This window comes from Spirosoma gilvum (genome assembly GCF_054776815.1).
Genome location: NZ_BAAHBH010000003.1, coordinates 403,700 through 760,589, shown reverse-complemented (window position 1 = coordinate 760,589; position 356,890 = coordinate 403,700). Strand labels below are relative to the sequence as shown.

The window sequence follows — 356,890 nt, the reverse complement described above, 5'->3', positions numbered from 1 at the left end:
GCAATCAGAAGCAGGTCAAGATTCACTGGCAGTTCACGGTGGACAAAGCCAGAGATACCATGAACAGCCAGTATGTGAAGGTCAATCCTGAAAACCTAAAATACAAGAAAACTTAGTTTACAGTGTACTGAATACATTGTAATTTAAGTCTGCTTGCATTTCTCCTCCACGTTCTGTGTCCTCACAGAACGTTCATCCGGTAGGCAAACCAGGCTGGCGCTCAAGCGGTCTGTGCGGACACAGACCGCGGGGAAGGCTCTCGTTTGTAACATTGGAAAAATTAAATTACACTGTACTGAATGCACATTACCTAACTGTCTTCGCCAATACGAAACAAAACGTTCTCTGTCAGGTTTTTCCGATACTCAACAAAACACGTTTAGATTATGCCACGAGGAGACAAATCGGCCTATACCGATAAGCAAAAACGGCAGGCCGAACACATTGAGGAAGGATACGAGGATCGGGGAGTGTCGCACGAAGAAGCAGAACGCCGGGCCTGGGCAACGGTCAACAAAGAGTCGGGTGGTGGCAAAAAAAGCGGCTCAGGCCGTGGTCATCACTAAAACGTATAGCCATAGAAAAACCCCGTCAATCCAATCGACGGGGTTTTTGCTGTTAATACCTTAACTAACCTTTGGTGTAGATAGTGTCTTACTGAAACCTATTTGGTGGCCGATATAGTGAAGACTTCACCACTACCATCTTCGCCTTCCACGCTAAGTTTATTACCATTAATTTTAGCAATCACATTGTTGTTGTAGCGCAGCTCAACGGTTCCGCCGGTCTCGACTACCGATACATTGCTGGCGGCATCATCGGCATAAACCGCATTGTTCGACTTCAGCAACAGGTTCATTTTAACCGACACTGTCGTAGCCGACTGGCGCGTTACCGTAATTGTCCCTTTCAGATTCGTTTCGCTGGCCGGATAGGTTTGGCCACCCGTTGCCAATTCGGAGAAGGTATAGGTACCAGCTACCCGAGCACCCAGATCGGGGTTCAACTCAGTGCCTGATTTCTTACAGGCCGATAAAGAAGCGACGAACAGGATCGCCAGAAACGTAAAAAAGCGGATGGAAAATCGTGCGTTCATAGTATTTGTTGTTTTTGGTTATAAGAGGCTTTTGATTGCCGGTTGCTGCCGGTTTGATGATACAAAGGTGGCAGCCAGGCAGCACCTGCCGAAGTGAGTTATGCATCAACTGTCAAAAGAGAAGTCTCAACAGGAAAATCCGCCGAATGAACCGACAGACGCAGTATGGACTATTTCTGTTTTACCACTCGCGACTTTAAATCGACAAATGAGCCAATATATGTTACTAAATAAAAAGAACCCTTATTTACAGTATCCTTCCTGACTAAATCTGTTCAAAGAAAATAGGGGTATACCTGCTGGCTTTTTGAGGCTAAACGCATAACTTTCCTCCCCATAAATTGAATGCACGCCCACCGAACGTGACTACTTCCGATTCCTCCACCCTCTTTCAACGGCTCAGTCAACTCACTGATCAACAGCTAACCGACCCAGCTTTCTCACTGGATCAGCTTGCCCAACAGATTGGCCTGAGTCGCTCGTCCATGAACCGACTTGTCAAGCAGCAAACCGGCCTTTCTCCTTCCCACTTCGTGCGCCAGCGACGGTTGCTTATGGCCCGTCATCTGCTGGAAACGACGGATGCCAGGGTTACGGAGATTGCCGACCAGGTGGGTTTTGGCACTTCACAGGAGCTGAGTCGTTATTTCGCCGATACATTTGGCTCCTCGCCCAGCGAGTTTCGGAAACAGTTAAGTATATCTCCCGGCGAGGATGCTGCTGTATCCAGTGTTCCATCGGTAGTACCACCCACTCCGTCCAAGGTTTCGAATCGCCAGAAGTGGGGGTTGGTAGCGGTTGGTCTGTTGATAATACTGGGTCTAGGTGCCTGGCTTTACCGCTACCGATGGCCTAGTATGGAGGATGCCCCCGTCGCGTTGGCGGTGTTACCCTTTGAGCATCTAGGGCCGGATAGTAGCGCGTACTACAGTGAGGGAATCAGCGAGTCCCTTCATGAACTATTAATGAATGTTGACGGACTGAACCTGATTTCGCAGACGGCCACCCGCCCCTATACTCGTCTTCGGCAGCCTCTTTCTCAGATCGCTCACGAATTGGGGGCCCGCTATCTGCTAATGGGTCGGATACGCCTGGAAGCCAATCGCGTGCAGGTAATGGTCGAATTGGTGCTGGCCAGCCAGAACCGGACGCTTTGGAGCCACCGGTATACAGGCAGCCCTAAAGAGGCCATGGGCTTTATGGATCAGATCGCACGCCAGGTAACGTCTCAGCTTCTCCAGTCTCTCTACTCGTCTCATCAGCTGACGGCCAAGGTTCCCACGCAAAACCCCGCTGCCTATAATGCTTACCTGAAAGGCCAATTTTTACTGCGTACCCGCACGGAGCCCGAACTGGTTGCCAGCCTGCTTGAGTTTACCCGTGCCATTGAGCTGGATAGTTTATTTGCCGATGCTTACGCCAGCCGCGCCCAGACTTACTATCTGTTTGCGGAGGAAGAGTACCGACCCAGCGTACCGAACCTGCAAAAAGCCGAAACGAATGCGCTGACGGCGATCCGACTTGATGCCGAAAACGGCATGGCTTATGCTACGCTGGCCAATATCTACCGAGCCCGGAATCAGTGGGAACAAGCCTTGACGGCCTACCAGATAGCCCTGCGCTTCCGGCCCAACGATGCGCTAATCAATTACTGGTACAGCATTTCGCTACGGTCCATTGGAAAGCTCGACGAGGCTATCCGCTACAGCACCAAAGCTATAGAACTTGACCCGGTCCACCCGGTTATTCTGATTGGTCATATTGGCAACCTAAGTTATGCCCATCGGTTCAAGGAGGCACAGGCGGCCATTGCCGAAGGTCAGCAACTGCATCATCAGGTGCCCTCCTGGTACTGGGCTACGGGCTTTTACTTCATTAACCGAAAGGAGTATGCGCTCGCATTGGCCGAATTCACAAAGTGCTATCGACTCAACCCAGCCGTTCGTTCGTACCGGGCGATGATGGCCTACTGCCAGAGCCAGATTGGGCAGCAATCGGCGGCCAAAGCCTGTCTGGACAGTCTGCCAACCACCCCCGAACAACTCCCTAACCGGGCTATTGTGCTGGCCGGACTGGGTGAGTCCGAAGCCTGTTTACAAACCCTCGAACAGGGTGCCCGCGTCGGTGAACTCCCCAACTACCTGAAGGTATCTCCGCTGTTTGTCCAGTTTCGAGCCAACCCCCGTTTTCAGGCTGTACTCCGCCAGGTTGGGCTTTAAATTGGGGCCTGGACGCAAATTGACCAAATACTACACAGGCTGACCAAATACTACACAAGATTGGTCGGTTGTTACACAGCGATTGGTGAGCGCACAACCAGTTTTGTACCCTCACCAGAACCCGTATGAATCCGTTACCTTCTCTGTTATTGCTGGGGCTGCTGGCCTGCCACCGTTCCGCCCCCGACCCGCCAACCAGCGAACCGCTGAGCATTGCCCCACCCAGCTACCTGATACTGGCCCAGCGGGCGCTGACGGCCCAGGCTGACCTCGATACGGCTACCCTGGACCAACTGCTGGCCGACAGCATTCGCATCGAACACCCCAACGGCTCTTCTGAGCGGCAGGCCAAAGCCCGGCTGCTGGCCAGCTGGCAGGAAGAGTTACGGAAGACGGGCGTGCTCCGAATGCGGTTGAGCGACCTGACGCACCTGCCCATTCGGAGTCGGCATCCGCTGGCGCTGACCGGACAGGCGGGTGTCTATGTCGTTTCCTACTGCCAGGCCACGCTACTCTACCGCGACGGGCATACCGCCAGGCAGATATTGCACAACTGCTACCATTTCGATACCCGCCAACACATCGATTACATCCTTTTTTCGCCTAACCTATAAGACCTATGCCTTGCTCTACGAATTCGGCCCCAAAGTACCCCATTCCTGTGAGAAAGGATTGTCGGGCTGGGTAGCTAACCCAGTTTACCAACCTTGTTTCAGCCCTTATTACTCACTCATTTTCCATTAGCCCTATGAGCACTCTACAATCCTTTTCCTCAAAAAATAGCCGTTCCCGGCTTCTGACCAAGACGACCCAGACTTTTTCTCTGAACCATCTGCTGCCTGACAGGCTTCTGCTAATCACCTTCCTACTGCTCATAATCAGTATCCCGACATTGGCTCGTCCATCAGCCAAACCCAAACTCCTCATCTTCTATTCTGAAACGTGCCAGTACTGCCAGCGATTAGAGGCATCTCTACAGCAGAACCCGACCTTTCAGAAGGCGATGCAAAGTCAATACGACGTAACGTGGATTGACATTCATTCTCCTCAGGGTCGCCCCATTTCCCAGCTGTGGCAAGTTCAGACGGTGCCGACCTTACTGATCAATCAGAAAGGAGCCGATCTGACCCGGATCAAGGGTTTCTCCAGCCTGGAAGACCTGAAAGCATCGCTTTTTGAGGCTAACACCTCCATATCTATGGTCCCACGCCGGGCAGCCACTGATGCTCAAACCCGACGGCTTGGTTATTGCGGAGATGGTATAATTGACACCGACCTCGGCGAAACCTGTGATGATAAGAACTCCAACAGTGGAGATGGTTGCAGCGCTACCTGTCAGATTGAAGGGTGCAATGTAACCCGGTTGTATGTGAAGGCGAATGCCAGCGGAGCCAATACCGGCGGAAGCTGGACCGATGCCTTCACCGACCTGCAAAGTGCACTTAGCTACACCTGCACGCACAACCTGACCGAAATCTGGGTAGCTTCGGGCACCTACAAACCCACCTCGGGAACCGATCGCAGCATCAGTTTCAATATGGAGAACGGTATAGCCATCTATGGCGGCTTTGCGGGTAATGAGCACAATCTCAGCGACCGGCCTGCCATTAACCCCGTTTCGGGCAATCCCAGTAGCAGCACCCTGAGTGGAGATATTGGGGTTGTAGGCAGCAGTAGTGACAATAGCTACCACCTCATAAGCAACAATGGTCTCAACAGCAGTGCGATGCTTGATGGTTTCGCCATCGTTGGGGGCAACAATAATGATTTCGGCGGGAGTGGCGGTGCCATCTATAACTCGAACAGCAGCCCCATGCTGATCAACTGTAGTTTCACGGGTAATCAGGCATACAATGGCGGGGCTATCAACAACATAGGTAACAGTATTCCCACGCTGACCAACTGTAGCTTCACCAGTAACACGGCTACTAACGGTGGGGCAATTTTTGGTAACGCTACGTTGACAAATTGTCTTTTTAGTACTAACACGGCTTCTCAATCTGGTGGAGCCATTTATGCGAGCAGTAATCTGAGCGTTACCAATTGTAGCTTTCAGGGTAATCAGGCTGTTGGGAATGGAGGAGGTATCCACAACGATGGCAGCAGTATTCCCACGCTGACCAACTGTAGCTTCACCAGCAACACGGCCAATAACGGTGGGGCAATCTTTGGTAGCGCTGCATTGGTTAACAGTAGTTTTATCAATAATACAGTTTCTCAATGGGGAGGAGCCATTTATGCAGGCAGCAGTCTCAGCGTTGCTACCTGTAGCTTTCAGGGTAATCAGGCTCCAAATGGTTTTGGTGGAGCCATTGTAGGCAATGCGACACTAACGAACAGTGTGTTCTGGGGAAATGGAGGCACCAAAACTTTAGAAGGAAGTACGTTTACGCCCACCTATTGTCTGCTGGACAACAACAACAATGTGAATTTAAGTGGACCGGGCAACCTCATAACCACCTCTTCACCCTTTGTGAGCACCACCAGCGTGGCCCTCAACGCCTGCGCCCCGGCCATCAACGCGGGTAACCCCAACAGCCAAACAGCCGCCACCGGCCCCTACTCGGGGACAGCCCTGCCCCAATCCGACCTGGCAGGCAACCCCCGCATTGGGGGCGGACGGGTGGACATGGGAGCTGTAGAGTTTCAGGGGACACCCAACTACCCCGTTGCTTTCACCCTCAGCCCAGCATCCGGTTCGGCGGTGTGCGCAGGCAGTAGTGTGTCGGTACCGGTGGGGCTGACGGGGACGGTCAATTCGTATCAGTGGTACAAAGATGGGTCGCCGGTTCAGAGCCAGACGGCCGCTACGCTAAACCTTCCCAATGCCCAGACCGCCGATGCGGGCAGCTATTCGGTAGTCATAACCGGAGCCTGCAACAGCCTGACCAGCACCGCCTTTAGCCTCAGCGTCACTACGCCATCAAGCGCTACCATTGCCTATACAGCTTCACCCTTCTTTACCAACCATGCGCCAGTGACTGTAACCCAAACGGGCACCGTCAATGGTACCTATACGGCCAGTCCTTCTGGATTGAGCATCAATGCCAGTACTGGTCAGATTACGCCCGCCAGCAGCACACCCAACACCTATACGATCACCTATACCATCCCTGCCAGGGGTGGATGTCTGCAGTTTACAACGACAACCAGTGTTCAGATCCAGCAGTTGCCGCCCGATTCCGATAGCGATGGTATTCCTGATGCTACTGACAACTGTCCGTTTATTTTCAATCCAGCTCAGATTGATTCCGATGGCGATGGAGTTGGAGATACCTGTGATAATTGCGTGTCCGTGGCCAATCCTACTCAGGCAGATTCGGACTACGATGGGATCGGCGACGCCTGTGATAACTGCCCATCCGTTTCGAATCACAATCAGGCAGATTCCGATCATGATGGAATTGGGGATGTTTGTGATCTCTGTCCCAATGGCCCGGTTTCTTTGTCGATTGGAACCGTACCGACAATTTGTACCGGTACCAACTTAACCATACAGTACAGCAATGCACAGCAGAGCCCCAATCAGTACTCGGTTCGGGTAGGGGCAAGTCAGGCAATGCCGAATTTCGCAGCGATTAATAACGCCGTGCTGGGGCCAAACTCCTTTTCTATCAGTATCCCAGCCAATACTAGTCCAGGTACCTATAATTTTATACTAACGGTTAAGAACGGCAGTTGTACGTCAGACGATTTCCCCTTTTCGGTAACCGTAAATGCCCCGATAGAAATTACCCTTCAACCTATATCGAATACTGCCGTGTGTGTGGGTGCAACCGCCACGGCCACTGTCAGTGTATCAGGCACTGGGCCTTACACCTACCAATGGTACAAAGATCAAACGCTATTGGCCAGCCAGACCTCGGCTACCCTCACCCTGCCAACCACGCAGACCGCTGATGCAGGCAGTTATTCGGTAGTGATCACTGGGGCATGCAACAGTCTAACCTCGTCGGCCTTTAGTCTCACTGTCAACAGCCTGCCCACCATCGAGCTGACCAACAACGGCCCATTGACCTGCGCCCAGACGACCGTGACCCTAACGGCCAGCCCTGGAGCCAGCACCTATCAGTTCGGCCAGGGAGCGAACCAACAGGGCGGCAGCTCGGGCAACAGTGCTACGGTCAGTACACCGGGACTCTATTCGGTGACGCTCATTACCAGCAACGGCTGTTCGGCAACCGCTACTACGACCGTCTCGACCAATACGGTATTATCCATCTCAGCGGGAGCCTCGCTCGCCATGGCCAATGTAGGTGTAACCATTAGCCTGACCGCTACGGGAGCCACTACCTACCAGTGGAGCGCCCCGGCCACCGCTCTGCTCACCTCGTCAGCCGCCAGTTCAGCCGTCTCAGCCAGCCTGACCACCGCCGGAGTACAGACGTTTACGGTGGTAGCTACTTCGGGGGCTTGCAGTCAATCGGCGCTGGTGAGTGTAACAGCCCTGGCTGGGCCCGATCTGTCGGCCATTATGAGCCTGCCCGATGCCAACTTCCCCGCCGGAGGGAGTAAAGGGCTGCTCATTCAAGTACAGGAAGTCAATGGAGCCGTTTCCAGCGGGGCTATCGTCATTACTATCACTGTACCCACTGGCTACAGCGTCAGCTTCGATAACACGCTGACCAGTATCGATGTATCGGGAGGCAGTACAGTCATAGTCCAGAACAACAAGTGGCATATAAGTAGTAATGTGGCCAATCAGCAGGTAAGTTTGGCTATCAATGGAGGTGAGTCGGTCGGAGCCAATGCAACACTAAATCTGGGCGTTACGATTACCCGGACCACGGCCAACGCAGGGAGCACATCCAACATTACCATCAACGTGACCGACGACGGGAGTGGGAGCTATGATGTCAATCGACTCAACAACATCTTTGCCCGCATCATCAGTGGTTTATAAATCAACCATTCGAGCGCAGCGTGACATTAACAATAAAGTTAATGTCACGCTGCGCTCAACTATGACTGACAAACAGCGACTGCCGATATAAGTTATGCTTCAACAGAAAATCTGCCGAATAAACCGACAGACGCAGGATCTACCTTTACCTTCCTGATTCATAACCAACTTCGATCAATTCATAACTCAAAAGCCGCAATTCAGGCGAATTCAGATTTCAATGAGGTGGTCTACGGCCCAATTTTGGACCAAACAAATACGAACACCTCTTATGAAACCCCTCTACTACTCTGCATTGATCGCAACCCTGGTAACGATTAGCTTAACAATTCTGCCAACTTCACACACCCTGGCGCAGACTCCGGGCAAAAAAGTCCATTTCGGCCTGAAAATCGGCGCCAATTTTTCGCAATTAGATAATCTGAGTTTTTCGACACCACGTCTGATGGAAAACGGCATGCCTGTGCTGTCTGGCGGCAATGTGGTGTATGATTTCTTCCAGCAAAACCAGTCCCGCTCTACGGGTATTGTAGGTGGCGTTTTCGTTCGATTTGGAAATCGGTTCTTCGTCCAGCCCGAACTGATGCTGTCGTCAAAAGGCGGACAGTTCGACATTATTCGGCAGGGGTTGGCAACGCAGTCTGTCAATGTCAGGGTAACTACCTTCGACCTACCCCTGCTCGTCGGTTTCCGGCTCGGCCCCTTGCGCATCAATGCCGGTCCTGTTGTTTCATTACCTCTTGCAGAAACGAACAGCCTATCCGACTCTTTCCAACAATATGCAGCTCAATCGCTGAGTGAAACAGCCAAACAGGCTACCTACGGGTATCAGGCAGGTATTGGCGTAACCTTTGGCGGCCTTCAACTCGACCTCCGCCAGGAAGGTAATCTATCTAAAATTTTCCCGATGACCTACAAGGACCCGGCCAACGACATTCGGTTTTCCTCGAAAACAACTGCATGGCAGTTGACGGCCGGATTCAGTTTTTAAACATTGCACGACGTTACTTTATAGGATTCTCTAAAACAGGCAACCGGATTCGTTCGGGTTGCCTGTATTTAATAGAATGTCATCTGCCCCGGTGGTTTGGCAACTGGTTCATCAGAGTCGTCAATTAAGCACCGAACACTACCCGTTGTACATTCTCTGTAGGCCGCCATGCCAGGAAGGCTGTACTTTGGGGTATGAAAACGATCACACTTATCAACTGGGTTATCGTCGGTATCTATTCCGTCTTGCTCCTGTTTGTGCTAATTCCCTCTACCTCGCAGCAGGATGCGGCTGGCAAAGGTATGGCCGCTGGACTTATCTTTCTGGGCTTTGTTTATCTGGCTCTATTGTCGGGGTTAAACCTCCTTCCCTACTCGTTTGCCCGAACCACGGCGATGGTTCTTGGTGGGCTTCCCCTCATTTTGGTTTTGCTCAATCTGACTGTCAGCCCATTGATTTCTAACTATAAACAGAAGTCGTATGAAGCCGAAGATATCGCTCGTGGAAATGGGTCCTTCTATTTTCAGGATAAAGCCCGCCAGCAAGTGGCCGCAGCTATTGCCAACCTAAATGTGGCCGACCTGAAAGTAGCTCTTCAGCAACCACTTCCGAAGCTTAATGAGTCGGGTGTTGAGCATACGACTCTACTAGATTTTGCCGCCTTTCAGGCCACGCAGACGCTTTCTCCGCAAATCCTTCAATGCATGGACTTATTAATAGCCAAAGGGGCCACGTTCGAAAATACAGACAGCCTCCATACACCTACGCCCTTTCGGGTGATGGAAGGGCCAACGGAGCTTCTGAACTGGTTTTTGAAGAAAGGAGCGAACCCGAATATGAAAGACGAAAAAGGGCAGCCCCTCCTGCTTACCGCTTTGTACTCGGGCAATGAGCACCATGACAAAACCAAAAAGGTAGCGTTGCTATTGGATCATGGTGCCGATCCAAATGCCAAGCCTGCTTACGATGAACTCGTTATTGAAACATCGCCCCTGATTTTTGCCGTCGATAATGAGCTATGGGAAATCGCCAACTTGCTGTTGGACAAAGGTGCGAATCCGGCTTATATCACCGAGAGCGAACGCTCAGCATTGAAAGCACTGGGCTATAGGGAGTCGGTCTATACAAATCATGGCCAAGCTCTGCCTGCCGAACTACTTGCGTTTAAAGATCGCCTGGTTAAACAGCTTGCCCAAAAATGAACCTGTAGGTTTTTAATCAGCTTACTCAAACGCAAAGCAGGAGCTTCAAAGAGGCTCCTGCTTTGCGTTTTCTGTCTGTTGGATGCTGTTTATCGGCCGGTAGTGAAGACCGATGTGCGCCGTATTGGGCGGGCCACTGTCGTCTCCATCCCCAGCAACCGGGAGCGCTGAGCGCTGAAAATCGTGCGGAGTTGTCGTGTTGTTGTCATTGTCTTTGTTGTTTTTGGTTTTTAGAGGAAGGTAAACTTGTCCATTAAAATTTAGCGGTTAGCCCTAGCTTGACGGCCGAAACACCATACCCTACTTCAGCAAATGCGCCGACTTTGGGGCTGAACATAAAGCGTGAACCGAGGTGGAGACCTACCCAAACGCCACTGTTATAGCCGCTGGAGTAGTAATAGTAGTCTGAGTAGCCTGAACCTGCATACCGGAAACCCAGCGATGCGCCAATGTACGGGTCGAAGCTGTTCGATTGTACATTCAGGGCTTCGCCCAGGTGATACGAGCCACGGGCACCGAAATAAACGAAGTTATATCCGCTGGAGTAATAGTAATTGTAGTGGTAGTAATCGATAGAGCCACCAACCGAAAAGTTGTTTTTCACGTCGGCCTCAACCGATACACCCACCGGGAAACCACCACCGTAGTACGTTGCTAAACCAAGGCCCAGGTTCACGTACACGTTCTTATGCCCACGTGAGTAAGTTGTACGGGGGTGTGCCGGAGCCGAATGAGCTACTGGCTGCGGACGGGTTTCGGCCTGACGAGCTACTGGCGCTTCCTGTGCAGGAGCCGCAGCGGGCGCTTGCTGTTGTGGCCGAGCTGTTGCAGGGGCAGCCGTAGCTGGCCGAGCTGCCTGGCTGGTGGCTGGCCGACTAGCGGATGAAGAAGGTCGAGCCGCTGGTTTGACTGCTGTCCGACGAACGGGTTGTTGGGCAAAGGCCGACGTAGCCGAAAGAAGAATAGTTAGGGCAAGGGTTGCAAATTGGGTAGTCGTTTTCATTAGTCGTTGTTGTTTTTGGTTTTTCTTAAGGAACGATACAAACCTACAACAACCCACCCCCTACGATCCAGCGCCAACTGTGTGAACTGCGAAAAGAACCCGCTGAACTGTGCTGGAAGGTCATTGAAGCGGTGGAGCACTTTTCCGTCGACTTGTAGTCTAACCCGTACTATGAGCCGATCATACACCCCATCAGCCGCTAAATAGCGGAGGGCAAATGAATACAGGCTGGTTTTCGTATATTTGTTTACCCTCTTGAGAACCAACTATTTCAATTAATGACGTACGAAGCCTGGTCTCCGCTCTTTCTGGGCATGGTACTGGCCATGTTGTTGGCGAATTCGGTGCAGTGGTTTATGTACCGCGAGCGCATCTATGGCATTTATTCGGTGTACACGCTGATCTGGGCGGTTTACTTCACCATCAACCACTTTGCGTTACCTTACAATATTTCCAATTTTTATAAGCTAATCCTTTCCTACTCAGGCTATATCCTTTACCTGGAGTTAGCCAAAATCTTTCTCAATCTGAAAGAACGGCCCAAACTTCTTCGATGGATCGCCATTGTTCAGGGATTGCTGGTCGCTTATTGCGTGGTTAAGACCTACATCTATCTGTTTACGGATTTCTGGCAGACCAAACTGCACACCATCCTGCTTCAGCCGGTTCGGTTTGCCCTGCTATCGGTTGGTGCCTATATCGTGTACTCGTTTTTCCGGTCGAAGGATATTGTTGCGCGATTTTTTGTGGCGGGTACGGCGTCGTTGTTAGTCAACCACGCCATCACGACCATCCTGCTGATTCATTCGCCAAATATTAGCGTTGATCTACCCTTCTGGCAGCATCCTGATTTGTTCGTTCAGACGGGCGTCGTTCTCGATCTCATCTTTTTTTCGTTAGGTATTTCGTATCGGCACCGACGGGAAGCGGTCAATAAAGCCGTTCTGGAAAAAGAACTGGAACGCGAACGGGAGCAACACCATCGCGAATATCTGGAAGCGGATCTGGCATTACAGAAAATGCAGCAGGAGAAAACCGAAATGCAAATGCGGGCTTTACAGAGCCAGATCAACCCGCACTTTCTATTTAACGGTCTCAACACCCTCTCTTCGTTGATCGATGAAAACCCTGGCCAGGCGGGTGAATTTGTCGATGAACTCTCGAAAGTGTACCGCTATCTGTTACGAAGCAACGACTCCGAACTAACTACATTAGGTGTTGAACTAAGCTTTATCCATTCGTATTTTCACCTGCTCAAAACCCGCTTTGGCAATTCGGTCCGACTGGAAATCGATGTGCACGAAGCGTATAAAGATTCATTACTCCCCCCTCTGACGCTACAGCTTCTGGTCGAAAATGCAGTCAAGCATAATGTCGTGCTGCATCAAACTCCACTTCATATTCGTATCCGAACCACAGATACCCAACAGTTGATCGTCGAAAATACGTTGCAACGGAAACGGATTCGGGTTGAATCGAACGGCGTAGGGCTGTCGAACATTGCCGACAAATACAAACTTCTGCATCAGTCACCACCACTCATTGAAGAACAGGATGGCTGGTTTCAGGTTACGCTGCCGTTACTAATGCCCCAATCCGTTCCGGCCAATTCCATCAACGAAGCGTAACAAAAAAACCTGCGCGCAATTGGCCCGCAGGTTTTTATTAGACAGCTAAAGGTGTACTGCCAAAGCAGTTACTTAAGTAAAAGTAGGTATTTTTTCTGGTACTGCCAAAGAGCCGACTACCCGGTATGGTCTACTTTTTCACAAACTCGCGGTGATAAGCAGCCCGATACAACTCTTCTTCGGGGAGGCTCTTAAAATAATCGTATGTGATGCGCAGCCCCTCTTCCCTGGAGACCTTTGGCTCCCAGCCCAGAATAGCCTTGGCTTTGGTAATATCGGGCTGACGTTGCTTCGGATCATCCTTCGGCAACTCTTTGAAGACCAATTTCTGCGTTGTCCCGGTAAGCTTGATGATTTCTTCGCCAAACTCCTTAATGGTAATTTCGGACGGGTTACCGACATTAACCGGATAGGCGTAATCGCTCAGGAGCAGCCGGTAGATTCCTTCTACCAGGTCATCGACATAGCAGAACGAACGGGTCTGACTACCATCACCAAATACGGTCAGATCTTCACCACGAAGGGCCTGCCCGATAAAGGCTGGCAATACCCGGCCATCGTTTAGCCGCATACGGGGTCCGTAGGTGTTGAAAATCCGAACGATACGTGTTTCCAATCCATGATAGGTATGATAGGCCATGGTCATGGCTTCCTGGAATCGCTTGGCTTCGTCGTACACACCCCGAGGCCCTACTGGGTTCACATTTCCCCAATATTCCTCATTCTGAGGATGAACTGTTGGATCGCCATAGACTTCCGATGTAGAAGCAATCAGCACCCGGGCATTTTTGACCCTTGCTAAACCTAAACAGTTGTGAATTCCCAGCGACCCTACTTTCAGCGTTTGGATGGGTATTTTCAAATAATCGATCGGGCTGGCTGGCGAGGCAAAATGCAGAATGTAATCCAGTTGACCCGGTACATGGATAAACTTAGATACATCGTGGTGATAAAATTCAAAATTGGGCAGATGGAATAAATGCTCGATGTTGCGGATGTCCCCGGTGATGAGGTTATCCATCGCAATCACATGATAGCCTTCCTTAATAAACCGATCGCAAAGATGCGACCCCAGAAATCCGGCTCCGCCGGTGATGAGTACACGCTTCATTTAGGTGAATGTAGAATGAATAATGTACAATGTATGGCTAAAATAGCATTATACACTATTCATTGTTCATTATACATTATTTAACAGGTTGTTCAACCGGTGCCAGAATTGGCTCGCGACCGATTGAATAATAGGTGTAATTCTGCTCCCGCATCTGGTCTAGTTCGTATACGTTCCGGCCGTCGAAAATGACTTTGTTCTTCAACAGCAGGTTCATCTTTTCGAAATCGGGCGTACGGAACAACGGCCATTCGGTAATAACTACCAGCGCATCGGCATCGTCGAGTGCGGCATATTGCGTGTGGGCGTACGTGATCGCGTTACCGATCTGGTCGCGTACGTTATCCATAGCTTCAGGGTCATAAACGGTCACTTTGGCACCGGCGTCCAGTAAGACCCGAATATTATCCAGAGCCGGAGCTTCGCGGATATCGTCGGTATATGGTTTGAACGCCAGCCCCCAAATAGCAATCGTTTTTCCTTTCAGGTCACCACCGAAGTGATTCAGGATCAACGGCATCAGCTTGGTTTTCTGCTGATAGTTTACCTCCATGACCGACTTCAGTACTTTGAAATCATAGTCGAAATCCTGAGCCGTTTTAGCCAGCGCCTGTACATCTTTAGGGAAGCAGCTACCGCCGTAACCGATACCGGCAAACAGGAAGCGCTTACCAATCCGGCTATCGGTACCAATACCCCGGCGAATATCATCGACGTTTGCGCCTGCCCGTTCGCACAGGTTCGCAATTTCGTTCATGAAGGTAATTTTCGTTGCCAGGAACGCGTTAGCTGCATATTTGGTCATTTCGGCCGACCGTTCGTCCATAAAAATGACGGGGTTTCCCTGACGCACCAATGGGGCATACAGCTTGTTCATTACCCCCTTCGCCCGTTCCGACCGAGTACCAATTACCACCCGATCTGGCTTCATAAAGTCTTCAACGGCTACGCCTTCCCGCAAAAATTCGGGGTTCGAAACCACGTCAAAATCAACTTTGGCGTTATCGGCAATATGGGCATGAACTTTCTCGGCCGTTCCAACGGGTACCGTACTTTTATCAACAATAACGGCGTACTGGCTCAGAATAGGACCAAGATCGCTGGCTACTTTCAGAATATATTTCAGATCGGCAGAACCGTCTTCGCCAGGAGGAGTTGGCAGAGCCAGGAAAATCACCTCAGCGCCTTTGATACCTTCTTCCAGGTTAGTGGTGAACGACAAGCGGCCTTCTTCCACATTACGGTGAAATAACGTTTCGAGACCCGGTTCATAAATAGGGACAATACCGTTATTTAATTTCTCAACTTTTCTAATATCAATGTCAACACACGTAACCTGATTGCCGGTTTCAGCAAAACACGTTCCTGTAACGAGACCTACGTATCCGGTTCCTACTACTGCTAATTTCATAAAGTATAGTTAGCTTATTTTTTCAGAAGATTTTATAGACGTTTTGTTGATGTCTGTTGTCACAAAAATAGGAGTTTTTTAATAACTCCCCCTACCCCCTACTTAATAGTGATTAATCGGCAATTGGTTTATTTTTAAACAATAGCCCCCTAAGTGCCTGTTTCTTTGATTACCCGTATGCTACTACATAACCCAAAGTGGTATCTTATAGTAAACATAGCGCACTTTTTGCACCATATTTCTCCAAAATACCCTTGAAAATCAGACTAGAAATTGATCTTAATACGGTACTAAAAAAGGCTTGCCTTAGCGCCGTATTTTTCCTAAATTCCTATTGAATCGCTTCATCACGCGACTTTTTTTTATGACAAACGAAATTGTAGAAAATCAAGAATTAATATCCCAATCCGTACGTGAACTAAGCGAACGACTCATCCGCCCCTATAGTCGCCAATGGGATGAAGCCCAGCATTTCCCGTCCGATTTGTTTCATCAACTGGGCGAACAGGGCCTGATGGGCATGCTGGTTCCAGTGCAGTATGGAGGGGCAGGATTAGGCTATCGCGAGTACGTTACGGCCATTGTTGAACTGTCGCGTGTCGATGGATCGGTTGGGCTGTCAATGGCGGCTCACAACTCACTATGCACCAACCACATCCTATTGTTCGGCAACGAGAATCAGAAACAAACGTACCTGCCTCGGTTGGCTACCGGCGAATGGCTTGGCGCCTGGGGGCTAACCGAGCCCAACACCGGTTCTGATGCGGCCAACATGCGGACAACCGCCACCCGGGATGGCGATCATTGGGTACTTAACGGGGCTAAAAACTTTATTACCCACGGCAAAAGCAGCGATGTAGCCGTAGTGATAGCCCGTACGGGTCCACCCAATACCCAACATAATGCAACAGCCTTTGTAGTGGAACGCGGTACGCCCGGTTTTTCGGGCGGACGTAAAGAAGACAAACTAGGTATGCGGGCTTCCGAAACCGCCGAAATGTTGTTTGAGGATTGCCGGATTCCCGACAGTCAGCGCTTAGGAGAAGTGGGCGATGGATTTGTTCAGTCGCTGAAAGTGCTGGACGGCGGTCGCATTTCAATTGCCGCCCTAAGTCTGGGCATTGCCATAGGAGCCTATGACGCAGCGCTGGCCTATGCTAAAGAACGGGAACAGTTCGGGCAGCCCATTGCAAACTTTCAGGGCATCAGTTTTAAACTGGCCGATATGGCTACCGACATTGAAGCGGCCAAATTGCTCACCTATCAGGCTGCCGACCTCAAGGATACCGGCAAATCCGTTACGAAAGAGTCGGCTATGGCTAAATTATTTGCGTCGGAAACGGCCGTACGAGTGGCCAACGAAGCGGTACAGATTTTTGGCGGTTACGGTTATATAAAAGATTTCCCGGTCGAAAAATTTTACCGGGACGCCAAACTCTGTACGATTGGCGAAGGAACAAGCGAAATACAGAAAGTAGTGATTTCGAGGCAGATATTGAAATAGAAGGGAAAAGGAGAAGGGAGGAAAGAAGAAAGGAAATGCGTTAGTCAAATCCTTTCTCCTTTCCTCCCTTCTATCCTGTCTCTTTAAACCGTACTGCTACGCCCTTTGATTAAGGCGGCAATACCCAGAATAATAACAGCGCCTACAAAAGCCGTCAGGATCTGATCGACTAGACCGCCATCGCGGCCAAATATCCAGCCACCGACAAATCCACCGGCGATACCGAGCAGGATTTCAGCGAACAATGAAAATGAAAACCGTCTGAACACAAGGTCGGCCAGCCAACCGGCTACGGCACCGACTAAAATTGACACTAAGATTCCCATGACTTTTATCGTTGAGTGAACACTAGTATTAGTAATAAAACAGCTATATAACTCCGCCCTCAACGATTTGTTTGCTTTTTATTCCAACCACGGCCAGCATCCGACCTGTATTTCCATTTTCGGCCCGGTAGGAAAAATAATCCCTGTTATTGGTAACTGTTGAAAATGAAGAGATTTCGATCTGTACTTCAGGAATTCCGAACTTGAGCAAAAGTTGTGCATTGGCCTTTTTGAGATCAATAAAACTTTTACCCGTCTGTTCATCTCTTCGTTTGAAAGCGGCCTCAAACTGGTCGGCTACTTCCGGGCCGACTTCAAAGGAGCATTCATCAATGCACGTTCCAACATAGGCAAAACAATCGGCAGCCTCGGTCCCAAATTGCTCCTGCATATGAGCCAGCGTTTTTAATACAATCTGCCCGGCTGTTCCACGCCAGCCTGCATGAATAGCCGCAACAGCCTGATGTCTGGAATCATAGATCAGAATAGGTACACAATCGGCGACCGTTACCCCAACCAGCAGCCCTGGCTTATTCGTGATAAGCGCATCATATCCATCATAGCGCCCCGCTTCGGTAGCATACAGAACATCCGTACCATGCACCTGATACGACGAAGCAAAGTGGTCTATATCGGCACCAATTGCAGCAAAAAAACGGCGTCGGTTCTCTTCTACATTGATAGGCTCATCGGCGGTATTAATACCCAGATTGAGCGATGCAAAAGGGGCCGGACTGACTCCACCATGTCGGGTACTTTCGGCAGCAATAAGGTTTTTAACACCAGAAAACAGGGCTGGTACGTGGTAAGAAGTCGCCAAATGATGGATTGATGAAGTCATGTTCAGACAGATTGCTGAACAAAGTTGCAAGCTAACGACCAGCAATCCAACTGGACCGTTTGCTCAATCGGCCCTATTTTCCAACCACTCATCCAATCGGCTAACCGTTCCAGTAGTTTGCATTACATAGTACCATCCACGGCCTATATCTTTGTTTCACCAATCGGGAATATCCCGACCTGCTTCGAACAAAACATAAACAACATACTACAATGAAAACGAACATCAAATCCTTCGCATTAGCTCTTTCACTGGGCCTTGTTTCTACAGTTTCTCTGTTTGCCGAAACCAATCCCGGCACCAAAGCCGCTCATGCAGCTACCTTCAAAACCGGTATCTATACCACTGTAAGTGGCAAACTCAATGTTGCGCTTGACAAAGAAAAGGGGGGACCTGTCGATATCCGTTTAAAAAGCGCTGATGGCCGCGTACTGTATAATTATCGTTTGGGCAAAAAAGAACAAGCTTACCGGACTCAGTTAAATCTGAGTGAACTGGAAGACGGTGTTTACCAACTGGAAGTGACGAACGGTGCCGAAACCACAACGCAGTCGGTAACCCTTTCAACCCACAAACCTACCGTTGCCAGCCGGGTGATTGCTGTACAATAGTTTCTTTATCACATCTGACAATTAAGTTAGCCTCTGTCCGCTGGATGGGGGCTAATTCTTTTTAGCAAAGAGCGTATGGCCGGTATCCTATGTGATGAGATGCGTAAAGGCTTCTTTTCCAATAATGTAAATACTCAATCCAAAGATTATCCAGCCAAATAGCTTACGCAGTCGATAGTCTATCATAAACTGCGATACATACGATCCAATCAGGATGCCTACTACCGCAAATGCCGTAAACGACAAGAGAAATGACCAATTGATAGCTATAGCTTTGCTATCACTTATGAACCCAATGAACGAGTTGGCCGAGATGATCACTAGCGACGTACCAACCGCTCGTTTCATTGGTAAACCGCCGAGCAAAACCAATGCCGGAATAATCAAAAACCCTCCACCGACACCGACCAGTCCTGTCAAAACACCTGCCAGCAATCCAACTAGAGCGGTATAGGGGTAGTAATAAAACCGGACTGGTTTATCGGCCTGAAGCCTATTTCGTCTGAAAATCATGGATAGCGATGCGATGAGCATTACCCCCGCAAAGAACAGCATAAACGCCAGGGTCTTATTGATCTGATAAGGTGTATGGTTAAAAAGAGGGTCAGGAATAATTGGAATAAGGTAACGGCGCGTAAAAAAGATAGCCACAAACGAAGGTATCGCAAACAGGAGAGCCGCCCGGTAATTTACCTGCCGTTTTCGAACATAATTGACCGCTCCAACCAATGACGTAGTTCCTACGACAAACAGGGAATAGGACGTTGATACAAGTGGGTTAACCCCCAGCAGATAGACCAGCACGGGAATGGTAAGCATGCTGCCCCCTCCCCCCATCAGCCCCAAACTCAGGCCAATTAGGATCGAACATAGAAAGCCAACAATATGCATACCTGTCATCTTTCCGTTGCTCATTTATTGTTATTTAGTGGTCATTGATAGTCATATTTTGTCATTAACTGTGGCGTTGAGCATGCTACCAAATGACGATATAATGACCATCAATGACTACTGAATGACCACCAGTGTGTTAGCCGGCAAAAATGTAAGCGCAGCCTTTCTCCTGTGCCCGTCCCAATGCCCACACACCCGACGGAACAACCTGAATACCTGGCAACAGGCCAGACAGCCACTCTTTCTTTATGTCTTCCGGTTTCATATTCATGCCCTGAGCTATGCCAGAGCTATAAACGGTCATGGCTACATCGCAAACACAAAATTTCACACCACTTGCCTGCAGCTCATTGATCCCAATCGCCACTTCGCCCACGCCTGGCACGTTGAAATCGCCCGGTTTAGGTTTGGCAAATGGATTTCGGATAGCCGGTTTGCCCGTGGCTGGGTCGTTGGCTTTGAACACGTCGCCAAACTTGTATTTTTCCCACAGGCGATCTTCAAAGGCATAGGGAATGGCATCGTGCCGTAACACAACGACTACGCTGTTCTCCGACTCTGGTGTTCCGGTAGCGCCGTTCGTGAGCAGAAAAACCCGTGGCCAGGCAAATGGCATAATTTCGTGCGGACGGGTAGCGTCAAAAACAACCCGATGCTTTCCTTTGATGGTATTGAACCAGGCATCGGCCGAATCCATACTACTTTCCAGCAACGGCTCTGCCTGTACCGATTGGGGATTCACCAAAGCAGCTACACCCAGCGTAGCCATACCGGTGGTCAGGGCGCCCAAAAACTCCCGACGGGGTGTCGATTGAGGATCATCAATTGGCTTCATAAATTTTAACGATTTAAGATATACGTGAACAGTAATTGCGTTCTATAGCGCTCTCTTTACCCCGAAAATTTGGGCAAAGAAGTAGCCGTACGGCAAACCAGATCGTTTGTCGTATCCATCCCGGTCAGGACTCCTCACCGGTTAAGCAGCTTTACGTATAGAGTGGGGTTGAGCGCGTGGAGCAGGTTGCTGAATCATAAGCCTATCTAAGTTATAACATCCTGACAGACAATCACTAATCCATTGAGTGAACGGTTATATTTTTCATCCCAGATCTAACCATGCTGTTAGTCGGTTTCAACTCGTACAGGCCTGATATTCTGATTTACCCGAAAGAAATTGGTCGGATCATACGTGGTTTTGATCGCTACCAGTCGGTCATAGTTAGGCCCGTAGGTCGCTTTTATGCGGTCTTCGCCTTCTTCCATCATAAAATTGATATAAGCCCCACCGGCACCATGCGGATGCAAATCCTGCCAGTAGTTACGGGCCCAGTTGGTAATCAGCTCATCGTTGGCAGCCTCAGGATCAATCCCGACAATCACCATGGCCCAGGTTGCATTCCGGTAACTCCAGGCTGTTGCGTCGTTGCTTATGCGGGCAGCCGCCCCATTTACGGGATACAGGTGCATGGTCGAAAGCATGGTCGGAATTTTCTTCGCATGTTGCAGGTGAATATCAATCGCTTCATCGGTAAGTTCATTGACATAATCGGCTTTCCAGTACGTACGTACCCCCGGAGGAACAAGTGCGTCGAACATGCCTTGTAAGACGGGCACCGGCAAAGGCCCGACCAGATCCAGCGCAGGCGTTTTAACAGCCCGGATGGGCGCTAGTACATGATCGGCCTCTTCGGCCGGACCGCTGTAACACCACAGGATACCACACATTTTCTTTAGGTGTAAGTGCTCAGGGAACGGTGGGCCCGGTGGCACAACCAGAAACGCAAACCAGCCATTGATTACATCGGGGGCCGTTTTGATATACTCCCGATACCACTGCATAATCTCTTTGGCATCCTCCAGTTCATACAGGATTGGCCCCGCTAGTACGGTACTAATCGGATACGCTTTAAACAGAAAGGAAGTAACGATTCCGAAGTTTCCTCCACCACCCCGAATTGCCCAGAACAAATCGTCATGCTCCGCGGCTGACGCTTTTACAACCCGGCCATCGGCCAATACAACCGTAGCTTCGAGCAGATTGTCGATGGTTAGTCCACAGTGGCGGGTCAGGTAGCCCAGCCCACCACCGAGCGTCAACCCCGCCACTCCGGTGGTTCCGTTGATCCCGGTTGGCACTACCAGCCCATAGGCGTGTGTAGCAGCATCCAACTCCTTTAATAAACAGCCTCCTTCAACCCGAACTGTCTGCTTCTCCGTATCGACCTCCACCTTCTTCATGCCCGACAGATCAATAACCAGCCCGTCATCGCAAACCCCCAGTCCGGCACCGTTATGGCCCCCTCCCCGAACCGATACCAGCAGATTCTTCTCGCGAGCATAGTTTACCATCGTTACGACATCGTCAACACACGTACAGCGAGCAATCAACGACGGACATTTGTCGATCATGCCATTAAATACCTTCCGGACACTATGATAGTCAGGATGTTCCGTGTCAATAAGCTGACCTTTCCAATTTGCGATCGTTAAGGTTTCCATGGAAAAAGGGTTTAATTTATTGTTGATGGGAGTGTGATCAATGGTCGATTTCTGAGTTCATAAGCTACTCATCAGCTTTCACAAGGGAAATTGGCAATTACGTAGACACTGGATAAGCAGGCCCATTGGGTTAGTCGAAAAAATCAGGAAACGGAAACACAATATCGTTTCCTAGGGAAGCAACTCTTAGTAACCGGTATTACCAGTATGATCGGCACGTAGTGCTGTTACAATACACGCTAAATAGCCTGCTTCTGTTTACGATAGTTTAGGGGCGACGCGCCAAATTTCTCTTTGAAAACCCGACTAAAGTGAGCCGCATTTTCAAAGCCGCTTTCAAATACGATATCGGCAATACTTTTTTCAGTCGTATTGAGCAGCGCTTGCGCATGTGCCAGTCGTTTCTGCATCAACCATTGGGCAGGCGTGGCATTGAAGAGACTACCGAATTCTCGTTTGAACGTAGCCAGACTCCGATTAGAAATCCGGGCGTATTCGCTGAGCGAGAGGTTATACATGTAATTAGCCTCCATCACGTCGCAGAGCGATGTCCGGGGTCGATCGGTCAGGCTACAGAGATAGGCTACCAATGCCTTATTTTTGGGGTTGATAAGCAAGGATGAAAAGAATTCTTCAAACCGTTCTTCCAGTTCACGTTCGGTGGGAGGAACGGCCTGCTCAAAAAAGCCTACTATCGTCTGCACAAAAGCGAGTGTCGTGCTACTGACGGCCAGTTCGATAATGGGTTCGGTTGCCTGAATGGTGATTGATTGCCCTCGATAGAACTGCCGAAAGCGCTGGATCAGTTTTTTCAAATAAGAATCGTGAACATAGAAATTTATCGTCCGCAATTTCTCCCCTAAATATAATTCCTGTAACAAGCCCCCCTTTTTCACAAATTCCAGATTCCCCTCCGTAAAAAGCCAGGTTTTACCCTGCCGATGGATCCACTTCTTTCCTCTTAACACAAATGTCAGATAGCTGTGCGGTGTAAATGTATCGGCAAACTGCTGCGACTGAGGGCAATCGTAATACGCAATCAATAGCTCTTTGCCCGTAAACTGCCGGTATATTTCCGGCTGGTAGGTCAGGAAGTCATATACATTAGTCATGGTGGCAGTGGGGCTGATAAGTGACTGATTAACAAGACAAATATATTTCCTATTAAGCACATGCTTTTTGCTATGCGGCTCATTTTTTTGTCTGTGAAGATCAAAATAGCTTAAGGCAACAATTTGCCGATTTATCTCAATCCACGTATCGATTCTGAATACTCGAATCCCAGCTTCTCTATACTTACAATGCATCAATTTATTCTATATTCAGGAAATTTTTTGCCCCGTAGCGTCTTGCCATCGGTTTCGTAACCCCTAACTGACATTACCTTGATTGCGCCTTCCTATTATGATTACACAACCTATTAGTTCTCCTACTCCTTGGGCCGATGCGGCTTCGGATGCAAACTTTTGGTCCACATTAACCCATACTTTACTTCCTCCTTATGTAAATACCTGCCGGTGGTTTGCGGGGAAAGCCCGACACCAAACCGGCTTTTCGATACCAACCATCCATACTCTTTCACTTGCCGATGGCGATAAGGCTTATCTGCTCATTCTACAAGCAAATTATGCCGATGGTATTCCTGAAAATTATTTGTTGCCAGTTTCCTTCATTACTGACCATACCGTCGTTCAGTTCGCTGATATTCCCGAAAAAGGCCGGATTGGCGAGGTAATTTTAGGCGGTCAGCAAGGGCAATTGATCGATGCCATTTACGACGAACGGTTCCGACAGGCTTTATTCGAATCCATTTATCAGAACCAGGTCATCTCTCAGGCCGATGGCCAGTTAACCTTCAACCGGGGGAAAGGGCTCGACGAGGGTGACGATACGCTTAGCTCGCATGTGTTACCCGTTGACTCGAGTAACTCGGCCATGAGCTTTGGCGGAAAATACTTTCTCAAGCTCTACCGTAAGCTCTTTCAGGAAACCAACCCCGAAGTAGATATGGTGGCGTTTCTGACGGATGAGAGCGGCTTTCCGCATATTCCGGCATTTGGCGGCAGTATCATCTGGCAACGGCCAGACAGCCCTGATATTACGCTGGGCATGGTACAGCGAATGGTACCAAATGATAAAGATTCGTGGATGCAAACCGGCGACCACCTCAACGATTTTCTGTATGGTGTGCCGAACCGGATGTTTGCCATTCGGGAAGATGTATTTGATAAAGTGGAATTGCTGGGTCGGCGAACGGGCGAGCTACATTGTGCGCTTTACAAACCGGGAGCTGATTCGGATTTTGCTCCAGAGCCTTTTACGGACGAGTACCGCGAATTTCTGATCAAACGCTTCGAAGACCTGCTCGAACGTCGATACAACCTCCTGATCGACAACTATACCAAACTCGACCCGCAGGCCCAACGACTGGCCTGGGTATTTATGGAAGCAAAAGAAATGATCGATCTGTTCATTGCCGACTTCCGTATTCGTCCGCTCGACTCACTACGCGTGCGCATCCATGGCGATTATCATTTGGGGCAGGTCCTGGCCGTAACGAGAGAACACTCAGGTTCCGATTTTGTCATGATCGATTTTGAAGGGGAGCCCGAAAGCAGCATCACGGAACGCAAAATCAAACACTCTCCGCTGAAAGATGTGGCGGGTATGATTCGGTCGTATCACTATGCGGTTTCGGCCAAGCTCTTCAATTCGGTTGAAACAGAAGGGATACGACCCGAGCATTTGCAGCGGGTATCGGATCGTTGGTTTTACCTCATCCGCGATACATTCCTGAATGCTTATTTCGAGGTGTTCGGGGCTCCGCATCCGTTGTTTAAAGACAACAGCGAAATCAATTTTCTGCTCCTGATCTACCTGCTCGAAAAGGCTGTGTATGAACTAGGCTACGAAATCAGTTACCGTCCTTCGTGGGTAAAAATCCCGTTGAAAGGCATCATCGATGTGATCCGTGAAATCGAAAAAATCCGCCTGAGCGATGGCCATCACCTGCCCCATATTTCGATGCTACAAACGGGATTACTACAGGATAGATAACAGACAGGAGCCTGGGAATGGTTTTATCTAAACTCGTTTTTACATCCCGTCCCGTTCAGGCTGTTAGTTATTGACCAAACGATACCTGATAACAAGTCTGGATAGTACTGCCTTTTGTATTCGGGTAGTTTTGCAGCATCAAATCTGACAAGTAACAACCGAATACAACACATATGATGAAAACGACAAACTACATTCGCACTAAGCTGAGCAACGAACGCTCACGAATATTGGGTATGGACTCTTTTGTTTCGCGCCCGGTACGCCGAATCGCTACCTTCAAAACTGGACGATAAGATTATAGATTATCAATACTCAACAAGGCCCGGCTCTCGCTGGGCTTTTGTGTTTCGTGTATTTTCGTAGCCATCGTCAATAAACCCACTTCGCAGGGCTGGATTCTTTCACATTCTAAGCGAAGGCCTTTGACCCTCCTACTTTTTTTCTAACTTTCCGGCTCTGATTACGTTCACTAACGGAAGCTTATCAGGTTGAACCTATGGCAAAACGAAAAACAACGACGGCCACGTCTCCTACTCCCGACACAGACCAACAGGAAACCCCTACTCCCACGAAAGCGACAAAAACTAAAAAGGCGCAGGAAGCCCCAGCGCCACCTGCTCCGGCTGAACACCCTCAACCAAACGGCCCTTATTCCCGCTTTACCGACTTCGACATTTACCTATTCCGATCCGGAAAGCATCATAAACTCTACGAGAAATTCGGCTCGCATGTAGTTGAGCACAATGGGGTAATTGGCACTTACTTCGCCGTTTGGGCACCATCAGCTCGTTCTATAACGATCATTGGCAATTTCAACGGCTGGAACAAAGGCAGTCATCCGATGAGTGTTCGCTGGGATTCGTCGGGTATCTGGGAGCTATTCATCCCACATATTGGTCGTGGCGAACCCTACAAATACTTTATCATTCACCAAAGTGGCCGGGAGCTGGAAAAAAGTGACCCCTATGCTCATTTCTGGGAATTGGCGCCCAAGACCGCTTCGGTTATATGGGACACCTATTACGAATGGCAGGATCAGGACTGGATGGCAAGTCGCTATGCAAAAAATGCACTCAACGCCCCCATTTCGGTTTATGAAATGCACTTGTCTTCCTGGCGACGTGACCCCAACGATCCCGAACGCGAACTAAGCTACGGCGAAATTGCCGACGCGCTGGTTCCATACGTACAGGAAATGGGCTTTACCCATGTAGAGTTCATGCCGGTTATGCAGTATCCTTATGAACCTTCCTGGGGCTATCAGATCACAGGGTACTATGCTCCCAGTAGCCGTTTCGGGACACCGCAGGATTTTATGCGGCTCATCGAACGTCTCCATCAGGCAGGTATTGGCGTCTTGCTGGATTGGGTTCCCTCGCACTTTCCGGGTGATGCCCATGGGTTATACGAGTTTGACGGATCGCATCTGTACGAACACCCTGACATGCGTAAAGGCTACCATCCCGACTGGAAAAGCTACGTATTCAATTATGCCCGGCCCGAAGTACGCTCATTTCTGATTAGCAACGCCTTGTTCTGGCTCGACCGTTGCCATGCCGATGGTCTGCGGGTCGATGCAGTCGCGTCGATGCTCTATCTGGATTACTCACGCAATGCCGGCGAATGGGAACCCAATATATTTGGTGGACGTGAAAATCTGGAAGCGATTTCACTCTTTAAAGAGTTGAACGAAGCGATCTATAAAGACTTCCCGGATACCCAAACTGTTGCTGAAGAATCAACGGCTTTTCCGGGTGTATCGCGTCCGGTATATACGGGTGGATTAGGGTTCGGTATGAAGTGGATGATGGGCTGGATGCACGACACCCTGCGGTACTTCGAACGCGATCCAACCTACCGCAAACACCACCAGGACGAGCTGACGTTCAGTACGATCTACGCATTTACCGAAAACTTCATGCTACCCTTGTCACACGATGAGGTTGTGTATGGAAAACATTCGTTGATAGGTAAAATGCCAGGTGACGAATGGCAGCGTTTTGCCAATCTGCGGTTATTGTTTTCGTATATGTTCACCCACCCAGGCTCCAAACTGCTGTTTATGGGTGGCGAATTTGCGCAGAAGTCCGAATGGAAGTTTAGCGCCAGCCTCGACTGGCACCTGCTGGAGTACCCAATGCATAAAGGTATGGCTGCCTGCGTAAAAGCCCTTAACCAGCTTTACCGAACAGAGCCTGGTCTGCATGAGCGGAATTTCAGCGCTGATGGTTTTGAGTGGATCGACACAACCGACCGCGAAAACAGTGTGCTTACCTATTGCCGCAAGGGTGAAAATCCCGACGATACGGTCCTGATTGTGCTCAATATGACCCCTATTCCACGCACTCATTATCGGATAGGTGTACCTGCTCCCGGATCTTACAAGGAAATTTTCAATAGCGACGCGACCGAATTTTATGGAAGTGGGGTTTTAAACACGGCTTTAATTGCTACCGAAGATCAACCCTGGCATGCTCGCCCCCAGTCGATTCAACTGAATCTCCCTCCCTTGGGTGCTGTTGTGGTAAAAGTGGTGAAATAAGCGCAGGAAGTACCGTAAATTAAGTCGATTCGTTCAATCGTTCTTTAGTTACGGTACTTCCTTTACCACGCCACCATTTCCTCCCCAATACCATACATACAACAACGCTAGCACCCCCAAACAACCAAATCCATTTCCAGGAATTAAGGAGTGGATCAGCCTTACCGATCAGAATAAGGCCAGCCCATTGACTGGGTAATTGGTCCGAACGGGAAGCTGTTCGGTAGAATTCCAGTTTAGCTTGCTGGAGGGCTACATCTTTTGGAAGCCCATTCAGAAGCTGTTGATAAAACAAATCAGTGATAAACGCTCCATAGTGCAAGGGGTCTATGTGAGTAAATAATCAACAATCAGTATAATTTGTCGAAGTTTAAGCCAACAAAGGAAGCAGTGTTGGGTTGATAAGACTAAGATAACCAAGAAATAACATTCTTAACGTTCTTATATTGTTATGTAAGAACACTGTTTAATTCACTATTCGAACCGCCGGATTTCCCTACATGAATAAAGTACTGACCCCTCTTTTGTTCCTAATTTCCGTATGTAGTTTTGCTCAGTCGCCGGTATCTGCTCGCCTTAGTAGTGGGTATGATGTGGGCATGGCTTATGCAACCGACCATTATAATCCATCAATTGCCTACTATCAAATGCTCAATGTGGGCGAACGAAAATTATTTTCATTGGGCTGGACAGCACGGTTGGGCGCATTTTATGGCGATAACCTTAATTACTATACGGCCCCCGCCCGCCTGACCCGTGGCAAATCGGGCTTCGCGGCTATTGGGGCTCCACTTATTGAAAACAACATTGATACCATCCGCTACGATTACGTAAGCATGACTTCGCTCAATATTGGCATTCGGGCGCAAATCAATCTGGGTAAAGTTGAATTAGGAGCCAGCGCCGATCTACTGGGGTTAGCTATCGGGAAATCGCGAATAGGTCGTTATAAATCCTCAACTGGCCAATTTGCCCTTCGCTCCGCTTCAGGAGCCGATTCCGTAAACGTATATTTCCAGGGTAACAACGTATTCCAGAAGTCATCGCCAAGCCACTTTAATGTGCGGTTGCTAGGCGATAACGATGTAGGAACCCTGGCCACTGAAGTTTTTGCCCGTGTTCACCTTACCCAACGCCTGGCTGTCAAGCTGGGTTATCAATGGCTAGTCACCGAAACAAAAACCGAGAACCGTGATGTCATTGCCGACAATAATCGGTTCCGCCACCGAGCTGGCATGGCTTATTTAGCCCTGACGTTCCCAGTCTTTTATTAATGATTGAATGATAGAATTGTTGAATGATTGAATAGGGTTAAGCGTTAGCTTTTCAATCATTCAACAATTCTATCATTCAATCATTAGACTTCAATGGGCTTCAAATCAAAATAGGTCTGAAAAATAGCATCACCAATGGCGTTCGTGCGCGTCTGGAAGTTGTCAAGGTATTGGTGCAAGCCTGTTTTGAAGATATCGGCGGTTTCAGTGAACTCAATATCGGTTCTTAGCTTAGACAGCTTACGTTCGGCTAAATTGCCAAAGCCCTGGGTAATATTATTTCCCGAAATTTCGTAAAGCGATAATTCAGCCTGGCGGATACAGTGTGCCACTGCCCGTGGAAACATTTTATCTAAAATCAGAAATTCAACAATACTAGCCGGAGTTAAGGAACGATACTGTTGACGATGCATATTATACGCACTAACAGATTTCAACACAGCCGACCAGATCATTAAGTCAATTGTGGAGCCAACCAACTCTATTTCGGGTAACAACGTAAAGTATTTAACATCCAGAAACCGGGAGGTTTTATCGGCCCTTTCCAAAAAACGCCCTAATCGGCCAAAGTGCCAGGCTTCGTTACGTGTGATTGTCGCATCGATAATTCCGTAAAATAGCTGAATACTATTCCGAATTTCTGTAAAAAAATTCTGCGTTTGCGACTGCTCCCACTGCTGCTTGGGCGACGTATCCCGTACCATCAGATAAAACGTGTTCAAATGCTCCCACATCTCTTTTGAGATCACCTCCCGTATAGTCCGGGCGTTTTCGCGGGCATCGCTCAGGCACGACACTATCGAGTTAGAGTTGCGCTTATCGAACGTCATGAATTGAATAACATTCTCGCGTGTAGGCTCTGAGTAATACTTTTTAAATGACTCATTATCAGCCGTTGCGGTCAATAAAGGTTCCCATTGCTGGTTAACATTGGGCGGCAAATCAAGAGCCAGATTGAAATTCACACTCATGAAACGGGCGTAGTTTTCAGCACGTTCGATGTAGCGGTGCATCCAATAAACAGAGTTAGCAACGCGACTCAGCATAACATATAAAGTTGGGGTAAATCCGGGTATTACCAACAAAAATAGGGATCAACTCCGATTAATCAAGACGTTAATACAAAAGAAGGTACTTTAACCAAATTATTATTTAAAATTAGCAGCTACACTCGGGTTCAATTATCTACTATCCGATACAAAGGATTAAAATTCACCTTAACGCAACCATCATTATACCTGTACCGTAATAGGTACATATGGCGAAATTCTTGTCCATATGAATAAATAAAGCTTTTACTCTTATGAACACTTTTCGATACATATTACATTCTGAAGGGTATCAGGTAGAACTATTTAGAAATCAAATTTCCTATAAATACTATGGTATTTATAAAATAGAAAAACACCTTTTATTTACCTACTCGCTTATTGGCTTTATATTAGATATTATATTACTTAGATATGAAATAAGCTAGCAATTCCAGAACCGTTCCACTCAAGCCTGTGTCCTGAACCTAAACAAGAAACGGTTATGAACTTACTAAGCGACGAAATAGCTACTTCTGAAAATAATAAACAGGCAATACTGAATATATTAGCCTATTCTGATATTTTCAACTACCCGCTTACCAAGCAGGAAATATACGATCGTGGTATAATAGACCACTGTGAACTTGACAAAATATTATTAAATCTAATTGCAGAAAAAAAGTTATTCAAATTTGAAGAGTTTTACTCATTGCATGAAGATTATAAAATAATTCAATTAAGAAAGTTACGCAATAGGAGATCTGAAGAATATCTAAAAACCGCCAAATTAATCATAAAAATCATTAGGCATTTCCCGTATATAAGAGGAGTATTTTTATCAGGTTCAATTTCAAAAAATTGTATAGACAAAAACAGCGATATTGATTATTTTATTATTACGGCAGCAAATCGTTTATGGATTGCGCATTTTTGCTGTAGTATGTTCAGAAGAATAGCACTGTTAAATAGCTCAAAGTTTTTTTGTTATAATTACTTAGTAGACGTTAACCATCTGTATATCGATGAGCAGAGTCTTTATACAGCAATAGAAATAAAAAGTTTAATTCCTTTATTAGGCTATCATTACTATGAAACTATGCAGAAAGAAAATAAATGGACAAATAAATATTTCCCTAATTATACCAACCATATTGACATTGATATAGCTAAATCGCAGCCGTTAACGCAAAAAATAGTAGAATATTTTTTCAACAATAAATTTGGCGATTGGTTTGATAGCTGGTTATTAAATTATTCTATCAGAAAACGTAGACGTAAGTTTAAGTCATTACTATTTGAACAACCACAGTATTATATTGACTTACAGAAACATGTGGCCAAATCCCACATAACTGACAAATACCCTAAAATAATGAAAGAATATCTCTTAAAGATTGAGCGGAACAAAATTTAAGAGGTAAGCCATGAAAAAAATACTCTTTACTAATGCTTATTTCTACCGCTTCGACAAAAAGCAATGGGAAGCACAAAAGCCGTATCCTCCTTATGGAACGATATTAGCAGCAGCCATTATTCGAGAGGCAGGTTTTGAGGTTGATGTATTCGACGCAAACTTCATTAAGTCTCCAGAAGAAATTAGCCATAAACTAAGTACCTATAAACCAGACTATCTGGTTATACTAGACGACAATTTTAATTACCTAAGCAAAATGTGCCTCAGCGTGATGCGAGAGGCATGTCTGGACTTTATTCGGTTGGGCAAGGCCGCCGGATGTAAAGTACTTGTAAACAGCGCCGATGCTACCGACCATTACGATAAATATCTTCAGGCGGGGGCTGATGTTGTCCTATTGGGTGAGCCCGAACAAACACTGCTCGACTTATTAAAAATGGAGTTAACTAACCTGGAATGTGTTCAGGGAGTTGCTTTCAAAAAAGGAGAACAAACCATAGTAGTACCAAGATTGCATACTCTTCCTGCCCTGGATACATACCCAATGCCAGCCTGGGACCTGGTTAATTTAAAAGACTATAAAACTATTTGGGAAGGAGCGCATGGGTATTTTTCATTAAATATAGCCACTACCCGAGGGTGCCCTTTTAAATGCAACTGGTGTGCTAAACCTATTTATGGAAACCGCTATAACTCTCGTTCACCACAGAAGGTAGTCGATGAAATTAACCTGTTAATGAGCAAAGGAGCCGTACATTTCTGGATATGTGACGACATATTCGGCCTTAAACCAGGCTGGGTTAATGAATTTAAGGAAGCGCTAACAAGGAAAAAGCTGAAGCCAAAATTAAAAATTCAGTCAAGAGCTGATTTACTGTTGAAGGAAGATAGCATACAGGAATTAGTCGACGCTGGACTTAACGAAGTTTGGATTGGTGCAGAAAGTGGTTCTCAAAAAATTTTAGACGCCATGGACAAGGGAATCACACTGACTGAAATTGAAGCATCAACTCGGCTATTAAAGAATAAGGGGGTAAAAGTGGCCTTTTTTCTTCAGTATGGTTATTTGGGTGAAGAGTGGGAAGATATCCAACAAACTCTGGCTATGGTAAAAAGACTTTTACCCGATGATTTGGGTATTTCTGTTTCCTACCCATTGCCAGGCACAGGTTTTTATAACAAAGTAAAAACGCAATTACAGGAAAAGCAGAATTGGGAAGACTCGGATGATCTGGCTGTTATGTATGAAGCAAAATACCCAGCTCATTTCTATCGCTTACTTCATCAATATACACACTGGGTTCATAGAAAAGAGCGCCTTATAAAAAACTGGAAAAAAACGCCAGCGACCCTCTTTGTAAAATTACCCTACCTTTGGCTAAGGGAGCAATTCTGCATCTTCAAAATGAAACCCTTGTTACTGCCTAAATCCTAATCAATAAGAATAAAGCCCATATACGTTAACCAGGAAAGATATTTACTTAATCTTACTAACATGGATACTGATTTAAATACTGAAGCTACTATAAAAGCCTTTGATAAGCAATCTATTATCTTCGATGAACTGTACAGACAAAATATCATTATTCAATACAAACGCGAACGTACAAGAACTAGCCTAGAAAAACACCTGACAAAAGGCAGCTCAATTTTAGAATTAAATGCCGGCACAGGCGATGATGCACTTTATTTTGCTCGAAAAGGGTATCATGTTCATGCCACTGATTTATCAGAAGGGATGCTCTATCAATTGAAGAATAAAATTCAAAACGCAGGTTTAGAAGAAAAAATCTCGGTCGAAAAACTCTCATTTACTGACTTAAATCACCTCACAGATCAGGGCCCGTTCGATGGCGTTTTCTCAAATTTTGGTGGTCTGAACTGCGCCAACAACCTGGAGCACGTGTTAGAGACATTCCCACGTATAGTAAAGAAAGGCGGTTATATAACATTAGTGATTATAACGCCCTTTTGCCTATGGGAGTTTATGCAAGTATTTACAGGCAATTTTCGCATGGCCTTCCGAAGATTATTTAGCAAAAAAGGAGCGAAGGCGCGTATAGAAGGTGTAGATTTTCTATGCTGGTATCATAAACCATCCTCAATTATCAACTACTTAAAAAATGACTTTAGATTTGTCAGCTTAGAAGGACTTTGCACAATTGTTCCACCTTCGTATATAGAGAGTTTCCCAGTTCAGCATCCGACGTTATACAAGATAGCAAAAAAGCTGGAAAATTCCCTAAAGGATTATTATCCAATAAATAGAATAGGTGATTATTATATCCTAACATTGCAAAAGAAATAATTTGCTATGTATTTCGATAAGAAAATAAAAAAGCTAATTAGCAAATGGGTGTGGATTCCATACACAAAATTCTATTTATCGAAAGATCATCAAGTAAAAATAGGCGAAATTAAGATAAACATACCCGTCGGTGTTTTTCACCCAACTCTATTTTTTAGTACGGAGTTTTTACTTAATCATATCAATACATTAACGATTGAGTATTTCAGAGCTCTGGAATTGGGAGCAGGCTCAGGACTACTAGCTGTAGCAATGGCAAAACGCAATGCATTTGTTACAGCCTCAGACATCAGCCTAAAAGCCTGTGAAGCTGTTCAGCAAAATGCCAAACTAAATGAAGTCACTATCGAAGTAATACATTCGGATTTATTTGACGATATAACATATACTCCTTTCGATTTAATTGTCATTAATCCTCCCTACTATCCCCAAGATGCGCAGTCAGAAGCAGAACTGGCCTGGTACTGTGGAAAAAACTTTGATTATTTTCAGAAACTATTCTCCCAACTATCCTCATTCCTGTCGAAGGATGGGCGCGCTATTATGGTACTCTCGGAAGATTGTCATATCGATAAGATTAGCCAGTTGGCAATACAGTCAAATTTGAACTGGGAGAAAACAGTAGCGCAAAAGATCAAAGGTGAATGGAATTATATTTTCACAATAACCTCTAGCCGTTAATGAGCAATGTTTATTCAAAAAATACAATCGCTCAATCATCGAGTGTATCCACAACACAACTTTTTTTCACCTAAGTGGATTGTCCTGGGGGTCAATAACATCTGCAATCTGCATTGCAAAATGTGCGATGTGGGTACAGAAAGTCTGAATACAACATTCGCGCAAAATTTAGTGGGAACAACACCGCTAAATATGCCTCTCGAATTGATAAAAGATATTATCAATCAAACTGCCATATACTTTCCGAAAGCCAAAATTGGGTATGCTTTTACTGAACCATTGATTTATCCCCATTTAATTGAGTCGTTAGCTTATGCAAATACCCATGGTTTATATACTACGGTAACCACAAATGCACTGACCCTGAAACAAAAAGCACAGCAGCTTGTCGATGCAGGTCTAAATGAATTATTTGTCTCACTTGATGGGACGCAGGATATTCACAATGAAATCAGAGGGAATAAAAAGTCATTTCAGAAAGCAATAGAAGGCATTGAATTAATCAGCTCGCTAAAAAATAGCCCTAAAATTACGCTTATCTACGCATTGACCGAATGGAATATTGACTGTATGATTGATTTTCTGGACTATTTCAAAACTAAAAATATCTATAAAGTCGGGTTCATGCATACGCAATTTACTGATGAGCACATAGCTGAAATTCATAATATAAAATATGGTGATCTCTATAAAGCAACGATTAGTAATATTCAGGAGTTAGATTTTTCTAAACTAGACTTGAATAAGTTATTAGCTAATATTAATTACATTAAAAAAACTACTTATCCCTTTAAGGTTTTTTTCAGCCCAGAAATAGCCTCTTCGGAAGGACTGGATAGTTATTATAATCATCCTGAGAGGCTGCTGGGCCGATACTGTCATGATGTATTTAATAATATAATGGTTAAATCTGACGGGAGTGTTATACCTTCTCATGGACGATGCTATAATTTAACCGTAGGTAACATTTACCAGAACAATTTAAAGCAGATATGGAACTCTGCTACATTCAACAAATTTAGAACTGACATTATGCAGGCTGGTGGTTATTTCGATGCCTGTAGCAGATGTTGTAGCGCATTTAATGGCTATGGAAAGAAAAAATAAAATACTGCTTTTCAATCCGTTTGTCACCAAATATAAAGCTCGTATCCCACTATCAATATTACAAGTTGCTGCGTCTGTATATGGTAGCTATGAATTTGTCATTGTCGATGGAAATCGTGAAAAAGATTCATGGGAGACAATAAAAAATTATTTAGATACGGGTAGCTTTCGCTATTTCGGATGTACTGTAATGCCCGGACCGCAGCTTCGGCAGGCTATTCCGTTTACCAAGCAGATTAAACACGACTATCCAGATATTATAACGATTTGGGGAGGATATTTTGCTTCAAACCAATATAAGGTTTGTATAGAATCTGGTTATGTAGATTTTATCGTGAATGGCATTGGCGACCTGGCTTTTCCAGCTTTACTGGATGCGTTGGAGCAGAACTTAAATCTTCATCAGGTTGATAATCTAATTTTTAGAGAAGACAGTAAAATAGTTGTTACGCATAAAGTAAAAACTATTGATATGGATAACCTGCCCAGGCTGCCCTATCAGGAACTTGAAAAATTTTATCCTGTACAATCTTACTTTGGCAAAACACACTTGGGGCGAAAAACATCTTTGTACCATAGTAGTTTTGGGTGTCCGTTCACCTGCTCTTTCTGTGGAATTGTCCCTATTTTCGAAGCCCGTTGGAAAGGATTTTCGGCCGAGCGGCTTTATCAGGAAGTAAAATACCTTAAAGACGCATACGGAGTCGATTCTATAGAGTTTTGCGACAATAATTTCTTTGTTTCTGAAAAACGTATTCGGGAGTTTTGCCAGTTAGTCGAACCTGAAAAAATAAATTGGTGGGGAGAAGCCCGGATTGATACCGTCGATAAATTTTCTGACGATACGCTGGCTCTGATGCAAAAATCGGGCTGCAAAATGATTTTCTTTGGTGCAGAATCAGGTAATGAAGATACGCTTAAAGCGATTGATAAAGGAGGTACGCAAACGGCTGATCAAATGGTACGATTTGCCCGACGAATGGGTAAGTTCAGTATTATTCCCGAATATTCATTTGTATTAGGTTTCCCTGCCGAAACAGACGAAGCCGTGATGAAAATGATTGACGATGAAATAGAATTTATAAAAAAAATAAAAGAAGCTAATTCAAATACAGAAATAATTATTTATGTCTATAGCCCGGTACTTACTGAAGGCAGTGATTTATACGAAAGAGTGAAAGCCACAGGTTTTCATTTTCCCGAAAAATTAGACGACTGGCTAGAGCAGGAATGGAAAAGCTTTGATTTACGAAAAAACCCACTTACGCCTTGGTTAACAGCCAAAATGATTAATAAAATTAGAAACTTCGAAGTAGTATTAAATGCCTATTACCCCACCGTTCAGGATGCTAAACTAACTCAAAATCAGCGTAACCTTATTTCTAGATTGTCATCGTTTAGGTACAAAAATAATATTTTTTCATTTCCATTAGAATTAAAGTTTTTACAGAAGTTCTGGCTTAAGTATCGGCAACCTGAAATTGAAGGGGCAACTATGCAATAGCTTATAAATAGCGGGCAAAATTAATTGAGTAATTCCATATACAATTGGCTATATTTCTCGCATTGACTTTCCAGTCCATGTTCTTGACTCCATTGTATCCCTTTATCTCTAAGCTCCTGGTATTTCTGAGGATTCTCGATTAGCTGAAATACCTTATTCGCTAAACCCTCAGCATTACCTACATCAACCACCGTTGTAATTTCACCTGACAAATCATCAAGTATACCTACGCGAGTTCCGCATACAACTACGCCAGAAGCCATTGCTTCATTAGCTACCAGCGCATGGGCTTCCGAAAGCGATGTAAGCAATAAAAAATGCGCCTTTTGCAAAAACGGGGTTAGCTCATTATTCAACTGGCGGCCGTAGAAGTTGACTGTATCGCTTAAGCCCGACTCGTTTACCAGTTCCTGTATTTCGCCCTTTAGTGTGTCAAGCCCAACGATATCTAATTTAGCCTCTATTCGCGAACTAATTAGCTTAAATGTCCTGAGCAGTGTTGGCAAATCTTTTACTCTGTTTATATCGCCTAAATAAAGAAATTGGTAAGGGTTGGATAGTATTTTTTCTGCAACAGGGAATTTGCCGTTATCTATTCCAAATGAAATAATTTCCAATCGCTTGTATCGTGTATTTTCTTTGATTCTTTTCGCGTGATTTTGGGTTTGAGCAACAATACAATCCACATGAGCAGCTATGAACTGGATAAGCTGTTTTTTATATCTGTTCCGATAAAGCCCATATTGAATGTCTGGAATATTAGCTGTTTCACTACCAATAAATGTTAGTATAGATTTAATATTGAACAGTTTACTGGTCATTAAGGACATTAGTCCAGATGGGTAGGCCCAGAATCCATGAATTAAGTCAAATCTTTTCAGGCGGTGTAGCTTTATGAACTGTAACATCAAATAGCTTAATTGCCAAATAGTACTTCCACTACTGTTAGAAGGAGCACTGACGATTTTATAGCCTTTAGGCTGGTACTGATCATCGACCTTAACAAAAGAGAATACAGTCAAATCGTATTCTTTAGCCATATATTCACATAATTCAACCAGCCAAACACAGCCCTCTAATTTAAACCCCACACCTACCCCACCTTTGATAATAAAGGCAATCTTTTTTTTCATCTGTGTAGTACTAATTGTTCAGCGATAGTAACAACTTGCTCAGGCAAATATCGGCTAAGACAAAGCGGTACGTTATTCCACTTACAGGTAGCTTCCATACAATTACCGCAAGGCAAATCATCTGAATTTAAGATGACAATATGGCTACCATTTTGTGCGCTTCTATTTTTATCTGTAGAGCCAATTAAAGCAATACTGGGTATTTTTAAAGCCCATGCCATATGCAATAACCCAGAATCTTCAGATAGCATAAAGTCGGCTTTAGCCACAATTTTCAAGGCTTCGGCTAGCGTAGTTCGGCCAATCAGGTTGATTAATGCATGACCCAGCGACTTCTGCAACAGCGCTACTTTTTCGGCTAGCTTCGAGGTACCTAATACGATGACCTGATAATCGGGATAAGCACTTAACCAGATTTGTACGAATTGACTATAGTTTTCTACTGGCCAGTTTCTACTTGAAAATGCACCTGCGGGGTTAATAATTACTAGTTTCTTCTTACCATCCCACCCTCCTTCTACCAGAATGGCCCGCGCATTATCGTCTGCTTTCAACTGAAGATACGGATGATCAAACCTATCCAGTAAGCCACTTGCGTTTATCGCTTGTAAATTTCTATCAGACGCTGTATAGGCCGTAAACCGTTCAAACTCAGCAAAGGCCCTGGGAAACAGTAGTTTTCGGATTAACGCGGTATAGGACGTCATCTGCAAATCTAGCACGACACTGTATCGTTTAACTAATAGCTTTGGGAGCAAGCTCAGTAAGCTTAGTAATTGCTTCCAGCTTTTCTGTGCATCTGTGAAGGCGATCACTTCGTCGACTGCCCGCAAATTCCCCACAACCTCTACCTGACCAGCGCGCGTCAGAAAATCTACGCTGGTGAATGGATATTGATTTTTTAGTTGCTGAACAAAGGGAAAGGTGATAATGACATCACCGATGGCTTGTAAGCGAATGATTAAGATGCGGTCAGGGGGTTGTTTACCTTCCCATCGCTTATATCTTACGGGCCTGTCGCGCATTTAGCTTTGCCTAATGAATCAGTTAAGATAAGCATTTTCCAGGGAGTTGATGCAATTACAGGGTAGTCCTTTACCCTGTGTAGGATAAATAAGCGTCTATGCCTCTCAAACTGAGCCTTACTCGATTGCAGCTCTGTCTATTTAACTTAATCCCTCATATATCACAAAACACCTAGTTACATATAGTAAACTTTTCAACCATTTAATACAATTAAAAATTGTTTAATTTATATTCTACTTTATATATTTGATTGATTATCCTTCTACCACTCTATGAACACTTGCTCTTCCAATTAATACAAGTGTAAACAACAGTTCCTCGTTACTGACTTTTTCATTTCAATAACCTTTCGAGTTCATGGTTAAACCTCTACTCATTTCACAGGGGATTGCCTTACTGCTTGCTGCATTTTCAGCCAATGCGCAACGTAGCATTCCCGCTTCGGGTTCTGCTGTCCAGTCATTTTCACCGATGAGCACAGTCGATAATTTACCGGCAAACTGGAGCCGGTTACCGAATGGAAAGAGTTTGACAGCTCATTTTCGGAATGATGCCGGACAGCCAATTACCACCCTGTCGGTCCAGTTCCAGCTCCCTTCTAGCCTAGTGACTGATACATCACTTACGCTCGACTGGTCAACAGATGGGCTTTTGTGGACAACTGTACCAACGGCTGATAGAGGTTCTCCTGCCAGCCAACAGCGACAGATCACGATTACTGGCCTACAACTTCAGCCGAGGCAGGACCTGTTTCTGCGCTGGCAAAGCGCATCGCAAAACGTGGCCTTAACCAGCGTTCAACTACTGGTACCCCAGGCCGCCAATATAACGGGCACCCTGTCGGTCTCACTCACCGGTGACAACAACGCCAATGGTCAGATCAACCCGGGTGATAAACTTACTTATACAACGACCATTACCAACTCTGGCGACGCGACCGCTACGGGAGTTAACCTGACCAGTCCTGCGCCAGCCAATACGACCTTGGTCAGTGGTAGTCTGAAAACCTCCGCCCTCGCCCGGCCGGATAGCTATACAAGCCTGATTAGCACGCCCTTCAATGGCAGCAGCGTGCTGACCAACGACTTTGGCTTGCCATCCACCTCGGTTAGTGCCTTTGGCCCCTCAGCCAATCCTGCCAGCGTAGTCGCCAATGGGTCAAATACCGCCACCTCCAATCAGGGGGCTACGGTCCTCATGCAGACCAATGGCACCTTCACCTACACCCCTACCGGCAGCTTCGTTGGATTTGATCAGTTCGGCTATACGGCCGCTACCAACACGCCCCCCACGGATGCCGCCATCGTCACGGTTCGGGTGGGTACACCCGTTACGGCCGTAGCTAATTCCTACACCATCACCGGCAACGTAAGCAATACCCAACTGGCCGGTACGGGATTACTGGTCAATGATACGGGCGATCAGAAGGTGGTTAGTGCGGTCAACAACGCAACGGCCAACGTCGGCGTGGGCGTTACCACCGCTCAGAGTGGCACCGTGACGGTGCAATCGGATGGAAGTTTCGTCTACTTGCCCCCACCGGGCTATACGGGAGCGGACAGCTTCACCTACACAGCCAACAACGGCCTCAACCTGCCTTCCTCGGCCGTAGTAAGCCTCACCATTCAGGACATGACCTGGTTTGTAAACAGTGGGGCTGCTGCCGGGGGGAATGGCACCCTGAGTCGGCCATTTAATACACTGGCTGCTTTCCAGGCGGTGAACAATGGGAGTGGCAACAACCCGGCAGCGGGAGACAACATCTTCCTATACCCGGGCAGTTACACGGGTGGGGTGAGCCTGTTGAACACGCAGAAGTTAATTGGAGCGGGGGCTACAGCCAGTCTGGCCAGTATCGCGGGCATCACGCTGGCTCCGGGCAGTGCCAGCTTGCCTGCTACAGGCCAGACCGCCCCCACTATCAGCAATGCCTCCGGCAATAGTGTCAGTTTAGCTTCGGGCAACACGGTGCGGGGGCTGACGATAGGCACGGGTTCGGCTAACGCGCTGGTGGGCAACAACTTCGGCACGGTAACGGTGGCCGACCTGAGCATCAACACAGCGGGGCAGGCTCTGGCCCTCAATACAGGCGCCGTCTCAGGAAGTTTCAATTCGGTGAGTTCTACGGCGGGCACTAACAATATCGCGCTGACTACCCTAACGGGCAGTTTTAGCATCAACGCGGGTGTATTGAGCGGGGCTAGCGGCTCCTCGTTTAGTGTGAATGGGGGTTCGGTGAGTGTGACCTATAGTGGTAACCTCTCGCAGACCAACAATGCCCCCATGGTCAATGTGGTGGGTGGCCATACAGGTACGCTTCTTTTCCAGACAGGGACACTCAATGCCACGAATGGAACTGGTCTTCAGTTCGACAATGCGGACGGCACCTATACGTTCAATGGCACGACGACTCTAAACGGGGGGGATGCCGGGATCGATATCACGAATGGCTCAGGAGGTACTTTTGCCTTTCCTTCCACGACCATCACCAATCCGTCGGGAGTGGCTTACCGGGAAGATAGCAGTTCGCCTACGGTAAGTTTTGGCAGTACCATCCGAAAGGATAATAACAGTAACACGGCTATAGACATCAACGCCAAGTCGGGCGGCACAACAACCTTTAGTAATTCCATTACCGCCAATACGGGCACAGCCAATTCCATTGATCTGACCAACAACGGCGGGACGGTCAGTTTCACGGGTGGCAGTCTTACCCTGACAACCACTAGTGGTATAGGCTTCAATGCTACGGGGACCTTTATAGTGAATGTGAACGGTTCGGGCAATAAGATTAGTAGTGGAACAGGAGCAGCGCTGAACGTTGTCAATACAACCATTGGTGCCAGTGGACTGACGTTCCAGAGTGTAGCCGCTAATGGAGCCGCCAATGGGATTGTGCTCAACAATACGGGTTCGAGCGGAGGACTGACTATCACCGGAACAGGCACAACAAACGCTTCGGGTGGAACCATTCAAAATATTACAAATCGAGGAGTAAGTATTCAATCATCAGTAAGTATCACACTGAAGAACATGCAGTTCACCAACGCCAACATGGTCGATGCCAGTCCCTGTGGTGCGTCGGATAATACAGGCTGTAATGCGGCTATTCACCTTAATACTGTTACTAACGCAACCCTCGATAATGTAGACATTACGGGCACTGTCCAGAATGGCATTAACGTCCGGGAAGTAAGTGGCTTCAAATTACAGAACAGCACCTTAACCCAAACCGGGGCAGGCGGGCAAACTGAAGAAGGCGGCTTATATGCGTTAAATCTGTTCGGTACGGCTGAGATAACCAACTCATCACTTACGTTCCCGGCCGTGCGCGGTGCCGTCATTTATAACACGAGTAAAACACTGAGCATGACTGTCGCGGGTTCTTCATTTAACGATACGCAAACGTCGGCGGTAGGTGCGGATGGATTTGAAATGTCGAGCTTCGGTACATCCAATACGACATTGAGTATCACCAATTGTTCATTTCTACGGGACAAAACCAATGGTATTCAGTTTATAACCGAAAACAGTTCGATCGGGAATATTACGGTATCTGGCTGTACAATTGACCCAGAGAGCGTGGGCGGTGCTGGATTGGATATTGTCTCAAACGGCACGAGTACCCTGAAGTACAAGATAATAAACAATCCGAATCTTAAAGCCCGCCTTATTAATGTCGTTAATACGTTTGCCATGGGTAACTCAACCATGGAAGGTCGTATCAACAATAATGTCATTACGTCACTGAGTGGCTCGGGCTCGGGCATACGGCTCACAGCTCAGGAGAATAATACAAGCCACATAGCCGAAGTTCTGAGTAATACAGTCACAGGCGTCTCGCTAGATTATGACATTGTTGCTCAGGCAAGACAGGGAGCAGGCCGAATGGATGTTACGATTATGAACAACAACCTCAGTATGCCCGCATCGAATACAGCCGCTTATAATATAGCGGTTATTTCCGGCGCATCGAGTAGTACGTATACGAATACAATGTGCGCACGTGTGGCGAATAATGTGGTTTCTCCGGTTCCTCCATCGCCCTTACAAGTCGGAAATTTTCAGGCAAGAGCAGCAACGGCTTCGCACACTTTACACCTACAGGGGCCTGGTACTACGGCGGCTACCTACTGGGATAGCAATGGAAATACACCTACGACAGCCACCGGCACCGTGGTTAGCCAAAGCGGCTCAGGTTCGTTTACCTTTAATACACAGACTTGTCTTGTGCCGACTAATTGACGTAGCAATGGCACAGGCCTTAGTGTTACTACTAGTGGGCTTATACAAACGATAGATTCAGTAAACCATTTTCAGTAAACTTCTTTCCTAAATGGGATCGAATAACGTAAGTACAGGACATGAAACGACTTTTTCCCCTATTTCTTAGCCTACTAACGGGCTATTCGGCCTTAGCTCAGCTAAATCCTTTGGCTATTGGCGATATACCAGCTAGTAAAACACTGGTTATCAGCTATCAGATCACCATCAACAATCCTATCAGCGCTACCCAGATCAGCAATCAGGGTGTCATTAGCGGTACCAATTTCTCGTCGACATCGACTAATACCACCAACACCGCACTGATTCCATTCCCGGACCTGTCGCCCAACCTGCTGCTGCCCCAGAGTAATTTTGGTGTTGCTCCTAATAACGTTCGTGACTTTGTAGTCAACATCTTTGAGGCCGTGGGTCAGCCAACGCCCCCCGGTAGCGTGAGCATGACCATTACCGCTCCTACTGGGTATACGCTCTCCTTCAACACCGCACTGACCAGCATCAATGTGACCGATGGCACTACAAATCCAGTGGCCGTGGAGAATAGTCGCTGGAGTGTGATGACTCAATTAGCTGGTCAGCAACTTTCGCTGGTGATCAATTCGGGTCAGAGTATTGCAGCCGGAGGAACGGCTAAGCTTGGGTTTACCATTACCCGAACGTCGGCCAACTCGGGCTCTGTATCCAATATTACCGTCAATGTAACAGACGACCCTTTACCTTCTTACGATGGCAACTCATCCAACAACGTTTATGCCCGAATTATTAGCGGTTTATAGGCAATTTTAGCCTATTCCTTCCCGTCTGTCAGTTTTGGAATTTCCTGAAGCTCCGATTAGTGCTTATTCATTGGCAACTAGAAATATTTGGTGTGAAAGGAGTGCATGTAAATGACAGGAACAAGCTGTTTTATGCTTATAAGCTTATTTCCTATCCGACCTGTTAGCTATAAACATTGTGAATCTTTGCCGACAAAGGAGCAAAAGCTGTCGTTATCAATGTAGATAGAAACAGTACATCTAGTAGCCAACTTGGTTGATCAACTTTGCGAAGAAAATTTTAGTTGCCCATACCTTATTTTTACAATTCCGCAGAAAAAGCGTAGTTTTGTGCCATTGGCTTTATGGTGTAATGGATAGCATCACAGTCTTCGGAACTGTTGGTTGGGGTTCGAGTCCCTATAAAGCCACCTAATTGATAAAATCCTCGTATACGATCTGTATACGAGGATTTTTCATTTCAATATCGCTTCAACATCCGCTCCAGGCTGTGCAGCTACTAGTTACCCAAAACTCGAAACGGTGGTCGAGCAGTCGATGAACCGAACCATTAAGGTGATTGCGGCCAAACTTGATTTAAATACAAAGGTCTGCTTTCACTGGGCCAGGCATACGTTTGCCACTCGGTTCTTACGACATGGTGGCAGACTTGAAGTGCTTCAACAATTACTGGGTCATAAGCATATTGAAACGACGATGATCTATGTCCACGTCGATAAGGAGCGAAAACGAGAGGAGATAAATCTAATGCCGGAATAAATTATAAATTTTACAGCAATTAATTTTTGTGATAAATTTTATTTAACTCACGGGAATAATAAACAGAACAACTATCATAAAGGATTTTTACAGTTTGATATGAGAGAGACATACCCGGCCCATTTTTAACCTCATTCTCAATCTTCTTTTTAATAGTATCTTTTTTCTCATAAGGCACTACTACTTCATAGAAAAAATTTGTTGCATGCAATGATTCAGATTCTTTAACCCACATATCGAATAGTTTTTTGTTCTTATAGAGTACAGGGTTATCTAGTTGATTAGAAAGAACTTTCCTTACTTTTTTTGACCATGCTACATTCCCAGACCAAGTATCCAAATCATCATGATTCAAGAAAAGTAGATCATAAATGTCTTGCATAGACAAACTAAAACGCATGAGATCATATAGACTTTTATTATTAACATTTTGTAGTTGGTTATTAAATTGACTTTCTGAAATAGCTAATTGTCTTTTACTAACTCCTTCTAATCGCTTATTCAAATCAATTTCTTCTTTCGACTTTCGTTTTTCAAATTCAAGCTGAAGTTTCAAGATTTCATTTTGCTTGTCAGCTAGGATAAGATTTGTTTGAAATCGACTTTCCTCCCTTATCGAGTCTTCTCTTTCTTTTTGAGCAGTACGTATAGAATCACTCCTATCCTTTTGGGTATTTAAGTCAAATTGCTTATTAGTCAAATAAATTTGAATACCAATCGCAATACAGGAAATAATAGTGGTCGGAATTACTCCAGTTAGTGCAGCCTTGCCAGTTACAGTCTTATAGAAAGGATTCGCCATATCTCTTTATTGCTCACTTAAAAATAAGTCAAATCATTGTACTTTTCAAAGATACCCTCTACTCCGCTCGCTTTAGCAAATTGCTAATCATTCTTAGAAGTTTTTCTTAACATAAAATCGCTTCTAAGACGCCCCTTGAAATCGTCCTATGGGCTGGACTTTCAATTGGCATTTTGTTTCTGTCTTTTTCCAACTATAAATTAAAATGTACGCTTCGGCCTATGGAAGTCAATCAACAAAAAAGCCAGTCCTCAAGTTGGGGCTGGCTTTCGCGTTTTCTTAACCTAAACTAAGTCCGTAATTATGTATGATGTATGATATAGGATGTATGAGATTTCACTGTAGTAACCTACTTCATATATCCTACATCATACATTCTCTATCAATTCTGTCCGCCTACCCGGTTTTGTTCGGCCGAGGTAGCTGAATTGCGTTGCCGAGCGCTTTTTACGTTCTGGTTGCCGAAGCGATACGAGAACGTCAGCATAATCCGACGGCTTTCCCAGCGCGACAATACCCGGAAGTTAATGTCCTGTACAGCGGCCCGGCCATTGAATTGGTTCAGCCAGAATGGGTCGCTCACGTTCAATTTCAAACTACCCTTGCCTTCCATCATTTTCTTCTGTACACCCAGGTTGAAAGCACCCATTGGTTGTGCCCGGTAGAAGCCATACTGCGATGCTGAATTGTACCAGCCCGACACTTCTGCCGATACGCTTTTGCTCAGGGTGAAGTTCTGCGAGGTGTACAAATTGAAGGCGCCAATCTTCACTTCGTAAGGTGCTCCTGAATAGAACGTCTGATAGTGTTGGTAGTAGGCATTAATGTTGTTCTGCATCCGCCACCATTTCGTAACCGTTACCGGGAAGCTCAGATTCAGGCTCAGGTTGTCCATGTTACCGAGGTTTTCCGGAGTCACGTAGGTGATGTTTTCCGAAGCAATCTGCCGGGGAGTTTCGCGGTTGATGAAATCCGACGTACGGCTGAAGCTCAACGAAGTCGTAAAGGCGTTTTTGAATACGTGGGTCAGTTCAACGGCGTTGGTGTATTGTGGCCGCAGAAATGGGTTACCTTTTTGGTAAGTATACGGGTCCAGATAGAACACGAACGGGTTAAGGTTCTGGTAATCGGGCCGGTCGATTCGGCGGCTGTACGAGAAATTCAACACGTTGTTGGTATCCAGTTGGCGCGACAAAAACAGCGTTGGGAACAGGTTGAGGTAGTTCCGGTCAACGGTTTGGTTGAGCGTTACCGATTCCCCAATTGAGTGGGTATGTTCGGCCCGTAAGCCGGCCTGTACTTTCGTCTTACCCAGTTTGCCAGCGTAGTTAATATAACCGGCGTTGATGTTTTCATCGTATTTGAACTGGTTCGAGCGGCTGGCATCGGGCAACCATTTTTTAGTTTCCTGTTGCAGCGTATCGTAGATCGTGTTATTGTCGGCCTGTACGTAGCTGCTTTTCAGCCCCATCTCCCATTTACCTTTCTTGGTTGGCAGAACATAATCCGTTTTGAAAGCCATGATATTGATGGTCGATGGCATGTTGTTCCGAACATCCTGGTTCAACCGATTAGGCACATTAGCCGCGTTGGTGTACGATGTGCTCAGGTTGTTGGTGTTCATACCGCCGTAGTGAACGTAATCGGCATCGATGGTCCACTCACGGCCTTTGCCCATCTCGTATTTGTAGTTGAGGTTCGTCGTAATGTTCGACATTTTGTTCCCCATACTGGTCTGGGTAATCGCCTTGCTGGTCAGTTGGCGATTATCATTGCTGATCATGGTGTTGTTCTGACCAGCCGACTGCCAGTCATTCGAGAACCCGTTGACCAGTACGCCAATTGTACTTTTCTGGTTGATGAAATAATCCATCCCTGCCTTATACGAATGCCCTTCAAACTGGTTCGGCCGGAACGAAAGCTGATCAAAATACGTGTTCTTGCCATTGTACGGAATCACCCGGTTCAGCTCATTGCTTTGGGAGCTTTGGCGATTGGTATAGCTATAGTTGCCAAACAGGTTGACTTTACCCTCGCGGTGGTTCAGGTTGATGGATGTGTTGAATTTCGGCAGATCGTCGCGTGCACCGGTCAGGCTTTTGACCCAGCCATAACCCGTGCCGATGATGAAGTTTCCGTTGGTGCCGAAATTCTTATTTTTCTTCATCTTGATGTTGATGATCCCTGAGTTACCGGCCGCATCGTATTTAGAGCCGGGGTTGGTGATGATCTCAATCGACGCAATGTTGTCGCTAGGCGTATTTTTCAGCAGGTTCGATACTTCCTGCTGCGATAGATAAGTTTGTTTACCATCGATGTATACGATAACCCCCGCTTTCCCTTTCAACTGAATCTGGTCGTTCTGCCGGTCGATGGTTACGCCGGGCGCTTTTTCCAGCACTTCTAAAGCTGTATTGCCACTGGCTACAATGCTATTTTCAACGTTCATCACCGTCCGGTCAACCTGCTGTTCGATGAACGGTTTTTGAGCTATTACCTTTACTTCGGTCAGATTTTTGGTTTCATCCGTCATAGACAGCATCGGCAATTCCAGAGCTGGCTGAGCTTCATTGATGTCGAACGGTACACTATACGTTTTGCGATAACCAATCTGCTGAGCGGCTACCAGGTAGCGACCGGCTCCTACGTTCTGGAAAGCATATTTCCCGTCAACATCGCTGATCGATCCTTTTACCAGCGTAGAATCTTTAGCTTTCAGCAGCATGAGGGTGGTAAATTCAAGGGCTTTTCCAGCCGAAGTACCCACCTGACCACTGATGGTACCCCGGGTTAAGGCCTGACCAAACGTAGTTGCCAGGGTCAGCAGGCTAAGTGTGAGGAAGGAAAATATCGTTTTCATAATATATGTTGTTAGTAGATCGCTTGTTTCTTGTGCTCCAGTACATTGCAAAGGTAGGTAGTGGGCATCGCAAAGTACCTGTTCTTACACAAGCGGTCTTAACAGTAGGATGAGTGGATTTTTATTGGGGATTGGTGTCTTGAAGAACGATATTCGATAAAAAGACACGCGGAGAGGGGGAATGTTGCACGCTACTATCAGGATTTAGCGGATTTATGGACCAATCTGACTTTAGTTCTATTTTCTCTTGAAATGAGAATCAGGTTAGTCCACAAATCCGCTAAATATTTTTAAAATTTCAATCCGACGGTCCAGACGCTGGCATCAGGGCCTTTTCCGTCTTTAAAAGGACTGTTGGGCTCGTACCGACCAAACAATTTGGCATGGCCCCGGTAACCTAGTTCGGCTGTCCATCCCCAACGAACCGAATTCAGATTGAACGCATTGTGGGTACGAACCGACGATCCACCTACTGGCCTTACTTTGGTGTAGCTGTCCAGGCGAATACCGGCATACGCACCCGCTGCCACCGAAAAGCCCGATTTGAAGGACAGGTTCAGCATCATGGGCAAATTGAGTTGCGTGGTCACCAGCTTCGACCGGTGTAGATCAACATCCGATTGCTCGATAACTAACTCGTTGTTCTGCTTGGTCAGCATATTCCGGCCTTCGAACATAAAGTTGTTCCAGGCAACTTCAGGACCTGTTACCAGACGGAGCTTGGTAGCACCACCGACAGCTATGGGCACCCGCATTTGCCAGCCAAGGGCAATGAAGCGAGACCCAATAGGCCGAAATTCGTAGCCTGCTGGAAGGGTACCACCAAGTCCATCAATACCCACATAGATACGCAGGTCAGAGCGCACCCGTTCGTAAGAATGGTACCTGGTCGATTTGATGCTGGGGGTACTTACCAAGGTAGAATCGGTTTGGGCAAACGAAGCCGTCGAAGCCGCAATCAGGGCAGTGGTGAGGAGGTGTTTGAACGTTTTCATAGTGGTTGTATTTTAAAGATTCAGGGTTTAGGAACAGAATTCGATTAAGGGTTCAGGCGATGGTCCGCATTAGGTTGTATTCGTTTTGTGCTATTTGACTGGTAGATGTAAGAACCCATATGGCAGGTTGCACAGGGTTGAAAAAATTTTAGATTTTTTTTCGCATGGAATCACCCATCAAAAACAACCATTTAATTATCAGCAGTTTAGCACTCACTATTTTTCAATAATTAGCCGTTTATAACAAAAAGCCTGTATTGCCTTATGGGTAGCTCTACATAAGGGACGGATCTACCCGAGCGGATAATTCACGGTCGACCGCTATCGTTATTTGGCAAAACGACAGTCTTAAAAACTCATACCTGTCGCTGAAACTTAGACTTGGTCCGCCGTCGCAGTTGATTTATGGTCGGACCGCAGAAGCGGATAATAATCGTTCCGGCGACCTGATTGGGATTGATGGCTGGTTTGGGGCTGAGTGGGTGCAAACACCCAGATTCCGACTTGAGACGAAGTACTGAAGCCTTCATGGATCTTCTTCAATGAGTCCTGGCGGTTGCTCAACTCTACTGCTTACATTTGGTCTGTAGTAACCTGGCATTCGTCCCTGGTTTTCAAAAGTAACGATCAGATTAGATCAGCAATAAGACAGTTGTACACACCACTTAAGCAGGCCTTGTCTACGTATAGTACTAGCGCACTTATGAAACAGTTGATTCCTACTTTACTGCTTGTTCTGATCACGGTCGACTTGCTTGCCCAGACGGCTCGAACGAAATCCATCCTTATCAACGATGTGAATGTCATTCCAATGACTGCGCCCAACACGGTTATCTATCATGCGCGGGTGGTGATCACGAATAATCAGATCGAGTCGATCAATGGAGCGGTGGTCAAAGACGCTCTTGTCATTGATGGAAAAGGCAAATGGCTCATTCCTGGCCTTATCGATATGCATGTTCACCCACCCGCCGATTTCTCCTTCAAGCCTGGCCTGCCAACCCAGCCACCCAGTTTTACCTTCAACACGCAACACCTGATGACACCTTATGTTGCCAACGGGGTGACCACCATATTTAATCTTAATGCCAGCATGGGCTCTTTTTTGCAACGAAACGAAGTAGAAAAAGGCTACGTGGTAGGACCTCGCATGGCTCTGGCGGCTCTGATTAATGGGGGGAGTGGGTCAGGACGGATGGCCAACACGGCTGAAGACGGTCGTCAGGCCGTTCGCGATGCCAAAAATGAAGGCTACGAGTTTATCAAGCTTTATTCCCAACTGAGTACCGAAGCATTTAGTGCCATTGTTGATGAAGCCCATAAACTGGGCTTAAAGACGGTGGGCCACATTCCAGATGCGTTTCAAGGGAAATTCGAGCAGGCCTTTATCCCCCATTTCGGCATGGTGGCCCATGCTGAGGAATTCTCCAAACAGGCTAAGGACTTCAGTGAGGAGGAAGCCCGTCGTTTTGCCCAGTTGTCCAAAGCAAATGGAACCTGGTTATCGCCTACGCTGACGACAATCGTTCGAATCGCGGATCAGGCTCGTTCACTAGATGGTTTAAAAAATCTACCTACACTGCCATTTGTGCATCCACTACTCCAAAGTAAATGGCTAACCGCCAATAACTATAACCGAAATACCAGCCCGGAACGAGTCGCTTATTTCAACAAGCTTATCAAGTTTCATGGGCTGCTAGTACGAGCCTTTAAGGAGGCTGGCGTGCCAATGGTAGTGGGAACAGATGCCGGGGTGTCGGGTGTGGTGTGGGGATTTTCGTTGCATGACGAATTAGAGCTGCTGGTAAAAGCAGGTTTGACGTCTGAAGAAGTGCTGGCTTCCGCTACCCGATTACCGGCCACCTGGTTGGGACTGGAAAGCGAAGTGGGTACGATTGAAGCTGGGAAATTGGCTGATCTGGTTTTACTGGATGCTAATCCGCTAGAAAACATTGCCAATACCCGGAAAATAGCGGGCGTTTTTGTCAATGGGCGCTGGCTAGCCAAAAATAAATTAAGGGCCATGCTCAGCGAACTGTCTAACTGGAACAAGGCCCATAAAGATCTGTTCGATTGGAAAAAAACAATGGGAAAGTAATGGAGGGTCTATTGAAGCTATACTACGGGTAACTTCAGCTCCGTAGAACTCCCTCTTAAGGCAACAGGAGGCTTTCGTAAAAACAATAGCTCGGTAATGCGATTAATGATGGACCGTAGGAATGATGGGTAGATAAACAATAAATGTGGCTCCCTGCCCAGGTTTACTATTGGCGGTGATGGCCCCACCATGATTAGCGACGACTTTCTCACAAATAGCCAGCCCGATACCCGTACCGGCAAATTCATTACGCCCGTGTAATCGCTGAAAAACCTGGAAAATCCGGTCGATGTACTTCTCATCGAAGCCAATTCCATTATCCGACACACTGATCCGGTGATAGGCATCCACCGACCGCCCCGGACGAACCGCCGTAGGTAGTTCGTGTGCCTTTACCCGTTCGGTCTGAATCTGAATGAGTGGAATCGTGCCCTCTTTCTGAAATTTAAGCGAATTGCTTAGCAGGTTCTGAAACAGTTGCCGCAATTGAGACTCATCGCCCGATACGGTTGGGAGTGCAGCTACCTGCACCTTTGCTTCGGACTGCTCAATAGCAAACTCCAAAGTATCTATTACTTCTGCAACAACCCGGTTCAGACTCACAACTGCGGTCATTTCCTGACGCGTCGATATACGGGAGAACGTCAGTAAGTCTTTAATTAGCAACGACATTCGGGCGGCTGCGGTCTGCATCCGCTCCAGATAATCGACCCCATCGCCCAACCCTTCGGCATGTTGCGCCTTTAGAATATCGCCAAACGACTGAATCTTCCGAAGCGGTTCCTGTAAGTCATGACTGGCGATGTAGGCAAATTTCTCCAGATTCTCGTTCGACCGCCGAAGGTCATAGTTGGAAGCCATCAATTGTTCCGTACGAGCCTGTATCTGCTCTTCCAGGCTAGCAGCCAGTTGTTTCTGTTCATGAATGTCCGTAGCTGTTCCTACCCAGAGGAGTAGGTTACCCGATTCATCACGAATTGGGAGTGCCCGGTTCAAATGCCAGCGGTACATGCCATCCGATCCACGACGGTATCGGTTTTCGACAGCAAAAATAGTCCCGGTAGCCAGTGCCTGCTGGAAGGTTTTCTGCGTTAAGGCCCAGTCGTCGGGATGCACAGCGGCTTCCCATCCCTGGTTTTGCGATTGGTCGAAATTAAGTCCAGTATAATTGTACCACCGCTGGTTGTAAAAAGTAAATTCACCTTCGGGGGTGTTGGTCCAGGTCATCTGCGAAATAGCTTCCAGCAGCGTCCGAAAACGAAGTTCATTGGCTTCAATAATCCGGCGAGCCTCAACCTGTTCGGTCACGTCGATAGCCATGTCCATGACTGCATAAATCTCGCCAGCGGCATTCCGAATTGGCTTATAGGTAAAGTTGAAATAATAGGTCCCTAACTTACCATCGACCAGCAAATCGGCTTTAGCCTCATGAGCGCTGTATTCGACCCCCGTTTTATAAACAGTATCCAGAATTTCGAGAAACGGTTGTCCCTTCAGTTCGGGTAACGCTTCGGCCAAAGGCAATCCCGCTACATTGCCTTTTCCCCAGAACTTCAACATAGCCTCGTTGGGCATATCGATAATCATATCGGAGCCAACAAATAGACTAATGGCTACGGGAGCCTGGGCGATAAGATTCCGAAAACGCTGCTCGCTTTCCTGCAGGGCTATCTTCGCTTTGACCTGGTCTGTCACCTCTGTAGCCACAACCATAATCCCGCTAATTTCTGCGGCCGAATTATGAATAGGGGCATACACAAAGTTGAAATAGGCTTCTTCCAGCTTGCCCTTCCGATGCAGCCGAGCCTGGGTTTCGGTACCGTATTGGGCTGCTCCTGTATCGTATACGACTTCGAGCAGTTCGATAAACCCCTGCCCATCCAGTTCCGGTAGTGCTTTGATCAGCGGCAGGCCAATGATGCTGTCATCTTTACCCCAGATTTCGAGCATGGACTTGTTGGCGGTTTCGACAACCATTGTACGCCCATTCAATATACCGATTGCTACCGGGGCATGCCTAATGATATTACGAATACGCTCTTCACTAGCTCTCAGTTTAGCTTCCGACTCAATCCGTTCGTTGATGTCGTGAGCAATAAGGATGATACTCTGTGTTTCGTCCTGGGCATCGGCTACCCGCGTCACATTCAACTGCACCCAGCGTATCGAGGAGTCTTTATGGAAATAACGCTTGATCAGGTTGAAGTAGGGACGTTTGCCCTGCACTACCTCTTCAAAAAGCTGGCGGTTCCAGGTCCGGTCGTCGGGGTGGGTTAGTTCAAAGCTATTTAGCGTACCAAACTCTTCGGCACTATAGCCGAGCAATTTGGAATAGGCTTCATTGACCAATGTAAAATTGGCTTGTGTATCCACAAAAGCAATCCCAGTCGAGGTATTGTTGAAGGCAATCGAAAAGCGTTCTTCAGCCTCCCGGAGCGCTCTGGCTTTCTCCGTCTGTTCCGTCACATCCAGCACGATACCCGTTACCCCAACTGGCTTTCGATTCGCATCGAACTGATACTGACCTATTATTTTAACCCAATGAATGGATTTGTCGATCCAGATAAATCGAGCTTCGTAATTAATAGTACCGGTCTGTAGCGCAACTTGATGGGCTTTATCACGAATGGGTTTATCGTCGGGATGGATGTGTTTGATAAAGACACTCCAGCGAATGTTTTCGCTGTCATCGCCAAGCAGGATACGGCCAAAAGTTGGGGAATAGCTGATCTCGCTCGTCAGCAGGTTGATCATAAATGAGCCGGAGCCAGAGCCTTCCAGGGCAATTCGGGCCTGCTGTTCGGATAAAGCCGCTTTTTCTTTGGCCAGCACTTCCTCGGTAATGTCTTCGGCAACGCCAGAAAACCGGTACGCTTGCCCTGTATCGGTAAAATGAGTTTGCCCAATGAAGCGCACCCAGCGAAGTTTACGGTCGCTTTCGCCAATGGTTCGGAAACTCATATCGTAACTCCCTCCCGATGCCGGATTCAACGCCCATCCTACTGCCTTTTCAACCCGATCGCGATCATCTGGATGGATGAACTCCAGCGTTCGGCCGTACTGGACAGCATGTTCGTCGATAATTCCACACAGTTCCTGACATCGGTGGTCCCACTTCACAACTCCCGACTGAGGGTCTAGCTCCCAGGTGCCTAACTGAGCTGATTCTAAGGCAAATCGCAGCCGTTCTTCACTCTCGGCACGGGCCTTTTGCAAGGTAACCTGTTCGGTTATATCCTGCATCGACCCGACCATGCGTATGGCTTTGCCATCGCGCCGGAGAATATAGCCCCGATCCAAAACAGTTGCATAGGAGCCGTCAGCTCGCCGAAACCGATATTCGTCCGACCAATTGCTACCTCCCTGATCGATAACCTGTTGAATACCCGACACGATCCGCTCTTCATCATCAGGATGTACATGCTTCGACCAGGAATCAAACCCATCTGCATCCTCACCCTCCAGACTGTAGCCAAACAAATGAGTGTACCCTTCGTTCCACCAAATTGTATTAGCATCGAGGTCCCAATGCCATACAGCATCGCGTGTGGCTTTACTTAGTAGCTCGAACAGCTCACTGGTCGTTACTAAGTCGGTGTTCAATGGTAAATCGCCCTCAACCTTGTTAAGCATCCTCGTACTAACTAATCCGCCAAACAACGCGTTTGGTCTGTTTTTATATCGGTAAAGGCGCTGCCCGAGCCAGTTCTCAAACCCTGTTTCGAAATTAACAACTTCATATATTTATTCAACCAATAAGTTACTAATTGTGTTATTTTTCACTTTGGTATAGCAACGTTTATGCTAAGCACGGCCCTATTGTTGGGCCATTCAGATAACCTCAGCCGATAAACTGAAGCAGCTCAAACCGATTGCCAAACGGGTCGCGAAAGAAGAACCGATCCCGTCCGTCTATTTCAGAAGAGTATTCAACCCCAAGGCCTTTCTGCTGAAGCATTTCTTTCGCTTCGCCAAGATTGCTTACCTCAAAGGCTGGATGCCGTTTGGAATAACTGCTTCCTGCTTCCTCACGAACATGCAGTTCAATATCGCCCATCTGAAACCAGATAGCTCCGCCCGGATGGCTTCCCGGAATTTCGGTTAAGCCAATAACATCTGTATAAAACGTTCGGGCCTCGGCCGTAGCACCCTCGGGGATACAAATAAGAACGTGATCTAATCGCCTGAATTGAATCATATCTAATTGAGTGATTGCGTGAATTTAGCGATTGAGTGAGTATTGATTACACAAAAAGTTCGCTCAATCACTCAATCGCTAATTCACTCAATAAAATTGAGGAGGTGGGTTTAACGTCAGGTTTTGCCGTTGGTGCCAGTAGGGGTAAATGGAGGGCACTTCGCTGGCCTTATCCAGCTTTTTCAGCTGATCGACGGTCAGGTGCCAGCCAACGGCATCGAGGTTTTGCTTGAGCTGCTCTTCATTTCGGGCACCGATAATAATGCTCGATACCGTAGGGCGCTGCAATACCCAGTTGAGCGCCACTTGAGCCATCGACTTTTCGGTTTCGGCGGCTATTTCCTCCAGAGCATCGGTGATGCTGTAAAACGTTTCTTCCGAAACCACAGCCTGCGGTACTGGGCTCCCTCCTTCTACCACCCGGCCTTCGGTTGGTTTGGGTTTGTTCCGCCCGTATTTTCCGCCTAACCGACCACCGGCCAGCGGACTCCATACCAATGCGCCTACCTGCTGATTGATACCCAGCGGCATCAGTTCCCACTCATATTCACGATTTACTAGTGAGTAGTAGACCTGATGAGCTACGTAACGATTCCAGCCGTATTTCTCCGAAACAGCAAGCGATTTCATCAGATGCCATCCCGAAAAATTGGAACAGGCAATGTACCGTACTTTCCCACTCTGCACGAGATCGTCCAATGTTCGCAGGGTTTCTTCAACGGGTGTATTGCCGTCGAATCCATGCATATGGTAGATGTCGATATAATCGGTTTTGAGCCGCTTCAGACTGCTTTCGCATTGCCGTAGCAAATGAAAACGCGACGATCCCTGGTTGTTAGGGCCTTTCCCGAACGTAAACGTTGCCTTGGTCGAAATCAGTACTTTATCCCGCAGCCCGGTCAAGGCCTCCCCCAAAATTTCTTCGGAAAGTCCCTGTGAATATACATCGGCGGTATCGAACAGGTTAACCCCTGCATCCAGGCAAAGGCCAACCAATCGCCCGGCTTCTTCTACCTGCGTGCTTCCCCAGGCTTTAAAAAAGTCGGTACCTCCGCCAAAAGTGGCCGTTCCAAAACTCAATACCGGCACATTCAGACCGGACGCCCCTAATTGTCTAAATTCCATAGATACTGGTTATACTACGTTTGATGAACTGTATGGTTATGACCGACTCTATTCGTAGCTGCAATTTGCAAACAGGTTCTAGTTAAAGAAGGCGAAACGTATGAAAATTTAATACAGAGAATTTCTGGCTACATTATATGGCCTATTTATTCCCTGCTGTTCGGCTGTTGGGTACTTGATAATTTATTCAGCTATAACAAAAACTAGTATTATTTCTCTGTATTCTCAAATAGTAGACTGATTATCAGACCGCTACCTCACAGTATTATCTAAAGAATTGCTTGAACAATTTATGTTTTCACTGCAAAAAGCAAGGCACTTTTTGCACTTTATCAATATTGACAAACTTTCCAACCGCTTCCTTTAGTTATTTAGCATAGATAACAGATGCGTTTTAGTCTTCGAGTTCAATTCGCTTATCAATTAGTATAGAGTACATCTGTTTCGAACGATTGCTTTAGATTCTGCTGGCTGTCAATTACTTATTCCATACGCCAGGCTACTAAGACCCAGCAGCGGCTTCCTGAAAATAAGGACTTAACGTACAGAAATCATGAAATTCTTATATACATTAACCCATATCGATAAACCGACCTTATTCTGGTTCAATCGCTGGATTACGACCCAGTTGACCTCTATTCGTTTCATGGATCGATATGCGCCAGCCGTTGCGGGCTTATCTCGAAGCGCTACGCCCTTTGGGATCAATTAGCTCACTGCCAATCGCTAAGCGTTCCTCAAGTTGTTAAATCCGTTTAGGCTCTTCCAATCAAGACATCTTCAGTGGCGAGTGACGGCATCGCGATGCGTAATCGAATGTGCCGATGCATCGACAGACGGCTATTCGACGTACCTGTCCGCTCGTGGTTCACTGTAATACGTCCCGATTGCCTGGATCGAGTAGAGCACTAACGGCTACTCCCCCATTAAACTTCACAACACATGAATCGTTTTTCAGTCATATACCTGCTCAAAAAGCAGTACCATCATATTGAATGCGCCACCCATGCCGAAGCTGATGCTTTATTAGCCCAGTTGTTTACGCAGGATGGCTACCGACCGATTGGCGTGTACGACGCCAAAACCGAGCTCTTTTACTGGGAGCCTACCCGCCAACATCAGTACGACAAAGCCAGTATTGAGAAACAGGGAAAGCTGGCAACCCAGATGATTCGAATTGCCCAAACACTGCGCCAACGCGCTGAAGCCCACGAGCTACACGCCGATTCGATCTCTCAGTTACTTCACATAGATGAGTACTAACATTTCTCCCATTCATCATGCAAACCAACACACACGAAACATTGAATGCTCTGCCAACCTTACTGGCTTACCCTGGTTTTCTGGCAGGCTACCAAACTATAGACGAAACGGTCAACGACCACTTATTCAGCAATTACCTTCGTGCGCTTATCCAGCAGGATATGCTGACCTCGGCCCATATAACAGATCAGCCGGAGGAGTCGATTGAAGCGTTCATTCAGCAGTTTACAACCAATGCCGATTCGCTGGCCAGCTTATGCTCCGACGGTATTTCGAAGCTCCCGCTGCTGCTATTACCAACGTTGCTGGATGCGCTGGCCAAAAACGGCGACATCCATCGGATGGCTTTTCTATTAGCTGCCTATGGGCACTATCTGGCTGCCAACTGCGATGACACGGGGACCGACTATGCGCTAGCACAGAACGATTTTCAGCATGGCGACTGGGCCAAAATCACCAGCCCTGACGCGCTGGCTTTTTTACAAATTTCAGCATTTGCTTCGGCCCGTTTGCACAACTACCCCCATTTCGTTGCCATGTACAAATCGTATCGGACGCAGATTGCCAAATACGGGGTCGTTTTTCTGTTGAAACAAATGGCCTATAATCAGTTGGCACTTCAATAGAGCAAACGCAATGAACAGCGTTTTGATGAAACAAAAATCGGTACCGAAAACACTCGGTACCGATTTTTAAATACGTCTGAATCCCTCTAAAAGGCTGTTCAGTACTATTCATCGTTTATCATAGGTTAGCATAAGCTCTACGGTCGCTTCTGTGTTACTACAGAACTGTACGGTTATATTGATTTGTTTGTCGGAGATAAAGTGGGGAGTCAACCAACCATAGGACGCTCCCCACATTAAACCATATTACCAACCTAAAAAGGTTCGGCAATTTTTGCCGACTTCATTAAAATTCACTTAAAACTGACACCCGATAGTTTATCAGGTTGTAGCTGCCTGTTCAGATCAGTTCGGCGGATGACCTCGTTGACTGACGGATATTTTTCAGAATCAATTGTTCTGAAACGATGGGCGTAGCGCCACGCTGCGTTGCTACATACGCCCCTGTAGCGCAGGCAAACTCAAGTGTTTTGGCTGGTGTTTCCCCCTGTAAGGTTTTGTACAGAAAAGCGGCCAGAAACGAGTCACCTGATCCGATCGTATCTTCTACGTTTACCGGAAAACCTAGTTGTTCTGTAAATCCTTCATGGTTCAGCAGAATTGCTCCGTTTTCGCCACGCGTTACACACACGGATTTCAGCTTGAAGCGATCGCGCAGGAACTCCATGGCCTCCCGTTCGGACAGTGCCGACGTGTACCAGCCGACGATCTCATCCAGCTCGTGGTGATTGATTTTCAGAATATCTGCCTTTTGAAGCAGGTACGAAACCTCCAGCGGATTGTAATGAGGGGCTCGTAGGTTCACATCGAACACGCGCAGCGCTACCTGATCGAGTAACTGGTGCAAGGTATTCCGTGAGGTCTGACTCCGGGCGACCAGACTACCGTAAACCAGAATTGATTTTTGGTACAGCGAACTGAGCGATGCATCGTACTGGATGTAGTCCCAGGCTACAGGTTGTAATATCTTATATACGACTTCGTTACGGTCGGTAATATTCGCTTTTGCAACTCCAGTCAGGTGCGTGGCTCCTAATTGAACATAAGCCGTAGGCAGATGCTTCTCCCGCAAAAACTCCAGCAGTTCGCGGCCAAGATCGTCGTTGCCAACGCGACTGATAAGTTGGGCATTCATACCGAAATTGCGCAGGTGAACGGCCACGTTCATAGGGGCACCACCGGGTTGTTTGCTTGTCGGTAAAACGTCCCAGAGAATTTCGCCAAAACAAAGAATAGGTTGGTTCATGGAGGAAAAGAGTTAATGGACAACAAAGGTTTTTTCGATCTGTTCCAGACTTGTACCTTTCGTTTCAGGCATTAGACGTAAAACGAACAGCAGTTGTAACACCATCATGACCGTAAAGAAGAGGAACGTGTTTCCCCCGCCAACCTTCTCAGCCAGGTACGGAAATGTAAACGTAATGATGGCGGCCATCAGCCAGTGGGTAAAACTACCCAGCGCTTGTCCGCTGGCCCGCACTTCATTCGGAAAAATTTCGGAGATAAATACCCAGATCACCGCACCCTGCGAAAACCCAAAGAATGCAATGTAGCCGAACAGCAACAGCGGCACAGTCAGCCCATTGAAATCTTCTGTATAAAACGCCCGAGCTACCAAGGCTAGGGTAACAATCAAACCCACCGAACCGATTTTCATCAGGGTCCGCCGACCAAATCGATCAATCAGATTCATGGATATCATGGTAAAAACGAGATTGATGAAGCCAATACCAGCCGACGACAATAAGGCCGAACTTTTACCCAGGCCCGTCATTTCAAAAATTCGGGGGGCGTAATAAATAATGGCGTTGATGCCCGATACCTGATTGAATACAGCAAATAACACGGCGAGCAGGATAGGTGTTTTGTGCGTAGCCGAAAACAATCGGGTTGAGCCTTCGGTATGATGATTACTCTGCTGAATGGCCACCATTGTTTTTTCGGCCGAATCGGCATCAATCATCTGTAACACCTCAAAAGCCTGTGCTACATCGCCTTTCTTCAGTAAAAGCCAGCGTGGACTTTCGGGAATGTTCAGCACCGATATCAGAAAGATAAGTGAAGGAAGGGCCTGGATTCCCAGCATCCATCGCCACGATTCGGCACCAATTCCCTGTAACAAAAAGTTCGACAGGTAAGCGATCAGAATGCCCAGTACCACATTGAACTGGAACAACGCCACCAGCCGACCACGCGATTTAGCGGGCGATATTTCAGTGATATACATAGGAGCCGCCACCGACGAAGCGCCGACGCCCAAACCTCCCAGAAATCGAAAGAGTAGCAAAACGCCCCAACTGGTCGCCAACGCTGTTCCAAGCGAAGCAACCAGGTATAGAACGGCAATCCAGAGCAGCGTTTTTTTCCGACCCCATTGTTCAGCCGGAATACCACCCAGCATCGAACCCAGTACGGTACCAATCAGCGCAATGGACACAGTTAGGCCATGTTCCCAAACATTCAACTGCCATAAAGACTGTAATGATTGCTCAACCCCTGAAATAACTGCTGTATCAAAACCGAAGAGAAAACCACCCAACGCGGCCGTAATAGACCATAGAAAGATGCGTTGTTTCTGACTCATGCTTACCGAAATGAACCGGGTTTAGGAGCGATTCATGAGTCAAATGTAGACAGGAGATTATGTGCTGGACTTGCGAAATCTGTTCAAAGATTTACAATTTACAGGCAAACTGTTAACACTCTGTTTATTAATAGATTACAACAAAATACAAGTATACTTTTTGCGAATATGTTACAATGATTTTAACTTTTGTTTCTGCCGGATTTCGCCATTCGCTACTCAATACCAATCCTGTTATGTCATTCTAAAACTTACCTCTGTACCTCAAACCGATACCCTACGCCATGCACAGCAACAATGCGAACCGCTGGATCGTCCTGGAGCAGTTTTCGTAAGCGAGATACAAATACATCGACGCTCCGGCCTACAAAAACCCCTTCATCTTGCCAAACCGATTTAAGAATCAACTCCCGTTCAATCACCTGATTCGTATGATCAATAAAAAACCGAAGTAACTTGGCTTCACGATAGGTCAACTGGTGATGATTAGCTCCCGAAAGCAGCGAAAGCGTTTTGCTATTGAAACTAGACGACCCGAAGAGCATTGACGCATCCGGCTCCTGACTTGTAGTTGGTATCTCGATAGACTGATCGGCTGGTGTCCACTTTCGCCAGACCACATACCCTAATCCGGTCAGGCCAATGCCTATAGCCAGTACCCACCAGGCAATTATGGGCTGCGAAACCTCTTCTTGCCCAGTATTGAAGGTAACCTGTAGCGTGTAGCAACCTGCTTTCTGTTTTCGTCCGCCACAAGGAACCTCACCCGTTCCGATCAGATCGTTGACATTGTAGCCTAATTGCAGTTCTCCATGAGCGCAGTCCAGCACCGCAACATCGTAATTCTCCTGAATGGAATGAACTGCAAAGGACTCCTTTATTAGTTGGGGAAGCTTGTTATAATCAAATGCGTGGTTCAACTGGATCATAAACGTCTGCGCATCCCGCTGTTGAACAGGTAAAATTCGGGATGTATCATCGCCCGCTTTTTGTAGCAAATGGTGCGCTGTTCGGCGGAGCGCCAGATTAACTTTTCGGGCAAAATGCGACTTCTCAGTTGCCGTAGCGGATGGTGTCAGTCCGGCAAACAGTATAATTAGAACCCCCGAAAGCATTAAGGCTATCGTTGTAAATAGCCGAACCGACTTACGCATTCGTGTACATGTTAAATGGAGTATACAGGTTACGGCAGGCTGACGTATCATAACTTTTGCGTCAGCCCACCATAACCTGTATACTGTAAATTTACATTAACATCCTGGCGAAAACCAACGGAAAAGCCAATTAACTCCCTGTAATCGAATAACTCGTCGGGCTGGTTTATCCATTGGCCGAACCGGGTCAATTACCAAATCGTCTCCTGGACTGGCTAGATCCATCACAGTAGCAATATCGTGTACCTGTCGCCCCTGATCCGACTCCTCTTTGTGAATAAGCGTTCCATTCCGATACAGGTACATACGGAACGGGATTTTGACGGCTTCTTCCGACGTTGGGTCGCCCAAAACCAAAGCCAGGTGGCCTCGGCTATGAATAGAAAATACGGTCAAATCCAATGGCTTTCCATTCAGGATAAGCGGATTGGTATAAAAATCCGGCTTCTCTTCCGCTACCGACACACGAACAGTTGCTGGCATTATCTTCCAGGACGTAAGCCCAACCAGACATACTATAACCAATAAGAATCTGTAAGTATTCATTGTAAAAAAGCTGAATGGTTAACGGACAAGAATTTCATTATGCGGCAGTGCGTACTGATTATCGACGGTAAGCAGTACGATATGGTCACCTTTCCGGCATTTGGCCAATACGTTTTGGATGTTCACTCGTTTGACTTCCCCTTTCGAATACCTTGTCAATGTCTGGCTATTCTTATCACGTATCGCCACGATAAAAGGGATCGGCTCAACCGCTTTACTTTCCGTAGGCGACAGATCAACGGTATTGACAGTCAGCTTACCCGTTGCTGTAGCTGAAACACTACACTTCCCCTTGGGTGTGTATTGATCCACAATCATTTTATTTCCGAGAAAAGCCGCCGAACAGTTGTTGAAAGCTTGTTGCCCGAAGCTAAAGGTTGAAACAGTGCAAACCAGTAATGCGATAACTAGCGTGTTTTTCATAGCAGTTAATTTTTATCCGTACCGAAGCAAATGTAGAGCCACTCCCCAGACACTGTGATAAAGCCTTGTAAAAGCTTGTAAACGAATTGTAAAACTTGAGCTTTTCTCAAAAAGAAGTGCATCCTACATTTTCTACCTCTAGACAAGCACCTGAAAGTCAGACCTTAAAAACAAAAAACTGTCCATTTACGCTATACACGCAGATGGACAGTTTTTATGAATTGCTCAGGCGCTTTTTACTTCTGAGCGACAGGCTTTACATAAAGTTGCGGCTTGGGTGTAATGCACAAGGTCAGCCAGGTACGACGAGCCAGCCGGAAGAAGTAAGGCGTCAACAAAACCAGCGATGGTAGCATGACCATCAGGTAATAATCCAGATCAACCTGAAAGCCCTGAACGAAAATGAAGAAGGTCAGTAAAATATAGATGGTATAAAACGCATAACTGACAAACATCGACGTCCAGTAGAAACCTGGTTCGGGCATAAAGTTTTCACCACAATGTGGACAGTGGTCATGCATTTTATCAAAGTTTTTGCTGAATGCACTCTTCGTCACAAAGAAATCGCCCTGATGGCAACGTGGGCATTTATTAAAGGCAATGCTGTAGAATCGGCTGTTGGCAAACATAGTTCTGGAGCAAAAAGCAGTCAACTTATCGCTGCTTAGTAGCTGTTGCTCAGGCAGTTTTTATGTTACAAAAGTAGCGCCTAACCCAGTCTGCCACTAATACAAACCAAGCAACGTATGGTACAAATCAACGATCAACCAAAAGCGACTGTCTAAACTCAGCGGGCGTTTGGCTTGCATGCTTCTTGAAAAATCGAACGAAATAAGACGGATCATCAAAACCCAGTTGAAAACCAATCTCCTTGACCGACTGGGTCGTATGCGTAAGCAATCGCTGGGCTTCAATCACCAAGCGCTCATGCAGTAATTGGCTGGCCGTTTTACCAACTACTTTCTTACAGATGTGATTCAGGTAGTTAGGGGTCAGGTTCATCTGATCGGCATACGTACTTACCTCCCGATGCGTCAGAAACTGGTTTTCGATGAGGTCCTCGTACGTTCGGATTCGATCATACAAATATGTATCCCCTCCGATCCATTGCTGATTATACAACCGGTTGGCCGTCTCGAGCAAAATATGCAGATACGACAAAAAAACCTCCGCCCGGTTCGTCCGTTTATTCTCGTATTCATCATACGCATTGGCTACTAACTGGCTAATCAACGGTTGTTGCTCGGTTATCTCTAACAAGGGTTGATGCTGATGTGAGTGATAAAACGGATACTGATGCAGTCGATTCCCAAACCGCCCCCGGAAGAAGTTGGCATCGAAAAACAGATTATACCCCTGAATATCGGCCGAAAGCTCCCAGCTATGCACCTGACCTGGTGTAAGAAAGTAAAGTTGATGGGCTTTAACGGGATACGTCCGAAAATCGATGGTGTGTGTACCACTTCCTTTTGTAATCCACATCAGCAGATAAAAGGTATGCGAATGAGGCTTGTCGATCCCCTTAACCTCCTTCACCAGCTTTTCCAGCCGCGCCATATAAAAGAGCGTTTCCGGCTCATGAGCCGGAAACGACTGGAGCTTATAAACGGGGACCGATGCGGACATAGTCTGTTTTTGAGCGCATAATAACGTAAATAAACGGGAGCCCCAAATTGATTAATGTTCCATACGATCAGGTGTGGGAGCGATTAATGACTGTGTGGGCCTTTAAGCCATAGACTGGCAAATTCCTGAGCGAAATCTTCCAGTTTCACCTTTCCCAACGTTGGTTTGTGGCGGTTATAGTCCTCTAGTAAAGCCCCGCTGTGTAGAGTGGTACCTAATTCCACAAAGTTTGTGATAACGTGGGCAGGCATACCTCCTTTTTCCATACCGTCCTTCATTTGCTCAGTAGTTAGCATAAGCCACTGTAAATCTGGTTTCCCAATGGCCGCTCCTACTACTTGAGCGATCTCGCTGGCCGTGCGCTCATCGCTGGCTACGTAGCGGACGGTTTTACCCGTAGCTGGTTTCACTAACTCCTCCGCAGCTACAGCCGCAATATCAATTGGCGAAACCAAGGCTATCAGGTCATCACCAGCATAATTTGCCCCCATAAAACCGGCTCCTTTAATCATATCGGCAAAACCAAATAGATTGTAGTAGAAGTAACCTGCCCGCAGATGCGTAATGGCGACCTCAGACAGTTCGTTCAAAATTTTTTCGGCATGATGAGCGCCAAGAATGTAGCCCGTGTCTTTGTCCAGGTGCGCTCCGTAACTACTCAGATTTACGACTCGTTTTATGCCTGTTTGAGAAATTGCCTGAGCGTAGTTGTTACTGATTCGGCGATAGTATGCCACCTGATCTATCTCGGCAAAATTGGGAGGTACCATAGTAAATACAGCGTCGGCGCCCGCAAAGGTAGTTATCAGAAAATCAGTATTTTCCAGTGAACCAATGGCAGCCTTTGCCCCCAGCGCTTCAATAGCTTCCCGCTTTTCGGGATTGCTGCTAATAACCGTGACAGAATGACCTTTCTGAACTAACTCTTCAGTGAGTGGTTTGCCGATATGCCCTAACGAGCCGGTGATTATAGTATTCATAACGATTTCGCTTTTGTTTGTCAGGCAAAAGTCGATACGTCAGTGTTGGCTTTTGTAGCCGAATCTATGGTTGTTGTAGTCGTTTCAGTAGTGTAGTCAATTGAATGACTGACGAAATTCCAGGGGTGAGAGGGCTGTTTTGCTCTTGAATAATTTACTGAACGACTGTGAATGTTCGAACCCTAATGCAAAGGCTATTTCACTGACCGACAAATCGGTTGTTGACAATTTCTCTTTCGCTTTTTCGATCAGTTTATCGTGAATGTGCTGCTGGGTGCTTTGCCCGGTCAATACGTTTAGCAGGGCACTCAAATAATTGGGCGATACGTTCAAGGATTCGGAAATAAACTGGACAGTAGGTAGTCCGTTTGTAATCAACGCATCGCTATTGAAGTAGTCTGTTAGCAGGCTTTCCAACCGATCCAGAATTTGATGATTCGTGATTTTTCGGGTAATGAATTGCCGATGGTAAAACCGGTCGGCATAGGTCAGTAGTAGCTCCAGCTGAGCGATGATAACGCTTTGGCTAAATTGATCAATGGGTGAATGATATTCCTGCTGAATTCCCTGCATAATACCGGTAATGGCCGTCTCTTCTTTCTCGGAAAGAAATAGCGCTTCATTGACGGAGTAGTCAAAATACACATACTGTTTGATCGTTTTGGCCAGGGGTGTATTCCATAAAAAGTCGGGATGCACGAGTAACATCCAGCCCGATTGCTGCACGGGTAAATCGTTATCGACCTCAATTCGAAATACCTGACCAGGCGCCACAAAGAACATAATGCCTTCGTTGAAATCGTATTCCTGCTGACCATACTTCATCCGGACATTGGGATTCCGCTTTAGGGCAATGGAATAAAAATCTTTTACCAGGCTGATGTCGCTGGCGTGTGCCTGCCGAATGGTTGATAAATTGACTACACTAACGAGCGGATGCTCTGGTTTCGGCCAGCCCCTATTCTGATGAAATTCCGCAATGGTTTTAAATCGACGTGGTTGTGTATTCGCCATAGTGATATGCCGTTTTGTCGGCTACGCAAAGGTCCGTATTTCGGGATTCTGAGTTGTAGCCGAATCTAAGGTTGTTGTAGTCATTTCTTAAAGTCAAACGAATGCACAACTTCCCGAAAGCTTCGAGTCGGCGGTCTGCCGCTGCGGGCGCGTAGACTTTCGGGAAGTTATCTATATCTATCATTTTGACGCAATCGGCACTTTCGCAAACCGACCCCAGGCTACAAATGCGGTCATCAAACCAAAAACGATATTAACGCCAGTCACCGATGCTTCGCCCCTTACAATATGGAAAATACCGGCACACAGCATTTGGATGATTATGCCAACAGCGGCTATAGGCGTGAGCTTTGGCTGAATGCGTAGCAGCGAAGGTAGTACTAAGCCAATCGCCCCTAACAGATCAATGATTCCGGTCGCTTTTACCAGCGCTGTCGGAATCTGACCTGTCCAGGGCCACATAGCCGATAATTGATTGATCGGTTGAGCTAGTTTCATCCAGGCCGCCCAGATAAAAGTGATCGCTAAACCAGTTTGGGTTATCCAAAGAGCTATATGAATAACTCGCGAAGGCTTTTGTTGATATACCATTCTACAGAGATTTTGTATGAATGGAACAAAAGTATTTTCCGTTGCCTTCTGCAAGAAAGTACTATCCCTATCGGCTGATACTAGCCAACAGGGTAGTATCGCCAAACAAAACCTGGGAAAAGAACATGTTAACTGGAGAGGGTTGCCCTAAATCGATGCTGTCGATCAACGATGCGTTAGAAGCTGTGGAAGGAAAATGGAAGCTATTGATTTTGTTTGCCTTGTCGTCCGGTCCCAAACGGTTTAAGCAACTGGCTAAAGAGGTGGCTGGAATCACAGATAAAACCCTGTCGAAGGAGTTGAAAAGTTTAGAGGAGAATAAACTGATCATCCGTAAGGTATACGATACATTCCCGCCAACAGTCGAATATTCTATAACGACACACGGCATGTCGCTCGAAAAAGTGGTCGACGAGCTGCATGACTGGGGCTTAACGCATCGCAAAGAAATTATCGGTAAATAACGATCCTCTTCGTGCTGACAGCCCTTTGCCTTCCCTGAAAACAAGCCTACTCTTACCTTAGCCTTATACACATTTATTCGCTTGTCATAGCCAAAAGTGCAAAAGACTAACTATCTATTTTTCAATTAAATCAACCGTTTAATCAACTTTTTCTGCTACTTTTCGTTAACTACTTATACAGCCTTTCTACTGATCTGGCGGTTGGTTAGAAAGGCATTATCTTATGGGTAATTAAAAAATGCTGGCTCTATTTGGGGTCAGCGTTTTTGTTTATGCTGTTTCGGTAGCCGCCCTAAAAAAGTACAACAAGGGCCACTCATAATAAAAGAAGAAGCCAACTACTACATTTGTATAGGGATCCGTAAGATCAAGATGTGGTGGTTATTGATCAACGATAAGTAAATGAAAACCCCTTACCGAAAACCTAGGTAAGGGGTTTTTGACTACCAGGGGCTTGGTACGTATACTCTTACTTACCGTGATCACAAACTTAGTGTATCCATTGACGGTACAAATGATCAATTTCAGGCAAAACCCTGATAAAAATCATTGCAAACAATCCATTCTCAGTTTTGTAGACCTCTTTACCCTACAAAACTCACCCATTATCAATCCCGATAGCAGTTCAGTAAAACCTTTGGCGTGATACTGCCAATCTTTGTCCGCTTTGTCCGTCATCGAACAAGGCTTGTCCACTAGTGGACAGTAAGCCAGACTGGCACAAAAGTTAAACTTCTGATTATCAATAGCTATCCTCAATTGGCACAGGGTTTGAATTTAAGATGGCATACCAGTAAACAACATCTTAAACGCTAAACATAACACGACCATGTTACCATTCATGACCAACCTTGCCGCTTCTATCCTAATCAGTGCCTCTACGCTGCTCAATCCAACCACCCCTAAAACCCTTTCGTTTGATGCCAGTGCCTACGTAACGGTCAACCACGAAATTCGGGTAGCTGTCCAGAAATCGACCGATACGCCGGTGGTTCTCCTGCTGAAGAACAAGAACAACAAAGTACTCTATGAGCAAAACATTGGTCGCAAAGAAGCCAAATATGCCGTCAAGTTGAATGTAGAAGAACTGGCTGATGGGGAGTATGAGTTGGAGATCAAGTCGTCGGAGGGGAGCATCATCAAGCAGTTGAACCTATCCACTCAGCCGGTTCAAAAAACCAGTCGCACCATTGCCATGCAATAAGCGCAAAAAATTATAGACAAGCGTATAAAACCCGGCCTATGTCGGGTTTTATTGTTTTTATTCAATTTTGCTGATGATAATGTTTAAACGTTTCCTAATTAATCTAAAGCCGTACATTTTTTGTCATTCCGACCGAAGGGAGGAATCTCAAAGATATTCATTAGTCAAGCTTGAGATTCCTCCCTTCGGTCGGAATGACAAAAAATATACTCATTTCTAGCTTATTTTAAATTGTTTAAACAGCCTCGATATATAGGCACAATGCCGTAAAGACGCTCAATAATCGTATTCATTTCCTGACGATCTAATGACAATTCATATAGCTACCCTCAACGATCTAGACGAATGGCTGCAACTAGCATTGTCGCTCTGGCCCGACTCAGATGCTAATGAAATGAGAGAAGTTTTAAGGGACATCTATCACTCGTCCAAAGAAACCGGTTTTCTGGTTCGAGATCCCCAGGGAATAGCCATTGGCTTTATGAATTTATCCCTACGCTTCGACTATGTACCGGGTGCCACCCAAAACCCCGTTGCTTTTGTCGAAGGAATTTATGTACGGCCTGCGTATCAGCAGCATGGTATTGGACAAGCTCTTATTGAAAAAGCGGAACAATGGGCACGGGATCATGGCTGTATTGAACTGGCATCCGACGTTCTGCTCACAAATTCGGTTGGTGAGGCATTTCACAAAAAAGCCGGTTTTGAGGAAGTGGAGCGCGTTATTCAGTTTATCAAAACGTTATAACCCTTACCGATAAATGGATCAAAGGAATCGGAAAAGCCTACTATGGCTAATTTTATAAGAAACAGTAAACGGGCTATATGAACAAACAGGAATTAGCGCTTCGATTGGCGGCCATCCCTATTCCTCAAGACGCTTATTGCCTTCATGGAGGCCTACCACATGAAGCGTATTGTCTCAATCAAACCGACGACGGCTGGGAGGTATATTACAGTGAACGGGGCAGTAAAACTGGGCTAACCTTCTTCTCAACCGAAACCGATGCCTGTCAGTATCTGTATCATTTAGTGCGATCAGACCTTTTGCGATGAGCATAAGGCTAGCGCAGCAGACGCGTTCCTTTAAAAATACAATATCTTCAAATAATCCTTTTATATAAAAATATTCGAGTGAATTTTCTTAGAATAATCTTAATGATCAAACATACCGTTCATCGCTGCTTTTAGTAGCTTTAACCCCTTGTTTACGCAGTTAGTACCATTTCATTATCTTAATCCTGAGGTGATTCCCCATCTTTGTCTCAGTCATTCACAAACAACAACTACTAATGAAAACGAACTTAATGCATATTAACCGGCCCCCTCGCCCACGGGTTATTGAAGTGGGAGGCCCATTGGTTGGGCTCCGTGGCCGTAGCGTTTATCGGATGCGCGTCCGCTAAATCGTGCCTTTTCGTGTGGCAAGCTCCCTGTGGTATATGGGAGCTTTTTTTGTGCCCGCCGATGAGCCAGGCAATAGAGCTAGCTGCTTAATGCTCAGCACCTGAACAAAAGGTCGGCGCAAAAACAGATGATTAAAATGAATCGGGAGTTTGTCGGAAGCGAATTTGGGGAATGGTCACCGTTTCATACCAGTATGATCGTAACTGCTCGACATACCTTTTCCAGTCACCGTAGGTAAACGGTTTATTTGTAAATGCATTCGCTCCCCGCAGATAGGATTCCCGCGCTTTACTTTCCTGGATACTTGTCGAAAGCACAATAACCGGCACTAATTGACCGAACGGTTTTTCGCGCAGCAGTGATAAAAAATCGAAACCAGTTGAGTCGGTTTGGAGGTCAATGTCAAGCAAAACTAACCGAAATACTTCCTTATCTACATTGGCAAGACAAGTAACAGCCTCGGTAAAATTCCGGGCATGGACGATTATAGCTTCAGGAAAAACACGCTCTGCAACACGCGTTAAAATATCAGCTATTGCAACGTCGTCATCAACTAAAAGAATGGGGAATGAACCGGGCATAAACAGGCATATACAAGCAAAATTAATAAATTAAATAGTTTTACCAGAGTGTGTAGATAGAGCTAATGGCTATAAGCTGCCCTTTACCGAATCGACACAGATTGTTATGAGCTTCATCTGATTCGAACAGAACGGCTCAATCTGGGTCTGTTTACTGCGGTTCTTAATCGTTTTTTGCCCGTTCAATTTGTATGATTTTACTCAGCATACCCCTGGAATAGTCTGGTATTCATTAGCTTAGTCAATCATTGGCTAATCCATTACATAGATGCGCAAGAAAACTATACGTTACCCAAATCCCTGGCCATTTTTGCTGCTGATTTTCTTTGCTTTATTACTTATGAGTTCCAAAAAGTTATGGGATTATCGGGGCACTCACCGTGTAGTTTATCAATCCTCCTCAGTCCGTTCTTACTGATTTTCCTCATCGATCAACCAGTAGTTGGCGTAAGAAGAGTTGGCCCAAAAGCTCATCGGGGTGTTAGGGCAACAAGGGAAGCAATACTGTAAAATGATCCTCCTCTTCCCGAATCTCAATCTCGGATTGCGTAAGCATTCGGTACTTAGCCGAGATGTTGGCTAGTCCGACTCCATTACTGGCATTACGGACATTTTTACGCTGGAGATTGTTGCGTACACGTAAATGCCCGTTGGTGGTGTCAATTTCAATCAGCAAAGGACGGCTGGCTAAGACCACATTATGCTTTACGGCGTTTTCGACCAGCAATTGGAGGGTCAACGGAGGGAGCGAATGGCTGAGGTAATCTGGTGGTATTTCTGTTCGGATAGTAAGGCCATCGCCATGACGAGTTTGCAGCAAGTGAGCATACGATTCGATAAACGCCAGTTCGGTACTCAGAAAAACCAGTTCGCGTTCATTCGCCTGTAACAGATACCGGTACATACTCGATAGCTCATCCACAAACTGGCTGGCCTGCACCGGCGATTCTTCGATCAGGGCCGATAATGCATTCAGGGAGTTAAACAGAAAGTGTGGATTTACCTGACTTTTCAGCGAATTGAAGCGGGTTTGCCACTGAATTTTGATTAGCTCTTCTTTTTCCCGCTGGATGTGCCGCCACTGATCCACAATATACCAGCCTTCATAAATACTGAAATAAACGCCGTGGTAAAACAACTGAATCCCCAGCGAATTGAGGTAATCAACGGTGCCCAGCCACCAGGTTGGCCGCGAGCCCAGCAGAATATGTAAGCCATATCGGGAAAAAACAGCCGCATTAACCACCACGGGCGTGAGCAGTAACCACATCAGCAACCGTTGTTTGGTCCGTTCCAGGCCTGGCAATCGACTTTGTGTCTCGCGAATGACCCACCGATTCAACTGCCAGAACGCCCAGCCTGCGCCTAACCCAACCAGCGTCGACTGTATGAGTGCCGGTGTAGACGAAGTAAGCCAGAACGATGATCGGAAAAACAGGTTTCCGAACGCAAACAAACCAATCGGGCCCAGCCAGCGCAGGCGGGTGTCATTGATGGGCGTCATGATCGACTTCCCTCCTCAACAGTCCATTTCTGGTCAGCCAACTCGAATCGGGTCCATTCGCTCCCCAACGATTGGAAGAGTAATCGGGCCGCCATCAGCAAGCTTACAGGCCACGCAGACACAGGTAGTAAAGGGTTCATATTCGTAAATCGCACGGCAAACTAACGACTAATCTTCTCTCGGCCAAGTCAATACACAGATAAAATGCGAATGGCTTATTAAGCGTAACGTATTGGTTCTCTATCTATCAATCCGAAAGAAATCATACAATATACGAACAATCTTAGATATGATTTAACACTCACTCTTTATGCACCCATTTAATCGACTCTGGCGGGCAGTTTGCGAACTTTTACGACTTCAACCCCTACTCATGCTAACCCTTTCATTAATCAGAGAGTTACCATGCACACAACGTTTGAAAACTTTTATATACACCCAATGGAATACCTTGTCCTCCTGCTGTATGGACTGGCACTACTGCTCTTGTTTATCTACAATTGTGGTCAGCTAAGCCTAATTTTTATTTACCTGCGATCGGAGCGTAAACGTCGGCAAGCCCCGCTATTGAATAGACCTGTTCCAGAAGCTGAACTACCCAGAGTAACGGTTCAGTTGCCAGTCTACAATGAGTTGTACGTCGTAGAACGACTCCTGGATGCGGTGGCTCAATTACAGTATCCCCGGCATAAACTCGACATTCAGTTACTGGATGATTCGACGGACGAAACGGTTGACTTAGTCGCCCGGAAAGTGGCCGAACTAAAAAAGCAGGGACTAACAATTGAACAGATTCGTCGAACCGACCGAACGGGCTTCAAAGCGGGGGCGCTGGCCAACGGACTTATCGATGCACAAGGGGAATTTATTGCCATCTTCGACGCCGATTTTGTTCCTGATCCAGCCTTTCTGCTCAAAACTATCCCCCACTTTCAAGACCCGCAGGTAGGGATTGTACAAACCCGCTGGGAACACCTGAACGAAGAGTTTTCGCTCATGACTCAACTACAGGCTTTTGGGCTGAACGCGCACTTTACTGTCGAACAAAGTAGCCGTGATGCTGCTGGTTTATTGGCCAATTTCAACGGAACCGGGGGCGTATGGCGTAGGCAGGCCATCATTGACGCAGGCGGCTGGCAAAGCGATACCCTTACGGAAGACCTGGACTTGAGCTACCGGGCACAATTGAAAGGCTGGAAATTTGTCTATCGCGAAGACATTGGTTCACCCGCTGAACTGCCAGTCGCCATGAATGCCCTCAAATCGCAGCAATATCGCTGGATGAAAGGAGCCGCTGAATGCGCCCGAAAGCTAATCGGGCGAGTACTTCGTAGCCCGGATTTGTCCGTCTGGATCAAACTACACGCTTTATTTCACCTGTTCAGCAGTGCCACCTTCATTCTCGTACTGGTATTGAGCGTACTGAGTGTACCCCTGCTTTACATTCGCAGCCAGCATCCCGAGTGGGAAAATGTCTTTTTCATTATCGGCTTATTTCAGGTCAGTTTACTTATCCTGATTACGTTCTACGGTATTCCATTCTGGCTATTGAAACCAAGATCCAGAGTCCAGTTCATCTGGTATTTTCCGATGTATTCGTCGCTGATGATGGGCCTCTCCCTACACAATACCATTGCCGTCATCGAAGGATATCTGGGCCGAAAAACTCCGTTTGTCCGGACACCAAAGTTCAACGTTCGACAGGCTACCGATGGCTGGAAAACGAATAAGTATGTGAACCGTCAACTGAACTGGCTGACCCTGGCCGAAGGCGCCCTGACTATTTATTTTCTGACCGGTCTGGCGCTGGGTATCTATACCGACGATTTTCGCATGTTTTTCCTACATATGATGCTCGTCATGGGCTTTGGTATGGTCTTTTTGTATTCGCTGACCCAAACCAGCCGTCGATCTGAGTCTGTTCAGGCATAATCTGCCAGCCAATTATTACAAAGGAAACTGCTCGCTGAATTGTGGCGCGGCTGGTTCCGCGTTTGATAAACAGCCGCTTGTATCAGTCGTGCCACAGTATAAAAGTCACTCGCTACATAAGCTTAATGCCTGCTTCCTTAAACTGGCGAATCAATTGCTGCAACAATCGGCTTTTCATATCCGCTTCGTTATAAATACTTCGTATCCACACCCGAGTTGTCAGCTCAATGCTATCTCCCCCAACGGACGTGACCAGTATTTCGGGCGGGCGATCCGGGACGGCACCCTCCTGCTGCGTTACGGCTTTGGTAATAATGTCGTTAACGACCGTCAGATCGGTTTCCAGATTCACTTTCAGCGTAAATTCTGTTTTCAGATACGTCTCGCTCGATGTCCAGTTGACGAGTCGGTTCGAAAGCAAATCGCCATTGGGAATAATAACTTCTGAGCCCTGCACGGTTATCATCTTACTCGATCGAATACCAATGTCGCGTATTCGGCCTTTTTTATCCGCCAATTCAATGTAATCACCAATCTGAAAAGGTTTCTCGAAGATCAGAATGATGCCCGATACAAAGTTGCTGACGATGTTCTGCATACCCAGCCCAATGCCCACACTAAGTGCCCCAAGCACCACAGTCAGTTTATCGATCGATAGCCCCGACGCTGCAAAGGCCAGCAATACGCCGGCAATCACAATGACTAAACGGGTCAGGGCCAGCACCGAACTGATTCGATCGACCTGTCCATCTGTATTTGGCAATTGACTTTCGCCAAAGAAGAGACCTATGTTTTTTTGCAGCAAACTCGACAGGTAAATAATCAGTGCAAACGAGAGTACACTACTTAACGTGAAGGTGATGCTGCCAAACGTTCGTGGTCGGGTCAGGATGTGGCTGAAGAAGTTATAGATACTGTCGGCAACACCCAGGTTGATACAAAATACCAGTAGCCAGATGCCAACGGCCAATACGACCAGACCCTTTTTGAACAACCGTTGAGTATGATTGACATTGACCCGCGAAAAAAGTCCGCCCGATGAGGCACTAAGCTTGACCTGGAGTTCCAGCGCTTCCAGCACAACCTCAATAAAAACGCCCAGACCCGTAATCTGTACCAACCCAATGGTACCCGTGATCGTGAACAGCTTGGCTAAACTAATTCGACCAAAAATATTGAGCATAATAGCCAGTCCCTGTAGCACCAGATATAGTTTGACAACCGGGCGAATGATACGCTCACTAACGTCCTGATGGCTAAGTCGGCGGGAAAAGACGATGCCTATGTAAAAGAAGGCAGCATTTAGCAGAATTAGCCAAAGCCGCATGAACAGGGTATCGCCAATCAGCGGGTTGGTAACAATCAACATCACATAGAGACCAGCATTTAGTAGCCACATGCTCAGATCGTGTTTCGAAAAACGCTTCCACAGATGGATGGTCAGTACGACCAGCAACAAAAACTGCGTGATTTCGATGTAAACAGCAGGCGATTCGGGTTCAAAAAAGGGAGTAAGGTTGAGCAGTACAATCAGGGTGGCCACAATGGGTACTGCCATCAGATTATCGAACTGTACCGGCCCCATTTTCTGACGCATCAGGGGCGAATCGGCCTTTTTGTAATTGCTGAAAACCCAGGCAAAAAACAATCCGGTCAGCAGCAACAGCAGGAAACGATTGTCCCAGGTCGAAGCAAAAAAGTATTTGAGAATTTTATCCTGTCCCTGATAGCTCGATTTCAGAACCGTCTGACTATTTCCAATAGTAAACGTAGCTGGAGCGGCCCACAGATATGGTGACTCCTTCAGCAACGCATTTTCGTTCGACTGCTGCCACCGATCGCTAATAGAGGTCTGTAAATTACTGGCGGTCAGGTACGTTCCCGACACATCGGCCAGCAGACGACTTACCGTATCCAGTCGGGCAGTTGTACGGGTACCGGCCTCCTGAAGTTGCAATCGAATATCGGCCAATTGCCCCACATATAGCTTCTTTTCGGTCGAATCGTTGGCGGTTACAATTAATAGCGAGTCGCCACTCAGGTTCAGAACCTGATCGAGTCGGTTCTGTAAATCATTGTTCGATTTAGCAAGGGTTGTTCGCCAAACAGTCAATCGTTCCAGCGCATCGTTCAGAATCAGGCTATAATTGGCAAGATTCTTGGCATCAACGGTCTTTCGATGGCTTCGCAAATCGGCTGAAATGGGGGCGATATTGGCTTTGACATCAGCCAGCCCGGTACGTATGCGGGCAATCCCATACCCTTTTTTATCGGCCGCCCTGATCTCCGTAATGATCGACTGCGCCCGTTGAATTTTAAATAATAACGTATCAGGAATGGTTGGGGCTGACGCAGCCTCCTTGATCCGAGCCGTATCCTGCGCTGGTACGAACCCGATTCTGGTAATGAAAAGTAGACTTAGCAGGACAAGCCTGATCGACAGTTGGTTAAACATCATCATAACTACTAAAACTCACCGGTTACCGCTTCCTGGCTCCTGACCCCGGCGATTTTAATGCTTCATTTAGCCAGGAGCTATTGTCTTTATTAACCTAATTGAATGGGTCCTGTTCGATTTGAAGGAGTGTTATGCCGGTAGAAGGCTGGTATATGCATCATGTAAGCTGGCTATATTCCTGGCGTCGATTACTGCTTCACTCCACTCCTTCTGAAAACCAGGAGAAGAATGCACAGCAGCAATAGCCCATTCGCCAACTGTTTCTGCGTTTGTTAGGGAATGGCCTCACCAGCGCATCGAACCAAATAAGCAGACCATTTTCCTAGCGGCTAAACGTCCATATCCTAACTAAACGGACCTACTGATGGCTTTAGACGGGGATGGCAGGGTTTACCCGCCAGATTCAATCAACTCCGTTAAACCTATGAGAACCCAGCAACATCACTATGCCCTCATCACCGGGGCTACCAGTGGAATTGGTTACGAACTGGCCAAATTGTTTGCCAACGATCAATATAATCTGGTGATAGTGGCCCGCAGCCAGAGCGAACTCGACCAAACAGCCACCGAACTAAGCCAACAGTATGGTATAGAAGTCATTCCAATTGCCAAAGACCTGTTCAAACGTGAAGCACCGTTTGAGGTTTATCAGGAAATCAAAGCACGAGGTATTCAAATTGATGCCCTGGTCAACGATGCCGGGCAGGGCCAGTATGGCGAGTTTGTTGATACCGATCTAAACCGTGAACTCGATATTATTCAACTCAATATTGGCGCCTATGTAGCCTTTACGAAGTTCTATTTGCAGGAGATGGTAGCCCGTAACGACGGTAAAATTCTGAACGTTGCCTCTATTGCCAGTAAATTACCCGGCCCATTACAGTCGGTTTATCATGCGACCAAGGCCTTTGTGCTTTCATTTACTGAAGCCATCCGCAATGAGGTTAAAGAGACAAACGTGATCATTACGGCCCTTCTGCCCGGCCCAACCGATACAGATTTTTTCCGCAAGGCAGAGATGGAAAATGCGAAAATTGTGAAGGAAGGTAGCCTGGACGATCCGGCAAAAGTGGCTAAAGATGGCTATGAAGCGTTGCTGGCTAATGAAGAGAAAGTAGTGTCGGGTTTTAAAAACAAGGTGCAGGTAGCTGCCAGCAATATCATACCCGATAGTATGATTACCGAAAATCTGCATAAGCAGTCGGAACCGAGCGATAAACCCTAAACTCGCCTGGTACTTTTGAGGGCTGGTCGCTTCGTTAGGAATGATCAAAAATCATCCGCCAGCCTTCACTGGTTTTTGCCCAGACTGTCGTAAACCAGCCTGTCCGGTCGGGTTTAGCCCCTCCGGTGAGTACATATTGTCCGGTCACCAGGGCATTGTCCTTACCCAGCAACTTTACGTTGACATGTTCGTACCGAAGTTGCTGCAACGGTCTACCTGTTTTCCAAAATCCGTTACGCATGGTATTTTCAATTACCTCTACCCCTCCTCGTGGGCCATTCGGCCCCATTTCCTGCGCATCGGGCGTGTAGGCCCCCAGATATTGCTGCAAATTTCCCCGGTTCCAGCCTGCTGAGGTGGAGTCTAATGCCTGACGGATTTGCTCTTCGGCCGATGGTTTAGGTTTGGCATAACTTACGACACTAAGTAACATACCAGCGGCTATCGTACAAATAAAAAAGGACTTCATGGTCGTCATTCGTTTATAGATTTCTGGAGTTTGCCCTCACCCGAAGGCTAACCCTACTATTGGGTTGAGGGCTTACCTTTCTCGACGACCATTAATGATGCGAAACATGTCACGGTCGCCGAACTACTTGCTATAGTACATTCAAAAAACTTCCTCCTGCACCTCACGCTCAGCCCGATGTTTTCGGGCGTATTCGGAGGGCGAAAGACCATGCACTTGCTGAAATGATTTTCGGAAGTATTTCACATCTTCCAGCCCCACCAGTACACACACTTCCGATATACGAAGCTGGCTGGAGGTAAGCAGTTGGGCCGCTCGTTTCATACGAACATCGTTGATAAACTCCACCACCGACTGCCCGGTAATGCTTTTAATCCGTCGGTAAAAAACCGATCGGCTCATGGCCATTTCTTTTACCAGTTCCAACACAGAAAACTCAGGTTCGGTCAGGTTCTTCTCCACAATGTTCATAGCCGTTTCCAGGAATACCTTGTCGGCATCGGGGATCAGTACTTCCGTTGGCTCCAACAGTATTTTCTGCTGATAATACTGGCGCAGTTTCAACCGATTATGCACCAGCGTGTTTACTTTGGCAATGAGCAAATCGGGGTTGAAGGGCTTGCTGATGTATTCGTCAGCACCGGTTTCCAGCCCTTCAATCTCATGTACAACAGCCACACGAGCCGTGAGCAGCACCACCGGAATGTGTAGCGTTTTGGGATGTTGTTTTATTTTTTTACAAAGATCCAGCCCATCACTGCGCGGCATCATGATGTCGCTAATGATCACATCCGGCATGAGCTGTAATGCCTGCTCCCAGCCATCAATGCCATCGACAGCCGTAAATACCTCAAATTTGGCCGCAAACAGATGGTTGATGTACTGCCTGACATCGCTATTGTCTTCTACAACCAGCAAACGCAATGTAGCGGGCGTAAGGTCAGTCAGTGTCGTTGCTGTAATATCGTCAATAAACGGTTCATGATGGACCGGCAAGGCAGAACCTGGTGTATCCAGGGCTAAATCGGAGGTCGCCAGATGATCTTTGCCAAGCGGTAGTCGGATGATAAATGTAGTACCTTCGCCTACCCGACTGCTCAGTTCAACCTCCCCCCCGTGCCGCTCAATAAACTGTTTCACCAGCGACAAGCCAATGCCCGTTCCTACTACGCGCATATTGGCGGTGTGTGACGCCTGATAATACAGGTCAAAAATGCGACTAAGCTCTTCGGGTTTGATACCCACCCCTTCATCGCGAACGGTAATCTCAAGGTAGTTGGCCAGCAGTTTTTGCTGCTGAAAACGAGCAGGTTGATCTGCACTGCCAACCACTCGAATGCTTAAATGTACACCACGGCCCGCCGACGTATATTTTAAAGCGTTCGACAGCACATTGATTACCGCTACTTCGAGTTTACTCCGGTCAAAATAAAGCATGACCGGCTCTGGAAGGGTATCGATGGTATATCGAATCTGTTGTTCTTCGGCTTTGAGCTTAAACATCAGGAAGAGTTCTACCAGAAACGACACACCATCGCTTTTGACGGCCTGCAATGGAATATGCTGTGATTCCATTTTGCGAAAATCCAGCAATTGATTGATCAGTGACAACAGTCGGCGGGTTTGCTGATGCACCAGCAGCACTTTATCTTTCATGCCGTTGAATTTCCAGGCCGATGCCGCCAATTCTTCCATCGGGCCCAGAATGAGCGTTAAGGGCGTACGCAGTTCGTGTGATACATTGGTAAAAAATTCCAGTTTCAGATCGCTGAGTTCTTTTTCTTTTTCGTACTGGAAATGCTCGAAGGCGATTTTGTTTTTCAACGCCTGCTGCTGAAGCAGAACACGTCGGGCCAGCAACAACGCTCCGCCGATCAGTAGTGTGTATAACGAATACGCCCACCATGTTCTCCACCAGGGGGGCAGGATGGTCAATCGTAACGTGGCTGGCTGATGGGTCCATTGGCCTTCTCCATTTTCAGCCTTCACCTGAAACGTATAGTTCCCGGCAGGCAGGTTGGCAAAGCTGGCGGTTCGCTGGCCTGGAGCCAGTTGAATCCAGTTGTCGTTGTAGCCAAGCAGTTGATAGGCATAGCGGTGTTTTTTCGGATTGGCAAAGTTTAACCCAACGAACGAAATGGAGAAATCATTTTCGGCCGCTTTTATACGAAGGGTCTGCGCTTTGTTCAACGGTTTCTGAATCAGGACACGATTATTTACGGCCTGCCCTACACCTATCGGTTGATTAGCAATGGACAAGCTCGTAATTCGTACGAAAGGCGGGTACGGGTTCGCCTGAATAGCCCGAGGTTGTAAGTAAGTAATCCCGTTGATCCCGCCAAAATACAGCGTCTCATCCTTGGCCCGGCAGGCCGCGCCTACTTTGAACGAGTTACTCTGTACACCATCAACAACATTATACCGGATAACCTGATGTGTTACTGGATTTATCCGAATCAGCCCCTCACTGCCTAACCACAGATTACCCTGATTATCTTCTAGAATACTCTCTACATCGCTATCGGGCAACCAGGCTGTACAGGACCGAATTTCTTCCTGACCTGTTTTGGTTCGCACAATCTGATGGAGTCCACCACCGATAGTTCCTACCCAGACCGTCCCTTGACGATCTTTGAGCAAAGGCCAGGCATAATTGACCCGTAAGCTCGTCGGATTCCGGGTATCATGCTTGAACTGGCGAAGTAATTCCAGACGGTCGGGCAGTACCCGTAGTTTAAGCACACCCGCATCCCGGGTACTGGCCCAAAGTACGTTTTCGTCTTTATCGTACAGCAAAAAGGTAAACCGATCGGAAGGGAGTTGACTATTCCGGGTCGTATATCTGGCTAACACCTGACCATCGCGGCTCATACGGGTAAGCCCATAATCAAAGGAAGCCAACCAGAGTGTACCGAACTTATCTTCGGTAATACTTTCGACAAAGTGAAACAATCCATCGTGATGCGGGTAAGTTTTAACGATTTCCCGCCCACCCTGTCGTCGGATCGAAATCAGCCCATCGTACCTAGCGCTGAACCAAAGTGTACCATTTGAATCCTGAAAAATACAGGACACATCCATACCGGTTACATTACCAGGCAACTGCCGATCAAAATAATTACGGTACTTATTGGTCTTAAGGTCGTAGCTGGAAATGCCATTGCGGGTAGTGATCCAAAGCAGGCCTTTGTCATTTTCCTTATAAAGGGCATTGATATAATTATTCGCCAGCGTAGGATACTCGCTGAACTTTCGACTCAGGTGGCCGAAGGGTTTTTGCCGAAGGTCAATCTTATTTAATCCGCCTGCCGATGCGGCCAGCCAAAGCACCTGAAACCGGTCTTCAAAAATACAATGCACCCGCCCCGAATTGATACTATTCGGGTCCGCATCCATTGGTAAGTAGGTTGTCATTTTATCCGTAATCACAGGCGGATGGCCAGCGGACAATTCAACCGGAAGCATAGAAAGGCCAAAGTCGGTACCCACCCACAAACGCCCGAACGAATCCTTATGCAGGCAACCAATACTCTGAAAAGTTTGTGGTAGTACATAGGGTTTTGTCAGGTGACTGGTCCGTAAGCTATCGCCTGGCACCCACAACACATGGGTATCTGTACCAATCCACATACCATCGGCATGATCGAGGGCCAGGGCCAGAATATGCCTATCAGAAAAAGGGTTTGTCAGCGTAGCCCTGGCTCCTGGCTGAAGGCTATTAGCAACAAAAAGGCCATCGTTGTAGGTAGCAATCCAGACATGCCCTGCCTGATCAATTGTCAGATCTGTTATCTCGCTAGGTTGCGACCCGATAGTACCCAAGGCTACCTGGCTAATCCCTTGTACCTGTCCATACTCACTCGACTTGACTATAAACAGGCCATGCCGTTTCGTACCAACCCAGATGCTCCCTTGCCGGTCAGAAATTAGCGCCGTTATCTCCGATTCAGTTAGTCTATGCAGCAGTTGCCGACTGGCCAGTGGCAACCGATTGGCCTGCAGGCGTACGAACCGATCCTGATTCGGATTGTACACATTGAGCCCTCCCCCTTCGGTGCCTGCCCATAGTATTCCCTGTGCGCTTACGTGCAGCGTTCGAACCCGATTGTTCGACAAGCCATTCTCATTATCGATGGGCAACAAATAGTGCTTTATTTCGTAGCCATCGTAGCGATTTATGCCCTTGTTGGTAGCAATCCAGATAAAGCCCTGCTGGTCCTGCACAACTGCCATGGCGTCGCTATGCGATAAGCCTTCATTGACGGTTATGTGTTCAAAGCGAAACGGGCTTGGGTCTGTTTGGGCACAGACTAACAAACAGCCGGAGAAGTTTATAAAAGAGGTAATTAGGATAAAGTAGAGTCCTTTCATAATCAGTAGGAAAATAGCTGACTGAGGGATAATACCTAACTATTAACAGATATAACCAGTTCGTGCAACCAGCATACGTTTGCACACAAGGTTTGATCAATAAATTGAAAAATACTAATTTTTATAAAATAAATTATTGGATTACGAAAGTTGCATATGTTACTGAAAGTCTAATTCTTTTTCAAAAAAGACGAGTACACGAACAATTTACCCCCCTATTTTGAACAATTTACCCCCTTCGAATTGTGTTTTACCAACATATTTTTGCAATACTATCCATTGGCCATCAAAATGAGCTTAGCTGAGTTGAATTTGACCCAGCTACTAGCTACTCCTTAGCATCAAGCTACATAATACGTACAACAGTGCACTAGTTACACTAATCTACATTCATCAATACCTATAACAATCGTTGACAATCAGGGCAATTCTGCCTAGTCGTATGCCTGATTGATAAACAAATCGCCGTCTTTCTATCCCCTATATTAACCTATTTTTTATTATCCATTTTTTTAATTAATGTTTATGCAAAAACCATGTACACGCCAGAAGGTCTTCTCATTACGAAGGAGTACCTTCCAAACGAACGCGGCACTGACCCTACCTCCTGCGTTTCGTTCTTTGCTTCTGTTTTGTATGCTTTTATCGACCGCAGCCTTTGCCCAGACTAAGGTTACCGGGAAGGTTACTGATGCACAGGGGTTGGCTTTGCCAGGGGTAAGTATTGTGGTAAAAGGAACAACGACCGGTACTGTTTCATCGGCCGACGGCGCTTATTCGTTAAATGCACCCAGCAGAACATCAACGCTGGTATTCTCCTACATTGGGTTTATTAGTCAGGAAATCGCCCTTAACAATCGGAGCGAAATCAATATCTCGATGGCTTCAGACGACAAGATGTTGAATGAAGTCGTTGTGGTAGGGTACGGCGAACAAAAGAAAGAAACCGTAACCGGTGCTGTGGCTACAGTAAAAGGAACGGATCTAGTCAAATCGCCAGCCGTTAACATGACCAACTCGATTGCCGGACGGATGCCGGGCGTTATTGCCACCAACGCCAGTGGCGAACCGGGCTATGACGGCTCAACCATTCGAATTCGAGGCTCAAACACGTTGGGTAACAACGATGCCTTAATCGTTATCGACGGGGTGCCAGCCCGGGCCGGCGGTATTGACCGACTGAACCCAGCCGACATCGAGAGTATCTCCGTTCTGAAAGATGCGTCAGCCGCTATTTACGGTTCACGGGCTGCCAACGGGGTTATTCTGGTAACGACCAAGCGTGGAAAAACCGGTAAACCCGAACTATCCTACAATTTTAACCAGGGATGGGCACAACCCACGGTGATCCCTAAGATGGCGTCGGCGGCTGAGTATGCCCAGTTGAACAACGAGATCAACCTGTACAACCTGCCCGCGCAGTATTGGAAAGATGCCAATACCGCTTTTAATACAACGGGTAGCTTTACTCGCCCCGACAATGGTGCCATTGCCAAGGCGGCTTATACGCCCGATGAAATCAAGAAGTTTCAGGATGGCTCGGACCCCTGGAAGTACCCTAATACCGACTGGTTTGGCGCTGCCTTGAAAAACTGGTCACCCCAATCGCGACATACGTTGCAGTTGACTGGGGGTGGCGAAAACATCAAGTACCTCGCATCGGCCAACTACCAGAATCAGGACGGTTACTACAAAAACTCGGCAACGGGCTACAAGCAGTACGACTTCCGGTTGAATCTGGACGCCAAGATCAGCAAACACATCAGCACGGTGATTGGCGTGGTGGGTCGTCAGGAAAACCGCTTTTTCCCAACCGTTGGTGCGGGCGCTATCTTCCGGATGCTGATGCGCGGCTATCCAAACAAGCCAGCTTACTGGCCAAATGGCTTGCCTGCTCCCGACATCGAGAATGGCCAACAGCCCGTTCTGGTTACGAGCAATGCAACTGGCTACGATAAGGATACTCGCTACTACCTGCAAAGCAATGCCAGCGTAAACATCACCAACCCCTGGATTCCAGGTCTGAAATTCAGCGGTAGCGTAGCCTTCGACAAATACCTACAGGAAGGTAAAACCTGGCAAACGCCCTGGTATGTCTATAGCTGGGATTACACCTCGTACGATGCCAACAAGCAGCCAATCCTGCAAAAGGTAGCTAAAGGCCCTGCTCAGGCAACCCTAAACCAGTATACCAACGACCAGTTTAACTCGCTGCTGTCGGGTATTCTGTCGTACGATCATACCTTTGGCGGTAACCATGCTATCACCCTGCTGGCCGGTATCACCAAAGAACAATCGAACTCCAATGGGTTCTCGGCTTACCGGAAGTATTTTGCCTCGACAGCTATCGACCAATTGTTTGCCGGTGGTAGCGCTGAGAAAAACAGCAATACGACCGCAGCCTGGGAACGTGCCCGAATGAGCTACTTCGGTCGGGCGGCTTACAACTACAAAGAAAAGTACCTGGCCGAATTCCTGTGGCGGTACGATGGCTCGTATATGTTCCCTTCCAACAGCCGTTGGGGATTTTTCCCCGGGGTATCGGCTGGCTGGCGGATCTCGGAAGAGAATTTCTTCAAGAAGAGCTTATCGGCCATCAGCTCCCTCAAACTGCGGGCATCGTGGGGTCAGTTGGGTAACGACCAGGTGTATTTCAACAACGCCCTGCGTGAGTACGACTACCTCCCAACCTACGCCTATGGTGATGTCGTGAACTCCAACTGGGGTTATGTAGTCGGCAATCAGGTAGCGCAGACGCTGTATGAAAACGGCGTACCGAACACTACGCTGACCTGGGAAGTAGCCAACAACACCGACATCGGTCTGGAAGGATCGGCCCTGAACGGTAAAATTTTCTTCGAGTTCGACGTATTCATGAACAAACGGTCGAACATCCTGTGGCGGAAAAGTGCTTCGATCCCGCAAACAACAGGCGCTACTTTACCGGCTACCAACATCGGTAAGGTTACCAACCGGGGATATGAGTTCCGGGTAGGCTACAACGGTCAGGCTGGCGAAGTGAAATATTCGGTGAGTGTAAACGGTGGTTATGCCAAAAACGAAATCACGTTCTGGGACGAAACCCCAGGTGCTCCTGAATGGCAACGTTCGACCGGCAAGCCCATTCCGAGCAACGTGAACGATCCGAACCAGGCCAACGGTACACTGCTGTATCAGTACGACGGTATTTTCACAACTCAGGCCGACATCGATGCTAACAAGCTTGACTACAGTGGTGTAGGCGCCAGCGTACTGCGTCCGGGCGATATGAAGCTGAAAGACATCAACGGTGACGGTAAGATCAATGGCGACGACCGCGTTCGGGCCGACCGCAACAACCAGCCTCGCTTCCAGGGCGGTTTTTCAGGTAATCTGCGTTGGAAAAACTTCGACTTCAGCGTTCTGTTACAGGCTTCGACAGGTGGACAGATCTTCCTGCAAACCGAATCAGGTACGATTGGTAACTTCCTGAAATGGAGCTACGATCACCGCTGGACAGTCGATAACCCAAGCACGACCGACCCTCGCATTGTTGACCGTAGCAACCAGTACTTCTCCAACGGAACCAGCTACTGGCTCAAGAGCACCGACTATGTTCGTCTGAAAAACGTTGAATTGGGCTATACGCTTCCAGCTGCAATTGCCAGCAAAGTTGGTTTGAGCAACCTGCGGGTATATGTAAATGGGCTGAACCTGGCTACTTACTCGCCATCGATGAAAGGTCTGTTCGATCCTGAATCAACCAGTGGTAGTGCCCAATACTATCCGCAAGCCCGGATCATCAACACCGGTTTGTCTGTCAGTTTCTAAACGAATTTCAACCACATTATGAACTATATCATTAAATGCCTGTCTTTCTGCCTGCTATTAGGCGTTACGCTGGTAGCCTGCAATCAGGATTTCCTCAATACAAAGCCACTCGATAAGGTATCGGGTGACGCGGTCTGGTCCGACCAGGCTCTTGCCGAAGCGTTTGTTACCGACGTATACAACGGCCTGCGCGATGGCATTCTGGATCAGATGAGTTTCGACTGCCAGACCGATAATGCCCTGTACAGCTTCGGAAAGCAGGACGTCAACGAAGCCAACGTAAGCCCTTCCAATCTGGGAACGATAAAATCGACGATGGAATGGAGTGCCATGTATCAGCGGATCCGGGCAGCCAACATCGCACTGGCCAATCTGGCTAAGCCAAAGTTCGAGAACACCAATGGAATTGCCGACCGGATGAAGGGTGAAATGTACTTCCTGCGTGGCTATTTCTACAATCAGCTTCTGCGGTATTACGGCGGTGTACCCCTTATAAAAAGTGCGTACACCTTGAATGAAGCCGATTTTGGCATCGCCCGTAATACCTACGAAGAGTGCGTTAACTCGATTGTTAGCGACCTGGATTCAGCGGCTATCCTGCTGAAAGGCAAAACGCTGGCTGCCGGACGTGCTACCCAGGGCGCTGCGATGTCGCTGAAAGCTCGTGTTCTGCTCTACGCTGCCAGCGACCTGCATGATATTCCAACCGCCAAAGCAAAATCGTCGGTCATTGCCAGCTTCGATAAACCTGAGCTGCTTGGCTATGTCAGTGGCGACCGCGCGGCCCGTTGGCAGAAAGCTAAAGATGCCGCCAAAGCTGTAATTGACCTCAATCTGTACGGCTACAAACTGAATCTGGCCGCTCCCGTTGCGGCTGCTGAAGGCCAGCAGAACTACATCAACATGTATCTGTCGCGTAATGGTGGTGAAGCTGATGGTATTTTCCTGAAATATTACATCCGCGCTTCGTTCGACGACTGGGGTTCCTGGTATCCACGCAACAACATGCCAAACGGCTATCATGGCTGGACATCCAGCGAGCCAACTCAGCAACTGGTCGACAGCTACGAAATGATGGATGGTACTAAATTCGACTGGAAAAACGCAACCCATGCTGCCGCGCCTTACGAAAACCGCGACCCACGTTTCTATGCATCGATTCTGTATGATGGAGCCCAGTGGAAACCGCGTACACCCGATGGAGCTGGTATTGATCCAGCCGGTCAAATCCAGATGGGCTTCTACGAAGTCGGAACGGGCGGTGGCACCACTACCCCTTATGCTGGCCTGGACACGCGCAACAGCACCATCGAAAACTGGAATGGTACCTGGACAGGTTACGCGATCCGCAAGTTCATGGACCCCGATCCAACCCTGGTCGACATGAGTATCCGTCAGGAAGTTCCATCGATTCAGATTCGTTTCACGGAAGTTGTTCTCAACTATGCTGAGGCTTGTATGGCACTTGGTCAGGAAGAAGAAGCTAAAGCCTGGATCAACCGGGTGCGATTCCGGGTCGGTATGCCTGCCATCACCGAAACAGGTGCAGCGCTGGTAGCCCGTTATCAGAACGAACGAAATATCGAAATGCTCTTCGAAGACCAGCGTTTCTATGATGTTCGCCGTTGGATGATCGCACCAACCGTTTTGGGCAGTCAGGCTAAAATCATCGTTATTACCGGAAAACTGAAGTCAGGCAAAACTGTTTCGACGTATAAGTACAATAAAGACAATTACAATTATACGTACAGTGTTCAGGATCTGGGAACAGGTAAGGAAAACCGGAAATGGGCCGATAAGATCTACTTCCTGCCGATCAGCCGCGATGAAATCAACCGGAACAATAAACTAGTCCAAAATCCGGGGTATAATTAATTGAGTGATTGAGTGAATTAGCGATTGAGTGAAAACATGCCTCAGCCTTTCACTCAATCGCTAATTCACTCAATCACTATTCTTCTGACTATTCCTATAAAAACGGCTGCGCAAGTCCAGATGAAAAAAGCCAGCGCTCATGAGTGCTGGCTTTTTTCGTTTTACTTTGGGGTAACGGTTGTCAAGTATGCTCAGGTATTGTAAGTGGTCAGGCATAGGTGAACGTTAGAAAACTATCTCTGACAATACCTGACCACCACTTGACCACGCCTGACTACTCTTGACCACCTTTGACTAGGCCTGACCATTCCTAAATTTCATTTCGTGAAAACCGTTATTTCTTTAGGATTCCTGCTGGGAATCTTCTGCCTGACAAGTTGCCGGCAATCGGATTCGACCGACACCGCTACGGATGGCTCACCACTCTTCACTTCGCTTACGCCCGAGCAAACGGGGGTCACCTTTGCCAATACCCTGACTGAAGGACTTAACACCAACGTGTTGATGTATGAGTACTTCTACAATGGTGGCGGAGTAGCTGTAGGCGACCTGAATGGTGATGGTCTGGAGGATCTATATTTCAGCGGAAATATGGTCCCCAATCAGCTATACCTGAATAAAGGGCAGATGAAGTTTACGGATGTTACAGCAACCGCCGGAGTGGCCGGACGCGAAGGTCCCTGGCGAACGGGCGTGTCGATGGCCGATGTCAATGGCGATGGTCGACTCGACTTATTCGTTTGCTATTCGGGCAGTTTACCTCCGCACAAGCGAATCCCGCAGCTCTTCATCAATGAAGGAGCTGATGCCCAGGGAGTTCCGCATTTTTCTGAACAAACCGCACAATGGGGCCTCGACCGACCCGGCCAGACGACGCAGGGGACCTTTTTCGACTACGACCGCGATGGCGACCTGGATTTGTTTCTACTGAATCACAACCCTCGTCTGCTGCCCGTTCTTGACCCTGGTCCTACGGCAGCTCTGCTAAAACAAACTAATCCCGAAATCGGCGTTCGATTACTACGCAATACAGGCAATCATTTTGAAGACGTGACTGAGCAGGCCGGTTTGAGCAGTTCAGTGCTAAGCTATGGCCTGGGCCTGGGCGTGTCGGACCTGAACGGCGACGGCTGGCCTGATTTCTACATCTCCAACGACTACACCATTCCCGATTACCTCTACCTTAACAACCACGACGGGACGTTTACCAACCAACTCAATACCAGCATCAGGCACACGTCCCATTTCTCGATGGGCAACGATGTAGCCGACGTAAATAACGACGCCTTACCCGATATTCTGACCCTCGACATGTTGCCGGAAGACAACCGTCGGCAAAAACTGCTGATGGCGCCCGACAACTACGAAAAATTTGACCTGGCCGTATCCTCCGGTTTTTATTACCAGCACATGCGGAATATGCTGCAGTTGAACTTGGGCAGGGAGCAGGGAGCAGGGAGCGATAAAAAAAACTCGAACTCTTCGCGCCATGCACCAAGCGCCCCGCCACTTTTCGCCGAAACTGGCCAACTGGCGGGTATTTCGAATACGGACTGGAGCTGGTCTCCCCTACTGGCCGATTATGACAACGACGGATGGAAAGACCTGTATGTAACAAACGGGTATGTCCGTGACTATACGAATCAGGATTTCCTGAAGTTCATGACCGATTACATGCGCAACCGCCCGGCCAACTTCAGCCGTGAAGATGTGCTGGAACTGGTCCACAAGATTCCATCCTCGAACGTACCGAACTACATGTTCCGCAACCGGGGTGGTGATGAGTCGGGCGAGGTAACCTTTGCCAATGTAGGAGCCGCCTGGGGACTTACCCAAACCTCAAACAGCACCGGAGCCGCCTACGCTGACCTCGACAATGATGGCGACCTCGACCTGGTTGTTAACAATACCAATCAACCGGCATTCATTTTTCAGAACGAAACCAATGCCGAACGAAAACACCATTACCTATCGATCAAGCTTGTTGGTCAGGGAGCCAATACGCAGGGGGTTGGTGCTAAAGTGACCGTCTACCAGGCTGGCCGTCAGCAATATGTGGAACAGATGCCTATACGGGGTTATCAGTCCAGCATGTCGCCCCGACTGCATGTAGGGTTAGGAACCAATGCCGCCATCGATTCCCTTCGAATTGTCTGGCCAACAGGCAAAAGCCAGGTTCTCAAAGGGGTAAAAGCCGATCAAATTCTGACCATTCAGGAAAAAGATGCCGGGTCTACCTTACCTGTCAATCAGCCTACGCCCCCGCTTTTTCAGGAGAGCACTTCACCCATTCAATTCACGGATGCGATCAACCGAACGAATGATTTCAAACGGCAGATTTTACTGGTCAATGCGCAGTCGTTCAATGGCCCCTGCATGACCAAAGCCGACGTGAATGGCGATGGCCTTGAGGATGTATTTATTGGTGGCAGTGGCGATCAGGCTGGGGCTTTATTTATTCAGCAGGCTGGCAATACATTCCGCCAGGCAGCCCAACCTGCTTTTACTACCGATAAAGGCGGCATGGATACCGACGCCATTTTCTTCGATGCCAACGCCGACGGACACCCTGATCTGTATGTGTGCCGGGGTGGCTATGGTGATTTGCTACCCGACGATGCCCGACTACAGGATCGACTCTACCTGAACAATGGCAAAGGAACTTTCACTAAAAGCACAAACGCCCTGCCCCCTATGCTCACCAGCAAAAGCTGCGTGCGGGCCACCGACATCAATGGCGATGGCAAACCCGACCTGTTTGTGGGTGGGCGCGTTGTACCGGGCCGCTATCCCGAAGCGCCCCAAAGTTACCTGCTTATCAACGACGGCAAAGGTCATTTTACAGACCAAACGGCTCAACTGGCCCCCATGATCGCGCACATTGGTATGGTTACGGATGCAGCCTGGGTCGATCTGAATGCCGACCGAAAAGCTGAACTGGTGCTGGTAGGCGAATGGATGCCGATTACGGTGTTGAGTCAGACGGGTAATAAGTTTAGCGATCAGACCAAAACGTATTTCGACAAGGAGTATCGGGGCTGGTGGAACAAACTGCTGGTCGATGAACTCAATGGTGACGGCCGGGCCGATCTACTAGTCGGTAATCAGGGACTGAATACCCAATGCCGCGCCAGCGATACCGAGCCAGCCGAACTGATCTACAAAGACTTCGACAAAAACGGCAAAATCGATCCGATTTTGTGTTTGTATGTGCAGGGCAAAAGCTATCCCCACGCCACCCGCGACGAACTCCTCGACCAGCTTGGTATGCTGCGCTTTCGGTTTACCAATTACGATAGCTATTCCAACGCCACGCTGAACGAAGTATTTACCAAGGAGGAACTGGCCGACGCCCCTAAACTGATGGCCAACGAGCTGAAAACAAGTTGTTTTATCAGCACTTCGACTGGAAAACTGACCGAAAAACCGTTACCACTGGCCGCTCAGATCTCACCTGTTTTTACGATTACACCGCTTGATTATAATCAGGATGGTCATAAAGACCTGTTACTCTGTGGCAATACTTCACAGGTACGTCTGCGTTTCGGGCGTGCCGACGCCAATTACGGCCTGTTGCTGAAAGGTGATGGCAAAGGCGGTTTTTCGGCTATTCCACAGATGCAATCAGGCTTTCAATTGACGGGCGATGTTCGTTCGGTACTACCAATCGGCAATACACTACTGTTTGGTATGAACCAGCAGCCGGTGCGAGCGTATCAAGTAACTCAAAAATCAAAAAAATAGAGGTGTCCCACGCCACTTCATCGCGCTCTCGATTATTTGTTATCCTCCTGGTTCAATTTTACGACTAAAGTCTTAACAATAGAACTGATTATATGCAGGCGCTAACTTCCCGAAAGCGCTAAACTTTCGGGAAGCTGTTATCCGGCAATGATTGTACGTTTAATTTAGGTTAGGTTTGAAAACGGAAAGCAGGCTCTAATTAGGACCTGCTTTTTTTATTTCTCTATCCAGTAAAGGTGACAAAACTCCAGACGCTATTCCGCAAGCGTAATCTCAACGGCGCCAAGTCTGGCTCTATCGCCATACTTTTTGACGGCCTCTGCTGGCGGCAATTTGACCAGGTTATATTTCTTGTCTGAAAGTGGTATGATCTCATTTGGCTTCATGACAGTCCCGTTGACTACTAAATAGCTTAGTTGTTCTAAGAAAGAAAACTTGCCACTTCCAGTAAATTTTTGCGTGTTGAGACTAACGTTCACATGATTGCCTTTGAAGTAAAGCTGATTATTTCCTTCGGCCCAAAACAGTTCTGATGCATAAAACGTACCCTGCATTTTGGGAGAATCCAGTTTAGCAGCAGGACGTATCCGATCAAACAGCCCCACCGTTTCTCTGGCCGTATTTTCAACAATTGGCTGGTTAATTAACCCAATAGGCAATTGGGCGCTACGCAACTGGCTTGTCGAATCAAATGCCAGCGCCGTGCTGGTCAGTAGCAATGCTCCTACGGTGTTCACCTTTTTCATAGTTTCGCTAGTTTTCATTGGTTTACTAGCTATGATGGTATTTTTTGAAAGCGTGGCAGTCAATGGCGCTACAACTGTCAATTTTTTATTCGTATTCGCTGCTGGCTGTAATGCGGCTCTTGGTAGTTCAGCCGATTTTTCTACTATCGCAGGCCTTTGCCTGATCGGATACGCTGTAAAGTGGAACCACGAAACAAGGGTTACATTCAGCACAATGGCTAAGCCTGCTATGTCCGTTTTCATAAAGATTTCATGAAAAGAGAAAGCCGATTTGACCGATGACATGGGTATATTTAGAGCATTCATGCTATCGCTAATCAGTACTTGCTGAGGCTGTAATCCGAACTCGTTTAAATGGCTCCTGAACACCTGATCAATCCAACCGAACTGATCAGGAAGCCAAAGCAGCAATAACCACTTACGCATCTTGTGGTGACCCACTTTCTCAGTAAGAGTTTCCCGAAGCTTCTTTCGAGCCCTCGCCAAATGAGACTTCGAGGTTCCTTCACTGATGCCTAATTGGGCTCCAATTTGAGCATGAGTATAGCCATCAAATACATATAGATTAAACACCAGTCTATGATGCTGGGGCAAAAGGCAAATGGCCTCTAAAAGTTCAGTTTCAGAAAATGAACGTTCTGGATAATTGGCTTCCTCGGGCACCTCTACGGAACTGATCTCATAAGCAATGCCGACCTGATGGGCCTTCTGTTTTTTTTGTTCCCGCAAGTATTGCAAGGCAACATTGACAACAATACGTCTTAACCAGGCGTCGAAAGGACCCTTGTTTTCGAAGCTTGCCGATTTATCAATTGCGATCAGAAATGCATCATGGGCCAGGTCTTCGGCGATCTGCCGATCATACGTATATCGGTAGCAAAGACCAATCATTTTGGCAATGCTCTGTCTATAGGTTGCTTCCCAAAAACTATTGATTCCCTCCTTCATAAAGACAATGATGCTTTTTTTATCAAAGGGTGGCAGTTAATATAGCGCCAATTAAAACAGTAACTGCAAATAAAAGCAAATCAATAGGTTATGCATACGTATAGACGCTATCGGCCAAATCGGTACGCCATCGTCAGGCCGACAAACTGCTCATTGTGCCGCATGGTGGCTGCTTCCCGCTGTTTATAGGAATAAGCTAGCTGAAACGTCCAGCGGGGTGGTGAGAAAACAAGACCGATGTTATACTGATACCCCCAATGTCGGATAGGCGACAGGATGGCTCCGGCATCATTTGTAAAATACCCGCCCTGCACGGTCGCATTATACAACTGGTACTGGTAGGCTGGCTGTGCAAACACATAGAACTCGGTAGCCTCGTTCGACACGACTCGGTCAACACGGGCATCGAACAGCGACGACTGATCTGGACGGGCAAAACGTCCGGCCCGAAACAGGAGCCCGGCCGATGCATTAGTAAATAGACTGCCAACCGTCAATTGCGATGTGCCATGCAGGTCGAAGCGGGATTTACGCCAGGACTCCGGGAGTAATTCATGCCAGTATCGCCCTTGCAGGTTCACCCCCACTTCATTGTTGATCTGATAATTCCAGCCTTTGGGCTGGAACAAGCCAAAGGTTCTATGAATAAATAGCTGTGTTTGCTCCACCAAAGAATTCTTTCCAATAGTCCCTACGGCCACTGACGTTTTCAGCACATGCCCTTTTTTGTAGTAAAACGTCAGACCTTTTTGCAGAAACAAGTATCCGGCAAAAGGCCGATCCATCAAATCCTTCGTGGTTTTCGGCGTCACAAACTCAGGTGTAAAGATCATCTGACCAGCCTGGTATTGACCAGTAATTTTCGAGAGTTTGCCCGTTTCGCGAATCCGTTCATTGAGCCGATCGGGTAGATAATTGAGCGTAACAAACAAGCCATTTGTATAATACCCATCGTGCAGGTTTAAGCAATAGTTATCATTTTCCGATGTAACCTTCAGCTCAAATGGATGTTGCTGGCCGTAACAGCTACCGACATACAATCCTAAAAGACCAATTCGTACTAGACAGGCAAGAAAATTGGGCATATCGTTAATGACTTGTCAGACAACGAACAGGCAAATCCGTTATAAAAGAAGTACGTTTTATCCTTCTCCACACCTATTCATCGTTCATTTTTACGCTTATTTAGCTGATGGCCGCTTTCTTTGCTACTTTTCCTGCATCGGTCCGTCTATCGTCTGGTCCAGGAATCCCCTTCCATCGCTATAAATGCATATACTGTGAACTACAAGCTGGTCATCTTTGATTTTGACGGTACGTTGGCCGACTCATTTCCGTTCTTTCGACAGACCTTCAATACGCTGGCTGACATCTATCAGTTTAAGCGGATTGACCCTAAAGAAGTTGATCAGATACGGGGTCTTACCGTGCGCCAGATGATGAAACATGTTGGTATGCCAGCCTGGAAAATGCCCTTTGTGGCCCGTACGTTTATTCGATTGATGGGCGACAACATCAGTCAAATTCAACTGTTCGACGGGATTACTGATTTGCTAAAGCAGCTTGCCAGCCAGGGCATTCAGTTAGCTATTGTTAGTTCTAACTCGGAGGAAAATATCCGTCGCGTACTCGGGCCAGAAAACGCAGCCCTGATCCGGTATTATCGGTGCGGCACAGCTATTTTTGGCAAATCCAGTCAGTTCAGGAAAGTAGCAACTAAAAGTGGCATTTCGCACCGGAACATACTTTGTGTAGGAGACGAAGTTCGGGACCTGGAAGCAGCCCGCAAGGAGCAAATGGCGTTTGGTGCCGTAGCCTGGGGATTTACCCGAAGCGATAGTTTTAACACTTATTCAGGTATCGAACTATTTCATACCGTCGATGACATTCACCGCGCTGTGTTTGGCAAACCCGCGTCTGCTTAAAGCACTGTTAATTAACACCGCAAGGACGCGAAGGCGCAAAGAGTTGAAATTTACCTTGCGCCTTTGCGTCCTTGCGGTGTTAAAAACTAATAGCACCGAACTTCCAGCAAAGCAGCCGGAACGGTTTTAGTATCACCATTGCCATTCACGCGTTTCAAATGCACGGTTAGGCTGTTTGTTTCAATGGCGGGATCGAAGCGGATGGTATTATGACTTTGGTGGTTGTTGGTCGCCGTAAAAATACGTTCCTGCTGATCGTTGCAGAGGACATAATCACTCACACAAAAAGGCGATGCCGTTTCGGGATGAATCATGATCACCGTTTCGAGCGGATGGTCGTAGTCGGAATCAAAAAACAGTTCGACTTGCTGAATACGTTTTTTTTCAGGCCAGTTTAAGGTAAGCGTTGGATTCGGATCGGTTAGATCAGCTAGCCAGGCATTCGGCTGGCTAAGGGGTCGCTGAAGTCCGTTTCGCACATTTTCTACACCAAACAACTGAATCCCTGGCTCAATGCGTAGCGCAATATTATGCCCGGCTGGCCGACGTTCGGGACACCAGAACTCAAACGTATCGACGCCAATATCCTCGGTAGGCTCCTGCTTGCCGTAGTTCGATACGGCCGGGTTGGTCTTATTAAATACCGAAAGCACCCCGGTTACACGTACCTGACTGTATTGCAACTGGACATGGGGGTTTTTCAGGAATACCAGGAACACGTACTGCGGCTCATCGAGCTGACTGGTAAATGCCAACTGAACCTCCTGCCGACCTTTTCGTAGTGAAAGCGTCTGGGTTTCGAGGGTTATGTCAGGAGTGTGGTTAAATGGTTTGCTGCTACGTCGTAATTCAACGGTTAGGGTTGTATCCCGATCAGCCGTTACAAATGCTGTCAGTTGCGGAATAGGTCCGGCTGGAAGGGGTAGCATCTGCGCTGCTGAATCTGTCAGCGGCAATAGTGGGCCATTGGGCGGTAATTCGGTCAGAACATACTCGCTGGAAGCCGTCAATTGAGCCTGTTGCGTTAAATCCTGGCTATCGTGCAGATGCAAACAGGGTATGTGCTGCCCTGCTTTCAGCAGTTCCTGTTGTAAGGTATGCATTCGGTCAGGAGCCGTTAAATCGCGGGGAAGCAGATTATCGTTTGCACAAAGCGAAGCCGCCATGCCTACTGCCTGAGCAACGTGAGCCCCCGTAGCCATCACTCGCGACGACCCAAATGCGACGTGCGATGCACTGATGATCCGCCCGGCCAGAAACAGATTGCTGATATTCTGACTATACAAACACCGATAAGGGATCTGGTAAATGCCTTTGCTGTGCCACTGATTACAGCCCGGTTTTTCGGAGAAAACTCCATCGGCAGGGTGCAGATCGATGCTCCAGCCGCCAAAGGCTACCGCGTCGGGATGCGAACGCTGTTCCACTACGTCCTGCTGCCGAAGCATATAATCGCCTTCAAATCGGCGGCTTTCGCGTTTGCCGGGTATTTGACCGACCCATTCGAGTGTCATGGTGTCGGCTTCGGGGAACTTGCCGGAGTTTTTAATGTAATTCCAAACGCCATAGACCACTTTCCAAAGCTCCCACTTAATGACTTCGGTATCGTGAACGGTATCCAGTCGACCACCGTACTCGATCCACCAGAGCTGGCAACCGTACTCCTGCGCATTGAACCGGCGATACCGTGGAATTTTGGTGATGTCGTCCAGCGCATAGGAAGGCGGTACAAATCGCACGGGGCGGCCAGTATCTTTCGTGTAGAAGTACAGCGAATGCCCCAGCAACTCCCCATATTCGGCCGTGGGGGCAAATTTCTCCCCAAATTCCTCCTGGCTTTCGGCCCCCATCCGGAAAGCGGCCCCCGACTGAAACCCGACCACGCCATCGCCCGACGCATCACAGAACAACGGAGCGACCAGTTCGTAAGCCGTACTATTCTGACTGCAATAGGCTTTCAGACTGCTTATCGTATCAGGTGCTGATTTCTCTACTTCATACACCATCGTATTGAGCAGCAACGTAATGTTCGGCTCAGACACCACTTTCTCCAACAGAATGGTATCGAAAATAAGAGGATTCCCTTCGGGGTTGCGGTATAGGTTTTCGAGCAGGAGTTCGTCTATCACTCCGCCCTCCCGCGCCCAGCGGTTGTTGTTGCCCATATGCGAGGTAGCCCCCAGTACCCAAAGCCGCACTTCCGACGACGAATTCCCACCCAGTACGGGTCGATCCTGAACCAGAATCACGCGGATACCCGCCCGGGCCGCTGTAATGGCGCAACATACGCCCGCTAATCCACCGCCCGTCACAACCAAATCAGCACTATGGTGAATCGTTTTTGGGGTACGTTTATCAGTTGCCTGTTCGCGTATCATTTTTTAAATCGAAGGTTTGTGTGAGAATTGAAAAGCCCGTGGGTTTCACAATGTCCACGGTTAACGTTTTGTCGAAGCCACGCACCGGGATCGTCAGATCAGCTTGCTGACCCGGTTGCAGGTCGGGAATTGGAATCGTCAATACAGGTGTTTTGACGACGTAGTTCTTCAGCGCATAGGCCGGAAAGTCGTTGCGGGCCATTACCCGAAGTTTGAGCGAGTGAACGCCTTCCGGCCCTGGCTCCCAGCCTACTTTTTCAAGCACAACCGGAGCCATACCCATCTGATGCGCTTTGTACAACGGACGTTTTGAGCGATCTCCCCGCACCAGTCCCCACGGACGTGTACCGTCGGGGTTGGTCCCGTTGTGCCGACTCAGGTAATCATTGAACGACCACCACGACGCACCCACGACATACGGTAGCTGCCGTATATCGGCCAGAAATTTTTCGATATGTGCCACCTGCCCGGCTTCGCCATCCTTGCCATCAGCACGGGTGCCGTATTCGCTGATAAAAATGGGCTTATCGGGGTAAAGCGAATGAATATGTTTCAGCACATTCAGGTGGTTGCCATAGGTATTGGTCGACACAAAATCGCAGTACTGACTGGCCTCATCTTCGGGCTTTTTGGGAAGTGCATTTAACCGCATCGACGCAAAGGTGTACAAGCGCGTCGGGTCAAGTTCGCGGGCATAGGCGATCATGTCTTTGGTCCACCGCTGACCGGCGGGTTGCTCTGACAGGTATTCGTTCCCCACACTGTAGGCAATCACCGACGGGTGGTTCCAGTCGCGCTCGACCATCTCGCGAAATTGCTGCCGGAACTTAGCCCGAACGGTATCGTTGTCCATCTCGCGGGGTGTCAACTGCCAGTTACCGGCTTCGGCAATGATGAGCATCCCGTTTCGGTCGGCCCAGTCGTAGACGGTTTCGGATGGTGTGTAATGGGTCAGTCGATGGAGTTCCATGCCAGTTTCTTTCATCAACCGCATATCTTTCTCGACCAGCCAGTCCGGCTCCAGCGAACCCAGCCCTGGATAATCAACGACGCGGTTCCCTCCGGCTACTTTGATGGGCTGTCCGTTGAGCAGTAATTGAGTATTCCGCACCTCCACCTTCCGAATGCCAACGTGAGCCTGAACCGTATCTGTAGCGGCAATTACCTGTACGTCATACAGATTTGGCTGGTCGATACTCCAGAGCTTTACATCGCCGGATTTCAGCGCCGTTTCAGCTTCCAGTACTGTCGTTTGATTGGCCCCAACACCACCTGCTGTCTGCTTCCAGGTTAGTGGAAGGGCCTTCCCGTTCTGCATCACCCGATAGGCTAGTTTAGGCGTCACGGGTTGCCCTGTTGCATTACGAACACGGGCTTTTATCTTGAGTGTAGCCGTATTTTTGGCCAGGTCGGGAATGGCTTCTGTTTTTATGTTTTCGACATAAACCTCGGGCTCGACGGTCAGGTACACCGGGCGAATAAGTCCACCGTAGTTGATCCAGCCGGGAAACGGGTCATTTGGCTGACCGTTGTCCTTTGCCCCAGGCACTGTACCTACCCGCCATGTATTGTTATTGACCGATACCGCCAGGGTATTGTTATCTGCTTTCAGGTACGAGGTAATGTCGAAATGGAACGGGGTATAACCACCTTCGTGGGTGCCTACTTTTTGCCCGTTCAGCCAGACCGTTGTTTCATAATACGACGCATCGAAATGGAGTAGCACCCGTTTACCCGACGTTGGTTTCCAAGGGAAAGTCCGGCGGTACCAGGCCGTTCCAGTATAAAACTGATAGCGCGGATCGGTCGAAAAGCAGTGCGGTACGATCACTTTGTCCAGGCTACCCGTTGGAAAATCCTCCCGGTACCATTTGTTCGTTTCGCCTACGGCCATGGGGTCCATACAAAACACCCATTCGCCATGTAACGGAATCGCTTTGGGGTCACGAATGGTATACTGGGCATTGACAGAGAGAGTCAGCGCGCCAACTAATAAGGCAATCAGAACGTTTCGTAGGTAAGTCATGAGGTAAAAGCAGTTCGTCGATCCGATATGCTTTAGTGTATTGTTGAATAGAATGATTGATCGTGTTTACTAGTTATTCGAATCGACGAGTTTCTTTGTTGGCTCCTCATCCGATAATTGTACTTGTTGAGCCGCTCGCCAGGGAATGAGGGCAGCGAATAGAATAACTACACCAATACCCGCCGTAATGCTACCACCCATCGTCGCCAGCGCACTCAGCCCAAACAGCATCAGGGCAGTAAAAACCAAAGCCCCGGCAATAACCTGTAAGCCAAAGCGATTTTGTTTCCGAACTTCCAGTAACTCTTCGGGCGATTCGGCCTGCGCTTCGTCGCGTTTTTGCTGCCGGGCAATCAGGTATCGGGAGTATTCATCAGCAATCTGATCCTTCGACCGCGCCCATAATTCGTAGCCCAGCAGAAGCAGCAACGGCAAGCCTACTCCGATGATGGTTTCAGCCGCACGGGTCAGTTTAAAATCAAGCAGCAAGGGCGACAGCACTTTAAAGAACAGATTGACGGTCAGGCTGATACCCGTAACCCAGAGTGTTGTCCGGCTGGTCAGTCGTTTTGAGAATAATGCCCACAGTGGTGGAGCCAGCAATGGACCGCCCGAAATGGACGAGATACTAAGCACCACTTCGACAATGCCCCCCGCAGCCGGAACCAGTAGGGCAATAGCGATCATACCCAGACCAAACACCCACGACGAACCCCGCGCCACCCGAATCAGTTGCCGGTCCGATGCCGCCGGATTCACGATGCCTTTGTAGATGTCGTTGGTAAACACCGCCGACACGACATTCAGAGCGGTATTAGCGCTGGCCGAAGTTGAAAAATACATACCCGTCAGCATCAGCCCCAGCAAGCCCGGCGGTAACACCAATTTGCAGATCATAAGGTAGGCGTTTTCAGTATCCAGCCCCGTTAGTGATGGGTTGATCGCCTTATAAATCATGGGCGGCATCATCCAGATTACCGGGCTGATGAGGTACAAGCCAGCAAATAGAAACGCCACTTTCCGGGCCGATTTTGGGCTATCGACGCTGGTATATCGTTGCACAAAGGTCCAGTTGCCACCGATGTAGCAAATGTGATAGATGACGAAAGCTGCTACAAAGCCAAATGTGTATTCACCGTTAAGCAGGTTGAAAAAGCCGTCGGGAACATGTTGCGTAAAACTGTCGAAACCGCCTACTTTTTCGAGCGATAAAGGGAGCAGGATGAACACCGCTGCCGACAGGACTACAAACTGCAAAATATCGGTCACCATCACCGCCCAAAGCCCACCTACGGCCGTGTAGGCAATCATGAACAGTCCCAATCCAATCGTGCAGGGAACCAGAGGCAGGTTCAGCGACGAACTGACGAGCTTGGCGACCGGGTATAACACGGAGCCTTTGATAAACAGCGAAACCAGCGTAAAAATGAATATGTAGACTTTCTGTACCGTAGCACCCAACCGTTCGCGGATAAACTCAGCAGCCGTCAAAGCCCCCGTTGCCTTCCAGCGCGGAGCCAGATACAGCCCCGTCACCAAGGCACCGATACACATGGTCCATTGGATGGTAATGGCCACCCAGCCGTGTTTGTAGGCGATGGAGCCCCAGGCTACGAACGTCCCGGCGGAGAAGAAACTCATGAACAGCGAGAGACCGCCAATAAACCAGGGTACGGCTTCGCCCCCCGCAAAGAACGATTTCAGATTCCGTCCTGTCCGAGCGAAAAGCATACCGATTCCCAGCACAAAAGCCGAGAAAATGACAATGACGGTCGTATCGATGGCTGTATTCAACTTTATTTAGTTTTTCGTTTATTTGCAATCGTATAAAATATCCATAACTGTGGAGTACCCGTCCTATTCATTTAACCAGACACCAGATGCCGCTCAGTTTTTCTTCGAAAGCGTTGGTCCCAAAGGTCTGATTCAGAAAGTGGTTATTTTCAGCTTGATCAGTACCCCTGCCATTTACAATTTGGCTTTAGGCGATGTTAAGTCTGGCACGGCCGAAATCGACGATCAATCAGTCAGCGATAATGGCGATATGCCTCTTATTCTAGCTACTATATTCCAAATCACTCACCAATTTTTGTCTGACCATCCTGCGTCTACTGTCTTATTTAGAGGTAATTCTCCATCTCGAAATCGGCTTTATCGCATGGCTATTAACCGGGCGAGAGAGGAACTATTGAATTATTTTATTATGTTTGGTTACTACAGTGATTCTTGGGAAGGATTTCAATCTAACCGCCCTTATGAATCATTCCTGATTCGAAAAAAATGAGTATAACAGCAATAAGTACAGCTATGAATGCGACCAAAGAACCAACACCTCCTAGGGTTGTGCCGAAGCGGATTCTGAAAGGTAAAGACGGTTGTGAACCGTTTGCTGACAAGATTGCCGATAATAAAGCCTTTATCGAACGAGTCGGACTTCCTGAAGAGTTCAAAAGCCGGAAGTCGTTTGCCACAAAAAAGGAATAGTTCATAGTTGAAGTTATAATCCTTTATCGTTTAGGGTCATCACGTCGATACCGAAGGCAGGTAGCTGCTTTTTCATCGGCTTTCCGTTTTTAGCCGTCACCGTAAAATCGCTTGACTGCGCCCGGTTATTCAGCAACACGACGAACAGCTTACCGCTCTGCACGGATTTCGCCAGGATGTGATCGATGGATGGATTGTCAATCGTAACCAGATTTTCGTCGATGACCAGATTGGCTTTTTCACCATTCACCGTTCCCGGAGCAAAGCCATAGGTTTGGTGCGGCCCCACTTTAGGCGTAACAAACCCGCGTGGAAACGTCACCTTACCCCCCGACCGCAGTTCAGCTTCGGCCAGTAGATAATCGGTCAGCCAGCCAACTTGCCACCAGGCGTGGTGTGGGTAAGGTCCGGCACCCCGATTCATGGCGTTCCAGTAATAGGAAGCAACGCTCGTTTTAGCATCCACAAAGGCATCCCGCCCGATAGCCCCTGCCCGCGCCATATCGGCAAAAATGGGCTCTTTCGTCAGGGCGTACATGCGGATGAATAAGCCCGCATGGCTACACAACTGAATCGGTCCCGACCGGTTGGCCGATCCGAAAATACCCCCGTGTTCAAAACTTAAGCCCGTCTGGCTGATCTCCCAATCTTCACGCTGTACGCCGTTGACAGTTTTTACGATCTGATTGGCAATGGGATGGGTGTAGATAGAAGTCGTATAGATTTTGGCAGCTTTGATGGCGCCATTCCGGTAGCGGGTGTCTTTGGTCAGGTCGTATAAATCCAGCAGCGCCTGTGCGGATTGACCTGTAGCAAAATCAGGCGCGTATCGAGCGTCTCCGCAAACACCCAGGAAACTGCCCGTTTCGATGGCATTTTTCAAGAACCAGTCGGCTCCTTTTCGGGCAGCAGCCAGGTATTTCGGATCGTTCAGCAGCCGATACGCCACGATCAGTCCGTAGAATGTTGGTCGAACGTCCTGAATGTCTTTAAAGATTTCCTTTTCGGTATGTCGATCATAGGCAACGGCCCAGTGCCCATCGGGCTTTTGCCAATCCATCAGCCGATCGGCCCCGAAGCGTAGACGTTCTTTCAGCTCGGTATTCGTGGGTTCAAACAGGAGCATGTTGCCCATATCGAGCATGGTGTAGTAGGTCAGCGCAATCGGTTCGACCACTTCGCCCCATTCCTCCACAAACTTTTTGGACTTGGCTAGATAGTATTGTCCTTCTACAGCACCCTTGAAAAAGTTGTTTCCCGTCTCCTGTTGCGCTAGTTTAAAGTTCAATGCATAGGGTAATACGTTTTGGGTCAGCAGTGGGTCTTTTGTCGCATTGGCCAGCATCCACATGGCACCGTAATCAGAGTTTTTCATGGCGTCTTTGTTGGAACCGACCACCCCACCCAGATACGACTGCGCCCCGATCTTTTTGCCTTCAAACTCCTCAATGTTCCACATCGACGTTTTGGGATCGGTCAGGTAATGATGCATTTTCTGGATGCGGCCGGTCAGCGACTGTTTGCTTTGCCGCAGGGCCAGGGTCTCTTTAAACCGATAGATGTCGTACACGGCATGGTTCAGGGCTTTAAACCAATCGCCATCGGTCAGGCTGTACCGAAAGGTATAGGTTACGCTCTCTCCAGCTTTCAGGGCCGACTTCGGCTCACCCAGAATCGGGTAGTACAACGTTGGCGACAGTTGTGCCTTGCGGTTCATGTGCGACAGACCAATGTTCCAGGTTGTCTGCGTGCTTTTATCGACCGCCCAAGGGTCGCGGGCCAGGCCAGGTTCGGGAATCACCGAGAGGGTAATGCCATTTTTTCCTGTTAGCATGGGGCAAAGGGTACTGGCGCAGCGTTCGCGATAGATAGCGGGCAAGGTCGGAATACCATGTCCGTAGGCATAGGCCAGCGCGAAGTTTTTCTGAAAGGCATTGCCCTGAAAATACCCCGGTATGGTTGCCCAGGCCAGATTTTGCTCGGTCAATGTGGCTAGTGTCGGGCTGGCCAGCGAGAAATACCCGTCTTTTTTGGGTGTAACCGTTTGCTTAACAATCACGTCAGACCCAAACTTCGGATCGAATGACCACTCGGTACGAATCGTGGCCACGTCGGTTTCCTGCTGAAACTGAAGATTATTTTTACTCGTCTGCTTTGCCTCTTTCGGAAAGAAATAGAAAGCCTGCCCGGCCTTGTTCAGGGAAACCGGATTGGTACTTTCGGCCCACTGCTCTTGCTGATAATGGTATTTTTCACCCGGAAAAACCGCTCCCGTAATATCCCGAAACGTCGTATCCGGCTTATCGGACGGTTTTTCGGCGGTATAGAGCAAGGTGTTTTCACCGGATGGTGTGGGCATAGTAGCCCACGAATTGCCTTTTCGAACCGATACCTGTCGAATCGTCCAGCCTTTTGCAGACGACTGCCAGTCAATTTTTATCCGGTCATTGGCCAGCGACAACGTTTGGGACGATTGTGCCTGAACCCGGAGAACGGTTAGTGTCAGAAAAATAAAAAGACCTTTAAGCGGCATTATGTTCTATGTTTATTGTCATTAACCTGATCGCTTGGTATCAACGATTATAAGTCCGTTAATCCAGCGGTTGCAAACGTTTTTAGCTGCCCATTTTCAGCGTAAATAATGTAGGCATCCAGTTCTTTATGCTGTTCCAGAAATCGCTTCGTCTTTTCCATGCCCATCACCATAAACGCGGTATCGTACCCGTCGGCGGTGATGGCATCGGCCGCAAATACCGTTACGCTAAGGACTGAGCCTTGCTCCATCTCACCCGTTTTGGGGTTGATAATATGGCTATATACCTGCCCATCTGCCTGGTATTGGTTACGATAGTTTCCGGCAGTGGTCATAGCCCGGTCAGTTAGCTTCACCTTTATCTGCAATTGGTTGGGATGTAGCGGATTATCGATTCCTACTACCCAAGGTTGTGCCTTATCTTTCTGCCCTTTCGTCCGAATTTCACCACCGATTTCTACCATATATTGCTCAATTCCATGCGTGTCCAGCAGTCTGGCGACCAAATCGACCGAATATCCCTGTGCAATCCCGTTGAAATCCAACCGTACATTCGGTTTCTGCTTTCGGACCGACATGGAGTCGAACACGATCTGCTCGAAGCCGACCCATTGCAGTAGTGAATCCACGTTAATAACGTCGGTCGGCGCTGGCTTTTTAGGCCCAAATCCGTACGCTTCAACTAGTGGCAATACCGTCGGGTCGAAAGCACCCTTCGTTGCCCGAAATATCGCTTCCGATTTTGTCAGTACCGGATAGAAATAAGGCCGCTGAAACCGATGCGAACTCCCCCGATTGAATTGTGACAACTCGGAATCGGGTCGGTACAGCGACAGGCATTTATCAATTTCCAACAGCAACGAATCGATTTCTTTCTTCAGATTGCGTTGCTGTGCATCTCTGTATTTTACATGATACGTGGTACCCTGCGCTTCTCCCTGCACACTAACCATTGGCCATTGCGCCTTAGCATTCGAAACCGAAATCGCTACCGTCAGCCAAAGGAGAATCCGGGACCCGTTATGGCTTACTCGCCGTTGTTGGTTCATCTTTAATGATCGCCATAAATTCCGGCAAGTGCTCCTGATATACGCCCCGAGGTGATGTACTATATTTCTTAGCAACGTACGATGCATACCCAACCACTTCGCCCATCATACCACAGGTACGCATTACACGCGTGCTACCAAAAGCAACGTGCGTAGTGCTGATGTTGCGCCCGGCCATAAACAGATTCGAAATGTTGCGGGAATACAGACAACGATACGGAATGGTATACGGTGCCACTTTAATGTGCTTCGTCCCGGCAAAAAACTCCTGTCCTTCAAAATACTTACTATTCTTCGGGTCGGGAAAATGCAGGTCGATGGTCCATGTGGCAGTTACGGTTCCGTCGGGATACTGTTTACCCTCCTGAATGTCCATCTGATTCAGAATATGGTCGCCAATCAGTCGTCGGGATTCGCGTTTGCCACCGATGTAAGCAACCCAGGCCAGTTCACGCTTGCCGTATTTCTCTTTCTTATTCGTTTTCAGGTACGACCAGTTTCCGTAGATGGCCCGCAGGTTATGATCACGAATTTTTTCGGCATCGGTGATGGTGTTGTAATTCCCAAAACCAGTTTCCCACTGCCAGTCGGAACGGGCTTCGTCGATGTGGTATTCGTCCGAAAACGGCAAGGCCCAGGGCACTTCGGGGAATGAAGAAACGGTGTCGCGTTCCAGCGATGCCCATAGATTGGACGTACCCAGCGTAAAATCATCCGCCTTTTCGGACGCTAATGACTCCCCGGTTTCGGCTTTGCTCTCCCGACCGAACCGCAGATCAGCGCCCACCAGATAGCCAACGGTTCCATCGCCCGTACAGTCGGCAAAGTAGGTACCTTCAAAACGCGTTTCTTTGTTGGTCGCAATATCCCGGCCTACCACGGCTACTACTTTATCCTTGTCTTTTTCGGCCTTGTATACGTGGGTGTTCAGGAACAGCGTGATGTTTCGCTCGGCCTTCACAATGGCAATTTTCCGGGCATCACCGTATTCATTTCCGTTCGGATTGCCATTGCCCGGATCGCCGTTGTCCATTTCCCGAACAATACGCCCCAGTTTAGGGTAATGATTCTGGTCGGTTTCGCCCCTCAGGTGTACCCGAACCTCTGAACTATTGTTGCCGCCTAATAACGGGCGGTCCTGAATCAGTGCCACTTTCAATCCCATCCGGGCGGCCGATATGGCTGCGCAGGTTCCGGCAATACCACCGCCCACAACCACCAGATCGAAGTGACCCGCGTTGGCGGTAGTACCCGTCAGGTTCAGGAGTTTGTTGCGAAACGCGTTCAGATCGGCCAGTTTATTGGGGGGAGTGAATTTGGGCGCATTAGTAAACAGGATGGCATCGCAACGGCCATTGAAGCCCGTCAGATCGTGTAAGGCTACTGTAACCTGCTCATTCTGCACGGCTGTTTCTCCACCATAATACCATTTCCATTCGTCGGACCCGCTTTCACCAAACGTCATTGGTAACGCCTGGTTGTCGAGCTTCACCTGAAACTTACCCGGCCCTTTCGGAAATGGTGCCCAGTCTTTGGTACGTACCCAAATCTGGTATTTCCCTTTTTTGGGAAAACGAACCGTAGTGGTCGCATCTTTTACCGGCCGACCCATACCGTGCGCCATCAGGAAAGAAGACCCCTGAACCACAAACGACTGCTGATCGATAACCCAGCCACCTTTATTTTCGAACGATTCTGTCTCCAGAAAAATAGTCTCCTGCGCTAACGATGCCAGCGATAGCAGCAGAAAAACCAGCATATTGAAACCTGTTTTCATCTTACTTGTTGGTTTGCATAACGGTTGATTCGAAGGCTTTCATTCGCTTTCTGACGGCCTCATTTTTCGGGTGGAACCGGGCCAGCGTTCGATACACATCGGTCGCATACTCCTCGTTTGGGCTGTCGAGTTGCAGGGCCAGTACCTGTTGCGTTTTATCGTCCAGTTTAGGCTGGGCCGACAGCAGTTTAAGCATCATGGCCGATTGCTCCTGATTGGCTTTCGGCAATTCCTGAGCAACGGCACTGGTCAATACAGGACGGAATGGAATGGTGGTCAGTTTTTTCAGAATAGCCATCTGAAGCACATACCCGGCTTTCTGATACGTTTGCCACAACCAGGTTTGCTGCGTGTCGCTAAGCAGGAACCGGTCCGACATTTTTTGTAACGCGTATCGGGCTGTAAACAGGTTTTTCCCTTCGATCACGTTCAGAATATCCGGTTTGAAATCAGTATAGATATCACCCGTTGGTGTAATCACCCGCTCCATAGCCCAATACTGATAATGGTGATTGGTACTGGCCAGAAAGCGGTGCCATAACGCATCGTCCTGATAGGTTTCCGTGATGCGCCGAATCTCAGCTACTACCGATCCGTGAGCGATGTGCCAGAGGGTATAGCACGTATAGACAGCGCCCTCGATCACCTCATTTTTAATCGTTTTTAGCGTAGCTCCCGCTTTGGCATCCACCGAATCGGCCAGATTTTCGGTCCCCTTCCCGATCAGGTCATTCATGGCGACATCCTTCAGAATAGAATTTGGATTGTCGAGGATGTCGCGTAACTTTTCGTAATCGGCTGGCTTAAACTCTTCATGGTCCATTTTGGTCAGTACCTCGCGGGGTGGCAAATCATAGCGGGTGTAGTTGCCGAGCAAGTCCCAGTAAAAATTGATATACACCGGTTTACATTCGCCCGTCAGGCAAACCGGCGTAAACACGTTTCGGAAGAAATACACCGGCTGCCCAGCCTCATCCAACGCCAGTTTCAGCGTGTACGTAGTGGTATCGTTTTCGCGGATTGTAAACTCACGAATTTTTCCCGGATCCGTATGAAGTGAATGAGCGAACGAGTGAATGAGCGAAAGAGCGAAAACGAGGGCATGAACGACAAAGGGCCGAATAGCTACTGAACTTCTGTATCTACAGTACGTTAACAGCCTATAATCAGTCAAAAAGCTCATCGTTCGTATTCAAGTTTTTTATCGCTCTGGCGGTCGCTCTTTCGCTCAATCACTCTTTATTTCCAGTCGGGGTTTTGCTCCAGTTTCAGATTGGCGTTCAATTCATCCTGCGGGATTGGGAAATACTTATTCTTAGCCGTAACCGGGCGACTTGGATAGACACTGTTAACAGCTTTTGGAATCACCGTCAGGTATTTGCCCGTACGCGTCAGATCATACCAGCGGTCGCCTTCAGCAAAGAACTCCCAGGCCCGCTCCTGAATAACCGCATCGACGAAGGCATCTTTCGATAAGCCCGTTTGCAGGTCGGGTAAACCAGCCCGCTTTCGAACAGTATTGATATACCCGTATGCGGTTGGCGTTGCGCCGTTCAACCGAGCTTCGGCTTCGGCAGCAATCAGGTACATATCGGCCAGACGCAGGATGGGAATGTTGCAAATCATACCCGTCGTGGTGTTCGGGTCTTGATATTTTTTAATTAGCACAGCATCGGTCGTGATGGGTGTAATATTCTTTTGGGGCACGATCTTCCCACTCCGATCCACGTAGTTCGTATCGAGTAGCTGACGCCGTTTATCAGCCGGGTTAAAGGAATTGAAAAACGACATGTAGGCAAACATCGATCCGAACGTTGTTCGGCCATAGTCAGCGCCTGCACTACCCGGAGGCCCACAAAGGCCCGTCAACTGGTGCGATCGGCCGGGCGAGATCGGATCAACTTCATAGGCCCACATGTTCTCAATCCGCGCGGCATCTTCCTGGTCGTATTTGTACACATTGCGCACATCGGGCATTAACGCATACTTTCCAGAAGTAATGACTGCCTGAGCTTTTTCAAGTGCTTTCGCCCAATCCTCGTTGTACAGAGCGGCTTTCGCATACAAGGCATTCACTACTTCTTTCGACGGACGACCCTTATCAACGGCTGGGTACGAGGGAAGTCCGGCGGCAAATGCCTGATCCAGATCGCTGTAGATTTGCTTATATACCTCAGCTTTAGGACTTTTACCGACTACGGCAGCCGCTTCCGAAGAGCTTGGCGTCGTTTTAATGACAACATCACCGAAATTTTTGGTCAGTGCCCACAGGTAAAACGCCCGCAGGTAATAGGCTTCGCCGATGATCTGCTTCTTACGGGTTTCATCCATCACAGCAGCAGGCACTTTGGCAATGATCCAGTTGGTTTTTTCGATGCCATCGTAACTCGACGCCCAGATTTGCTGGGGTGATTCATTGGTTCGGGAATTGCTCTTCTGTACGGTGTAATTGACGTCGTAAGAGAACAGGGTCAGCGTATTACGACCAACCACACCACGCGGATACGTTTGGTCGTCGCTGAAGTCAGGCACCAGCGTCATCGCCGGACCACTGTACAGATCGGCCACCGGATCATAAGCGGCAATCAGCCCTTTCTCTGCATCAGCCGCCGTTTTGTAAAACGCTTCGGTATAGATAGACGAATAAATTGTTTCGTCCAGTTTGCAGCCTGCCACGCAAAGGGCCGCGAGTATAGGGATAAGGATTTTTTTCATTAGTTCAATGATAGAATTGTTGAATGAGTGAATGATAGAATAAAAAACGTTGGCGTCAGCCTATTCAATAATTCTATCATTCACTCATTCAATCATTAGAATGTGACCTGCAAACCACCTAAGAATGATTTAGCCTGTGGATAGACGAGGTTGTCGATACCAATAGCGGTGTTCGACCCGGCATAGGTGTTTACCTCTGGATCGAAGCCACTGTACTTGGTGATCGTAAAAAGGTTATTGGCGCTTACGTACACCCGAATTTGCTGAATGCCTTTGATGCGGGGAAGGCTATAGCCCAGCGTCACGTTTTTGCAGCGCAGGTATGAGCCATCTTCCACTACGTAGTTACTCACCGGCATACGGCCACCCTGCGCTGGGGCAGGATATTCGGTGCTTGGGTTCGTTGGCGTCCACCGATTCACAACCCCTTTCAGCATATTGCGTTGCCCCAATGGCAGGGTGAACGAAAGGCGGCTGGCGTTGTAAATATCATTACCCTGCGAACCCGACAGAAAGGCGCTGAAGTCAAATCCTTTGAAGGACAGATTGGTCGAGAAGCCGTAAATAAAGTTTGGGTTTGGATTACCGGTGATGATCTGATCGGCAGCCGAAATGGTACCATCGCCGTTGATGTCTTTTACTTTCTGACTGCCTAACGTACCACCATAACCGGGCAAAATAGCTTCTCCCGTTTGGTTAACCCCATCAAAAACGTAGGTTTTAAACAGACCAAGTGGGCTACCCACTTGCAGAACCGAATAGGATGTAACGAATCGCTCCTGGGTCGTACCCCCATCCAGATCCAGCAGTTTGTTGCGGTTGAAGGTCATATTTCCCGAAACGCTCCACTTCAGCGGACCATCCAGAATACGTGCGTTAACGGCCAGTTCAAGCCCTTTGTTTTCGAGGGAAGCATAGTTGCCGACGATCGTTCCGTAGCCAGAGCTTAAGGGCAGCGTTTTTACGTACAGCAAATCTTTGGTTGTTTTCTGATACACATCCATGATCAGACTGATCCGGTTGTTCAGAAAGCCGACATCAAGGCCAATATCAGCCTGAGCCGAACGCTCCCAGCGCAGATCGGGGTTTGCAATCCCGGACGGGTTGATACCCGTTGCATAGGCGTGGTTGATGTTGTAATCGCTACCCGAAGCCGAAACCGTTGCCAATGACTGGTAGGGGTCGATACCCGCAGCATTTCCGGTAATACCATAGCTGGCTCGCAGTTTTAAATCAGAAAGCCAGCTAACCGATTTCACAAACGGTTCTTCGATGATCCGCCAGCCAGCCGATGCCGCTGGAAACAAACCGTATTTGTGGTTCGCACCAAACCGGCTCGATCCATCCACCCGAGCGGTCAGGTCCAGAAAATATTTGTCTTTAAACCCGTAGTTGATCCGACCCAGGTAGGAATCCAGTCGCTGTGTCGAGCGGAAGCTGCTCACCGTGCGGTTAAGCGCCAGTTGGACCGCTTCGTTCTGAGTGGCATCATTCGGGAAGCCAGTGGCGTTAATAATGTTCTGATTATAGTTTTCTACCTGAGTGGCAAATACCGCCGTAGCCTTGAACGAATGAACCTGCGCAAAGGTGTGATTGTAGGTCAGGATACTTTCGTGCAGTAGCGCCAGGTTATTGGCATTCGTTTTCGACCCCGACCCCGAGTTGTCATTCAAATCCGATTTGTTGACAATCGAACGGGGCGAATACGTATCCCGAATGCTATTCTGCATATCGACGTTGAACGAAGCCCGGTAGGTAAGTCCTTTCAGCAGGTTGGCCTCTCCGTATATATTAGCCAGTGTTCGTCGAATAGCGGTTTGGTTTAGGATGGCGGTGTAATTCAGCGGGTTGATAACCTCCCGATATTGCCCATTTGCCTGTTCACCGAATGGGAAAATGGTGCCGTCGGTTCGGTACGGTTGTAGCGTAGGTGGTGCCCCAACAGCAGCCCCCAATACGCTACCAGTTACTACACCTGCGTCGCCAATAGACTGGTTACCAGTTGTTACACCTGAGTTAACAACATAACTCCCTAAAATACTGGTGCCAATCTTCACGCGGTCGCTAATCCGATGATCGACATTCAGGCGGTAAGAATAACGTTTGAAATTGGAGTTGATGATAATCCCGTCCTGATTGAAGTAGTTAGCCGAAAGGGCCAGTTGAGTTTTCTCTGACCCTCCGTTAATCGACAACTGGTGGCTCTGAATGGGTGCCTCCCGGAAAATGATCTTCTGCCAATCGGTTCCTTCGCCCAGCGACGCTGGATTCGGGTAGTAGTTATTTTTAAAGGTCTCGTTTTCTACCTGGGCAAACTCAGCAGCATTCAGCAGATCCAGTGTCTTATTTACTTTCTGCACGCCGTAATAGCTGTCGAGGGTTACGCGGGTAGCCCCTGTTTTACCCCGCTTAGTCGTGATCAGCACCACGCCATTAGCCGCCCGTGACCCATAAATAGCTGATGCAGAAGCATCTTTCAAAATTTCGACCGACTCAATATCGTTCGGATTGATGGTAGACAACGGGCTCACATTATTGATTTCGCTGCTGTTGTTGCTACCATTCGAAATCTGGATACCATCCACTACATACAGTGGCTCCGAATTACCATTAATGGAGTTTGTACCCCGAATCCGAACGCTGATGTTTCCGCCTGGCGCACCGGTGTTCTGACTAACCTGTACCCCGGCGACACGCGCCTGCAAGCCCTGGGCTACGTTGGCAACCGGTGTTTGTACCAGCTCGGCCGACTTTACCGAAGCAATGGCACCGGTGGTTTCAACCTTACGCTGGGTACCGTAGCCGACCACAACCACTTCATTCAGCGAACGGTCGTCGGACTGCAAGGTAATATCAACGGTAGACCGATTGGCAATCGCCACCTCCTGCGGGACAAACCCAATATACGAGAAGGTAAGGGTAGCTGTACCCGACGGTACTGTCAGCGAATACTGACCATTGGCGTTCGTTGTGGTTCCCTGCTGGGTTCCTTTCACCAGGACGTTGACGCCTGGAAGACCTCCGTTGGTTGTGGCATCGGTCACTCGTCCACTCACGGTCGTGGTTCGGGATGATTGGGTATAACCCGCCAGCGTGACCAGCATCAGACAAAATAGCCCAATCGTAGTTCGTAGTAGTAGAATAGATTTCATTGATTAAGCAGCCTGCTGCCTGTTCGGTTTGGGAATAACTAAATTAGAAAAATGCAAGTCTTTGAAAATTCTTAATTTACCTGGGCAACTGATAGCTTGCTAAATCCCGAATTGATCGGCCAGGCTAAAAGCCCTTAAAAACAAGCGTTTTGTTATCCATTGGTTGATATTACCGCCAAACCGTCATTCTACAAAGATTTTTTTGACTTTTTTTATTGGGAATGTTCCCAATTTTTTGGGAACATTCCCAATAACTACAGTAGAATTACATTGGGTTTATCTTAGAATAAGTACTAAATCAGTCTTAACTATTAGAAAAATCATATCAGCCCGCAGTTAACATAGTATAATTATTGAGATTCTTACGCAGCCATAATTTCAAAAACGTGACGTCCAATTGGCTAAACGAAAGGCCATAGCCTAACCCCATGCATCAGACAACCATTATCGATATTGCCCGTGAGTTAGGCATTTCAAAATCGACCGTATCGCGGGCTTTAACGGGACACCCGAATGTAAACGCGAAGACGCGCCAGCGTGTACTGGAGATGGCGTCTCAGGTTGATTACCAGCGAAACCAACTGGCCATTTCGCTACTGACCAACCGGACCAGTACAGTAGGTATCATAGTACCGGAGTTTATCAGTTTTTTCTTCCCCAAAGTCATTATTGGCGCGCAGGAAGAACTGGCTCAGTCGGGTTACAACGTAGTGATTTGCCACTCCAATGAGTCGTATGAAACGGAGGTCACCAATGCGAAAGCCCTGCTGGCCAGCCGGGTCGATGGGCTGATTGTATCGCATACCAAAGAAACCCGCAACTTCGACCATTTCCGCATCTTTCAGCGTAAAGGCATTCCGGTCGTGTTTTTCAACCGCGTCTGCGAAGACATGGACGTATCAAAAGTAACGGTCGATGATTATAATGGAGCATTTCAGGCGGTTGATCACCTGATCAAAACCGGACGACGGCGTATTGCGCATCTGGCCGGCCCGGATACGCTAACCAACAGCCGTAGCCGACTCAATGGCTATCGGGATGCGCTAACCCAAAATGGACTTTCCATTGATCCTGAGCTTATTATCTCGTATGATCTAAACCTGGACAAGGCTAATATCTATGTCAATCATCTGCTGAATTTACCCAATCCGCCCGATGCGTTGTTCACCATTAATGACCCAACCGCCCTCGAAGCATTGAATGTGGCCAAAAACCGGGGTATTCGGGTGCCCGACGAACTGGCCATTGTCGGCTTTAGTGATGACCCAATTTCAGCGCTGATCGAACCAGGACTAACTACAATTGCACAACCTGTAGATGAGTTAGGTAAACAGGCCGCCCGCTTGCTTATCAAGCAACTTCAGGCAGACGAGGAACGGCCTATATCAGAATCAGTTGTCCTGCCTACCCGCCTGATTATCCGTGGCTCTACTGTAGCACAAGGAGCTTAGATAAAGTCTGATACACAGCTTAATAAACCTTTTAAAAATATTTATCTTCTCTCCGAATTGGCATGGTATATGATATATATAGGCTAATATTTCCTCTATATACCCATAGTTAAATAACCATGACTACTACTCAACCGGATTCCGTCTGGAGTATCATCGACTCAGCCATTGCGACTCAGCGGGTCATCCAAATTAAGCAGAATAAAAGCTGGCGAACCCTGGAGCCTTATCAGTTCGGGTTTCCCAAAGAAGGGAGAAAGTTGCTGACCATATATGGCTACTGCCTGGACATGGTGCCCGACACCCATAGCCCAAGTCGTTGGCAATTGGTTGAGTTGGAGAATGTTGAAGCCATTGAACTAACCAATTACTGGTTTCAGCCCAGAGCCGACTATACGGGTCAAACCGACCTGCTACAAACGGTTTTTTGCCAGTTGGCTGCCCAGAAGAAACGGCGTAAAAAGCGGCTGATCAAATCGCCATCCGTTTCTACATCGTCAAATTGATTGAGTATACACTATTCAGGCACAGGCAAAACACAAAATTTCCAGTTCTGCCTGTGCCTGATTGGCCAGCAATTTATTCGCTGGGTTACAACGGGATGGTCATTTGGACACGTGTACCCGAAGGCTTACCAGTCGCGTCGAACAAATCGATCAATTCTATTTTAGCCGAACTATCTTTGTGTCGAAGGGATTCAAAAATTCCCCGCGTCATTTCCTGACCTCGCGAGATGTGCCCTTCTGCCCGTGGAGCAAACGCACGGCCGACGCCATTGTCTTCAATCACACAAACAATGTGATCCTGCTCAACCCGGGCCGAAATAGTTACTTTTTTTTCCCCTTCCTTGGGCATCAGGCCATGCCAGATCGCGTTTTCAACATAAGGTTGCAGCAACATAGGCGGCAACATCGCATCCATCAGCCTTTCATCGTCCTCAATGTCAAATGCATAACTAAATTCCTGATTGAACCGGAACGATTCAATTTCTACATACATCCGCAACGTATCGATGATCTGCTCAAAGGATAAGTACTGATGATTCGAGTTTTCCATAATACGCCGAACCAGTTTCGAAAATTTCGATAAATACTTAGCCCCTTCCACGCTCCGGTTAGTAAGCAGGTAGTTTTGTACCGAATTGAGGGAATTGAACAAAAAATGTGGATTCATCTGTGATTGCAAGGCTTTAAGCCGCCATTCAGTCACTTCCAGATCCAGCCGATTTCGTTCGGCAAGTGTATTCATTCGCCAGCGCATAATACCGACCACCAGCCCGGCAACAGCAAACCCGATCAGTAATTTAAAAAACCAGGTATCCGTAAAATAGGGTTTTACCAGTAAACGAAGCACCAGTGGTTTATCACTTGTCAGGCCGAAGCTATTAGAGCTTTTTACCTGTAAGGTGTACGAACCAGGCGGCAAGTTCGTGAACGAAACCGCGTGCTGATTACCCAGATTCACCCAGTTTGCATCAAAGCCTTCCAGCTGGTAGCTGTAGGTATTCTGCGTAGCAGGGTCAAAATTAAGCGCCGAAAAGTTGAGCGTCAGTTGATTTTCATCTGGTTGTACAACGATCTCCCGAGTCAAATCCTGGCTAAGTCGTTTTCCTTTCACCTCAACGGAACTGATTACAATACGAGGTTTGGTTTTAGCATTATGAAGGCTGTTTACATCAACAATGTTCAGCGCATTGACATAGCCCAGAATCAGTTCGTCGGCCCCATTATCCAGAAATCCGACCGGGTAATTGCTATGCAGGCCTTCGATGGTCGACAAATATTTGATAGTCCGTGTTTTCGGATTTCCGATGTGAAGTCCTTCGTTGGTACTGAACCACAGGTTGCCCGCTTTATCTTCAAAAATGTTCGAACAGTAGGTATCCGCCAGTTTATCATGCTGATAATCGAACGAGGTGATGATCTGGCCCGATGCCGCAATCTTATTGACTCCCCCCCAGCTCGCCATCAACATACCCCCATCCCGGCTTCGATGTAAGGCATTGATACAAAGCCCACTCAGCGACTTTCCTTTGTTGACCGGCAAGGTCAAAATATTGACAAACCGAGCCAATTGTTCATCGAAATAGTATAACCCATTGGGACAGGTAGCGATCCAGATTTTGCCGTCTACGCCCTCCTCGATGGCTTTAATGTAGTTATTTTGAATCAGCCGACAGTGTTCAACATCCGGCCAGAGTTTGATTTCCTGGTTGGTGGCCGGGTCGATTACTTTTAGGCCTTCCGTGAGATTGGCCAGCCAGAATCGGCCTTTTCTATCCAGGAGCCCATCGCGAAACTCCATACTGGTAAACAACTGGCTAGCGGCCGGAAGTGTCGAAAAACGGCCGGAAATCGGATTACCAGCAAACACCCCCTTATCGGTAAACACAATGGGCCGATTCTGAATCCACCGAAGCTGATACGTGTAAGCATTTACGGGGTAAGGTTCCAACCGAAAGGAATTGGTGGCCGGTTGCCAGGCCAGCGCTCCAACCTGCGACAGTCCTAACAGGTAGTTACCGTTGGGCATTCGCATCGGGCAGGTAATACCTGCTGAACCGGGAACCAGGTTGGCCGGAATATCGACTGTATGGATACCGGTATTTCGATATTTGTATTTATAAAGACCTTCCCGCGTGCCAATCCAGAGAATGCCGTTTTCGGTATCGTCAAACATGGTTTTGACGTGAATACCTTTATTGAAAAAATCGGTCAGTGGGTATAGCTCATCCCGATCCGGGTAATACAAACTCAGTCCTTTTTCGCTCCCCACAAACAGCAGCTTTCGGTCGTTTTCATCCACCGACTCCTTCCCGCAAATCACATTCTGGTTTTCGAATCCTTTCTGAACAAAGCGAAACGACGAATCGCTGGGCGAAAACCGGACTAATCCATTGTCGTAAGCCCCCATCCAGATAGCCCCATTGGCATCGTCAAAAGCCATTTCCAGTCGGATTGGTCGGCTGTTTTTGGGCTGACGAGCTTCCTGGCCCAACAAACAAACAACCCGGTCTTTCTGGCGATCATATGCGTAAAGCCCAATCTCTGAAACAATCCAAAGACGTCGTTGCCGATCTTCAAAAAACGTAGCGTCCTGGTGACTATTTCCGGTTGACGAAAGTGCGTACAGATGGCGACTTTTATGAGCGGGATCATAACGCTTTACCGACGTATAATCGCACACCCAAACCTGATTGTAGGAATCGACAAACGCTCGGTCGTGGGTATCGTTGGTCCGGTCGGCATCGCCGTAATTATTGGCCAGGATAGTCGAAACCGTAAGCGATTGGGGATTGATAGCACAAAGCCCTTTTGTGGCAATGGATGCATAGACGGTTCCATCCCCGGCCGTCGATAGCCCCGAACAATAGCCTAGCTTTTCATCATTCAGCGGCTGAAATGTATAGCCATCGTATCGGCAAACACTTCGGCCGGTACCTACCCATAAAAACCCCTGCTTATCTTTCGTGATTGACCAGACATCGTTGGAGGGAAGACCATCTTTGGTAGTCAGGCGGTCGAGGGTTAGCGTTGGCATCTGAGCATGAATTACCCGGCAGGCACTCAAAACCAGTAAGGCAATCCATACATACCGCATACGCTGACGTTTTGTAAGCAAATTACACGATTAACGCATAATATTCTCTATACCGAACTGACTGCCACCACCCATTGCCCATCGGCCACGGGCTTTATTGCCAGCCAGGACGTATTCGACAGTACCAAATGCCTGGCCGGGCCCATACCCAATCACTACATAATCACCGCTTATAAAGCCAACTCCGTTATAGGTCTGGTTTGCCACCTGCCACTGCGCCTGAAAGGTGTCGCCTGTTTTTTGCAGGGTAAGTTTCCCACGGTAAACACCCCCATCAGGATTCGTTCCGACCACATCAAACAGCCCGTCACGACCCGTCAATGTCTCGGTACCGGTCGCCCCATTCATACCCGAAGCGGTCCAGGCACCTTCAAGCTTTTGAGTGGCTTTATCTACTTTATAGACAGCAATACCGCAGCCTCCACCGAGTCCATAGCCAACAAACAGCTTTCCATCGGCCATCAGCCCTAATCCGTTATAATTACCTGCTGTTGTTTTCCAGTTCACATCAAATACCTGACCCGCCTGCGAAATCGTCAGAGAGCCCGTATAAGAATTGCCATTGGGTAGTTTAGCCTGCTCAATGCGCCAGGCACCATCCTGAGCAAAAAGAGTTTGGGCGGTAAGCATACTATAGAAGAGGAAAAAAGAGAAACGTTTCATGATTGTGTATGCGGGCTTGATTGATTTCGTTAATAGCCCGAAGTAACCACAATCAACCAGCGTAAAGCTGAAGACTATATCAATAGAGACTATTGCCAAACAGACGGAGAATCTGGATTTAAAAGTGGCAGAACAGCAATCGTCTTATTCCATTCGACTATACTTGCCCGCCAATGATTTGCTATAGCAGACATGTGTCAGATTCACCTGATCGGCTTTTCGGAGGCCTCTAACAACCATTGTTCTGGTATGATCGGTAGCCCTGACAATCAGCGTAATGGCTTGTTCACCCTGTTGTACACGCACATGCAGGTTGCCGTTTCTGACACTAGCTCTTCCCGAAAGCTCACAGGCTGATTTGCCATTTATGGGCTTCTCTAGTAAGGTTACCCAATAATCGCCATCCCGCACATCTATTAATAGTGTGCTCTCATCACCCTTCCTGAAATGTCCTCCAAAATTGTAGGAAATCTCCTGCGCAACAAATAAAGGAGCGATAACGAATACGAGAAAGGCTTTCATGTATGGTGAATCTTAATGGGGCTTAATTAGACTATTTGTTCTTTGCCCCTAAGGGCTAGAATTGATTCCGGGTTTACGCTAACAAAAGAGGCACTGGGAGCAGCGAGTTTAAACGAATTACAGTCTAAAACGCTACGTTCCCAATGCCCCAGAATAATAATCTATCGGCTACACTTACTGCATAAGTGTGTTCATTAACGCCCGCCGATCCGCGACCATATGTTTGACGGGGCTGCTAGTCAGTTGCATCTTCGGCGCATTTGTACCGTATGCAGGAACGCCTGCAAAAGGGGCTGATTGAACAGGAGCTGCTTCCTGATTTGAGCGCTTGTATTGCTGCTGCCGCTCCACCAGGTAGTTGCCAGCAATAAACAGTACACACATAACCAGATAAGGGAACAACGATTTCATAGCAGGATTAGATTGAGGAGTTAATTAAAGAGTTCGAAGAGTTTTGACATAGTGCTGTAATTACGAAAGGCTTTGGTGGTGCTGCTTCGGGCATCATCGAGCACAACCTCACCTTTTTCGTTGGTCACGTATTCGTAGATTGAACCATCATTGTACGCATGAACCCGATACGTTCGAAGCGTAATCAGACACACAAGTCCAATCAGAAAGAGAAGTCCTGGAAGAACCAGAATATAGATATGATCGCTGATCTGACGCTGATAGCTGCTGGCCAGATATACCAGATCCGACTGAGGACTGTACAGTATTGGCGCAGACTTACCTTCCTGCACGGCCGCAAATTCATCGACCGAAATACCACCCGTTTGGGTCCGCACCACCGACTTGCCAGACTGATCGGTAAAACGAACGTCGAGGCTATTCGCTGATTTTTTTAGAACAAGAGCCTGAGTAGACACGCCATGTACCTGCACATTTTTAAGGTCGCGGTAATCGGTGTACCACCAGTAACAAACAGAGAGGGCGGTGAAGAAACAAAGCGAGAAAATACGGAAGCCCAGCGCGTTATACTTCCGAAGCACGAAGTAATAGTAGGCCATAAAGAAGGCCCCAATACTGAGAACCTGAAGCGTATTCATACGTAGAGCAGTAATTGGTCGAGATTAGTGAAACAAAACTAATTGAACCGCATCTGCTCAAAAGTGAGAGTGTATATCAGGCGATTTTTGCCGGATAAATGGTGGGTTTTGGTTTATGCCTGGTTTTGTCGAAGCGCCAGCGTGTACTCCCAAAACAGAATATCAGCCCTGCTCTGCGACTGAAAAATGAGCCAGATAATGCCGTATAGAATTGCCAGCGGCACAAAACCACTAACCAGAACAGCCAGATTCAAGGTCCTGAAAAATTCGGTAATACTGACAAAGACAAAAAGTGTCAGGGGAATGGCAAACACAAAAAACGTAATGATCAACACCGGGCTCGGCTTTATGTTGATCATTACGTTCGTTGTCCCATCCAGGTTCCGGTAGCTCCCTTCGACAGTGGGGCTCATGCTTTCTTTCTTGAATTTACTGCCTGCTTTCCGCACCGAAAAGCTATAGGGCGTAAAATCGCCATAGTAGGGTTTGTGACTATAAAACGTAAACCCGGTTATCACGTTTTCGCTCAACCGTTGCCCAATCTGCTCAGGGGTTAAGTCGGTGTGGTAACTGAGTTGCCGATACGTAAGAAAAGTGGATGCCATGAGTCAATTGAAAAGCGGTTATCATTGAGCCATAGGATTTCCTCTGAAATCGGTACTGACAAGCTGTTTGAACTGGTCGAGGCCATCCTTTGATGTCAGTTGGTTATTCTGCATGAATAACCAACGCAAATTAGGGCAGCCTTGAAGTGTTTTTAACTCTGTAATCTGATTATCGGACACGTCCAACCGATCCAGTTTTGTTGATTTTAATCCGCCCAGGCCCGACAAACTGCAATGCTGAAGATACAGATCGCCCAGATCAGGCAGTTGTGATAGTAGAGCAAGTTGCTGAACACGATGATTTGAAAAATTTAGCGCAGTAACGTGGCCCTTCTGAACGCAAATGCCAAAGCCTTTAGATTCATTAGCAATATGCCAGTGTTCAGTAAAAGTGGCATCTTCCAAACGTAGCCCAGACTCGTGTGCCAATTGCGCGACAACGGCTTTTTCGGTCGGATCGAGGGTTGAAAAGTCGTAATCATACTGGCCGGTCGTTGTTTTCGGACCAAACTCCATCAAAAAGATCACGGCATAAATTCCCAGGCCAAAGGCGCAGAATCCCAGTGACACAATAGCGGAGACTTTATGTTCGCCAAAGCCTTTGAAAGCCCAAAAGGCCGCTAACAGGTACACTAATCCACAACCCAGAAACAGGGGTATACCCGCCCAGTCGGGTAGTTTTTTCAGCAGAGAATTGGGTTCTGTAAGACCAACTGTAAAGCAGTAGCCAAGAATGCCCGTGACTGCAAGCGATAAAAGTAAACTTCGTATAGCCATGATCATGCGAATCAACTTACTCGTGAAACCAGCAAAGGGTATTTTCTTTCACCAAAAATACGGTCCCATTGGCCGATTGAAGGTAGGAGTCATCCGATAATTTAACCGGGTAAACCCACTTAAAATGAGCTGTTTTAGCCCCAATTTTCAGCTCGTAATAAAACAGGAACTGATCCATTTTACTCCCACCAAACAAAAAGTCATTATGCTGCGTCTGAAGTTCTTCGGTAAGGCGTAGTGCGCTTGTTTTATCGACGATCGACTTACCTTCCGAGTCCGTATAGCGTGATTTTGTTTGGTCGATGGTTACCCTGGGATTGACAACAGGCTTGTGGAACGCAACGCCGGCTTTCTGGATAACGGATTCGTCAAGCCTGAAAACGGCGGTACTATCGGCTGTAACACGGGTAAATACATATGTTTCCTTTCCATCCGCACCTCGATACCCAAACGACGATTGCCCCGATCGAATTCGAGCCAATACGTACGTCTCATAAAAAGCTTTACTCCACGTTGGAACCAGTTCCATCTGCACCTGATTCTGGACTTTCCGAATGGCGTCCCGATAGGCCTTTTCATTAGCTTTATTGCCTTCAAGCACGGCAAACGTTACAGAATCGGCTTTCTGAATACCAAATTGCTGATTAAGTGCCTGCTGTTTTTGGTGGAGCCACTTGTTGCTTTCTTGGGTCTCTTTTGCGTCGTCGATATCCTTGTTCGGATAATTACCCGTCCAATACGCAGGCAGCTTGTCAATAACTTTAAACTGCTTCAGGTCAAACACATAAAAAATATCGGACCAGAGCCACAATAGCGAATCGCGTTGACCTAACGCCAGCTCCGTTGTTTGAACGCTTAATTCACCCAACGGAAGCTGACGTAGCCGGTGTCCTTTCTGATCGAATTCAACAAGTGTGTGCTGGGCAAAGACCCCCGTAGAGGCCGTGAGTACAATCGCATAGATTTTTGTCTTATCGGCCGAGAAAGCGAATCGATGAACGGCGGTATCTGGCAATGAATCAACCCGAATACGGGCATTATCAGTCTGGGGCAGAAGCGGGATGTCGGGATGCGTATCGGATTGACTGAGACAACCTGAGAAGGCGAATGAAAGCAATCCTATGCCGAAAATAGCCGTGTAATTCATTTGATCGCTAAGCCTCGTTTTGCAGGGTTTTGAGAAACCTCATGGGTCGGTTATAAGTAACCGACCCCACAGCCCCTAACCTAGTTCGACCAGTCGGGAAATTGTGCTTTTAGCTGATCATCCAGTTCGTCGGCCCAGAGTTCCAGATCACTGATGCAGGTCATCAACTCCTGATAGTCTATACCCCGAATGTCGCGCTCATAAGTAGCGAAAACCTTATTGGTATTAGGCATGATTCCTAATTTCACCCCTAACTTCAGATCGTTGAGTTCGAGCAGATGGCGATAGAAATTCAGCAGGTTATTCGCAGGAATAGACATCAGTGGCGAACAAATCCGTAGGTAATCCCGTCGGCTACCACTCTGAAATACAATGGTTTCAATGAATACTTCGATCGACGCCGAGCCTTTTTTCCAAAGCCAGTTTTTATTCTTGGGGTTATACGTATCCTCACGGGTCAGGCCGACCGATTCCACGTAACACTGAATCATGTTGGTTACCCGATTGTATTGCTCATCGTGTACAGCGTATGGATTGTTGGGTTGGGCTGGGGCAGGGTTTTGAGTTGAGTCCATGTCGATTTAGAGCGTTTGTGTTTTGATTGATCGTTTGATTGAGTCAAAATTACCACCGCCCACCGGGGCAAATATTGAAACTCGATACCGCGCGGATTTAGCTTTATAGCCGGTGGACACGGCCTTATAAATGGCCAATTGGGTCGATACTCTGCCGATTAGCCGCCATAATGCCGCTCAACATTTGTAGAACCAGGGTTCTCGTCTTTTACCGTCAGGTTATATAGTTTCTTAAATCGACTACGCGCACTCAGCACCTCGGGTCGGATGGCATCAAGCGCTTTTTTCATGGCGAATCGTCCGTTCGTATTTTCAACCACAAAGCCGTCGCCCAGCCCCAGACTGTTGTTGACAATTAACGTTAGTAAGGCATTATCGCCCGTTGCACGATCCGACAGATCAGCAATTTCCCAGGCAATGGACAGGTATTTCAAGGCTTTCGTACGATCCTGTTTTAGCGCAAACGTAGGGTTATCCTGCGCATAGGCCATCGCCAGTTTCACATAGGCAATTGGGTCCATGTAGGTATTGGCAGCGGTTTCGAGCGCATCGATAGCCGATTTTCCGGCGGCAGGGTTATTGGCTGGCAAAGGCGTTTTGAGGAAAATATAAAACGTAGAAAGGCCTTTCCTGACGTTCTTCTCACTTGGATTAGCCGCTATTTTTTTCAGCTCGGCAAGATCCAGCGCTTTGATCTGATCACGAAGGGTCATATAGGTTTTCAGGTCCTGCGCCGAATTAGGGGCAACACTTGGATTGGTATATAGGCCAAACACAGTGCTCAGGCCCAATAGAATGGTTTTCATTGACTGATAAATTAAAGGTGAATAAAAGGAAGTAAACTGCTGATTGATTCACTATGAAAATCGGTGCGCCACAAGGCTTGCCGGGTTTGTGGATCGTAACACACCCAGTAATCGTACAGATGCGTACCAGACTCACTGAAATTCGGTTCAGCGAAATGAAGAAGAAGCTGGTTATCGCGAGTAACGTAAGCCCCCTTGATGGCTGTCTCTTTAAAAAATGGCAGGTCGATCTGTTTTCTTAATCGTCCATTGACGCTATCCACTATACGTAACGTATTCCCTGTATCATCCGAACGTCGGGATAAAATCGATAGTTGATCACCCATCGCCCAGAGCTGCCCGAACGAAAAGTTACCATCGAGTCGCCAGATTTCCCGCTGGGCGAAGGGATCAACCCGCCGAACAAAGGTGTTGGTACGTTCAACAACGTGATTTTGTCCGAGCAGGTAATACGTTCCTGCTGTTGTACTGCGGTATTGTTCTTGACCCGTTTTCAGCGAGACGATCTGGAAGGAATGCCCCTCCCCTACTTTCTGTTCGGCATTAATGATCAACACCTTATCTCCGTAAACGACAGGCGGATACGCGATAGTCACGATCTGGTTTACGGGTGGAACAAACCAGTTCAGCTCGTTCGTTTCCCAGGTTTTAGCCGTAATCCCAATTCGCCAGGCCGTATCGACTTTACCGTCTATAACCACCTGCTGATACAGCGGCTTCGTTGTCAAATAGAGTTCGTCCGTAAAGGCCATACCCGTATAAAGACTTGATGGACTGGTCAGTGGAGCCGGTTCGGGCGAAACCTTGCGGGTAATTTTTCCCGTTCGCGGGTCAACGAAATGAACCGTCGCGGTTTTTGTTTCGTACACCAGCAACTGCCGACGAGTTTGGCCAACTACAGTTCCTTCCAGAGGTAACTGCCACAGTCTTTTTGCTGTTGACCGATCAAATGCACTGATGGCCAAAAAGCCTGATTCCTGTTTTCTCGTACCGATTACTACGGTCGAATCTGGTGAAGACTGATACAACAGATCTGTCGGAAAAGGCAAGGACAACGTAATCGCCTTGACTGGAGCGTTAGCCGCAAAATAGGACTTCTGTTCAGCAGATTTCCCTCGAAACAAGTTGATGACCCCACCCAGCACGGCACAGAATAATAAAAATCCAATGAACACATTAGCGACGGTTTTCATGCTCAGCCAGCAGGTATTTTCTGATAATCCAGTCTTCGGCCATCCGGGCAGACACCTCCCCTACGCTGTCGACATAGGCTTTTTCGAAATCGGGCTCGGCCTTCAGAAAGATGTGAAAGCCCTCACCCTGAAACCAGCCTGATTCATAAGGGGATGCCTTCAGAATAGCCTGCCGTTCGACCTCCGAAAGTCGCCGAATCTGGCCCTCCAACCGGCGTTTCGCCATATAGGCTTTGAGACACATATCCTTAAGAAACATTAGATTATCTTCCCATAGTACGACCCCGTCGGGGTCGTACGTTTATAAAAAACGGCAAGACTATAGACATTTGCCCCCGATGGGGTCACACCATACACAAGGTTTGCCCTCACAGATTCGAGAATCAACTTTTTACCAACTGCTGCCAGCGCCACCGCCACCTGAGCTACCTCCTCCCCAACTGCTGCTACTACTGCTACTGCTACTACTATATGAGCTACCTGACGAACTGCTCCAGAAGCTACTACCTGATGAGGAATAGGTCGTTGATGAATAATCGCCCGATGAAATGCCCGAACCAATTTTATGAATCGTGAAAGCGGTTTCTTTATGATGCCCGCAGGCTTTGCATTCATAATCCTTCATACCACGGCCTTCCCGTTCTTTGGTTGCGGCCTTCACGGTTCGGGTCTGGGTTTGAATCATGGCCTTCGAGCAACATTTTGAACAACGCTGGTACGCCACTTTCTCAATATCCTCATAGCCAATCGCTTCGGTAATATCGTGCGCATCGTTCCGCCAAACATCATATTCAACCGTCTTGAGCTGCTCTTCAACCTTCTGATAGTCGGTCAATAAGGCCTCTTTACGGCTGCCCGTTACTTTAATCATTTCGTAGCCGTTGGCCGATTTGCGGTCGTGATTCCGTAATTCATTCAATACCTGATTATCCCTATAGCGCAGCCAGCCAAATGGAATTGGGAATAGCAGAATATTCCCCCAGCCACTGAGTCCGGTTGCCCGATAACGAACGTACCGCTGTGGCTCGGTCATTAAATTAAACAGCTTATGGTACGCTTTCAGCCGACGCCGACGAGCATCCCAAACCACCGCTACCACATACCCATACAGGATCAGGAGGATTTTCCAGCCGTGCAGCGCCAGTGGTTCCCGAAGTTCAATCACTAAAATTCCCAGGACGATAGGCATGACAACATACAGCAGAAATGCCCACGCCATCCGCCCCTTCGACTCGCTAATCGATTTATCTACCTGTGCAGCAATTGGATTCGCAAACCGGAAGAAGAACGTAATCATTCGGAGCAGGAGCAGCGACGGAATCAGGAGAATGAACAAAATCATTATGGCCCCACTGTTCAATGATCCTGAGTATTTCGACGAGTCGTAAACCTCTTTGGCCGCTTCCGGCTCGCTAATCAACCGCGCGACTTCCTTTACACCGTTGATCATAGCCCCATCGAAATCGCCGACTTTGAGCAACGGAACCATTTTCTGGGTCTGAATACGGCTACAAACGGCATCGGGCAGAATTCCCTCAAGACCATACCCCGTTTCCATTTCGAGCCGATGTTGGTCCTTCACCAGCAGAACCAGCAGACCGTTATTTTTTTGCTGATAGCCCAATCCCCATTTCCGAAAAAGAGCCGTAGCAAAGTCTTTGGGGACCTTTTCACCAATGGAATTGACGCAGACAACAGCCACCTGTGCCGTTGTGGAATCTTCCAGCTTTCGCAATACCTCCTCAATCCGGTCAACAGCAAAATCCGATAGTATCTTATCTGGATTACTGACATAATGTGTGCTTCGGCTCTGCTTCGGGTTAGGAACCGTTTCGAGTGTGTACGACTGTGCCTGACTTTTGGTAAGTAGTCCACCAGACAACAGGCAAAAAAAGATAGCGATTCTGATGAGTGAGCGGTTCATGGGAAGTAGGTAGTCGGGAATCAATTGGTTGAGCGTCGGCCAGATTGGTAATTGCCATGCTTATCTTTTGCAGTGAGGTATCCGGTTTCTTCGAACGTGGCAGGGTCGGCGTCAGCAATAATTTCATTTTCGTAGTAGACATGCTGTTTGTCTTTCGCGTAGTACTTACCCACACCCGTAAATGACGCCAGATTGGCTTTTTCAATAGGGCTCCAGTAGATGTCTCTACCCAATACAATTCCCCAGACATGGCGGTCATCTTTGAAGTGAAAGGCTGATACCCTCTGAAATGTCGCTCCATCCGCCCCTTCGATCGGCCGATCTCTAAAATAGACGCCTTGCTTATCGTGCGTCAGATAATAGCCATTGAACATGGGCACGAAAACGAACGTAGCGGGGTCAGTTCCCTCGATAATAAATGTTCCTTTATAGACCCGGTAGCGATCATGCGCATAGGGAATACCCTCCGCTGTTACGTTGGCAGGCGTCTCGGCTGGATTCGGCACGATGTTAAAATGAGGACCGTCGTTGCTGATGAGTTTATCCTCAGAATACCCATTGCGTTTATCTCTCGAATAGGCACTGCCCAGGAATTCAAACGTAGCAGGATCAGCCTCCGGGAGAATTCGCCCTAAATAGAAAACATGCGCTTTATCTTTCCCGCATTCGTCATTGATGGCGACAAAAGATTCTGGGTCAGCCTCTTCGATCAGGTAGCGAGTAGCAGGCCATCCTCTATAAAGTACGACCTTGTCGTTTTCAATCCGATACCCTTTTCGTGAACTCGGTCCACAGCCTTTCAGAAACAGGCTGATGATGAGTAAGCCAGCAGAAGCGATTAATTGCCTGATCATAGCAGTAATTGAGTGGAATTTAGAAACGACTGTTCGATACCGTTTTCGACGCGTGCTCCAGCATGGGTTTATTCAGCGCTTGTCGACCCAACTGCGGGATTGCTTTTATGGGAATGGTCGTGTTGGCTGGCTTATCGACAGGCTTTACAACGGTTTTTGCTTTGACCGACAGGTTTTCCTTCAGCCAGTTGAGGTAATAGGCGTACTGTTGTGCTGTCTGGTACGTTTGCCACATGATCAGGAAACTGCCATCCGGTGCGTCATCAATCCGGCAGGGTCGTTCAGTATCCAGTATAAAAAAGCGTCTGAATTTTTGCCGAAACGTAAGGCTCGATAGATCGGCTTTAGCGCGGGCAATCTGCTTAAATTCGTCGCTGACGACATTGGGGGCAAACGAAATTACCACATAATGACTGAACGTTGTGGTGCGGGAATTACCCGTCTGAACTGTCGACGAAGTCATGCCCTGCCACCAGTTAAATTGTACTTTATCGCCCGACCTGGTGGTCATCGTACTTTCTGCACAACTATAGAAGTGGTTGCCTAATAGTTTAGAAATCTGTTCCGGAATAGTGGTGGCTTTGTAAATGTGATTGTCCTGAAAAAACTGCTGGAGACCGCTGTCTACTTTTTTACGGAAAACAAACAGCGTTGAAATGACCAGCGGGATAAAAAGAAGCGATGATGCACTGCCACCCAACAGCCACATTGTTCCCATCAGAAATACCCAGCTACTGATGGCCACCCTACGCGCTAATGCGGGCGATGATTTTCGGCCCACCCGGTACACCAAAAAGAAGATAAGCGCATACGACGCACCAAAGAAAAGGCTTTTATAGAGTATGTCCTGATTCATAATGAGTCAATCAACTTCACCGTAAAATTGGCGTAGCCATCATCTATGATTGATGTCGATTGACAAGTGGGGGTGAATACCCGCAAATCGGTAGCCGCGACTTGATACGTGGAACACTCGTGTTGGTAAGCCACTTTATAACTGACCTAAAAAAGGCACCCTAACGTAGGTGCCAGAGTGCCTTTTATCTATTCAGAGACGATGGATTATTCCGTCTCATGTTCTCAATATCGTCTAAATCCTTTGGTCTGCCCAATACCTGTTTATCAAGGATCAGATCGTCAAGGCTGATGAATGGAATTTCAACACCGTTATGCTCAACCACTTTTCGTCGGGCGTAGGCTTCCCTGAACGTTAACGGTGCTTTGATGACTGGCAAAACATCCAGTGTGTAATCATCAAATTCGTACTTAAAAAAAGATCGTTTGGGATCAGGGGATGGTTCTTCTTTGTATTCAGTTACGTCCCGGCCAAGTTCAGCCAGCGCATTCAGTAACCGGTAATAATTGGCATAGGTTGGAGCATACCACAAATCCAGATCAGGTTTATCGACTTCCGCCCCATTTGGATTTTTTGACTTTCTGTATTCCCCATAATAGGACACAGCCGTACCGCCTATGACCATATATTCGACTGCATTGCGCTTAAGTATTTCGAATATATTATGGTCATTGTCATCATAAGCCATGCGTATTATTCCCGTTTGCAGCCACAGCCGACACGTCTTTCGCGTTGCTACCTTTTAGAGAATTGATAAAGCGCTCAAATCGATCATGACGCTCTTTTGATTTGGCAGAAGTAGGATCAATCGGTTTTGCCGTCGCCTTCAACTCCTGAATGCTTTCATATTTGGTTAGTTCATTCATTAGTAATCAGTCTATTGCGTACAGGATGCCGAATATACAATCGTATTCTTACCGAGAACAATGAGAACGCCAAAAAGATTGTTAATGGCTTTAAAGTAACGATATTTATAACAATCATCTTTATAAGAACTATACCGTTGTCCCACTACTTTTCACTGCATTTTCTCTTGATTTACCATGATTAGTCTGAGCAATTTGGGATTAAGTTGTAACTCAATCTGAAAGATTCATCTGATATAAAACAGCTCTACGATTACAATAAATGAACGTTTGAGCAATCTATTCCTTCTCGTGATCTGCCTTAAGAAAAATCCCTCCATACTTGTTTAAACCGTCCAACAGTATCCCAGTGGACGCATCACTCGTCCTTAACCCATATTTTTACACCGGTATTTTGTTTTCTCCCCTGATCATTCAGCGACTTGGTGGCCTTTTTCGAACAGCTTTCCTTAATCATCATCTACGCAGGTATTGCACAGGGCGTGTTTGTAACCTTGCTGCTCAATAACAAAAGCGTTCGGGGAAGCCGGGCCAATATATTCCTGTCGATTCTGTTGCTGGCCATGTCGTTCACCATCCTGCATACAACATTTGCCGGTCGGGTTGTCAGCCATTTTTCGATAAAATCCTACGCACTGGGCGATCCCACTTTTTTCCTGATCGCTCCCTTACTATGGCTCTATGTACAGGAATTAACCGGCCACCGCGTTCGATTATCCGTTCCGACAATTACTCATTTTTTTCCGTTTCTGGTTTCTATTTTCTTCTCGCTCCTGCTCAAAAGCCTACCCACCACCAATTCACTGATTAGCTATCTGGACGATCATCGGTCGTGGCGTTCCGGCGTATTTTGGTTCTGTATGGTTATCCAGTTTTCAGCCTATCTGTTTTTTATTCACAAACGATGGCTTGCCTATCAGAAACAGATCAAAGAGGAGGTATCGAACACCGAAAATGTCAGTATTGCCTGGGTGCGATTTTTCATGGGCGTCTTCCTGGGCATCAACCTGTTTTTTCTGCTCATTCTGGTGAATGTGATTCATCACAGCACAATGTTCTGGTCGGGCCGGACCATAGTGGTCCTTTTTTCACTGTCCATTTTTGCGTTAGGCTATAAAGGCATTCTTCAGAAAGCAATTTTCACTATCTCACCCAACGAGGTTCCTCAGGAGCCACCGGTCACTGCGCCCCAGACACAACCAACAGCCACCAAACAGCCTGACCAACAGCTCATCGACCGATTGCTTCTGTATATGGACGACGAAAAACCTTACCTCGATCCGGAGTTGACGCTGAGCGATCTGGCAAAACGACTCAACCTCAGCCGAAGTGTACTCTCTCAGTTGATCAATGACGGCATCGGTGATAACTTCTACAACTTCGTCAATAAGTACCGGGTCGATCAGGTGAAGGCATTTATGAACGATCCGACCATGAAGCACTTCAATCTACTGGGCCTTGCTCTGGAAGCCGGTTTCAAATCCAAATCGACCTTCAACCTCATCTTCAAACGGTTCACAGGCCTAACCCCCAGCGATTATATGAAAATGTTGAATGATAAGTAGGGTTGTGAAAATACATTAGGTTATTCTCTGTCATCCCGAGGAACGACCGGGCCGCCGGAGCGGGGATCTTCGGAGATTGCCTTTTATTCCGTTTCCGAAGATCCCCGCTCCGGCGGCCCGGTCGTTCCTCGGGATGACAGAAATGTCCTGGCAGCATACGCTAAACTAGTTTCGCTTGAGTACTTAGAATGAGTAAATGATAGAATAGGTTTTGCGTCAGCTATTCAATCATTCTATCATTCTATCATTCAATATTAAAACACGTCCACCGGGATGTAGCCAGACGATTGCCCTGGTTTCGTTTGCGAGAATTGCCTCAAAAACGCGAAACAACGTGCAACACAAAACCGTCATCGAACTCACCGACGTAACGAAATCCTTTACGTTAGCGGCTGGCCCATTTCAGGCGTTAAAGCAGGTATCCCTTAGCATTCCGGCCGGTGAACTGGTCGCCATAACCGGAAAATCGGGTAGTGGTAAATCCACGTTGCTTAACATCATTACCGGCATCGATAAACCGACTACGGGCAGTGTCACGGTCAATGAGGTTCGGATCGATAAGCTCTCTGAAAGTGCGCTGGCGTCCTGGCGAGGTCGGAATATAGGCGTGGTGTTCCAGTTCTTTCAGCTCCTGCCAACGCTGACCATTCTGGAAAATGTGATGTTGCCCATGGACTTCTGCGACACCTATCCAAAAGCCGAGCGAAAAAACCGAGCGCTCCACTTACTCGAACAGGTAGCCATCAGCGAACAGGCCGACAAGTTTCCGTCGGCTCTCTCGGGTGGGCAACAACAGCGGGCGGCCATTGCCCGAGCCCTGGCCAATGACCCGCCCATCATCGTCGCCGACGAGCCGACGGGCAATCTGGATTCACAAACTGCCTCGGCTATTTTTCAACTGTTTACCAAACTGGCTCAGGCTGGCAAAACAGTCATCGTAGTCACCCATGAAAAGGAATTTTCGGCCGGATTCAACCATACCATCGCCATTTCTGACGGTGTTATTGATTAATTTATTAAACACAGAGGCACAGAGTACACAGAGAAATAGAGAGCTAAAAATCTCTGTGTACTCTGTGTACTCTGTGTACTCTGTGTACTCTGTGCCTCTGTGTTTCAACCAACCTTTCACTTATGAAAATTAGATACCTGAAAGTCCTGCGGGATCTTACGTCGGACTACGCAAAGAATAGTATGCTGGTTCTGTCGATTGCTATTGGGGTGTTTGGCATTGGCTGTATTCTGGGCGGTTACTCGGTTCTGAACCGGGAAATGACTGCCAATTATACCAGCACCTTACCCGCATCAGCCACCATTGAACTCGAAGACTCCATTTCCAACACGCTGGTCGATAGTGTCAAACGGCTACCCGTTGTTAAAGAAGCCGACCGACGCGCTACGCTGATGGCCCGGATGAAGGTCAACGACAGATGGTACCCGCTGTTACTTTTCGTTGTTGACCGCTTCGATGATCTTCGGATCAGCAAATTCCATCATGTGTCAGGAGCAACAGCTCCACCAGTAGGAACCATGTTGGTTGAACGAACAGCGTTGGGTATGATGGATGCCAACGAAGGAGCCATTATCACCGTCAAAACCCAGCAAGGCAGCCCAAAATCAGTGCAGATTTCGGGCACCGTTCACGACCCAGCCCTCGCTCCCGCCTGGCAGGAACAGGCGGGTTACGGCTACATCACGCTGGAAACCCTCCACTGGCTGGGCGAAACCCAGAATTTCAATCAACTCAAAATACAGGTAGCATCGGATAGTAATTCGGCACCGCGCATTACTGAACAAGCCCGAACGGTGTCGGCATGGCTGGAGAAAAAGGGGTACCGGGTCCATGAAATTCAGGTACCACCACCCAACCGGCATCCGCACCAAAGTCAGATGAGTTCGATCATGACCATCTTTATCGTGTTTAGCTATCTGATTTTGGTGCTTGGCTCTATTCTGGTCGCTACGTCGATGGCAACGCTCATGGTCAAACAGGTGCGTCAGATTGGCGTCATGAAAACCATCGGAGCTACGTCTGGCCAGATTGCGGGTCTTTACCTGTTCATGATGACCATTCTCTGCGTAGTGGCACTGGTCGTTGGCATTCCCCTTAGTCAGTTAGCAGCTTCGGTTCTGTACACACGCATTGCCACCCTGCTCAATCTCGAACTAACAGACACCAGCATACCAAACTGGGTGCCGCTGCTCCAGATAGCTACGGGTATTCTAATCCCGCTACTGGTAGCCGCCTTGCCAGTCATCCGGGGGAGCCGCCTACCGGTGCGCAAGGCGCTGGACAATTATGGGGTTTCGCAGTCGGAAAAGGCAGGTTCAGCCTGGTTCACCCGGTTGTCTTCGGCCCGTTTTCTGAGCGAAACATTCCTGCTCTCGTTACGAAATGTATTCCGGCAACGTACCCGGCTTACCATGACCCTGGGGCTTCTGGCCGCTGGCGGGGCTATGTTTATGACCGCTTTGAATGTATCGTCGGCCTGGGATACTAATCTTCGACGTATTTACACACAACGATTGTACGACCTCGAAATCCGGTTAACCAATCCAACACAGGCCGACGAAGCCATGGCTCAACTGAAGAGGCTGAACGGTGTGGCCTGGATTGAAGTTGGCTACTTTGCTCCGGCATCGATTGCTCAGAAAGGTTCGACCGCTATCACGCACACCTATCCCGATAAAGGACACGGTAGTTTTACGATTCAGGCATTACCCATTCCAACGAAGCTACTGAACCCTACCCTAACAGACGGCCAGTGGCTACAAAATCAGGGCACAAACGACGTTGTACTAAATCAATTAGCACGCAAAAAAGAACAAAAAATCGGTGACAAACTGATACTATCCATTGGCGGCAAACCTACGGTCTGGCGAATCGTTGGGTTTACGGAAGATGTTGGTTCGCCAGCGACGGCTTATGTTTCTACAGATGCCCTCTCGAAAGTAATCCCACCCGTCGACCGAACGACAATGCTTCGTATGGCCTTTACCAACCGCGACAGAGCTTATGTAAAACCAAAAATCAACGAGGTCGAAAATCGGCTTGAGCAGGCAAGTATTCCTGTTCGGTCGAGTGTACCGGTTTGGCTGCTGCACAATGCCATTGCTGGCCACATGCGGATTCTGGTGAATTCGCTGATGGCGATGGCGATTCTGATGGCACTGGTTGGCACGCTGGGTTTGCTCTCTACGATGAGCATGAACGTGATGGAACGAACTCGGGAAATCGGGGTAATGCGGGCCATTGGTGCCACCCCTACCCGCATCCGCAACCTGATTGTATGGGAAGGACTAGCCATCGGCGGATTCAGCCTAGTTGCGGCCTTTATGCTCTCGCTCCTGCTATCGACTTATTTGGGTCGGTTCATTGGCAATATGGCTTTCCGTACACCCTTGGGCCTTACTATTTCACCCCTTGCCTGTGGCATTTGGGTTGGCATCATTGTTATTGGGTCGTACCTGGCCACCCTGTACCCTGCCCGGCGAGCCAATCGCCTGACCACTCGGGAAGCGTTAGCCTATGAATAACAGGGCAGACGAACGAAGCCTATTCCTACCGATTTATGCAAATTTTAATCGGTAGGAATATACCATCCCCAAGCTGTCCTTTTATCAACGTATGAATTCGCTTAACTTTGGTAATGTGTCGAGTACACCAGTAACCAAACTACAATCTGACATGAAAAAGCACTTCATCTACCTCTTTCTCTTCCTGCTGACGAGTCATTTAAGTATGGCGCAAGCACCTTCCTCTCCACCCACAATCGGCCCTGAACAGGGTTCGTTGATGATCGTGGGTGGTGGCGCTATGGGTCCTGACCTCTGGAATAAATTCGTTGAGCTGGCCGGTGGACCCGACAAAGCCGACATTATTATTATTCCAACAGCCGGGGAAGACTCTTCAGCCAATAGTGCACCCCGCGAAAAAGAAAAACTGCTGAGTCTGGGCGTTAAAAATATTACCATCCTGCACACGCGTGACCCCAAGGTAGCTAATCAGGAATCGTTCGTAGCGCCGATTCGCAAAGCGACGGGCATCTGGTTTGTAGGTGGGCGCCACTGGCGGTTGGCCGATTCGTATCTGAATACGCTGGCACACAAAGAGTTCAACGCGCTACTGAGCCGGGGAGGCATCATTGGCGGTACGTCGGCCGGGGCAACTATTCAGGGGTCGTTTATGGTTCGGGGCGATACCAAAGGCAATTCGATCATGGTCGGTGATCATACGCAGGGATTAGATTTCATCCATAACGTTACTATCGATCAGCACGTCATGCGAAGAAACCGACAGTTCGACCTGATCGACGTAATCAAAGCCCGGCCCGAACTCCTAGGCATTGGCATCGACGAAGGAACGGCTATTCTGGTTCAGAAAAATACGTTTGAAGTGATGGGGGCTTCGTATGTAGGCATTTACGAAGCGGCTCAAATTGCTAGTAGTGCCAAGTTTCCATCCGGCATGAACAGCACCGGCGGACCTTTCTATTACCTGAGCAAAGGTCAGAAATTCGACCTAAAAACCCGCAAGGTTATTCCGACACAACCCGTACGGGCCAACGAGCCAGCGAAATAAAAAAGTCAAGGGTGGCCAAAAATGGTCAGGTGTTGTGAAGCGTAATCAGTCAATTTATGACCATGCTTGACAAAACCTGACTATTCTTGACCACCCTTGACTTTTCTGACCAAGCTTGACTTTACATTACACCAACACCGTTTTCAGGACCTGCTCCAGAATGAGCCGTCCGTCGGTATTGCCAAGTACGGAGTCAGCTGCCCGCTCAGGGTGGGGCATCATACCGAAAACATTTTTAGCCTTGTTACTAACTCCGGCAATATTTTCTAAACTACCATTGGGGTTAGCAGCTTCGGTAATAGCACCCGATTCGTCGCAGTAACGGAACAGAACCTGATCGTTATCGTTCAATTCCTTCAGCGTATCGGCATCAGCAAAATAACGACCGTCGCCATGCGCAATGGGTATTTTATAGGCCGCCTTATCCAGACCCGCCGTTAACAGGGCATCTTTCGATTCGGGTTTCAGGTAAATATTTTTACAGACGTATTTCTGACTGCTGTTCTGAAGCAATACCCCCGGCACCAAACGAGCTTCGGCCAAGATCTGGAACCCATTGCAGATACCCATCAGGTAACCACCCCGATTGGCATGGGCAATCACCTCATTCATGATGGGCGAGAAGCGAGCGACGGCTCCTGTACGGAGGTAATCTCCGTAGGAAAACCCACCGGGCAGGATAATAAAATCGCAGCCTTGCAGGTCATGATCTTTATGCCAGAGTTTGACAACTTCCTGGTCCATCAATTTCAGGACATCGACGGCATCCTGATCACAATTCGAGCCGGGAAAAACAACAACACCGAATTTCATAGTGGCGAAAGAGCGAAAGAGTGAAAGAGCGAAAGAAAACTCGCGTCAGCTATTCGCTCCGCTTCGGCGGTCCGATCTCGCTCATTCACTCTTTCACTCTTTGACAAAGGTACGGACTTTACTTGACTTCTACGGCTGTTCCGGTATTGGAAACGGCTTTCCCTCGCTCAAAATTGAGGTCGATTCGGCCCAGATTGATACCGGCAAAGCCAACCTGATTGATCCAGACGGGTTGACCATTCAGATTATTGACAGCTACAGGCGCATCCAGAAACGTATGCGTATGACCACCAATGATCAGATCGATATTCCGGCTTTTGGCAGCCAGTACATTGTCCGAAACCGTCGGCTCATTGTATTTAAACCCGAGGTGCGACAGGCAAATGACGTAATCACAGGTTTGTTCTGCCCGGAGCTTTGCAGCCATATCGTTGCCGATTTCGACCGGATCAAGGTATTTCGTTTCCTTGTAAGCCTCTTTGGGGATCAGCCCGGCGGGTTGAATACCCAGGCCAAAAACACCTACCCGGATACCGTCTTTATTGAAAATTTTGTACGGCATGGTTTTGCCATCCATGACCGTGTTTTTGAAATCATAATTGGCAATCAGTAACGGAAAACTGGCTTTACCAAACTGGGTCACCATATTGTCGATGCCCCCGTCGAAATCGTGATTTCCGATGGTTCCGGCATCGTAGCCCAGTTTGTTCATGGCTAAAATCTCAGGTTCGCCTTTGTAGATATTGAAGTAAGGCGTTCCCTGAAAAATATCGCCCGCATCGAAAAGCAGCACGTTACTTTGCTCCTGGCGAATCTTCTGAATCAGCGTGGCGCGTCGGGCAACTCCTCCTTTTCCGGCATTGCGGCTACCATCCATTGGAAACGGGTCCAGTCGACTATGCACATCGTTGGTGTGTAAAATTGTCAGGGATGTCGATTTGCGATGCCCTGTACTGGCCAGCGCTTCGGGAGCGACTGAACCCACAACAGCGGCTGTTCCCAGCAGTTTCAGAAACTGGCGTCTATTCGATGCTAATGCGTCCATCCGTCGTTGGTGTTATAGGTTGACCGCTTTTGCCCCGCTGACGAAAATAATCGATCAGGGCATCACGGATTAAATAGTTAATATCTTCGCGTTTGACGGCATTTTTCAGAAAGTCCGCGTTATCCCCGCCATTGGCAACATAATCACTCATGGCAACAGTATACGTTTCGTTCGGCTGGAGTGTGCGCCCATTGGCAAAGGTCACCGACTGCACCTGTTTATCATGAATTTTCACCTGAACGCCACCCATTACCAGTCCATGAGCTCCCGCAAAATGGTTCAGAAACTGCCTGAGCATATCGCCCGTAAGCGTTAGCACAACCAGTTGATTATCAAACGGCATCACCCCAAAGATAGATCCTGTTGTTATCGCTCCTTTGGGCAGATTATCCCGAATCCCACCGTAGTTCAGGTGCGAACAGTCGATAGGTTTGCCGTATCGTTGTGAGGCCTGCTGAAGCAGGGCATCGGTCAATATATCATTAAGTGGTCCTTCAGGCAATTTTTTTTCAATAGGAGCCATTGAGGTAGCCAGCACCTCATTCATGGTCTGGTCGAGCTTCTGCCGATACGGCTGCAGAAAGCTATTAACAGCCGGATCAGATGCTGCTGCCAGTGAATCGACACCGATTCGATTAGCCGTTCGATTAGTGAGGTGATACCCCGACTTACAGGCCGTTAAAAGGGCCAGAGTCAGTATAAGAAGAGACTTTTTCATATGCATCTGCAAGTTCGGAAACTCTCGCGTATCCTGCATTAAGAAATTGTTTTTAAATATCTCTTCCTGATACCGTAATTGTTGTTGGTTCGGGCTTGTAGCTCACCTTTCGAACCCGTCCGAAGCCGCCCAGGCCAATTTGCAGATTAATCAGCCCACCCGAAAACGGTTTGGCATCGAGGATAGGACTGTACGACAGTTTCGTTCGTATAAACCAGAAGCTAACCTCTGTCCGATCTGGTTTAGGCGCATTTTGGCCAAGTTTTATATCAAAAGCCAAACCGGCAGTAGGAGCATGACTTAGTAATGATAGGCCTTTATACTGCTCATTTTTTCGATCACTAGGCGATAAATCAAGCAAAAGATACCCAATATAAGGAATCAACCGAGTGCGGGAGCCATCATATACAATTCGACCCAAACCTGCCTCAAATAACATAGGGCTGATCAGCATACCCGTTTCCCAGGTCTGATTCTGGTGTGAAAACCCCTGTCGCAAGGTTCCATTATAAAGGGTTGGATGCAGCATCAGCATCGTTCGTTGAAAAGCGATATCAAGGCCAAACACAACACCACCCGCCGAATTGAACGTTTGCGCCAGTGGGCCAGTGGCCAGTACACCCCCTCCGCCAAAAAACACCCCATATCCTACTTTCGAGGCCCGGTATGTAGTGACCAGATCCGGAGTGTCGTGCAGCCGCTGAACCACCTGTTTCTCCCAGCGTAGCAGCGCTTCCAGATCATCACCCCCACCCGTTTCGGCCCGAAACAGGTTGACCTCAGCTCCCAACTCGGAGTTCGTCAGATACTCTATCTGACGAGCCTGCTGCTTAAATCGTCGATCGGCCCCGAGCGCAATTAGTTTGGCCTTCATCTGTCGGGTATGCACTTCAACCAGATCAAACAGAACCTGATTATAGGCGAGTGTTCGTTCGTTACGAGCCGTTTCTGACACCCATGAAAGATTTCGGAACATCAGGCAAAAGGCTTCAATAGCCGGTTGCCCCCAAAGCGATGTGGGTCGAACTTCATAGCCAATCTGATAGTAGAATTCCGAACCGCCCAAACCGGGCTGCGTAGGCGAATGAAAGTCAGACAATAGCAGCCGACGAGTCGCACTCCAGTGCAGCGTGTCAATAGTCACCTGCCCCGAAACGAGCAGGGGGAGCAACAGCAGCATAAAGAGTAGACGTTTCATCATCAGGCTAATAAAGCTAGCGCGTAAATTTAGAAATAAGGACTTTATAATAAAGAACTTACTAAAAAAAACGACCTCAATTCTCCCTATACACTATAAACGCGGTGACTTTTCAGACAGCTACCCGTCGGAAACACCCAAACGCACCAGATGGTAATCCGTCTCTCCAGTAAGGAGCGCTTTATGCCCAAATTACACAGTATTGCTTGTGGAGAACTGCCACTCAGCTTATTATATTTTCGTATATGATATTACGCTTATTCGTCTTAGCTTGCCTTCTCTCAATTCCCTCATTTGCCCAGACCGTAGCTTCGTACAGTTTTCCGGGAACGCCAGGTGACCAGGTCAGCCAACCCCCAACCTCCACCGACCCCAACATTACGGCTTCCGCCATTACACGGGGCTCAGGCTTGACAGCCGTAACGACACCGGCTGCGGGAGCTGACGCCTTTAACGCTGTTGGCTGGACGAGTCCTTCGCAAGACCCTACTGATTATTTCGAATTTACATTAACCCCCAATGCCAATACCTTACTAAACATTACCGGTATTGGTCTTTCGATTCGTCGTACAGCCGGTGGCCCTCCTAATTACCTGATTGCTTATTCAATTGGGGGTGGCGCCGAAACGACGATTGCCTCTGGTACTCTTACCAATACTTCGTCTTTGTCGGTTACCAGCAGTCTCTCAATCACGACGACGCAGGTAGTTAGAGTTAGGGTATATGCCTGGGGGAGTACGAATGGAGGAACTACGTTTCAACTAAACAATACCTTAACCATTAACGGGTCGGCTCCGCTTCCTGTCAGACTTCTTTCCTTTACGGGTAAAGCGTTAAACCAAACGATCGAGTTGAATTGGACTACGGATTGGGAAGATAAAAACGAAGGGTTCGATATTCTCAAAGGAAACTCTCCGAATGGTTTTGAAAAAATAGGCTTTGTACAAGGCCAGACAACAATCCAGCAACAAACGACCTATTCGTTTTCCGATGCTGATGTAGAAACGGGTCAACTATATTTCTATCAACTACGGCAGCGCGATATAGGAGGTAGTTCAGAGTTATCAAAAATCATTGCTGTGCGGGCAGAGCCAGCAACCGAAACCAATGCTATATCCGTTTACCCTAACCCCAATGTGGGTAGCTTTACGGTATCGTCGAAAAACGTAGCCTCTTCTACCCTTGCGCTTTATGATGCATCGGGCAGGATCGTTCCAGTAACCATAAGCCCCGGTCAAACCCCAGATGCTCTTCGAATAACCAGTCAGATGCCGTTGCTGCAGGGTATTTATCGTTTACACATCCAGTCACAAAATGGAATTGGCAGGCAGGCCATAAACGTGCTGATTGACTAGCCTAAAATAAAAAAGGGAGGAAGGGAACAACTCGTTCCCTTCCTCCCTTTTTTCCTTTCTCCTTAGTACCGATACATTTCCGACTTGAACGGACCAGCCACCGTTACACCAATGTAGTCGGCCTGTTCCTGTTCCAGCGGCTCCAGCTTGGCACCTACGTGAGCCAGGTGCAGCGCAGCCACTTTTTCGTCAAGGACTTTCGGTAATACGTATACTTTGTTCTCGTATTTATCAGAGTTAGCCCACAACTCGAGTTGAGCCAGCGTCTGGTTCGAGAACGAGCACGACATCACAAAGCTGGGGTGACCCATCGCGCAGCCCAGGTTCACCAGGCGACCTTCGGCCAGCACGATCACTTCTTTGCCATCCACCTCGTACATATCGACCTGTGGTTTGATCTGGCTCTTGGTATGACCGTAGTTTTCGTTCAACCAGGCCATATCGATTTCGTTGTCGAAGTGGCCGATGTTACAAACAACAGCCTTATCCTTCATGGCTTTGAAGTGACGGCCTTTGATAATATTGATGTTACCCGTAGCGGTTACGAAAATCTGAGCGCGGGTTGCGGCTTCATCCATCGGAACGACTTCATACCCATCCATAGCGGCCTGCAAGGCGCAGATTGGATCGATTTCCGTGACCAGAACCCGGCAACCGGCACCACGTAGTGATTCGGCCGAGCCTTTTCCTACATCGCCATAACCAGCGACAACGGCTACTTTACCAGCCAGCATCAAATCGGTTGCCCGACGGATGGCATCGACCAGCGATTCGCGGCAACCGTATTTGTTATCGAATTTCGACTTGGTTACCGAGTCATTTACGTTGATCGAAGGCAGGTGCAGCGTACCATTTTTCATCCGCTCATACAGACGGTGAACGCCCGTCGTGGTTTCTTCCGAAAGACCTTTAATGCCCTGAATCAATTCAGGATATACATCAAATACCATGTTGGTCAGGTCACCACCATCGTCCAGAATCATGTTGAGCGGCTTCCGGTCTTCGCCGAAGAACAGCGTCTGTTCGATGCACCAGTTGAATTCTTCTTCGTTCATCCCTTTCCAGGCATAAACCGGAATACCAGCCGCAGCAATGGCCGCAGCCGCGTGATCCTGAGTCGAGAAAATATTACAGGACGACCAGGTCACATCGGCACCCAGTTCAACCAGTGTTTCGATCAGTACGGCGGTCTGGATCGTCATGTGCAGACAGCCAGCAATCCTGGCTCCTGTGAGCGGTTTCGTCGGACCATACTCGGCACGAAGGGCCATCAGACCGGGCATTTCAGCTTCAGCAAGCCGGATTTCCTTGCGGCCCCACTCGGCCAGCGCGATGTCCTTAACCTTGTAAGGAACGTAAGTTGATGTTTGCATATAAGTTTACGACCGGAATTTGGCCTGATTACGAAGAATACTATTCTAATAGACGTTAATTATTTCTCCGTGATGTTTGGATTCTTAGTAAAGTGCAAAAATAAGAACCATTTGGAAGAATCCCTATCGGTCAATCAATACTTTAGTAAGCAGTTGATCGAACGGCAATTGTCTGTTGATATCCAGCCACATAATAGTAACATGCTTATTTCAGCGCGACAACCGCTTCAATTTCTATCAACACGTCTTTGTCGTACAGCCCTTGTACACCCATGTAAGTGCTGGCGGGTGGATTAGGCCCCGTAACATACTGCCCACGGATTTCCCGAACGATGCTAATCTTTTCGGAATCGGTATTGACCACATAATAGGTAAGTTTAATAATATCATTAAACGTGGCTCCTGCGGCCGTAAGAGCAGTTTTTAGGTTTTCAAATACCTGTTTTGCCTGCCCGCGAAAATCGCCTTTGTTAAGAATGTCCCCGTTGGCATTAGCTGAAATCTGGCCCGATATGTACGCAGTTCGGCTCCCCTGTGTCACAACAACCTGCGTATAACCCTTCGACACTGACAAGCCTGGCGGATTGATGTACTGAAGCGATTGAGCGAATAGTGTATGGGTACCGAGAAGCAAAAATGGCATCAGTAATTGTCGATAGAAACGATTCATACAGTTTTGTTTTTAAGCAAAACTACCGAATACGTCTTGATGATACTAGTTGGCTCTGGCAAGAACGATCAGTTAGCGAATTATAAGTGTGACGGGCTGGGTGACTCCCGCTTTAACTGGAATAGAGTTGGAAACAAAAGGAGACAACAGACTCGTGGAAATGCCTTGTGTACGTACAGCGACAAAATAGGCACCATCATCCAGATTATCAAATGTAGCTACTCCAGTAGCATTCGTAATCTCATCTCGTATACTGCCTTTCACGGTTGGATTGTTGCTGGCATCAATATCATTAACAGACAAAGCATCCTGGCGATTTGTAAACAGAAATACCTTCAGCATACTTTGTGATTGCATGGCTGCATCTACTACCGTAACCACAATTTCTCCACGGCTAAGTGTAGGTTGAATAACTAGTTGCAATGTAAGCGGGTTGGCTTTGTCGACTTGGGCAATATTCTGATCAACATCAATATGTTGCTGGTCGGTAAAACTTGCGCCTAGTTTGGCAGCTGCATAATAGGTGGCTGTTTTAAGGTTATAAAAAAAAGCCGTTCCCTTCTCATTGGTCTGCATTGTCTGAACGACACCACTCGGGCTGGCACTTTTAAATGCATTGGCCTGCTGTTGGCTGGTAAATAGCAGCACATCGGCTCCCTTTATTGGCTGGGCCGTCGCACTGTTATCAGACTTGACGGTAACTTTAAGAATACCACCTGGGTATTGAGGAATTAATTGAAGGAGAAAATCGCCATTCCTGTCGACTAAAGCAGCATCTAACTTAATAAATCCCGTATAAATCAGACCCGCACTGTTGGTGAATTTACCGACAATGTAGAGACCACGTCTAACATCCGGTTGATATTCGAACCGAAATATTCCCTCCTTATCGGTCTTGACACTATATAGAAAGGGGTCTGCTTTTGTATTATCTGACAGATAGATTGTCGCTTCAGCAGCTGGCGTATTCACTAACTCCAGATAGCTATCTGACAAGACAACCTTACCCTTAAATTCATCCTTTTCATACAAGAATAAGTCCTGCCTGCAGGTTGCCAATAGCAGGCCAAGAGTCAGTAAAGTAAGTAGGTATTTCATGGCCTTTTTTATCTGAAAATATTTATCAAATTGGTAACTACACCTGGATCAATACTCAAACCCAGATAGAAGTAGCCTTTAGGCCGTTCGTATTCGTCCTTTATCCGCCCGTTTTCCAACTGGTAACGTTTCTGAAAAATAAAGTTGAAGCCTGTTTGCCAGCTTAGGCCCGGTGTAATATCTCCCCCAACGCCCAGATAGTAATTTCGCAGTAGCTTATGCCGAACCCCAAAGCCTCCCGTCAAAAACATTGTACTCCAGAATGCATTACCGCGATCAATATTTGCCTGAAGACCAAATTTCTGCTTAATCAGTTTACTTGTTTTATGATCTCGGACCGGATTCGTCTTTTTGAAATAATATTTAACACCAACCAATGCTTCAAAATTGTCGAAGTCGTCATTGGGTTTAAATGTTCCTATCGAGTCATTAAAGACCGATCCGGTTCGGTTACCCGGCACATACACGATTCCTACAGTAGGCCACCAGCGAGCGAGGGTATATTTGGTGTAAAACCGCTTAGTTTCGGCCTCTTTGTTCCCGTTTAAAAACACCTGGTACGTCACTTTTTTTGACGAAGTCATATCTAGTTTCTTTTCGGGGTACTCGATAACCGTACGGAAAGCTGGCGTATCGTCATCTTTCAAGGATACAGAAAGAATAGGTTCCGTTTGACTAGCTAGCCAGCCCAGATGGGTCTGGCTAGTCTTATACTCTGCTATTAATTCTGCATAAGCAACATCATCCTGCTCTCCTAAATCAAAAAATGCTTTTTGAACAAACTTGGCTTTATCGTTGCTATTAATTAAATCGATTAAGCTAGAAATAACCTCTTTTAATTGACCGTCAGTCAGTGCGCTTTGAATTGCCAACAGGTCAGTTTTGTTGGAGAATCTAATAGCCTTAAGATCAAAGCCTAAATTTATTAGTTGCTGCCTTAACTCCTGTGGCTCGGCGAAATCTTCTCCTGTAATTTTTTGAAACCCTTTACTATTTTTTATATCTGATCTTAACATCACTGCTTCTTCCTCCACAACTCGAGTAACCGTTGATCTTTTAGCCCCTAGCCCTTTGATGAAATTTGTTAGCCCACTAATTGGCGACACAACCTTGAATGCAGCCGCCAATGCTTCGGAGAACGGTTCTAACCCCTGCTCAAGTTTGGTTTTTGGAGTAAATGCCTCTTCAGTAGCTTTTAGAGAAATAGAATCTCCTTTCTCAACATTGTGTACCAATACTACCACTCTGTCATCTTCAGCTACCAGGTCAGGCAATTCGTTAACGGGCGTAACAAAATTGAACTGATCGGCAGCATCGTAGTGATGTTGCCAACTGATAGTGTTCGTGGTAGAACCAGGCAAAATTCCCGAATACAGGGGTTTACTTTTTACCGATAATTCAGCAACCCAATCTTTATATAGTTTTACTTTTCCTGCAAGATCTTCTCTCTGAGCTTTTAATAAATTGAGTTCTTTTAAAAGTGAGTCAGCTTGGACCTTAGCTACTTTGTACTCTATCTCCCGATCGGGACAACACTCTATATAGGTCTGGAATACGGCTAGTTGTTTTTCGACTAATGTAATCTGTTGATCGGCTTGCCGAATCAACGGAGCAGGGTCTGTTACAACAAAAGGGTTTAAGCGTATTTCTCCACCGGTATACCACAACCAGCGATTAATCCAATCCTGGTTATCGCATAATACTTTATTATACAAAGATTCACCTAGCTGGATAAATGGATAAAGTGATACTAATTTGTTGACTATTTCAATATGAAATGATAGACTCACCTTGCACGGAATACATACCGATAATTGCAGCGAATCACGCATAAGTAGAGAATCTAGCTGGGGGGTATTCGCTCTATAAATCCTCCTAAGTGATAGTAGTTCAAGTTGCGAACTCGGAGAAATACCTTTATAGTACTTTTTCGTTTTTTTAAGGTGGTTTGCGACAACCTCATTGTCCAGCTTTGGCTGCACAAGTTGATAATCGACTGGGCTTGGGTCATTCGTAATTTTTAAACATGGGGGAGATGAAGTCAAAGCAGTTCCATTGGCGATCACCCTGAGTGCATCAGACGCTTGTTTTACGGGTAAATATTCATCACTATCGTTGTATTCCAGGACTTGATTTGCATCAGCTATTGTCAGCGACTCAGTTAGTGCTGTAAATGATGAGATTAAAGCCTTCGGAATAGGCTGACATACACAATCGGGTGGGTTTTTATTTTGGGCCATATCGGCAAGCTTACCCGACACACTGGTAATCGAACTTACAAATGCCGACGCGGGTAACTTGCCTTTCGGGGATAGTATAAGTATCGAATCCTGGGGATAGGCGGATGTCAGAAAAGTTCCATCCGCTATCTTACCATCTTTATCGAATGAGATTGTATAGCTGTTTGGCGGAAAGGTTTTACCATGTTGGTAAGTTCGTTTTGCTGCGCGTAGTTGTTGCCGATCAGCCTTTGGCAATTCCTTCTTTTTTAGTCGGTCTGCTTTACGATCTGCCTGCTTATCTTTTCGTTCTTTATAAGCTTCCAGTTTACGTTCCCAGGCTGGTTGGTCAGGCTTTTTACCCTGGCCAAATACTTTAAAAGAGGCCAGAAAAACCAATATCGACAGTAATAAGAATTTCATAGATAGGTAATACTAAAGTGGGCTACACTCACAAAACTAGACGTTTAGAAACCGATATGCATCCGTATTTTTCCCGTATTATTTCCCTTGTTACTCCATTCGTATTGCTTTTATGGCAAGTTTCAAAGAATCGTCTCTCAATAGTGTTCTTCTTATGTTTAGCGAAAACGGTCTAACGATATGGATGCGTTTATTGCCGTCAATCGGGAGATGATTGGCAAACAGACACATCAGTTACTGGAATCGCTCCAGGAAATGGAAGATCAGTTGGCTGAGCGAGGCTTTTTCGATCGTGTACAGGACCAGTTAAACCAGAATAAACCAGCTAACTAACGATGGGCGCTATTTCTATCATTCCCTACTCGCCTGAATACCAGGCCGATTTCAAGCAGCTTAACCTTGAATGGATCTCTACTTATTTTGTCGTTGAGCCCCACGATCTGGAGCAACTGGATCATCCCGAAATTTATGTATTACCTAACAACGGTCAGATTTTTCTGGCGCAATCAGGTGATCAGATTGTTGGCTGTGTCGCCATGGTCAATACCGGATCGCCGGAACAGGGTAATGCTGAATTTGAACTGGCTAAAATGGCCGTGTCGCCAATGGCTCAGGGAAAGGGTATTGGAAAAAAACTTTGTCAGGCAGCTATTGATTATGCCTATCAACTTGGTGTTAAAACCGTCTGGCTCGAATCGAACCGAATTCTGACTCCTGCACTGACGATGTACGCCAGTGTAGGCTTTCGTGAGGTACCCAGCGTACCCACGCCCTACGCCCGCGCCGACATTCGCATGGAGATGAGTTTATAGTTTAGTGGTAGGCTGTCGCATCGGGATGCGACAGCCTACCACTAAACTATTTCTGAGCCGTCTGCCCTGGCCAGACGTACTCGAAACTTTTGTTGATGGGCGCTTCGAAGTAGTTGACGTTCAGGTAGTCGAGTCGTTTTTTATGCGCTTCCAGCCGTTGTTTAAAATCATCGATATTTTTGGCTTCGCCGGGAGTCCAGGCGGTTTCGGCAACGGCCAGCAATCGCGGGTAGGCCATGTACTCCACATAGTGCGTTGTAGGCAAGTATTCCGACCAGATATTAGCCTGTACACCTAGGACGTGCTTAGCCTGATCAGCAGTCAGGCTATCGGTGACCGACGGGTTGAAACTGTAGACTTTTTCGAGCGGCAACAGGCCACCAATGGCAACAGGCTGTGTTTTAGGGTCGGTTTGGTAATAATCCAGATAGCAGTAGGTCGTTGGGCTCATGATCACGTCGTGGTTTTGCCGGGCAGCCGCAATGCCACCGTTTACACCCCGCCAACTCATGACGGTAGCATTCGGCGAAAGCCCACCTTCCAGAATTTCATCCCAGCCAATGATCCGTCTTCCTTTTGAGGTAACAAATTTGTCGATGCGCCGGATAAAATAGCTTTGCAGTTCGTGTTCATCCTTCAGACCCTCTTTCTTCATCAGTTCCTGACAGAACTTGCTTTGTTTCCACTCGGTCTTCGGACATTCGTCGCCACCAATGTGAATGTATTGGCTCGGGAACAGGTCCATCACTTCGGTCAGGACATTTTCCAAAAACGTGAACGTTTCTTCACGCGGAAATAAGACCTGGTCATGGACACCCCAGGTTCCGGTAACGGGAATGACCCGATCAGGATTGGCCCCTAGCTCGGGATAGACCGACAGAACAGCTACGGAATGGCCCGGCATCTCGATTTCGGGAATCACCGTGATGAATCGTTCTTTCGCATACTTCACTACATCACGCACTTCGTCCTGCGTATAAAAACCGCCGTATGGTTTATCGCTGTATTTGCGATCGCGGTAATGGCCAACCATCGTCCGGGGGCGAATCGAGGCAAACTTGGTTAGCTCTGGGTATTTTTTAATCTCAATCCGCCAGCCCTGATCTTCGGTCAGGTGCCAGTGAAACACGTTCATTTTGTGCAAGGCCAGCAGGTCGATGTATTTTTTGATAAATGATACCGGATAAAAATGCCGCCCTACATCGAGCATGGAACCGCGATACCCATACCGGGGTTGATCCTCAACCAGACACGCAGGTACTGACCAGGTAACTCCCTCTACTTTGGTTGGGCTGAATACGGCAGCAGGCATCAACTGCATGAGCGATTGCACGCCATAGAAGAAACCCTGTGGCTGGGCTGCCGTAAGCACGATCTGACTCGGCGAAACCATAAGTGTATAGCCTTCGGCCCCGAGAACCGCATCTTTGGTCTGGACAAAGGAAATTCCTTTCGATGCTTTTCCAGTTGCGATTGCAGGGGTTTTTCCTGTCGATTTTCCTAATTGATCAGCCAACATCTGGGCGATCTGACGGACTTCAGGATTTGTCGATTGAACCGAAATCGTCGGTTTGACGGGCAGGGTATAGCTTCCATTACGTTCCTCTAGTCGAACGGGTTTTGGAATAATCGCATAGGTTGCTTTTTGTGCATAAAGTCCATGACTTACCGTTATGACGGTAATCAGCGCAAGGAGCAATTTTTTCATAGGTAAAGAATTTAGGCTTATCTGACAAATGTACGTGCAATGCGCTAATCAATAGCCGCGTGAAGCGCCTAATAAAAACACTCCCAATAGGCTGCTGTCTATTGGGAGTGTTTTTATTAGGCGCACTGAATATTAACCGCTTACTCGCGCAATCCTTTTAGATACGCAATGCTTTTGGGCATTTGCTCGTATTCTTTATTGCTTTCATCTTCAATATAGTAATGCTTAACCCCTGCCTTCTTCGCCAAGCGTAGAATTTCGGGAATGTTGACCTGCCCCTGGCCGAGTACTACGTCGTTTTCGGGGGGTGTACCGCCCGTCAGGTCGCCTTTTATGCCCTTTTTGAGGTCTTTCAGGTGCATGAGCTTAAAGCGGCTACCGTATCTTTTCAGCAAGGCAACCGGATCAGCTCCACCGTGTTGCGCCCACAAAATATCCATCTCAAACGAAACGTAGTCGGGATTGGTGTTTTTTACAATGTAATCGAACAGCGTACCATCTTCGTAGGGTTGGAATTCGTAGCCATGATTATGGTAGCAGAACGTGATTCCCTGATCCTTCATGGTTTTGCCAATGCGGTTAAAATCGTCCACCGCTTTTTTGGCATTATCAAGGTTGAAATGGCCTCTTTCATGAGGAATCCAGGCACACATGATGTACGAAGCTCCTAAGGCTTTGGCTTTATTGATCGCATCGGTAGGGTCCTTAGCCAGTTGATCATAGCCGCCACCTGTTGCCGATATTTTAATGCCACGTTCGTCGCATAGCTTCTTGAATTCAGCTTCGGTATATCCTTTAGGTGCTCCCCCTTCCATGTCGGTGATGCCCAGGGCCTTGATGGTGTCCAGCGTAGCAATGACATTTTTAGGGAAACTGGCCCGGTAGGTGTACGACTCTACCCCAATTGGAAAGGTGTATAACGGCTTCCCTTTTTGGGCAAAACCATCGGATACGCCCAGGAGTGAAATCGTGGCCAGGCCCAACGCGAAAAGGTCTTTTTTCATGGTTATCGGTTTCTGTTTATCGTCAACATGTAAGATTTGCCTTATAAGACGCTAGTAGTACTGTTTTACTTGATTGCCTAATCGAAATCGCTGTTGATAAGGTCTGTTTAAGTAGTCGATCACTACGTTAATAAAACACCCGTCCCCATACGCTAACTAAGCCGAAAACTACAAGTAGATTAACGAGCAGCCACTCTCTTTCTTTTATGGAACGACGGACATTTATTCAGAATACAGGCTTGCTGGCAGCAACGCTGAGTACGGCAGGGTCAAACCTGCTAGCAGGCCCGCAACCGGTATTTCAAGCCAAAAACAAACTGCCGAAATGGAAGGGATTCAACCTTCTGGATTTCTTCTCACCCGGCCCGGCCAACAGCCGACCCGCCACGAAGGAGGATTACTTTAAATGGATGCAGGACTGGGGTTTCGACTTTGTGCGGATTCCAATGGCGTACCCATCCTATCTGAAATTCGACCGGAGTCGTAATATAACGCCCGAAGAAGTGTATCAGATTGACCCACAATCCGTTGACCGAATTGATCAGTTGGTATCAATGGCTCATAAATACAACCTGCATGTGAGTTTAAATTTACATCGGGCACCGGGCTATTGTGTTAATGCAGGTTTTAACGAACCGTATAATCTTTGGAAAGACCAGGCGGCTCTCGATGCCTTTTGTTTTCACTGGAACATGTGGGCGAAGCGGTACAAAAATGTATCGTCGCAGAAAATCAGCTTCGATCTGCTGAATGAACCCAGTATGCGGGCCGACATGAACGACCAGCATTCGCCCCATAGTACAGTGCCCGGCGATGTGTACCGAAAAGTAGCGATGGCCGCTTCCAGCGCCATTCGGAAGGAAAATCCGAAGCATTTGATCATCGCCGATGGGAATAACACAGGTAGCTCTGTAATTCCTGAATTGGTCGATCTGGATATTGCCCAGAGTTGCCGGGGTTACAATCCTGGCATCATCTCACACTACAAAGCGCCTTGGGCCAATAAAGATCCAGACCATCTGCCCGAACCCAAATGGCCGGGACAGGTAGGCGACAAATACCTGAGCCGGGCGATGCTCGAAACGTTCTACCAGCCCTGGATCGAACTGGTCAACAAAGGTGTGGGCGTTCATTGTGGCGAATGTGGTTGCTGGAACAAAACCCCGCACGGCGTCTTTTTGGCCTGGTTCAGCGACGTGCTCGACATCCTATCCAGTCATGGAATCGGGTTCGCCCTTTGGGAGTTTGTCGGCTCATTCGGTATCCTTGACTCCGGCCGAACCGATGTAGCGTACGAAGATTGGTACGGCCACAAATTAGACCGTAAATTATTGGATTTGATTCGTAAGGTTTGATAAGAGACTTTTAATCCTGTTAGTAATAGGCCACTAGCGTTACTTCGCTCTTACTTTTCTGTCAGATTTAGTACGACCCCGTTGGGGTCGTACTTGCAATTAAAACTCATCAAACCAATTCTTCCACCAAATGATTGGTGCGCTGAGCATGCCGATTCAATCGGCGTTCGGTTAAAGCAGCATCATGGTTTTGGTCGATTGCAACAGCGGTAGTCCGATCGTTTAATGTAGATTCCTGCGCTTCAAAAGCCATTTCCTGACGCAGATAATCGGTAGTCTGACGATACTGTGCAGCTTCTTCCACTAACTGAATCGTGAGGTCACGGGCGTAGGCTTCATCGGCCGATGCTTCCAGCAACTTATTAAACTGGTTTGAAAAATCACTATAAGGGTACGGCGTATTTCCTTTCTCAACGGAGAGCTGGACTTGCCGATACGACTGTGAGACGAAGTATTGAAGTTGATTCGAATTACTCATAACTATAAATATCTGTGGTTTTGCTAATAGCAATAATGAGAATTATCTTATAATAAATAACAAATTTTTTATTAAACTATTTTTATAGTAGGTAATTTTTAATACATCTTACTTAAAAACAACGTTTCATTAAGTCCCCAATTAAACTTGCCAGGATAGCAACTACAGCTTAGAAAGTAGTAGAAGCCGTAACTTAGAATCTTCCCTCACTACTCAATTTGTATCCTATGCTGCGATGTTTATTAGTACTGTTTCTGCTTAGCACAACATTTAGCAAAGCCAGTGCCCAGATTGACACCATCAACACAAGCAATCTAAAACTAAATTTGGCTGCTTTCCGGGACGCCAAACGCACCTATGCCGTTTTTTTCGAAGATAGCCTTGGCCATCGACTCTCTTCTGCCGACCTCTGGGATCGAACTATTCGCCTGACCACAACACCTACCGGCCAAAAAACCTATCAGTTCGACTGGCAATGGTATCAGAAGGACTCTGTGCTGGCCAACGTAACAGCGACTGGCCTGCTGCCCTCATTGGCACCCCTTACGCATAGAGCCACGTACACCAAACGAGGCAAGCGCAATTTTATCTTTACAGGCACGACCGTAACCATTCCTGTCGCGGATCAACATACGGCCAAAGACAGCTCGTTCCGCGTGGTCATGAATCCACCCGCATTTGAGTTTCCGATGGATCTGGAAATTTTCCCGCTGCTCCCCTTTAAACGGGTCGGGCAGGAGTTTGCCATTGCGTACTATGAACCGGGGAGTCCATCGGCCAATTATTATCGACTGACCGTCACCGGGAAAGAAGATTTAGTGGTTGGTGGTGCTACGAAAGTCAATTGCTGGCTCTTGAAAATTGATTACGGTCAGCAAGGTGTGTATGCTACATTCTGGATTTCGGACCAAAACCGGGAGGTGGTCAAAATGAGGGAGTATTTCAGAGGACGCTACCGATATAAGGTTAAAATCTATTGAGCCGAGCCTTTCCCATACAAATCCTGAATACACTCCTGTTTCCCTCATGCCCTTAACCATTACGCTGCTTGGTATTCTGGCGCTGATTGCGCTCATTTCCTGGGTTCGCATACATACGTTTCTAGCTTTTCTGGCGGTATCGGCAGGGGTCGGCCTGGCGTTGGGCCTCAAACCTCTAGCCATCGTCGATGCCATTCAGAAAGGCATTGGCGGCACCTTGGCTTCCATTACGGCCATTATTGCTCTGGGAGCCATGTTGGGAAAACTGGTGGCCCAAAGCGGAGCGGCCGAGCGGATCGCGATTAGTATGATGGGGCTGGTGGGGACCCGACACGCACGCTGGGCGTTTATGGTCACCGGGTTTATCGTTGGTTTACCCTTGTTTTATTCAGTTGGGTTTATGTTACTGGCGCCATTAGTGATTACGGTAGCGTATCGGTACAAATTACCGGCCTTATACATTGGTCTGCCGATGCTGGCGTCACTATCGGTCACTCAGGGGTATTTACCTCCGCATCCGGCTCCACTGGCTATTCTAAAGCAGTTCAACGCCAATATGGGTCTGACACTGTTCTATGGTATTATCGTATCGATTCCGGCTATCCTAATATCGGGTGCACTCTTCGGCTCTACACTAAAACGATACACCAACTTACCCAATCCAGCATTCATTGCACCTAATCTGGAGAGTCACCAAACCCCTTCGACGGCGGTGAGCTTCCTAACCGTACTGTTTCCCATTCTGCTCATCGGTATCAGTACGCTCATCAGCCCGTTTTTGCCAACCGATTCATGGGTACAACAAACGCTGCTGTTTGTTGGCGAGCCCATCATGAGCATGTTTCTGGCCGTCATTCTGGCATCGTTCACGCTGGGTATGTGGCGAGGCAAGACAATGCCTGAAGTAACAACACTCTTCGGTGACGCCATTAAGGATGTAGCTATGTTGTTCCTGATTTTTGGCGGTGCCGGGGCGCTTAAACAAGTACTGACAGAGGGTGGTGTCAATCAGTCGATTGCCGATCTGATGCAGCACTCGACACTTCACCCGTATGTACTGGCCTGGGGTATGGCCGCACTCATCCGTGTCTGTGTAGGGTCATCAACGGTATCCGGCATCACGACCGCCGGGTTTGTAACACCCCTACTGGCAACGTCGGGTGTTGAGCCGAATTTGATGGTATTGAGTATCGGGGCGGGCAGCATGATGTTTTCACACGTAAATGATACGGGTTTCTGGCTGTTCCGGGAATATTTTCAACTCTCGATGGTCGACACGCTCAAAACCTGGTCGATTATGGAAACGCTGGTTTCCGTATCCGGGCTGGCAGGTGTGATGGTGTTGAATTGGGTACTACAGTAGGTTAACTAGGGCACTACATTTATTAGTAAACCGTTCAACGTATGACCCAGCTTTGTTTTTATTTGTTCGTATCAATCGTCTGGCTAACTGCCTTACCTCTTCATGGTCAGCAGATTGGGAAAGGGGATCGGATTACAGGGCCTAATTTTGCCACCCGCAGCCCCACGCTGGGGCAACATGGCATGGTAGCGACCAGTCATCCGCTGGCGACTCAAATTGGTCTGGACATCTTGAAGCAAGGGGGTACGGCCATCGACGCAGCCATTGCCGCTAATGCAGCTCTGGGCGTTGTCGAACCGAATAACGGCGGCATCGGTGGCGATTTGTTTGCCATTGTCTGGTCGGCCAAGGATAAGAAACTGTACGGTCTGAACGCCAGCGGCCGGTCGCCCAAAGGACTTACTTACGAAGCCTTGCAGAAGCTGCTGGGCGACAAAAAGCAGCTTCCACTGTACGGCCCCTTATCGGTTTCGGTACCAGGCGCGGTCGACGGTTGGTTTCAGTTGCATCAGCGGTTTGGGAAACTACCCATGCGTACCCTACTGGCCCCCAGCATTCGTTACGCCCGCGAAGGAGCGCCGGTTCCGCAGGTCATTGCCTATTCCTGGCAGGTGGCTGCCAGTCGGTTAGCAGCCAGTGAAGCGATCGTGCATGAGTTCGACAACTTCCGTAAAACGTTTCTGATCAACGGCAAAGCACCGGTCGAGGGTCAAATCTTCCGCAATCCTGATCTGGCAACTACATATGAAAAAATTGTCCTAAGTGGCCGCGATGCTTTTTACAAGGGTACTATCGCCGATGCTATCAACAAATACGCACAACGGGCAGGGTTGTACCTTCGGAAAACCGATTTAGCCGCTCATCAGAGCACGTGGATTGACCCGGTCTCGGTAAATTACAGAGGCTACGATGTGTATGAACTGCCACCCAATGGCCAAGGAATTTCGGTGCTGGAAATGCTGAATATTCTGGAAGGCTATGACCTGAAAAAGCTGGGGCATAACAGTGCCGACTACCTGCATTTGCTCGTCGAAGCCAAGAAACTAGCTTTTGAAGACCGGGCCAAATACTACGCCGACCCCGATTTTGCCAAAGCTTCAACCAAATGGCTGCTGACAAAAGAATATGCCGCTCGGCGTCGCAAACTGATCGACCCCACAAAAGCCTCCGAACATCTGGATGCGGGTGACCCGGCGCTCCGCACTGGCGACACGGTTTACCTGACCGTTGCCGATGAACAAGGTAATATCGTATCCCTAATTCAAAGCAATATGCTGGAGTTTGGTAGTGGCCTGGTGCCCGATGGACTTGGTTTTGTGCTGCACAACCGGGGAACCAGCTTCAACATGCAACCTAATCATGCTAACGTATATGCGCCGGGTAAGCGTCCTTTCAACACCATCATACCCGGTTTTGTGCTAAAGGCTGGCGAACCCTTCCTGAGCTTCGGCGTTATGGGCGGAGCTATGCAACCACAGGGACATTTGCAGGTGCTCTGCAACATCATCGACTTTGGGATGAACGTCCAGGAAGCGGGTGATGCCGCCCGTTTCAGTCATTCGGGGAGCAGCGAACCGATTGGTACTCTAATGATCGATGGTGGTCGGCTGGCGCTGGAAAGCGGCATCAGTAAGGAGGTACGCGATGAACTGGAAAAGCGAGGCCACCATCTGGCTCCGACCGATTTCTTCGGCGGGTACCAGGCCATTCAATGGGATGCTCTCAACCGAATTTACTGGGGTGCTTCCGAAATGCGGAAAGACGGGCAGGCCGCCGGGTATTGACCAATAAATCAACTGGATATATCGTAAATTGAACCCCTAAAATCGCTTACCACTCCTAACTCTATGGCGAAGAAATCGACTTCGGCAGACCCTAAACCGACAACTAGCCTTGGCAAATTAGCCCAGCTTGTCCGTGAAAAATGGCCGGAATACGTGATAGAAATTATCGTCATTATTTTCAGTATCAGCATCTCGTTCGCGTTGGATGAGTGGAAAGATGACCGTCATAAGCAGGAACTGGAACAGACCTATCTGAAAGGACTCTATAGCGACATTCAGACTGATATGCGCCAAATCGGCGAAGTGATTGCCGAAACAAAGCAGGTTATTCAAAAAGCCACCAGCCTTTCCAATCGCAACCCACAGACACCTATCTCTGATTATGAAGCTTTTGTCCAGGACTTTCGGTTCGTTTTCAGAAGACCCCGGTTTATTGCCGAAGATGTTACCTTTGCCGACCTGAAAAGTACAGGCAACATGCAGGTTATCAGCAATGCACTCCTTAAACGGGCACTTTTCGATTATTACAAGCAATACGAAACGATCGTGCGGGTTGAAACGGCTGAACTGGAAACAACAAATACCATCATAGGTCCCTACCTTCTCCGACGGCTACCATTAACCGGGACCTCCCTTAAAAATGCGGGGGTAAACTGGGGAGCCGCTCTGGCCGAAAACGAATATCAAAATGCACTCCTGGTCCGCCGATCGACGCGGGAAGAATTACTTCGCGACTACCAGGAATCGCTTCGATTAGGCCGTTCGATACTGACCCTGATAAAGCCCGCAATCAAATAGCTAATTTGGGCAATGAACTGGTTTTATGGTTAGCTCAGTACGAGTTGCCAGCTATCGGCAGGGCAATTCCCAAGAGAGACAATTCCCCACAAAAATTGTAGAGAAATAGCGCCATTCTGATATTTGTCAGTTTATATCCTGCTGATAGTCAGCAAATGGCATAGATTTAGATACCATTTTTGGTAATCAATTAATTTTAATCTGAAAAGGGTATGGCTTCTTTGACAGAACGAATTGCCCACTTTTTTAGTGGCAACGACTCCACAACCGATGAAGGGTTGCGTGACCTGTTTATCAGCAACTTAAAAAGTGTTTATTATGCCGAAAAGCGAGCCGTCGATGCATTGAGGGATCAGGCCGAAGCCAGTACAACTGACGAAGTACGAGGAGCTTTTTTACAACATCACCAGGAAAGTCATGAGCAGGTAGAACGGCTCGAGGAAATATTCAGAATTATAGGGATTCGGGCCGAAGAACACCGATCAGCAGCCATTGATGGATTAATCCATGATGCCAAATGGGTTATTGACGATACCGAGTCGGGTTCGCTTACCCGCGATGCCGGATTGATCATTGCTGCCCAAGCCATTGAGCATTATGAGATTGCCATTTACGGCTCACTGCTTACACTCGCTCGTGTCCTGGATTTCACTCAATCGGCCGAACTATTGGAGAAAACACTCGCCGAAGAAAAAGAAACCGATCATAAGCTGACAGCCCTGGCCGAGTCCTTCGTCAATAAACGCTCGAAGGAAGAGGAGGAACATCATCAGGGTAGCCATCATGCCAGCCGCCATTCCACACCGGGTGCCAACGTTACCCTGGGAGGACCATTAGGGGTTTAAGTAGCTGCATATAGAATCTTTACATTTGCCGGGAATACGATTCTGTCGTATTCCCGGTTTCGTTTAAGCTTGACCGCTCTTCCTAATTTGGATGTCTACTCATCTGTTTTTTAGTAGTTTGCGCTCATTATTAGTTAAATCCGTATGCGAATCGTTCACTTCTCCATGATTAGACCGTTGGTCGTTAGTTTGTTGGTACTTGCCAGCGTAAGCGTTATGCAGGGACAGAGTTTATATATGCCACGAAACATTAAACAGGCCTACCAGAAAGGTACTCGTTCGATGGATGGTAAACCCGGTAAAAACTACTGGCAGAATTCTGCCCGGTATGCAATTACCGTCACAGCAACGCCCCCCAATCGGACCATTCGCGGAACGGAAGACATTACCTACATCAACAACAGTCCTGATACGCTGAAATTACTCGTTTTTAAATTACTCCTGAATAGCCATCAACCGGGTGCAATCCGGCAAGCGCCCGCTTCGCCCGATTACCTGACCTCGGGCATTCACATCGACAAGTACGTTGAAAATGGAGCCACAAAAAACTGGCGGGATGCCGGTTCGGCCACCTGGCGGCAGGTAGTTTTGACGAAGCCGCTGATGCCCCGCGATTCGGTAAAACTCTCCTTCGACTGGCACTTCGATATTTCACTGGAAAGTAACCGGGAAGGGATGCTCGACTCAACAACCTTCTTTCTGGCCTACTTCTACCCGCGCATAGCCGTCATGGATGACTATTACGGCTGGGATCGCACTACATTTACCGAGGCACAGGAATTTTACAATGACTTCAACGACTACACGCTTACCGTAAATGTTCCGAACGGTTATGTGGTCTGGTCGACAGGCGATTTGCAGAATGCAGCTGAAGTACTACAACCAGCCATTGCCAAACGGCTAAGTGAGTCGATGACAACGGATTCGGTCGTCCACGTAGCGACCCTGGCCGACATGACAGGCAAACAGGTTACGGCACAGCAAGCGGTCAATAGCTGGAAATGGAAGGCCAATTATGTATCGGACATGGCGCTGTGCATCAGCAATCACTACGTTTGGGATGCTTCCAGCGTTGTGGTCGATAAAAAGACGAACCGTCGGGCTAGTGTGCAAGCGGCTTTTCTGGACAATGCGGCCGATTTCCATCAGATGGTTCGTTTTGGTCGCCACGCGCTCGACTGGTTCTCGAACAACCTGCCCGGCGTTCCGTATCCTTTCCCCAAAACGACACTGGTACAGGGATTTGCCGATATGGAATACCCTATGCTGGTGAACGACAGCAGCACGCCCGACCTGAATTTCTCACGTTTCGTGGCCGAGCATGAGCTGGCCCATACCTGGTTCCCGTTTTACATGGGCATTAACGAAACCCGCTACGGCTTTATGGATGAAGGCTGGACAACCGCCTTCGAATACCTCATCAGCCAGGCCGACTTAGGCTATGAGCAGGCGACGAAAAACTTCCTGAATTTCCGGGTTGATGGCTGGATCAAAGACCCGTCGGCGGAGCAGGATTTACCGATCATCACACCGGCCAATATCCTGAGCGGGGCAGCTCTCGGCAACAACGAATACGGAAAAGCGGCACTAGGATACCTGGCGTTGAGGGATTTACTCGGAGAAGCGGAATTTAAGAAAAGCCTGCACGTGTTTATCGATCGCTGGCATGGCAAGCATCCAACACCCTGGGATATGTTTTTCAGCTTCAACAGTGCGTCGGGCAAAGACCTAAACTGGTTCTGGAACAACTGGTTTTTCAGCCATAACTACATCGACCTGGCCATTCAGAAGGTAGAATCTTCAGCGACACAGGCAACCATCACGTTGCAGAACATCGGCGGGTTTGCTGTGCCAGTCGATGTGATTGCTACGTTCACCGATGGCACGAAAGAGACATTTCATCAGACTCCAGCCATCTGGCAGGCTAATCAAAAACAGGCTATTGTCAAGCTCCCGGTTAAAAAGAAAATCCAGTCGATCAGTTTAACAGGCGGGGTGTTTATGGATGCGGATGCGAAAAATAATAGTTGGCCAGCCCATTGATCGGCGTTCGGAAACTCGATTCACTAGCTTGTAGCGCAAAGAGCAGCACTTCGGGACGGAGGGCGTAAATATCCCAGTTCATCCGAATTCCGAAGTGCGTTTCCAGCAGGTATTCAAAATCAACGGCATCGTCAACCGGCTTTTCGGTCACTCGGCTATGCTCCGTAATTTTCAGTTTATCGTCAGTAAGCGTAATCCGGCCATTCGGTGTTACGAGGGAGCAAAGCATGTTCTGGGTAAAGTACGACGCCGAAGACGTTTGATGATACCGGCACATACTTCTAAAGTCGGCCAGTTGCCGTGACACCAGCGTAAAAATATAAGCCGTCACCCAGTTACCCGTATCATCCTGCTGGTTGATAGCCAGATAGTCATCATTGTGGCGGGTGATCACGTAGCGTCCGGTCCGATCTCCCTGAACCTGATTGGGCTGAATAGCGATTGGATAGAGTGGAAACCGACGTCCAAAACCGACATCGACCAGCCAGTCGACACCGTTCAGATGAACAACAATAGCGGCATGATCAAACTCGTCGTTAAATCCTTTTCCCGGTTCATATACCCGTCCCGATACCAGTGTAGCTGTAAACCCAATGGCCTGGAGCAATTCACAGAATAGTCCGTTCAGTTCGTAGCAAAACCCTCCGCGTTTTTTGGTGATGAGCTTGGTAAACAGGGCATCAATGTCCAGCACGATGTCCCGACCGTAATGGATGTCGAGGTTTTCAAGAGGTATGGACAGGAGATGCTGATAATGGAGATTTCGTAAGGTTTCAAGCGAGACCTCCAGGGAGCCAGTATAGTGGATTCGAGTTAGATAAGCGCTGACGTTCATCGATGTTGTCGGATTACAGAACGCAAATTAAGATTACCCGGAATCGGCTATCCAGCCTAGATTGCCTGAAGCGTATGAATCGATGGTTCAACTGATCAATTAGACCATTCAGACGATACGTCTAAACACCAAAAGAAAACTAACAATATTTCCGATAGTGGAACAATCGGTAACTTCTGAACGTCTTTATAAGCAAGTACCTCCCTCCTGAGTGCATGACTCGCCGACAGCATTTTGTTATTATCCTGATTTTAGGGACGCTCTCTACCATCAGCCCCTTTTCCATCGACATGTATTTGCCGGGCTTTCCAGCTATTGCCCGCGATTTACACACGTCGATTGCTCAGGTGCAACTGTCGTTGACAGCTTATCTGATCGGTATTTCGGCGGGGCAGTTGCTGTATGGTCCATTGCTGGATCGGTTCGGGCGTAAATTACCCCTGTATGCGGGTCTGGCGGTGTATGTTCTGGCTTCGGTTGGGTGTGCTATGGCTACGTCGATCGAAACGCTGATTGCTATGCGGCTTATTCAGGCGCTGGGTGGTTGTGTAGGGTTGGTGGCTGCGCAGGCACTGGTTCGTGATTTGTTTCCGGTCAGTCAGATTGCGCAGATTTTTTCACTGCTGATTCTGGTCGTAGCCGTTTCGCCAATGATTGCCCCTACGGTGGGTGGGTATGCATCTGAACTACTCGGCTGGCACTCCATTTTTATCATTCTGGCCGTTATTACGGTTTTGATTTTAGTAAGTTCCTTTTTTGCCTTACCAGATGGCAAACCAGCCGATCCATCGCTATCGCTCCGGCCTAAAGCTGTGTTGGGGAGCTTTCTGATGGTACTGAAGCAGCCGTAATTTTTAACATACGCCCTTGTGGGTGGTATTGCCACAGCGGCCCCTTTCGCCTATCTGGCCGGCTCATCGGATGTGTTTATCAATATTTACCACACAAGTCCACAAGAGTACGGCTGGATCTTTGCGTTCCTGTCCATCGCAGTCATTGCCCCTACGCAGTTGAATCGCTTTTTCCTTAAACGATTTACCAGCGAGCAGATCATTTTCGTTACGTTGCTCTATCAGTCGGTCGTCGGGTTGGTCATGATCTTTGGCACCTGGGCGGGCTGGTACGGCCAATACGGACTTATTACCATTTTATTCCTGTTTCTGTGCGGACAGAATATAACCGGTCCTAATGCACAGGCCTTATCGCTGGCCCCCTTCGAGCGTCATGCCGGTAGCGCAGCGGCCCTCATGGGTAGCTTCCGAATGGGCATTGGGGCTTGTGTTTCGGGCGCGGTAAGCTTTTTCCATAATAACACCGCTATTCCGATGGTCAGTGTCATGACGGCCTGCGTGGTAAGCAGCTTATTCATTCTCCTGCTGGGCAGTCAGGTCATCAAACACCGACGCAAACGGACCGATGTGGACGAGCCAATGGCCGAAGTGATGCTGTGACTTCTTGATTTTTTGTCATTCCTCCTGCGACTACGCGTCCCGGTCGGAATGACAAAAAGTAGCTTTTAAAAAGCTTCGCTATTAATTCTTAACCTGAACCGGTAAGTCTTCGAGCTGGGCGTAGCTGAGTTTCCAGGTATTATCTCCGCCTTTTTTCCAGAGCAGAATATAATTCCCTTCCCCGAATGCGTGAGGATCTTTAGGATTCAGCGGCAAAACGTCGACTGAAAAGGTACCGGCTTCGTAAGCCGTTTGGGTATCGGTCCCTGAACTGACCACATTCGTTTTCAGATCGGCCAGCGTAGGCAAGGTTTCGCGAACCCACTTCTCAGCCACTTCCCCTTTTCCTTTGAAATGCGTATTTCCTTGTAGAAAATGAGCATCGTCGGCCAGTAAGGAAATAATTTTAGCTGAGTCTTTATCGTTCCAGGCATTGATAAACTGACGATTAAGGTCTTGGATATTAACCGTTTCGCCCGATTTCGAACAGGAGGTAAACAGCACCACTGCGAACAGCGTGCAACTAAAAGCTTTCATAACATAACGTTTTTAGGTGAATGATGAGCCAGGCACGCTGCTCAGCTTCCAGTTTAGAACGTCTGGTTGCAGCCTGCCTGACGGATAACGTACCTATTCCTAATGGATCAGGTATGGCCAGATCGGGTTAGGAGTTGGTCATATCTGACAACTCCTAACCCCGCCTTACTGTTTTTGACGAGAAACTACCAGCTTTTCCGGCGGTATTCGGAAGTAGGATACGGCGATGAAGGATCACCGTAGGTATCGTTGGGCAGATAGCCCGACTTGAGTACATAAGAAGCAACGACCTGAGTTGTATCGACCAGGCTAACCGGTTGTCCCTGAGCACCCGCCACCGCTTCCATACCCGGTTTAACAGCCGGAGTGGCTACCGGTGCCGTTTTCTGTGCTACGGCTCTGGCCTGTTCAGCGTGGTTGGCGGCAGCACGGTCGGCAGCGGCTTTTTGGGCAGCAGCCCGTTCGGCAGCGGCAACGCGGGCCGCTTCGGCTTTTTTCTTATTGTCGATGTGTTTACCGATGGCATAACCTGCTGCCCCACCGGCAACCCCACCAATGACGCCCCCGACCGCCCGATTTCGTTTGTTGATGATGGCTCCGGCAGCCGCACCAGCTCCGACACCAATAGCTGTTCCTTTAGCCTGTGGGCTCCAGCGTCGTTTTGCTTTCTTGCCAATGGCATACCCGGCAGCTCCGCCCGCAACCCCACCAACTACGCCCCCGACAACACGGTTTTGCTTGTTGATGATCGCACCCAGTGCCGCACCGGCTCCAGCGCCAATCACAGCTCCTTTGGTACCTGATCCCCAGCCTTTTACGGCTTGCGCTTCAGCAAATTGGTTAAATGGTATGACTGCCAACCCAACCAGGGTTACAATCTGATGTATCGTTTTCATAACGGTTTCTAGTTTAACGGATACGATGGATGTTAATTTTCAAATAACGTAGACTGTTACGTCATTGTTTACCATAAGACTCTCTCAACGAATAAAGGTTTAATCAGATTGCCCGTATAGCCTCACCCAGTACTTACTTTTCATCATTGCTCGTCCCTCTGCTCGTCCGCGATTGTATCGCGGATGCGTGAGATCCGCGTCTGTGACGCGAATCATAGGCTTGTTAGCATCACAGATGCGAACCTCGCGCATCCGCGATACAATCGCGGACGAGCGATGAGCAGTTATATAAATTGGTGGAAAACAAAATCGCCGTAGATACTCAGCAAGTAACTACGGCGATTAACGTATCGAGCTTTATTTTACAGGTTCCGCATCCAGACGTCACGAAGCTGAACCTGTTCTGGAGTTGCTTGTGGATTGACCTCGAAAATAAACCGTTTGATATTCGCTTTCTCCTGCATAGTCGGTTCTACGGTGCTGTCCTGCCCGTTTCGTCGAACAGTAACTTTATAGGAATCACCGGCTTTCAACTGTTTAAGATCAGCCTGAATCTTAGCAACATTCTCCATATTAACGGCCGTTCCGTTGAAGGCAACCCACTCGTCACCCTCCTGGATACCTGCCTTCAACAGCGGTTCTGACACGCTGGTCAATACAAATTTGGTACCGTTAAACGAGGGTTTCATCCCCAGTGTGGGGATTTTCTCGTCAGTGGCGATGGCGGGCGTGTATGTAATACCCAATTTGCCATAATACTCTTTGAACGGTAGCGGCTCAGCGGCTTTCACATAGCGAGTAAAGAAATCGGCAATTTCGGGATATGTCTTTTTCGTGAACACATCAAAGAACTCTTTTTCGGGGAATGCTTTGTTCGGACCATACTCCGTTGCCAGTTCGTTAATCACCTCCCGCAAGCCCCGCGTTCCTTTCGACAGCTCCAGCAAACGAATATCCAGCAAACCGGCTACTAGAGCCCCACGAGCGTAAATATTGCCATATTGCCGTTGCCCTTCGTCGGTGTAGCAGGTAAGTCCCAGCTTGCTTAGGCTGTAAGTGGTATCCAGACTTTTATCGTAAACGATCTTTTGGGTCTGCTCATTCAGGTAAGTTGGCAGATCCATGAGCTTGTCCCGCAACTGCATGGCATCACTAGCCCACTCCGTTACCCCTTCGTATAGCCACAGATGTTCGGATGGCGTTGGGGTTACGAAATTGAATTGCTGGATGATCTCACTGTGGATGTTCAGTGGCGTAACGACATGGAAGAATTCGTGGGCGGCAATCGACGTCATATTATCGGCCAGCTTCTTTGTGAACTCTTCTTCCCGAATCACATACTCCGAACTGTATGAATGCTCCCAGGCACCCCAGTCCTGATCCTCGAAGTGATATAGGAACGTGTAGCGTTTTACGGGTAGCTGTTTCAGAAATTTTCCAGCCGCTGTCAGCATGGCCTGCATATTGTTCAGCAACTGATCCGACTTGATCTTATCGGTTTTCGAGTAGGTATACACATCCACCTGAGCACCTGCCACCGTTGTGCTGGCTTTGGTCAGACGACCCAGCAGAATCGGTGAATCGACGATTCGGTCGTAGTTGGCGGCTATGAAATTGCCCTTTTCATTTTTATCCAGCGCTGTCCCTACCGACCAGTCTGCCGGGTAGTTGAGCTTCACTTCAATAGGTGCTGCCTGCATACCGGTTGGGTAGCCAAACACCCCCTGTCCATTAATGAGTACATGATCCTGCTCGATGGAGGTGCCGCACATGTTATAGGGTTTGTGCTCGTTTACAGGTGTATCCCAGGTTTCGGCGATACTGTACTGAACCGTTCGAACCTGCGCTGGATTATCGAGCTTCCACTGATTAGTCGAAACCTGCTGCGTTTTCAGTTCGCGGCCTTTGGCATCAAACGCTTTGAACGACCGGACATAGCGACCAATGTCCATAACCTGATAGGTGCCCGGCGCAGTAGACGCAAATTGGTAGACGGCATTGCCCTCCGTCAGACCGTTCACGTGCAGAGTTACTTTAAACTGGTCGTCGGTGCGGTCGTTGAGGTTCACCTCATAGCGTAAAGGTGTGACTGGGGCAGCAATCGCTGACTGGAAAAACAGGGCGGCAACAGCCGGTATCAAAAGGCGTACGATCTTCATGTACTTTAAAATTCAATTACTGAAGGACAATTTACGATGGTTCAATTCATTCATCTAAAACGTCCTACCCGGTTTGATTTGGTATTGAAGCTATTTAAACTTTTTAAATTTCATTAAACCTGGGGAGTTTTTTGAATTTTCTTTAAAAGTTTAAACAGTCTCATTAATTGTTTAGTGAAACTTGTTAAAAGCTAGCAAGATAAGGAAAGTTACAAACGGTATGAAATGACCTGTTTTTCAGCGGAAATATGGTCGGATGAGTGGTAAGGCTCATCTTGGGCATATTAAAGCGCAAAAAAAAATTGAAAAATATTTTAAGAATGGAGACAAGTCAAAAAACCAGCAGGAGTTAAATTCGTCAAACCATTTACCATACCCACTGAAGAACGCTGATTACGTGTCTGCATCGTTGTCTGTTTATGCAGTATTTTCCTTTTCAATAACTCCCATAGCAGGTCAGGCAAACTGAATCCTTTGCTAAGTAGTTACCCCTCTACAACCGATTCAGTAGCCTGGTTTTGATAATTTTCGGACAATAACCGATACGCACGGGAGCGCATGGCCAGTACCGTGATCAACAAGCCAATCAAACCCGTAACGGTAAACAGGAGCGCTAAGCCTCTGGCTTTTCCAGTACCAAACCAACTTCCGATCAGTTCAACACCGGCACCGGTAGTCATAAACGGGATGAAGATATACTGCGCGATTGGCCCAATCAGAAAGGCGGTTATGGGCGAAGCCGCCTGCTCCACACTTTGCGCAAAGCCAAATACCCGCCCCTGCCGTTCGGGCGGTACCAGTTTCTGAAGAATCGTCTGCTCGGCCGCTTCGACAACCGGTATTAGACACAGATAGCCAAACATTCCGATGGCCAGCAGCACAATCGACGCCTGAACGGTGAAGAAAACGCACAGCGTCCACATTACAATATTGCCGATAAACAACGTCCGAAGCGGCTGACTCCCCAGACCGGTACGAGCCACAATCAGGCCGCCGATGATGAAGCCTAGGCTCAGAACGCCCCACAACGTCCCCCAGGTCTGGACCGATACCAGCGACAAGCCGTAGGCATCCATTAGCGACATAAATACCCCGCCCAGAAAGTTGTTGAACATATTGAAAAAAATGAGTGCAAACAGCCCCGGACTACCTTTCAGAACTCGTATCGTTCCCGGAACATCGATGCGTTGGGTTTGACCATCGACATGCACAATACCTTTTTCGGGTATGGTTAGCATCAAAAGGTGCAGGATCGCCAGTACGGTCAGGCCAATTGCCAGCACCTGCATCCAGAAAACACCCATAAAACCAATAATCAATCCGCTAAAAATAGAGGCCACCAAAAACGATACGCCATTGGCCGTTCCAACCAGTCCGTTAGCCTTGTCCCGCCCTTCTTCGGGTATCAATACCGTAACCAGCGTCGATAGGGCGATGGAGCGAATATTTCCGGCAATAGCGCCCATCAATGATATGATCACAAATGCCCAGAGAATGGGGCTGGCTGGGTTCTTAAATTCTAACTGAGAAGTCGTTGTATAAATAACCAGCGCAAGGACATATAAGAAAAGCGACCCTAAACTCGACAGCATCATGGCCCGCTTTTTCTTGTACCGATCGACCAGCGAACCCAGGAAAAAGCCGGAAATAGCCACCGTTCCTGAATACACACCGGCCATGACGGATGTTGCGACTACCGATTTGGTTTCCAGATAGACCCAGAACGTAACTGCAAACCAAACCGAGTTATTAGTCAGTGAAGCCGCCAGCGAATTGGCTAATACCGCATAGAATGTTTTCATTATGCCTGATTTTTCGAGTTTTTATAACGTCAGAGTCAACTTATACTATAGTCCCTAATTTGTTCTTTCTGCCTTCAACATGCTGCAAGATTAAAATATCAAAAAGAAGCTCAAGGTTATGAGACTATTCTTCTACAAACTCGTCTAAGATACTATTCAACAACAATAAGTAACCAATAATTGATCTTCAAAACATACCATGAAAAAAAAATCACCGACTCTTTTGGATGAGCTCGAAACGTTTCGGGCAAAAATTAAAACAATGATTAGCCAATTATACCGGGCTAATGTAACGAATCACAATGGCGAGGTAATGGCTGAGGCTGCCTTAACAGAAGAATGGGAATACGAAGGGCAGGAGTTAAATGCGATTACGGAGCAGGGACTGGCTTATAAGATCGATGATAAAATTGATGAGCTATTCACCTGGGATGATCTGGAAATTGAATCACTTATTGAAGTTGTGCAAATTTTAGAGGATAGGGAATTTGTGGAAAGCTAAAATCAACTCCCCGGTCAATCTTTTGGTCGGGGAGTTGATTTTATACATTGTTCGCATCACTAATCGGTCCTGCTATTATGAGATCAGGAAATAACTAAGTAGCCTACTAAGCACTGCCCTCCGATTAAACTCCAGCTTCCATGGCTGGCTGCTCCTGATTGATAGCGCTGGGTTCCATGTAAATGATTTCCCATAGGTGGCCATCCAGGTCCTGATACCCATGACTATACATAAAGCCCTGATCATCAGATTCGCTGGGCGTTGTGGCACCAGCCGAAACAGCTTTACGTACCAGTTTGTCGACCGCTTCCCGGCTTTCGGCAGACAAGCAGATGATAGCCTCCGAAGCTTTTGTGGTATCGACGATATCTTTCTTCGTAAAGCTCTGAAAAAATGGCTCGACCAGCAACATAACGTAGATGTCTTCGCTGATAATCATGCAGGTGCCCTTCTCGTTGGTGAATTGTGGGTTGAAGGCATAGCCCACCTGGGTAAAGAATTCGACGGATTTTTGCAGACTTTTAACGGGCAGATTTACAAAGATTTTCGTGGCCATGAGTATTTGTGTTTTGATGTTTACGTAACAAAAATACCCCAAAAACCGGAGAGCAAAGGAGGGTAAATGCGGCAATAAAGGGGTTAATTGCGGCAGCTTCTCAATGCGTGGAGCGATTGAATAATCAGGCAGAAAATGAGGCTGCGAATCTAAGGAACCGACTCACAGCCTCAACATCAGTCTGGTTAATAGGCTTTCTTGATACGAAAAACACCCTGAACATCGGCCGTACCTATAGGCGTGCTGGTTTGTGAGAGATCGTACCAGCCTGCAGGCTGCAGCGTGAACGTTCCATAAATCCACTGCCCGTCAGAACCGGCCACCTGCAGCTTTCCTCCACTAACCGAAGGCGCTTTTCCATAAAGGCTCGAATACAGGCGTTTCCCATTGGTCATTCGAAAACTTACCTGCTCGTCCTTCGACCAGCGATAAGTACCTGTGGCTTCGCCCGGCCAGCTTACGACTAGGTAGTCTGTTCCGTTTTTCCCCTCCATGATGTTCTGACTACTGGCGAAGTTGACTCCTCCCGTAAAGCTTTGCCAACCGCTGTTACCGATACGCACCGAAATTCCCTCCTTGATGACGTAAACGTTAGAAATGAACCGAATGTCGTTAAATAAAACCCCATTTAGCGTAAACGAAAGGTTAAGGTTAACGCTGATGGCAGCCGGATTGGTGTTGGGTATCTCATCCGGTGCGTTGTAGGTAGCCCGATTGAGTGCCTGATGGATGAGGTTACCTTCACCCAGAAGCGTCCATTTGCTGATGAGCTTTTCCTCTAGTAAAGCTGGTAGGGGAACAAACAGGCCACCGGACTCACCAGAATTGGGGCTTACAGTATGTAAGACCAACAGTGATATCGAACCGCCTGGCCCTAAAACTTCCTGCTGGGGATTGATCCATATACTCTTGAACAGACTCCAGTTGCTGAAGTGGGTCGTTTGCACAGTAACGGTTTTTGCCGTTGTATCGATGTCCTTAATAGCAGCGGTCTGCCAGCTATTCTGTGGGTTTTGGTAGGCAATTCGCAGCAGTTCAGGTGCTGAGCCATTTACATCCTGCTCGGTGTACTGAAAGGTGAGCTTAGCCGGTTTAGCAAAGGTTAGGCCGTGCGGTAATAGTTGAAATGAGGTTCCGACTCCAGCGGGGCAATAATTATGATCGAGAGCCTGTACCGAAATAGTCTGACTAGCCGAGAGGGCCCCGGCCGGAATTTCGACCCGAATTCGTTTATCGGTTGATTCGATGGTACCACCCGCCGACCCGATCGTAGCGGTTACAATTGGTCCGGTAGGTACACCGACTGATGTAACGGCTTCTCCGGTAGGTGCGGGCGTTCCATCGGAGGGAGTACTGGATACAGGCGATGGTGTTACGTCATCTGGTGTGTGAGTGCAGGCACCCATAGCAAATGCAACTAGCAGGCTATGGAAGAACGTAGAAAGCTTGTTCATGAGTATTGTTGATTAACAAGCCAAAATTGTTGTCTGATCTACGTCGGGCCAGCACACAAACTTCCGAAACGGAAAAACCAGCCGATAAGGCGTTACAGGCCGGGTTGGAGCGAACTTGTCGTTTAAGCTTTGTCTACACTCAATTCTTATAAAAACGGGAACTCTGAATCAACAGAGTTCCCGTTGGCGAATAAAGCCAGTCTACCTCCTGCCCTGTTTACCGTGATCCAACCGATTTACCTACCGGACGAACATATATAGCTAAGACATTGATAGTTAGAGTACATAAGTCTCTTACCAAGGGCTTATTCCTGTATCAGGTGCGTTGTCATCGCTGAAAAATTGACCTGTCGGGCCATCCGGTCCTAAAGTAGCGGCTTTAACCAGTCGCGCTGCGGCATCAGGCACGGTACCGGGGCCCCTATAGTGATTGAAATCGGTAGCGGTATAACCCGGATCAACCACGTTGACTTTAAATGGTGTATCGCGCAGATCATAGGCCAATACAATGGTATAGGCATTCAAGGCTGCTTTGGAGGAAGCATAGCAAGCCCCTTTCACATGGTAGTACTTCCAGTTGGGATCGCTATGCAGCGTCAGCGAACCTAAGCCGGAGGTGACGTTAACGATCCTCGGCTCCTGGGAGGCTTTCAGTAGGTCGATAAAGGCCTGTGTAGTTTCAATTACCCCAAAAAGATTGGTTTCAAACACCTGCCGGAATACACGGATGTCGGCATCGAGCGCCGTTTGTGGAAACCCTCCACTAATACCAGCATTATTGATCAGGACATCCAGAACATCCGTTTTCTGGCCCAATGTTTTACGGGCAGCTTTTATGGAATCAAGGTTATCGACATCAATAGCAATAGCTTCAAGACTGTCGAATCCTTCCGATTTTAATTGATCGACGGCCTGCTGGCCCTTTTGTAAATCACGGCTTCCCAGATATACGTAATAACCTTTTTGCAATAACTGCCGGGCCGTTTCGAAACCGATACTTCTGTTAGCACCGGTAATCAGTACTGTTTTCATAATTCATCTGTTTGTGATGGGACAAAACTACGGCGTCTCTCACAGGCAGATGAAACACATTTTTCGGCATTACTGGTACATTTCACGGGTACTGGTCCGATACTCAGCCGGGGTCGTGTCGGTTTCCCGCTTGAAGAAGCGACTGAAATAGGAAGCATCGGAAAAACCAAGCTCAAAAGCGATTTCCTTCAAGGAGTGCTGGGTATGAAACAGCATGCGCCTTGCTTCCAATACCAGTCGCTCATGGATATGGGTGATGGCAGGCCGGCCACTCTGGGCTTTCACTACTTCGCTTAGATACCCGGCCGATACATGGAGTAGGGAAGCATACTCGCTCACCTGGTGCAGTTCGCGAAAGTGTTCATCAATGGTAGCCTGATATTTCTTTAACAGAAGTTTGTCGGCCGAAAACGGAACGCTCTCAAATTGCTCCGTATACAGTCGGCTCAGGTACGTCAGGAGCACAGTCAGGTAAGCCGCTACCATGCGTTGCTGCCATTCGCCCGGGCGGTTGTACTCTGTGTAAATCTTTTCGAGCATTTCTTCGGAAAAACGCACATCGTCGGTTGACAACAGCAATTCGTGTGCGTTCTGCCGATTTCGGATCAAAGGTAATTTACCCAGTGCAGCACTCTCCTGTAAAGCCAGAAACTCACTAGTAAACGCCATGGCAGTACCCCACATGGGTTTTGGCGCTTCCTTTACAGTTAGCTGGTTTGGTGCGAAGAGATAAAATGTATTGTCTTTCGTAATGTAGGGGGTCATGTCGACCCAATGGCGACTGTTGCCCCGACGGGCAAATACCAGCAGATAATAATCCTTACGATGTGGATTCAGTAGATCCGACTGATGGGTCAACGTCCCATCGAATCGGGCCATACTAAATAGCCTGCCCCCAAGAACAGGGTCGTCTGCTAATGTATAGATCGGTACTGACTTTTCGCTATTGGTTAAAATCATTCCTAAAAGTACAAATTTCCTGTAACCCGTGTCGAGGCTAGCAGGCGGCAACGTAGGTTTCAGCAATGGCGTTTCCCTTGGAGTCCGTATAGGTTAGCAAAAACGATGTAGGACTAAGAAAATTAAGCGTTTGAGTATAGGGACCAGCCAGATACCCGCTAATAGAACTTACCGTTTTTAACAGGACAATCTCACCATTATTACACGAAAAAGTGCCACCACTAGTACCGCCGGTGCCGCAGAACTCAGGGTCACGTTCGGCACTAAACCGGAATCGATTATCAGGCCCTATGCCTCCTGCTCCGGCATTGCCAATAAACGCAAGGGTAAACGGTAACGAGCAAGCCTGTATCGCTTCGACCGTATTGACAGTACGGCTTGTCATTCGCCAGTTAGGGCAGCTTCTAATGCGATTGGTAAACTCATCGCAGGATACAGCAGGTGGAAGACGATGATCGGAGCAAGACCAGATAACAACTAAAAATGCGTAGATGGAAAGATGGAGTAGAGTTTTCATACCATGAATGGATATACCAATGGCTTCGTTGCCGCAGGTGACTGAACGTCATCGAAATTGCTAATCATCAGGTTTACAGAAACTGATACCCGTCAGTATAGAAATTGATCTTTAACGGATTAGATCAAAAGTCGAAGTGCAGTATTTCTTTCGGCAACTGTCCTTGCAGGAGCTTTGTGGCCTAACAAGGCGGTTGGACATCCGTTGCTTTGGCAAGTGGCATGTAGTTGACTACCTCACCGATCCTGTTTCTTTAACTCAAGTAATCGTTGTTGATTTTTTTGGCGGGCTTTTTGGGTTTGCTGATATAGCTTTTTGTTCATCTCAAGTCGCAAATCGTAATTGCTAGTCAAAAGAAGCTTAATTATTTCGTTACGATGGGCCAGCAACTTAATTTTTCGAATTTCCAGCAGGAAAATCATTTTCTCTAAATGGCCTAACAAGCCATTGTAGTAACCATCCAGTCGCAGACACCAATCCTTAACCCAAAACTCACTCGCTTCTCTGTGCAGGTGGGGTTTGGTCGATAAAAGCTGGGTCCATTCCTGTTGTAGCGATTGAACATGTATGCCGATAGGCTGTCCGTCAAAGGCTTCCACAGGCAAGCACATGCAATCGCCGTTGTCGACCAGTATAGCGGCTTTGAGGGTCCACTGATCGGTTACCATTTTGGTTAACAACTCGAAACCCGATTCATAATCCTGAATCCAATGAGTTACATTCTCATACTGAATTCCATTTTTCACCCCATCAACTAAGAGCATCATCGCTTATCGAATTACTCGTAAAGAATATCAATTGACATGTTACCAACTTAATACAGAGCGAATGACTCAAACTGAATAAACTATTTTTTTCTTCTACCCTATATGGGTAGGCGACCAAATCCTTAAACCGATTAAGATCGTCTCAAAATCAATCTCTGTGGCCCTAAGATTAACAAATAGTTAGAAAATATCCTCAAGCAATTAACTAAATGATGGTACACGACCCATCAGCCGCAATCAAATCGATGGGATGGAGTTAGTGGGTGATTTGTCGAGTACTATCGTAGAAAATCACGACCACAAATAAGCTGATCACAGGGCCCGGCAAATTAGCTTATTACTGTGTCTGACTGAGGTTCCTGCTTCGATTGAAGTAATCCAGGCGGAACCGACAGAACGCCCGTTTCGGGGTCTATCAAGCCGTTACGCTCGTCTTCGATGTTGGTGGCCTGCGTATAAATATCACCCGCTATCGGATACTGTCGTAACGCCTGCTTGAAGTGCCGGATAGAGTCGGCCCGGTCGCTGGATTCGTTAGGGCCGCCGTAGTCAGCAAAACCGAATCCACCCCATTCGCTAACCAGCAGCGGCACCTGTCGACGGTAGAAAAACGGATCGCCAACCACCAGCGGAAACGCAGCTACCCCAATAAGTTCGCCAGCGCTCAGCCGGTCGAGCAGATGCCGCCAATGCGTCAGGTCGGGCGTATACAGGTGGGCAGTCAACAGGTCTGACTTTAAACGACCTTCAAACGAAATATGGTGCCAGCCATCGTTGTCGACAATAAGGTACTGAGGATAAGCCAGTTTCATGTAGTGATACATGTCCATAATATACTGCCGTGTACTGGCGTTGCTGGCAATGTCCTGAGCGCCCCAGTCCTCATTATACAGGCTCCAGATCACTACCGAAGGGTGCGAGCTGATGAGCGATACCATGCGAAGCAGTTCGGCCCGGTGGTTCTGGCGGCTACGGGCCGTTGAACTATGCGGACTGGGCACTTCTACCCACAACAATAGCCCTAGCTTATCGGCCAGATTATAAATCCGGGGGTCTACGCCCGCAATATGAACCCGTACCAGATTGCAACCCAGCTCTTTCATCGCCAGCATATGCCGTTGCATCTGCTCATACGTTGCCGTGCCGGGTTGGTAGAGAATTCCATCCAGATAGATCCGCTCATTATTCAAATAAATATAACGCCCCCGAGCCTCTATTTTACGCAGGCCAAACAGGCTTTCAATCTGAGCAACATAACCGTCGGCGTCGATCAGTTGCGCAATGAGTTTATATCGTTTGGGCGATGTGGGCGACCACAATTCGGCCGAGTCCATATCCAGCACCAGCCGCTGCTGCTTTTGACCGGCTTCGAGTCGCAACGGAAAATCAGCACTGGCAATTGCTTCCGGAGCTTGCAGATCATAAATCGAAAGCCGCACCACATAATCACCCGGATCATGAATGCGGGTGGTGATGCTAAACCGAACCAGCCGGTCCTCTACTTCACTGACTACCCCGATCCGTGAACGGAGTCGGTTGCGCTCAACGGTTTCCAGCCAGATACTACGTACAGCCCCCGTATAAGTTTGATACCAGATACCTCCTCGTTTATACACGTGCGATTCCTGCTTCCCTCGAGGGATTTCGGCATCCATGGTATCGGCAATACGAACGGTCAGACGATTGGTCGGGCGCAGGTGTTCTTCGGGTAGCTCATAGGAGAATGAAGTATATTCCCCAAAATGCACCTCCTCGTTCTCGATGGTACGCAGCAAAAAGCCATTGAGCCATACCCTGGTTTCGTAGCCACAAGCCCCAAAGGTTAGCTGAATCATGGAGCGGGAGAGCGGTTCGGTTCGGGTGGGTAGGCTGAACTCGCGTTCATACCAGGCTACGACTTTATCCTGCCAGGTAGCCGGAACCGTTTGCCCCCTTGCTTCAGCCAAATGGGCTTCAATCGAGCCTGGCCAGTGAGCAGTTCCCTCAAAGTGATGACCGACATACCATTGGTCGAGTATACCCCGGTCGTCGGTGTCTAGCGCAAATCGCCACTCACCGTCAAGTAGTAGGTAATTATTGGGCCGAAGAACCGCTCGGGGAAGCAGGTTTTCTTCTTCAGAACCGGTTGACGATTCGGGACGACTAGCCGAAAAACTAGTGTTAGGGTGTTTGGATTCCATGCAGTGCGGGCTATTACTGGGCCACTGGATCTTCCGTTGAACTGATAGGCGGTTCTTCGAAGACCAGTGTCATGAAAAAGACGTATTGGCTAAACCCACCAGAACTCTATCTGTTTTCACCAACGACGGCGTAACCGAATATCACTTTGACTGTGAGACGGTTATCGAGGCAATTTACCCAAATCGCGAATGAGGGTAAGGTCCCGTTTTTGTTCAGCGATACAAGAGCCCAATAAAGGTTTTTCTCGGCAGCATCTTGCATGACCTATAAAAGAAAATGCCCAAATGCAGAGCGTATCTTTCATTTGGGCATTTTTATAAATAGACTTTGTAACAACTTGTATTGAAGCTGTTTAAACTTTCTCTAATCGATTCGTAATGAAAGCGCTTTGTCATCCCGACGCAGGAGGGATCTTCGGAGATTGACTTTTCATAGACCCACCCGAAGATCCCTCCTGCGTCGGGATGACAAAAGCGCTCATTTTAAGCTTAACTTCAAAAGTTAAAACAGTCTCATTAGCTCAGGGCATTGCGGCAAAAATCGACGCATTTTTTCACTTCCTTCACCGAGTTTGAGCCTTCGGGTACTTTGTATTCCAACTCAACAGCTGCCGGGAAGGTGTATTTTTGTTCACGCATCAACTGCAAAACCTGTCGCAAGGGAGTATCGCCCTGCCCCCAGGACAGGTTCCCTTTACCATGCTCGGCCGTTTGTCGGTCTTTAATGTGCATGCTGGCGATTCGATCATGCTTTTGTTTCAGGAATACCAACGGATCGGGGTTACCGGCTGCCACGTAATGGCCCAGGTCGAAGTTGATGGCATTGGCCGGTGATTGCGCCAGAGCGGTATCCCAGAAGGTAGGCGTTTGCTGCTCATGCCCATGATAGGCGACTTTTATGCCATGTTTCTCGGCCATCTTACCTAATTTCAGCGTATGGGCATCATTGCTGGGGTGTTCCAGCGTTACCTGATTGGCACCTAGCAGTTTAGCTGCTTTCATGCCATAGTCGATGTCGGCATCGGAATTTTGCATACCAAACGCGTCGGGCTTAAATCCGTAAATTTTCACCCCGGCCTGATTATACATTTTCTTCAGTTGCTCAAACTTAGCCATTGGTGCCGAAAGCCGCCATTTGGCCAATTCAGCCTGATATGCTTTCCGCTGCGCATCGACCTCCGCGAGTTTTTTCTGCTCCTCTTCGGTAAGTTCCTGCTTTTCGGCCCGCTTCCGCATCAACGGAAACACAGACCGCATATCGATGGTATTTTTTGGCGCACCCGCAAATGATTCGGCTGGACCTCCCATCAACTCAATGGCGCTAAGGCCTGAGTCAAGCACGTATTGGAGCGTTGCTTCGGCGCTCTGGTCGGGCATGTCCCGGAACGAATACGTAATGGTTCCGATCTGGACACCATCGATCAGGGAATTGGGCTTATCCCCGAGGCTACGAATAATAGCCGGTGCCCCAAATAAACGGTTACTACCCATAGTAGCCCCTGCGACAAGCGTAGCTGCGGCTCCTAAAAACTGACGACGGGTTGAATTATTTTTCATGATTTACAAGCGGTTAACGGATTTGAAAGAAAGGAGAGAAAGGGGCTGGATTTACTGTGCAAATAGTTTTAATTGCCGCATCGACCAGGAAACCTCATCGGCATCGTCGGCCAGGCTCTCCGTCAGGCGAAGTCGTAAAAATTTAGCTTTGACACCATTTAAGGCAACGACATTGTTGCCCTCATTGCCTTTTACTTCGGACAGGATCTCATGCCAGTTCTGCCCATCCGACGACGCTTCGATTCGATACGCACGAGGATACATCTGCACAAAGGGAATACTGGTAATGGGTTTACCGGGTGTTGGTCGCCAGCCTTTTTTGATCGTTTCGGACGCCGTAAAATGCAGCTCGGCCAGACTCACTTCCTGCGGGAATTCGATCTGATACCACATCCCTTTTTCCTGCCGCCCACCCGTCGACCAACCCTCATAGGTAAACGCGCTGGCCGGTGAGGCATTACCACCAATGCGAGTAGATGCGGTTTGGCTGGCCGTCGCTTTCAATGTTTTAGGAGTCAGCTCATAGGGTGTCAGCTTCGACAATTGCGGGTACTGGTAGGCACTTTTCTGAGCAATCGATTTCTGACGAACCATCGCCACCTGCTGGGGCGAAATAAGGGACGCATCGTTCGACAGACTGTTTCGCACGTACGAAAGTACATCGGCAATCCACTCGTCCGACTGCTCTTTCATACTCGCCATCAGTCCACCGGCATAGGTTTTACCTTCAATCGGTCCTTCCAGACCATGTAAAACGACCTGAATGGCGTAGTTCGGGTGCCCCTGCATATGGCTGGAACCTGCCAGCGCCGGAGCCATCAGTTTACCATTCCCGGCCGGAGCACCCATACCGTTGCTGCCGTGGCACTGCGAGCATAGTTCGTTGTAGATCAACGCCCCCCGCTCGACCTGCGCCTTCTGATTCGCACTCAATTCGGGAGCGCCAAACGGGCCAAAGTTGCGCTGCTTAGGTGGCGCCAGAATCTGCTCACCCACGAGTTTTACGCCCGCAGCCTGACTGCTAGCCATAGCCGTTTTGATACTACTTGCCAAATCAGGCAACTGCAAAAACTTGGCCGATAGCATGGCCTGAACCCGAACGTCGGTATTGGCATCCGTCAATGCTCGCTTATAATCGGCTTCGAGGGTTTTGTCGCCTGCTTTGTACAGGGTCTCGCCAGTACGCAGGGCCTGAATACGCAGCCGAGGATCGTTGTCTTTCAGCAGTTGGCGAACCAGACTTGATGGCAGCGCTCCGAGCCCTTCTAATGTCCAGAGCGCATGAATGCGGGCCACGGTATTTTTGTCGCTACTCGCTAGTTTGGTTAACTGGGGCACCACCGAGCGATCTTTTCGTTGAACCAGCACCTGCTGAGCCGCATCGCGCCACCAACCGTTCGGATGTGACAGGTACCTGACCACATCCGCCGACTTTTCAGTGTACATATGCGGCCGGGTTTTATCGCGCTCTTTTCCCTCATACGTGATCCGCCAGATTCGACCCAGCCCTACGACTTTATCGAGTTGATATTGCTCAATCTTGGTCCGCAGATAAGTACCTTTCTGAGTCCATTGGCCTTCCTGAATGATGCCATGATACATGTCGGTGATATACAACGTACCATCAGGGGCCGTCGTCATGTCTACCGGGCGAAACAAGGGGTCTGTTGAACGCAGAAACTCCGATTGCTGATCCTGATAAACATTGTGCAGCGTCGTCAATCCTTCGGTCACAACTGGATTGACCTGCCGTACAATCCGAGCGACAGGTTCGCCGTAAAAGTATTGGCCTTTGAGCTGCTCAGGAAGACGATCACCACGATACACATCATTGCCGGCCGAGCCCGTTACGTGATTGAGCGAGCCATCGGGTTGTCGAACTTCGTCCATCCCTCCCTGCATATCGGCGATTTTAACGGGTGCTCCCCAGGGCACATCAAATCCTTTGGCAAACTCGTTAGGTACCTCGAAGTTGCCGTAGTGAATCGGGAACTGGAAATAAGACGGCAGTCCACTGGCCCCGCCCTGAAACCATAGCTTTCCATCATCGTCGTGCGTGATGCCCCATTGCGCTCGGTTGAAACCCGTTTTTTCCCGAATCACCCCATTCGGCGTTTCGCGCACCCGAAAGGCATTGACGGTACTGTAAAGCCAGTTGTCCATGCCCCAGTACATAAATGCCTGCTGGTGCTCCACATTGCCCGACCGACCGTATTTGTTGGTAAAAAACTCTTTTTTATCGGCCTTGCCGTCGCCGTTGGTATCAGTGTATTTGTACACATTATCGGCATCCGACTCCATAGTCAGGATACAATCTTTCCCGTACGGCAACACAAAACGCGGGAAAATCAGGCTATCGACAAAGGCGGTACCAGACTCGTAGATACCGTCGTTGTTTTTATCCTCCCATCGCGAAATCCGGCTGGTGGGCGCCAGTTCTCCCTTCGAATCGGCATCGAGCATATAGGTACGCAATTCCAGCACGTACATCCGCCCATTGGCATCAAACGAAATAGCCGCAGGCTGCTGAATGGCAGGTTCGGTCAGTACGGGTTCGATTTTATAGCCGGGCGGCAGCAGAAAACGACTGGCTTCTTCGGTAGGGGAAAGCGGTTGCACAGGAGCTTTAGGCTCCAGATCGATTCCTTTCCAGTCTGGATCGTCGGGGTTAGCTCCTTCTGGCAATTTGGGTTTGGGTAAAGTATCGGTTCGCCATACGGTTTGTTGTAGGCGAATCTGCTGAATAGGGTTAGTCACCACAAAAGCTGACAGCGCCAGCATACTTGAGGCAACAACTATGGCAAGGGTCGAGGGGTGCTTCATTATCAAATCAAAACGGATTACCGACCGGTAAACCAACTTAGCCGGGTTATCTACCCATCAATCAATTTTCCTGTACGGCTTTTTATCACCAGGTGAATACTATAGTTAAAGCAATAATTTTTCAAGCGAATGTCCAAATCAGATAGACTAGTTGCTACCAAACACCGATAAACGAGCCGTTTCAATCGACAAAAGAAATTACCCAGGCCACACGGATTCGTTCACGTACCTGACAAGGTCAGCTTGTTAACAAATACGTGTGGACTGGGTAATTTTCCCTATTCGTTCAATGAACAACAAACTTAGTTCTTCAGCGATTCAATCGCTTCTACGGGCAGACATCGCTGGCAATAGGTTGGTTCAACTCCCATTTGTTCACTGAATAGTTTGGCCGCTTCAACAGCCTGCCCATATTGCGAGTAACTTCCTCGCCAGCGTCCCGTTCCATTATGGGAACGCCCTGTCTGCATGCCCTTTCCTTTGTTGCAAAAGCCGCAATCGGCCCGATGAAGTGTAATTTTAGGATTACGGTAAAATGTATAGAAATAGTAAGCTATAACTTGGATAGTACGTCGAATAGATGCTCTCTTCATTCGGGAAACCCGGTCGGTCAGAGGTTGAGCCAAAATTCACAGATAGCGATCAAGGCTCTAAAAAGATAATTAATAACGGATTGTACAGGTTGAAGGTTGTATTTCGACGGTTAAGTCTAACTCTTAGTAAGGTGAGGCTGAGGGGCAGTTTAGCACGAACCTATATACCGCATTTGAGAACAACAGATGCTTTCTGATCAGCCTGGCTCAAAGCATCATCAATAAAGAGATTTCATAACCTTGTCCTTAGCTAGGCAAGCAGCTCAAGCCAAAAGGTAAAATACTAAATATCAGATAATTACACTCTAATGTAAAACTATTTACGTCTGAAGGTGGCTCATTCATATCCAACCAGATTGGAAGCTACAACAATTTAAGTTTCGATGGGTTATTCATCTACATTTCTATTCACCAGAAATGTGATGTAATAGCCGTATAACCCAATATAATGTAAACGTCAACTAACTATGAATGTCCTGTGTAAGGTATTGGGGCATGCTCCCGTCACCGATACGTATTCCCATCAAATCCGGCAATGCCATTGTAAGCGCTGTAAAGCCCCTATGATTGGCACCTATATGCAAAATGCGTCAACAAAAGAATGGTATTGGGTGTATAACCCCATTCATTATCAACCACAACAGCACTAAGGCCTATGCTTAACTAATACATGAGGCTTAGTTTCGGAATCAGGCCGCTAGTACTACGTAATGATTTTGTTGTAAAAAAACACCCGATCCAAACTGAATCGGGTGTTTCTAACGACCTAACATTACTTACTCAATGGAGTAATCAGTAAGAAAACGGTATATGCGCTCTGTTCGTTCATAAAAACGCCCGGCAACATACGACCAGGCCTCTACTAAATTCTGGAACAAACAAAGCAATCAGGGTTAGACATCCTGCATATGGGCAACCCATTATCTTTTACCTATAAGCTTACTTTTGGCATTGGTTTTGCGCTGTATAAGTCGGTAAACATGTTCATTTTTGACACCGTCTTGAGCTCAGCTAATAGAAATTCATCCGATAAAATTTTTCTTATCAAAGCACCTCAGGATCAATCAGATATTGGTCGTATGATTTGCAAAGCACATAAATTTCAGCATTATCAAACCGACTCGTATTATTTCTCATCGGGTCGATACAGCCAAACGTTTGTTGAGACTGTTAAGCTATTTTGCGAGAAATGTGGTGATCTTAAAGAGACAACCCGAACTGCTTTTTGTGGCTATACCGAATACCACAAATTGCCTGATTGGGCCAAGTCGATAACCAACCGTGCCTGGCATCTGGATGCCTAACTCCGGTCTGCTAGGCCGCTATCAATTGATCGAAGGTAGTTAACTGAACTCCAGTCATTCGATCAATCAATCGGGGGGAGCTTAACCCCATAGATACATAGTCAACATTAGGACGCACAAACTGCGTTGATTTCCGTATTGCAGCTTTATGCCGGTCTGGTCGAAGAATTAGCAGAAAGGTGCATATTCTATAATGCCAGCCCCCAAAACCACTCCATAGTGATCCGGTCGTACTAACAGGTACGGTATAACAATGCTGAGTTCGATGAGCGATTATGAATCTCATAAATTTGGGAAGAAATGCCTGAATTTTATCTGAAAACTACTAGTAGTTAGTACCCTGGTATAAATGCCAGCAATCACGCTAATGCACTTAACGCCAGAGACTAATACAAACAAGACAGAACAAAGCGAAGGCAATACCAAATACAGTCAACCAAACAAGTGCATTGATAACCTTAACAGGTACTCGAAATCTATTTGAAGGAGCTAAAATTCGAATACGAAGGGGTAGGGAAAGCAGGAATGTAGTCATTTTAGGTAGTGACAGAGAATGATATAACAAGTTACAGCTTACAAACACAAGTAATCTATAGCTACCTATTAGTAATTTAAGTAACTATAACGTAATTTTCAACTTAAAGACATCATTTATAATCCGGCTACGAGTCTGTTGCTTACCAAATTTCAACCTTTTCACTCCAGACTCAGCTAACTATTAATCAACTATTTACAAAGGAATTAATTAAACTGGAATTGATTTCCTCCCCTTGTAAACAGTTGCGTTGCTTATTAGACAGTGAATTCCGGAAACAGTCACATTATTTTTACATAGATCGAGTATAACTACTTAAGTATTCTATAAGAAGCCGTATAAGCTATACCCAGATAAACATTTAGTCGCGCGTGGGTTTTTGGTTATTCGCAAGACGAATAAACCTATGGCCACAATCGGTACATTTATAGGCTTTTATAAAGGAAATTCGTTTGAGCCAGTTTGTTCGGGGAATCCGCTGAAGGTCTTTATCTCCGCACCGGGGGCAGCGTCGACGGAAGGCCAGACCTGGCCAGAGCCATAGACTGCTAATGACAACAAATAAAAAAACACCTAAGGCGAGCCAAAGATTGAAAGACCAGGTTCCCATGATGGCTGGAAGGGTTTGATATACCTACGTAAAAAACAGCGCATGAGTTGCCTGTCTTTCCCATACGGTTTATGCAACTCGTAGAGGAATGATACTAGTCAGGCAACAACTACGTGATTAGACTCCCGTAGATTGGTAGCCCCTATTGATGAGCCAATCTGAGACGACCGAAAGCGCTGGGTAACATAGTCGATACCAGGGCGGATAAATTGAGTAGACTTCCGTAAAGCGGACTTATGACGATCGGGCCGTAGAATTAATAAAAAGGTACAAACCTGATAATGCCAGCCACCATAGCCAGTCCACAGCGAACCCGTCGAACTGGCGGGTATCGTTAAGCAGTACGGCGTTGATCGATGGAAACCCATGTAGTTCATACCGTATGCATTAAAAATGACAATATACCTGCCAGAAAAGTAAGGCTTATACCAAATACAACCGACCAGGTCAATGTTCGAACTGGATCATACGGAAGCGCGGATGGATGATTCATACTGGAGTAATAAGGTGAATAGATTTACCGGCAATTCCTTCAGTCAGGTGTTGGTTGATTTGGCGTAGTGTACTACGGGTATTTCCGCTTACGAATAAATTGATGTAATTTATAATATATAACGATAATAACTTAAAAAGGGATTTTAAATAGTCTTTTTTTTTGACTAAGTGGTTGAATTTACTTTTTCGGACCGGTAGCTAACAACTATTCACTTGGTTTTCAGGCAAATATTCTAGCACTTGCCAGCCAGGTTAAAGCATGGACGATCGGAGACCATTTCGCTTTTGGCCCCGACGAATTGGCAGGACTAGAATGATCATAGGTTTAGCTAGGCTCTTCTTTGGAAATTGATAAAGTATGATACATCCTGGCTTTCTATTGTTTTGGTAACCAGACTTTATAGGGATAAACACCCCGGTTACCGAATGTGTAAAACGGAATGGCTGTAAACGACACGGCTTGCCCTGATTTGCTCCTGGCTCGTCCTGTAATTACATTGACACCATGCAGTAAATCAGGTTTATACGTCAAGCCGAGCGGGGTATTGGCAGGTAACGAATATCCATCCAGGCCAGCATTATCGACCTCTTCGAACCCATACACAATAGGACCGGAAGCCAGGGCGATTTTCCCTTTAATGGTCTGAATGGAATCATTTGGTGTTATGACTCTAGGCTGCATGGGCAAACTCAATTCGATACGATCCCCTTTTTTCCAGGGTCGATGGATGGCTGCATAACCGTTCTTTGGATTGACGGGGACAGCTTTGCCATTCACTTTAAGCAAAACCGGCTCACTCACATGGGAGCTGTACAGCCCGAATGGATTTTCGACACTATGGGCCCATCCCGGAATACGTACGTTGATCGTAAAGGCTTTGCTCGACGTAGGGTCTACTTCAATGACCGATTCACCTTTCCAGGGGTACTGAGTCATTTGTTTGATACGTACTGTATTTCCCTTCTGATTGATTGTTGCTTCGCTACCAATAAACAGATTAACGTACAGGGCATTATCGTCGTAGGCGTAAATGAAGCCCGGCATAGCCGATACCATTTTCAGGAGCATAGGCGGGCAACACGGACAGCTATGCCAAGCCCAGCGTTTATGATCGGTAGCTACCAGCGGGTTTTCGTAATAGTAATGGCTCCCGTCGAGTGAAACGCTGGACAGCAGGTTGTTGTACAGCACCCGTTCCAATTCATCAATGTATTTCCCATCCGCTTCCAGTTGATTCATTCGCTGACTAAAAAAGGCCGAACCTATGGCTGCGCAGGATTCCAGATAGGCCGATTCGGGTAAAAAATGATTCGCACCAAACCGTTCACCATCGGCAATAGCGCCCTCGCCCCCGGTAATGAACATCCGCTTGCCAATCATATTGTCCCAGTAGTTATTTGCTGTTTCAACGTACCGATCGTCTTTATTTTCCAGTGCGGTGGCAGCTACTCCCGTTGCCAGCAAGGTAGCCCGAACGGCATGGCCTTCGATGGTTTTCTGCTTAAAGACCGACATATGGTCCTGGTTGTACGACTCATCGCTCTTCCGGGCATGGCTACCATCTTTTTCACCATAATTACCCCGGTTTTCGATCCAGAACCGAGCCATGGTGTAGTACTGGTTCTCATTCACCGGGACACTCATCTTTGCCTTTAGCGCCGGTTCATCCCGGTATAACCAGTAGAGTTTCAGAATCGCTTCTTCGGGTCCGCCATGTCCTGGAATCACATTTGCTTTCGGAGCCGGGCCAATCTGTTGGTAGATGTAATTGCTGAACGTAGTGGCTACATTCAGAAGCTTTGTTTTTCCGATCGCTTTATAATAATGAATGGCCGCTTCGATCAGCATACCGGCATTATAGACATCGTGTTGCCACTTATCGTCGCCCCCGTTCATTCCCCATCGTTGATCGGGTTTTACGAGTGTCGTGTAGGTGTTGATATAGCCATCGGGGTCGGCCGCCTGAGCAGCGGCAATGCGATCGATATAGCCATCTATTTTCTGTTCCAGTTTCGGATCGGGGTATTCAACCAGCAGATCAGCGGCTCCACGAATGGTTTCATAGACCAGTCCGTCGTACCAGGGAGGTCCGTCGTGCAAGCCCGTATTTTTCTTACCCTGGGCTACCCAATCGAAATTTAAGAATGCATTCCGGGTCCGGCCAAGTTTAGCTTTTTCGTCGATCAGGTCTTTCCGGTCGGGTTCATACTTTCCTTCGAGTTTATCGAAAACATCATACACCGTTTTCGAATCCCAAACCGTCAATTTAGGTCCCCAGAACTGGTCACTGACCCGAACCTGCTCCAGTTTCAGCGGCTGAATAATATGGATCGGATGGCTTGCCGATTGAGCCAATGTTAACTGGGTCACCAGCATCAGCAATAGGGTAATTCCATTCTGAAGAAAGCCTATCTTGTTGTTCCGTTTCATAAGCCAGGAGCGATTAGACTACGCGTTGTTGTCCGTAGCTGACAGTCTGTTACCTATAAAATATGAACTGGGTATTTTTCTAATGATCTGGTCCTACCCTATTGATCTAGCCAGCCATTAAAAAGCATAAAATCTTGGCATTCAATAACAAATAAAGTGGTTTAGCGGCTACTTTTTCCCACTTCATTGACTTTGTAGTTTCTTCAAAATGCACAATTCGCAAACTTTAGCATCGTAAACAACTCGTACAATGGGTATTCCATTGCCCAAAATCAATTCAAAGAAATGAAACCATCATTTACCCTCACCTGGCCCAGAACGATCCTTCTATTTGGCGGGCCAACCTTGTTACTATACGTCATTCTGGCTTTCGCCATCCCGACATTACGGTACTCCTATGGAGTTCACCCCGCCCTAAGTTGGTTTATTGGCGGCTCAGTGGTTTTTAAAACCTTGTTACTTCTGGCTCTTGGGTTAAGCTGGCAGCAGATAAAGCCAATCTCCTGGACAGCATTACGCACCGCTTTGTGCCTGCATCCACTTTCGAGTAGAGATTGGCGATATAGTCTGATTGGACTGGCAACTGTTTTTGCTGGTATCGGCCTGATTATGGGTGCATGTCGTGTACTGCATCAATACGCAGGCACACCTCTGCCCGACATGGCCCCGCCCGCGCTTTCGTTTCCGCCCTTTCAGGGCGCAGAGCGATGGCTGCTGCTGGTATGGGCCATCATGTTCTTCTTTAATATCGTCGGTGAAGAATGCCTCTGGCGAGGGTTCATACTACAACGGCAACTCGAACAGAACAGACGTTGGGCCTGGCTCGTCAATGGGGCCTTCTGGGCTATGTTTCATCTACCGTTCGGCTGGAGCATGGTCCTGATGGCGTTGCCTGCTTTTCTGGTCGTGCCATATGTGTTTCAGCAAACCCGAAATACGACCACAGGTATCGTGATTCATGGACTTATGAACGGCCCTCTGTTCATTGTCATTTCATTAGGACTTATCGAACCCGGCAACTTTTAAGTACTATAGCTAAATCACAACGACATCCCCGAAGCCGCTCCATCAGCGGCTTCGTTTGTTTGCCAGGGCCAGGTCTATACAGAACTTACAAAACAGTCATAACAATAGATACAAACGAGTGGTTTAAGGGTTGGTCATTATTGGTGATTTGTACTGAAAACAACGAATGACTAATGACCATAGATGACTACCTAATGACCCATTTCTGATGGACGAACACGAATCACCTGAATTGACGGATGACGAAAAGCGGCTGTTCGCCGACCTGATGCCCGAAGACCTGGACGAAATTCTGGACACGGGCGTCAATCGTCGTCATTTTCTGAAGCTGATGACGTTGGCTGGCGGAGGTATGCTGGCGGCCCAATCGGCTGTGGCCGAGCAGTTGATAACCCGACCAGTCAGCGAAACAGCACCCGCCGAACTGTCTCCAGCCAGTCTCGACAATGCGGTAAATGTAGCCTTTAAGGTTAACGGTGCCGCCAAAAAGCTGACGGTCGATTCGCGGATGACCTTACTGGATGCATTACGCGAACGGCTGGATCTGACCGGCTCCAAAAAAGGCTGCGATCACGGTCAATGTGGGGCCTGTACGGTACTCGTCAACGGTCATCGGGTTCTGTCGTGCCTGACGCTGGCGGCATCCTGCGAGGGAAAAACGGTTCAGACGATTGAAGGACTGGCGCAGGCAAGCAACGGTCGGGATGCCGCACCAACGACGGTTCGGTTGCATCCCATGCAGGAAGCTTTTCTGAAACACGATGGCTTCCAGTGTGGCTTCTGTACGCCCGGCCAGATCTGCTCAGCGGTAGCAGTGCTCGATGAGGCAAAGAAAGGCCACGCCAGCTATGTAACCCAAAACGTTCGGCAGACAGGCGGCCCAGCGAAACTTTCGGCAGAAGAAATAAGAGAGCGAATGTCGGGGAATATTTGCCGATGCGGTGCTTATCCTAACATTGTGGCGGCTATTCAGGAGGTGCATAGCGGCAAACCCGTTGAGCAGGTCTTCCGTTCAGTTTAACTTTCCCCATCCAATGAGACCTTTCACGTATACAAGGGCCAACGATGCTACAACAGCCAGTAAGCTAATGGCTGATAATCCCAACGCCCGATTCCTAGCCGGTGGAACTAACCTGCTCGACCTGATGAAGGAAGATGTTGAGCGGCCCAATGCGCTGATCGACATTTCTGAACTGGGCCTCACCGACATTAAAACGCTTACTACCGGAACCAACAAAGGGGGAATATCCATTGGCGGACTCGGGAAAAACACCGACGCGGCCAATCATCCGCTGGTCCGTCAACATTACCCCCTGCTGACTCAGGCGATTCTGGCGGGTGCATCGGGGCAAATTCGAAACATGGCGACCAATGGCGGCAACCTGCTGCAACGGACTCGCTGCCCGTACTTTTACGAGGTAGCTATGCCCTGCAACAAACGCGAACCCGGCACTGGCTGCGGAGCCAAAGAGGGTATCAACCGGATGCATGCCATCTTTGGCTGGTCGGATCAATGCGTGGCGGTTTATCCATCCGATATGGCCGTGGCGCTGGCGGCTCTGGATGCCGTAGTCAACGTTCGGGCTGCAAACGGGCAGGAACGGCGCATTCCGATTGCCGACTTTCATCGACTTCCGGGTGATCAGCCCGAAAAAGACACGAATCTGATGCATGGTGAACTGATTACCTCCATCGAACTACCTCAGAACCGCTTTGCCGACAAGTCGTATTACCTCAAAGTCCGTGACCGGGCCTCGTATGCCTTTGCCCTGGTGTCGGTGGCTACCGCTCTGGAGACGCAGGGAAACAAAATTGTACAGGCACGTATTGCCATGGGTGGCGTAGCGCATAAACCCTGGCGAGCACTGAAAGCCGAGCAAATGCTGGTGGGTAAAGAAGCTACGGAAGCTAACTTCAAACTGGCCGCTGCTGCCGAAATGGCCGATGCTAAGCCGTTGTCCCACAACGCATTTAAAGTAGAATTAGGCAATCGAAGTATCGTACTGGCTTTACAAATGGCCATGAACAAATAAGTCATTTGCCTACGGCGTCATTAATGGTCATTAGTAGTCATTTGCCTACGGCGTCATTGATGGTCATTCGTTGTTTTACGATCAATGACCAATGACAGAGAAGCGAAATGACCATCAATGACGCCGTAGGCAAATGGCAGCAAAGCGAAATAACCAACTCATGAAGGATACCACTAAAGTAATCGGCACACCCGTCAGTCGTATAGATGGCATCGCTAAGGTGACCGGCAAAGCGCCTTATTCAATGGATCATCCGGTAAAGAATCCGGCCTATGCGATCCTGTTCAAAAGCACCATTGCCGCCGGAACAATTCGGGATATGGATACGTCTGCGGCCGAAAAAGCACCCGGTGTATTGGGCATCATTACCCATAAGAACGCCCCGAAGCTTAAAGTAGACGGAGGATTGCGCGGAGGTGCCTTGCTGCAAAGTCCGGAGATTGAGTTTTTCGGGCAAAACATTGGTATTGTGGTGGCCGAAACCTTTGAACAGGCCCGTTACGCGTCGCGGCTGATCAACGTAACCTACGATAAAAAAGAACCTAAAGTCGATTTCGATAAGGTCGCTGATCAGGCTCGGGTACCTAAAGACAAAGAAAAGGCCGACGCCAAACGGGGCGATGTACAGTCAGCACTCAGTCAGGCCGCACACAAAGTAGAAGAGGTGTATGAAACGCCCATCGAGCACCATAATCCGATGGAACCCCATGCCGCTATTGCTGAATGGGAGGGCGACAAAGTAACCCTGTACAGTAGCGCGCAGATTGTGAACGGTGCTCAAAGTGCCGCAGCCGCTACACTAAACCTGAAACCTGATCAGGTCAGAATTGTATCGCCTTATATCGGTGGAGGCTTCGGCTCGAAAGGTGGTCAGTGGGCTAATCTGGCACTAACGGCCGTAGCCGCCAAACACGTGAACCGACCAGTCAAAATGGCTCTGACGCGTCAGCAGATGTTCAATTCGGTGGGACTGAGGCAGCATAACCGGCAGAAAGTGAGTCTGGCCGCTACAGCCGATGGAAAACTTACGGCCTTGGCGCACGAGATTACGACCCACTGCGCCATCGACAACGAATTTGTAGAACCCTGTGGCGACTGCTCGAAAATCATGTACGACACCCCCAACTCGCTCATAACGTACCGGGTGGTGCCCATGAACCTGATTCTGCCAACTTATACGCGTGGCCCCGGCAAATCGACGGGTAGTTTCGCGCTCGAATCGGCGATGGACGAACTGGCTTACAAGCTTAAAATGGACCCGATTGAGTTTCGAATTAAAAACGAACCCGAACGCGATCCTTCCAATGGCAAACCCTGGTCCTCGCGCACAACGGTGCAGTGCCTGCGGGAAGGCGCCAAAGCCTTTGGCTGGGAAAAACGCAAACCTGAACCTCGCCAAAATTCGCAGGGGAATTACTGGATCGGCTACGGTGTATCGGCCGGTACGTACCCAGCACACCAACGCCCAACTTCCGCTTCGGTGAAGCTGAAACGCACCGGCGATGCCGTAACAGCTACCGTTGAACTGGCGGCTGCTGACCTGGGCACCGGCACGTACACCATTCTAACGCAAACAGCCGCCGATGCGTTGGGGCTACCTGTTCAGAACGTGAACGTAAAAATTGGCGATTCCGATCTGCCTCCGGCGGCTGGTGCCGTAGGGTCGGTGGGCGCTGCCAGCTACGCCAATGCGGTAAATGATGCCTGTGAAAAAATTACGCAGGAGCTATTGACCAAGTCGGGTAAGCAGTTTTTCGTTCGACCCACAGCAGCCCAACTCATGCGCTCCGAAAAATTAACCGATTACCAGACCCGAGTCGATAGTAAGCCCCCCGAAAATGCGGAAGCGTATTCAGCCCATAGCTTCAACGCCAACTTTGCCGAAGTGTCCGTCAACAAATCGACGGGTATGGTACGGGTAAACCGGTTTCTAGCGGTGACGGGTGCAGGTCAGATTCTGAATCCCAAAACAGCCCGCTCGCAGATCATCGGCGGCAACGTCTGGGGAATTGGTATGGCCTTAACTGAAGAGTCGGTCGTTGATCCGCGCTGGGGCAATTTCGTTACTCGCTCGCTGGCTGATTACCACGTCCCGGCCAACCTTGATATCGGTTATCTGGACGCCATTTTCATCAATGAGAAAGACGAACACGTTAACACGCTGGGTGTGAAAGGCATTGGTGAAGTCGGTATTGTGGCCGTAGCCGCTGCCGTAGCCAACGCTGTTTTCAATGCAACCGGCAAACGCGTTCGGGAGCTACCCATCACGCCGGATAAAGTACTGTGACGCAAAAGCCAATTGTGAATCTTCCTGAAGAGGGTCAGAGTTTGTTTTTGACCCTACTATGTCGTTGTTTCACACTCTCACGGCTGTGCTTTTTCAGACCAGCCATCCGTTCTTTTTCTGCTTTTATGAAATCGCTTATTGTCTGCTTCTGCGTATCCGTCAATGGTTTGCCTTTTATAATAAAATCAACCCCATCTGGTTCTTTGATATATCCCATCACACTGTAGTTTTAAAGTACCTATCGACCAATAGCTTTGCCGCTAATGTGTTTATTACCATTAACTGTCCGCCAACCAAAACGGCACTGAGCGTTTTTCGATAATGTTCAATTAGCTTTGTCTTAGCTGTAAAGGAAACGTATCCGTCAAAACCGTGCTGAAAGGAAACCTTGCAGACATATGCCACCAAATTTCCCGCGACACCTTCATAAAGCTTAGTTTGCCCTAAATTAAATGGTGCGCTTTCAAGTAAGTCCATATATACGTGATCGGCGTTAAGCGTAAAACTGATCACGCCCTGAATAATGTTGGGGTTATGTACAATAGTCAGTTTGTACACCTGCTTGGCCCTATCCTCCAGTTCTGTTTTCCAATTAAACTGCCAACCATTCTTTCGGGTAAGTTGCTTCAGGTCAATTGTTGTTAGCGGCAAAACCTCTGTTTGAAAACTATCCCCCGAAATTGTATTTCGGATAGAATTCGTCAGAAAGTCAACTTCAAAATCAAGCCCGGTTTCTTTTTGCTGTTTCACTATACTCTACGAATTTACAAAAATTAGGTGGCTAAGGAAAGGATTTTCTACTATAGATTACCTGTAATCCTTGTCTTTAACAATTGAGCACTAGCGAAGCCAATGCTTCTTTCAACGACAGAAGGTAATAGCTGTAGTAACGGATTGAATTTCCGGCCTTGCGCGTCACAGACGCAGACTTCGAAAATCCGCGATGCAATCGCGGACGAGCGTGACGAGGATGCTGGAACCCGGCAAGTATCGCTTAATTTATCGTTCTGAATTCAAGAGGGGTCATTCCCGTCTTGGATTTGAATAGTCGGGAGAAGTATTGTGGATACTCGAAGCCCAGTGAAAAAGCCAGTTCACCGACCGATTTATCTGAGCTTAATAGCAAATTCTTCGCTTCTTCAATCAGGTAATAATGAATGCGGTCCTGTGCGTTCATCCCTGTTTCTTTTTTCAGTAAATCGCTCAGATAATTGGGCGACAGAGAAACCTGATCGGCTAAATATTTCACCGTGGGCAGTCCTTTATCCGTCAATTCGGGCGACTGAAAATACGTTGTCAGAATAGCTTCAACTTTGCTAAGCAGGTCCTGATTTGTTGGTTGCCGGGTGATGAACTGCCGATCATAATACCGTGTGCAATAGTTGAGCAACAACTCAATGGTGGAAACGATCAGTCGCTGACTGTACCGGTCGATATTTTCCGATAATTCGGAATCAATTTTCTGGACAATGTCATTCAGATTTTGTTTTTCCTTATCGGACAAATGCAATGCCTCATGCGTTTCGTAGGAAAAGAAGGAGTATTCTTTATTGGTTTTGCCCAGCGAAGTACCCCTGATCAAATCGGGATGAAAAAATACACCCCACCCCCACATGTCGGCATCAACCCTGGTTGGTTCGTCCAGTGAAATAACTTGTCGGGGAGCCATACAGATCAAACTTCCGTCCTGAAAATCGTAAGCCTGTTGCCCGTATTTCATTTTATTCGGGCAATAGTTCTTGAACATCAGGGCGTAGAAACCCAACGTCACTTTCATACCGGAACTGAACTGCTCCCGATACTTCGAAAAGTCAACGACTGCCCCCAACGGATGCTTCACGTGGGCTTGTGGAAGCATCCTGTACATATCGGCAATTGTTTCTAAATGAATAAGGTTGCTCATCGCTTACACCTGGCTCATTATAATTTTATCGAATAACCGGTCTCCCAGATAGATACGCATCCAAACCATGGGTTTCGCCCAGAGCCCTACCCGGTATCGGGTTTTCGGCTTACTGGCCGCAACTATTTTTGAAACGGTATGCGCAATCACAGCGGCTTTAGAGCCACTACCGCTCTCATACATTTTTTTAGTAGCCTCCACTAATTTACCGGTCAGCCCCGCATAGGCGCCTGATGAAGAAAACTGACTCAAATTTTTCAGCATTTCGTCGCCGAATTCTGTCCGGATAATACCCGGTTCCAGCACAACAACATGAATGTTGAACGGGCTTAATTCCAGCCGCAGGCAATCACTGAACCCTTCAATAGCGTGTTTACTGGCATGATACCACGCGCCCATCGGCGTGTACAATTTACCCCCCATCGACGAAGTATTGATAATGGTACCCGACTGGGCTTTACGCATATAGGGAACCACTTTCTGCGTCATCGACGCCAACCCGAAAAGGTTTACCTCAAACTGTCGTCTTGCCTGCTCCAACGGCACATCTTCTACCGATCCATACAACCCATAACCGGCATTGTTCCAGAGTACGTCGATTCTGCCCTCTTTCTGAATGATGGTGTCCACTACCTGCTGAATGGCCGCTTCGCTAGTCACATCCATTTTCATCGGATAGCCGCCCATTGCTTTCAAATCCTGCATCTGGTCGATTCGTCTGGCAACGGTGTATACGATGTGCCCATCCTGAATCAGTTTTATGGCGGCCTCTTTGCCCATTCCAGAACTGGCTCCCGTAATTAGAATTACCTTTTTCATGATTTCGTCGTTTTAAACTACGCTACAAAGGTCAGACGAAAACCAAAGGCCGCGTTAACACGAAAACGGGTTCGTTGTATACAAATTCTCTTTCGGAGCCGCAGACCTGATACGGTAGAAAGCTAACTACATTACATGCCCGGCTTTTTAGCCGCGCCAATCAGCGCGACGTCGACCAATTCCAGAGACTTAACCATATCTTTTACCGTATCCTTGTATTTCTGAAAATGCGGTGTCGTTATGTGTTTCTTATAGGCAACGGTGTCGGCATATATTTCAAGAATGGTGATGCTCGACGGGTCTTTCTTGTCGGCAACGGCATAATACGTCAGCACACCGGGTTCAATGCGAACAGCCGTTGTCATTTGCTCTTTTAGGGCCGCGTTATAGGCTTCCAGCTGCGACGGATCAACTTTAATTTTTGCCAGTCTGACCATCTGCTTTTTGTCCTGTGCCATCGCTTTTTCGCTAATAGAAGCCAACAGGATAAGCAACGTAGCCAGTACCGTTAATGATTTAATCAGGCTTCGTTGGCCTTTATAAGTTATTGTAAGCAACTCCATAAACGCAGCTTCGTTTTAGATTATCGGTCGGTGAATCCGTAAAGACTATCCTTTGACAAAGTTCGCAACTTTGTCAAAGATACGAGCGAACTATTCACCCATCAATAATACGCTTGGGCTCGTATGGATTTGTACTACTCTTCATCAAGCAGTTCCTGAAATCTGTTGGCAAACAGCCCAACATGATAACCATCCACCAGGCCGTGATGCACATGGATTGACACGGGCATCGATTTTATCTGGCCTTCCTCTGTCATTTTTCCAAACGATATTTTTGGCGAGCTATCCGGAAACGAAAAGCTTCTGGCGTGGGATAAACCGGTAAAATTCAACCAGGGAAGCGCTGAAAAATGAATGACACTTTCTCCCGAAACGGCTGGCAGCAAACCACTTGTCTGGCGAACCTTTTCCATTTCGATCCGGGCGTTTTCGTAAAACTCATAGTCATTGGTTGCGTAATCAATATACGAAAAGCCAAACGTTCCATTTGGACGATTGACAGTAGTCGACGCATGTACGCTGTCGTATAGATACACGTCATTTTCATTGATCCGGTACCGGAAGTTTTCTACTTCATTGGCTGCTCGCAACGCCCGGTACAGGTAATAAAGAAAGAAAGAAATGTTTCTGGATTTTGCCTGCCGGTAAGCAATAGTGCAATTAACCGGTATAGTGACCCCAAAGAATGGCTCTTCAAATCGGGAGAAAAAGAGGTAGTGCTCTTTCCTGACCCAGTCGTTACTATTGATACGCTTTTTCATCGTTACAGCAGATGGGTAAGGATTTCATCAATGGATTGCAATTCAAAAAAACGGTCGTGTTCCACTCTTGCTTCGTAGCGTTCGTGCTGCCAGGTTACGTGATAAGGAGTGTGTGCCGCAAAGCCGCCAAGTTCCAGAACGGGCAATATGTCTGACTTGATGGAGTTGCCTAGCATCAGGAAATTTTCAGGCTTACAATCGAGGTGTTTGATAAGCTTTTGATAATTAACCACTTGCTTATCGCTCATAATTTCAATGTGGTGAAAGTATGACTCCAGCCCCGATTGTTTGAGTTTGTTTTCCTGATCGAGCAAATCACCTTTTGTAGCCACCACCAGTCGGAAATTCCCTTGTAGTTGTTTAAGCGTTTCGGCAACGCCCGGCAAAAGTTCAATTGGTTTCTGCAATAATTCCTTTCCGATCTGGATGACTTTTTCAGCCAGGTCTATATTGGCCTGACCGTTAGTAATCCGGCTTGCAGTTTCTACCATGCAAAGCATAAACCCTTTTACGCCGTATCCATACAGCGGCAGGTTTTGCATTTCGGTTCTAAACAGTTCCTGCGCTGATGCGTGCTGTGGCAGGTAGTTTTCCATCAGTTCGCAAAACAGCTTCTCTGCTTCCTGGAAATAAGGTTCGTTAACCCACAGCGTGTCATCGGCATCAAAGACTACGGTGGTGATGTTATCTTTTAGCATATTGTCTATATTCGGTGGGCAAAAATGAGCACAGTACAAACTCAAAAAAAGGACATTTGTCTCACTGACCAGATTTTATGGTACGCACCAATCAGACGTTTTTAGAATACACCACAACACTTTACGAAAAGCAGCAGCACAAGGAAGAAATTACTGTAAAACAGTTTACAAAGGGGCAAACTCTATTGAGGCAGGGCGAAGCGGCTACCAAAGTAATGCTGATAAAAGAAGGCCTTACAAAATGTTATCTCAGTGAAGAAAATAGCAAAGAGTACATTGTTGAATTTCTGGGAACCGGCGAAATCATTGGCGAGATTGAGAGTATACGCACAATCCCCTGTTTATGCAGTGTAGATGCCATAACCGATACGTCGGTATTTGTGTTTTCAGCTCCCTACTTTCTGCACTTACTACAAACCGATTTACAATTGAATCATTTGCTGCTGGATACGTTTGCCGGCCGAATTATCAACACCTCCATCCGTGCATCGTTTCAACAACTGTATACGGTAGAACACAGCCTGAAAAAATTATTGGAGCTACAGGCGAAATATGCGCTTAAACTTTCAAAAGAAGAAATGGCGTCTTACCTCGGCATCACCATCCGTACGTTAAACAGAAGCCTGAAAGGTTTACTCGATTGAAGGCTATCCGCCTTGCCGCTACCGTCTAACGATACATACCTCAATTGTATCAATACGACGTTAAAAGCTGTATTGACACAATTGAGGTATGTATCGTACTTGGATAAGCCTTGAGTTAACTCACAGTTTTACTACTGACTTCAAATTGGATCACGTATATCGGCACGCTCATCAAACTATTTGAAGTACTTGGGTGTGAGTTCGGTTAGATAGAGTCGCCATTCATTCCAGTTATGGGCACCGGCGGTTTCCCGATAGGTGTAAGGAAAACCGATCTCATCGTACAGCCCTCGCAGTTTGGTCACGCTGTCGTAGAGAAAGTCGGCTTTGCCAATACCCAGCCAGTAAAATTTGGGCTTTGCGGCCATCAACGCCTTCAATTGGGTCACGTGTTTCTCCCGGCTGTAATTCGGATCGCTGTTTCGGTACGAAGAAAACAGCCCCATGCTCATCACCCCAATGTACTTGAACAGGTTCGGATACTTGTTCGTAATATTCTGCGTTTGATACCCTCCCATTGAGAAACCAGTCAGGGCTCGATGATCGGCATCCGCAATTACCCGATAGTGCTTTTCAATAAACGGCACAACATCGTTAACCAGACTCTCCTCAAATTTTAAAGACCCCATGCCACCAACACCGGAAGCGTCTTTCGCCCCATCACCCAGCGGCCGATTCAGTGGTGATGACACCACGTCGGGATTACCATTGGTGATGACTACAATCATCGGTACGGCTTCTTTGGCGGCAATCAGGTTATCAAAAATATAGTTGGCCCGTCCCCGGCTAATCCAGCTTTCTTCATCGCCACCCGCTCCGTGTAACAGATAGAGCACCGGATACTTCGTTTTCCCTTCCTCGTATCCCGATGGTGTATACACCTGCATGCGCCGGATCGTCCCTAATGTCGGTGAAGGGTACCAGACGGCTGTAACATTGCCGTGTGGTACATTCTGCGTAGCGATGAGGTTGCCGAGCGTTCCGGGAATCAATACCCGATTCTCAACAACGGTTCCGCCCGTAGTCACAAAACCGTTGTTTGGGTCGAGCAGCATCAGCCCATCGACGTTGAATCGGTATTCGTAGAGATCAGAAGCCAGAGGCCCTATTTTCGCTTCAAAGGTGGTGGAATCAATCTTCGTCATAGGCACCGGCTTTTGATCCACTGCCCAGGAGCCTACTACCTGTACGCTTTTAGCGGATGGGGCTTTCATCCGAAAAATCACAGAATGATCGGTCTGAACGTCGGGCGAAATGAGTCTGGGAGGAGCTTGTGCGTATACACCAAGCGAAAGAATAAGGAAGCAAAAAGTTAGGTTAAGTTTTAGCATCATCTGTACGTAACGGTGATTAATTAGCCTTAAAACTAACAGGTTCAGAGTTACTTAAAAAATGAAACAGAAAGCTTATTCCAACTACTTTCCAATCTTTATGAACTTAAATTCCCATTTCCATTCTCAGTTTGGGTTCAGTCAATAACCCCTTTTCGGTGACGAACCAGGCATTTCCTTCTTCCAGCCGGGGTGGTTGACTGGCCATTGCTACAACGCTCTCGGCCACGTCTTCTTTTGTTTGGGGCAGACTCATTCGTGCCTTAAAATCATTTTCCGAAATGCCGCTGTAGGCTGCATAAGCTGGAATGACAACTTCGCCAACCCCTGTCCCCTGCATCAGCCGCAGGGGGGCAAGGGTCAGAAAACGCAATCCCAGCTTTAGCCGGTTCGAGGCTTCCTGTGCATAGTTGGCCATAAAGAACTGGGTTCGTTTTGAACCGGCATACCCGCCCGAAATCGGTGAGCCGAACAAGGCCGCTCCACTGGCAATGAACACCACTAACGTACCAGGCTTGACGGGTGCATTGAGTGCATAATGTGCCAGGTGAAAAGCAGCTTTTACATCCGTATTCCAGTTCGTACTGAACGTCTCCCAATCTAATTGCTGTAGTGGCATATAGGGCGGCATGGCGCCAGCGGCCAGCACAACGATGTCGGGCTCATTCTGAAAAATGCTGCTGACTGTTGCTTCATCGGTAGCATCGGCCGAAAGCGTTTGTGTACCCGGCAATGAAGCGGCAACCTCTGCCAGCGCGGTTTTATCTCGGCCCACCACCAGCAGGTCCGCTCCTTCCTTAACCAAGGCTTCCGCGATAGCCAGCCCCGTCCCACGGCTACCGCCAATCAAGACCGCCTTTTTTCCTTCCAGTTTTTTCATGACACATTTAAAATGAGTGATTTAGTGATTGAGCGATTTAATGATTGAGCTTGCGTTATCTTATTCACTAAATCGCTCAATCACTCAATTTATTTAGCTGGTTGCCCTTCGCCTTTTGTAATCAGGTTCAATAGGCTGTTACGGATATAGCCACCCCAGGCATTTGAGCACGCGCCATAGCATTCGATCTCAGGTTTTAGTCCCTCATGCGTAAAGCGAAGCTGGGTTTGTCCGTGGTTTTCGGTAATGTCAAAAACAACCTGAGTGCCTGTCCATTCACTTTTGTCGCTGATGAAATTCAGACGGCTATCCGTAATGAGCCAAACAACTTTCTGGGCCGGAATCACCTCGACTATTTGCTGCCTGGAATAATGAACATCGCCGAATCGCACGTCGAATACATCGTGCAGATGCTGAGAATTTCCTTCAACCTGTTCGGTCCACCAACCGCGTACGTCATTAATTGCCTCAAATACGGCTTCCGGGGGTTGGTCGACCAACAGTATGGTCGTAAAATCAGATGGGTTCATTAGAATTGTCGTTTTTTGCGTACTGCGAATATGATTACGAAGGCAAAATTATTGTCTAAACTGGTCTTTGAGAGGGTGTAAAATGGACATTCTAACGGGTTGATTTAGACATAATCGTCTACTATTTTTACTCAAAAAAGCCGTGAAACACATTACGATAGTGGTACCCGATGGACGGAACAACCTGAGCAGTATCGTTGGGGCTTACGAATTGTTCACCGAAGCAAATGCTTACTGGAAGGCAGCAGGCCGAAGAGACCTGTTCACCATCGAATTAGCGGGTATTTCGCCCACTGTGGACTTCGAGGGCAGTCTGTTTACTGTGAAGCCTCATACCCACATTGCAGCCATTGCCAAAACCAATCTTATCGTTATTCCTTCGCTGAACCACAATATCCAGCAAGCGATGGACGGAAACGGGACGCTAGTTGAATGGATTGTCGATCAGTATAAGCGTGGTGCCGAAATTGCGACCATCTGTACGGGCGCTTTTTTGCTGGCTTCCGCCGGTTTGCTGGACGGCAAATCCTGCTCGACGCACTGGGCGGCAGCAGATACCTTCCGGCAGACATTTCCAAAGGTGAAGCTGCAACCCGACAAGCTGATTACGGATGAAAAAGGCATTTACACGAACGGAGGGGCCTATTCGTTTCTGAACCTGTTGATTTATCTGATTGAGAAATATTACGACCGGCAAACCGCCATTTATTGCTCCAAGTTATTTCAGATCGAGATCGAGCGGCAAAGTCAATCTGCCTTTACCATCTTTACCGGCCAAAAACAGCATGGCGATGAAGTAGTTAAAAAGGCGCAGGATTATATCGAGAGCAATCTTGGGCAGAAAATCTCCATCGACTACCTATCTAATCTATTCGCAGTAGGCCGACGAAACTTCGACCGGCGATTTATCAAAGCCACCGGCAATACGCCCATTGAATATGCCCAGCGTGTTAAAATTGAATCGGCAAAAAAAGCGCTGGAATCTACCCGAAAAACGATTAACGAGGTTATGTATGAGGTCGGCTATTCGGATGTAAAAGCGTTTCGGGAAGTATTCCGAAAAGTTACGGGCCTGTCGCCGATAGACTATAAAGCCAGGTACAACAAGGAAGCAATCCTGTAGAACGGTCAACTTATTAGCGCAGGAGCAAGCGCTCTTCTTCATGATCCAGGTAGTAGAGATGTTTACGCACAATGTCTTCATCAAGGGTCATGGTAGTTCGATTTTTTTCGACCAGCCATTTTCGCTGGCGATCCAGTATATGCCGGTATAGTTCTTTTACAGATTCGCTGAGTGCAGGTGCTCCATCGTTGGATAATCGATAGGTGCTGGTTTTCAACAGCTTCTGATAAGCGGGTTGACTAAGCTCTTCCTCGCTCAGGTTCTCGCGCATGTATTGCAGCGCCAGTGCCGCAAATTCTTTTTCAATAAAGGCATCGACTTTCTCTTCGGGCTTGGTATAATCCCGCTCGGCAAAACCGAATTTCCGTATAAACAAAGGCAACGTAAGCCCCTGAATCACAAGGGTCAAAAATATCACGACGAACGTAATAAACAGAATAAGGTCGCGCTGCGGAAAAGCGGTTCCGTCGCCCAACCGGATGGGAATGGATAGGGCGGCCGCCAATGAAACCACACCCCGCATACCCGTCCAGCCCAACAGTAAGGGCGTTCGCCAGCCCGGATTGCTCGTATCGGCAACGGTGATAAAATTCCGCATGACAAGAGTGGTGACGACGGCTCCATAACAGGATAAAATTCGGACGATGACTAAAGCAACGGTAATAAGCACACCATAGCCCATGGCTTGCCCAATGCTGGTAGTACCTAAACCGGACACAATCTGCGGCAGGTCTAGTCCGATCAGGATAAATACGAGTCCGTTCAGCATGAAAGAAATCGTGCTCCAGAAATTGTAACCTCGTATCCGTGCCTGACCATTTAAAAAACTGAATCGGTTGTACGACATCAGTAGCCCACCGCTTACCGTTGCCAATACGCCCGAACTATGGGCTTCCTCGGCAGCAATGTACATGGCATAAGGACCCAGAATCGATAGCACCTGATGAATATCGACATTGTCAGGAAGTTGTTTATGCACCTTCATCAGCAACCACCCAACCAGCAGACCAATGCCCACCCCACCGAATACCATCCATAAAAAACTCAGTAGCGCATCCTGAACCACAAACTTACCGGTCGATACGGCAATCACCGCGAACTGAAAGATAATCAGCGAGGACGCATCATTGAGCAGGCTTTCGCCCTCCAGAATCGACGACAGGCGCTTAGGTACTTTGACGAATTTCATAATAGCCCCTGCACTTACCGCATCGGGGGGCGACACAATGCCCCCCAGTAAAAAGCCCAGCGCCAGGGTAAAGCCCGGAATAAAACGATAGGCAATCAGGGAAACACTCAAAGCCGTCACAAAAACGACCAGAATGGCAAACGAGAGAATAATCCGTCGCCATTTCCACAATTCTTTCCAGGACGTTGACCAGGCCGCTTCGTACAACAGTGGTGGTAAGAAGATAATAAAGATCAGCTCCGGGTCCATGTTGAGTACGGGTATGCCTGGGATAAAGCTAATAGCCAGCCCGGCCACCACCAGCAATACCGGATACGCTACTTTTATGCGTTGCGCCAGAATGATGAGTAACACCATGACCAGCACCGTTCCCAGATAAAACGTAACCTGTTCAATCATTATCGAAATAAGTAGGGTACAACCATACAAAAAGCAGGCTTATAACCTGCTTCTATCGCCTAAGATATTGATTTTTGGCATACGAGAGCGAAGGGCCGGGGGCAGAGGGCAGAGGGCATGGGGCAAGGGGTTAAGGGGGGACACATTAATTATCTACATCCTTTACCCCTAGCCCCATGCCCTCTGCCCTAACCCTTTACCCTTAGCCCTTATACGGTTTACCAATAACCAGTTTATCGCCCGATAAATCGACCTCAAACAAATGAGGCACGCGAACGGTACGACCGTTTACGCTCTTATGACTATGAAGCGACATCAGCAGTTTGCCATCTAACGTGCGAAATAACATACCATGTCCGTAATTCGGTGGCGTGATGGGGTCTTTTTCCTGCATCCAGGGGCCATCCAGCGTACCACTTTTTGAGTAGACAACACCCTGTGTATAAACATCATAGATCCAGCTGGTCCAGATCATTCCCAATCGTCCGGTTTTAGTCTGAAACAGATACGGCCCATCCGTAACTTTGTTCGGTCGATCATTGCCTTTATCGTCTTTCTCACGACTCCATGGCGAATCACTAGCCCGAAAAAGCACCTCACCTTTGCCGATTGTGCCACTTAAATCGGGCTTTAACTCTATCTTTTCGATGGTCCCGTTCAGGTTCTGCAACCACTCGTAGCAATACACCATATAAGGCTTACCGTTTTTATCGACCCACAAAGTTCCATCCAGCGTAGGCATATTGGCAGGCAGGTACGTAGCATCCTGCATGGGCATATAGGGGCCATCGGGTTTATCACTAACCAGTACGTGGCAGGCCCGCCGTTCGATCTCCCGACCGTTGACAGTATCGATCTTGACAGCCCGGTTGGTAAAGGTGGCAAAATAATAGTACTTGTTTTTATATGGATGGATTTCGGCAGCCCAGATCATCGGGCTCGGACCCATCCACGAGTTCGGGTCGGTTTGGGTCACTTTGAAGGGACCATCCCAGAGTTTCAGGTTCTTACTCTTCCAAAGTAAGCCCCCGGTTCCGGTCATATAGTACATGTTGGTTTGTCGATCGGCCAGAATGAATGGGTCGCTCAATCGAATGGAGTCCAACGGCACGTTTGTTCTAGGTTCCGGCATCCGATTTGTCTGCGCTTTCAATGCGAATGAAAACAACAAACAGTATATGAACGTCAACCAACTAGTTCTCATAAATCGTCAAGGGCTTCTGATAGGGAAATAACTACAGCACCCAGCGAAATCAACAAGGCCCTGACTTAACAGAAGCGCTTAATGGTTGCTGGTAACTCGTCAATAAGCCAGGAATGCCATTGCTTTACTTTTTCCAGGTCCAGCGTTCCGCCCAGAATCCGCATTTCTTTATGCACGAATCGTTTACCTAGTCTGTCATCCAGCATAATTGTCTGCATGCTTTGGGCGATTCCAATTTCGGTCAAAAAGGCGTTCGGGTGCCCGGCCGTACAGATCACAAGCCCCAGGCTAATCGTCTTCATTCGCTGCGTAGTTGAGGTATAGCCATACGCATAACCAACCGAATAAAAAGACGCGATGATGTAAAGAATAGGTAGTCCTATAACTCTACGTCACCGCGTCTTAAACAGAACAAATTTTCCGCCTTGTGCAACCGAAGCTTTTGATGCGAAATCCGTTGGTAGAACTCCGCTGTACAGGTTGGTGCCTGATAGGCGGAATCTTATTTTACAGCATCCAGCACATTTTTGGCCGCTGATGCTAGTAATATAACGTCGGCCCCTAACGTCAACAAGTGAATGCCTTGCTCTATCCGGGCTTTTGCCTGAGCAGGATCGCCGACAAACATACCACACGGCATATTGGCCTCCTTACAGGCTGCAATTACCTTCTGAACTTCGGTTTCAATAAGCGGACTCCCCAGATCATTCTGCAGGTTCATGCTACCCGCCAGATCCAGCGAACCAATAATTACAGCGTCTAACCCTTCGACCTTTAAAATCTCATGGATATTTTGAACCGCTGTAATATGCTCGATCATAAAAATGGTCGCTACATTGTCATTGGCCGTTTTTACGTAGCTGCCCAAGGTAAGACCGTAGCCCTGTGCACGAGCCAGCCCAATTCCACGCTCGCCCAAAGGAGGGTATTTGGTGAATTTGATGGCTTTTTGGGCTTCTTCCGGGGTATTTACATTTGGAATGATAATACCATCGGGGCCGGTATCCAATACACGCTTAATAATGGTCTGGTCATTACAGTCGACCCGAACCACGGCCTGGGTGCCGGTCCCGGAAAGGGCCTGTAGCTGAGCCTGAATCGTGTCCAGCCCCATTGTCGTATGCTCAGCTTCAATCCAGACCCAGTCGAAGCCTAGAAGACCGATTAATTCTGCAAGTTGTGGCGTACCAACGGTCAGCGTAAGCCCATACAATGTCTGGCCCGAACGGAGCTTTTCTTTGAATCCCATAATACCTGATGTTTAGATCATTCCAAGCTCACTCATCAGGCTGAAGGAGTCGAACGGGAACCACGTCAGTTCAGCCAGCTTACCGTCGACAAAACGACAGATTATATTGTAGTGGAATCGGATTACTTTTCCATTAGGGGTTGTGCCATTGGGCAGCGGCCCCGTAAATGTTCCTTCGTAGGATAGCTCCAGCGTTACTAAATCGCCCTCACCATATAACTGATGGATGGTATGTACACCATCGGGGAAAGCAATTTGTTCGGTCACATAAAAAAATTCACCTAACGACTGCTTCCCATGCAGATCGCCAGGAACAAAGTGATTGTGTCCTACAAAATCATCGGTTAATAAATGCGTATAAGCGTCAAATTGTCTGGCATCATTGCTTTCAACAATAAAGCGCATGATTTCTTTATGACCCTCAATGGAGTCAGCAAATGTAGGAGCAGTTTCTGGTGAGCTCATCTTTTGATTAAAGGATTGGATGGTACAAAGAGGTGTTACTAACAACTAGCACTAACTGTCAGCATAAAGTCAGGCCAAAGAACAATGACCTTACAGAACTTACAGTTGAGTGGATATAATTTAAGATAACGGATAATACATATACGTTATCTTGAAGTGAGAACAAACTCCTGGTTCTTAGGAAGAATTTGAGGAGGATTTATTCACTAGTCAAAGCTATCAGTCTCCTTTTTCTCTGACAATTATTTTTCGCAAACGACAATCCCATCGGCGTCAACGACAAGCTTTTGGGTGTGAGTAACCTTAGGGAAAAATTTTGCCTGTTGGTACCAGGCAGAATTGTATTGCAAATGGCTACTTACCTACTGCCTTTGTTATCGCTCAACCCCATACGTTCGGAAAAGAGTATGTAACTGGATCAGTTATTTTATCCATTCATAGCCACCAAAGCGTCGGCGGGTGATTTGCGGGCCAGCTCATACAGTTGCGCCGTACGCCCAACGTGGATTTCATAGTCGTTGTTCTCGAGGGCTTGAAATAAATCGGCGGCTACTGCCGAGGGAGCAATACCATTTGTGGCTCCGCCAATTTCCTGCGAAAACTCGGTATCGACAAGCGGTGGCATTAATTCAAAAACTTTGGTCGTCGAGCTTCGTTCAAGTGTAATCCGCAGCGATTGAGAGTAGGAATGTAATGCAGCTTTGCTGGCGCCGTAGGTTGCCATCCGGTGATTGGGTGCCAACGCCACAATCGAGGTTACGTTGACAATGGCAGCTTCTTCCTGCTTATTCAACAAATCGACCAGTTTTTCAGTCAATCGAATGACCGAGAGGTAGTTGGTCATCATTTCTTCGCCTGCCTTTTCAAACGCATTTGCCTCAGCAGCCTGTTTATAATAAAACGCTTTACCGGCATTGTTGATCAGGATGTTCAGATTCGGGAAGTCGGTATATAATTGGTCGACCAGGCGATTTACATCGTCCTCGTTCGTTACGTCACTCACAATCGCCGTTCCGTTCAGGAGTTGAGCCACAGCTTTTTTCAGGCGGTTTTCATCCCGACCGGTAATAATCACGTGATTGCCTTTCTGATCGAACAGTTTGGCGATTTCAAAGCCGATACCGGCGCTTCCTCCTGTAATCAGGACTGTATTCTGAGTCGTTTTCATGGCTGTTAATTGTCATTATTAATTTCCATAAAAATACCGATTGGTATTTTTTAGTTCAAAAATTTTTAAGTTTTTAATTGATCGATGAGCAACTCTACGGTTTTAAGGACTTTAGCGAGGCTAGATGGGTTATTGGTCACTTTAGCGATCATGATGCCTCCTTCGATCAGGGCAATCATCGACAACGCCGTTTGTTCCGGTGCCACTTCCGCTCTAAACTCGCCCGCGTCAATGCCGCACCGAATCAAATCGACAAGGCGCTTTTTCCAGGCTTCAATGGCCTTAGCGGCTCGGTCTTTGAGCAGATTATTCGTATCGTCAGCATCGATGGCCGTATTCAAAATAGGGCATCCGCCTTCTGGAAAGGGCATTCCGGCATATTTATGGTAGATCTGAGCATACACCATCAGCTTACGGTGAAAGGTAGCCTCCTGAGCCAGTCGCTGGTGAACTGCCTGATTGATTTTGGAAAGATTATAGTCAAAACAAGCCAGGGCAACCTCTTCTTTGCTGCCAAAATTCCCATAAATACTCCCTTTCGTCAGACCCGTCGCTTCGGTTAAATCAGACAACGAGGTTCCGGCATAGCCTTTTGTGTTGAAGATACCCGCTGTGGTTTCGATAATAAACTGACGAGTTCGCTCTGATTTTGACAATTCATTTTTCATACACCAAATATACCAATTGGTATTTATTTTTCTTACCTTTGGGCAAACTTTTATGAATCAGCAACCACGTTGTTCTTGCTACAGGAACGATATGCGGTAGCTGACAGCTATAACTACCATGTTACACCGAGTTGTAATTACCGGAATTGGCGCTATAACACCTGTAGGTAACGATATTCCAACGTTCTGGCAGAATGTGCTTGCCGGACACAGCGGAGCCGCGCCCATTACACATTTCGACGCTTCGCTGTTCAGAACGCAATTTGCGGCTGAACTTAAACAATACAATGCCTCCGCTTACTTAAGTCATGCCGATATCAAACGAACCGACCCATTTACTCAATATGCGCTCATTGCGTCCGATCAGGCCATAAAAGACTCCGGCTTTGATCTGTCTCAACTTGACCCATTCGACGTAGGCGTTATCTGGGGTTCTGGCCAGGGCGGCATGGATGTGTTCGAAGAGCAGGTAACAGACTACGTAAAAGGCAATGGCCAGCCTCGTTTTAGCCCGTTCTTCGTACCGAAACTGATCGCCAATATGGCATCGGGCATGATCTCGATCCGCAATGGTTTTATGGGCATTAATTACACCACCGTTTCGGCCTGCGCCACCTCGAATACCGCCATTATGGATGCATTCAACTACATTAGGCTGGGCAAAGCGAAAATCATTGTGTCGGGTGGTTCGGAAGCCCCGATTACCTCCGCTTCATTCGGTGGCTTCAGTGCCTTAAAGGCAATGTCGACACGTAATGATGAACCGGCTGCGGCTTCCCGCCCGTTCGATGTAGAGCGTGATGGTTTTGTGATGGGTGAAGGAGCCGGGGCATTGGTCCTGGAAGAATACAACCATGCCGTCAATCGGGGCGCTGTGATCTATGGCGAAATTACAGGTGCGGCCATGACCGCCGATGCCTATCACATGACGGCCACGCACCCTGAAGGACTGGGAGCAGCCAAAGCCATGCAACTGGCGCTGGCCGAAGCGGGTTTAAGCATTCGGGATGTGGACTATCTGAACCCTCATGCCACCTCCACACCCGTCGGTGATTTATCCGAGATCAAAGCCATTCTGCAACTGGCTGGTACTCCCCCACCCTCCTTACACATCAGTGCTACGAAATCGATCACGGGCCATTTGATGGGTGCTGCCGGTGCTGTTGAAGCTATCATCTGCCTATTGTCGATGCGCGACAACATCATTCCGCCGACCATCAATACGACAGAATTAGATCCGGCCATTCCTAACGGTGTGTCTATTGTGTTGGGAGAAGCCAGACCCACCCAGGTCAATACGACCCTTAGCAACGCCTTCGGCTTTGGTGGACATAACGCGACGGTCGTGTTTCAGAAGGTGTAAGTTTATTAGCCCATAGCTAAAGCAGTGAGCTAATAAACTTACAACACATTCTAATCCGTTCGCCACCGTAATAGATTACCACGTTTGTAGTAGCTTTGTGCCCTTTTTCCACAAAAAAAATGGCACCTATTTCCTGCGGCATTGATTTTGGTACGTCGAACACCAGTGTAGCGATTGCCAATAACGGTACGATCAACCTGGTACCCGTCGAGCAAACGCATGTGACGATTCCCAGCGCCCTGTTCTTTCAGCGTATTGATAACCGACCTTTCTATGGCCGGGCGGCTGTTCGTATGTTCTTCGATCGGAACGAAGGTCGGTTCATGCGGAGTTTGAAGCGGGTGCTGGGTACGTCGCTCATGAAACAGGGAACGCTGGTGAACGGCGCTTCGATGAATTTTTCGATCATCATCAGCTCGTTTCTGAGGCATATAAAGGCCAAAGCGGATGCAGAAGCCGGTCAGGAAATTGACCATGTCGTGATGGGTCGTCCGGTCCATTTTGTCGATAACGACCCGGAAGCCGATGTCCGCGCACAAGCCGAACTACAGGCGATTGCCCAGCGAATTGGCTTCAAGCACATTGAATTTCAATTTGAACCCATTGCGGCTGCTTTTGCGCACGAAGTCAGGATAAAAGGCGAAAAACTGGCCATTGTAGCCGATTTAGGCGGAGGTACATCCGACTTCACCGTCATCAAACTATCGGACCAGTACATCCACAAGCCTGATCGGTCGTCGGATATTCTGGCCAATACGGGCGTTCGTATCGGTGGTAATGACTTCGATAAAGAACTCAGCCTGACGGCCATCATGCCCGAAATTGGGTATCGAAGTACCTATGGCCCCAAAAATCTGGAGGTGCCCTTAAAGCCGTTTCATGATCTGGCCGAATGGAGTAAGGTAAACTTTTTGTACACGCCCAAAACGATTATGCAGGTACGACAACTCCTCCATCAATCGCACGATAAAAAGCGGTATCGACGGTTGTTGCAGGTACTCGAAGATGAAACCGGTCATTCACTGCTGGCTTCGTCCGAAAGCGCCAAAATTGCTTTATCCAGTCAGCCAGTCCATACAGCTACGTTCGACTTTATCGAAGAGGACTTTTTCATTCCAATCGAACGAGGGCTTTTTGAAGAATCCATTCAGGACGATGTGGACAAAATAGCCGCTTCGGCCCGGCAGTGCCTTCAGGAAGCCAGTGTTCGAAACGACGCCATTGACCTGGTCATCCTAACGGGTGGTTCTACCGAAGTTCATTCGGTACAGGTTGCGTTTAAACAGCTCTTCCCCAACGCAGCCATCGCCGATCAAAACAAACTTTCCAGCGTCGGGCTGGGCTTAGCCTACGACAGTCAGTATAAATTTGGCCAGGCACTGTAGCCTAATCATAAACCATTTATCTGACTGGCATTTCTATTACTCGCGTCACAGACGCGGACCTCAGTCATCCGCGATACAATCGCGGACGAGCCTATTGCTTCAAAATACGTCTGGCAATCAATCGGTCCCCGATTTGAATCTGGAGAATATAGGTTCCGGCTGGGTAAGCGCTGAGTTGGAGTGTTGACGTATCGCTTTTAAATTCCTGCTGAATTAAGGATTGTCCGTTCAGATCTGTCAATACAAGCGATGCACCGTTTTTTAGAACAGGGTAGCGGATACGAGTTGTTACCGCTGTTGTGGCAGGAACCGGATACACATCAATAAGACCCTCCAGTGACTCATCTTCGATGCCCAGCAGCGGCATTACCGTGATAACGATAGCAGCCGACGAGGTACTTCCTTTGCAGGTATTACTAACCGTTGTCAGTCGATAGGCCGTTGTTTTTGAGGGCTTCACACTAATGGTGTAAGGGCTGGTGGTTGCCTGTACTGACTGAACCGCCCCAACGCCGGTAGCTGTACTATCGCGGTATGCAAATTGCCAGGGTGCATCGCCGGTAAGCGTTACAGACAACGAGGCCGACTGTCCTTCCAGAATCGTCTGACTCCCGGCCAGCGTAGCCGTTGGCGCAGCAATCACATTGACCGGAAATAGTGCTTTAGGGCCTTCACAACCATATATTGACTGACTAACCAGAAAGGTAAAGGAGCCTGCTTTATCGGTCGAAACGGTAGGGTTTGAATCCAGTACTATCCCACTCTGATCGTACCATTTCAACCCCGTGCCCGTTGCGGAAAGCGACAGTGGGGCCGTAAACTGACATATATCTTTCCGGCTAACCGCTGGCGCTGGCGGTAACGCCTGTACAGTGACGAATAGAAAAGCCCGCGAACTCTCACAGCCGTCAAGTGTCTGACTAACATAATAGATTTTTTGACCGGCCTGCGTAGTACTAACCGTTGGGGCAACCGATGAGCCTGTACCTCCGCCCGATTCATTGTACCATAAGAGGTTATAGCCGCTTGCCTGCAGTGTAGGTGCCGTAGCATTCTGACACACCAGCAACGGTTGTACACCTGGGCTATAAGGCACCTGCTTTATGGTAATGGGCAATGCTTCACTTTCGGCATACGGTGAGCTGCTGACAACCTTAACCTTAAAACTACCAACCACAGGCCCCTGCACCAATACGGGACCCGATATGGACGTTACATTTACGCCCTCCTGAACGGCAATACTGGTACCACGCGCAAAGTTTCCCGTTACATCCGATAGCCATAAAGAGAATTTGTTATCGGCATGAATAGTACCACCGGTTGTAAAGGGAACTGTAATCATAGCCCCCGAGCAGAAGCTGGTAACAGGCACGTCACCTAAGCGGATTGTAGCCACATCGATAATATCTGTCGTAAAAATAAATTCTGTAGTGTACTCAGCAGATGCCCCTCCTTTGAAGTACAAATTCTGCACGTCGTAGAGCGGCATCCATTTGTATTGCACAGTAGCTCCAAACGTCACTTTGATCAGGAAATTACAATACCGCATCGTCCAGGGATACCCACTCGTTGACGGTCGAAACGGGTTGGATGGAAACGTATACAAACCAGTCCAATCGGTTGAAACATTCACGATTGATCTGGACGACAACGAATCGGAATACCAATCGACTGGATACACTTCGATGGCTGCGTTTCCTAACGGGATGCCTTGTTGGTTGATCACTTTTATACCAATAGTATTGGGAAAGGGCCTTGTAATCCATTGATCTCCATCCAGTGGCCTGTCGGCCGTTGAATTCAACAGATTCGTCGTGTGTTCATCCCAGGTTATATTGCCATACGGGTAGTTCATGATCGAACTAATAGGCTCAAAGGTTTGCCCGTTGACTGGGTTTTTAGATCCATCCACCTGTAACGCATAAATATCAATACCACCCCGTGCATGCCCAAACTCATGGGTTACCCCATCTGTGGCATAAGCCGCAAACGGGCCACCCCATTCGTTCCAGCCCCAACTGTGGTAAATTGTCTGCGTACCCCCATACCAGCCTCCGCTAATTGTGGGTTTTGTAAATTTACCATCGACAACCATGCAATACTGGAAGTGAGGGTGGCTACGAAATACCTCATTCTGAGCAGGTCCGTCAAACACATAGACAGAATCGAGCCGAAAATTATAGGTCCCATTGAAGTTGGATGAGCTATTGAAATTGGCATTAACGGTCGACATTTGGGCAGCCACAATGTCATTGATCGGTTTTCCGTACACCCTCTGGAAATATTCTGAGGTTTGCTTTTCAACCGCAACGACCACCGTAAATGTCCAGGTTGGCTTTGCATACGCATAAACGATATTAGTGCCAGCGAACAGGCAAATCAGGGCACTGATCAGGCTTAATCGGGTGTAGACCGGTATATTCATAAAAATGGGTTACTTTAACGAAACAGTAATAATAGGTTCATACTGAATCAGAATTGCCGATAATTCAGTGAAACCGGAGCAGCACTTAGCTTACACATACACGTGACAGAGCGCCCTGCTATCGGTGACCTAAAATTGGCGTAGGCGACCGTCTGCCCTTATGATACGCATCAAACAATTAACTGATTATCATCAGACTGAAACCAATTGCTTCTGGCTATCGTGTTCAACCCTTTGCTTATTCGCAATCAGATAAGTAGACGAGTAAGAAAAGTGGTTTCTTACCAAAATGCCGCTCCCCTATGAATCGACCCACCGCTATTTTGTATGCTATTCTGTTGTTATTCTCCAGGGTAGTTCAAGCTCGCATCGTTCGCATTGAGATTACCAGTCGACAAACCCCAACGTTCGACGGGAAAGTATTTGGACAAGTGGGGACCTACGAAAAACTACGGGGCAAAGCCTATGGTGAACTCGACCCAAACAGTCCACAAAATGCCCTGATCACGGACCTCAAACTGGCCCCCCGCAATGCAAAAGGCATGGTCGAGTACTCAATGGATATTTATATTCTGAAGCCGATCGATCTTTCAAAGGGTGCTCACAAGCTGTTTCTGGAAGTGAATAACCGGGGAGGCAAGTTATTCGGTGGTTTCAACAAAAGTAGTGGGGGAAACGACCCAACGACAGCCGCTGATGCTGGCGAAGGCTTCCTGATGAATCGGGGCTATACAATAGTCTGGAACGGTTGGGACCCATCGGCCACCCCAACTAATAACAACCTTACCCTTACCGTTCCGGTTGCCAAACAGGCTGATGGATCGCCAATTACCGGCCCTTCGTACGAATACATTGTGTACGACAACGCGACTACTACCGGTTATACGCTGGCCTACCCAACGGCCACGCTGAATAAAGCCCAGGCTACGCTTACTATCCGGCAGCATTTGTCCGATTCGCCAACAGTGATTCCGGCTGAGGGCTGGGAATTTGTGGATGATCGAACCATTCGGCTGCTGCCTGCTGGAACTCCTTTTAAACAAAGTGCTATTTACGAATTTAGCTACACGGCCCAGAATCCGGTAGTGGCCGGAATTGGCTTTGCCGCCACCCGCGATTTTGTTTCGTTTTTACGTTATGCCAGGGCCGATGATGCCGGAAATCCGAACCCGCTGGCCAATGATGTGCAGTTTACCTATTCGTTTGCCATTTCGCAGCCCGCCCGCTACCTGAACGATTTCCAAACGCTCGGTTTCAATGCCGATGAACAAGGGCGACGGGTTCTGGATGGCATCGAAAACTGGCTGGGCGGTGGCAGTGGTATCGGGTTGAATGTTCGATTTGCCCAACCTTCCCGAACCGAACGCAACCGGCAAAATCATCTGTATCCCGAAGCGCTGTTCCCGTTCGCTTACCCTGTTCTCACTGACCCAATTACGGGTAAAACAGCCGGTCGGATTGGGGCCTGTACAACCAGCAACACCTGCCCCAAAGTCCTTGAAGTCAACTCGGCCAATGAGTATTGGGTAAAAGCCGCTTCACTACTGCATACCGATCCGAAAGGCAATGACGTACCCGACCCGGATAATGTTCGCTTCTTTCTGGTATCGGGCGCGCAACATGGTGCTGGAAATGGCGCTTCGCGTGGGCTATGTCAGCAATTTCAGAATCCGACCAATGCCGATCCTCTCCTTCGGGCCTTATTCGTTGCGCTCGATGAGTGGGTTACGAAAGGCGTTGCCCCACCTGCCAGTGCTGTACCGCGCCAATCAGCGGGAACGGCGGCTGTCGCGCTCCCACAGCCCGGCTCTCAAACGGGCATCATTCCGCAACCTACCCTAGGCTGGCCAACCATTCCCGGTGTTACCTATACGGGGCTGATTACCACCCGCTACCAACTCGACTTTGGCAGAGCAACTGAGCAAGGCGTTCTCGCCATCAACCCGCCGAAGGTAGAAGGCCGTCCTGTCTACACCAGTTTTGTGTCGAAAGTCGATGCAGATGGCAACGAAGTAGCTGGTGTACGCTTACCCCCGGTAGCTGCCCCAACCGCAACAACAACAGGCTGGGCACTTCGTCGGGCCGAATTCGGCGAAAATGAAGGCTGCGAAGGGGCTGGTCAACAAATACCATTTAAGGCCACGAAAGCAGAACGACTTGCCGCCAACGACCCTCGCCTGTCGCTGGAAGAACGATACCATTCACATAAAGGCTACATCGACGCCGTAAGCGCTGTGGTACAGCGCCTGCTACAACAACGACTACTTCTGTCAGACGATGCCCAGTACTATATCCGGGATGCTGAAGCCAGCACAGTGTTAAACTAAGTAACATATCGCGCCAAGTTTCTGCACGGGCGGAAATCGGTTCGACCAACCTCAGGCTGATCGTACGTTTTTCTTTAACACGTCCATCGTTTCGCGCTGGCGCTGTTCTACGAATTTGCGGGCTTTGGCTACTTTCAGTTGGGCGGCTTTAGGGTCCTTCGCCATCGCCAGTACAGCGGGCACAATCCGGGCGACATCCTTCGGCGTATCCATATCGAACAGCCAGTCGTTCAGGCCAATATCCTGCCACATATAGCCTTTACTCGTCTGCTCATCGAACCGGCAGACAATGGCCGGAATGCCGTTGGCGATGCACATGATGGGCGAATGCATCTCGATGCCGAATAACCCGGCCGAGCGAATGTAGGTACTCACCGCTTCGTCGGTCAGCCAGTAATGATCACGCCAGACTACGTTGGCCTTCACATCGTCGGGGAGTGGATCGTAGAGCATTTCCTTCCCGATGCGAACCTGGGTTTCGTTTTCGGGAACGAGAAGAACTTTCATGGCCGTTTGCCGGACAACCGCGATAATGGCTTCACGGATGGGCGCATTATCCTGCTCTTTCATCTTGTCGTTGTACGCTCGTCGGACTTCGTTGGGTGCCTGTTTCTTGCTGGGAAGTTCCCACCAGGGCGAGAACCGATACTGCGGAATGGCACACAAAAACTTACCCTGTTCCAGACCGTGTTCGTTCAGAAACGCGATGGCAGCCGGATCGTTTTTCACATCGACGGCAAACGCGCCATCGGGGCAAAACTCCATAATGGGGCAATGAACGCCTTTTTGTTTGGCAAATTCCAGCGAAACCGAATCCCGGAAATAGGCAAATTTAGCGTTGTTCAACAGGTCAATATCAATCGGATTGACTTTATCGCGCTCTTCTGGAAACCCATAATTTCCCGGAAAGGTAATCCCATAAATGCCGTACGGCTTGCCTGTTTCCTTCGCCCAGCGTTCCACATCCTTGCGAGCCACTAGCGAAGGCCCCGATCCATGCAGCAGAAAGACACAGTCCGAAAATGCACGGTTAATTTCATCAGGCGTTCGGATAATGGGAACGGCTGGAAAGCGTTTTCGCAACATTTCCGCCACGCCATTTTCAACGTTCGATGGCCACAGCCGTACGTCCACATCGGGCAGGTATTTTTCCAACAGCGCTAATACACCGGGTGTATGACCAATGTCGCCAATGTTCTCGGTTTGCCAGGACGAACGAAGAATGATCGATTTCTTGGCGAGTGTTCCGCCATTGGCCGATTGCGCCAACGCCGGAACACTCGCCAGTAGTCCAACTAATGCCGGGAACTGATTCAAAAAAGTTCTACGATCCTGCATCGGTTTAAACAGCGATTACATTCTTTTTGACTAGGCCCATCGTTTCGCGCTGGCGTTGTTCCACAAATTTGCGGGCTTTGGTGGCTTTTGCTTTGGCGGCTTTGGGGTCTTTTGCCATCGCCAGTACCGTCGGTGCATAGCGGGCAATATCCTGTTCGTTATCCATGTCGAAGAGCCAGTCGCCCAGGCCAATATCCCGCCACATAAACCCTTTGCTCGTCTGCTCGAAGAAGCGCCCGACAATGGCTGGAATACCATTACCAATACACATAATTGGCGAATGCATTTCCAGACCAAAAATCCCCGCCGAGCGGATGTAGGTACTCACCGCTTCGTCGGTCAGCCAGTAGTGGTCGCGCCAGACCACTTTCGCTTTGACATCATCGGGGAGTTTGTCCAGCAGGATTTCCTTGCCCAGTTTCACCTGCGTTTCATCTTCCGGGCAAATTAGAATTTTCATCGGTGTCTGACGTACAACCTGAATTATGGCTTCCCGAAGGGGTGCATTATCGTGTTCGCGCATTTCCTTGTTTCGGGCGTCCCGCTTTTCGTCAAAGGGTGTTTTTTTAGCCGGGATTTCCCAATAAGGCGTAAAGCGGGTGCGCGGAATCACACACATAAATTTCCCTTCTTCGAGCCCATGCTCGTTCAGAAATGTGGTGGCAGCCTGGTCGTTCCGTAAATCCACACCGAATGCACCATCGGGGCAAAACTCCATAACAGGGCTAGTAACGCCATTCTTTTTGGCGAACTCCAGCGATACCGAATCCCGGAAAAGGGCAAAGCGAGCTTTACTCAGTAACTCAACGTCGATTGGATTGGGCGTTACAGCCGCTTTGGGGTCGTTGCTATAGACACCGGGAAACGTAATCCCATAAACACCAAAAGGCTTACCCGTTTCTTTGTCCCACCGATTTACGTCGTTGCGAGCCACCAGTGAGGGGCCGGAACCATGCAGCAAAAACACGCATTCTTTCATCGCCAGCGCAATTTCGTCCGGTGTTTTGATGATCGGCACCTTCGGGAATCGCCGACGCAGTAGTTCATCGACGCCATTATCGACACTAGACGGCCATAAGCGAACCTCTACATTGGGCAGGTATTTTTCGAGAAGAGCCAATACACCGGGCGTATGGCCAATATCGCCAATGTTGACCGTTTGCCAGGACGAACGGAGGATGATCGATTTTTTCGCAGCCCGATTGTTGGTTGATTGGGCCAGAGCCGGAAAGCTTGTCAGCAGGCTAATCAGGGCCGGAGTTTGTTTAAGAAAGTCTCGACGGTTTGTCATAAGTTGTTAGTCAGTTGCTGCGAAGTATTAATAGCCAGGATTTTGTGTCAGGTTTGGGTTCGCATCCATGTCGTTTTGCGGAATCGGCATCAGCACGTGAAAAGGCTGTATGGTCGGGTTGCGGGCAAAACTGGTCTCAGCTTTTACCGCATCGAGCAGGCGCCCGGTTCGGAGCAGATCGTAGCGTCGGCTGTTTTCGAACACTAACTCCAGCCGACGCTCCAGCCAAACCGCTTCCTTGAATTGCTGATACGTCAGGCCCGATAATGGTTCTAAGCCTGCCCGCGTTCTAACCTTGTTTACAGCGGCATAGGCCTCAGCCGTAGGGGCTTTATTGGTTTCGTTGGTTGCTTCGGCAAACATCAGCAGCACATCGGAATAGCGCAGAATCGGTTTGCTCGTCCCTTCTCCCCCAGCGACTTTGGACGTTTTGTCCCACAGTTTCTGAAACGATATGGCCTTGGTGAAATCAGGGTCCGAAATGGACAGATTGGTCGTTACGCCATTGTATGTATACGAGGTCAGGAAGGTCACCGCTTTGCGCGTGTCCTTGTCCGAATACAGGTTATACAGTTGGACGGTAGGGCGGGCAATGCCCGAACCGGTGCCGGGATAAATGGGCGCTGAACGAACTCCATAGCCACGTCCATCGCCATGGCCTTTTACATCGGTCAGGTACTGAATCTCAAAAATGTTCTCTTTTCCACCCCGTGCGGTCAACGCAAACGCATCGGCAAAGTTGGCATACAGATCATGAACCCCCAGATCCATCACTTCTTTGGCTTTCACGGCTGCCTGCGCCCAGTAAGGCGAACCGGCCGTTGTACCCGCCCGTGTCAGATATACTTTCGCCAGAATGCCTTTTGCCGCACCAAGCGTAGCCCGGCCGGATTCGCTGGCCGGATAGCTTTTAGGTAGCACACTCTCCGCGTCTTTCAGGTCGGCCTCAATCAGCTCATAAACCTTATCAACGGGTTGCCGCGTAACGCCCAGGCCTTCCAGTGAGGTTGTTTCGGTCGTGACAATGGGCACGTCGCCGTACTGACGGACGAGGTTGAAATAATGCAGGGCCCGTAAAAATTTCGCTTCGGCGATGTACCGGCTTTTCAGGCTTTCATCCATCGCAATGCCCGGCAATCGACCAATCACAATATTGGATCGGTTAATGCCAATATAGGCACCCGCGAATTGCGACACAAAGGTGTTGGAGGGCGTAATATTATACCGCCAAAGCAAGGGTCGGTCGGCCGATCCGGTCAGAAACGGAATGGCATCATCGGTCGTAACCAGGTCCAGAAATGGATCGGTACCACCAATTTGTGCGTAGCAGGCACCCACCGCAGCTTTCGCATCTTCGGCGGTTTTATAATAGGTAACGTTGGTCAGATTGGTGACGGGCGAGAGGTCCAGTTGCTTTTCGCAGGCCGTCAGAAAAAGCGCCACTACAGGGGCTATATATTTGAATTTCATGGCTTTCAGCGAGTAGGTTAAAATTTCAGATTTAAGCCAACGAGTACTGTTTTGGCAGCTGGGTACGCACCATAATCTAACCCCTGGCTGAGCGACGAACTACCATAGCGGTTTACTTCGGGGTCGTAGCCGGTGTAGTTCGTGATGGTGAACCAGTTCTGCGCCGTCACGTAGATTCGGGCCGATGTCATAGACAAGCGGGTAAGCAGCGTTTTGGGGATCGTATAACCCAGGGAGATATTTTTGAATCGTAAGTACGAGCCATCTTCAACCTGAAAACTCGATAAAATTCGGGAGCCACCCGCGCTGTTGGCTCTGGGAATTTCGTTGCTGGGATTCGTGGGTGTCCAGCGATCCAGTACGCGGGCCGATTGATTATTGCCGCCCGTCAGGTTCAGTAAATCGAAGCTACCGTAGTTTAAAATGCTGTTGCCGTAATTGCCCTGAATGAAAATATTCAGATCGAAACCTTTGTAGGAAAAGGTGTTATTAAATCCACCAAACGACTTCGGATTCGCATTGCCGATAATATCGCGGTCATTGTCATTGATAACACCATCGCCGTTGAGGTCTTTGTAGCGTATGTCGCCGGGTTTAGCACTGCCTTTCTGGGCCGACGCATCGATTTCGGCCTGATTCTGAAAAATGCCATCCGCAACCCGCCCATAGAAATTGCCCAGCGGACTATCCACTTTCAACAGAATCGGGTTAACCGTCGTATTGAAAATCTGAGCATCGGTCCCGGTCGTAAACTGTTGCCGACCGTCGAGCGTCAGGATTTTGTTCTGGTTAAAGGTGATGTTAAATTCTGATGTCCAGCGAAAGCCTCCCCGGTCGACATTGACGGTACTCAGCGAAAGTTCAAACCCTTTATTCTGTACACTGCCGATATTCTTAAGCGTGTTCGAAAAACCCGACGAAGTTGGAATGCCAACTCTAAAAAGCAGATCGGACGTATTCTTGATATAATAATCGGCTGTCACCTGAACGCGGTTATTGAGCAATCCAAAATCTACACCCGCGTCGAACTGGGCATTTTTCTCCCACCGAAGGTCAGGATTGGCAACACCTGCTGTGTATGCGCTCGTATTGAGCGTGCCGCCCAAAATGTAGGGTGTCGTACTGATATTGGCTAAGTACTGGTAATTCCCAATTTCCTGATTGCCTGATAAGCCATAGCTCAAGCGCAGTTTAGCGTCGGAAATGGCCGTCAGATTTTTCATCCATTTCTCATTCGCCAGTTTCCAGGCCAGCGCTCCCGACGGGAAAAAACCAAATTTCTGATTCGGTCCGAACCGGCTGGAACCATCCCGCCGACCCGTCAGCGTCAGCAGGAAGCGATCATCGAACCCATAATTGATCCGGGCAATATAGGAAATCAGTCGCCAGTCACTAGACCCCGAATTCGGCGCTACCAACGACGAACCGGCAGCTAGGTTATTGAACTCGGCAAAATCGTCGGAAAAGGTATTGGCGTTGGCGGTAACGGTTTCAGTAGCAAGCCCCTGAATGGTATAGCCCAGCAGTGCACTCAGGCTGTGACGAGGAGCTAACTGCCGGGTGTAATTCAGCGTATTTTCATTCAGCCAGCCAATAGTCTGGGTATTACCGACCGAAGCGCTTCCTCCCAATGTAGCACCGGCAGTGGTGAGCCGGGTCGCGTAAAAATTAGTTTTTATATTTTGAAGATCGGCTCCGAAGCTGGTCCGAAAATTCAGACCGTCAATAATAGTATAATCCAGAAACGAATTGGCCAGTAACCGAATCGTAGTGCCCGTATTTGTGATTTCATTCGCAATGGATAACGGGTTATCAACGCCATAGCCATTCAATGCGCCGGTGTTTTTGTAGTAGCTCCCATCGGCATTGTAAACCGGAAAATTGGGCGCATAGCTGAGCGCAGCACTGGTTACCCCACCCCCATTGTTGCCATCCACTTCTGTTTTGGCATTGTTTCCCGTTGTAAACGCCCCCTGGATAGTCAGTCCCGCTTTTAAGCGCGATGTCAGGTTATTGTCGAGGTTGGCGCGTAAGGTGTACCGTTTGAAATTCGAGTTCAGGATAATCCCCTGCTGATCATAATACCCAAACGAAACCGCATACCGGGATTTATCGGAACCGCCCGATGCCGAAATCTGGTGACTCTGAATGGGAGCCTGCTGAAAAATAAGCGATTGCCAATCCGTTCCGGCTCCTAGCGTTGTTGGGAGTGGTTGATCAGCCGTAGAGCCATCGAAATACGGTTTAGCTCCTCCATTTACCCGCGCTTCGTTGACGAAATCGGCAAATTGCTGCGCATTCAGTAACGGAATCGTACGCCGTACCGATTGAACTCCGTAATAGCCATCGTAGCTGATGACGGTTTTACCGGCTTTACCCCGTTTGGTCGTGACCAGAACCACGCCATTCGAGCCCCGCGAACCATAAATAGCAGTCGCTGACGCATCTTTCAGCACCTCAATACTTTCAATATCATCCGTATTGATAGAATTCAGGTTTCCCGTCGGGAAGCCGTCGATGACGTAGAGCGGGTCATTACTGGCGTTAACGGAGCCAGAACCCCGAATGCGAATCGTGGCACTACCACCCGGCCGGGCCGAATTTGTAATGACCTGTACGCCCGCTGCCCGACCCTGCATAGCCCGGTCGAGAGAAGGGATGGGCGTGGCTTTAATATTAGCCTCTCCTACTTTAGCAACGGCTCCAGTCAGGTCGCTTTTTTTGACGGTACCGTAGCCTACCACCACCACCTCGTCCAGATTCTTATTGTCGGTTTTGAGCGTGATGTCGATTCGGCTGCGTTTTTCAACGGTTAGCTCCTGGGTCTGAAAACCGACGAAACTAAAAACCAGCACTGCCGATTCGTCCGGTACAGCAATCTGATACTTCCCCTCCGTGTTGGTCGATGTTCCGCGTTGGGTTCCTTTCACCAATACGCTCACCCCCGGCAGACCCTCCCCTTTATCGTCTACAACCGTACCTGTAATCGTTACGTCAGCTACTTGTTCGGTGAAATTCAATGAATTCGGAATGGGAATAGCCCCCTGGTTATCATTCCTGAATAGTATAATCTGTTTACCAGCCACTTCATACCGAATGTGCAACGGAGTTAGCAACTCATTGAGGGCCTCTTTAAGGGTGGAAAAACGCGAATCGAGCATTACTTTTTGATTCACGGGAATCTCTCGGGGATTGTACACAAAAAGTACCTCGGTCGATCGCTCCAGCGTTACCAGCGCCTTCTTCAGGTTCGTTTTTTCGGTTTTAAGCGAGATGCGCTGATTAAGAACTTCCTGCCCACGTGCATTGTGTGCATAGGTCGCACCCATGAACAGGATGGTTATCAGCAACTGAATAACCGAGAGTTTCATAAGCTCCTGAAATGGACGTAAATTTCTATAAAATCTATCCATGAGATATAAAGGGTTTGCTCATGGATAGCAGCAACAAGAAGTAGATACTGTTTTTTGTGATTATTTTTAGGAAAAATTTATTTCCCTAGTTTAACCAACTAATTATCAGGTATTTATTTTTCACATCCTTTGCTGTGGATGACAATCTGGCCATCGACCAGCTCGTACGATGACCGGGTAATTTTGCAGATCAGGTTCAGTTTGTCGAAGAGTGATTCACCCGTTAGGTTGGCAGTCAGATAGCAGTTTTCCAGGCTCGACGCATCATATACGACGGGCAATCCGTACGTTTTTTCGAGTAAGGCAAACACTTGCGTGATGGGTGCCTCATCAAAAATATAGTCGTTTACAGGCACTTTCTGTAAGGTAATTGGCTGCTCAACCACCGATTTTATCAGTCGTTTTTCAGTCATAGAGAACACCACCTGCTGGTTTGGCGTCAGGACGACACCGGCCGATTCATGCTTTCCAGGCTGTTGTTCACGCTTTACATCGGTACGCATATAGACCGACACCCGGCCCGAATGAACCGCCACTTTTGCCTGGCTGGCATCAGTTGTCACGAGAAAACTGGTGCCTAAAACCTGGGTCGAAATCTGGTCAGTATAGACCCAGAATGGCTTTTTGGGATTTCGCTTGACAGCAAAAAAGGCTTGTCCGGTCAGGTAAACTTCACGCTTATTGGCGTCAAACTGCTTCGGATACCGCAGTTTTCCATGTGGATAGAGCACGATACGGCTACTGTCCTGCAACAGGAACGTTCGGGGTTTGGCATTTTCGTTACTAATTTCGATAAAATCACTCGCCAGTGCGGGGCTAATATCTTTCAGTGAAGCCACCACTTGATGAGTAGGCTGCCTGGCATCTGAATTTAGGAAGTAAGTAAAAGCAAAATACCCCACGCCCAGCATCAGCAAAACCGTAGCTGCTACGCGCAAAGCAGGTCGTTGCCAGAGTGGAATTAGAGCCGGTCGACTGTCGTGAATGATGCTGGCAAAGATGTCATCCAGTTCGACTGGCGACAGGCCTGTATCTTTCTCTTCGAGCGCCAGCAAAAACGCCTTAGCCAGTTGTACCTTATCAGCACAATCCGCATTTTCGGCCAGCCATTCCAGCCAAAACACTTCACTCTGGCTGTTACGGTTGATCACCCAGTCCCGGAACAGTTCGTCCTCAGTCAGGTCATCTACGCTGTAGTCTCGATAATGGGCGTTTTTCATGAGAAAATATTGGGTGGAATGCCCTACTCTAACGGATCAAAAACTGGATTATAGACCTATTCACATCCTTTGATTCAACAGCCCACTATATACAGATGGCAGCTAAGCGGTCGGGATACTCATTCGTTGATGTATTTTTCAGAAAGACACATCGCGCAGCCAGGTTGCCAGCAGTACGGCACCCGCCCAGTTTTCCCGAAATGTTTTAAAGGCCACCTGTAATAAGTTCGACACCGACTGCGGATTGACACCCATAATGTCGGCGATTTCGTCCCGATCCAGATTCTGATAATACCGGAGATAAATCACTTCGCGCTGCCGCTTTGGCAACTGATTCAATGAATCCGAAATACGCTGCGTCGTCTCGGCCAGGCTTTCCTGCTCAATCACCGACCATTCGGGGGAGAACTCCACAAAGGTCAGGTCATTTTCGAGATCGGTGGCTTCATCATCCCGGTTAATGCGCTGACGGAACCCCTCACGCAACACCCGTTTCCGCACCGAACCCAGCAGGTATGCCCGCACACTTTCTGGCGTACTAATACGCGCCCGACGATTCCAGATTTCAATAAAAACCTCCTGAACGCAGTCTTTTACGAAATCCTCATCCCGAATGAATTTATAACCATAGTTCTGTAAGGGATTGAAATAGCGTTCGATGAGTTTTTTTAAGCCCAATTCACTACCACCTTGTAACTGCTGCCAGTACAGTAAATCCAGATTGGCCTGAGTTTGTACATGCGTTTTCATGAAGAGACCAATTTAATGAAGGGTAGCGTTACAGACTGGTGAGGGTTAAAGGAAGCTGCAAACCAGATAGCCGACTAAATAAAAAAAGCATAGTGACTGGTTTTCTACCATAGCCATCGGCTGTAACGTGTACAATTCCTCTCGCGACTCATCGGGAATAAGTCTTAAAATCGCTCAAACTTCTCATAAACATCAGAGGAGTTCGGTTCATATCTAATAGACATTTATCCTTATGCTTTATTTTCTCATTTATTAGAATAATTTTGTATTATAAAATTACAGAAAAATGATTCAAGTAATAAATCGGGCGCTGGACTTGCTGGAATTAATCGCGAATGAACCTGAACAACCCAAATCACTAGGCGAACTAGCGGATGGACTTAGTTTAAATCATGGGACCTGCGCCAATATTCTAAAAACCCTGGTCGCTCGCGGTTATGTCGAACAGATAGGTACGAAGAAAGGCTACTTACTTGGCTCCAAATCCTATGCGCTCACTGGGAACGAAGCGTATCAAAAAGATTTGCTCGAAGCCGCTCGTGAGCCCATGGAAGAACTAACTCAATCAGTTAACGAAAACTGCCTGTTAGCCATACTTAAAGATAATCAGCGCGTTGTGATCCACAGGACGTTTGCTGAGCAGGATTTACAGGTACGCACTGCCGATATAAAACCTGTGTATGATTCGGCCTCAGGGCGGCTCTTGCTAGCTATGCTACCTAAAGACAAAATTCAGCGTTTTGTCAGTAGATACGGTCTTCCTACTGGAGATTCATGGCCAGAAATACAGTCCGAAGTTCAGTTGTATGACGCCTTATCGTTAATACGTCAGGAAAAGTTAGCCCTGCAAACCATTCCCAATCGACATGTAATAGGGCTTGCTGTACCGATTTATAAAAATGGTCTGGTCGTATCGAGTCTCAGCATTTACCTGCCGGAGTATCGCTATATGGCGATGGATAAACGGAAATTGTTACTATCGCTCCAAAAATGTGCTGATCTTATAAATAGCAATCTGATATAGAGCAAGTTAACACCAAATAATTTAAAGGCCTCGGCCTTTTTTTTATGTCTACCAAAATGAGCTCACTCAATACTAGGAGTAATTTTTTTATGAAAAATCGAGAAAGAATTTGGAGTTAAACCACAAGCTGCCTTACTATTGTAATAAAATAAAATTAATTTTTATAATATAAAAATTAACCTTAAACCTTACTCCTAATGAAACAATTTATATGCAGATGGATAAGCGTCTGCTTAACTGCTCTGCTTAGTTGCTCGGTTGGGTGGGCCCAGTCGGTAATAATAGGGAAGGTAACAGGGGCAGGCGATAACGTATCCCTACCTGGCTCAACGGTATCACTGAAAGGCACGACAACCGGTACAACTACAGACGCCGAGGGGAATTACCGGATTGCTATTGCCAATCAGGCAAATGCTACACTGGTTTTTTCGTCGGTAGGCTATCTGATGAAAGAAGTACCCGTAGGAAATCAGTCAACGATCAATGTTGAACTGTCCGTGGATAACCGGCAACTGGATGAAGTGGTAGTGGTTGGCTATGGTACTGTGCGCAAATCAGACCTGACAGGTTCATTGGCACAGGTAAAAGGGAAAGAAATTGATGCATTTCCGGCTACCAATGTCTTGCAGGCGTTGTCGGGCCGGGCACCTGGCGTTCAGGTGACACAGAACACGGGGGCACCGGGTGCGGGGATCAGTGTGCGGATTCGCGGAACAAACTCTATTCAGGGAAGCAACGAGCCACTGTATGTAGTCGATGGTTTTCCTACATCGGGCAGCAACCCCACCATTGTTAACAACTCGGATATCGAAAGCATCGAAATCCTGAAAGATGCATCGGCTACGGCCATCTACGGATCAAGAGGGGCCAACGGCGTGGTGATTATTACAACCAAGCAAGGGAAAGCCGGTAAAATGACCGTCGATTACGAAGGCAGCTACAGCATTCAGTCGCTTCGCAAAAAGCTCGACTTGATGAATGCCAAAGAATATGCAACGTTCTACAATGAGCAGGCTACCAACGATAAAGTAGCGCCTTATTTTACCCAGGATCAGATCAATAGCTTTGGCGATGGCTACGATTGGCAGAATCTGGTTTTCCAGAAAGCACCCATGCAGACCCACAATCTGACCGTTAGTGGCGGCACCGAAAAAACACGGTTCTCGGTTGGGGGAAGCATCTTCAATCAGGACGGTATTATCAAAGGTAGTAATTATAAACGCTACTCGCTGCGGGCCAATATTTCGACGGATGTTAGTAAGAAGTTTAACTTGACCTATGGCGCTACACTGACAAAAATTCTGACCGGTCGGCAGAACTCGGGCGGTGGTAACCGGGGCGGCACACTGATTTCGGCGGCTATTTCCGCTCCCCCAACACTTACACCGTATAATACGGATGGCTCATACCGGGTTCTGGCAACGGCTTATCCATTCATTTCCAACGTATTGATCAATCCGCTCAATTACCTGGAACAGTTCTCCGACAATGTGGATGCCAACCGGATACTGGCCAATGCTGCTCTGACCTTCAAACCATTCGATGGATTAGCCATTAAGATTTCGGGGGGTATTGAAAACAGTGATGATCGTACCGATACGTATACGACGACCAAATTTATCAATTCGCAGGGCAGCGCCAGTGTATCCTCAACACGGGGTATGAGCCTGCTGAGCGAAAATACCATCAGCTACATTAAAACGATTGCGCAGAAACACAGCATTTCGGCCGTTGCGGGTTTTACGTATCAGAATTTCATGAACAAATCCCTGAGCGCGTCGGGCGTTGGCTTTCTGAGCGATATTACCGAAACGGCCAGTTTGGGTTCAGCCGCTACACCCGGTATTCCCGGCACGAGTTATTCGTATAGCACCCTGCTATCGTACCTAGGCCGGGTCAATTACAGTTTTAACAATAAGTACCTGCTCACGGCCAGCATCCGGGCCGATGGTTCATCGAAGTATAGTGAAGGCAACAAGTGGGGCTATTTCCCATCCGGTGCGCTAGCCTGGCGGGTGTCGGAAGAAGCGTTCATGAAAAACATAACGTTCATGACCGACCTGAAAGCGCGGGCAAGCTGGGGCTTAACGGGTAGTCAGGCTATTGATGCCTATGCTACGCAGAACAATCTCGCTGCCGGAAAGACCGTCTTCGACGATGCGCTCTACAATACATTTGCACCGGGAACGCAACTGCCCGGCAACCTGAAATGGGAAACAACCGAGCAGCTTGACTTTGGCATCGACGCTGGTTTTCTGAATAACCGCTTTCAGTTGACACTCGATTATTACATCAAGAATACCCGCGACCTGCTCAATACGGTCCAATTACCCAGCGGGTTCGGCTTTACCAGCACCATCCGAAACGTGGGCCAAATCCAGAACAAAGGGCTGGAGATTTCACTCTCGGCCCGAGCTATTGACAAAGCGTTCAAGTGGGACCTGAGCGGCAACATTGCCTTCAACCGCTCTAAGGTGGTGAAGCTCAATGGCGGTCAGGATATTCTGGGCGGTAGCGTAGGCGTTACGTTGATCAGTGATGCCGCGAACCTCCTCCGCGAAGGGCAACCTATGAGCGTGTTCTATGGCTACGTAGAAGATGGCTACACAGATCAGGGGCGGGTCAAATACAAAGACCTGAATGGCGATAACGTCATCAATCAGCTTGATAAAACCATCATCGGCAACCCGAATCCCGATTTTATTTACGGCTTAAACTCCGTCATGTCGTTCAAAGGATTTACGCTCACGGCATTCATTCAGGGCACGCAGGGCAACAACCTCGTCAACGTCAGTTCGATCAACAACACACTCGACTACGGTTTCGGTCTGAATATGCCCCGGGAAGTGTACCTCAATCACTGGACACCCACGAATACCAATGCTAAGTACCCGGTCATTTCCCGCGCCAACAGCTACAACTATTCGAACCGGTTTGTGGAGGATGGTTCTTACCTCCGCCTGAGAACCATTCAGTTAGCCTATAATCTGCCCTTACAGGCGTTGAAAGTTAACTGGATGCGGTCGGCTCAAATCTACGCCAGTGGTCAGAACCTGCTAACCCTCACGAAATACTCCTGGTGGGACCCCGAAGTAAACTCGCAGGGAAGCGCGAACTCCATCGGTCAGGGTATCGACCACTACAGCTACCCAACGTCGAAAGCCGTCACATTTGGAATCAGAGTTGGGTTTTAACCAATGATTGAATGATTGAATTGTTGAATGATTGAATGGATACCTACGCGATCATTTTATCACTCGACAATTCAGTCATTCAACAATTCAATCATTCAATACATGAAAAAGATACTATTCTTCCTCCCGGTGCTTTGTCTGCTTCAGTCCTGTCAGGAGGAGCTGATTGAAAAGCCCAAAGCTGTAGCTGTTGAAACATTTTATAATACAGCTAGTGAAGTAGAGTCGGCAGTTAATGCAGCCTATGCCCAGCTTCGGGCGACCAATGGCATTACAGGTCAACTAGGTGCTCAGCTTGAAGCGTATACAGATTATAGTTATGGTCGCGGAAGCTATCAGGTGCTGAGTGATTTTCAGGGCCTGAACAGTACCAATATTCCGCGTACTGACGAAGGCTGGCGGTTGTTTTACCTGACCATACGGAACGCGAACCTGGTGATTCAGAATGCCCCCAAGGGAAAAAGCATTAGTCAGGCCGATATAACCAAATACGTGGCCGAAGCTAAATACCTGCGGGCCTTTGCCTATTTCTGGCTTGTCAGAAACTGGGGAGGTGTCCCGATCCGTAAGGAAGCACAATTGGTTGAACCGAACGTAAAACGAAATACGGCCGACGAAGTATACACCCTGATTCTGAGTGATCTGAAAGAAGCCGAAACGAACCTGCCCGATAAAGGAGCACAGGTAGGACGAGCTACCAAATGGGCCGCGAAAGCCGCTTTGGCCGAAGTATATTTCACCCGAAACCAGTACGCCGAAGCCCGCGACAAGGCTGATGAAATCATTAAATCCAATGCGTTTTCGCTGGTGCCCGTCACAACAGCAACCGAGTTTGACACAAAGATTTTTGGGCCAACAGTGGTTACCTCTACCGAAGAAGTCTGGTATCTGAAAGAAACCCGTCAGGCGGGGCAGGGCATGTATCTGGCGATGTTTGCGCATCATCCGGGTTCAAAACTACACGGAGCCGGGGGCTTCTATGCGCACTACAGCGATACCCAAACCAATCCGGTCATTAAAAACTGGGATGATAAAGACCTGCGGAAAACGGCCTTCTGGTATAGCTGGGATATCGGTCTGGGGAAAAATACCATTCTCTGTAAGAAATTCTCGGACCCTTTAGCCGCTACACAAGATGGTGCGGGTAACGATTTCCCGGTTTACCGGTATGCCGATATTCTCCTGCTTTACGCCGAAGCGGCTAGTCGGGCGGGGAATGGCCCTACGGCTGCGGCTATGGAAGCCCTGAATCAGGTGCATCGGCGGGCGTATGGCAAAACTCCCACCACCGCTTCAGACGTCGACTTTAAACTGACTGATTATAACGCCACTACCTTCAACGATCTGGTACTGAAAGAGCGGGGCTACGAAACGCAGTACGAAGCCAAACGCTGGCTTGACTTGAAACGGCTGGGAACACCCAAACTGAAAGAAATCATCAAGGCCGCAACGGGCAAGGATGTTGCCGACAAACACCTCTTCTGGCCCATTCCGGTATCGGAGTTGAATTACAATACGTCGCTTGCCCCCACCGATCAAAATCCGGGGTATTAAAGTTAATGGATAATGAAGAATGTAAAATGAATAACGGTTTGTAGTGAGTCGAGCCTGCATCATTCATTATTCATTATTCATTATTCATTATTCATCATTCATCATTCATCATTCATCATTCATTATTCATTTCACAGATAGGTTGGTTGGTCAGGTAGTTGACCCATGTTGGCTACCTGATTGTAGTGTCTCCATAGATTTACGTAGCTGATTTGATAAGAACGAACGTATGAAGCGACTGATTTTTTTGCTGGGGATGCTGATCTGGGCGATAGGCGCGCAGGGCCAGACGTTCGTGCAGGTCAGTAAAACGAACCCGCATTACTTCGCTACGTCGGATGGGAAAACTTACGTGCCGATTGGGCTGAATCTGTGCTGGCCCCGCTTCATCGACAACGAAGCCGACGGGCTGGCGAAGATGGATTTTTACTTTCGTCGGCTGTCGGAAAATGGGGGCAATTACGCACGAATCTGGCTCAGCGCCCCCTTTTGGGAAATCGAAACTCAACAAGCAGGGCAATACGATGAACAGAAATTAAAACGATTCGATCAATTGCTTTCGCTGGCCCAACGCTATGGCATCCGTCTGAAAATCTGTCTGGAAAACTTTCGAAAGCTGACTAACTCGCCCGCTATGTTTCCCGGTTCCGTACCCTTCGACCGACCGATCTATGCATCAGCAAACGGCGGGCCCCTGGACGATATGAACCAGTATCTGAACAGCGAAGCCGGTCGGCAATTGTATCTGAAACGGGCGAAGAAACTGGCCGAACGCTACGCGAATCACCCCGCTATTTTTGGGTGGGAGCTATGGAACGAAATGAATGCCGTCAGTGGCAAAGGCTGGGAAGACTGGACCAAAATCATGCTGGGAGAACTACAAACGCTGTTTCCAAATCATCTGGTCATGCAGAGTCTGGGTAGTTACGACCGGGAATCGCAACGGGCGATGTACCAGCAAATAACCTCCCTGCCCAACAACGACGTGGCCCAGGTTCACCGCTATCTGGATACGGGAGCGGCCTGGAAAATCTGTCAGGCTCCGATGGACACCCTGGCCAGCCAGGCTACGGAAGAACTGCTGCGTTTTCAGACCGGGAAACCGGTGCTGTTAGCCGAAGTGGGTGCTGTCGAAGCGAATCATGCCGGTCCCTGGGCGCTGTATCCCCGCGATACGTCGGGTACGTTGCTGCACGATATTCTGTTCGCCCCCTTTTTTACCGGCGCTGCCGGGCCAGGTCATTGCTGGCACTGGGATTCGTACGTCGAAAAAAATAACCTCTGGTGGCATTTCGGCCGATTCACCGAAGCAATTCGTGACTTCAATCCGGTTCAGCAGCAGGCTGTGCCGTTCACGACGTCGCTACCGGATGGGTTGAGGCTTTACGGGCTTCGGGGAAAGAAGCAAACCATATTCTGGATTCGGGATGGGCAAAGTAATTGGCAGAGTGAATTGGTGAAGGGTAGACAGGCCCAAACACGAACGAAGGTGAGCTTGCCCAAACAACTATTTTCTGCTAAACGTATCGACATCTACAATCCCTGGACTGATCAACACGTAGCGGGTAAAGTATCCGGGAAACAGATCAACCTACCCGATTTCACCCGCTCTATCATTGTTAAACTGTATACCGATTAAATGAAACGACTTGTTCTTTTAACCGCATTGGCTTTATCGGGAATGCAGGTTTCGGCCCAGCTTTCCGACGACTATAGAACTCAATGGAGCGATCCGGCGATTCAACAACGCATTGCCGATGGTATCCGTGAAAATCGGATGGGTGCTTTTACGATTCAGTTCACGGATAAGGATGGTAATCCGGTTTTGCCCGGCGAGGTTTCCCTGACCCAAACCCGCCATGATTTTTATTTCGGAGCCAACGGCTTTATGGTGAAAGGATTCAAGAATCCGAAAGAAGATGCACTCTACGAAGAGCATTTTGCCCGGCTGTTCAACTTCGTAACGATCCCGTTCTACTGGCCTGAGCTGGAGCCCGAACCGGGTAAACTCCGCTTTGGCAAAGATAGTCCGTACAGCTACCGTCGTCCGGCTCCCGATGTCGTGCTGGAATTTGCCCGGAAGAACAACATTACGCCCAAAGGCCATACGCTCGTGTGGGACAACCCGCGCTGGTCGATACCGACCTGGCTACCGAAGGACGAAAAAATCATGGAGCAGAAAATCAGTAAGCGGATTGGAGAAATTGCGGAGCGGTATGGCCACGACATTCAGATCTGGGACGTGGTCAATGAGGTAACTGACCGCCACCCGGACGTGCTGATGCCCAAAGATTTTGCCTTCAAGGCATTTAAGGAAAGTGAGCGCGTTTTTCCGGGTAGCAATGTATTTACACTCAATTTCACCACCGGCATCTGGGGACGCAGCAACAGACGTGAATATAACGCTGACTATCTACTTACCGAAAACCTGCTGCTCCGTAAGGCTAAAATCAACGCCATCGGCCTACAGTTCCACAACTTCAGCGAGCCGGAGTACGAGCAGATCCTGAAGGGCAAAGCTATGACACCCAGCACGTTGTTCAACACGCTCGATCTGTATTCCGACTTCGATCTGCCGCTGCATATCACCGAAATTACGGTATCCGCTTTATCCGAAAAAGGCCCTGAATACCAGGCCGTCATGACCGAGAATTACTACAAACTGTGGTTCAGCCATCCGAAAGTTGAAGGCATCATCTGGTGGAATTTGCTGGATGGCACGGCTGCTCCGGCGGCTATCCGACCCGACGGAAGTATCGTTCCCGGCGAAGACAAATGGAAAGGCGGACTCATGAATCGTGATTTCACCAAGAAACCGGCTTACGATGTACTGGATCGACTGATTAACAAGGAGTGGCGCACAAATATGACGGCATTGCCCAAAAACAACGCGGTAAGTTATCGGGGTTTCTACGGTACGTATAAACTAGTGACACAGCGAAACGGCAAGAAATATGAGAAAGAAGTCCAGTTTCCGAAAAGTGGTACCCGCACCCAGGTCGTAGTGTTAGATTGAAAAATTAATTATCAATTTACATAAGCCTATGCGTAGTCTGGTAGCAACTTTCCTGTTTGTCACGGTACAAAGTCTGGCCCAATCAGCTCGTTACGATTCGTTGTGGAACGACCCAGCCATTGAAGCGCGTATCCAGCAGGGCATCGAAACCTATCGGAAGGGCGATTTTATGCTGACATTGACCGATAAGCAGGGAAAACCCATCCGGAAAGCGACCGTCGACATTCGTCAGACCAAACATGCGTTTCAGTTCGGAGCCAATATTTTCATGCTGAACGGGTTTCCGACAGCGCAGGAAAACGAAAAATACGAATCGTTTTTTAAGTCGATGTTCAATCTCGCTACGATTCCTTTCTATTGGAAAACGCTGGAGCCTGAGCAGGGAAAACCGCGCTATACTGCCGATAGTAAACCCATTTACCGCCGACCGCCCACGGATGTAGCGCTCGACTTTTGTCGTCAGAATAGCATTACGCCACGCGGACACACGCTTGTCTGGGATGAATCTCAATTTGCCATTCCCGATTGGATGCCGTCCGATACGTCGAAAATGCAGCCGATCATCGACCGACACATTCAGGAACTGGCCCAGCGCTACGGCGAAACCATCAAAACCTGGGATGTAACGAACGAGCTACTGATTTCACGTTATAAAGTGCCTATGCCTCCCGACTATGCCAGTAAAGCCTTTCGGGCCGCACAAGCCTATTTCCCAAAAAGCACGCGACTATTTATCAATGAAAATACGCCCAGTTCGTGGCAGGGGTACCGTCGAGAGTTTACGCCTTATTACCTGCTGATCGAAAATCTGAAACTGAAAGGCGCTCGTATCGACGGTATCGGGATGCAGTTTCACTTGTTTGAACAGCCCATGTTCGACAATACGGTGAAAGGTATGGCTCACACGCCTGCCGAACTGTTTCGGGCTATGGATTTGCTCGGTTCGTTCGGGGTACCCCTGCATGTATCGGAAATTACGTTTCCAACGCTGCCCAACAACGAAACGGGTTTGCAACAGCAGGCCAAACTGGCGCGAAACTTCTACCGAATCTGGTTTAGCCATCCGGCAGTTGAAGCGATTATTTACTGGAACACCGTCGACGGTACGGCCGTGGCGGGTGAAGACAAATGGAACGGTGGGCTGCTCAACCGCGATTTTTCACCCAAACCGGCTTTTACTATTCTTGACAACCTGATTAATAAGGAATGGAAAACTACGCTCACAACCTCCGTAGCTGATGGAAAACCGATCACGTTTCGGGGTTTCTATGGCGACTATACCGTAAAAGTGACAGTCGGTAAGAAGACTATTGAAAAGACGTTTACACTGGCAAAGGGCCAGCCCAATACAGTACAACTTGACTTATAAATAGGTCATCGAAAATACATCAGGTTATTGTTTGTCATGCTGACGAAGGAAGCATCTTCGATAACTGTAATAATGCTTGCTACCGAAGATGCTTCCTTCGTCAGCATGACAAAAACGCCCTTTTTAAATAGCCTAAGATAAATTAGCTTGATTACATAATATAAACAGTAACTGAGTGAGATAGCTCACATTCTCTGGAACGCTAACCAGATTGCCAGGCCACCGCTCTTTCACTCATTCACTCTTTCGCTCATGAAAATCATTGACATCCGTACCCGTTGCGTCGCCATTCCACTCAACGCTCAACTGCGCCATAATACGGGCGTACACCCCGGCTATTTCCTGCGTACCATTCTCGAAATTTTCACCGACGAAGGGATCGTTGGATTGGGCGAAGTGGGCGGAGGTGATCAGCGGGGCGCTCTGCAAAAACTAAAACCTCGTATCATCGGCGAAGACCCGTTTCATCTCGAAAAAATCAAGCTGAAAGTACTGCGCAGTATTTATTACATGTCCAATGCGCGGTTGTATGCCGCCATCGAAATGGCTTGTCTCGATATTCAAGGCAAAGTTCTGAATCGGCCGTTGAGCGACCTATTGGGTGGACGCGTTCGCGATGAAGTACCATTTATCGCCTACCTGTTCTGGCGATACGACCGTCCGGGTGGTGGCCACGACGAAACCCCTGAGGATATGGCCGATTTCTGCGTAGAGCTGCACGAAACGCTGGGTGTCAACTCCATGAAGCTAAAGGCGGGGGTAAAATCTCCGAAAGAAGAAGCGCGTGTACTGGAGCTTTGCCGCGAAAAATTGGGTGATGACTTTGGCCTGCGTATCGACCCGAACGGCCTGTGGTCGGTGCAGACCGCCGTGCAGATTGGTCGTCGGCTGGAAGATCTCAACATCGAATATTTTGAAGACCCCTCGTGGGGACTGGAAGGCAACGCGGCCGTTCGCAAGCAGATTCGGATTCCCATCGCTACGAATATGTACCCCGCCAAATTCGATGACTTGGCTCCAGCCATTCGCATGGGATCGGTCGATATTATCCTGACTGATATTCACTACTGGGAAGGGCCGCGTGGGGTGAAGGATCTGGCAGCCGTCTGTAACACGTTCAATCTGGGTGTGGCCATGCACTCCGGGGCCGAGTTTGGGATCGAACTGGCGGCTATGATCCATACAGCATCGACTATTCCACAAATGAACTTCGCGGGTGATGCACACTACCACTACCTCACCGACGACATTATTGAAGGTGGCTTGATGAAGTACGAAAATGGCTGTATCAAAGTCCTGACCGGCCCCGGTTTAGGGGTATCGCTGGACGAAGACAAGATGAAGCATTACGAAAAGTATTTCGAAGAAAAAGGGGATTACTACGCCCGTTTCCACCAGGACCCCTACCGGCCCGACTGGTACCCGACAGTGGGAGGCATGTAATGAACAGAACATGCAGCTCGTCCGCGATTGCATCGCGGATGATCGAGACTCGCGTCTGTGACGCGTAAGGCAGCAAACTAATAGAGCGTCGCAGACGCGTACCTCAATCATCCGCGATACAATCGCGGACGAGCAGGAGCGAATTAAGATCGTAAAAATCAGCAGGTAATCAATGCGCTTGAACAATATAAAAGCACTAGTCACCGGAGCGTCGCAGGGAATCGGAAAGGCCATTGCCCTGCAATTAGCCGAAGCAGGTTGCGATGTCGTGGTGCATTACCACGAGAATCGTGAAGAGGCCGAAGCCGTTGCGGACACTATCCGGCAAATGGGTCGTAAGGCGTATGCACTACAGGCTGATTTGAAGGAAACAGTTCAGGCAATTCGATTAGCGGAACAAGCCTGGGAGGTAGCAGGTGGGCTGGATATTCTGGTGAATAATGCCGGCGTATCGTACAAAAAGCATTTTCTGGATGTAACAGAGGCTGATTTCGATCAATTCGACAGTGTCAATTTTCGAAGCACCACGTTCCTGACCCAATCAGTTGCCCGAAACATGGTAAAGCATCATATAGCCGGTAGCATCTGGACCATAACGTCGGTCAACGGTATCCGGCCGGGTTTGGGGCTGTCACTTTACGGGGCAACTAAAGGAGCGCTGGAAACCCTGATGAAAGGTGTAGCCATGGAGTTAGGGCCGCACAACATTCGGGTCAATACACTGGCAGTTGGCGCCATTCAAACCGACATCAATCGGGCCGTTTGGGAAAATCCAGATCTGCTTCAGGAAGTGAATGATGGCATACCCGCCGGGCGACTAGGTCAACCTGACGAAATCGCCAGCGTACTAGTTGATTTAATCGCATCGGGCACCTATATGACCGGCTCGACCATCACCATCGACGGCGGTTTGCTATTGATGCGTGGTTATGGGAAGCCTAAACCTTATGAGACAGGGAAGTGAGTATTCAGAACCTCGACGCTGTCAATGAGGGTAACACCTTCTTTGCGGCAAGGCTCATGAAAATCAGAATCGTAAGAAGCCAGAAAAGAAATATTTGCAGTCAGACAATGAGCCAGAATAATTGCATCGTTGGGCAACATATTGTAGGTCGTCATCAATCGGATTACCTCCTCCGTTTTTGGGTATTTGTCTGTTACCTGCTCAAACAAATTGAACAACGCAAGCGGAGCGTGATTATCAAGTACTGTTGGAATACGATTAGCCTCTTTCAAGGTTCGGGGCGCCTTTTGTCCATAATGTCCGAGGGCGTGATAGATATACTCTGTGGTCACAATAGCATTGTAAACCAGTTGGTAACTTCGGCCCAACAGCTCTATCATCAATTCTCTTTTATTCCCTTTCGAATATTCAATCAGAATAGAAGAGTCAAGAAAAATTCTCATTCCTGCGTATACATTTCGTCCTCAAAATCTGGTCCTGGTTCCCATTTCGGGAAAGACCCTTCGTATTTCTTTAGAATCGCCAGTTTTTCCTCGACTGTTAATTCGGGCTTGGGTGACGGTTCTTTTTTCAAAACGATGACTTCCACCTCCTGCTCCCGATACGAGGGGGGCATGGGTAACACTAATGTATCATCAGTGACGCGCTGTATAAACCGAAGTGCTTCCATAAGCCTAGCCTTTTAACGATGAAAAGTAGACACATTTCCTTACTATTCCTAATAACGTTGCTGAGCACCACTTGGGTTTCAGCTCAGTCCGATACGATGGCCCGAAAACTTTGGCAACCGTATCGAATCACACCGCGAACGGGTGCGCAACACGTGTCGCTGTCGGGTGATGGCTGGGAGTTGTCGCATACCGATGCACCCATAACGGACCTGAAGGCTCCACGTAAGGATGCGTTCCAGACCACTGTTCCCAACTCGGTGCACTGGTCGTACTATAAGGCTGGCAAATTGCCGCACCCGTATTACCACAAAAACTCCGACCAGTATAAGTTCATGGACGAGAAGGTGTGGTATTACCGCAAAACATTCCCGACACCTGCCAGCGCCAAACCCGGCAGCTACGTATTTCTCTGCTTCGATGGCGTTGATTACTTCTCAAAAGTATGGCTGAACGGTATGCTCGTGGGCGTACACGAAGGCATGTTCGGTGGCCCCTCGGTCGAGATTAGCAAGCTACTGAAGTCTGGTGGCCAAAACGAACTGCTGGTGGAAGTTCGAGCCGCGGACTGGGGCAACAAAGCCACTGATTATGAAAGCCTCCCCCGAAACAGTAACGGCGAATACATGATTGAAAAGCGGAAAGGCTATAATCCCCGCGCCAGTGGCCGGATTATCAAACCGTGGGTGATTTCGGGAAGTTCGGGCTGTGAAATGTTCTTCAGCGTGGGGATGTGGCAGGATGTCCGGCTCGAAATCGTGCAACCCTACCACCTCGAACGACCTTATCTGACCACGACGTCGATCCAGAATGGAAAAGCAACGCTCCACCTGGCGAGTGAGGTGCTGGTTGATACGAATTCGCTTGGGTATCAGCTTCATCCCTGGAAAAACGCCCAGATGCACCATTACGACGGTCGAGTGCCGGGAACTACCCTATCCAATGCGGCTCTGTCGGTGTTGGTTGAACTGATTGATAAAACCGGGAAGGTTGCCTTTACCCAGGAAAAACCGTTCAAGGCGTTTAAAGGACGTACCTGGTTTGAAGACGATTTAACCATATTAAACCCTAAACTCTGGCATCCGAATGGGCTGGGCGAGGCTAATCTGTATACAGCGCGGGTGGCCCTCAAAAAAGACCGGCAGGTGGTTGACCAGATTCAGTTTCCATTTGGCATACGAACCATCGAGCGGATTACTTCGGCGGGTCCGCGCTATGCCGACCGCTGGGAGAACTGGCAATTTGTGGTCAATGGCCGGAAGTTTTTTGTGAAAGGCATGAACTTCACCCCGCAGGATGTATTGCTCGAAACCTCGAAAGAACGCTACCGCTGGACACTCGAAGCGGCTAAAAAAATGGGCGTTCAGTTGATTCGTATCTGGGGAGGTGGCCTGTTGGAGTCCGAACATTTCTACGATATCTGCAACGAACTGGGGATTATGGTCTGGCAGGATTTCCCGATTGGCAATCAGGACACACCCCTCTACCCGCAGGACATCTGGGAAGCACAAGTGGTACAGAACATCGTTCGGTTGCGCAATCATCCATCGCTCGCGGTCTGGTGCGGAGGCAACGAATTCAACCCATATTCGTACGGCAACGCGGCCACAATGGGGATTCTGGAACGCAACCTGGACATTTTCGATAAGTCCCGATTATACGTCCGCACCACACCTGACGACGGTAGTCTGCATACTTACCCCGATATGGACCCAACCTGGTATGGCGTAGGCTACCGCTATGAACCCTGGATTTCGGAAACGGGTATGCACTCCATGCCCGAAGCGAATCTGTTCTACGAAACGGTTGATAACAAAGAATTCACGGGTTTGGGTCGCATGTGGGATAAGGAGTTCTACAAAGATCATCCACAATTTATTCACCACTTCACCGAATATGGTCCCAGCCGCGTACCGCGTATGCTAAGTCGGGCGTCGCACGTTACCGACATGACCGATCCAACTATCGAAGCTGTAACGGAAGCATCACAGGTGGGAGCCGGGGAGTTCTATCAGGTGTTTTCGGAAAAAATGCAGGGTAATTACCCGGTTACGTCGGGACTGATGCCGTGGGTGTTCAAACGCCACTGGCCGGTTGTCGCCATTCAGATGATGGACTGGTTTGGCAATGCCGGAGCACCATATTATTTTCTCAAACGAACTTACGAACCTACGCACGTAGCGATTGACATTCCGCGCCTGCTCTGGAAACCCGGCGAACGAATTCGGCTACCCGTTAAGGTAACGCATTCACTGCCTCAGGCTATTCCGGTTGCGAAAATTTCCATACAGGTACTTGATGATACGTTTAGACAACTCTGGAAGCAGGAACAGAAAATAGCCATAGCGGCTGGCACGTCGGTGAGTTCGGCTAATCTAGGCGAGTATGCGATTCCAGCGGATTACCGGGATCGGTACGTGCTGATTGTTGCCGAACTACATGATGGTTCAGGCAAGCTGTTGTCCCGCTCGTTCTATTACCCACGTAGTCTATCGATGCTCGAAAACGACGGATTTTACCAGAAATACGTCAGCAACCCCATTCCCTGGCCAACGCTTGAAAAAGGCCCATTCCTGAAACCAACCGTTGCCAAAACGGCTACATCGCTGACGGCTTCGGTAGTCGGTCAGAAACAGACGGGCACCGACCAAAGTCTGCTTCGGGTAAAAGTGACCAATACGGGAAAAGCCCCGGCTTTTATGGCTAAGGTAGACATTACAGGCACCAAACGTGCCATTGTGGCATCGGACAATTTTACGTGGATCGCCCCCGGCGAAACGCAGGAAATCGACATGGACGTACTTTGGCGCGAGCCTGAAACCCGTTCGAAAGCCACGTTGACCGTCAGCGCCTGGAATGCTTCGCCAACAACCACTAAACTCCCTTGATGACTATGAATAACGGGTCGGATTTAATGATAAGTGTCTTATTAACAATGTAATTAAGGTATAGTTTTTTGTCATCCCGACGACAGGAGAGATCTTCGTTAGCAGCGTCTTTGGGTATTCTCCGAAGATCCCTCCTGTCGTCGGGATGACAAAGAATAGCCATTATCAACGATAATCATGGTTGAATCACCACCTTCGCTCACGAAAAAACCGACGGGCTTCCGCTGGGAGTTACTGGCCCTGCTCTGGCTGGCGTTCTTTCTGAATCAGGCCGACCGGCAGATTTTCAGCGTCGTGTTGCCGCTCATTCGGAAAGACCTCGGCCTGACCGATGCCGAACTGGGTCTGATTGCGTCGGCCCTTGTCTGGACGTATGGTCTGCTGGTTCCGATCGCGGGTTTCATCGGCGACCGTTTTTCACGCCGGAATATTCTGGGTTTCTGTTTGCTATTCTGGTCCTGCGCTACCTTGATGACGGGGTTTTGTTCCAGCGTGTTGCAATTTATTCTACTACGGGGTGTCGCAACAGGTGGCGGAGAAGCTTTCTACGCGCCGTCGGCCAATGCGTTGCTGGGCGAGAAATACAAAGAAAGTCGCTCGTTTGCACTGTCCATTCACCAGACGGCCGTTTACTTCGGCATTATCCTGAGCGGTATCATTGCTGGCTACATTGGCGAACATTACGGCTGGCAGAAAGCTTTCTACCTGTTTGGCAGTCTGGGTGTTGTACTGGCTTTTGTCTTCTTCAGCCGTATTCCGAAAGACGTCGTCAAGGCTACCGTCGAAGTACGTCAACCGATGCTTGCCGAAATTAGTGAAACGGCACGCATCGTGATTCGTAAGCCAACGGTCATCATGCTCACGCTGGGTTTTGGCTGCATGGTATTCGTCAACGTTGGGTATCTGACTTGGATGCCGTCGTTTCTGGTCGATAAGTTTGGCATGAGCCTGACCGATGCCGGGTTTTCATCGCTGTTTTATCATCATCTCGGAGCCTTTCTGGGCGTGCTGTCGGGAGCCAAAATTGCCGACTACTACGCCAAAGCCAACCCCCGAAGTCGACTCATCGTGCAGGCGTCAGGGCTACTGCTGGGGGCTCCGTTCATCTACGGCATCAGCATGAGCGACACCCAGGTGCTCACCTACGTAGCGCTGTTTCTGTTCGGCATTTTTCGGGGCTGGTATGACTCCAACATTGTGGCTTCACTCTACGAAGTGGTGTCGCCCAAAATTCGGTCATCGGCCTACGGCCTGATGCTGGCCTGCGCCTTTCTGATTGGCTCGATTGCCCCCTATCTGCTGGGCGTACTGAAACCAACACTTGGGCTGGCTACCGGACTGGCAAGCTTATCGGGCGTGTATGTGCTGGGAAGCCTGTTTCTCTGGGCGGGCGCTTTCCTGTTTTTTGACCGAGACAAAGAAGCAGCCTTATGAACCGACGTCATTTTATCACCCGTTCAACCGTACTCAGTGGCCTGATGATGACTGACATCGCACATACTTTATCCTCGAAATCGGATTTACTCTCAACGCCCAATTTGCTATGTCTCTGGGATTTTGCCGGGCAACAGCCACTGCGTTCCAAAGGTAAATTTCAGTATCAATTACAGGAGCCAACCGGACCAGTGTTGGTGCGTAAAGAGGGTGTTTTGTCGGGTCGCTCGCTCGACATTCGGGAGCATGAATACCTGACCATTCCCCGCGCCGACTGCCCTGGCCTGAACATTCGTGGTAAGTACGCGCAGGTTACCGTGCTGGCCTGGATCAAGCGACAAGTTAAAAGTCGGGACAATGCCGAGTGCGAAGCCATTGCCGGTATGTGGAACGAAACCCGGAAAAAACGGCAATACTGTCTGTTTCTGAACATTCGACTGCGCGACAGCAAAAGTCAGGTGTGTGGGCATATTTCAGGCGTGGGCGGTCCGACTCCCGGCGAAAAATGGTGCGTCGATGTGTCGATTGGCCAAACGCCCGTTCGCTACGATGAATGGACATTCGTGGCCATGACCTACGATGGACACCTCATCAAATCGTACCGCAACGGCCAGTTTGACACCCGCGCCGACCGAAATCCGTATCCGTACGAAGGAGGCATTTTTGACGGTGGTGACGATGGGGCGGATTTTACCGTTGGGGCCGTTCATCGGCTCGGAGATATCGGCAATGACTTTGTCGGTCAACTGGGTGGCCTGGCCGTTTTTGATCGGGCCTTATCGGCGGAAGAAATAGCTCAGATTCATGAGCAATATCCACTTCCCAAACCTCCGGTTGCTATGTTGGCAACCGGACTGAACTTCCCCGAAGGCCCTGCTTTTGCCGCTGATGGTAGCTTATGGACGGTTGAATTGAAAGGTGAAAGCCTGGTTCAGTACAAAAATGGAAAACTAAAACGCTATCACGTGGGTGGTGGCCCGAACGGCATCACTATTGACAAACAGGGAAAAATCTGGTTTTGCGATTCGGCCCAACGTAGCATTCGTCGCTTCGATCCGGTTACTGAAAACGCTGAAACCATTCTGGATAAAATCGACGGTGAGCCGCTTAACAAACCCAATGATTTAGCCTTTGATTCGGCTGGTAACCTGCTGTTCACCTGTCCCGGCGAATCGCGACAGGATCCGACAGGCTACGCAGTGGTTCGGATGCGCGACGGCAGTACAAAGAAATTTACGACGGAGAAATATTTTCCGAATGGGCTGGCATTCAGCGCCGATGGCAAAACCCTGATTCTGGCCGAAACCTACAAACATCGGCTCTGGAAAGGGGCTTGGAACGCTGAAAAGTGTGAATGGACCGATGCGGCTGTCTGGGCTACAGTTGACGGCCCAAATGGTCCCGGCGGACCTGATGGCATGGCGTTCGGCGACGATAGGAACCTCTACGTAGCGGTTTATGGCACCGGCTATATCCATGTCGTTTCGCCCGAAGGGAAAGTCATACGGAAAATTAACACAGCCGGTCAAAACCCAACCAACTGCGCCTTCGATCCAGCGGGTAAACTCGGGTTGGTCGTTACCGAAGCTGAAAAAGGACAACTGGTAAACCTACCAGCAACAACCAAAGGAATCACATTATTCAATTGATTATAAACTATCTAAACGAAATAATCATGAGTGTCGATCAGTATAAGAAAGAAGTCGGCTTGATGAATCTGGAGAAGTTGATCGAAAACCGTGAAGGCGTTTCCGACACCACGTTCCCTATCCCGGAAAAAGAACTACTACAACGGTTTGAACAGCTCTACACGGGTGCCGTCAACGACGTGATGCGCGAATTTTGTCTGCTGAATCAGGCATTACCCGGTCATATTTTACCCTTGCGCGAGTACCGAACGGTGGCGGGTTTTGCCTTTACCGTAAAGAGTGCCCCCAACGCTATGATCCGGGGCGAAATGGAATTCCGTACGCAGATGCTCGAAGAGATGCACGAAGACGCCTTTGTGGTCTGGGATACCACCAGCGATAGCAAAGCGACACTTTGGGGGGGCGTTATGACGGCTACGGCTAAAGGGAAAAAAGTAAAAGCCGCCTGTATCGATGGCGGCATTCGGGATACGCATCAAATTCTGGAGGCCGATTTCCCGGTTTTTTACAAATACCGCATCTCGAACGGAAGCCTGGGTCGTTGCCTGATTACCCATTACCAGATTACGATTCAGATTGGCGACGTAACCATCAAACCCGGCGACATCGTACTAGGCGATATCGACGGCGTATTGGTCGTCCCACGGGCTATCGCCTACGACGTATTGATGCGGGCCGAGGAAATAATTGCGAATGAAAAACTGATTTTCAACTGGGTTCACGAAGGGCAGACCATTCAGGAAATTACCGAGAAAGGGGGATATTTCTGACCGAAACGCCTTTTACAACTTTGCGCTTGTAGACATGCCGACAACTCGACGAAATTTCCTAAAAGTATCTGGCTTAAGTAGTCTGGCCCTGACTGCTGGGATGCCCGACATCCACCCCGATCTTATCAGCTCGCTGGCCGAAACCGAATACGATCTGATCATTGTGGGGGGTACTCCCGGTGGCATCATGGCCGCAGTAGCCGCTTCCCTACTTGGCAAGAAATCGCTGATTCTGGAGCGGACAGCCCACATCGGTGGCTTGCCTGCCAACGGCCTCGGTGCTACGGATATTGCCACGCGGGGGGCTACTGGCGGGTTGTTTCTTGAGTTTGTCAATCGCATCAAAGCCTATTACGTCGCGAAATACGGTGCCGACTCGCAACAGGTGAAAGACTGCTCGGATGGGTATCATTTCGAGCCATCGGTAGCCGCCCGAATCTTCGACGGTTTCCTGAAGGAAAGCCCCAATGTGACCGTTCTGACCATGCGGCAATTCGACTTTGAACCCGAGAACCTCACGATCCAGAACAATCGGATTCAAGGCATTCGGGTAACGGATCGAACCTCAAAAAAGACGGAAACCTATACAGGCCGTTTTTTCATCGACGCGACTTATGAAGGTGACCTGATTGCGGCTTCGGGCGTACCGTTTTTTCTGGGGCGGGAAGGCAAATCGGAGTATAATGAAGTGGGAGCCGGGCGTGTTTACAAATATTGGGCTGGACCAGAAGGGCCGAGTTCGACTTTTCAGGGGGATAATGCCGTGCAGTCGTACAACTACCGGTTATGCGTAACCAACGACCCGAGAATCCGGGTAAAAATTCAGAAACCGGCCCGGTACAATCGCGACGAATATATTTCAATGATCGGCGATGTAACTACGGGAAACTATACCGGAGTGGCGATGACGGAGGTAACAGATGCCCAAAAAGCGGAAAATCTGCGCCGGGCCAAAGCCGGTTTGCCACCTGAAGTCCCTGGTATGCCCAAAGGAATTGCCTGGCTGACCAATATGGTCAAACTGCCCAATGGTAAAAACGACGGCAATAACCAGCACCATGCGTTTATTTCAACGGATTTGCCGGAAGAAAACTGGCCTTACCCAACCTCTGGCTGGGAATGGCGTGACCGATTCGCCCAACGACTTCGGGAGTATACGGAAGGGCTATTCTATTTTGCGCAGAATGACCCGGCACTGCCCGACTGGTTCCGGAAACAATGTTCAGAATGGGGTTGGGCCAAAGATGAATATGCCGACAATGGTCATTTCCCCCGGCAACTCTATGTCCGGGAAGGCCGCCGGATGAAGGGAAAATACATTTTCAAAGCGCAGGATGCGCAACCCGTTAAACCAGGTGGACGACCACCGATTCATGCCGACAGCATCACAGCGAGCCATTACGCACTCGATTCGCACGCGGTTCGGAAACGGGAAGCGGGTCGAATTCATCTGGATGGGTTTATTAGTTACCCGTCGGCGGTGTATACCGTTCCGTTTCGGGTGATGGTGCCCGATTCGCCCCTGGAAAACCTACTGGCTCCGGTTCCGGCATCGGCCACCCACATCGGTTTTTCCACACTCCGAATGGAACCCTGCTGGATGGCACTCGGACAGGCGGCCGGAACAGCAGCCGCCATTTGTGTGCAGAAATCGCAATCGGTACATGCGTTGGCAATTCCTGAACTACAAAAAGCCCTGCTTGAGCAGAAAGCAATTCTGGTATATACCAAGGGGATGACAGCTACCGACCCGAATTTTGCGACCAATCAACTGGCATTGTTAGCCGAAAAATGAGCGTTTCCTTAATCGATTGCGTTGCCTCAAACCATCTCGCCAACTAGTTCTAGTCCTTCCTCTATGCGCTATCTACTCACCTGTTGTCTCAGCCTTTTACTAGTCTACTCCTCCATTGCCCAACAGCAAGTCGACATCTGTGTCTATGGTGGTACCTCAGGCGGGGTTATTGCGGCTTATACGGCCCGAATGGCCGGAAAAACGGTGCTTTTGATCGAACCGGGTAAGCGTTTAGGAGGCATGACATCCGGCGGTTTGGGGCTCACAGATATTGGCAATAAATACGCCATTACGGGCATTTCCCGCGATTACTACCGACGTATTGGTCAGCATTACGGCAAGTTTGAACAGTGGATTTTTGAACCTCACGTGGCCGAAGATCTATTCAAGGAGTATGTCAAACGAGGCAAGGTAGATGTCTTATTTTCGCATCGGCTTTCGAGCGTGAAGAAAACCAGTAGGCAGATTCAGGAAATCACTCTGGAAAACTTCGATAAACCATCAGTCAAACGCAGCGTCCGGGCGAAGATGTTCATTGACTGTTCGTACGAGGGGGATCTGATGGCCAAAGCCGGGGTTTCGTACACCGTTGGGCGGGAAGACAATGCCAAATACAACGAAACCATCAGTGGAGTGCAGTTGATGACGGGCCACCAGCTTCCTGATGGTATTGACCCTTACAAAACGCCCGGAAAGCCAGAATCAGGTCTGGTCTGGGGCGTCAGTCCGGCAAAGCTGGAACCCAACGGAACGGGCGACAGCAAGGTACAGGCCTACAATTACCGCATTTGCCTCTCGTCGGACCCGGCCAATCAGGTCCCCATTACGCAGCCACCGGGTTATGATTCCACGCGGTACGAACTGCTGGTACGGCTGTTGGCGGCTCAACCGCAGAAACAAACACTTAACGATTATTTCATCTGGAGCGGGATGCCCAACAACAAAACCGACATCAACAATCGGAATGGTTTTTCGACGGATATGATCGGAATGAATTACGAGTACCCGGATGGCAGTTACGAAAAGCGGGCACAGATCATTCGCGATCACGAGCTGTACACCAAAGGGTTACTGTATTTCTTTGGCCACGATGCCCGCGTGCCCCAGGCGCTTCGGGAGCAAATGCTGAAGTGGGGGTACCCAAAAGATGAATATACCGATACCGGAAACTGGTCGCCACAACTTTATGTACGGGAAGCACGTCGGATGGTAGGGGCCTATGTCATGACGCAGGCTAATTGCCAGGGCAAAGAAGTAGTCACCGACGGAGTTGGCATGGCGGCTTATACCATGGATTCGCACAACATTCAGCGGATCGTTCTGGAGAAAGACGGCAAGAAAATGGCCAAAAATGAAGGTAATGTGGAAGTTGGCGGTTTCGGCCCTTATCCCATCTCCTATCGGGCGCTCATTCCGAAAGAGGTTGAATGCCGTAATCTGCTGGTACCGGTTTGTTTGTCGGCCTCGCACATCGCTTATGGATCGATTCGGATGGAGCCGGTTTTTATGGTGCTGGGCCAGTCGACAGCGTTGGCAGCCGTGATGGCCATCGACGCGAAAACCAGTGTGCAAAAAGTAGATATAGCGAAGCTCCAACAGACACTAAAAGCAAACCCACTGGCCGACGGTAGCACGCCCGAAATTCTGGTCGACAATGACAACCAGACGCAAACAACAATAACGGGACCTTGGCGGGTTGAGAGTAAAACTAAAGGTGGATACGGCCCTTCCTACCTGATATATGAAGGCCAGGGTGGAGAAGCAGCCTCTGTTCGCTTCCGACCAAATATCGTTAAAGCAGGGAAATACCACATTTACGCCTACTTCCCCCGACTAGCTAAAACGGCTACCGAGTTGGGCGTTATGGTTTCGGACGGTAAAACCAGTAAGTCTATTCCGATCAAACCGGCCGATATTGTTGTCGTTGGCCAAACGTCGGGCGAATGGGTTTCATTGGGTACATATGAACTGCCTAAAGGGCAGACCTCATCGGTTGACATCGTGGTCAGGCAGACGGATGGCCCCGTAGCAGCCGATGCCATTTTATTCGTTCCAACATTCTGACTTTCAGGCTTTTCGGTCCGTATTACACGTTTGGAGTGGGCTTCTATGGTATCAACAAAGGATTACCGATACGTTTTCAGGAATTTCAGTCGTTTACTGACTTGTTTAAGCCATTCGCGCGCCATCAGTTCATGGGCAAATACAGTAGGGTGAATGCCATCCCAAATCCAGTATTCAGCGGGAGCTTTTCGCATCGCCTTGTCAAATAGAGCCGGGTAGTCGACTAGTTCAGCGTCAAATTCGGCGGCCAGTTTCCGAACAACAGTTTGTTGTTTACTTGTTTCGTCGCGCCAGAGTTCCCAGTTTTCTTTGCGCTGCCCAACCGGATAAACAAAGGGAATGCCCAGCACAAATAAACTGGCTGGATTCTGATTTTTGCAATCGGTGAGCAATCCTCTATAAACGGCTTCAAACTGTTCCAGACCAATCGCTTCGGTCGGTTTGTTGACAGCCGTATAGGTATCGTTGATGCCTATTAACACACTAAGCACATCGGGCTTCAGATCGAGTGTATCTGCCTGCCAGCGCTTTTGCAGATCCGTTACCTTGTTTCCACTAATGCCCCGATTATAAAATGTAAATCCGTCTTCCGGAAAATCGGCTCCTATGCGACTGGCTATGCTGAATGCGTAACCATGCCCCATAATATGGTTTGGATCTGTAGATCTTCCCCGATTTCCGTCGGTAATGGAATCCCCTTGAAATAGAAAAACAAGCCCTTTCTGCTTGGGTGGTTCAGTTGAGTTTACCAAGTTAGCGGACAACAGCGATTCGGCTGATAGACTGGATAAAAATCCAGTCCCTACAGATGATCGAAGAAAAGTGCGCCTTGACGTTTTAGGTAGCATGGTAATTTTCAGGGTCTTCTCGCTGTATGTCAGGAGGAAAATAATCCGACATGAATCCGCTAACTCCTAACGCATTTTTTACATCTCGTAATGATTGCGAATCATGCGCTCATAGATGGTCGTTGGCAAAATTTGCTTTAGCAGCACCGAGAATTTTTCTAGCGGTTTACCAACCCGGTAAAGACGCTCAACCTGCGATGAGTTGATAATTTTCTCAATCAAAGGACCAAATACAGCCGGATCAATCCCCCTGCTAACGCTTTCATCGATCAGCTCATAAGTTCTGTCGAACGTCTTTTTATACACACTGCCTTCGGGAAGCGATACTCTCAGTCGATTTTTGTTGATGTCGGTCCGTGTGCCGCCCGGCTGAATAGAGCAAGCTTGTACACCAAAGGGAGCCAACTCTAGCCGTAGCGCTTCCGTCAATCGCTCAACGGCCGCCTTACTGGCACTATACGCTCCCCGATACGGCAATCCGGCTTCAGCCGCAATCGAACTGATATTGATAATTAAGCCTGATTTTTGCTGGCGCATGGATGGTAATACTGCCTGTATCAACCGAATTATCCCAAACACATTCGTATCGAAAACCTGCTGAACGTCTGGTAGCGATAACGACTCAACAGGAGCCGCAATACCCAAACCGGCATTATTGATCAGTACATCTAATCGCCCTTCCTGCTGCACAATCTGGTCAATGGTATTCTGTACGCTCTGCGGGTCAACAACATCCATCGTTACCATTCGAAAGGCATTCTCGGCTGAATTAGTCTGGCGAGATGTTCCATAAACAGTGTGCCCACGTTGAACCAGATAAGTAGCTATCGAATGACCCAAACCAGTCGATGCCCCCGTAATTAAAACTACTTTTGACATAATAAATGCAAACAAAACGGTATTAATCCTGAAGCCTGATCATCAACTGAAACAACAGGACAGCAAGTTTACGAACAAATACAATCATCTACTGGCCTACCCCTCTGAATGGCTCGACAAAATTGTAAAACAGCCGGATCGTTGGTGCGATTACTATCCAAACAAAGCCCTGGTTAAGGGTTAGTCTAACGTAGAACTGAATCGATTTTTAAGTATGTATTGGGGCTTACCCTAACCGACCCAAACATATTGAACAGACAATTCAGGGTGTAAGTCTAAAGGAGCAAACACAGTGAGTATCGCTTAATAATGGTAAAACTTTATTCGGACGATGCTATAAGTATCGCCGGTATTTTTTTGAAAACGCAGGGTTCCGGTTCGGTTATTTTTAATGGCAAAACTACCGATGCTACCGCCCCCCGTGCCTTCGTCTCCGTTTAAGCGTCGGCTAACCGTCCATTTGCCCTTCACAAAAGCGCCCTCATCCATATAGGCTACATCAACGCGCGGCTGTTGCGAATCAGCTTTTATTGGTGTAAACGTCAGTTCGTAGTCTTTACCCACGGCTATGAATTCATCAGGCCCAATGCCAAACACCAGACCACCAGCCAGGGTAGCACTCGGGGCTACTGATGGCGAACCGGGAAATCGCCGGGGAACCACCAGGTCTGCTTTCACGGTATAGCCATTTAACGTAACGGTTTGCGATTTCGCCGTCGAATCAACAAAAATGCCCGCCATGGTCCCTTTGCCCTGGTGTTCCAGTATTAATGATTCCACCTGCGCTAATACCGCAAAGGTTTTAGTGAATGGGTCCTGCTCAGCCGACGTAGCATCGATACCAAAGGGTGCTACGCCGATTGCATCGTGTTGACCATAAATCCAGAATGCCAGATTGGCGGGTTCTACTCCTTGCCGTATTTCTGGAATAAACAGGGGATTACCCGAGCGATGGTACTGGTTTGCCAGCGCATATACGCCCTGTTTAGCTGCGTATACATTCGGCGTAATGAAATCAAGGGCTGGGGCATTAGCTCGCCAGATGTCCAGGGTATGGGGAACAGGTCCTCCACTGGGGTACTTGCCGGGTACGCTCATCATACCGCCTGCTTTGGGCCAGGCGTTAATAAACATCGGAATGGGGTAAGCCTCTTTTCCCGCAGCCGCCAATTGACCAATGAATTTAGTGTAGTGATAAACACTGAATAGTTCTTCGGGTAAATACGACATGACATTCGGGTTCTTTTCATCCAGCACACTTTGGCCAAATACCGCTTCCCAACTGCCCGATGTTTTGTAACCATTAACCTTCCAGATACTATCGATTTCGGGTTGCAGCTTGCCTTTATTTGCCGTAAGATAGCGCATCAGATCGGCCGGAATGCCCTCGTTATACGCTTTCGTGGCTGCTACACTCTGATCACGAGATTGATTGAACAGGCCCGGTTCATTTTCGACCTGTGCCATAATCACCGTCTGGTACTTCTCATCAATCTGCCGGATGTGCTGCATCAGCGCGTTAAACGCTTTTGCATCGGCTTTGAGGTTCGCTTCAGAAAAGACCGACAGCATTGGCAGTAGTTCGCCCTTACTAGTTATCGTTCTGGGGTATTTTGCCGTATTGGCTTTAACCCATAACGGAACGTAGGTCGAATAGGTGGTTTTAAAGGCGCCAAACCAGAGAATGCCCAGGTGCAGGTTCTGCTTTCGAGCGCCGTAAATCATACTGTCAACCAGTGCGAAGTCAAATTTCCCTTCCTCAGGTTCGATCAATTCCCAATACACGGGTGCCAGCACCGTGTTCAGGTGCTTTTTCTTAAGTTCGGCCCACACCCCGCGCATGTAAGCCGCTCCCGAAACCGTCGAGTTATGCAGTTCCCCGCCCAGTACCAGAAACGGTTTGTCGTTTACGACCAGTTGCACTGTATTGGCGCTTTTCGTCAGATGGGGAGGTTTATTGGGTTGGGCAACAATCAGAAGGCTGCTCAGCAGAAATAGAAGTAGACAGCTATAAAATCGCATAGGTAGTGAGACGTTATTAAGGTTGATACGAGGAGATAGTCCTGAACGGTGTTTGGTTTGTTGAATAATTGACGACGCAAAACCTATTAATCCGTTTCTTACCAAAGAAACTCAACGTCTTCTGATACTTAAATGCAGTTGGTAAACGGGTAGGCTATATAAGATTAAGCCAGCCTTATACCTGCTGCAGAAACCGGACAATAGCCTGTTCGCAAATTTTTTGCTGCTCGGCGCGGGAGATCGTCGGTGTATCGTCGCCCAACTGGGGCCCATAGTAGCCAAATTGCGCATGGTTTCCACCCTGAATCACAACAAACTCGGTACTGGCAGGCAGCTTACCCTTATTTTGAGTCACTTCTTTAGGACTAGCCAACCCGTCATGTGTAGCCCAGATTTTCATCACCGGTATGGTTAGGGTCGCCAGACTTATATCGCGGGGGTGCGATGTACCTATCAGAATCAATCCCGCCATTTTACCGGGAAACTCATACACATATTGAGCTGCCATTTTAGCACCCTGCGAATGACCACAGAGTACATATTGCTTTGTGGTATCAGCAAATTCGGGTAATCCATTAATCTTTTTATACCCATACGTAGCCAATCGCCAGGGCATTTTGATAATGTAGACAGCGTAGCCAGCCTCCGCCACACGACGAGCTAAGGGAGCGTACGCAGTCGGATCGACCATAGCGCCAGGAAAAAAAACAAGCACCTGCCGCTTAGCACCCTGTGGTATAAATCCCAGAAAATCATCCGTTTGCCGTACAGTGAGCATAGCGGTTGAGGTCAGAATTTCCTCATTGACGCCATGCGCCTGAAAGGATATGAAATTCCAGGCAATAAACACAAGACCGGCTCCGATCCAGATTTGGCGTGCCAATTTTCTCCACTTCATACAAGTTCAGTTAAGCTTCTAATGGAGATTTGCGGTAGTCCGATGGCGTTTTCTTCGTATGCTGCTTAAAGAAGGTGGTAAAATAAGCAGCCGAATTAAAGCCCGTCTCGGCAGCAACGTCAGCCATGGATTTGGTAGTTTCCCGCAGCAGGTATTTGGCTCGTTTCAGTCGAATTTCGTTGATATAGTCAATGACGTTCATATCCAGTTGGGCCTGTACTTTTCGATATAGCTGCACCCGAGAGATACCTATTTCACGACTCAGCTTTTCCACGCCAAAGCCAGGGTCGCTCAGATTTTGTTCAATCAGGCTGGTCAGTTGGTTTAGAAACTTCTTCTCCTCCCGATTCCCACCCGATTGAAGGACAAAATCAGAGGCAAACCGTTGCTGGCCTTTTTGCCGATTGGCCAGCAACGTACGAATAGTTTCGATCAGATAGACGGCATTGAAGGGCTTGGTCAGGTACATATCGGCCCCGGCCCGAACGCCCTCAATCAGGTTTTCCATCTGTCCATTCGCTGTTAGCAGGACAACCGGGATATGCGCCGTTCGCAGGTCAGTTTTAATACGCTGAGTCAATTGTAAGCCATCCATACCCGGCAACATCACATCGCTGACAATCAGATCTGGAATTGCCTCAAGCGTTCGCTCCCACCCTAACTCGGCTGTAGGTTCGGCAATAATATCGAACTCATTACCCAAGCGCATGGTCAAAAACGCCCGAAGATCATCGTTATCCTCGATCACGAGCACCGTCCCTGTTTGTTTAGACAATGTAAACAGAGCCGGTTGTGATATTCCCTCAACGTCCTCATTGATCGGTAAACGGGGCAATGTAGGCGTACTGGTGGTGGGTACTATCTCGTCAGGCGCTAAGTGACTGCTTCCCAGGGACAGCAAAATCGTGAACGTCGTTCCTTCACCCAACGTCGATTGCACACTGATGTCGCCCCGGTGCAGTTGAATAAATTCCATCGACAAAGCTAACCCAATCCCTTTGGCGAGGTTAAACGGCTGGCTACCACTATAAAACAGATCGAATGCATGGTCACGCTCATCGGGCGACATTCCCTGCCCATTATCCTCTATCTGAATGCGAACCTGATCCGCCAACGGCTCCAGACGAACATGGATCAAGCCACCTTTAGGAGTATATTTGAACGCATTCGACAAGAGGTTGAACAGCACCTTATCCAGCTTTTCGGCATCGAACCAAACCGGCAGATTACTCAGGCTGGTTATCAGTTGCAAGTCGATCCGTTGTTTCTCGGCCTTTCGCCGAAAGTCGTTTACAATGTCACGCACAAAGGCAACCAGGTCCTGCTCACTGGCCCGTAGATGCTGCTTTCCTACATCCGATTTACGCAGGTCAAGCATTTGATCAACCAGCCGAAGCAATCGGTATGCATTTTTCTGCACCAGCGCCAGACTGTTTTTTAACTCATAGGGCGCGACCGTTTTTTTACTGAGTAAGTCTTCCGTTGGGGTCAAAATCAGGCTCAGCGGGGTGTTGAACTCGTGGGAGATGTACGAGTAAAACCGCAGCTTTTCTTCGGTAGCTACCCTGGCCTGCTGCGATACCCGTTCGATTTCGTCTTTCTGGTCGAGAATTTCCTGGTTCTGCTTTTCAAGCGTCTGATAGGCCGTCTGTTTAGTTCGATATAAATACAACGCCCATCCGCCAAGCAGTAGCGCAGCAAGCAATATGGCCAGTATCAGATATAAGGTGTTTTTCTGCGAGGTATAGGTTTGGGTCAGTACTTCGACCCGGTGGCTCTGTCGCTCAATATCGGCCTGTTGCGACAAGAGCTTATCGCTTTGCGCCTTTAACGCGTACACGTTCGAGGCATCGACCTGAATCGAGTTTAGGATTTGCTCACGAACTACGGATTTTCCATCAAGAATTCGAACTGCCGTTTTGATCGCTTCTTCCCCACCTGTTGGGTATAAAAAGCTGGCTTTCAGAACCCCATCCGTTACAGCCTGCATGCCAGCACTGGGGCCAGGCAAGGCGTCGATACCCACAAAGGTTAGCTGTTTCTGTATCCCGGCTTTTCGGCAAACTTCGTAAGCGCCCATTGCCATCACGTCATTATGAGCAAAAAGCAGATCCACGTTTTTCAGCACGTCCAGTTCCGAAGCAATCACTCGTCGAACTGTATCGCGCTCCCATTGACCATTCAACTCGTTTACAACCTCAATAGACGGGTATTTTTTCAAAATCTCCTGTAAGCCCTTATGTCGTTCCTGAGCAGGCGACGAGCTAGGCAATCCCCACACCTCAACAATCCGTCCTTTCCCGTTTAACTGATTGGCGATAAACGTTCCGGCCATGCGACCCAGTTGCACATTATCACCACCGATATAGGCATTGTACGACTCAGAATCAATCTTGCGATCCAGCAGAATAACGGGGATACCCTGCTTAAAAACAGCTTCAATAACCTTGGTAAAGGGCTTGCTTTCGTTGGGAGAGATTATCAGCAGGTCGATACCCCGCTCCACCAGCGATTGCACCTGACTTATCTGCCGGGTTGTGCTATTGCCTGCATCTTCATAGAGCAGTGTGTAGTTCGGATGAAAGCCTAACTCACGTTTGACATCGGTCAGCATGGTTTTCCGCCACTCATCGCCCCCGGTACACTGCGAAAAACCAATGCGATAGATACGCGCTTCCGTTTTCGACTGGCACCCACTCACAAAGAGCCAGGTCACCACAACCAGTAGCCAGCTAATCAGCAGCCCCGCCGATGTACACTTGCCCGTAGCAAACGCATAACGATTGGCAGGCCACCCGGCTGAATTATGCATAAGTGAAATTTTACGGTACTGACCAAAGATAATGTATAAGGAATTGACTACAAAAGATACCAATCACCCACTGCAAATGGGGCCGCGCTTTGCCAATGATCTACTAGCTCGCCATCCGGTATTAAAATTTTTTAATGCCAGGCTATTATTTATTGTACTTTTGAAAACAGCCTTTCGCAAGCCGAATGTAACGTCCAACTCGCCAAAATACGTGTTTGCTCTACTATTCGACGCGCAAAAGCCCCCTCTTAAACCCCTCACGATAAGCACAATAACCCAATCCAGTTATGCAGCAAAAAATTCGTAGAGAAGATGCGTTGGCCTATCATGCCAAAGGGCGTCCCGGCAAACTTGAAGTTATCCCGACCAAAGAATACAGTACCCAGACCGATTTGTCGCTGGCCTATTCACCCGGTGTAGCGGAGCCTTGTCTGGCCATCGCCGAAAACCGCGAAGATGTGTATAAATACACCGCCAAGGGCAATCTGGTGGCCGTTATCAGCAATGGAACCGCCGTACTCGGTCTGGGCGACATTGGCCCCGAAGCCAGCAAACCGGTTATGGAAGGCAAAGGGTTGTTGTTTAAGATCTATGCCGACATCGACGTATTTGATATTGAGCTGGACACCAAAAACGTTGATGAGTTTGTCAGGATGGTGAAAATTCTGGAACCAACTTTTGGTGGCGTCAACCTGGAAGACATCAAAGCACCGGAGTGTTTCGCCATCGAGGAGCGGCTCAAAGCCGAACTCAATATTCCGATCATGCACGACGACCAGCACGGCACGGCCATTATTTCGGCAGCCGCCCTGCTGAATGCGTTGGAACTGGTTGGCAAAAAGATTGGCGAGGCTAAAATCCTGGTCAATGGCGCAGGAGCGTCGGCAATCTCCTGTACCAAACTATACATTGCTCTTGGCGCAAAGATCGAAAATGTGGTTATGTGCGACAGTAAGGGCGTTATCCGCGCCGACCGTACGGACCTCGACGAGCGCAAAAGTTTGTTTGCGACCACCCGCGATCTGCATACCCTCGAAGAAGCCTTTGTTGGAGCCGATGTGTTTATTGGCCTCTCGAAAGGAAATACGGTTAATCAGGATATGGTCCGCTCGATGGCTAATGATCCGATTGTGTTTGCGATGGCCAATCCTACGCCCGAAATCAGCTATGAAGATGCGCTGGCTGCCCGACCCGATGTGATCATGGCAACGGGTCGTTCGGACTACCCCAATCAGGTAAACAACGTGCTGGGCTTTCCCTACATTTTCCGGGGGGCGCTCGACGTACGGGCTACCGAAATCAACGAAGCCATGAAATTGGCTGCCGTACATGCCCTGGCCGATATGGCGAAAAAGCCCGTTCCTGACCTTGTCAACATGGCCTACGGTACCGACAACCTCATGTTCGGTCGTGAGTATATCATCCCTAAACCGGTCGATCCGCGGCTGCTCGAAACAGTGGCTCCGGCGGTAGCCAAAGCCGCCATGGAGTCAGGGGTGGCCAAAGAACCTATTGCCGATTGGGAAGCCTATGGTAGTCAACTGGCTCGACGGCTGGGTCAGGATACGCGTATTTCGCGGGTGATCAACAACAAGGCCCGTACCAATCCCAAACGGGTTGTGTTTGCCGATGCCGAAAATCTGAAGGTGCTCAAAGCGGCTCAACAGGTAAAAGATGGTGGTATTGCCCATCCGATACTATTGGGCGAAAAAGCCGTAATTGAAGAGATGATCGCGCAAAATCACCTGGATCTGAGCGATGTACCGATCATTACGCCCCGTAAGGAACAGGAACTGGTCGAACAGTTTGGCGACCTGCTCTATAAAAAACGCTTCCGAAAAGGACTCACAGCCGTTGATGCCCGCAAGCGAATGCTATCACGGACGCACTTTGGCGCCATGATGGTCGAAACCGGTCAGGCCGATGCGCTGATTTCGGGACTTACGCACAACTATCCTGACACCATTCGTCCGGCGCTGCAGGTTATTGGTAAAGAGCCGGGTGTTCGGAAAGTAGCGGGTATGTATATTCTGCTTACAAACCGTGGACCGCTATTCTTCTCCGATACGACGGTCAATATGACCCCCACGGCCGAAGAAATCGTGGAAATTACGGAGTTGACGGCGAGGGCGGTAGAGCGGTTCAACATTAAACCGCGGATTGCACTGGTTACCTATGCCAACTTCGGTAGTGCGAAGGGCGAAGATGCCGATAAGATGCAACTAGCGGCCGACATGCTACACCGCAAACATCCCGATATGGTGGTCGATGGAGCCATGCAGGCGCACCTGGCCTTCAACGTCGATTTACTACGGCAGAATTACCCGCTCAGCAAGCTAGTGGACGAAGGGGCCAACACACTGATTTTCCCCAATTTATCAGCCGCCAACATTGCCTATAACCTGATGCGCGAAGCCGCCGGGCCTCGCTCCGTCGGTTTTGATGCCATCGGCCCTATCCTGCTCGGTATGCGCAAACCCGTCTACGTGCTTCAGCTCGGTTCGTCGGAGCGGGAAATTGTCAATATGGTCGCGATTGCCGTTGTCGAAGCGCAGAGTATAAGCTAGATTGAAGCCATTTTGTGAACAAACACCCCGGAAGTCCAGCACTTTTCGGGGTGTTTGTTTAGAACAGGATACACTCAATGTGCCTTAGCTAACTCAACTAGGCTCAACAGGGTGTTTGCTACCAAGATTCAGGCTAAAAAGCTTCTTAAACCGTTCAGTCAAAGACTATTGCTTATCACTACTAGGCTCTCTAACTTATGGTCTTTCTCTAAAAACCAATTCGATCATGAAAGAATTACGCTGCAAAGATGTGGGATTCGACTGCCCTGGTATCGTAAAGGCCGATACCGAAGCCGAAGTACTTCAACTGGCCGCTCAGCATGCTCAGGAAGCACATCAGGTCACGATTACGCCCGAGATGGCAGAACAGATCAAGCCCCTAATTCACGACGCCTAACTCAGCCTGACACTTGCATCAAATTGCCGTTCAATCAAGGATTTGCGCCCTGTATTGAACGGCAATTTAGCTTGCAGCCATCTTAACAATAAACCACGTTTAGCATGCATCGTTCACTCATTTTCACTACTTTAATTGCTCTTTTCAGTCTTGCTTTCCGCCCTGCTTTCGACAACATCACTGGCACCTGGAAGCGAACCGCTATGACCCTGGTCGAAAGCTCCGGCAAGTCGACTGATATGAACAAAATGATGGAAACCAATATGCCCTGTACCAAAGAAATGACGTACACCTTCAGCGCCGATGGTTCTATGAAAACCAATGTTCCCGATGCCTGTGGAGCCTTGAAAAAAACCATTGAATCGATGAATGCCAGTGGTAAATGGACCATGAACGGCAGTAAAGTCGTGGTGACAACTACTATGAAGGAAGTTCCACCAGCGACCTACGATGTGGACGTTAAAGGGGGTACAATGACCTGGGTGTTCAACTATGCCGACAACCCTAAAATGCCGAATCCCACTAAAGCGCAACGCATGACCATCGTTTATCAACGGATTTAGCCAGCCCAATCATGAAAAAGCCCAGGGGTTGCCTCTTCAGTCTGGTGATGCTGATCCTGGTGTTACTGGGGTTAGGGACACTGACATTCTATGGCAGCAAGTTTTTCGACCGCTACCAGCGCCCCTGGGCTTATAGTACCTCTGAACCTTTGCTGGTTGGCCATTGGAAAGGACAATACGTTGACCCAGATAATATCCCCAAAACCATTGAACTGACGATATTAGATCCGGAACCCGATGAAAAGCGATGGAGTAAGGCTCTTTCCTTTCGGGGGCGTCGGAAACGCCATCGCCGGACTAGTTCTTCCCGACGCTCATTCGATGGGCAGGCAATTGTTATGAGTCGGCTAGGGCGTGAACAATACGAGGTGACTGGTAGTGTCGGCAAGGACGATTACCACCAGATCAGGCTGACATTCGATACAGAAACCAGCCGAAATTTTGACAAGCCTACTTTCTATCTTTTATTCGGGCAGGATGGTCGCTGGCACCACGACGAGCTTACCTGTAGGCTTGACTTTAGCTATCGACGGAAAGATGGAAGTAGCTATTCCAGCAGCGCCGACCCTCGTTTCAACAAACGAACACTTCTGACTCTTCACCGGGCATCTCCTGATTGAGCAAATGGTTCCCAGCCTAACAATCAGCCGTTTACACTACTCTGATCATTCATTAGCTTCACCAACAGATCAATAGAACGTAGATCGTTATGATCCGCAAACAATTAAAATTATCCACTTTTCTCTGAAATAGTTTCTATCTTACTGCCTCATACCCTATTCTCTAACCCTCTGATCTTAACCAATAACCGATGATTCAGTCTGGCTCCTCCTCTACCGTTAACAAACCAATCAGTATTATTCTTCGAGCTGGTGTAGTGGCCGGTATTTTAGATGCGCTGGCCGCCATGATTATGGTGTTGGTCCGGGGTGGAAAAGACCCACTTGTGGTCTGGAAATACGTGGCTAGTGGGGCGTTGGGCCAGGAGGCATTGACCGGAGGATCAGCAATGATCGTCCTGGGACTGGCCTTTCACTTCTTCATTGCCCTGTCGTTTGCCGCCTTATTTTACGTTATCTATCCGCAGCTACGTCGATTTATCGACAGTCAGGCGGCCATGGGCTTGCTGTATGGTATACCCATTTGGGTCATTATGAACCTGATCGTTATTCCGGCAAGCAAAATCAAAACCGCTCCCTTCGAATTATCGAAAGTTGCTATCGGCATGGGAATCCTTATGGTCTGTGTAGGACTACCCATCGCTCTGATTGTGAGCAAAAATTACGCAGACAGACGTTAGATGCTTTATAGTTTCCAGTTTATGGTATAGTGTAATCCGATATAAGTCGCTTGGTTAGACGTCACGGTCTCTTCTCTGACTACGTTAAGGCACAGTTATTTCCGAATTGGCTGCTTCTGCCAGTAGGTCAGGCTGCGCCAACCCCATTCGAGCGGTCCGAAGCGATAGAACTGTAGCCAGATAGCGCTAAAAATCAAGTTAATAACCCACACCCCGGCCACTACGTAGTACAACTGATGATACTCCAGCTTGCCGAAATAACCCAGGCCATAGCCGTTGAAGAACAGGGTACAGCAGATCGTTTGCAGGACATAATTACTAAAAGCCATCTGCCCAACATTGCCCAGGGCTTTCATCAGCCAGGGCACCAAACCCGAGCGATAAATCAATATGATCAGGCCGGCAAAGCCAATACCTACTAACCCACGTTGCAGGTCATAGCCTATGGTGGCCGAAGCCCACTGCTGGGTGTATTGTACAGGATCGGCCACTCGCTGCTGTATCAGAAATACGCCCAGCGCACTTAATGGCAAGCCAATGCCAAACCCTCCCAATAGGCTTAACCAGTAGGTTCGAGTGGTCAGTTTATTGGAAAAGAAACCCAATTTAAACAGCGCCATTCCCAGAAACATCATACACAGATTGTCCCACAGATAGAGGTAGAGATAGGTAGAGTGAAAGCGAATATTTTCGGGCTCCAATGTTTTATAGACCGTAGCGTATCCAGAACGCATCTTCTGGTTGAACTCAGCCGCTTCTTTCAGATCAGGTTTAGAGTCTTTGACAACTTTCTCCCAGCCCTCTTTATCTTTTTTCTGTTCGTCTGTCAACTTTTTATGCGCTTTCTCCAGCACCATCACCTGCTGATATTTTTCGTATTTGCTACGAAAGTCAATCTGCTGACGTTCGCGTTTTACCACATTGATAGACAGGCAGATCAGCGAGCAGATCAGTAACTGCCGAGGGGTCAATTTACGGAAAGGGAACAGAAATAAAGCGCAGATAGCATAGTCGAACAAAATGTCGCCTACCCACATGAGGACATACTCATGAATGACCCCAAACAATACCATCCATAGTAATCGACGGTACAGAAAATCGGCCGAACTTCCTGCGTTAGCCTCTTCCTTGCGACTCGTAAAGATGAGAATACCTGCGCCAAACAGCATGGAAAACAAGGCTCGCATCTTTCCTTCAAACAGAATACCAATGACAATATAGACATTATAATCGGTGCTGCCGGGCCGCAATAGGGGCTCCGTATCGAAGGTAAACGCCCGTCCGAAAAACGGAATATTCATCAACAGAATACCCAGCAGCGCCAGGCCACGCACGATGTCGATGGTTTTGATCCGCTCACTAAGCGCTACTGGTTGAATGGCAGGCTCATGATTATTAGTTTCCTGGATAGGGAGTGTAGCTGTTGACTCCATGTATGAAGATAGGTTTAGCCAGAATGACTGACAGAGGCAGGATTATAAACCACTGTAAATCAACTGGCTAAAGATAGCCGTTTTTCACTTCCACCAAGCCAGGGAAGTTCGTAAACGGTTTACCTCCGCGTAAAAGCGACCCGACGGGAGTCGAGTTTGAGGAAAATGAAGAGCAGAATGGAGAACGACCAGAGCGACGAGCCACCGTAACTGAAAAAAGGCAGCGGAATTCCGATAACCGGCATCAGGCCGATGGTCATGCCGATGTTGACCATCACATGGAAAAAGATAATTCCGGCCACACAGTAGCCGTACACCCGCGCAAACTTGGTCCGCTGTTTTTCGGCCAGAATAACGATGCGGGTCAATAAAGCAACAAATAGAGCGATAACAACCAGCGCACCAATAAACCCGTGTTCTTCGCCAATGGTACAGAAAATGAAGTCGGTGCTTTGTTCTGGTACAAAGTCAAATTTGGTTTGGGTACCCTCCAAAAACCCTTTCCCCTGAAGCCGTCCGGAACCGATAGCAATTTTGGCCTGAGTAACGTTCCAGCCTACACCTAACGGATCAATGGTGGGATCGACCAGTACTTTGACCCGGTTACGCTGGTGCTTTTGCAGCACATTGTTCACGAAGAAATCAACGCCCGTTACAAAGATCATCATGCCAATACCCACAACCCCTATGGCCAGTAGGTTAGTAACCGTCCGGTTGTAGCGCGGCATAATCAGAATAATCAATACAGCCAATACGCCAATGCCAATAAAGATATAAAGCTTCGGAAATACCAGTGACAGAACGAACAAAGCCGCTGCGCTTAAACCCAGGGCCGGCATCCAGCCGGGTAGGCCTTCCCGATACAGCATGATAGCAAAGGAGGCAAACACAAGCGTTGAACCCGTTTCGTTGGAGGCAATAATCAGCAAACAGGGCAGTATAATGATCCCCGCCACATAGAGCAGGTCCTTCTGTTTGGTCAGGTTGATCCCCGGCACATCGAGGTATTTTGCCAGCGCCAGAGCCGTTGCCACTTTTGCGAATTCGGCTGGCTGGATAGATACGGCCCCGAACTTAAACCACGATCGAGAGCCGTTGATGTTACTTCCGGCAACAAGCACCAGAATCAACATCAGGATCATAAACCCGTAAAAGACAAAGGCAAACGTATCGAAAAACGTATGATTGACAACCAGGATACAGATAATCAGAATCGCCGTTGTCCCGATCCACATCAATTGCTTACCGGCATTGGTCGACATGTCGAATGGGCTCGTATGTAGTTCAGGCGTATAAACAGCAGCATATACGTTGAGCCACCCCAGCGTTACAAGGCATAAATAGAGCAGCAATGCAAGCCAGTCAATATTTTGTGAAAAGGGGTCGTTTTGGCGAGCCAATGTTAATTCTATTTAGAAGTATATTGTTTTTTGTCTCGAGTCGGTGGATGCCCTTTGTAAACCCAGTTAAGTTAATTTCCCGACGTTCCAGAAACAGTAACGGCTTTCGGTTTGGTCGCCGTCATCATGGGTTTCGGGGTCGATGGTTTCTGCGTCGTGTCTTTATCCTTCTTTGGAGTGACAGGCTTTTTGGCATCAAACAGGAATTGGGCGGGTGGCATGTAATTCGATGCTTTCACCTGCGCATCCAGTACAGTAGCTTCTGTCTTGCGCTTCAGGTACCGTTCGGCGACCAGAGCGGCTACTGAGGCTGCCGCTTTTCCACCCCAACCAGCATTTTCAACAAACACGGCCACCGCAATTTTAGGATCGTTCATGGGTGCGAAACCAATAAAGATCGAGTGGTCGTATTTATGGCCAAACTTGGCATTCTGGGCAGTTCCGGTTTTGCCGCATAGATCAATCCCGGCAATATTCGCCAACGGCGTTACGGTACCATGTGCTACGGCTCCACGCATCCCGTCGATAACCGGCAGATAATACTTGTAATCAATGTCGGTCTGATGTTTTATGCTGTACTCAGCCGGAACGCCCACCCCTACTTTACCAAAGCCTTTTATGTAATGCGGTGTAACATACCACCCCCGGTTAGCAATGGTAGCGGCCAGGTTAACCAACTTCATGGGGGTAATCAACAATTCGCCTTCGCCAATACTGAGTGAGTACACGTTCGAAAACTTCCACCGTAATGCGCCCCGGTACGCCTTGTCGTAGTATTCGGGTGTGGGCAGATTCCCCTTTCGTTCGAACGGTAAGTCAACACCTAACCGATCGGCAATACCAAATTTTTCGACCATATCGTGCCATTCCCGCAACCCAATAGCCGACGACTTAAAGATATTATGCTCTCCGTTATGGTAAATAAATTTCCGAAATACGTTGTAGAAATAGGGGTTACAGGAGTTCTGCACCGCGCCCCGCAGGTTGTTTCCTCCCCGACAGTGGCACCGCATCGGCGAACCACCGTGCCCATACACCGTATTCGGGAAAAGCGTCCCCTGTTGCTGGGCAATCAGTGCCTGAATCAGTTTAAACGTCGAGCCTGGTCGGTAGCTAGCCGTAGCCGGACGGTTAATCAGCGGTTTATAGGGATTCTTGAGCAACGCCCGGTAATTCTTCGAAAAGAACCGACTCGATAGCATGTTTGGGTCGTAGGTCGGCGCCGATACTGATACCAGAATTTCGCCCGTAGAGGGTTCTACTGCCAGCACAGCCCCCACTTTATTCTGCATGAGGCTATCTGCATATTTCTGCACCTCGACATCAATGCCTGTGATCAGATTTTGACCAGCTACAGCTAATGTATCGAATTCACCATTTTTCCAGGAGCCTTTGTTCACTCCATGGACATTCTGCATCATGAATTTCACCCCACGCTTACCCCGCAACTGCTCTTCATACTGTTCTTCCAGTCCATTGTGACCAATGTAATCCCCCTGTCGATAGTAGACAATATCCTGGTTATCGAGTTGCTTTTTGCTGATTTCGCTTACGTACCCCAGCGCATTGGATAACGTATGAGCGGGGTATGTACGCATGGAACTGATTACCGGCTCAAAGCCCCGATAATCGACCAGCGCATCCTGAATACGGGCAAAATCTTCTTTAGAAAGCTGTCGGAGAAACAGCGACGGCTTCACGCGGGAATAGTTGACAGCCAGCCCCATGATACTGTCAAACTCAGGACGGGTAATATCCATCATTCGGCAGAATGCAGTCGTGTCGGGGATACGAACCTGTTTGGGGGTAACGTATAAATCGTAAACGGGTGTATTGTAAACGATTAACTGATTATTTCGGTCATAAATCTGCCCTCTGTAGGGAATTTCGACCACCCGTTTAATGGAGTTCTTCGATGCGCCCAGCGAATAGGTATCGTCCAGAACCTGTAAATAAAACAACCGGGTCAGATAAATAAGACCCACTAAGCAAAAGAGGCCTATAATGACCCACCTCCGATTCTCTAACATGAGAATATACTCCGTTCAATCAAGCTATGTACTCTACACAAATTTAATGATGAATTATGAATTATAAATGAGGAATTTATCGCCACAGCAGAAATCATTTATCATTCATAATTCATCATTAATTTTCACCATCCCTTAGCAAACGTACGAATCCGGCAGAGATACATATCAGCAGTGATATAAAGTGTGGTGCCATCGTCTCCCCAGGCACAGTTGGCGGTATCGGCTCCGACTTTGATGTGTCCCAGCAGATCGTAGGGACCAGTTCCCTGTGTGGGAGCCATGACGAGTACGCCTTTACCACCCGTTACCCACAGATTGCCATCACGGTCTACCTTCATGCCATCGAAGCCACCTTCCAGGCCCTGCTTCTTCATCTGCTCCGGGCCAAATACGATCCGGCCTTTCCCAACCGACCCATCGGCTTGAATGGGGTATGCCATCACCACAGGCCGCATCGGGTCTGATTGGGCTACATACAGGATTTTCTCATCGGGCGAAAGAGCAATACCATTGGGTCGGCTCAAATCGCTCACCACAATCGACACCTGTCCGGGTACACCAGCCCGCTCTGGTGCGATTCGGTATACGCCAAAACCATCCGTTTCGCGCGTGGGATCCTTCTCTTTTTTAGGCATTCCATAGGGTGGGTCGGTGAAATAATAGCTGCCATTGGAGTGAGCCACCACATCGTTCGGGCTATTGAACCGCTTCCCATTATAATTGTCCGCCAACGTACGCTTTCCGCCCGGACTGTTCAGGGGCATGGCCGTTACGCGCCGATCGCCATGTTCACAGAAAATCAGACGCCCCTGTTTGTCGATGGTGAGTCCATTGGAACCCGGTTCGTCGCCATAGGGAGCGATACCTGTATAGCCCGATGGTTTCATGAATGGGGTTACTCCCTCTTTATCGGTCCATTTGAAGATGGTATTCTGGGGAACATCTGAAAAGAGCAGAAAAGCCTCGCTTTTAACCCAGATAGGCCCTTCAGTCCAGACAAATCCGCTGGCCAATACCTCTATTTTGGCTTCGGCTGGAATCAGTTTATCCAGTCGTTGATCGGTTTTTATAATTTGTCCGATAGATGGGAAAGGAGCAATTTGTCCCATGGCCGTGCCCAGTGCCGCCAACAGCCAGCCGGATACAAGTAAAACGGTTTTTTTCATAGGTAGTGTCAGGAATTTAGGCCAATTCAATTTAGGAAATCAGGCGTTTACATGAGGAAAAGCGTGTAGCTAGCTGCTTATAATGTTCTTACAAACTATACAAATGGACAAATCTATAAAAACCCAACCCACTACTGTCGATGAGTACATTGCGGCTCAACCCGAATCAACCCAGGCTACTCTGCAACAAATTCGGCAGATCATCCGACAGGCTGCACCCGATGCCGAAGAACTGATTAGCTATCAGATGCCCGGTTATCGATCGGACGGTAAATTGATCTGGTTTGCAGCCGCGAAAAATCATTATGGTCTGTATATAGTACCGGCTATTCTGAATCAGTTCAAAGATCGGCTTAGCGCCTATACTATGACCAAATCGGCCGTTCATATCCCGCTCGATGCGCCTATATCAGCCGATCTGCTCACCGAGATTGTCCAGTATGGTGTTCAGAAGAACCAGGAGCAGAAACTGATTAAAGAACAGGCTAAAAAACGATAATATGGAACGAGAATTATCCCTGCGTATCGTTTTGGTAAAGCCGCCTGCTGGCGTTGATTTTGGTTTACAGCAAGGCAGTGGCCACCATTACCTAACCATTCAGAGACAGCGATCGAACAGCCAGGATCTGGCATTCTCATTTACCGTCCGAGTTAAAGGCGATGCAGCTACTAACCCAGCTCCTACACTACTCGGCCCGTTTGTACAAGGTCCTCCAGCGGGACGCTTTGTTTATCTGGATATTGGCACCGCTGCCGGTCAGTTCGATTCAGTATGGAGCCGACGTTTGAAAATCCCTCTGACGATTACCTGGGATCTTATTGAGCAATTTTCGCGAAACCCCAATCAGATTCTTGAAGCGCAGGTACCCGGAACCGGTAAGGATGGCACACCCACCTGCGGCACCGTAAAACCATTTGCAGGCTGGCACCTAAACAGCGATCACTGAACCAGATAAACTATCCTGCGATTGATTCGATCCAATAGAGATAATAATCTATTTGCCCCTTCTTTAATATTCGCTTATTTTTAAAAAAATTTAGTTATCCCCTCTCTTAATCGTACATGAAAAACAATAAACGGACGAATTCGTCGGACAACGATGCGCAGTCGTCACGGCGGTCGTTTCTGAAGACGCTGGGTCTGGCAGGTACAGCGGCTGCGGCTGCTCCAGCGGCATTAGCCGAGACAACCTCATCCAGTGCTATTGCAGCTCCCCAGTATCTGAACCTGGTCCAGAGTCACAGCAGTACAGCCGCTAACGACAAAGTACGTATTGCCCTCATCGGTACGGGTGGCATGGGTATGGGCGATACACAAACAGCCCTGATGGTTAATGGTGTTGAAATGGTGGCAGCCTGTGACCTCTACGACGGTCGACTACGGCGGGCTAAAGAGCTATGGGGCGAAAACCTTGCCGTAACCAAAGATTATCGCCAGATTCTGGAACGCACTGACGTTGACGCTATTATCAACGGTACAACCGACCACTGGCACGAAAAAATCTCATCCGATGCCATGCGCAAAGGCAAACACGTGTACTGCGAGAAGCCGATGGTGCAGAAGTTCGAAGATGGGCATACGCTGATCAAAGTTGCCAAAGAAACGGGAAAAGTGTTTCAGGTAGGCAGTCAGTTTGCCAGTTCGTTGCTCATTGCCAAAGCGCGTGAGTTGCTAAAAGCGGGTGACATCGGTGAACTGGTCTTTGTTGAAGCTATTTACGACCGCCATAGCGCGCAGGGTGCGTGGCAATACTCGATTCCCCCCGATGCGTCGCCCCAAACAGTCGATTGGGACACGTATCTGGGTAGCGCGCCCAAACGGGCCTGGGACCCGCTCCGTTTTTTCCGCTGGCGTAACTATGTCGATTACGGTACGGGAATCGCGGGTGATTTGTATGTTCACCTGCTGACATCGCTGCACTGCATTACCGGCTCCAAAGGTCCGACGCGGGTGTACTCCACGGGTGGCACACGCTACTGGAAAGACGGACGCGACGTTCCTGATATTCAGTTGAGTATCTACGATTACCCAAAAACTGCCGAGCACCCTGAATTTAATCTGACTACCCGCTCGAATTTTGAAGATGGTGGTGGTGGTAACTATCTGGTTCGACTAGTAGGTACTGAAGGCGATCTGTCACTTGGGTTCGACAGCCTGACGGTTCACCGGAACAAATTCCCCAAAGAACCCGGTATGTCGATCGACAATTTCCCGAAAGACCAGAAGGAGCTATACATTGCCGAATACAACAAACTGTATCCGCAAAAGCCCGAACTGGTTGGTCCGAAGGAGTTTAAATACGCATTCCCGAAAGAATACAAAGGCGATCGCTACGAGCACTTCGTAAATTTCTTCAACTCGATCCGAACGGGGGCTCCGAACGTAGAAGACGCCACCTTTGGGTTACGGGCCTGCGGTCCAACTCAGTGTGGCAATATGAGCTACTACCAAAAGAAAATCGTTAGCTGGGACCCAATCAACATGAAAATCAACGGGGCAGTTTAACAATTATTCTATCTGTAGAAATGCGATAAATCCCTTTAGTAGAGGGATTTATCGCATTTTCTTTTTAGATAGGCCAGCATAGACTTAGCTATGTAGAAAATTCGCTAAAAATGCCTTCATTTCAATTACGGCAAAACGTATTATCACCATATATTTATAGACAATACAACCATTCATCAAAATATACTTTCTTAACTTACATGAATAGATTTACAAAAACACTCATAGCTGTGTGCCTGATCCCAAGCCTGCTATGGGCGCAGGGAAAAGGCCAAAAAGCGGTTGATGGTAAACTGGAATCGCTTAAACAGGAAGCCATTAAAGCCGTTGAGCAGCGTAAAGACCAGGCTCAGCAAATCAACGACATGCTGTTCAGTTTTGCCGAACTGGGTTTTCAGGAAGAAGAATCGTTTAAGTACCTGACCGGCATTCTTGAAAAAGAAGGCTTTACCATTCAGAAGGGCATAGCCGGTATGCCTACAGCCTGGATTGCAACCTGGGGCTCGGGTAAACCCGTAATTGCCATCGGCTCCGATGTCGACTGTATTCCAAAAGCCAGCCAAAAACCCGGTGTCGCTTACAAAGACCCAATTGTAGAAGGCGCTCCTGGTCATGGTGAAGGGCACAACTCGGGCCAGGCGCTGAATATTGTGGCCGCCTTGACGGTGAAGCAGTTGATGGAAAAGAATAAGCTATTGGGTACGCTGATGCTCTGGCCAGGCGTAGCGGAAGAGTTGTTGGGGGCCAAAGCTTTCTACGTTCGCGATGGGTATTTCAAGGATGTAGACGCCTGTATTTTCACCCACGTAGGCGACAACCTCAGCGTGGCCTGGGGCGACATCGGCTACAATGGCATGGTCTCGGTGAAGTTTTCGTTTGAAGGCCAGGCGGCTCATGCAGCGGGAGCTCCCTGGCGCGGTCGAAGTGCGCTCGATGCCGTTGAACTGATGAACATCGGCTGGAATTTCCGTCGCGAACATCTTGAGATAACCCAACGCTCGCATTATGTGATTTCAGACGGTGGCGATCAACCCAATGTGGTTCCGTCAAAAGCGTCGGTCTGGTATTACTTCCGTGAGCGTTCTTACCCCAAAATCAAAGCCTTGTTTGAAAAAGGCATTAAAATGGCCGAAGGAGCCGCTTTGATGACTGATACCAAGTTCACCTATGAAATTCTTGGGGCGGCCTGACCAGGGCATTTCAACAAGCCCATCGCTATAGATATGTACCAGAATATCAAACGCATTGGCCTGCCAACCTGGTCACCTGTGCTGGCAAAAGCAACGCAAAAAGAGCTACAATCGCCCAATCTGGCTGGCCTAGACACGAAGCTCGATACTTTGGGCACACCCATCGCCAGTGCGCCAACGGTGATGATGGGCGGGCAAAACATGGTACCCCTAACCGGCGGTTCCGACGATATTTCCGATATATCCTGGTCGGTTCCAACGGTTGTACTGGTTTACCCATCCAATATTCCGGGATTGCCAGGTCACCACTGGTCGAACGCTATTTCGATGGCTACACCGATTGCCCATAAGGGTGTAGTTTCTGGGGCAAAAGTAGAAGCTATGACCTTGCTGGATATGATCTTAAAACCCGAACTCATCCAGCAGGCAAAAGCCTACTATACGAACGATCAAACGAAAGAAACGAAATACGAACCCCTGATTTCGTCGAAAGAAATGCCGGCTATCTACCTGAACAAGAAGATTATGGCCGACTTCAAGCCCAAACTGGAAAAGTTCTACTACGACCCTACGAAGTATAAAACCTACCTGGAGCAACTGGGCATCAAATACCCGACCCTTCGCGACGACCAACGGGCTGCTCTGGGGAAGTAGTTGACTGGTTAATTAGTTGATTGGTGTAGTGCCATTCAACCAATTAGCCAATCAACTACTCAACTAGTATACTCCCTTCACCTATTCCTGGCTTGCCATCGATGGTAGACCCTTCAGCACGCAAACGAATCGTAGTTTTAGCGTCGGAGGTAAAAAACGAGACGGTTGCTTTGCCCTGTGTATCGGTCTGAATCATAGGTATCCAACATAAGGTAGTACGGTAATCCGGCCTAACATGTTCTGGTTTCTTCATATCATAACGCGGTGCGTAAAACTCCCGGACTGGCGCATATCCCGGCAATTTGGCAATTAAGGTCCCAGGCGTTATATCTTTGGTATAATCGTAATTTGGTGAACCCCGTTTGGTTAGAATCGAGATCACTCCACCCGAAGCCCGTGAGCCGTAAATAGCAGCCGAAGCGCCTTTCAGAATATCGACCCGGTCAACATCCTGCACCGAAATACCCATAATGGCTTGTAAGTCCATTGGCATGCCATCCAGTACAAACAATGGGTCGACCGGGCCGTTGAAATTAGCCGCTCCCCGAATCTGTACGCGGGCATTAAAACCTGAGCCTATCACATTTACGCCAGCCACACGCCCCTGAATCACATCCAGAATGGTCATCCGGCCCGACGTGTTCATCTGATCGAATTTAACACTGGCATCGGGCGTTCCGTAAATAACCCGCGAATCGAATTCTTTTTCTTTTTTGGCTTTAACGGTTACGGCCTGCAACAGCACTTCGCCATTCCGTCGAATCTGCTCTTCAATTTGTTGATACTCCTTCGTTCGTCGGATAAACTCGGCCAGCTCATCCTGCCGAAATTCCAGTGGATTGTAGGGTACTCTGGTCAGGGTTACTTTGGGGATCAACAACTGATCAAGCGTAATGGACACCGAACGGTTTGCCTTTCCTTTTATCCCCTGAATCATAACGGTGGTAGTATCCGTAAAGTCGAGATTATAGGCGCCATAACGCCCCGTCTCGTCGGTTTCACCAATCAGAAAATCTCGTGTACTGTCCCGTCTTACCAGCATAAATGTCAGTTTTACAGGCCCACCCACATCTTTCTGATTTGGTCGAAGCACCCGGCCCGTCAGCGACAATCCACCTTCGGCCGAATAAGCAAGGGGAGGAATGTTGCCCGACAATATATCGTTCCAGGCAAATCGTCGCCAACCCTGTGCCATCAGTAATAAGTCCAGATGCTGCCAGCGATCGGTATGGCGAGGGTCAAAATAGTAGCCGGGCTGTTCGATTGTGCCGGTCAGGTCCGACGACAGCAACAGGTGCGACACGATGGTAGCGCTATTTGTATCGACTTCGGGGGCTAACCGGGCATCCACAGCCGCCAGCGACAGGTTAGCCGCTACAGGTTGGCCCTGCGCATTGGTCGTCGTGATGGACAGTTCAACTTTCTCCCGGTTTTTGTACGCCTTTTTATTGGGGTTGAGTGCCACTGTAAGCTGGTCATTTTTGAGGATAAAAATAAGCCGTTCGCAAACGGGTTTATGCGTTTCATCGAAGAGGGTCAATTGAGCGATGCCTTCGGGAAAATTGGTTTTTGGGATTTGAATAAGGGATCCTTTCTTGCCTAATGGGATTCGAACTACCTGAATAGCCTGTCCCCGCGTTTGTGCAAAAAGTGTCAAGGCATTAGTCGGGTCCATACTGGTCTTATTATGCCGTACATAAACTTTGATCTGGTCTTTATTGCTCAAATTATCGACCTGCATCACCACGCCCTGCGCTTGTGCTGTCGGAAGCGTATAGGACGCGATTTGGCCGTCAGGCAGTTTGACAAACGCTGTGTAAACTTGCGCAGCTTCGGGTTTGAAGGTGAAGTACCCCATGCCCAGATAGGTGCTGTTAAAGCCAATCACGGTATCTTTTTTCGCATCGAGCACGAACCCATTGATGTCCATACTCCGACCCTGTACATTAATCGCTTTAAAGGCAACCCTACTTTCGATACCTTCAATTAATTGGCCACCTTCGGGCAGAAACTGCACATCAGGTTTATTTGCATTCGTTTTCGTTCGGGTTGCAGTAGTGCCATCGGCCCGGAAAATGGTCAGCGTTTTATAGAAATAATAGTCTTCGGGTTCATTTCGCATGAAACCCGTATACCCCCGAAGCTGATAAGTCCCGGCAGGCAGTGAATCGGGTAGGGTTAGTTGACCAGGTGCATAGCTATTAGTAGCTCTGAGCTGCGTTCGAAGCCGAACCCGGCCAGCTGCCGGATCGACAAGGTCAACATATAGGACGCGACTCACCGTATCGGCTTCGTGGTTGGCGCCATTGACCAGATAGCCTTTTAGCCAAACGGTTTCACCGATCAGGTACGCATCCCGGTCAGTATGAATGTAGACTTTTTCGGTAGGTCTGGCTCGATTATAGGCGCGAAACAACTCAATTAATCGTTTACTAAATTCATCATCTGCCCACCGAAATCCGAAGATTGAAAAAGTGGCCAGAATGCTGAACAGGATGATTGAACGTGAAAAGGCTGGATACATAAAATAGATTTAAGGCGGTTGTGCCTTATTTATAAATTGAAGTCACTAATTTAGTAAAATACCCTCTTTACCATGACTACGCCCAGCCAAAAAACCGCTTTAGTGATCGGTGCCACCGGACTTATCGGCAATTTACTTACCCACCGATTGGTTGATTCGCCATTTTATTCAAACGTCAAGGTATTGGTTCGGAAGGCGTTAAATTGGCAGCACCCTCGCTTACAGGAGGTACCTTTTGATTTCGACCACCCCAATGGGCTCCTGACTCAGGCCGATGATGTTTTTTGTTGCCTGGGAACGACCATAAAAAAAGCAGGTTCGAAAGAAGCGTTTCGAAAAGTAGATTATCAGTATCCGCTCGACATTGCCCAACTTAGTTTAGCCAGTGGCGCCAGCCAGTTTGCCATCGTTACGGCATTGGGGGCCGATGCGGATTCTTCCATCTTCTACAACCGGGTCAAAGGTGAAGTCGAACGTGACTTAACGGCGCTGCACTTCCCTACCCTGCTTATTTTTCGTCCCTCGCTTTTATTAGGCGATCGGTCCGAAAACCGGCTGGGTGAACGCGTAGGTGCGGGCGTTATGCGGCTATTTAGCCCCCTCATTCCAGCTAAATATAAAGGCATCGACGCGTCGAAAGTAGCCAAGGCTATGCTGGAAACAACCCAGCGTGGCTTGACAGGCAGGCACGTATTCGAGTCCGATGCGTTACAGAAATTTTAGAATCACTGCTTCAGAACATCCAGGTTCGTATGCAGGAACCGTTCGGCCAGTTGATTAAGCAGTTCGGCTGGTCCTTGTATGTGAAAGGTGGTATGGCGATGCCGTTGTTTGGCACCGGGCGCCAGGCTGGCCGCTGGAGAGGAAGATTCCAACTCATAAAAATGGCCCATCTGTGGTTGACCAAGTTTCATCGGGCCATCGTTATAGGCATTCAGTACATCGCCCGAAAATGGCTCTTTTTGGACTTCCCAGGCCGAATTGACATACTGTCGGTCGGCAGGATTGAAGTCGTACGTTACTAGTGACAGCGTCTTGGTGGCCGAATCATAACTACCCACCCAATTGGTCGCGCGAGCAGGCGAAACGCCAATCTTACTACGGTAGGCCGCATCGGCTTTGAAAAAGGCAACCGTTTTGTCCATTTGCAGGCGTTCGGCAGGTACTTTACCAAAATAGGCATCGTTGACCGGCTGCCCTGCCCCTTCCCGATACGGTACGATGATCGTAGACGTAGGTGATGCATTCATCATGCCTAATATCCAGATAGACGGCATGCCGGTTTGTTCATTCCAGGCCCGACTACCCTTATTCGTGATTGAATTATCCGATTGAATGCCGACTACTTTTAACGAATCCGTTTTGACAGACAGCGCCCGTTCGATGTCTGCTTTATCCAGGAGCTTAACGGTGCGCTCAATACCAATATCCAACCGAGTGCCCGAGTAATTAGTCAGTGAGACAGTACGGGTAAAAGTAGCCGACGTTTGTGACGTATCGGTAACGGTAAATGGTTCCGAATCGATAGCGGCTGGCGTTTGCCAATGATCACCATCGAACGGATCACCTTTCTTAAAATACAAGGCAAATTGCCCACCTTCGGGCCCGAGCCAGAAACGGTCCTCTCCCCCAAAAGCATTCATATGGGGTAATAGTTTGCCCGATCTGATCAGGTCGTAATTGATCCATCCATAGCTGATTTCGCCATCGGCTGTACTGGTCATAACGCGCCCCTGATAGGCCGGGCAAATCAGGACACTGGCATTGCCTAATCGTAACTCGATCAGATCGGGGTGATGATCTTGTAAAAACTGTCGGTCGTTAACGTATAAATTTGTTGTTTCCACTTGCGAAATAGAATCGTTTGAGTTGGTTTGCTCGTTATTGGTCGTTGAATTTCGGCCCGAACAGGCCACGAATAAACTACCCAAAAGCAAAAGAAAGTATTTGTTCATACGAAAAACAGCGAACCAGTTGAAAAATAGCGAACTTGAAGGGTATTTTAGAGAAGCGATACTCCTATAAATTCCTGTGACTCCTCAATCTACTTTTGTGGATACTGTACAAATACGGCCTGCCATTCTAATCGATGAGCCTGTTATTTATCAGTTTATCTGTGATCTGGAAGAAACTCTATTAAATCAGACTATCTTTCATACGCTTTATCAGCAGAATTTAGCTAATCCAGCTATATTTTATTTAGTGGCTGAACAGCACAGGCAGGTAATCGGGTTTGTCAGTTGCCATGTACAATTTTTGCTTCATCACGAAGGCAAGGTTGGTGAAATTCAGGAGTTATATGTCCATCCAAATGTTAGAAATCAGAGCATTGGACAGAAGCTTGTCGCGGCCTTGAAAAAAATTGCGATACAGGAGCAATTCGTTAATCTGGAGGTAACCACTAATCAAAAACGCACGGATACCGTCCGATTTTATGAACGGGAAGCCTTCAGGCGTACACATTTCAAGTTAGTTTATCCCATCCAATGCTGATGCGACTCTTTATCTCTCTCATCTTTCTTTTCTATTCCAGTCTACCTACTTCTGGTCAGGCCACTCATAAAAACGATACAAGGCTAGAACGAAAACTTCAGACAGCGTTAGCTGGTTTTCGGGGTACTGCCGGAATTTACGTGTATCATTTACGTACGGGCAAAACTATCTCGATCAATGCCGATACGCTATTTCCAACGGCCAGTATGATTAAAATTCCGATTCAATGTGGCCTGTTTGATAAAATTCACAAAGGCGAACTTAGTTACAATCAGGAACTGGTTTACAAAGATTCTCTACACTATGACGATGGGATTGTTGGGTCATTGAAAGACGGCGCAAAAATTACGCTTAGTAAGGTGGTCATGCTGATGGAAACGGTAAGCGACAACACAGGCAGCTTGTGGTGTCAGGCCTTAGCTGGTGGAGGAAGTGCTATCAATACCTGGCTCGAAACCAACGGATTTCATCAGACGCGTGTCAACTCCCGTACACCCGGACGTGAAGCGAATCGGAGCCAGTATGGCTGGGGTCAGACTTCTCCGCGGGAAATGGCAGAATTACTACTCTACATTCGACAGGGTAAAGCCGTTAGTCCTGATGCCAGCGATGAAATGTATCGTAACCTAGGCCGTCAGTTTTGGGACGGTGATGGTTTATCCCAAATTCCGCCCAACGTAAAAGTGGCGACTAAAAACGGAGCCGTCAACCAATCCCGTTCCGAAGTTGTGCTGGTTCATGCCCCCCACAGCGACTATGTGTTTTGCATCATGACAAAGAACCAACAGGATCAAAGCTGGGAACGTTCGAATGAAGGATTTACGCTATTGCGTACCGTAGGAGCTATTATCTGGCAGCATTTTGAACCCAAATCAACCTGGAAACCAGACGAAGGTTACGAAAAATGGTGGTAAATTGACGATAAATATGACTGCCAGACAACCCATGCCGAAGCTGTATACTTTCGATGAATACGTCGCACTTGAGCGATCCGAAGGGATTCGTTATGAATACTGGGATGGAGAAGTTGTGGCCATGGCTGGCACCACAAAGCGCCACAATACGATCGTTCAAAACATCGCTTTTTCCTTGCGCCCCTTTGCGCGTAACAAAGGATGCCAGGTATACGCAGAAAATGTTCGGCAGAAGTTGAAAACCGGGCAGCGGTATGTTTACCCTGATATTATTTACACCTGTGACCCTGCCGATCTGGAAAACGATATGGGCGTTTGGGTTCACTCACCCTGCTTACTGATCGAGGTCATTTCAGATTCTACCCAAAGCAAAGATTTTCATGACAAACGTCCTCATTATACCAAGTTACCGTCACTGCTGTATTATCTGTTAGTTTCGCAGACCGATTACCGCGTGGAAATTTTTGAACGTAATGTCGATTTCTGGAAATATCAGGTCATCGAAGGAATCGAAGCAGTGGTGGAGTTACCTTTATTGCAGATGAATTTGCCATTAACTGCCATTTATGAGGGTATTAGTCTTGGCTCTGAATAAATCAAATTTACCTGAAAGGCAGCTCTTTAAAATAATAAAAGCCGCTCATCTGATTCAGACAAGCGGCTTTCTCTTTGGGTAAGTTAGATTAATTCAAAAACTTCAGACGAAGATCGTTCAACTGACTACGAATCGACTCGTCGATTTGCTGATCGCCAACCCGCAGTACATAACCACCAACGAGTCTGGAATCGATTCTTTCATCCAGTTCAACCAATTGGCTTCCGGTTGTTTTCGCAACCATTGCCTTGAACGTTTTCCGCAGTGTATCATTCAGCGGTACGGTCGTTATGATCGTAGCACGCTCAACGCCTTTGAGTCGGTCATACTGGCTGATAAACTCATCAGCGATTGCGTCCATAATCGGTTCGCGATTCTTTTTTGCAATGATTTGAAAAAAAGCCATCGTTACCGAATCTACATGACTGACGAAAACTGCGTTTAGAATAGCACTTTTCTTTTCAGCCCGAACAATGGGGTTCTTCAACATCAGCAGGAGCGGACGGCTACCTTCCAGTGTCTTTTTGAAGAACTGCATATCTTTATACATCGTCTCGGTCAGGCCTTTTTCCTGCGCCAAATCCAATAGCGATTTGGCATACCGAGCTGCTACTGTTGCAACGGCCATAATCGAATTAGTTTAAGCTTGAGGTTGCGACCAGGTCATTCACCAGTTTCTCCTGCGCCGATTTATCACTCAGTTCTTTACGAAGTACTTTCTCAGCAATATCGAGCGACAGGGTAACCACTTCCTTCTTCATCTGCATCACCAATGCCTGACGCTCATTCTGCATCGTTTCGCGAGTCTGTTCCAGAATCCGTTTGCCTTCGGCTTCGGCTTTCTCACGCGAATCAGCCACTATTTTGTCGGCGGTTTCTTTGGCTCCCCGCAGAATAGCTTCACGCTCCGAACGAGCCTGAGCAAGGAGCTTTTCATTGTCAGCCTTCAGAGCGGTCATCTCAAGCCGGGTTTTTTCGGCCAGATCAAGTGCACTTTGAATATTGTTTTCACGCTCACTCAGGCTTTCCGTAATGGGTTTCCAGGCAAACGTGCGGAGGATGAAAAACAGGCCGAGGAAAACCACTACCTGCCAGAATAAAAGACCGAGATCGGGAGTAAGCAAATCCATGGATTTACGACCGCGTGAGCGGCTGATTACGAGATACGATTTATATTGTTTTTAGTTTCACTGGATGCCCTCACTGACGCTAACATCTTGTTTCGTGCATCACACTTCCTGTCAATCTTTTGTTAGAATCTGTTCGCCCATCGGCTATTCCAAACGGGCGAACAGACCCAAAATTTGGTGAGCAGTTGTGCCAGTGCCTAATGCAACCAGCCTGCTCAAAACTCAGCATCTGTGTGGCCGGGCTTATTAAGCCGTAGCAACCAGCAGACAAATAACGGCTGCGAACAGAGCCACGGCCTCGATCAGAGCTGCGATGATCAGCATGGCGGTTTGGATACGACCAGCCGCTTCTGGCTGACGAGCAATACCTTCCATAGCGCTACCACCAATCCGACCGATACCCAGACCAGCACCGATAGCAGCCAGACCAGCGCCAACAGCGGCACCCATAACGGCTACACTACCAGTAGCTTCCAACAGCAGGGCAAACAACATTGCGAACATAAACTTCAACTGATTTATTAAACGTGAAACAAAAGATTGCTAGTAAATAAATGGATAATGTAAATTGAATGATGGATAATGAGTGGGTCGTTACTGCGTTACGTTATCCATTGTCCATTATTCATCATGTATCAGTGCGCTTCTGCACCTTCATAACCGATACCGTGGTCGGCTTCGTGGTGTTCTTCTACCGCACTGCCGATGTACATAGCCGTCAGTAGGGTGAAGATAAACGCCTGAAGAAACGCCACCAATAATTCGATCATGTTCAAAAACAGGGTAAAGAATAGGACTACCGGACTGATAGCCCAGCTTGTCCCTGAACCACCCAACGCATTGGCCATGAAAATCAGACCCAATAGGCTTAGGATAATGATGTGCCCTGCGGTAATGTTGGCAAACAACCGGACCATCAGCGAAATGGGCTTCATGAATACGCCCACAATCTCGACCGGAATCATAATTGGCAACAAAGCGATGGGAACACCCGTTGGCTTCAGAATGTGCATCCAGTAATGCTTATTGCCGCTGAAGGTCACAATCAGGAAGGTAATTACGGCCAGTACCAGCGTAACGGCGATATTACCCGTTAAGTTAGCGGCACCAGGTAGCAGCCCTAACAGATTGTTGATCAGGATAAAGAAGAACAACGTCAGCAGGTAAGGCAAGAACTTTGTGTACTTAGGACCAATGCTGGGCTTCGCAATTTCGTCCCGCACAAACAAAATGATTGGCTCCAAAAACGATTGCAGCCCTTTAGGCGCTTTGCCTCTGTTTTTAGCATATCCCCGACTAACAGCCGAAAATACCAGCAGCATAATTACTGCACTTAATAACAGCGATGCTACGTTTTTGGTAATCGAAAGATCGTAGAATTTAGCTTCGTGGTCAGCCTCACCAGTTTGGGTAACCCGGTGAATTTTGCCATGCTCATTCTTATAGCCGTTATACACCTCGCCATGAGCCAGCCGGGACGACGAGAAAATTTCCAGACCCCGATCCTGTGAGTAAAGAATAACAGGTAGGTGAAGTGTAACACCGTGCGCAAACTCCCAACCGTGGTCATCTTTAATGTGGTGCATAATCATAGCACCCACATTAAATTTCCCTTTTTCAGCGTGAGCTTCTTCTGCGTGTTGAGCGTGAGGTTCGCCTTCCTGTGGATGCTCCTGTGCTTGCACGCCAACTAATGGACTCAAAATGAGTGCCATTACCAATAAAATTTTATTAAATGCCGAACGCATCATATGATATGACAGATCGATTTTACGAATCGCGTCGCAAGTTACGAGTAAGCGACCAAATCTCAAAGCCTGTGTAAAATATATATAGTACAAGAAAGTCCAAAACGAAGGCCCGGCGTTGCTCAATATGGCGGAATAGAAAAAAACCAACAAAGGCTAATCCCAATATCAGGCGGGCTACGGTTGCGGCCAAGTAGAGAGGGATAAATCGCTCCCGATCACCTTGTAAACCAGTCTCTATTAGCCGATGAGTTAGAAAAGATACAGCCAGAAAAAACACAAGAATAATTTTCCAGTCCGGGTGTAGCCATGGAACAACAAAATATCGTTTGGCTATAAAAAATCCAATTCCTAGTAGGATCGTAAATAGTACAGTACGGAGCATAATTACCTAATCAAGGAGAATGTGCGAGCAGATATACAGAAAATCAAAACCTATACTTTATGCTCGCACACCTCATTCTTAACAAATTACCGCTTTGTCAATTGGCGAATAAATAAATAGAGCGAGGCTCCAATAGCCGTCATCGATAAAATAATGGTCCAGATAGGGCGATGGTTATTTTGCCAAGCATCCAGCTTCATACCCAACCAGACCCCGAGACCAATGGTGCCCAACATTTGAAAAGCAATTCCGCTGAATTGCACAAAGGACGTTGTATTTTCCGTCGCTTTCTTCAACGGATCATGCTCCCGAGGGGACTTTTCGGAGTCATTCTGATCGGATTGTTCGGGGGTGTTTTCCATAGGAATCAGGGTAGGCATGCTATTTGCCGTACAAAATTCGTTAATTTGGCCTAACGTTCCATATTGCCTGACCGGCCTGCAACGTTTTAATACGAGTAACCACGTGTTATTACCGAATGTCCCGCTGTTTTTCTAATCATCTCTTCCTACTTCTTGCGGCCGTTGTTTTGCTGACCGGCGGGCTGGTTTCCTGTTCGCAATACAGTACAAAAGCCATCCCCAAAGGGTATCATAACCTGACGGCCCATTATAATGCCTACGTCATTGCCCGCGACGAAATTGATCAAGCAGAGCAATTTCTCTTTAAAAAACGTCAGGAAAATTATAATCAATTACTACCCATCTTGTTGCCAGTCGATTCAATGCTGGCTCAACCAGTAAAGCCACAACTGGACGATGCTATCAAAAAGGCCTCGCTGATTCCCGAACGACACCAGAATAGTAAATGGCTCGACAATGCCTATAACCTCATTGGTCGGGCGCGATTGCTAAAACAGGATTTGCCAAATGCCATTGAAGTGTTCAAATATGTGAACACAAAAGGGACCAACGAAGACGACAAACATACCGCACTCGTGGGATTAATGCGAGCGTATGTCGAAGCCAGCGATTACGTCAATGCGCTCAACGTAGCCGAGTACCTCCGTCAGCAGCCACTGAACAAGATCAATACCCGAGATTTCTACCTCACAAAAGCCTACTTGCACGAACGCCAGGGCGAATACCCAACTGCGGCTGGTATTCTGGAAGCCACCTTTCCCGTTTTGAAAAAAGGAGAATCTACAGCCCGGCTTCACCTGATTGCCGGTCAGCTTTACGATTTAAGTGGTCAACCAGCCAAAGCTGTTGAGCAGTATCAGCAAGTTCTCCGGTCGCGGCCATCCTACGATCAGTCGTTTTATGCCAATCTGTATGCTATTCAAAGTAATGGCCTTACTGGTGATCAAAAACGGGTAGCCCAATCATCCGAAACCTTCGACCGGCTCCTGAAAGACCGTAAAAACGAAGACCTGAAGGATAAAATCTATTTCACAATGGGCCTACTTGAAGCTCGTCGGGGCAATACCGATAAAGCCATCAAGCTGTATAGCCAGTCGATCCAGGTAGCGGGTACGGCCAATGCCCAGGTTCCGTATACTTATCTGGAAATTGGCAAATTGTATTTTGACAAAAAAGCGGATTACATCCATGCCAAAGTCTATTACGATAGTGCCCTTGCCTTAATGCCCCGACAATCGGCCGATTATACCGCTTTACTGAACCGCAAAAAGACATTAGATGAGTTTGTTCAGTACAAAACAACCATCCAGACCGACGATAGCCTTCTGCATCTGGCCCAGCTAGACGCAGCGTCAGTAGACAAAGTGCTTGATAAAGCCATTGACCAACGCGAAAAAGAGGATAAAGCCCAGGCAGCCCTGGCTCAACAGATCATTGATAAAGCTACGAATGGCAATATCAGTTCGGTGCCGGGAGCGACCAACTCTAATTTACAACCTACCGAACGCTGGGTTTTATACAACCCAGTTGCCTCAAGTCAGGGGCGACAGGAGTTTTCGACCCGCTGGGGGAATCGTCAGCTTGAAGACAACTGGCGACGCAGTAACAAAGAAGCATCCATCGCTATTGCCGGTGCCAATAGTCCAGTTGTAGGGGGCACGCCTGCCAATTCGATTAATCCCAATGCACCGCTAGCTCAATCTGAAGCATCACAGGCAGCCGCTGGCGTAGCGGGAATTGCAACGAGTCGTAAAGCCCAGAAAGAGGCTATGATGGCGAAAATACCGTTCAGCAAGGAGGCTCAGGTGGCAGCGAATCAGCGCATTGAAACAGCATTATATAAACTTGGGAAATTATACAAGTTCCAGTTTAATCAACCTGCCGACGCTATTCCGACGTTTGAACAATTGCTTACCCGGTACCCAAACACACTCCAGAAACCAGAAGTTTATTATTTATTGTACCTTAGTAACGAGCAGTTGGGTAAAACGTCTAACTGGAAAGATAAATTACTGGCCGAGTTCCCGAATACGTCCTATGCCCGACTGACCGGACGCGCTGCTGCTCAAACAAGCGATTCAGAAGCGCAAGCCCTGAAAACATACACCGCTATCTATGACCTTTATCAGGCCAACAATACAACTGAAGCGCTGGCAAGGGCCGATGCGTCGATGAGTAGCTTTGCCGGCACTCAGTTGGAAGACAAACTGGCGTTGTTACGGGTTATGTTGATTGGTAAGGTGCAAAATGTGGAAGCTTACCAACGAGCACTGGCCGAGTTTATACGCGATTATCCAGCCAGCCAGTTATTACCCCGCGTCAAAGAAATGCAGACGGCCGCCGAAAAGGCAACGGCAAAACGGAAATAAGCTTATTGTTTCAGGCTCCACGTTTTAGATTGACAAATCCAAATGTGACTTGCTGGTCTGTCAACCTGAGAATTGGAACCTGAGACCTGAAACCCGAAATAAAACGAATGATCGAATTTACCTCCGGGCCTTACCGGAAAATCATCCGAAATCTCTGGCGATTTACCCTGATTGGCGTAGCCATGCTGATCTTCTATGTAGTGGCGGTTAGCTACAACTTTCTGTGGCTTTTTGGTGGAATGCCCAGTTTGAAAGCGCTCGAAAATCCAAAGAGTGAAGAAGCTTCGGAAGTGTATACCTACGATCGGAAGCTGTTAGGCAAATACTATGTCGAAAACCGGACGCCTATCGAGATTTCGCAGGTATCGCCTAACGTAACCTCAGCTTTGCTGGCCACCGAAGATGCCCGTTTCATTAAACACTCGGGGATCGACCCGCGCTCCTTATTCCGGGCCGTGGGTGGTTTTCTTACATTCCGGGATGCTTCAAGTTCTGGCGGTGGTAGTACGCTTACGCAACAAACGGCCAAAAACCTGTTCGATACCCGTCAGGAAGAGTTACGGGGTGTTTTGGGGAATATCCCGATTATTGGTCTGATCATCGCCAAAACTAAGGAATGGATTCTGGCCGTACGGCTGGAGCGGAATTATACCAAACAGGAGGTCATGATGATGTACCTCAATACGGTATCGTTTGGCAATAATACGTACGGGATCAAAACCGCAGCCAAAACGTATTTCAGCAAGGAACCCTGGAACCTGAACGTCGAAGAAGCGGCCATGCTCGTTGGCATGCTCAAAAATCCTACGCTCTATAACCCCCGGATGTTTGAAGACCGTACCCGTGAGCGTCGTAACGTTGTACTGGGTCAAATGAAGAAATACGGCTTCCTCAACGACGAGCAGTTGTTTACCTACAAGCGAAAGCCTCTGAAGCTTGATTTCAGCGTCGAAAATCAGAATACGGGTATGGCCGCTTACTTCCGGTCAGTCATCAAAGACGATTTGAAACGGTGGCTCAAGGAATATAACGAAGAGAATCCGGATGCCGAACTGGATCTGTACACCAGTGGTCTAAAAATTTACACCACCATTGACTCCCGGATGCAGACCTATGCGGAAGAAGCCGTCATGAACAATATGCGGGATCAACAGAAGAAATTTTATGAACACTGGCGCGGTCGAAATCCCTGGGTACAGAAAGATTCCAGGACAAAAAAATATGTTGAAATGCCAAATTTCATTGAGGGTGTAGCCCGGCGAACCATTCGATTCAAGCAGCTTAAGTCTGTTTATGGCGATAATGAGAAAGCCATTTGGCAGGAAATGCGTAAACCTATCAAAATGAAGGTGTTTGTGTATGGGGGTGGTCGTAATGAAAAAGATACCACAATGAGTCCTCTGGATTCTATCCGATATTATAAACGCCTGCTCAACACAGGTTTTATGTCGATGGACCCGCGCAATGGCTATGTCAAAGCCTGGGTAGGTGGTATTAATTTCAAATACATGAAGTTCGACCACGTTCGTCAGGGCCGTCGGCAACCGGGTTCAACGTTTAAGCCCTTTGTATACCTAACGGCTATGGATCAGGGATTCGTAACCCCTTGTAGTCATCTCATTGACCAGCCTACCACCTTTGTACATGGTGAAGACAATAACGGTGGCCCTGCCTGGACGCCCAAAAACTCCACGGGTCGATATAGTTTCCAGAGTCTGTCGTTGCGGGAAGCCCTGGGGCAATCGATCAATACAGTCAGCGCCCAGTTAATTAAGAAAACCCGGGCCGAAGAAGTTATCAAGTATGCGCATGAGATGGGAATCGAAAGCAAAGATTTGCCCGAGAACCCAACTCTCTGTCTAGGAACGGGCGATGTATCCGTTTACGAAATGGTATCAGCCTATTGTGCCTTTGCCAATGGTGGAATGCGCGTTCGGCCAATGATTCTGACCATGATTACGGACAAGAACGGGAATGTGCTGAAAAATTTCTCCGTCGATGCTAAACAGGTAATTAGTGCCAACCGAGCCTATGAAATGCTGTACCTGATGCGGGGGGCTGTTGAAGAACCGAATGGGACAGCGCAACGGTTACGTACACAATACAAACTACTAGACGGTGGTAACGAAATAGCAGCTAAGACCGGAACAACCTCCAATTACTCCGATGGCTGGTTTATGGGTATGACGCAACATCTGGTATCAGGCTTATGGGTTGGTGGGGACGACCGTTCCATCCACTTCCGGGACATTTCGTTGGGACAGGGGGGCCGATTGGCGATGCCTGCCTGGGGTATGTACATGCAGAAAATCTATAAAGACCCTACTCTAACCAGTTACCGGCCGGAGCCTTTCCGCAAACCCAACAACTTTAAGATTGATTGCGGAGGTTATCACATTGATTCTTCTCAACGGTACATTCCGCCTAAAGTAGTGCCGGAGGATGAGGATGAGATTTTGCAATAATTGATTGGGTGGTGTTATAATACAGAGATTCACGGAGAAGGCCCAGAGATACACAGAGAATATAGTTTAACTCTGTGTATCTCTGGGCCTTCTCCGTGAATCTCTGTGTCACAATTTTGTGTGCGTCAACCTTTACGGGTTCTTTTTTGTTTTAAACTGTGGTCAGTTATTCTTCACAACGTTTTATATGCCTGAATTCGATTATAAACAGGAATTAACCAAAGTACCGCACGAACCAGGTGTGTATCGCTATTTCGATGCCACAGGCGAGGTTATTTATGTTGGGAAGGCTAAAGATTTAAAAAATAGGGTTAGCAGTTATTTCACTAACTCAAAAGGGCATGATCGTAAAACATTGCGTTTGGTAAGCCAGATTCGTAAAATTGAGTTTACCATTGTTCATACCGAATTCGACGCGCTCCTGCTCGAAAATCAGCTCATCAAACGGTATCAGCCGAAATACAACATCCTGCTGCGGGATGATAAAACCTATCCGTTTGTCTGCGTAACCAATGAACACTTTCCGCGTGTATTGACAACCCGGCAGATTGATCGGAAACTAGGCACCTATTACGGTCCTTTTGCCAACCTGAAGCCGATGTATACGGTGCTGGACATGTTCAGCCAATTATTTACGATTCGTACCTGTAACTATAATCTGGCTCCCGAAAACATTGCAGCAGGTAAATACAAAGTCTGTCTGGAGTATCATATCGGCAATTGTAAAGGCCCCTGCGAAGGTCGGCAAAGCGAGGGTGACTACGACAAAGACATTGAACAAATTCACCATATTCTGAAAGGGAATCTGAAACCGGCTCAGGAGTATTTTAAAGGCCGAATGATTGAATCTGCCAACGACTTGGCATTTGAACAGGCGCAGAAATACAAAGAGAAAATTGATGTACTACAGCGATTTCAAAGCAAATCGACTGTTGTCAATCCAAAAATTGCCGATGCAGATGTATTCTCGATCGCTTCCGACGAAATCTCGGCCTACATCAATTTCATGAAGGTGGTCAATGGAACCATCGTGCAAACCCACACGGTAGAAGTTAAGAAAAAACTGGACGAAACTGACCCTGATTTGCTGGCGATGATGATCGTGGAGTTCCGGGAGCAATATGGTAGCCAGGCGAAGGAGATTATCACGAACATTCCGCTGGATGTCGACTTAAAGACCGAAATAACGGTTCCTCAGATTGGCGACAAGAAAAAGCTGCTGGACATGTCCTTGAAAAACGTACTATATTTCCGACGTGAACGCCAGGAACGGATGGCCGCCGAAGCCACGGCCAACGCCAGCAAAAAAGATCGGGTTTTGATCCGACTCAAGCAGGATTTGCAACTAAAAACCATTCCCAACCGAATCGAATGTTTTGATAATTCGAACATTCAGGGCACGAACCCTGTGTCGGCCATGGTGTGTTTTATTGGCGGCAAACCCGCAAACAAAGAGTATCGGCATTTTTCGATCAAAACGGTTATTGGGCCCAATGATTTCGCGAGTATGTACGAGGTTGTTACACGCCGATACACCCGTGTTTTAACCGAAGGGACCGACATGCCTGATCTGATTGTCATCGACGGTGGTAAAGGTCAACTGAGTGCTGCCTGCGATGCCCTGAAAGCGATGGATTTATATGGCAAAGTTCCTATCATTGGGATTGCCAAGCGGCTGGAAGAGATTTACTTCCCTGAGGATAACCTTCCGCTCTACATCGATAAAAAATCGGAATCACTGAAGCTTATTCAACGTATCCGCGACGAAGCGCACCGATTTGCCATTACGTATCACCGTGATAAACGCAGCCGTAACAGCCTCATCAGTGAGTTGGAGAATGTAGAAGGAATTGGTAAAAAAACGGCGGCAAAGCTCCTGAAACACTTTAAGGGCGTCAAAAAAATTCGGGAAGCCAGCTTCGATGAAGTAGCCGAAATAGTTGGGAAAGATCGCGCCCTAAAGCTCAAAGAGTATTTCGAAGCAATCGAACAGTAAAAAGTAAAGCGGCTGGAAAGCCGCTCTAGATCAATCATATTAACATAGCGGCTTTTCCAGCCGCTTTACCGGTAAGTATAAAAAAAGCGGCCCTTAGAGCCGCTTTTTCAATTTTAGTATTCCCAAAGACTATGCTCGGTTTCCATCAGCTCATACTCTGTCTGGTATGACTTCATCAAACCTTCGCGATCGCCATACATACCGATTAAATCCTGGTCGCCTGGGTTGGCCACTTTCGTGATGCGGCCATAGAACAGGCGGAGGTCAAACGCATCAGCCAGGTTTTTGTGCTGAGCCTGGTTTTGTGGATTATACCAGATGAACTTCTTCGGATCGCTGCGGAACAGTTTGTCCAGATCTTTGTATTTAAAGGAAGCGATTGGCTTTTCAAAACCGGCTTCGTTCTTATCTGCAGGCAACAGGAGGGTTACCGTCTGAATATCATAATACAAGCGAGAGCGTTTCCGGTCAAAAATCCAGTCTTCCTTAACTTCAAGGATGTTCAACTCCTTAGGGAAGTATTCATCACCAGAGAACGTTGCCGCTTTAGCAACCGCTACCGTATCTTTTTTCGGCTCTTCAACGGGCGGAGCAACAACCGCTTTACCTTTTTTACCTTTAGCATTTTTAGCTACTGCCTTCTTCTTAGGCCCCCCCCAGCCATCATCAACAGGCTCAGCAGCAGCGGCTGCTTTCTTGGGCGCTCCCCAGCCATCATCAGCCGTCTTTTTCTTATCATCCTTTTTCACAGGATTGCCCCAACCGTCATCTTTAGCACCATTCTTACCATCTTCGGTAAAACCAGCTGCCTTTTCTTCGGCCGATAGGCCACCACCCGTATTTGGGATTAACAAATTCTCGTGGAATTTCTCGGCGGTAATCTTCGTCGTACAGGAGTCATTCGTATAGGCATCAATTAAACCAGCCTTTACTGCCTCCATCAGGTACTTCGAAATCTCATTATTCTTCGAGAACATCGATTGATTCTGTTTCTCCTTCAGGTCGATCCGACGCCAAAGGGTCTTCTTCATCATGATGTCGTTCTCATTGATCGGACGAATTGAATTAGGATTCGTGCCGTTATTTGCTTTTTCCTGAGCCAGGGTTTCTCCTCCTGCCAGGGCCAGCGCAGCTATAGCCAGCACACCGGCGTATCGTATCGTTCTTGCTTCAGTCATGGCTCTTTATTTGTTGTCAATTCAAGATGTTAACGGCTTAATGACCAGTTTAGTCTATTAATAAAGCGAAACTTGTTGCAATGGGTTGCCCATCGGAACATCACTGATTTCACCCCGGAAATTCTGGCGCTGTACACCATCAATTTGAATGACTAGTCGATCGCCAGGCTGAGCTTCAGCAGCCAGATCAGCAATAGATCCACCGCCTGCCCCTACCTGGGCAAATTTCACGCGTCGTGTACCACGAACCAGGGATACTGTAGCACCCGTAGTCCGGAATTTAGCATCGTCGGGTGAATAGGCAGCAAAACTCGGATCGGCAACGGCCTGAATCCGCACACTACGTGCTGACGAGACAGGAACGCCCCGAGGGTCATTCGCCCGCGTACCTCCTACAAAAATTTCCAGGGTTGGCCGTGGCACCTTGTTCACCTTGAAATGCTCAGTGCCTAACAAACTACCCGAGTTACTAATATTTAGTGCTACGCTAGCCGAGCTGGGTACAACTGTTATTTTTCCTTTTTCACCCGATGAAACTACCGAAGCGCCATCAGCCGAAAAATTAGGATTCCATAAAGCGCCTAATTGTGGACTTTGAATACTCAGTTTGTTGGCACAGCCTAAATACAAGGGAGGCATGGTACCTGTTTCGATCTGATACGAAGGCTTAGCCACAAAGTATTCAGCCGACAGAGGCACGGTTTTCAAACCGGCGGGGGTCTGATAGGCAATCGAACCTGTCAACATTCGACGCGAAAGACCGTTTTTGTCGTACGTTCCCCCTTGCGCCGTAAATTCAACAATACCCTGTCCGTCCTGCATCCGAACGGCTCCGCCATTCAGGCTCATACGTGGCTGAATCCCCGATGAGGAAGCCGCCAGAAACATTTGGCCTTTGAACTTTGTACCAGCGACTACCACTTTCGAATCCATGCTCAGCATGGCAATGATCTTATCGAACTTAACATCCTGCGCGCCTACTTTACTGGCCAGCACATCCAATACTTCGCCTTCAATCCGGCGAATATCAGCCTGTTTCTGGCTTAGTACTGCCAAGGCAGCCGGTACGGGTGTTTGCGCGAAATTTAATTCAGCAAAATCTTTCCGACGCTGATCTGGAGAACGATTCGCGATGGGATCGTCTTTGCCATCAAGCGCTAACGGTGCATATTTTGTACCTGCATACTTCGAAACATTATCGATGTATGTGTTCAGGTCATTTTTCAGTTTGAAAGCGGCCCCATTACGGCTAGTACCAATCATCAATTGAGCGACTTTCTCTTCTTCGCTCAAGTTTTTGATATTGCCCGACTCATCGCGACCACCACCAGCCTCAACAACCTGATCTTTCAACTTATCAAGTTCGCCGATCATGTCAGAGGTAATTTTCCGAACATCCTCAGCCTGTTTTACGATGGCGAGGTCAGTAGCACGGTTCCCGGACTTTTCAACAGTTCCCCGAATATTATCGACGGTTGCCTGGTTAACCTTATTTACGGCTATGGTGGACTGCTCCAGGCTATTATTTATAAGTACAAACTTTTCCAGAATTGCCGATGTGACCTGTAAAGCCAGCATTGCGGTCAAAACCAGATACATCATCCCGATCATCTTCTGACGGGGTGTCTCTTTTGTGCCTGCCATATACTATGGTAGTATGAATAAAGGAAGTTGTAGAGTGATACAGTTGTAGAGTTGTAAAGTGTTTATGAGAGCTATGTTCTTTCAACAGAGAGATCATTCTCTACAACCTTACAACTCTATAACTAATTTTAGTTGCCGCGCATGGCTGTCAGCATGCTGCCATACACATTATTAAGCGAAGCCAGATTGCCAGTGAGTTTGGCCAGTTCATTCTTGAATTGCTGCGTGTCGCGGCTGGCATCGCTCATGTTCTCCATAGCTGCGGTCAGGCTGCCATAGAACGCATTCATCGCTTTCAGGTGCTTGTTGGTATCCTGTAATTCCAGTTCGTACACAGCGTTAAGGGCACCCATATTCTTGGTTACTTTCTGGAACTGATCGCGGTAATCCTTCGCATCGGTGGTTGCATCGGCCATCGAATTCATAGCTGTGATTGCCGTGCCATAGGATTTGTTCATTTCACTGATTGAACTCGAAGCCGATTTAACGTTACGTGCATAATCGTTCGTAGCCACCGTTGCTTCGGTCAGATCAGACAGTTTGGATACGGTATCGTTCAGGTTTCGGAAACCAGAACCCAGTTTCTCAAACACATCAGGAGTTACTTTGGCTTGAGCCAGCATTTGATCCATATTCGCCGTCAGGCCATTAGCTTGTGGCGATGGCTTACGAGCTTCTCCCTTAAAATCATCAGCCAGTTCGGGATATACACGTTCCCAGGCATAATCATTTGAGGCTATTGTTGGGTTTGTGAAGCTTTGAATTGCATAAAGAACAAAGATGACAACCTCGGTAAGAAGACCAGCCGTCAATAACCAGCCAAACTGTTCGTTGTGGGTAATTTTAGCCCATGCCCCGGCAATAACAACGGCGGCTCCGGCACTATAAATGGTTGGTACTAAGCGATCCCAAAAGAAATTTACTGACTTGTCTGCTGCCATGATAAGCTATTTTTATTGGACTAGGTAATTGACTTTATTACGCGTTAAACTTTTTTCGTTGCCGATTTTTTGCTGCTTTTGCTCTTACTACTTCCCCCTAGCCTGCTACCACGTGCCGATGCTGTCCGACCTTCCAGGTTGTCCATAATGCAACGGAATCCAATATAAGAACGCTTCTGATCTTCGTATTCGTAATAACGTGTACCCGTTTCGAGGTAGTAAGCAATGTCCTTCCAGGAACCACCACGCACCACTTTACGAGGCTCATCGGCATTCTGGTTGTCGGGGTTCATATCCCAGACAATGGCATTGGTGTTATCGGCATAGGCATCCCGGCACCATTCAGCTACGTTACCAGCCATGTTGTATAGACCGTAATCGTTCGGACTGTAGGCCGTTGCAGGCGCTGTGTATGGATAGCCATCAGCGTCGAAATTACCGCGCTGGGGTTTGAAGTTGGCCAGGTAGCAACCTTTCCCGTTTGCTACATAGGGGTTACCCCATGGATATTTGGCGCCACTCTTGCCGCCCCGGGCAGCCCATTCCCACTCAGCTTCTGATGGAAGGCGGAAACCAAATGATTTATAACCACCTTCTTTGGTGCGATAATCATCCAGCATGTTCGTACGCCATTTGCAGAAGTGGTTAGCTGCAATCCAGCTTACTCCTACTACCGGATACGTATCGAATGCCGGGTGAGCATAATAGTGCTCCAGCATTGGATCACCATTGTGATACGTGAAGTCGTTTTTCCAAACGGTCGTATCTGGATAAAACTTCGACATAATTTCTTCTTCGCCCAGTGTCGAAACCGAATCAGCCAGCAGTGCATTGATGTACTGACGGTATTCGTGGTTCGAAATTTCAGCATCGTCCATATAGAACGAGCTGATCGTTACCTGGCGGTTCATGTTAATCTGGGTTGCGGCCACATCTTCATCGGCCTGTCCCATGATAAACGAACCAGAAGGAATCAGCACCATTCCATAGGGAGTTGGCTGCTTCCAGCCTTTACGACCTGTGGCCGTAATTTCCCCATTCGTAACGCCAACTTCTCCTCCTTTGCCACCTTTGCTAAATTTTGATTTCAGGAAGCCACAACCTTGCATTAGCAGTACGACTGCTGCGACCATCACCATCCGGGTTGCGTTGACTGTATTATACTTCATCATCGTAGAACTTTGCTTCTTCTTGTGCGAGACCAGACTAAAAACGAAAATCTGTTTGGTTATTGTATGTAATCCCAGGACCTGAATTATTTTCTAACTCTATCCCGACCTAATGGGTTTTATGATTTAGACGAATTAGTACTGTATGAATCAGTCCATTCCCTCAAAAATAAGTGGCTATTCGCAAACTGCCTAACAAGAATACTGCCAAAATAGTCTGCAAACCTAAATTTTAGCCATTTCTTCTGCCTTAATATCGAAAACGAGGAGTACGGATAATTGGTTTTTTACGCGTGTCGATAGTAGGCAGGGCATAGCCTAAAATAATTTCATGCGATGTCGCACTTTTTATTTGAGTACCACTTGTCACAATATCCAGTGAGTATCCAACCCGTAGTGCATTGTTTCGCATTAGGTTGATCCCAGCCGTTGCCATAACTGCGTCTTTAACCCGGTAACCTATCCCGGCCCAAATACGGTTGTCATACGTTCCAAGAATGTTAACAGTCGCTACTGATCCGGGTAAGCCTTCTTTGGTACTGTACTGAAGCAATACCGATGGCTGTATATCAATATTATACCCAAAACCAAGTCGATAACCGGCTGATAAATACGCTTTGCTATCCGACGGATCGGTTTCATAACCAGTCGTGTAACTATACGTAGCCCGATTCAGGTGAGTCATACTTACACCTACCCAATAGTCGGTTGTATTGTAATAAATCCCGGCGCTCACATCAGGCTTAAACAGATTTATGCGCCCACCCGGCAGTAACGGGTCACCTGGGTCAGTTGGCCGGAACTGATTAAAATCGTACCCCCGGTTAAACATACCTGCCTGAACTCCCAGCGCCAGTGTCCCATTTTTCAAAGCCAGCCGGTACGCATACGACAATTGAATGGCCTGATTGATGGATGGACCGTATTTATCATTCAACGCATAAATCCCGATACCGCTTTTAATTTTATCCAAAGGCATCGTAAAGGAGAGCAATTGGGTGCTTTGCGCAGCACTACCGTCTCCATTACCTATCGTCTGATACCCCAGATATTGGGTTCGGTGGGTAATCTGCACTCTCGTTACCCCTTCTGATCCAGCAGCTGCCGGATTGTAATAGAGGGGGTTATACATATACATACTAAACTGAGGATCCTGCTGTGCCAGAACGGTCGATACAGCCATCGTCAGCGATAAAAAGGCAAAAACGTAAAATGTGCGAATCATACGGCCTAAGCAAAATTCAGAACTGCCATTGAGCGCTCTGGGAAATAAATCACAGTTTACATCTAAACGTGCGTAAGCGCAAATTATTGGGCTATAAAAAAAGGGGAAATGCCGGAAATTAGGTGATTAACCTGATTCCGGCATTTCCTTTCGTATAACCGCTAACGGTTCTCAATTGTTAGCCTTTTTTAGGTACAGGTCTAAGGCTCCCGTCATGGATGGGGCATTGGGCAATGGGGCTTCAATATCAAGTGTCAATCCGGCATCTGTAATGGATTTGGCAGTTGTAGGCCCGAAAGCTGCCATGCGAATACCGTTCTGATTAAATTCGGGGAAATTGCTAAACAATGAGCTTACCCCCGACGGACTAAAAAACGCAATAATATCATAACTCTTGATATCCAGATCCGACAGATCGGTAGGCACCGTTTCGTACATCACCGCTTCGGTGAAATGCAGGCCACTGGTATCCATGAATTCTGGAATATCGTTCCGACGGATGTTTGAGCACGGAAAAAGAAACTTCTCGTTCTTATGCTTTTTAATCAGATCGAACAGTTCAGTAGCGGTTTTAGTCCCATTAAAGATCTTACGCTTTCGGATAACAATGTATTTCTGGAGATAATTGGCCGTCTGTTCCGAAATACAGAAGTACTTCATATCGGCTGGCACCTCGATTCGCCCTTCCTGGCAAATCCGAAAGAAGTGATCAATGGCATTTCGGCTGGTGAAAATAATGGCCGTATGTGCCAGAATGTTAATTTTTTGACGACGAAAATCCTTGTGCGATACACCCTGAATCTGAATGAACGGGCGAAAATCGATTTGGATGTTGTACTTGCTGGCTAAATCGAAATAAGGAGATTTTTCGTCGGCGGGTCGGGATTGGGTCACTAACATCCGGTTTACTTTCGTAAGCCGGGCTTCGGCAGATTGCATGCTCGTCTCGTTCATCGAATCTCTACGCGGGTAATAGTCGGTTGGCAGTCGACAGCTCTCGTGGATAGTGCAACATGTATGGCTGACTATCAGATACACTGCGGGCTGAACATTCACTCATCAGATCGCAAAACGCAAACCAATGATGAGCGGGATCAATTCAACGATGCAAAGGTACGAAAATAAATAAAGATTCTTGATAGGGTCCAGACTACGGATCACAAAGTAGAGTAAGGCGAGCCGGGCAGTGTAAAACACGATCAGGGGTATCAACAACGCATTTTGCGACCAGTTTACCGCCGAAATGTTGAAGGCAATGACCGTGAGTAGGATCGCCAGGAATGTAAAAAATAGCAGAGAAGATTGTAAAATTTTAAAGTAATGGACGTTTACCACCTCCTCAAGCTTATACAGTCCGCCCATAATTTCAATGGCAATGTATTTGCCAATCAGGCTCATAAAAGCAGCCGCACTTAACAGAAAGAATTCACCTACCAGCCAGCCAAAATGTTGTTCACTTAATAATAACTCCCGCGAAGCAAATACGTCCAGATTACGGCTTTGGGCAAAAACGATCAGATAGGCAATCACAAAACTCAGGTTTAGCACAAACAACATGTTGGTACTACTGAGCGGTCGATTGATCAGGAACGACTCCTCCTGCGCTCGCAGTGAAACCAGATCGCGCAGGCTATAAAACCGTAGGAAAGCCCGGTGATAAAAGCTAAACAGGAAAGCATGCGTAGCCAGGAGAAATAACAATCCCAACCCCAGAAAATTGTCGTAAATCGTACGAAGGCGTGGGCGAACGCTGAGGTTATCGTCGCGTAGCACAACCGGTTTCTGTGTAGCTGATTTAGGATAGCCAATAAATAATTGTTTATCCTGAAGGCCGGCAGCGCCATAAATCGTCAGAAAAATTTCTGGCTGACGATACACTCGATACAAACTATCAATCCGCAAAACCTGCCATTGTCCTGCGCGAAGTTTTCGTTTAAGGGCTGAGTTGATGAACAGGTAACCGTCCTGCTGCGTCGTTACGAGGATACTATACTGTCGATTACTCTCCAGATCGACATAAACACTCAGTGCGGGTTGGTTGGCGTGCAACTCAACGATGTAGGGTACATAGGCCTTCGCCCGCTCGTCGTACACCTGAAAATCGTCGTGAAAATCATGTACGGGATAGTATTTACCTCCCGGACCAATGCCTGAGTTTCGCGACTGGCCGATTGCGAAGGAAAAAATAAAGAGCGAAAGAGCGAAAGAGCGAAAGAGCGTCACTATCAACATAGCCCTGCTACTTGTTGTACACTCTTTCACTCTTTCGCTCTTTCGCTCTTTCACTTTTTTATTTGCCTAATGCCTTAAGCATCGTGTCGCCGATCAGGGCAGGAGATTCAACTACATGGATACCACACTCACGCATGATAGCCATTTTAGCCGCTGCGGTATCGTCCGCACCACCCACAATGGCACCAGCATGGCCCATCCGGCGCCCTTTCGGAGCGGTTTGTCCGGCAATGAAGCCAACCACAGGTTTGCGGTTGCCGTCGGCTTTGATCCAGCGGGCTGCTTCGGCTTCCATACCACCACCGATTTCACCGATCATGACGATGGCTTCTGTATCGGGGTCGTTCATCAGCAGTTCGACGGCCTGTTTGGTCGTTGTGCCAATGATTGGATCACCACCGATACCAATAGCTGTCGACTGACCTAAACCTGCTTTGGTCAACTGATCTACCGCTTCATAAGTGAGCGTACCTGATTTAGAAACAATTCCAATGGTGCCTTTCTTGAAGATAAAGCCGGGCATAATTCCTACCTTACATTCTTCGGCTGTCATTACACCAGGGCAGTTTGGGCCAATAAGCCGCACATCTTTATCAGCCAGGTAGTTCTTCACTGCCACCATATCTTCTGTCGGTATGCCTTCGGTAATGCAAATGATTACTTTAATACCAGCTTCGGCAGCTTCCATAATGGCATCGGCAGCAAAAGCGGGCGGCACAAAAATGATCGAAACATTGGCACCAGCTTTATCAACAGCCTCCTGAACAGTATTGAATACGGGTCGGTCGAGGTGAGTTTGACCTCCCTTACCAGGCGTTACGCCACCAACCACGTTGGTACCATATTCGATCATCTGCTGGGCATGAAAACTGCCTTCCGAGCCAGTAAAGCCCTGGACGATTACTTTAGATTCTTTGTTGACTAAAACAGACATGATAGGTTTTAGAAATCGTTGGCGATACGGTTAACTAGAGGAAGACGCAAAGACATATGAAGAAAGACGGATGCTAATCTGATACTCTTTCTTCGTACGACTTCTTATCTCGCATCTCGTAAAAAGTTGGGCAAAAGTAGCCGAAACTTCGTAAATTACGTGATGATTTTTTCGCACATCCTTTCCGGCTCTATATTAGTCGGGGCGGGCGTCGGGGTGTTCTGGCACTTTTTCGGACGCATTTCCCTTTACAACCGGCTCTTGTGGGGATTTTTTTTGCTCACCACTTCATTGGCTGCCCTGATCGGTGTTATCCAATTTGCCGGAAATGAGTCGCTCGCGACTTTTCATCAATGGCTTATTGTCCTGTCTGATTCTCTGGGAGTTGTATGTGTTGTCACGGCAGTATATGCCTTGCTGAACAAGCGCACATTATCCTGGTTAACGTTTGTGGCGACCATCGTTTTTGGCCTGTTTCTATTTATTAATCTACTATCGCCTACTGCACAGGTTTTTACACCCATTGTTCCGTCACTTGGAATTTTAGTACTGATGCTCCTGGCAGTATTTTCATTGCTTCAGCGCGATAAGCGAGGAATGTGGGTTGTACTGGCAGCAATGGCTATGGGTTTGGCCACAAAAGCCGATTCGTTTAGCAGCCTGATTCATCCTACGGATTTTTATCACTATGTCACGGCACTGGCTTTGTGGTTCTTTGGCAAAGCTTCTGAACAGCCTGCAATGGTTCGGTAAGGAATTAAAATAACCAATTCGTTCGTTCGACAGTTACAGGAGGCAGCATAATGGATAGAATCCACTTATGCTGCTTTATTTATTACAATCACTACCTGTCTCAACGAACGTGAATTTACTGGAATTAGCCCACGATCCGGTGCAGGCTGCTCAGGCCGCCCGGCTTGTTTATATGAACGATACCATGCCTGGTATCCACCGGCAGCGACGCGGTCAGCAGTTTATTTATGTTGATCCAAAAGGGAATATAATAGATGATGAGAACACGCTAGCTCGTATTCGAAGTATGGTACTTCCGCCTGCCTGGGAAAATGTCTGGATCAGCCCTAAAGTCAATGGGCATTTACAGGCCACCGGCATCGACACGAAACAGCGAAAACAATACCGCTATCACACTAAATGGAACGCTATTCGGAGCGAAACAAAATTCTTTCGGATGGTTGCGTTCGGCGAAGTGCTGCCACTGTTACGTGAGCGTATCGCTACTGATCTGAAAAAACCTGTACTTTCTCGTGAGAAGGTAATTGCCATTGCCTTGAGTGTGATGGAGCAAACGCTGATTCGAATAGGTAATGCGGCCTATGAAAAAGAATATGGTTCTTATGGGCTAACGACATTGAAGAACCGGCATGTCAAACTTGAAGGCAGTGATGTACGCTTTAGCTTTAAAGGCAAGAAAGGCATTTACCACGACATTACTCTACACGACCGGCGGTTGGCTCGGCTAGTTAAAGCCTGCCGTGATATGCCAGGTAAAGAGTTGTTTCAGTATCTGGACCAGCAGGGTGAGCGGCACTCCATTGATTCCGGCATGGTCAACGATTACCTGCATGAAACCATGGGTGATGATTTTTCAGCTAAAGATTTCCGAACCTGGGCTGGTACGGTCAACGCACTGCGGCTCCTGGTCGAACTAGAACCTTGCGAAAACGAAAAAGAAGCGAAGAAAAATGTTAATACGGTACTGGACCAGGTAGCCCACCAATTGGGCAATACCCGTACTGTCTGCCGCAAACATTATGTGCATCCCCAGATACTGGACGCCTACGAATGTCAGGATTTAGCTCCTTATATCAAGCAAAAAGCCCGGTTTCGTCAAACCAGCCCGTACGGCCTCGATGGCGTTGAGAAACTGCTGCTGAGATTCCTGAAAGATCAAATCAAGACCGTGACCTAAGCGGTGTGGTTAATTAACGTGGGTGACTAATTATACTTTTTAAAGAACTTTTATCTGTAACCGTTCCACGCTGTAGACAAAACTTAGCCCTATCAGTTCATTAACTCGCTAAATAGATAAGCTCCGTGAAACAGAGTTGCATCTTTCATAGGTAGACTTGACTTTGTAGTTCATATCCTCAAACTTAGACAGTCCATTGATGTTCTTAATTCAGTTCACTTTAAAGGCGACACAATGAGACTACAAATGCACGCCGTTAAATTTACGGCAGACCAGAGCCTGTTCGATTTTATCCAGGCCAAGCTAGATAAGCTAGATACTTTTTATGACCGAATCATTGGAGGTGAGGTATTTCTTCGATTAGAAGGGGCCGACTCCAACAAGATCAAAGAAAAAATCGTCGAAGTTCGACTAATGCTTCCGGGCAAGGAGATTTTCGTGAAGGAACACGATAAAAGTTTCGAAAGCGCCACGGATAGGGTCATGGACGTCCTGAAAGACAAACTCGTTCGCTGTAAACAAAAACGCAACGATATTTCCAGCCCAGCTATTGCAGAAGCAAAATCCCGGGTTCAGCCTGAAGAAGAAATCTTCGAACCGGATGAGTTATAAACAATTTAACTAATCTCACAATGCGAAAGCCACTCCAAACGGGGTGGCTTTCGTATGTATCCACGGGCTTCAGCCCGTAACTGTCAATGAGAAACACGGGCTGAAGCCCGTGGATATATTAAAGGCTAAACTCGGTCTTGACTTGATCAACGAAGTCGAGTTTCTCCCAGGTAAACAGCTCTACCTCTACTTCTTTCGAGTGACCGTTTGAACCAAAGGTCTTCTTTACAACTTCATTCTTACGCCCCATGTGTCCGTAAGCCGCTGTTTCCGAATAGATCGGGTTACGCAGTTTCAGCCGTTGTTCAATGGCATAAGGGCGCATGTCGAAAATTTTGCCCACTTTCTCGGCGATTTCACCATCGTGCAAATCGACTTTAGCCGTTCCGTATGTGTTTACGTATAGACCGCATGGCTTGGCGACCCCAATGGCATATGAAACCTGAACCAGAACCTGATCGCAAAGACCAGCGGCTACCAGATTTTTGGCAATATGCCGAGTAGCATAAGCGGCTGAACGGTCTACTTTCGAGGGATCTTTTCCTGAGAAAGCACCACCGCCGTGAGCTCCCTTGCCACCGTAGGTATCTACGATAATTTTGCGACCTGTAAGTCCCGTATCACCGTGCGGACCGCCGATCACGAATTTACCGGTTGGATTAATGTAATAGGTGATGTCGTCGGTAAACAAACCGTGTAGTTCAGCTTTCTGAGCGGCTTTTACCCGTGGAATCACGATATTGATAATATCTTCCTTGATTTTCGCCAGCATCGTGTCGTCATCAGCAAAATCATCATGCTGAGTCGATACAACGATGGTATCGATTCGAATAGGCTGATGGTCGTCAGAATATTCGATCGTCACCTGCGACTTGGCATCGGGCCGTAAGTACGGCATCAACGAAAGCTCGTTATTGCGGATATTGGACATTTCACGCAGGATGGCATGAGCCAGATCCAGCGGCAATGGCATGTAGTTGTCGGTTTCGTTGGTCGCATACCCGAACATCATACCCTGATCGCCAGCGCCTTGCGCGTTAGCTTTGGTTTCGAAGTCGTCGTTTGCCACTTCCCGATCAACACCCTGGTTGATGTCGGCTGACTGATCGTGTAATGCCGAAAAAATACCGCAGGAGTTTGCTTCGAACATGTACTCGCTCTTGGTGTAGCCGATCTTACGGATCACCTCACGCGTGATTTTCTGAACATCCAGATAGGTATCGGTCTTAATCTCACCGGCTAGTACAACCTGGCCCGTAGTTACGAGGGTTTCACAGGCTACCTTGCTGGATGGATCAAAAGCCAGAAAGTTGTCAATCAGTGCGTCGGAGATCTGGTCGGCGACTTTATCAGGGTGTCCCTCAGAAACAGACTCGGAAGTGAAGAGATAAGGCATTGCGCTATCCGTGTGACTTGGTTTGAAAAGACAAATTTATGAGTTTCTGCGCACAGGACAAGCCTTAAACTTTGTACTTAACCACTCAACCGATCATCTTTCTTCGCAATACGTTAAAAAAAGCGGATACAAAGGGCCAGAACGGCATGGTTGAAAACAGCCGCAGCTCTTCAACGAAATGAGTGTCTTCGTCTAAAAACTTGAAGACCCGACGCGGGTTTTCCGTATAGATTCGTGTAAATATATCATCGGCCGGATAGCGGTGTTTTTCCAGCACATTTAGAAAAATACTATCGTAAAGTTTGAACCGACGCTTAAACCAGGGCTCTTTTCGATTCGGCTTGCCGGTTTCGGCCAGGTTTTGGACAATGGTCTGTAGGTAACGTTGGGTTCGCTGAAACGTATAACCCGTCGATGGTTTGGTAAAACCGCCAGCTGTACCGATGCGAATAATATGCTCTGACGGATTTTCCTGCGTAGGCTCGTCCGACATGGGAATCACACCATACTCCGTTTCGCAAATCTGGTAAGAACCTGTATCCAAATACGTTTCAATATATCGCTGGAGTTCGGCATCGTAATCGTCGTCGGACAGCAGCGTCGAGTTGAACAGCGTGAACTCAACGAGCGCTGTTTTTTCATCGAACGGGAGCACATACATAAACCGACAATCTCCTTGCTGATCGATGCGAAAGTCCATGATTTTGGGCTGTTCCGGATCAAAACAGGGCTTTGACGTCGTGATTACCCAACCTTTGAAATGCTGAAGCAGATTATGATTTTCGGGTTGATCCAGTTTCAAGCTGAACGTACTGTCGAAAATATAATCGGCAATGTAGGGCTCGTCGTCGGCAATAATAAATCCACCCTGGGGCGTGTCTTTTATTCGCTGGATAGTAACCTGTTTCTGCTCTACGTTTGGCCACTTGGCTAACTCGGCTTCCATAAAGCTGTAGAAATCGATACCCCGTAGCATTTTGTACCGATACCGCCCCATATCGAGCGGCCCAGCATAGGTGGTCCCGTGAAATACAATCGACTTCCAGGTACGAAACAATATTGACTCAAATGGCCGCGTGCGAGCCAGTCGTTGGTGCATACGTGCCGAGATCGGCTCTCTGGGGTCACGTTCCCAGAAACACCAGGTTCGGTCGTTACGGATTTTCTGTTCGCGGTCCAGAATGAGAATGCTTCGGTCTCGTAGGGGTGACTGAAGCAGGTAATAGGCCAGACTTAACCCGGCCATACCTCCTCCCGCGATAATGAAATCGTATTTTTTCATGCAGTAACGAAAAAGTCCGGGCCGTGGGTCCGGACTTTCGTCTTTAAACTAATGAAACAGCCTAAATTGTTTTGGCAAGCTTACACATTCACGTGTTTCTCGGCATGATAGCTCGACCGAACCAGCGGGCCCGACTCCACATATTTCAAGCCACGCGCTAATCCTTCCTCACGGTACATGGCAAACGTTTCGGGGTGAATCCACTCAATTACTTCGTGGTGCATCTTGGTAGGCTGTAAATATTGGCCTAGCGTCAGCACGTCCAGTCCGTTTTCAGCCAGGTCATCCATTGCTTTAAATACTTCGTCATGGGTTTCGCCAAGGCCAAGCATAATGCCCGATTTGGTCCGTTGACCATATTCTTTGGTCCGACGAATCTGCTCCAGACTGCGTTCATACCGCGCCTGTGGCCGAACGCGCCGGTACAGTCGTTCTACAGTCTCCATATTATGAGACACCACTTCCTGACCCGCCGAAATCATCCGTTCCAGGGCTTCCCAGTTTCCTTTTGTATCAGGAATCAGCGTTTCAATGGTAGTAGTGGGCGACGCTTCTTTGATCAGACGAACCGTTTGATACCAGATTTCAGCACCCCGGTCTTTCAGTTCGTCGCGGTTTACAGAGGTAATAACGGCATGTTTTACCTTCATCAGCACGATAGCTTCGGCCACCCGCCGGGGTTCGTCGGTATCGTACTCGTTGGGGCGTCCGGTGGCTACTGCACAGAAAGTACAGCTCCGCGTACAGACATTTCCCAAAATCATAAATGTAGCGGTTCCGGCCCCCCAGCACTCACCCATGTTTGGGCAGTTGCCGCTTTCGCAAATGGTGTGGAGCTTATGCTCATCGACCAGTTTACGAACTTTGGCATATTCAGGTCCAATGGGCAGTTTGACTCGTAGCCAGTCGGGCCGTTTCGGGACGCCCGCCCGGTTACGTTGTTGTTCGGAGGGTATTACGGGTAGTTCAATCATATCACCTCATTCCTTTCCAGCAAAATTCGTTTTTCTGCCGGAAAGTTCATGTAAAGGAGTTAGTAGTTAGAAGTGAGAATGCTGGCGCAAGCCAAAGAGAATATGCGTCAGCATTCTCACTCCTCACTTCTAATGACTAACTCCTATTTCTTACTTCCAAAAAATAAGGTCAGGTAGGCTGACGTAAAGAAGTTGCGGTTACCATCTTCCCGATTGCCATTTGGGCTCTGGTTGGGAATTATAACCACTTTGTTTGGGAAAACTTCGGCCAGGAAACCGATTTCAATACCTGTAGTATTGGCCCGGAAAGCACTTAGTTCAAAACTCAACGCGGCTTTTACATTTAGCCCCACCGTAAGTTTCGACTGGTCGAGCCCCTGAAAAAAGCCGCCAGCCCCTGTAACAGTCTCACCCGACACGGTCGCAAAGCCATTTACCTGAGAAGCCGGGACACTCCGGGACGAATTGCCGTAGGAAACGTCGAGATAGTACGGTTTGATAATTCCCAGCGATGGTCCACCCGCCAGAATCCCACTGACTGCGATGCCTTCATCACCCGTGCGCTGGAATAATTTTACCTCACGACCATATTGCGGACGCAGTACAAATAAATAATTTTCTTTTCCGACAATGTAGCGTGAGCCAACGGAATTGATCGACGACTGGATTTCTTTAGGATGTTTAACGTTGACGATCTCTATACTCAGGTACCGGTATTGGGACATGCCCATCAGTTTACTGGATAACAGCTTCGATCGCCGATAGGAAAAACCGCCAATTATCCCAGAATTCGTATTGGTTGTAATCCCAAACGTTGTGATCGTGTGATAATTTTCGTCATCACTATCCGTATTTTGGGCATTGACGACTTGCCCGGATATGAGTACCCCCCCCAACGCAAGTCCAAGTAGTCTGTATAAAGTTCGCATTTTCGTAATATCCTGAAATTAAAACTAATCATTTTTATACGTATTCACAAAATCGGCCAGCACAATTAGCGTAACTACCGCATTATTTATATGTTTAGAGCGAAAATAATAGGTAAGCCCATTTTTTAACGAATTTTTAGGGAATGGTATCACTATGGCTATCCTAGCTCTACGGCGCTGATAATCATCGGCTACCGTAGAATCCAGAGAATCAAAAAGCCTATCGAATCTACTCAGGACAAAGCAATTTATTTATCAGCTCATTGAGCTTCCTATCTGATCTTATTTATTTCTATGGCAACAATCCATATCGACTACATTGGCGGACTTCGCTCCGATTGTGAGCATATCCAATCGGGCACCCACATTAATACCGATGCCCCTACCGACAATCAGGGTAAAGGAGAAGCATTTTCGCCGACCGACCTGGTTGCCAATGCGCTGGGCACCTGCATCATTACCACAATGGCCATACATGCCCGGCGTGATGGTATTGATCTGACAGGCAGCGAACTGGATGTAACCAAAATAATGACCAGCCAGCCCCCCCGAAAAATTGCCCGTATTGAAGTAAATCTGACGCTTCGGGCCAATCGGGAAGGGGTAGCCTTTATGCCTGACGACGAAACCCGCACCCGGCTGGAACGGATTGCGCATACCTGTCCGGTGGCGCTTTGTCTGCATACCGATGTTGAGCAGGCGGTTCGTATTCAGTGGAATGAATCTGTCCCTAGCAACGTCTAAATCTTCAGGTCGGCTGGAATTTGGCAGTTCCAGCCGGCTTTACGTCAACCCTTACTTATTAGTTACGTTTGCGCTTCTGGCTCCATCGCTTAATATCGGCTGTGAGGTTTTCCAGAAAAAACGATGGCCCAACGGACAGATATAAACCGGAGTAATTAATCTGGCTTTCAGGAATGTCTTTTTTCAAAATGAACCGGTAGCCTGTCAATATATTCACCCCAAACCAGTGAAGCGGTCGAAACCAGCGTACCGTCGGGAAATGGTACGCTCCTGATACACCCACCCCCAGCGGAATAAACACACCACGTGCTATTTCATGCTTTTCTGCCACATCGTCGTTACGCTCATAACGTGAATGCCCATACCCCAACTCGATTGGCATACTCACTTCGAACGCTTTATGACGAAAAAAATAGCGCTCATAATATACCGTAGCCATACGCAGATGCCGAGTGACCGACTCCGACGAATTGGGCAGCAATCCGGGGTGATTCAGCGACTGATTGACGAAATAAAAACCGGCACCTGCTTTGAAGCTAGCCGACCGACCGCCTTTCAGATTAGCCCGACGATGGCTTTGCGGAAACAAAAATCCAGCCCGTATTCCATAGACGCTGACGGGATCTCGTCGGTTATCTTCCGTACGTGTATCATTAAAAAACGTAAACCGTTGATCTGTCGATGCCGTAAAGGTCAGCGATTTGGGTTTTGCCGACTGTAGTGTATCTGGCTGGCCATTCTGAGGAGCCGATCGTTCCTTTAATCGGGTTTCTTCATCTAAAGATACTCGCGTCTGCGCTAGAGCGGTTGTATCCATAAACAACCAGAGTATATAAAATAAACATAAACGCCATACTAATCGCATAGTCTTCATACCGTTGATAGAAACAATAACGGCAATAGAAGCTAATGGTTTATGCTTCCGGTTGGGCTATACATACGATTATTAAAAGTATAGATTAACTATTTTCAAGTTTAGTGACAGAAAGGACCGAATCTCTGATTATCAGCCCGGAAATTGTTTATAAAGTCCCTATGCTTACTGGTATAAAGCAGGACCTACATAGCTCAGAAACAGCATAACCAATCGGATCTTATATTAGATAAATACAATTTTATAGCTTAAATTATTTTTATAAACCTACCTTGATAAACTTGTTCCTATTTCCATTATTCTAACATTTTAGCTGTAAATGCTCATAGATTTTTACTTTGGCAACGTTACCGGAAACGTTTGCATAAAAAAAGTGAGAAATTTTATTCTTTATATCCATTTTTTTTCAGAATATTATAATGGCATTTTCGCAATCTAAAATTGTACATAATAAAGCTTTATCGAAGAATAATCCATAAACCTTAACAATTGGCCAGACAAAATAATCTGCCCTCAAACGATGCCTTTAATAAGTAGAAACCCTTATATCTGACGCTTTGGCCTACACGCAACAGCTAAATACCGTGTCCCATAAGCCATATTCTGCTTACACCGTTGAGGAGCTTGCCCTCGATGACCTCTTTGTACGTTGGGTACAACACCCCAACGACGATGAGGTGGTGGCTTACTGGCAAAATTGGCTTTCACAAAATCCAGACTGTGCAGAAACGGTAGAAATGGCTCGTAAATTAATTCTTACCAGCAGCCAACCTACTTTACCTGCCCTGTCGACTGATGAAATTTCATCGGTATGGGGACGGATCCGGGAATCACTCCAGACCATGGAGGACCTTCGCCCGCTTCAACCCGACGTTCGGGCTGTGGTTGGCTGGTGGTACTTTTTCCGAACGATTGCTGCTGCTATGGGAGTCTTACTCCTAATCGGCTGGGCATTGTGGATGCAATATGGTCCTAATCAACACATTTCGACGGTTAGTACATCCGCTCATCAAACCCAGCAGATTCGTCTGCCCGACAACTCAACCGTTACCTTGTATCCGAACAGTTCGGTCCGGTATGCCCGCCGATGGACGGATGAAACACCCCGAGCGGTCTGGTTGAAGGGAGAAGCTGATTTTTCTGTCATGCACCGGAATGATACGACATCGGCCCGACTATTTCGGGTTCATACCAGCGACCTTACGATCGAAGCGCTCGGCACAGCGTTTCAGGTAAGTCAGCAAGCCGCCTGCACATCTGTCGCTTTAACTTCGGGAGCTGTCAACCTGCTCGTCAAACACCACAATCCCATCCGGCTCCGTTCGGGAGAGTGGATTGAGGTTCCAACCAGTTTGGACAAAACATTACCCTAGCTGCTTTTATAATTAACTCTTACTTGAACCTACAATGCAAAACACAATTACCCAACCTCCACGGAAAACGTGGCTTCCTCTGCTTGGCCTTATGGCACTCGCACTGATGGGTCAACCGGCCTACAGTGCCCCCCCAACCAACCGACCGACGGTAGACAACCCGACTCAGGAACGAGCCATAACGGGGAAAGTTCTGTCGGCTGATGACAATACCGGGCTACCAGGTGTTAGTGTAGCAGTAAAAGGTACCACACGCGGTACTACAACCGATGCGTCGGGGACTTACCGGATTAACGTTCCCAATGGCCCGGCAGTGCTGGTTTTCTCGGCCGTAGGCTTTGTTAGCCAGGAGGTTACTGTTGGCAACAAGTCGACCGTTAACCTAACGCTTAGTACAGATACGCGTGCGCTGAACGAAGTAGTCGTCGTTGGTTACGGTACGCAGAAGAAAAGCCAGACTACCGGGGCTATTTCGTCGATTACGCCGAAGCAAATTACGGAACAACCTATCACCAACATCGGTCAGGCTATGCAGGGTCGGGTAGCAGGGGTAGACGTAGCTCAGTCGGGTAGCCGCCCTGGTTCTGTACCAACCATCCGGATTCGTGGACGTCGTTCGTTCAATGCGGGTAATGATCCTCTTTATGTAGTGGATGGAATTCCGCTCGCGAGAGAATACGAAGACATTAACCCGAACGACGTTGCCTCCATGGAAATCCTGAAGGATGCTACGGCAACAGCCATCTACGGTGCCAGAGGTGCTAACGGCGTTGTACTGGTAACCACCAAGCGGGGTAACCAAAATGGCCGAACGACGATCTCGTATGATAACTATGTAGGGGTTACCAATGTGCTGGATAAAGTTCACCTGTTCAGCGGCTCCGAATTTGCCGAATTTGTGCGGGAAGCCTACCGGACTACCAATAACTACAAAGACGCCAGCGGCAATCCAGTTCCGACGGGCGTAGCCGATGCCTATGCTGACTCGAAAGTAGCGGTATTGGGTGGCGACCCTGCCGTAGCGGCCGGGATTGCCGCCGGTCGTAATACCGACTGGCAGTCGCTGATTCTGAAACAGGGTTTCCAACAGAACCACACGATAGGTGTTCAGGGCGGTAACGAAAAAACTCAGTTCTACATTTCGGCAGGTTATTTCCAGGACAAAGGGATCATGCCAGGACTCGACTTTACCCGCTATTCACTCCGTGCCAATATTGATCACCAGATTAATAAGGTGCTTAAAGTGGGGATTGCTTCATACATGATGTATAGCCTGCGCAATGGCGAGTCGTTGAACCCGTACAACTTCACCCTTCAGCAAAATCCGCTCGGACGGCCCTACGACGACAACGGAAACCTGATTTTCTCACCCACGAACGATGCTCTGCTCACCAATCCGCTCGCGGAGGTTGTACCAGGTGCCCAGATTGACGAACGGAAGAAGTACCGGATTTTCAATAGTGTTTATGCCGAAGTAAATATCCTTGAAGGGTTAAAATACCGGGTCAACTTTGGCCCTGATTTCACCATCAACCGATACGGCCGCTTCATTGGCGCTCAGACGAACGCCCGCAAAGGGGGTGATCCTCAGGCATCTAACGCCAGCACGTTTAATTTCGACTACACACTGGAAAACATCGTGTCGTATACTAAGAAGTTTGGTGATCATAACGTAGGCATAACGGCTCTGCAATCCATTCAGCGCGATAATTCTGAGTTTAATAACATTAACGTACAGGGCGTCCCTGCCGAAACTCAGTCGTTCTACAACGTAGGTAACGCCAGCTCGGTACTGGGTGTTGGTAGTGGTCTGGTTCAGTGGACAATTAACTCCTACATGGGTCGGGTCAACTATGACTACAAAGATAAATACCTGGTTACCGCTACAATTCGTCGAGATGGATCGAGCCGGTTTGGTGAAAATACCAAGTATGGTAACTTCCCAGGTATTGCTCTGGGCTGGAATATCAGCAACGAAGACTTCCTGAAGGGTTCTTCCTGGGTTGACCTTCTGAAACTACGGGTTAGCCGCGGATCGGTAGGTAACCAGGCAGTGGCTCCCTATCAAACTCAAGGTCTCTTGGGTCGTACCGTGTATGCATTTGGTACCACGCCTGCCTATGGATATCGTCCTGAAACGATTGGCAATGACGATTTGCACTGGGAAACCTCCACAACAACTAATATCGGGGTTGATTTCAGCCTCTGGCGGGGTCGTGTAGCGGGTGCTATCGAATTGTACAATACACGCACGACAGACCTGTTGCTGTCTGACCTGCTGCCTACCTCAATTGGCTTTAACGCGGTAACCAAGAATATTGGCGAAACCCAGAATAAAGGGATCGAAGCCAGCATTTCGACCGTAAACGTAAATACGAAGGGCGGATTCAAATGGACTTCTGACATTGTATTCACCAAGAATACCGAAGCCATCATCTCCCTGTTCAACGGCCCCGTTGATGACGTGGGTAACAAACGGTTTATCGGTAAGCCTCTTACGGCTATGTATGATTACAAAAAAGCGGGTATCTGGCAAACTAATGAAGCCGATGCTGCTAAGTCATACCAGAGTGCTGTTGGGCAGATTAAAGTGCAGGATACCAATAACGATGGCAAAATTACGGCTGATGACCGCGTATTCTTAGGCTCCGATATTCCGACCTGGAGTGGTGGTATCACGAACCGATTCAGCTACAAAGGATTTGACCTGAACTTCTTTATCTATGCCCGGGTTGGTCAGACCATTCTGAGTGGTTTCCACCGGGATAACAACCAGTTGGCAGGTCGATACGAGCAGATCAAAGTCGATTACTGGACCCCAAACAATCCAACCAACGAATTCCCACGGCCTAACTCCAGCCAGGAATTCCCCGTCTACAACTCGGCGATCATCTACTTCGACGGTACGTTCGTGAAAGTGCGGAATATTAACTTTGGTTATACGTTCCCGTCTTCAATTACCTCGAAACTACATCTGCAATCGCTTCGTCTATTCACCAGCATTCAGCAGCCATTTATTTTCTCGTCTTACCGGTCGAAGTATAACGGTGTTGACCCTGAAACAAGCGATGGTACGGTCAGCAACGGTGTTGTGCCAGCTACCCGGGTTACGACATTTGGTTTAAATGTTAAATTCTAAGCGCACAGCCAGTAATTGATGTGTTCATAAACACCTTACGATTCAAAAAATCATGAAATCAAAATTTTCACATAAATCTATTCGCGTTCTAGCGCTTGCTACGCTCATGCTTAGTGGGCAGGCTTGTAAGAATGTGCTGAATGAAACCGTCGTCTCCGCCATCGGGAACGACTATATCAATACGCCCAAAGGGTTTGAAGATGCCAGCCGAGCCGCTTACTCATCCATGCGGAATTTTTACGGCTCAGAACGCGGCCTGACCATGACCGAGTACGGCACCGATATTTACCAGGCCGGTGCTGATGGAAGCTACAAAGGGTTTCACTTCTACGATACCCAGATGAACAGCTTCGTTGATATCATCCAACAGGTTTGGGAAGAGTTGTATAAGGGCATCAACACTTGTAACGCCGTTATTGAACGCGCCCCGGCAGCTACTGTTTCGGATGCAACGAAGAAACTGCGGGTAGCTGAAATGAAGTTCCTGCGGGCACATTACTACTTTATCCTGACCCAACAGTTCGGCGGAGTAGACTTGCGGTTAACCGAAACACTCGGACCCACGAAAGTGACGAAGCGGGCATCGGAAGCCGATATGTATAAACAAATAATAGCTGACCTTGAAGCAGCTATAGCTGATTTACCGACTACCAAAGCTTCTGCACAAGCAGCTAGTGATTACGGTCGGGCTACCAAATCAGCCGCCGAGCACCTGCTGGCCCGTGTATATCTGACGAAAGCAACAAACGCATCGGCCAAAGCAACGGACGATTACGCTAAAGCAGCGACCTATGCCCAGAATGTCATTTCGAACTATGGCTACAAACTGCTGCCTGATTTTGCCAGTGTGTTTGCTCAGGGAAGTGGTGAAATTAATGACGAGGTGATTTTTTCGGTACAGTATACCTCTGACCCGCTCACCAACATCAACTCGGCGAATACGAACAATGGCGATGGTAACAAACTTCACCTGTACTTTGGTATGCAGTATGATGTGCAGCCAGGTATGAAACGGGATATTGCCAACGACCGTCCGTTCAAACGTCTGAAACCAACGAACTACCTGCTGGAAACCGTCTTCAAAGACCGGGTTAATGATTCCCGCTACAAGAAGACATTCAAGGATACCTGGCTATCGAACAACCCTGGCTCGAATCTGAATACCTCGTTTGACAATAGTAAGGCTAAGGTTACCTATAAAGCAGGTGATACCGCCATCTTTATTCCAGGGGTTGAATGGACATTAGCACAACGGGCGGCTAAGCCTTATCAGGTATTGGTACCCAGTGCCTACTCGCAGGCTCTGTTTCCAACGCTGCAAAAATTCCTTGACCCGAACCGTCCTGACCTGACCTACGAACAAGGTAGCCGCGATTACCTGGCCTTCCGTCTGGCTGAAACGTACCTGATTCTGGCCGAAGCTCAATTTAAGCAAGGTAAAACAACTGAAGCCGCTGCCGCACTCAATGTAGTACGTCGCCGGGCTGCCTGGCCAGGCAAAGAGGCTGCTATGGAAATCACCCCTGCCCAGGTGGATATGGAGATGATCATGCAGGAACGCGCTCGTGAACTGGCTGGTGAGCAAACCCGGTGGTTCGATCTGAAGCGTTGGGGCAATCTGGTGGAGCGGGTTAAACTCTATAACGCCGACGGCGCGGCCAACGTGAAAGAAACACACAACTACCGTCCAATCCCACAAACACAGATTGACCGTACGGAAGGTGGCAGTGCCAACTTCGCACAAAACGCGGGCTTTTAATTGAGTGAAAGAGCGAATGAGTGAAAGAGTGAAACCGGGCCACCGGAACAGAGTGAATTACTGACGCAAGTTATTTTCACTCTTTCACTCTTTCGCTCTTTCGCTCTTTTGCAAGGAGTAGAATTAAAAAATCTTCCTCTTCTTTTAACCGAACCTGAATTGTTTCACCATCAGTAGCAACCTATTTAGCTATCTGTTATCCCCGTTCTCAATCATGCAGGCGACTGTAAACCGGCGGCAGTTTCTCACAAGGGCAAGCTTATCAGCCTTAGCCTTTACAACTGGCGCACATCAACTATTTGCTCGTTCGGCTAATCCATCGGGCCTTAAAATAGCGTATTCGGCTATTACCTGGGGTGGCAACGATGCGCAGGCCATCAGTGACCTTTCGGCACTTGGTTACAAAGGCATTCAGCTCCGGGCCAATACATTCGCCCCCTATAAAACCAAACCGTCTGAACTAAAAGCACTGCTCGACCAGCACCATCTGACACTGGCTATGTTTTCGAGCGGCAATGTAGAAATTGATCCGGCCAAGGAACAGAGCACGATTGATATGCACGTTGCGCATGCTAGTTTTGTGAAAGCCCTCGGTGGCTCATCGTTTCAGATGACCAACAGTCTTCGTCCGAAAGATCGGTTGCCGACCACAGAAGAACTTAAACGGTTGACTGCTGTCATGAACGAGATAGGTAAACAAACCGCCGATATGGGCGTTCAGGCAACCTACCACAATCACATGCATCAACTGGGCGAAACCCCTGAAGAAGTGGATGTGATTGTCCAGGCGATGAATCCTAAATACTGCAAACTCCTGTTAGATATTGCTCATTACAAACAGGGAGGAGGCCAACCCGAAAAAGCAGTAAAGCAGTATAAAGACATCATCCATGCATTGCACCTGAAAGACACCATGTCGCCCCTACCCGACAAGCCCAACGATCCGAAAGCCTACAAATTTGTTGAACTGGGCCGTGGTAATGTCGATGTTGCAGCCGTTTTTAAAGCCCTGGAGGACATCAAATTCAAAGGATGGGGAGTCATTGAACTGGATGGCGTACCCGAAAAAGACAAAACGCCAGCTCAGTGCGCTCAGATTAACAAAGACTATATTACAAAGACCTTACATCATCCCCTATGAAATGATAGAATGATTGAATTTTGAATGATTGAATAAGGTTTACGATCGTTTTTAATAATTCAACAATTCTATCATTCTATCATTCAATCATTAGACATGAAACAACTCATCATTAGTGCTGCTTTGCTCGGTCTGCTCGCGTTTGATAAGCCTCAGGCGCCTAATACGCTGACCGACAAGGAGAAAAAAGAAGGTTGGAAATTGCTGTTCGATGGAAAAACAACTAACGGATGGCGGGGAGCTTATAAAGATAAATTCCCAGAAAAAGGCTGGAATGTAACGGATGGTATGCTGACCATTCAACAGTCGGACGGGTCGGAATCGCAAAGTTTCGGCGACATTGTTACCGACGGTGAGTACAGTGATTTCGAGCTCGTGTTCGATTTTAAGCTGACCGAAGGGGCCAATAGCGGGGTGAAATATTTCGTGGTCGAGCATTCGCCTAAACCTAAAGGTTCAGCGTTTGGCCTGGAGTTTCAGGTACTGGACGACGATAAACATCCAGATGCTAAACTGGGACGCAACGGAAACCGCACCGTGGGCTCATTGTATGATCTGATTCCGGCATCGGGTAAGAAAGCGAACCCAATTGGCGAGTGGAATACGGGCCGTGTGGTATCAAAGGGTAAACACGTCGAACACTGGCTCAACGGGACGAAAGTAGTTGAGTACGAACGGGGTAGCGAGAAGTTTCGTGAGCTGGTTGCTATGAGCAAATACAAGGCGCCTGAATACAATGCCAACGGTCGGTTTGGCGAAGCGCCCAAAGGCCATATCCTACTTCAGGACCACGGAAACCGGGTTTATTACCGGAATATGAAGATCAAAACACGCTAACCAGGTGCTAGGCATTCTGGCCTTTCACCTCTATTTTTACAGTCAAACGTTTCTCTTTCAAATCGTATGGAAAATCGTCGTGATTTTATAAAGAAATCAGCGCTGGCCGGGCTCGGTATGAGCTTCTCGGCCGGTAGCTACGCCCGTATTCTGGGCTCGAACGACCGGGTTCGGGTAGGTATCGTAGGCTTCTCGGACCGCTTCCGGCAATCGCTGGCTCCTGCTTTTGCGGAACATGCCAAAGCCCAGAATTTTGCATTTGTAGCCGTATCTGACATCTGGAATCGCCGTCGCGAAGAGGCCGATGCTTACCTGAAGGGTAAAGGGCTGAATGACAGCACCTTCTTCAAAGCCCGCAACAACGACGAACTGTTCGAGCGGAAAGACGTTGATGCCGTCATCATCAGTACTGCCGACTTCCAGCATGCTTTGCATTGTGCGGCTGCTGTTGAATCGGGCCATGATGTGTATTGCGAAAAGCCCTTTGCCGAAGCACTGGACGACGCTCGCAAAACCCTGAAAGCCGTTGAAAGCTCCAAAAAAATTGTTCAGATTGGATCACAGCGTCGTTCGGCTCCCAACTACCATTCGGCCAATGAATTTATCCGCTCGGGCAAATTCGGCGACATTACGATGGTTGAAATGACCTGGAACGTGAACCAGCCCGGTCGCTGGCGTCGGGCCAAACTCGTTTCCGAAATTCGGAAAGAGGATACCGATTGGGACCGTTACCAACTCAACCGCCCAAAAACCGCCTGGGACCCGCGTAAATACCTCGAATTCCGCTTGTTCTACCCCTACTCGTCGGGTATTCCTGGCCAGTGGATGTCGCACCAGATCGATACGGTACACTGGTTCAGTGGCCTGGATCATCCTCGTTCGGTAGTGGCCAACGGCGGTATCTATAGCTGGAAGGATGGCCGTACCAATGCCGATACGTTCACCGCAGTGTTCGATTACGGCCCGGACAACGACAAAACGAAAGGCTTCCAGGTTCTGTATTCATCCCGGATGAACAACGAAGCAGGTGGTGTGAAAGAATACTACTACTCAAATGGTGGTATGATTAACCTCGACACCAACAAGATTTCACCCGAAGGAGGTCTGGAAGAAAAATATGCTAAAGACATGGGCATGAAAGCGAACCTGCTGCCCAGCATGTCCCTTGGTGAAGTTGCTAAAATGGAAACGTCGGCCAACACAGGTGGCGACCCCATGACGTCCTTGCATATGCTGAACTGGATGGAATGCGTACGGAGCCGTAAAGAGCCAAACGCACCAGCCCGTGTCGGTTTCAATCACTCGGTAGCCAACATCATGGCTACGATGGCCCTGCACACAGGCAAGCGCGTAACCTGGGATGCGACGAAGCAAGATGTGATCATTAGTTAAAAAATGTATGATATAGGATGTAGGATATATTCATTTACACATCCTACATCCTATATCATACATTTTTTAGTAAGCCTGCTCCTATCTGGCAGCTCAGGCATTTTTTTACGGTACAAAACTCATTATAGAGTTCGATAGCCGCCTGCGAATCGAAGGCTGAACGAATACCTAGTCCTAGGATATTCCAGCCTTCAGTCAGGTGGTTTTTTTCGGCAGGCAGTTGTTCCAATAAGCTAATGGCCCGGTCGATGTAAGCCGGTTGTCCTCTGTGATGCGCATAAGCCGCCAGTAAGGGCACTACCGCGTTGATGACGATACTGGTAGCTGATGTCTCTCCTAGCGTTGGAACCGTTTTTTCAGAATCCTTTCCAAATCGATAGTGCGACTGCCAGTATTGGGATGGAGTTACCTGTAAAGCCTTTACAAGCATTTCAGCGTCGGTTGCTCCGGCAAATAGTGAGAACAAGCTGGCATTATGTGTGATCAGGCAGGCTAATTGGGCAATCCGAAGGGTTGGAAAATTGGCAGGCCTGAGCCTCCCCCACTTCCAGCTATGGGCTGGCATCTGTTTATCCGTGAGCGAATATTTGACCGACAAAAATCGATACTCACGTTGCAGAGCCACTCTATAGTTATCCAATTCTCCATCGTTCTCGTCAATCAGCCCAGCGACACCGAACAACATTGATTCAACCTGTAAAAGGTTATTACGATGCTTCAGCAGTACTTTTAAAGGAACTGACCGACTAAGCTGCGCCATAGGATCAGCATTTATCTTGAACCCCATGGTTACTGCCAGCAACCGATAAGCCGTTTCCTCCCAGTCTCCTCCCGCCTGACCAAACAGCTCAAGCACCCCAGCAGCTTTTCGTTCGAGCCGTTGGAGCATTGCTTTATCCAGCATGGAGGTTATTCGCAATGGTGATACTGAACGGAATTGACCAGCGCAGGGAATCGTATCGCTTGAATCCTTGAGGAGTTGGTATCGATCAAGCAATGAAGAGTCTATCCGAGTGTTTAATTCAAGGGTTGGTAGTGATGTGCCATTGGTGCGATCAACCCGACGACCAGTTACCGATGTATCATCTTGCCAAACGACATGAAGAATCACATTATCGTATGCCCGATCATATTGATGTTTATGCGCCAGCCAATCCGATGCTCGCGTATGCATCTCTACAGTTCCAACCCATTCGACATCGTTGATCAGTAGTCGAGCATTTGTGAAATCAGGCCCAGCGTCACGATTTCGAAAACCAGGGTGGATAACCTGGACAGCCTCACCTTCGGTTGTTGTGAGGTTTACCCGCGAAAAGTATTGGTATTGCCAGATAAAATAGAGAAACGATTCGGGCACTGGGCTAAATGTATAATGAATAATGCGCAATGTACAATTATCCGTAACTGTAGCCAGAAAATCAAGCACATATACCCAAGCGACTAAACATTATACAGTATTCATTTTACATTGTTTACTAAATAGCCTGCCATTTCCTGTTGCAGACGTTGCGCTTCGGCCCGAGCCTGTTCAGCAAAATCGGTACCCGACGAGGCATATAGTATGCTTCGAGACGCATTAACCAGCAGCCCGCCATCACCCGTAAGTCCGTATTTGGATACATCGGCCAGCGAACCACCTTGCGCGCCTACACCCGGAACCAGTAAAAAGTTTTTTGGAGCTAATGCTCTGATTCGGCCTAACTCTTTCGCTTGCGTGGCGCCAACCACAAACATCAGTTTATCGGGGCCTGCCCAGGTATGTGCTGTTTCAATAACAGCCTCAAAAAGCTCCTGATCATCAATAGTTTGTCGCTGAAAATCGGCACTACCAGGATTTGATGTTAATGCCAGCAGGATCACCCATTTCCCATCATAGGCCAGAAAAGGCGTGACCGAATCATGCCCCATATAAGGAGCCACAGTTACCGAATCGAATGAAAGACCGGCGGCCGTGGGGTCGAAAAACGTACGGGCATACAAATCCGATGTATTACCAATATCCCCTCGCTTGGCATCAGCAATGGTGAAACAGTCGGCCGGAATATAGTCAAGTGTTTTCTGAAGGCTTTCCCATCCGCGTGGCCCCTGTGCTTCATAAAAAGCAATATTGGGTTTATAGGCGACGGCAAAATCGGCGGTTGCCTCAATAATTGCTTTATTAAATGCAAAAACCGGGTCTTTTTCGGTCAGTAAGTGGGTGGGTATTTTTCGAGGATCGGTATCTAACCCAACACAGAGATAAGACTGCTTCTGGGTAATCTGATTGCTTAATTCGGCGTATGTCATGCTCAGGCAAAGAATCATTTACTAAAATGATTCACCCCAAAAGTACAACTTAACGAGCCCGTTTCATAAATTTGCCTGTAAGATAACTATTTGTATACGAAACATACTGCTGTCATGCAAGTCCGCCAAACGGCCATTGAGGGTCTGATCGAACTAATTCCACGTATCTTCGAAGACGAGCGCGGTCATTTCTTCGAATCCTATAATAAACCTCTATTTGCTTCATTGGGACTGCCAATGGAGTTCGTGCAGGATAATCAGTCGTTTTCTGTGAAAGGCGTGTTACGGGGTCTGCACATGCAAAATGAACCCTTCGCCCAGGGAAAGTTAGTACGGGTTATCAGTGGTCAGGTACTCGACATTGCGGTTGACTTACGACCCGACTCTCCGACCTTCGGCCAATACGAAACGTTTCTGCTTGACGCCAAATTATCCAATATGGCCTATATTCCCGAAGGTTTTGCTCACGGCTTTGTAGCCTTGGAGGACAGTGTTTTCAGCTACAAATGCACAAACATATATAACAAAGCATCTGAATCGGGAATCATCTGGAATGACCCTGATTTAAATATTGACTGGGGCGTCAAAAACCCAATTGTATCCGAGAAAGATCAGGAATTAAAACCACTTCGTGAGGTTTTCCCCCAGGCAGTCGTATAAATTACTTATTTGTCGAATACGAATCAGTAAACTGATCCAGGGTAGCGTAGTAATAATAGTATAGAAAACTTTGGTAAGCTTCATCCCCTGGAAGAGCATCATGATCGATTGCTCTTCCAGGGGATGGTGTTTTTAGTGCATCCAATTAATCAATTTTACCCGCTTTTCATTTACTTTTTCAATCATTACAAAGTATCTGTCGAAACTCTGAAGAATTTATCTTGTAAGATAATCTTAAAATGATTTTTTTGCTTCATAATCCTCTTTATACCACCAGCTTTAGCTGTTTATGGAACAGATCTACTCGTACTTTTCCACACAAAGAAATCAACTACTTTTTATCCTTGCCGCCTGGGTTCTTTCAGTACTAGCCATCAATCCATATGGTGAATTTCCATTCAATGACGATTGGGCCTATGCGTTATCTGTGCAGGCTTTAGTTGAAAAACACAGCTTTTTTATGTCTCCATGGACCAGTGCAAACCTACTGGTACAAATTGGGTGGGGTGCTTTATTTTGTCTTCCGTTCGGTTTTTCGTTCACAGCACTTCGAATCTCAACGCTAGTAGCTGGTCTACTTGGGCTTTGGGGAACACATCGACTCATCTATACAGTCACGAAGGATAGCCGGTTTGCCTTTCTGGGTACCTTGCTAATGCTGGCCAATCCGATGTATCTGGGTTTGTCGGCTTCGTTTATGACTGATATCCCTTTTTACACATTGCTAGTCTGGTCGTTGACGTATATGGTTAAGGGCTTCCAGGAAGACAAATTCCCGGTCCTCTTGCTAGGATTATTTTTTGCCCTTCTTGCGCTACTGGTACGTCAATTGGGCATTTGTCTATTTGTTGGTTTTAGTGTTGCTTATCTAATCCGCAAAGGCATCAATTGGAAAACAATATCCATAGGCATAGCAAGCATAGCTGCGGGACTTGTTACCCAATTACTTTATCAGAAATGGGTTGTTTATATGATGCCCAACCTGGTTCTTTATAACGTACAGGCCACTAATTTTTTCAGTAAAGATTTCTACGAACGACCGCTGGTTCACGATTTTTTCAACAACACACTTGTCGTTTTGATGTACACAGGTGCTTTTTTGGTCCCTTATTTTTTATTGCTACTCACTAAAAATAGTTTTGCTGCGTTCCGAAAAAACTGGCTTCTTCTTGTCAGTCTAACCGTTGTGGTTATTGGCCTTTGGTTTTATTTTTTTCAGGGCATGAGCATGCCTATCTGGTGGAATGTTCTGAATGCCTATGGCTTAGGCCCTATACTGTTTCGAGACATGTTCTATCGGCTATACACCCTACCAATGCCTGTTTTTCTTCGGATAAGTATGGGCGTCATAACCGTAGGCAGTATAGTCGGTAGTGTTGGCGTTCTTTTCTATCTGATTCAGATAATCCGCTATCTGCTAGTACGCTCTACCCCTATAGTAAATCGGTCTGTCGGCATCCTGTTTTTTGCCATAATCAGTATTTATTATTTACCACTGAGCCTACAGGGCCTATTCGATCGGTACCTGTTGCCTTTCCCGGCTATTTTACTAATCCTGATTTATATGGTTCGGGCAGATTCCCCTCAAATTAAATCGGTCCCTACCCTTTCGGTACCGCTCTATTTATCTATGAGCCTATGCTTTATCTGCTTTATTTATAACATCTGTACCACACATGATTACCTGGCCTGGAATCGTGCGCGATGGCAATCACTTAATAATCTGCTAAAACAGGGGGTTAAGCTGACAGATATTGACGGAGGGCTCGAATTTAATGGCTGGCATCTGTACAACTCGTCGTATAAAGCCAGTCCCGATAAAAGCTTTTGGTGGGTCCATAACGATCGATATGTATTGGGAGCTAGTGTACTCCCAGGCTTTACACTTTTTCAGGAAATACCCGTAAACACCTGGCTACCGTATGGGCTTCAGACGCTTTATATTGGAACAAAAGCCACTGATTCAGAAGTAAAGTCTACCGACTAATCCGGCCCTGTCACCGAACGATGGTATAGCTAAATCGGCTCTCTAAAAGCAAAGTACGATAGCAACTATACTGTCGTTCAATGACCGCTCTCGTACGTAGAAATACAAGTTAATGGACTGATAATGAATAAGTAGATAGCCATACTTCGGTTCACTTTTCGTACATCTCCTCCAGCACTTTCCGACCTACTTTGCGAGCCGATAATGGATTTTGTCCGGTAACCAGCCGCTCATCGACTTCGATGTATGGAACAAATGGAATCAGGCTTTTGCTATAGAGCGCATTTTTTTGACGCAGGGCATCTTCCAGCAAAAAAGGGACTTCTTCATCGAGCCGAACGAGTTTTTCTTCCATGTTCGAAAACCCAGTTACCTGCCGCTTATCAAGCAGTAAACTCCCATCCGACAGCTTAACATTAAGCAGAGCACTTACGCCGTGGCAAACAGCCGCAACCATTCCACCGTTCTCATAAATCTGTCTCGTTATGCGTTGGATAGCTTCATTATTCGGAAAGTCCCACATAGTGCCATGACCACCAGCGAAATAAATGATCTGATAATCCGCTGACTTTACCTCATCCAGGCGTAGTGAGTTCTCTAATTTTGACCGGAACGTTGGGTTGTTGTACCATTTTTCATTGATGGTATCGCGCCGATCGACGCTTTTTTCATCAATCGGTATAGGGCCACCGTTCGGGCTGGCAATGTCGTACGGTAAGTTTCGACCGGCCAGTTCATCATAAAAGTGAGTTGCTTCACTAAGCCATAAGCCAGTTTTATGCGTTTTTGTCGGATAGGCCGTATGGTTCGTGCAAACAATAAGCGTGCGGTAGGTAGGGTCCATAGGTAAAAGCAGTCGTCTAGTCAGCCACCACTTCAGAGCGAAGTTAAATGGTTTCCAGCAACTTCCAGTACCGTCTGCTTTTGATAAAATAAGGTCAGCAACTAGTACTAACTATACTGGGAAAGGATATAGTTTATAAATAATGGGTGTGACGGCCTTTCTGTAAATTAAAATTTGCCTAACTCTTGCTTTCGCTACCAGAATAAACTGCGTATGACTATATTTGTTAGCAAACCGTACTGTGCTGAATTTATGCAATCTCTTTCTTATGAATCTCTACAGGCTGAACACGCCTGGATGCTCGTCTGCGATCAACTTCAACAACGGAATAATGTACTGGCAAAAAGCATTTCTCACATGGAGCGAGATCCTAAAGAGTTGCCTATGGCTAGCCGGCTAATTATCCTGCGGTATCACCTCAAAATGAGCTTACGCCAACTCACTCAGGCTGCCCGCCAAAAAACGTTGCAGCATCAGAATGCGCCCCAGCTGGCGGCTCAATGGGAACATGTTCACCAGCTATTCTTTTTACTTCGTCAGATCGATAGCGAATTAGGTCGGGCATCAAGCGAAAACCCAAATCTGCGTTCTTGTTTACAATCCCTCGATGGGCGTGTTTATCGATCAGCATTAGTACATCTGAACTAACTCGTTAGCTGATATAAATCTAAAACGTCACTATCTGGGAACTCTTTACGTTCCCAGATAGTGACGTTCGTATTTATAGAAATGAATTTACCGCTTACGGTTTGAGCGAACAAACTGTAATTTTTGCACATCAACGCTTATACAACCCGGCTCACAGGGAGCGGCATTAGGTGTATCAACCAAAAATTGTTCGCCCGGAGTTTCTGCTACTGGCCCGTTCGGACTGGTGGCAATCCAGGCAAATTCAACCCAGGCCCCTGGCGATGGGCTATCAGCCACTAAGCTTAACTCTATTTGCCCGATTGTATAATCAAGCCAGTTGTGATTTTGACTGAGATCAAATTCATAGGTATGATATTGCCCATCGTTTTTGATTTCGAAATCCATATACCTGTCTCCCGTTCCATACGTTACGGGATCATCGGTTCGGCGCCATTTCAATCGTAACTTATTGTGTTTCGTCTGAAAAGCAGCCCGCATGTAGATTTTAGGATTATCACTACCCTTCCAGAACACAAACGGAGATTTAACAGTAGCTTGTTGAGCGTTATCCCAGAGTACATGTAGTTTCCCAGAAATAGGCCATCCTGTATCCTGAGCTTGCCCTAATGTCCAGCCTTTCCGCGAATTATCAAACGTATAGTTGGGGCCGGGCAATGATTTTGGTCTGCTGTACACATAGGAACGAATTTCGCTTAAATGCCCCAAAATCAGTTCATAATCCCACTCATGAACTATGTTATAATCAAGTGTGATTCGGTTGGTTGCTGCAATGTATGAGGCTACCGTACTAAATTCATCACCTCCCAAATCCGCACCAAAATAACCTCTCTTCCATTCGTAGTTATTACCCACCACATACAGCCCTACACCGTACCCATTGTCGTTGGTCGAGGCCATCCAGGGCTCTGTCGGAAATACATCGCCGAACATGGCTGTTGCTGGGGGTTGTATACGCGACAGGGTAAGGTCACCATTTACAAATGGCGTTTTACCCGAATAATACCACATATTATGATAATCGCCAGTCAGATATACACAGGGAAATTCCTGTTGGCGTGCATCGTATTGGGTTTTGTCAGACCGGGACATTACTACTTTTACATGCACCTTTACTACATTGCCATCCAATCGAATCCAGTGTTCCATAGTAGCTTCGCCAGGCTGGTTATTGAAAGCAAACTGCTTCGGAACCGTTTTGGCATACAACAGATTTGACTGTTTAGAAACGGCCAGTACCTGTGAGGGATTACCATATACATCACCCGCCTGAATGGGATTCCAGCCCAGGCCTATCCAGGCTGCGTTACCGGTTGCAGAGTAGTCAATTGGACCTCCATATAACCCAATCTGAATTTGGCGGCCCAGGTCAGGATTACTAACCATATTTCGAGTCGTAACCTTGCCCCCATGGTCGTCCAGAAAGGTGAGATGTGTAATGGCTCCACCGGCATTGGTATTAATTCCTACCCGAATTTGCGAGTTTTCGATGGTTAATAAACCATCAGCTCCTAAGCGTAGTGAAGGCGATACTGTCCCTGAAGTGGCAGTAGTATTGATCCTGGGCTGAGCGAAAAGAATTCCCGGAACCAGTAAGAGAGCTGCCCAAATCAGGCAACAAAAACGTTGAATGGAGTAAAAAGAGATGTGGGTCATAAAAACCAGTACGGTTATGTGTACCAGTTTCCACGACCCACAAATAACATGCCAACAAAAGACAATCTTAAGTTAACATATTCTTTTATCCGTAAACTATTTAACCAGCTGACTCAGCGCACTGTCGGAAAGCGAGCCAGACTGGATCAATAATGTATAGCGAAACGTAACCGACTGACCGGCAGGAAGCGTATAATTCATAGCTGGCGCTTTACCGCTACTCATGACCGAGGCTCCCAGCGGATTGGCAGCAAATAAACCATAACCCCTTGCATGCCAGTATGTTGGATAGCCTACATTTTTAGGATTATCGAGTATAACCACTGAGAGTGCTTCGCCATTGATCGTTCCGCTCAGTTTCATCCAGGGAGCGCGGGTACCCCATACCGCATCACCTTCAACACCTTCAGCACTGTGATAAAGGCCCGTTACGCCTTCGTTGTTCATAACCGGAACTTTTGTCTCTACTCCCTGCGCATCCGTAAATACTTCGGGCTTGGTAGCGGGCTGTTCAAGCTGATGAGCCATCCGCAGGGCTATCATTCCTTCTTTATTATCCTTGAACAACACATCTTTATCAGCCGCTTTCAACGTAGCGCTCCGCTCAATAGTACGACTGTTGGCCGTGGCTTTAAACGCATACGTTGTGGTTTCCTGAAGCATCACTTTACCGTCTTTATCGAGCCAGTCGGCCGTAACAACCAGTTCGGCCTGCCCTTTACCGTTTTTCATGGATTTAACCCCCGTATGCACAATGGTTCCGAACGGGCCTTTGTGCTCAGGACCTACCTGAATCGAATTGTTCCAGAAATCATGGCCATTTACATCGCCATAGTTGAACCACATACCTACATGGTGAGGATGGTCAATGCGCTCGCCCGGACGAGGGTCGAGGGGCCAGCCTCGCGTAATGAAATTACCACCCGCCGACCGAATTGGATACAGCACAGGCTTTTTTAGAACGGTTGGGCCGGGATAGATATACGCCGTAAAGGGTTTTCCATCAACCGTAACGTCGACGCGTTTCTGCGCTTCGTTATGGGTAAGCTGGATAGATTGAGCAAAACTCGATACCATCGAGGTAAAAAACAGGAGGGTTATTATAGAATAGCGCATTAGAAAATTTATTGATCAGACTCACAAAGTTTACGTCAAAATGGGCAATAAACAAATGCCCCGGCTAAAAAGTCGGGGCATTGCAGAAGCGAATTGGTTAGACCGAAAATCGGCTTAATTACCGAACAGAATTTTGTTTGTAACGTCCTGATCAATGGTAATGTAGCCGGGATAGTTGATTGCTTTATTACCCAGTGCCAGGGTCGGTTTGATCTTGATCGTAAGTTTAGATGGCTGCGTATTGGCCGCTCCCGACAGATTGCGAACCAGTTGTGTAAACGCTTCGCGAGTTTTCGAATCCGAAATAAGCTGATAGGCATTTGTATTTAAGCGAACCGGAACGCGGGTTTTGCCGCCGGGTTGCACTTCAATCCGCTGATTCAGAAACCCATTGAACAATTCCTGCCCGGCCAATAAAACCCGGTATTCTAACTGATTGATGCCCGCCAGTTTGCCGGTTGGATTGGTAATATCCAGATTGAGACGAGCATCCAGCGGAATATTTCGGGTCAATAAACCGGCAGCCAGTCGGGGAAATCGGGTAATATCCATGTTTTCCAGATTGCGAAACTCCCGAACATCGGTACCGGCCAGATAAACGCTATCGGCGGATGCAATGGTATATCGACAATCGCCCAGCGCCTTTGCCTGTGCAATTTGCTGATTGACGCTACAGCGACTAAATAAGATTGGTAAAGCCAATAAGGCCAGAACAAGTGCTTTTCTCATGATTTGTTGGTTGTCATGCTTTTGATGTAAACGTTCGACAGGGGGGAAAGTGTTTGGTTTAATTATTCTTAACAAACACCATCTGCATTCGGTCGGCTTTGGCCACTTTTTTTCGAAAATCTACCCATTCGGTATAGGCGGAGGCCGGGAAACGCCCCCCGTGCATGGTTATATGACGCACATACGTGATCCGGTCACCTTCTACAGCTACCTGGGCCGTATATTGACCAAATTTCGACTCTACAGCTACAGGGCTGATTGAAAACTCGGGTGTATACCCTTTCGGGATTTGGTATGTAATGGTATCGCTATCCGTAAAGTCGTAATTGGTCCCTAACTCAACAGCCGCTTGCCGGGGTTGCAGCATAGGGGTAGCCATCGATAGTGCCGACATCAAATTGAGGGGCAAGAAAAGTCGGTTACCGCTAAGCGTTGCCCATTTTCGAACAGCCAGCGTAAGCGTTTCCGTCACGGCAGGCACCGAATTCTCCTGCTCCCGAAACGCGTAGGCCGTTAGTTCAAAAGCGGGCACATGGATATGTTTGAGCAGCCAGCTTCGCTGTTCATCCCGGTTCATACCATGAATAACCTGTTCATAACTATCCTGCTGGAGTCCAGTATACCGTGTTCTGACATCGGCCGTTGCATCGCCCTGTTCGGTTAATGCAATCGAAATCCGTCGTTGCTGAAGGTTATCGACTGATCGATAGCTAGGCGTTTTCACTAGTCGCCCCCCATCGGGTGTAATGAGCAACACGTGTCGGTTCCCCGTAAAATCACCAACGTATCCGGGCTGTCCGTGCTGGCTGGTGCATTCCAGGAACAATGAATCACGACCGTTAGGCACGCACAAGATGATATGGTTGAACTGAAACCCCGGGAAATCGACCTGAATGTCGGGTTCATCATCACCTGCCCGCACCAGGGCGGGATAGGCCGTAACGCACACATTTTTCAGCAACGCCTGTGTGAAGTTGGTGAGGGCTTTACAATCGCCATATTTGCTGGCAGCCACCTTATCGGCCTCAATCGTTTGCCAACCCCCAATACCCAGTTGGATACTCACGTAGCGCGTCTGATCCTGCAAAAACTTGTAAACCTTCCGAACCTTACCAAGTGTCGTCGTTTCGTTTTTGGTCAGTTCCAGCATACGCTGTCGAAGGTCGTCCGGGATGGCATCACGGCCATTATTTAGGGTGTAGTAGAAACGACCAACATCGCTCCAGGAGGCCACTTTGCCTTTGTATCCCTGCACCTCAAAATCCGTTGGAGCCGTATAAACGATGGGTAGTTGCTCCCAGCTCGGTGGCGACAGCGGTTCGAATTCGAGCGCAGGTCGATTGGTCAGCTTCCAAACGTAGGTTTTACCGCCATCCGCCGACGGAGCTGACGTACCCGGTGTTGGCAGGTTGATTTCTTTATAACGCAACGCCAAGCCGGCTGGCATTGTGACGGTATAGGTAGCCTGCTCCAGTGCGACATGTTCTTCTTTTAACGGAATCCAGGTCGGATAAAACATCAGATTTCGTTCCGTTGTCTCTACCACAAACTCGACTGTATAGGGATAGGTTGGCTGTTTAGGGAAGGTAGCCGCTTTAATTCGTTGGTCGTCAAAGAGATTATAGTCGGAGAAGGTGCTATAGTCTTCTATATCTGATTTTTTGAGCCGCTTAATCAGCTTCCCATCGGCGTCATAGAGCGCTCCTTCCAGTGCTGTCACTTTCGAGAGTTTGTCATATCCAGCCACAATGGTAGCATCGTCATCGGCCTCTTTATCGAGCACGGTCACCACAGTACGCACACGTTTTACAGCTTCGCCCGGTGATTTTACTGCGAAGGTGGTTTCGTGGCGTCGAATCACACTATGGGCATTCTCTTTCAACGTTGCCGGAATAGCATCGGCTTTATATTCGCTCTGCGCCCAGACCAAGGAGGGTCCCAACAGAGCCAGCAGTAAAAAAGACTTCATAATTATTTCTTTTCAGCTACGGAGCCACGTTTCAAAACGATCGGTTCGGCATGTTTGGCTACAATACGGCTGAACAGCTCTCGAAGTGGGCCATATTCTTCAGCACTATAAACTGGCCGACGTAACACTATCCGACTTACTACATGAATTTGATTAGCAGCGCTACTAGTCACCTGATACAAAAAACGCCCTCCATCGTCGGGCAATGTCATCGATACAGGCTTGGGTATTTCTTCTACTTGATAGTCACCAGGTAAGGTGTACGTTGCCGTAAATGTCTCGTCAATGGCGGCTCCAAAATCGACCGGATAAAGTCTCTCCGGTTCTTTAAAGGGGTTTTCCAGGCGGGCTTCTGTTAGCATCGGTCGAAAGTATAGCCGATCGCCTGCTTTTGAGCCCATATCCGACACGGTAATTTTATAATTTACCTTAAACAGTTGTTTTTTAGGGTTATCCTCCGTAAAACTGGAACTTTCTATTTGCCAGCCAGGGCGTTTCTTCTGAACACTTTCAAGGTATTTTGTCCTTCCTTCAGCGGCTAGTTTTTTACGAGCGCTCCAAGCACTATATCCACTGTGCGAATTAATGATTGTTCCAGTCACTTCACCTTCATCATTCAATTGAAAGGTAGCTGTCTGAGCTTCTGTATCACGTTCTGTTGGCGAAAGAGATATAAAACGAGAATTGGTTGGATGAACGAGCCGACCTTTTCCATTTAGACAATGGAAAGGCAACATACCAGGAGTTAAATACGAATCAGTAGCATCCAACAATAAATCTTTCCCGTTTACCAAAACTTGAGCAATAACATAATTAAACTTTTTCAATAGTGCGTAGGAATCATCGATCCGTCCATGTGAGCGAGTGCTTAAGATAACAGGGTTAGCCTCCATACCCATTTCACGCAGAAACGCAATCAACAGTAAGTTTATATCGGCAGCATCTCCTTTCTTCTCGTCAAATACTTTTTTGATATTCCTGGCCCAGATTGCCGATTCTTCATTCCAGGTGATTGCATGCCGTATATAATTATACGCAGCAGTTACCCGTGCCAAGGTATCGGCATGCTCACTATAAATTGATTTAGCTTTTTCACGTAAGAAACCAGCCCGCTTTATTTGCCCACCAAAGGTTGCATCATCAAGCAAGGTTTTATCCATTGCCTCCCAGCCTGCAGCAATGTTTTGAAGCATCTGGCCGGGTAGCTGATAGCTCGCTAATTCGAATTCAACTTTAGAGATATAGTCCTCCTTGGTTGTTATATATACTTCCTCACGAAACGCAGGAGCATCCTTGACAAGAAAACGGTAGGCGGCAACCGAGCCCTGTTTAAATTGATCCCCCGCTATAGATAAATAGCCATTCTGTTTTACACTATAATAAAAGTAGTCTGGAATAGCGATACGGTATTCACTCCATTTTACTGGAATATTCTGCTGGAAGCGCCATGCAGGTGGATTATGGCTAATAGTAAATGGGGTACGAATCGTATACCTATACTCAATAATGGCTCCTTCCCGTACATTGGGCATTGTGTATTTTTCAACCCATAAATCGTCCGACACTTTTTCGGTAAAATGCCCAGCTTTGGTCAAACGGTCAATGGCAACAGTTCCACCAGTAAGATTATAGGTATACCCATCAAACTCCGACACCTGTTCATGCTGACCTGCCGTACCTCGACGGGTCAGTAACCGAATAATCGCCCGCTCATAAGCTGACTTCTTTCTAATGAATAGTCGACTATGATAAGTGGTATTTAACCACAGATTGGTTGCAGTAACGTCAAACCATGTCTCACCATAATCATATAAGACTACAGCTTCGGCTGTAGAATCACTAAAAATATTCTGAAACTGATCAGGGCTGATTTTACCGAATTTTATAGCAGGTTCCGGCTGAGTTATCTGCTGAGCAAATGTCACTGTGATACTTACCCCTAAACAGCTAACTAATAGAAGTATCCAATTAATACTGAATTGTCTGAAAAACATGAACGGCAAGTGGAAAATGTTAAACAGGCGCCTTATTCTCAAAGGCTTATAAACGTTTAAGCAAACTCTTACGTCTAGCGATAGCCACTATTTCTTTTCAGCTACGGGACCACGTTTCAAAACGATCGGTTCGGCATGTTTGGCCACAATGCGACTAAACAACTCTCGAACATTAGGGTACTCTTCGGCAAAATACATCGGCTTTCGCAGCATAATCCGGCTCATAACCTGAAGCTGATTACCATTTGTAACAGCTACCTGATACATAAATCGACCACCATTTTCGGGCAATGTCATTGATACAGGCTTGGGCATTTCTTCTACCTGATAGCCCTGCGGCAGGGTATAGGTAGCAATGAAAGTTTCTTCTTTGGCATAACCGAAATCGACAGGATACAGCCGTTCAGGTTCCTTAAACGGGTTACTACCATGACCTTCCGTTAGCATAGGCCGGAGATAAAGTCGATCCCCTGCCCGTCCGCAGGCATCGGGTATCGAAAACGTATAGTCCGTATTAAACGAACTGGTGTTCCACTCAGCGCCCGAGAAATCTACTTTCTCAATCTGCCAAACGGGTCTTTTCTTCCGAATTCCGTCCAGGTATTTTGTTTTCCCCTCCGAGGCAAATGACTTACGGGCTCTTAATGCGCTATAGCCGCCTTGTGACTGCTTGAGCGTACCCGAAATTTCGCCGTCATCGCTAATGGTGAACGTCCCCAGGTAGGAATCAATCTCGCGCTCGGTTGGCGCTAACGAAATAAACCGCGACGCCGAGGAATGCACCAGTCGACCGCTCCCATTCAGGCAGTGGGTAGGCAACATACCCGGTGTTAGGAACGGGTCGGTAGCATCGAGCAGCATATCTTTCCCACCGACTGAAACCTGAGCGACGGCATAGTTGAACTTCCGAATTAGGGCATAGGATTCGTTGATGCGACCATTCGACCGGGTGCTGAGAATAACTGGGTTTGCGTCGAGATCCATTTCGCGCAGAAGTGCTACGAGCATCAGGTTGATACCGGCAGCGTTTCCTTTCTTGTTGTCGAAAACCTTTTTAATATCCTCAGAGGGCACAAATCCGCCCATTTCATTCCATTTGATGCTCTTCCGAATAAACTCGTAAGCAGCCGTCACCCGGCCCAGCGTATCGGCATGCTGACTCAGGATGGTTTTGGCCGTTTCGCGCAGGAAAGGGGCCCGTTTAAACTGCCCGCCAAAATCAGCATCTGTTAGCAGCGTTCGGTCGAGGTCGGCCCAACTCACCGACAAGTCGTGTTTTCGTAGATCCACCCACTGATAACTGGCCAGTTCAAATTCGATTTTAGCCATGTAATCGTCTTCGGTGGTGATGTACGCTTCATCGCGGAAGGGTGGAATATCCTTCATGGCAAACCGATACGCGGATGCCGATGCTCCATTCTGGCCCGGGTATAAATCCACCGACTTAACCGTACGTTCATTTACAACCATCGGGATATAGCCGGTCTGCAGGATTTTGTAATAGAAGTAATCGGGAATGGTGATCCGGTATTCGCTCCAGTTGACGGGTACGTTCTGTTGAAACGTCCAGGTCCGAGGGTTGTACCGTATACTGATAGGCGTACGAACGGTGTATTTAAATTCGATGATCGATCCTTCGTGCACATTGGGCAATGTGTACTTTTCCCGGTAGTAATCGTCGGAAACTTTCTCGGAAAAATGAGCCGTTTTCGGAAAATGCTCAATCAGTACGTTTCCGTCCGTGAGGTTATACGTGTAGCCGTCGAACTCAGAAACATATTCGTGCTGACCAGCTTTACCCCGACGTGTAGAAATCTGAATGGTTGCCCGGTCATAGGCTGACTTCTTGTTGATTTTCGTCCGGCCATGACAGGTAAACACCAACCAGACTTCACCCTGATTTTCCTCAAAGGCCACCTCGCCAAAATCATATAGAACAACAGCTTCGGCAGTAGAATCACCTGATACTTTGGCAAAATCCTCGCGGGCAATGACCCCGAATTTGATGACTGGAGCTGGGTCAGGCGCCTTGTTTTTTGATTTTTGAGCGAATGAGACGGTAAGACCTATACAAAAAGCTAGAATTACTGTTGCCAGCAAGCGATGAGCGAGCGAAGAAGGGAACATAAACGGTGGGAAATGTAAGTAACTACTTGCGGGCAATATAAACAGTTATCAACGATACTACAATGACCGTTTAGAAAATAAAAAATAGCGTTTAGGCACTACTCCCATGAAAGTTTTAGCAATGATACACCCTGACGTGGCAACGAAAATGGCAGCGTTAGCTCCCCATTTTTTACAGTAATCCACTCCGGCGACGTAAGAAGTTGCAATTGACCTGCTTTCTCCAACTCGGTAACCTGCTCGGGGGTGGGTGTTTTAGGGGAACCCAGCCTTTTCCAGACTTCGTACGAATTGCTATGCTCTTTGTCGATGCGATAATGCTGAAGCAGAACGCGCTGAGCTGGCACTCCTTTTACCTGCATCGACACAGGCGCATCGGGAGCCGGACTGTTGTCATCATGGTAATGCCAGACCATGACGGAGGCCGTTTTGGCATCTTTGGTGGCCAGGGCATTAACGTCCGGCTCGGCTCGTACGCTTTGGTCGCGGATGCGGGCATAATCATACCCAGAGCCGCCCGTCACGGCCATCCGATTTCCAGCCATCATGCCAAACATCCGAAACACATTCAGAACGGGCTTATCGACACCATTTGTGGCCAGGTCGCGGAACCCCCGAAACCAGGGTTGGTCTTCAAACTCAAAAGCCCAGGTGACTGCTCCTTCCAAATTGACTCCGTGCGACTGCGCCAGGTCATATTTCCGGGCAAAAGAAGCCGCCGTATAACTTGAGTACATGGTGCCGTTGCGGTAGGCATTTTGCGGGTGTAAATCTTCCGAACAGGCCGCACAGCCTTCCGGGTCCGACTCGCCAATAATGATCGGCAGGTGTTTCAGTGTCGGGTACGAGGCCACAATCTCACAGCCTTTGCTGATGTCGCGAAGCTGCGTGCCCATATTCATCTGCACAACGCCATTGACCAGTTTCGGCGCCCCTTTCGCATGAAAGGTAATGAAATCGATCGGAGAGCCTGTTTTGCCCGTAACGTAATTAGTCCCGCTTACTACATGGTCCATGAAGGCTTTAAAAAACTTCTGTGAGCTTTCGCCACCGGGGCCTGTCACTTCAGGGCCACCCATTTTGGCAGTAGGTAATGCCCGTTTAACGGCATCAGCGGTGTAATCGTAGAGCTTGATGTATTCTTCCGTTGTTCCTTTCCAATAGCTGATGTTCGGCTCATTCCACAATTCCCAGTACCAGCTTTCAACTTCTTTCTGGCCATAGCGGGTTATGGAATGTTTCACCCATTGGAAGACTAATTCACCCCATTTTTTATAGTCAGTTGGTGGATAGGCCCAGCCGGTGTAGATGTCATTGTAATTGTCGCCCGGTTTCCAGTGGTGTCGGTACGGTTGTGGTTTGGTCGACAGTGCTTCGGGCATGAATCCGATCTGGGCAATGGGTTTCATTCCCCGTTCGATATAGGTATCGAAAATCTTATCGACAATGGTCCAGTCGTACACCGGATTACCTTTCTTATCTTCGGTATAGGCATTCGTCGAACCCCATTTCAGCGCAGCTACGCCATCGCCCGTCACCAGCAGACTATGCGCCCGTACGTTGACGGGGACCTTACTTAACTGCGAGATTTCGGTCAGCAGTTTCTTCCCGTCTTTCATGTAGGTGTAATTCGGCTCATCGTAGCCAAACCATGCCCAGATCGGCTTCAATGGTCCTTTATCGGCCCGTAAATCAACACCTATTGTGATGGGCTGAGTTTGAGAAACCTGCGCGAACGTTGTATTGAGTAGAGCTCCGTAAAGAAGACTAATAATAAGCCAGGCAAAGCCTTTCTGTAATTTCATTGTGTTTAGGGAAGGGATTTTGTACCCTAAAGAGAAGATCAGTTGGGCTATACCCTTGGCTCTGTCGTAACGTGGGTGGAAACCCTCGATTTTAGCTAAGAACGCGGGTTTCCACCCACGTTACGACAAGCCTCTATACAAAGACAGTTTTACTTTCTGACATGGAACTCCCGAAAGTTTTAAAACTTTCGGGAAGTTTATGGGGCATAAGGATTGTAAGGGGCTCGTGATTGGACTTCACTTCTGATATACCCGGACATAGTCGACCTCAAAACGAGTCGGGAAGGTTGTAGCAGCCGGGTCTCCCCCATTATCGCCACCAATAGCCAGATCCAGAAGAATGTAATGTGGCTGTCGAAACGGATTACTCCTTGTGCCATCACCATTGATGGTTTCAGACAACGGAACCTGATTCAGCAACTCGTCATCAACATACAATCGAATAGCCGTTTCGTCCCAATCCATCCGCCAGATATGAAATTTCTTCACCCAATCAGGATCCTTAAAGGTATTCATCGGCTTCTTTACCGATCGCCATTCGGCCGTATACCGTTTACCAGTTGCCCAGGCCACATTCGCCAGCATCATATTTCGATAGTATTCCATGATGTCGATTTCGCCGTTGGATGGCCATTCACCAGCCACGCCCAACGTCCAGTAAGCTGGCCAAAGACCAGGACTAACATCGATACGTCCCCGCATCTCAAACCGTCCGTATTGCCAGCTATGCAGTCCTTGTGTATTCAGACTGGCAGATGTATAGTCGATAGTAGGGCGACTGGTTTTCCAGTTCGAACTATTGGGCTGATAGGTTGGATTCGGTTTTTTCTCTCGTCGCCCTTCAATTATCAACAGGCCGTTTTCACAATGGGCATTTTCGGGCTGATACCACTGAATCTCGTGGTTCTGAACAAAGCCGTTTTCAAATATCCAATTTTTCGAATTGGGCGGTCCATCCACATCAAATTCATCCGCCCATACCAGTTTCCAGCTTTCGTCTGTTTGAGCAGATGATCGGGAAGACTGGCCAAAACCCATTTGGCAAACCAATACAGTAGTTAAAATGAGTAGAACACGGGTCATGATGACAATTTTTCAAATTAATGTCCTCCACTAACTGGTTGGTCTAAAAATTACACATCCCGACCGGGACACGTAGTCAAAGAAGATCCTCTAACATGCACGATGTTGAGATCCCTCCTTCGACTACGCGTCCCGGTCGGGATGACAAAATATTCTTTTGAACGCCTTCAATAGTAAGGGGCCAACTAACTACTCATTCGTCCACTTCCCGTTCACCAACCGCCAGATATGGAGGGGGTTAGCGGCTTTTAATTCATCGGGAAGTAAAGCATCCGGGAAATTCTGGTAACAGACCGGACGAACAAACCGCAGAATCGCATTGGTACCCACAGAAGTAGAGCGCGAATCGGTTGTAGCCGGATACGGTCCACCGTGCTGCATGGCGTGGCTCACTTCTACACCGGTTGGAAAACCATTAATTAACAGTCGGCCAACTTTCTGCTCCAGAATCTCCAGCAAGTCGGCATAGTCTGCTAGTTCATCATCAGTTCCGTAAACCGTAGCGGTGAGGTGGCCTTCCAGTCCTTTAGCCACAGCCAGTAATTCCTCGCGGCTACCAGCTTCGACCACGACACTGCTCGGCCCGAATACCTCTTCGGCAATGGCCGGATTGGCGAGCAGCGCTTCGGCCGTAGTCGTCAATAATGTCGGCGTACCGTTGGCGAAGCTTTCAGCGCTCGTTGCCTGCGCCAGGATGCGAACGCCTTCTGCACTACTTAGTTTGCTTAGACCGTTCGCAAATGCTTGTTGAATACCTTGGGTAAGCATAGTAGCGGGCTGACTACCGGCCACAAACTGACCGGCCTCCTGAACAAATGCCTGCGATTCGGGCGATTGCTGAACAATAGCCAGTCCGGGATTGGTACAGAACTGCCCTACTCCTAACGTTACTGAATTGACATAGCCCTGAGCCATAGCGCTCCCCTTCTCTTTTAGCAGTTTGGGCAAAAAGAAAACCGGGTTGGTGCTTCCCATTTCGGCATAGACCGGAATAGGCTCATGCCGACGGGCAGCCGCATCGAAGATAGCTTTACCCCCTCGCCATGAACCAGTGAACCCAATGGCTTTAATGGCCGGGTGCTCCACAATGGCCATCCCAACGGCTACTGTACGGCCCTGCACCAGCGAGAATGTTCCGGCCGGTAACCCACAGACTTCAACCGCCCGGCTAATGGCATCACCTACAAGTTGGGAAGTACCCGGATGTGCTGGATGCCCTTTTACCACAACTGGGCAACCGGCTGCCAGTGCTGAAGCAGTATCACCGCCCGCTACCGAAAAGGCCAGCGGGAAATTGCTCGCTCCGAAAACGCCAACCGGACCAAGAGGACGTAACATCTGACGCAAATCAGGACGGGGTAGCGGCTGACGATCGGGCAAAGCGGTATCGATGCGGGCATTTACCCAGGAACCGTCGCGCAGGTATTCGGCAAATAGCCGAAGCTGGCCGGTGGTACGACCCCGTTCACCCGTCAGCCGGGCGAGTGGCAAGCCCGATTCGGCCTGTGCACGCTGGATCAATTCATCGCCCAATGCTTCTATTTCAGTAGCGATTTGTTCCAGAAACTTCGCTTTTTCGGCCCCCGATTTTTTCCGGTATTCCGTAAAGGCTTCAGCAGCCCGTTCGCAAGCCTGTGCCACTTCGGCAGCTGTTGCTTCCTGAAAATAGCCCGTCAGGAATTCACCGGTTGCTGGATTGATACCCTGAAACGAATCTGAAGAAGAAGGCATTACCGTTGTTAAGTCAATCATAAAAAAGGGATAAAATAAGTGTGCGTCAAGAGATTGGCTAAAGCTCTAAATCAAGATCAAAACGGAGAATTTTGTCATTCCGACGGAGGAGGAATCTCAGCGTCGCTCATTTGTTAAGCTTGAGATTCCTCCTCCGTCGGAATGACAAAAAATCGACCCAATTATATCGGAAGTTAAAAAGTTTAAACAGGTTCAATCTTCAAGATAGCCATTCTATAGAATACTGTAAATAATTTATTATTTAGCTGCTGAGTCAACAGCGTAGAAACGCCAATTAGTTTTAAAATCTTTATCTAATTTCTGGTTAGTAAGAATGGCCCGAACCATTTCTACTGGCATCGAATTGAGCTGCATAACCGCGTCGTGGTACTGCTTATAGGTCATTTTACCGCTATCGACCAGTTCTTTTTTCAACGCCCAGAACTGGAAAGCCCCCGTCATATAAGCCAGTTGATACAATGGCGGATAGCCCCCGACAAACGACCGACGCACTTCCCCTTCGGCATTGGCCCTTTCGTGACCTACCCGATCCACCAGAAAGTCGATACACTGCTGAGGTGACCATTGACCGAGGTGGTAATTGAGTGAGAAAATAATCCGGGCACAACGGTGCATCCGCCAGAACAACATCCCAATCCGGTCTTCCGGCGATCGGGGAAATCCCTGATCCCACAAGACCATTTCCCAATACAGCGCCCAGCCTTCTATCCAGAATGGCGTATCAAACTGCCGATACACTTTATACCGATTGTTCATAAAGCCTTGCAGGTGATGACCAGCGATGAGTTCGTGATGAACCGTAGCACGGGAGAAATGGGGATTATTTCCGCGCATACTCATCAGCTTATCGGGATGCGACATATCACTGGTTGGGTAGGAAATGAGCAATTGTTCACCGCCGAGGAAAAAAGGAGCCACGCGCTGGCGTTCGGGCGACATCATGTTCATGCGCCAGGTTTCTTCGGCCAACGGAGGAATCGTAATCAGGTCTTTGCTTTTGAGAAAAGCGATGGATTCATTGTATAGCCCCAAAATCATTTCGGGCTGCCTGCCAATGGGAACGTAGGTGTTTTTGACTTTCTCCTGGGCTGATTTCCAGTTGTCGCCAAAACCCATTTCACGCGATGCTTTGAGCAGTTCACGGTCGCACCAGGCAAATTCTTTATTCGCAATGTCGATCAGTTCTTCCGGCGAATACGGAATCATTTCGACCTGTAGCTGACGGAGCAATTCGGTTCGCCCAACAGCCACGCCCGCTATGCCACTACCATCGTCTTTAGTGGGGGCAGCCTCCCTGGCTTTTTTCTGGAAAAATTTCACATACGCGTTGAGCAGACTATCGGCCTTCGGGTACGATTTTTCCATCCACCAGGTAAAATTGGGGTCGTAAGCATTGTAAAATGTATAAATACTTTTCAGTGCCTGCTGTAATCCCTGTGCGGTCGATTCAGCCCGCCGTACGAGAGCAGGGTCCAGCTTTTCAACTTTCTCAACCCCTTTTTTAGCCGCTACAATCTGCGGTCCCAGCGCATTCAGGTTAGCCGCTAATGCCTGTGCATTGAGGACATGCCCCCGCCGACGAAGTTTTTCAACGGCATAGATCGAATCAGCAAAGGGAAACCACGGCTTTACTTTGTCCCGCTCTTCGGCTTCCTGCGCCAGTTTATACAATTCCTGCTGTAGATTCCGGCGAAACAGGATGTAATCGACCCGACTATCAGTAGTCATTCGGTCGAAATCCAGTTTCTGCAGTTTGTCTAGATACTCACTGTGCAGTTTCTGAAATCGCTCCCGCCGTTCGGGCGAACCCGTTATAGTGTAAAACCGACTTAAACTTCCGTAATCGGCTTCGTGCTGAGTCAGCAGATGGTGCACATCACTGGTTTGCGGATTAATTGATTTCAGGTAAGCCGGTTGCCCAATAGCTTCCGATAAACCGATGGCTAAGTTAATGGCAATGACTAACAAAAAAAGAGGTTTTAGTGAGGGCATGAAGTGTAGAGGGTTATGTAGAAGCTGTTTAAACTTACTCGAAAGTCATTTTGTCATGCTGACGAAGGAAGCAGCCTAATGTATACTTATCTTAGTGATGACGCATTAAGATGCCCCCTTCGTCAGCATGACAAAAACGCTCATTTTGAGACTATTATAAAAAGTCTAAATAGGTTCGAAGATAGAGTAACGCTTTAGGCAAATCGATCTGGATTAAAGGCAGTAAGATCCATGCTGGTTGGGGAGCCACTGACTAGTTCACTCACCAATTTCCCTGTTGCCGGTCCGAGACTGACGCCCATCATACCATGCCCCGTTGCCAGTACCACATTCTCATACCGCTTCGTTCGGCCCAGGTACGGTAATCCGTCAGGAGAGCAAGGCCGCAGACCACGCCAAACGGCATCGGCAACCGGCATGTCTACCCGAATGTCGGGATAATACTGGTTAATAGCCTCTGAAATTCCTCGAACGCGGTTCATATTCACGCTCAAGTCGGTACCGGCCACTTCAAGCGTACCCGCAAAACGCAGGTTGCCGCCGATGGGTGTAGCGGTGGCCCGCGCTTCCAGCATGATGGCTGGTATCTGAATGTCATTAACCGTACCGGGGAGCATAAAACTATAGCCTTTCCCACCTTGTAGCGGTAACTCTATACCAAGCTGCTGAGCAATCCCTGGCGACCAGGCCCCACCGGTAATCACCACTTCATCGACATCGAACGAACCCCGCGCATGAATAGTACTCACTCGGGAGCCCGACGTGCCAAAACCTGTAACGGGATGATTTTCCAGAATAGTAACTCCTTCCTGCCGTAGATACTCCACCAGAGCCAGCATCAGTTCATTGGGATTCAGGTGGGCATCGCCGGGATAATATACAGCTCCCTGTACTGTCACCCGTACATGGGGTTCCAGTTCCTGCACCTGGTTGCTGTTCAGAAGTCGTGCTTCGACACCGGCATGGTTGGCGATTTCGGCTTCTTCGGCCATTTCCTTTTCGGCAGCCGACGTTTTGTAGAGCATAAACAAACCTCGTTCCTGCCAGCCGAAAGCTAGTCCATCGCGGGTAGCCAGATCCTGATACAGCCGTTTGCTCAGGAAACTAAGGTCGCGCAGAACCGGAATTGACCGCTCCACATGTTCGGGGGTAGAATGTTTATAAAAGAGCCATCCCCATCGCAACAGATCAGCATCAAGTCGGGGTTTGACATAAAAGGGGCTGGTCGATTTCAGCATCCAGCGTAAGCCTTTGGCAATCATACCTGGTTGCGCCAGCGGCACAATATGACTCGGCACAATCATTCCGGCATTACCGAATGAACAGCCATTGGCAATATGCGCCTGCTCAAATACCGTTACCTTATGCCCCGCCTTATGCAGATAATAAGCCGAGCATAACCCAATAATTCCTCCTCCAACTACACCAACGTGCGACATTTTACAATGATTGAATGATAGAGTGATTGAATGATTGAATTGTTAGGTCGCTGATTCTTATTAATTCTATCATTCAACAATTCTATCATTCAATCATTTCATATTACCTGGAATCCATGCACATACGGATCATCTTCGTCCAGGATCAGGTGATTATATCCGTGAATTCGGGCCCAGCCTTCGATGCTGGGGATAATGGCGGGGTTGCCTGCCAGTTCGGTTTCAGCTTCGATACGTCCGTTGAAAATCGACCCAATGATACTCTCATGAATAAACGTATCGCCGGGTTTGAGCTTTCCCTTCGCATACCATTGTGCCATACGCGCCGATGTGCCCGTACCACAGGGCGACCGGTCAATAGCTTTATCGCCGTAAAAAACGGCGTTGCGGGCAGTCGATGTTTCCTGTAAGGGTTTGCCTGTCCAGAGGATATGGCTTAGACCTTTAATGGTCGGATTTTCGGGGTGCACGAAGGTGTACTGCTCATTCATTCGCTGGCGCATCACCCGCGCCCAACCGATCAGTTGCTCAGCCTTGTAATGCTCCAGACCTGGAAAATTTGGCTGTACATCGACAATGGCGTAAAAGTTACCCCCATAGGCCACATCGACCGTCAGCGTTCCTAAATCCGGGCATTCGACGGTCAACTGTTCGGCCGCCAGGTACGACTTAATGTTAGTAATCTTTACCGACGTTACTTTCTTACCCTCCTGCCGGTACTCGGCCCGAACCAGACCAGCGGGTACTTCCAGATTCAGGACACCGGGTGTTTTAGGCGTAATCAGGTTTTGCTCGATGGCAACGGTGACCGTACCAATCGTCCCATGACCACACATCGGTAAACACCCCGACGTTTCAATAAAAAGGATGCCAACGTCATTGGCAGGATCAGACGGCGGGTACAGTATGCTTCCCGACATCATATCGTGGCCGCGTGGTTCGAACATGAGCCCTTGCCGAATCCAGTCGTATTCGCGCAGAAAGTGCTGCCGTTTTTCGCTCATATTTGCCCCCTGCAAAAAGGGAATACTTCCCCCCGTAACGACCCGTACCGGGTTGCCGCAGGTATGTGCGTCGATGCAGAAAAAATGAAATTCAGACATGGGGAGACAATGATTGAATGATAGAATTGTTGAATGATTGAATAAAGTCGCGTTACCCTTTCAATCATTCAACAATTCTATCATTCAACATTAATAATTGGTCTGTTTGCCAAAGCCTTTTGTATAACCTCCTGAACTTGCTCGCGTTCGGCACCTATGAGCGGCAGTCGGGGAGCGCGAACGTATTCGGAACCTATGCCTGTGGCCGTAGCGGCCAGTTTGATGTACTGAACCAGCTTGGGGTGAATATCCAGTTCGAGCAGGGGCATAAACCAACGGTAAATGTCGAGGGCTTCGGTGATTTGTCCTGCTTTGGCCAATTCATAAATGGCCACCGTTTCCTGTGGGAACGCATCGACCAGACCGCCTACCCAACCATCACAACCCAACAGGAGCGCTTCCAGCGCCAGCGTATCGACCCCGCCCAGCAATTTGTAGCGGTCGCCAAACGCATTACGCATCCGGGTAATATTGGTCAGGTCCCGTGTCGATTCTTTAACGGCCTGAATGTTGGGTAATACGGCCAGTTCTTCAAACATAGCCACTGTGGTCATGATCTTGTAATCGTACGGATTGTTGTAGATCATGATGGGCAGTGACGTTTCCTGAGCAATCGCTTTGAAGAACGTGACTGTCTCGCGGGAATCGGCAGGATAGCGCATTGGAGGCAGTAGCATCAGACCGTCGGCGCCACCGTTTTCAGCTTCATGCGCACGAGCAATAGCCTGTTTGGTTGCCTGCTCGGCAATGTTGACCAGCACCGGTACGTTTCCGGCGCTTACGGCCAGAGCCGATGTCAGCAGCTCAATTTTCTCCTCGTTAAGCAATGTACTGGCTTCGCCCAGCGAACCACCAATGATAAAACCATGTACACCTGCATCGAGCTGTGCCCGCAGGTTTTTCTCGAAGAGTGGCAAATCAAGCTGGTCATCAGCCGTAAAGGGAGTTAGGAGTGCGGGATAAACACCTTCCCAGCGTACAGAAACATTCATTGGCAGAGGGGATCAAGTTTAACAACCAAAGTTGCGAATTCTTCAAAATATTTCATGTCAAATCGACACAAATCCGGTAGAACCACAGAAAAAGGTCGTTTTCTCCTATTTTTCAATCGGACTAACACTATTGGCAGCCGTATTACTGATAAAGGCGACTCGCTTGCTATCCGGCGACCACGAAGGGGTGTTGATCGTTCCCTGTCCTCCGTAGATGTACGCAATTACTTTGGGCTCTCCAACTCCCGAAATAGGCAACAGGCGCAGGTAAACGTGCTTATAAAACGGATGCTCATTGGACTTAACTTCCTCTTTCAAAAATGACAGGAAAATGATCCATTTGCCATCGGGCGAGATGTGTGGAAACCAATCATGATAATCGCCATGGGTAACGGCTTCCTGAGCGCTGCCATCCGATTTCATACGCCAGATTTGCATGGTGCCGGTTCGGTCGGAGTTGAAATAAATCCACTTGCCATCGGGCGTAAATTCCGGGCCATCGTCCAACCCTTTCGCATCGGTTAAGCGAACTTCAGGCCCTCCATCCGACGGTACACTGTAAATATCAAACTCGTTGTTTCGGGAACCGGTAAACACCAGCGTTTTCTTATCGGGCGACCAGCCATGCAGGTACGACGGCCCTTTCGGTGTAATCTGCTTCGGCTCTCCACCCGTTACCGGAACGGTATAAACGATCGAGCCACCCAGTTCTTTTACACCGCTACTGAGGCCCAGCATTTTCCCATCCATCGAGAGTACGTGATCGTTGTTGTTATTTTTGACCGCTCCCGTATTCAGCACAGAGGGCTGACCTTTTGCCAGATCGAAGGTATAAATCGACCCATCGCCATTATACAAGAGTGTTTTGCCATCGGGCGTCCAGTTTGGTGCCTGAATCGATCCCGGCACATTGAAAACAACCCGCCGATCCCCAGTAGCCACGTCGAGAATTTCAAGATTACTAGCCAGATACTCCCGATACGGAACCAGCTTGTCGTGTGCCGGTACACTGATACGCACATCCCGAAATGTACCCCGTTCCAGCCCGTCTTTATTGTGCGCGCAAACAAACAGACCAACGTATACTTCCTCGCCCAAGGCAAGATCAGCAACTTGCTCCGTCACAAAAGGTTCCCCGAATTTGGCAGCCCGCATGGTGTAGGTATTACCCTTCCGTTCGAGCTGGATCACATCGGCACCCGCCAGCTTTGTACGAATTTCTTCGGTTGTTGCGCCGGTCGTGCGTCTGAACTGTAACGATGTGCTGCCATCGCCATGCGTACATACATTCACATGCGCCGATTTGCCGTCCAGGCTGCTCCGAACCATCCAGCCCACTTTCCGATGTGGATCTCCTGCCTTGCCCAACAGCGATGCTCTTGTATAAAGCAGGAAATCCCCCTTCATCCGCTTCCATGCGTAATGAAATTCATCATGGTCGGCCCAAACATTAGCCCCTGAGCCCGACAGTTCATACTGATGCGCTTTGGAATTATAGCTACCCGAACCGGGCTTCAGCACTGCGCCAATATCGGTTTGTCCATCAAAAATCCCAAATTTAGCATCTTGTGCCAGAGTGGAATCATAGAACGTCAGAAGCAGACTGAGCAAACAAGTTAAGCAGGTAATTTTTAGAGTTTTCATCAGGAGTCAATTGAGTTCGTTTTATCGGGTTCGGCAGGGTGATCAGGTAACTTTACCAACAAAGCGTTACTGATTAGCGACTTACTCAACGAAAGTCACCAGCCCCTGCATTCACTGTAAAAGCCATAAAACGCCTGTCAATTTTTGGTCATTTTTTTTATCTTTGTCAGCATACACATCCACCACTTTCATGGATAAGCTCACCGCCGACGACCTGATTTATGGGTACATAAATGGCATTTTCCCCATGGCCGATGCCGACGGTACGCTTTACTGGTACGCTCCCGATCCGCGTGCTATCATTCCCATTTATACCTACAAACCCGCCAAATCACTCCGGCCGGTTCTGAACCGCAACCAGTTTGAGATTCGGCTGAATACTGCCTTTAGGGAAGTGATGCGAGGCTGTTCAAAACCCCGCTCCGAAGAAGATAGCGTCTGGATATCCGATGAAATCATTGATGCCTATACCGAGCTGCATCATATGGGGTTGGCGCACAGTGTGGAAACGTATATCGACAATCGGTTAGTGGGTGGCTTATATGGTGTGGCGCTGGGCTCTGCTTTTTTCGGCGAGTCGATGTTTTCGGCCGTCAGTAATGCCTCTAAAGTGGCGTTTCACCACTTAATCCAGATTCTTCGGCAGCAGAAGTTCACCCTGCTGGATACCCAGTTCATTAACGATAACGTCCGTCGGTATGGAGCTATCGAAATTCCCAAAGCTGACTACCTGCGGCAACTGAAAATGGCCCTTCGCAATAAAGTCAAGTTTACTGACCAGGTACCTCAGAAGGTGTGAGCTATTCGGTATACCGAAAACCACCTATCTTTGCCGCATGTCGAAACCCGTTCTTGTCCTTAAATTCGGTACTGCCTCCATTACCAAACCGACCGGCGAACCCAACGAACCTGTTATGGTCGACATTGCCCGGCAGGTCGCTGCTCTACACCCACATTATCGGATTGTACTGGTATCGTCGGGAGCCGTAGGTGCTGGCAAAGCATTGATCCGCGATTATAAGGGTGATATTATCCAGCGAAAAGCTGCGGCTGCCGTAGGTAATTTACTATTGCTCAACCAATACTCTCGCTTTTTCGCGATCTACGGCATTTCTATTGCTCAAAGCCTTTGCGAGCGCCACCACTTCGCCAATCGCGACCAGTTCCTTCAGTTAAAACAAACTTATGAAGAACTGTGGGCCAATGACCTGATTCCCATTGCCAACGAAAACGACGTAGTGAGCAATCGCGAATTGAAATTTTCGGACAATGACGAATTGGCGACCCTGATTGCCGTAGGTTTCGGTGCTAAAGTGCTGATGCTTTGCACGTCAGTCGGTGGGTTGCTAGATAAGGACGGGCAGATTATTCCCAAAGTGACTACTTTCGATGAGCAGGTATTCGGCGTTGTCAGAACGGATAAGTCTTCGTTGGGATTGGGTGGTATGGCTTCTAAACTGACCTTTGCCAAACTAGCCACCCGCATGGGTATTCGGGTCGTAATTTTTGGCATGAACGAACCCGACAGTATGGGGAAAGCCTTACGGGGCGAAACCGGAACGGAATTCGTGCCACAGGCTAATACTCTTTCGGCCCGGAACCGCTGGCTGGGCAGTGGAAGTCTGGCCGTGGGGCAAATTCAGGTCGATGCGGGGGCCGTTCGGGCGCTCAAACAACGACGGAGTCTGCTGGCCGTAGGTGTCCGGTCTATTCTCAGCGAATTTGCCACGGGTGAAATGGTCGAGATTTTGGACGAAACACAGGAAACAATAGCCGTAGCCCGAACCCGAATTTCATCCGAAACGTTAGCGCAACAGCTTAATCAGCAAAATGTTGAAGTGGCGAATGCCAATGATATTGTACTTTTGTAAAAAGAAGGAAAGGGCCACTCTCTCTTTCGTCCATTCCTCCCTTTACTCCTTTTTCACAAATGACACCAATTACCCCTTTACTCCAGTCGGCCCAACAAGCCGCAGCCGCCGTTCGGCGATTGAGTCCTGATCAGAAAACTGCCCTGCTCAACCGGCTGGCAGATGTGCTGGCAGCGCATACGGCTGATATCGTTGCTGAGAACCAGAAAGATCTCGATCGCATGTCGGCTACTGACCCGAAATATGACCGGCTGAAACTGACCGAAGCCCGGATAGCTGATCTTTCTAAAAGCCTGCGGGAAGTAGCCGTGCTACCCGACCCGGCTGGCGAAGTTATTCTGGAGCGTACCATCGAGCAGGGCTTGCAATTGAAAAAGATTGCTGTACCTCTTGGGGTCGTCGGGGTTATTTACGAAGCCCGGCCGAACGTAACGGTCGATGTGGCGTCGTTATGCCTGCGCTCGGGCAATGCCTGTGTGCTGAAAGGGGGCAAAGAAGCTGACTTCTCGAACCGCTACCTGGTCGGTCTGATTCAGGGTGTGTTGGTGGAATTCAATGTACCGAAAGCAGCCGTAACTCTTCTTCCCCCTGATCGGGCTGTTGTGAATGAATTGCTTACTGCCACTCGATATGTCGACATCATCATTCCGCGTGGGTCGGATTCGCTGATTCAGTTTGTTCGAAAAAATTCACTAGTTCCTACTATCGAAACGGGCGCTGGCGTTTGCCATGCCTACGTCGAAGCAACGGCCGATCTCGATAAAGCGGTGGCCATTGTGGTAAATGCCCGCGTTTCGCGCCCGTCGGTCTGTAACTCGCTCGATTGTGTGCTGGTCGATGAGCAAATTGCTGAGCGTTTCCTGCCAATGCTAACAGACGATTTCAACAAATGGAACGTTGAAGTATTTGCTGATGAAACGGCCTACGCCATTTTCGAGAAAGCAGGCTATACGAACTTACAGCATGCCCAATCCGAAGATTTCGGCCGTGAGTTTCTGGACTATAAATGCGCGGTCAAGGTGGTGAATGGTCTGGACGAAGCGCTCTCGCATATTCAGGCTTACTCCTCGCGGCATTCGGAAGCTATTCTATCGCAGAACCAACCGTTGATCGACCAGTTTCTGCGTGAAGTAGATGCGGCTGCGGTATATGCCAATGCCTCTACCCGATTTACGGATGGTGGTGTTTTTGGATTAGGAGCCGAAATAGGCATCTCAACGCAAAAACTTCACGCTCGTGGCCCATTCGCCCTGGAGAAATTAGTTACCGAAAAATGGATCGTTGTGGGCGATGGCCAGGTTCGTTGGTAAGCCTGGCCTGGTTATAAGCTCACCAAAAAACAGTTTACTTGTACGAAACACCTTCTATGATTAACTCCAAAACAACTCTTGCTCAAACGCTTGTTAGCCTCTTCTTTTTAATCGGGTTAACTGCGCAGGCCCAATCGTTAAAAGTTGGTTTTACCCGTATTGACTATATAGTCACTCAATCGCCGGAAGCGAAAGAAGTAACCAACCAATTGAACATCCAGCAAACGCAGGCAGAAAACGAACTGAAGCGCATGCAAACCGAACTCCAGACTAAATATTCAGCCTATCAGTCGGGTGCCGCGCAGATGACCGACGTGATCCGAAAAGATCGGGAAACGGAATTACAAACGCTCCAAACCCGAATTCAGCAGTTTAGCCAAACGGCCCAGGAGTCCCTGCAAGCTAAATATGGCCAGTTGATGAAACCCATTCTGACAAAAATTCAGCAGGCCATCGACACAGTCGCCCTGCAGAACGGCTATCATTATATCATCAATGCAACGTCTAATTCGAATGTACTCTATGCCGCCGAAGAACTGAATATCACCGATCTGGTTCTCAAAAAAATGGGCATTACCCCGGGGCAAAACACGGACAAACCGGCTAACGCTCCGGCTCCAACAACTCCTAAAGCAGCAACACCCCCTAGAAAGAAGTAGACAGTATACCAGCTTACTAAAGACGAAAGCCCATGAAATTGATGTTCATGGGCTTTGTTATTCCTAAACAGGCATAACGTTAATACCCGTACCACTCTCCCCACCATTTCTGCAAACTCCGGCGGATTTCGGCTTCGCGGGCATTCTGACCCGGTTCGTATAGTTTACGGCCTTTTAATTCATCGGGCAGAAAGTTCAACTGCACAAAATTCCCTTCGTACGAGTGGGCATACTCGTATTCTTTGCCATAGCCAATCTGCTTCATCAGTTTCGTAGGGGCATTGCGTAGGTGTAGTGGCACCGGCAAATGGGCCGTCTGTTCGGCCAGCGCAATGGCATCATCGATAGCCACATAACTGGTATTACTCTTAGGCGACGTGGCCAGATAAACCGCTACTTGTGACAGAATGATTCGTCCTTCGGGCATCCCAATAGCGCGAATGGCCTGTACCGCTTCAGAAGCCATGATCATCGCTGTTGGGTTGGCATTGCCAATATCTTCCGATGCCAGAATCAGCATCCGTCGGGCAATAAAAACCGGATCTTCACCAGCCACAATCATCCGCGCCATCCAGTACAAAGCCGCATTGGGATCGGAGCCCCGTAACGATTTGATAAAAGCCGAAATAATATCGTAGTGTTGCTCGCCCGATTTATCGTACCGGGCGATGTTCTGTTGGGCTACTGTCGTTACGCCCTCATCCGTAATTAGTAACGGCTCCGACGATACGTGCGCGGAAGCGACCAGTTCCAATAAGTTCAATAGTTTACGTCCATCGCCACCCGACAGGCGCAGCAACGCATCATACGACTCAACCTGAATCGTCTTCGATTGAAGAAAAGCATCCTGCGCAATCGCCCGATCTACGACCTGAATCAGTTCGTCGCGGCTGAGTGCTTCCAGAATATACACCTGACAACGCGACAATAACGCACTATTGACTTCAAACGACGGATTTTCGGTAGTAGCCCCGATGAGCGTAATCTGCCCTTTCTCGACAGCCCCCAGCAGGGCATCCTGCTGACTTTTGTTGAACCGATGAATTTCGTCGATAAACACCACGGGCGGAAACATCCCACTGGGCCGACTCAGCACATCGCGGATTTCCTTAACGCCTGAATTAATAGCACTCAGCGCCACAAATGGCCGTTTAACCGCTTCGGCCAGTAGTAACGCCAGCGTTGTTTTACCGACTCCCGGAGGGCCCCACAAAATCATGGACGGCAACCGACCGGCATTAACTGCCCGGCGCAAAGCACCCGTAGAACCAATCAATTTTCGCTGGCCAATTACATCGTCGAGTGTATGCGGGCGCACCCGCTCGGGTAAAGGAGTTGAGTCTGTATTCATTTAACGAAGGTACCACCAATAGCTTATGCAGGTCAAGTGTGGTCAGGTATAGTCAAGAATAGTCAGGCATGGTCAGTATGGCCAGAAATTGATTGTGACAACAATACTTGGCTACTCTTGACTATACCTGACCCCTCTTGACCTTTCTAAAAAATAAACCCCGATAACCGGGTTTCGGTTATCGGGGTCAGAAAAGGAGTTTGGGAATAGTCAGCGTCAGAGCGACACATTTTCAAGCGTCACATACCGCTTGAGGTTGCTCATGGCACCAAAGATCAAATTATAAACAGACTGGATATTGATTTGCATAAGCGCCGAAATTTCTTCGTTGCTCATATTCTGAAAATACCGGAGATGAACGGCTTCGCGCTGACGACGAGGAAGTTTTTCGAGTGCCTGATGCAGGCAGTCATTGATAAACATATCTTCTTCGTGATTGATCAGCAAGTTTTCGTAGGAGGGGTCAGAACCGGGGAGCGTATCGCCTACACGCCGGCCGTTTACCATGTCATCCTGACTAACTAATTTTTGTTCGGCGGTCAGGTGGCGAACTAATTTACGCTTAATAGAGGCCATCAGATAGAACCGTACTGAAGTGGTTGGGCCGATGGTGGTGCGATGCTTCCAGAGTTCGACAAACAGGTCGTGGATGCAATCTTTAATTAACGCCCGGTCGGTGGCAAAATGGACGCAATAGTGGTAGAGGGTTTGAACATAATTTTGATATAGTCGGGCAAACGCAGTTTCATCGCCACCGCGAAACAGATTCCATAAGGTTTCGTCGTCGGGGCCATTTTGGGTACGAGAGCGGGCCATGATAGAGGGAGTAAAGGTTAGGAATAGCCTTGAGGTGTGTAAACTTACCCATAAAAAATAGAATTAAAAAAATACTTCGAAAAAAATTTTATAATCTCCGATTTTCAGTTTCTAGTGACACAAAAGAGAACTTTTTTCCATCAAACAACCCTTTATCACTCAATTTTAAATTCGGAATAACTAAGAGTGCCATAAACGACAAAGTCATAAACGGGGCGGTGAGCGTACTTCCCAATTCCTGTTTGGCAAACTGATCTAAATGCTTGTATTGGTCAGCAACAGTATACCCGTCTGTATCCGTCATCAGTCCTGCCACGGGTAAAGCCAGAAGTAGTTCGTTTCCCTTTGTATTATCCGAAGCCTGCCTGTTACTGACCGCCGACAACCCACCCTTTGCCTCAATAACCAGATTAATTGCCTGACAAATACTCTCGTCGTCGCAACCAACGGCCGTAATATTATGCGAGTCGTGCCCCACCGATGAAGCGATGGCTCCTTCTTTCAGTCCAAAATTCTTTATGAAGGCCACAGCAGGAGGAGCATCCTGATATCGATTGACGACCACCAGCTTTAAAATATCGCGCTCTACATCAGATACAATTTGTCCATCCTTTATTTTAGGCCTCAAATGAAGCTCATTGGTAATTAACTGACCATCGAGTGCTTCGATCACACGTATCTCCCTTCCAGGCTCGTCAGATCTCACCGTAAAATCGTCTGCTTTTTTGGACGAACAGTTGAATTGATTGACGTGCTCACTCCGTAAATCCTCAATTTTCGACTGACCATTTTCGGCTACAGTTGCGCCATTGATGACAGTTTGCGTTACCTGAAATGTTTGCAAATTCTCCACAACAATATAATCAGCCGGATCGCCCTCGCGTAGTAAGCCGACAGGTAGGCGATAGTGCAATACCGGATTCAGACAAGCAGCGCGCAGCACATTCCAGATTGAATGCCCTTTGGCCAACGCCCGCACCACAAGCTGATTGATGTGGCCTTCGGCCAGTGTATCCGGGTGCTTATCGTCGGAGCAAAACATAATCTGTTCCGGAAACTGAGCCAGCAATGGAATTAGTGCATCAAAGTTTCGAGCCGCGCTCCCCTCCCGAATCAGAATATGCATTCCATGCCTGGCCTTATCCAATCCCTCTTCGTATGTAAAGCATTCGTGGTCAGTACTGATACCAGCATCCATGTATCGCTGCGCATCATCGCCCATCAAACCCGGTGCATGACCATCCACTGGCTTGTTGAACGCCTGCGCCAGCGCAATTTTGGTCATCACCTCCGGGTCCTGATGTAGTACGCCCGGGAAATTCATCATTTCGGCCAAATAGCCGATTTCCTTCATAGCCAGCAGGTTGCGAACATCCTTAACGCCTATGGTAGCTCCGGCTGTCTCAAAGGTAGTTGCCGGAACACAGGACGGAGACCCGAACATGAATTTGAAGGGTACACGTCGGGCTTCTTCAATCATATAATGAACGCCTGCCACACCCAGCACATTACCAATTTCGTGTGGATCAGAAACCGTAGCCACAGTACCGTGCACAACCGCCAGCCGGGCAAACTGAGGGGGAGTCAGCAATGAACTCTCCACATGTACGTGCGCATCTACAAAACCAGGCAATACATAGGGTTCGCCCGGACGCTCAGGACCCAGCTTATGAATTTCATTGATGCGATTATGCTCAAAAGAAATCGTACCGTAGAAAATCGTTTGATCGAAAAGGTTCAGGATGTTGGCAGTAAGCATAGATAACAAGTTATGAGTACCGTAACCTTTTTCAGATACGGATAAATAATTTTCGATGGTACATCCACCGGAGAATTAGGTAAAAGATACCGAGCGTAGCCAGCCCGACGAGCAATTGTTCATACGGTTCGCCAAACACCTGAAATAGCCGATGCCCCAGGTGGATATATAACGAATTGACAATGAAGTGGCTGATCAATTCCACCAGGCAATAGATCGCAATGGAGTTCATCCCGACAACGACCAATGGAAAAGCCCATTTACGCCAGCCAGCCACATCAATAACGCCATAAAAAGCGGCTAGAAACCAAAAACATAGCCCTCCGCTGAACAGCACCCAGGCTGGTGTCCAGATTCGCTTGACAATTGGGCAAACACCGGCCCATTGCAACAGCAATCCAGCCACAAGGCTTATGACGCCAGCGATCGCCAAACGTTTCAACGTGTCGCGTTGCGTCAGATCAGATCGTAGCCAGCGACCAGCCTGTAGCCCTAGCAACATAGTGCCAAGGGTTGGAATAAAACTGAGTGTAGCATACCCTCCACCGTTAAACAGAAAGGGCTTTTCTCGTGGAAATAAATTTAAAAACCAGGTATCGAAAGCCCAGGCGAGGTTACTATTCTTGTTGAAATGGGCCATTAATCCAGTGTAATGCTCCGGCCAATCGGCAGAAACACCAACGGCAGTATAATCAAAAAATGCGCCCGGCATGGAGGTGCCGGGTATAGCTGCCGGGGCCGGGTATAAAATAAACGCCAGCCAATAGCCAACTAAAATTGCACCAAAAGCGATCCAGCTCGTTCGGGGCGTCGTATACCCAAGCAAAAACAAAAAAGGATACCCAAGTCCAATCTGCGTCAACGTATCTTCAAACGTAAAATAGGTCTGGTCAGCATGCGTAGATCGCAGAAAAATACCCAATAAAATCAATATCAGCGACCGCCGAAGCGCATGACCAAACTGAAGCCCAAACGATTCTCCCTGTTTGACACGGCTGGCGATAGAATAAGGCAGTGCCACACCTACCAGAAACGAAAACGAGGGCTGAATCATGTCGTGCAGGGAGCAGCCTGCCCACGCGACATGGCTTTGATGAAAAGTCAGAAACCCCCAGAATGCACTGTCGGGAAACGATTCGTGAAGGTGATGAAACTTCAAAATTTCAGCCGCCATCAAGGTCATTACAAAACCTCGATAAGCGTCCATAGACATAAGTCGGCCAGCCAGAAAGCCAGTCTGGTTGTCGGGCGAAAGTTTGGGCATAGGAAAGAGTCAGGAATTCTTTGACCAAACTCAACATTGGTATTCATATTCGCAACAGCATAGAACAAAGTTTTTTCAGAGGTGGTATATTTCGGCCCAATACGTCTCTTTATTAAAATGGTCAGAAATTGACAGGAGTCGTCAAATATGGTCAGGGATTGTCAAAAATAGTTAAGAGTTGTTACCTTACTAGCCTTGACAATTCTTGACCACACTTGACGACTTCTCCTGACAGTTAATTCAAAATCATATTGCTCAATGGCTGCCCGAGTGTTAAAAGTTCATCCTGCCGATAATGTTATCGTTGCGCTTCGCAACCTATCAGCTGGTGAACATATCGAGTTTGAAAACGATACCTATGAGTTACCCTACGCCGTTGGGGCTAAACACAAATTTGTGACGGAGGACCGTCAACCTGGCGACCCGATTACGATGTACGGCGTACTGGTTGGCAAAGCTACTCAGCCCATCCGACGGGGAGAACCCATTACAACCTTCAATTTGAAGCACGATGCCGATCGGTACGGTCTCGACAAAAAACAACCTTATTCGTGGCAACCACCCGATGTGTCGCACTGGCAGGGTCGTACGTTTATGGGGTATCATCGGGCTGATGGTAGCGTGGGTACGCGCAATTATTGGCTCGTCGTGCCACTGGTATTTTGCGAAAATCGTAATGTTCTGATTCTGAAAGATGCCTTTGAACGCGAATTAGGGTATGCTCAGCCCGAAATCTATCGGGAGCAGGTGCATGAGCTGATCAGTCTGTACAAAGCTGGCGAACTGGATGTTGTGAAAAAGATGCAACCCTTCGTTGAGCCGGTTTATGCGCATGAACAAGCGCCCAAGCGGCCGTTCAAAAACGTCGATGGCATCAAATTTCTGACCCATGAAATGGGTTGTGGAGGCACACGCCAGGATTCGGGCTATCTATGCTCGTTACTGGCCGGATTCATCAATAACCCGAACGTAGCCGGAGCAACCGTCCTGAGCCTGGGTTGTCAGCACCTACAGGTCGACATGATTTCGGCGGAAATAAAACGGCAGAATCCGAAGTTCGACAAACCCCTTCTCCTGTTCGAACAACAGGCTGGTACCGAATACGCGTTGATGTCGCAGGCCATTAAAGAAACTTTCCTGGGGCTGGTCGAAGTCAACAAGATTGACCGAAAACCCGCTCCGTTGAGCAAATTGACTGTAGGTCTGAAATGTGGTGGTTCAGATGGTTTTTCAGGCATCTCGGCCAATCCAGCACTGGGGCAACTATCCGATATTGTAGTGACCCTGGGTGGAAAAACCGTACTGGCCGAATTTCCTGAACTGAACGGTGTTGAACAGGAACTTATTAACCGTACCGACGATACGACCAAAGCCCAGAAGTTCATCGACCTGATGAGTACCTACTCGGCTCAGGCTGAAGCGGCAGGTTCCGGCTTCGATATGAATCCGTCGCCGGGCAACATCAAAGACGGCCTCATTACCGACGCGATCAAATCGGCTGGAGCCGCTAAAAAAGGCGGTACGTCCCCCGTTGCCGATGTACTCGACTATGCCGAACCAGCTACTAAACCCGGCCTGAATCTGCTTTGTACACCCGGTAACGATGTAGAAGCCACCACGGGTATGGCCGGTTCGGGTACGAATGTCATTGTCTTTACCACCGGCCTCGGAACTCCAACGGGCAATCCAGTCTGCCCAGTTGTGAAGGTTTCGACCAATACCGTCCTTAAAAACCGGATGCCCGACGTGATCGATTTCGACAGTGGCCCTATCATCGATGGGGAGCAAACCATTGGCCAAAATGCCGATGCCATGCTGGAATACATTGTCCGGCTCGCATCGGGTGAAGAAACGACGCAGGCCGAGCGCCTGGGCCAAGATGATTTCATTCCCTGGAAGCGGGGCGTTTCACTTTAATTAAAGAGCGAAAGAGCGAATGAGTGAAAGAGCGGACCTACCAGAAGATGTTCGCGTCAGCTACTCTTTCGCTCTTTCACTCATTCACTCTTTAACCTATGTTCTCACTCAAAAACAAAACTGCCCTCATCACGGGGGGAGCCAGTGGTATCGGACTGGCTATTTCGAAGACGTTCGCTCAGGCAGGTGCCTCGGTACACATCCTCGACCTAAACGCCGATCAGGCCGAACAGGCAGCGACCGAAATTCGTCAAATAGGTGGGCTGGCAACCAGCCATGCGGTAGATGTTTCGAATCAATCGCAAACGGTAGAGACTATTAATCAGATTGCCGAACGGGGGCCGATTCACATTCTGGTGAATAATGCGGGCGTATCGCACATCGGCACCGTTGAGACCACAACCGAAGCCGACTTCGACCGAATTTTTCGGATCAATGCCAAAGGTGTTTATAACTGCTTGTTTGCCACTATCCCGCACATGAAGAAAAATGGTGGTGGGGTCGTGCTCAACATGGCATCGATAGCCGCGACCCTCGGCATTCCCGACCGTTTTGCTTACTCAATGAGTAAAGGAGCCGTTTTGACTATGACGCTGTCGGTTGCGAAGGATTATCTGAAAGACAATATCCGATGCAATTGCATTTCGCCGGCCCGTGTCCATACGCCATTTGTGGATGGTTTCATAGCACGGACGTATCCGGGTCGGGAAGCTGAAATGTTCGAAAAACTCTCAAAAACCCAGCCCATTGGCCGTATGGCCGAACCGGAAGAAGTTGGTGCCCTGGCGCTTTACCTCTGCTCCGACGAAGCTGGTTTCATAACGGGTTGCGACTATCCGCTGGATGGTGGCTTCACCCGATTGAATAACTAAAGAATGAATAATGAAAAATGCACAATAATCTAACGGCCAAGAATTATCCATTACCCATTCTTTAGTTATTCATAGCATCAGGCACATGTCGTAGTTCAGGACATCGTTCTCGAACTGCCCGACCTCGACAAACCCATGTTTCTGATAATACCGATGGGCGCGGTCATTTCGGGCCTGTACCCCACCCCACAGAATAATCCGTTGTTTCTTCATGGCTCTGGCTA

284 protein-coding genes, 1 tRNA gene and 2 pseudogenes (1 of these 287 only partly in view) are annotated in these 356,890 nt (G+C 48.1%); 118 read left to right on the top strand and 169 right to left on the bottom strand.

All coding sequences use genetic code 11. The features are described from left to right. Positions 1 to 386: 386 nt before the first annotated feature. A complete protein-coding gene (locus tag ACYVFD_RS11380) occupies positions 387 to 566 on the top strand; it encodes a hypothetical protein (protein ID WP_461090144.1) in 180 nt (59 codons plus the stop codon). 98 nt (positions 567 to 664) lie between these two features. Here ACYVFD_RS11380 and ACYVFD_RS11375 read toward each other — a convergent pair whose 3' ends face one another. Next, positions 665 to 1,096 (bottom strand): hypothetical protein, encoded by a 432-nt coding sequence (locus tag ACYVFD_RS11375; RefSeq protein ID WP_461090143.1) that lies wholly within the window; start codon positions 1,094 to 1,096, stop codon positions 665 to 667. A gap of 341 nt (positions 1,097 to 1,437) precedes the next feature. Here ACYVFD_RS11375 and ACYVFD_RS11370 point away from each other — a divergent pair, with 341 nt between their 5' ends. The 5 genes from ACYVFD_RS11370 (at position 1,438) to ACYVFD_RS11350 (ending at position 10,411) form a co-directional block, all read left to right on the top strand. Continuing rightward, positions 1,438 to 3,315 (top strand): helix-turn-helix domain-containing protein, encoded by a 1,878-nt coding sequence (locus ACYVFD_RS11370; protein WP_461090142.1) that lies wholly within the window; start codon positions 1,438 to 1,440, stop codon positions 3,313 to 3,315. 125 nt (positions 3,316 to 3,440) lie between these two features. Then, positions 3,441 to 3,929, top strand: a complete 489-nt coding sequence (locus ACYVFD_RS11365; protein WP_461090141.1) for a hypothetical protein — start codon at positions 3,441 to 3,443, stop codon at positions 3,927 to 3,929. Between the two features lie 134 nt (positions 3,930 to 4,063). Beyond that, positions 4,064 to 8,218 (top strand): immunoglobulin domain-containing protein, encoded by a 4,155-nt coding sequence (locus tag ACYVFD_RS11360; RefSeq protein ID WP_461090140.1) that lies wholly within the window; start codon positions 4,064 to 4,066, stop codon positions 8,216 to 8,218. A gap of 271 nt (positions 8,219 to 8,489) precedes the next feature. Continuing rightward, positions 8,490 to 9,209, top strand: coding sequence for a porin family protein (locus tag ACYVFD_RS11355; RefSeq protein WP_461090139.1), 720 nt, complete (start codon positions 8,490 to 8,492; stop codon positions 9,207 to 9,209). Positions 9,210 to 9,403: 194 nt separating this feature from the next. After that, positions 9,404 to 10,411 carry an ankyrin repeat domain-containing protein gene (locus ACYVFD_RS11350; RefSeq protein ID WP_461090138.1) on the top strand — a complete coding sequence of 336 codons (1,008 nt, stop codon included), beginning with the start codon at positions 9,404 to 9,406 and terminating at the stop codon, positions 10,409 to 10,411. A 253-nt stretch (positions 10,412 to 10,664) separates the two neighbouring features. Here the strand turns inward: ACYVFD_RS11350 and ACYVFD_RS11345 are convergent, their stop codons facing one another. Beyond that, a complete protein-coding gene (locus ACYVFD_RS11345) occupies positions 10,665 to 11,414 on the bottom strand; it encodes a hypothetical protein (protein ID WP_461090137.1) in 750 nt (249 codons plus the stop codon). Between the two features lie 278 nt (positions 11,415 to 11,692). Between ACYVFD_RS11345 and ACYVFD_RS11340 the strand changes: the two genes are divergently transcribed. Continuing rightward, on the top strand, positions 11,693 to 13,042 hold the full coding sequence (locus tag ACYVFD_RS11340; RefSeq protein ID WP_461090136.1) for a sensor histidine kinase: 1,350 nt from the start codon (positions 11,693 to 11,695) through the stop codon (positions 13,040 to 13,042). Positions 13,043 to 13,172: 130 nt separating this feature from the next. On the opposite strand, the gene ACYVFD_RS11335 is transcribed toward ACYVFD_RS11340, so the two are convergent. Continuing rightward, on the bottom strand, positions 13,173 to 14,153 hold the full coding sequence (locus ACYVFD_RS11335; RefSeq protein ID WP_461090135.1) for a UDP-glucuronic acid decarboxylase family protein: 981 nt from the start codon (positions 14,151 to 14,153) through the stop codon (positions 13,173 to 13,175). Positions 14,154 to 14,229: 76 nt separating this feature from the next. Continuing rightward, the gene (locus tag ACYVFD_RS11330) at positions 14,230 to 15,564 is read right to left on the bottom strand and encodes a UDP-glucose dehydrogenase family protein (protein ID WP_461090134.1); all 1,335 of its coding nucleotides are present in this window, start codon (positions 15,562 to 15,564) and stop codon (positions 14,230 to 14,232) included. Between the two features lie 364 nt (positions 15,565 to 15,928). On the opposite strand from ACYVFD_RS11330, the gene ACYVFD_RS11325 reads away from it, so the two are divergent. Beyond that, positions 15,929 to 17,068 carry an acyl-CoA dehydrogenase gene (locus ACYVFD_RS11325; RefSeq protein WP_461090133.1) on the top strand — a complete coding sequence of 380 codons (1,140 nt, stop codon included), beginning with the start codon at positions 15,929 to 15,931 and terminating at the stop codon, positions 17,066 to 17,068. Between the two features lie 83 nt (positions 17,069 to 17,151). Here the strand turns inward: ACYVFD_RS11325 and ACYVFD_RS11320 are convergent, their stop codons facing one another. Continuing rightward, the gene (locus tag ACYVFD_RS11320) at positions 17,152 to 17,394 is read right to left on the bottom strand and encodes a GlsB/YeaQ/YmgE family stress response membrane protein (protein ID WP_461090132.1); all 243 of its coding nucleotides are present in this window, start codon (positions 17,392 to 17,394) and stop codon (positions 17,152 to 17,154) included. A 43-nt stretch (positions 17,395 to 17,437) separates the two neighbouring features. After that, a complete protein-coding gene (gene pgeF / locus ACYVFD_RS11315; protein ID WP_461090131.1) occupies positions 17,438 to 18,235 on the bottom strand; it encodes a peptidoglycan editing factor PgeF in 798 nt (265 codons plus the stop codon). 212 nt (positions 18,236 to 18,447) lie between these two features. Between pgeF and ACYVFD_RS11310 the strand changes: the two genes are divergently transcribed. Then, on the top strand, positions 18,448 to 18,846 hold the full coding sequence (locus ACYVFD_RS11310) for a T9SS type A sorting domain-containing protein (RefSeq protein WP_461090130.1): 399 nt from the start codon (positions 18,448 to 18,450) through the stop codon (positions 18,844 to 18,846). An 87-nt stretch (positions 18,847 to 18,933) separates the two neighbouring features. Here ACYVFD_RS11310 and ACYVFD_RS11305 read toward each other — a convergent pair whose 3' ends face one another. From ACYVFD_RS11305 to ACYVFD_RS11290, 4 genes are all read right to left on the bottom strand, one after another. Further along, the gene (locus ACYVFD_RS11305) at positions 18,934 to 19,761 is read right to left on the bottom strand and encodes a sulfite exporter TauE/SafE family protein (RefSeq protein WP_461090129.1); all 828 of its coding nucleotides are present in this window, start codon (positions 19,759 to 19,761) and stop codon (positions 18,934 to 18,936) included. Between the two features lie 115 nt (positions 19,762 to 19,876). Beyond that, entirely contained in the window at positions 19,877 to 20,575 is a 699-nt protein-coding gene (locus ACYVFD_RS11300; protein ID WP_461090128.1) for a DsrE family protein, read from the bottom strand. Between the two features lie 287 nt (positions 20,576 to 20,862). Continuing rightward, entirely contained in the window at positions 20,863 to 22,239 is a 1,377-nt protein-coding gene (locus tag ACYVFD_RS11295; protein ID WP_461090127.1) for an FAD-binding oxidoreductase, read from the bottom strand. A gap of 239 nt (positions 22,240 to 22,478) precedes the next feature. Then, positions 22,479 to 23,351, bottom strand: a complete 873-nt coding sequence (locus tag ACYVFD_RS11290) for a helix-turn-helix domain-containing protein (protein WP_461090126.1) — start codon at positions 23,349 to 23,351, stop codon at positions 22,479 to 22,481. 292 nt (positions 23,352 to 23,643) lie between these two features. On the opposite strand from ACYVFD_RS11290, the gene ACYVFD_RS11285 reads away from it, so the two are divergent. Next, positions 23,644 to 25,296: a trehalose synthase gene (locus tag ACYVFD_RS11285; RefSeq protein WP_461090124.1), complete on the top strand. Its 1,653-nt coding sequence runs from the start codon at positions 23,644 to 23,646 to the stop codon at positions 25,294 to 25,296. A gap of 499 nt (positions 25,297 to 25,795) precedes the next feature. Then, positions 25,796 to 27,841, top strand: coding sequence for a 1,4-alpha-glucan branching protein GlgB (gene glgB, locus ACYVFD_RS11280; RefSeq protein WP_461090123.1), 2,046 nt, complete (start codon positions 25,796 to 25,798; stop codon positions 27,839 to 27,841). Between the two features lie 19 nt (positions 27,842 to 27,860). Here the strand turns inward: glgB and ACYVFD_RS11275 are convergent, their stop codons facing one another. Beyond that, the gene (locus ACYVFD_RS11275) at positions 27,861 to 28,163 is read right to left on the bottom strand and encodes a CHAT domain-containing protein (protein WP_461090122.1); all 303 of its coding nucleotides are present in this window, start codon (positions 28,161 to 28,163) and stop codon (positions 27,861 to 27,863) included. Between the two features lie 178 nt (positions 28,164 to 28,341). On the opposite strand from ACYVFD_RS11275, the gene ACYVFD_RS11270 reads away from it, so the two are divergent. After that, positions 28,342 to 29,115, top strand: a complete 774-nt coding sequence (locus ACYVFD_RS11270) for a hypothetical protein (protein ID WP_461090121.1) — start codon at positions 28,342 to 28,344, stop codon at positions 29,113 to 29,115. An 83-nt stretch (positions 29,116 to 29,198) separates the two neighbouring features. On the opposite strand, the gene ACYVFD_RS11265 is transcribed toward ACYVFD_RS11270, so the two are convergent. Next, positions 29,199 to 30,161, bottom strand: coding sequence for an alpha-E domain-containing protein (locus ACYVFD_RS11265; protein WP_461090120.1), 963 nt, complete (start codon positions 30,159 to 30,161; stop codon positions 29,199 to 29,201). Between the two features lie 487 nt (positions 30,162 to 30,648). Between ACYVFD_RS11265 and ACYVFD_RS11260 the strand changes: the two genes are divergently transcribed. Genes ACYVFD_RS11260 through ACYVFD_RS11235 form a run of 6 tightly spaced genes read left to right on the top strand, consistent with a single transcriptional unit; the run spans position 30,649 to position 37,160 of the window. Next, positions 30,649 to 31,560, top strand: coding sequence for a hypothetical protein (locus ACYVFD_RS11260; RefSeq protein ID WP_461090118.1), 912 nt, complete (start codon positions 30,649 to 30,651; stop codon positions 31,558 to 31,560). 10 nt (positions 31,561 to 31,570) lie between these two features. After that, a complete protein-coding gene (locus ACYVFD_RS11255; protein ID WP_461090117.1) occupies positions 31,571 to 32,995 on the top strand; it encodes a B12-binding domain-containing radical SAM protein in 1,425 nt (474 codons plus the stop codon). Between the two features lie 60 nt (positions 32,996 to 33,055). After that, positions 33,056 to 33,868 (top strand): class I SAM-dependent methyltransferase, encoded by an 813-nt coding sequence (locus ACYVFD_RS11250; protein WP_461090116.1) that lies wholly within the window; start codon positions 33,056 to 33,058, stop codon positions 33,866 to 33,868. Between the two features lie 6 nt (positions 33,869 to 33,874). Next, on the top strand, positions 33,875 to 34,549 hold the full coding sequence (locus tag ACYVFD_RS11245) for a methyltransferase (protein WP_461090115.1): 675 nt from the start codon (positions 33,875 to 33,877) through the stop codon (positions 34,547 to 34,549). A gap of 6 nt (positions 34,550 to 34,555) precedes the next feature. Next, positions 34,556 to 35,656 (top strand): radical SAM/SPASM domain-containing protein, encoded by a 1,101-nt coding sequence (locus ACYVFD_RS11240; RefSeq protein WP_461090114.1) that lies wholly within the window; start codon positions 34,556 to 34,558, stop codon positions 35,654 to 35,656. Next, positions 35,604 to 37,160, top strand: a complete 1,557-nt coding sequence (locus tag ACYVFD_RS11235; protein ID WP_461090113.1) for a B12-binding domain-containing radical SAM protein — start codon at positions 35,604 to 35,606, stop codon at positions 37,158 to 37,160. The genes ACYVFD_RS11240 and ACYVFD_RS11235 overlap by 53 nt, the downstream gene beginning before the upstream one ends. Positions 37,161 to 37,180: 20 nt before the next feature. On the opposite strand, the gene ACYVFD_RS11230 is transcribed toward ACYVFD_RS11235, so the two are convergent. Then, positions 37,181 to 38,293: a glycosyltransferase family 4 protein gene (locus ACYVFD_RS11230; protein WP_461090112.1), complete on the bottom strand. Its 1,113-nt coding sequence runs from the start codon at positions 38,291 to 38,293 to the stop codon at positions 37,181 to 37,183. Next, entirely contained in the window at positions 38,290 to 39,318 is a 1,029-nt protein-coding gene (locus tag ACYVFD_RS11225; protein ID WP_461090111.1) for a glycosyltransferase family 9 protein, read from the bottom strand. Before ACYVFD_RS11225 ends, ACYVFD_RS11230 begins: the two co-directional genes overlap by 4 nt. A 358-nt stretch (positions 39,319 to 39,676) precedes the next feature. Between ACYVFD_RS11225 and ACYVFD_RS11220 the strand changes: the two genes are divergently transcribed. From ACYVFD_RS11220 to ACYVFD_RS11205, 4 genes are all read left to right on the top strand, one after another. Then, positions 39,677 to 43,564 (top strand): beta strand repeat-containing protein, encoded by a 3,888-nt coding sequence (locus ACYVFD_RS11220; RefSeq protein ID WP_461090110.1) that lies wholly within the window; start codon positions 39,677 to 39,679, stop codon positions 43,562 to 43,564. Between the two features lie 119 nt (positions 43,565 to 43,683). Beyond that, positions 43,684 to 44,379, top strand: a complete 696-nt coding sequence (locus ACYVFD_RS11215; protein ID WP_461090109.1) for a hypothetical protein — start codon at positions 43,684 to 43,686, stop codon at positions 44,377 to 44,379. Between the two features lie 338 nt (positions 44,380 to 44,717). Beyond that, positions 44,718 to 44,789 (top strand) — tRNA-Arg (locus ACYVFD_RS11210). Positions 44,790 to 44,916: 127 nt separating this feature from the next. Continuing rightward, positions 44,917 to 45,138, top strand: coding sequence for a tyrosine-type recombinase/integrase (locus ACYVFD_RS11205; protein ID WP_461090108.1), 222 nt, complete (start codon positions 44,917 to 44,919; stop codon positions 45,136 to 45,138). Positions 45,139 to 45,157: 19 nt separating this feature from the next. On the opposite strand, the gene ACYVFD_RS11200 is transcribed toward ACYVFD_RS11205, so the two are convergent. From ACYVFD_RS11200 to ACYVFD_RS11190, 3 genes are all read right to left on the bottom strand, one after another. Then, a complete protein-coding gene (locus ACYVFD_RS11200) occupies positions 45,158 to 45,940 on the bottom strand; it encodes a hypothetical protein (protein WP_461090107.1) in 783 nt (260 codons plus the stop codon). A gap of 382 nt (positions 45,941 to 46,322) precedes the next feature. Beyond that, on the bottom strand, positions 46,323 to 48,800 hold the full coding sequence (locus tag ACYVFD_RS11195; RefSeq protein ID WP_461090106.1) for an outer membrane beta-barrel protein: 2,478 nt from the start codon (positions 48,798 to 48,800) through the stop codon (positions 46,323 to 46,325). 290 nt (positions 48,801 to 49,090) lie between these two features. Then, positions 49,091 to 49,795, bottom strand: a complete 705-nt coding sequence (locus ACYVFD_RS11190) for an outer membrane beta-barrel protein (protein ID WP_461090105.1) — start codon at positions 49,793 to 49,795, stop codon at positions 49,091 to 49,093. A 703-nt stretch (positions 49,796 to 50,498) separates the two neighbouring features. Between ACYVFD_RS11190 and ACYVFD_RS11185 the strand changes: the two genes are divergently transcribed. Further along, positions 50,499 to 51,893 (top strand): amidohydrolase family protein, encoded by a 1,395-nt coding sequence (locus ACYVFD_RS11185; RefSeq protein WP_461090104.1) that lies wholly within the window; start codon positions 50,499 to 50,501, stop codon positions 51,891 to 51,893. 102 nt (positions 51,894 to 51,995) lie between these two features. Here ACYVFD_RS11185 and ACYVFD_RS11180 read toward each other — a convergent pair whose 3' ends face one another. From ACYVFD_RS11180 to ACYVFD_RS11170, 3 genes are all read right to left on the bottom strand, one after another. Beyond that, a complete protein-coding gene (locus ACYVFD_RS11180) occupies positions 51,996 to 55,526 on the bottom strand; it encodes a PAS domain S-box protein (RefSeq protein WP_461090103.1) in 3,531 nt (1,176 codons plus the stop codon). Between the two features lie 208 nt (positions 55,527 to 55,734). Continuing rightward, positions 55,735 to 56,091: a VOC family protein gene (locus ACYVFD_RS11175; RefSeq protein ID WP_461090102.1), complete on the bottom strand. Its 357-nt coding sequence runs from the start codon at positions 56,089 to 56,091 to the stop codon at positions 55,735 to 55,737. An 87-nt stretch (positions 56,092 to 56,178) separates the two neighbouring features. Continuing rightward, positions 56,179 to 57,216, bottom strand: coding sequence for an aldo/keto reductase (locus ACYVFD_RS11170; protein WP_461090101.1), 1,038 nt, complete (start codon positions 57,214 to 57,216; stop codon positions 56,179 to 56,181). A 553-nt stretch (positions 57,217 to 57,769) separates the two neighbouring features. Here ACYVFD_RS11170 and ACYVFD_RS11165 point away from each other — a divergent pair. From ACYVFD_RS11165 to ACYVFD_RS11155, 3 genes are all read left to right on the top strand, one after another. Next, positions 57,770 to 57,928 carry a hypothetical protein gene (locus tag ACYVFD_RS11165; protein WP_461090100.1) on the top strand — a complete coding sequence of 53 codons (159 nt, stop codon included), beginning with the start codon at positions 57,770 to 57,772 and terminating at the stop codon, positions 57,926 to 57,928. Positions 57,929 to 58,158: 230 nt separating this feature from the next. Continuing rightward, positions 58,159 to 58,479, top strand: coding sequence for a hypothetical protein (locus tag ACYVFD_RS11160; protein WP_461090099.1), 321 nt, complete (start codon positions 58,159 to 58,161; stop codon positions 58,477 to 58,479). A gap of 17 nt (positions 58,480 to 58,496) precedes the next feature. Then, positions 58,497 to 59,105 carry a mannitol dehydrogenase family protein gene (locus ACYVFD_RS11155; RefSeq protein ID WP_461090098.1) on the top strand — a complete coding sequence of 203 codons (609 nt, stop codon included), beginning with the start codon at positions 58,497 to 58,499 and terminating at the stop codon, positions 59,103 to 59,105. Positions 59,106 to 59,445: 340 nt separating this feature from the next. On the opposite strand, the gene ACYVFD_RS11150 is transcribed toward ACYVFD_RS11155, so the two are convergent. The 10 genes from ACYVFD_RS11150 to ACYVFD_RS11105 form a co-directional block, all read right to left on the bottom strand. Continuing rightward, on the bottom strand, positions 59,446 to 60,351 hold the full coding sequence (locus tag ACYVFD_RS11150; protein WP_461090097.1) for a carbohydrate kinase family protein: 906 nt from the start codon (positions 60,349 to 60,351) through the stop codon (positions 59,446 to 59,448). A gap of 12 nt (positions 60,352 to 60,363) precedes the next feature. Continuing rightward, positions 60,364 to 61,689, bottom strand: coding sequence for a sugar porter family MFS transporter (locus ACYVFD_RS11145; protein ID WP_461090096.1), 1,326 nt, complete (start codon positions 61,687 to 61,689; stop codon positions 60,364 to 60,366). 251 nt (positions 61,690 to 61,940) lie between these two features. Then, the gene (locus tag ACYVFD_RS11140) at positions 61,941 to 62,843 is read right to left on the bottom strand and encodes a winged helix-turn-helix domain-containing protein (RefSeq protein ID WP_461090095.1); all 903 of its coding nucleotides are present in this window, start codon (positions 62,841 to 62,843) and stop codon (positions 61,941 to 61,943) included. A gap of 96 nt (positions 62,844 to 62,939) precedes the next feature. Beyond that, the gene (locus tag ACYVFD_RS11135) at positions 62,940 to 63,389 is read right to left on the bottom strand and encodes a hypothetical protein (RefSeq protein ID WP_461090094.1); all 450 of its coding nucleotides are present in this window, start codon (positions 63,387 to 63,389) and stop codon (positions 62,940 to 62,942) included. A gap of 18 nt (positions 63,390 to 63,407) precedes the next feature. Continuing rightward, positions 63,408 to 63,812 (bottom strand): hypothetical protein, encoded by a 405-nt coding sequence (locus tag ACYVFD_RS11130; RefSeq protein ID WP_461090093.1) that lies wholly within the window; start codon positions 63,810 to 63,812, stop codon positions 63,408 to 63,410. Positions 63,813 to 64,048: 236 nt separating this feature from the next. Beyond that, positions 64,049 to 64,441 (bottom strand): DUF983 domain-containing protein, encoded by a 393-nt coding sequence (locus ACYVFD_RS11125; RefSeq protein WP_461090092.1) that lies wholly within the window; start codon positions 64,439 to 64,441, stop codon positions 64,049 to 64,051. Between the two features lie 127 nt (positions 64,442 to 64,568). After that, the gene (locus tag ACYVFD_RS11120; RefSeq protein ID WP_461090091.1) at positions 64,569 to 65,438 is read right to left on the bottom strand and encodes a helix-turn-helix domain-containing protein; all 870 of its coding nucleotides are present in this window, start codon (positions 65,436 to 65,438) and stop codon (positions 64,569 to 64,571) included. An 83-nt stretch (positions 65,439 to 65,521) separates the two neighbouring features. Then, positions 65,522 to 66,418, bottom strand: a complete 897-nt coding sequence (locus tag ACYVFD_RS11115) for an NAD(P)H-binding protein (RefSeq protein WP_461090090.1) — start codon at positions 66,416 to 66,418, stop codon at positions 65,522 to 65,524. Positions 66,419 to 66,514: 96 nt separating this feature from the next. After that, positions 66,515 to 67,432: a helix-turn-helix domain-containing protein gene (locus tag ACYVFD_RS11110; protein WP_461090089.1), complete on the bottom strand. Its 918-nt coding sequence runs from the start codon at positions 67,430 to 67,432 to the stop codon at positions 66,515 to 66,517. A gap of 180 nt (positions 67,433 to 67,612) precedes the next feature. Continuing rightward, on the bottom strand, positions 67,613 to 68,023 hold the full coding sequence (locus ACYVFD_RS11105) for a DoxX family protein (protein WP_461090088.1): 411 nt from the start codon (positions 68,021 to 68,023) through the stop codon (positions 67,613 to 67,615). A 125-nt stretch (positions 68,024 to 68,148) separates the two neighbouring features. Here ACYVFD_RS11105 and ACYVFD_RS11100 point away from each other — a divergent pair, with 125 nt between their 5' ends. The 4 genes from ACYVFD_RS11100 to ACYVFD_RS11085 all read left to right on the top strand — a co-directional run bounded on the left by ACYVFD_RS11100 (position 68,149) and on the right by ACYVFD_RS11085 (position 70,747). Continuing rightward, positions 68,149 to 68,487, top strand: a complete 339-nt coding sequence (locus ACYVFD_RS11100) for a winged helix-turn-helix transcriptional regulator (RefSeq protein ID WP_461090087.1) — start codon at positions 68,149 to 68,151, stop codon at positions 68,485 to 68,487. 829 nt (positions 68,488 to 69,316) lie between these two features. Then, positions 69,317 to 69,691 (top strand): hypothetical protein, encoded by a 375-nt coding sequence (locus ACYVFD_RS11095; protein WP_461090086.1) that lies wholly within the window; start codon positions 69,317 to 69,319, stop codon positions 69,689 to 69,691. A 307-nt stretch (positions 69,692 to 69,998) separates the two neighbouring features. Continuing rightward, positions 69,999 to 70,439: an aminoglycoside 6'-N-acetyltransferase gene (gene aac(6'), locus ACYVFD_RS11090; RefSeq protein ID WP_461090085.1), complete on the top strand. Its 441-nt coding sequence runs from the start codon at positions 69,999 to 70,001 to the stop codon at positions 70,437 to 70,439. A 77-nt stretch (positions 70,440 to 70,516) separates the two neighbouring features. Next, the gene (locus ACYVFD_RS11085; RefSeq protein ID WP_461090084.1) at positions 70,517 to 70,747 is read left to right on the top strand and encodes a hypothetical protein; all 231 of its coding nucleotides are present in this window, start codon (positions 70,517 to 70,519) and stop codon (positions 70,745 to 70,747) included. Positions 70,748 to 71,229: 482 nt separating this feature from the next. Here ACYVFD_RS11085 and ACYVFD_RS11080 read toward each other — a convergent pair whose 3' ends face one another. The 3 genes from ACYVFD_RS11080 to ACYVFD_RS11070 form a co-directional block, all read right to left on the bottom strand. Next, positions 71,230 to 71,679 (bottom strand): response regulator, encoded by a 450-nt coding sequence (locus tag ACYVFD_RS11080; protein ID WP_461090082.1) that lies wholly within the window; start codon positions 71,677 to 71,679, stop codon positions 71,230 to 71,232. Positions 71,680 to 72,160: 481 nt separating this feature from the next. Further along, positions 72,161 to 73,183 carry a sensor histidine kinase gene (locus tag ACYVFD_RS11075; RefSeq protein ID WP_461090081.1) on the bottom strand — a complete coding sequence of 341 codons (1,023 nt, stop codon included), beginning with the start codon at positions 73,181 to 73,183 and terminating at the stop codon, positions 72,161 to 72,163. Then, the gene (locus ACYVFD_RS11070) at positions 73,180 to 73,323 is read right to left on the bottom strand and encodes a hypothetical protein (protein WP_461090080.1); all 144 of its coding nucleotides are present in this window, start codon (positions 73,321 to 73,323) and stop codon (positions 73,180 to 73,182) included. Before ACYVFD_RS11070 ends, ACYVFD_RS11075 begins: the two co-directional genes overlap by 4 nt. A gap of 301 nt (positions 73,324 to 73,624) precedes the next feature. On the opposite strand from ACYVFD_RS11070, the gene ACYVFD_RS11065 reads away from it, so the two are divergent. After that, entirely contained in the window at positions 73,625 to 75,115 is a 1,491-nt protein-coding gene (locus ACYVFD_RS11065; protein WP_461090079.1) for a cellulose synthase family protein, read from the top strand. 112 nt (positions 75,116 to 75,227) lie between these two features. On the opposite strand, the gene ACYVFD_RS11060 is transcribed toward ACYVFD_RS11065, so the two are convergent. After that, on the bottom strand, positions 75,228 to 77,576 hold the full coding sequence (locus ACYVFD_RS11060) for a mechanosensitive ion channel family protein (RefSeq protein ID WP_461090078.1): 2,349 nt from the start codon (positions 77,574 to 77,576) through the stop codon (positions 75,228 to 75,230). A gap of 421 nt (positions 77,577 to 77,997) precedes the next feature. On the opposite strand from ACYVFD_RS11060, the gene ACYVFD_RS11055 reads away from it, so the two are divergent. Continuing rightward, positions 77,998 to 78,798, top strand: a complete 801-nt coding sequence (locus ACYVFD_RS11055; RefSeq protein ID WP_461090077.1) for an SDR family NAD(P)-dependent oxidoreductase — start codon at positions 77,998 to 78,000, stop codon at positions 78,796 to 78,798. Positions 78,799 to 78,832: 34 nt separating this feature from the next. Here the strand turns inward: ACYVFD_RS11055 and ACYVFD_RS11050 are convergent, their stop codons facing one another. Continuing rightward, complete coding sequence (locus ACYVFD_RS11050) at positions 78,833 to 79,267, bottom strand: YybH family protein (protein WP_461090076.1); 435 nt, start codon at positions 79,265 to 79,267, stop codon at positions 78,833 to 78,835. Positions 79,268 to 79,408: 141 nt separating this feature from the next. Next, positions 79,409 to 83,638 carry a hybrid sensor histidine kinase/response regulator transcription factor gene (locus ACYVFD_RS11045; protein ID WP_461090075.1) on the bottom strand — a complete coding sequence of 1,410 codons (4,230 nt, stop codon included), beginning with the start codon at positions 83,636 to 83,638 and terminating at the stop codon, positions 79,409 to 79,411. A gap of 536 nt (positions 83,639 to 84,174) precedes the next feature. On the opposite strand from ACYVFD_RS11045, the gene ACYVFD_RS11040 reads away from it, so the two are divergent. The 4 genes from ACYVFD_RS11040 (at position 84,175) to ACYVFD_RS11025 (ending at position 93,067) form a co-directional block, all read left to right on the top strand. Further along, a complete protein-coding gene (locus tag ACYVFD_RS11040; protein ID WP_461090074.1) occupies positions 84,175 to 84,309 on the top strand; it encodes a hypothetical protein in 135 nt (44 codons plus the stop codon). Then, positions 84,275 to 87,448 carry a SusC/RagA family TonB-linked outer membrane protein gene (locus tag ACYVFD_RS11035; protein ID WP_461090073.1) on the top strand — a complete coding sequence of 1,058 codons (3,174 nt, stop codon included), beginning with the start codon at positions 84,275 to 84,277 and terminating at the stop codon, positions 87,446 to 87,448. The genes ACYVFD_RS11040 and ACYVFD_RS11035 overlap by 35 nt, the downstream gene beginning before the upstream one ends. An 18-nt stretch (positions 87,449 to 87,466) precedes the next feature. Then, entirely contained in the window at positions 87,467 to 89,323 is a 1,857-nt protein-coding gene (locus ACYVFD_RS11030) for a RagB/SusD family nutrient uptake outer membrane protein (protein ID WP_461090071.1), read from the top strand. A 324-nt stretch (positions 89,324 to 89,647) separates the two neighbouring features. Next, positions 89,648 to 93,067 (top strand): VCBS repeat-containing protein, encoded by a 3,420-nt coding sequence (locus ACYVFD_RS11025; RefSeq protein WP_461090070.1) that lies wholly within the window; start codon positions 89,648 to 89,650, stop codon positions 93,065 to 93,067. A gap of 254 nt (positions 93,068 to 93,321) precedes the next feature. Here the strand turns inward: ACYVFD_RS11025 and ACYVFD_RS11020 are convergent, their stop codons facing one another. Both ACYVFD_RS11020 and ACYVFD_RS11015 read right to left on the bottom strand, forming a co-directional pair. Further along, positions 93,322 to 94,761, bottom strand: a complete 1,440-nt coding sequence (locus ACYVFD_RS11020) for an RNA polymerase sigma factor (protein ID WP_461090069.1) — start codon at positions 94,759 to 94,761, stop codon at positions 93,322 to 93,324. A gap of 107 nt (positions 94,762 to 94,868) precedes the next feature. Next, positions 94,869 to 95,846, bottom strand: a complete 978-nt coding sequence (locus ACYVFD_RS11015) for a lipid A deacylase LpxR family protein (RefSeq protein WP_461090068.1) — start codon at positions 95,844 to 95,846, stop codon at positions 94,869 to 94,871. A gap of 195 nt (positions 95,847 to 96,041) precedes the next feature. On the opposite strand from ACYVFD_RS11015, the gene ACYVFD_RS11010 reads away from it, so the two are divergent. Then, the gene (locus ACYVFD_RS11010) at positions 96,042 to 96,686 is read left to right on the top strand and encodes an HAD hydrolase-like protein (protein WP_461090067.1); all 645 of its coding nucleotides are present in this window, start codon (positions 96,042 to 96,044) and stop codon (positions 96,684 to 96,686) included. An 86-nt stretch (positions 96,687 to 96,772) separates the two neighbouring features. Here ACYVFD_RS11010 and ACYVFD_RS11005 read toward each other — a convergent pair whose 3' ends face one another. From ACYVFD_RS11005 to ACYVFD_RS10995, 3 genes are all read right to left on the bottom strand, one after another. Beyond that, complete coding sequence (locus ACYVFD_RS11005) at positions 96,773 to 99,064, bottom strand: FAD-dependent oxidoreductase (RefSeq protein WP_461090066.1); 2,292 nt, start codon at positions 99,062 to 99,064, stop codon at positions 96,773 to 96,775. Next, positions 99,042 to 101,090: a glycoside hydrolase family 2 protein gene (locus tag ACYVFD_RS11000; RefSeq protein WP_461090065.1), complete on the bottom strand. Its 2,049-nt coding sequence runs from the start codon at positions 101,088 to 101,090 to the stop codon at positions 99,042 to 99,044. Before ACYVFD_RS11000 ends, ACYVFD_RS11005 begins: the two co-directional genes overlap by 23 nt. A 69-nt stretch (positions 101,091 to 101,159) precedes the next feature. Continuing rightward, complete coding sequence (locus tag ACYVFD_RS10995; protein WP_461090064.1) at positions 101,160 to 102,884, bottom strand: sodium:solute symporter family protein; 1,725 nt, start codon at positions 102,882 to 102,884, stop codon at positions 101,160 to 101,162. Between the two features lie 49 nt (positions 102,885 to 102,933). On the opposite strand from ACYVFD_RS10995, the gene ACYVFD_RS10990 reads away from it, so the two are divergent. Both ACYVFD_RS10990 and ACYVFD_RS10985 read left to right on the top strand, forming a co-directional pair. Beyond that, positions 102,934 to 103,374, top strand: a complete 441-nt coding sequence (locus tag ACYVFD_RS10990; RefSeq protein ID WP_461090063.1) for a DUF6934 family protein — start codon at positions 102,934 to 102,936, stop codon at positions 103,372 to 103,374. Between the two features lie 23 nt (positions 103,375 to 103,397). Then, a complete protein-coding gene (locus ACYVFD_RS10985; protein ID WP_461090062.1) occupies positions 103,398 to 103,574 on the top strand; it encodes a hypothetical protein in 177 nt (58 codons plus the stop codon). A gap of 13 nt (positions 103,575 to 103,587) precedes the next feature. Here the strand turns inward: ACYVFD_RS10985 and ACYVFD_RS10980 are convergent, their stop codons facing one another. The 6 genes from ACYVFD_RS10980 to ACYVFD_RS10955 all read right to left on the bottom strand — a co-directional run bounded on the left by ACYVFD_RS10980 (position 103,588) and on the right by ACYVFD_RS10955 (position 114,800). Further along, entirely contained in the window at positions 103,588 to 106,107 is a 2,520-nt protein-coding gene (locus ACYVFD_RS10980; RefSeq protein ID WP_461090061.1) for a glycerophosphoryl diester phosphodiesterase, read from the bottom strand. Between the two features lie 47 nt (positions 106,108 to 106,154). Next, the gene (locus ACYVFD_RS10975) at positions 106,155 to 107,156 is read right to left on the bottom strand and encodes an FAD:protein FMN transferase (RefSeq protein WP_461090060.1); all 1,002 of its coding nucleotides are present in this window, start codon (positions 107,154 to 107,156) and stop codon (positions 106,155 to 106,157) included. Then, a complete protein-coding gene (locus tag ACYVFD_RS10970; protein WP_461090059.1) occupies positions 107,128 to 108,933 on the bottom strand; it encodes an FAD-dependent oxidoreductase in 1,806 nt (601 codons plus the stop codon). The genes ACYVFD_RS10975 and ACYVFD_RS10970 overlap by 29 nt, the downstream gene beginning before the upstream one ends. 1 nt (position 108,934) lies before the next feature. After that, on the bottom strand, positions 108,935 to 110,116 hold the full coding sequence (locus tag ACYVFD_RS10965) for a hypothetical protein (protein WP_461090058.1): 1,182 nt from the start codon (positions 110,114 to 110,116) through the stop codon (positions 108,935 to 108,937). 56 nt (positions 110,117 to 110,172) lie between these two features. Beyond that, positions 110,173 to 111,648 carry a RagB/SusD family nutrient uptake outer membrane protein gene (locus tag ACYVFD_RS10960; protein WP_461090057.1) on the bottom strand — a complete coding sequence of 492 codons (1,476 nt, stop codon included), beginning with the start codon at positions 111,646 to 111,648 and terminating at the stop codon, positions 110,173 to 110,175. A gap of 95 nt (positions 111,649 to 111,743) precedes the next feature. Further along, the gene (locus ACYVFD_RS10955; protein WP_461090056.1) at positions 111,744 to 114,800 is read right to left on the bottom strand and encodes a SusC/RagA family TonB-linked outer membrane protein; all 3,057 of its coding nucleotides are present in this window, start codon (positions 114,798 to 114,800) and stop codon (positions 111,744 to 111,746) included. 428 nt (positions 114,801 to 115,228) lie between these two features. Between ACYVFD_RS10955 and ACYVFD_RS10950 the strand changes: the two genes are divergently transcribed. Further along, complete coding sequence (locus ACYVFD_RS10950) at positions 115,229 to 116,251, top strand: LacI family DNA-binding transcriptional regulator (protein WP_461090055.1); 1,023 nt, start codon at positions 115,229 to 115,231, stop codon at positions 116,249 to 116,251. Positions 116,252 to 116,370: 119 nt separating this feature from the next. Then, entirely contained in the window at positions 116,371 to 116,757 is a 387-nt protein-coding gene (locus ACYVFD_RS10945) for a hypothetical protein (RefSeq protein WP_461090054.1), read from the top strand. Between the two features lie 85 nt (positions 116,758 to 116,842). Here the strand turns inward: ACYVFD_RS10945 and ACYVFD_RS10940 are convergent, their stop codons facing one another. The 17 genes from ACYVFD_RS10940 to ACYVFD_RS10860 all read right to left on the bottom strand — a co-directional run bounded on the left by ACYVFD_RS10940 (position 116,843) and on the right by ACYVFD_RS10860 (position 131,688). Next, the gene (locus ACYVFD_RS10940; protein ID WP_461090053.1) at positions 116,843 to 119,851 is read right to left on the bottom strand and encodes a two-component regulator propeller domain-containing protein; all 3,009 of its coding nucleotides are present in this window, start codon (positions 119,849 to 119,851) and stop codon (positions 116,843 to 116,845) included. A 30-nt stretch (positions 119,852 to 119,881) separates the two neighbouring features. Beyond that, positions 119,882 to 120,514, bottom strand: coding sequence for a hypothetical protein (locus ACYVFD_RS10935; RefSeq protein ID WP_461090052.1), 633 nt, complete (start codon positions 120,512 to 120,514; stop codon positions 119,882 to 119,884). Positions 120,515 to 120,658: 144 nt separating this feature from the next. Further along, on the bottom strand, positions 120,659 to 121,036 hold the full coding sequence (locus tag ACYVFD_RS10930; protein WP_461090051.1) for a hypothetical protein: 378 nt from the start codon (positions 121,034 to 121,036) through the stop codon (positions 120,659 to 120,661). Between the two features lie 174 nt (positions 121,037 to 121,210). Next, positions 121,211 to 121,447, bottom strand: a complete 237-nt coding sequence (locus ACYVFD_RS10925) for a hypothetical protein (protein ID WP_461090050.1) — start codon at positions 121,445 to 121,447, stop codon at positions 121,211 to 121,213. Positions 121,448 to 121,467: 20 nt separating this feature from the next. Then, on the bottom strand, positions 121,468 to 122,085 hold the full coding sequence (locus tag ACYVFD_RS10920) for a hypothetical protein (RefSeq protein ID WP_461090049.1): 618 nt from the start codon (positions 122,083 to 122,085) through the stop codon (positions 121,468 to 121,470). A gap of 113 nt (positions 122,086 to 122,198) precedes the next feature. Then, positions 122,199 to 122,690 (bottom strand): hypothetical protein, encoded by a 492-nt coding sequence (locus ACYVFD_RS10915; RefSeq protein ID WP_461090048.1) that lies wholly within the window; start codon positions 122,688 to 122,690, stop codon positions 122,199 to 122,201. A 21-nt stretch (positions 122,691 to 122,711) separates the two neighbouring features. Further along, positions 122,712 to 123,467, bottom strand: a complete 756-nt coding sequence (locus ACYVFD_RS10910) for a leucine-rich repeat domain-containing protein (RefSeq protein WP_461090047.1) — start codon at positions 123,465 to 123,467, stop codon at positions 122,712 to 122,714. A gap of 16 nt (positions 123,468 to 123,483) precedes the next feature. Beyond that, positions 123,484 to 124,614: a hypothetical protein gene (locus tag ACYVFD_RS10905; protein ID WP_461090046.1), complete on the bottom strand. Its 1,131-nt coding sequence runs from the start codon at positions 124,612 to 124,614 to the stop codon at positions 123,484 to 123,486. Between the two features lie 80 nt (positions 124,615 to 124,694). After that, a complete protein-coding gene (locus tag ACYVFD_RS10900) occupies positions 124,695 to 125,189 on the bottom strand; it encodes a hypothetical protein (protein WP_461090045.1) in 495 nt (164 codons plus the stop codon). Positions 125,190 to 125,347: 158 nt separating this feature from the next. Next, positions 125,348 to 125,995 carry a hypothetical protein gene (locus ACYVFD_RS10895; protein ID WP_461090044.1) on the bottom strand — a complete coding sequence of 216 codons (648 nt, stop codon included), beginning with the start codon at positions 125,993 to 125,995 and terminating at the stop codon, positions 125,348 to 125,350. An 11-nt stretch (positions 125,996 to 126,006) separates the two neighbouring features. Beyond that, a complete protein-coding gene (locus ACYVFD_RS10890; RefSeq protein ID WP_461090043.1) occupies positions 126,007 to 127,188 on the bottom strand; it encodes an outer membrane protein assembly factor BamB family protein in 1,182 nt (393 codons plus the stop codon). Beyond that, a complete protein-coding gene (locus ACYVFD_RS10885) occupies positions 127,172 to 127,432 on the bottom strand; it encodes a hypothetical protein (protein WP_461090042.1) in 261 nt (86 codons plus the stop codon). Before ACYVFD_RS10885 ends, ACYVFD_RS10890 begins: the two co-directional genes overlap by 17 nt. Positions 127,433 to 127,579: 147 nt before the next feature. Further along, positions 127,580 to 129,112 (bottom strand): TPM domain-containing protein, encoded by a 1,533-nt coding sequence (locus tag ACYVFD_RS10880; protein WP_461090040.1) that lies wholly within the window; start codon positions 129,110 to 129,112, stop codon positions 127,580 to 127,582. A gap of 20 nt (positions 129,113 to 129,132) precedes the next feature. After that, positions 129,133 to 129,966 carry a DKNYY domain-containing protein gene (locus ACYVFD_RS10875; protein ID WP_461090039.1) on the bottom strand — a complete coding sequence of 278 codons (834 nt, stop codon included), beginning with the start codon at positions 129,964 to 129,966 and terminating at the stop codon, positions 129,133 to 129,135. 19 nt (positions 129,967 to 129,985) lie between these two features. Then, on the bottom strand, positions 129,986 to 130,822 hold the full coding sequence (locus tag ACYVFD_RS10870; RefSeq protein WP_461090038.1) for a hypothetical protein: 837 nt from the start codon (positions 130,820 to 130,822) through the stop codon (positions 129,986 to 129,988). Between the two features lie 184 nt (positions 130,823 to 131,006). Next, positions 131,007 to 131,510 (bottom strand): hypothetical protein, encoded by a 504-nt coding sequence (locus ACYVFD_RS10865; protein WP_461090037.1) that lies wholly within the window; start codon positions 131,508 to 131,510, stop codon positions 131,007 to 131,009. Then, positions 131,500 to 131,688 carry a hypothetical protein gene (locus ACYVFD_RS10860; protein ID WP_461090035.1) on the bottom strand — a complete coding sequence of 63 codons (189 nt, stop codon included), beginning with the start codon at positions 131,686 to 131,688 and terminating at the stop codon, positions 131,500 to 131,502. Before ACYVFD_RS10860 ends, ACYVFD_RS10865 begins: the two co-directional genes overlap by 11 nt. Positions 131,689 to 132,113: 425 nt before the next feature. Between ACYVFD_RS10860 and ACYVFD_RS10855 the strand changes: the two genes are divergently transcribed. The 4 genes from ACYVFD_RS10855 to ACYVFD_RS10840 all read left to right on the top strand — a co-directional run bounded on the left by ACYVFD_RS10855 (position 132,114) and on the right by ACYVFD_RS10840 (position 137,835). After that, positions 132,114 to 133,253 (top strand): helix-turn-helix domain-containing protein, encoded by a 1,140-nt coding sequence (locus ACYVFD_RS10855; protein ID WP_461090034.1) that lies wholly within the window; start codon positions 132,114 to 132,116, stop codon positions 133,251 to 133,253. A 334-nt stretch (positions 133,254 to 133,587) separates the two neighbouring features. Continuing rightward, positions 133,588 to 134,265, top strand: coding sequence for an ABC transporter ATP-binding protein (locus ACYVFD_RS10850; RefSeq protein ID WP_461090032.1), 678 nt, complete (start codon positions 133,588 to 133,590; stop codon positions 134,263 to 134,265). Positions 134,266 to 134,387: 122 nt separating this feature from the next. Further along, the gene (locus ACYVFD_RS10845; RefSeq protein WP_461090030.1) at positions 134,388 to 136,790 is read left to right on the top strand and encodes an ABC transporter permease; all 2,403 of its coding nucleotides are present in this window, start codon (positions 134,388 to 134,390) and stop codon (positions 136,788 to 136,790) included. A gap of 151 nt (positions 136,791 to 136,941) precedes the next feature. Further along, positions 136,942 to 137,835 carry a cyanophycinase gene (locus tag ACYVFD_RS10840; RefSeq protein WP_461090028.1) on the top strand — a complete coding sequence of 298 codons (894 nt, stop codon included), beginning with the start codon at positions 136,942 to 136,944 and terminating at the stop codon, positions 137,833 to 137,835. 126 nt (positions 137,836 to 137,961) lie between these two features. Here ACYVFD_RS10840 and purQ read toward each other — a convergent pair whose 3' ends face one another. The 4 genes from purQ to ACYVFD_RS10820 all read right to left on the bottom strand — a co-directional run bounded on the left by purQ (position 137,962) and on the right by ACYVFD_RS10820 (position 141,612). Continuing rightward, positions 137,962 to 138,648 carry a phosphoribosylformylglycinamidine synthase subunit PurQ gene (gene purQ / locus ACYVFD_RS10835; RefSeq protein ID WP_461090026.1) on the bottom strand — a complete coding sequence of 229 codons (687 nt, stop codon included), beginning with the start codon at positions 138,646 to 138,648 and terminating at the stop codon, positions 137,962 to 137,964. A gap of 118 nt (positions 138,649 to 138,766) precedes the next feature. Next, entirely contained in the window at positions 138,767 to 139,693 is a 927-nt protein-coding gene (locus tag ACYVFD_RS10830) for a bifunctional metallophosphatase/5'-nucleotidase (RefSeq protein WP_461090024.1), read from the bottom strand. Further along, complete coding sequence (locus tag ACYVFD_RS10825; protein WP_461090022.1) at positions 139,671 to 140,411, bottom strand: 5'-nucleotidase C-terminal domain-containing protein; 741 nt, start codon at positions 140,409 to 140,411, stop codon at positions 139,671 to 139,673. The genes ACYVFD_RS10830 and ACYVFD_RS10825 overlap by 23 nt, the downstream gene beginning before the upstream one ends. A gap of 52 nt (positions 140,412 to 140,463) precedes the next feature. Continuing rightward, positions 140,464 to 141,612 carry a hypothetical protein gene (locus ACYVFD_RS10820; RefSeq protein ID WP_461090020.1) on the bottom strand — a complete coding sequence of 383 codons (1,149 nt, stop codon included), beginning with the start codon at positions 141,610 to 141,612 and terminating at the stop codon, positions 140,464 to 140,466. Positions 141,613 to 141,854: 242 nt separating this feature from the next. Here ACYVFD_RS10820 and ACYVFD_RS10815 point away from each other — a divergent pair, with 242 nt between their 5' ends. Then, positions 141,855 to 142,964 carry a T9SS type A sorting domain-containing protein gene (locus ACYVFD_RS10815; protein ID WP_461090018.1) on the top strand — a complete coding sequence of 370 codons (1,110 nt, stop codon included), beginning with the start codon at positions 141,855 to 141,857 and terminating at the stop codon, positions 142,962 to 142,964. Positions 142,965 to 143,026: 62 nt separating this feature from the next. Here the strand turns inward: ACYVFD_RS10815 and ahcY are convergent, their stop codons facing one another. The 4 genes from ahcY to ACYVFD_RS10795 all read right to left on the bottom strand — a co-directional run bounded on the left by ahcY (position 143,027) and on the right by ACYVFD_RS10795 (position 148,747). Continuing rightward, positions 143,027 to 144,337: an adenosylhomocysteinase gene (gene ahcY / locus ACYVFD_RS10810; protein ID WP_461090017.1), complete on the bottom strand. Its 1,311-nt coding sequence runs from the start codon at positions 144,335 to 144,337 to the stop codon at positions 143,027 to 143,029. Positions 144,338 to 144,542: 205 nt separating this feature from the next. Then, positions 144,543 to 145,007, bottom strand: coding sequence for a RidA family protein (locus tag ACYVFD_RS10805; protein ID WP_461090016.1), 465 nt, complete (start codon positions 145,005 to 145,007; stop codon positions 144,543 to 144,545). Between the two features lie 72 nt (positions 145,008 to 145,079). Continuing rightward, positions 145,080 to 146,105 (bottom strand): hypothetical protein, encoded by a 1,026-nt coding sequence (locus tag ACYVFD_RS10800; protein ID WP_461090015.1) that lies wholly within the window; start codon positions 146,103 to 146,105, stop codon positions 145,080 to 145,082. Positions 146,106 to 146,113: 8 nt separating this feature from the next. Next, entirely contained in the window at positions 146,114 to 148,747 is a 2,634-nt protein-coding gene (locus ACYVFD_RS10795; protein ID WP_461090014.1) for a hypothetical protein, read from the bottom strand. Positions 148,748 to 148,927: 180 nt separating this feature from the next. Here ACYVFD_RS10795 and ACYVFD_RS10790 point away from each other — a divergent pair, with 180 nt between their 5' ends. Then, the gene (locus tag ACYVFD_RS10790) at positions 148,928 to 149,080 is read left to right on the top strand and encodes a hypothetical protein (RefSeq protein ID WP_461090013.1); all 153 of its coding nucleotides are present in this window, start codon (positions 148,928 to 148,930) and stop codon (positions 149,078 to 149,080) included. 2 nt (positions 149,081 to 149,082) lie between these two features. Continuing rightward, a complete protein-coding gene (locus tag ACYVFD_RS10785; protein ID WP_461090012.1) occupies positions 149,083 to 149,559 on the top strand; it encodes a GNAT family N-acetyltransferase in 477 nt (158 codons plus the stop codon). A gap of 46 nt (positions 149,560 to 149,605) precedes the next feature. Here ACYVFD_RS10785 and ACYVFD_RS10780 read toward each other — a convergent pair whose 3' ends face one another. Together ACYVFD_RS10780 and ACYVFD_RS10775 are read right to left on the bottom strand one after the other, a co-directional pair. Then, on the bottom strand, positions 149,606 to 151,267 hold the full coding sequence (locus tag ACYVFD_RS10780) for a beta-N-acetylhexosaminidase (protein ID WP_461090010.1): 1,662 nt from the start codon (positions 151,265 to 151,267) through the stop codon (positions 149,606 to 149,608). A 140-nt stretch (positions 151,268 to 151,407) separates the two neighbouring features. Then, positions 151,408 to 152,271, bottom strand: coding sequence for a sugar phosphate isomerase/epimerase family protein (locus ACYVFD_RS10775; protein ID WP_461090009.1), 864 nt, complete (start codon positions 152,269 to 152,271; stop codon positions 151,408 to 151,410). Between the two features lie 206 nt (positions 152,272 to 152,477). Here ACYVFD_RS10775 and ACYVFD_RS10770 point away from each other — a divergent pair, with 206 nt between their 5' ends. After that, entirely contained in the window at positions 152,478 to 153,626 is a 1,149-nt protein-coding gene (locus ACYVFD_RS10770; protein WP_461090007.1) for a glycoside hydrolase family 5 protein, read from the top strand. Between the two features lie 109 nt (positions 153,627 to 153,735). Here the strand turns inward: ACYVFD_RS10770 and ACYVFD_RS10765 are convergent, their stop codons facing one another. Further along, complete coding sequence (locus ACYVFD_RS10765; RefSeq protein WP_461090006.1) at positions 153,736 to 154,104, bottom strand: hypothetical protein; 369 nt, start codon at positions 154,102 to 154,104, stop codon at positions 153,736 to 153,738. Between the two features lie 227 nt (positions 154,105 to 154,331). On the opposite strand from ACYVFD_RS10765, the gene ACYVFD_RS10760 reads away from it, so the two are divergent. From ACYVFD_RS10760 to ACYVFD_RS10735, 6 genes are all read left to right on the top strand, one after another. Further along, a complete protein-coding gene (locus tag ACYVFD_RS10760; protein ID WP_461090005.1) occupies positions 154,332 to 155,084 on the top strand; it encodes a DUF3108 domain-containing protein in 753 nt (250 codons plus the stop codon). 46 nt (positions 155,085 to 155,130) lie between these two features. Next, positions 155,131 to 156,447: a gluconate:H+ symporter gene (locus ACYVFD_RS10755; RefSeq protein ID WP_461090003.1), complete on the top strand. Its 1,317-nt coding sequence runs from the start codon at positions 155,131 to 155,133 to the stop codon at positions 156,445 to 156,447. A gap of 41 nt (positions 156,448 to 156,488) precedes the next feature. Further along, positions 156,489 to 158,231 carry a gamma-glutamyltransferase gene (gene ggt / locus ACYVFD_RS10750; RefSeq protein WP_461090002.1) on the top strand — a complete coding sequence of 581 codons (1,743 nt, stop codon included), beginning with the start codon at positions 156,489 to 156,491 and terminating at the stop codon, positions 158,229 to 158,231. A gap of 63 nt (positions 158,232 to 158,294) precedes the next feature. Further along, complete coding sequence (locus tag ACYVFD_RS10745; protein WP_461090001.1) at positions 158,295 to 159,029, top strand: hypothetical protein; 735 nt, start codon at positions 158,295 to 158,297, stop codon at positions 159,027 to 159,029. Positions 159,030 to 159,241: 212 nt separating this feature from the next. Continuing rightward, positions 159,242 to 159,874, top strand: a complete 633-nt coding sequence (locus tag ACYVFD_RS10740; protein WP_461090000.1) for a YciE/YciF ferroxidase family protein — start codon at positions 159,242 to 159,244, stop codon at positions 159,872 to 159,874. Positions 159,875 to 160,039: 165 nt separating this feature from the next. After that, entirely contained in the window at positions 160,040 to 161,917 is a 1,878-nt protein-coding gene (locus tag ACYVFD_RS10735; protein WP_461089999.1) for a M1 family metallopeptidase, read from the top strand. On the opposite strand, the gene ACYVFD_RS10730 is transcribed toward ACYVFD_RS10735, so the two are convergent. Then, positions 161,874 to 162,752 carry an arylamine N-acetyltransferase family protein gene (locus ACYVFD_RS10730; RefSeq protein WP_461089998.1) on the bottom strand — a complete coding sequence of 293 codons (879 nt, stop codon included), beginning with the start codon at positions 162,750 to 162,752 and terminating at the stop codon, positions 161,874 to 161,876. The two genes, ACYVFD_RS10735 and ACYVFD_RS10730, sit on opposite strands and share 44 nt — an antisense overlap. 215 nt (positions 162,753 to 162,967) lie before the next feature. Here ACYVFD_RS10730 and ACYVFD_RS10725 point away from each other — a divergent pair. Beyond that, positions 162,968 to 164,203, top strand: a pseudogene (locus ACYVFD_RS10725) (multidrug effflux MFS transporter). An 81-nt stretch (positions 164,204 to 164,284) separates the two neighbouring features. On the opposite strand, the gene ACYVFD_RS10720 reads toward ACYVFD_RS10725, so the two are convergent. The 4 genes from ACYVFD_RS10720 to ACYVFD_RS10705 all read right to left on the bottom strand — a co-directional run bounded on the left by ACYVFD_RS10720 (position 164,285) and on the right by ACYVFD_RS10705 (position 169,597). Then, positions 164,285 to 164,740 (bottom strand): YybH family protein, encoded by a 456-nt coding sequence (locus tag ACYVFD_RS10720; protein ID WP_461089997.1) that lies wholly within the window; start codon positions 164,738 to 164,740, stop codon positions 164,285 to 164,287. Positions 164,741 to 164,925: 185 nt separating this feature from the next. After that, entirely contained in the window at positions 164,926 to 165,636 is a 711-nt protein-coding gene (locus ACYVFD_RS10715; protein WP_461089996.1) for a glycine zipper domain-containing protein, read from the bottom strand. A gap of 362 nt (positions 165,637 to 165,998) precedes the next feature. Continuing rightward, positions 165,999 to 167,795 carry a M61 family metallopeptidase gene (locus tag ACYVFD_RS10710; RefSeq protein ID WP_461089995.1) on the bottom strand — a complete coding sequence of 599 codons (1,797 nt, stop codon included), beginning with the start codon at positions 167,793 to 167,795 and terminating at the stop codon, positions 165,999 to 166,001. Positions 167,796 to 168,280: 485 nt separating this feature from the next. Beyond that, a complete protein-coding gene (locus tag ACYVFD_RS10705; RefSeq protein WP_461089994.1) occupies positions 168,281 to 169,597 on the bottom strand; it encodes an MFS transporter in 1,317 nt (438 codons plus the stop codon). 199 nt (positions 169,598 to 169,796) lie between these two features. Between ACYVFD_RS10705 and ACYVFD_RS10700 the strand changes: the two genes are divergently transcribed. Then, positions 169,797 to 170,099, top strand: a complete 303-nt coding sequence (locus tag ACYVFD_RS10700) for a hypothetical protein (RefSeq protein ID WP_461089993.1) — start codon at positions 169,797 to 169,799, stop codon at positions 170,097 to 170,099. 124 nt (positions 170,100 to 170,223) lie between these two features. Here the strand turns inward: ACYVFD_RS10700 and ACYVFD_RS10695 are convergent, their stop codons facing one another. The 10 genes from ACYVFD_RS10695 to ACYVFD_RS10650 all read right to left on the bottom strand — a co-directional run bounded on the left by ACYVFD_RS10695 (position 170,224) and on the right by ACYVFD_RS10650 (position 182,538). Continuing rightward, positions 170,224 to 170,655, bottom strand: a complete 432-nt coding sequence (locus ACYVFD_RS10695) for a VOC family protein (RefSeq protein ID WP_461089992.1) — start codon at positions 170,653 to 170,655, stop codon at positions 170,224 to 170,226. Positions 170,656 to 170,840: 185 nt separating this feature from the next. Continuing rightward, on the bottom strand, positions 170,841 to 172,109 hold the full coding sequence (locus tag ACYVFD_RS10690) for a hypothetical protein (protein WP_461089991.1): 1,269 nt from the start codon (positions 172,107 to 172,109) through the stop codon (positions 170,841 to 170,843). Between the two features lie 294 nt (positions 172,110 to 172,403). Next, positions 172,404 to 173,141, bottom strand: coding sequence for an SDR family oxidoreductase (locus ACYVFD_RS10685; protein ID WP_461089989.1), 738 nt, complete (start codon positions 173,139 to 173,141; stop codon positions 172,404 to 172,406). A 69-nt stretch (positions 173,142 to 173,210) separates the two neighbouring features. After that, positions 173,211 to 174,101, bottom strand: coding sequence for a helix-turn-helix domain-containing protein (locus ACYVFD_RS10680; protein WP_461089987.1), 891 nt, complete (start codon positions 174,099 to 174,101; stop codon positions 173,211 to 173,213). A 37-nt stretch (positions 174,102 to 174,138) separates the two neighbouring features. Next, positions 174,139 to 174,618, bottom strand: coding sequence for a hypothetical protein (locus ACYVFD_RS10675; protein WP_461089985.1), 480 nt, complete (start codon positions 174,616 to 174,618; stop codon positions 174,139 to 174,141). Positions 174,619 to 174,854: 236 nt separating this feature from the next. Beyond that, positions 174,855 to 175,385, bottom strand: a complete 531-nt coding sequence (locus ACYVFD_RS10670; RefSeq protein ID WP_461089983.1) for a hypothetical protein — start codon at positions 175,383 to 175,385, stop codon at positions 174,855 to 174,857. Positions 175,386 to 175,714: 329 nt separating this feature from the next. After that, a complete protein-coding gene (locus ACYVFD_RS10665; RefSeq protein WP_461089981.1) occupies positions 175,715 to 177,565 on the bottom strand; it encodes a glycoside hydrolase family 2 protein in 1,851 nt (616 codons plus the stop codon). Positions 177,566 to 178,081: 516 nt separating this feature from the next. After that, a complete protein-coding gene (locus ACYVFD_RS10660) occupies positions 178,082 to 179,122 on the bottom strand; it encodes a sugar phosphate isomerase/epimerase family protein (RefSeq protein ID WP_461089979.1) in 1,041 nt (346 codons plus the stop codon). A 51-nt stretch (positions 179,123 to 179,173) separates the two neighbouring features. After that, complete coding sequence (locus ACYVFD_RS10655; RefSeq protein WP_461089978.1) at positions 179,174 to 181,945, bottom strand: DUF7133 domain-containing protein; 2,772 nt, start codon at positions 181,943 to 181,945, stop codon at positions 179,174 to 179,176. Between the two features lie 302 nt (positions 181,946 to 182,247). Beyond that, complete coding sequence (locus ACYVFD_RS10650) at positions 182,248 to 182,538, bottom strand: hypothetical protein (RefSeq protein ID WP_461089977.1); 291 nt, start codon at positions 182,536 to 182,538, stop codon at positions 182,248 to 182,250. 467 nt (positions 182,539 to 183,005) lie between these two features. On the opposite strand from ACYVFD_RS10650, the gene ACYVFD_RS10645 reads away from it, so the two are divergent. The 3 genes from ACYVFD_RS10645 (at position 183,006) to ACYVFD_RS10635 (ending at position 184,921) form a co-directional block, all read left to right on the top strand. Continuing rightward, a complete protein-coding gene (locus tag ACYVFD_RS10645; protein WP_461089975.1) occupies positions 183,006 to 183,188 on the top strand; it encodes a hypothetical protein in 183 nt (60 codons plus the stop codon). Positions 183,189 to 183,617: 429 nt separating this feature from the next. Beyond that, complete coding sequence (locus ACYVFD_RS10640; protein WP_461089974.1) at positions 183,618 to 183,842, top strand: hypothetical protein; 225 nt, start codon at positions 183,618 to 183,620, stop codon at positions 183,840 to 183,842. Positions 183,843 to 184,783: 941 nt separating this feature from the next. Then, entirely contained in the window at positions 184,784 to 184,921 is a 138-nt protein-coding gene (locus ACYVFD_RS10635) for a hypothetical protein (RefSeq protein ID WP_461089973.1), read from the top strand. A 164-nt stretch (positions 184,922 to 185,085) separates the two neighbouring features. Here the strand turns inward: ACYVFD_RS10635 and ACYVFD_RS10630 are convergent, their stop codons facing one another. Further along, positions 185,086 to 185,364: a hypothetical protein gene (locus ACYVFD_RS10630; protein ID WP_461089972.1), complete on the bottom strand. Its 279-nt coding sequence runs from the start codon at positions 185,362 to 185,364 to the stop codon at positions 185,086 to 185,088. Positions 185,365 to 185,858: 494 nt separating this feature from the next. After that, positions 185,859 to 187,913: a glycoside hydrolase family 127 protein gene (locus tag ACYVFD_RS10625; RefSeq protein WP_461089971.1), complete on the bottom strand. Its 2,055-nt coding sequence runs from the start codon at positions 187,911 to 187,913 to the stop codon at positions 185,859 to 185,861. A 285-nt stretch (positions 187,914 to 188,198) separates the two neighbouring features. On the opposite strand from ACYVFD_RS10625, the gene ACYVFD_RS10620 reads away from it, so the two are divergent. From ACYVFD_RS10620 to ACYVFD_RS10605, 4 genes are all read left to right on the top strand, one after another. Further along, complete coding sequence (locus tag ACYVFD_RS10620; protein WP_461089970.1) at positions 188,199 to 188,939, top strand: CPBP family intramembrane glutamic endopeptidase; 741 nt, start codon at positions 188,199 to 188,201, stop codon at positions 188,937 to 188,939. Between the two features lie 208 nt (positions 188,940 to 189,147). Beyond that, on the top strand, positions 189,148 to 189,960 hold the full coding sequence (locus ACYVFD_RS10615; protein ID WP_461089969.1) for a 2Fe-2S iron-sulfur cluster-binding protein: 813 nt from the start codon (positions 189,148 to 189,150) through the stop codon (positions 189,958 to 189,960). Between the two features lie 13 nt (positions 189,961 to 189,973). Then, positions 189,974 to 190,972: an FAD binding domain-containing protein gene (locus ACYVFD_RS10610; RefSeq protein ID WP_461089968.1), complete on the top strand. Its 999-nt coding sequence runs from the start codon at positions 189,974 to 189,976 to the stop codon at positions 190,970 to 190,972. 160 nt (positions 190,973 to 191,132) lie between these two features. After that, positions 191,133 to 193,259 (top strand): xanthine dehydrogenase family protein molybdopterin-binding subunit, encoded by a 2,127-nt coding sequence (locus tag ACYVFD_RS10605; protein ID WP_461089967.1) that lies wholly within the window; start codon positions 191,133 to 191,135, stop codon positions 193,257 to 193,259. Between the two features lie 34 nt (positions 193,260 to 193,293). Here the strand turns inward: ACYVFD_RS10605 and ACYVFD_RS10600 are convergent, their stop codons facing one another. The 7 genes from ACYVFD_RS10600 to ACYVFD_RS10570 form a co-directional block, all read right to left on the bottom strand. After that, positions 193,294 to 193,476, bottom strand: coding sequence for a hypothetical protein (locus ACYVFD_RS10600; protein ID WP_461089966.1), 183 nt, complete (start codon positions 193,474 to 193,476; stop codon positions 193,294 to 193,296). Then, positions 193,476 to 194,009: a hypothetical protein gene (locus ACYVFD_RS10595; RefSeq protein ID WP_461089965.1), complete on the bottom strand. Its 534-nt coding sequence runs from the start codon at positions 194,007 to 194,009 to the stop codon at positions 193,476 to 193,478. Before ACYVFD_RS10595 ends, ACYVFD_RS10600 begins: the two co-directional genes overlap by 1 nt. Positions 194,010 to 194,253: 244 nt before the next feature. Beyond that, positions 194,254 to 195,162: a helix-turn-helix domain-containing protein gene (locus tag ACYVFD_RS10590; RefSeq protein ID WP_461089964.1), complete on the bottom strand. Its 909-nt coding sequence runs from the start codon at positions 195,160 to 195,162 to the stop codon at positions 194,254 to 194,256. 3 nt (positions 195,163 to 195,165) lie between these two features. Then, positions 195,166 to 195,981, bottom strand: coding sequence for an oxidoreductase (locus ACYVFD_RS10585; RefSeq protein ID WP_461089963.1), 816 nt, complete (start codon positions 195,979 to 195,981; stop codon positions 195,166 to 195,168). 131 nt (positions 195,982 to 196,112) lie between these two features. Then, positions 196,113 to 196,544 carry a putative quinol monooxygenase gene (locus tag ACYVFD_RS10580; protein WP_461089962.1) on the bottom strand — a complete coding sequence of 144 codons (432 nt, stop codon included), beginning with the start codon at positions 196,542 to 196,544 and terminating at the stop codon, positions 196,113 to 196,115. A 134-nt stretch (positions 196,545 to 196,678) separates the two neighbouring features. Further along, the gene (locus ACYVFD_RS10575) at positions 196,679 to 197,305 is read right to left on the bottom strand and encodes a CatA-like O-acetyltransferase (protein ID WP_461089961.1); all 627 of its coding nucleotides are present in this window, start codon (positions 197,303 to 197,305) and stop codon (positions 196,679 to 196,681) included. A gap of 2 nt (positions 197,306 to 197,307) precedes the next feature. Continuing rightward, positions 197,308 to 198,003, bottom strand: a complete 696-nt coding sequence (locus ACYVFD_RS10570; RefSeq protein ID WP_461089960.1) for an HAD family hydrolase — start codon at positions 198,001 to 198,003, stop codon at positions 197,308 to 197,310. Positions 198,004 to 198,080: 77 nt separating this feature from the next. Between ACYVFD_RS10570 and ACYVFD_RS10565 the strand changes: the two genes are divergently transcribed. Next, positions 198,081 to 198,647: a Crp/Fnr family transcriptional regulator gene (locus ACYVFD_RS10565; RefSeq protein WP_461089959.1), complete on the top strand. Its 567-nt coding sequence runs from the start codon at positions 198,081 to 198,083 to the stop codon at positions 198,645 to 198,647. Between the two features lie 176 nt (positions 198,648 to 198,823). Here ACYVFD_RS10565 and ACYVFD_RS10560 read toward each other — a convergent pair whose 3' ends face one another. The 3 genes from ACYVFD_RS10560 to ACYVFD_RS10550 all read right to left on the bottom strand — a co-directional run bounded on the left by ACYVFD_RS10560 (position 198,824) and on the right by ACYVFD_RS10550 (position 201,388). Next, positions 198,824 to 199,981, bottom strand: coding sequence for an esterase (locus ACYVFD_RS10560; RefSeq protein WP_461089958.1), 1,158 nt, complete (start codon positions 199,979 to 199,981; stop codon positions 198,824 to 198,826). Positions 199,982 to 200,084: 103 nt separating this feature from the next. Next, positions 200,085 to 200,858: an SDR family oxidoreductase gene (locus ACYVFD_RS10555; RefSeq protein ID WP_461089957.1), complete on the bottom strand. Its 774-nt coding sequence runs from the start codon at positions 200,856 to 200,858 to the stop codon at positions 200,085 to 200,087. An 89-nt stretch (positions 200,859 to 200,947) separates the two neighbouring features. Further along, the gene (locus ACYVFD_RS10550; protein ID WP_461089956.1) at positions 200,948 to 201,388 is read right to left on the bottom strand and encodes an SRPBCC family protein; all 441 of its coding nucleotides are present in this window, start codon (positions 201,386 to 201,388) and stop codon (positions 200,948 to 200,950) included. A gap of 142 nt (positions 201,389 to 201,530) precedes the next feature. On the opposite strand from ACYVFD_RS10550, the gene ACYVFD_RS10545 reads away from it, so the two are divergent. After that, positions 201,531 to 202,511 (top strand): GlxA family transcriptional regulator, encoded by a 981-nt coding sequence (locus ACYVFD_RS10545; protein ID WP_461089955.1) that lies wholly within the window; start codon positions 201,531 to 201,533, stop codon positions 202,509 to 202,511. A 13-nt stretch (positions 202,512 to 202,524) separates the two neighbouring features. Here ACYVFD_RS10545 and ACYVFD_RS10540 read toward each other — a convergent pair whose 3' ends face one another. The 7 genes from ACYVFD_RS10540 to ACYVFD_RS10510 all read right to left on the bottom strand — a co-directional run bounded on the left by ACYVFD_RS10540 (position 202,525) and on the right by ACYVFD_RS10510 (position 208,853). Further along, on the bottom strand, positions 202,525 to 204,099 hold the full coding sequence (locus ACYVFD_RS10540) for a Na+/H+ antiporter (RefSeq protein WP_461089954.1): 1,575 nt from the start codon (positions 204,097 to 204,099) through the stop codon (positions 202,525 to 202,527). Positions 204,100 to 204,301: 202 nt separating this feature from the next. Next, positions 204,302 to 205,231, bottom strand: a complete 930-nt coding sequence (locus ACYVFD_RS10535) for a glycoside hydrolase family 43 protein (protein WP_461089953.1) — start codon at positions 205,229 to 205,231, stop codon at positions 204,302 to 204,304. Positions 205,232 to 205,368: 137 nt separating this feature from the next. Next, a complete protein-coding gene (locus tag ACYVFD_RS10530; RefSeq protein WP_461089952.1) occupies positions 205,369 to 205,605 on the bottom strand; it encodes a hypothetical protein in 237 nt (78 codons plus the stop codon). A gap of 200 nt (positions 205,606 to 205,805) precedes the next feature. Beyond that, a complete protein-coding gene (locus ACYVFD_RS10525) occupies positions 205,806 to 206,552 on the bottom strand; it encodes an HpcH/HpaI aldolase family protein (protein ID WP_461089951.1) in 747 nt (248 codons plus the stop codon). A gap of 12 nt (positions 206,553 to 206,564) precedes the next feature. Beyond that, entirely contained in the window at positions 206,565 to 207,017 is a 453-nt protein-coding gene (locus ACYVFD_RS10520) for an ester cyclase (RefSeq protein WP_461089950.1), read from the bottom strand. A gap of 427 nt (positions 207,018 to 207,444) precedes the next feature. Further along, positions 207,445 to 208,185 (bottom strand): SDR family oxidoreductase, encoded by a 741-nt coding sequence (locus ACYVFD_RS10515; RefSeq protein WP_461089949.1) that lies wholly within the window; start codon positions 208,183 to 208,185, stop codon positions 207,445 to 207,447. A gap of 65 nt (positions 208,186 to 208,250) precedes the next feature. Continuing rightward, entirely contained in the window at positions 208,251 to 208,853 is a 603-nt protein-coding gene (locus ACYVFD_RS10510) for a TetR/AcrR family transcriptional regulator (protein ID WP_461089948.1), read from the bottom strand. Between the two features lie 118 nt (positions 208,854 to 208,971). On the opposite strand from ACYVFD_RS10510, the gene fabF reads away from it, so the two are divergent. Both fabF and ACYVFD_RS10500 read left to right on the top strand, forming a co-directional pair. Next, positions 208,972 to 210,216: a beta-ketoacyl-ACP synthase II gene (gene fabF / locus ACYVFD_RS10505; protein WP_461089947.1), complete on the top strand. Its 1,245-nt coding sequence runs from the start codon at positions 208,972 to 208,974 to the stop codon at positions 210,214 to 210,216. Between the two features lie 119 nt (positions 210,217 to 210,335). Beyond that, positions 210,336 to 211,601: an Hsp70 family protein gene (locus ACYVFD_RS10500; RefSeq protein WP_461089946.1), complete on the top strand. Its 1,266-nt coding sequence runs from the start codon at positions 210,336 to 210,338 to the stop codon at positions 211,599 to 211,601. 91 nt (positions 211,602 to 211,692) lie between these two features. On the opposite strand, the gene ACYVFD_RS10495 is transcribed toward ACYVFD_RS10500, so the two are convergent. Continuing rightward, the gene (locus ACYVFD_RS10495) at positions 211,693 to 214,026 is read right to left on the bottom strand and encodes a T9SS type A sorting domain-containing protein (RefSeq protein ID WP_461089945.1); all 2,334 of its coding nucleotides are present in this window, start codon (positions 214,024 to 214,026) and stop codon (positions 211,693 to 211,695) included. Between the two features lie 302 nt (positions 214,027 to 214,328). On the opposite strand from ACYVFD_RS10495, the gene ACYVFD_RS10490 reads away from it, so the two are divergent. After that, positions 214,329 to 216,353, top strand: a complete 2,025-nt coding sequence (locus ACYVFD_RS10490; protein WP_461089944.1) for an alpha/beta hydrolase domain-containing protein — start codon at positions 214,329 to 214,331, stop codon at positions 216,351 to 216,353. Positions 216,354 to 216,404: 51 nt separating this feature from the next. Here the strand turns inward: ACYVFD_RS10490 and ACYVFD_RS10485 are convergent, their stop codons facing one another. The 6 genes from ACYVFD_RS10485 to ACYVFD_RS10460 form a co-directional block, all read right to left on the bottom strand. Continuing rightward, positions 216,405 to 217,691 carry a polysaccharide pyruvyl transferase family protein gene (locus ACYVFD_RS10485; RefSeq protein WP_461089943.1) on the bottom strand — a complete coding sequence of 429 codons (1,287 nt, stop codon included), beginning with the start codon at positions 217,689 to 217,691 and terminating at the stop codon, positions 216,405 to 216,407. Positions 217,692 to 217,695: 4 nt separating this feature from the next. Further along, positions 217,696 to 218,982 (bottom strand): polysaccharide pyruvyl transferase family protein, encoded by a 1,287-nt coding sequence (locus tag ACYVFD_RS10480; RefSeq protein WP_461089942.1) that lies wholly within the window; start codon positions 218,980 to 218,982, stop codon positions 217,696 to 217,698. Positions 218,983 to 219,009: 27 nt separating this feature from the next. Further along, the gene (locus ACYVFD_RS10475; RefSeq protein ID WP_461089941.1) at positions 219,010 to 220,452 is read right to left on the bottom strand and encodes a RagB/SusD family nutrient uptake outer membrane protein; all 1,443 of its coding nucleotides are present in this window, start codon (positions 220,450 to 220,452) and stop codon (positions 219,010 to 219,012) included. A 17-nt stretch (positions 220,453 to 220,469) separates the two neighbouring features. Beyond that, positions 220,470 to 223,823 carry a TonB-dependent receptor gene (locus tag ACYVFD_RS10470; RefSeq protein WP_461089940.1) on the bottom strand — a complete coding sequence of 1,118 codons (3,354 nt, stop codon included), beginning with the start codon at positions 223,821 to 223,823 and terminating at the stop codon, positions 220,470 to 220,472. A 155-nt stretch (positions 223,824 to 223,978) separates the two neighbouring features. Further along, positions 223,979 to 225,085, bottom strand: coding sequence for a FecR family protein (locus ACYVFD_RS10465; protein WP_461089939.1), 1,107 nt, complete (start codon positions 225,083 to 225,085; stop codon positions 223,979 to 223,981). A 138-nt stretch (positions 225,086 to 225,223) separates the two neighbouring features. Next, a complete protein-coding gene (locus ACYVFD_RS10460; RefSeq protein ID WP_461089938.1) occupies positions 225,224 to 225,835 on the bottom strand; it encodes an RNA polymerase sigma factor in 612 nt (203 codons plus the stop codon). A gap of 286 nt (positions 225,836 to 226,121) precedes the next feature. Between ACYVFD_RS10460 and ACYVFD_RS10455 the strand changes: the two genes are divergently transcribed. The 8 genes from ACYVFD_RS10455 (at position 226,122) to ACYVFD_RS10420 (ending at position 238,399) form a co-directional block, all read left to right on the top strand. Continuing rightward, positions 226,122 to 226,859, top strand: a complete 738-nt coding sequence (locus ACYVFD_RS10455) for an IclR family transcriptional regulator (RefSeq protein WP_461089937.1) — start codon at positions 226,122 to 226,124, stop codon at positions 226,857 to 226,859. Positions 226,860 to 227,056: 197 nt separating this feature from the next. After that, complete coding sequence (locus ACYVFD_RS10450) at positions 227,057 to 230,053, top strand: SusC/RagA family TonB-linked outer membrane protein (protein ID WP_461089936.1); 2,997 nt, start codon at positions 227,057 to 227,059, stop codon at positions 230,051 to 230,053. A 102-nt stretch (positions 230,054 to 230,155) separates the two neighbouring features. Further along, positions 230,156 to 231,607 (top strand): RagB/SusD family nutrient uptake outer membrane protein, encoded by a 1,452-nt coding sequence (locus tag ACYVFD_RS10445; RefSeq protein WP_461089935.1) that lies wholly within the window; start codon positions 230,156 to 230,158, stop codon positions 231,605 to 231,607. 229 nt (positions 231,608 to 231,836) lie between these two features. Continuing rightward, positions 231,837 to 233,246 carry a cellulase family glycosylhydrolase gene (locus ACYVFD_RS10440; RefSeq protein ID WP_461089934.1) on the top strand — a complete coding sequence of 470 codons (1,410 nt, stop codon included), beginning with the start codon at positions 231,837 to 231,839 and terminating at the stop codon, positions 233,244 to 233,246. Further along, positions 233,247 to 234,623: an endo-1,4-beta-xylanase gene (locus ACYVFD_RS10435; protein ID WP_461089933.1), complete on the top strand. Its 1,377-nt coding sequence runs from the start codon at positions 233,247 to 233,249 to the stop codon at positions 234,621 to 234,623. Positions 234,624 to 234,651: 28 nt separating this feature from the next. Then, positions 234,652 to 235,992 carry an endo-1,4-beta-xylanase gene (locus ACYVFD_RS10430; protein WP_461089932.1) on the top strand — a complete coding sequence of 447 codons (1,341 nt, stop codon included), beginning with the start codon at positions 234,652 to 234,654 and terminating at the stop codon, positions 235,990 to 235,992. Positions 235,993 to 236,244: 252 nt separating this feature from the next. After that, positions 236,245 to 237,435 (top strand): enolase C-terminal domain-like protein, encoded by a 1,191-nt coding sequence (locus ACYVFD_RS10425; protein WP_461089931.1) that lies wholly within the window; start codon positions 236,245 to 236,247, stop codon positions 237,433 to 237,435. 172 nt (positions 237,436 to 237,607) lie between these two features. Further along, the gene (locus ACYVFD_RS10420) at positions 237,608 to 238,399 is read left to right on the top strand and encodes an SDR family NAD(P)-dependent oxidoreductase (protein WP_461089930.1); all 792 of its coding nucleotides are present in this window, start codon (positions 237,608 to 237,610) and stop codon (positions 238,397 to 238,399) included. On the opposite strand, the gene ACYVFD_RS10415 is transcribed toward ACYVFD_RS10420, so the two are convergent. After that, positions 238,381 to 238,842 carry a PIN domain-containing protein gene (locus ACYVFD_RS10415; RefSeq protein ID WP_461089929.1) on the bottom strand — a complete coding sequence of 154 codons (462 nt, stop codon included), beginning with the start codon at positions 238,840 to 238,842 and terminating at the stop codon, positions 238,381 to 238,383. The genes ACYVFD_RS10420 and ACYVFD_RS10415 overlap by 19 nt on opposite strands. Beyond that, positions 238,839 to 239,069, bottom strand: coding sequence for a hypothetical protein (locus tag ACYVFD_RS10410; protein WP_461089928.1), 231 nt, complete (start codon positions 239,067 to 239,069; stop codon positions 238,839 to 238,841). The genes ACYVFD_RS10415 and ACYVFD_RS10410 overlap by 4 nt, the downstream gene beginning before the upstream one ends. Positions 239,070 to 239,165: 96 nt before the next feature. Here ACYVFD_RS10410 and ACYVFD_RS10405 point away from each other — a divergent pair, with 96 nt between their 5' ends. The 6 genes from ACYVFD_RS10405 to ACYVFD_RS10380 all read left to right on the top strand — a co-directional run bounded on the left by ACYVFD_RS10405 (position 239,166) and on the right by ACYVFD_RS10380 (position 249,667). Then, on the top strand, positions 239,166 to 241,955 hold the full coding sequence (locus ACYVFD_RS10405; protein ID WP_461089927.1) for a glycoside hydrolase family 2 protein: 2,790 nt from the start codon (positions 239,166 to 239,168) through the stop codon (positions 241,953 to 241,955). 177 nt (positions 241,956 to 242,132) lie between these two features. Continuing rightward, a complete protein-coding gene (locus ACYVFD_RS10400) occupies positions 242,133 to 243,389 on the top strand; it encodes a spinster family MFS transporter (RefSeq protein WP_461089926.1) in 1,257 nt (418 codons plus the stop codon). Further along, complete coding sequence (locus tag ACYVFD_RS10395; protein WP_461089925.1) at positions 243,386 to 245,038, top strand: SMP-30/gluconolactonase/LRE family protein; 1,653 nt, start codon at positions 243,386 to 243,388, stop codon at positions 245,036 to 245,038. The genes ACYVFD_RS10400 and ACYVFD_RS10395 overlap by 4 nt, the downstream gene beginning before the upstream one ends. A gap of 26 nt (positions 245,039 to 245,064) precedes the next feature. Next, positions 245,065 to 245,808, top strand: coding sequence for an RraA family protein (locus ACYVFD_RS10390; protein WP_461089924.1), 744 nt, complete (start codon positions 245,065 to 245,067; stop codon positions 245,806 to 245,808). A gap of 34 nt (positions 245,809 to 245,842) precedes the next feature. After that, on the top strand, positions 245,843 to 247,603 hold the full coding sequence (locus ACYVFD_RS10385; protein ID WP_461089923.1) for an FAD-dependent oxidoreductase: 1,761 nt from the start codon (positions 245,843 to 245,845) through the stop codon (positions 247,601 to 247,603). Between the two features lie 63 nt (positions 247,604 to 247,666). Continuing rightward, the gene (locus tag ACYVFD_RS10380) at positions 247,667 to 249,667 is read left to right on the top strand and encodes an FAD-dependent oxidoreductase (protein WP_461089921.1); all 2,001 of its coding nucleotides are present in this window, start codon (positions 247,667 to 247,669) and stop codon (positions 249,665 to 249,667) included. Between the two features lie 62 nt (positions 249,668 to 249,729). Here ACYVFD_RS10380 and ACYVFD_RS10375 read toward each other — a convergent pair whose 3' ends face one another. From ACYVFD_RS10375 to ACYVFD_RS10355, 5 genes are all read right to left on the bottom strand, one after another. Continuing rightward, entirely contained in the window at positions 249,730 to 250,431 is a 702-nt protein-coding gene (locus tag ACYVFD_RS10375) for an SGNH/GDSL hydrolase family protein (protein WP_461089919.1), read from the bottom strand. Between the two features lie 162 nt (positions 250,432 to 250,593). Then, the gene (locus tag ACYVFD_RS10370) at positions 250,594 to 251,394 is read right to left on the bottom strand and encodes an SDR family oxidoreductase (RefSeq protein ID WP_461089917.1); all 801 of its coding nucleotides are present in this window, start codon (positions 251,392 to 251,394) and stop codon (positions 250,594 to 250,596) included. 303 nt (positions 251,395 to 251,697) lie between these two features. Next, on the bottom strand, positions 251,698 to 253,416 hold the full coding sequence (locus ACYVFD_RS10365; protein WP_461089915.1) for a GH35 family beta-galactosidase: 1,719 nt from the start codon (positions 253,414 to 253,416) through the stop codon (positions 251,698 to 251,700). A 175-nt stretch (positions 253,417 to 253,591) separates the two neighbouring features. Then, on the bottom strand, positions 253,592 to 254,314 hold the full coding sequence (locus ACYVFD_RS10360; protein WP_461089913.1) for an alpha/beta hydrolase: 723 nt from the start codon (positions 254,312 to 254,314) through the stop codon (positions 253,592 to 253,594). Between the two features lie 10 nt (positions 254,315 to 254,324). After that, on the bottom strand, positions 254,325 to 257,126 hold the full coding sequence (locus tag ACYVFD_RS10355) for a hybrid sensor histidine kinase/response regulator transcription factor (protein WP_461089911.1): 2,802 nt from the start codon (positions 257,124 to 257,126) through the stop codon (positions 254,325 to 254,327). A 287-nt stretch (positions 257,127 to 257,413) separates the two neighbouring features. Here ACYVFD_RS10355 and ACYVFD_RS10350 point away from each other — a divergent pair, with 287 nt between their 5' ends. The 5 genes from ACYVFD_RS10350 (at position 257,414) to ACYVFD_RS10330 (ending at position 261,953) form a co-directional block, all read left to right on the top strand. Then, entirely contained in the window at positions 257,414 to 259,693 is a 2,280-nt protein-coding gene (locus tag ACYVFD_RS10350) for an NADP-dependent malic enzyme (protein WP_461089910.1), read from the top strand. A gap of 226 nt (positions 259,694 to 259,919) precedes the next feature. Continuing rightward, positions 259,920 to 260,090, top strand: a complete 171-nt coding sequence (locus tag ACYVFD_RS10345; protein WP_461089909.1) for a DUF1059 domain-containing protein — start codon at positions 259,920 to 259,922, stop codon at positions 260,088 to 260,090. Between the two features lie 104 nt (positions 260,091 to 260,194). After that, positions 260,195 to 260,653: a lipocalin-like domain-containing protein gene (locus ACYVFD_RS10340; protein ID WP_461089908.1), complete on the top strand. Its 459-nt coding sequence runs from the start codon at positions 260,195 to 260,197 to the stop codon at positions 260,651 to 260,653. Between the two features lie 11 nt (positions 260,654 to 260,664). Further along, positions 260,665 to 261,273: a hypothetical protein gene (locus ACYVFD_RS10335; protein WP_461089907.1), complete on the top strand. Its 609-nt coding sequence runs from the start codon at positions 260,665 to 260,667 to the stop codon at positions 261,271 to 261,273. Between the two features lie 191 nt (positions 261,274 to 261,464). Continuing rightward, positions 261,465 to 261,953, top strand: coding sequence for a hypothetical protein (locus ACYVFD_RS10330; RefSeq protein WP_461089906.1), 489 nt, complete (start codon positions 261,465 to 261,467; stop codon positions 261,951 to 261,953). A 95-nt stretch (positions 261,954 to 262,048) separates the two neighbouring features. On the opposite strand, the gene ACYVFD_RS10325 is transcribed toward ACYVFD_RS10330, so the two are convergent. The 4 genes from ACYVFD_RS10325 to ACYVFD_RS10310 form a co-directional block, all read right to left on the bottom strand. Continuing rightward, on the bottom strand, positions 262,049 to 263,386 hold the full coding sequence (locus ACYVFD_RS10325; RefSeq protein ID WP_461089904.1) for a DUF418 domain-containing protein: 1,338 nt from the start codon (positions 263,384 to 263,386) through the stop codon (positions 262,049 to 262,051). 119 nt (positions 263,387 to 263,505) lie between these two features. Then, positions 263,506 to 264,786: a rod shape-determining protein RodA gene (rodA, locus tag ACYVFD_RS10320; protein ID WP_461089903.1), complete on the bottom strand. Its 1,281-nt coding sequence runs from the start codon at positions 264,784 to 264,786 to the stop codon at positions 263,506 to 263,508. Between the two features lie 71 nt (positions 264,787 to 264,857). Further along, on the bottom strand, positions 264,858 to 266,816 hold the full coding sequence (locus tag ACYVFD_RS10315; protein ID WP_461089902.1) for a peptidoglycan D,D-transpeptidase FtsI family protein: 1,959 nt from the start codon (positions 266,814 to 266,816) through the stop codon (positions 264,858 to 264,860). Between the two features lie 125 nt (positions 266,817 to 266,941). Beyond that, positions 266,942 to 267,985, bottom strand: a complete 1,044-nt coding sequence (locus tag ACYVFD_RS10310) for an SMP-30/gluconolactonase/LRE family protein (protein ID WP_461089901.1) — start codon at positions 267,983 to 267,985, stop codon at positions 266,942 to 266,944. 103 nt (positions 267,986 to 268,088) lie between these two features. Here ACYVFD_RS10310 and ACYVFD_RS10305 point away from each other — a divergent pair, with 103 nt between their 5' ends. The 4 genes and pseudogenes from ACYVFD_RS10305 to ACYVFD_RS10290 all read left to right on the top strand — a co-directional run bounded on the left by ACYVFD_RS10305 (position 268,089) and on the right by ACYVFD_RS10290 (position 272,335). Next, positions 268,089 to 268,484 (top strand): iron chaperone, encoded by a 396-nt coding sequence (locus tag ACYVFD_RS10305; RefSeq protein ID WP_461089900.1) that lies wholly within the window; start codon positions 268,089 to 268,091, stop codon positions 268,482 to 268,484. A gap of 1 nt (position 268,485) precedes the next feature. Next, positions 268,486 to 268,932: a DUF5990 family protein gene (locus tag ACYVFD_RS10300; protein ID WP_461089899.1), complete on the top strand. Its 447-nt coding sequence runs from the start codon at positions 268,486 to 268,488 to the stop codon at positions 268,930 to 268,932. A 116-nt stretch (positions 268,933 to 269,048) separates the two neighbouring features. Continuing rightward, the gene (locus ACYVFD_RS10295; RefSeq protein ID WP_461089898.1) at positions 269,049 to 270,491 is read left to right on the top strand and encodes a Gfo/Idh/MocA family protein; all 1,443 of its coding nucleotides are present in this window, start codon (positions 269,049 to 269,051) and stop codon (positions 270,489 to 270,491) included. 200 nt (positions 270,492 to 270,691) lie between these two features. Next, positions 270,692 to 272,335: pseudogene (locus ACYVFD_RS10290) on the top strand (amidohydrolase). A 55-nt stretch (positions 272,336 to 272,390) separates the two neighbouring features. Here the strand turns inward: ACYVFD_RS10290 and ACYVFD_RS10285 are convergent. Next, positions 272,391 to 274,859 (bottom strand): TonB-dependent receptor plug domain-containing protein, encoded by a 2,469-nt coding sequence (locus ACYVFD_RS10285; RefSeq protein ID WP_461089897.1) that lies wholly within the window; start codon positions 274,857 to 274,859, stop codon positions 272,391 to 272,393. 72 nt (positions 274,860 to 274,931) lie between these two features. Between ACYVFD_RS10285 and ACYVFD_RS10280 the strand changes: the two genes are divergently transcribed. Then, positions 274,932 to 275,582, top strand: a complete 651-nt coding sequence (locus ACYVFD_RS10280; RefSeq protein ID WP_461089896.1) for an oxidoreductase — start codon at positions 274,932 to 274,934, stop codon at positions 275,580 to 275,582. Positions 275,583 to 275,584: 2 nt separating this feature from the next. Here ACYVFD_RS10280 and ACYVFD_RS10275 read toward each other — a convergent pair whose 3' ends face one another. Then, positions 275,585 to 276,814: a DUF6786 family protein gene (locus ACYVFD_RS10275; RefSeq protein WP_461089895.1), complete on the bottom strand. Its 1,230-nt coding sequence runs from the start codon at positions 276,812 to 276,814 to the stop codon at positions 275,585 to 275,587. Positions 276,815 to 276,911: 97 nt separating this feature from the next. Between ACYVFD_RS10275 and ACYVFD_RS10270 the strand changes: the two genes are divergently transcribed. From ACYVFD_RS10270 to ACYVFD_RS10260, 3 genes are read left to right on the top strand one after another with little or no spacing between them, the layout of a single operon-like run. After that, positions 276,912 to 277,352 carry a GNAT family N-acetyltransferase gene (locus ACYVFD_RS10270; RefSeq protein WP_461089893.1) on the top strand — a complete coding sequence of 147 codons (441 nt, stop codon included), beginning with the start codon at positions 276,912 to 276,914 and terminating at the stop codon, positions 277,350 to 277,352. Continuing rightward, entirely contained in the window at positions 277,352 to 278,266 is a 915-nt protein-coding gene (locus ACYVFD_RS10265; protein WP_461089891.1) for a serine hydrolase, read from the top strand. The genes ACYVFD_RS10270 and ACYVFD_RS10265 overlap by 1 nt, the downstream gene beginning before the upstream one ends. A gap of 31 nt (positions 278,267 to 278,297) precedes the next feature. After that, on the top strand, positions 278,298 to 278,861 hold the full coding sequence (locus ACYVFD_RS10260; RefSeq protein ID WP_461089890.1) for a Uma2 family endonuclease: 564 nt from the start codon (positions 278,298 to 278,300) through the stop codon (positions 278,859 to 278,861). Positions 278,862 to 278,949: 88 nt separating this feature from the next. On the opposite strand, the gene atpH is transcribed toward ACYVFD_RS10260, so the two are convergent. From atpH to ACYVFD_RS10235, 5 genes are all read right to left on the bottom strand, one after another. Continuing rightward, complete coding sequence (atpH, locus tag ACYVFD_RS10255) at positions 278,950 to 279,489, bottom strand: ATP synthase F1 subunit delta (RefSeq protein WP_461089889.1); 540 nt, start codon at positions 279,487 to 279,489, stop codon at positions 278,950 to 278,952. A gap of 7 nt (positions 279,490 to 279,496) precedes the next feature. Further along, positions 279,497 to 279,991, bottom strand: a complete 495-nt coding sequence (gene atpF, locus ACYVFD_RS10250; RefSeq protein WP_461089888.1) for a F0F1 ATP synthase subunit B — start codon at positions 279,989 to 279,991, stop codon at positions 279,497 to 279,499. Positions 279,992 to 280,237: 246 nt separating this feature from the next. Further along, positions 280,238 to 280,495, bottom strand: coding sequence for an ATP synthase F0 subunit C (gene atpE / locus ACYVFD_RS10245; RefSeq protein WP_083732707.1), 258 nt, complete (start codon positions 280,493 to 280,495; stop codon positions 280,238 to 280,240). A gap of 131 nt (positions 280,496 to 280,626) precedes the next feature. Then, entirely contained in the window at positions 280,627 to 281,742 is a 1,116-nt protein-coding gene (gene atpB / locus ACYVFD_RS10240; protein WP_461089887.1) for a F0F1 ATP synthase subunit A, read from the bottom strand. 468 nt (positions 281,743 to 282,210) lie between these two features. Continuing rightward, a complete protein-coding gene (locus tag ACYVFD_RS10235; protein WP_461089886.1) occupies positions 282,211 to 282,504 on the bottom strand; it encodes an AtpZ/AtpI family protein in 294 nt (97 codons plus the stop codon). Between the two features lie 98 nt (positions 282,505 to 282,602). Between ACYVFD_RS10235 and porW the strand changes: the two genes are divergently transcribed. From porW to uvrC, 3 genes are all read left to right on the top strand, one after another. After that, positions 282,603 to 284,855, top strand: coding sequence for a type IX secretion system periplasmic lipoprotein PorW/SprE (gene porW, locus ACYVFD_RS10230; RefSeq protein ID WP_461089885.1), 2,253 nt, complete (start codon positions 282,603 to 282,605; stop codon positions 284,853 to 284,855). A gap of 107 nt (positions 284,856 to 284,962) precedes the next feature. Further along, positions 284,963 to 287,320, top strand: coding sequence for a penicillin-binding protein 1A (locus tag ACYVFD_RS10225; protein ID WP_461089884.1), 2,358 nt, complete (start codon positions 284,963 to 284,965; stop codon positions 287,318 to 287,320). 187 nt (positions 287,321 to 287,507) lie between these two features. Then, a complete protein-coding gene (gene uvrC, locus ACYVFD_RS10220; protein ID WP_461089883.1) occupies positions 287,508 to 289,316 on the top strand; it encodes an excinuclease ABC subunit UvrC in 1,809 nt (602 codons plus the stop codon). A 113-nt stretch (positions 289,317 to 289,429) separates the two neighbouring features. On the opposite strand, the gene porN is transcribed toward uvrC, so the two are convergent. The 8 genes from porN to sucD form a co-directional block, all read right to left on the bottom strand. After that, positions 289,430 to 290,494 carry a type IX secretion system ring subunit PorN/GldN gene (gene porN / locus ACYVFD_RS10215; RefSeq protein ID WP_461089882.1) on the bottom strand — a complete coding sequence of 355 codons (1,065 nt, stop codon included), beginning with the start codon at positions 290,492 to 290,494 and terminating at the stop codon, positions 289,430 to 289,432. A gap of 57 nt (positions 290,495 to 290,551) precedes the next feature. Next, the gene (gene porM, locus ACYVFD_RS10210) at positions 290,552 to 292,138 is read right to left on the bottom strand and encodes a type IX secretion system motor protein PorM/GldM (RefSeq protein WP_461089880.1); all 1,587 of its coding nucleotides are present in this window, start codon (positions 292,136 to 292,138) and stop codon (positions 290,552 to 290,554) included. A 128-nt stretch (positions 292,139 to 292,266) separates the two neighbouring features. Then, positions 292,267 to 293,079, bottom strand: coding sequence for a type IX secretion system motor protein PorL/GldL (gene porL / locus ACYVFD_RS10205; protein ID WP_461089878.1), 813 nt, complete (start codon positions 293,077 to 293,079; stop codon positions 292,267 to 292,269). Positions 293,080 to 293,123: 44 nt separating this feature from the next. After that, a complete protein-coding gene (gene porK, locus ACYVFD_RS10200; RefSeq protein ID WP_461089876.1) occupies positions 293,124 to 294,251 on the bottom strand; it encodes a T9SS ring complex lipoprotein PorK/GldK in 1,128 nt (375 codons plus the stop codon). Between the two features lie 247 nt (positions 294,252 to 294,498). After that, positions 294,499 to 295,473: a PorP/SprF family type IX secretion system membrane protein gene (locus ACYVFD_RS10195; RefSeq protein WP_461089874.1), complete on the bottom strand. Its 975-nt coding sequence runs from the start codon at positions 295,471 to 295,473 to the stop codon at positions 294,499 to 294,501. Positions 295,474 to 295,644: 171 nt separating this feature from the next. Then, positions 295,645 to 296,427: a uroporphyrinogen-III synthase gene (locus tag ACYVFD_RS10190; RefSeq protein WP_461089872.1), complete on the bottom strand. Its 783-nt coding sequence runs from the start codon at positions 296,425 to 296,427 to the stop codon at positions 295,645 to 295,647. Positions 296,428 to 296,532: 105 nt separating this feature from the next. Beyond that, positions 296,533 to 297,705 (bottom strand): DUF4271 domain-containing protein, encoded by a 1,173-nt coding sequence (locus ACYVFD_RS10185; protein ID WP_461089870.1) that lies wholly within the window; start codon positions 297,703 to 297,705, stop codon positions 296,533 to 296,535. A gap of 58 nt (positions 297,706 to 297,763) precedes the next feature. Next, a complete protein-coding gene (gene sucD, locus ACYVFD_RS10180; RefSeq protein WP_461089868.1) occupies positions 297,764 to 298,639 on the bottom strand; it encodes a succinate--CoA ligase subunit alpha in 876 nt (291 codons plus the stop codon). Positions 298,640 to 298,801: 162 nt separating this feature from the next. Here sucD and ACYVFD_RS10175 point away from each other — a divergent pair, with 162 nt between their 5' ends. The 3 genes from ACYVFD_RS10175 (at position 298,802) to ACYVFD_RS10165 (ending at position 301,181) form a co-directional block, all read left to right on the top strand. Beyond that, the gene (locus ACYVFD_RS10175) at positions 298,802 to 299,392 is read left to right on the top strand and encodes a DUF6962 family protein (RefSeq protein WP_461089866.1); all 591 of its coding nucleotides are present in this window, start codon (positions 298,802 to 298,804) and stop codon (positions 299,390 to 299,392) included. A gap of 109 nt (positions 299,393 to 299,501) precedes the next feature. Further along, positions 299,502 to 300,569, top strand: coding sequence for a DNA topoisomerase IB (locus tag ACYVFD_RS10170; protein WP_461089865.1), 1,068 nt, complete (start codon positions 299,502 to 299,504; stop codon positions 300,567 to 300,569). Positions 300,570 to 300,803: 234 nt separating this feature from the next. Beyond that, on the top strand, positions 300,804 to 301,181 hold the full coding sequence (locus ACYVFD_RS10165) for an HPF/RaiA family ribosome-associated protein (protein ID WP_461089863.1): 378 nt from the start codon (positions 300,804 to 300,806) through the stop codon (positions 301,179 to 301,181). A 118-nt stretch (positions 301,182 to 301,299) separates the two neighbouring features. On the opposite strand, the gene metK is transcribed toward ACYVFD_RS10165, so the two are convergent. The 4 genes from metK to ACYVFD_RS10145 all read right to left on the bottom strand — a co-directional run bounded on the left by metK (position 301,300) and on the right by ACYVFD_RS10145 (position 305,762). Then, entirely contained in the window at positions 301,300 to 302,577 is a 1,278-nt protein-coding gene (gene metK, locus ACYVFD_RS10160) for a methionine adenosyltransferase (RefSeq protein ID WP_461089861.1), read from the bottom strand. An 85-nt stretch (positions 302,578 to 302,662) separates the two neighbouring features. Further along, complete coding sequence (locus tag ACYVFD_RS10155) at positions 302,663 to 303,859, bottom strand: lycopene cyclase family protein (protein ID WP_461089859.1); 1,197 nt, start codon at positions 303,857 to 303,859, stop codon at positions 302,663 to 302,665. Between the two features lie 80 nt (positions 303,860 to 303,939). Next, on the bottom strand, positions 303,940 to 304,833 hold the full coding sequence (lipA, locus tag ACYVFD_RS10150; protein ID WP_461089857.1) for a lipoyl synthase: 894 nt from the start codon (positions 304,831 to 304,833) through the stop codon (positions 303,940 to 303,942). A gap of 143 nt (positions 304,834 to 304,976) precedes the next feature. Beyond that, positions 304,977 to 305,762 (bottom strand): hypothetical protein, encoded by a 786-nt coding sequence (locus ACYVFD_RS10145; RefSeq protein ID WP_461089855.1) that lies wholly within the window; start codon positions 305,760 to 305,762, stop codon positions 304,977 to 304,979. A 294-nt stretch (positions 305,763 to 306,056) separates the two neighbouring features. Here ACYVFD_RS10145 and ACYVFD_RS10140 point away from each other — a divergent pair, with 294 nt between their 5' ends. Continuing rightward, a complete protein-coding gene (locus tag ACYVFD_RS10140) occupies positions 306,057 to 306,506 on the top strand; it encodes an OsmC family protein (RefSeq protein WP_461089853.1) in 450 nt (149 codons plus the stop codon). 58 nt (positions 306,507 to 306,564) lie between these two features. Here ACYVFD_RS10140 and ACYVFD_RS10135 read toward each other — a convergent pair whose 3' ends face one another. Then, complete coding sequence (locus ACYVFD_RS10135) at positions 306,565 to 307,323, bottom strand: hypothetical protein (protein WP_461089851.1); 759 nt, start codon at positions 307,321 to 307,323, stop codon at positions 306,565 to 306,567. A gap of 614 nt (positions 307,324 to 307,937) precedes the next feature. Between ACYVFD_RS10135 and ACYVFD_RS10130 the strand changes: the two genes are divergently transcribed. The 6 genes from ACYVFD_RS10130 (at position 307,938) to ACYVFD_RS10105 (ending at position 317,021) form a co-directional block, all read left to right on the top strand. Then, on the top strand, positions 307,938 to 308,753 hold the full coding sequence (locus ACYVFD_RS10130) for a FecR family protein (protein WP_461089849.1): 816 nt from the start codon (positions 307,938 to 307,940) through the stop codon (positions 308,751 to 308,753). 34 nt (positions 308,754 to 308,787) lie between these two features. Beyond that, positions 308,788 to 311,892: a SusC/RagA family TonB-linked outer membrane protein gene (locus ACYVFD_RS10125; RefSeq protein WP_461089847.1), complete on the top strand. Its 3,105-nt coding sequence runs from the start codon at positions 308,788 to 308,790 to the stop codon at positions 311,890 to 311,892. Between the two features lie 52 nt (positions 311,893 to 311,944). Continuing rightward, positions 311,945 to 313,651 (top strand): RagB/SusD family nutrient uptake outer membrane protein, encoded by a 1,707-nt coding sequence (locus tag ACYVFD_RS10120; protein ID WP_461089845.1) that lies wholly within the window; start codon positions 311,945 to 311,947, stop codon positions 313,649 to 313,651. Between the two features lie 214 nt (positions 313,652 to 313,865). Then, positions 313,866 to 314,792, top strand: a complete 927-nt coding sequence (locus ACYVFD_RS10115) for a sugar phosphate isomerase/epimerase family protein (RefSeq protein WP_461089842.1) — start codon at positions 313,866 to 313,868, stop codon at positions 314,790 to 314,792. A gap of 96 nt (positions 314,793 to 314,888) precedes the next feature. After that, the gene (locus tag ACYVFD_RS10110) at positions 314,889 to 315,629 is read left to right on the top strand and encodes a 3-keto-disaccharide hydrolase (RefSeq protein WP_461089840.1); all 741 of its coding nucleotides are present in this window, start codon (positions 314,889 to 314,891) and stop codon (positions 315,627 to 315,629) included. A gap of 66 nt (positions 315,630 to 315,695) precedes the next feature. Further along, positions 315,696 to 317,021: a Gfo/Idh/MocA family protein gene (locus tag ACYVFD_RS10105; RefSeq protein WP_461089838.1), complete on the top strand. Its 1,326-nt coding sequence runs from the start codon at positions 315,696 to 315,698 to the stop codon at positions 317,019 to 317,021. Positions 317,022 to 317,076: 55 nt separating this feature from the next. On the opposite strand, the gene ACYVFD_RS10100 is transcribed toward ACYVFD_RS10105, so the two are convergent. Beyond that, on the bottom strand, positions 317,077 to 318,378 hold the full coding sequence (locus ACYVFD_RS10100; protein WP_461089836.1) for a DUF2851 family protein: 1,302 nt from the start codon (positions 318,376 to 318,378) through the stop codon (positions 317,077 to 317,079). Between the two features lie 101 nt (positions 318,379 to 318,479). Continuing rightward, positions 318,480 to 319,307 carry an orotidine-5'-phosphate decarboxylase gene (gene pyrF, locus ACYVFD_RS10095; protein ID WP_461089834.1) on the bottom strand — a complete coding sequence of 276 codons (828 nt, stop codon included), beginning with the start codon at positions 319,305 to 319,307 and terminating at the stop codon, positions 318,480 to 318,482. A gap of 114 nt (positions 319,308 to 319,421) precedes the next feature. Here pyrF and rfbC point away from each other — a divergent pair, with 114 nt between their 5' ends. Continuing rightward, positions 319,422 to 319,967 carry a dTDP-4-dehydrorhamnose 3,5-epimerase gene (gene rfbC, locus ACYVFD_RS10090; RefSeq protein WP_461089832.1) on the top strand — a complete coding sequence of 182 codons (546 nt, stop codon included), beginning with the start codon at positions 319,422 to 319,424 and terminating at the stop codon, positions 319,965 to 319,967. Between the two features lie 289 nt (positions 319,968 to 320,256). Beyond that, entirely contained in the window at positions 320,257 to 321,954 is a 1,698-nt protein-coding gene (locus ACYVFD_RS10085; protein WP_461089830.1) for a glycosyltransferase family 39 protein, read from the top strand. 151 nt (positions 321,955 to 322,105) lie between these two features. Here ACYVFD_RS10085 and ACYVFD_RS10080 read toward each other — a convergent pair whose 3' ends face one another. Beyond that, on the bottom strand, positions 322,106 to 322,798 hold the full coding sequence (locus ACYVFD_RS10080) for a type 1 glutamine amidotransferase domain-containing protein (RefSeq protein WP_461089828.1): 693 nt from the start codon (positions 322,796 to 322,798) through the stop codon (positions 322,106 to 322,108). A 252-nt stretch (positions 322,799 to 323,050) separates the two neighbouring features. Here ACYVFD_RS10080 and ACYVFD_RS10075 point away from each other — a divergent pair, with 252 nt between their 5' ends. Continuing rightward, positions 323,051 to 323,446, top strand: coding sequence for a hypothetical protein (locus ACYVFD_RS10075; RefSeq protein WP_461089826.1), 396 nt, complete (start codon positions 323,051 to 323,053; stop codon positions 323,444 to 323,446). 87 nt (positions 323,447 to 323,533) lie between these two features. Here ACYVFD_RS10075 and ACYVFD_RS10070 read toward each other — a convergent pair whose 3' ends face one another. The 14 genes from ACYVFD_RS10070 to ACYVFD_RS10005 form a co-directional block, all read right to left on the bottom strand. Then, the gene (locus tag ACYVFD_RS10070) at positions 323,534 to 325,102 is read right to left on the bottom strand and encodes a hypothetical protein (protein WP_461089824.1); all 1,569 of its coding nucleotides are present in this window, start codon (positions 325,100 to 325,102) and stop codon (positions 323,534 to 323,536) included. Between the two features lie 96 nt (positions 325,103 to 325,198). Further along, complete coding sequence (locus ACYVFD_RS10065) at positions 325,199 to 326,218, bottom strand: DUF6807 domain-containing protein (protein WP_461089822.1); 1,020 nt, start codon at positions 326,216 to 326,218, stop codon at positions 325,199 to 325,201. A 114-nt stretch (positions 326,219 to 326,332) separates the two neighbouring features. Then, the gene (locus tag ACYVFD_RS10060) at positions 326,333 to 326,947 is read right to left on the bottom strand and encodes a hypothetical protein (RefSeq protein ID WP_461089820.1); all 615 of its coding nucleotides are present in this window, start codon (positions 326,945 to 326,947) and stop codon (positions 326,333 to 326,335) included. 58 nt (positions 326,948 to 327,005) lie between these two features. Then, positions 327,006 to 328,916: a DUF3857 domain-containing protein gene (locus ACYVFD_RS10055; protein WP_461089818.1), complete on the bottom strand. Its 1,911-nt coding sequence runs from the start codon at positions 328,914 to 328,916 to the stop codon at positions 327,006 to 327,008. A gap of 2 nt (positions 328,917 to 328,918) precedes the next feature. Next, the gene (locus ACYVFD_RS10050) at positions 328,919 to 330,910 is read right to left on the bottom strand and encodes a DUF3857 domain-containing protein (protein WP_461089816.1); all 1,992 of its coding nucleotides are present in this window, start codon (positions 330,908 to 330,910) and stop codon (positions 328,919 to 328,921) included. An 87-nt stretch (positions 330,911 to 330,997) separates the two neighbouring features. Beyond that, on the bottom strand, positions 330,998 to 333,037 hold the full coding sequence (locus ACYVFD_RS10045; RefSeq protein ID WP_461089814.1) for a DUF3857 domain-containing protein: 2,040 nt from the start codon (positions 333,035 to 333,037) through the stop codon (positions 330,998 to 331,000). A gap of 98 nt (positions 333,038 to 333,135) precedes the next feature. Next, positions 333,136 to 334,842 carry a GH39 family glycosyl hydrolase gene (locus ACYVFD_RS10040; protein WP_461089812.1) on the bottom strand — a complete coding sequence of 569 codons (1,707 nt, stop codon included), beginning with the start codon at positions 334,840 to 334,842 and terminating at the stop codon, positions 333,136 to 333,138. 237 nt (positions 334,843 to 335,079) lie between these two features. Beyond that, positions 335,080 to 335,925, bottom strand: a complete 846-nt coding sequence (locus ACYVFD_RS10035; protein ID WP_461089811.1) for a glycoside hydrolase family 16 protein — start codon at positions 335,923 to 335,925, stop codon at positions 335,080 to 335,082. Positions 335,926 to 336,114: 189 nt separating this feature from the next. Beyond that, complete coding sequence (locus tag ACYVFD_RS10030) at positions 336,115 to 337,677, bottom strand: aldehyde dehydrogenase (NADP(+)) (protein ID WP_461089809.1); 1,563 nt, start codon at positions 337,675 to 337,677, stop codon at positions 336,115 to 336,117. Between the two features lie 237 nt (positions 337,678 to 337,914). Continuing rightward, entirely contained in the window at positions 337,915 to 339,669 is a 1,755-nt protein-coding gene (locus ACYVFD_RS10025) for a DUF885 family protein (RefSeq protein ID WP_461089808.1), read from the bottom strand. Between the two features lie 194 nt (positions 339,670 to 339,863). Next, positions 339,864 to 341,108, bottom strand: a complete 1,245-nt coding sequence (locus tag ACYVFD_RS10020) for an NAD(P)/FAD-dependent oxidoreductase (protein WP_461089807.1) — start codon at positions 341,106 to 341,108, stop codon at positions 339,864 to 339,866. A 98-nt stretch (positions 341,109 to 341,206) separates the two neighbouring features. Further along, positions 341,207 to 342,211: a 4-hydroxyproline epimerase gene (locus ACYVFD_RS10015; protein WP_461089806.1), complete on the bottom strand. Its 1,005-nt coding sequence runs from the start codon at positions 342,209 to 342,211 to the stop codon at positions 341,207 to 341,209. 80 nt (positions 342,212 to 342,291) lie between these two features. Next, positions 342,292 to 343,203: a dihydrodipicolinate synthase family protein gene (locus ACYVFD_RS10010; RefSeq protein ID WP_461089805.1), complete on the bottom strand. Its 912-nt coding sequence runs from the start codon at positions 343,201 to 343,203 to the stop codon at positions 342,292 to 342,294. Between the two features lie 105 nt (positions 343,204 to 343,308). Further along, entirely contained in the window at positions 343,309 to 344,847 is a 1,539-nt protein-coding gene (locus ACYVFD_RS10005; protein WP_461089804.1) for a TolB family protein, read from the bottom strand. A gap of 190 nt (positions 344,848 to 345,037) precedes the next feature. On the opposite strand from ACYVFD_RS10005, the gene aat reads away from it, so the two are divergent. The 4 genes from aat to ACYVFD_RS09985 are packed head-to-tail and all read left to right on the top strand — an operon-like array spanning position 345,038 to position 348,687. Further along, positions 345,038 to 345,646, top strand: coding sequence for a leucyl/phenylalanyl-tRNA--protein transferase (gene aat, locus ACYVFD_RS10000; RefSeq protein WP_461089803.1), 609 nt, complete (start codon positions 345,038 to 345,040; stop codon positions 345,644 to 345,646). Between the two features lie 37 nt (positions 345,647 to 345,683). Continuing rightward, positions 345,684 to 346,718 carry a glutamate 5-kinase gene (gene proB, locus ACYVFD_RS09995; protein ID WP_461089802.1) on the top strand — a complete coding sequence of 345 codons (1,035 nt, stop codon included), beginning with the start codon at positions 345,684 to 345,686 and terminating at the stop codon, positions 346,716 to 346,718. 59 nt (positions 346,719 to 346,777) lie between these two features. Then, positions 346,778 to 348,028 (top strand): glutamate-5-semialdehyde dehydrogenase, encoded by a 1,251-nt coding sequence (locus tag ACYVFD_RS09990; protein ID WP_461089801.1) that lies wholly within the window; start codon positions 346,778 to 346,780, stop codon positions 348,026 to 348,028. A gap of 56 nt (positions 348,029 to 348,084) precedes the next feature. Then, positions 348,085 to 348,687 (top strand): OmpH/Skp family outer membrane protein, encoded by a 603-nt coding sequence (locus ACYVFD_RS09985; protein ID WP_461089799.1) that lies wholly within the window; start codon positions 348,085 to 348,087, stop codon positions 348,685 to 348,687. 79 nt (positions 348,688 to 348,766) lie between these two features. On the opposite strand, the gene ACYVFD_RS09980 is transcribed toward ACYVFD_RS09985, so the two are convergent. From ACYVFD_RS09980 to ACYVFD_RS09965, 4 genes are all read right to left on the bottom strand, one after another. Continuing rightward, on the bottom strand, positions 348,767 to 350,038 hold the full coding sequence (locus ACYVFD_RS09980) for a replication-associated recombination protein A (protein ID WP_461089798.1): 1,272 nt from the start codon (positions 350,036 to 350,038) through the stop codon (positions 348,767 to 348,769). 216 nt (positions 350,039 to 350,254) lie between these two features. Then, the gene (locus tag ACYVFD_RS09975; RefSeq protein WP_461089797.1) at positions 350,255 to 350,854 is read right to left on the bottom strand and encodes an RNA polymerase sigma factor; all 600 of its coding nucleotides are present in this window, start codon (positions 350,852 to 350,854) and stop codon (positions 350,255 to 350,257) included. A gap of 88 nt (positions 350,855 to 350,942) precedes the next feature. Further along, complete coding sequence (gene ade / locus ACYVFD_RS09970) at positions 350,943 to 352,613, bottom strand: adenine deaminase (protein ID WP_461089796.1); 1,671 nt, start codon at positions 352,611 to 352,613, stop codon at positions 350,943 to 350,945. 31 nt (positions 352,614 to 352,644) lie between these two features. Next, positions 352,645 to 353,877 carry an acyltransferase family protein gene (locus ACYVFD_RS09965; protein ID WP_461089795.1) on the bottom strand — a complete coding sequence of 411 codons (1,233 nt, stop codon included), beginning with the start codon at positions 353,875 to 353,877 and terminating at the stop codon, positions 352,645 to 352,647. A gap of 258 nt (positions 353,878 to 354,135) precedes the next feature. Between ACYVFD_RS09965 and ACYVFD_RS09960 the strand changes: the two genes are divergently transcribed. Both ACYVFD_RS09960 and ACYVFD_RS09955 read left to right on the top strand, forming a co-directional pair. After that, positions 354,136 to 355,794 (top strand): UxaA family hydrolase, encoded by a 1,659-nt coding sequence (locus ACYVFD_RS09960; RefSeq protein ID WP_461089794.1) that lies wholly within the window; start codon positions 354,136 to 354,138, stop codon positions 355,792 to 355,794. Positions 355,795 to 355,892: 98 nt separating this feature from the next. Continuing rightward, a complete protein-coding gene (locus ACYVFD_RS09955; protein ID WP_461089793.1) occupies positions 355,893 to 356,666 on the top strand; it encodes an SDR family NAD(P)-dependent oxidoreductase in 774 nt (257 codons plus the stop codon). Positions 356,667 to 356,735: 69 nt separating this feature from the next. Here the strand turns inward: ACYVFD_RS09955 and ACYVFD_RS09950 are convergent, their stop codons facing one another. Next, on the bottom strand, positions 356,736 to 356,890 hold the 3' portion of the coding sequence (locus ACYVFD_RS09950) for a GNAT family N-acetyltransferase (protein ID WP_461089792.1). It continues 412 nt past the right edge of the window; only the last 155 of its 567 coding nucleotides appear in the window; its start codon lies off the right edge, out of view; it ends in the stop codon at positions 356,736 to 356,738.

Coding starts and splice junctions, on each gene's coding strand:
- ACYVFD_RS11380 (WP_461090144.1), top strand. CDS start 387: ATGCCACGAGGAGACAAATCGGCCTATACCGATAAGCAAAAACGGCAG.
- ACYVFD_RS11375 (WP_461090143.1), bottom strand. CDS start 1,096: ATGAACGCACGATTTTCCATCCGCTTTTTTACGTTTCTGGCGATCCTG.
- ACYVFD_RS11365 (WP_461090141.1), top strand. CDS start 3,441: ATGAATCCGTTACCTTCTCTGTTATTGCTGGGGCTGCTGGCCTGCCAC.
- ACYVFD_RS11360 (WP_461090140.1), top strand. CDS start 4,064: ATGAGCACTCTACAATCCTTTTCCTCAAAAAATAGCCGTTCCCGGCTT.
- ACYVFD_RS11355 (WP_461090139.1), top strand. CDS start 8,490: ATGAAACCCCTCTACTACTCTGCATTGATCGCAACCCTGGTAACGATT.
- ACYVFD_RS11350 (WP_461090138.1), top strand. CDS start 9,404: ATGAAAACGATCACACTTATCAACTGGGTTATCGTCGGTATCTATTCC.
- ACYVFD_RS11345 (WP_461090137.1), bottom strand. CDS start 11,414: ATGAAAACGACTACCCAATTTGCAACCCTTGCCCTAACTATTCTTCTT.
- ACYVFD_RS11340 (WP_461090136.1), top strand. CDS start 11,693: ATGACGTACGAAGCCTGGTCTCCGCTCTTTCTGGGCATGGTACTGGCC.
- ACYVFD_RS11335 (WP_461090135.1), bottom strand. CDS start 14,153: ATGAAGCGTGTACTCATCACCGGCGGAGCCGGATTTCTGGGGTCGCAT.
- ACYVFD_RS11330 (WP_461090134.1), bottom strand. CDS start 15,564: ATGAAATTAGCAGTAGTAGGAACCGGATACGTAGGTCTCGTTACAGGA.
- ACYVFD_RS11325 (WP_461090133.1), top strand. CDS start 15,929: ATGACAAACGAAATTGTAGAAAATCAAGAATTAATATCCCAATCCGTA.
- ACYVFD_RS11320 (WP_461090132.1), bottom strand. CDS start 17,394: ATGGGAATCTTAGTGTCAATTTTAGTCGGTGCCGTAGCCGGTTGGCTG.
- pgeF (WP_461090131.1), bottom strand. CDS start 18,235: ATGACTTCATCAATCCATCATTTGGCGACTTCTTACCACGTACCAGCC.
- ACYVFD_RS11310 (WP_461090130.1), top strand. CDS start 18,448: ATGAAAACGAACATCAAATCCTTCGCATTAGCTCTTTCACTGGGCCTT.
- ACYVFD_RS11305 (WP_461090129.1), bottom strand. CDS start 19,761: ATGAGCAACGGAAAGATGACAGGTATGCATATTGTTGGCTTTCTATGT.
- ACYVFD_RS11300 (WP_461090128.1), bottom strand. CDS start 20,575: ATGAAGCCAATTGATGATCCTCAATCGACACCCCGTCGGGAGTTTTTG.
- ACYVFD_RS11295 (WP_461090127.1), bottom strand. CDS start 22,239: ATGGAAACCTTAACGATCGCAAATTGGAAAGGTCAGCTTATTGACACG.
- ACYVFD_RS11290 (WP_461090126.1), bottom strand. CDS start 23,351: ATGACTAATGTATATGACTTCCTGACCTACCAGCCGGAAATATACCGG.
- ACYVFD_RS11285 (WP_461090124.1), top strand. CDS start 23,644: ATGATTACACAACCTATTAGTTCTCCTACTCCTTGGGCCGATGCGGCT.
- glgB (WP_461090123.1), top strand. CDS start 25,796: ATGGCAAAACGAAAAACAACGACGGCCACGTCTCCTACTCCCGACACA.
- ACYVFD_RS11270 (WP_461090121.1), top strand. CDS start 28,342: ATGAATAAAGTACTGACCCCTCTTTTGTTCCTAATTTCCGTATGTAGT.
- ACYVFD_RS11265 (WP_461090120.1), bottom strand. CDS start 30,161: ATGCTGAGTCGCGTTGCTAACTCTGTTTATTGGATGCACCGCTACATC.
- ACYVFD_RS11260 (WP_461090118.1), top strand. CDS start 30,649: ATGAACTTACTAAGCGACGAAATAGCTACTTCTGAAAATAATAAACAG.
- ACYVFD_RS11255 (WP_461090117.1), top strand. CDS start 31,571: ATGAAAAAAATACTCTTTACTAATGCTTATTTCTACCGCTTCGACAAA.
- ACYVFD_RS11250 (WP_461090116.1), top strand. CDS start 33,056: ATGGATACTGATTTAAATACTGAAGCTACTATAAAAGCCTTTGATAAG.
- ACYVFD_RS11245 (WP_461090115.1), top strand. CDS start 33,875: ATGTATTTCGATAAGAAAATAAAAAAGCTAATTAGCAAATGGGTGTGG.
- ACYVFD_RS11240 (WP_461090114.1), top strand. CDS start 34,556: ATGTTTATTCAAAAAATACAATCGCTCAATCATCGAGTGTATCCACAA.
- ACYVFD_RS11235 (WP_461090113.1), top strand. CDS start 35,604: ATGCCTGTAGCAGATGTTGTAGCGCATTTAATGGCTATGGAAAGAAAA.
- ACYVFD_RS11230 (WP_461090112.1), bottom strand. CDS start 38,293: ATGAAAAAAAAGATTGCCTTTATTATCAAAGGTGGGGTAGGTGTGGGG.
- ACYVFD_RS11225 (WP_461090111.1), bottom strand. CDS start 39,318: ATGCGCGACAGGCCCGTAAGATATAAGCGATGGGAAGGTAAACAACCC.
- ACYVFD_RS11220 (WP_461090110.1), top strand. CDS start 39,677: ATGGTTAAACCTCTACTCATTTCACAGGGGATTGCCTTACTGCTTGCT.
- ACYVFD_RS11215 (WP_461090109.1), top strand. CDS start 43,684: ATGAAACGACTTTTTCCCCTATTTCTTAGCCTACTAACGGGCTATTCG.
- ACYVFD_RS11205 (WP_461090108.1), top strand. CDS start 44,917: ATGAACCGAACCATTAAGGTGATTGCGGCCAAACTTGATTTAAATACA.
- ACYVFD_RS11200 (WP_461090107.1), bottom strand. CDS start 45,940: ATGGCGAATCCTTTCTATAAGACTGTAACTGGCAAGGCTGCACTAACT.
- ACYVFD_RS11195 (WP_461090106.1), bottom strand. CDS start 48,800: ATGAAAACGATATTTTCCTTCCTCACACTTAGCCTGCTGACCCTGGCA.
- ACYVFD_RS11190 (WP_461090105.1), bottom strand. CDS start 49,795: ATGAAAACGTTCAAACACCTCCTCACCACTGCCCTGATTGCGGCTTCG.
- ACYVFD_RS11185 (WP_461090104.1), top strand. CDS start 50,499: ATGAAACAGTTGATTCCTACTTTACTGCTTGTTCTGATCACGGTCGAC.
- ACYVFD_RS11180 (WP_461090103.1), bottom strand. CDS start 55,526: ATGCTTAACAAGGTTGAGGGCGATTTACCATTGAACACCGACTTAGTA.
- ACYVFD_RS11175 (WP_461090102.1), bottom strand. CDS start 56,091: ATGATTCAATTCAGGCGATTAGATCACGTTCTTATTTGTATCCCCGAG.
- ACYVFD_RS11170 (WP_461090101.1), bottom strand. CDS start 57,216: ATGGAATTTAGACAATTAGGGGCGTCCGGTCTGAATGTGCCGGTATTG.
- ACYVFD_RS11165 (WP_461090100.1), top strand. CDS start 57,770: ATGAAATTCTTATATACATTAACCCATATCGATAAACCGACCTTATTC.
- ACYVFD_RS11160 (WP_461090099.1), top strand. CDS start 58,159: ATGAATCGTTTTTCAGTCATATACCTGCTCAAAAAGCAGTACCATCAT.
- ACYVFD_RS11155 (WP_461090098.1), top strand. CDS start 58,497: ATGCAAACCAACACACACGAAACATTGAATGCTCTGCCAACCTTACTG.
- ACYVFD_RS11150 (WP_461090097.1), bottom strand. CDS start 60,351: ATGAACCAACCTATTCTTTGTTTTGGCGAAATTCTCTGGGACGTTTTA.
- ACYVFD_RS11145 (WP_461090096.1), bottom strand. CDS start 61,689: ATGAGTCAGAAACAACGCATCTTTCTATGGTCTATTACGGCCGCGTTG.
- ACYVFD_RS11140 (WP_461090095.1), bottom strand. CDS start 62,843: ATGCGTAAGTCGGTTCGGCTATTTACAACGATAGCCTTAATGCTTTCG.
- ACYVFD_RS11135 (WP_461090094.1), bottom strand. CDS start 63,389: ATGAATACTTACAGATTCTTATTGGTTATAGTATGTCTGGTTGGGCTT.
- ACYVFD_RS11130 (WP_461090093.1), bottom strand. CDS start 63,812: ATGAAAAACACGCTAGTTATCGCATTACTGGTTTGCACTGTTTCAACC.
- ACYVFD_RS11125 (WP_461090092.1), bottom strand. CDS start 64,441: ATGTTTGCCAACAGCCGATTCTACAGCATTGCCTTTAATAAATGCCCA.
- ACYVFD_RS11120 (WP_461090091.1), bottom strand. CDS start 65,438: ATGTCCGCATCGGTCCCCGTTTATAAGCTCCAGTCGTTTCCGGCTCAT.
- ACYVFD_RS11115 (WP_461090090.1), bottom strand. CDS start 66,418: ATGAATACTATAATCACCGGCTCGTTAGGGCATATCGGCAAACCACTC.
- ACYVFD_RS11110 (WP_461090089.1), bottom strand. CDS start 67,432: ATGGCGAATACACAACCACGTCGATTTAAAACCATTGCGGAATTTCAT.
- ACYVFD_RS11105 (WP_461090088.1), bottom strand. CDS start 68,023: ATGGTATATCAACAAAAGCCTTCGCGAGTTATTCATATAGCTCTTTGG.
- ACYVFD_RS11100 (WP_461090087.1), top strand. CDS start 68,149: ATGTTAACTGGAGAGGGTTGCCCTAAATCGATGCTGTCGATCAACGAT.
- ACYVFD_RS11095 (WP_461090086.1), top strand. CDS start 69,317: ATGTTACCATTCATGACCAACCTTGCCGCTTCTATCCTAATCAGTGCC.
- ACYVFD_RS11085 (WP_461090084.1), top strand. CDS start 70,517: ATGAACAAACAGGAATTAGCGCTTCGATTGGCGGCCATCCCTATTCCT.
- ACYVFD_RS11080 (WP_461090082.1), bottom strand. CDS start 71,679: ATGCCCGGTTCATTCCCCATTCTTTTAGTTGATGACGACGTTGCAATA.
- ACYVFD_RS11075 (WP_461090081.1), bottom strand. CDS start 73,183: ATGACGCCCATCAATGACACCCGCCTGCGCTGGCTGGGCCCGATTGGT.
- ACYVFD_RS11070 (WP_461090080.1), bottom strand. CDS start 73,323: ATGAACCCTTTACTACCTGTGTCTGCGTGGCCTGTAAGCTTGCTGATG.
- ACYVFD_RS11065 (WP_461090079.1), top strand. CDS start 73,625: ATGGAATACCTTGTCCTCCTGCTGTATGGACTGGCACTACTGCTCTTG.
- ACYVFD_RS11060 (WP_461090078.1), bottom strand. CDS start 77,576: ATGATGATGTTTAACCAACTGTCGATCAGGCTTGTCCTGCTAAGTCTA.
- ACYVFD_RS11055 (WP_461090077.1), top strand. CDS start 77,998: ATGAGAACCCAGCAACATCACTATGCCCTCATCACCGGGGCTACCAGT.
- ACYVFD_RS11050 (WP_461090076.1), bottom strand. CDS start 79,267: ATGAAGTCCTTTTTTATTTGTACGATAGCCGCTGGTATGTTACTTAGT.
- ACYVFD_RS11045 (WP_461090075.1), bottom strand. CDS start 83,638: ATGAAAGGACTCTACTTTATCCTAATTACCTCTTTTATAAACTTCTCC.
- ACYVFD_RS11040 (WP_461090074.1), top strand. CDS start 84,175: ATGTACACGCCAGAAGGTCTTCTCATTACGAAGGAGTACCTTCCAAAC.
- ACYVFD_RS11035 (WP_461090073.1), top strand. CDS start 84,275: ATGCTTTTATCGACCGCAGCCTTTGCCCAGACTAAGGTTACCGGGAAG.
- ACYVFD_RS11030 (WP_461090071.1), top strand. CDS start 87,467: ATGAACTATATCATTAAATGCCTGTCTTTCTGCCTGCTATTAGGCGTT.
- ACYVFD_RS11020 (WP_461090069.1), bottom strand. CDS start 94,761: ATGAAGGAGGGAATCAATAGTTTTTGGGAAGCAACCTATAGACAGAGC.
- ACYVFD_RS11015 (WP_461090068.1), bottom strand. CDS start 95,846: ATGCCCAATTTTCTTGCCTGTCTAGTACGAATTGGTCTTTTAGGATTG.
- ACYVFD_RS11005 (WP_461090066.1), bottom strand. CDS start 99,064: ATGATACGCGAACAGGCAACTGATAAACGTACCCCAAAAACGATTCAC.
- ACYVFD_RS11000 (WP_461090065.1), bottom strand. CDS start 101,090: ATGACTTACCTACGAAACGTTCTGATTGCCTTATTAGTTGGCGCGCTG.
- ACYVFD_RS10985 (WP_461090062.1), top strand. CDS start 103,398: ATGAATGCGACCAAAGAACCAACACCTCCTAGGGTTGTGCCGAAGCGG.
- ACYVFD_RS10980 (WP_461090061.1), bottom strand. CDS start 106,107: ATGCCGCTTAAAGGTCTTTTTATTTTTCTGACACTAACCGTTCTCCGG.
- ACYVFD_RS10975 (WP_461090060.1), bottom strand. CDS start 107,156: ATGAACCAACAACGGCGAGTAAGCCATAACGGGTCCCGGATTCTCCTT.
- ACYVFD_RS10970 (WP_461090059.1), bottom strand. CDS start 108,933: ATGAAAACAGGTTTCAATATGCTGGTTTTTCTGCTGCTATCGCTGGCA.
- ACYVFD_RS10965 (WP_461090058.1), bottom strand. CDS start 110,116: ATGAGCTTTTTGACTGATTATAGGCTGTTAACGTACTGTAGATACAGA.
- ACYVFD_RS10960 (WP_461090057.1), bottom strand. CDS start 111,648: ATGAAAAAAATCCTTATCCCTATACTCGCGGCCCTTTGCGTGGCAGGC.
- ACYVFD_RS10955 (WP_461090056.1), bottom strand. CDS start 114,800: ATGAAATCTATTCTACTACTACGAACTACGATTGGGCTATTTTGTCTG.
- ACYVFD_RS10950 (WP_461090055.1), top strand. CDS start 115,229: ATGCATCAGACAACCATTATCGATATTGCCCGTGAGTTAGGCATTTCA.
- ACYVFD_RS10945 (WP_461090054.1), top strand. CDS start 116,371: ATGACTACTACTCAACCGGATTCCGTCTGGAGTATCATCGACTCAGCC.
- ACYVFD_RS10940 (WP_461090053.1), bottom strand. CDS start 119,851: ATGCGGTATGTATGGATTGCCTTACTGGTTTTGAGTGCCTGCCGGGTA.
- ACYVFD_RS10935 (WP_461090052.1), bottom strand. CDS start 120,514: ATGAAACGTTTCTCTTTTTTCCTCTTCTATAGTATGCTTACCGCCCAA.
- ACYVFD_RS10930 (WP_461090051.1), bottom strand. CDS start 121,036: ATGAAAGCCTTTCTCGTATTCGTTATCGCTCCTTTATTTGTTGCGCAG.
- ACYVFD_RS10925 (WP_461090050.1), bottom strand. CDS start 121,447: ATGAAATCGTTGTTCCCTTATCTGGTTATGTGTGTACTGTTTATTGCT.
- ACYVFD_RS10920 (WP_461090049.1), bottom strand. CDS start 122,085: ATGAATACGCTTCAGGTTCTCAGTATTGGGGCCTTCTTTATGGCCTAC.
- ACYVFD_RS10915 (WP_461090048.1), bottom strand. CDS start 122,690: ATGGCATCCACTTTTCTTACGTATCGGCAACTCAGTTACCACACCGAC.
- ACYVFD_RS10910 (WP_461090047.1), bottom strand. CDS start 123,467: ATGGCTATACGAAGTTTACTTTTATCGCTTGCAGTCACGGGCATTCTT.
- ACYVFD_RS10905 (WP_461090046.1), bottom strand. CDS start 124,614: ATGAATTACACGGCTATTTTCGGCATAGGATTGCTTTCATTCGCCTTC.
- ACYVFD_RS10900 (WP_461090045.1), bottom strand. CDS start 125,189: ATGGACTCAACTCAAAACCCTGCCCCAGCCCAACCCAACAATCCATAC.
- ACYVFD_RS10895 (WP_461090044.1), bottom strand. CDS start 125,995: ATGAAAACCATTCTATTGGGCCTGAGCACTGTGTTTGGCCTATATACC.
- ACYVFD_RS10890 (WP_461090043.1), bottom strand. CDS start 127,188: ATGAAAACCGTCGCTAATGTGTTCATTGGATTTTTATTATTCTGTGCC.
- ACYVFD_RS10885 (WP_461090042.1), bottom strand. CDS start 127,432: ATGTGTCTCAAAGCCTATATGGCGAAACGCCGGTTGGAGGGCCAGATT.
- ACYVFD_RS10880 (WP_461090040.1), bottom strand. CDS start 129,112: ATGAACCGCTCACTCATCAGAATCGCTATCTTTTTTTGCCTGTTGTCT.
- ACYVFD_RS10875 (WP_461090039.1), bottom strand. CDS start 129,966: ATGATCAGGCAATTAATCGCTTCTGCTGGCTTACTCATCATCAGCCTG.
- ACYVFD_RS10870 (WP_461090038.1), bottom strand. CDS start 130,822: ATGAATCAGGACATACTCTATAAAAGCCTTTTCTTTGGTGCGTCGTAT.
- ACYVFD_RS10865 (WP_461090037.1), bottom strand. CDS start 131,510: ATGGCTTATGATGACAATGACCATAATATATTCGAAATACTTAAGCGC.
- ACYVFD_RS10860 (WP_461090035.1), bottom strand. CDS start 131,688: ATGAATGAACTAACCAAATATGAAAGCATTCAGGAGTTGAAGGCGACG.
- ACYVFD_RS10845 (WP_461090030.1), top strand. CDS start 134,388: ATGAAAATTAGATACCTGAAAGTCCTGCGGGATCTTACGTCGGACTAC.
- ACYVFD_RS10840 (WP_461090028.1), top strand. CDS start 136,942: ATGAAAAAGCACTTCATCTACCTCTTTCTCTTCCTGCTGACGAGTCAT.
- purQ (WP_461090026.1), bottom strand. CDS start 138,648: ATGAAATTCGGTGTTGTTGTTTTTCCCGGCTCGAATTGTGATCAGGAT.
- ACYVFD_RS10830 (WP_461090024.1), bottom strand. CDS start 139,693: ATGGACGCATTAGCATCGAATAGACGCCAGTTTCTGAAACTGCTGGGA.
- ACYVFD_RS10825 (WP_461090022.1), bottom strand. CDS start 140,411: ATGAAAAAGTCTCTTCTTATACTGACTCTGGCCCTTTTAACGGCCTGT.
- ACYVFD_RS10820 (WP_461090020.1), bottom strand. CDS start 141,612: ATGATGAAACGTCTACTCTTTATGCTGCTGTTGCTCCCCCTGCTCGTT.
- ACYVFD_RS10815 (WP_461090018.1), top strand. CDS start 141,855: ATGATATTACGCTTATTCGTCTTAGCTTGCCTTCTCTCAATTCCCTCA.
- ahcY (WP_461090017.1), bottom strand. CDS start 144,337: ATGCAAACATCAACTTACGTTCCTTACAAGGTTAAGGACATCGCGCTG.
- ACYVFD_RS10805 (WP_461090016.1), bottom strand. CDS start 145,007: ATGAATCGTTTCTATCGACAATTACTGATGCCATTTTTGCTTCTCGGT.
- ACYVFD_RS10800 (WP_461090015.1), bottom strand. CDS start 146,105: ATGAAATACCTACTTACTTTACTGACTCTTGGCCTGCTATTGGCAACC.
- ACYVFD_RS10795 (WP_461090014.1), bottom strand. CDS start 148,747: ATGAAATTCTTATTACTGTCGATATTGGTTTTTCTGGCCTCTTTTAAA.
- ACYVFD_RS10790 (WP_461090013.1), top strand. CDS start 148,928: ATGGATGCGTTTATTGCCGTCAATCGGGAGATGATTGGCAAACAGACA.
- ACYVFD_RS10785 (WP_461090012.1), top strand. CDS start 149,083: ATGGGCGCTATTTCTATCATTCCCTACTCGCCTGAATACCAGGCCGAT.
- ACYVFD_RS10780 (WP_461090010.1), bottom strand. CDS start 151,267: ATGAAAAAATTGCTCCTTGCGCTGATTACCGTCATAACGGTAAGTCAT.
- ACYVFD_RS10775 (WP_461090009.1), bottom strand. CDS start 152,271: ATGAAAAAAGACCTTTTCGCGTTGGGCCTGGCCACGATTTCACTCCTG.
- ACYVFD_RS10770 (WP_461090007.1), top strand. CDS start 152,478: ATGGAACGACGGACATTTATTCAGAATACAGGCTTGCTGGCAGCAACG.
- ACYVFD_RS10765 (WP_461090006.1), bottom strand. CDS start 154,104: ATGAGTAATTCGAATCAACTTCAATACTTCGTCTCACAGTCGTATCGG.
- ACYVFD_RS10760 (WP_461090005.1), top strand. CDS start 154,332: ATGCTGCGATGTTTATTAGTACTGTTTCTGCTTAGCACAACATTTAGC.
- ACYVFD_RS10755 (WP_461090003.1), top strand. CDS start 155,131: ATGCCCTTAACCATTACGCTGCTTGGTATTCTGGCGCTGATTGCGCTC.
- ggt (WP_461090002.1), top strand. CDS start 156,489: ATGACCCAGCTTTGTTTTTATTTGTTCGTATCAATCGTCTGGCTAACT.
- ACYVFD_RS10745 (WP_461090001.1), top strand. CDS start 158,295: ATGGCGAAGAAATCGACTTCGGCAGACCCTAAACCGACAACTAGCCTT.
- ACYVFD_RS10740 (WP_461090000.1), top strand. CDS start 159,242: ATGGCTTCTTTGACAGAACGAATTGCCCACTTTTTTAGTGGCAACGAC.
- ACYVFD_RS10735 (WP_461089999.1), top strand. CDS start 160,040: ATGATTAGACCGTTGGTCGTTAGTTTGTTGGTACTTGCCAGCGTAAGC.
- ACYVFD_RS10730 (WP_461089998.1), bottom strand. CDS start 162,752: ATGAACGTCAGCGCTTATCTAACTCGAATCCACTATACTGGCTCCCTG.
- ACYVFD_RS10720 (WP_461089997.1), bottom strand. CDS start 164,740: ATGAAAGCTTTTAGTTGCACGCTGTTCGCAGTGGTGCTGTTTACCTCC.
- ACYVFD_RS10715 (WP_461089996.1), bottom strand. CDS start 165,636: ATGAAAACGATACATCAGATTGTAACCCTGGTTGGGTTGGCAGTCATA.
- ACYVFD_RS10710 (WP_461089995.1), bottom strand. CDS start 167,795: ATGAAGATCGTACGCCTTTTGATACCGGCTGTTGCCGCCCTGTTTTTC.
- ACYVFD_RS10705 (WP_461089994.1), bottom strand. CDS start 169,597: ATGAAAACATTCTATGCGGTATTAGCCAATTCGCTGGCGGCTTCACTG.
- ACYVFD_RS10700 (WP_461089993.1), top strand. CDS start 169,797: ATGAAAAAAAAATCACCGACTCTTTTGGATGAGCTCGAAACGTTTCGG.
- ACYVFD_RS10695 (WP_461089992.1), bottom strand. CDS start 170,655: ATGGCCACGAAAATCTTTGTAAATCTGCCCGTTAAAAGTCTGCAAAAA.
- ACYVFD_RS10690 (WP_461089991.1), bottom strand. CDS start 172,109: ATGAACAAGCTTTCTACGTTCTTCCATAGCCTGCTAGTTGCATTTGCT.
- ACYVFD_RS10685 (WP_461089989.1), bottom strand. CDS start 173,141: ATGAAAACAGTACTGATTACCGGTGCTAACAGAAGTATCGGTTTCGAA.
- ACYVFD_RS10680 (WP_461089987.1), bottom strand. CDS start 174,101: ATGATTTTAACCAATAGCGAAAAGTCAGTACCGATCTATACATTAGCA.
- ACYVFD_RS10675 (WP_461089985.1), bottom strand. CDS start 174,618: ATGAAAACTCTACTCCATCTTTCCATCTACGCATTTTTAGTTGTTATC.
- ACYVFD_RS10670 (WP_461089983.1), bottom strand. CDS start 175,385: ATGATGCTCTTAGTTGATGGGGTGAAAAATGGAATTCAGTATGAGAAT.
- ACYVFD_RS10665 (WP_461089981.1), bottom strand. CDS start 177,565: ATGGAATCCAAACACCCTAACACTAGTTTTTCGGCTAGTCGTCCCGAA.
- ACYVFD_RS10660 (WP_461089979.1), bottom strand. CDS start 179,122: ATGAAAAATAATTCAACCCGTCGTCAGTTTTTAGGAGCCGCAGCTACG.
- ACYVFD_RS10655 (WP_461089978.1), bottom strand. CDS start 181,945: ATGAAGCACCCCTCGACCCTTGCCATAGTTGTTGCCTCAAGTATGCTG.
- ACYVFD_RS10650 (WP_461089977.1), bottom strand. CDS start 182,538: ATGAAGAGAGCATCTATTCGACGTACTATCCAAGTTATAGCTTACTAT.
- ACYVFD_RS10645 (WP_461089975.1), top strand. CDS start 183,006: ATGAATGTCCTGTGTAAGGTATTGGGGCATGCTCCCGTCACCGATACG.
- ACYVFD_RS10640 (WP_461089974.1), top strand. CDS start 183,618: ATGATTTGCAAAGCACATAAATTTCAGCATTATCAAACCGACTCGTAT.
- ACYVFD_RS10635 (WP_461089973.1), top strand. CDS start 184,784: ATGGCCACAATCGGTACATTTATAGGCTTTTATAAAGGAAATTCGTTT.
- ACYVFD_RS10630 (WP_461089972.1), bottom strand. CDS start 185,364: ATGAACTACATGGGTTTCCATCGATCAACGCCGTACTGCTTAACGATA.
- ACYVFD_RS10625 (WP_461089971.1), bottom strand. CDS start 187,913: ATGAAACGGAACAACAAGATAGGCTTTCTTCAGAATGGAATTACCCTA.
- ACYVFD_RS10620 (WP_461089970.1), top strand. CDS start 188,199: ATGAAACCATCATTTACCCTCACCTGGCCCAGAACGATCCTTCTATTT.
- ACYVFD_RS10615 (WP_461089969.1), top strand. CDS start 189,148: ATGGACGAACACGAATCACCTGAATTGACGGATGACGAAAAGCGGCTG.
- ACYVFD_RS10610 (WP_461089968.1), top strand. CDS start 189,974: ATGAGACCTTTCACGTATACAAGGGCCAACGATGCTACAACAGCCAGT.
- ACYVFD_RS10605 (WP_461089967.1), top strand. CDS start 191,133: ATGAAGGATACCACTAAAGTAATCGGCACACCCGTCAGTCGTATAGAT.
- ACYVFD_RS10600 (WP_461089966.1), bottom strand. CDS start 193,476: ATGGGATATATCAAAGAACCAGATGGGGTTGATTTTATTATAAAAGGC.
- ACYVFD_RS10590 (WP_461089964.1), bottom strand. CDS start 195,162: ATGAGCAACCTTATTCATTTAGAAACAATTGCCGATATGTACAGGATG.
- ACYVFD_RS10585 (WP_461089963.1), bottom strand. CDS start 195,981: ATGAAAAAGGTAATTCTAATTACGGGAGCCAGTTCTGGAATGGGCAAA.
- ACYVFD_RS10580 (WP_461089962.1), bottom strand. CDS start 196,544: ATGGAGTTGCTTACAATAACTTATAAAGGCCAACGAAGCCTGATTAAA.
- ACYVFD_RS10575 (WP_461089961.1), bottom strand. CDS start 197,305: ATGAAAAAGCGTATCAATAGTAACGACTGGGTCAGGAAAGAGCACTAC.
- ACYVFD_RS10570 (WP_461089960.1), bottom strand. CDS start 198,003: ATGCTAAAAGATAACATCACCACCGTAGTCTTTGATGCCGATGACACG.
- ACYVFD_RS10565 (WP_461089959.1), top strand. CDS start 198,081: ATGGTACGCACCAATCAGACGTTTTTAGAATACACCACAACACTTTAC.
- ACYVFD_RS10560 (WP_461089958.1), bottom strand. CDS start 199,981: ATGATGCTAAAACTTAACCTAACTTTTTGCTTCCTTATTCTTTCGCTT.
- ACYVFD_RS10555 (WP_461089957.1), bottom strand. CDS start 200,858: ATGAAAAAACTGGAAGGAAAAAAGGCGGTCTTGATTGGCGGTAGCCGT.
- ACYVFD_RS10550 (WP_461089956.1), bottom strand. CDS start 201,388: ATGAACCCATCTGATTTTACGACCATACTGTTGGTCGACCAACCCCCG.
- ACYVFD_RS10540 (WP_461089954.1), bottom strand. CDS start 204,099: ATGATTGAACAGGTTACGTTTTATCTGGGAACGGTGCTGGTCATGGTG.
- ACYVFD_RS10535 (WP_461089953.1), bottom strand. CDS start 205,231: ATGCCGGAACCTAGAACAAACGTGCCGTTGGACTCCATTCGATTGAGC.
- ACYVFD_RS10530 (WP_461089952.1), bottom strand. CDS start 205,605: ATGAAGACGATTAGCCTGGGGCTTGTGATCTGTACGGCCGGGCACCCG.
- ACYVFD_RS10525 (WP_461089951.1), bottom strand. CDS start 206,552: ATGGGATTCAAAGAAAAGCTCCGTTCGGGCCAGACATTGTATGGGCTT.
- ACYVFD_RS10520 (WP_461089950.1), bottom strand. CDS start 207,017: ATGAGCTCACCAGAAACTGCTCCTACATTTGCTGACTCCATTGAGGGT.
- ACYVFD_RS10515 (WP_461089949.1), bottom strand. CDS start 208,185: ATGAAAACGACTCAGAATACAGTCCTGATTACAGGAGGAAGCGCCGGT.
- ACYVFD_RS10510 (WP_461089948.1), bottom strand. CDS start 208,853: ATGAAAAATGAATTGTCAAAATCAGAGCGAACTCGTCAGTTTATTATC.
- fabF (WP_461089947.1), top strand. CDS start 208,972: ATGTTACACCGAGTTGTAATTACCGGAATTGGCGCTATAACACCTGTA.
- ACYVFD_RS10500 (WP_461089946.1), top strand. CDS start 210,336: ATGGCACCTATTTCCTGCGGCATTGATTTTGGTACGTCGAACACCAGT.
- ACYVFD_RS10495 (WP_461089945.1), bottom strand. CDS start 214,026: ATGAATATACCGGTCTACACCCGATTAAGCCTGATCAGTGCCCTGATT.
- ACYVFD_RS10490 (WP_461089944.1), top strand. CDS start 214,329: ATGAATCGACCCACCGCTATTTTGTATGCTATTCTGTTGTTATTCTCC.
- ACYVFD_RS10485 (WP_461089943.1), bottom strand. CDS start 217,691: ATGCAGGATCGTAGAACTTTTTTGAATCAGTTCCCGGCATTAGTTGGA.
- ACYVFD_RS10480 (WP_461089942.1), bottom strand. CDS start 218,982: ATGACAAACCGTCGAGACTTTCTTAAACAAACTCCGGCCCTGATTAGC.
- ACYVFD_RS10475 (WP_461089941.1), bottom strand. CDS start 220,452: ATGAAATTCAAATATATAGCCCCTGTAGTGGCGCTTTTTCTGACGGCC.
- ACYVFD_RS10470 (WP_461089940.1), bottom strand. CDS start 223,823: ATGAAACTCTCGGTTATTCAGTTGCTGATAACCATCCTGTTCATGGGT.
- ACYVFD_RS10465 (WP_461089939.1), bottom strand. CDS start 225,085: ATGAAAAACGCCCATTATCGAGACTACAGCGTAGATGACCTGACTGAG.
- ACYVFD_RS10460 (WP_461089938.1), bottom strand. CDS start 225,835: ATGAAAACGCATGTACAAACTCAGGCCAATCTGGATTTACTGTACTGG.
- ACYVFD_RS10455 (WP_461089937.1), top strand. CDS start 226,122: ATGATTCAAGTAATAAATCGGGCGCTGGACTTGCTGGAATTAATCGCG.
- ACYVFD_RS10450 (WP_461089936.1), top strand. CDS start 227,057: ATGAAACAATTTATATGCAGATGGATAAGCGTCTGCTTAACTGCTCTG.
- ACYVFD_RS10445 (WP_461089935.1), top strand. CDS start 230,156: ATGAAAAAGATACTATTCTTCCTCCCGGTGCTTTGTCTGCTTCAGTCC.
- ACYVFD_RS10440 (WP_461089934.1), top strand. CDS start 231,837: ATGAAGCGACTGATTTTTTTGCTGGGGATGCTGATCTGGGCGATAGGC.
- ACYVFD_RS10435 (WP_461089933.1), top strand. CDS start 233,247: ATGAAACGACTTGTTCTTTTAACCGCATTGGCTTTATCGGGAATGCAG.
- ACYVFD_RS10430 (WP_461089932.1), top strand. CDS start 234,652: ATGCGTAGTCTGGTAGCAACTTTCCTGTTTGTCACGGTACAAAGTCTG.
- ACYVFD_RS10425 (WP_461089931.1), top strand. CDS start 236,245: ATGAAAATCATTGACATCCGTACCCGTTGCGTCGCCATTCCACTCAAC.
- ACYVFD_RS10420 (WP_461089930.1), top strand. CDS start 237,608: ATGCGCTTGAACAATATAAAAGCACTAGTCACCGGAGCGTCGCAGGGA.
- ACYVFD_RS10415 (WP_461089929.1), bottom strand. CDS start 238,842: ATGAGAATTTTTCTTGACTCTTCTATTCTGATTGAATATTCGAAAGGG.
- ACYVFD_RS10410 (WP_461089928.1), bottom strand. CDS start 239,069: ATGGAAGCACTTCGGTTTATACAGCGCGTCACTGATGATACATTAGTG.
- ACYVFD_RS10405 (WP_461089927.1), top strand. CDS start 239,166: ATGGCCCGAAAACTTTGGCAACCGTATCGAATCACACCGCGAACGGGT.
- ACYVFD_RS10400 (WP_461089926.1), top strand. CDS start 242,133: ATGGTTGAATCACCACCTTCGCTCACGAAAAAACCGACGGGCTTCCGC.
- ACYVFD_RS10395 (WP_461089925.1), top strand. CDS start 243,386: ATGAACCGACGTCATTTTATCACCCGTTCAACCGTACTCAGTGGCCTG.
- ACYVFD_RS10390 (WP_461089924.1), top strand. CDS start 245,065: ATGAGTGTCGATCAGTATAAGAAAGAAGTCGGCTTGATGAATCTGGAG.
- ACYVFD_RS10385 (WP_461089923.1), top strand. CDS start 245,843: ATGCCGACAACTCGACGAAATTTCCTAAAAGTATCTGGCTTAAGTAGT.
- ACYVFD_RS10380 (WP_461089921.1), top strand. CDS start 247,667: ATGCGCTATCTACTCACCTGTTGTCTCAGCCTTTTACTAGTCTACTCC.
- ACYVFD_RS10370 (WP_461089917.1), bottom strand. CDS start 251,394: ATGTCAAAAGTAGTTTTAATTACGGGGGCATCGACTGGTTTGGGTCAT.
- ACYVFD_RS10365 (WP_461089915.1), bottom strand. CDS start 253,416: ATGCGATTTTATAGCTGTCTACTTCTATTTCTGCTGAGCAGCCTTCTG.
- ACYVFD_RS10360 (WP_461089913.1), bottom strand. CDS start 254,314: ATGAAGTGGAGAAAATTGGCACGCCAAATCTGGATCGGAGCCGGTCTT.
- ACYVFD_RS10355 (WP_461089911.1), bottom strand. CDS start 257,126: ATGCATAATTCAGCCGGGTGGCCTGCCAATCGTTATGCGTTTGCTACG.
- ACYVFD_RS10350 (WP_461089910.1), top strand. CDS start 257,414: ATGCAGCAAAAAATTCGTAGAGAAGATGCGTTGGCCTATCATGCCAAA.
- ACYVFD_RS10345 (WP_461089909.1), top strand. CDS start 259,920: ATGAAAGAATTACGCTGCAAAGATGTGGGATTCGACTGCCCTGGTATC.
- ACYVFD_RS10340 (WP_461089908.1), top strand. CDS start 260,195: ATGCATCGTTCACTCATTTTCACTACTTTAATTGCTCTTTTCAGTCTT.
- ACYVFD_RS10335 (WP_461089907.1), top strand. CDS start 260,665: ATGAAAAAGCCCAGGGGTTGCCTCTTCAGTCTGGTGATGCTGATCCTG.
- ACYVFD_RS10330 (WP_461089906.1), top strand. CDS start 261,465: ATGATTCAGTCTGGCTCCTCCTCTACCGTTAACAAACCAATCAGTATT.
- ACYVFD_RS10325 (WP_461089904.1), bottom strand. CDS start 263,386: ATGGAGTCAACAGCTACACTCCCTATCCAGGAAACTAATAATCATGAG.
- ACYVFD_RS10315 (WP_461089902.1), bottom strand. CDS start 266,816: ATGTTAGAGAATCGGAGGTGGGTCATTATAGGCCTCTTTTGCTTAGTG.
- ACYVFD_RS10310 (WP_461089901.1), bottom strand. CDS start 267,985: ATGAAAAAAACCGTTTTACTTGTATCCGGCTGGCTGTTGGCGGCACTG.
- ACYVFD_RS10305 (WP_461089900.1), top strand. CDS start 268,089: ATGGACAAATCTATAAAAACCCAACCCACTACTGTCGATGAGTACATT.
- ACYVFD_RS10300 (WP_461089899.1), top strand. CDS start 268,486: ATGGAACGAGAATTATCCCTGCGTATCGTTTTGGTAAAGCCGCCTGCT.
- ACYVFD_RS10295 (WP_461089898.1), top strand. CDS start 269,049: ATGAAAAACAATAAACGGACGAATTCGTCGGACAACGATGCGCAGTCG.
- ACYVFD_RS10285 (WP_461089897.1), bottom strand. CDS start 274,859: ATGTATCCAGCCTTTTCACGTTCAATCATCCTGTTCAGCATTCTGGCC.
- ACYVFD_RS10280 (WP_461089896.1), top strand. CDS start 274,932: ATGACTACGCCCAGCCAAAAAACCGCTTTAGTGATCGGTGCCACCGGA.
- ACYVFD_RS10275 (WP_461089895.1), bottom strand. CDS start 276,814: ATGAACAAATACTTTCTTTTGCTTTTGGGTAGTTTATTCGTGGCCTGT.
- ACYVFD_RS10265 (WP_461089891.1), top strand. CDS start 277,352: ATGCGACTCTTTATCTCTCTCATCTTTCTTTTCTATTCCAGTCTACCT.
- ACYVFD_RS10260 (WP_461089890.1), top strand. CDS start 278,298: ATGCCGAAGCTGTATACTTTCGATGAATACGTCGCACTTGAGCGATCC.
- atpH (WP_461089889.1), bottom strand. CDS start 279,489: ATGGCCGTTGCAACAGTAGCAGCTCGGTATGCCAAATCGCTATTGGAT.
- atpF (WP_461089888.1), bottom strand. CDS start 279,991: ATGGATTTGCTTACTCCCGATCTCGGTCTTTTATTCTGGCAGGTAGTG.
- atpE (WP_083732707.1), bottom strand. CDS start 280,495: ATGTTCGCAATGTTGTTTGCCCTGCTGTTGGAAGCTACTGGTAGTGTA.
- atpB (WP_461089887.1), bottom strand. CDS start 281,742: ATGATGCGTTCGGCATTTAATAAAATTTTATTGGTAATGGCACTCATT.
- ACYVFD_RS10235 (WP_461089886.1), bottom strand. CDS start 282,504: ATGCCTACCCTGATTCCTATGGAAAACACCCCCGAACAATCCGATCAG.
- porW (WP_461089885.1), top strand. CDS start 282,603: ATGTCCCGCTGTTTTTCTAATCATCTCTTCCTACTTCTTGCGGCCGTT.
- ACYVFD_RS10225 (WP_461089884.1), top strand. CDS start 284,963: ATGATCGAATTTACCTCCGGGCCTTACCGGAAAATCATCCGAAATCTC.
- uvrC (WP_461089883.1), top strand. CDS start 287,508: ATGCCTGAATTCGATTATAAACAGGAATTAACCAAAGTACCGCACGAA.
- porN (WP_461089882.1), bottom strand. CDS start 290,494: ATGACTGAAGCAAGAACGATACGATACGCCGGTGTGCTGGCTATAGCT.
- porM (WP_461089880.1), bottom strand. CDS start 292,138: ATGGCAGGCACAAAAGAGACACCCCGTCAGAAGATGATCGGGATGATG.
- porL (WP_461089878.1), bottom strand. CDS start 293,079: ATGGCAGCAGACAAGTCAGTAAATTTCTTTTGGGATCGCTTAGTACCA.
- porK (WP_461089876.1), bottom strand. CDS start 294,251: ATGATGAAGTATAATACAGTCAACGCAACCCGGATGGTGATGGTCGCA.
- ACYVFD_RS10195 (WP_461089874.1), bottom strand. CDS start 295,473: ATGATTCGCACATTTTACGTTTTTGCCTTTTTATCGCTGACGATGGCT.
- ACYVFD_RS10190 (WP_461089872.1), bottom strand. CDS start 296,427: ATGAACGAGACGAGCATGCAATCTGCCGAAGCCCGGCTTACGAAAGTA.
- ACYVFD_RS10185 (WP_461089870.1), bottom strand. CDS start 297,705: ATGTTGATAGTGACGCTCTTTCGCTCTTTCGCTCTTTCGCTCTTTATT.
- sucD (WP_461089868.1), bottom strand. CDS start 298,639: ATGTCTGTTTTAGTCAACAAAGAATCTAAAGTAATCGTCCAGGGCTTT.
- ACYVFD_RS10175 (WP_461089866.1), top strand. CDS start 298,802: ATGATTTTTTCGCACATCCTTTCCGGCTCTATATTAGTCGGGGCGGGC.
- ACYVFD_RS10165 (WP_461089863.1), top strand. CDS start 300,804: ATGAGACTACAAATGCACGCCGTTAAATTTACGGCAGACCAGAGCCTG.
- metK (WP_461089861.1), bottom strand. CDS start 302,577: ATGCCTTATCTCTTCACTTCCGAGTCTGTTTCTGAGGGACACCCTGAT.
- ACYVFD_RS10155 (WP_461089859.1), bottom strand. CDS start 303,859: ATGAAAAAATACGATTTCATTATCGCGGGAGGAGGTATGGCCGGGTTA.
- lipA (WP_461089857.1), bottom strand. CDS start 304,833: ATGATTGAACTACCCGTAATACCCTCCGAACAACAACGTAACCGGGCG.
- ACYVFD_RS10145 (WP_461089855.1), bottom strand. CDS start 305,762: ATGCGAACTTTATACAGACTACTTGGACTTGCGTTGGGGGGGGTACTC.
- ACYVFD_RS10140 (WP_461089853.1), top strand. CDS start 306,057: ATGGCAACAATCCATATCGACTACATTGGCGGACTTCGCTCCGATTGT.
- ACYVFD_RS10135 (WP_461089851.1), bottom strand. CDS start 307,323: ATGGATACAACCGCTCTAGCGCAGACGCGAGTATCTTTAGATGAAGAA.
- ACYVFD_RS10125 (WP_461089847.1), top strand. CDS start 308,788: ATGCAAAACACAATTACCCAACCTCCACGGAAAACGTGGCTTCCTCTG.
- ACYVFD_RS10120 (WP_461089845.1), top strand. CDS start 311,945: ATGAAATCAAAATTTTCACATAAATCTATTCGCGTTCTAGCGCTTGCT.
- ACYVFD_RS10115 (WP_461089842.1), top strand. CDS start 313,866: ATGCAGGCGACTGTAAACCGGCGGCAGTTTCTCACAAGGGCAAGCTTA.
- ACYVFD_RS10110 (WP_461089840.1), top strand. CDS start 314,889: ATGAAACAACTCATCATTAGTGCTGCTTTGCTCGGTCTGCTCGCGTTT.
- ACYVFD_RS10105 (WP_461089838.1), top strand. CDS start 315,696: ATGGAAAATCGTCGTGATTTTATAAAGAAATCAGCGCTGGCCGGGCTC.
- pyrF (WP_461089834.1), bottom strand. CDS start 319,307: ATGACATACGCCGAATTAAGCAATCAGATTACCCAGAAGCAGTCTTAT.
- rfbC (WP_461089832.1), top strand. CDS start 319,422: ATGCAAGTCCGCCAAACGGCCATTGAGGGTCTGATCGAACTAATTCCA.
- ACYVFD_RS10085 (WP_461089830.1), top strand. CDS start 320,257: ATGGAACAGATCTACTCGTACTTTTCCACACAAAGAAATCAACTACTT.
- ACYVFD_RS10080 (WP_461089828.1), bottom strand. CDS start 322,798: ATGGACCCTACCTACCGCACGCTTATTGTTTGCACGAACCATACGGCC.
- ACYVFD_RS10075 (WP_461089826.1), top strand. CDS start 323,051: ATGCAATCTCTTTCTTATGAATCTCTACAGGCTGAACACGCCTGGATG.
- ACYVFD_RS10070 (WP_461089824.1), bottom strand. CDS start 325,102: ATGACCCACATCTCTTTTTACTCCATTCAACGTTTTTGTTGCCTGATT.
- ACYVFD_RS10065 (WP_461089822.1), bottom strand. CDS start 326,218: ATGCGCTATTCTATAATAACCCTCCTGTTTTTTACCTCGATGGTATCG.
- ACYVFD_RS10060 (WP_461089820.1), bottom strand. CDS start 326,947: ATGAGAAAAGCACTTGTTCTGGCCTTATTGGCTTTACCAATCTTATTT.
- ACYVFD_RS10055 (WP_461089818.1), bottom strand. CDS start 328,916: ATGAAGTCTTTTTTACTGCTGGCTCTGTTGGGACCCTCCTTGGTCTGG.
- ACYVFD_RS10050 (WP_461089816.1), bottom strand. CDS start 330,910: ATGTTTTTCAGACAATTCAGTATTAATTGGATACTTCTATTAGTTAGC.
- ACYVFD_RS10045 (WP_461089814.1), bottom strand. CDS start 333,037: ATGTTCCCTTCTTCGCTCGCTCATCGCTTGCTGGCAACAGTAATTCTA.
- ACYVFD_RS10040 (WP_461089812.1), bottom strand. CDS start 334,842: ATGAAATTACAGAAAGGCTTTGCCTGGCTTATTATTAGTCTTCTTTAC.
- ACYVFD_RS10035 (WP_461089811.1), bottom strand. CDS start 335,925: ATGACCCGTGTTCTACTCATTTTAACTACTGTATTGGTTTGCCAAATG.
- ACYVFD_RS10030 (WP_461089809.1), bottom strand. CDS start 337,677: ATGATTGACTTAACAACGGTAATGCCTTCTTCTTCAGATTCGTTTCAG.
- ACYVFD_RS10025 (WP_461089808.1), bottom strand. CDS start 339,669: ATGCCCTCACTAAAACCTCTTTTTTTGTTAGTCATTGCCATTAACTTA.
- ACYVFD_RS10020 (WP_461089807.1), bottom strand. CDS start 341,108: ATGTCGCACGTTGGTGTAGTTGGAGGAGGAATTATTGGGTTATGCTCG.
- ACYVFD_RS10015 (WP_461089806.1), bottom strand. CDS start 342,211: ATGTCTGAATTTCATTTTTTCTGCATCGACGCACATACCTGCGGCAAC.
- ACYVFD_RS10010 (WP_461089805.1), bottom strand. CDS start 343,203: ATGAATGTTTCTGTACGCTGGGAAGGTGTTTATCCCGCACTCCTAACT.
- ACYVFD_RS10005 (WP_461089804.1), bottom strand. CDS start 344,847: ATGAAAACTCTAAAAATTACCTGCTTAACTTGTTTGCTCAGTCTGCTT.
- aat (WP_461089803.1), top strand. CDS start 345,038: ATGGATAAGCTCACCGCCGACGACCTGATTTATGGGTACATAAATGGC.
- proB (WP_461089802.1), top strand. CDS start 345,684: ATGTCGAAACCCGTTCTTGTCCTTAAATTCGGTACTGCCTCCATTACC.
- ACYVFD_RS09990 (WP_461089801.1), top strand. CDS start 346,778: ATGACACCAATTACCCCTTTACTCCAGTCGGCCCAACAAGCCGCAGCC.
- ACYVFD_RS09985 (WP_461089799.1), top strand. CDS start 348,085: ATGATTAACTCCAAAACAACTCTTGCTCAAACGCTTGTTAGCCTCTTC.
- ACYVFD_RS09980 (WP_461089798.1), bottom strand. CDS start 350,038: ATGAATACAGACTCAACTCCTTTACCCGAGCGGGTGCGCCCGCATACA.
- ACYVFD_RS09975 (WP_461089797.1), bottom strand. CDS start 350,854: ATGGCCCGCTCTCGTACCCAAAATGGCCCCGACGACGAAACCTTATGG.
- ade (WP_461089796.1), bottom strand. CDS start 352,613: ATGCTTACTGCCAACATCCTGAACCTTTTCGATCAAACGATTTTCTAC.
- ACYVFD_RS09965 (WP_461089795.1), bottom strand. CDS start 353,877: ATGCCCAAACTTTCGCCCGACAACCAGACTGGCTTTCTGGCTGGCCGA.
- ACYVFD_RS09960 (WP_461089794.1), top strand. CDS start 354,136: ATGGCTGCCCGAGTGTTAAAAGTTCATCCTGCCGATAATGTTATCGTT.
- ACYVFD_RS09955 (WP_461089793.1), top strand. CDS start 355,893: ATGTTCTCACTCAAAAACAAAACTGCCCTCATCACGGGGGGAGCCAGT.